Source organism: Bradyrhizobium sp. WD16, assembly GCF_024181725.1.
Classification (GTDB): domain Bacteria; phylum Pseudomonadota; class Alphaproteobacteria; order Rhizobiales; family Xanthobacteraceae; genus Bradyrhizobium_A.
Genome location: NZ_CP028908.1, coordinates 4,471,570 through 4,932,942 on the forward strand (window position 1 = coordinate 4,471,570; position 461,373 = coordinate 4,932,942).

The 461,373-nt window shown below is 65.2% G+C and carries 390 protein-coding genes, 7 tRNA genes, 8 pseudogenes and 1 CRISPR repeat array (2 of these 406 cut by a window edge); of the genes and pseudogenes, 227 read left to right on the top strand and 178 right to left on the bottom strand.

Going from position 1 to position 461,373, the window contains the following annotated elements:
• Positions 1 to 463: the start of a citrate synthase gene (gene gltA / locus DB459_RS20780; protein ID WP_253707274.1), read on the bottom strand. Its footprint begins 839 nt before the window's first position; only the first 463 of its 1,302 coding nucleotides appear in the window; its start codon is at positions 461 to 463; its stop codon lies beyond the left edge, outside the window.
• A 143-nt stretch (positions 464 to 606) separates the two neighbouring features.
• Entirely contained in the window at positions 607 to 2,037 is a 1,431-nt protein-coding gene (gltX, locus tag DB459_RS20785) for a glutamate--tRNA ligase (RefSeq protein WP_253707276.1), read from the bottom strand.
• 263 nt (positions 2,038 to 2,300) lie between these two features.
• Between gltX and DB459_RS20790 the strand changes: the two genes are divergently transcribed.
• Positions 2,301 to 3,977, top strand: coding sequence for a glutamine--tRNA ligase/YqeY domain fusion protein (locus tag DB459_RS20790; RefSeq protein WP_253707287.1), 1,677 nt, complete (start codon positions 2,301 to 2,303; stop codon positions 3,975 to 3,977).
• Between the two features lie 312 nt (positions 3,978 to 4,289).
• Positions 4,290 to 4,736 (top strand): hypothetical protein, encoded by a 447-nt coding sequence (locus tag DB459_RS20795; protein ID WP_253707290.1) that lies wholly within the window; start codon positions 4,290 to 4,292, stop codon positions 4,734 to 4,736.
• Between the two features lie 187 nt (positions 4,737 to 4,923).
• On the opposite strand, the pseudogene DB459_RS20800 reads toward DB459_RS20795, so the two are convergent.
• Positions 4,924 to 5,171: pseudogene (locus DB459_RS20800) on the bottom strand (acyl-CoA synthetase); the annotation flags it as partial.
• A gap of 132 nt (positions 5,172 to 5,303) precedes the next feature.
• On the opposite strand from DB459_RS20800, the gene DB459_RS20805 reads away from it, so the two are divergent.
• Positions 5,304 to 7,562, top strand: a complete 2,259-nt coding sequence (locus DB459_RS20805) for a ComEC/Rec2 family competence protein (protein ID WP_253707292.1) — start codon at positions 5,304 to 5,306, stop codon at positions 7,560 to 7,562.
• A gap of 460 nt (positions 7,563 to 8,022) precedes the next feature.
• Here DB459_RS20805 and DB459_RS20810 read toward each other — a convergent pair whose 3' ends face one another.
• The gene (locus DB459_RS20810) at positions 8,023 to 8,760 is read right to left on the bottom strand and encodes a GntR family transcriptional regulator (protein ID WP_253707294.1); all 738 of its coding nucleotides are present in this window, start codon (positions 8,758 to 8,760) and stop codon (positions 8,023 to 8,025) included.
• Between the two features lie 446 nt (positions 8,761 to 9,206).
• On the opposite strand from DB459_RS20810, the gene DB459_RS20815 reads away from it, so the two are divergent.
• From DB459_RS20815 to DB459_RS20840, 6 genes are all read left to right on the top strand, one after another.
• Positions 9,207 to 10,238, top strand: a complete 1,032-nt coding sequence (locus DB459_RS20815) for an aldo/keto reductase (RefSeq protein WP_253707296.1) — start codon at positions 9,207 to 9,209, stop codon at positions 10,236 to 10,238.
• A complete protein-coding gene (locus DB459_RS20820; RefSeq protein WP_253707299.1) occupies positions 10,238 to 11,089 on the top strand; it encodes an amidohydrolase in 852 nt (283 codons plus the stop codon). The genes DB459_RS20815 and DB459_RS20820 overlap by 1 nt, the downstream gene beginning before the upstream one ends.
• A gap of 139 nt (positions 11,090 to 11,228) precedes the next feature.
• A complete protein-coding gene (locus DB459_RS20825; protein WP_253707301.1) occupies positions 11,229 to 12,221 on the top strand; it encodes a DctP family TRAP transporter solute-binding subunit in 993 nt (330 codons plus the stop codon).
• Between the two features lie 18 nt (positions 12,222 to 12,239).
• On the top strand, positions 12,240 to 12,722 hold the full coding sequence (locus DB459_RS20830) for a TRAP transporter small permease (protein ID WP_253707303.1): 483 nt from the start codon (positions 12,240 to 12,242) through the stop codon (positions 12,720 to 12,722).
• The gene (locus DB459_RS20835) at positions 12,719 to 14,005 is read left to right on the top strand and encodes a TRAP transporter large permease (RefSeq protein ID WP_253707305.1); all 1,287 of its coding nucleotides are present in this window, start codon (positions 12,719 to 12,721) and stop codon (positions 14,003 to 14,005) included. The genes DB459_RS20830 and DB459_RS20835 overlap by 4 nt, the downstream gene beginning before the upstream one ends.
• Positions 14,006 to 14,020: 15 nt before the next feature.
• Positions 14,021 to 14,938: a dihydrodipicolinate synthase family protein gene (locus DB459_RS20840; RefSeq protein WP_253707307.1), complete on the top strand. Its 918-nt coding sequence runs from the start codon at positions 14,021 to 14,023 to the stop codon at positions 14,936 to 14,938.
• A 19-nt stretch (positions 14,939 to 14,957) separates the two neighbouring features.
• Here DB459_RS20840 and lexA read toward each other — a convergent pair whose 3' ends face one another.
• The 6 genes from lexA to DB459_RS20870 all read right to left on the bottom strand — a co-directional run bounded on the left by lexA (position 14,958) and on the right by DB459_RS20870 (position 21,422).
• Entirely contained in the window at positions 14,958 to 15,653 is a 696-nt protein-coding gene (lexA, locus tag DB459_RS20845; protein WP_253707309.1) for a transcriptional repressor LexA, read from the bottom strand.
• A 242-nt stretch (positions 15,654 to 15,895) separates the two neighbouring features.
• Positions 15,896 to 17,107, bottom strand: a complete 1,212-nt coding sequence (gene glp / locus DB459_RS20850) for a gephyrin-like molybdotransferase Glp (RefSeq protein ID WP_253707311.1) — start codon at positions 17,105 to 17,107, stop codon at positions 15,896 to 15,898.
• Positions 17,108 to 17,132: 25 nt separating this feature from the next.
• Positions 17,133 to 17,663 (bottom strand): cyclic pyranopterin monophosphate synthase MoaC, encoded by a 531-nt coding sequence (gene moaC / locus DB459_RS20855; RefSeq protein ID WP_256519214.1) that lies wholly within the window; start codon positions 17,661 to 17,663, stop codon positions 17,133 to 17,135.
• Between the two features lie 2 nt (positions 17,664 to 17,665).
• The gene (trpC, locus tag DB459_RS20860) at positions 17,666 to 18,484 is read right to left on the bottom strand and encodes an indole-3-glycerol phosphate synthase TrpC (RefSeq protein WP_253707313.1); all 819 of its coding nucleotides are present in this window, start codon (positions 18,482 to 18,484) and stop codon (positions 17,666 to 17,668) included.
• An 11-nt stretch (positions 18,485 to 18,495) separates the two neighbouring features.
• Positions 18,496 to 19,509 carry an anthranilate phosphoribosyltransferase gene (trpD, locus tag DB459_RS20865; protein WP_253707315.1) on the bottom strand — a complete coding sequence of 338 codons (1,014 nt, stop codon included), beginning with the start codon at positions 19,507 to 19,509 and terminating at the stop codon, positions 18,496 to 18,498.
• Positions 19,510 to 19,514: 5 nt separating this feature from the next.
• Positions 19,515 to 21,422, bottom strand: coding sequence for a peptidylprolyl isomerase (locus DB459_RS20870; protein WP_253707324.1), 1,908 nt, complete (start codon positions 21,420 to 21,422; stop codon positions 19,515 to 19,517).
• A gap of 348 nt (positions 21,423 to 21,770) precedes the next feature.
• On the opposite strand from DB459_RS20870, the gene tpiA reads away from it, so the two are divergent.
• From tpiA to kdsA, 7 genes and pseudogenes are all read left to right on the top strand, one after another.
• Entirely contained in the window at positions 21,771 to 22,523 is a 753-nt protein-coding gene (gene tpiA, locus DB459_RS20875) for a triose-phosphate isomerase (RefSeq protein ID WP_253707326.1), read from the top strand.
• Between the two features lie 127 nt (positions 22,524 to 22,650).
• Entirely contained in the window at positions 22,651 to 23,031 is a 381-nt protein-coding gene (gene secG, locus DB459_RS20880; RefSeq protein ID WP_253707328.1) for a preprotein translocase subunit SecG, read from the top strand.
• Between the two features lie 162 nt (positions 23,032 to 23,193).
• On the top strand, positions 23,194 to 24,825 hold the full coding sequence (locus DB459_RS20885) for a CTP synthase (RefSeq protein WP_253707331.1): 1,632 nt from the start codon (positions 23,194 to 23,196) through the stop codon (positions 24,823 to 24,825).
• Between the two features lie 84 nt (positions 24,826 to 24,909).
• A complete protein-coding gene (locus DB459_RS20890) occupies positions 24,910 to 25,236 on the top strand; it encodes an NIPSNAP family protein (protein WP_253707333.1) in 327 nt (108 codons plus the stop codon).
• 2 nt (positions 25,237 to 25,238) lie between these two features.
• A pseudogene (locus DB459_RS20895) lies at positions 25,239 to 25,361 on the top strand (VOC family protein); the annotation flags it as partial.
• 44 nt (positions 25,362 to 25,405) lie between these two features.
• Complete coding sequence (locus tag DB459_RS27395; RefSeq protein ID WP_256519409.1) at positions 25,406 to 25,531, top strand: hypothetical protein; 126 nt, start codon at positions 25,406 to 25,408, stop codon at positions 25,529 to 25,531.
• A gap of 27 nt (positions 25,532 to 25,558) precedes the next feature.
• The gene (gene kdsA / locus DB459_RS20900; protein WP_253707335.1) at positions 25,559 to 26,407 is read left to right on the top strand and encodes a 3-deoxy-8-phosphooctulonate synthase; all 849 of its coding nucleotides are present in this window, start codon (positions 25,559 to 25,561) and stop codon (positions 26,405 to 26,407) included.
• 10 nt (positions 26,408 to 26,417) lie between these two features.
• Here kdsA and queF read toward each other — a convergent pair whose 3' ends face one another.
• Entirely contained in the window at positions 26,418 to 26,903 is a 486-nt protein-coding gene (queF, locus tag DB459_RS20905; RefSeq protein WP_253707337.1) for a preQ(1) synthase, read from the bottom strand.
• 155 nt (positions 26,904 to 27,058) lie between these two features.
• Between queF and eno the strand changes: the two genes are divergently transcribed.
• The 12 genes from eno to DB459_RS20965 all read left to right on the top strand — a co-directional run bounded on the left by eno (position 27,059) and on the right by DB459_RS20965 (position 41,334).
• Complete coding sequence (gene eno, locus DB459_RS20910; RefSeq protein ID WP_253707339.1) at positions 27,059 to 28,354, top strand: phosphopyruvate hydratase; 1,296 nt, start codon at positions 27,059 to 27,061, stop codon at positions 28,352 to 28,354.
• 198 nt (positions 28,355 to 28,552) lie between these two features.
• Positions 28,553 to 29,356, top strand: coding sequence for a hypothetical protein (locus DB459_RS20915; protein ID WP_253707341.1), 804 nt, complete (start codon positions 28,553 to 28,555; stop codon positions 29,354 to 29,356).
• A 44-nt stretch (positions 29,357 to 29,400) separates the two neighbouring features.
• Positions 29,401 to 29,718, top strand: coding sequence for a septum formation initiator family protein (locus DB459_RS20920; RefSeq protein WP_253707343.1), 318 nt, complete (start codon positions 29,401 to 29,403; stop codon positions 29,716 to 29,718).
• A 191-nt stretch (positions 29,719 to 29,909) separates the two neighbouring features.
• Positions 29,910 to 30,932, top strand: coding sequence for a pyruvate dehydrogenase (acetyl-transferring) E1 component subunit alpha (pdhA, locus tag DB459_RS20925; protein ID WP_253707345.1), 1,023 nt, complete (start codon positions 29,910 to 29,912; stop codon positions 30,930 to 30,932).
• Between the two features lie 22 nt (positions 30,933 to 30,954).
• On the top strand, positions 30,955 to 32,340 hold the full coding sequence (locus tag DB459_RS20930; protein ID WP_253707347.1) for a pyruvate dehydrogenase complex E1 component subunit beta: 1,386 nt from the start codon (positions 30,955 to 30,957) through the stop codon (positions 32,338 to 32,340).
• A gap of 17 nt (positions 32,341 to 32,357) precedes the next feature.
• Positions 32,358 to 33,701: a pyruvate dehydrogenase complex dihydrolipoamide acetyltransferase gene (locus DB459_RS20935; protein ID WP_253707349.1), complete on the top strand. Its 1,344-nt coding sequence runs from the start codon at positions 32,358 to 32,360 to the stop codon at positions 33,699 to 33,701.
• 153 nt (positions 33,702 to 33,854) lie between these two features.
• Entirely contained in the window at positions 33,855 to 35,276 is a 1,422-nt protein-coding gene (gene lpdA / locus DB459_RS20940; protein ID WP_253707351.1) for a dihydrolipoyl dehydrogenase, read from the top strand.
• Positions 35,277 to 35,720: 444 nt separating this feature from the next.
• Entirely contained in the window at positions 35,721 to 37,445 is a 1,725-nt protein-coding gene (gene ilvD, locus DB459_RS20945; protein ID WP_253707353.1) for a dihydroxy-acid dehydratase, read from the top strand.
• Positions 37,432 to 38,244, top strand: coding sequence for a tetratricopeptide repeat protein (locus DB459_RS20950; RefSeq protein ID WP_253707355.1), 813 nt, complete (start codon positions 37,432 to 37,434; stop codon positions 38,242 to 38,244). Before ilvD ends, DB459_RS20950 begins: the two co-directional genes overlap by 14 nt.
• Before the next feature lie 1,364 nt (positions 38,245 to 39,608).
• Positions 39,609 to 39,863, top strand: a complete 255-nt coding sequence (locus DB459_RS20955; RefSeq protein ID WP_253707358.1) for a TauD/TfdA family dioxygenase — start codon at positions 39,609 to 39,611, stop codon at positions 39,861 to 39,863.
• A 1-nt stretch (position 39,864) separates the two neighbouring features.
• Positions 39,865 to 40,764 carry a hypothetical protein gene (locus tag DB459_RS20960; protein ID WP_253707360.1) on the top strand — a complete coding sequence of 300 codons (900 nt, stop codon included), beginning with the start codon at positions 39,865 to 39,867 and terminating at the stop codon, positions 40,762 to 40,764.
• Between the two features lie 39 nt (positions 40,765 to 40,803).
• Positions 40,804 to 41,334 carry a hypothetical protein gene (locus tag DB459_RS20965; protein ID WP_253707362.1) on the top strand — a complete coding sequence of 177 codons (531 nt, stop codon included), beginning with the start codon at positions 40,804 to 40,806 and terminating at the stop codon, positions 41,332 to 41,334.
• A gap of 192 nt (positions 41,335 to 41,526) precedes the next feature.
• Here DB459_RS20965 and DB459_RS27400 read toward each other — a convergent pair.
• From DB459_RS27400 to xth, 9 genes and pseudogenes are all read right to left on the bottom strand, one after another.
• Positions 41,527 to 41,652 (bottom strand): annotated as a pseudogene (locus DB459_RS27400) (exodeoxyribonuclease III); the annotation flags it as partial.
• A gap of 7 nt (positions 41,653 to 41,659) precedes the next feature.
• Positions 41,660 to 44,131: direct repeats of the CRISPR family, unit length 32 nt; unit sequence GTTTCGATCCGCGCTCCCGCACGGGGAGCGAC.
• Between the two features lie 180 nt (positions 44,132 to 44,311).
• Entirely contained in the window at positions 44,312 to 44,602 is a 291-nt protein-coding gene (gene cas2, locus DB459_RS20970) for a CRISPR-associated endonuclease Cas2 (RefSeq protein WP_253707364.1), read from the bottom strand.
• A gap of 16 nt (positions 44,603 to 44,618) precedes the next feature.
• Positions 44,619 to 45,653 carry a type I-C CRISPR-associated endonuclease Cas1c gene (gene cas1c, locus DB459_RS20975; protein WP_253707367.1) on the bottom strand — a complete coding sequence of 345 codons (1,035 nt, stop codon included), beginning with the start codon at positions 45,651 to 45,653 and terminating at the stop codon, positions 44,619 to 44,621.
• Positions 45,650 to 46,321, bottom strand: a complete 672-nt coding sequence (gene cas4 / locus DB459_RS20980; RefSeq protein ID WP_253707369.1) for a CRISPR-associated protein Cas4 — start codon at positions 46,319 to 46,321, stop codon at positions 45,650 to 45,652. The genes cas1c and cas4 overlap by 4 nt, the downstream gene beginning before the upstream one ends.
• A gap of 3 nt (positions 46,322 to 46,324) precedes the next feature.
• Entirely contained in the window at positions 46,325 to 47,278 is a 954-nt protein-coding gene (gene cas7c, locus DB459_RS20985) for a type I-C CRISPR-associated protein Cas7/Csd2 (RefSeq protein ID WP_253707372.1), read from the bottom strand.
• Positions 47,275 to 49,032 (bottom strand): type I-C CRISPR-associated protein Cas8c/Csd1, encoded by a 1,758-nt coding sequence (gene cas8c, locus DB459_RS20990; protein WP_253707374.1) that lies wholly within the window; start codon positions 49,030 to 49,032, stop codon positions 47,275 to 47,277. The genes cas7c and cas8c overlap by 4 nt, the downstream gene beginning before the upstream one ends.
• A complete protein-coding gene (gene cas5c, locus DB459_RS20995) occupies positions 49,029 to 49,718 on the bottom strand; it encodes a type I-C CRISPR-associated protein Cas5c (protein ID WP_305884142.1) in 690 nt (229 codons plus the stop codon). Before cas5c ends, cas8c begins: the two co-directional genes overlap by 4 nt.
• Before the next feature lie 269 nt (positions 49,719 to 49,987).
• Complete coding sequence (locus DB459_RS21000; RefSeq protein ID WP_253707379.1) at positions 49,988 to 52,285, bottom strand: CRISPR-associated endonuclease Cas3''; 2,298 nt, start codon at positions 52,283 to 52,285, stop codon at positions 49,988 to 49,990.
• A gap of 186 nt (positions 52,286 to 52,471) precedes the next feature.
• Entirely contained in the window at positions 52,472 to 53,266 is a 795-nt protein-coding gene (xth, locus tag DB459_RS21005; protein ID WP_253707382.1) for an exodeoxyribonuclease III, read from the bottom strand.
• 406 nt (positions 53,267 to 53,672) lie between these two features.
• Here xth and DB459_RS21010 point away from each other — a divergent pair, with 406 nt between their 5' ends.
• Both DB459_RS21010 and DB459_RS21015 read left to right on the top strand, forming a co-directional pair.
• Positions 53,673 to 54,092, top strand: a complete 420-nt coding sequence (locus tag DB459_RS21010) for a carboxymuconolactone decarboxylase family protein (RefSeq protein WP_253707384.1) — start codon at positions 53,673 to 53,675, stop codon at positions 54,090 to 54,092.
• Positions 54,089 to 54,916 (top strand): hypothetical protein, encoded by an 828-nt coding sequence (locus tag DB459_RS21015; RefSeq protein WP_253707386.1) that lies wholly within the window; start codon positions 54,089 to 54,091, stop codon positions 54,914 to 54,916. The genes DB459_RS21010 and DB459_RS21015 overlap by 4 nt, the downstream gene beginning before the upstream one ends.
• Positions 54,917 to 55,029: 113 nt before the next feature.
• Here DB459_RS21015 and erpA read toward each other — a convergent pair whose 3' ends face one another.
• Entirely contained in the window at positions 55,030 to 55,359 is a 330-nt protein-coding gene (gene erpA, locus DB459_RS21020) for an iron-sulfur cluster insertion protein ErpA (protein WP_371926794.1), read from the bottom strand.
• Between the two features lie 174 nt (positions 55,360 to 55,533).
• Here erpA and DB459_RS21025 point away from each other — a divergent pair, with 174 nt between their 5' ends.
• The 10 genes from DB459_RS21025 (at position 55,534) to DB459_RS21070 (ending at position 67,019) form a co-directional block, all read left to right on the top strand.
• On the top strand, positions 55,534 to 56,739 hold the full coding sequence (locus DB459_RS21025) for a deoxyguanosinetriphosphate triphosphohydrolase (RefSeq protein WP_253707390.1): 1,206 nt from the start codon (positions 55,534 to 55,536) through the stop codon (positions 56,737 to 56,739).
• A 52-nt stretch (positions 56,740 to 56,791) separates the two neighbouring features.
• Positions 56,792 to 58,585: an arginine--tRNA ligase gene (gene argS, locus DB459_RS21030; protein ID WP_253707393.1), complete on the top strand. Its 1,794-nt coding sequence runs from the start codon at positions 56,792 to 56,794 to the stop codon at positions 58,583 to 58,585.
• A gap of 267 nt (positions 58,586 to 58,852) precedes the next feature.
• Positions 58,853 to 60,373 (top strand): SPOR domain-containing protein, encoded by a 1,521-nt coding sequence (locus DB459_RS21035; RefSeq protein WP_253707395.1) that lies wholly within the window; start codon positions 58,853 to 58,855, stop codon positions 60,371 to 60,373.
• Positions 60,374 to 60,420: 47 nt separating this feature from the next.
• Positions 60,421 to 61,449 (top strand): beta-N-acetylhexosaminidase, encoded by a 1,029-nt coding sequence (nagZ, locus tag DB459_RS21040; protein ID WP_253707397.1) that lies wholly within the window; start codon positions 60,421 to 60,423, stop codon positions 61,447 to 61,449.
• A complete protein-coding gene (locus tag DB459_RS21045; RefSeq protein WP_253707399.1) occupies positions 61,446 to 62,279 on the top strand; it encodes a ScpA family protein in 834 nt (277 codons plus the stop codon). The genes nagZ and DB459_RS21045 overlap by 4 nt, the downstream gene beginning before the upstream one ends.
• Positions 62,280 to 62,300: 21 nt before the next feature.
• Positions 62,301 to 63,458, top strand: a complete 1,158-nt coding sequence (scpB, locus tag DB459_RS21050; RefSeq protein ID WP_253707401.1) for an SMC-Scp complex subunit ScpB — start codon at positions 62,301 to 62,303, stop codon at positions 63,456 to 63,458.
• Positions 63,459 to 63,610: 152 nt separating this feature from the next.
• Positions 63,611 to 63,841: a twin-arginine translocase TatA/TatE family subunit gene (locus DB459_RS21055; protein ID WP_253707404.1), complete on the top strand. Its 231-nt coding sequence runs from the start codon at positions 63,611 to 63,613 to the stop codon at positions 63,839 to 63,841.
• A 112-nt stretch (positions 63,842 to 63,953) separates the two neighbouring features.
• Entirely contained in the window at positions 63,954 to 64,385 is a 432-nt protein-coding gene (tatB, locus tag DB459_RS21060) for a Sec-independent protein translocase protein TatB (RefSeq protein WP_253707406.1), read from the top strand.
• Positions 64,382 to 65,191: a twin-arginine translocase subunit TatC gene (gene tatC / locus DB459_RS21065; RefSeq protein ID WP_253707408.1), complete on the top strand. Its 810-nt coding sequence runs from the start codon at positions 64,382 to 64,384 to the stop codon at positions 65,189 to 65,191. Before tatB ends, tatC begins: the two co-directional genes overlap by 4 nt.
• A 460-nt stretch (positions 65,192 to 65,651) precedes the next feature.
• Positions 65,652 to 67,019 carry an IS1182 family transposase gene (locus DB459_RS21070; protein ID WP_253707410.1) on the top strand — a complete coding sequence of 456 codons (1,368 nt, stop codon included), beginning with the start codon at positions 65,652 to 65,654 and terminating at the stop codon, positions 67,017 to 67,019.
• A 441-nt stretch (positions 67,020 to 67,460) separates the two neighbouring features.
• On the opposite strand, the pseudogene DB459_RS21075 reads toward DB459_RS21070, so the two are convergent.
• Positions 67,461 to 68,543: pseudogene (locus DB459_RS21075) on the bottom strand (IS630 family transposase).
• A gap of 484 nt (positions 68,544 to 69,027) precedes the next feature.
• Here DB459_RS21075 and DB459_RS21080 point away from each other — a divergent pair.
• From DB459_RS21080 to DB459_RS21105, 6 genes are all read left to right on the top strand, one after another.
• A complete protein-coding gene (locus tag DB459_RS21080; protein WP_253707412.1) occupies positions 69,028 to 69,660 on the top strand; it encodes an invasion associated locus B family protein in 633 nt (210 codons plus the stop codon).
• Positions 69,657 to 71,663, top strand: a complete 2,007-nt coding sequence (locus DB459_RS21085; protein ID WP_253707414.1) for a filamentous hemagglutinin N-terminal domain-containing protein — start codon at positions 69,657 to 69,659, stop codon at positions 71,661 to 71,663. Before DB459_RS21080 ends, DB459_RS21085 begins: the two co-directional genes overlap by 4 nt.
• A gap of 101 nt (positions 71,664 to 71,764) precedes the next feature.
• The gene (locus DB459_RS21090) at positions 71,765 to 73,519 is read left to right on the top strand and encodes a ShlB/FhaC/HecB family hemolysin secretion/activation protein (protein WP_253707416.1); all 1,755 of its coding nucleotides are present in this window, start codon (positions 71,765 to 71,767) and stop codon (positions 73,517 to 73,519) included.
• An 18-nt stretch (positions 73,520 to 73,537) separates the two neighbouring features.
• On the top strand, positions 73,538 to 74,470 hold the full coding sequence (locus DB459_RS21095; RefSeq protein ID WP_253707418.1) for a tetratricopeptide repeat protein: 933 nt from the start codon (positions 73,538 to 73,540) through the stop codon (positions 74,468 to 74,470).
• Positions 74,471 to 74,635: 165 nt separating this feature from the next.
• On the top strand, positions 74,636 to 82,879 hold the full coding sequence (locus DB459_RS21100) for a filamentous hemagglutinin N-terminal domain-containing protein (protein WP_253707420.1): 8,244 nt from the start codon (positions 74,636 to 74,638) through the stop codon (positions 82,877 to 82,879).
• Between the two features lies 1 nt (position 82,880).
• Positions 82,881 to 83,312 carry a hypothetical protein gene (locus DB459_RS21105; RefSeq protein WP_253707422.1) on the top strand — a complete coding sequence of 144 codons (432 nt, stop codon included), beginning with the start codon at positions 82,881 to 82,883 and terminating at the stop codon, positions 83,310 to 83,312.
• A gap of 114 nt (positions 83,313 to 83,426) precedes the next feature.
• On the opposite strand, the gene DB459_RS21110 is transcribed toward DB459_RS21105, so the two are convergent.
• A complete protein-coding gene (locus tag DB459_RS21110; protein WP_371926795.1) occupies positions 83,427 to 84,647 on the bottom strand; it encodes an IS256 family transposase in 1,221 nt (406 codons plus the stop codon).
• A gap of 268 nt (positions 84,648 to 84,915) precedes the next feature.
• On the opposite strand from DB459_RS21110, the gene DB459_RS21115 reads away from it, so the two are divergent.
• Entirely contained in the window at positions 84,916 to 85,113 is a 198-nt protein-coding gene (locus DB459_RS21115) for a hypothetical protein (RefSeq protein ID WP_253707424.1), read from the top strand.
• 243 nt (positions 85,114 to 85,356) lie between these two features.
• Complete coding sequence (locus tag DB459_RS21120; protein ID WP_253707427.1) at positions 85,357 to 86,214, top strand: hypothetical protein; 858 nt, start codon at positions 85,357 to 85,359, stop codon at positions 86,212 to 86,214.
• A gap of 230 nt (positions 86,215 to 86,444) precedes the next feature.
• Here DB459_RS21120 and DB459_RS21125 read toward each other — a convergent pair whose 3' ends face one another.
• Entirely contained in the window at positions 86,445 to 87,203 is a 759-nt protein-coding gene (locus DB459_RS21125) for a hypothetical protein (protein ID WP_253707429.1), read from the bottom strand.
• Positions 87,204 to 87,616: 413 nt separating this feature from the next.
• On the opposite strand from DB459_RS21125, the gene DB459_RS21130 reads away from it, so the two are divergent.
• From DB459_RS21130 to surE, 4 genes and pseudogenes are all read left to right on the top strand, one after another.
• Positions 87,617 to 88,900, top strand: a complete 1,284-nt coding sequence (locus DB459_RS21130) for an IS256 family transposase (protein WP_253707432.1) — start codon at positions 87,617 to 87,619, stop codon at positions 88,898 to 88,900.
• A 765-nt stretch (positions 88,901 to 89,665) separates the two neighbouring features.
• Positions 89,666 to 90,355: pseudogene (locus tag DB459_RS27625) on the top strand (serine--tRNA ligase); the annotation flags it as partial.
• A 132-nt stretch (positions 90,356 to 90,487) separates the two neighbouring features.
• Positions 90,488 to 91,099 (top strand): annotated as a pseudogene (gene serS / locus DB459_RS27630) (serine--tRNA ligase); the annotation flags it as partial.
• 19 nt (positions 91,100 to 91,118) lie between these two features.
• Entirely contained in the window at positions 91,119 to 91,889 is a 771-nt protein-coding gene (surE, locus tag DB459_RS21140) for a 5'/3'-nucleotidase SurE (protein WP_253707436.1), read from the top strand.
• A gap of 83 nt (positions 91,890 to 91,972) precedes the next feature.
• On the opposite strand, the gene DB459_RS21145 is transcribed toward surE, so the two are convergent.
• Positions 91,973 to 92,350, bottom strand: coding sequence for a response regulator (locus DB459_RS21145; protein ID WP_253707438.1), 378 nt, complete (start codon positions 92,348 to 92,350; stop codon positions 91,973 to 91,975).
• A 162-nt stretch (positions 92,351 to 92,512) separates the two neighbouring features.
• Between DB459_RS21145 and DB459_RS21150 the strand changes: the two genes are divergently transcribed.
• On the top strand, positions 92,513 to 93,166 hold the full coding sequence (locus DB459_RS21150; protein WP_253707440.1) for a protein-L-isoaspartate(D-aspartate) O-methyltransferase: 654 nt from the start codon (positions 92,513 to 92,515) through the stop codon (positions 93,164 to 93,166).
• 118 nt (positions 93,167 to 93,284) lie between these two features.
• Positions 93,285 to 94,628, top strand: coding sequence for a peptidoglycan DD-metalloendopeptidase family protein (locus DB459_RS21155; protein ID WP_253707443.1), 1,344 nt, complete (start codon positions 93,285 to 93,287; stop codon positions 94,626 to 94,628).
• 65 nt (positions 94,629 to 94,693) lie between these two features.
• On the opposite strand, the gene DB459_RS21160 is transcribed toward DB459_RS21155, so the two are convergent.
• The gene (locus tag DB459_RS21160; protein WP_253707445.1) at positions 94,694 to 95,686 is read right to left on the bottom strand and encodes an ATP-binding protein; all 993 of its coding nucleotides are present in this window, start codon (positions 95,684 to 95,686) and stop codon (positions 94,694 to 94,696) included.
• A 379-nt stretch (positions 95,687 to 96,065) separates the two neighbouring features.
• Between DB459_RS21160 and yajC the strand changes: the two genes are divergently transcribed.
• The 5 genes from yajC (at position 96,066) to DB459_RS21185 (ending at position 100,441) form a co-directional block, all read left to right on the top strand.
• The gene (gene yajC, locus DB459_RS21165; protein ID WP_253707447.1) at positions 96,066 to 96,422 is read left to right on the top strand and encodes a preprotein translocase subunit YajC; all 357 of its coding nucleotides are present in this window, start codon (positions 96,066 to 96,068) and stop codon (positions 96,420 to 96,422) included.
• A gap of 71 nt (positions 96,423 to 96,493) precedes the next feature.
• Positions 96,494 to 98,095 carry a protein translocase subunit SecD gene (secD, locus tag DB459_RS21170; protein ID WP_253707449.1) on the top strand — a complete coding sequence of 534 codons (1,602 nt, stop codon included), beginning with the start codon at positions 96,494 to 96,496 and terminating at the stop codon, positions 98,093 to 98,095.
• 16 nt (positions 98,096 to 98,111) lie between these two features.
• Positions 98,112 to 99,116, top strand: coding sequence for a protein translocase subunit SecF (gene secF / locus DB459_RS21175; protein ID WP_253707451.1), 1,005 nt, complete (start codon positions 98,112 to 98,114; stop codon positions 99,114 to 99,116).
• A 49-nt stretch (positions 99,117 to 99,165) separates the two neighbouring features.
• Positions 99,166 to 99,543, top strand: a complete 378-nt coding sequence (locus DB459_RS21180; protein ID WP_253707454.1) for an Mth938-like domain-containing protein — start codon at positions 99,166 to 99,168, stop codon at positions 99,541 to 99,543.
• A gap of 34 nt (positions 99,544 to 99,577) precedes the next feature.
• A complete protein-coding gene (locus DB459_RS21185; protein ID WP_253707456.1) occupies positions 99,578 to 100,441 on the top strand; it encodes a squalene/phytoene synthase family protein in 864 nt (287 codons plus the stop codon).
• Between the two features lie 45 nt (positions 100,442 to 100,486).
• On the opposite strand, the gene DB459_RS21190 is transcribed toward DB459_RS21185, so the two are convergent.
• The 3 genes from DB459_RS21190 to DB459_RS21200 all read right to left on the bottom strand — a co-directional run bounded on the left by DB459_RS21190 (position 100,487) and on the right by DB459_RS21200 (position 103,372).
• Positions 100,487 to 101,563: a serine/threonine protein kinase gene (locus DB459_RS21190; RefSeq protein WP_253707458.1), complete on the bottom strand. Its 1,077-nt coding sequence runs from the start codon at positions 101,561 to 101,563 to the stop codon at positions 100,487 to 100,489.
• Between the two features lie 48 nt (positions 101,564 to 101,611).
• Entirely contained in the window at positions 101,612 to 103,048 is a 1,437-nt protein-coding gene (gene trmFO / locus DB459_RS21195) for a methylenetetrahydrofolate--tRNA-(uracil(54)-C(5))-methyltransferase (FADH(2)-oxidizing) TrmFO (RefSeq protein ID WP_253707461.1), read from the bottom strand.
• Positions 103,049 to 103,219: 171 nt separating this feature from the next.
• Positions 103,220 to 103,372 (bottom strand): DUF1127 domain-containing protein, encoded by a 153-nt coding sequence (locus DB459_RS21200; RefSeq protein WP_253707463.1) that lies wholly within the window; start codon positions 103,370 to 103,372, stop codon positions 103,220 to 103,222.
• Positions 103,373 to 103,839: 467 nt separating this feature from the next.
• Between DB459_RS21200 and DB459_RS21205 the strand changes: the two genes are divergently transcribed.
• Both DB459_RS21205 and DB459_RS21210 read left to right on the top strand, forming a co-directional pair.
• Positions 103,840 to 104,202, top strand: a complete 363-nt coding sequence (locus DB459_RS21205) for a hypothetical protein (protein ID WP_253707465.1) — start codon at positions 103,840 to 103,842, stop codon at positions 104,200 to 104,202.
• A 48-nt stretch (positions 104,203 to 104,250) separates the two neighbouring features.
• Positions 104,251 to 105,294: a DUF1775 domain-containing protein gene (locus DB459_RS21210; protein ID WP_253707467.1), complete on the top strand. Its 1,044-nt coding sequence runs from the start codon at positions 104,251 to 104,253 to the stop codon at positions 105,292 to 105,294.
• A 69-nt stretch (positions 105,295 to 105,363) separates the two neighbouring features.
• On the opposite strand, the gene DB459_RS21215 is transcribed toward DB459_RS21210, so the two are convergent.
• Positions 105,364 to 106,227, bottom strand: coding sequence for a lytic transglycosylase domain-containing protein (locus DB459_RS21215; protein ID WP_253707469.1), 864 nt, complete (start codon positions 106,225 to 106,227; stop codon positions 105,364 to 105,366).
• Positions 106,228 to 106,651: 424 nt separating this feature from the next.
• Here DB459_RS21215 and DB459_RS21220 point away from each other — a divergent pair, with 424 nt between their 5' ends.
• Complete coding sequence (locus DB459_RS21220) at positions 106,652 to 107,020, top strand: DUF3597 domain-containing protein (protein ID WP_253707471.1); 369 nt, start codon at positions 106,652 to 106,654, stop codon at positions 107,018 to 107,020.
• Positions 107,021 to 107,258: 238 nt separating this feature from the next.
• On the opposite strand, the gene DB459_RS21225 is transcribed toward DB459_RS21220, so the two are convergent.
• The gene (locus DB459_RS21225; protein WP_253707474.1) at positions 107,259 to 108,563 is read right to left on the bottom strand and encodes a cytochrome-c peroxidase; all 1,305 of its coding nucleotides are present in this window, start codon (positions 108,561 to 108,563) and stop codon (positions 107,259 to 107,261) included.
• A gap of 387 nt (positions 108,564 to 108,950) precedes the next feature.
• Between DB459_RS21225 and DB459_RS21230 the strand changes: the two genes are divergently transcribed.
• The gene (locus DB459_RS21230; RefSeq protein WP_253707476.1) at positions 108,951 to 109,115 is read left to right on the top strand and encodes a DUF3309 family protein; all 165 of its coding nucleotides are present in this window, start codon (positions 108,951 to 108,953) and stop codon (positions 109,113 to 109,115) included.
• 78 nt (positions 109,116 to 109,193) lie between these two features.
• On the opposite strand, the gene DB459_RS21235 is transcribed toward DB459_RS21230, so the two are convergent.
• Positions 109,194 to 109,394 (bottom strand): hypothetical protein, encoded by a 201-nt coding sequence (locus tag DB459_RS21235; RefSeq protein WP_253707479.1) that lies wholly within the window; start codon positions 109,392 to 109,394, stop codon positions 109,194 to 109,196.
• A gap of 108 nt (positions 109,395 to 109,502) precedes the next feature.
• Here DB459_RS21235 and DB459_RS21240 point away from each other — a divergent pair, with 108 nt between their 5' ends.
• Positions 109,503 to 109,853 (top strand): hypothetical protein, encoded by a 351-nt coding sequence (locus DB459_RS21240; protein WP_253707481.1) that lies wholly within the window; start codon positions 109,503 to 109,505, stop codon positions 109,851 to 109,853.
• Between the two features lie 146 nt (positions 109,854 to 109,999).
• On the opposite strand, the gene gspG is transcribed toward DB459_RS21240, so the two are convergent.
• Positions 110,000 to 110,491 (bottom strand): type II secretion system major pseudopilin GspG, encoded by a 492-nt coding sequence (gene gspG, locus DB459_RS21245; RefSeq protein WP_253707483.1) that lies wholly within the window; start codon positions 110,489 to 110,491, stop codon positions 110,000 to 110,002.
• Between the two features lie 645 nt (positions 110,492 to 111,136).
• Here gspG and gspD point away from each other — a divergent pair.
• The 6 genes from gspD to DB459_RS21275 are packed head-to-tail and all read left to right on the top strand — an operon-like array spanning position 111,137 to position 116,918.
• Positions 111,137 to 113,203, top strand: a complete 2,067-nt coding sequence (gspD, locus tag DB459_RS21250) for a type II secretion system secretin GspD (protein ID WP_253707486.1) — start codon at positions 111,137 to 111,139, stop codon at positions 113,201 to 113,203.
• Between the two features lie 7 nt (positions 113,204 to 113,210).
• A complete protein-coding gene (locus DB459_RS21255) occupies positions 113,211 to 114,437 on the top strand; it encodes a type II secretion system F family protein (protein WP_253707489.1) in 1,227 nt (408 codons plus the stop codon).
• Positions 114,434 to 114,904, top strand: a complete 471-nt coding sequence (locus tag DB459_RS21260) for a GspH/FimT family pseudopilin (protein WP_253707491.1) — start codon at positions 114,434 to 114,436, stop codon at positions 114,902 to 114,904. Before DB459_RS21255 ends, DB459_RS21260 begins: the two co-directional genes overlap by 4 nt.
• On the top strand, positions 114,889 to 115,329 hold the full coding sequence (locus DB459_RS21265; protein ID WP_253707493.1) for a prepilin-type N-terminal cleavage/methylation domain-containing protein: 441 nt from the start codon (positions 114,889 to 114,891) through the stop codon (positions 115,327 to 115,329). The genes DB459_RS21260 and DB459_RS21265 overlap by 16 nt, the downstream gene beginning before the upstream one ends.
• Positions 115,326 to 115,991 carry a prepilin-type N-terminal cleavage/methylation domain-containing protein gene (locus tag DB459_RS21270; protein ID WP_256519216.1) on the top strand — a complete coding sequence of 222 codons (666 nt, stop codon included), beginning with the start codon at positions 115,326 to 115,328 and terminating at the stop codon, positions 115,989 to 115,991. Before DB459_RS21265 ends, DB459_RS21270 begins: the two co-directional genes overlap by 4 nt.
• 48 nt (positions 115,992 to 116,039) lie before the next feature.
• Positions 116,040 to 116,918, top strand: coding sequence for a type II secretion system protein GspK (locus DB459_RS21275; protein WP_253707497.1), 879 nt, complete (start codon positions 116,040 to 116,042; stop codon positions 116,916 to 116,918).
• On the opposite strand, the gene DB459_RS21280 is transcribed toward DB459_RS21275, so the two are convergent.
• From DB459_RS21280 to DB459_RS21300, 5 genes are all read right to left on the bottom strand, one after another.
• A complete protein-coding gene (locus tag DB459_RS21280; protein ID WP_253707499.1) occupies positions 116,903 to 117,397 on the bottom strand; it encodes a hypothetical protein in 495 nt (164 codons plus the stop codon). The two genes, DB459_RS21275 and DB459_RS21280, sit on opposite strands and share 16 nt — an antisense overlap.
• Positions 117,394 to 117,978 (bottom strand): type II secretion system protein GspM, encoded by a 585-nt coding sequence (gene gspM / locus DB459_RS21285; protein WP_253707501.1) that lies wholly within the window; start codon positions 117,976 to 117,978, stop codon positions 117,394 to 117,396. The genes DB459_RS21280 and gspM overlap by 4 nt, the downstream gene beginning before the upstream one ends.
• Complete coding sequence (locus DB459_RS21290) at positions 117,975 to 119,135, bottom strand: PilN domain-containing protein (protein WP_253707504.1); 1,161 nt, start codon at positions 119,133 to 119,135, stop codon at positions 117,975 to 117,977. Before DB459_RS21290 ends, gspM begins: the two co-directional genes overlap by 4 nt.
• 75 nt (positions 119,136 to 119,210) lie before the next feature.
• Entirely contained in the window at positions 119,211 to 120,977 is a 1,767-nt protein-coding gene (locus tag DB459_RS21295; protein WP_253707506.1) for a GspE/PulE family protein, read from the bottom strand.
• 18 nt (positions 120,978 to 120,995) lie between these two features.
• Positions 120,996 to 121,469 carry an A24 family peptidase gene (locus DB459_RS21300; RefSeq protein ID WP_253707508.1) on the bottom strand — a complete coding sequence of 158 codons (474 nt, stop codon included), beginning with the start codon at positions 121,467 to 121,469 and terminating at the stop codon, positions 120,996 to 120,998.
• Between the two features lie 569 nt (positions 121,470 to 122,038).
• Here DB459_RS21300 and DB459_RS21305 point away from each other — a divergent pair.
• Positions 122,039 to 124,873, top strand: coding sequence for an FG-GAP-like repeat-containing protein (locus tag DB459_RS21305; RefSeq protein ID WP_253707510.1), 2,835 nt, complete (start codon positions 122,039 to 122,041; stop codon positions 124,871 to 124,873).
• Positions 124,874 to 125,034: 161 nt separating this feature from the next.
• Here the strand turns inward: DB459_RS21305 and DB459_RS21310 are convergent.
• Positions 125,035 to 126,167 (bottom strand): IS3 family transposase gene (locus DB459_RS21310; RefSeq protein WP_253706739.1). Its coding sequence is split into 2 segments (ribosomal slippage): positions 125,035 to 125,912 and positions 125,912 to 126,167, totalling 1,134 coding nucleotides; the frame shifts between segments, so codons are not numbered across the junction.
• A gap of 376 nt (positions 126,168 to 126,543) precedes the next feature.
• On the opposite strand from DB459_RS21310, the gene DB459_RS21315 reads away from it, so the two are divergent.
• The 5 genes from DB459_RS21315 to DB459_RS21330 all read left to right on the top strand — a co-directional run bounded on the left by DB459_RS21315 (position 126,544) and on the right by DB459_RS21330 (position 135,470).
• Positions 126,544 to 129,174: an FG-GAP-like repeat-containing protein gene (locus tag DB459_RS21315; protein WP_253707513.1), complete on the top strand. Its 2,631-nt coding sequence runs from the start codon at positions 126,544 to 126,546 to the stop codon at positions 129,172 to 129,174.
• A gap of 71 nt (positions 129,175 to 129,245) precedes the next feature.
• On the top strand, positions 129,246 to 132,830 hold the full coding sequence (locus DB459_RS21320) for an RHS repeat domain-containing protein (protein WP_253707515.1): 3,585 nt from the start codon (positions 129,246 to 129,248) through the stop codon (positions 132,828 to 132,830).
• Positions 132,831 to 132,832: 2 nt separating this feature from the next.
• On the top strand, positions 132,833 to 133,072 hold the full coding sequence (locus tag DB459_RS27635; RefSeq protein ID WP_371926797.1) for a DUF2283 domain-containing protein: 240 nt from the start codon (positions 132,833 to 132,835) through the stop codon (positions 133,070 to 133,072).
• 109 nt (positions 133,073 to 133,181) lie between these two features.
• Positions 133,182 to 134,252, top strand: a complete 1,071-nt coding sequence (locus DB459_RS21325) for an IS110 family transposase (protein ID WP_253707517.1) — start codon at positions 133,182 to 133,184, stop codon at positions 134,250 to 134,252.
• Positions 134,253 to 135,137: 885 nt separating this feature from the next.
• Positions 135,138 to 135,470, top strand: coding sequence for a hypothetical protein (locus tag DB459_RS21330; protein ID WP_253707519.1), 333 nt, complete (start codon positions 135,138 to 135,140; stop codon positions 135,468 to 135,470).
• Positions 135,471 to 136,020: 550 nt separating this feature from the next.
• On the opposite strand, the gene putA is transcribed toward DB459_RS21330, so the two are convergent.
• A complete protein-coding gene (putA, locus tag DB459_RS21335; RefSeq protein ID WP_253707521.1) occupies positions 136,021 to 139,737 on the bottom strand; it encodes a trifunctional transcriptional regulator/proline dehydrogenase/L-glutamate gamma-semialdehyde dehydrogenase in 3,717 nt (1,238 codons plus the stop codon).
• Positions 139,738 to 139,883: 146 nt separating this feature from the next.
• Between putA and DB459_RS21340 the strand changes: the two genes are divergently transcribed.
• From DB459_RS21340 to DB459_RS21375, 8 genes are all read left to right on the top strand, one after another.
• Positions 139,884 to 140,354, top strand: a complete 471-nt coding sequence (locus DB459_RS21340; RefSeq protein ID WP_256519217.1) for an Lrp/AsnC family transcriptional regulator — start codon at positions 139,884 to 139,886, stop codon at positions 140,352 to 140,354.
• Positions 140,355 to 140,542: 188 nt separating this feature from the next.
• A complete protein-coding gene (locus DB459_RS21345) occupies positions 140,543 to 141,292 on the top strand; it encodes a GntR family transcriptional regulator (RefSeq protein WP_253707523.1) in 750 nt (249 codons plus the stop codon).
• A 108-nt stretch (positions 141,293 to 141,400) separates the two neighbouring features.
• Complete coding sequence (locus DB459_RS21350) at positions 141,401 to 142,354, top strand: transporter substrate-binding domain-containing protein (RefSeq protein WP_253707525.1); 954 nt, start codon at positions 141,401 to 141,403, stop codon at positions 142,352 to 142,354.
• A gap of 67 nt (positions 142,355 to 142,421) precedes the next feature.
• Entirely contained in the window at positions 142,422 to 143,156 is a 735-nt protein-coding gene (locus DB459_RS21355; RefSeq protein WP_253707527.1) for an amino acid ABC transporter permease, read from the top strand.
• Between the two features lie 10 nt (positions 143,157 to 143,166).
• Positions 143,167 to 143,832 carry an amino acid ABC transporter permease gene (locus DB459_RS21360; RefSeq protein ID WP_253707529.1) on the top strand — a complete coding sequence of 222 codons (666 nt, stop codon included), beginning with the start codon at positions 143,167 to 143,169 and terminating at the stop codon, positions 143,830 to 143,832.
• Between the two features lie 24 nt (positions 143,833 to 143,856).
• Positions 143,857 to 144,636 (top strand): amino acid ABC transporter ATP-binding protein, encoded by a 780-nt coding sequence (locus DB459_RS21365; protein WP_253707531.1) that lies wholly within the window; start codon positions 143,857 to 143,859, stop codon positions 144,634 to 144,636.
• Between the two features lie 32 nt (positions 144,637 to 144,668).
• Entirely contained in the window at positions 144,669 to 145,589 is a 921-nt protein-coding gene (locus DB459_RS21370) for an aminotransferase class IV (protein ID WP_253707534.1), read from the top strand.
• Positions 145,590 to 145,613: 24 nt separating this feature from the next.
• A complete protein-coding gene (locus tag DB459_RS21375) occupies positions 145,614 to 147,389 on the top strand; it encodes a chloride channel protein (RefSeq protein ID WP_253707536.1) in 1,776 nt (591 codons plus the stop codon).
• Positions 147,390 to 147,651: 262 nt separating this feature from the next.
• On the opposite strand, the gene DB459_RS21380 is transcribed toward DB459_RS21375, so the two are convergent.
• Positions 147,652 to 147,924: a GNAT family N-acetyltransferase gene (locus tag DB459_RS21380; protein WP_253707538.1), complete on the bottom strand. Its 273-nt coding sequence runs from the start codon at positions 147,922 to 147,924 to the stop codon at positions 147,652 to 147,654.
• A 420-nt stretch (positions 147,925 to 148,344) separates the two neighbouring features.
• Between DB459_RS21380 and DB459_RS21385 the strand changes: the two genes are divergently transcribed.
• Positions 148,345 to 148,728: an SPW repeat protein gene (locus DB459_RS21385; protein ID WP_371927001.1), complete on the top strand. Its 384-nt coding sequence runs from the start codon at positions 148,345 to 148,347 to the stop codon at positions 148,726 to 148,728.
• Between the two features lie 47 nt (positions 148,729 to 148,775).
• On the opposite strand, the gene uvrA is transcribed toward DB459_RS21385, so the two are convergent.
• Together uvrA and DB459_RS21395 are read right to left on the bottom strand one after the other, a co-directional pair.
• Positions 148,776 to 151,766, bottom strand: coding sequence for an excinuclease ABC subunit UvrA (gene uvrA, locus DB459_RS21390; RefSeq protein ID WP_253707542.1), 2,991 nt, complete (start codon positions 151,764 to 151,766; stop codon positions 148,776 to 148,778).
• Between the two features lie 591 nt (positions 151,767 to 152,357).
• Positions 152,358 to 153,086 carry an outer membrane protein gene (locus DB459_RS21395; protein WP_253707544.1) on the bottom strand — a complete coding sequence of 243 codons (729 nt, stop codon included), beginning with the start codon at positions 153,084 to 153,086 and terminating at the stop codon, positions 152,358 to 152,360.
• Positions 153,087 to 153,549: 463 nt separating this feature from the next.
• Between DB459_RS21395 and DB459_RS21400 the strand changes: the two genes are divergently transcribed.
• Positions 153,550 to 154,053: a single-stranded DNA-binding protein gene (locus tag DB459_RS21400; RefSeq protein ID WP_253707546.1), complete on the top strand. Its 504-nt coding sequence runs from the start codon at positions 153,550 to 153,552 to the stop codon at positions 154,051 to 154,053.
• A 167-nt stretch (positions 154,054 to 154,220) separates the two neighbouring features.
• On the opposite strand, the gene DB459_RS21405 is transcribed toward DB459_RS21400, so the two are convergent.
• A complete protein-coding gene (locus DB459_RS21405) occupies positions 154,221 to 154,838 on the bottom strand; it encodes a MarC family protein (RefSeq protein ID WP_253707548.1) in 618 nt (205 codons plus the stop codon).
• An 873-nt stretch (positions 154,839 to 155,711) separates the two neighbouring features.
• Between DB459_RS21405 and gyrA the strand changes: the two genes are divergently transcribed.
• The 7 genes from gyrA to tgt all read left to right on the top strand — a co-directional run bounded on the left by gyrA (position 155,712) and on the right by tgt (position 162,969).
• Positions 155,712 to 158,456, top strand: coding sequence for a DNA gyrase subunit A (gene gyrA, locus DB459_RS21410; RefSeq protein ID WP_253707550.1), 2,745 nt, complete (start codon positions 155,712 to 155,714; stop codon positions 158,454 to 158,456).
• Between the two features lie 210 nt (positions 158,457 to 158,666).
• The gene (gene coaD / locus DB459_RS21415) at positions 158,667 to 159,167 is read left to right on the top strand and encodes a pantetheine-phosphate adenylyltransferase (protein WP_253707552.1); all 501 of its coding nucleotides are present in this window, start codon (positions 158,667 to 158,669) and stop codon (positions 159,165 to 159,167) included.
• Between the two features lie 64 nt (positions 159,168 to 159,231).
• Entirely contained in the window at positions 159,232 to 159,774 is a 543-nt protein-coding gene (locus DB459_RS21420; protein WP_253707554.1) for a peptidylprolyl isomerase, read from the top strand.
• Between the two features lies 1 nt (position 159,775).
• On the top strand, positions 159,776 to 160,183 hold the full coding sequence (locus DB459_RS21425; RefSeq protein WP_253707556.1) for a hypothetical protein: 408 nt from the start codon (positions 159,776 to 159,778) through the stop codon (positions 160,181 to 160,183).
• A gap of 29 nt (positions 160,184 to 160,212) precedes the next feature.
• Entirely contained in the window at positions 160,213 to 160,674 is a 462-nt protein-coding gene (locus DB459_RS21430) for a peptidylprolyl isomerase (protein ID WP_253707558.1), read from the top strand.
• A gap of 62 nt (positions 160,675 to 160,736) precedes the next feature.
• Complete coding sequence (gene queA, locus DB459_RS21435) at positions 160,737 to 161,822, top strand: tRNA preQ1(34) S-adenosylmethionine ribosyltransferase-isomerase QueA (RefSeq protein ID WP_253707560.1); 1,086 nt, start codon at positions 160,737 to 160,739, stop codon at positions 161,820 to 161,822.
• 13 nt (positions 161,823 to 161,835) lie between these two features.
• Positions 161,836 to 162,969, top strand: a complete 1,134-nt coding sequence (gene tgt / locus DB459_RS21440; RefSeq protein WP_253707562.1) for a tRNA guanosine(34) transglycosylase Tgt — start codon at positions 161,836 to 161,838, stop codon at positions 162,967 to 162,969.
• 118 nt (positions 162,970 to 163,087) lie between these two features.
• Here tgt and DB459_RS21445 read toward each other — a convergent pair whose 3' ends face one another.
• Positions 163,088 to 163,315 (bottom strand): hypothetical protein, encoded by a 228-nt coding sequence (locus DB459_RS21445; RefSeq protein ID WP_253707564.1) that lies wholly within the window; start codon positions 163,313 to 163,315, stop codon positions 163,088 to 163,090.
• A gap of 325 nt (positions 163,316 to 163,640) precedes the next feature.
• Between DB459_RS21445 and cysK the strand changes: the two genes are divergently transcribed.
• Positions 163,641 to 164,612: a cysteine synthase A gene (gene cysK / locus DB459_RS21450; protein WP_253707566.1), complete on the top strand. Its 972-nt coding sequence runs from the start codon at positions 163,641 to 163,643 to the stop codon at positions 164,610 to 164,612.
• Positions 164,613 to 164,808: 196 nt separating this feature from the next.
• Positions 164,809 to 166,071: an IS4 family transposase gene (locus DB459_RS21455; protein WP_253707568.1), complete on the top strand. Its 1,263-nt coding sequence runs from the start codon at positions 164,809 to 164,811 to the stop codon at positions 166,069 to 166,071.
• Between the two features lie 89 nt (positions 166,072 to 166,160).
• On the opposite strand, the gene DB459_RS21460 is transcribed toward DB459_RS21455, so the two are convergent.
• The 3 genes from DB459_RS21460 to DB459_RS21470 form a co-directional block, all read right to left on the bottom strand.
• Complete coding sequence (locus DB459_RS21460) at positions 166,161 to 167,552, bottom strand: cytochrome P450 (protein WP_253707571.1); 1,392 nt, start codon at positions 167,550 to 167,552, stop codon at positions 166,161 to 166,163.
• 137 nt (positions 167,553 to 167,689) lie between these two features.
• On the bottom strand, positions 167,690 to 168,349 hold the full coding sequence (locus DB459_RS21465; protein ID WP_253707573.1) for a GNAT family N-acetyltransferase: 660 nt from the start codon (positions 168,347 to 168,349) through the stop codon (positions 167,690 to 167,692).
• Between the two features lie 124 nt (positions 168,350 to 168,473).
• Positions 168,474 to 168,764 carry a hypothetical protein gene (locus tag DB459_RS21470; protein ID WP_253707575.1) on the bottom strand — a complete coding sequence of 97 codons (291 nt, stop codon included), beginning with the start codon at positions 168,762 to 168,764 and terminating at the stop codon, positions 168,474 to 168,476.
• 253 nt (positions 168,765 to 169,017) lie between these two features.
• Between DB459_RS21470 and DB459_RS21475 the strand changes: the two genes are divergently transcribed.
• On the top strand, positions 169,018 to 170,289 hold the full coding sequence (locus DB459_RS21475; RefSeq protein WP_253707577.1) for a GGDEF domain-containing protein: 1,272 nt from the start codon (positions 169,018 to 169,020) through the stop codon (positions 170,287 to 170,289).
• A gap of 265 nt (positions 170,290 to 170,554) precedes the next feature.
• On the opposite strand, the gene DB459_RS21480 is transcribed toward DB459_RS21475, so the two are convergent.
• Complete coding sequence (locus DB459_RS21480) at positions 170,555 to 172,078, bottom strand: porin (protein WP_371926798.1); 1,524 nt, start codon at positions 172,076 to 172,078, stop codon at positions 170,555 to 170,557.
• Between the two features lie 368 nt (positions 172,079 to 172,446).
• On the opposite strand from DB459_RS21480, the gene DB459_RS21485 reads away from it, so the two are divergent.
• Positions 172,447 to 172,965, top strand: a complete 519-nt coding sequence (locus DB459_RS21485) for a MarR family winged helix-turn-helix transcriptional regulator (RefSeq protein WP_253707582.1) — start codon at positions 172,447 to 172,449, stop codon at positions 172,963 to 172,965.
• A gap of 105 nt (positions 172,966 to 173,070) precedes the next feature.
• Here DB459_RS21485 and DB459_RS21490 read toward each other — a convergent pair whose 3' ends face one another.
• The 8 genes from DB459_RS21490 to DB459_RS21525 form a co-directional block, all read right to left on the bottom strand.
• A complete protein-coding gene (locus tag DB459_RS21490) occupies positions 173,071 to 174,252 on the bottom strand; it encodes a S9 family peptidase (RefSeq protein WP_253707584.1) in 1,182 nt (393 codons plus the stop codon).
• Between the two features lie 215 nt (positions 174,253 to 174,467).
• Positions 174,468 to 174,623 (bottom strand): hypothetical protein, encoded by a 156-nt coding sequence (locus DB459_RS21495; RefSeq protein ID WP_253707586.1) that lies wholly within the window; start codon positions 174,621 to 174,623, stop codon positions 174,468 to 174,470.
• A gap of 181 nt (positions 174,624 to 174,804) precedes the next feature.
• A complete protein-coding gene (locus DB459_RS21500) occupies positions 174,805 to 175,533 on the bottom strand; it encodes a Crp/Fnr family transcriptional regulator (RefSeq protein ID WP_253707588.1) in 729 nt (242 codons plus the stop codon).
• Between the two features lie 122 nt (positions 175,534 to 175,655).
• Positions 175,656 to 175,763: a cytochrome bd-I oxidase subunit CydX gene (cydX, locus tag DB459_RS21505; protein WP_253707590.1), complete on the bottom strand. Its 108-nt coding sequence runs from the start codon at positions 175,761 to 175,763 to the stop codon at positions 175,656 to 175,658.
• A gap of 16 nt (positions 175,764 to 175,779) precedes the next feature.
• A complete protein-coding gene (cydB, locus tag DB459_RS21510) occupies positions 175,780 to 176,931 on the bottom strand; it encodes a cytochrome d ubiquinol oxidase subunit II (RefSeq protein ID WP_253707592.1) in 1,152 nt (383 codons plus the stop codon).
• Positions 176,932 to 176,940: 9 nt separating this feature from the next.
• Entirely contained in the window at positions 176,941 to 178,530 is a 1,590-nt protein-coding gene (locus DB459_RS21515) for a cytochrome ubiquinol oxidase subunit I (protein ID WP_253707595.1), read from the bottom strand.
• A 25-nt stretch (positions 178,531 to 178,555) separates the two neighbouring features.
• On the bottom strand, positions 178,556 to 178,834 hold the full coding sequence (locus DB459_RS21520; protein WP_253707597.1) for a hypothetical protein: 279 nt from the start codon (positions 178,832 to 178,834) through the stop codon (positions 178,556 to 178,558).
• A gap of 93 nt (positions 178,835 to 178,927) precedes the next feature.
• A complete protein-coding gene (locus DB459_RS21525) occupies positions 178,928 to 179,326 on the bottom strand; it encodes a DUF2946 family protein (protein ID WP_253707600.1) in 399 nt (132 codons plus the stop codon).
• 23 nt (positions 179,327 to 179,349) lie between these two features.
• Between DB459_RS21525 and DB459_RS21530 the strand changes: the two genes are divergently transcribed.
• The 5 genes from DB459_RS21530 to DB459_RS21550 all read left to right on the top strand — a co-directional run bounded on the left by DB459_RS21530 (position 179,350) and on the right by DB459_RS21550 (position 184,306).
• The gene (locus DB459_RS21530) at positions 179,350 to 179,559 is read left to right on the top strand and encodes a hypothetical protein (protein ID WP_253707603.1); all 210 of its coding nucleotides are present in this window, start codon (positions 179,350 to 179,352) and stop codon (positions 179,557 to 179,559) included.
• 574 nt (positions 179,560 to 180,133) lie between these two features.
• On the top strand, positions 180,134 to 181,165 hold the full coding sequence (locus tag DB459_RS21535) for a dTDP-glucose 4,6-dehydratase (protein ID WP_253707605.1): 1,032 nt from the start codon (positions 180,134 to 180,136) through the stop codon (positions 181,163 to 181,165).
• 50 nt (positions 181,166 to 181,215) lie between these two features.
• Positions 181,216 to 181,926, top strand: a complete 711-nt coding sequence (locus DB459_RS21540; protein WP_253707607.1) for a WbqC family protein — start codon at positions 181,216 to 181,218, stop codon at positions 181,924 to 181,926.
• 11 nt (positions 181,927 to 181,937) lie between these two features.
• On the top strand, positions 181,938 to 183,794 hold the full coding sequence (gene asnB / locus DB459_RS21545) for an asparagine synthase (glutamine-hydrolyzing) (protein ID WP_253707609.1): 1,857 nt from the start codon (positions 181,938 to 181,940) through the stop codon (positions 183,792 to 183,794).
• Positions 183,795 to 183,799: 5 nt separating this feature from the next.
• The gene (locus DB459_RS21550; RefSeq protein ID WP_253707611.1) at positions 183,800 to 184,306 is read left to right on the top strand and encodes a GNAT family N-acetyltransferase; all 507 of its coding nucleotides are present in this window, start codon (positions 183,800 to 183,802) and stop codon (positions 184,304 to 184,306) included.
• A 48-nt stretch (positions 184,307 to 184,354) separates the two neighbouring features.
• Here the strand turns inward: DB459_RS21550 and DB459_RS21555 are convergent, their stop codons facing one another.
• A complete protein-coding gene (locus DB459_RS21555) occupies positions 184,355 to 185,299 on the bottom strand; it encodes a glycosyltransferase family 2 protein (protein ID WP_253707613.1) in 945 nt (314 codons plus the stop codon).
• Between the two features lie 111 nt (positions 185,300 to 185,410).
• On the opposite strand from DB459_RS21555, the gene DB459_RS21560 reads away from it, so the two are divergent.
• The 6 genes from DB459_RS21560 to DB459_RS21585 all read left to right on the top strand — a co-directional run bounded on the left by DB459_RS21560 (position 185,411) and on the right by DB459_RS21585 (position 192,592).
• The gene (locus DB459_RS21560) at positions 185,411 to 186,586 is read left to right on the top strand and encodes a DegT/DnrJ/EryC1/StrS aminotransferase family protein (protein ID WP_253707615.1); all 1,176 of its coding nucleotides are present in this window, start codon (positions 185,411 to 185,413) and stop codon (positions 186,584 to 186,586) included.
• Between the two features lie 124 nt (positions 186,587 to 186,710).
• A complete protein-coding gene (locus DB459_RS21565; protein ID WP_253707617.1) occupies positions 186,711 to 187,751 on the top strand; it encodes a radical SAM/SPASM domain-containing protein in 1,041 nt (346 codons plus the stop codon).
• A 38-nt stretch (positions 187,752 to 187,789) separates the two neighbouring features.
• Positions 187,790 to 188,821: a radical SAM/SPASM domain-containing protein gene (locus tag DB459_RS21570; RefSeq protein ID WP_253707619.1), complete on the top strand. Its 1,032-nt coding sequence runs from the start codon at positions 187,790 to 187,792 to the stop codon at positions 188,819 to 188,821.
• A gap of 9 nt (positions 188,822 to 188,830) precedes the next feature.
• A complete protein-coding gene (locus DB459_RS21575) occupies positions 188,831 to 189,184 on the top strand; it encodes a hypothetical protein (RefSeq protein WP_253707621.1) in 354 nt (117 codons plus the stop codon).
• A gap of 1 nt (position 189,185) precedes the next feature.
• Positions 189,186 to 190,400 carry a lysylphosphatidylglycerol synthase transmembrane domain-containing protein gene (locus tag DB459_RS21580; protein ID WP_253707623.1) on the top strand — a complete coding sequence of 405 codons (1,215 nt, stop codon included), beginning with the start codon at positions 189,186 to 189,188 and terminating at the stop codon, positions 190,398 to 190,400.
• Positions 190,400 to 192,592: a hypothetical protein gene (locus DB459_RS21585; protein WP_253707626.1), complete on the top strand. Its 2,193-nt coding sequence runs from the start codon at positions 190,400 to 190,402 to the stop codon at positions 192,590 to 192,592. The genes DB459_RS21580 and DB459_RS21585 overlap by 1 nt, the downstream gene beginning before the upstream one ends.
• Before the next feature lie 328 nt (positions 192,593 to 192,920).
• On the opposite strand, the gene DB459_RS21590 is transcribed toward DB459_RS21585, so the two are convergent.
• The gene (locus DB459_RS21590; RefSeq protein WP_253707628.1) at positions 192,921 to 193,217 is read right to left on the bottom strand and encodes a hypothetical protein; all 297 of its coding nucleotides are present in this window, start codon (positions 193,215 to 193,217) and stop codon (positions 192,921 to 192,923) included.
• Positions 193,218 to 193,674: 457 nt separating this feature from the next.
• On the opposite strand from DB459_RS21590, the gene DB459_RS21595 reads away from it, so the two are divergent.
• The 3 genes from DB459_RS21595 to DB459_RS21605 all read left to right on the top strand — a co-directional run bounded on the left by DB459_RS21595 (position 193,675) and on the right by DB459_RS21605 (position 196,253).
• Positions 193,675 to 194,001 carry a hypothetical protein gene (locus tag DB459_RS21595; RefSeq protein ID WP_253707630.1) on the top strand — a complete coding sequence of 109 codons (327 nt, stop codon included), beginning with the start codon at positions 193,675 to 193,677 and terminating at the stop codon, positions 193,999 to 194,001.
• Positions 194,002 to 194,166: 165 nt separating this feature from the next.
• Entirely contained in the window at positions 194,167 to 195,249 is a 1,083-nt protein-coding gene (locus DB459_RS21600) for an IS630 family transposase (protein WP_253706553.1), read from the top strand.
• 263 nt (positions 195,250 to 195,512) lie between these two features.
• On the top strand, positions 195,513 to 196,253 hold the full coding sequence (locus tag DB459_RS21605; protein WP_253707640.1) for a cytochrome b/b6 domain-containing protein: 741 nt from the start codon (positions 195,513 to 195,515) through the stop codon (positions 196,251 to 196,253).
• A 215-nt stretch (positions 196,254 to 196,468) separates the two neighbouring features.
• Here the strand turns inward: DB459_RS21605 and DB459_RS21610 are convergent.
• From DB459_RS21610 to DB459_RS21620, 3 genes are all read right to left on the bottom strand, one after another.
• Positions 196,469 to 196,544 (bottom strand) — tRNA-Lys (locus DB459_RS21610).
• A 181-nt stretch (positions 196,545 to 196,725) separates the two neighbouring features.
• Positions 196,726 to 199,395 carry a glycosyltransferase gene (locus DB459_RS21615; protein ID WP_253707642.1) on the bottom strand — a complete coding sequence of 890 codons (2,670 nt, stop codon included), beginning with the start codon at positions 199,393 to 199,395 and terminating at the stop codon, positions 196,726 to 196,728.
• 214 nt (positions 199,396 to 199,609) lie between these two features.
• Positions 199,610 to 200,158: a beta-1-3, beta-1-6-glucan biosynthesis protein gene (locus DB459_RS21620; RefSeq protein WP_253707644.1), complete on the bottom strand. Its 549-nt coding sequence runs from the start codon at positions 200,156 to 200,158 to the stop codon at positions 199,610 to 199,612.
• A gap of 392 nt (positions 200,159 to 200,550) precedes the next feature.
• Here DB459_RS21620 and DB459_RS21625 point away from each other — a divergent pair, with 392 nt between their 5' ends.
• Positions 200,551 to 202,170: a beta-(1-6) glucans synthase gene (locus tag DB459_RS21625; protein WP_253713656.1), complete on the top strand. Its 1,620-nt coding sequence runs from the start codon at positions 200,551 to 200,553 to the stop codon at positions 202,168 to 202,170.
• On the opposite strand, the gene DB459_RS21630 is transcribed toward DB459_RS21625, so the two are convergent.
• Positions 202,130 to 202,510: a hypothetical protein gene (locus DB459_RS21630; protein ID WP_253707646.1), complete on the bottom strand. Its 381-nt coding sequence runs from the start codon at positions 202,508 to 202,510 to the stop codon at positions 202,130 to 202,132. The genes DB459_RS21625 and DB459_RS21630 overlap by 41 nt on opposite strands.
• 227 nt (positions 202,511 to 202,737) lie before the next feature.
• Entirely contained in the window at positions 202,738 to 204,015 is a 1,278-nt protein-coding gene (locus DB459_RS21635; RefSeq protein WP_253707648.1) for a hypothetical protein, read from the bottom strand.
• 290 nt (positions 204,016 to 204,305) lie between these two features.
• On the opposite strand from DB459_RS21635, the gene glmU reads away from it, so the two are divergent.
• The 3 genes from glmU (at position 204,306) to DB459_RS21650 (ending at position 208,576) form a co-directional block, all read left to right on the top strand.
• Entirely contained in the window at positions 204,306 to 205,670 is a 1,365-nt protein-coding gene (gene glmU / locus DB459_RS21640; RefSeq protein ID WP_253707650.1) for a bifunctional UDP-N-acetylglucosamine diphosphorylase/glucosamine-1-phosphate N-acetyltransferase GlmU, read from the top strand.
• A gap of 143 nt (positions 205,671 to 205,813) precedes the next feature.
• Positions 205,814 to 207,640 (top strand): glutamine--fructose-6-phosphate transaminase (isomerizing), encoded by a 1,827-nt coding sequence (glmS, locus tag DB459_RS21645; protein WP_253707652.1) that lies wholly within the window; start codon positions 205,814 to 205,816, stop codon positions 207,638 to 207,640.
• 147 nt (positions 207,641 to 207,787) lie between these two features.
• Positions 207,788 to 208,576 (top strand): DUF502 domain-containing protein, encoded by a 789-nt coding sequence (locus DB459_RS21650; protein ID WP_253707654.1) that lies wholly within the window; start codon positions 207,788 to 207,790, stop codon positions 208,574 to 208,576.
• Positions 208,577 to 208,606: 30 nt separating this feature from the next.
• On the opposite strand, the gene recG is transcribed toward DB459_RS21650, so the two are convergent.
• Complete coding sequence (gene recG / locus DB459_RS21655; protein WP_253707656.1) at positions 208,607 to 210,709, bottom strand: ATP-dependent DNA helicase RecG; 2,103 nt, start codon at positions 210,707 to 210,709, stop codon at positions 208,607 to 208,609.
• A gap of 251 nt (positions 210,710 to 210,960) precedes the next feature.
• On the opposite strand from recG, the gene DB459_RS21660 reads away from it, so the two are divergent.
• Positions 210,961 to 211,251 (top strand): succinate dehydrogenase assembly factor 2, encoded by a 291-nt coding sequence (locus DB459_RS21660; RefSeq protein WP_253707658.1) that lies wholly within the window; start codon positions 210,961 to 210,963, stop codon positions 211,249 to 211,251.
• Positions 211,248 to 214,766 (top strand): transcription-repair coupling factor, encoded by a 3,519-nt coding sequence (gene mfd / locus DB459_RS21665; RefSeq protein WP_253707660.1) that lies wholly within the window; start codon positions 211,248 to 211,250, stop codon positions 214,764 to 214,766. The genes DB459_RS21660 and mfd overlap by 4 nt, the downstream gene beginning before the upstream one ends.
• Positions 214,767 to 214,909: 143 nt before the next feature.
• Here mfd and DB459_RS21670 read toward each other — a convergent pair whose 3' ends face one another.
• From DB459_RS21670 to DB459_RS21680, 3 genes are all read right to left on the bottom strand, one after another.
• The gene (locus DB459_RS21670; protein WP_253707662.1) at positions 214,910 to 216,154 is read right to left on the bottom strand and encodes a GGDEF domain-containing protein; all 1,245 of its coding nucleotides are present in this window, start codon (positions 216,152 to 216,154) and stop codon (positions 214,910 to 214,912) included.
• A 111-nt stretch (positions 216,155 to 216,265) separates the two neighbouring features.
• The gene (locus DB459_RS21675; RefSeq protein WP_253707664.1) at positions 216,266 to 217,786 is read right to left on the bottom strand and encodes a class I adenylate-forming enzyme family protein; all 1,521 of its coding nucleotides are present in this window, start codon (positions 217,784 to 217,786) and stop codon (positions 216,266 to 216,268) included.
• A gap of 109 nt (positions 217,787 to 217,895) precedes the next feature.
• The gene (locus DB459_RS21680) at positions 217,896 to 219,689 is read right to left on the bottom strand and encodes an extracellular solute-binding protein (protein ID WP_253713657.1); all 1,794 of its coding nucleotides are present in this window, start codon (positions 219,687 to 219,689) and stop codon (positions 217,896 to 217,898) included.
• Positions 219,690 to 220,007: 318 nt separating this feature from the next.
• On the opposite strand from DB459_RS21680, the gene DB459_RS21685 reads away from it, so the two are divergent.
• On the top strand, positions 220,008 to 220,781 hold the full coding sequence (locus DB459_RS21685; protein ID WP_253707666.1) for an invasion associated locus B family protein: 774 nt from the start codon (positions 220,008 to 220,010) through the stop codon (positions 220,779 to 220,781).
• 136 nt (positions 220,782 to 220,917) lie between these two features.
• On the opposite strand, the gene hspQ is transcribed toward DB459_RS21685, so the two are convergent.
• Positions 220,918 to 221,250, bottom strand: coding sequence for a heat shock protein HspQ (hspQ, locus tag DB459_RS21690; RefSeq protein ID WP_253707668.1), 333 nt, complete (start codon positions 221,248 to 221,250; stop codon positions 220,918 to 220,920).
• A 223-nt stretch (positions 221,251 to 221,473) separates the two neighbouring features.
• Between hspQ and DB459_RS21695 the strand changes: the two genes are divergently transcribed.
• Entirely contained in the window at positions 221,474 to 222,427 is a 954-nt protein-coding gene (locus DB459_RS21695) for an AEC family transporter (RefSeq protein WP_253707670.1), read from the top strand.
• Between the two features lie 177 nt (positions 222,428 to 222,604).
• Here the strand turns inward: DB459_RS21695 and DB459_RS21700 are convergent.
• Both DB459_RS21700 and DB459_RS21705 read right to left on the bottom strand, forming a co-directional pair.
• Positions 222,605 to 223,362 (bottom strand): IS5 family transposase gene (locus tag DB459_RS21700; RefSeq protein WP_253707673.1). Its coding sequence is split into 2 segments (ribosomal slippage): positions 222,605 to 223,032 and positions 223,032 to 223,362, totalling 759 coding nucleotides; the frame shifts between segments, so codons are not numbered across the junction.
• Positions 223,363 to 223,559: 197 nt separating this feature from the next.
• Positions 223,560 to 224,753, bottom strand: a complete 1,194-nt coding sequence (locus DB459_RS21705; RefSeq protein ID WP_253707675.1) for a UbiH/UbiF family hydroxylase — start codon at positions 224,751 to 224,753, stop codon at positions 223,560 to 223,562.
• A gap of 192 nt (positions 224,754 to 224,945) precedes the next feature.
• Here DB459_RS21705 and DB459_RS21710 point away from each other — a divergent pair, with 192 nt between their 5' ends.
• The 3 genes from DB459_RS21710 (at position 224,946) to DB459_RS21720 (ending at position 227,471) form a co-directional block, all read left to right on the top strand.
• Positions 224,946 to 225,680, top strand: coding sequence for a phosphatidylcholine/phosphatidylserine synthase (locus DB459_RS21710; RefSeq protein ID WP_253707678.1), 735 nt, complete (start codon positions 224,946 to 224,948; stop codon positions 225,678 to 225,680).
• Complete coding sequence (locus DB459_RS21715; RefSeq protein WP_253707680.1) at positions 225,677 to 226,417, top strand: TerC family protein; 741 nt, start codon at positions 225,677 to 225,679, stop codon at positions 226,415 to 226,417. Before DB459_RS21710 ends, DB459_RS21715 begins: the two co-directional genes overlap by 4 nt.
• A gap of 79 nt (positions 226,418 to 226,496) precedes the next feature.
• Entirely contained in the window at positions 226,497 to 227,471 is a 975-nt protein-coding gene (locus tag DB459_RS21720) for a quinone oxidoreductase (protein WP_253707682.1), read from the top strand.
• A gap of 69 nt (positions 227,472 to 227,540) precedes the next feature.
• Here DB459_RS21720 and DB459_RS21725 read toward each other — a convergent pair whose 3' ends face one another.
• Together DB459_RS21725 and rimO are read right to left on the bottom strand one after the other, a co-directional pair.
• The gene (locus DB459_RS21725; RefSeq protein ID WP_253707685.1) at positions 227,541 to 228,737 is read right to left on the bottom strand and encodes an acetylornithine transaminase; all 1,197 of its coding nucleotides are present in this window, start codon (positions 228,735 to 228,737) and stop codon (positions 227,541 to 227,543) included.
• A gap of 231 nt (positions 228,738 to 228,968) precedes the next feature.
• Positions 228,969 to 230,294 (bottom strand): 30S ribosomal protein S12 methylthiotransferase RimO, encoded by a 1,326-nt coding sequence (gene rimO, locus DB459_RS21730; RefSeq protein ID WP_253707687.1) that lies wholly within the window; start codon positions 230,292 to 230,294, stop codon positions 228,969 to 228,971.
• A 611-nt stretch (positions 230,295 to 230,905) separates the two neighbouring features.
• Between rimO and DB459_RS21735 the strand changes: the two genes are divergently transcribed.
• The 9 genes from DB459_RS21735 (at position 230,906) to DB459_RS21775 (ending at position 240,857) form a co-directional block, all read left to right on the top strand.
• Positions 230,906 to 231,496 (top strand): ANTAR domain-containing response regulator, encoded by a 591-nt coding sequence (locus tag DB459_RS21735; protein WP_253707690.1) that lies wholly within the window; start codon positions 230,906 to 230,908, stop codon positions 231,494 to 231,496.
• Complete coding sequence (locus DB459_RS21740) at positions 231,493 to 232,659, top strand: ABC transporter substrate-binding protein (protein ID WP_253707692.1); 1,167 nt, start codon at positions 231,493 to 231,495, stop codon at positions 232,657 to 232,659. The genes DB459_RS21735 and DB459_RS21740 overlap by 4 nt, the downstream gene beginning before the upstream one ends.
• Positions 232,660 to 232,985: 326 nt before the next feature.
• Positions 232,986 to 234,299, top strand: coding sequence for a CmpA/NrtA family ABC transporter substrate-binding protein (locus DB459_RS21745; protein ID WP_253707694.1), 1,314 nt, complete (start codon positions 232,986 to 232,988; stop codon positions 234,297 to 234,299).
• A 69-nt stretch (positions 234,300 to 234,368) separates the two neighbouring features.
• Positions 234,369 to 235,265 (top strand): nitrate ABC transporter permease, encoded by an 897-nt coding sequence (gene ntrB / locus DB459_RS21750; RefSeq protein WP_253707696.1) that lies wholly within the window; start codon positions 234,369 to 234,371, stop codon positions 235,263 to 235,265.
• A gap of 12 nt (positions 235,266 to 235,277) precedes the next feature.
• Positions 235,278 to 236,072: an ABC transporter ATP-binding protein gene (locus DB459_RS21755; RefSeq protein WP_253707698.1), complete on the top strand. Its 795-nt coding sequence runs from the start codon at positions 235,278 to 235,280 to the stop codon at positions 236,070 to 236,072.
• Between the two features lie 32 nt (positions 236,073 to 236,104).
• Positions 236,105 to 236,527 carry a globin family protein gene (locus tag DB459_RS21760; protein ID WP_253707700.1) on the top strand — a complete coding sequence of 141 codons (423 nt, stop codon included), beginning with the start codon at positions 236,105 to 236,107 and terminating at the stop codon, positions 236,525 to 236,527.
• A 19-nt stretch (positions 236,528 to 236,546) separates the two neighbouring features.
• A complete protein-coding gene (locus DB459_RS21765; protein ID WP_253707702.1) occupies positions 236,547 to 237,761 on the top strand; it encodes an NAD(P)/FAD-dependent oxidoreductase in 1,215 nt (404 codons plus the stop codon).
• A 203-nt stretch (positions 237,762 to 237,964) separates the two neighbouring features.
• The gene (locus tag DB459_RS21770) at positions 237,965 to 238,111 is read left to right on the top strand and encodes a hypothetical protein (protein WP_253707704.1); all 147 of its coding nucleotides are present in this window, start codon (positions 237,965 to 237,967) and stop codon (positions 238,109 to 238,111) included.
• A 49-nt stretch (positions 238,112 to 238,160) separates the two neighbouring features.
• A complete protein-coding gene (locus DB459_RS21775; protein ID WP_253707706.1) occupies positions 238,161 to 240,857 on the top strand; it encodes a nitrate reductase in 2,697 nt (898 codons plus the stop codon).
• Between the two features lie 41 nt (positions 240,858 to 240,898).
• Here DB459_RS21775 and DB459_RS21780 read toward each other — a convergent pair whose 3' ends face one another.
• The 3 genes from DB459_RS21780 to pxpB are packed head-to-tail and all read right to left on the bottom strand — an operon-like array spanning position 240,899 to position 243,455.
• A complete protein-coding gene (locus DB459_RS21780) occupies positions 240,899 to 241,666 on the bottom strand; it encodes a LamB/YcsF family protein (RefSeq protein ID WP_253707708.1) in 768 nt (255 codons plus the stop codon).
• Positions 241,663 to 242,736 carry a biotin-dependent carboxyltransferase family protein gene (locus tag DB459_RS21785; RefSeq protein WP_253707710.1) on the bottom strand — a complete coding sequence of 358 codons (1,074 nt, stop codon included), beginning with the start codon at positions 242,734 to 242,736 and terminating at the stop codon, positions 241,663 to 241,665. The genes DB459_RS21780 and DB459_RS21785 overlap by 4 nt, the downstream gene beginning before the upstream one ends.
• Positions 242,733 to 243,455: a 5-oxoprolinase subunit PxpB gene (pxpB, locus tag DB459_RS21790; protein WP_253707712.1), complete on the bottom strand. Its 723-nt coding sequence runs from the start codon at positions 243,453 to 243,455 to the stop codon at positions 242,733 to 242,735. Before pxpB ends, DB459_RS21785 begins: the two co-directional genes overlap by 4 nt.
• A 152-nt stretch (positions 243,456 to 243,607) precedes the next feature.
• Between pxpB and DB459_RS21795 the strand changes: the two genes are divergently transcribed.
• The 3 genes from DB459_RS21795 (at position 243,608) to DB459_RS21805 (ending at position 245,195) form a co-directional block, all read left to right on the top strand.
• Complete coding sequence (locus tag DB459_RS21795) at positions 243,608 to 244,309, top strand: ribonuclease activity regulator RraA (RefSeq protein ID WP_253707714.1); 702 nt, start codon at positions 243,608 to 243,610, stop codon at positions 244,307 to 244,309.
• 53 nt (positions 244,310 to 244,362) lie between these two features.
• Positions 244,363 to 244,770 carry a cupin domain-containing protein gene (locus DB459_RS21800; protein ID WP_253707716.1) on the top strand — a complete coding sequence of 136 codons (408 nt, stop codon included), beginning with the start codon at positions 244,363 to 244,365 and terminating at the stop codon, positions 244,768 to 244,770.
• Between the two features lie 176 nt (positions 244,771 to 244,946).
• Positions 244,947 to 245,195 (top strand): PilZ domain-containing protein, encoded by a 249-nt coding sequence (locus DB459_RS21805; protein WP_253707718.1) that lies wholly within the window; start codon positions 244,947 to 244,949, stop codon positions 245,193 to 245,195.
• A gap of 42 nt (positions 245,196 to 245,237) precedes the next feature.
• Here the strand turns inward: DB459_RS21805 and DB459_RS21810 are convergent, their stop codons facing one another.
• Complete coding sequence (locus DB459_RS21810; RefSeq protein WP_253707720.1) at positions 245,238 to 245,897, bottom strand: DUF2239 family protein; 660 nt, start codon at positions 245,895 to 245,897, stop codon at positions 245,238 to 245,240.
• A 108-nt stretch (positions 245,898 to 246,005) separates the two neighbouring features.
• Between DB459_RS21810 and DB459_RS21815 the strand changes: the two genes are divergently transcribed.
• Positions 246,006 to 246,338, top strand: coding sequence for a GIY-YIG nuclease family protein (locus DB459_RS21815; RefSeq protein ID WP_253707722.1), 333 nt, complete (start codon positions 246,006 to 246,008; stop codon positions 246,336 to 246,338).
• A gap of 277 nt (positions 246,339 to 246,615) precedes the next feature.
• Entirely contained in the window at positions 246,616 to 247,899 is a 1,284-nt protein-coding gene (locus tag DB459_RS21820; protein ID WP_253707724.1) for an IS256 family transposase, read from the top strand.
• Positions 247,900 to 248,076: 177 nt separating this feature from the next.
• Here the strand turns inward: DB459_RS21820 and DB459_RS21825 are convergent, their stop codons facing one another.
• Positions 248,077 to 248,886 (bottom strand): hypothetical protein, encoded by an 810-nt coding sequence (locus DB459_RS21825; protein WP_253707726.1) that lies wholly within the window; start codon positions 248,884 to 248,886, stop codon positions 248,077 to 248,079.
• Between the two features lie 85 nt (positions 248,887 to 248,971).
• Between DB459_RS21825 and DB459_RS21830 the strand changes: the two genes are divergently transcribed.
• From DB459_RS21830 to DB459_RS21835, 3 genes are all read left to right on the top strand, one after another.
• Entirely contained in the window at positions 248,972 to 249,421 is a 450-nt protein-coding gene (locus DB459_RS21830) for a hypothetical protein (RefSeq protein ID WP_253707728.1), read from the top strand.
• Positions 249,422 to 249,468: 47 nt separating this feature from the next.
• The gene (locus DB459_RS27405; protein ID WP_256519218.1) at positions 249,469 to 249,603 is read left to right on the top strand and encodes a hypothetical protein; all 135 of its coding nucleotides are present in this window, start codon (positions 249,469 to 249,471) and stop codon (positions 249,601 to 249,603) included.
• Between the two features lie 94 nt (positions 249,604 to 249,697).
• Positions 249,698 to 249,787, top strand: a tRNA-Ser gene (locus DB459_RS21835).
• 394 nt (positions 249,788 to 250,181) lie between these two features.
• On the opposite strand, the gene DB459_RS21840 is transcribed toward DB459_RS21835, so the two are convergent.
• Positions 250,182 to 250,667, bottom strand: a complete 486-nt coding sequence (locus DB459_RS21840; RefSeq protein WP_253707730.1) for an AAA family ATPase — start codon at positions 250,665 to 250,667, stop codon at positions 250,182 to 250,184.
• 269 nt (positions 250,668 to 250,936) lie between these two features.
• Here DB459_RS21840 and DB459_RS21845 point away from each other — a divergent pair.
• Positions 250,937 to 251,047, top strand: a pseudogene (locus tag DB459_RS21845) (glutamine cyclotransferase); the annotation flags it as partial.
• A gap of 33 nt (positions 251,048 to 251,080) precedes the next feature.
• Here DB459_RS21845 and DB459_RS21850 read toward each other — a convergent pair.
• Positions 251,081 to 251,365, bottom strand: coding sequence for a hypothetical protein (locus tag DB459_RS21850; RefSeq protein ID WP_253713755.1), 285 nt, complete (start codon positions 251,363 to 251,365; stop codon positions 251,081 to 251,083).
• A 568-nt stretch (positions 251,366 to 251,933) separates the two neighbouring features.
• Between DB459_RS21850 and DB459_RS21855 the strand changes: the two genes are divergently transcribed.
• The 4 genes from DB459_RS21855 to DB459_RS21870 all read left to right on the top strand — a co-directional run bounded on the left by DB459_RS21855 (position 251,934) and on the right by DB459_RS21870 (position 254,832).
• Positions 251,934 to 252,518 (top strand): cytochrome b, encoded by a 585-nt coding sequence (locus tag DB459_RS21855; RefSeq protein WP_256519219.1) that lies wholly within the window; start codon positions 251,934 to 251,936, stop codon positions 252,516 to 252,518.
• A 350-nt stretch (positions 252,519 to 252,868) separates the two neighbouring features.
• Positions 252,869 to 253,021 carry a hypothetical protein gene (locus DB459_RS21860; protein WP_253707735.1) on the top strand — a complete coding sequence of 51 codons (153 nt, stop codon included), beginning with the start codon at positions 252,869 to 252,871 and terminating at the stop codon, positions 253,019 to 253,021.
• A 284-nt stretch (positions 253,022 to 253,305) separates the two neighbouring features.
• Positions 253,306 to 253,626 (top strand): hypothetical protein, encoded by a 321-nt coding sequence (locus DB459_RS21865; protein WP_253707737.1) that lies wholly within the window; start codon positions 253,306 to 253,308, stop codon positions 253,624 to 253,626.
• Between the two features lie 234 nt (positions 253,627 to 253,860).
• Positions 253,861 to 254,832 carry a septal ring lytic transglycosylase RlpA family protein gene (locus DB459_RS21870; RefSeq protein ID WP_253707739.1) on the top strand — a complete coding sequence of 324 codons (972 nt, stop codon included), beginning with the start codon at positions 253,861 to 253,863 and terminating at the stop codon, positions 254,830 to 254,832.
• Between the two features lie 30 nt (positions 254,833 to 254,862).
• On the opposite strand, the gene DB459_RS21875 is transcribed toward DB459_RS21870, so the two are convergent.
• Positions 254,863 to 255,813 carry an alpha/beta fold hydrolase gene (locus DB459_RS21875; RefSeq protein ID WP_253707741.1) on the bottom strand — a complete coding sequence of 317 codons (951 nt, stop codon included), beginning with the start codon at positions 255,811 to 255,813 and terminating at the stop codon, positions 254,863 to 254,865.
• 284 nt (positions 255,814 to 256,097) lie between these two features.
• Here DB459_RS21875 and DB459_RS21880 point away from each other — a divergent pair, with 284 nt between their 5' ends.
• From DB459_RS21880 to DB459_RS21905, 6 genes are all read left to right on the top strand, one after another.
• Positions 256,098 to 257,363 carry a D-alanyl-D-alanine carboxypeptidase family protein gene (locus DB459_RS21880; RefSeq protein ID WP_253707743.1) on the top strand — a complete coding sequence of 422 codons (1,266 nt, stop codon included), beginning with the start codon at positions 256,098 to 256,100 and terminating at the stop codon, positions 257,361 to 257,363.
• Entirely contained in the window at positions 257,360 to 258,133 is a 774-nt protein-coding gene (gene tmk / locus DB459_RS21885) for a dTMP kinase (RefSeq protein ID WP_253707745.1), read from the top strand. Before DB459_RS21880 ends, tmk begins: the two co-directional genes overlap by 4 nt.
• A gap of 17 nt (positions 258,134 to 258,150) precedes the next feature.
• Positions 258,151 to 259,167 carry a DNA polymerase III subunit delta' gene (locus tag DB459_RS21890; RefSeq protein WP_253707747.1) on the top strand — a complete coding sequence of 339 codons (1,017 nt, stop codon included), beginning with the start codon at positions 258,151 to 258,153 and terminating at the stop codon, positions 259,165 to 259,167.
• Between the two features lie 151 nt (positions 259,168 to 259,318).
• Positions 259,319 to 260,875, top strand: a complete 1,557-nt coding sequence (gene metG / locus DB459_RS21895; protein WP_253707749.1) for a methionine--tRNA ligase — start codon at positions 259,319 to 259,321, stop codon at positions 260,873 to 260,875.
• Positions 260,875 to 261,651: a TatD family hydrolase gene (locus DB459_RS21900; RefSeq protein ID WP_253707751.1), complete on the top strand. Its 777-nt coding sequence runs from the start codon at positions 260,875 to 260,877 to the stop codon at positions 261,649 to 261,651. The genes metG and DB459_RS21900 overlap by 1 nt, the downstream gene beginning before the upstream one ends.
• On the top strand, positions 261,648 to 262,451 hold the full coding sequence (locus DB459_RS21905) for an MBL fold metallo-hydrolase (RefSeq protein WP_253707753.1): 804 nt from the start codon (positions 261,648 to 261,650) through the stop codon (positions 262,449 to 262,451). Before DB459_RS21900 ends, DB459_RS21905 begins: the two co-directional genes overlap by 4 nt.
• Positions 262,452 to 262,540: 89 nt before the next feature.
• Here DB459_RS21905 and DB459_RS21910 read toward each other — a convergent pair whose 3' ends face one another.
• A complete protein-coding gene (locus tag DB459_RS21910) occupies positions 262,541 to 263,131 on the bottom strand; it encodes a hypothetical protein (protein ID WP_253707755.1) in 591 nt (196 codons plus the stop codon).
• A gap of 74 nt (positions 263,132 to 263,205) precedes the next feature.
• Between DB459_RS21910 and DB459_RS21915 the strand changes: the two genes are divergently transcribed.
• The gene (locus DB459_RS21915; protein ID WP_253707757.1) at positions 263,206 to 263,763 is read left to right on the top strand and encodes a DUF2975 domain-containing protein; all 558 of its coding nucleotides are present in this window, start codon (positions 263,206 to 263,208) and stop codon (positions 263,761 to 263,763) included.
• 12 nt (positions 263,764 to 263,775) lie between these two features.
• The gene (locus DB459_RS21920; protein ID WP_253707759.1) at positions 263,776 to 264,027 is read left to right on the top strand and encodes a helix-turn-helix transcriptional regulator; all 252 of its coding nucleotides are present in this window, start codon (positions 263,776 to 263,778) and stop codon (positions 264,025 to 264,027) included.
• A 19-nt stretch (positions 264,028 to 264,046) separates the two neighbouring features.
• On the opposite strand, the gene argC is transcribed toward DB459_RS21920, so the two are convergent.
• Both argC and DB459_RS21930 read right to left on the bottom strand, forming a co-directional pair.
• Complete coding sequence (argC, locus tag DB459_RS21925) at positions 264,047 to 264,994, bottom strand: N-acetyl-gamma-glutamyl-phosphate reductase (RefSeq protein ID WP_253707761.1); 948 nt, start codon at positions 264,992 to 264,994, stop codon at positions 264,047 to 264,049.
• A 385-nt stretch (positions 264,995 to 265,379) separates the two neighbouring features.
• The gene (locus tag DB459_RS21930) at positions 265,380 to 268,304 is read right to left on the bottom strand and encodes a cold shock domain-containing protein (protein ID WP_253707763.1); all 2,925 of its coding nucleotides are present in this window, start codon (positions 268,302 to 268,304) and stop codon (positions 265,380 to 265,382) included.
• A 755-nt stretch (positions 268,305 to 269,059) separates the two neighbouring features.
• On the opposite strand from DB459_RS21930, the gene DB459_RS21935 reads away from it, so the two are divergent.
• The gene (locus tag DB459_RS21935) at positions 269,060 to 269,737 is read left to right on the top strand and encodes a hypothetical protein (protein WP_253707765.1); all 678 of its coding nucleotides are present in this window, start codon (positions 269,060 to 269,062) and stop codon (positions 269,735 to 269,737) included.
• Between the two features lie 553 nt (positions 269,738 to 270,290).
• On the opposite strand, the gene DB459_RS21940 is transcribed toward DB459_RS21935, so the two are convergent.
• The 3 genes from DB459_RS21940 to DB459_RS21950 form a co-directional block, all read right to left on the bottom strand.
• The gene (locus tag DB459_RS21940) at positions 270,291 to 271,955 is read right to left on the bottom strand and encodes an acyl-CoA synthetase (protein ID WP_253707767.1); all 1,665 of its coding nucleotides are present in this window, start codon (positions 271,953 to 271,955) and stop codon (positions 270,291 to 270,293) included.
• A gap of 101 nt (positions 271,956 to 272,056) precedes the next feature.
• Complete coding sequence (locus DB459_RS21945; RefSeq protein WP_253707769.1) at positions 272,057 to 273,964, bottom strand: TRAP transporter large permease subunit; 1,908 nt, start codon at positions 273,962 to 273,964, stop codon at positions 272,057 to 272,059.
• 4 nt (positions 273,965 to 273,968) lie between these two features.
• A complete protein-coding gene (locus DB459_RS21950) occupies positions 273,969 to 274,988 on the bottom strand; it encodes a TRAP transporter substrate-binding protein (RefSeq protein ID WP_253713658.1) in 1,020 nt (339 codons plus the stop codon).
• Between the two features lie 1,227 nt (positions 274,989 to 276,215).
• On the opposite strand from DB459_RS21950, the gene DB459_RS21955 reads away from it, so the two are divergent.
• The 4 genes from DB459_RS21955 to DB459_RS21970 all read left to right on the top strand — a co-directional run bounded on the left by DB459_RS21955 (position 276,216) and on the right by DB459_RS21970 (position 280,929).
• Positions 276,216 to 277,475 carry a hypothetical protein gene (locus DB459_RS21955; protein ID WP_253707771.1) on the top strand — a complete coding sequence of 420 codons (1,260 nt, stop codon included), beginning with the start codon at positions 276,216 to 276,218 and terminating at the stop codon, positions 277,473 to 277,475.
• Between the two features lie 205 nt (positions 277,476 to 277,680).
• Positions 277,681 to 278,244: a hypothetical protein gene (locus tag DB459_RS21960; protein WP_253707773.1), complete on the top strand. Its 564-nt coding sequence runs from the start codon at positions 277,681 to 277,683 to the stop codon at positions 278,242 to 278,244.
• Entirely contained in the window at positions 278,244 to 279,260 is a 1,017-nt protein-coding gene (locus DB459_RS21965) for an SIR2 family protein (protein WP_253707775.1), read from the top strand. Before DB459_RS21960 ends, DB459_RS21965 begins: the two co-directional genes overlap by 1 nt.
• A 7-nt stretch (positions 279,261 to 279,267) precedes the next feature.
• Positions 279,268 to 280,929, top strand: a complete 1,662-nt coding sequence (locus tag DB459_RS21970) for a KAP family NTPase (protein WP_253707777.1) — start codon at positions 279,268 to 279,270, stop codon at positions 280,927 to 280,929.
• Positions 280,930 to 281,047: 118 nt separating this feature from the next.
• Here the strand turns inward: DB459_RS21970 and DB459_RS21975 are convergent, their stop codons facing one another.
• On the bottom strand, positions 281,048 to 281,605 hold the full coding sequence (locus tag DB459_RS21975) for a transcriptional regulator (protein ID WP_253707779.1): 558 nt from the start codon (positions 281,603 to 281,605) through the stop codon (positions 281,048 to 281,050).
• 206 nt (positions 281,606 to 281,811) lie between these two features.
• Here DB459_RS21975 and DB459_RS21980 point away from each other — a divergent pair.
• Positions 281,812 to 282,944 (top strand): IS3 family transposase gene (locus tag DB459_RS21980; protein WP_253707781.1). Its coding sequence is split into 2 segments (ribosomal slippage): positions 281,812 to 282,067 and positions 282,067 to 282,944, totalling 1,134 coding nucleotides; the frame shifts between segments, so codons are not numbered across the junction.
• 239 nt (positions 282,945 to 283,183) lie between these two features.
• A complete protein-coding gene (locus DB459_RS21985; protein ID WP_371926799.1) occupies positions 283,184 to 284,029 on the top strand; it encodes a lytic transglycosylase domain-containing protein in 846 nt (281 codons plus the stop codon).
• Between the two features lie 69 nt (positions 284,030 to 284,098).
• Here the strand turns inward: DB459_RS21985 and DB459_RS21990 are convergent, their stop codons facing one another.
• Complete coding sequence (locus DB459_RS21990) at positions 284,099 to 284,299, bottom strand: hypothetical protein (protein WP_253707783.1); 201 nt, start codon at positions 284,297 to 284,299, stop codon at positions 284,099 to 284,101.
• Between DB459_RS21990 and DB459_RS21995 the strand changes: the two genes are divergently transcribed.
• Entirely contained in the window at positions 284,298 to 284,459 is a 162-nt protein-coding gene (locus DB459_RS21995) for a hypothetical protein (RefSeq protein WP_253707785.1), read from the top strand. The genes DB459_RS21990 and DB459_RS21995 overlap by 2 nt on opposite strands.
• A 15-nt stretch (positions 284,460 to 284,474) precedes the next feature.
• Here DB459_RS21995 and DB459_RS22000 read toward each other — a convergent pair whose 3' ends face one another.
• From DB459_RS22000 to DB459_RS22045, 10 genes are all read right to left on the bottom strand, one after another.
• Positions 284,475 to 285,521, bottom strand: a complete 1,047-nt coding sequence (locus DB459_RS22000) for a cytochrome-c peroxidase (RefSeq protein ID WP_253707787.1) — start codon at positions 285,519 to 285,521, stop codon at positions 284,475 to 284,477.
• 244 nt (positions 285,522 to 285,765) lie between these two features.
• Positions 285,766 to 286,110: a tol-pal system YbgF family protein gene (locus tag DB459_RS22005; protein WP_253707789.1), complete on the bottom strand. Its 345-nt coding sequence runs from the start codon at positions 286,108 to 286,110 to the stop codon at positions 285,766 to 285,768.
• Between the two features lie 224 nt (positions 286,111 to 286,334).
• Positions 286,335 to 288,512 carry a CDC48 family AAA ATPase gene (locus DB459_RS22010; protein WP_253707791.1) on the bottom strand — a complete coding sequence of 726 codons (2,178 nt, stop codon included), beginning with the start codon at positions 288,510 to 288,512 and terminating at the stop codon, positions 286,335 to 286,337.
• Positions 288,513 to 288,544: 32 nt separating this feature from the next.
• A complete protein-coding gene (locus DB459_RS22015; RefSeq protein WP_253707793.1) occupies positions 288,545 to 289,054 on the bottom strand; it encodes a hypothetical protein in 510 nt (169 codons plus the stop codon).
• A 102-nt stretch (positions 289,055 to 289,156) separates the two neighbouring features.
• The gene (locus tag DB459_RS22020) at positions 289,157 to 289,678 is read right to left on the bottom strand and encodes an Hsp20/alpha crystallin family protein (protein ID WP_253707795.1); all 522 of its coding nucleotides are present in this window, start codon (positions 289,676 to 289,678) and stop codon (positions 289,157 to 289,159) included.
• Complete coding sequence (locus DB459_RS22025) at positions 289,671 to 290,012, bottom strand: gas vesicle protein (RefSeq protein WP_253707797.1); 342 nt, start codon at positions 290,010 to 290,012, stop codon at positions 289,671 to 289,673. The genes DB459_RS22020 and DB459_RS22025 overlap by 8 nt, the downstream gene beginning before the upstream one ends.
• Before the next feature lie 11 nt (positions 290,013 to 290,023).
• Positions 290,024 to 290,638, bottom strand: a complete 615-nt coding sequence (locus DB459_RS22030; RefSeq protein ID WP_253707798.1) for a gas vesicle protein K — start codon at positions 290,636 to 290,638, stop codon at positions 290,024 to 290,026.
• Positions 290,631 to 290,894 (bottom strand): gas vesicle protein GvpG, encoded by a 264-nt coding sequence (locus DB459_RS22035; protein WP_253707800.1) that lies wholly within the window; start codon positions 290,892 to 290,894, stop codon positions 290,631 to 290,633. Before DB459_RS22035 ends, DB459_RS22030 begins: the two co-directional genes overlap by 8 nt.
• Positions 290,895 to 291,102: 208 nt before the next feature.
• Complete coding sequence (locus DB459_RS22040) at positions 291,103 to 291,840, bottom strand: GvpL/GvpF family gas vesicle protein (protein WP_256519220.1); 738 nt, start codon at positions 291,838 to 291,840, stop codon at positions 291,103 to 291,105.
• Between the two features lie 292 nt (positions 291,841 to 292,132).
• Positions 292,133 to 292,522 carry a hypothetical protein gene (locus tag DB459_RS22045; protein ID WP_253707804.1) on the bottom strand — a complete coding sequence of 130 codons (390 nt, stop codon included), beginning with the start codon at positions 292,520 to 292,522 and terminating at the stop codon, positions 292,133 to 292,135.
• Positions 292,523 to 292,696: 174 nt separating this feature from the next.
• Between DB459_RS22045 and DB459_RS22050 the strand changes: the two genes are divergently transcribed.
• Positions 292,697 to 292,927, top strand: a complete 231-nt coding sequence (locus DB459_RS22050; protein WP_253707806.1) for a hypothetical protein — start codon at positions 292,697 to 292,699, stop codon at positions 292,925 to 292,927.
• Positions 292,928 to 292,968: 41 nt separating this feature from the next.
• On the opposite strand, the gene gvpN is transcribed toward DB459_RS22050, so the two are convergent.
• The 8 genes from gvpN to DB459_RS22090 form a co-directional block, all read right to left on the bottom strand.
• Positions 292,969 to 294,006 carry a gas vesicle protein GvpN gene (gvpN, locus tag DB459_RS22055; protein WP_253707808.1) on the bottom strand — a complete coding sequence of 346 codons (1,038 nt, stop codon included), beginning with the start codon at positions 294,004 to 294,006 and terminating at the stop codon, positions 292,969 to 292,971.
• Complete coding sequence (locus DB459_RS22060) at positions 294,003 to 294,788, bottom strand: hypothetical protein (protein WP_253707810.1); 786 nt, start codon at positions 294,786 to 294,788, stop codon at positions 294,003 to 294,005. Before DB459_RS22060 ends, gvpN begins: the two co-directional genes overlap by 4 nt.
• A gap of 86 nt (positions 294,789 to 294,874) precedes the next feature.
• Complete coding sequence (gene gvpA, locus DB459_RS22065; protein ID WP_253707812.1) at positions 294,875 to 295,093, bottom strand: gas vesicle structural protein GvpA; 219 nt, start codon at positions 295,091 to 295,093, stop codon at positions 294,875 to 294,877.
• A gap of 209 nt (positions 295,094 to 295,302) precedes the next feature.
• Positions 295,303 to 295,710: a response regulator gene (locus DB459_RS22070; protein WP_253707814.1), complete on the bottom strand. Its 408-nt coding sequence runs from the start codon at positions 295,708 to 295,710 to the stop codon at positions 295,303 to 295,305.
• On the bottom strand, positions 295,707 to 297,161 hold the full coding sequence (locus DB459_RS22075) for a PAS domain-containing sensor histidine kinase (protein ID WP_253707816.1): 1,455 nt from the start codon (positions 297,159 to 297,161) through the stop codon (positions 295,707 to 295,709). The genes DB459_RS22070 and DB459_RS22075 overlap by 4 nt, the downstream gene beginning before the upstream one ends.
• 232 nt (positions 297,162 to 297,393) lie before the next feature.
• The gene (locus DB459_RS22080) at positions 297,394 to 298,239 is read right to left on the bottom strand and encodes a GvpL/GvpF family gas vesicle protein (RefSeq protein WP_253707818.1); all 846 of its coding nucleotides are present in this window, start codon (positions 298,237 to 298,239) and stop codon (positions 297,394 to 297,396) included.
• The gene (locus tag DB459_RS22085; protein WP_253707820.1) at positions 298,229 to 299,623 is read right to left on the bottom strand and encodes a sigma-54 dependent transcriptional regulator; all 1,395 of its coding nucleotides are present in this window, start codon (positions 299,621 to 299,623) and stop codon (positions 298,229 to 298,231) included. Before DB459_RS22085 ends, DB459_RS22080 begins: the two co-directional genes overlap by 11 nt.
• 572 nt (positions 299,624 to 300,195) lie before the next feature.
• Positions 300,196 to 300,633 carry a hypothetical protein gene (locus DB459_RS22090; protein WP_253707822.1) on the bottom strand — a complete coding sequence of 146 codons (438 nt, stop codon included), beginning with the start codon at positions 300,631 to 300,633 and terminating at the stop codon, positions 300,196 to 300,198.
• Positions 300,634 to 301,022: 389 nt separating this feature from the next.
• Between DB459_RS22090 and DB459_RS22095 the strand changes: the two genes are divergently transcribed.
• On the top strand, positions 301,023 to 301,385 hold the full coding sequence (locus DB459_RS22095; RefSeq protein WP_253707824.1) for a c-type cytochrome: 363 nt from the start codon (positions 301,023 to 301,025) through the stop codon (positions 301,383 to 301,385).
• Positions 301,386 to 301,399: 14 nt separating this feature from the next.
• Here DB459_RS22095 and DB459_RS22100 read toward each other — a convergent pair whose 3' ends face one another.
• The 4 genes from DB459_RS22100 to queC form a co-directional block, all read right to left on the bottom strand.
• Positions 301,400 to 302,254: a PCC domain-containing protein gene (locus tag DB459_RS22100; protein WP_253707826.1), complete on the bottom strand. Its 855-nt coding sequence runs from the start codon at positions 302,252 to 302,254 to the stop codon at positions 301,400 to 301,402.
• Positions 302,255 to 302,262: 8 nt separating this feature from the next.
• Positions 302,263 to 303,855, bottom strand: coding sequence for an acyl-CoA synthetase (locus DB459_RS22105; protein WP_253707828.1), 1,593 nt, complete (start codon positions 303,853 to 303,855; stop codon positions 302,263 to 302,265).
• Between the two features lie 104 nt (positions 303,856 to 303,959).
• The gene (locus tag DB459_RS22110) at positions 303,960 to 304,517 is read right to left on the bottom strand and encodes a VUT family protein (RefSeq protein WP_253707831.1); all 558 of its coding nucleotides are present in this window, start codon (positions 304,515 to 304,517) and stop codon (positions 303,960 to 303,962) included.
• Between the two features lie 41 nt (positions 304,518 to 304,558).
• Positions 304,559 to 305,278: a 7-cyano-7-deazaguanine synthase QueC gene (gene queC / locus DB459_RS22115; RefSeq protein WP_253707834.1), complete on the bottom strand. Its 720-nt coding sequence runs from the start codon at positions 305,276 to 305,278 to the stop codon at positions 304,559 to 304,561.
• 112 nt (positions 305,279 to 305,390) lie between these two features.
• On the opposite strand from queC, the gene mazG reads away from it, so the two are divergent.
• A complete protein-coding gene (gene mazG / locus DB459_RS22120; RefSeq protein ID WP_253707837.1) occupies positions 305,391 to 306,209 on the top strand; it encodes a nucleoside triphosphate pyrophosphohydrolase in 819 nt (272 codons plus the stop codon).
• A gap of 75 nt (positions 306,210 to 306,284) precedes the next feature.
• On the opposite strand, the gene DB459_RS22125 is transcribed toward mazG, so the two are convergent.
• The 8 genes from DB459_RS22125 to dusB form a co-directional block, all read right to left on the bottom strand.
• On the bottom strand, positions 306,285 to 307,733 hold the full coding sequence (locus tag DB459_RS22125; protein ID WP_371926801.1) for an NAD-dependent succinate-semialdehyde dehydrogenase: 1,449 nt from the start codon (positions 307,731 to 307,733) through the stop codon (positions 306,285 to 306,287).
• 169 nt (positions 307,734 to 307,902) lie between these two features.
• Positions 307,903 to 309,285: a GTPase HflX gene (gene hflX, locus DB459_RS22130; protein WP_253707842.1), complete on the bottom strand. Its 1,383-nt coding sequence runs from the start codon at positions 309,283 to 309,285 to the stop codon at positions 307,903 to 307,905.
• A gap of 11 nt (positions 309,286 to 309,296) precedes the next feature.
• A complete protein-coding gene (gene hfq / locus DB459_RS22135; protein ID WP_253707845.1) occupies positions 309,297 to 309,545 on the bottom strand; it encodes an RNA chaperone Hfq in 249 nt (82 codons plus the stop codon).
• A 265-nt stretch (positions 309,546 to 309,810) separates the two neighbouring features.
• Positions 309,811 to 311,178, bottom strand: a complete 1,368-nt coding sequence (locus DB459_RS22140; protein WP_253707848.1) for a sigma-54 dependent transcriptional regulator — start codon at positions 311,176 to 311,178, stop codon at positions 309,811 to 309,813.
• 3 nt (positions 311,179 to 311,181) lie between these two features.
• Positions 311,182 to 313,452: a PAS domain-containing sensor histidine kinase gene (locus tag DB459_RS22145; RefSeq protein ID WP_253707851.1), complete on the bottom strand. Its 2,271-nt coding sequence runs from the start codon at positions 313,450 to 313,452 to the stop codon at positions 311,182 to 311,184.
• 186 nt (positions 313,453 to 313,638) lie between these two features.
• Positions 313,639 to 315,081, bottom strand: a complete 1,443-nt coding sequence (gene ntrC / locus DB459_RS22150) for a nitrogen regulation protein NR(I) (protein WP_253707854.1) — start codon at positions 315,079 to 315,081, stop codon at positions 313,639 to 313,641.
• Positions 315,082 to 315,090: 9 nt separating this feature from the next.
• Positions 315,091 to 316,269 (bottom strand): nitrogen regulation protein NR(II), encoded by a 1,179-nt coding sequence (locus DB459_RS22155; RefSeq protein ID WP_253707857.1) that lies wholly within the window; start codon positions 316,267 to 316,269, stop codon positions 315,091 to 315,093.
• Positions 316,266 to 317,327: a tRNA dihydrouridine synthase DusB gene (gene dusB, locus DB459_RS22160; RefSeq protein ID WP_256519221.1), complete on the bottom strand. Its 1,062-nt coding sequence runs from the start codon at positions 317,325 to 317,327 to the stop codon at positions 316,266 to 316,268. Before dusB ends, DB459_RS22155 begins: the two co-directional genes overlap by 4 nt.
• A 251-nt stretch (positions 317,328 to 317,578) precedes the next feature.
• Between dusB and DB459_RS22165 the strand changes: the two genes are divergently transcribed.
• Complete coding sequence (locus tag DB459_RS22165; RefSeq protein WP_253713660.1) at positions 317,579 to 318,760, top strand: bifunctional 2-C-methyl-D-erythritol 4-phosphate cytidylyltransferase/2-C-methyl-D-erythritol 2,4-cyclodiphosphate synthase; 1,182 nt, start codon at positions 317,579 to 317,581, stop codon at positions 318,758 to 318,760.
• A 32-nt stretch (positions 318,761 to 318,792) separates the two neighbouring features.
• Positions 318,793 to 319,398: a CinA family protein gene (locus tag DB459_RS22170; RefSeq protein WP_253707863.1), complete on the top strand. Its 606-nt coding sequence runs from the start codon at positions 318,793 to 318,795 to the stop codon at positions 319,396 to 319,398.
• Here the strand turns inward: DB459_RS22170 and DB459_RS22175 are convergent.
• Entirely contained in the window at positions 319,301 to 319,768 is a 468-nt protein-coding gene (locus DB459_RS22175; protein ID WP_253707866.1) for a type II toxin-antitoxin system RatA family toxin, read from the bottom strand. The two genes, DB459_RS22170 and DB459_RS22175, sit on opposite strands and share 98 nt — an antisense overlap.
• Before the next feature lie 4 nt (positions 319,769 to 319,772).
• Positions 319,773 to 320,726, bottom strand: coding sequence for a lipoyl synthase (gene lipA / locus DB459_RS22180; protein ID WP_253707869.1), 954 nt, complete (start codon positions 320,724 to 320,726; stop codon positions 319,773 to 319,775).
• Between the two features lie 229 nt (positions 320,727 to 320,955).
• Between lipA and DB459_RS22185 the strand changes: the two genes are divergently transcribed.
• Positions 320,956 to 321,546, top strand: a complete 591-nt coding sequence (locus DB459_RS22185) for a DNA-3-methyladenine glycosylase (RefSeq protein ID WP_253707872.1) — start codon at positions 320,956 to 320,958, stop codon at positions 321,544 to 321,546.
• A gap of 128 nt (positions 321,547 to 321,674) precedes the next feature.
• Here DB459_RS22185 and DB459_RS22190 read toward each other — a convergent pair whose 3' ends face one another.
• From DB459_RS22190 to DB459_RS22210, 5 genes are all read right to left on the bottom strand, one after another.
• A complete protein-coding gene (locus tag DB459_RS22190) occupies positions 321,675 to 324,467 on the bottom strand; it encodes a valine--tRNA ligase (RefSeq protein ID WP_253707874.1) in 2,793 nt (930 codons plus the stop codon).
• Between the two features lie 277 nt (positions 324,468 to 324,744).
• Positions 324,745 to 325,545 carry a PopZ family protein gene (locus DB459_RS22195; protein ID WP_253707876.1) on the bottom strand — a complete coding sequence of 267 codons (801 nt, stop codon included), beginning with the start codon at positions 325,543 to 325,545 and terminating at the stop codon, positions 324,745 to 324,747.
• Between the two features lie 231 nt (positions 325,546 to 325,776).
• Positions 325,777 to 327,180 carry a TolC family outer membrane protein gene (locus DB459_RS22200; RefSeq protein ID WP_253707879.1) on the bottom strand — a complete coding sequence of 468 codons (1,404 nt, stop codon included), beginning with the start codon at positions 327,178 to 327,180 and terminating at the stop codon, positions 325,777 to 325,779.
• A gap of 221 nt (positions 327,181 to 327,401) precedes the next feature.
• A complete protein-coding gene (locus DB459_RS22205) occupies positions 327,402 to 328,067 on the bottom strand; it encodes a protein-L-isoaspartate O-methyltransferase (RefSeq protein ID WP_253707882.1) in 666 nt (221 codons plus the stop codon).
• Between the two features lie 626 nt (positions 328,068 to 328,693).
• A tRNA-Asn gene (locus DB459_RS22210) sits at positions 328,694 to 328,768 on the bottom strand.
• 645 nt (positions 328,769 to 329,413) lie between these two features.
• Between DB459_RS22210 and DB459_RS22215 the strand changes: the two genes are divergently transcribed.
• The 5 genes from DB459_RS22215 (at position 329,414) to DB459_RS22235 (ending at position 335,483) form a co-directional block, all read left to right on the top strand.
• The gene (locus DB459_RS22215) at positions 329,414 to 331,453 is read left to right on the top strand and encodes a calcium-binding protein (RefSeq protein ID WP_253707884.1); all 2,040 of its coding nucleotides are present in this window, start codon (positions 329,414 to 329,416) and stop codon (positions 331,451 to 331,453) included.
• A gap of 149 nt (positions 331,454 to 331,602) precedes the next feature.
• Positions 331,603 to 332,259 (top strand): 2OG-Fe(II) oxygenase family protein, encoded by a 657-nt coding sequence (locus DB459_RS22220; RefSeq protein WP_253707887.1) that lies wholly within the window; start codon positions 331,603 to 331,605, stop codon positions 332,257 to 332,259.
• Positions 332,259 to 333,998, top strand: coding sequence for a type I secretion system permease/ATPase (locus tag DB459_RS22225; RefSeq protein WP_253713661.1), 1,740 nt, complete (start codon positions 332,259 to 332,261; stop codon positions 333,996 to 333,998). Before DB459_RS22220 ends, DB459_RS22225 begins: the two co-directional genes overlap by 1 nt.
• A complete protein-coding gene (locus DB459_RS22230) occupies positions 333,998 to 335,314 on the top strand; it encodes an HlyD family type I secretion periplasmic adaptor subunit (RefSeq protein WP_253707889.1) in 1,317 nt (438 codons plus the stop codon). The genes DB459_RS22225 and DB459_RS22230 overlap by 1 nt, the downstream gene beginning before the upstream one ends.
• Before the next feature lie 95 nt (positions 335,315 to 335,409).
• Positions 335,410 to 335,483 (top strand) — tRNA-Cys (locus tag DB459_RS22235).
• Positions 335,484 to 335,643: 160 nt separating this feature from the next.
• On the opposite strand, the gene DB459_RS22240 is transcribed toward DB459_RS22235, so the two are convergent.
• The 6 genes from DB459_RS22240 to DB459_RS22265 all read right to left on the bottom strand — a co-directional run bounded on the left by DB459_RS22240 (position 335,644) and on the right by DB459_RS22265 (position 345,899).
• A complete protein-coding gene (locus DB459_RS22240; protein ID WP_371926802.1) occupies positions 335,644 to 335,970 on the bottom strand; it encodes a glycine zipper domain-containing protein in 327 nt (108 codons plus the stop codon).
• 118 nt (positions 335,971 to 336,088) lie between these two features.
• On the bottom strand, positions 336,089 to 336,817 hold the full coding sequence (locus DB459_RS22245; protein WP_253707891.1) for a tRNA-uridine aminocarboxypropyltransferase: 729 nt from the start codon (positions 336,815 to 336,817) through the stop codon (positions 336,089 to 336,091).
• 48 nt (positions 336,818 to 336,865) lie between these two features.
• Positions 336,866 to 339,967 (bottom strand): efflux RND transporter permease subunit, encoded by a 3,102-nt coding sequence (locus DB459_RS22250; protein WP_305884143.1) that lies wholly within the window; start codon positions 339,965 to 339,967, stop codon positions 336,866 to 336,868.
• Positions 339,964 to 343,092 carry an efflux RND transporter permease subunit gene (locus DB459_RS22255; RefSeq protein WP_253707895.1) on the bottom strand — a complete coding sequence of 1,043 codons (3,129 nt, stop codon included), beginning with the start codon at positions 343,090 to 343,092 and terminating at the stop codon, positions 339,964 to 339,966. Before DB459_RS22255 ends, DB459_RS22250 begins: the two co-directional genes overlap by 4 nt.
• A gap of 16 nt (positions 343,093 to 343,108) precedes the next feature.
• A complete protein-coding gene (locus DB459_RS22260) occupies positions 343,109 to 344,482 on the bottom strand; it encodes an efflux RND transporter periplasmic adaptor subunit (protein WP_253707897.1) in 1,374 nt (457 codons plus the stop codon).
• On the bottom strand, positions 344,472 to 345,899 hold the full coding sequence (locus DB459_RS22265; RefSeq protein ID WP_253713663.1) for an efflux transporter outer membrane subunit: 1,428 nt from the start codon (positions 345,897 to 345,899) through the stop codon (positions 344,472 to 344,474). The genes DB459_RS22260 and DB459_RS22265 overlap by 11 nt, the downstream gene beginning before the upstream one ends.
• 879 nt (positions 345,900 to 346,778) lie before the next feature.
• Between DB459_RS22265 and DB459_RS22270 the strand changes: the two genes are divergently transcribed.
• From DB459_RS22270 to DB459_RS22280, 3 genes are all read left to right on the top strand, one after another.
• On the top strand, positions 346,779 to 348,008 hold the full coding sequence (locus DB459_RS22270) for a cyclopropane-fatty-acyl-phospholipid synthase family protein (RefSeq protein ID WP_253707900.1): 1,230 nt from the start codon (positions 346,779 to 346,781) through the stop codon (positions 348,006 to 348,008).
• Positions 348,009 to 348,130: 122 nt separating this feature from the next.
• The gene (locus DB459_RS22275; protein ID WP_253707903.1) at positions 348,131 to 349,162 is read left to right on the top strand and encodes a cysteine synthase A; all 1,032 of its coding nucleotides are present in this window, start codon (positions 348,131 to 348,133) and stop codon (positions 349,160 to 349,162) included.
• A gap of 34 nt (positions 349,163 to 349,196) precedes the next feature.
• Entirely contained in the window at positions 349,197 to 349,922 is a 726-nt protein-coding gene (locus tag DB459_RS22280; RefSeq protein ID WP_253707905.1) for a glutamine amidotransferase, read from the top strand.
• 89 nt (positions 349,923 to 350,011) lie between these two features.
• On the opposite strand, the gene DB459_RS22285 is transcribed toward DB459_RS22280, so the two are convergent.
• From DB459_RS22285 to DB459_RS22300, 4 genes are read right to left on the bottom strand one after another with little or no spacing between them, the layout of a single operon-like run.
• A complete protein-coding gene (locus DB459_RS22285; RefSeq protein WP_305884144.1) occupies positions 350,012 to 350,752 on the bottom strand; it encodes an amino acid ABC transporter ATP-binding protein in 741 nt (246 codons plus the stop codon).
• A gap of 14 nt (positions 350,753 to 350,766) precedes the next feature.
• Complete coding sequence (locus DB459_RS22290; RefSeq protein WP_253707908.1) at positions 350,767 to 352,272, bottom strand: amino acid ABC transporter permease; 1,506 nt, start codon at positions 352,270 to 352,272, stop codon at positions 350,767 to 350,769.
• The gene (locus DB459_RS22295; protein ID WP_253707911.1) at positions 352,269 to 353,474 is read right to left on the bottom strand and encodes an amino acid ABC transporter permease; all 1,206 of its coding nucleotides are present in this window, start codon (positions 353,472 to 353,474) and stop codon (positions 352,269 to 352,271) included. Before DB459_RS22295 ends, DB459_RS22290 begins: the two co-directional genes overlap by 4 nt.
• 24 nt (positions 353,475 to 353,498) lie before the next feature.
• Positions 353,499 to 354,515 carry an amino acid ABC transporter substrate-binding protein gene (locus DB459_RS22300; RefSeq protein WP_253707913.1) on the bottom strand — a complete coding sequence of 339 codons (1,017 nt, stop codon included), beginning with the start codon at positions 354,513 to 354,515 and terminating at the stop codon, positions 353,499 to 353,501.
• A 357-nt stretch (positions 354,516 to 354,872) separates the two neighbouring features.
• Here DB459_RS22300 and metC point away from each other — a divergent pair, with 357 nt between their 5' ends.
• Positions 354,873 to 356,057, top strand: a complete 1,185-nt coding sequence (gene metC, locus DB459_RS22305; protein WP_253707915.1) for a cystathionine beta-lyase — start codon at positions 354,873 to 354,875, stop codon at positions 356,055 to 356,057.
• Between the two features lie 6 nt (positions 356,058 to 356,063).
• On the opposite strand, the gene DB459_RS22310 is transcribed toward metC, so the two are convergent.
• The 6 genes from DB459_RS22310 to DB459_RS22335 all read right to left on the bottom strand — a co-directional run bounded on the left by DB459_RS22310 (position 356,064) and on the right by DB459_RS22335 (position 367,220).
• Positions 356,064 to 356,399, bottom strand: a complete 336-nt coding sequence (locus DB459_RS22310) for a lipid-A-disaccharide synthase N-terminal domain-containing protein (protein WP_253707917.1) — start codon at positions 356,397 to 356,399, stop codon at positions 356,064 to 356,066.
• Positions 356,389 to 357,150, bottom strand: coding sequence for a glycosyltransferase family 2 protein (locus tag DB459_RS22315; RefSeq protein WP_253707919.1), 762 nt, complete (start codon positions 357,148 to 357,150; stop codon positions 356,389 to 356,391). Before DB459_RS22315 ends, DB459_RS22310 begins: the two co-directional genes overlap by 11 nt.
• A gap of 150 nt (positions 357,151 to 357,300) precedes the next feature.
• Entirely contained in the window at positions 357,301 to 358,104 is an 804-nt protein-coding gene (locus DB459_RS22320) for a phosphatase PAP2 family protein (protein ID WP_253707921.1), read from the bottom strand.
• Position 358,105: 1 nt separating this feature from the next.
• Positions 358,106 to 359,854, bottom strand: a complete 1,749-nt coding sequence (locus DB459_RS22325; protein ID WP_253707923.1) for a glycosyltransferase family 39 protein — start codon at positions 359,852 to 359,854, stop codon at positions 358,106 to 358,108.
• Between the two features lie 50 nt (positions 359,855 to 359,904).
• The gene (pbpC, locus tag DB459_RS22330) at positions 359,905 to 362,004 is read right to left on the bottom strand and encodes a penicillin-binding protein 1C (protein WP_253707926.1); all 2,100 of its coding nucleotides are present in this window, start codon (positions 362,002 to 362,004) and stop codon (positions 359,905 to 359,907) included.
• The gene (locus DB459_RS22335) at positions 362,001 to 367,220 is read right to left on the bottom strand and encodes an alpha-2-macroglobulin (RefSeq protein WP_253707929.1); all 5,220 of its coding nucleotides are present in this window, start codon (positions 367,218 to 367,220) and stop codon (positions 362,001 to 362,003) included. The genes pbpC and DB459_RS22335 overlap by 4 nt, the downstream gene beginning before the upstream one ends.
• A gap of 322 nt (positions 367,221 to 367,542) precedes the next feature.
• On the opposite strand from DB459_RS22335, the gene DB459_RS22340 reads away from it, so the two are divergent.
• Both DB459_RS22340 and DB459_RS22345 read left to right on the top strand, forming a co-directional pair.
• Positions 367,543 to 367,619: transfer RNA gene (locus DB459_RS22340), tRNA-Arg, on the top strand.
• A 418-nt stretch (positions 367,620 to 368,037) separates the two neighbouring features.
• On the top strand, positions 368,038 to 368,307 hold the full coding sequence (locus DB459_RS22345; RefSeq protein ID WP_253707932.1) for a hypothetical protein: 270 nt from the start codon (positions 368,038 to 368,040) through the stop codon (positions 368,305 to 368,307).
• A 26-nt stretch (positions 368,308 to 368,333) separates the two neighbouring features.
• On the opposite strand, the gene DB459_RS27410 is transcribed toward DB459_RS22345, so the two are convergent.
• Positions 368,334 to 368,462: a hypothetical protein gene (locus tag DB459_RS27410; RefSeq protein WP_256519222.1), complete on the bottom strand. Its 129-nt coding sequence runs from the start codon at positions 368,460 to 368,462 to the stop codon at positions 368,334 to 368,336.
• A gap of 337 nt (positions 368,463 to 368,799) precedes the next feature.
• Between DB459_RS27410 and DB459_RS22350 the strand changes: the two genes are divergently transcribed.
• The 4 genes from DB459_RS22350 to DB459_RS22365 all read left to right on the top strand — a co-directional run bounded on the left by DB459_RS22350 (position 368,800) and on the right by DB459_RS22365 (position 373,537).
• Positions 368,800 to 369,603: an outer membrane protein gene (locus tag DB459_RS22350; protein WP_253707936.1), complete on the top strand. Its 804-nt coding sequence runs from the start codon at positions 368,800 to 368,802 to the stop codon at positions 369,601 to 369,603.
• Between the two features lie 418 nt (positions 369,604 to 370,021).
• Entirely contained in the window at positions 370,022 to 371,335 is a 1,314-nt protein-coding gene (locus tag DB459_RS22355; RefSeq protein ID WP_253707939.1) for a TadE/TadG family type IV pilus assembly protein, read from the top strand.
• A gap of 121 nt (positions 371,336 to 371,456) precedes the next feature.
• Positions 371,457 to 372,752 (top strand): O-acetylhomoserine aminocarboxypropyltransferase, encoded by a 1,296-nt coding sequence (locus DB459_RS22360; protein WP_253707942.1) that lies wholly within the window; start codon positions 371,457 to 371,459, stop codon positions 372,750 to 372,752.
• A gap of 2 nt (positions 372,753 to 372,754) precedes the next feature.
• The gene (locus tag DB459_RS22365) at positions 372,755 to 373,537 is read left to right on the top strand and encodes an alpha/beta fold hydrolase (RefSeq protein ID WP_253707945.1); all 783 of its coding nucleotides are present in this window, start codon (positions 372,755 to 372,757) and stop codon (positions 373,535 to 373,537) included.
• Between the two features lie 138 nt (positions 373,538 to 373,675).
• Here the strand turns inward: DB459_RS22365 and DB459_RS22370 are convergent, their stop codons facing one another.
• Positions 373,676 to 374,329: a GntR family transcriptional regulator gene (locus tag DB459_RS22370; protein ID WP_253707948.1), complete on the bottom strand. Its 654-nt coding sequence runs from the start codon at positions 374,327 to 374,329 to the stop codon at positions 373,676 to 373,678.
• Positions 374,330 to 374,432: 103 nt separating this feature from the next.
• Here DB459_RS22370 and DB459_RS22375 point away from each other — a divergent pair, with 103 nt between their 5' ends.
• The 4 genes from DB459_RS22375 to DB459_RS22390 all read left to right on the top strand — a co-directional run bounded on the left by DB459_RS22375 (position 374,433) and on the right by DB459_RS22390 (position 378,863).
• Positions 374,433 to 375,803, top strand: a complete 1,371-nt coding sequence (locus tag DB459_RS22375; protein WP_253707950.1) for a malonyl-CoA decarboxylase — start codon at positions 374,433 to 374,435, stop codon at positions 375,801 to 375,803.
• A gap of 119 nt (positions 375,804 to 375,922) precedes the next feature.
• Entirely contained in the window at positions 375,923 to 376,939 is a 1,017-nt protein-coding gene (gene dctP, locus DB459_RS22380; RefSeq protein WP_253707952.1) for a TRAP transporter substrate-binding protein DctP, read from the top strand.
• The gene (locus DB459_RS22385) at positions 376,936 to 377,508 is read left to right on the top strand and encodes a TRAP transporter small permease (RefSeq protein ID WP_253707954.1); all 573 of its coding nucleotides are present in this window, start codon (positions 376,936 to 376,938) and stop codon (positions 377,506 to 377,508) included. Before dctP ends, DB459_RS22385 begins: the two co-directional genes overlap by 4 nt.
• On the top strand, positions 377,505 to 378,863 hold the full coding sequence (locus DB459_RS22390; RefSeq protein WP_253707956.1) for a TRAP transporter large permease: 1,359 nt from the start codon (positions 377,505 to 377,507) through the stop codon (positions 378,861 to 378,863). The genes DB459_RS22385 and DB459_RS22390 overlap by 4 nt, the downstream gene beginning before the upstream one ends.
• Positions 378,864 to 379,031: 168 nt before the next feature.
• Here the strand turns inward: DB459_RS22390 and DB459_RS22395 are convergent, their stop codons facing one another.
• From DB459_RS22395 to DB459_RS22415, 5 genes are all read right to left on the bottom strand, one after another.
• On the bottom strand, positions 379,032 to 379,949 hold the full coding sequence (locus tag DB459_RS22395; protein WP_253707959.1) for a hydroxymethylglutaryl-CoA lyase: 918 nt from the start codon (positions 379,947 to 379,949) through the stop codon (positions 379,032 to 379,034).
• Positions 379,950 to 379,956: 7 nt separating this feature from the next.
• Positions 379,957 to 381,957, bottom strand: coding sequence for an acetyl-CoA carboxylase biotin carboxylase subunit (locus DB459_RS22400; protein WP_253707962.1), 2,001 nt, complete (start codon positions 381,955 to 381,957; stop codon positions 379,957 to 379,959).
• Positions 381,954 to 382,739, bottom strand: coding sequence for an enoyl-CoA hydratase-related protein (locus tag DB459_RS22405; protein ID WP_253707965.1), 786 nt, complete (start codon positions 382,737 to 382,739; stop codon positions 381,954 to 381,956). The genes DB459_RS22400 and DB459_RS22405 overlap by 4 nt, the downstream gene beginning before the upstream one ends.
• 3 nt (positions 382,740 to 382,742) lie before the next feature.
• The gene (locus DB459_RS22410) at positions 382,743 to 384,347 is read right to left on the bottom strand and encodes a carboxyl transferase domain-containing protein (protein ID WP_253707968.1); all 1,605 of its coding nucleotides are present in this window, start codon (positions 384,345 to 384,347) and stop codon (positions 382,743 to 382,745) included.
• Positions 384,348 to 384,746: 399 nt separating this feature from the next.
• Positions 384,747 to 385,052, bottom strand: a complete 306-nt coding sequence (locus tag DB459_RS22415; RefSeq protein ID WP_253707971.1) for an ETC complex I subunit — start codon at positions 385,050 to 385,052, stop codon at positions 384,747 to 384,749.
• A 256-nt stretch (positions 385,053 to 385,308) separates the two neighbouring features.
• Here DB459_RS22415 and DB459_RS22420 point away from each other — a divergent pair, with 256 nt between their 5' ends.
• The 4 genes from DB459_RS22420 (at position 385,309) to DB459_RS22435 (ending at position 389,362) form a co-directional block, all read left to right on the top strand.
• A complete protein-coding gene (locus tag DB459_RS22420; protein WP_253707975.1) occupies positions 385,309 to 386,490 on the top strand; it encodes an OpgC domain-containing protein in 1,182 nt (393 codons plus the stop codon).
• 95 nt (positions 386,491 to 386,585) lie between these two features.
• Positions 386,586 to 386,662: transfer RNA gene (locus DB459_RS22425), tRNA-Pro, on the top strand.
• A gap of 139 nt (positions 386,663 to 386,801) precedes the next feature.
• Positions 386,802 to 388,751, top strand: coding sequence for a PAS domain-containing sensor histidine kinase (locus DB459_RS22430; RefSeq protein WP_256519223.1), 1,950 nt, complete (start codon positions 386,802 to 386,804; stop codon positions 388,749 to 388,751).
• 458 nt (positions 388,752 to 389,209) lie between these two features.
• Positions 389,210 to 389,362 carry a hypothetical protein gene (locus DB459_RS22435; protein WP_253707978.1) on the top strand — a complete coding sequence of 51 codons (153 nt, stop codon included), beginning with the start codon at positions 389,210 to 389,212 and terminating at the stop codon, positions 389,360 to 389,362.
• Positions 389,363 to 389,733: 371 nt separating this feature from the next.
• Here the strand turns inward: DB459_RS22435 and DB459_RS22440 are convergent, their stop codons facing one another.
• The 3 genes from DB459_RS22440 to DB459_RS22450 form a co-directional block, all read right to left on the bottom strand.
• The gene (locus DB459_RS22440; RefSeq protein ID WP_253707981.1) at positions 389,734 to 390,207 is read right to left on the bottom strand and encodes a DUF192 domain-containing protein; all 474 of its coding nucleotides are present in this window, start codon (positions 390,205 to 390,207) and stop codon (positions 389,734 to 389,736) included.
• Between the two features lie 510 nt (positions 390,208 to 390,717).
• Positions 390,718 to 391,380, bottom strand: coding sequence for a cold-shock protein (locus DB459_RS22445; protein ID WP_253707984.1), 663 nt, complete (start codon positions 391,378 to 391,380; stop codon positions 390,718 to 390,720).
• 368 nt (positions 391,381 to 391,748) lie between these two features.
• Positions 391,749 to 392,504 (bottom strand): Sir2 family NAD-dependent protein deacetylase, encoded by a 756-nt coding sequence (locus tag DB459_RS22450; protein WP_253707986.1) that lies wholly within the window; start codon positions 392,502 to 392,504, stop codon positions 391,749 to 391,751.
• A 327-nt stretch (positions 392,505 to 392,831) separates the two neighbouring features.
• Here DB459_RS22450 and DB459_RS22455 point away from each other — a divergent pair, with 327 nt between their 5' ends.
• Entirely contained in the window at positions 392,832 to 393,278 is a 447-nt protein-coding gene (locus DB459_RS22455) for a VOC family protein (protein ID WP_253707989.1), read from the top strand.
• 193 nt (positions 393,279 to 393,471) lie between these two features.
• Positions 393,472 to 393,733 (top strand): annotated as a pseudogene (locus DB459_RS22460) (SDR family oxidoreductase); the annotation flags it as partial.
• 67 nt (positions 393,734 to 393,800) lie between these two features.
• On the opposite strand, the gene DB459_RS22465 reads toward DB459_RS22460, so the two are convergent.
• Entirely contained in the window at positions 393,801 to 394,604 is an 804-nt protein-coding gene (locus DB459_RS22465; protein WP_253707992.1) for a crotonase/enoyl-CoA hydratase family protein, read from the bottom strand.
• A 180-nt stretch (positions 394,605 to 394,784) separates the two neighbouring features.
• Here DB459_RS22465 and DB459_RS22470 point away from each other — a divergent pair, with 180 nt between their 5' ends.
• The 5 genes from DB459_RS22470 (at position 394,785) to DB459_RS22490 (ending at position 399,346) form a co-directional block, all read left to right on the top strand.
• Positions 394,785 to 395,021, top strand: coding sequence for a hypothetical protein (locus tag DB459_RS22470; protein ID WP_253707995.1), 237 nt, complete (start codon positions 394,785 to 394,787; stop codon positions 395,019 to 395,021).
• A 102-nt stretch (positions 395,022 to 395,123) separates the two neighbouring features.
• Positions 395,124 to 395,315, top strand: a complete 192-nt coding sequence (locus DB459_RS22475; RefSeq protein WP_253707998.1) for a hypothetical protein — start codon at positions 395,124 to 395,126, stop codon at positions 395,313 to 395,315.
• 1,122 nt (positions 395,316 to 396,437) lie between these two features.
• Complete coding sequence (locus DB459_RS22480) at positions 396,438 to 396,680, top strand: hypothetical protein (RefSeq protein ID WP_253708001.1); 243 nt, start codon at positions 396,438 to 396,440, stop codon at positions 396,678 to 396,680.
• Positions 396,681 to 397,016: 336 nt separating this feature from the next.
• Positions 397,017 to 398,801, top strand: a complete 1,785-nt coding sequence (locus tag DB459_RS22485; RefSeq protein ID WP_253713666.1) for a radical SAM protein — start codon at positions 397,017 to 397,019, stop codon at positions 398,799 to 398,801.
• A gap of 227 nt (positions 398,802 to 399,028) precedes the next feature.
• The gene (locus DB459_RS22490) at positions 399,029 to 399,346 is read left to right on the top strand and encodes a cytochrome c (protein WP_253708004.1); all 318 of its coding nucleotides are present in this window, start codon (positions 399,029 to 399,031) and stop codon (positions 399,344 to 399,346) included.
• 45 nt (positions 399,347 to 399,391) lie between these two features.
• On the opposite strand, the gene DB459_RS22495 is transcribed toward DB459_RS22490, so the two are convergent.
• The gene (locus DB459_RS22495; RefSeq protein WP_253708007.1) at positions 399,392 to 399,697 is read right to left on the bottom strand and encodes a hypothetical protein; all 306 of its coding nucleotides are present in this window, start codon (positions 399,695 to 399,697) and stop codon (positions 399,392 to 399,394) included.
• Positions 399,698 to 400,091: 394 nt separating this feature from the next.
• On the opposite strand from DB459_RS22495, the gene DB459_RS22500 reads away from it, so the two are divergent.
• The 8 genes from DB459_RS22500 (at position 400,092) to DB459_RS22535 (ending at position 409,403) form a co-directional block, all read left to right on the top strand.
• Positions 400,092 to 401,732, top strand: a complete 1,641-nt coding sequence (locus tag DB459_RS22500) for an NAD-dependent malic enzyme (RefSeq protein ID WP_253708010.1) — start codon at positions 400,092 to 400,094, stop codon at positions 401,730 to 401,732.
• A gap of 237 nt (positions 401,733 to 401,969) precedes the next feature.
• Complete coding sequence (locus DB459_RS22505) at positions 401,970 to 402,263, top strand: helix-turn-helix transcriptional regulator (RefSeq protein WP_253708024.1); 294 nt, start codon at positions 401,970 to 401,972, stop codon at positions 402,261 to 402,263.
• Positions 402,263 to 404,278, top strand: a complete 2,016-nt coding sequence (gene hyfB, locus DB459_RS22510) for a hydrogenase 4 subunit B (protein ID WP_253713667.1) — start codon at positions 402,263 to 402,265, stop codon at positions 404,276 to 404,278. Before DB459_RS22505 ends, hyfB begins: the two co-directional genes overlap by 1 nt.
• Positions 404,269 to 405,225 carry a respiratory chain complex I subunit 1 family protein gene (locus tag DB459_RS22515; protein WP_253708027.1) on the top strand — a complete coding sequence of 319 codons (957 nt, stop codon included), beginning with the start codon at positions 404,269 to 404,271 and terminating at the stop codon, positions 405,223 to 405,225. Before hyfB ends, DB459_RS22515 begins: the two co-directional genes overlap by 10 nt.
• Positions 405,225 to 405,887, top strand: a complete 663-nt coding sequence (locus tag DB459_RS22520) for a hydrogenase-4 component E (RefSeq protein WP_253708030.1) — start codon at positions 405,225 to 405,227, stop codon at positions 405,885 to 405,887. Before DB459_RS22515 ends, DB459_RS22520 begins: the two co-directional genes overlap by 1 nt.
• On the top strand, positions 405,884 to 407,335 hold the full coding sequence (locus tag DB459_RS22525) for a hydrogenase 4 subunit F (RefSeq protein ID WP_253708033.1): 1,452 nt from the start codon (positions 405,884 to 405,886) through the stop codon (positions 407,333 to 407,335). The genes DB459_RS22520 and DB459_RS22525 overlap by 4 nt, the downstream gene beginning before the upstream one ends.
• A gap of 15 nt (positions 407,336 to 407,350) precedes the next feature.
• Positions 407,351 to 408,859, top strand: coding sequence for an NADH-quinone oxidoreductase subunit C (locus DB459_RS22530; protein ID WP_253708035.1), 1,509 nt, complete (start codon positions 407,351 to 407,353; stop codon positions 408,857 to 408,859).
• Between the two features lie 13 nt (positions 408,860 to 408,872).
• Positions 408,873 to 409,403, top strand: coding sequence for an NADH-quinone oxidoreductase subunit B family protein (locus DB459_RS22535; protein ID WP_253708037.1), 531 nt, complete (start codon positions 408,873 to 408,875; stop codon positions 409,401 to 409,403).
• A gap of 457 nt (positions 409,404 to 409,860) precedes the next feature.
• Here DB459_RS22535 and DB459_RS22540 read toward each other — a convergent pair whose 3' ends face one another.
• Both DB459_RS22540 and DB459_RS22545 read right to left on the bottom strand, forming a co-directional pair.
• Complete coding sequence (locus DB459_RS22540; protein WP_253708040.1) at positions 409,861 to 411,234, bottom strand: alpha/beta hydrolase; 1,374 nt, start codon at positions 411,232 to 411,234, stop codon at positions 409,861 to 409,863.
• Between the two features lie 17 nt (positions 411,235 to 411,251).
• Positions 411,252 to 412,109: an ABC transporter permease gene (locus tag DB459_RS22545; RefSeq protein WP_253708042.1), complete on the bottom strand. Its 858-nt coding sequence runs from the start codon at positions 412,107 to 412,109 to the stop codon at positions 411,252 to 411,254.
• A gap of 126 nt (positions 412,110 to 412,235) precedes the next feature.
• On the opposite strand from DB459_RS22545, the gene DB459_RS22550 reads away from it, so the two are divergent.
• Positions 412,236 to 413,558, top strand: coding sequence for a hypothetical protein (locus tag DB459_RS22550; RefSeq protein WP_253708045.1), 1,323 nt, complete (start codon positions 412,236 to 412,238; stop codon positions 413,556 to 413,558).
• Between the two features lie 16 nt (positions 413,559 to 413,574).
• On the opposite strand, the gene DB459_RS22555 is transcribed toward DB459_RS22550, so the two are convergent.
• Genes DB459_RS22555 through DB459_RS22570 form a run of 4 tightly spaced genes read right to left on the bottom strand, consistent with a single transcriptional unit; the run spans position 413,575 to position 418,825 of the window.
• Complete coding sequence (locus tag DB459_RS22555; RefSeq protein WP_253708048.1) at positions 413,575 to 415,569, bottom strand: HAD-IA family hydrolase; 1,995 nt, start codon at positions 415,567 to 415,569, stop codon at positions 413,575 to 413,577.
• Between the two features lie 48 nt (positions 415,570 to 415,617).
• The gene (locus DB459_RS22560; RefSeq protein WP_253708051.1) at positions 415,618 to 416,499 is read right to left on the bottom strand and encodes a glycosyltransferase; all 882 of its coding nucleotides are present in this window, start codon (positions 416,497 to 416,499) and stop codon (positions 415,618 to 415,620) included.
• Between the two features lie 45 nt (positions 416,500 to 416,544).
• Entirely contained in the window at positions 416,545 to 417,423 is an 879-nt protein-coding gene (locus tag DB459_RS22565; protein ID WP_253708053.1) for a class I SAM-dependent methyltransferase, read from the bottom strand.
• Positions 417,416 to 418,825: an ABC transporter ATP-binding protein gene (locus DB459_RS22570; protein WP_253708055.1), complete on the bottom strand. Its 1,410-nt coding sequence runs from the start codon at positions 418,823 to 418,825 to the stop codon at positions 417,416 to 417,418. The genes DB459_RS22565 and DB459_RS22570 overlap by 8 nt, the downstream gene beginning before the upstream one ends.
• A 157-nt stretch (positions 418,826 to 418,982) precedes the next feature.
• On the opposite strand from DB459_RS22570, the gene DB459_RS22575 reads away from it, so the two are divergent.
• The 7 genes from DB459_RS22575 to DB459_RS22605 all read left to right on the top strand — a co-directional run bounded on the left by DB459_RS22575 (position 418,983) and on the right by DB459_RS22605 (position 425,958).
• Positions 418,983 to 420,140, top strand: coding sequence for a glycosyltransferase (locus DB459_RS22575; protein WP_253708057.1), 1,158 nt, complete (start codon positions 418,983 to 418,985; stop codon positions 420,138 to 420,140).
• Positions 420,141 to 420,148: 8 nt separating this feature from the next.
• Positions 420,149 to 421,396, top strand: coding sequence for a hypothetical protein (locus DB459_RS22580; RefSeq protein ID WP_253708059.1), 1,248 nt, complete (start codon positions 420,149 to 420,151; stop codon positions 421,394 to 421,396).
• A gap of 224 nt (positions 421,397 to 421,620) precedes the next feature.
• Entirely contained in the window at positions 421,621 to 421,908 is a 288-nt protein-coding gene (locus DB459_RS22585) for an acyl carrier protein (RefSeq protein ID WP_253708061.1), read from the top strand.
• 1 nt (position 421,909) lies between these two features.
• The gene (locus DB459_RS22590; protein WP_256519224.1) at positions 421,910 to 423,160 is read left to right on the top strand and encodes a beta-ketoacyl synthase; all 1,251 of its coding nucleotides are present in this window, start codon (positions 421,910 to 421,912) and stop codon (positions 423,158 to 423,160) included.
• A complete protein-coding gene (locus DB459_RS22595; protein WP_253708063.1) occupies positions 423,144 to 424,001 on the top strand; it encodes a MaoC/PaaZ C-terminal domain-containing protein in 858 nt (285 codons plus the stop codon). Before DB459_RS22590 ends, DB459_RS22595 begins: the two co-directional genes overlap by 17 nt.
• A 12-nt stretch (positions 424,002 to 424,013) precedes the next feature.
• Entirely contained in the window at positions 424,014 to 424,811 is a 798-nt protein-coding gene (locus tag DB459_RS22600; RefSeq protein ID WP_253708065.1) for an SDR family oxidoreductase, read from the top strand.
• Positions 424,804 to 425,958, top strand: a complete 1,155-nt coding sequence (locus DB459_RS22605; RefSeq protein WP_253708070.1) for a glycosyltransferase — start codon at positions 424,804 to 424,806, stop codon at positions 425,956 to 425,958. The genes DB459_RS22600 and DB459_RS22605 overlap by 8 nt, the downstream gene beginning before the upstream one ends.
• 11 nt (positions 425,959 to 425,969) lie before the next feature.
• Here the strand turns inward: DB459_RS22605 and DB459_RS22610 are convergent, their stop codons facing one another.
• The 4 genes from DB459_RS22610 to DB459_RS22625 form a co-directional block, all read right to left on the bottom strand.
• Entirely contained in the window at positions 425,970 to 427,592 is a 1,623-nt protein-coding gene (locus DB459_RS22610) for a B12-binding domain-containing radical SAM protein (RefSeq protein WP_253708073.1), read from the bottom strand.
• A gap of 35 nt (positions 427,593 to 427,627) precedes the next feature.
• A complete protein-coding gene (locus DB459_RS22615) occupies positions 427,628 to 428,845 on the bottom strand; it encodes a radical SAM protein (protein WP_253708076.1) in 1,218 nt (405 codons plus the stop codon).
• 102 nt (positions 428,846 to 428,947) lie between these two features.
• Positions 428,948 to 430,177: an aminotransferase class I/II-fold pyridoxal phosphate-dependent enzyme gene (locus DB459_RS22620; RefSeq protein WP_253708080.1), complete on the bottom strand. Its 1,230-nt coding sequence runs from the start codon at positions 430,175 to 430,177 to the stop codon at positions 428,948 to 428,950.
• A 44-nt stretch (positions 430,178 to 430,221) separates the two neighbouring features.
• Positions 430,222 to 431,523 carry an LptF/LptG family permease gene (locus DB459_RS22625; RefSeq protein WP_253708083.1) on the bottom strand — a complete coding sequence of 434 codons (1,302 nt, stop codon included), beginning with the start codon at positions 431,521 to 431,523 and terminating at the stop codon, positions 430,222 to 430,224.
• A gap of 695 nt (positions 431,524 to 432,218) precedes the next feature.
• Here DB459_RS22625 and DB459_RS22630 point away from each other — a divergent pair.
• Both DB459_RS22630 and DB459_RS22635 read left to right on the top strand, forming a co-directional pair.
• Positions 432,219 to 433,361, top strand: a complete 1,143-nt coding sequence (locus DB459_RS22630) for a glycosyltransferase (protein WP_256519225.1) — start codon at positions 432,219 to 432,221, stop codon at positions 433,359 to 433,361.
• Positions 433,358 to 434,497: a glycosyltransferase gene (locus tag DB459_RS22635; protein ID WP_253708089.1), complete on the top strand. Its 1,140-nt coding sequence runs from the start codon at positions 433,358 to 433,360 to the stop codon at positions 434,495 to 434,497. The genes DB459_RS22630 and DB459_RS22635 overlap by 4 nt, the downstream gene beginning before the upstream one ends.
• Here DB459_RS22635 and DB459_RS22640 read toward each other — a convergent pair.
• Positions 434,442 to 435,524 carry a glycosyltransferase family protein gene (locus tag DB459_RS22640; RefSeq protein WP_253708092.1) on the bottom strand — a complete coding sequence of 361 codons (1,083 nt, stop codon included), beginning with the start codon at positions 435,522 to 435,524 and terminating at the stop codon, positions 434,442 to 434,444. The genes DB459_RS22635 and DB459_RS22640 overlap by 56 nt on opposite strands.
• A 232-nt stretch (positions 435,525 to 435,756) precedes the next feature.
• Between DB459_RS22640 and DB459_RS22645 the strand changes: the two genes are divergently transcribed.
• Complete coding sequence (locus DB459_RS22645; RefSeq protein WP_253708095.1) at positions 435,757 to 436,758, top strand: UDP-glucuronic acid decarboxylase family protein; 1,002 nt, start codon at positions 435,757 to 435,759, stop codon at positions 436,756 to 436,758.
• Between the two features lie 19 nt (positions 436,759 to 436,777).
• Here DB459_RS22645 and DB459_RS22650 read toward each other — a convergent pair whose 3' ends face one another.
• The gene (locus DB459_RS22650) at positions 436,778 to 437,314 is read right to left on the bottom strand and encodes a hypothetical protein (protein WP_253708098.1); all 537 of its coding nucleotides are present in this window, start codon (positions 437,312 to 437,314) and stop codon (positions 436,778 to 436,780) included.
• 200 nt (positions 437,315 to 437,514) lie between these two features.
• Here DB459_RS22650 and DB459_RS22655 point away from each other — a divergent pair, with 200 nt between their 5' ends.
• The 5 genes from DB459_RS22655 (at position 437,515) to DB459_RS22675 (ending at position 446,337) form a co-directional block, all read left to right on the top strand.
• Entirely contained in the window at positions 437,515 to 438,807 is a 1,293-nt protein-coding gene (locus DB459_RS22655) for a hypothetical protein (RefSeq protein ID WP_253708101.1), read from the top strand.
• A 238-nt stretch (positions 438,808 to 439,045) separates the two neighbouring features.
• Positions 439,046 to 440,542: an AMP nucleosidase gene (locus DB459_RS22660; RefSeq protein WP_253708104.1), complete on the top strand. Its 1,497-nt coding sequence runs from the start codon at positions 439,046 to 439,048 to the stop codon at positions 440,540 to 440,542.
• A gap of 112 nt (positions 440,543 to 440,654) precedes the next feature.
• Positions 440,655 to 442,544 (top strand): amidohydrolase, encoded by a 1,890-nt coding sequence (locus DB459_RS22665; RefSeq protein WP_253708106.1) that lies wholly within the window; start codon positions 440,655 to 440,657, stop codon positions 442,542 to 442,544.
• 369 nt (positions 442,545 to 442,913) lie between these two features.
• A complete protein-coding gene (locus DB459_RS22670; protein ID WP_253708108.1) occupies positions 442,914 to 444,215 on the top strand; it encodes an efflux RND transporter periplasmic adaptor subunit in 1,302 nt (433 codons plus the stop codon).
• Between the two features lie 19 nt (positions 444,216 to 444,234).
• Positions 444,235 to 446,337 carry an ABC transporter permease gene (locus tag DB459_RS22675; protein ID WP_253708110.1) on the top strand — a complete coding sequence of 701 codons (2,103 nt, stop codon included), beginning with the start codon at positions 444,235 to 444,237 and terminating at the stop codon, positions 446,335 to 446,337.
• 545 nt (positions 446,338 to 446,882) lie between these two features.
• On the opposite strand, the gene DB459_RS22680 is transcribed toward DB459_RS22675, so the two are convergent.
• Together DB459_RS22680 and DB459_RS22685 are read right to left on the bottom strand one after the other, a co-directional pair.
• Positions 446,883 to 447,065, bottom strand: coding sequence for a hypothetical protein (locus tag DB459_RS22680; RefSeq protein ID WP_253708112.1), 183 nt, complete (start codon positions 447,063 to 447,065; stop codon positions 446,883 to 446,885).
• Positions 447,066 to 447,119: 54 nt separating this feature from the next.
• Positions 447,120 to 447,296: a hypothetical protein gene (locus DB459_RS22685; protein WP_253708114.1), complete on the bottom strand. Its 177-nt coding sequence runs from the start codon at positions 447,294 to 447,296 to the stop codon at positions 447,120 to 447,122.
• Positions 447,297 to 447,779: 483 nt separating this feature from the next.
• On the opposite strand from DB459_RS22685, the gene DB459_RS22690 reads away from it, so the two are divergent.
• Positions 447,780 to 448,232 carry a hypothetical protein gene (locus DB459_RS22690; protein ID WP_253708116.1) on the top strand — a complete coding sequence of 151 codons (453 nt, stop codon included), beginning with the start codon at positions 447,780 to 447,782 and terminating at the stop codon, positions 448,230 to 448,232.
• A 31-nt stretch (positions 448,233 to 448,263) separates the two neighbouring features.
• Entirely contained in the window at positions 448,264 to 448,503 is a 240-nt protein-coding gene (locus tag DB459_RS22695) for a hypothetical protein (RefSeq protein ID WP_253708119.1), read from the top strand.
• A gap of 106 nt (positions 448,504 to 448,609) precedes the next feature.
• Here DB459_RS22695 and DB459_RS22700 read toward each other — a convergent pair.
• From DB459_RS22700 to DB459_RS22725, 6 genes are all read right to left on the bottom strand, one after another.
• Positions 448,610 to 448,684 (bottom strand) — tRNA-Glu (locus tag DB459_RS22700).
• Between the two features lie 175 nt (positions 448,685 to 448,859).
• Complete coding sequence (locus DB459_RS22705; RefSeq protein WP_253708122.1) at positions 448,860 to 449,633, bottom strand: ABC transporter permease; 774 nt, start codon at positions 449,631 to 449,633, stop codon at positions 448,860 to 448,862.
• Complete coding sequence (locus DB459_RS22710) at positions 449,630 to 450,394, bottom strand: ABC transporter permease (RefSeq protein WP_253708123.1); 765 nt, start codon at positions 450,392 to 450,394, stop codon at positions 449,630 to 449,632. The genes DB459_RS22705 and DB459_RS22710 overlap by 4 nt, the downstream gene beginning before the upstream one ends.
• The gene (locus tag DB459_RS22715; RefSeq protein WP_371927002.1) at positions 450,394 to 451,185 is read right to left on the bottom strand and encodes an ABC transporter ATP-binding protein; all 792 of its coding nucleotides are present in this window, start codon (positions 451,183 to 451,185) and stop codon (positions 450,394 to 450,396) included. The genes DB459_RS22710 and DB459_RS22715 overlap by 1 nt, the downstream gene beginning before the upstream one ends.
• A gap of 75 nt (positions 451,186 to 451,260) precedes the next feature.
• Positions 451,261 to 451,959 (bottom strand): GntR family transcriptional regulator, encoded by a 699-nt coding sequence (locus tag DB459_RS22720; protein ID WP_253708129.1) that lies wholly within the window; start codon positions 451,957 to 451,959, stop codon positions 451,261 to 451,263.
• 7 nt (positions 451,960 to 451,966) lie between these two features.
• Positions 451,967 to 452,896 (bottom strand): ABC transporter substrate-binding protein, encoded by a 930-nt coding sequence (locus tag DB459_RS22725; protein ID WP_253708132.1) that lies wholly within the window; start codon positions 452,894 to 452,896, stop codon positions 451,967 to 451,969.
• Positions 452,897 to 452,989: 93 nt separating this feature from the next.
• On the opposite strand from DB459_RS22725, the gene DB459_RS22730 reads away from it, so the two are divergent.
• The 3 genes from DB459_RS22730 to DB459_RS22740 all read left to right on the top strand — a co-directional run bounded on the left by DB459_RS22730 (position 452,990) and on the right by DB459_RS22740 (position 455,616).
• Positions 452,990 to 453,979, top strand: a complete 990-nt coding sequence (locus DB459_RS22730) for a fumarylacetoacetate hydrolase family protein (RefSeq protein ID WP_253708135.1) — start codon at positions 452,990 to 452,992, stop codon at positions 453,977 to 453,979.
• A gap of 42 nt (positions 453,980 to 454,021) precedes the next feature.
• Entirely contained in the window at positions 454,022 to 454,798 is a 777-nt protein-coding gene (locus DB459_RS22735; RefSeq protein WP_253708138.1) for a cyclase family protein, read from the top strand.
• A 245-nt stretch (positions 454,799 to 455,043) separates the two neighbouring features.
• Entirely contained in the window at positions 455,044 to 455,616 is a 573-nt protein-coding gene (locus tag DB459_RS22740; protein ID WP_253708140.1) for an HdeD family acid-resistance protein, read from the top strand.
• A gap of 15 nt (positions 455,617 to 455,631) precedes the next feature.
• Here the strand turns inward: DB459_RS22740 and DB459_RS22745 are convergent, their stop codons facing one another.
• On the bottom strand, positions 455,632 to 456,564 hold the full coding sequence (locus tag DB459_RS22745) for a hydrogen peroxide-inducible genes activator (RefSeq protein WP_253708143.1): 933 nt from the start codon (positions 456,562 to 456,564) through the stop codon (positions 455,632 to 455,634).
• 128 nt (positions 456,565 to 456,692) lie between these two features.
• Here DB459_RS22745 and ahpC point away from each other — a divergent pair, with 128 nt between their 5' ends.
• Both ahpC and ahpF read left to right on the top strand, forming a co-directional pair.
• Entirely contained in the window at positions 456,693 to 457,256 is a 564-nt protein-coding gene (gene ahpC / locus DB459_RS22750; RefSeq protein ID WP_253708147.1) for an alkyl hydroperoxide reductase subunit C, read from the top strand.
• Positions 457,257 to 457,382: 126 nt separating this feature from the next.
• Positions 457,383 to 458,966 (top strand): alkyl hydroperoxide reductase subunit F, encoded by a 1,584-nt coding sequence (gene ahpF, locus DB459_RS22755; protein WP_253708149.1) that lies wholly within the window; start codon positions 457,383 to 457,385, stop codon positions 458,964 to 458,966.
• Positions 458,967 to 459,053: 87 nt separating this feature from the next.
• On the opposite strand, the gene DB459_RS22760 is transcribed toward ahpF, so the two are convergent.
• The 3 genes from DB459_RS22760 to epmA all read right to left on the bottom strand — a co-directional run.
• Positions 459,054 to 459,332 carry a hypothetical protein gene (locus tag DB459_RS22760; RefSeq protein WP_253708152.1) on the bottom strand — a complete coding sequence of 93 codons (279 nt, stop codon included), beginning with the start codon at positions 459,330 to 459,332 and terminating at the stop codon, positions 459,054 to 459,056.
• A gap of 225 nt (positions 459,333 to 459,557) precedes the next feature.
• Positions 459,558 to 460,631, bottom strand: coding sequence for a lysine-2,3-aminomutase-like protein (locus DB459_RS22765; protein ID WP_253708155.1), 1,074 nt, complete (start codon positions 460,629 to 460,631; stop codon positions 459,558 to 459,560).
• Positions 460,628 to 461,373 carry the 3' portion of an EF-P lysine aminoacylase EpmA gene (epmA, locus tag DB459_RS22770; RefSeq protein WP_253708159.1) on the bottom strand. 304 nt of this gene lie beyond the right edge of the window, so 746 of the gene's 1,050 nt are visible here — the last part of the coding sequence; its start codon lies off the right edge, out of view; the stop codon is at positions 460,628 to 460,630. The genes DB459_RS22765 and epmA overlap by 4 nt, the downstream gene beginning before the upstream one ends.

A 461,373-nucleotide genomic window follows, 5' to 3' on the forward strand; every position in this document is an offset into this window, starting at 1 on the left:
TGTCGGTGGAGTCGTGGTAGAAGGCGGCCAGCGCGCCGACCGAGGCCACCATCACCGCCATCGGATGGGCGTCACGGCGGAAGCCCTGGAAGAACCGGGCCATCTGCTCGTGCACCATGGTGTGCTTGGTGATGCGGTCGTCGAAATCCTTCTTCTGCGTGGCGGTCGGCAGCTCGCCGTAGAGCAGCAGATAGCAGGTCTCGAGGAAGTCGCCCTGGGCGAGCTGTTCGATCGGGTAGCCGCGGTAGAGCAGCACCCCGGCGTCGCCGTCGATATAGGTGATCTTGGACTCGCAGCTCGCCGTCGAGGTGAAGCCGGGGTCGTAAGTGAACATCCCGGTCTGGCCGTAGAGCTTGCTGATGTCGATGACGTCCGGGCCCACCGAGCCGCTATAGATCGGAAGTTCTACGCTCTTGTCGTCGATCTTGAGCGTCGCTTGCTTGGTGTTTCCAGTTGCTGCCATCGTGGGGTCCCCGAGACTGTGGGTGAAACGTACACACGTTCTCGCGGCTTCGACCGCGCCGCGGCGAACCCGTTCGAAAGTGCCGGGGGGAATGCGTAGCTTATTGCTGTGTGCGCTGCAAGATGCGGAAAACCGCTTGTTTTTTAGCCTTTTGCAGGGGGCTGGTCGGCCAGCCGGGCGAGGCATTCGTCCTTTCCGATCACCGCCAGGACATCGAAAATGCCGGGCGAAGTGACCCGGCCGGTCAAGGCGGCGCGCAGCGGCTGAGCGACGGCCCCGAGCTTGAGGCCGTGCTGCTCGGCAAAGGCCCGGACCGCCGCTTCCGTGGCATCCGCGGTCCAGGAATCGACCGCGGCCAGTGCGCCGCTCAGCTCGCCCAGGATGCGCCGCGCGTCGTCGGTGAGGAGGGCGGCGGCCTTGGGCTCGATCGCCAGCGGCCGCTCCGCCAGAATGAAGGCGGCGCTGTCCACGAGTTCGACCAGGGTCTTGGCCCGTTCCTTGAGGCCCGGCATGGCCTCTCTGAGCTGGGCGCGCAGGGTCGGCGTCAGCCGTGCCTTGATGGCCGGGCCCTGCGGAATGTAATTCAGCACGTCCTCGAAAGCGGCGACCAGCGCGTCATCGTCGCTGTGGCGGATATAGTGGCCATTGAGATTCTCGAGCTTGGCGAAATCGAACCGCGCCGCCGAGCGGCCGATCGCCGGCAGATCGAACAGCCGGATCATCTCCTCGGTCGAAAAGATCTCCTGATCGCCATGGCTCCAGCCGAGCCGCACCAGGTAATTGCGTAGCGCGGCGGGCAGATATCCCATGGCGCGGTATGCGTCGACGCCGAGCGCGCCATGGCGCTTGGACAGCTTTGAGCCGTCCGGACCATGGATCAGCGGAATATGCGCCATGCTGGGCGTCTCCCAGCCCATCGCATCGTAGATATGCTTCTGGCGCGCGGCATTGGTGAGATGGTCGTCGCCGCGGATGATGTGGGTCACGCCCATGTCATGGTCGTCCACCACCACCGCGAGCATGTAGGTCGGCGTGCCATCGGAGCGCAGCAGCACGAGGTCGTCGAGGTTCTGGTTCTGCCAGGTGACCCGGCCCTGCACCTGGTCGTCGATGGCCGTCTCGCCTTCCAGCGGCGCCTTGAGCCGGATGACCGGCTTGACGTCGGTGGGGGCCTGCGACGGCTCGCGGTCGCGCCAGCGGCCGTCATACAGCTTGGAGCGCCCCTCGGCGCGGGCCTTCTCGCGCATCTCGGCGAGTTCTTCGGCGCTCGCGTAGCAGCGATAGGCCTTGCCCTCGGCCAGCAATTGCTCGGCGACCTCGCGGTGCCGTGACGCGCGGGCGTACTGATAAATGGTGTCCCCATCCCAATCGAGGCCGAGCCATTTGAGGCCGTCGAGGATGGCGTCGATGGCGGCCTGGGTCGAGCGTTCGCGGTCGGTGTCCTCGATCCGCAGCAGCATCTTGCCGCCGCGCCCCCGCGCGTAGAGCCAGTTGAACAGGGCGGTGCGCGCCCCGCCGATATGCAGGAAGCCGGTCGGGGAGGGTGCGAAGCGGGTGACGACGGGGACGGTCATTGCGGGTGAACGGATCGATCCAGGTGAACAAGGCGAGGTGAGCAGTCAGTGGCGGCGTTTACCACAACGCCTGCAGCCTGTCTCAGGGCGATTTCTCGTCGTCCCCGCACCATCGCCGCGCTGGCCCGTGGGCCGGGGAACCGGCGCGCCGATGCCATGGCGGCGCCCGCCGGCTCCGAAGCCGGCGAGGACCGCCGGCAGGCACTTGGCGTCGGCCCGCCGATTTGGCACATAGGTCGCAGCTCGAAAGGTAAACCCCAACGATGACTGACGAATCGGTATCCGAGGCAGGCCGCGATTTCATCCGCGACATCGTCGCTGCGGACCTCGCCTCAGGAAAGTGCAAGAGCGTCGTGACCCGCTTCCCGCCGGAGCCGAACGGCTACCTGCATCTCGGCCACGCCAAATCGATCTGCCTCAATTTCGGCGTCGCCGAGGAGTTCGGCGGGCGCTGCCATCTGCGGTTCGACGACACCAACCCGACCAAGGAAGAGCAGGAATATATCGATGCCATCCAGCGCGACGTGCGCTGGCTCGGCTTCGACTGGGGTGAACATCTGCATTACGCCTCCGACTATTTCGAGCAGCTCTATGCCTGGGCCCAGTATCTGATCCGTGCCGGCAAGGCCTATGTGGACGACCAGTCCCAGGACGAGATCCGCGCCGCGCGCGGCACCCTGACCGAGCCCGGGCAGAACAGCCTGTTCCGCGACCGCTCGATCGATGAGAATCTCGACCTGTTCGCGCGCATGCGCGCCGGCGAGTTCCCGAACGGCGCCCGCGTCCTGCGCGCCAAGGTCGACATGGCCTCCGGCAACATCAACCTGCGCGATCCCGTGCTCTACCGCATCCTCCACGCGCATCATCCGCGTACCGGGACCGCCTGGAACATCTATCCGAGCTACGACTTTGCCCACGGCCAGTCCGACGCCATCGAGCACATCACCCATTCGATCTGCACGCTGGAATTCGAGGACCACCGGCCGCTCTACGACTGGTTCCTGGACAACCTGCCGGTGCCGTCGCGGCCGCGCCAGTACGAATTCGCCCGGCTCAATGTCACCCACACGCTGCTGTCCAAGCGCGTGCTGACCGAACTCGTCCGCGGCGGCCATGTCTCCGGCTGGGACGATCCGCGGATGCCGACACTGGCCGGCCTGCAGCGACGCGGCGTGCCGGCGCTGGCGCTGCGTGAATTCGTCAAGCGCATCGGCGTCGCCAAGGCGAACAGCACGGTCGACATCGGGATGTTCGATTTCGCCATCCGTGAGACGCTCAACAAGCTCGCGCCGCGCCGCATGGCCGTGCTGCGGCCGCTCAAGGTCGTGATCGAGAACTATCCGGAGGGGCAGACCGAAGAACTCGACGCCCACAACCATCCCGACGATGCCTCGCAGGGCACGCGGCGCATCCGCTTCGGGCGCGAGCTCTACATCGAGCGCGACGATTTCATGGAGAACCCGCCGAAGAAGTTCTTCCGCCTGTCGCCGGGGCGAGAGGTGCGGCTGCGCTACGGCTATTTCATCACCTGCCGCGAAGCGATCAAGAACGCCGCCGGCGAGGTCGTCGAACTGCGTTGCACCTATGATCCGGCGACCAAGGGCGGCAATGCCCCCGACGACCGCAAGGTCAAGGCGACGTTGCATTGGGTCGCGGCCGCCGATGCGGTGCCCGCCGAGGTGCGGATCTACAACCATCTGTTCGCGACGCCGCAGCCCGACGCCGCCAATTTCGCCGCGCAGATCAACCCGGAGTCGTTGGAGACACTGACCGGCTGCATGGTCGAACCGGCCCTGGCCGGCGACAAGGCTTCGGACGCGGTGCAGTTCGAGCGCCAGGGCTATTTCTGCCGCGATCGGGAATCGACGCCGGGCAAGCTGGTGTTCAACCGCACGGTGGGCCTGCGCGACAGCTGGGCCAAGGTGTCCGGCGGCGGTTGAGGGTGACGCGCGGCGGCGCGCGCTTCGCGTTCAGGCACGGTCAATTTCGCCCGGCGATTCCGGCGCATGCTCGTTTGAGCTTGTCTTGCTGGATCACAACCTGGGCCAGCGCAAAGTCGAGGCGGTTCGCGAAGGGGGGCGACGTTACGACAAACACAGAGAAGATCGCCTCTTTGGCGCTAACCTGACGATGCCTCGGCCCTCATATCACTTGAGGGGGGCTCTGTCCGACGCGCTCGGCGACGGGTTCGCGGAAGCGATGAGATTGCTGTGGAAGGAACTGCCAGTTTCAGATTTCGATGGGGAATTGAAATGACGGGCCTTGTTCGGGTTGCCGCGGCGATCATCTTACTGGCCACAACTTCAGGTGCAGGCGCTCAATACCTCGGCAATTATTCAGCGAACCGCTACGACCCGGACTCGACAGGGAACCCCTATGGGGCCGGCAGCGCCTACAATCCCAACAGCATCAACAACCCTTACGGCCCATATGGCAGTCCCTACAGCAACAGGTCTGCGAGCAATCCTTACGCTACCGATGCCCCTAAACTTTACGATAGTGACGGAAATTACCGAGGGCGCCTGAGCAGCAACCCTTATGATCCCGACTCGGTCTCCAATCCCCATGGTCGCTACGGCAGCCCGTATTCTCCGGACAGCATCAATAATCGTTTTGGCGCGGGTAGTCCCTACGCCCCGGACAGCCCCACAAATCCGCTTGGACAGGGCCTCCGAATCCAGGGCGAGGATGATGACTGACCCTCGTTTTCGAAGCTGCTAGTGTGGTGGATCTGACGCTCGTTTCAGTATTGCAGCGAGTTCTTCGAACGAGCGTCAGATCCGAAACCACACTAGAATCATAATGATGCTAGTGTCCCCTTGTTTCCAACGTTCGTATGAGCGCCTGCTGCAATGGGATACGAACGTTGGAAACAGGACACTCGTGTGCGAGAATGCCTTCGAACACGTGTCGCGCCGTATCCCGGCGCAGCCGCGGTTTGAACACCTTGCCGACGCCGGTGAGCGGCATCGGATCGACCGGAATGATCTGGACGGGAATGGCGGCGCGTTTCGGCGTGTGCTCGCGCAAGAAGGATTCCAGCTCGCCCGGCGCCACCTGCGCTCCGGGCTTGAGCTGGACATAGCCCACCGGCAGTTCGCCGGCATGGCGTCGGGCTGGCCGACCACGGCTACGAGGCTCTCATTGGGGGCGCTCGATCAGGGGGCGTACCGACAGGAAACATCAGGCCCCGGTTGAGCCGGGGCGGCGGCCGCGTGTAGCATGGCTCCGGGGAGGCCTGTGCCGTCCCCGGGGGCGTTCTCCCGATGTCGTCTGGCCGCGTTCAGTCCAAGCCTCGCGTTCGGGTCGGTACCTGGCCGCAGCCGGCATTGCCGGCGGCGCTCGCGCCGGCCGGCGTCGGGCTCGTGCCGCAATCGGCCGCGATGCTCCGGCGCTGGATGGCGGCGGAAGCCGGGCCGGGGCGGCTGCTGCCGTGGTTGCCGGTGGCCTTCGGCAGCGGCATCGCCGGCTATTTCGCCGCCGATCACGAGCCGGTGCCGTTCGTCGCCGCGGCGGTGGCCGCCGGCCTCGTCGGTCTTTGCATCGTCTTGCGCCGTCGCCCGGGCTTCGCTGCGCTGGCGCTGGCGGCAGCCGTTGCCGCCGGATTTGCCTGCGCCGCGCTCAAGACGGCGCGGCTCGCCCACGGCGTTCTGGCGAGGCCGGTATTCGCGGCGACGGTGAAGGGCTTCGTCGAGAGTCGCGAGGAGCGCGAGCGCGCCGATCGCTTCGTGCTGCGGGTCGCGGAGATCGACGTGCCCCGCCGCGAATTGTCCCTCGATCGCGTCCGTCTGTCGGTGAGGAAGGGCACGGCGCCGGCGGTCGGCAGCTTCGTCGAGGTCAAGGCGAGCTTGAGGCCGCCGCTCTCGCCGCTGCGGCCCGGCAGTTATGATTTCGCCCGCGACCTGTACTTCCAGGGCATCGGCGCCACCGGCTTCGTCACCGGCCAGGTCCGCACGGTGCCGGCGCCGGGCGACGGCGGCTGGTGGTTGCGCTATGCCGCCATGCTGCAGACCATGCGCGACGCCATCGATGCTCGGATCCGGGCGGCGCTCACCGGCGATGCCCGCGCGATCGCCACCGCGCTGCTGACCGGACGGCGGGACGCGCTGACGACCCCGGTCAATGATGCGCTGTTCATCTCAGGGCTGGGCCACGTCCTCTCGATCAGCGGCTATCACATGGCGGTCGTCGCCGGCGCGGTGTTCTTCGCGGTGCGGGCGCTGCTGGCGCTGTCGCCGGCGCTGGTGGCCGGTTCTCCGATCAAGAAATGGTCGGCGGCCGTCGCCCTGGTCGCGGCGGCCTTCTATCTGCTGCTCTCCGGCGCGGAAGTGGCGACCCAGCGCTCGTTCCTGATGACCGGCGTGGTGCTGATCGCGGTGATGGCCGACCGCCGCGCCATCACGTTCCGCACGCTGGCCATCGCCGCCATGATCGTTCTCGTCCTGGCGCCCGAGGCGCTGGTGCATCCGAGCTTCCAGATGTCGTTCGCGGCGACGCTCGGCCTCGTCGCGCTGATCGCTGAAGGCATGCCGGCGCTGTTCGCCCGCAGCGAGAGTTCGGCGCTGGCCCGTTTCGCGCTATGGGGCGGGCGCGAGGTGACGATGCTGGCCCTGGCCTCGACCATCGCCGGGCTCGCCACGCTGCCTTATGCGGCGTTTCACTTTCACCGCGTCACGCCCTATGGCCTGCTGGCCAATGTCGCGGCGATGCCGGTGGTGTCGGCGGTGGTGATGCCGGCCGGCCTGCTCGGGCTGCTCGCCATGCCGTTCGGTTTCGACGGCGTGTTCTGGCGGGTGATGGAGGCGGGCATCGACTGGATGATCGTGGTCTCGCAATGGGTGGCGGCGCTGCCCGGCGCGGTCGGTCGCGTGGCGGCGTTCGGCGCCGGCCCGCTGGCGCTGGCGAGCTTCGGCATCATCGTGCTCGGACTGTTCAGGACGCCGCTGCGGCTGGCCGGCGCGGTGCTGCTGGTGATGGCCGCGGCGTGGGTGTGGCAGACCGAGCAGCCTGATATCCTGGTGTCCGCCGATGGCCGCCACGTCGCCGTGCGCGGCCCCGAGGGGCGGCTGCGCTTGATGCAGTCCGGCAAGGACGCCTTTCTCACCAAGGAGTGGCTGGCGGCCGATGCCGATCCCCGCGGCGCCGGCGATGCGGCCATGACGGCAGGGGTGTCCTGCGACGACGCCGGCTGCGTGGCGCCGCTGCGCGACGGCGGCTTCGTCGCGCTCAGCGCCCAGGCCGATGCCTACGCCGACGATTGCCGTCGCGCCGTCGTGATGATCGCGCGCGGCCAGCCGCCTGCCGGCTGTCAGGCGCTGGTGATCAATCAGGCGTCGCTGCGAAGCTCCGGCGCGCTGGCGCTGCGGCGGACGGCGGCGGGATTTGCCCGGCAGGCGGAGAAGCCCGCCGGACGGGATCGGCCGTGGTCGCCGGCAACGCCGGCGGAGGAGGGGGCCGCCGCCGGGCCGGCGGCATCCGGCCGGCCGCCTGATGCGACCCCGCCCGAGGCGGCGCTCGAGGACTGAGCCGCGCGGGCGGGTGGCGAGCCCGCCCGCATACAGCTATCGTATTCACACATCTGCTTGGCAGCCGGGAAAGCGGCTACTCATTCAGCCTTTCAATCGTCATGCCCGGCCTTGCCCGCCTTCGCTAAGAAGCTTCGGCGCGCTCAGCCATCGTGCCGGGTCGAAGCCGAAGGCGAAGACCGGTGCCGGGCATCCACGATTTTGGAACCTCTCGACCTGAAAGACGTGGATGGCATAGCGATCCGGCTCCTGCCGGATCGCGTTCTTTTCTCATGCCGGAAGTCGGAAACATCCGACTTCCGGTGACAAGTCCGGCCATGACGGGAATGAAGGTCAGGGCGCATCTTTTCACTCCGTTGGCGCCGCCCGGATGCGTGAATCTCGTAGGCTTGAAGCGGGGGACGACGCAGAATCCGAAGCGAGCGCCGCGTCTGTGACGCTGTGTGAATACGATAGCCGCTCACAGCCCCAGGGCGCGCAGCCTTGCGCTTTCGATATGCTTCGTCAGCGCCGCCACCGCCTTGTCGGCATCGCGCGCGTCCAGCGCATCGAGGACCGCCATGTGGTCCTGCATCACCGGCACGACGAGATCGCGGGCGAGGCGGGTCTGCGACTGCCGGATCAGGCGGATCTTGATCGAGTTGACGCGGTAGCTGTTGGAGATGATGGCGTTGTTGAGGGAATCGACGATGCGATCGTGAAAGCTCCAGTCGGTGCGCTGGGCCTCGTCGATCAGGTCGGCGTCGATCTCGCCGCGGCTGGCGCGGGCGAGCACGCGTTCATGGGCGCCGCGCAGTTCGGCCAGGACGTCGTCCGGCGCCGCGGCGGTGAACAGCGCGATGGCTTCGCGCTCGATGAACAGGCGGAACTGGAACGCCTGCTGGATCAGCGATAGATCGACCTGCGCGATCTGCATGCCGCGCTGGGGAATGGTCCGGATCAGGCCTTCGGCCTCCAGCCGCGGCACCAGCTCGCGGATGGCGCCGAGCGGAAAGCCGGTGATCTCGACGAGTTCCCGCTGTGAGATGAACTGCCCCGGCTTGAGCTGCTGGCTGAGCAGGCGGCGGGTGAAGGCGCGATAGGCCTTGTCGCGCAGATTGGCCGGCAGGCCGGCGTCCTTGCCTGGCGCCGCGGCAGGGGATCTCGCCGGCGGCTTCGCCCGCGCCTTCGCCGCGCGTTTGGTGTCGGCCCGTGGCATGACTGACCCTCGCTGTCGGCGCGCCGCGCCGGTGAGTTGACATTGACATGTCAGTCTCAACAGAAATAGCCTCGTGGCAAGTCGAAATCGGCGGCCGCGACGCGCCGCCAGTGTCCCGTTTCCAACGTTCGTATACCGTTGCAGCAGGCGCTAATACGAACGTCGGAAACAAAGGGACACTGGCATCATTATGGTTCTAGTGCGGTTTTGGATCTGACGCTCGTACGAAGTACTCGCTGCAATGCTGATACGAGCGTCAGATCCACCGCACTAGTGTCCCGTTTCCAACGTTCGTATACCGTTGCAGCAGGCGCTAATACGAACGTCGGAAACAAAGGGACACTGGCATCATTATGGTTCTAGTGCGGTTTTGGATCTGACGCTCGTACGAAGTACTCGCTGCAATGCTGATACGTCAGATCCACCGCACTAGGGAGTTTGCGGCAATGCCCAACGCATCGGTCCTGCCGCGTCGCGCGCTGGGGCGCACCGGCCTTCGCGTCTCGGCGATCGGACTGGGCGCCGCGCCGCTCGGCGATCTCTATGCCCATCTCGATGACGCGGCCGCCGTCGGCGCGGTCCGCTGCGGCCTCGATCACGGCATCAATCTGATCGACACCGCGCCGCTCTACGGCCACGGGCTCGCCGAACACCGCTGCGGCACGGCGCTGCGCGCCGTTCGCCGCGACGAGGTCGTGGTCAGCACCAAGGTCGGGCGCTACATGGATCCGTTCCACGGCCGGGGCGACGGCTCCGGCTACCTCGGCGGCATGCGCCATCGCGCCGTGATCGACTATTCGTTCGACGGCACCATGCGGGCCATCGAGCAGTCGCTGCTGCGGCTCGGCACCGATCGCCTCGATCTGCTGCTGATCCACGATGTCGACGTCTGGACCCACGGCGAGGCGGCGATCGAACAGCGCTTTGGCGAAGCCATGACCGGCGCCTATGTCGCCCTCGAGCGCCTGCGCGGCGAGGGCGTCGTCGCCGGTATCGGCATCGGCGTCAATGAAGCCGACATGTGCGTGCGCTTCGCGCAGGCGGGCGATTTCGACGTCATGCTGCTGGCGGGGCGCTACTCGCTGCTGGAGCAGCCGGCATTGCCGGAATTCCTGCCGCTGGCGCTGCGCAAGGGCATCGGCGTGCTGCTCGGCGGCGTGTTCAATTCCGGCATCCTGGCGACCGGCGCAGTGCCGGGCGCCAAATACAACTACCGCGACGCACCGCCCGAGGTGCTCGCCAAGGTGGCGCGGATCGAGCGGGTCTGCGCCGCCCATGGCGTGGCACTGCCGGTTGCGGCCGTGCAGTTCGCCCTCGGCCACCCCGCGGTCGCCAGCGTCGTGCTCGGCGCCCAGAGCGCGGCGGAAGTCGAGCGCAACATCGCGGCCGTGCGCCGCGCCGTCCCGGCGGCGCTGTGGCGCGACCTCAAGGCGGAGGGACTGCTCGATCAGGCGGCGCCGGTGCCTGAGGGAGTGTGATGCGGATCGATGCGCACCATCATGTCTGGCAGATCGCACGCGGCGATTATGGCTGGCGGACGCCGCAGCTCGCGCCGATCTACCGCGACTTCGGCGTCGAGGATCTCGCGCCCCTGCTCGCGGCGGCGGGCATCGGCGGCACGATCCTGGTCCAGGCCGCGCCGAGCGAGGCGGAGACCGATTTCCTGCTGCAGGTCGCAGCCGCGAGCGAGACGATCCGCGGCGTCGTCGGCTGGACCGATTTCGACGCGCCCGACGCCGCCGCGCGCATCGACGAACTGGCGGAGCAGCCGCTCCTCGTCGGACTGCGGCCGATGGTGCAGGACCTCGCCGACGACGACTGGCTGCTGCGCCCGCACCTCGCTGCACCGCTCGCGGCGATGGCGCGGCATGGTCTGGTGTTCGATGCCCTGGTGCTGCCGCGCCATCTGCCGCGCCTGATCCGGCTCTGCCGGCGTCATCCCGAACTCGCGGTGGTGCTCGATCACTGCGCCAAACCGCCGCTCAAGGGCGGCGATCTGTCGTCATGGCGCGCCGACATCGCCGAACTGGCGCAAAGTCCCAACGTCGTCTGCAAGATCTCGGGGCTTGCGACCGAAGCGGCGCCGGGGTGGACCGTGGCCGACCTGCGCCGCGCCGTCGATCATGTCCGCGACTGCTATGGTGCCGCGCGGCTGCTGTGGGGAAGCGACTGGCCGGTGGTCAATCTCGCCGGCGACTATGCGCTCTGGTTCGCTGCCGCCGATGCCCTGTTCGCCGACCTTGCCGACGCCGAGCGCGCCGCGGTGTTCGGCGGCAACGCCGCGCGCGTCTATCTGCGGCGGCGGGGACGTGGAGGTTCGCGGCGCTGAAGTCGCCGATGTGCCGGCTTGGCCGCCGGCACATTGCGCTTGCATGATCTGATCAAACAACTAACATGTTAGTTGAAACATAATGGGTCGCGCTTGGCGTGAGCCTGGCGCGCGACCCGCGACACGGGGGGAGGAGATCATGGACGCATCGCGACTGACCCGTCGGACCGCGCTTGCCGCCGTTGCCGGCGGCGCCCTCAGCCTGCGCGCCCGTCCGGCCCGGGCGGCGACGGTGCTGCGCTGGGCCACCGTGCTGACCGCGAGCCATCCGGGCGTCGCGATGATGGACAAGGTCGCGGCGGACGTCCGCGAGAAGACCTCCGGCGAGATCGACATCCAGACTTTCCCCAGCGGCCAGCTCGGCTCGTCCCGCGACGTCATCGAGGCGACCTCGACCGGCGCCATCCAGATGGTCGACGAGGGCGCGGCCCAGTTCGGCCAGTTCGTCGCGCCGTTCTCGATCCTGGAAGCGCCCTATATCTGGAAGGACCCGGCGCACATGCGCCGCGCGCTGTCGGCGCCGCTGATGGACGACATGAACGCCCAGCTCGCCGGCAAGCGCAACATGCGCGTGGTCGGCTCGACCTATTACGGGACGCGCCACGTCACCTCGGGCTCGCGCGCCGTCCACAATGTCGGCGAGATGGCGGGATTCAAGCTGCGCATCCCCGAGGTCGACACCTATCGCGCCATGGCCGAAGCCTGGGGCGCCCGGCCGACGCCGCTCAATTTCGGCGAGCTCTATCTGGCGCTGAGCCAGGGCGCGGTCGACGGCGAGGAGAACCCGCTGCCGACCATCCATTCGAGCAAGTTCTACGAGGTGCAGAAATTCCTGGTCCGCACGGCTCACATCATGAGCCCGCGCCTGATCGCCATCAACGAGGGCACCTGGAAGGCGATTCCCGACAAGCACAAGGAGGTGCTGCGTGCGTCGCTGGCGCGCTTCGGCCGCGAGCAGGACGAGGAGATCGTGCGCCAGGAAACCGGGCTCACCAACACCTTCCGCGACGCCGGCATGACCGTGATCGAGCCGGACCTCGACAGCTTCCGCAAGCCCGTGCTCGCCAGCCTGCCGGCGAAGTTCGAGGCCAAATGGGGCAGGGGGCTGTGGGACAAGGTGGCCTCGGCGTAAGGCGGCAGGGACGGCGCCATGGCAACCAGGCTGCTCGATCGCGCCGCCCAGGCGTTCGGCTGCGCACTGCTCGCGGCCCTTCTGGTCTGCGTGCTGCTCGGCATCGTCACCCGCGGCGCCGGCGAGCCTCTGATCTGGACCGACGAAGCCGCGCGCATGCTGATGGTCTGGCTGGCCGCGACCGGCTGGGTGTTGGCGAGCCGCAGGCATGGCCATGTCCGCATCCGCTTCTTCCAGAACATGCTGCCCAAGCGCGCCTGGCGCGGCGCCGAGACGGTGATCCAGCTCGCCATCGTCGTGCTCGGGCTGACGGTGGCGTGGTTCGCGGTGCAGCTGGTGCAGAAGAATGCCGATCTCGAGGCGACCTCGCTGCCGCTGTCCATGGCCTGGCTCTATGCGCCGATGGCGCCGGCCGGCCTCCTCGTCGCGCTCCAGGCGGCTGTCGATGCCTGGCGCCGGCCGGGCGGGCCGGCGCTGACGACCGCGGTGGACGTCGAATGACGACGCTGATGATCGAGATCGGCGCGCTGTGGCTGCTGGCGATCCTGTCCGGCCTGCCGCTGTTCGCGGCGATGGGTCTCGCGGCGCTGGCCTTCGTCGCCCTGTCCGGCCTGTCGCCGAGCATCGTGCCGCAGAAGATGGTGCAGGCGATGAATTCCTTTCCCATCGTCGCCGCGCCGCTGTTCATCCTGATGGGCAACCTGCTTGGCGCCGCCCGCATCACCGACCGGATCGTGCGCTTCGCCACGGCGGTGATGGGATCGCTGCGCGGCGGCTACGCCCAGGCCAGCATCCTCTCCAGCCTGATCTTCGCCGGCATGGCCGGCTCGGCGGTGGCCGACGCCGCCGGCACCGGCGCGGTCGAGATCCGCGCCATGAAGCGCGCCGGCTACCGGCCGGAAACCGCCGCCTCGATCACCGCCTCGGCCGCGACCATCGGCGCCATCGTGCCGCCCAGCCTGCCGATCGTGATCTTCGGCGTGACCTCGGATATCTCGGTCGGCCGCCTGTTCCTTGCCGGCTGCGTGCCCGGCCTGATGATGGCGGCGTCGCTGATGGTGATGGTCGCCGTGATCGGCCGCCGCCAGGGCTTCCCCAAGCAGCGCTTCCCCGGCTGGCGCGAATTGTGGCTGTCGCTGCGCGACGGCATCTTCGCGCTGCTCACCCCGGTGATCCTGCTGTCGGGCATGTTCAGCGGCCTGTTCACCCCGACCGAGGCCGCGGCGGTGGCCAGCACCTATGCGCTGTTCCTCGGCCTCGTGGTGTATCGCACGCTCACCCCGGCCGACCTATTCCGCGTTGCGGTCGAGACCGTGGAGACGGTGGGTGTGGTCGCCGTGCTGGTGATGGCGGCCGGCGCGCTCGGCTGGTGCATGTCGCTGTCGCGCATTCCGCAGACGGTGGCGCCGGCGATGGTCGCCTCGATCGGCAGTCCGCTGATGTTCCTTCTGATCTGCAACGTGATGCTGCTCGTCGTCGGCTGCTTCATGGAGACGCTGGCGGCGCTCCTGATCCTGATTCCGATCCTGATGCCGGCGGCGCACAGCTTCGGCATTCCCCCGGTGCAGTTCGGCATCATGATGATCTTCAACCTGATCCTCGGCACCATCCACCCGCCGATCGGCGTCGTTCTGTTCATCACCTCGCGGATCGCCGAGATCTCGTTCGAGACCATGTCGCGCGCGGTGCTGCCATGGCTGGTGCCGCTCTTGGTGGTGCTGGCGATGATCACGCTGTGGCCGCCGCTGACGACCTTTCTGCCAGATCTCGTGATGCCGAGATGATTCAATGGAGACGACATGACTGACGCCATTCGCGGCTACTGGACCGCCGTTCCGACGCCGCTGACCGCGCTGGGCGCGGTCGACAACGCGCGGCTCGCCACCCATGTCCGCGGCTTGTTCGCCGCCGGCATCGACGGCGTGGTGCTGTTCGGCACGACCGGCGAGGGGACCTCGTTCAATGTCGGCGAACGCATCGCCACCGTCGAGGCGCTGCTCGGCGCCGGCATCGCGCCGGGCCGCATCGGTCTCGGCGGCGGCTTTGCCGCGATCACCGACAGCATCAGCTTGACCCGCGCGGCGCTCGCCGCCGGCCTGACGCAGATTCTGCTGCTGCCGCCCTATTTCTACCGCGACGTCGATGCCGCGGGGATCGAGAGCGCCTTCGCCGCCATTCTCGACGCCGTCGCCGACGACCGGTTGCGGCTGACGCTCTATCACATTCCCCAGGTCGCGGGCGTCGGCGTGCCGCCGGACGTCGCCGCGAAGCTGCGGGCGCGCTACGGCCACGTCGTCGCCGGGGTGAAGGACAGCAGTGCCGATTTCGATCAGTTTCGCGCCTTCCGCGCCGCGGCGCCGCAGCTTGCGGTCACCGTCGGCAACGAGGCCGATATCGCCCGCGCCATGGCCGAGGGCGGCGCCGGTACGATCTGCGGCATGGCCAATGTCGCGCCGGCGCTGGTGAAGATGATGCTGGATGGTCCGGCCAAGGATACGGCCAAGGAAACCGCCAAGGAAACCGCCAAGGAAATCGCGATGCGCGAGGCGATCGCGCTGGTGAGCGGGCGGCCGTTCGTGCCGGCGCTCAAGGCGATCCTCGCTGCCCAGACCGGCGACAGCGCCTGGGCGCAGGTCCGCCCGCCGTTGCGGGCGGTAGCCGACGGCGCCGCCCTGAAGGCGCGGCTCGACGCGGTGCTGCGCTCGGCCGGCCTTTAGGCGAGCCGCGCTCTCGCGCTCAGTAGCGGCGGAACAGGCTGACCAGCTTGCCCTGGATGCGCACCCGGTTGGGCGGCAGGATTCTGACTTCATAGGCCGGGTTGGCCGGCTCCAGCGCGATCGAGGCGCCGCGCCGGCGGAAGCGCTTGAGCGTTGCTTCCTCCTCGTCGATCAGCGCGACCACGATGTCGCCGGTGTCGGCGGCCTCGGTGCGCTGGATCAGCGCCACGTCGCCGTCGAGAATGCCGGCGTCGACCATGGAATCGCCGCGGACCTCGAGGGCATAGTGCTCGCCCGAGGCCAGCATCTCCGGCGGGACGTTGATGGTGTGGCTGCGGGTCTGCAGCGCCTCGATCGGCGTACCGGCGGCGATCCGGCCCATCACCGGGATGGCTACCGGGCGGCCGCCTTCGTCCTCGGCGGGGGCGCGCACCACGCGGCCGAGATTGCCTTCGATGACGCTCGGCGTGAAGCCGCGGCGCGCGCCGGCGTTGCCGGCCTGCTCGGGCATCTTGATGACGTCGATGGCCCTGGCGCGGTTGGGCAGGCGGCGGATGAAGCCGCGCTCCTCGAGGGCGGTGATCAGGCGGTGGATGCCCGACTTCGAGCGCAGGTCGAGGGCGTCCTTCATCTCGTCGAAGGACGGCGGCACGCCGGACTCCTTCAGGCGCTCGTTGATGAAGCGGAGCAGTTCATACTGTTTGCGCGTGAGCATCTGAATCCCTTGGAATGCGGGGCCACATCGTTGGATCGAGCTTCATTGGCCAGCTTCGCTGGCCGGTTCACTGCTGAAGCGGCCGCCTCTCGTGATCGTTTCGAGTTGAGCGTTCTCTTCTCAGCATCCCTGCGGGATGCGCGCGCGGAGGAGACTCGCTCGAAACAAATCATGAACGGACACTATATGTTCCATATGTGTTCCGCAACATCTTAATTTGGCGTCAACAAATCGAGCTAGCGTCAGAGGGGAAGCTTAAGGATGTCACACGGCGATCCCGCCTTGGCCGGCGGCGCGAGCGGCGGCCGCAGGATCAGCGCGCCGGCCTCGGAGAGCTTGGCGAGCAGCGAAGAATCCTGCTGCAGCACGGGGGTGGCGATCTGGCGGCCATCGGCGCCGCTCGCCAGGCGCGCGCGCAGGTAGTCGTGGCGCTGGTCGTTGGCCGGCAGGTCGGCGCCCAGCACCGCCTGTTCGGCCATGTGGCGGACGTCGCTGCGGCCGGACAGCGCCCGGATCAGCGGCGCCATGAACAGGAAGGCGCAGACATAGGACGACACCGGATTGCCCGGCAGCCCGAGCACGCGCATGGCGCCGAGCCGGCCGTGCATCATCGGCTTGCCGGGCCGCATCGCGATCTTCCAGAACGCCATGGTGACGGCTTCGGCTTCGAGCGCCTGCTGCACCACGTCGTGGTCGCCGACCGATGCGCCACCGGTGCTGACGAGGATGTCGGCGCCGGCCGCGCGGGCGCTCCGCACCGCGGCGACGGTGGCCTCGACGGTGTCGCCGACCAGGCCGAGATCGACCACCTCGGCGCCCTCGCTGCGTGCCAGCGCCCGCAGCGCATAGCCGTTGGAATAGACGATCTGCCCCGGGCCGGGCGTCGTCCCGGGCATCACCAGTTCGTCGCCGGTGGCGAAGATCGCCAGCTTCGGCCGCCGGCTCACCGGCAGCGCCGGATGGTTCATGGCCGCGGCGAGGGAGAGATCGCGATCGGAGAGCCTCCGGCCGGCGCGCAGCAGCACGTCGCCCTCGCGGAAGTCGACGCCGGCGACGCGGACATGGCGGCCGGCGCGCACGCTCACGTGCACCACCACCGTGCCGTTCTCCGCGGTGGTGTCCTCCTGGATCACCACGGCGTCGGCGCCATCGGGGACGACGCCGCCGGTGAAGATGCGCAGCGCCTCGCCCGGTCCCAGCGCGCCGGCAAACGGCCGGCCGGCGGCGATCTCGCCGATCACCCGCAGACGGGTCGGCACCTCGGCAACGTCGCTCGCGCGCACCGCATAGCCGTCCATGGCCGACATCGCGCTCGGCGGCTGGGAGCGCAACGCGGCGATGTCGCGGGCCAGGACACGATGGCAGGCGTCATCGAGCGCCACCATTTCCGTGCCGAGCGCAGCGGCGCCGTCGAGCACGGCCTCGAGCGCTTCGGCAACGGGCATCAGCGCCATGGCGTCCTCCCTTTTCGTTTTCGCTTCAGCGTTTGCGGCCGGTCGCGGCCGGCGGCGCCTTGTCGGTGCCCGACTTGTAAGTGCCCGACTTGCCGCCGCTCTTCTCGAGGAGCCGGATGGCCTCGATGCGGGCGCCGCGCTCCACTGCCTTGACCATGTCGTAGACGGTCAGGCAGGCGACGGAGACCGCGGTGAGCGCCTCCATTTCGACTCCGGTCGGGCCGGTGACCTTGACGGTCGCCGTGACGCGGCAGCCCGGCAGCGCCGGGTCGGGAACGATGTCGACGGTGACCTTGGACAGCGCCAGCGGATGGCAGAGCGGAATGAGCTCGGAGGTGCGCTTGGCCGCCATGATGCCGGCGATACGTGCGGTGCCGAGCACGTCGCCCTTGGCGGCGTTGCCGGACACGATCAGGTCGAGGGTTTCCTTCGAGACGACGATGTGGCCCTCGGCGACGGCGACGCGTTCGGTCGCCGGCTTGGCGGATACGTCGACCATGCGCGCCTCGCCGCGCGCATCGATGTGGGTCAGGGAAGGCGATCCCTTGTCCGCCACGGTCAGCGCGCTCCGGCGGCCCGTGGTGTTTCGCGGGCGAGCAGGGCGCTCGTCGCCGCGGTGACGTCCGCCTGGCGCATCAGGCTTTCGCCGACCAGGAAGGTCGATATGCCGACGCGGGCGAGGCGGGCGAGGTCGGCCGGGGTGAAGATGCCGCTTTCGCCGACCATGATGCGATCCTTGGGGATCAGCGGCGCCAGCGCCTCGCTGGTGGCGAGGGTGGTCTCGAAGGTGCGCAGGTTACGGTTGTTGACGCCGAGCAGCGGCGATTTCAGCTTGAGGGCGCGATCGAGTTCGCTGCGATCATGGATTTCGAGCAGCACGTCCAGGCCGAGGCCGTGGGCGGTATCCTCGATCTCCTTCGCCGCGGCGTCGGAGAGCGCGGCGAGAATGATCAGGATGCAGTCGGCGCCAAAGGCGCGGGCCTCGACCACCTGATAGGGGTCGAACATGAAGTCCTTGCGCAGCACCGGCAGCTTCACCGCCGCGCGTGCCGCGACCATGTAATCGAGATGGCCCTGGAACGAGGGCGTGTCGGTCAGCACCGACAGGCAGGTGGCGCCGCCGGCTTCATAGGCGCGCGCCAGCGCCGGCGGATCGAAATCGGCGCGGATCAGCCCCTTCGACGGCGAGGCCTTCTTGATCTCGGCGATCAGCGCGTAATCGCCCTGGGCAAGACGCTGCCGGATCGCGGCGATGAAGCCGCGCGGCGGGCTTGCCGCGCTGGCGGCGGCCTCGATCTCGCCAAGCGGCCGCGCTGCTTTGGCCGCCGCGATCTCCTCGCGCTTGTAGGTCTCGATGCGGGTGAGGATGTCGGCCATGGTGTCGTCCTTCAGGCGTTGGAGATGATGGCGAGTTCGTCGAGCTTCTTCGCCGCGGCCCCGGAATCGAGCGACTGCCGTGCGAGCGCCACCGCCTCGGTCAGATCCGTGGCCCGGCCGGCGACGATCAGCGCCGCGGCGGCGTTGAGCAGGGCGACGTCGCGGTAGGCGCCCGGGGCGCCGGCGAGCACCGCGCGCAGCGCCGCGGCGTTCTCCGCCGCATCGCCGCCCTTGAGCGCCCCGGTCTCGGCGCGCGACAGGCCGACTGCTTCCGGCGTCACTTCGAAGGTGCGGATCTCGCCCTGCTTGAGTTCGGCGACGAAGGTCGGACCGGTCAGGGTGATCTCGTCGAGACCGTCGGAGCCGTGCACCACCCAGGCATGTTCGGAGCCGAGATTCTTGAGCACCTCGGCCAGCGGCTGAACCCACTGCCGGGAAAACACGCCGACCATCTGGCGGCGCACGCCGGCCGGGTTCGACAGCGGTCCGAGCAGGTTGAAGATGGTGCGGGTCGCGAGTTCGACCCGGGTCGGTCCGACGTTCTTCATCGCGGGATGATGGGTCGGCGCGAACATGAAGCCGATGCCGGTCGTTTCGATGCAGCGGCCGACGTCCTCGGGGGCGAGATCGATCCGGACGCCGAGTGCGGCAAGACAGTCGGCCGCGCCGGATTTCGACGACAGCGCGCGGTTGCCGTGCTTGGCCACCGGCACGCCGGCGCCGGCGACGATGAAGGAGGCGCAAGTCGAGACATTGACCGAGCCGGAGCCGTCGCCACCGGTGCCGACCACGTCGATGGCGCCCTCGGGGGCATCGACGCGGAGCATCTTGGCGCGCATCGCGGTGACCGCCCCGGTGATTTCGTCGACGGTCTCGCCGCGCACCCGCAGGGCCATCAGCAGGCCGCCCATCTGCGAGGGCGTCGCTTCACCGGACATCATGCGATCGAAGGCGGTGGCGGCTTCGTCGCGCGACAAGGCGGCGCCGGTGGCGACCTTGGCGATAATGGCTTTGAAATCGTCCATGATCATCAGTTCGTCGTGGCGGCGCCGGTGGCGGCGGCGACAGCCGCCTCGTTGATGGTGACGCCGAGATCGGATTCAAGGCGGGTGATGTACTGGCCGATCAGTTCATCGCTCAACGACTGCTGCAGTCCGCCCTTCAGCTTCTTGGTGTCGTCCGCCGCGAGGTCGAGCGTCGGGACCTTGATGTCGGTGACGCGGAACACGATGAACTCGGTGCTGCTCGCGCCCTGGGCCTGGCCATAGCTGCCCTTGGCGGTCTTGAAGGCGAGGTCGAGCACCGCCGGGGCGATGATCTCGGCGCCGGCCGAACGCTTGAAGTCCGCCGTGGTCTCGATCTTCGCGGCGAGCGCCTTGGCCTCGTCGTCGAGCTTGGCGCCGCCCTCGAGCTTGCCGAGCAGCTCCTTGGCCTTGTCGCGCAGGCGGGCTGCGACCTGGTCGTCTTTCCAGCGCGCCTCGACCTGCGGCTTGACCTCGTCCAGCGAGCGGTCGCGGGACGGCGTGACGTCGAGCACCTCGTACCAGAGATAGCCGCCGCGGTATTGCTGCGGATCGTTCTCGACATTGACGTTGCTGGCGAAGGCGGCGGTGACGAGGTCGAAGCCCTGGGGCAGCCCCTGGACCGCCTGGCCGTCGGGGGCGCGGCCGGACCGGTCGACGGCATCGATCACCGTCGCCTTGAGGCCGACCTTTTGCGCGGCGTCGATGATGCTGGCGCCGCCGCCGCGTTCGTCCTCGATCTTGTTGTAGATGTCGCTGATCCTGGCGCGGGCGCGCTCCACCGCGATCTCGGTCTTCAGCTTGGGGGCGATGGTCTCAAAGGCCGGGGTCGAGCCGGGCTCGATCTTGGTGACCTTGAGCAGCGCGACGCCGAACTGGCCCTGCACCGGCTGGCTGACGTTGCCCTCGGCGAGGGCGAAGGCGGCGTCGGCGACCGCGGTATCGATGATCGCGGATTTCGACACCAGGCCGAGGTCGATGTCGGTGGCGCTGAGCTTGCGCTCCTTGGCGAGGTCCTCGAAGGACATGCCGGCGGCGATCTTCGCCCGCGCCGCCTTGGCCTCGTCGAGGTTGGGGACGACGATCTGCGCGATCTGCCGTTTCTCCGGCGTCGACAGCGATGCCAGCCGGTCCTGGTAGACCTTCCTGGCATCCTCGTCCGACACCGTCGACCACTTGGCGACGTCTTCGGGCGTGGCGACGACCACGGCGATCTTGCGGAACTCGGGGGCCCGGAACAGCGCCTTCTTCTCCTCGAAATAGTTGGCCAGCACTTCGGGCGAGGGGGCCGCGATGGTGCCGGCCTGGGCGGCGGCGAGCCGCAGGAAGGCGATCGAGCGCTGCTCGTTCTGGAAGCGGTTGAGGCTATCGAGCTGGGTACGGCTCGGCTCGAGCTGGGCGGACAGCGCCCCGGCGATCTCGCGCCGCAAGGTCACCTTGCGCTGTTCGGCGATGTAGCGCGCCTCGGTGTAGCCGAACTGCCGGATCGTGGCGATGAAGCGGTTGGCATCGAAGGTGCCGGTCGGGCCCCTGAAGTTGGGATCGGCGTGGATGGCGCGGACGAGCTCGGCGTCGGACTGGTTCAGGCCCATGCGGCGGGCGCCCTCGTCGAGGGCGGTCTCGGCGATGGTCTGCTGCAGCAGCTGGCGGTCGAGGCCGAAGGCCCGGGCCTGTTCCGCCGTCAGCGGGCGACCGAACTGGCGGCCGATCTGCTGCAGCTTCTCGGTGAAGAGCTGGCGGAACTGCTCGGTGGAAATCTCGGTCGAGCCGACTTTCGCCAGGGTCGACTGGCCGAAGCCGCGGAAGATGTCAGCGATGCCCCAGATGCCGAAACTGATGATCAGCACACCCATGACCGTGGCCATGATGGCCTTGCCGAGCCAATTGGATGAGGCTTTTCGCATTCCTCGAAGCATTGCGTCCGTCGTGTCTGGAGGAGAGGGGAACGGGCGTGCTTATACGCGCCAACTCGTTGTTTAACATCCTTTAGCACCAAAAAATGGGCTTTCCACCCCCGCGGCCGCCCGCCGCGCGGTCGGCAACTGGCGTTCCGTCGCTCCCTCTGCTAGTGCGCTGGATCTGACGCTCGTATCAGCATTTGCAGCGAATTCGTCATACGAGCGTCAGATCCCAAACCGCACTAGAATCATATTGATGCTAGTGTCCCTTTGTTTCCAACGTTCGTATGAGCGCCTGCGGCAAAGGAATACGAACGTTGGAAACGGGACACTAGCTCCTGTCGCGGTCAGTCAGATGAGGGAAAAATGCCGGGACGGACACGGCCGCTGATCGCGGGCAACTGGAAGATGAACGGGCTGAGGTCGTCGGCGGTGGAGCTGGCGGCGATCGCCCAGGGTTCCGACAAGCTGACGCAGGCCGACCTGATGATCTGTCCGCCGGCGACGCTGCTGTCGAGCGCGGTCGCCATCGCCAAGGGGTCGCGCCTCGCTCTCGGCGGCCAGGATTGCCACCCCGCGGCCTCAGGCGCCCATACCGGGGACGTCTCGGCCGAGATGCTGGCGGATGTCGGCGCCACGGCGGTGATCGTCGGCCATTCGGAGCGGCGCAGCGACCATGGCGAGACCGACGCCATGGTGCGCGACAAGGCGCGCGCGGCGTGGCGGGCTGGATTGTTGGCCATCGTCTGCGTCGGCGAGACCCAGGCCGAGCGCGACGGGGGCAAGACCCTGGAGGTGATCGGCCGTCAGATCGCCGGCTCGCTGCCGGAGCGGGCCACCCCCACCAATCTGGTGGTGGCCTATGAGCCGGTCTGGGCGATCGGCACCGGGCGGACGCCGACAGCCAAGGATGTCGAGGAAGTTCATGGCTTTATCCGGCAGAAGTTGAATGAGAAGTTTAGCTCCGACGGCGCCGCGGTCAGGATCCTTTATGGCGGGTCGGTGAAACCCTCGAATGCTGCCGAGCTTCTCGCGGTGGCCGATGTGGGCGGTGCCCTGGTTGGCGGCGCCAGTCTGACCGCCGCCGATTTCCTTGCGATCGCAAGCGCCTGTCCCTAAATCAGCCATCGGCGCGGGGGTGGTCATCGCCGCCGTCATCGTGTAGACACCGCGCCAAACCAATGCCCGCGAACCCTCGATCGCTGCTGTCGCAGCGGCGATCGGCGTTCGCCTCGGGAAGGATCCGATGCAGACCGTCGTCATTGCCATTCACCTCATGATCGTATCCGCCCTGATCGGCGCCGTGTTGCTGCAGCGCTCGGAAGGCGGCGGCCTCGGCATCGGCGGAGGCGGCGGTTTCATGAGCAGTCGTGGCACGGCCAACCTGCTGACCCGGACCACGGCCGTTCTGGCCGGCGGCTTCTTCCTCACCAGCCTGTTCCTGTCGTGGCTGGCGACCTACGACCGCAAGCCGAGCTCGATCATCAACACCAGCCCGGCGCCGATCTCGGCGCCCGGCGGTGCCGTTCCGGTCGCGCCGCCGACGGGTGGCGGTATTCTCGATCAGCTCCAGAAGCAGGATCAGGCGCAGCCTCCCGCGGCGCCGGCGCCCCCGCGCTCGCAATAATGCAGGGCAGCCGCGCTTCGGTCGCGGCAAGTTCTGAAGTAGTCGCGCCAAGCGGCTGAGGAAACACGTTTATTCGAATTCACCCACAGCCGCCGACGGCGGCTGGAGAAATTGGCGATTCGCTTTTGCGAATCGGGCGTCGAGCGTTAAAGGTCAAAGCCCATGGCGCGGTACATTTTCATCACCGGCGGCGTGGTTTCCTCGCTCGGCAAGGGGCTGGCATCGGCTGCGCTCGGCGCACTGCTGCAGGCGAGGGGCTACAAGGTCCGGCTTCGCAAGCTCGACCCCTACCTCAACCTCGATCCAGGGACGATGTCGCCGTATCAGCACGGCGAGGTCTTCGTCACCGACGACGGCGCCGAGACCGATCTCGACCTCGGTCACTACGAGCGATTCACCGGACGTCCGGCGACCAAGCAGGACAACATCACCACCGGCCGGATCTATCAGGACATCCTGACCAAGGAGCGGCGCGGCGATTATCTCGGCGCCACCATCCAGGTGGTTCCGCACGTCACCAACGCGATCAAGGATTTCATCCGCAGCGGCAATGAGGGCTACGATTTCGTGCTGGTCGAGATCGGCGGCACGGTCGGCGATATCGAGGGCCTGCCGTTCTTCGAGGCGATCCGCCAGATCAAGAACGACCTGCCGCGCGAGCAGGTGGTCTACATCCACCTCACGCTGTTGCCCTACATCCCGAGCGCCGGCGAGCTCAAGACCAAGCCGACCCAGCACTCGGTCAAGGAGCTGCGCTCGATCGGCATCCAGCCGGATATCCTGCTGTGCCGCACCGACCGCCCGATCCCCAAGGAGGAGCGGCGCAAGCTCGGCCTGTTCTGCAACGTCCGTGAGAGCGCGGTCATCGAGGCGCGCGACGTCGACAACATCTATGCCGTGCCGGAGGCCTATCACGCCGCCGGCCTCGACGACGAGGTGCTGGCCGCCTTCAACATCGAGCCCAGGAGCCCGCCGGTCCTGGCGAGCTGGCACAATATCAACGAGCGCATCCGCAATCCGGAAGGCCAGGTGACGATCGCCATCGTCGGCAAATACACCGGGATGAAGGATGCCTATAAGTCGCTGATCGAGGCGCTCGCCCACGGCGGCATCGCCAACAAGGTCAAGGTCAATCTCGACTGGATCGAGAGCGAAGTGTTCGAGAACGAGGATCCGGCGCCGTTCCTCGAGGACGTCAACGGCATTCTGGTGCCCGGCGGCTTCGGCCAGCGCGGCGCCGAGGGCAAGATCCGCGCGGCGCGCTTCGCGCGGGAGCGCAAGGTGCCGTATTTCGGCATCTGCTTCGGCATGCAGATGGCGGTGATCGAGGCGGCGCGCAATCTCGGCGGCATCGCCGAGGCCAACTCCACCGAGTTCGGCCCGACCGCCGAGCCGGTGGTCGGCCTGATGACGGAATGGCTGCGCGGCAACGAACTCGAACAGCGCAACGTCGCCGGCGATCTCGGCGGCACCATGCGGCTCGGCGCCTATCCGGCGAGCCTCGTGCGCGGCAGCCGGGTGTCGCGGATCTACGGCGGCGCGCTGGAAATTTCCGAGCGCCACCGCCATCGCTACGAGGTCAACACCGCCTACAAGGACCGCCTCGAGCAGCACGGCCTGCGCTTCTCCGGCCTGTCGCCGGACGGCCTGCTGCCGGAGATCGTCGAATACGAAAACCATCCCTGGTTCATCGGCGTCCAGTTCCATCCCGAGCTGAAGTCGCGGCCGTTCGAGCCGCATCCGCTGTTCGCCTCCTTCGTCGAGGCGGCGGTGGAGCAGAGCCGTCTGGTGTAGTCCTTGCGGTTCTGCTGTCGGCGAGCCCGCCCATGATCGGGGCCGCCGACCAGCGGCCGTGAAGCTAACCGTCGCGGAGACGCCATGATCTACGAATTGCGCATCTATCGCTGCCTGCCCGGACGTCTGCCGGCGCTGCTCAAGCGTTTCGAAACCGCGACGCTGAAGCTGTTCGACAAGCACGGCATCCGCCAGGCCGGGTTCTTCACCACCGTGATCGGCGAATCCAACAACGACCTGACCTATCTGCTCGCCTGGGAATCGATGGCCGAGCGGGAGCAGAAATGGGCCGCCTTCATGACCGATCCGGCCTGGATCGGCGCTCGCGCCGAGAGCGAGAGGGACGGTCAGATCGTCGCCAACATCACCAGCAGCTTCGTCGCGCCGACAGCGTTTTCGGCGCTGAAGTGACGATGGCGCGGGCGCCGGACCATATCGTCCATGCGGCGAAGGATCTCGACGCGCTCGCCGCCTTCTACCGGCGCGCCGGTTTTGCCGTCGGTGCCCGCAACCGCCATCCCTGGGGCACCCACAACTGCGTTCGGCCAGCGGGCTGCGCCACGCCGCCATCAGATTCCGGGTGCGCGATCTCGACCGCTGCGACGAGGTGTTGCGCGGCAACGGCGTCGCCGCGTCGCGGTTCGACGGCGGGCTCGCGATCGCACCGGAGCTTGCTTTCGGCGCCGCCTTGCTGTTCGAAGCGTGACCAGCCACGCGAGATGAGGACGAGATCGTGAATGCAGCAGTGACAGCTTCGCCCCATGTCGAGATCGGCGCCGTGCGCTTCGGCAACGATCTGCCGCTTTCGGTGATCGCCGGCCCCTGCGTGCTGGAAAGCCGCAGCCACGCCCTGGAGGTCGCGAGCGCGCTCAAGGAGATCGCGGCGCGGCTGAACATCGGCCTCGTCTTCAAGACCTCCTTCGACAAGGCCAATCGCACCAGCGTCAGCGGCGCCCGTGGCGTCGGCCTGATGGATGCGCTGCCGGTCTTCGCCGAGATCCGCGACAGCCTCGGCCTGCCGGTGCTCACCGACGTCCACGAAGGCGAGCAGTGCGCCATCGTCGCCGAGGCGGTCGACGTGCTGCAGATCCCGGCCTTCCTGTGCCGCCAGACCGATCTGCTGCTGGCGGCGGCGGCGACCGGCAAGGCGGTCAACGTCAAGAAGGGCCAGTTCCTCGCGCCCTGGGACATGGCCAATGTGGTGGCAAAGCTGGTCAGCGGCGGCAATCGCCGGGTGATGGTCACCGAGCGCGGCGTGTCGTTCGGCTACAATACTCTGGTGTCGGACATGCGGGCGCTGCCGATCATGGCGCGCACCACCGGCGCGCCGGTGATCTTCGACGCCACCCATTCGGTGCAGCAGCCCGGCGGCAAGGGGGCGTCCTCCGGGGGCGAACGCGAGTTCGTCCCGGTGCTGGCGCGGGCCGCGGTGGCGGTCGGGGTGGCGGGGGTCTTCATCGAGACCCATCCGGACCCCGATCACGCCCCGTCCGACGGGCCGAACATGGTGCCGCTCAAGGAGTTCGAGGCCCTGGTGGCGCGGCTCCAGGCCTTCGACCGGCTGTCGAAGAATCTCGGCTAGGCGCCGCCGCTCAGCCGCGGCCGCGATAGGCCGCGACGCCCTGGTCGGGCAGCCACAGGTTCTTGGGCGCGCGGCCGGTCTGCCAGAACACGTCGATGGGAATGCCGCCGCGCGGATACCAGTAGCCGCCGATGCGCAGGAAGCGCGGCTCGAGTTCGCGGACGAGGCGCTTGCCGATCGAGACGGTGCAGTCCTCGTGGAAGGCGCCATGGTTGCGGAAGCTCGCCAGATAGAGCTTGAGCGACTTCGATTCCACCAGCCAGTCGCCGGCGACGTAATCGATCACCAGGTGAGCGAAATCCGGCTGGCCGGTGATCGGGCACAGGGCGGTGAATTCCGGCGCGGTGAAGCGGATCAGGTAATCGTCGCCCCGGTGGGGGTTGGGAACGCGGTCGAGCGTCGCCGTCTCCGGCGAGGCGGGCAGCGGCACGGGCTGGCCGAGCTGCAGGGCGGGGGCTTTTGATTTCGGTCGTCTGGCCATGGGGGTCTCCATCATCCCTGATAGCCAATCCCGCCGCTGCGGTCATCGCCGCCGGGGCATTTTTTGCATGGTAACGAGCCGGTGGTCAGGCGGCATGGGCGGCCTTTTCCGGCCGGCGGTGTTCCTGTAGAAGCGGCCGCAATCCGCCCAAAGCAGAGAAGGAAGCCCCCATGACCGCCATCGTCGACATCATCGGCCGCGAAATCCTCGACAGCCGTGGCAATCCCACCGTGGAAGTCGATGTTGTGCTGGAGGACGGCTCGCGCGGCCGTGCCGCGGTGCCGTCGGGAGCATCCACCGGCGCCCATGAGGCGGTGGAACTGCGCGACGGCGACAAGGCGCGCTATTCCGGCAAGGGGGTCCGCAAGGCCGTGGACGCCGTCAACGGCGAGATCTTCGAGGCCATCGGCGGCATGGATGCCGAGCGCCAGGTGCAGATCGACGAGGCCCTGATCGCCCTCGACGGCACGCCCAACAAGAGCCGCCTCGGCGCCAATGCCATTCTCGGCGTGTCGCTTGCGGTCGCCAAGGCCGCGGCTGAGGCCGCCGACCTGCCGCTGTATCGTTACGTCGGCGGCACCTCGGCGCGCACCTTGCCGGTGCCGATGATGAACATCATCAACGGCGGCGTGCATGCCGACAACCCGATCGATTTCCAGGAATTCATGATCATGCCGGTGGGCGCGGCGAATTTCGCCGACGCGCTGCGCTGCGGGGCGGAGATCTTCCACACCCTCAAGGCCGAGCTGAAAAAGGCCGGACACAACACCAATGTCGGCGACGAGGGCGGTTTCGCCCCGAACCTGCCGTCAGCCGACGCGGCGCTGGAATTCGTCATGGGGGCGATCGCCAAGGCCGGCTACAAGGCGGGCGGCGACGTCATGCTGGCGCTCGATTGCGCTTCCACCGAATTCTTCAAGGACGGCAAATACGTCTATGGCGGCGAGAACAAGACCCGCAACCGTTCCGAGCAGGCGAAGTATCTCGCCGACCTCGTTGCCCGCTATCCGATCGTCTCGATCGAGGACGGCATGGCGGAAGACGACATGGAAGGCTGGAAGGAACTGACCGACCTGATCGGCAGCAAGTGCCAGCTGGTCGGCGACGACCTGTTCGTCACCAATGTCACGCGGCTGGCGGACGGTATCAAGAACGGCCGCGCCAACTCGATCCTCGTCAAGGTCAACCAGATCGGCTCGCTGACCGAGACCCTGGCCGCGGTGGAGATGGCCTTCAAGGCCGGTTACACCGCCGTGATGTCGCACCGCTCCGGCGAGACCGAGGATGCCACCATCGCCGATCTCGCGGTCGCCACCAATTGCGGGCAGATCAAGACCGGTTCGCTGGCGCGCTCCGACCGCACCGCCAAGTACAACCAGCTCCTGCGCATCGAGCAGGATCTGGGGGCCCAGGCCCGCTATCCCGGGCTTTCCGCGGTCAAGAGCGCCGGGGCGCGCGGCGCCTGAACGGTGGGTTCCATCGCGGGTTCCTTGCTGCGGGCGAAAGGTTGTGCTGCTATGAAGCCTCGCCCGCCGGCAGCAGCGCCCAGCTCGTGGTGATTCACCCTTGAGCTGTTGGACTGTCCCGGCGTGGTGCGACAGGTCTTTGCACTGCACACGCTTTCAGTGGCCGCGCCGAGCGGCCATGCTGACGGGGAGCCACCGGTGGACCAGACCACGTACCCCTCTATCGGGGATCGCGCTGCCGCGACCGCCGCGCTGATCGCGCACGTCGTCAATTCCGTCGATCAGGCGAGGGCGGTGGCGGCGCCGTTCTTCCATCTCGAGTTCGACCGCGTCTTTCCCGACGCGGTCTATGATACGATGCTGCTGGCGATGCCGGAGTCGTCCGATTACCGGCCGATGCACGGCCGCAGCCGTAGCAACGATCTCGCCGACGGCACCCATACCCGCGTCAAGATCGATCTGTTTCCGGAATACATCCGCCACCTGCCGGCGCCCAAGCTCGCGGTCTGGCGCATGGTCGGCGATGCCTTGTGTTCGGAGCCGCTCAAGAACGCCTTCCGGCGCAAGCTCGAGCCCGGGCTGCGCAAGCGCTTCGGCGAGGACTTCGCCGCCGTCGGGATGTATCCGATCCCGATCCTGACCCGCGACATCCCCGGCTATCGCATCGCGCCGCATACCGACACCCACTGGAAGGGCATTACCGTCCAGTTCTATCTGCCGGCGGACGACGCCAACACCGACATCGGCACCATCATGCACGAGGTCCGGCCCGACGGCTCGAAACCGAAGGCCGCGAAGATGCGGTTCGGCCGCAATTCGGGGTATGCCTTCGCGGTGGGGGACGACACCTGGCATTCCGCCGACCCGGTGCACGATCGTGTCAGGACCCGCGACAGCATCCTCCTGACCTATTTCGTCGATGCCGGGCCGCTGCGGGTCCTTCGTAACCGCGGCAAGCGTCTCGGTAATTTCGTCCTCAACGAAATCCGCCGCCGGATTTGATGTGCTTTTAAGCCGGCATTAACCGCGCCCTCGCATCGTGGGGCATGGTCTCCCGCACGCGATTCAAAGCCATTCTGACCGGCCTGGCGCTCTACGCCATGGCCGCGGCGCTGATCGCCTATTTCGGCGTCAATGCCTATACGGGCAAGTATGGCCTGACGGCGCGCGCCGAACTCGATCAGGAAATCATCGGACTGACCGACGAACTCGCGCTGCTGAAGAGGCAGCGGGCGGATATCGAGCGTCACGTCGCGCTGCTGCGCGCCGACGGAATCGACCCTGACATGCTCGACGAGCGCGTGCGCTATCAGCTCGACTACGCGCATCCGCATGATCTCATCCGGTTCAAGATCAAGAACTGATTCAGTCGGGCGTTTCGTAAATTTCAAAACAGTCGGCATCGTCGCCATTTAATTGCGCGATCGGCGCGTTCGCCGTCGCTGCAATGCGAGATGAGTTCTTCGCTGCTGCGATCCGATCCTTTTACCAGGGGTCGAGTTACGCTACAGAGGGCCGTCCTCTCTTGTCTCCCTTCACCTCACCCGGATTGATCATGGCTGCTGCCAAGAAAAGCGTCGCTCAGGAAGCGGGGAATGGCGCCCGCGCGTCTTCGAGCCTGAATTTCACCAAGGAGCAGGAGCTGCGCGCATTGCGCGAGATGCTGCTGATCCGCCGCTTCGAGGAAAAGGCCGGACAGCTCTACGGCATGGGCGCGGTCGGTGGCTTCTGCCATCTCTATATCGGCCAGGAGGCCGTCGTCGTCGGGATGCAGATGACGCTCAAGCAAGGCGACCAGGTCATCACCGGCTATCGCGATCACGGTCACATGCTCGCCTGCGGCATGGAGGCGCGCGGCGTCATGGCCGAGCTCACCGGGCGGCGTGGCGGCTACTCGAAGGGCAAGGGTGGCTCCATGCACATGTTCAGCAAGGAAAAGAACTTCTTCGGCGGCCACGGCATCGTCGGCGCCCAGGTTTCGCTCGGCACCGGCCTCGCTTTCGCCAATCGCTATCGCGGCAATGACAACGTGTCGCTGGCCTATTTCGGCGACGGCGCCGCCAATCAGGGCCAGGTCTACGAGAGCTTCAACATGGCGGAGCTCTGGAAGCTGCCGGTTGTCTATGTGATCGAGAACAACCGCTACGCCATGGGTACTTCGGTGTCCCGGTCTTCGGCCCAGCAGGATTTCTCCAGGCGCGGCGTCTCCTTCAACATCCCCGGCATGCAGGTGGATGGCATGGATGTGCGCGCGGTCAAGGCCGCCGGCGAACAGGCCGTGCGGTGGTGCCGTGACGGCAAGGGGCCCTACATCCTCGAAATGCAGACCTACCGCTATCGCGGTCACTCCATGTCCGATCCGGCCAAGTACCGGACGCGCGAGGAGGTCGAGAAGGTCCGCAACGACCAGGATCCGATCGAGCAGGTGCGCAAGCGGCTGCTGGAATTGAAGGTCAGCGAACAGGAGCTCAAGGCGATCGACGCCGAGGTCCGTGACATCGTCAACGACGCCGCCGATTTCGCCCAGAAGGATCCCGAGCCGGACGTCGCCGAGCTCTACACCGACATCTATCGCTGACGCCTGCACGAGAGTAGCACCCATGCCGATTCAAGTTCTGATGCCCGCGCTCTCGCCGACCATGGAGAAGGGCAACCTCTCCAAATGGCTGAAAAAAGAGGGCGAGACGGTGAAGTCCGGCGATGTCATCGCCGAGATCGAGACCGACAAGGCCACCATGGAAGTCGAGGCCACCGACGAAGGCACTCTCGGCAAGATCCTGGTTCCCGAGGGCACTGCCGATGTCGCGGTGAATACGCCGATCGCCACGATCCTCAGCGACGGCGAGAGCGCCGACGATGCCGCCAGGGTGCCGGCGGCCGAGCCGTCGAAGGCGAAGGCCGCCGCACCGGCGCCCGAGCCTTCCGCCGCGACCGCTCCGGCCGCGCCGCCGCAGCCGGCGGCGAGCGCCGCCGTCCCCGATCCGGACATTCCCGCCGGGACCGAGATGGTCACCATGACCATGCGCGAGGCGCTGCGCGATGCCATGGCCGAGGAGATGCGCCGGGACGGCGACGTCTTCGTCATGGGCGAGGAGGTTGCCGAGTACCAGGGCGCCTACAAGGTCACCCAGGGACTGCTGCAGGAATTCGGTGACCGTCGCGTCATCGACACGCCGATCACGGAGCATGGCTTCGCCGGCGTCGGTGTCGGCGCCGGCTTCGCCGGACTGAAGCCGATCGTCGAATTCATGACCTTCAACTTCGCCATGCAGGCGATCGACCAGATCATCAATTCGGCCGCCAAGACGCTGTACATGTCCGGCGGCCAGATGGGCTGCTCGATCGTGTTCCGCGGCCCCAACGGCGCCGCGGCCCGCGTCGCCGCCCAGCACAGCCAGGACTATTCGGCGTGGTATTCCCAGATCCCGGGCCTGAAGGTGGTCTCGCCGTCGAATCCCGCCGACGCCAAGGGGCTGCTCAAGGCCGCGATCCGCGACCCCAATCCGGTGATCTTCCTCGAGCATGAGATCCTCTACGGCCACAGCGGCGCGGTGCCCAAGCTCGACGATTACGTGCTGCCGATCGGCAAGGCGCGGATCGCGCGCGCCGGCAGCGATGTGACGATCATTTCCTGGTCGCACGGCATGACCTATGCGCTGAAGGCCGCCGAGGATCTTGCCAAGGAAGGCATCGAGGCCGAGGTCATCGATCTGCGCAGCCTGCGGCCGCTCGACACCGAAACCCTCGTCGCCTCGGTCCGGAAGACCGGGCGCGCGGTGACGGTGGAGGAGGGCTGGCAGCAATCGGGCATCGGCGCCGAAGTCGCCGCCCGCCTGATGGAGCATGCCTTCGACTATCTGGATGCGCCGGTGGCGCGGGTCTCCGGCAAGGACGTGCCGATGCCCTACGCCGCCAATCTGGAAAAGCTGGCGCTGCCGACCGCGGCCGAAGTCGTCGCCGCGGCCAAGGCCGTTTGTTATCGCTGAAAGAGCAGAGCCGCCCCATGCCGATCAATATCCTGATGCCCGCCCTTTCGCCGACCATGGAGAAGGGCAACCTCGCCAAGTGGCTCAAAAAAGAGGGCGACAAGGTCAAGGCAGGCGATGTCATCGCCGAGATCGAGACCGACAAGGCCACCATGGAAGTCGAGGCGGTGGACGAAGGCACGCTCGCCAAGATCCTGGTGCCGGAAGGCACGGCCGACGTGCCGGTGAATGACGTCATCGCCGTGCTCGCCGGCGAAGGCGAAGATGTCGGTGCCGCCAAGGCTGCGCCGGCGCCGAAGCCGGCCGGTGGGCCTGCCAAGGAATCCGCCAAGGAACCTGCCAAGCCTGCGGCGGCCGCGGTCGGCGCGCCGGCCTCGCAGCCTGCCGCGACGCCCGCTCCGGCACCGGCTGCTGCGCCGGCCGTGGCTGCGTCCGGCGGCCGGGTGTTCTCCTCGCCGCTGGCGCGGCGCCTTGCCAAGGCGTACGGCCTCGACCTGTCGGCGGTGCTCGGCACCGGGCCCCATGGCCGTGTCGTCGCCCGCGACATCGAGACCGCGCGTTCGGGGAAGGGCCTCAAGCCGGCGGCGCCCGCCGCGCCGGCCATCGCGCCGCCGACCGGGCCTTCCGACGAGCAGATCCGCGGGCTGTTCGCGGAGGGCAGCTACGAGGTCGTGCCGCACGACAACATGCGCAAGGTGATCTCGCAGCGGCTCACGACCGCCAAGCGCGACGTGCCGCATTACTACCTGACCACCGATTGCGACATCGGCAAGCTGGTGGCCGCGCGCGAGGAGATCAACGCCGCCGCGCCCAAGGACAAGGATGGCAAGCCGGCCTACAAGCTGTCGGTCAACGACTTCGTCATCAAGGCGCTGGCTGTGGCGCTGCAGCGCGTGCCCGACGCCAACGTCACCTGGACCGAGGGCGCGATGCTGCGCCACAAGGTGTCCGACATCAGCGTCGCGGTGTCGATTCCGAGCGGCCTGATCACGCCGGTGATCCGCAATGCCCACATCAAGCCGGTGTCGGCGATCTCGGCGGAGATGAAGGATTTCGCGGCGCGGGCGCGGGCCCGCAAGCTCAAACCCGAGGAATACCAGGGCGGCACCAGCTCGGTGTCCAATCTCGGCATGTACGGCATCAAGGACTTCACCGCGGTGATCAACCCGCCGCAGTCGACCATCCTTGCCGTCGGCATGGCCGAGGAGCGCGCCGTGGTGCGCCAGGGCAAGATCGAGATCGCGACCATCATGAGCGTGACGCTGTCCTGCGATCACCGCGCCATGGACGGTGCGCTCGGTGCCCAACTCGTCAGCGCCTTCCGCACCCTGATCGAAAATCCGATCATGATGGTGGTGTGAGCGCGCGCCGACGACCGTCCCACACCGGCATGATACTGAATCTCGTGCGGTTTTGGATCTGAACTCGCTGCACCGCTGATACGAGCGTCAGATCCGCCGCACGAGCCCGAACTTCCAGCCCAATGCACGACACTTCCAACAGGGGCCTCCTGAATGGCTGACACCGCCTTCGACATCGTCATCATCGGCTCGGGCCCCGGCGGCTACGTCGCGGCCATTCGCGCCGCCCAGCTCGGCCTCAAGACCGCGATCATCGAGAAGCAGTTTCTCGGCGGCATCTGCCTGAACTGGGGCTGCATTCCGACCAAGGCGCTGCTGCGCTCGGCGGAGATCTATCACTACATGCAGCACGCCAAGGACTACGGCCTCGCCGCCGACAACATCCGCTTCGATCCCACCGCCGTGGTGCAGCGTTCGCGCGGCGTCTCCAAGCGCCTCAATGACGGCGTCGGCTTCCTGATGAAGAAGAACAAGATCAGCGTGATCTGGGGCGAGGCGGTGATCGAGGCCCCCGGCAAAATCTCGGTGAAGGCCGCCAGGGCCGAGGCGCCGAAGGGGGCGCTCGGCCCGGGCAGCTATCAGGCCAAGCACATCATCGTCGCCACCGGTGCGCGGCCGCGGGTGCTGCCGGGCCTCGAGCCGGACAAGAAGCTGGTCTGGACCTATTTCGAGGCCATGGCGCCGGAGAAGATGCCGAAGTCGCTGCTGGTGGTCGGCTCCGGCGCCATCGGCATCGAGTTCGCCTCGTTCTACCGCACCATGGGCGCGGAGGTGACGGTCGTCGAGGTGCTGCCGCAGATCCTGCCGGTGGAGGACGCCGAGATCGCCGCCTTCGCCCGCAAGGCGCTCGAGAAGCAGGGCATCAAGATCAAGACCGACACCAAGGTTGCGAAGCTCGACAGGAAGGCCGACAGCGTCGTCGCCACCATCGAGGATGCCAAGGGCACGACCGAAACCGTCGAATTCGAGCGCGTCATCTCGGCGGTGGGCGTGGTCGGCAATATCGAGGGGCTGGGCCTGGAGAAGCTCGGCGTCAAGACCGACCGCGGCTGCGTCGTCATCGACGGCCTCGGCCGCACCAACGTGCCCGGCGTCTACGCCATCGGCGACGTCGCCGGCCCGCCGATGCTGGCCCACAAGGCCGAGCACGAAGGGGTGATCTGCGTCGAGGCGATCAAGGGCCTCCACCCCCATCCCATGGACAAGAGCCTGATCCCGGGCTGCACCTATTGCCAGCCCCAGGTCGCCTCGGTCGGGCTCACCGAGGCCAGGGCCAAGGAAGGCGGGCGGGAGATCCGGGTCGGCCGCTTCCCCTTCGTCGGCAACGGCAAGGCCATCGCGCTGGGCGAGGACCAAGGCCTCGTCAAGGTGATCTTCGACAAGAAGACCGGCCAGCTGCTGGGCGCCCATATGGTCGGGGCGGAGGTCACCGAGCTGATCCAGGGCTATGTGGTCGCGATGAATCTCGAGACCACCGAGGAAGAGCTGATGCACACGGTCTTCCCGCATCCGACCCTGTCGGAAATGATGAAGGAAGCCGTCCTGGACGCCTACGGCAAGGTGCTCAACATCTGACCTGGGCGGGAGGGCTGGCGAAACCGCCCGAATTCCTCGTCATGGCATGGACAGTGCCCGGCCATGACGGGGGAATGCGGCTGACGCTGTTCCCCTCTCTCGCTCCCATGGCGTACTGGGCCCTCCGCCTTCGCGGAGGGCGACGGCGAAAGGTGGTTCGGCCGTGCTCGACCACCCATCACCGCCGGCCGGGCAGGGCGCTGAACCTTCCGCCGCCGCTGTAGACCAAATTCCGACGGGAGCCGTCAGGGTCCGAGGGTTGCGCGGCGGCAACAAATGTTGCGCGCTCGCAACACCGCTTGAACTTTTAACCCTTGCAGCACGTAGCTCTTGTGTCCGCCGCGATTTGGCCACACCCCTCCATGAGTTCGTAGGGTGGCCGGTTGTCGTGGCAGAGGAGGCGATCCGCAGGATCGGTGCGACAGCCGGGGGATAACTGGCGCGATGGACGCGACGACCGATTTGAAGGGCAGGTTGCCGAGCCGGCACGTGACCGAAGGTCCCGAGCGCGCGCCTCATCGGTCCTATCTCTACGCCATGGGCCTGACCACGGCCCAGATCCACCAGCCGTTCGTCGGCGTCGCCTCCTGCTGGAATGAGGCCGCCCCCTGCAACATCGCGCTGATGCGCCAGGCTCAGGCGGCGAAGAAGGGGGTCTGCGCCCGCGGCGGCACCCCGCGCGAGTTTTGCACCATCTCCGTCACCGACGGCATCGCCATGGGGCACGAGGGCATGCGTTCCTCGCTGCCGTCGCGGGAGTGCATCGCCGATTCGGTTGAGCTGACCATCCGTGGTCACGCCTATGACGCCCTGATCGGGCTGGCCGGCTGCGACAAGTCGTTGCCCGGCATGATGATGGCCATGGTCCGGCTCAACGTGCCCTCGATCTTCATCTATGGCGGCTCGATCCTGCCGGGCAATTTCCGCGGCCAGCAGGTCACGGTCCAGGACATGTTCGAGGCGGTCGGCCGCCATTCGGTCGGCGCCATGTCGGACGCCGATCTCGATGAGATGGAGCGCGTCGCCTGTCCGTCGGCGGGGGCGTGCGGGGCGCAATTCACCGCCAACACCATGGCGACCGTGTCCGAGGCCATCGGCCTGGCGCTGCCCTATTCGGCCGGGGCGCCGGCGCCTTATGAGATTCGCGACTCGTTCTGCATGGCCGCGGGCGAGCAGATCATGGACCTGATCGCCGCCGATATCCGGCCGCGCGCCATCGTCACCCGCAAGGCGCTGGAGAACGCCGCCGCCGTGGTGGCGGCATCCGGTGGGTCGACCAACGCTGCGTTGCATCTTCCGGCGATTGCTCATGAAGCCGGCATCGAATTCGATCTGTTCGATGTCGCCGAAATCTTCAAAAAGACACCATATATCGCGGATTTGAAGCCGGGTGGCCGCTATGTCGCCAAAGACATGTTTGAAGCTGGTGGCATACCGCTTTTGATGAAGACATTGCTTGATCATGGCTACCTGCATGGCGACTGTCTTACCGTCACCGGACGGTCGATCGCCGAGAATCTCGCGGCCGTGAAGTGGAATGCCCATCAGGACGTGGTGCGTCCCGCCGACAACCCCATCACGGTGACCGGCGGGGTGGTCGGACTGAAGGGTAACCTCGCGCCGGAGGGAGCGATCGTGAAGGTCGCGGGCATGTCCAAGCTGCAGTTTTCGGGGCCGGCCCGCTGCTTCGACAGCGAGGAAGACGCTTTCGCTTGCGTCCGGAATCGCGCCTATCGCGAAGGCGAGGTCATCGTCATCCGCTACGAAGGGCCGCGCGGCGGTCCCGGCATGCGGGAAATGTTGCAGACCACCGCCGCGCTGACCGGGCAGGGGATGGGCGGCAAGATCGCCCTGATCACCGACGGCCGATTTTCCGGAGCGACGCGCGGTTTCTGCATCGGCCATATCGGGCCCGAGGCCGCGGTGGGTGGACCGATCGCCCTGATCCGCGACGGAGACATCATCGACATCGACGCCACCGCCGGCACCCTCGCGGTGCGGCTGTCGGATGCCGAACTGGCGCAGCGCCGCACCGCCTGGCAGCCGCGTCCGACGAATTATACTTCCGGCGTGCTTTGGAAATATGCCCAGCAGGTCGGTCCGGCGCTGGCCGGAGCCGTCACCCACCCCGGCGCAGCCCATGAGAGTCGGCAATATGCGGATCTGTGACCCTGTCGCGTTCGCGGTCGTGATCGGCGCCGCCTTGGTCGCCGCGCCGGCTCATGCCTTCGAAGGCAACGCGATCAACGGCAATGCGGCGGCGCCGCTGCCGGTCGTCTCGCCCCAGGGGGGCGTCGCCGCCGCGCTGAAGAAGGCGGTGCCGCCGGCGACCAGCCTGTCGTCGCTGCAATACGCCGCCGAGGGCGGCCATCCGGTGGCGCAGTGGAAGCTCGGCCAGATGTACGCCAGCGGCGACGGTGTCGCCCAGGACGACCTGCGCGCCTTCGACTATTTCAGCAAGATCGCCAACGCCCATGCCGAGGACAACCCGTCGGGGCCTCAGGCGGCGATCGTCGCCAATGCCTTCGTCGCGCTCGGCCGCTACTATCTCGACGGCATTCCCAACACCAAGGTCAAGGCCGATCCGGAGCGGGCGCGGGAGATGTTCTCCTATGCCGCGTCCTATTTCGGCAATGCGGAAGCCCAGTACAATCTGGCGCGGCTCTATCTCGACGGCATCGGGATTCCGAAGGATGCCAAATACGGCGTGCGCTGGCTCGGCCTCGCCGCCCAGAAGGGCCAGCATCAGGCCCAGGCCCTGCTCGGCCAGATGCTGTTCAACGGCATCAACCTGCAGCGCCAGGCCGCCCGCGGCCTGATGTGGCTGACCCTGGCGCGCGACAGCGCAACCTCCGACGAGACCTGGATCAAGGAGAGCTACAACGCCGCGCTCGCCAAGGCCTCGGAAGACGACCGCGCCATGGCGCTGCAGATGCTCGAGCGCTGGCTCCAGGGGCGGCGGGATTAGTCGCCGGGATTGGTGGGAGGCGCAGCGTCAGCCCCTTGCACCGTCATGGCCGGGCTCAGTCCCGGCCATCCACGTCTTCCCTGCCGAGGTACCGCAAAAGTCGTCCCCACCTAGTCGTCACCGCCCGCGAGAAAGCGGGCGCTCCAGTACTCCGCGAGGGTGCGAAAGGGCACGACGGCAGCATTCGTCTAAGTCGCGCTCAACCCAGCCATTGACGAGACGGATGATTGGCTCGCAGGTCGAGCCGGGCGATGACGCCGGTGCCGAGGATTGGCACGGCCTTGTTGGTGTTTCGATCCGCGCTCCCGCACGGGGAGCGACCAGAGACGTGGACGAAATTCATCGTGCCGGATCGTTTCGATCTCGCGCTGCAGCCGCTCGTTCTCCTGCCGTTCGTGCTTCGTCTGCCCATGGCCCGGAACGGCCCAGGTCGGTGCTGAGCTCCTTGATGCACTTGCGCAGGACGTCCTCGTGAAGGTCCAAATCCCGCGCCGCCGCGGACAACCTAAAATAGGCCGCAGCCTCCTTCGCAAACAAAGTGACATGAAGTTCGGCTTCGCCGCGAAGCACTGGACGATCTGGCCGCGTCCCAAAGCTATATGCTCTGTGGGCGTCGCAGTCGCGAGAGACCAGTCTGGTTGAACCGCGTCCCATCGTCAGATCCCCTCAGCGACCAGCCCTCGGCGGCAAGGAAGGCCAGCTTCGTCGCCAGATTGCCGACCTGTGGGCGAGTTGCACGCGGCAGCCAGTTGTAAATTGTCGTATTGACCATTTAAGTTTTAAAACTCGCGGCGATTCTGTTGCACGGCTCGTCGCGATAGTGAGTAGAGAGCTTGAGCGAACGTTTAAAGCGGACCTGTCCAGCCATTTTGTTGCAGCGCAAAGGATGGGCATAACGATTCAACATCAATGCAGTTGTGCCAGCGATGATAGCCACGGCTGCATACCTCGGGCGGGGCGGTACCGGCATGTCGCTTGATGTAAGCCAACTAGAATCAAATGGCTTCGTCTTCGCGCGTGGCGTACACGAAACAGACCTGATCGACATTGTCCGACATTTGGGAAATGTACGAGTCGACCCGCGCAGTCCAATCGCTGTGCGCGATATCCGTCCCCAGCCTCTCAGTTCTGCGAAGGCAAACACGCTATCGAGCCGGTATGGTACCGACGCGTTTCCGTTTCATACGGACACAGCACATTGGGATCGGCCGGCTCGGTACTTAGCATTGTTTTGCGTCGATCCAGGCGAGGGAGCGCGCGCGACGCTTCTGCAGGATTCTCGGGCGTGGCAACTCCAAGATGGCGAAATTGAGCTGGCGTGCCGGGCTTTGTGGAAGACAGGGCACGTCCGGCCCCGCCTTTGCATGCTGGCCGAACGCTCAGCCGATGGCATCGCTATCCGTTACGACAAGGATTGTATGCGCCCTATGACTAAGGAAGCGCGAGAACTAGAGGCGCTTGTCGAGCAGCGGATCAATCGTTCTGAGATGACCCGCGTTCCGTGGGAGCCGGAATGCCTGCTCGTTATCGATAATCGACGCATGGTGCATGCGCGGGGAGCAAGTAAGCGGCCCGATGCGAACCGAGTGCTGAAGCGTATCTTGATTGGGGGAGAGTGACGTGAAGGCTTGGGATTCAGAAGGGCTATGGAAGAAGGCGAAGTTGTTTATGGACCAGGCGAATGAACGCGACCATGGCTCGTCGGAGTTCGCCTTCTTTGCATCCTTGGCACTTGAATGCTTGGCCAGAAGTGCGCTCACGAAGGTACATCCAGTCTTAAATGCAGACCCGAGAGATGACTCCAATGTCCTTTACGCCTGCGGCTACACATTCGCGAAACCGCGCTCGCTGCCGGCACATTCGGTCTATCTTCGAATAGAAAAAATCATCGGCCCATTCCAGACACAGCACCGAGAATTGTGCGAGTTTCTTGCTCTGCAACGGAACGCTCATGTTCACACCGCAGACCTTCCATATGAAAACCTTGGCACCGACAAGTGGCTCGCCCGATTCTTCGAGACTGTCTCGGTGCTGCACGACTTTATCGGCAAGCCAATGTCCGACTTTCTCGGCGAAGACGAGGCTAGGATGGCAAAGGAGCTGATAAAGACCCTTAATCAAAGCGTTCTCAGTGGGGTCAAGTCTAAGGTAGCCGCTCATCAGAAGCTTTTCGATGCAAAATCCTCCGACGAAAAGAAGAAGCTGCAAGCTGCCGCATCCTCTGCACTTGCTTTTCCCGGGCATGATCAACACGTCTGCGCGTGTCCTGCATGCGAAAGCGATGCGCTGTTGACTGGACGAAGGTTCAAAGAGCTGCCCGAACAGTATTCGGATGGTGAACTCTTCAACGAAGTTGAATATCTAGCAACATCATTCAAGTGTACTTCGTGTGACTTGTCATTCAGCTCAATCGAAGAGATTGCACATGCGGGCCTTCCGACGCATTTCAAGAAAGTAGAATCTACGAGTCTGCATGATCTCTATGAGCCCGAGCACTATCAGGAATACGATAACATGTAGAGTACATGGGGAGACTACGTTTTAGAAAAGGACTGAGCAATGAATCGACCGGAAGAGGGGTGCGGTCGAGGCAACAGCCAGCTCGAAGATACGATGTCCGCGCTTGATGAAGACTTCGCTCGTATGTTTGGCTCTCCAATCTTTCGGCACCACGATGCCACCAGCGAAATTGCCAGCAAAATCCACCGGTTTCGTGCCGTTGACGAACATAATCTGCTGGCGCTCGCGAAGGACATCGCGAGGCTCACGGCTGATCGATTGGACATTACTGCCATGTACAAAGCAGTAGGGAAGCCGGATCGCACACTAGGTTCACTCAAGTCGCTTGAATGGCTGCTGGGCCACTTCGTGCCCGGGGATCAAGCCCGAGCGCTCCTAACACCGCTCGTCGGGATTTACGAACTGCGGCTCGGTGATGCCCATTTGCCGCAGAGTGAAATCGCTCAAGCCTTTGCCTTGGTCGGTCTCGACAGGACTGTGGGGTTGATCCAACAAGCCAAGGCCATGATTGACGCCGCGGCGGCAGCGTTTGCCGCGATACGGAGGACACTACGCGCAGCACGGGGTTAGAGCGGTATTTTCCAATCTGCGCAGCCCGAGAGTTCCAAGAAGCGCGCCTCTAGAAACCTCTGCACGTGGCGAAGGTACGAGGCAGACAGCGGCTGTTCGCCCAACTCCCGTTTGTCGTCGGACACTCAAAATCGTCATCCGACTTCTGATGGAAGCGTCACCAGCTTAATACGCCGCTCGCGGCGTACTTCGTCACCCCCGCGCCTCCAGATCCAGATCGATCCACACCGGGACGTGGTCCGAGGGCTTCTCCCAGCTTCGCACGTGACGGTCGATGCCGGCGGCGAGAAGGTGATCGCCGGCCTGCGGCGACAGCGGCATTGATGTTTCGACCCGCGCTCCCGCACGGGGAGCGACGCGCCTTCCATTTTTGTGTGAAGGTGAGGAATTGTTTCGATCCGCGCTCCCGCACGGGGAGCGACCTGCGCCTTGTGACAGGTCACCGCGTAGGCGTAATCGTTTCGATCCGCGCTCCCGCACGGGGAGCGACAACAACCGTGTTCTGACCGGAGCAAGCGATGACGTTTCGATCCGCGCTCCCGCACGGGGAGCGACAAGAGGCCATGGCGTCAGGCGTCCAAAAGCTGATGTTTCGATCCGCGCTCCCGCACGGGGAGCGACGCTCTTTAGTGTTCATTCCCTCTTTCTTGTCAGGTTTCGATCCGCGCTCCCGCACGGGGAGCGACTGCAATCCCTCCTAGTGTGGGCAACGGCATCAATGTTTCGATCCGCGCTCCCGCACGGGGAGCGACTGCTTCTAGCTTGATAAGCGCCGCTAACGAGCGGTTTCGATCCGCGCTCCCGCACGGGGAGCGACAGCCACCTGCTCCAGCGACAGCAGGCGTCGCCGTTTCGATCCGCGCTCCCGCACGGGGAGCGACGGCTGGTGCATCATCCCCTGCTCCCTTCGCGGGCGTTTCGATCCGCGCTCCCGCACGGGGAGCGACACTGGTCCGGCTGTCGGAGCGCCGGCACTGTACGAAGTTTCGATCCGCGCTCCCGCACGGGGAGCGACACTAGCCAGCCTGTCAGGTTGTCGCAATTGCACGTTTCGATCCGCGCTCCCGCACGGGGAGCGACAGCCAAGCTGCCGCAGGCCTATTCCGAGCAGGGTTTCGATCCGCGCTCCCGCACGGGGAGCGACAATTCAGCGGTGTCTGCCGCCCTCTGAGTATAGGTGTTTCGATCCGCGCTCCCGCACGGGGAGCGACGGCGCCCCGATCGCGACCGAGTAAGGGCTGCCTGGTTTCGATCCGCGCTCCCGCACGGGTGAGGACGCCGCCATGCTTGAGCGCGTTTCGATCCGCGCTCCCGCACGGGGAGCGACCAGCGGCTGCGGCCGGCCGGCCTCGTCAAGGGCGTGGTTTCGATCCGCGCTCCCGCACGGGGAGCGACCAGCGGCGGCGGATTGCATGCCTATTGGCTGTTCAAGGTTTCGATCCGCGCTCCCGCACGGGGAGCGACTTCAAGGATTGGCCCAGAAAAATCTGTCCACGATCGTTTCGATCCGCGCTCCCGCACGGGGAGCGACCATAAGCCGAAGGGTGGCACTCCCGCCACCATTGGCGTTTCGATCCGCGCTCCCGCACGGGGAGCGACTCGGCGGCCGGGCCGCCAACCACCGCGACGTAGAGCGTTTCGATCCGCGCTCCCGCACGGGGAGCGACCTGCTGCCCAGGCATACAAGAGCGGCGAAGCTCTGTTTCGATCCGCGCTCCCGCACGGGGAGCGACTCCGGAGCGGGCCAGTTCCATCGCCCCTTCGGGTTTCGATCCGCGCTCCCGCACGGGGAGCGACCATCTTTTAAAGTCTTGGCGTCTTTCTTGACAGCGTTTCGATCCGCGCTCCCGCACGGGGAGCGACTTATTGCGAGTATAATCAAGCCTAATGTCATTTACAGTTTCGATCCGCGCTCCCGCACGGGGAGCGACCCCGTTCGCCTCACGGGCAACCAGGTCATCAATGTTGTTTCGATCCGCGCTCCCGCACGGGGAGCGACCTGTTAATCGTATCTGAATTGCTACCAAACACCTGTTTCGATCCGCGCTCCCGCACGGGGAGCGACACGCAAATTCGCCATGCGGTGCCCACACTAGACTGTTTCGATCCGCGCTCCCGCACGGGGAGCGACTCCCACCTCGAGCGCCTTGGCGCGATCGATCGCGTTTCGATCCGCGCTCCCGCACGGGGAGCGACCGGTTGGCCTTGGCGAGGTGCTCGCCGATGACATCGTTTCGATCCGCGCTCCCGCACGGGGAGCGACCGCGCCAAGGGCGACTTCGAGGCCGGTGCCGACGAGGTTTCGATCCGCGCTCCCGCACGGGGAGCGACGGAATGGCAACGGCCGCGTGTCGTCTTCCTCGAGTTTCGATCCGCGCTCCCGCACGGGGAGCGACCATCAATTGCCGCACATGCCCTCGCATTCGTTGATGTTTCGATCCGCGCTCCCGCACGGGGAGCGACCTCTGTCCAGTGTTCACAAGCGACTGTAAACGATTGTTTCGATCCGCGCTCCCGCACGGGGAGCGACTTGTGTGGGCAGCTTTGACGAAATTGCACGTAATCGTTTCGATCCGCGCTCCCGCACGGGGAGCGACCTGATCTAAAAATTGCTGAGACGCATTAGGAAGCGTTTCGATCCGCGCTCCCGCACGGGGAGCGACAAGGCTTTCACAACGAGACAAGCCATTGTGTGGGACGTTTCGATCCGCGCTCCCGCACGGGGAGCGACTATTGCGCACACAAAAGGAGGTTGCCATGATGTGGTTTCGATCCGCGCTCCCGCACGGGGAGCGACGGTCTGCCCGTAACACTTCACCGGTTCATAGGAAAGCATCGCGTGCGCGCGAACGTAAGCCGGTCCTGCTCGTCATGGCCCGCCCGCCGGGACGCGGCGTCGATTTGTTTCACGATGTCAAATAGCTAAGGCCCGCGCGAACCATCCTGGGGCCGGCGGCACGCTTGTGGTTCGCGCAGCTTACACGATTAGCGGCCCGTTGAGGTCCGTGGCCTTCTTGGCCCCCACGTGCTCGACCCGGCGTTGCCAGTTGGCGCCGAGATAATAGTAGCGCAGGCTGTCCTGTTCGGGGTCGATCAGCCCCTCGAGCCTCGCCTTCAGCGCCGTCCATTGCGCTGGGTCGACTTCGATCTCGAACACCGAAAACTGCACCCGCTGGCCGTAGTCCTTGCACGCCTTGGCGACACGCCGCAGCCTTCGCGCGCCGCCCGGTTGCGCAAGACTGACGTCGTAAGTCACCAGGACCAGCATCGCGCAAAGCCTTGTCTTATCTCCAGAACCACGGCGGATAGGCGTCGAGATCGCCGCGCAGATGACGGGCGAGGAGTTGCGCCTGCAAATACGGCACAAGGCCGTACGGCGCCATCTCGTCCAGGAATGGATGGCGACGTTCCTCCTTCTTGCGCTCTTGCCAAGCTGTCAGGACTGTCTTGCGCCCGGCCTCCGTCAGGAGGACCGCGCCTCCGTCACGCGTCTCGAAATCGCCGCTGCGCAACTGCCTTCGGTTGATGAGCGAAAGCGCGAGCCGATCAGCTAGCACAGGCCGAAATTCCTCCATCAGATCGAGCGCAAGGCTTGGGCGCCCCGGCCGGTCTCGGTGCAGGAAGCCGACGGCCGGATCGAGGCCGACGCATTCCGCGGCGCTGCGGCAGTCGTGCGTCAGGAGCGTGTACAGAAACGACAATAAGGCGTTGACAGGATCACGGGGCGGCCGTCGACTGCGGCCATTGAAGCGAATGTCCGGATCGGGCGAGCGCAGCAAGCTGTCGAACACCGCGAAATAGCCGTTGGCGGCCTCACCCTCGGCGCCCCGCATGGCGTCCGCGCCCTCGTTCGTGAAGGCAATGCGCCGCAATATCCGCTCCATGCGATCGATCGTCGATTCCACAGCGGTGCGGTGGTCCGCGCTCATCTCCGCGCCGTGGTCTCGCAGAGCGCGCTGCAGCACCACGCGTTGATTAGCGATCTTGGCCGTGACGATGCTGCGGACGATCTCGTCCGGCTGCTCGGAGGCCCGGTATTGCGCGCGCCGCAGCAATACGTTGCCGCTGACCGGGCCTTCGACGCGCGCCTCGAACCGGCCTTGGCGATCGAGCAGCACCAGTGTGATGCCGGCCCGCGCCAGCGCGCCGACGAGCGGCGGCGAGATGGCTATTGCCCCGAAAACCACCACGGCGCCGAGCATATGCAGCGGCACGCGACCGCGCTCAGTGTCGTCGACTTCGGCGACGATGTTCTCGCCCTCCTTGCGCAGCCTGGCGCCTTCGGTTGTGACGTAAAGCGTGTTGAGCAGCTTCTTCATGGACTGGACCCGTTGGCCGCCGCCTCCGGCGCGAGCGCGGCAACGAGTGCGCGGCGGCGAAAGTCGAGCGCCGATTTCGCCATGGCCTGTGGTCGGCATAGCTCGATGAGCGAACAGGAGCGGCAGCGGCTCGCCTTCCAGACCGCCGGTGGCGTCCGGCCCGAAGCGACCAGCGCGCCGAAAGCCCGCACGGTGTCCTCGGTCAGCCGGCGCAGCTCGGCATCAAACGGCACGATGAGGCGGCGCTTGGTTTCGCCATAGAATAACGCGCCCTCCGGTACCGGTCGGGCGGTCATCTCTTCGAGGCAAAGCGCCTGAGCACAAAGCTGGACCTCGTCGGCGCGATGCAGCTTGGGCTTGCCGCGCTTGTATTCGATGGGGAAAGCGGTCTCGCCGTCTGGTCCCCTGTGGAATTCAACGACGTCGGCAATGCCGGATATGTTGAGGCGCAAGCTTGCGAGCTGCAGCGCGGTCACGCGTCGCGCGCCGCGGCTCTTCCGCGAGCCGGCCTCGTGGGCCACGTCGTGCAGGACGCGGCCCTCGGCGGTGAAGCGGTTTTCCGCCCAGACGCGCTCGATGTGGATGAGGGCGGCCTGGCGCAGACAATAGACGGCGTGCTGGAGCGCGGAGATCGGAAGCGGGTCGTCGAGGTCCGCCGCGGGCGTCATGGATCACAGAACGTCGATGATCTCGACGCCGTCCGGTAATCCGTCGCGCCGTACCGAGACCTCGTAATCCTCGTAACGGCGTGCCGGAGGCGCGTTATCGAGTTTGTCGTCGCCTAGCGCATGCAGGTCGCCGTGGAAATTCCGCTGAATGGTGACGCGATCGAACAGCTGGTGTGCCGGCGCATTGCCCAAAGCCGACGAATGTTTGAAGGCAATCACACGTCGGGACGCCATCTCAGCACGTGCCGCCGAGCGGTCGTGCTCGAACATTGACTTCAGCGCATCGAAGACATGATCTAGATCTTCCTGGCCGAAGCCGGTGCGTTCAGCCAACTTGGCATTCACGAAGAGGTGCGCCCGATAAAGTCCGTAAGGCACCACGTGCTTGCGGCCCATCGTCCGGTTCTCGGTACGCTCGTCTCCGTCCGTCTGTTTCTCCCGATCGGCCTTTTCCTTTTCATTTGTCGCGGCCATCCGCGTGATCGAAATTTCCAGCGGCAGGATCGGCTCGACCGACTTGGCGAAAGCGACCTGCACTGGTCCGCGTACCTGGCCTGCGTTGATGCCTGTGCTCATCACCGCGCCAAAGGTGCGGACATCGAAGAAGTTGTCGCACATGAATCTGGTGAGCGCCTTGGCTTCTTCGTCGCTTTGCGGATTGAGGGATTTCTCCTTGGCGACCTTATCGTTGCCGTTCCGCACCGCCTTGTAGGCTTCGCGGTGCTTCTCGTTGAGGATCGAGCCCTCCTGCACATAGATGCGATAGCCGGGCTCATCACCGCGCGTGAGCTCGATATAGTTGCGGATCTTGCGCTTGAGCGAGACGTCGCTGACAAGACCGACATTGGTCTCCGGGTCCATGCGCGGCAGGTTGCCGGCGTCCGGATCGCCGTTCGGGTTGCCGTTGGTGACGTCGAACAGGAAAACGATATCGTAGCGGCTGGCGAGCGGGGTCATGCGGCGGCTTCCTCTGGCAAGGATTTATCGGCTTTGCGGAAGAATTCGTTACGCTGGTGGTAATAGCCGAGCCCGAACAGGGCCTGGCTCCTGTCCGGCAGGCTTGCCGGGAATGGATCCTTGGCCGGCTCCATCAATTCCATGATCGCGCCAATCCGCTTCTCCAGGTTGACCTTCAGGCCCGGCTTTTGCTTGCCGATCTTCGACAGATGGTTGGCCGAGCCGGATTCGAGCAGATGGAAGACCTTGCGCGGCTGGGCGGAAGCGGCGCCGTAGTACTTGTCCTTTATCGTCGCGTTGACGCCGTGGCCGAGCGCGATGGTCTGCGCCTGTTCGTACAGCGCAAACAACCGGCCGAGCAGATAGCCTTGATCGGTACAGGCAGTGTCGAGCGCCACGGGGACCTCCATTCTGAAATTTTTTGTCAGGATCGCCTTGAGCATCGCGACGCGCAGCGCATTGACATCATGATCGGCGCGCAGCCGCATGATGAGCGTGGAGAGGAGCGTCAGCGGGTAGGGGGTGTCGGACAAGATCGCGCGCAGCCATTCGCCGGCGAGATTGGGCTGGATGTTCTCGGATTTGCGCAGGACCGCCGTCTCGACCAGCATGCGCCACATCGATGGCACGGCTTCGCGCGGCGGCGGTTCGATGCGGAGGCGCTCGACATGCTTCAGGTACCGCCGTGCGATCACTCCGAAGTCGTCTTCGAGATAGAAGCGGACCGAAAGCCGCGCCGCATTCGGCGCGAGCCCAAGGATGTGGAAGCGCACGCCCTCCGGCAGTTCGGTGAGGACGTCAGCGGTTGCGCAGCCGGCGCGGATCTTGTCCAGCGTGTCCTGGACACCTCGGTTGGCGATCTTTTCGTCATCGATGCCCAATAGGCCGGCGAAGAAATCCTCCGCGTTCTCCGCGGCCTCGGGAGCGCCCGCATCCGCCCAGAACACGGTCGAGGCATCGCCGATCTGGATGCGATGACCGCTGTCGCGTTCGAGGAAGCGGTTCAGGGCCGTGGTGTAGGCGAAGGCGGATGCTTCGGATATCGGCGCATTGTCGCCTTGCTCGTGACCGTACGACGTGAATGCGTCGAGGTTGAAGGAGACGATCGACGCGCCAGACGACTGAGCGCCCCACACGCCTTTGATGGCAGGATGCAGTCGCGCCACAGGAGCTTTCTCGCCGCTGACGAGACAGATGGCTTCCGCATTCTTGCCGCTCCCGGCCGAAAGTGTCGCCCATAGCTCCCTGGCCGCCGGCCGATCATGAATAAAGACATCATCGAGCCGTTGTCGTTCCAGCACGAAAACGATGTTCTGGTCTTTCATTTCCTCGGGCCAGTCCCACTCGTCGAATCGTTCGGGAAGCCAGCCATCGAGAAACCGGAGCAGGGCGACGAGGCCTTCATCGTCATGGCCCACGAGCCATTCGCGATGGAGTTTGACAAATGCCTGGTGTTCTGCGGCAGTGCGTTTGCCGTCGCCCTCGGTCACGCCGAGAACATAGGCAGTTTTGTCCCACAGGAAGTTCGGTGCGATGCCGGACGTGCGCTTGACCGGCTGCGGCACCGCAAGGGGGCGGGCCCGTCGTTTGTTACCTTCGCCGCTGCGCAAATCGACAGGCTTGCCGGCCACCGAGCCGTCCGCGTTCAGGCTTATGAGAAAGCCGATGTTTTGGATCGAATACCCAAACGGAGGCACTTCATTTCGCGCCGCCATACGATCATAGGCCCGAACCAGCGCTGCCAGCGCGCTCATCGGCGAATCTCCGGCGAGTCGGGCGGCGGCACCTTCATTACGCCGCGATCGAGTGTGGCGCGGAAGAACAGCGACGACCGGTCGCCGCCGTGATCGATGTCGTACAGCATGAAACCGAGGTCGCGTGGTGTGCCAAATCCGAGATCCGGGGTTTCGGTCTCCGGCGTCGGCAGCGGCGCGTCCGGCTCAATCAGCTCGAAGCGGGCGGGAAACTCGCGCGTGCCCAGGCAGGGCTGGTGGAAGCACTGGCCTTTGCGGGTACGGCGGTTGAAGGTGTCGAGATGCTTGCCAGGGTTGTCGCTGCCATCGGCCTTCGGCGTCAGCTCGAAGCGCGCCGAGATGACGTAGTCGACGTTCGCAAGCACCGTCGCCGCACGCTGTTGGCGGTGATCCTCGACCACGAGCGAGAGGTCACCGAGATCGTCGCTTCTCATGGCCTTGCGAATGGCGGTGACGGGGGCCTTGGCCCCGACCTCGTTGCGACGGATCGACTGGAAGCGGATCGGCTTGAGGACGCGGATTTCCTCGACGATCCATTTGATCGCCGGCTTCCAATGGATGGCCTCGAGAATGCCGCGTGCGGCAGAAGGCGTCATCACGTCATACGAGACGCGTTCGACCTTCATTTCGGGCCGGGTAAAACAGGCGTAGTCGCCTGAGACGCGAAGTCGAACTCCGAACGCCACTAGATCGTCCCCCCAACCCTGGAAGCCCGGAAAAATTGTGCCGAAGAAAAGGAGCGACCGCAAGTGGAGCTAGGCCGCTGCGCAATTGGTTTCAATCCGCGCCGATCCGTTTAACGGCTGAGTGAGGTAGGCGGCCACCTTGATCAAGACGGCTAAGACGAACGCGGGCAGATCGGCGACCCCGCTCTCTGGTCCAGGTGCTTCATGGGCCAGTTCGCATTCTCAATAAGAAAATGTGCTGGATATGTTAGCTTCCATTTACGTAAACTTCAGATAATTAGCTCTGACAGGGCCAAGACGTCAGCTTCTTCCCAAAGAAGTCCGGTTTCTCGCGTGTAGAATCGCTCCCTTCTGAGTTCGACGAACTGGTCCCCGTACCCCGGGATCAATTCCGCATGACCATTGTCGATCAGCTTGCGGCGCCATGCGGGGGGCACCTGGACGATGAACCTCTGCAGTTTCCTCGCGGCGGCCCCGGCCATGATCGTGCCGGCCTGCAGGCGGCCTATGATCACGCGCGGCTCGTCCTCGATCGCCACGATGACGGGCTCCATGCCGCTTTCGATCAGGTGGAAGCCTTCGGCGACGGCGCGATAGGGAAAGTCGAGCACGTCCTTGCCCACCAGAAAGGCGTCGAGGACAGACATCTTTTCGGTCGAGCCGCCGGTGCCGCGCGTCGTGATCTGGTCGAGACGCTTCTCGCCTTTTTGCCAATAGACCTCGTTGAAGTACCGCTGGATCGCTTCTGGCGAGAGCAGGTCGTCGTGATGTGGAATGACGCGCTGCATCGCCTCGATGAACGGCCTGAATTCCGGCGGTGGCTTGGCGGCGGCCGGCCTGAACACCTTGACGACGCTATCGGGGACCGGACGTCGGCCTTCGCGGTTGCAGCGACCGGCGGCCTGGGCGATCTGGTCGAGCCCGGCCTCCGCACGCCAGACCCGCGGGAAGTCGAGATCGACACCGGCCTCGACCAGGGAGGTGGCGACGACCCGGCACGGGCGAGCCGCTCTCAGATCGTCACGGATCGAGGCCAGGATGCGACGGCGGTCAGCGGCCGTCTGGCGGGTAGAGAGGTGGACGAGGCCGGTCAGCTCCGCGGCCTTGGCCGCCCGGTACAGGTCCAGGGCGTGCTGGCGGCTATTGACGATCACGAGCGCCTGCTCAACGGCTGCGATCTCAGCCACAAGGTCGGCGTCAGCCAGTGGCTCGCTGCGGACGTCGAGGGTGACTCGTCTGAGCTCTCGTGCAAGACCAGCCGGATCTGGTGCCAGCTCCGAATCCTGCGACAGTTCGAATCCGCCCTTGAAGCGTGGCGCGGCGAGCGCCGGCTGCGTCGCGGTACAGAGTACGACGCTGCATCCGTGATTGCGCGCGAGTTCGTCTAGCGCTGCGACGCAGGGACGCAGAACCGGCAAGGGGATGGTCTGCGCTTCGTCGAGAATGATCACTGCGTTGACGAGGTTGTGGAGTTTGCGGCAACGCGATGGGCGGTTCGCGAACAGGCTTTCGAACAATTGCACATTGGTGGTGACGATGATTGGCGCGGCCCAATCTTCCATGGCCAGCCGCATCTTCGCGCCCATGTCACGCTCGCCTTCAAGATCGGGCGACCTGCGATCTTGACGTTCCTCCTCGATCGCAGAGTGATGCTCCAGTACGTGCTCCTCTCCGAGCACCTTGCGGAAAATCGCCGCGGTCTGATCGATGATCGATGTGAAGGGGATGCCGTAGACGATCCGGTCCATCCCGTGCGCCTTGGCGTGATCGAGCGCGAAGCCGAGAGAGGTGAGGGTCTTGCCGCCGCCGGTCGGCACGTTCAGCGTGAATATTCCACGCGGTCGAGCGGCCTTGGCTCTCGCATGGGCGAGTATTTCGGTGCGCCGGTGACCGAGCGGGCTATCGCTCGTGGTGGCCGCCATATCGGCCATGTAGCTGTCGAAACGGGCGGTCAGCGTGTCGATGATCGCGGGCAGCACGGGCCAGTCGCGATCGGCGCTGTGTCCTACGGCATTAAGATAGAACGTCTCGGTGTCGCGGTAGTCAGCATCGACGAGGCACGAGAACAACATGCGCCCCAGCAGCGCGAGCTGGAAGCCCCTTCGGCCAATGTCAGGGTGTCTTTTGAAAAACTGGGGGAAGAGACCGCCGGCTTCGGGCGAAAGTTCGTCGAGCCAGGTCGGATCGAGTTCGGGGAGCTCCTTACGGAGGCGTTCGGACAGTGCACGGTCCCCGCTCCAGTTGGACAGGCCGGCGTGATGGCCGGCAATGCAATAAGCCCCGATCAATGCCGCAAAGCGATCAGATCCGGTTGCGGCCGCCAGCTCCCGGATGGCGCGGGCACCAGCGGTGGCATGGTCTGGGCTCGGCCCCCGGCCGCCGATGTAGTCCTGAAACTCGTTTGTGTATTTCCCGAGATCATGGAGCAACCCAATCATGGCGCCCAGACGCCCCGCTCCAAACTTTTCCGCCCGCAACGAAGTCAGTTGCGAAACGGCCTTAAGATGGGCCGCCAGCGGCTGCCATGTATCTCGATACCGGCCTTCAAGCGAGTGGGCGAAAAACATGTGATCTTGAGTATCATCCGACGTTCGGCTGGAAAGTTGGATGTTGTCTGAAGCGCGGCGTCAATGGAATTGTCGATGGTGGCAGCAGGTGCGACAGACTAGACAACGCGATGCGCTGGATCTGACGCTCCGACCTGCGATGCAGCGAACCTGAACGCCCGGGGGGCTGCGCGATGGCTTGGCCTGTTACCCCCGCGCCTCCAGATCCAGATCGATCCACACCGGGACGTGGTCCGAAGGCTTCTCCCAGCTTCGCACGTGACGGTCGATGCCGGCGGCGAGCAGGTGGTCGCTGGCCTGCGGCGAGAGCAGCATGTGGTCGATGCGGATGCCGTTGTTCTTCTGCCAGGCGCCGGCCTGGTAGTCCCAGAAGGTGTATTGCGCCGGCGCGTCGGTCACCGCCCGCAGCGCGTCGGTGAGGCCGAGGTCGATCAGCGCCTGGAAGCGCTCGCGGGTCGCCGGCAGGAACAGGGCGTCGCCGGCCCAGGCCGCCGGGTTGTGGACGTCCGCCGGTGCCGGGATGACGTTGAAGTCGCCGGCCAGGATGAAGCGCTCCTCGGCGGTCAAGCGTTCCTTGGCGTAATCGAGAAGCCGCGACATCCATTTCAGCTTGTAGGGATATTTCTCGGTGCCCGGCGGGTTGCCGTTGGGCAGATAAAGGCAGGCGACGCGCAGCGCCGCGCCCTTGACCGAGACGAGGCCTTCCAGGAAGCGGGCGTGGACGTCGTCAGGATCGCCGGCAAGGCCGGGCCGGGTCTCGTCGAACGGCAGCCGCGACAGCAGCGCGACGCCGTTGAAGGTCTTCTGGCCGTGGGTGACGACGTTGTAGCCCAGCGCCTCGATCGGCTCGCGGGGAAAGGCCTCGTCGAGGCACTTGATCTCCTGCAGGCAGACGATGTCCGGGGAGGTCTCCTTCAGCCAGGCGAGGAGATGGTCGAGCCGCTGGCGGATCGAATTGACGTTCCAGGTCGCTATGCGCATTCTATTCTTGGCGGTTCATCGAGCTTCGGATGCTATCTCAGGGATAAGCGGTAGGTTCACAGCTTATCACCTGGATTGGTCGAATGTTACCCGACATTCCGCGCGGAACAGGACCGCATTCAAACAGGTGTCTCGGATGGCCGCGGCTGTTCCGAAGGGCATCGCCTCCGCCTGGATTGCGCTGATCTCGCATCGCAGAATGCCTCTTGACTGAGAGTGCGCTCGAACTCGTAACTTCCTCTGCGTCGTGATGAGAAACAGGCGCCGATGAATGATCGGCGGACTGGCGCGGCGTTCGGGGCTCTGCCGCCGGTGCGGGCCCGGGTCGACGAACTGAACGCCTGCCTTCTCGTCCTCGACACCAAGATCGGCGGTTACGCCGCAACGAAACAGAGGATGAAAGACGATGACGCAGCACTTCCAGGTCGACGGCGAAAGCCGGTTGGAGCGCGGCCGGCGCGCGCTCGCCGAGATCGACGGCGAGGCCGGCCACAAGGTGGTGGCGGCGCTCGCCGATATCGCGCCCGACTTCGCCACCTATGTGTTCGAATTCTCGTTCGGCGACATCTATTCGCGCCCCGGGCTCGATCTGCGCTCGCGCGAGATCGCGACCATCGCGGCGCTCGCCGCCATGGGCAATGCCGCGCCTCAGCTCAAGGTCCATATCGAGGCCGGGCTGAACGTCGGGCTCACCCGTGAGGAGATCGTCGAGATCCTGATCCAGATGGCCGTCTATGCCGGGTTTCCGGCCGCGCTCAACGGCCTGTTCGCGGCCAAGGAGGTGTTCGCGCAGCGCCCCTCGCAAGGGCAGGAGGGCGCGGCATGAGGCTCCACCGCCGCGGCTTGCTCCGTCAGGCCGCCGTGCTGCCGATCGCGGCGGCCGCCGGCGCGTTGCCGCGCCCGGCGCTCGCCGGGCCAAGCATTCCGACAAAGCTCTGGGATGGCTTCAGCGCGCCGGTTGGCATGGCCTTCGACGGGGCCGGTAACCTCTATGTCGCGGAGTGGAGCGCCGGCCGCGTCTCGCGGGTGGCACCGGACGGCCGCCGCGCGACCTTCGCGGACGGACTGTCCGGTCCGGCCGGCCTCGCGGTCGGTCCCGATGGTGCGATCTACGTCGGGTCCTATTCGCGGGACGAGGTCTACCGCCTCACGCCGGACGGCCGGCGTGAGGTGTATGTCACGGGATTGGCGACGCCCGCCGGCATCGGCTTCGACCGATCGCGGCGCCTGCTGATCGCCAATCGCAGGACCAACCAGATTTTGGCGGTCACCGGGCCGAACCGGTTCGAGGCGATCATCGGCGGTCTCAACACGCCTGTCGGCGTGGTTCAGACGGCGGATGGCGGTCATGTCGTCGCCAACATCGCCGGTGGCGTGACGATTATCCGGCCGGATGGCAGCCGGATCGAGGCAGGCCAGGATTTTCGCGCGCCCGGTGCCGGAATGGCGCAGACCCCCGATGGCCGCGTCTTCGTCGCGGACTACGGCGGGACGACGGTTCGCGAAATCCTGATGAGTGGCGGCTCGCGGGCTGTCGCGGACGGTTTGTCGAGCCCGGTCGGACTCGTGCTGGCACCTGACGGCAAGTCGCTGCTGACGGCGACGTGGGGAGACGGAGCGATCTACCGGATTTCGATCGTGGGCGGATAGACGCCGTGTCTCATGGCCGCGACACGGCGTACTGGGCCCTCCGCGTTCGCGGAGGGCGACGGTGAGTGGGTGGGGCGGCGCGCTCGCACGTCCGCCAGGGCAGCCAGGAGCGCTCAGACCGAAAAGCTGGTGCCGCAGCCGCAGGACGCCGTGGCATTGGGATTGTTGATGCGGAAGGAGGCGCCGATCAGATCGTCGACGAAATCGACCTCCGCGCCTGACAGGAAGCCGACCGAGGTCGGGTCGACCAGCACCACGGCGTCGTCCCGCGCGATCACCATGTCGTCGGCGGCGCGGTCCCGGGCGACGTCGAACTTGTACTGGAAGCCGGAACAGCCGCCGCCCTCGACGCTGATGCGCAGCATGGCGCCGGCGCCCTCGGCCTTGAGGATCTCGGCGATGCGCTTTGCTGCGCGTTCGGACAGGCTTACGCTCGCGCCCACGGCAGGCCTCCGGTCTGGTCCAACATCCATCATCTCCGCGATATAGTCCTCGAACCGGGGAATCGCCCGGGCCGTCCGGATGGGCGGTTCCGGCCGGGTTTGAATCCCTTCCCAACCATAGTTAAGTGCGCCGGGACCCGGAATCAAATTTCATCACTCCTATAGGGGACAGCTTTGTCGGTTGGAATGGCAGCGCCCCGGGCAGCGTATGGCTGCGATTCGGACAACAGTCGGGGCCGGCTCCATCCCGAGCCGCCGAGCCGCACCCGCAGCCCGTTTCGCCGGGATTGCGACCGGGTGATCCATTCCACCGCCTTCCGGCGGCTCAAGCACAAGACCCAGGTCTTCGTCTTCCACGAAGGCGATCACTTCCGCACCCGCCTGACCCATTCGCTGGAGGTCGCCCAGATCGCCCGGGCATTGGCGCGCCAGCTCGGCGTCGACGAGGACCTGACCGAAGCCCTGGCGCTGGCCCATGACCTCGGCCATCCGCCCTTCGGCCATGCCGGCGAACGGGCCCTCGATGCCTGCCTGGACGACTTCGGCGGCTTCGACCACAACGCCCAGGCGCTTCGGGTGGTGACCCAGCTCGAGCATCGTTACCCGGATTTCGACGGTCTCAACCTGAGCTGGGAAGCGCTCGAGGGCATCGTCAAGCACAATGGCCCGCTGCGCCGGCCCAGTGGCGCCCCGGCGCTGCATTACGGCAAGCACGGCGTTCCGGCCGACATCGTCAGCTATGACGCCGTGCATGATCTGGAGCTGTCGACGTTTGCCTCGCTCGAGGCCCAGATCGCCGCGGTTTCCGACGATATCGCCTACAACGCCCACGACATCGACGATGGCTTGCGCGCGGGCCTGTTCGAGGTCGAGGACCTGCGCGCCATTCCGCTTGCGGCGGCCATCATCGACGACATCGCGGCGCGCTATCCCGGGCTCGATCCGGTGCGCAGGGGCGCCGAACTCGTTCGTGAGCTGATCTCACACCAGATCGAGGCGGTGATGGCCGAGACGCGGCGGCGGCTCGCGGCGGCGACCCCGGCCTCCCCGGAGGCCGTTCGCCGCCAGCAGGGGAGCCTCGCCGGGCTGGACGGCGAGGCCGCCCAGGCCGATGCCCAGATCAAGGCATTCCTGTTCCAGCGCATGTACCGCCACCCGCGGGTAGCGCGGATCATGGGCGACGCCGAGGATATCGTCTGCGAATTGTTCGACCGCTACCGGCGCTCACCCGACGACCTGCCGGCGGAATGGTCGCTGCCGGAGCGGGCGGGGGATGACGAGCGGGCGCGCAAGATCGCTGATTTTATCGCCGGAATGACCGACCGTTACGCCTTGATCGAGCATGGCCGGCTCTTTGACTCGACCCCCGATTTGCGTTAGGCGGCCGGCTCAAGGGCCGGTCCGCGGCCTCCCTCGTTTTTCAAGCGCAGCCATGGCCAGTCCTTCGCCCCATCCGCATCTTTTCGCCGACGTCCTGGCGCGCGTGCGCGCCGCCTGCGAGGCGCTCGCCACCGAGGGCGCGCTGCCCGGCGGCCTCGACCTGTCGCGAATCGTCGTCGAGCCGCCCAAGGACGCCTCCCACGGCGACATGGCGACCAATGTCGCCATGGTGCTGGCGCGCGACGCCGGCAGGAAGCCGCGCGATCTCGCCGAACTGGTCGCCGCGCGGTTGCGGCAGGATCCGCTGGTGACGCGCGTCGATATCGCCGGTCCCGGCTTCATCAACCTGACCCTGGCCAACAGCGCCTGGACCGGCGCGCTGCGCGCGATCCTGACTGCCGGCGCGGAGTTCGGCCACAGCACCGTGGGCGGCGGCGAGAAGGTCGACGTCGAATACGTCTCGGCGAATCCGACCGGGCCGATGCATGTCGGCCATTGCCGCGGCGCCGTGTTCGGCGATGCGCTGGCCAGCCTGCTCGCCTTCGCCGGCTATGACGTGGTGCGGGAATACTACATCAACGATGCCGGCGCCCAGGTCGTCGTGCTCGCGCGCTCGGCCTTCCTGCGCTATCGCGAGGCGCTCGGCGAGAGCATCGGCGAAATCCCCGAAGGGCTCTATCCCGGCGACTACCTCAAGCCGGTGGGCGCCGCGCTCGTCGCCGAATTCGGCGACGGCCTGCGCGCGCTGCCCGAGGCCGAGTGGCTGCCCAAGGTGCGCGAGCGCGCCATCGCCATGATGATGGCGGAGATCCGCAAGGATCTCGCCGCGCTCAATGTCCGGCACGACGTGTTCTTTTCAGAGCGTTCGCTGATCGAGGGGGGAGTCGACCGGGTCGGTGCCACCATCGCGGCGCTGCGCGCCAAGGGCGATGTCTATGAGGGGCGGCTGGCGCCGCCGAAGGGCGCGCCCGTCGAGGACTACGAAGACCGTGAACAGACCCTGTTCCGCGCCACCGCTTTCGGTGACGACGTCGATCGGCCGCTGAAGAAGTCGGACGGGTCCTACACCTATTTCGCCTCGGATATCGCCTATCACCAGACCAAGTTCGAGCGTGGCTTCGCCAACATGGTCGACGTCTGGGGCGCCGATCACGGCGGCTATATCAAGCGGGTGCAGGCGGCGATCGCCGCGGTGACCGACGGCAAGGGCACGCTCGACGTCAAGATCGTGCAATTGGTGCGGCTGCTGCGCAACGGCGAGCCGGTGAAGATGTCGAAGCGGGCGGGGGACTTCGTCACCCTGCGCGACGTGGTCGACGAGGTCGGCTGCGACGCGGTCCGCTTCATGATGCTGTTCCGCAAGAACGACGCGCTGCTCGACTTCGACCTTTCCAAGGTGATCGAGCAGTCCAAGGACAATGCCGTCTTCTATGTCCAGTACGGCCATGCCCGTGGCCATTCGGTGTTCCGCAACGCGCGCGAGGCCTTTCCCGACCTGCCGCAGGATGCCGAGCGCTGGACCGAGTTGCTGAAGGGCGCGGATCTGTCCCGCCTTGACGATGCCACCGAATTGTCGCTGATGCGCCGGCTCGCGCTCTATCCGCGCGTGGTCGAGGCCGCGGCGCTGGCCCATGAGCCGCACCGCATCGCCTTCTACCTCTACGACCTCGCCAGCGAGTTCCATGCGTTATGGACCCGTGGACGGGACATGCCTCATTTACGCTTCATTATAACTAATGATGCACAAATTACCGTAGCACGGCTGGCGCTGGTTCAGAGCGTCGTTTCGGTACTCGCGTCCGGTCTTGCTGTGCTCGGCGTCAGCGCGCCGTCCGAGATGCGCTGAAGGGTGTGGTGGATTTGACGTTCGTTTTGTTGCAGCAAGTCCAACAGGCGAGCGTTGAGCCCGAGGCCACGCTGGAATCATAATCGTGCCTGGTGCCCTTCGTTTTCAACGTTCGCAAACGAGATCGCTGCAAGCGGATACGAACGTTGGATATGGGACACCAGGGGTATCTGCGCCGGTCACGTGGGGCTGTGATGGCGAGCAGCGGCAGTCGGTCCGATCGGGGGTGACGACCGGCGCTTTTCCCGAAGGGGACGCAACATCACCATGGCAGAACGTTACCAGGGCAGGACCTACCGCACCGATGACGAGGTGCATGGTCGTCCGACACATCCATCCCAATCGAGCGCGAGTGAAGGCGATCCGCTGGCCGAGCTCGCGCGGCTGATCGGCCAGGCCGATCCGTTCGCCGTCTCCCGCGAGCAGCCGGGTCGCGGCCCGGTCTCCCGTCAGGCTGCTGCGCCCGCACCAGGCCAGGGGCATTACCAGGCCGAGGAGGCCGGGGACGAGGACGCGCCGCCGCCGCCGTCGTGGATGCAGCGGGCCAATCAGCGCAGGCCCGTTCAGCCGCCGGCTGCGCCGTCCTATCCGGACGAAACCCATCATCTCGCCGGCGAGGCCGATGCCGGGCACGGTGCCGGCGCGCAGGATTACGCAGGGCAGGGCCACGATGCCCGAGCTTACGATGCCCAGTCCTACGACGCCCATGCCGAAGCCGAATATCAGGCCCAATATCAGGACCGCGGCGCCGCCGCCTATCATGAGGGGGCCGATCCGTCGCGCTACGACGAGGCTCTGTACGGGCAGGCCGAGGGCGAGCAGCACGACAGCCAGCTTCAATTGCCACCCTATCCGGACAGCGGCTACGATCATCCCTCCGCCTATGGCGAGGCGTATGGCGCGGCCTACGAGGAAGACGAGCCGCGGCAGCCTCGGCGTGGCGGCATGGTCACCGTCGTCGCCGTGGTGGCGCTAGCCTTTGTCGGTACGGCAGGCGCCTATGCCTACCGCACCTTTACAGGCTCGCCGCGTAGCGGCGAGGCGCCGATCATCAAGGCCGACCCCGGTCCGACCAAGGTCGTGCCGCAGAGTCAATCGGCGGACAATTCCGGCAAGGCGATCCAGGATCGTGTCGGCGGCGGAGCGGGCGGCGAGCGCATGGTGTCGCGCGAAGAGCAGCCGGTCGACGTCAATTCGGCCCGCTCCGGACCGCGCGTCGTTTTCCCGCCGTTGACCGCAAATCCCAATCCGGCCGTGGTCAATCCGACGACAATGCCGACGGCGCGCCAGTCGGCGATGAACAGCCAGGCCAGCGGCGACGAGCCGCGCAAGGTGCGCACCTTGAGCATCCGTCCCGATCAGCCGGACGCCGCCCCGTCGGGGGCCAAGCCGGCCGCAGCGGCGCCCCGGGCCGCAACTGCCCCTGCTGCTGCTCCTGCTTCTGGCGGTGCCGCCAATACGCCGATGTCGCTGTCTCCCCAGGCGCCGACCCGGATGGCTTCGACCGCGCCGACGGCAACCCCGCAGGCGGCGACCAGCGGCGGCTATCTGGTCCAGATCTCGTCCCAGCGCTCCCAGGCGGACGCCCAGGCGTCCTATCGCGCCCTGCAGAATAAGTTCCCGAGCGTGCTCGGCTCGCGTCAGGCGCTGATCAAGCGGGCGGATCTCGGCGAGAAGGGGATCTATTACCGCGCCATGGTGGGGCCGTTCGGCAGTCCGGAAGAGGCCTCCCAGTTCTGCGGGAGCCTGAAAAGCGCCGGCGGCCAGTGCGTCGTCCAAAGGAATTAATCGCGGTTTCCTTGACCCTGCAGGTAAACGCGGGCTAATCGCCCGAAATGAGCCCGCGTGCCTTCATTACTGGCGTCTCCGGCCTCGTCCTCACGCAGGACGAGCGCTCGTTTTTGCGCGCCACCCGCCCCTGGGGCTTCATTCTCTTCAAGCGGAACATCGACAATCCGTCGCAAGTTATTGAACTTGTGCGTCAAATGCGAGATTGCGTCGGCGCGCCTGACGCCCCCGTCCTGATCGACCAGGAAGGCGGGCGGGTCCAGCGCCTCGGGCCGCCGCATTGGCCGCGCTATCCCGCCGGTGCCGTTTTTGCCGCGCTTTACCGGCGGGCGCCGGCGTCCGGCCTGCGCGCCGCCTTCCTTTCCAGCCGCCTGATCGCCGCCGATCTTCACGATCTCGGCATCACGGTGGACTGTCTGCCGCTCGCCGACGTGCCGATCGCCGGCGCCGATGCCGTCATTGGCGACCGGGCCTACGGTACGGCGCCCGGCCAGGTCGCGGCCGTTGCCCGTGCCGTGACGGAAGGGCTGGCTGAGGGCGGGGTTCTGCCGGTGCTGAAGCACATTCCGGGACACGGCCGGGCCACCGCCGATTCCCACCTGCGGTTGCCGGTGGTCGACGCGCCGCTGGAGGAGCTCGATCGCACCGACTTCGCCGCTTTCCGGGCGCTGGCGGACCTGCCGATGGCGATGACCGCACATGTTGTGTTTAGCGCCCTGGATGCCGCCCAGCCGGCGACGACATCTGCGACAATGATTGACAAGGTGATTCGCAGCTCGATCGGGTTCCAGGGTTTGTTGATGAGTGACGACGTCTCGATGAATGCCCTGCAGGGGTCGATCGCCGAGCGTAGCAGGGCCGCACTTTCAGCGGGTTGCGACGTTATCCTTCACTGCAATGGCAAGCTGGAAGAGATGGCCGTCGTGGCCGTCGAGGCGCCGCCGCTGGCCGGCGCGGCCTTGCGCCGGGCCGAGCGCGCGCTGGCGGCGCGGCGGGCACCGCTGCCATTCGATCGCGCCGCCGGACGGAGCGAGCTCGACGACCTTCTGGCCGGCCTGGACGGAGCGAACGCATGAGCGCGGAAATTCTCTCGTTCGAGACCGGCCTGCCGGCGCCCCCGGCCGAGGACGAACCCGCGCTGGTGGTCGATGTCGAGGGCTACGAGGGTCCGCTCGACCTGCTGCTCGCCCTTGCAAGGCAGCAAAAGGTCGATCTGTCGAAGATCTCGATCCTGGCCCTGGCCGACCAGTACCTCGTCTTCATCGAGGCGGCCCGGAAGATCCGTCTCGAACTCGCCGCCGACTATCTGGTGATGGCGGCCTGGCTCGCCTTCCTCAAGTCGCGTCTCTTGTTGCCCGAACCGGCCACCAACGACGGCGGCCCCTCCGCCGAGGAAATGGCCACGGCGCTCGCCAACCGGCTGCGCCGGCTGGAAGCGATCCGCGAGGCCGCCAACCAGCTTATGACCAGGCCGCAACTGATGCGCGACATCTTTCCGCGCGGCCAGCCGGAGCAGATCGCCGAGGTCAAGCATCCGAAATACACCGCGACGCTGTTCGATCTTCTGTCAGCCTATGCGGCACAGCGCCAGCAGCGGGTGCTGACCACGGTCCACCTCGCCAAGCGAACGGTGTGGTCGCTCGCCGAGGCGCGCGCCACCCTGGAGCGGCTCGTCGGGGTCACCGAGGAATGGTCGAGCCTGGACGAATACCTGCTCACCTTCGTCGCCGATCCGACCCAGCGCGCCACCGTCTTCGCCTCGAGCTTCGCCGCGGCGCTGGAATTGGTGCGCGAGGGCCACGTCGAACTGAATCAGAAAGAAGCGTTCGCGCCGATCTATTTCCGCAAGCGTATTGCAAGGCCGGCCCCCGATGCGGCGCCGGCGCCGGAAGTATCGGCCGAGTAAGTGGAAGAAGGAGACGAAGCCATGGCGAGCCTGGCGGAAAAGCGCATCGTCGAAGTGGTCGACGAGGCGGCGGAGCAGCCGGCCGAGAACACCGGCGCGCGGCCCGAGGAACTGCGGCTCCTCGAGGCGCTCCTGTTCGCTGCTTCCGAACCATTGGATCAGTCGGCGCTGGCCAAGCGCATGCCCGAAGGGGTCGACGTCAAGGACGCTCTGCATCGGCTCCAGGCCGATTACGCCTTGCGCGGCGTCAATCTGGTGCGGATCGGCACCAAATGGTCATTCCGGACCGCAACCGACCTGTCGTGGCTGATGACCCGCGAGAGCACCGAGACCCGGCGGTTGTCCCGGGCGGCCATCGAGGTGCTGGCGATCGTCGCCTATCACCAGCCGGTGACCCGCGCCGAGATCGAGGACATTCGCGGTGTCGTGACCTCCAAGGGCACGCTCGACGTGCTGCTGGAGACCGGCTGGATCCGGCCTCGCGGCCGTCGCAAGACGCCGGGCCGGCCGCTGACCTTCGGCACCACCGAAACCTTCCTGTCGCAGTTCAGCCTCGAGGCGCTGAGCGATTTGCCGGGGCTCGAGGAACTCAAGGGCACCGGTCTGCTCGATTCCCGCCTGCCGTCCGGCTTCAGCGTGCCGGCGCCATCGGATGATCCGGTGTTGCGCGAGGACGAGGATCCGCTCGAACCCGGCGATCTCGATCTGGCGCTGGCGCCGGCGGTCGAGCCGGAATCGCTCGAAGCGCGGCCCGCGACTGAAGCCGAGGCAGAGACTGAGGCCGAGGCTGCGTCGGTCGAGACCGGCGACGCGCCGGCAGGGGACGATGCAGAGCCGGAGGCCGAGGCGGAGCGAGAGACCGACGCGGAGGCCGACACAGAGATCGAGGTCGAGGCAGAGACTGACGACATCGAGGCCGATCTCGCCGAGGCGGTCGCCGAGCTGGTGCTCGGCGACGAGGTCGACGGCGCCGAGCCTGATGCCGACAGCGTGGAACTCGTGACCGAGGTCGAGGTTCTGTTCGCCGAGACCGAGGCCGCCTCCGAGGATGAGGCCGACGATCAGGCCGACGCTGACACCGAGGAAGCTGCCGCGGACGAGGCGGAGGGCGAGCGGCCGGCCGCGGAGGCTGATGCCGAAGACGAGAGCGATCCCGACCATCCGGCCGACAAGGATTGAGGCGGTGGCAATGCGGGACTTCACGCAGGTTAAACTGCCGTTAAGTCCTTGTTTTTGACGCTTGCGGCGCCTAGTTTCGCTGGGAAAAGGGCCGCTGACCGGGCGTGCGCATTGCCCCCGGTACATGTCCAGCGCGTTGAGGAGTTCGCAGCATGGGTTCGTTGAGCATTTGGCACTGGATCGTGGTGATCGCGGTGGTCCTGCTGCTGTTCGGTCGTGGCAAGATTTCGGACCTGATGGGCGACGTCGCCCAGGGCATCAAGGCCTTCAAGAAGGGCATGAAAGACGATGACGTTGCCGACAAGTCCGAGCCGGTGAAGAGCATCGAGAATGCACCGTCGCAGACGGCGCCGCGCACCGACGTCGGCAGCAAGGCGGTCTGATCGCTTTGGCCCGGGCGTCGCTGACCGGGTCCCATCGGCGCGCGGATCAAGCTTGCCTGCTCAAGTTGATGTTCCAACTTCGACTGTCCTCTGACGTTCGGCGTCTCATTCCATGTTCGACATAGGCTGGGGTGAAATGGTGGTGATCGGCGTGGTCGCGCTGGTCGCCATCGGCCCGAAAGAATTGCCCGGCGTTCTGCGCATGGTCGGCCAGTGGGTGGGCAAGGCCCGGCGCATGGCCGCCGAATTCCAGGGCCAGTTCAACGAGGCGATGCGTGAGGCCGAGATGGCCGACCTGAAGAAATCCTTCGACGAGGTGGCGGACGCGGCGCGCGGTGTGTCCAGCGGCAATGTGCTGTCGTCCGTGACCAGGGACGTCGAGGACGCCCTGAGGATCGAGCCGCCGGTGGAGCCGACCACGCCCGAACCGCCGACCCCGCAGACCTTCATCGAGGCCGAAACCCACCAGCAGGAAGCCGCGCCGCAGGCGGAATCGCCTCCGGTGGTGCCGCATGATCCGCCCGAGAGCGGGAAGGGATCATGACCCAGGAAGACATCGAAGCGACCAAGGCGCCCCTGATGGAGCACCTGATCGAGCTGCGCTCGCGGCTGATCAAGGCGCTGCTCGCCTTCGGCGTCGCTTTCATCTTCTGCTTCTTCTTCGCCAAGCAGATCTACAACGTGCTGGTCTGGCCGTTCGTATGGGTCGCCGGGCCGGAGAATTCGAAATTCATCTACACCGCGCTGCTCGAATATTTCCTCACCCAGCTCAAGCTGGCGATGTTCGGCGCCGGCTTCATCTCGTTTCCGGTGATCGCCGCCCAGGTCTACATGTTCGTGGCGCCGGGGCTCTATCGCAACGAGCGCCAGGCCTTTCTGCCCTACCTGATCGCGACCCCGTTCTTTTTCGCGCTGGGTTCGCTGCTGGTCTATTTCGTCGTGCTGCCGATGCTGGTGCGCTTTTCGCTCGGCATGCAGCAGGCCGGCAGCTCGGAGACGGCCCAGATCGCGCTTTTGCCCAAGGTCGGCGAGTATCTCTCGCTGATGATGTCGCTGATCTTCGCCTTCGGCGTCGCTTTTCAGCTACCGGTGGTGCTGACGCTGCTCGGCCGCATCGGCGTCATCACCTCCAAGCAGCTCAAGGAGAAGCGGCGCTATTTCATCGTCGTCGCCTTCATCATCGCCGCGGTGCTGACCCCGCCTGATGTGATCAGCCAGGCTTCGCTGGCGATCCCGCTGCTGCTGCTCTACGAGGGCTCGATCATCGCGGTGCGCATGGTCGAGAAGAAAGCGGCGGCGCAGGCGGTTTCCGGCGCCAGTCCGCCGGCGCCCGGCACGCCGGCGTCGTAACCGATCCTCCACCCCAGCGTTTCGGTCCGCTTCGCCGCGCGAGGTGGCTCTTCACCTCTCCCCGCCCTGAACACCTTTGCGGGGCGAGGTGGTGGCTTGACCGGGCGGCCCAGTAGCCGGGATCGGTGAAAGGGCACGGCCCTGACGCCATGCGCCCTTGCGCCCATTGTGGACTGGGTCCCCCGCTTGAAGGGGGGCGACACAGAGTGCTGCAGGGCAAGCGCCGCGCCTGTGATGCCGGCGATGTGTGAGAATACGAGAGCCGCTTCGCGGGGCGAGGTGGCGCCGCGCAGCGACGCGATGCTGTGTCTTCAACTCTCCCGCCATTTGCGGGCGCCGATTCCCACCGCGCCGTTTGGCGTACAAAGCCCCGAGCCTAGCAGCCTGTCGGACTTAGCGCACTCGTCGAGGATTGGTTAGAATCGAAGCGTTGATTCGGCCTTTCTCAGGGTGGGCGCTGTTGAGCAATTTCCGCACGATTGACCGGCAGACGGGATTTTTGCTTCCGCCCTCGGTCGACGAGTGGCTGCCGGAGCGGCATCTGGCGCGTTTCGTCATGGAGGTGATCGACGGCCTCGATCTTCGGGCGATGTGCGGGGATTATCGGGGCTCCGGCTCGGCGGCGTATCATCCCTCGATGCTGCTTGGACTGCTGGTCTACGGCTACGCGACGGGCGTTTTTTCGAGTCGCAAGCTCGAGCGGGCGAGCTATGACAGCGTGGCGTTCCGCTTCATTGCGGCCAACGAGCATCCCGACCACGACACGATCGCGGCGTTCCGGCGGCGGTTTCTGAGGGAGATCGAAGCGCTGTTCGTTCAGGTGCTTTTGCTGGCGCGCGAGATGGGCGTGCTGAAGATGGGCACGGTGGCGCTGGACGGCACGAAGATCCACGCCAGCGCCAGCCGGCACAGCGCGCTTTCTTACGAGCACGCGGGCAAGATCGAAGCGCAGTTGAAGGCCGAGGTGGCCGAACTGCTGGCCAAGGCCGAGGCGGCGGACACTGCGGACGTTCCCGACGGGATGTCGGTCCCCGAAGAACTGGCGCGGCGCGAGGAGCGCTTGCGGAAAATCGCTGAGGCGCGTGCGAAGATCGAGGCGCGCGCCAAGGAGCGTTACGAGCGCGAGCTTGTGGAGCACGAGGCCAAGCTGGCGGCGCGGGCGGCCAAAACTGCGGAGACGGGCAAGAAGCCGCGCGGCAAGCCGCCGGAGCCGCCGGAGCTGCCGGCCGAGGGACCGCTGCCGAAGGACCAGATCAATCTCACGGACGAGGATTCGCGCATCATGCCGGTGGCCGGCGGCGGCTTCGATCAATGCTACAATGCGCAGGCCGCGGTGGCGGTGGGCAGCATGCTGGTGGTGGCGGCGGACGTGGTTCAGGCACCCAACGACAAGCAGCAGATCGAGCCGACGCTGGACAAGCTCGGGGCCCTGCCTCCGGCGCTGGGCGAGACCGAAGCGCTGCTCGCGGACGCGGGCTATTTCAGCGGCCCGAACGTCGAAGCCTGTGTGAAGGCGGGGGTGGCGCCGGTGATCGCGATGGGTCGCCAACCGCACCATCCGCCTCTGGCTGAACGCTTTGAGAAGACCCCGGAGGCGCCGGCCAATCCGACGCCAGTCGAGGCGATGGCGCATCGGGTGAAGACGGCGGAAGGCCGCAATCTTTACGCTCTGCGCAAACAGACGCCGGAGCCGGTGTTCGGCATCATCAAATCGGTGCTCGGGTTCCGTCAGTTTTCGATGCGCGGCCTGGCAAAGGCGCGCGGCGAGTGGAGCCTCGTGACCATGGCCTGGAACATCAAGCGAATGTTCGCCCTCGCCCCCGCCTGAGGCGGACGCAGCCGGCCGAATGCACCTCGAACCGTCCACGCTATAGCGGTCAGGGCAATCTCACCGCGCCCTCGGCCGGCAATAAAATGAAAACGACCGCACCAGGTTGAAAAACCAAACCCGCCACAAACTCCAAGACCTCAGTCCGACAGGCTGCTAGTGTCCTGTCTCCGAATGACCGCTTCATTTGCCTCACCCTCGCACGGTAATTCGGAGACATCAGGACACTAGCAAAATCAAAAAGCTAGTGTCCTGTTTCCAACGTTCGTATCCCATTGCAGCAGGCGCTCATACGAACGTTGGAAACAAGGGGACACTAGCATCATTATGATTCTAGTGTGGTTTTGGATCTGACGCTCGTTCGAAGAACTCGCTCCAATACTGAAACGAGCGTCAGATCCACCACACTAGTGTCCTGACTCTCAATTGCCTTGCAATAACTCACGCTGCCTCGATTTTGTCGAGGGCGGCGCGGGCGCGGTTGATTTTTTCGAGGATGGCCGCGCCCTCGGCCCTCCACGTGTAGGGCTTCGGGGCGGCATTGCGATCGGAGAGATAGGCTTCGATGTCGCGGACGAGTTAGCCGATGGAAGCGAAGCTGCCCGAGCGTATCACGTCGGCGGTTAAATCAGCGAAGAAGCGTTCGACGAGGTTCATCCAGGACGAAGATGTCGGCGTGAAGTGCGACTTGAAGCGCGGGTGACGGGCGAGCCAAGCCTTGACCTTTGGATGCTTATGCGTGGCATAGTTGTCCTGGATCAGATGGATGTCGAGTTCCTCGGGCGTTTCGCGATTGATCTGTTTCAGGAACCTGAGCCATTCGATGTGAGTGTGACGCGCCTCGGTGCGCGCGATCAACTTGCCTTTCATCGCATCGAGGGCAGCAAACAACGTAATCGTGCCATGCCGGGTGTAATCGTGAGTCATTGTCCGGGGACGCTTCGGGGCAAGCGGCAAGCCAAGTTGAGTGCGTTCCAGAGCCTGGCATTGGCTCTTCTCGTCGCAGCATAACACCAGCGCCTTCGCTGGCGGATCGAGGTAGAGCCCGATCACGTCCCAGAACTTTTTCTCAAACTCCGGATCATTCGAGAGCTTGAACGTCTTTACAATGTGGGGCTTCAAGTCATTCTTTGACCAGATCCGCTGCACAGTACTGTGCGATACTCCGGCATGGCGGCCCATGCTGCGCACGCTCCAACGCTTGCGGTTCTTCGGCGGACGCGTGGCATCGGTGATGACACGCTCGATTTTCTTCTCTGTAATCGAGGGCTTGCGTCCGCGTCCGCCCTTGTCGTCGAGGCCGTCGAGCCCGTGTGCCTCGAACCGGCTGGACCATGTCGACACCGTTGGCATCGATGTATCCATCTGCTCGGCGACGAGCTCGATTTTCACCCCCTCCAGACGCAGCAGAATAATTTTTGCTCGAAAACGATCGCGATGCGCACTGGTCGGAGCATTGGCCCTCCGTTGGAGTTCAGCCCGTGTCTCCGCATCGGCGGTAAGTACCTTGACGGGACGCGCCATCCTCTCAGCTCCTGCTTGCCCGAAGCAACCAAGATTATTTAAACTGATTTGCGAGACGGAACACTAGTGTGGCTTATGTCTCGCAATTGCCTACAGGGGCTTGCCGCAAAGGACATAGGCAATTGCGAGACGCCACACTAGGGCCTGCCCGAGGAAAATTCAGGGCAGGTCATGTTCTCTCCAGTCCAATTTCGAGTCCTTCTAGTTCAAGTATGGCCGAAGTGAATCGGCGTAAGAGGCAACTACGTTTTTGGTAAATGGCGGCGAATCGTAGACATTATACACGTTTAGGTTGAATAATTATTCGGCGAACCTGTGCTCGACGAAGTCTCGTCGCGGGCACGGTCTGCGAGGGGCTCGTCCTCAGCGTGCGGGTGCCGTCGAGATCTCAACACAACATGCTCTTCTGGCGGCCCGTCGGGGACTGAACTCAGCATTGTCGGAGCCTGGAATATTGTTCTTGTCGAGTGGCGGCTGGAGTCGGATGGGAATTCTGCGTGACGGCGCCTGCGGTTTTGCGACCGCCCTCGCTTTGGCGATTGCACCGACGCTTGCGCTTGCGGAGCAATCCGGATCGCCGCCCTCGGGCTCGCCGCTGACGTCTCCTGTTGCCGGTCAGGGCGGGCCCGACATCGTTCGTCATGGGGACTGGGAGCTCATCTGTCGGTCGCCGGCCGTTCGCGCCGACGCAGGGGCGTCTGACAAAGAGACGTCCGTGATGTCCGGCGGTGGTCCGTGCCGGATATCGCAGAGACTGGCGGTTAAGGCATCCGGCGAGACGGTATTCCTGGTCAACGTGCTCGCTGCGAAGCAATCCGGACAGCAAGTCGTCGTCATCTCGACGCCGCTCGGCGGCTACCTCGTGCCGGGCCTTGAACTCCGGATCGACAACGGTCGGCCGGTGCGGGTGCTCTACGAAACCTGCAATTCCTCGGGGTGCCACGGCGGGTTTGCCATGAGCGGTGCAATCCGGGCCGGGTTGCTCGGCGGCAAGCAGCTCAAGGTGCGGATATGGACGACCAAGAGCGAGCCTGTCGATGTCGGCGTTTCGCTCAACGGGTTTGCGGCGGCCGTCAAGGCGATGACCGCGGCGCAATCGGCGGAGGTCGCCCGATGACGTGCGATCGGCGCTCGCAGCTGCTGTTGTCCGCACTGACGGTGGCTCTGACCAGCTTCGCAGCGCATGCCACGGCTTCAGCGCAAGTGGTGCCGAGTGGCACAACCGCAACCAGCGTCACGGCCGGGGCGAATGGGCAGACCAACGTTGCGATCGCTCCGGCGAATGCGAACAGTGTGAGCGTCAACCAATACCAAGCCTTTTCTGTACAGGCGGCGGGCGTCAACCTGATCAATCAAGGCGTCAATGCAACGACAATCATCAATCAGGTAACATCGGCCAACCGGTCGTATCTCTACGGTCCGCTGGCGGTCGTTGGCCCGACGGCGCATGTCGTCGTCGCCAACCCGAATGGCATCACCGTTGATGGGGGCAGCTTCATCAACACGGGGGGTGTCGCACTGTCGGCTGGACCCGTTAATTTTGTCGGTTCCGCGACTGCCACGGGCTATCAGGATACAGTGCTCGGCACCGGCAGCGGCGACATCCAGGTGGTCGGCGCCGGGCTGACTGGTTCGATGACGAGCCTGCAGCTGATCGCGGGCAAGATCAAAATCGACGGCCCGATCGTCAACACTTCGCCCGATCCGAACGCCGACATCAACCTGGTCGCGGGCAATGCGAGCGTGACGCTCAGCTCCTCGGCCATTCCCGGCTCGACGCTCAAGCCGTGGGCGAGCACGTCCGCGAACGGCGGCTCCTCCACCGACATCCTGATCGACGTGACGCCGAACGGGTCGCTGTCGGCGAGCCGCATCAGCATGTTGATTGGCGGCCAGGGGGCGGGGGTCTCGTTTCAAGGGCGAGGCACGGCTTCGATCGGCGAGTTCGCCATCAACGCCAAAGGTCAAGTGAAAATCCTGGGCGGCCAGATCCAGGCCGAGAGGGATGTCAAGATCGCCGCAGCGGAAATCAGCGTGCTCAACGCCGGGACGCGGACGGCCAAGATCGCCTCGATCAGCGGCGGTGTGACTCTTCTGGCCAACGCCGGCGATATCGACATCACCGGCCAGATCACCGGCGTGACGCGCAATGCCGGCGATCCGGCCTCACGTGGTGCGGTTACGCTGGATGCGAGCGGCTCGATCTCGCTGCTGACCGAAAACGCCGGCCAGCTCGCCATCGTGTTCGCGAGCCACGACGATCTTTCGGTGACCGCGGGGGGCGACATCACCAACAATACCGGGCGCCTGTTGTCGAACAACCGCACGTTCGTGAGCGCGGGAGGCACGTTCCGGAACGTGGTGGACGTGGTCGGAGCCGCCAATGGCGGAGAGCCGATCATCACCACGACCGGCCGTCGTTTCTGGTGGTGGCCGTGGCAGGGGCGCACCATTCAGACGGTGACCTACAACGGGGGGTCGCTTCGCGTCCCGGAACAGCTCGCCTATGTGGTCGGAAGCTCCGTCTTCATCAACGCGGCCAACGTGACGAACTCCGGGAGCATCCTCGCTCAGAGTGGCGCCCTCCTGATCGATACCGGGCTGTTCGAAGATATCGGACTCGTCACCGGCACTGCTTCGTTCACGCGCAGCTGTTTCTTCTTCTGCTCGAGCAGCGGGACGTCAAACGTCGCAGCCGCAAGCGTCAACGGCAATCCTGCCGGACTGGTTTCGTCGGCGGGGGCGATGGCCATCAATGCGTCCACGGGAATCGTCAACAACGGGGGCGTTATCCTGTCCGAGGGCAACCTGGCGCTCAATTCGCCGTCGATCGCGGCCGCAAGCGTATTCGCGATGCAGGTCGCAGGGTTTCCCGGAGGCATCTACAACGCGTTCTCCGGCCCGACCTACTTCGTGTACTACGCACCGACCGGCGGGCTGTTCGAAGCGCCCAACGGCAGCATCGATGTGACGACGAGCGCGCCGGTCAAGATCAATGGCGGCGCTCTGCAGGCCGGGACCGGCGTCGACAATCCGGCCGGCACCGACGTCATTGCCGCCGCTCAGCCCAAGAGTGAACTTTACCGCCAGCAGATCGGCCTGTTCCGGGGGCTGTGGTGAAGCTGGCGAACGTTCGGCAGTTCTTGACGCCATTCCGGCGGCGTGAGGGCGATCGAAGCCGTCATAGCTGTGGGATTGTCCGGCCGGTCGTTCTCGTCAGCTTGCTGCTGTTGGCCGGTGCCGCGAAGGCCGACCAACTCACCGTTGCCGCCATCGCCAGCGCCTCGCTGACCATCCCGGCGACCAATTCGCCTCCCGCGATCAAGGGACTTGAGTCGGACCAATGCTTCGACATCGAGGCCATCGTCATTACCGGGCTGGAGATGGTGCCGGTCGAGGAGGTGCGTACAGCCGTTGCACCGCTCGCTTGGCGCTGCATGGGGAACATGCTGGCCAAGGCGGTGATCGGCGCCGTCAACGAGGTGCACGCCGCGCATGGCTTCGTCACGACCCAGGGCTATGTCAGACCTCAGGACATCCGGGGGAGCAGGCGTCTCGTCATCAACGTCATCACCGGCCGTATCGCCCGCATCGTGACCCGTGAACACCGCGACGACGAGACTTTCGGGGCGGCGTTGCGGCGGGCCGGAGAGGCAGGGGGACCATGGGAGCTCGTCTCGGCGGTGTCCGCGATGTGGGGTGGCCTCGCGGCCTGGCCCAACCGCTTCCAGCTGATCGACGGCGAGGATGCACCCGGGCTCAAAACCCGTCTGGCGATGCCGGCCGATCCAGGGGAGCCGCTCAATATCGATCGGATCCAGCAGGGGATCGACCAGCTCAATCGCTCGCCGTCGCACAAGGCCTCGGCCAAGCTCGTCCCAGGAACGGAGCCGGGCACGTCGGACGTCGTTGTCGATCTGCCGGAGACGCGATCGTTCCGGCTGACCACCGGCTACGAGATCAATGGTGGTTCACTCAACGGCCAGAACAGCATCTCGGACCGGGCGCGCATCGATATCGCCAAGGACAATCTTCTCGGCCTGAACGACAGCTGGGCTGCGACCTTCGCCAGCGGCGTTCAGTCGAACGAGTTGCGCGCCTCGGTCGTGGCGCCGGTCCGATGGCTGACGCTGTCAGGGCTCGCCGGCTACAGCGAATATTTCACCATGCTGGCGCCCAACGTGGCGCTGTTCCAGCAGATCGAGACCGCCGGCCTCAATGGTTCATACGTCATCTCGCGCGATCGCTCGCAGCTGACCAGTGTCGATGCCGGCTTCACGGTGCGTCATGTCCTGCGCTTCATCAACCTGTTCGAGCTGGAGCCGCGCAATGTGTCGATCGTCCGGCTCGGCCTGTCCCAGACGCGGTATTTCAAGGATGCGCAGCTGACCTACAGTATCGGCTACAGCAGGGGTCTTGCGATCCTCAGCGCCACGCGCGACGCGCCCGACGCCGATGCGACGACGCCGCGAGCGCAGTTCGACAAGATCGACGTCTCGGCGAGCTACACGCGATTGTTCCCCTCGATCGGAGCGCTCAGGTTCGACCTGGCGGGTCAGTATGCCCGCACGCCGCTGTTTCAGGAGGATGAGCTGGCGCTCGGCTCCATCTCGACGGTCCGCGGCTTTGCCCGGTCACCGGCCTTCGCCGATCGCGGCATCTTTGCCCGAGGAGAATTCACGCCAGTGCTGCCGGTTGCCGCGATTGTGGGCGACCTCGGCAAACAGAGCGCGTTCTACGCCGACGTTCTCAACGCCACCCATCCTTATGTGTTCGTCGACGCAGGCGTGGGGCGCAATGTGGCCAATGCGGAGACGGTCAGCCGCGCCAGCGTCGGGGTTGGGCTGCGCTACAACCTCGGCCGCGTCAATCTCGACTGGTCGCTTGCAAAGCCGCTTGCCTGGAGCGGCGTTTTGCCGGGCTCGCAGGCAGGCGGGCTCGAGACCTACCTCAACATGACGTTTTCACTGTTCTGATCGCAAGGAAACATAGCCATGCCGAAAACCGCCTTTTGTGTCTTTGCCGTTCTGTTGGCGGCGATCGGATCGGGGGCAGTCAAGGCGGACCCCGCACTCCGGCGCGAAACGCCGCCGGCCGCCACGGACAAGCCTCTCCCGCCCCCCCAGATGACCCCGTCGGCCGCATCGAAGGGCGAGCAGAAGTCGGAGCAGACGCCGGATCCAGCCAAGGCCGCGCAAGCGATCAAGGATGGCCTCAGGGCGCTCGACCAGAAGGCCTATCAGAAGGCGCTGAGCGCGTTCACCGAAGCGTTCAATTTCGGCGAGCCGGAAGGGGCATTCTATCTCGGGCGTATGGTTGAGCTCGGCGTCGGCGTTCAAGCGGACTTCGAGAAGGCGAGGGTGCTGTATCGGTCGGCCGCCGACAAAGGCTCTGCGAAAGCCATGAACCGGCTCGGCCTGATGGCTTGGCGCGGCGAGAGCCAGCTGCAGGACTACAAGGCGGCGGGCGAGCTGATCTGCAAGGCGGCTGACAAGGGCGACGCTGACGCGCTGTTCAACTGCGGCGGCCTCTATGCCGAAGGCAAGGGAGTCGACAAGAACATGGCGAAGGCGATCTCGCTCTACGAAAGGGCCGCCTCGCAGGGCCATATCGGGGCGCTCAATGCGCTCGGCTTTGCCTATGCCAACGGCGTTGGCGTGACGGCCGATCCGGTGAAGGCGCGCGCCGCTTTCGAACGGTCCGCGGCGAAGGGGAATCCTGTCGGTCTCTACGAACTCGGCGCTGCGTACGAGAAGGGCGGTCCGCCGCCGCGTGATCTTGGCAAGGCTCACCTTTATTACAACCTGGCGGCCGCGCGCAGGCATCCGGATGCTCCGTCGGCGCTGCAGCGTGTCTCGGCTCTGATGACGGCCGACGAGATTGCGGGCGCCCAAGCGGCGGCGAAAGCCTGGAAGGCGACGCCGTAAGGCCCCGGGCTTCGCCAACCGAAGCAGGGCTATCCAGCAACATCCAAGGGCACGGTCATGAAGCGCTCGCTTTCATCTGCGGTCTCACGCCATCGCGTCGATCGAAAATGGCTGCCGAACTCTGTGGACGTGGCCGCCACGGCCGGCATATGCGGACGGCGCACCTTGCGCCGTGCCCGTGCGGGCATCGCGATCGCGACGTCGATCACCCTCGTCCTTCAGCCATTGCTGGTGGAGGTGGCGCGAGCCCAGCAGATCGTCGACCCGTCGGCGCCGCTCGCGTTTCGTCCAAGCCTCGGCGGCTCGGCGAACGGCACGCCGGTCGTCAACATCGCGCCGCCGAGCTTTGGCGGGGTGTCGCACAACAAATTCCAGCAATACAACGTCGATACGCGCGGCGTCATCCTCAACAATTCCGGCCTCGGCGGCACCTCGATCATCGGCGGCGCTGTCGGCGCAAACCCCAACTTGGTCGGCAAAATGCCGGCCAGCGTCATCGTCAACCAGGTCACCGGATCGTCGGCCTCGATCCTCAACGGTCCGACCGAGGTGTTCGGCCAGTCGGCCCAGGTCATCGTCGCCAACCCCAACGGCGTGACCTGCGCCTCGTGCTCGTTCATCAACGCCTCCCAGGTCACGCTTGCCAGCGCCGTCCCCGATCCCAACTACCAGACCGGCGCGATCAGCTATTCGGTGAGCAGCGGCACCGTGCAGATCGCCGGCTCCGGAATCTCCGGCGCCGCCGGCCAACCCCTCGGCCCGCTCAGCCTCATCGGACGTCAGCTTTCGATCCAGGCGCCGATCGTGTCCTCCGACACCGTGCGCCTCGTCGCCGGCGCCGGCGTCTACGATCAGGCCGCCAACCTGATGAGCGCCAGCGCATCGGCGCCCGCCGTGACCGGTCCCGCCATCCAGTCGGCAGCGGCAGGGACCATCCGGGCCGGCACGATCTCGGTGTTGTCCACCGACGCCAATCTCGGCGTCGCCCTGACCGGCCAGCTCTCGGCGCTGTCCGGACCCCTCACGATCCGGTCCGCGGGGGATGTCTTGCTGGCGGGGAGCGCCAGCAACCGTGATCTCACCGTCGCGGCCGACGGCGCGATCACCCTCTACAACCAGCACCGGTCCGTCGGGCGTATGGTGGTCACCGGCAACAGCGTCGCCGTCGATGCTTCGGCGAGCCTCACCGCCAATGATTCGGTCCTGATCTCGGTGCTGCAGTCGCTGGTCAGCCGGGGCGTGATCCGCTCCGGCGCCTCGATCAGCGTCGCCGCCAATGGAACGCTGACCGCCAGCGGCGAGGTCACCGCCAACGGCCAGGTGATCCTGCAGGCGCAGACCATCAGCGCCGCCAATCTCAAGCTCACCGGCAGCCAGGTCCAGGTCCTCGGCGCCGGGGTCGCCAGCCTCGACGCCGTCGGCATCGTCGCGACCGCCGGCGACGTGCACGTCACCTCGCCGCGGCTCGAGCTCGGGCAGGGGACCGCCTTCATCGCGCCGGGGACGCTCTACCTCGACGCAGCGGACCGCCTGATCAACAGCACCGTCATCGACTACGCGAACCTGCAGCTGTCGGTGCGCAACGGCCTCGTCAACACCGGCACCGGCGCCATCCTCGCCGATAATCTCGCGCTCACCCTGACCGATGCGGTGTTCAACGACGGCACCCTCTATGGCCGTCGTTCGCTGGCGCTCGCCGCCGCGACGCTCGCCAACGGCTCCAGCGGCGTCATCGCCGGCCCCAGCATCACCATCAATCTGGCCGGCGCCGCCTCGAACGCAGGCGCCATCGTCGCCGGCACCGTGCAAAGCGACGGCTCGATCCGCCCGGACGGCACCCTGACCCTGACGGCCCAGAGCTATGTCGCCGGATCGCCTGCCGCCCTGGTTGCCGCCGACAACGCGCGACTCATCGTCGCCGGCGCCTTCGACAACGCCGGGACGGTGCTCGGCCAGAGCCTCGCCAGTCTCCAGGCCGGCTCCATCGTCAACCGGGCCAGCGCCCAGATCCTTGGCGGCGTCGTGGCGCTGGCCACCACCTCGGGCGATCTCGCCAACGCCGGTACCATCATCGCCGGCCGCGGCATGACCCTCAACGTCGCCGGCAACTTCGTCAATGGCGGCGTGGTCGGCAGCCTGTCCGGCGACCTCGCCGTTGCAGCCGGCGGCATCCTGGCGTCCTCCGGCCGGATCGTCGCGGCCGGCGATCTCACCGTCGACGCGGCCTCCTATCTCGGCCTCACCGGCAACACCGAGCTCGGCGGTCAGACCCTGACCTTGCGCGTCTCCGGTGACGTCGCCAACGCCGGCACCATCGCGGCCCAGACCGCGCTCGGGCTCAGCGCCGCCACTCTCGACAATGCCGCCGGCGGCGCGATCGCCGGCGGGGCCGTTGCCCTGGCGCTCCGCAGCGACCTCGACAATGCCGGCAGCATCGTCTCCGCAGGCGATCTCGCCATCGCCGCCGGCGGTGCCCTGACCGGCAACAGCGGCGCCATCGTCGCCTACGGCAACGGCACCCTCGCGTTCGGCGGCTCCGTCGCCAATGCCGGCGCCATTCAAGCCGGCGGCAGCCTCGGTCTGTCGGGCACAAGCTACACCGGGCCCACGGGATCGACCCTGAGCGCGGGCAATCTCGCGCTGGCCTTCAGCGGCGATTTCACCAGCGGCGGCAAGGTCGAAGCGCTGCAGTCGCTGCAGCTCAGTGCCGCCTCGGTGACCAACCTGGCGGGCGGACTGATGCTCGCGACGACCGGGGCGGTCAGCGCCGCCGGCGCTCTGAGCAATGCCGGGACCATCGCTGCGCTCCGCAGCCTCGATCTGGCCGCGGCCGGCGACCTCGTCAACAGCGGCGCCATCGTCGGTCCGGATCTCGTCATCCGCCTCGGCGGCGCCGCGCGCAACGATGGGGCGATCGTCGGCGGCTCCGTGCTGTCCGACGGCTCGGTGCTGCCCGATGGTCGTCTCGGCCTCACGGCCCAGAGCTACACCGCGGCCTCGCCGGCGGCGCTCATCGCCGCCGGTCGGGCCGACCTCGTCGTTGCCGGCGCGTTCGACAACGCCGGCGCGGTGATCGGCGAGACCCTGCTCAGCCTCTCGGCCGGCGCGATCGACAACCGCGCCGGGGCGAGCATCGGCGGCGGCGCGGCCGCCATCACCGCCACGGCGGGTGATCTCGCCAATGCCGGCGCGATCGTCGCAGGCACCGGCCTGACCCTCGGCGTCGCCGGCAGCGTTCTCAACAGTGGCCTGATCGGCGCCAGCGCCGGCGATCTCGCCCTGGCCGCCTCCGGCAACGTGACGTCCTCCGGCAGAATCGTCGCCGCTGGCGCGATGACGCTCGATGCGGCGGCTTATACCGGCCTGACAGGTGCCACTGAACTCGGCGGCCAGACCCTCACCATCCGCCTCTCCGGGGATTTTGCCAACGCCGGGACAGCGGCGGCTGCCAATGGCTTCGCGCTCCAGGCCGGCAACGCTGCCAATGCCCAGGGCGGCGTCATCTCCGGCAACACCGTGACGCTGGGCCTGACCGGCGCTCTCGCCAACGCCGGCGAGATCGTCGCGGCCACCGATCTTGCCGCGACGGCCGCCGGCGCGCTGACCAATTCCTCCAGCGGCGCCATCGTCGCCTACGGCAACGGCAATCTCGTCTTCGGCGGCGCCATCGCCAACGCCGGGGCGATCCAGGCCGGCAGCGGCCTCACCCTCTCGGGCGCGAGCTACGCCGGCGCAACCGGCTCGGTCGTCAGCGCCTACGATATCGCCCTCAGCCTTGGCGGTGACTTCACCAACAACGGTGCCGTCGAAGCGCTGCGGAGCCTGTCCCTGTCGGCCATCGGTGTCACCAACAGCGCGACCGGCCTCGTCGTCGCCGGCGCGGCGGCGATCAATGCCGCAGCCGGCTTCACCAACGACGGCGCCCTCGGCGCGGTCGGACGCCTCGATGTGTCGACCGCTGGCAACCTCGCCAATAGCGGCGCCATCGCCGCCGGCAGCGCCGGCCTGCAGGCGGGCGGCAGCGTCGCCAACAGCGGCCTGATGCACGCCGCCTCGGGGCTTGCACTGTCCGGCGCGAGCCTTGCCAACACCGCGAGCGGGGGCATCACCGCCGATGCCGTCGGTCTCAACCTCACCGGCAGCCTCGACAACGCCGGTGTGATCAACGGGACGAGCGCGCTCGCCATCGCCGCCGCGGACCTGACCAATGCCGGCTCGACATCCCTGCCGGCCTACGTCTCGGCGCAGGACCTCGGCATCGCACTCTCCGGGGTCCTCACCAACGGGCCGAACGGCCTGATCCAGGGCACCAACGCCGCCACCATCGCGGCCGCCAGCGTCAACAGCGGCTTCTTCGAGCACACCCAGATCGCCCAGGGCCTGTTCAACTACGGCCGCAACCTGGCTGTCGACCTGACTGGCAGCGGCTACACCTTCACAAGTCCGCTCGTCGTCAGCGGCGATCTCGCCTTCAAGACCAGCGGCAGCCTCGTCATCGATTCCACGCTCGCCGCCTACGGCAAGCTCACCCTGAGCTCCGGCGGTTCGATCACCAACGGCGATCCGACCAGCTACCCCTCGGCGCTGGTCTATGCCGGCGGGGATATGAGCCTCGCCGCGCAGGGCAATATCAGCAATGGCGGCACCATCCGCTCGCTTGGCCAGCTCGTCATGCAGGCCGGCGGCACCGTCAGCAATCTCGGCACCGCCGGCTACACCTGCTACTCGGCCGGCCACTTCCATTGCTACTATCCGGGGTCCTGGCCGAGCCACTCCTCGACCATCGCGGCCGACGCCGACCTGACCATCGTCGCCGGCCAGAGCGTTCAGAACATCTCCAGCCAGATCGCCTCGGGCCATGACCTGCGCATCGTCGCGCCGAGCGTCAGCAACACCGCGATCACGACCTTCTCGCTGCCGGGCGGGCCGACCATTCCGCTCAGCGGCCCCGCCGCCACGCTCTACGCCGCCAACGCGATCTACATCAACGGCAGCGTCGTCACCAACACCGGGACCATGGTCGCCGGCACGGCGGCCCCAGGCGCGACCGGCCAGGGCGCGCTCGGCGCACCGGCGCCGTCGACGACAGCCTCAACGCCATCCAATAGCCTGACCACCCGGACCACGAACGTCGGCGGCAGCGCGGCAGGCACCAGCCCGACCATCAATGTCGGCGCCAATGCCGCCGCGCCGGTCAATGCGCCGTCGGCACAGATCGCCAGCCTCGGAGGCGTCACCGCCGGACCAGCCCCGACGGCCAATGTCGCGCTGGCCGCGGCGCCACAGCCGACGCCCGGCAACGCCATCGCCCTGATCGGCACGGCGCCGCGCACCCCGAGCTGGCTGTCCTCCGCCGGGACCGACGTCCGCAGCGAGGTGCAGGTCGCCGCCAACGCCGCGCTCGCCGCCCAGGATGCCGCGCAAGCCCTGGTCGCCGGCAATGTACAGGTCATCCCCGACTACACCAACCCGACGGTGCGTCAGGAGCTGCAGCAGGGCACCGTGGCGTTCCTCGCCGCCAACCCGAGCGTTCACCTCGGCGACCAGCTCAGCGCCGCCCAGCTCGCCTCGCTGACCGCGCCGATCCTGTGGCAGCGCACCGAGATCGCCGGCGACCAGACCATCGCGATCCCCGAAGTGCTGATGCCGATCGCGGTGTCGGCGTCGGCCAGGAGTGGTCGTGGATCGTCCGGCAGCGGCGCCGGCAACATCTATCTGGCCGGCGACTATGTCTCGAACGCCGGCGCCATCCTGGCGACCGGCGACCTCTCGATCGACGCCGGGATCTTCGTCGACCAGCGGCCGGTCTACGATCCGAGCGCCGGCATCGCCTACGGCAGCGTCGTCCAGGACGGCGGCAGGATCGCGGTGGGCGGCAACATCGATATCGCCACCATCGGTGACCTCGACGTCGTCGGCGGGGTGCTCTCGGCCGCCGGCGCGCTGACGCTGCACGCCGGCGGGGCGCTCAACATCGTTTCCCAGGTCGCCCAGTACACCAGCATCCAGCGCGACGGCGACGTCACCACCACGACCTCGACCACCACCAATTACGGCTCTTCGCTCAGCGCCGGCACGGTGCTCGACCTCGGCGGCGGCCGCAGCATCACCATCGCCGCCAGCAATCTCGCCGCCGACACCATCAACCTCGCGACGCCGGGCGCGCTCAGCTTCCGCGCCGGGATCAACGACGTCCGCTCGATCGTCGAGGGCAAGAGCGACGACCTCCTCACCACCACGATCTACAACCACGGCTCGGACACCCAGTCGCTGGTCCATGACCGCATCCTCGCCGGCTCAGGCGGCCTGAACATCGCCGCCGGGAGCATCGGCCTCGACTATCTCGCCGAGACCCGGCAGGCGACCCTTACGGAGGAGGGCGCCCAGCAGATCACAGGCACCACGACGCAGTCGGCGGCGCAGGCGATCGCCGCGCTCGCCGGTGACCCTGGACTTTCGTGGATGAGCGAGGTGATGGGGCGGCAAGGCGCCAGCGTCGCCACCACGGGCCTGACCCTCACCAACACCGCCTGGAACCACGACCAGACAACGCTCAGCCCGGCGGCGACCGCCCTGATCTCGGTGATCACGGCCGTGGTGGCCCCGGAGATCGCCGGCGCCCTCGGCATCACCGCCGACTCGATCGGCGCGGCGCTCAGCGACCAGCTGATCGAGCTCGCCGCCATGCCGGACGCCGCCGCCGACGTCCTCGCCGACACCATCGCGCCGGCGATCGGGCAGGGGGCGATGTCGTTCGGCTCGAGCGCGATCTCCGGATCGATCGTTTCCGCCATCAACGGCCGGTTCGACCTCGGCGAGATCCTGCAGAACGCCGCCGCGGCCGGGCTGACCGCCGGCATCACGTCCGGCGTCAACGCCTCGCTGTTCGGCAGCAACACGATCCCCGCGGTGCTGCGCGGCGGCGGCGGACTGGCCGCGATCGACGCCGACACCGTGCTGAACTCGGTCGGGCAGGTCGCCGTCGATGCCCCGATCCAGGCCGGGATCTACACCGCGCTGACCGGCAGCGACTTCACCGAGGGCCTCGTCGGTGCGCTGCGGCGGGGCGCCGCCAACGGCATCGTCGCGCCGACGCTGATGTATGTCGCCGGCGACATCGGCGAGCAGACCCTCGGCGCCGCCGCCCCCGGCTCGATCGAGGAGGTGCTGCTCCATGCCGGCGCCGGCGCCCTCGCCGGGGCCATCACCGGCGGCGCCAAGGGCGCGGCCGGCGGGGCGCTGGGGGCGGGGCTCGCCGAACTCGCGCTCAACGTCGATCCCGCCGGCGCCGACCCGCTCGCGCTCCAGAACCTCAGCCAGATCCTCGGCGGGGTCGGATCACTGCTCGCCGGCGATGCCTCCATGGCAGGGGCCGATGCCGCGCTGGCGGGGTATCTGTTCAACTATCTCAATCACGCCGATAACGCGCAACGGGCGACCGCTCGAAGCAAGCTGGATGGCTGCAATAGCAATCCGGGAAGCTGCACGGACGAGCAGATTGCCTATCTTCAGCAGACAGTCGATCAGCTCGATGACCGAGAGGCTGACCAGCAGCAAGCGTACGTCGATTGTCGCGCCAATGGCGGAAGCGGTTGTACGACGATTTTCTGGAATGCGGCTGTAGCTCTCTCGACTTACAGCGGCACAGGAGTCTTCGGAACAACCAGCGACAGCAATGTCGAGCAGATCGTTGCGATCATGGCGCCGGACGGCGTCGACACTCTCACACCCGCCCAGCTTAAAGAACTCTCCGGGCTGGTTAAGATCCTTGTTTATGACCCGACCGGGATCACCGCGCAGCCGGCCGTGCTTCAGGCTGTTATCGATGGCGATCCGGCCGCTCTTGCGCAGACCGTCGGACAGATTGCAAAACTTGGATCCCTAAGCGCGATCGGACGTCTGGGCAACCCGGCTGACGGAGCTTCTTCCAATGTAGGTGCATCAAATAGCTCGGCCGCATCGACAGTTCCCTACCGCGCGGCCGGCACTGTTATTTTACAAGGAGACGCGCCAGTATGCGGGCCAGCATGTGCGGCGATGGTCGTGAGCGATAGGCAGGGTGCTTCGGTCAGCCTTGCTGACACGATAGGCAGCTTCCAAAATGGCGTTCGGCCTACGGGCGTGAACGCGTATGAGATTTCAGACGTGCTCTCCAATGCGGGAGTGCAAAATACCGTGAATCTAAACATGACCTCGGCCCAGCTGGATCAGGCATTGGCAAATGGTCAGCAGGTAATTGTGAATGTTAGCAATCATTTCTTTATTGTGGATAGTGAGGCTACGATCAATGGCGCGACGTACTATATGACGCGTGACCCAAACGCCGGTCCTCGCGGCGTTTTGGCGAGCATCCTGCAAAACGCTATGTCTAGGTCGGGCGGAGTCAACGCAATAGTTGTTGGGAAATAATATGGACGTCAGAGATGTGTTGGAATCGTCAACTCTAAAAGAGGGGGACTCAATCGAATTGATGGGCTGGTTAGTGGACCGCAGCGACGGTCTTTACGTACTAGGTCGCCACGATCCAAAAGAGTATGAGTATCCGCACAGAATGAAGATAGTGAACGGCAACATTATCTATCCGATCTTGGATGAGATACCGCAGTTGGCCGGAGGCTGGTCTCTCTTATTCTATAAGGTGAGACTGCGGGGTACATTGGTCGGACACCCGCCGAGGGAGATCGATGCGTCAGACATATCGGTCAGTATCGATCAGGGACGTAACTACAAAGACATCATTATTGAGCCCGAGCTCATCGAGCAGTACGTCAAGCTTAGGGGGGACTACAAATTCGATTGGCCGCGCGATCCTATGCGCGATTGGCTGAAGGATGCGCTGTGAATGTAAAGTCCGCTCCGGACTCTTGCTTGCCGATGAGAGTGAGCTGCCAAATTGGTGTTGTAGCCCCTTAATTTCCGGGAGACTGTAAACTGAACTGTGTCGCTGCGGATTGGCTTACAACTGCTCGAGTGGGACTCTGTCCTCGCCGAACATGATCTGGAAGCTCTGCAGGGCGGGCTTCCAGTGGTGGATGCTTTTCCAGTTTTTAGCGGCTTCCTGGATTGCGAGGAAGAGCGATTTCAGCGCGGCGTCGTCGTTTGGGAAAATCCTGCGGTTTCGCGTGAGCTTGCGCATGGTCATGTTGAGGGATTCGATGGCGTTGGTCGTGTAGATCACCTTGCGGATCTCCGGCACGAACTGGAAAAACGGAATGACGTTGTCCCAATTGCCGCGCCATATCCGCACGACGGCTTTGTATTTCCTGCCCCATTCGGCTTCGAAGGCGTCGAGTTCCGCCGCGGCTTCGTCGGCGCTCGCCGATTGATAGATTTTCTTCAGCGTGGCGATCACCGCCTTTGCGTCCTGCGTCGCGACGTAGCGCAGGCTGGCGCGCACCAGATGCACGACGCAAAGCTGCGTCAGCGTCCTCGGAAAAACCGCGTTCACCGCCTCCGGCAGCCCGTTGAGACCGTCCATACAGGCGATGAAAATGTCGCGCACGCCGCGATTTCTCAGCTCGGTCAGCACGGAGAGCCAGAATTTCGCGCCCTCCGACTCCGCCAGCCAGAGGCCGAGAACTTCCTTTTCGCCCCGCAGGTTGACGCCAAGGACGATATGCGCCGATTTGTTGATCACCTGCTTGTTGTGCCGCACCTTGACGACCAGCCCGTCCAGCCAGACGATCGGATAGACATCGTCCAGAGGGCGGTTCTGCCAGGCTCGGGCTTCGTCCATCACGCTTTCGGTGACCTGCGAAATCAGCGTGTGCGAGATCGTCACGCCATAGAGTTCCGTCAGCGCATCCTCGATGTCGCGCGTCGTCAGGCCCTTGGCGTAAAGCGTGAGGATCTTCTCCTCCATGCCGGCGAGCCGCACCTGCCGCTTCTTCACCAGTTGCGGCTCGAAGGTTCCAAGCCGGTCGCGCGGGGTCTCCACGGTCAGCGAACCGTTGGCGCTCCGCACGGTCTTCACGCTCTTGCCGTTGCGCTTGTTCGACCGCCCCGCGTTCGAGCCCGCCTCCGCCGACCCCGCGGCCAGATGCGCGTCCAGCTCGGCCGACAGCCCGCGATTGATCATGTGCTGCAACATCTGCGCGTAGAGACTTTCCATCTCCTCCGGCCGCTTGAAATCCTTCGTCAGCTCTTCGAGAAGTTCAGGGGAAACCTTCATCTGCATGCTCCAGACGGCTCTCGCCTCTCGGGGGATTATGCAGCGACACAGTTCAGTTTACAGTCTCCCGTTCTCTCGCCGCCCCGTGCATACGCCGGGCATCGTTGGCAAAACACTCCTTAACTCATTAATCAAATAGATTGACTCGCAGCTTGCCAGGGACGGCGTGCTGGCGTCGGCCGAGCCTAACCAGGCTAAGCAGCAGCCCGCGAACACGAGCGCAACGGCTCGCGTTCTAAGCTACGTGGCGCAGGCTGAGAGGCGGGGGATCACGGTGTCCGATATCGTGAACAAGATGCACTGCAAGCGCGCCACGGTGGACGACATCGCCCGCACGCTCGAAAGCGTCGGGAAGGTGATGATCGTCGAATGCCGCTCGGCGTCACGCGGTCGGCTCGGCACGCGGCTGTTCGATCCGGCGCATGGGGAGCCGAATGTGCTGCCGAACGGGCGGCTGGTCTTGGTGGAGTGACGATCATTATTAGGGGACCAATGGGCGCTGCGCGCCTATCGTTCTCGTGGATACGTCGCGAGCTGGCATGAGCGGTGTGATCCCTAAAATTTTGTCATTTCAATCGACGGCTTTTTGAGGGGTATTGTCGTAGGGATGTCCGACATCCCAAAATAGTTCGTTTCATCAATGCTCTGATGTGTCAGCTCGAAGCAGGGGCGTTGCCCGTAAATTGAGAGCGCACGCGACAAAAAATGGCTTCCCATGAGTTATCAAGTTGAAGTCAATGGACAAAAAATAGACGTGTGGACGCGCTCGGGGCGAGTTGAGAATGTTGCATTGAAGGAAACAACAGAAATCTGGACATCGGGAGGCGGAGGCTACATTCATCCTCAACACGGAGGTTGGATAGGCGCACCGCAGATGCATTCGCGCTCGACCCAATCTAAGGAGCTGCGCATTCGTTCGGCCGATGGAGCACGTCAAACGATATCTCTGTCGGACGATATTACTTGCATCGCGGGCGATGAAATGACCTTCGTCTACGCTAGTCCCGCCGGAGCGGCGAGTGGCTCCTTGGCTGGGGTCGTCAACCATACCGAAGCGGTCTGGTGGAGCTACACGGTCAAGAAACTCATCGGTTATCGCGGTGGACGCATCCTTGCGTGCCTCCTTTTTGGTCCAATAGCCGCGATAATTCTCTCGCTGGTGGTCTTTCCAAAATATGTAGATTGGAGATTCGCGAGCATTAACGCTCAGCTACCGAAGTTAGAGAAAGGAATCGAAGACTGGAATCAATACAACGATTTCCGGCAGGCGAGACGTTCGACTATTTCCGTTGAGAAATTTGCTGCACAATATCGCCCATCTATGGACTATTCGTTGAGCCAAGATGAATACATCGCTCGTAGAAACCCGCTACTTGATGAGTGGTACCGGCTCAAGCTAGGTAGCTATCAGTTTTGGATACTCACGCTGGGAGCAGCCGTCTTTTTGGTCGCGTTGGTTTTGTATATATTGCGGCGCCAAAGCGTCGAGGCCGATGTTGCGAGAGCCTTGCAGCATGAGATTAGGAAAATTGCCTCAATGTCCAGGGATGAAGAAATTTCGTCGGTCGCGTGAAGAGGAGTAGATCGGGGCGATCGACAACGGTTACCGGATTGGTCTCTTTCGGTGCGGTGATCCGAGCGACGCTCGGGCCATGGAAACCCGCGTCGTCAACACTATCCCCGAGTGGCGCTATCAGGCCGCCGTCATTGCGCGTCTTCACGACACGGAAGACCGTGGCCTGCCCTTCACATGTGCCGGTGATATGAACCGCGCCGAGTGGGGCAGTCGTGAAGCGTCATTGTTCAAAGCTTGCTGCCGCCGTCCTGACCAGCTCCCGAGCGCCGCCGATCCAGTTCCGCCTGTATCCATTCTTGGCCGTCTGCGACCCCATTCATTAGCATTGCTGATTCCAGCTCTTCGCGGGTTGATTGTGGTGAAATAAAATCGCGCCCGCGAGCGTAGATAAAAGCCCTATCTATGAATGCGTAAAGATCGGCTGCGTCGATGATACGCCGTTGGACTTCATGATCGGTGAGGCTGCCATCGTAAGCCCTTTGCTCGAAATCATGTAGCCTTGCATACTGAATCTGAAGGAAATGTAGCGTCTCAACCAACTGGCGCGCCGCTGTTGCTTCCATACTTTCGATCGCATCTCGTAGTTCTTGTACATCCTGGCGCGGAAGGGGCGGCAATTCCAATTTTGTACCTACAAGGACGGGTCTCGGTAATTTCTCCAGCGCTCGAAGACAATCACTAGCGTATCGATTGAGTGCGCTTAATGACAGCGGTATGACGCCTCGTGCAGCGAACTCTTTTCGCAACCTCTCCTGTTCAGCCGTGCGAAATTGCGCATCGATCTGCCGCTGGACCGCATGCCAGGCGATCACAGCTGCCAAAAGCGTGACGCCGGCACCGAGAACGTTTCCTGCGAAGCCCAGCCAGTCCTTCAGCTCGACAGCGTCTTTTGACACCGTAATCGGAACTGCCGTTGTCAACAACACTGCTAGCGCGGTTGCCAAAAGCAGGAGACCGATAGCGCCCGCCCCAGGATCGATCCTCATTCGGCGTACACTCGATAGTGCTTCACTGCTGGCGCCGTGGGATTGAAAAGTGAACGGCTATAGTCCAGCATTGACGAATAGGCCGTCGTACCGACCTCCTCGATTGCTGGTAGAAGAGCGCGCAATAGAGGGCGTCGCTGTCGTGACAACAGCGCGTGCGATACGCCTTGCAGCAATTGACCACCTCGTTCTTGAACTGTCATCCTGCTGGATTTCGAAACTGATGTGATTTTAAGCCAATTGGCTCTCTTCAGGCAACGTGGATGGCTTTGCCTGCCAGCCTGATCTCAGAGGAGGGCACCATCCGTCGCGGAGGAGCTATCGCCGAAAGTTGGTGACGGCCGGAATCGGAAAGGCGGCATATCGTGGGGGTGCTTGACGCCTCCACTTCTCCACCGAAGGAGCGATATGCCGTGTCCAAAGATAACATTCTCAAGCTGATTCAGCCAGGAAACGTCGACGACCAACTCACTGAAATCTTGCGCAACGGGGCGCGTGCCCTGTTGGCCCAGGCGGTCGAGGCCGAAGTCGCGGACTTTGTCGGCAAGCATGCCGATTTGAAGACCGGGGACGGCCGCCAGCGCGTGGTCCGCCACGGTCACCTGCCGGAGCGAGAGGTAATGACCGGTATAGGTCCGGTCGCCGTCCGCCAGCCGCGTGTGCGCGATCGCGAGGCGGCCGCCGCCGATCCCGATCGCATCCGGTTCTCGCCGTCGATCCTGCCGCCCTATATGCGCCGGTCGAAGTCGATCGAAACGCTGCTGCCGATCCTTTACCTGAAGGGGATTTCGACCGGCGACTTCTCCGAGGCGCTGGCGGCGCTGCTCGGCAAGGACGCGGCCGGGTTGTCGGCATCCGCCATCGGCCGTCTGAAGGACGGCTGGCTCGACGAGCACGCCGGGTGGCAGAAGCGCGATCTGTCGGCGAAACGCTACGTCTACATCTGGGCCGATGGCATCCATCTCCAGGCGCGCCTCGAAGACGAAAAGCAGTGCATCCTGGTGCTGATCGGGGCGACGCCGGAGGGCCGCAAGGAACTGGTCGGCTTCACCGATGGCGCCCGCGAGAGCGCGCAGGACTGGCGCGATCTGCTGCTCGACCTCAAGCGGCGCGGGCTCGAGGTGTCGCCGCGGCTCGTCATCGCCGATGGCGCGCTCGGGTTCTGGAAAGCCGCCGGTGAGGTCTGGCCGAAAACACGCGAGCAGCGCTGCTGGGTGCACAAGACTGCGAACGTGCTCGCCAAGCTGCCGAAGAGCCAGCAGCCGAAGGCCAAGCGCGCATTGCAGGAGATCTGGATGGCTGAAACCAGGGCCGCCGCCGAGCTGGCGTTCGACGCCTTCATCGAGAGCTACACGCCCAAATACGAGAAAGCGGCCGACTGCCTGAGCAAGGATCGGGACGCTCTACTGGCGTTCTACGACTTCCCGGCCGAACACTGGAAACACCTGCGGACGACCAATCCGATTGAAAGCACCTTCGCGACCGTGCGCCACCGCACGATCCGGTCGAAGGGTTGCCTGTCGAACAGGACCGCGCTCGCGATGGTCTTCAAATTGCTCGAAGGCGCACAGAAAAGCTGGCGTCGCCTCGATGGCCACAACCAGTTGTCAAAACTCGTTCTCGGTGTGACATTCAACGACGGGATCGAGGTCATCGCCAAGCCGAACGACCGTCAGCCCGTAACCGCCGCCGCCTAACCGGTCCGGCCGTCACCAAAATTTGGCGATAGCTCTTCGCCAGCGAACTTTTCAACAATAATTCGATGATTGGAGTGCTGAGCCAAGGTTGTGCTCGCGCTGTGAGGCAACGTTACTTGCTTTTAAGCACACGGCTGCAATTAAGAACAACCCATACGGTCTCCCCTGTGCTCAGAGCCGGTCCTGAACCTGAACCTCCTCCGAATGATGGACACCTGTAGTAGGCTCGAAGAGCCAGGAGGTGGCATGTCGCGCCAACCCTGTACCCGAAACCTTGATCGCTTCGTTCGGCGACGGCTGCGCGCCGTCATGTGCAAGCAGGACAAGCTACCCGCGTTCGGACGAAGCAAAGCCGACCACCCGCGATGGCCTAACGCCTTCTTCGCGGATCAAGGGCTGTTCACCCTCATGACAGCCTTTGAGCGCGCGAGATATTGCCGATGAGGAAGCCGGCGACTGGAGAGCCATATGCGGGAGAACCGCCCGTACGGTTCGGAGGGAGGGGAGGCCAAAAAGCCTTACCCTTATCGACGGAAAGGCTGAAGAGTGGCCGCTTTGCTGCGAATAGCGATGTGTGAATACGAGAGCCGCTTCGGGGGAGGTGGCTCCCAGACGCCATGCCGTGCCTTCAACTCCCCCGCATTTTCGGCAAGCGTTTCCGCGGGGGGGGGCGTCCGTTACGGCGCTCTTGACCCGGGGCGGCAGGGCTTGATCTAACCCCAGAGCGCGCGGTAGCTCGTCGAATCAGATCGCGAGGACGAATTCATGCACGATATCAAAGTGATCCGAGACGATGCCGAGGCCTTCGATGCGGCCCTGGCGCGCCGCGGCCTGGCCGCTCAGGCCGCCGCGCTGCTGGAAATCGACGACCGGCGCCGGGCGGCGATCACCGAGGCGGAGCGGGCGCTGGCGCGACGCAATGCGGCGTCCAAGGAGATCGGCGAGGCCAAGAAGGCCAAGGACGAGGAACGCGCCGGCGCGCTGATGGCCGAGGTCGCCGAGCTCAAGTCCCGGCTGCCGGAGCTCGAGGCGGCGGCGAGGGGCGCGGAGCGTGAGCTGTTCGAGGCGCTCGCCGGCATCCCCAACCTGCCGCTCGACGATGTGCCGGACGGGCTCGACGAGCACGGCAATGTGCTGCACCACCAGTTCGGCGCCAAGCCGGCGCTCAGCGGTCCGGCGAAGCCGCATTTCGAGCTGGGCGAGGCGCTCGGCCAGATGGATTTCGAGGCCGCCGCGCGCCTGTCCGGCGCCCGCTTCACGGTGCTCAAGAAGGGGCTGGCGCGGCTCGAGCGCGCGCTCGGCCAGTTCATGCTCGATCTGCACACCACCGATCACGGCTACACCGAGGTCAATCCGCCGCTGCTGGTCAAGGACGACGCCATGTTCGGCACCGCGCAGCTGCCGAAATTCCGCGACGATCAGTTCGGCACCGCGCCGCCGGTGTCGAAAGCCGAGGTCTACAAGGACATCCGCGAGCGCGCCGTCGATCTGGCGGTCCGCGAGCTCGGCAAGCCGGCGGCCGAACTGCAGCTCGACGACCTGATGGTGTTCGAGATGCGGGTCATCGACGAGCTGCCGCCCGATGTCGGCTACTGGCTCATTCCCACGGCGGAAGTGCCGCTCACCAATCTCGCGCGCGAGCAGATCCTCGACGACAGGCAATTGCCGCTGCGCCTGACCGCGCTGACCCATTGTTTCCGGGCCGAGGCCGGCGCCGCCGGCCGCGACACCCGCGGCATGATCCGCCAGCATCAGTTCAGCAAGGTCGAACTGGTCTCGATCACCACGCCGGACGCGAGCCGCGACGAGCACGAGCGCATGCTCGCCTGCGCCGAGGAGGTGCTGCGCCGGCTCGATCTGCACTACCGCGTGATGACGCTGTGCACCGGCGACATGGGGTTCGCGTCGCAGAAGACCTACGATATCGAGGTGTGGATGCCGGGGCAGGGCGAGGGCGGCATGTACCGCGAGATCTCATCCTGCTCGGTCTGCGGCGACTTCCAGGCGCGGCGGATGAATGCGCGCTACCGCGGCGCCGACGGCAAGCCGCGCTTCGTCCACACCCTCAACGGTTCGGGCGTGGCGGTCGGCCGCGCGCTGATCGCGGTGATGGAGAACTATCAGCAGGCCGACGGCTCGATCGCCGTGCCGGCGGCGTTGCAGCCCTATATGGGCGGTGCCAAGATCGTCGAACGTTGAGCGAAGGGGCCAGGAACGCATGCGGATCCTCTGCACCAATGACGACGGCATCCATGCCCCCGGCCTCCAGGTCATCGAGGAGATCGCCCGCGAACTGTCCGACGACGTCTGGGTGGTGGCGCCGGAGCTCGATCAGTCCGGCGTGTCGCATTCGCTGTCGCTGAACGATCCGTTGCGGCTGCGCGAGGTGACGCCGCGCCATTTCGCCGTGCGCGGCACGCCGACCGATTGCGTCATCATGGGGGCGCGGCACATCCTGCGCGACAAGTGGCCCGACCTCGTGCTGTCGGGGGTCAACAAGGGCCGCAACGTCGCCGAGGACGTGATCTATTCCGGCACCATCGCCGGGGCGATGGAGGGCGTCATTCTCGGCATCCCGTCCTTCGCCCTGTCCCAGGAGTTCGGCGTCGACAGCCGCCGCAGCCCCTACTGGGATACCGCCAAGACGCTCGGCCCGGGCATCATCCGCAAAGTGCTCGCCGCCGGCATCCCGGCCGACACGGTGATCAACCTCAATTTCCCGAACTGCGCCGCCGACGAGGTGCGTGGGATTACCGTGTCGCGCCAGGGCAGGCGCAACCAGGGTTTCCTCAAGGTCGACGAACGCCACGACGGGCGCGGCAATCCCTATTACTGGATCGGCTTCGGGCGGCTCGCCAATGTCGATCCGCCGGGCGAGGGCACCGACCTCGCCGCGCTCGCCGACAACCGGGTGGCGGTGACGCCGCTGCACGTCGACCTGACCGCCACCGGCTTCTCGAGCCGGCTGATGGAAGTGCTGGCGGGGTAAGTCGGCCGCGCTCCGATCGGCGGCGGTGAAACCGGCAATCGGCGCGCAACGCGAATAGTGCCTGATCTGTTGCGCAGCGTCGATCAGCTGGCGCCGCGCCCGAGCGCGGCTTCGATCGCCTGCTGCAGCGTTTCGAGACGGAACGGCTTCTGCAGCGCCGGATGATTGCGATACTGCTCCGGAACGCCTTCGACGCCGTAGCCGGTGGCGAAGACAAACGGCAGGTTGCGCGAGGCGACGGCCTCGGCGACCGGCGATATCAGCTTGCCGTTGACGTTGACGTCGAGGATGGCGATGTCGAACTGGGCGGAGCGGGCCAGTTTCATGGCATGATCGATATCGCCGGCTTCGGCGGCGACGTCATAGCCGAGATCGGCCAGCATGTCGGCGACCAGCATCCGGATCATGGTCTCGTCCTCGACCAGGAGAACCGAGCCTCGCGAGGCCGGCGGCGCCGTCATTGTGATGTTGTCCCGCTGAAACGACCTCGTTCGACTATGTCCGCGGGGCGCGACCTTGGCAACTGCCATTATCAGGAGGGCCAGCAGCGCAGGTGCTCCGCCTGGCGGGCGCTTGCAACCGGGGCCGCGTTGCGTATTCGTGGTGCGATGGAGGGTTCCCGCATGCCGACATCCGAATGGCCGCCCCAGGAAAAGATGCAGTTTCAGCTCGCTTTGCGCCGCCGTGGCGTCAGCGACCTGGCGGTACTGCGTGCCATGGAAGACGTCCCGCGCGAGCTGTTCGTCGCCGCCGGCGACCGTGCCGATGCCTATCGTGACGTGGCGTTGCCGATCGACTGCGGTCAGACCATCAGTCAGCCGTCAGTCGTCGCCTACATGACCGAGCAGCTCCAGTCCAAGCCCTTCCACCGGGTCCTCGAAATCGGCACCGGCTCCGGTTATCAGGCCGCGGTGCTGTCCCATCTTGCCGGCGACGTGGTGACCGTGGAGCGATTCCGCCTGCTTGCCGAGCGGGCCCGGGAGCGCCTCGCGAGGCTCGGCTGCCGCAACGTCGAAGTGGTTCTGGCGGATGGCTGCAGCATTCCCGATGAACTCGGTCATTTCGACCGTATCCTGGTTACGGCGGCCTTGCCCGACATCCCGGAAGCCTTGGTCGCGCGACTGCAGCCGGATGGAGTTCTGGTCGCGCCGGTCGGGCCGCAGAGCGGCCCACAGGCCCTGGTCAGGCTGAGAAAGACCAAGGACGGCGTCGATCGCGCGGAACTCATCGAGGTCCGCTTCGTTCCGGCGCTGTCGGGGATCGCGCGGGAAATATAAGCGACAACGGATGTTTCGCCGCCATCTGCTGCGCCGCGACAATGGCGGCGCTAAAGGCTTTGTTTACTGGAAATGTGTTTAGTCAATTGAGTGTGAGTTGCGTATCGAGTGAGTAACCATGTCCCGTGCCGCCGAGTTGCTTCGCTCCCGCCGCGTTCCGCAGATCGCGACGCTGGCGCTGATTTCCGTTGGATTTGCCGGGTGCAGCGCGGATACCTCGACGCGCTTTTCCCAGAACGGCTTCGGTAATCCCTACCGGCAGGAGGCCACCGGCTCGATCCAGCCGCAATCCTCCGCGGTGCCATCGGGGCCGGTCGAGAGCCGGCCGTTACCGCAGTATAACCGCCCACAATACAGCGCCGCGCCGGTGCCGCCGATCTCGGCGCCGCAGTCCTATCCGAGCGCGGGCGTAAGCGGGGGCGGCGGCCATGGTGTCGGCTCCTATACGCCGCCGGCGAGGCCGATCGAGACCACCGGGGCGACGCCGCCGCGTTCGGTCGCGGCAACTCCCGCGCCCGGCACGTCGATCATCGTCGGCACCAGCGACTCCATCGACATCCTGGCGCGACGCTACAATGTACCCGCCGCGGCGATCCTCAAGGCGAACCATCTGTCCGGCCCGCGCGCTCTGCAGCCGGGGCAGCGCCTGATCATCCCGCGCGCGACCACGATGGCGGCTGCTCCGGCTGTCGCTCCACCCCTCGCAGCCCCGCCGGTCGCGGCTCCGCCGGCGACGCGGCCGGTTCTTGCCCAGGCGACCGTGCACGTCGTCAATCACGGCGACACGTTGAACTCAATTGCGCGGCGAAATCACGTCACCGTTGCGGAACTCGCCAAGGCCAACAATATGTCGCCGACGGCGCCGCTCAAGCTCGGCATGCGCATCAACGTTCCGGGCAAAACGGCGGCCGCCCAACCTGCGACTGCTGCGCCGACCTTGGCCGCAGCTGCGCCCGCAGCGATCCCGGCGGCTGCACCAGCCAAGGTCGCCTCGGCCGAGCCGACCCAGAAGGCGCTGCTTGCCAATCCGAATCCTCCGGCGGCCGAGGTTCAGCCGGCCAAGGCCGAGACGACCAGCGCCCTGCCGACCTTCCGCTGGCCGGTTCGCGGCCGTGTCATCACCTCCTACGGGGCGAAAACCAACGGCAAGCAGAACGACGGCATCAATGTCGCCGTGCCGGAAGGCACGCCGGTCAAGGCGGCGGAGGACGGCGTCGTGGCCTATGCGGGCAATGAGCTCAAGGGCTACGGCAACCTGATTCTGGTGCGGCATTCGAACGGCTATGTCACTGCCTATGCCCACGCCAGCGAACTGTTGGTGAAGCGTGGCGACACCATCAAGCGCGGCCAGACCATCGCCAAGTCGGGCCAGTCGGGCGAGGCAGGCTCACCGCAGCTTCATTTCGAGATCCGCAAGGGGTCGACTCCGGTCGACCCGTTGCAATTCCTCAACGGCGCCTGAGCCGGCGACGAGACGAGATAGCAAACGCCGCGGCATCGCCGCGGCGTTGTCGTTCCGGAAGTGAATCAAGTGCCGGGCCGCACCGTCATGCGCACGCCCTTGCGGCCGGCAAGATCTTGGACGAACTGCCAGGCGACACGTCCGGATCGGGAGCCGCGGGTGGTCGCCCATTCCAGAGCCTCGTGTTCGAGCTCGGCCTCGTCCACCGCGATACCGAAATGGCTGCTGTAGCCGCGGACCATCGCGAGATATTCGTCCTGGTTGCACTTGTGGAAGCCGAGCCACAGGCCGAAGCGATCCGACAATGAGACCTTCTCCTCCACGGCTTCGCCGGGGTTGATCGCGGTCGAGCGTTCATTCTCGATCATGTCGCGCGCCAGCAGGTGGCGGCGGTTCGAGGTGGCGTAGAGGATGACGTTATCAGGACGCCCCTCGATGCCGCCTTCTAGCACCGCCTTCAGCGACTTGTACGAGGCGTCGTTGCCGTCGAAGGACAGGTCGTCGCAGAACACGATGAAGCGGAAATCGGAGGCCCTGAGCTGCGTCATCAGCGTCGGCAGGCTCTCGATGTCCTCGCGATGGATTTCGATCAGCTTGAGCCGTCCCGCTATGCCGGGGCGGGCGTTGATTGCCGCATGGGCGGCCTTGACGAGCGACGACTTGCCCATTCCGCGCGCGCCCCACAGCAGGGCGTTGTTGGCAGGCAGGCCGATGGCAAATCTTTCGGTATTTTCGATCAGGATGTCGCGCATCCGATCGATGCCCTTGAGCAGCACGAGATCGACCCGGCTGACCCGCGGTACCGGCGCCAGCCGTCCTTCCGGATGCCAGACGAAGGCGTCTGCCGCGGCGAATATCTCCGTGGGAGCGGGGCTGTCGCTGGCCCGGGCGGCCAGGTGTTCGGCAATGATTTCCAGCGCCCGCGCGATGCGTTCACTGGTGCCGTCGGAGGCCGTGCCTGGGACGACTTTTGGACCTTTTGTCGCGCTCCGGCGCCCCGGCCGCGCCGGACCGCGTGAGGGCCTGCGAGCGGCTGTTTTTGCGGTTTTTTTCGACATTGTTCCTCTTCCTGCGCAGGCACCCTGTAGCGAGCCGCCATTCGCCTCGCAAGCTGCCGCGCCCGCGCGGCTGACCGGCGTTGCAATTGGGGCGCTCGCCGTTATAGTCCGCGCGAATTTGCCCGGTCCGGGCGTTCTGGCTTTGCCTTCTTGAGGCTGGCTTGGGCTTGATCCATCGGTTGCTTGGGAAACCCCATCGATAACCGGTGATTCGCTCCCGAGGCGGTCATGGACGTTCTGTTGTGGGACGGCCGGGGAAAAGCGGTGGGCCCCGGATCGGCGAGACCTTTGAACGGCACCGGCTCCGGCACGCTGTTGGGGGCTCGCGCCGGCCCAGCCGAGAGCTCCACGTCCTTCCGACCCTTTGAGGATTTATCGAATGCTGATCACTCCTGCCTATGCCCAGGCTGCAGCCTCCGGCGATGCCAACAGCATGCTGATGTCGCTGCTGCCTTTCGCCCTGATCTTCGTCATCATGTATTTCCTGATCCTCCGGCCGCAGCAGAAAAAGGTGCGCGACCACAACGATCTGGTTAAGAACGTGCGTCGTGGCGACACCGTGGTGACGAGCGGCGGCCTGGTTGGCAAGGTCACCAAGGTGGTCGACGACGACCAGATCGAGGTGGAGATTTCCGACGGCGTGCGGGTGCGCCAGATGCGCCAGATGATCTCTGGTGTCCGCACCAAGGGTGAACCGGCCAAGGAGACGAGCAAGGACGACGCTGCAGCGAGCTGACGGGCCCCCCTCGTCAACCGGCCCGTCCTTATTACACCCAACCGCTATCGATGCGCTGACAGGTAGTTCCGATGCTGTATTTCACCCGCTGGAAGGTGGTGGCGATCGTGCTGACGGCGCTGATCGTATGCCTCTGCGCGGTCCCGAATTTCTTTCCCGAGAGCACGGTGAAGAACTGGCCAGCCTGGGCGCAACGCCGTCTGGTGCTCGGCCTTGACCTGCAGGGCGGCTCCCACATTCTGCTCGAGGTCGACGCCAATTCGGTCCGCAAGGACAAGCTGAACCAGGTTGCCGACGACGCCCGCCGGGCGATGCGCGAGGCGCGCATCCGCTTCGTCGGCGGCATCGGCGTCCGCGGCGAAAACGTCGAGGTGCGGGTTGCGGATGCCGATACCGCTGCGGCGCTCGCCAAGCTGCGTGAATTGTCGCAGCCGCTTAGCGGTCTCGCGGGCGCCAGCGGCCAGCGCACGATCGAAGTCACCGACGCCGGCGGCGGCCTGATCCGGTTGTCGGTCCCGCAGACGGCGATCACCGAGCGTCTGCGCCAGGCCGTCGAGCAGTCGATCCAGATCATCGAAAAGCGTGTCAACGAGCTTGGCACCGTCGAACCGTTGATCCAGCGCCAAGGCGTCGACCGTATTCTGGTGCAGGTGCCCGGTCTGCAGGATCCGAGCCGCCTGAAGGAGATTCTCGGAAAGACCGCCAAGATGGATTTCCGGATGGTCGACCCATCAGTGTCGCCGGAAGTGGCGGCCCAAGGCAGGGTGCCACCTGAATCCGAAGTGCTGATGAGCCAGCAGTCGCCGAAGGTCCCCTATGTGATCAAGAAGCAGGTGCTGGTCTCGGGCGGCGATCTCACCGATGCCCAGGCGGGGTTCGACCAGCGCTCGGGCGAGCCGATCGTGACCTTCCGTTTCAACACCTCGGGCGCTCGCAAGTTCGCACAGGCGACATCGGAGAATGTCGGTCAGCCGTTCGCCATTGTGCTCGACAATGAAGTCATCTCGGCGCCGGTCATCCGCGAGCCGATCACCGGTGGTTCCGGCCAGATTTCCGGCAATTTCACCGTGCAGCAGGCCAACGATCTCGCCATCCTGCTGCGTGCCGGCGCGCTCCCGGCACCGCTGACCATTATCGAGGAACGCACCGTCGGCCCCGGCCTCGGACAGGATTCGATCGCCGCCGGTGAACTTGCCTCCTATGTCGGCTCGATCCTCGTCATCGTATTCATGACGCTGACCTATCGGTTGTTCGGTCTGTTCGCCAACATTGCGGTGGCGATCAACGTCGCGATGATCTTCGGCCTGCTGTCGCTGCTCAATGCCACACTGACGTTGCCCGGCATCGCCGGCATCGTGCTCACCGTGGGCATCGCGGTGGACTCGAACGTGCTGATCTATGAACGCATTCGCGAGGAGGTGAGGGGCGGCCGCAACGCAATCTCGGCGATCGATGCCGGATTCAGCCGCGCGCTTGCAACCATCATGGACTCCAACATCACCACCTTCATCGCCGCGGCGGTGCTGTTCTACATCGGTACCGGTCCGGTGCGTGGCTTCGCCGTGACGCTGGGCATCGGCATCGTCACGACCGTATTCACTGCCTTCACCGTCACAAGGCTCATCGTTGCCGGGTGGGTGAGGTGGAAACGGCCGCAGACCGTGCCGATTTGAGAAGAGAGTTTCGGCTGTGACCCACTGGATCATCCTCGCGCTTGCCGCCTTCATCGTCGTCCTGACGGCACTCAGCGTCACCGGTATCATTCCCTCGGTGCGCGTCGTTCCCGACAACACCACCTTCGATTTTATCCGCTTTCGCCGCATCAGCTTCCCGATCTCGGCGCTGCTGTCGATCGTGGCGATCACACTGTTTTTCGTTCACGGGCTGAACTTCGGCATCGATTTCCGCGGCGGCACGCTGCTCGAGATTCAGAACAAGTCGGGGCCGGCTGACATCGCCGCCCTGCGTGCCAAGCTCGGCACGCTCGGGCTTGGCGACGTGCAGCTTCAGCAGTTTGGCGGCCCGGCCGACGTACTGATCCGCCTCGCCGAGCAGCCCGGCGGCGACCAGGCGCAGCAAGCTGCCGTGCAGAAGGTGCGTCAGTCGCTCGGCGACGCCGTCGAGTATCGACGCGTCGAGGTGGTTGGGCCCCGCGTCTCGAGCGAACTTCTGGCTTATGGCACCATCGGCTTGATGCTCGCGATCGTTGCGATCCTGATTTATCTGTGGTTCCGCTTCGAGTGGCAGTTCGCGTTGGGCGCCATGATCGCCAACGTCCACGACATCGTGCTGACCATCGGATTCATGTCGGTGACCCAGATCGATTTCGATCTGACCAGTATTGCGGCGCTGCTGACCATCCTCGGCTATTCGCTCAACGATACCGTCGTCATCTACGACCGCATCCGCGAGATGCTGCGTCGCTACAAAAAGATGCCGATGCCGGAGCTGCTCAACGCCTCGATCAATTCGACGCTGTCGCGCTCGATCATCACACACGTGACGGTGACGCTGGCGCTGCTCGCGCTGCTGCTGTTCGGCGGCAAGGCGATCCATTCCTTCACCGCGACGATGATGTTTGGCGTGGTGCTGGTCGGCACCTATACCTCGATCTTCATCGCGGCTCCGATCCTGATCTATCTCGGGGTCGGATCGACGCGCCATGGCGACGATGAGCCGCCGTCGAAACCGTAAGGCTGGAACGGTGTTGACGCTGTGCGGGTCTTAACCTGGGACTTTCATTATGGCTGCGGATGCGCCGCATCTGCCGAGGTCGGCGCCGATCGACGCCTATGGCAATGGCGGCTTCCGCTTCGCCGAGATGTCGCATCGGGGCTCGCTGCTGTGCCTGCCGGATTCGATCTGGGCATGGGAAGTCACCGAGCCGTCCTGCATTGACGAATACAGCCTCGCCCGGGTGTTGAAATCGGCCAATGTCATCGACACCCTGATCATCGGTACCGGGACGGCGGTCTGGCTGCCGCCGCAGCGACTGCGGGAGACTTTCCGCGCGGTCCATGTCGGCCTTGATGCCATGCAGACGGGACCGGCGATCCGGACCTGGAACATCATGGTCGGCGAGCGCCGTCGGGTCGCGGCGGCATTGATTGCCGTGCCATGACCGTGTCGAGCGCGCCGGCAATGGACGCATTGCCATGAACGGGGCGGACGAAGAGGCTGCCGCGTTCTGTGCCGCGGCTGTCCGCGAGCATGAGTTTCCGCGCTATGCCGCCACCTTGTTCGCCGCGCCCGAGCAGCGGCGGGCCCTGCTGGCGCTCTATGCCTTCGCCGGCGAACTTGCGCGGGTGCGCGATCACGTCACCCAACCCTTGCCCGGGGAAATCCGGCTGCAATGGTGGATCGATGCGCTGACGGGCGAGGGCCATGGCGGTACGGAGGGCCATCCGGTGCTCGCTGAACTCAAGCGTGCCACCGCCCGTTTCGATCTGCCGGTCGACGATCTGACGCGCATCGTCGATGCTTGGCTCTTCGATCTCTACGATGATCCGATTCCGACCGAGGCGGCGCTCGATGCCCAGTTCGCCGGCACCCGTTCGCAGCTGTTTCGCCTGGGAGCGCAGGTCTGCGGCGGCAAGAGCTTGGCCGTGAGCGCCGAACTGATCCGCCACGCCGGTCTCGCCGAAGGCCTCGCCTGGATGATCGCGATGCTGCCGCGCCACGCGTCACGGCGCCAGCTGTATCTGCCGGGGGAGCTGCTCGAACTCAACGGCGTCCCGACCGCGGATCTATTCGCCGGAAAAGCGACGCCGGCGCTGCGCAGGGTCATCGCCTATCTCGTCCACGAGGCGCGAAATCATCTTGCCGCCGTCGCGGACGGGCTTGATGCGGCGCCGGGCGAACTGCACCCCGCCTTCCTGCCGCTGGCCGGCGTGGGGCGCCAGCTCGCCCGGCTGGAGAGGGTGGAGTTTGATCCGTTCCGCGCCGCGCCATCGTCACGCCTGGCGATCCTGTGGGCGGCCTGGCGGGCGGCACGCGATATCAGGCGGCTCGCGGCGTGAATGAAGCTCGACGAGCCTCTCCGCGCGGCACTCCGACAAACGGTGTCAGAAGCTGAAGCGGTCGCGCAGGTTCTTGCGTCGGTCGAGCAGCCCCTTCATCGCGGCGCGATCCGAGGCGTTCACCAGCAGCGGCTCGATGAGGTCGACCTGGTTCATGGCGACAAGCTGCAGGAATTCGCTGCGGACGCGGCCATCGGCGTCGCGCGGCAGGCGTTCGACGACCTGCAGGTGCTCGGGCGGCGGGGGCAGGTCGCGCGCCTGGGACAGCGCCGCTGTGAGCTCGGCTTCGAGCGTCTCGCCCGAGGCTTCGACGAATGCGTAGAGGCCGACGCCGGAGCGACGGTCGGCGAACGCGACAATGGCGGCGTCGCGCACCTGCGGATGGGACTTGAGGCGGGCGATCAGCGGCGGCGCATCATTGACCAGGCGGCGGCCGCCGCCTTCGCGGTCGGTGAAGTTGAACACCCCACGGGTAATTGCCCGATAGACCTTCTTGCCGGTCATCAGCCACACGCGGGCGAATACCGATTTGCGGGCGAGGATGCGACGTTCGGCGGCGGTCAGCGCCTCGGGGGCGTAGCGGCGCTTGTGTTTGAGCAGGTGCCGCAGATCCTCATAGGCCGCGATACGGAATAGCCGACTGCGCCGCCTGAAGCAGACTGCGAGCTGAAAATCGGTGAGATAGGCCCGGCCGTCGGCGCCGCGCAGCCAGTTCTGCTCCTTGGCGAGATCGTTGTGGCAGATGCCGGCGCGGTGCAGGCGACGCAGCGCCGCCTTGGCGGAGGCGAAATAGGCGCGGTCGCCGATCGGGCGGGCGAGATGCAGGGCAACGCCGTCGATGAAGCCGCGGGCCAGGGCGCGGCGGCCGGCCCATAGCAGCGGCGGCCCGACATCGAGCCCGCTTGCGCGGGTGAGCGCCTTCTTCTCGCGGTTGAACAGGTGCAGCGCCAGCGGAAAGGACCACCACGGCACTTGGTCGAGTCGTCGCAGCACGGCGCCGCGCTCACCGCTCTCGGCGCGGAAACGCCCGCGCTCGACAGTAGAAAATACGTCGCGCTTGAGCAGCACGCCTTCGGTCCATCGGCCGGCGAGTGCGGCGGCGTCGTCGCGGGGCAGGGTCATGCGTAAGGTCTCGGAGAGTTCGGCATCGGCGGCCACAGTTTCGGGAGATCAGGCGGCGGCCGGCGATCGCAGCGAAGCCGCGAGCCAACGTTCGAGATCGGCGAGGGCCCGCGCACTCAGGGCCTGCTTCTTGGCGATCGACTTGTCGTTGCCGCGCAATCGCTTGCCGTCGGGGCCGCGGGTCGGCGCCGAAGCCAGCGGCGGAAACAGCCCGAAGTTGACATTCATCGGCTGGAACGACCGGGGCCCCGCGTCGATCGTCTCGATATGCCCTCCGGTGATGTGGCCGAGGAGGGCGCCGAGCGCCGTCGTCGGCGGCGGCGCCGGCAGCGAAGCGCCGCGCGCCTGTGCCGCCGCGAACAGGCCGGCGAGCAGCCCGATGCCGGCGGATTCGACGTAGCCTTCGCAGCCGGTCATCTGGCCGGCGAAGCGCAGGCGCGGTTCGGCCTTGAGGCGCAGTTCGCCGTCGAGCAGCTTGGGCGAATTGAGAAAGGTGTTGCGGTGCAGGCCGCCCAGTCTGGCGAACTCGGCTTTCTCCAGCCCGGGAATGGTCCGGAAGATCCGCAACTGTTCGCCGTGACGCAGCTTGGTCTGAAAGCCGACGATGTTGTAGAGCGTGCCGAGCTTGTTGTCCTGGCGCAGCTGGACGACCGCGTAGGACTTCACGGTCGGATTGTACGGATTGGTCAGGCCGACCGGCTTCATCGGTCCGTGGCGCAGGGTCTCGCGGCCGCGCTCCGCCATGACCTCGATCGGCAGGCAGCCGTCGAAATAGGGCGTGTCCGCCTCCCATTCCTTGAACTCGGTCTTGGCGCCGCTCAGCAGCGCGTCGACGAAGGCGTCGTACTGCTCCTTGGTCATCGGGCAGTTGATGTAATCGGCGCCGTTGCCGCCGGGGCCGACCTTGTCGTAGCGCGATTGATACCAGGCCACCGACATGTCGATCGTATCGCGATGCACGATCGGCGCGATGGCGTCGAAGAAGGCCAGCGCGCTTTCGTCGGTGTGGGCGCGGATGGCTTCGGCCAGCGCCGCCGATGTCAGGGGACCGGTGGCAATGACGACCTGCTGCCAGTCCGCCGGCGGCAGCCCGGCGACTTCGCCGGGCGCGAAGGCAATCCTCGGGTGGGCGTGCAGCGCCTCGGTCACCGCCGCAGCGAAACCGTCGCGGTCGACCGCCAGCGCGCCGCCGGCGGGCACCTGATTGGCATCGGCGGCCCGCATGATCAGCGAGCCGAGGCGGCGCATCTCGGCGTGCAGCAGCCCGACGGCGTTGGTGCTGGCATCGTCGGAGCGGAAGGAGTTGGAGCAGACCAGTTCGGCGCAGCCGCCGGTGCGGTGTGCCTCGGTCATGCGCTGCGGCCGCATCTCGTGCAGCACCACGTCGATGCCGGCGTTGGCCAGCTGCCAGGCCGCCTCGGATCCGGCGAGGCCGGCGCCGACGACATGGACGGGTCCCGAGGACGTTGATGATGTACGCGTCATGGCCCTACCTAGTGCGGCGGACCAGGTAAGGCAACACGCGCGCTGCGCAACAGATCAGGCCCTGTTCGAGACGAGCCCCTGAGGTTCAGACGGTAATATATAACCGCCAACCCAAAACGAAAACGCCCGCTTGGGGCGGGCGTTGTCCGTCAGTTCCGAGAACCGAAGCGGTCAGCCGTGGTAGGCACCGGCGGCGACGCGCTGAATGTCCGAGCGATCGAGGCCGATATCGGCCAGTTCACGGTCGCTGAGGCGCGACAGCTCGGCGAGATTGCGCTGATAATCCCGGAACGCCTGGATCGCGCGGATCAGTGTCATCAACATTGTCGTTCTCCTTCGTCATCTGGATTCAGCTCTTCGGAAGAGCCGTTCCGCTGCGAAACAATATAGGCGAGCTCTTCGCGCTGCGGCATAGCAAATGTTGCGATGCAGCTAATCACAAAGTGCATGCCTGCGTTAAAGGCTGATTAAACATTCGACTCGAATGCAGCCGAGCTGGGCAAGGCGCGCGACGCCGCCGAAATATCGTTCTTATGCAAGAAAAATCAGTCAGATAGTCTGGCGCAACGAGGGCTTCTTCCGGGGCCGTCGGCAAGGCTTCTTGCCGTGTGACGGAATCGGATGGAGCGATTCGCTATGCATTATTGTATTGTAATATAGATTCATTTGTTGATGTGCAGCTGCCGGCGATTTCCCGCGATCCGCTCAGGACGCGCTTTCCACCGGCAACGTGCCGGTGGGCAACTTGCGGGCGATGGACCGGACGTTGCGGCCGTGGCATAGGCGTAACCATGTCCGGCCTGTGCCTGCTGCGACGGTTGCCGCTCGTCCTGCTCGTCTACGGCTTCGCGCTGCAGACGGTTGCGAACGGCTGGGGCCACGCCTTCAGTGTGCTGGCGCCGATCTGCCACGCCGGTCCGCTCGATGCCGCAGGCTCGCCGGAGGCGCCCAGCCTGCCGGTGTCGCACGACTGCATCGCCGGTTGTGTGCTGAGCTGCGGCGACGCCATGCCGTCGCTGCCGCCGCCGGCGACGGTCGCAATTCCGATCGCGCTGCCGATCGCGGCGCGGGGGCCGGCAATCGCCGCGGTTCGCCCGGCGGGGCGACTGAAACTCGCGGCGGTGTCGGCGCGGGGACCGCCGAGCGGCGCCTGAGCGCAACTGTCTGCCGTTCAATTCCCCCTGATCCGTTCGAGGTCTTCCATGACTGCTTTCCGCCGCGGCGTTCGCACGTCGCAATACCTGCCTGTCATCGCGCTTTTCGCTGCCGGTCTTCCGGCGACCGCTTCAGCACATGTGAGCATCGCCCCCGCCGAGGCGCGCGCCAATTCGTACCAGCGCCTTGCGTTTCAGGTGCCGCATGGTTGCGGTGCGGCCGCAACCAATACGCTCCGCGTCCAGATCCCCGAAGGCGTCATCGCCGTCAAACCGATGCCGAAGCCGGGCTGGACCCTGAGCACGACCCGAGGCGATTACGCCAAGAGCTACGTCAGCCACGGTCAAACCGTGACCAGCGGGGTCAAGGAGGTGGTGTGGTCCGGTGGCGCGCTGGCGGACGACAATTACGACGAATTCGTCATTTCGAGCTTCGTCACCGCCGATCTTCCCGCCGGCCGGCCGGTCTTCTTCCCGACCGTGCAGCAGTGTGGCAGCAGCGAAAATCGCTGGGTCGAGATTCCCGCCGCCGGCCAATCGAGCCACGATCTCAAGTCGCCGGCGCCGAGCCTCTCGCTCGTCAGCGACAGTGTGACCGTCGCCCAGGCAAAGGACCCGGCCAAGCACGAGGGGCACGACCACGGCGACCACGATCATGGTGCGGCGGCGGCCGACACGACGAAGGTCGGCGACCTCGTCATCGCGACGCCGTGGACCCGGGCGACGCCGGGCGGCGCCAAGATCGGCGGCGGCTATCTCAAGATCACCAACACCGGCAAGGCCAGCGACCGGCTGGTCAGCATCAGCGCCGGCTTTGCCGGCCACGTCGAGATCCATGAGATGTCCATGGACGGCGGCGTCATGAAGATGCGGCCGCTCGCGAGCGGCCTGGAAATCAAGCCGGGCGAGAGCGTCGAGCTCAAGCCCGGCGGCTACCACGTGATGTTCATGGACCTGAAGCAGCCGCTCAAGGAAGGCGACACGGTCAAGGCGACGCTGACCTTCGACAAGGCCGGCCCGGTCGACGTCAGCTTCGCCGTCAATGCGGTCGGTGCCGGCGCCCCCGGCGGCGGCGGGCACATGCACCACTGATCGCCGAAGATCGATGCTGCGGGCCCGGCTGCGATGAGCAGCCGGGCTTTCTTTTTTAGCGGTGGAGAATTAGGGGGCGCGGTCGAGCTGGCCGGCGAAGCTGGCGACCGTGCGCGCATAGACCTCGCTCTTGTTCCACTGCTGCAGCACCGCGAAATTGGGCGAGCCCGGGGCCCATGGCTGGCCCCGCTTCCAGCCGGAGCTCGCCAGAAAATTGGCGGTGGAGGCGAGCACGTCGGGAGCGCTGCGGAGCAGATCCCGCCGTCCGTTGCCGTCGAAATCGACGGCGTATTTGACGTAGGACGACGGCATGAACTGGGTCTGGCCGATCTCGCCGGCCCAGGCGCCGCGCATTTCGCCGGGGCTCAAGTCACCGCGCTCGACGATGCGCAGCGCGTCCAGCAGTTCTCCACGGAACATCTCGGCGCGGCGGCAGTCGTAGGCGAGGGTGGCGATGGCGCGAATGGTGGAAAACTTGCCGGTGTTGACGCCGAAGTCGGTCTCCAGTCCCCAGATCGCCACCAGCACCGAACCGGGGACGCCATACTTTTCCTCGATCCGCGCCAGCACCGAGCCGTATTGCTTCATCATGTTGCTGCCGCGCGTGAGGCGCGGCGGGATCATGCGCGCGGAGAATTCCTCGAAGCTCTGGCTGAACACGCGCTGGTTGCGGTCGCGCGCCAGGACCGCCTGATCGGGCGTGACGCCGGCGAGTCCGCTGGCGACGGCCGCGGCGGAGATGCCCTCCTTGGCGGCGTCACGCTTGAACTGGTCGAGCCAGCTTTCGAAGCTGCCGCTGCCGCAGGGGACTGCGGCCTCGACGGGCCGGGCCAGGGTCACGGCAAGGGTGCCGCCGATCGCGGCAACAAGCGCTATGGCCGCCGCCCGGTCCAACAAGGGCCGGGGGCGGCGGGACGGAATGGCATCGGGCATCGCGGTCGCGTGGTCTTCCGGTTCGGCCGGGCATGGCCAGGAGGAGAACCGGCAGGATCGGCAACAACGGCGGCCAAAACGTGACGCGGCCGGCCAGCCTCGCGGGCGATGCATCGTTGGCGCTGCGCCTTGAGTCGGTCGAGGCGGTTTCATTGTGGCGGCATTCTGTCGCGATGAAGCGGAAGCCGTTGTTGTCGTGCGGTTTTTCGTGCGTTGGCAGCCGCGGCGGGCGCGTCTAGTGTCCCGTCTCCGAATTACCGCTTCGTTTGCCTCACGCTCGCACGGTAATTCGGAGACCTACGAGAGGGCTGCCGCGAAGGCGGTAGGCAATTGCGAGACGCCACACTAGTGTGCCGCCGTGGTGGTCGCCGGGCGGAGCTGTGAGCGCCGGGCGACGACACCACAGTGATTTGGGGAGCGACTGATGAGCATTTTCGGCAAAATCCTGAACGCGATCTTCGGCAGCAAGGCCGAAGCCGCACCGCCCGGACCGGGTTCGGCGACGGCGTCAGCCACCGCGCCGACACCCACGGCGACGGTGGACGTCGCGGCCATTCTCGACAAGGCGGTGGCGGCGCAGAAGGAGAAGCTCGAATGGCGCACCTCCATCGTCGATCTGATGAAGGCGCTCAACCTTGATTCCAACCTCGCCGCGCGCAAGGAACTGGCCAAGGAGCTGCATTACGACGGCGACGCCAACGACACCGCCAAGATGAACGTCTGGCTGCACCGCCAGGTCATCAAGAAGCTCGCGGAGAACGGCGGCAAGGTGCCCGACGACCTCAAGGTCTGATCCGCGCCGCAACATTCCGCGCGATCGAAAGGCCCGCCAATGGCGGGCCTTTTTTTGGGCGCGAATTTTTCCGGGCGCGAATTCGCCGCCGGGGGCGCCGACGCCGCCACGCTGCCGAAGGCGGCGGGACGGATGACCACAGTGACAACGGCAAGAAGCCAAAGAAAGCGTCGATGGCTTCACCGAGACACGGCGCAAGGGCAGGGCGCCCGGACCACGGATCGACCTGCGCGAGCAATCAAAACGGCGGTTTCGGCTGCTCGGGTTTCGGGCCGAAAGCCCGCGCCGTATCCCGCTGCGGGCGGCTGACCTTGGACAGAGCGAGCTGCCGCGCGAACTCTCGATCGCCGGCCTCCTTGTATTGCGGACTCGTCAGTGCGGCCAGGAACGCCACGACATCGTCGATCTCGGGCTCCGTCAGCGCCAGCGGCTGGATGTCCGCGTCGAGCCATGGATCGGCAAGGCCGGCCCCCTTGTTGTAGTGATCGACGACATCCCACAGCGTTTCCGCCGATCCGTCGTGGAAGTAAGGCCCTGTCACCATGACGTTGCGCAGGTTGGGCGTCTTGAACGACGCAATGTCGCTGTTCGTCCTGGTGATGAGGAAACGCCCCAGAACGGACATCTCGTCCGCGATCGCCGCGTTGTCGACATCGCCCGCGCGAGCCTGCGCCAGGTCGCGCGCGGCCTGTTGTGCCAGGGGGCCGACGCGATGGCGGAGGATGCCGATGCCGATGTTGTGAAAGGCATGATCGGTGAAGACCGTGACATCCCGCTCCTTGTCCGTCAGGGCATGGCAGAGGTTGCAGCGCGCCTTGGCATTGAACAGCTCCCAGCCGCGTTTGGCCGAATCGCTGATGGCGCCGGTGTCTCCGGCGATGAAATGGTCGAAGGGAGAATCGAACGAAGCCAGGGTGCGCTGGTAGGTCGCGATGGCGCGCAACATGTCCTGTTCGTTGACGCCGCGATCGAAGGCCTGCCTGAACCGGTCCTGATAGTCCTTGTCGGCCGCGATCCTGGACACGGCATCGCCGATGCTGGGCGAGCCCATCTCGACGGAATTGGTGATCGGCAGCGCCGCCTGCTGCTCCAGCGTATCGACCCGGCCGTCCCAGAACTGCGTCTTGTTATAGAGCGCGTTCAGCACGGTCGGGGCGTTGCGTTGACCTGCGCGGCCCTTGATGCCGATGGACACGGGCCTGCCGTCGGTGAAGGCGCGAGCCGGATCATGGCATGTGGCGCAGGACACCGTGCCGTCGCCCGAGAGCCGGCTGTCGAAGAACAGCTTCTCGCCCAGCGCAACCACCGCAGGCGTCAGCGGGCTGGCCGGCGGGATCACCGAGGCGGTCAGCGCCGCGGGAAATCCGACCTGATCCTGCGAGCGTGGGCCGGCCAGCGGGCCCTGTTCGGGGAGCGGCGGCGCCTGCCCAGGGGCCAGCGCCGGCGGCGGACCGGCGCCCGCGGCCTCGTCGACGGCCGGCGCGGCGATCGCGCAGGAGTTGTACGCCAAAAGCAACAGAACCACCGGCAATGTGGCACGCATCCGATAAGCCTCGCTGTGAATGGAAGGCGAGATCTAGTGTCCCGTTTCCAACGTTCGTATTCCTTTGCAGCACGCCCTTCTACGACGTTGAAAACAAAGGGACACTAGCATCATTATGATTCTAGTGCGGTTTTGGATCTGACGCGCGTTCGAAGAATTCGCTCCGATGCTGATACGAGCGTCAGATCCACCGCACTAGCACCAACATGTCGGGACCTCCAGCTGCCCGAAGGCGGCCCATCAGAGCGTTTTCCCGCGAAGGGTCACCGCCCGATTTACATTGCCTTTCCCGTGAATGACGGCAATATCGTCGAGCGGATGTGCGCAGTCTGGAGGCGGACGAGCAAGCGATCGAAAGTTTCGCGATTTCATCGAAGGGGTTAAGCCATGTCACTCGGACTTATACTCGTCATCATCCTCGTCATCTTTCTGCTTGGCGGTTTCAGCGGCCGCTTCGGTGGCTACGGCTACGGCTACGGGCACGGAGGCATCGGGATCATCGGCGTTATCCTGATCATCCTCGTCGTTCTGCTTCTCCTCGGTAAGATCTGATCTGACGAAAATCAGCTCGTTGGTCTTACGGGCTGGCTTGTGGCGGCGGAGAGTCGAGCGGTTTCGTCATCCACTCGCTCACGGCCGCAGCAGGTCGGACTCTCCTCGAATTTGACTCTTTTTCGAGCGAAGTGGCACCGGTTCACGTGAAGAAGACGCGTGCCTGCGCTGGAATTCCAGTTGAGTACAGGCCGTTTTGCGGCCGGCGCGCGGGCCTGTGCCGGAGCGGTGGCAGCAGGGCAGCAGCGTTCCTGCGCCGATCGCCGGTTCGTTGATCATTGATCTAGGTCAATACTCCGGTGCGCGTTGGGCGGATTGTGATTGCGCGGCCGGCGGCAGGCAAGAGACTTGCTGCTTGAGGTACTCCGGAAATGAGAGGGTACGGCTATGAACAAGCAGACAATGAAACGCGCCATCGTCGTCGCGGTCGTCGGTGTCGGTACGGCGATGCTCGGCTCGGTGCCGTCGTCGGTGGCTGCCCCGGTCTCGTCGGGCATGACCGTCTTGAAGCAGGCGGATGTGTCATCTGAGGTGACCGACGTCCGCTATCGCCACTATCGCGGTCGCCGCTACTACGGCGGTCCGGGGGCCGCTATCGGCCTTGGCATCCTAGGGGCTGCGGCTGGAGCCGCCGCCTATGGAGCCTACGGGCCCGGATACTATTATGGACCGGGGCCAGGTTACTATGGCGCTCCCTATCCTTATCCCTATCAACGTCGCTACTACTCCCCCTATTGAGGGGGCGATTGGCGTTGGGCCCGTTGCGGTGGGCTGAGCTGCCGCCGGTTTGAGGGCTTCGCGCGGATTTTCTTGGGCTCGCCAATGCGCGCAGGCGGTTCGGCTGACAAGGATTGAGCGGCAACCGGTAATTCGGAGACAGGACACTAGCGCTGCCAGCTCACGACGTCGGCGGCAGAATCGGTGCCGCCTTCTCGACCGTCAGATCCGAAAGAAATGAGGTCGTAGGGTTCTCCATGCTGTCCGGGGTAAATGTATGAATAGGTCTGCCCCCATGGATCGTTCGGGACCACCGTACCCTTGAGATACGGGCCATTCCAATGGCTGGTGCCGTCTGGCTTCTTCACAAGCGCATTCAAGCCGGTCGTTGCCGGTGGATAGCTGCCGTTGTCCAGGTAATAGAGATCAATTGCGGCCTTCAGACTCTCCATCTGAATGCGAGCTGCTTTGGTTTTGGAGTCGGACAAGTAGTTGAGCACGCGTGGTCCAACCATTCCGGCTATCAAGCTGATGATCGCAAGCACGACCAGGAGCTCGACCAGAGTAAATCCGGCCTCGGGGCTAGTGGTTTGTTTCTGTTTGGAAGCCCGTTTCGTTACAAGCCTACCTGCGAACGCAGTTTGTCGAATTCTTGCCATCAAGACAGACCAATCGCGCGGCCGTGTGAGCCACGCTAACTCCGCAAAAGCTTTGCAGCCTTAAGGTTGTTTACGGCTCAAAGAGAGCGGCGAAATAGAATCGCGACAGAGGAGTGACCGCAAAACCGGATCCTCTCCTGCTACAACAATACCCTAGCGCCCTCAATCTACTCGTGCCAGTCGTTCCATCCTGGTCCAATCCTTAGTTGTGGACAACGGAACTTCGGACCAATGCCGTTTTTCCCCGCTGGTCATGTCAGGCTATAGTGCTGAAATACCGATGTGTGTGTCACACAGCGGTGTCGGCCATTTCCTACGTGCCCTGAGGCCGGGTGCTCAATTCCAAATGTTGTGGTGCAGCCTTGGCGCAGCGACCTGCGTTTCCAAGGAGCGTCGCGACGACAACGCGTGGTCCCGTTCTTGGTGGGCTTGCGGCTTCCGGAGCTTTAGTTGGTGTTGTCCTACAATCCGTACCGCAAAATCATTGTAGCGTTGCTCGCGATAGTTGTGTCTGGGTGCCAGGGAATGGAGTTGGAAAGCGCTGCTATTCCGACATCGACGGACACTTGGAATAGCCCGCCTCGTACACGTGCCAGTGGATATGATGTTAGGGTTGCCAGCTTTGCGTCGCCGGGGAGTGCGGCGATGACCGTCGCCGAGCCGACCTTTCTGGATGGGACGGGCAGGTTCCTGGGTAGTCGACCGGCGTCGTCCCAGCCACAGCAGAGCGAGGACCCCGGCGAAGGTGTGACGCTCAACCTGGTGGGCGTCCCCGTGTCCCAAGCGGCCAAGGTCGTTCTCGGAGACTTTCTAGCTGTCAGATATGCCCTTGATCCAAGCGTGGAAGGCAAAGTCACCCTGCAAACGCCGGGTCCGATCTCCAAGACGGCAGCGCTCGATCTATTTCAGGCGGCGCTGCGGTCGAACAATGCAGCGCTGATTTCAATCGGCGGCGCTTATAAGATCGTGCCATTGGATCAGGCGAATTCCACGGCAAATCTTCGCATCGAGGGCGACCCAAGCGCCGTGGGAGCCATTGGTTCTCAGGTCAGGGTCGTTCAGCTCAAATATGTCAGTGCTGCGGAGATCAGGCGAATTCTGGACCCGATATCCCCCCGCGGCGGAGTCGTAAGCACTGATAACGCCCGCAATACCATCACGCTCTCCGGGGGCTCGCAGGATATCAGCGGGATGCTGGAGGCGATCTCAATCTTCGACGTCGATGTGATGAAGGGCATGTCGTTCGGGATCGTCCCAGTCAGGACCTCTCAGCCGAGCGCAATCGCAGATGAGCTCAAGACCATCTTTGCGTCGAACAAAGAAGGTCCGATGTCCGGCATGGTGCAGTTTCTGCCGAACAAGAGACTCGGCGCGATACTGGTGATTACGCCCCAACAACGATATCTGTCCCGGGCTGTGACCTGGATCCGAAAGCTCGATGCGCAGGCCGAGGGCAGCGAAAAACAGTTCTTCACCTATTCGGTGCAGAACCGGCGCGCCAAGGAGCTCGTCGGGGTTCTTCAATCGATGTTCTCCAACGGCAAGGACTCGGGCGCGACATCGACTCGAAGCGTCGCACCGCAATATCAGGAGGCTAGCCTTCAATCGCCGGCGCCGCAGCAGTCGCCAACTCTGTCGGGAGCTTCGGGAGCTTCGGGAGCTTCGGGAGCTGGAGCGGCCGCGCTGTTGTCGTCTCAGTCGCGGCTGGGCGTCTCTTCGGGCGGGACAGGAGCGAACGCCGACTCCGGTGCGACCGTGCAGCTTGGTCGCGATGAGTCTAGTGGTGATGCGCGGATCAAGGTGGTCGCCGACGAGAGCCGAAATGCCATCCTGATCGAGGCGACGCCGGCCGATTATCGGCGAGTCATGCGGGTTCTCGCGTCGCTCGATGTCATTCCAGGCCAAGTTCTGATCGAGGCAACGATTGCCGAAATCACCCTCAAGGATGAGCTGAAGTTCGGGCTGCGCTGGTTCTTGAGGAACAATGGCTCAACCTTTACCTTCACGGATGACCTTAGCGGCGCGGTCAGTCAGGTCTTCCCGGGATTTTCATATGCGCTCACTGCGGCCAATATTTCGGCAACACTGACGGCACTCAACTCGATCACGGACGTCAATGTAATCTCATCGCCGTCCTTGACCGTGGCCGACAACAAGACTGCTGTACTTCAGGTCGGTGACCAGGTGCCGATTGTCACGCAATCGGCCGTAAGCGTTTTGACGACCGGCGCACCGGTCGTGAATTCCGTCAGCTATAAAGACACCGGCGTCATTCTGTCGATCACCCCGCGCGTCAACGAAAGCGGGCGGGTGATGCTCGATATCGAGCAGGAGGTGTCGACCGTCTCCACCACCAAGTCGTCGACGATCGACTCGCCGACGATCAGCCAGCGCCGCGTCAAGACAAGCGTTGTCGTCAACGATGGCGAAGCATTCGCGCTTGGTGGTATGATCCAGGACACCAAGAACGTCACGCGATCTCAGATTCCTCTTATTGGCGACATTCCGTATATCGGCAGCGCGTTCAAAATGAAGGATAACGTCGTCGGCAAGACCGAGTTGATCATTCTGATCGCGCCGAAAGTCATTCGCAGCCTCAACGAGGCGCGGCAGGTGACCGATGAGTTCCGGCGAGAACTGGCGATCAATATCCCCTATGGCCGGCACCAGCCCAAGACGGTTGAGCAGACGTTTCGTCGGACGTTTGAATGAGGGGCCCATGCCAACTTTCCAATACCGAGCGTATGGTAGCCTTGGAAATTTGGAGGAGGGGCAGATCGCGGCTCAGTCCACGGAAGCTGCCGAAGCGGCTCTGGTCGACAGAGGATTGGTCCCATTTCAACTCAAAGAATCGGCTAACGCAGATGAAAGGGTGCCGTGGTGGCGCCGAGACATTTTTTCGACAGGACCGAGCAGTCGGGCTGTTCTCGGACAATTTACCCGGGAGTTAGCTGAGCTATGTTCGTCGGACATCCCGATCGATGCTTGTCTCGATATCCTGTCGGCGCAATCGGCATCGCCCGTTATGCGGCCCGTCGCTGCCAAGCTGCTGAGCGCTGTGCGGGACGGGACATCCCTGGCCGATGCAATGCGAAAACAGGCGGGGCGGTTTCCCGAGGACTATCAGAATGTCGTGCGTGCTGGAGAAGCCAGTGGAACCCTGGCTTCAGCCCTGGATGAGCTCGCCGAACTATTGGCGCAGCGGGCCGCCGTAGAGGCGAAGGTATGGTCTGCGCTGACCTACCCGGCCATTTTGTTCGGTCTGGCGGCCATTTCGGTCGTGGTCATCGTGTCTGTTCTCGTGCCGAGCATCGTGCCTATCTTCGAGCAGAGTGGCAAAAGACCGCCCGAACTGCTCAGGATCGTCATCTGGGTCAGAGACAACGGTGCCTGGCTCGGGCTCGCCGGGGCGGGAGCGGTCGGCTTGGCCGGTGCGACCTTCGCCTGGATCCGGCGGGATCCGCGTCGGCTCTACACCTGGGACGCATACATGCTGAAGGTGCCGGTGATTGGCCCCCTGGTCCTGGAGCGCGAGACGGCCCGCTTTGCGCGAACGCTTGGTACGCTCCTCAAGGCTGGCGTCCCCCTTCTGCAGGGCGCCGTCGCCGCGACCTCGGTCGTCGCGAGCCGGGTCATCGCGGCAAAACTGGACCGCGCAATCGGGATGATCCGCGAGGGCCGATCGCTGGCGAATGCCCTGAGTACCGAACAGGTCTTTCCAGACGTCGCGCTTCGGATGATTGCTGTCGGAGAAGAAACCGCCAGGCTCGATCGCATGCTACTGCGTACGGCGGGGCTTTTTGAACAGAGAATCGAGAGGGGCATCGACCGGCTGATGACCCTGTTGACGCCGGCGCTGACCGTCGCAGTCGCGTTCATCGTCGGAGGGCTGATCATGGTCGTCATGAACGCGATCTTGAGCGTGAATGATCTGGCCGCCGGATGACTGGCGCTTACGATTCGGAGACGGAGGCCGGTTTCTCGGTCGTTGAGATGCTGGTCATCACGGCGATTCTGGCAATGGCTGTCGCCGTTGCGCAGCCATTGATGCGAGGCCAGCCGGATCGTCTGAGGTTCGACGCGGCGGTCGGGCGCATTCTGGATGCGGTCAAGTCGACTCGCGCATCGGCGATTGCCGGCAATTCGGAAATGACCTTGGTGTTTGATCTCGATCGACGACAATTCTATTCCGGCGTGGTTGCCCCGACTGTTCTTCCTGGAGAAATCTCCGTCAGGCTGAAGGTAGCAGCCCTTACCGAGGCGACGTTGGGCAGTGGCCGCATCGTCTTCTTTCCGGACGGCTCGTCCACGGGGGCCGAGATCCTTGTTTCCATGAAGGCATTTTCATCGGCCATCTGCGTGAATTGGATCACAGGCATCCCGCATGGGGACGTTCGATGCGCCGGGCCGTAGATACGGGTCTGTTTGCGGAGCAGGCCGGTGATGGTGGTCCGGAGGCGGGCTTCACCCTGATCGAGACGATCGCCGCGCTCGCGATTCTCGCCATTTCGTTGACGATAATCTTCCAGGTGATCGGTGCAGGGGTGTCGCGCGGCGGACAAGCGGAAATGCTCGGTCGGGCAAGGCAGATCGCGCAGTCGGCGCTGGCGCGCGTCGGTACCGAAATTCCGTTGAAGGCCGGCGACACCGAGGGCGAGGAGACCGGTGGATTTCGCTGGCGTTTGAGGCAGGCGCCCCATGGCGACGCGGCCGACCGTCGCGCCTGGCCGGTCGCGGTGCTCGAAATCACTGCGGAAGTATCCTGGGGGGGGAGCGGGTCCGGAAATGGGATCAAGCTGACGACGCTCCGTACGGCGGCCAAGCGGGGCGCGCCATGAGGAGTGCCGACGAGAGCCCTCGAGAGGCAGGCTTCACCTTGGCCGAAACCCTCGTCGTGATCGCCGTGTTCAGCCTGCTCGCGGCGACGCTGTTCGGCGCCGTCCGGTTCGGCTTGCGCGCCTGGCAAGGTGTCTCGAACCGGGCTGTCGCCACCGATGAGGTTCTTGCCGTGCAGGACTACCTTCGGCATGCGATCGCGAACGCCTATCCGGCCTTCGTGAGGGAAACCTCGGCGAGGGGGCACTTGGATTTTTCCGGCACCAGGACGTCGATGGTCTTTGTCGGGCCTTCGCCACTCTCGCGAGGCATCGGCGGGCGCGCGCGTATCAATCTGATCGCCGAACCGTCAGGGCAAGGGATGGCCTTGACGGTATCTGCACAGCCCGAGCTGCAGGCCGGCAATCAATCGGAGATGAAGGACGTCATCCTGCGTGATCTGAGAGATATCGAGTTCGCGTATCGCGGCTCGGTACGGTCCCAACGCGCCGAATGGCAGAGTACATGGGAGGGGCTACCGGCCATGCCATCCATGATCAGGATTCGGGCAAGCTTCGGTCCGGACGATCCGAGGATCTGGCCGGATCTGGTCATTGTGCCGCGAATTGATGTCGATGTGACCTGCGTCTACGATACGCTGACGAAGTTGTGCAGGGGCAGATGACGAAGATCGCGGTGGTGGTCATGCGAAGAGAAAATTGAGGCCTTTCGGATGCCGCTGTTATCGGTGCTTTGGGGGGTGGCCCTGCTATCGTTGATCTCCCTTTCGCTGCTCAATACGACGGCGACATCGAGGAGAATCGCTCAGAATACCCTGGACGCCGCCCAGGCCGAGGCTCTCGCTGAAGCGGCAGTCGTGCGCGCCGCCGTGGGACTGGCCGATGCGCGGCCGAATAGCCGATGGAGATCTGGCCGCCGCGAGCGCATCCGGCTCGCCGACGTCGACATCATCATCGTGGCTCAGGACGAGCTGGGGCGTATCGACCTGAATCTTGCCGATCCCGCGCTTTTGCACGGCCTGCTCCGCGCGATCGGGGTCGAAGGGAAGCCAGCTGAGGCGCTGGTGGCGGCGATCACCGAGTGGAGGTCACCAGGTGGAGGTTCGTCGGGAGGTGGCTCCAGTTCCGATGCGCATGCAGCCGGACTCTTGGCCCGCCACGGTGCATTCCAGAGCGTCGACGAGCTGCGGCTCGTGCCGGGCGTGACGTCGAGCCTCTACGAACGCCTTGCTCCGGCCCTGACCGTATACTCGCAACGCCAGAACGTGGATCCGCAGCTGGCGCCCAAAGCCGTTCTGACGGGGCTTCCTGGCATGACTGCGGAACAGGTTGTCGCGTTGCTGTCGCGACGCGATCAGAATCCGAGCATGACGACTGCCATTCCTGATCTGAAAGGACGAGCCTTTTCGGTCTCGATAGAGCTGACAAGATCCGTCAAAAAGCGACGTTATGAGGCCGTGATCCGGTTTACGGATGATCCTGACAAGCTATTCTGGTTACTACACTGGCGCGAAATACCGGGCTTTCCGCGAGAAGCGGATACGACGCCTGTTGGACCAGGTCCGGCGCAGCAGAGCTACTTGGCGGGGTAGAGAGCAAAATCCAGCGTCCGGCCGTTCTGTTGGATCGCAATTCCGCCTGGTTCTATGAGCTTGATGGTCCACCCTCCGACTATTTCCCCCTCGGTGATCCATGCGCCCTGTTGTTCGTTCGGTTTGACGACGAACGCCTTCTTGAGGTTGTCCTTTATGATGATGCCGGTCACGACGAGCTTGAGGTCGGGAGTTTGGGGCAGCTGCGGGACAGGTTTGGCGACGGCAGGCGGTGGCCCGACCCACGGCGAACGGCTCTTGAAGAATGCCGGCCGCTCCAGGATCCGGGTAAAGGCGGCTATCGGCTTCGGTCCTATTGGGGCAGGAGGCGCGGTCCGGTTAGCATCGTGCGGGAGCAGGGGCGAAGCGACATCGACCGCCGGATTCAACTCATCGAGGATCAGGTTCAGCAGAGCGGCATTGACGATGCACAGCGCGAGCAGCGCAACAATGGCGATTGGTGGAAGCCTGATCTTCATTGGCCGGCACCTGTCGTTGGAAGCGCTCCGAAGACGTCAAGCCGAGCCTCCAGCGTCGGCTCCTCCGCAGCCGCGGAACGGATCTGCTGCGCGTTGATCTTGAGCGAAGCGGCCGTGATGAACAGGAAAGGCTTACTGTTCTCGATTTCGTAGATCGTGCTCTGAAGATGCTGCAGATGACCTGTCAGGATCAGTTGCGCGCCGATATATCTGAGGGGTTCGGCAGTTCTCGCCGGCTGCCCCTGAATCGTTCTGACGAGCGTGCCGCTGCGGGCGGCAATCGTCTTCAGGCGAGTCTGCAGGTCGGCGCCGATGACGCTCTCGTTCGGTCCGGACAGAAATTCGCCCTGGTCGATCCTGTTGGAGGGTTGATCGGATGCGGCATTGAGCTCGGCTTCTCGGGCAACGATCGCCTGAAGCCGCCGCAGGGTGTCGCGCTTGGCGGTAATCTGGCCGTTGCGTTCAGAGATCAGGTCGAGGACAGGCCAGATGAGGGCGAGCAGAAGCATGGCCGTTCCGATGTTGAACGCCCAAAACAGCAGCTTCTGACTAGCGGGTCGCAGGTGCAGCGACAGGTTCATCTCGGCGACTCCCTGACGCTGTCGAGGCGGTTCAGTTTGACCTGAAGGCTGAACCGCTCGCGGCCTTCGGCTGCGTCCGTGCTGATCGGCGAAGTCAAGGCGGTCTCGCGGAACATCGGCGACCTGTCGAATTCCCGGACGAGGCCGGCAGCAGCTTCTGAGAAACCGGTCAGTAAGAGCTGCTGTTCAAGCTTGCTGCCTGCAAGCTGGACGAGCTGGAATTCCGACAGCCATGAGTGGGCGGGGAGAATGGTCGTCGTCTCGTTCAACAGGTCCAGGAGCCCCGGCATCGAGGCCTTGTCCAGATGAACGCGCATGACCGCGGCCTGTTTCAGTTCCAGGCCGTCGAGTTTCTGGCGGACGGTGCGCGCGCGGTCGCGGCTGGCGGCGATCTGGGCGTCGAGATCGTCCAACGTCTGCTGTTGGTGCCAGATCTTCAGACCGATGGCCAGGGTGGCGAGCACCAGGCCGCTGATCACCAACGATCGGACGGAGGCCCAGTACCACGGCATGGCTGCGTGGCGGTCATGTCCAAGAGCGATCAGCGGTGAGGGAGTGTTCGCCGCCGTCGATGGTCCATGGACGTAGGAGAGGTCGTCGAGGCGGAGCTGGAGTCTCGTTGCTTCATTCTCCACGATCTCTCGCTTGATGATCCATTGAGACGCGATCAGCCGCTTCGGGTCGGGAGATTTCTCGACGATTGTCCGATGGTAGATGTCGCCGATACGGAAGGGGAGTTTCGCCGCGATATCGCGTTCGGCGATTTCATGGACCCTGGAAAGGACTTCAGAAGGCAGCAACAGACGGCGAGCGAAAAAGGCCTCCGTCGGGAGGACGAGCGCGTGATCGACGTCCGTCCTGGCGAGTTGATGCGCGGCCAAGATCCTGTCGATCGCCTCGGTAAGGGACGCCTGCGGCACTCGCGTCCGTGCGAGCGCGCCGTCCTCCGCTCCGCTCAGGGTGAGTTCGACGAGATCATCTGCGGCCCTGTACTGAAGGACACGGCGTTCCGGTCCCATGAGCCAGGACCAGGCATGAACGCCCAGCTGCTGCTGGAGCTGCTCTCTCCACCACGTGCAAAAGACGTCCCGGATATCAGCAACGCGCGCCTTCCACGATGGCGCAAGAACTCCGAATCCGTGGCTGAAAGAAAACATCTTGCGATCTCGGATCTGCAATGAATGGATGCCGGAACATCGAGCGGCTCTATCTGCCGGCCGCAACCGGTCATCTCAGCTCGTTCGCGTCGCACGCATGACTTCGTCGATGGTGGTGTCGCCGTGCAGGACCTTTGTCATTCCGCATTCATACATGCTTTGCATTCCGGCCGCTCGTGCGGCGGCCTCGATCTCCGAATCCGGTGCGCGGGAGAGGATCAGCCGCCGGATGTCGGAATCGATAATCAGGATTTCAGCGATGGTCGAACGGCCGATAAAGCCCGAGCCTGCGCATTGATCGCAGCCGGCCTTTTCGCGCATATCGGGATCGTCAGGTAGCCGCAAGCCCGGGGCTCCGCGCGCTATCTCGCCAATCCAGCTCATGCGCTCGGGATGGGGGCTGGAGCAATGCGGACACAGTCGGCGGACAAGCCGCTGCGCCACGACGGCCCGCAGGGTGGACGCGAGTAGATAGTTCTCGATCCCCATGTCGATCAATCGGGTGACGCTGGCGGCCGCGCTGTTCGTATGCAGGGTCGAAAGCACCAGATGGCCGGTCAACGACGCCTGAATTGCGATCCGGGCGGTCTCGAGATCGCGGATTTCGCCAATCATGACGATGTCCGGATCCTGGCGAAGGATCGATCGGAGGGCGGCGGGAAAGGTCAGGCCGATGCCGGCGTGGACCTGGACCTGATTGATCCCTTGAAGCTGGTATTCAATGGGATCCTCCACGGTGAAGAGCTTGCGTTCGGGAGTGTTGAGGCCCGTCATGGCGGTATAGAGCGTCGTGGTCTTGCCGCTGCCGGTGGGGCCAGTAACCAGCACGATGCCGTCGGGCTCCTTCAGAAATGCGTCGAACGTCTTGATCTGATCCGGATCGAACCCGAGCGCGGTGAAATCAAGCTTCACTCGCGAGCGGTCGAGAATGCGCATGACCACGTTTTCGCCGAAAGCCGTCGGAAGAGTCGAGACGCGAAAGTCGATGTCGATCCCGCGCAGTGCGATCTTGGTTCGGCCGTCCTGGGGAAGGCGGCGCTCGGCGATATCAAGGCGTGACATGATCTTGATGCGAGACGTAACCGCTGCCCGCATGGCAGGATCGAGCCGTCGCGCCGTATGCAGCACCCCGTCGATCCTGAACCGGACCAGGAGCGAGTCGACGGCGGGTTCGAGGTGGATATCGGAGGCGCGGGCCTCGACGGCCTCGGCGACGATCTCGTTCACGAGGCGGATCGTCGGCGCCTCGCTGGCGAGGTCGCGCAGCCTCTGGATATCGACGTCCGCTACTCGCGCCTCGTCGATGGCGGCAGAGAGGTGATGATCAGGATCTCCACGCCCGTACAGATTGTCGAACACGCGCTCGAAGAGGGCGGGCGTGAACAGCAGGACCGAGATCGGCAGGCCTACGAGGTAGGAAATGGCACGGCAGGGGTCTTGATCGAAGGGATCGATGACCCCAAGCGTTAGCCCGGCGTCGGCGCGGGCGAGTGGAATGAGCCGGTTTCGGCGGCAAAAGTCGGCGCCGACGAGATCCAGCATGATCGGCTCGACAGGAATGTCGGTTGGCTCGACGAGATTGATTTGCAGAAAGGTCGCGAGCGCGGTTGTCAGGTCCGCTTCGGCCATCAGGCCAAGCTTGATCAGGACGCGATCAAAGCGCTCCCCGGTTGCGGTTGCCCGCCTCGCCCGGACCAGAGTTGCCTCATCGATCAGCTTGGAGGTGCGCAGGAATTCGCCGAATCCGTGGGCGAGCGTGTCCTCAGCGGCGACGACGTCGCCGAGAGGCGAGCGGGGCAGCCCGGGAGGGCGCGGAGCGGGCGGTAGGCTGATTTGAACCATCAAGATCCCTGCGCTCCATCAGCCGATTGCGGCGGCGAGCCAGCAAGCGAGGACGCCGGTCGAGAGAAACGGCCCGAACGGGATCATCTCGCTGACCGGCTGCCGCAGACGGCGGCCGAGCAGCACGAACAGCAGGGCAGAAAGCGAGGCGATCAGCAGCATCAACGGCACCTGCTGCCAGCCGATCCACAGACCAGCTGCGAATCCAAGTTTCAGGTCGCCGCGGCCGAGCCCCGCCCGACCACGCAGGCGCCGATAAACCTCGCCGGCGGCGAACAGGATGCCTCCGCACAGCAGGGCACCGACGGCCGCATCGGTCGGCGCGGGGCGTCCGATGGCCAGCGACTGGGCAATGCCGCCGACCGCCAGCGCAAGGTTCAGGCGGTCCGGAAGGATAAAGCGCCGCAGATCGGCACACGACAGAGAGGTCAGCAACATGGCCAACAGACAGCCGAAGCCGGCAGCACTGATCGGTACGGCGGACAGGAGCACGGCAAGAACAACCTGACGGTGATGGTGTGGTTTTCACATTAACATGTGGCCTGCCAGCTCGAAGCCTCAGGTGAGCGAGGTCGCAGGATCATCTGTGGAAAACCAATCCGTGTGGACCTGTAAGCCTCGCGGCTTCGCGTCATGATTGCTCGCCATCGCTACAGCGTTTTCCCGCGAAGTGGATCCCGGTTCGCGCGAAGAAAACGCATCAAAACCAAAACCTGGAGCCTCCGCTCCGATTCCATCGGAGTGGAGAAGGCTCTAGTGTGGTTTTGGATCTGACGCTCGTTTGAAGAACTCGCTCCAATGCCGAAACGAGCGTCAGATCCACCACACTAGATGGGGCGGTTAGCGGAGCGAAGGTCTCGCAATTCCCATGCGGTCGTCACGCCGCGACAGTTGGCGGTCAATCGGAAAGTGCCCTCCGGCTTTCGATGCAACTATTGCGGGCAAGAATTGCGCGGATACAATTGTGTAAAATCTTGTAGCAAATGTGTTCGGTGTTGATGGTAAAAATCGCACCACTCAACGGGTGATTTGATTCGCAATCGATTTGAATGGGGCGATTGATGGCGGGGGCTTTGGGTTTGGTGCGTGGCGCGTGGGTGAAGGGGATCTCGCTTGCAGCCTTTGGATCGGTATTGCTGCATCCCATGGCTGTCCGGGCGGAGCCGATGTCCGTTCCGGGGAAATTCGCTGTAAGCGCTTCCGGCGCGGCGACCTACAGCATTCCGATCTCCCTGCCGCCTGGCAGCGCCGGCATGGAGCCGTCGCTTAAGCTCGAATACAATAATCAATCCGGCAATGGCTTGCTCGGTGTGGGTTGGTCGCTGGCGGGGCTGCCCTCGATCCTGCGTTGTTCGCGGACGGTTGCCCAGGATGGGGTGGTCGGGGGCGTGAAGTTCGACGCGAACGATCGCTTTTGCCTTGAGGGGCAGCGCCTGATCGTCGTGAGCGGTACCTACGGTGCCGACGGGGCCGAATATCGCACGGAGATCGATACCTATTCGCGGATCGTCTCGCACGGCTCTGCCGGCGCAGGGCCTGCTTGGTTCGAGGTCCGCACCAAGTCGGGGCAGGTCATGGAGTTCGGCCACACGGCCGACTCGCAGATTCTGGCGCAGGGCAAGACCTCGGCGCGGGCCTGGGCAGCCAGCAAGGTGGCGGATTCCAAAGGCAATTATTTCGCCGTCCGCTACACCAACGACGCGACGAACGGGCAGTACTATCCAGTCGAGATCGATTATACGGGGAACGCTGCGGCGAGCGTGGCGCCCTACAACAAAGTGCAGTTCGTCTATGCGGCTCGGCCCGATGTGATCCCGCAGTATCAGGCGGGTTCATTGGTGCAGACCACCGTGCGCATGACGGATGTGAGGACGTTTGTGGGCGCGGCGCTAGTTGCGGATTACAAGTTCGTCTATGAGCAAAGTGGACCGGCCAGTCGCAGCCGCCTCGTCAGCGTGACTGTCTGTGAAGGCGGAGGGAGTTGCCTGCCCGCGACCACTGTAAATTGGACGAGTGCCACGGCCAGCCTTACCGCTCCGCAGCAGTGGATTGCACAGTATGTAATCAATGCAGGCTGGACAGACGACAATATCTATCCGCGGATGCTGGTCGATGTGAACGGCGACGGGCTGCCTGACGTGGTCGGCTTTGGAGGAGACGGCGTTGATGTTTCGCTTAATACAGGCACGAGCTTTGGCCCGCTGCAGAATTGGATTGCGTATTTCGTGCCGGCTGCTGGTTATCAGGACAACAATGTCAACCCCAGGATGCTGGCTGATGTGAATGGCGACGGGCTGCCGGACGTGGTCGGATTTGCAGCGACAGGCGTCTATGTCTCGCTCAATACCGGAACGAGCTTTGGCAACCCGCAGCTGTGGACTGCGTATTTCGCGACGGCTACTGGCGCTGGCCGCCATTCTGGCGGCAATGCTACTGGCTATCAGGACAACAATATCAACCCCAGAATGCTGGCTGATGTGAACGGCGACGGGCTGCCGGATGTGGTCGGGTTTGCAGATTCGGGCGTCTATGTCTCGCTCAATACCGGAACGAGCTTTGGCGCGCCGCAGCTGTGGATTGCGTATTTCGTGACGGCTGCTGGCTATCAGGACAACAATGTCAACCCCAGGATGCTGGCTGATGTGAATGGCGACGGGCTGCCGGATGTGGTCGGGTTTGCAGCGACAGGCGTCTATGTCTCGCTCAATACCGGAACGAGCTTTGGCACCCCGCAGCTGTGGATTGCACAGTATGTAATCAATGCAGGCTGGACAGACACCAATACCTATCCACGGATGCTGGTCGACGTGAATGGCGACGGGCTGCCTGACGTGGTCGGCTTTGGAGGAGATGGCGTTGATGTTTCGCTTAATACAGGCACGAGCTTTGGCCCGCTGCAGAATTGGATTGCGAATTTCGTGTCGGCTGCTGGCTATCAGGGCAACAATGTCTACCCCAGGATGCTGGCTGATGTGAATGGCGACGGGTTGCCGGATGTCGTCGGGTTTGCGGCGACGGGCGTCTATGTCTCGCTCAATACCGGAACGAGCTTTGGCACCCCGCAGCTGTGGGTTGCGTATTTCGTGAAAAATGCTGGTTTTAGCGACAGCAATACCTATCCCCGAATGTTGGCTGACCTGAATGGCGACGGGTTGCCGGATGTCGTCGGGTTTGCAGCGACGGGCGTCTATGCCTCGCTCAATGCGGGAGCGAACTTTGGCCCGCCGCCTGATATTGTGAGTTCACTATCGACCGGCCTCGGCACGAAGACGGCAATCAGTTATCTGCCTGCGACGAACAAGTCGGTGGCCACGAAGGGGACCGGCACTGCGTTTCCGCTGCTTGACCTCTCAGCGCCGGTTTTTCTGGTCTCTCAGGTCGATGCGTCGAATGGCATCGGTGGGACCTACAGCTCGCGCTACACCTATTCCGGCGGGCGCGTTGATACGCGCGGCCGCGGGTTCCTGGGATTTGCCCAGACCACCATCAAGGACCTGCAGACGGGCGTCGTCGAGGCGACAAACTATCGTCAGGACTTCCCGTTCATTGGCGTGGCGAGCTCATCGACCAGGACACTGGGCACGCAGATCCTGAGCCAGTCGGCCAGCAGCTACCAGTTCAGCAACGCCAGCGGCGGCACGACGATCAGCCCGGCCAGCGCACCGTACCGCATGTGGCTGTCGCAGAACGTCAGCAGCAGCCAGGATCTCGACGGCACGGCGCTGCCGACGGTGACCACCGGCTACCAGTACGACAGCTACGGCAATCCGACCCAGGTCTCGGCCTCGACGTCGGATGGCTTCAGCAAGACGACGGTCAACACCTATGCCAACGATACCACCAACTGGTACCTAGGGCGATTGATTGGGGCCGCTGTGACCAGCTCAACGCCGTAGCGGCATCGGCGTGTGTGTTTGCGGTGAGCTTCGAAATGCCATGGCGCTTTACCACTATGACTTCATGCCGCTGGTAGCGGCATATGCGACAGACGCCGTTTGAGGTGGTCCCGGTTGTCTGAACAGATTTTCCGCGTCGATAAGTGGAGGCTCTGCCGGGGTTAGGCCGCCGCGCGGAGCGGAGGAAGATCGAAGTAGGCTTGATCCGGGGTGCGGTCGTCAAGGCTCGAATGCGGGCGGCGGCCATTGTAAAAGTCGAGATACCGACCAATCGAGCTTCGCGCCTCGCCGACGGTCTCATAGGCTCGCAGATAGACCTCCTCGTATTTGACGCTTTTCCACAGCCTCTCAACGAACACGTTGTCCCGCCAAGCTCCTTTGCCGTCCATGCTGATGGCGATGCCGTTATCGGCGAGCACGCCGGTGAAGGCCGCGCCAGTGAACTGCGAGCCCTGGTCGGTGTTGAATATGTCCGGCTTGCCGTGACGCGCGAGAGCATCCTCCAATGTCTCGACACAGAAGGACGCCTCCATCGTAATCGACAATCGCCAGGACAGAACACGACGCGTCGCCCAATCGAGCACGGCGGCGAGATAGACGAAGCCGTGGGCCATCGGGATATAGGTGATGTCCATGGCCCAGACCTGGTTCGGTCGCGTGATCTCCATGCCGTGCAGCAGATACGGATAGATCTTGTGGCCGGGTTCAGGCTTCGTCGTGCGCGGCCGGCGATAGAGCGCCTCTATCCCCATCCGCCGCATCAGCGTCTTCACATGCCGGCGGCCGACCTTGCACCCCCGCAAGGCCAGCAGGCCTCGCAACATACGCGAACCGGCGAAGGGGTATTCCAGGTGCAGCCGATCGATCTGTTGCATGATCTCGAGGTCGGCGGGCGATACTGGGCGGGGCAGATAATAAACGCTGCCCCGGCTGATCTTCAAAACCTCTGCCTGCTTGGTGATCGACAGATCGTGCTCACGGTCGATCATCGCTTTGCGCTCAGCAATCCCGCCTTGGTGAGCGCGCCTTCTAAAAAATCGTTCTCCAGCGTCAGCTCCCCGATCTTGGCATGGAGCGACTTCACATCGATCGCGGGGATGGCCGGCGCTCCGCCTCCCGATCCGAAAACCTCAGACGCGCTGCCCTCGAGCTGCGATTTCCATGCGGTGATCTGATTGGGGTGAACGTCGAAATGCTCGGCCAGTTGGACGATCGTCCGATCGCCCTTGATGGCGGCCAGAGCCACCTTCGCCTTGAAGGCCGGTGAGTGGTTCCGGCGGGGTCGTCTCTTCATGGTCTCTCCTGTTCGCGGCGATTATCGCCGTTGTCAGGCAGAAATTCCACTTATCGTCCTGTCCAGATTTCCGGGACCAGCTCAGTTCGTGGGGCCCAGGTCGTTGCCTGAGCGGTGACGGCGCGAGCCGCCGACTCTCGCAATTGCCTACGACAGACTGGCCGCAAAGGCGGTAGGCAATTGCGAGACGCCACACTAGCGCGTCCGGTTGGCGATCGCCGAACGGAAGTGCTGGGTTCTGGCAATGCAACCTGTGAGATAAATAACGTTTGTTTGCAATTATTCTAACTGTGTCTGAATTGTGTTTGATGCAGGCGGTAAAATTGGCACACTCGGCGAGTGAGATGATTCGGGATCAGCGTAAGTGGGGAAATTGATGGCGCTGCGGGTCCGGAAAGTGCGCAACTTCCGGTTGACGGGTTACTCGATTGCGATTGTTGGCGCGATACTGCTGGGGCCGATCGCCGCTTCGGCAGAGACGATGTCTTTGCCTGGCAAGTTAGCTGTGAATTCCTGGGGCGGCGCCACCTACAGTGTTCCTATCTCGATCCCTCCGGGATCGGCCGGTGTGGTGCCGGCATTATCGCTCGAATACAGTAATCAGACGGGCAACGGCCTGTTGGGGGTGGGGTGGTCTCTTGGTGGGCTGCCAACGATTACTCGCTGTCCGCGCACCCAGGCTCAAGACGGTGTCAGAGGCGGCGTCGGCTTCGATTCCAACGATCGCTTCTGTCTTGACGGCCAGCGGCTCGTAGCCGTGAGCGGAACATATGGCGCGGACGGCGCCGAGTATCGGACCGAAATCGATAGCTATTCGCGAATTGTTTCTCACGGCACAGCCGGAACGGGGCCGGCGTGGTTCGAGGTGCGCTCCAAGTCCGGCCAGACGATGGAGTTCGGCCATACTGGGGATTCCCAGATTCTGGCACAAGGCAAGACGACGGCGCGCACTTGGGCTCTCAATAAGCTTAGTGACGCGAAAGGCAATTACCTGACGGTCAGTTATACAAACGACGCGGCCAACGGCCAATACTATCCGATCGAGATCAACTATACGGGCAATGCTGCCGCTGGCATCGCCCCGTTCAACAAGGTGCAATTCGTCTACGTGTCGCGCTCGGACGTCGTGCCTCAATACATTGGCGGCTCTGGTTTCAGGACGTCCGTTCGTTTGACGAACATCCGGAGCTACGCCGCCGGCGCGCTCGTTTACGACTATGCGCTCTCGTACGAGCAGAGCCCGTCCACGCAGCGCAGTCGCTTGACGTCGGTTCGTGCATGCGGAGGCGACGGAAGCTGTCTGCCTGCGACGTCCTTTGGTTGGCAGGGGCAGGCGACGGTGCCGGGAGCGGCAGGTTTCGCGGCGGGCTGGGGCGGCTACGCGCTGACCACAGGCGATTTCAATGGTGATGGCCGGACGGATTTGTTCGTCTGTCCGCCAAGTGCAGGTGCGACGTGCTACTTGTATTATGTGAACGGTTCGACGCTCACGCAGTCGAGCTTCACCGCGAATTGGGGCGGATACCAGGTGTTTGCTGCCGACTTCAACGGTGACGGCAGGTCGGATTTTTTCGTATGCGGTAGCGGGAGTGGCGACCCCTGCTACGTTCTTTATTCGACCGGATCCGGATTTCAGGGCGTTCAGGTCCTCAGCTGGGGTGGGAGTCAGACCGTCGTCGCCGATTACGATGGTGACGGGCGCGCCGATCTTCTGATGTGTCCGCAGTGGGATACCAACTGCTACATGTTCATTTCAAATGGGACGGGGTTCACCAACACCGCCTTCAAGGCGGGCTGGAGGGGCGCCCAGATCGTCACCGCCGATTTCAATGGCGATGGCAAAGCCGACATCTACGTTTGTCCGCAGGCGTCGGGCGCAACCTGCTACGTCTACTATGCCGATGGGGCAGGGCTGACGCTATCAAGCTTCACTGCGAACTGGGGCGGCCAGCACCTTTCGTTCGGCGATTTCAACGGCGACGGCTTGGCCGATTTCTTCATTTGCCCGCCGGCGGGCGGCACCTGTTACGTTTACTACTCGACAGGTACCAGTTTCGTCGCGGGGAGCTTTACCGCGAACTGGGGAGGCTATGTCGTTACCGCCGGCGACTTCAATAACGATACGTTGACAGATCTCATGGCCTGTCCGCCGACGAACAACGGCGATGTCTGTCACTTGTATGCGTCGACTGGGGCGTACTTCGCGCCGTCAAACTTCGCTCCGGCCTGGTATGGATATCAGATGCTGTTCGGCGATTGGGGCGGCGTCTGTGCCGCAAGCCTCCTGGTGTTCCCGCCGGGAGCTGGGACCGTCGGGCAGCAGTACATCACCAGCTTCTTGCCTGAATTGATCACGTCGGTCAGCAATGGTCTGGCGACGACAGCGATCATGTATTCGCCGCTGACGTCCTCGGACGTTTACAGCAAGGGCTCAGGGGCGACGTACCCCACCTTGGACATCAGCGGTGGTCTCAATGTCGTCAAGCGGCTCGATGCGTCGAATGGCGTGGGCGGGAACTACAGTTCGACTTACACATATGACGGCTACAAGGCTGATTTGAGCGGCCGCGGTCTGCTTGGTTTTCGCCAGATCGCGATCAAGGACCTGCAGACGGGTGTCATCGAGACGACGAACTACCGCCAGGACTTTCCGTTCGCCGGCATCGTGAGTTCGTCGAGCAAAACGCTGGGCATTCAGACGTTGAGCCAGAGCAGCAATACGTTCGCGTTCAGCAATGCCAGCGGCGGCACGACGGTCAGCCCGGCCAGCGCGCCGTACCGCGTGTGGCTGTCGCAGAACGTCAGCAGCAGCAAGGATCTCGACGGCACGACGTTGCCGACAGTGACGACCGGCTACCAATACGATGGCTATGGCAATCCGACCCAGGTCTCGGCCTCGACGTCGGACGGCTTCAGCAAGACGACGGTCAACAGCTACGTCAACGACACCGGCAACTGGTTCCTCGGGCGATTGACCGGCGCGAGCGTGACCAGCGTGGCGCCGTAGCCGCATCGCATCATCACCAGAATTATTTCCAGGCTATTGAACAGCGCGCGGGGGCGCGGGGAGCATTGATCATGGGGCAGGGTATCGTGAACAAGGCCGTAGCTGGCGCGGCAGGGGCGCTGATCCTTTGCGGCATCTTGGGGAGCGGGTCGGCCCTCGCGGCAAGCGGCTCGCGCATCTCGTCGTTCGCCTACGACGCGGCATCCGGCCTGCTGATCCAGGAGGTGATCGAGCCGAACACGCCGGCGCTGCGGCTTCAAACCGACTACACCTACGACGCCTTCGGCCACAAGACGGCGGTCGCCGTCAGCGGCGCCGACATCGCGACCCGCGGCAGCTCCAGCACCTACGATGCCAAGGGCCAGTTCGTCACGTCCAACACCAATGCGCTGGGGCAGAGCGAGACTTGGGCATACGACGCCCGGTTCGGCTTGCCGACGAGCCATACCGGCCCGAACGGCCTGACCACGACCTGGAGCTACGATTCCTTCGGCCGCAAGATCCTCGAGGTGCGGGCCGACGGCACCCAGACCAAATGGGCGTATTCCTACTGCAGCGGCGTCAACGGCGGGACCGCGACCTGCCCGACGGGGGCTGCCTATCTGCTCCAGACCACCTCGCTCGCACCGGACGGCACGACGCCCAACGCGCCGGTCGGGATCGTCTACTACGACCCGCTCGATCGCGAGGTCGCCCGCGACACCCAGGGCTTCGACGGCAGCACCGTCCGCGCCCTGAAGCAGTATGACGCGCTCGGCCGCGTCGCCCGGACCAGCCGACCTTACTTCCTCGCCGGTGGCGCGCCGCAGTGGACTACCTACACTTACGACGCCGCCGGTCGCGTCGTGAAGGTGGTCGCGCCCGACGGCAGCGTCACCCAGACGGCCTATCACGGCCTCTCGGTCACCGATACCAACGCGCTCAACCAGACGCGCACGACGGTCAAGAACAGCCAGGGCCAGGTGGTCTCGATCACCGATGCGCTCGGCAAGACCATGACCAATGCCTACGATCCGTTCGGCAACCTGGTGGCAACGACCGATGCCGTGGGCAACGTCGTGTCGGCGAGCTTCGACATCCGCGGCCGCAAGATCGGCAGTGTCGATCCGGACATGGGAAGCTGGAGCTACAGCTACAACGTGCTCGGCCAGCTCGTCGGCCAGACCGACGCCAAGGGCCAGACCGTCACCGTCGTCTACGACAAGCTGAACCGGATGGTGCGGCGGGTCGAGGCGGACATGACCAGCGTCTGGACCTACGACACCGCCACCAACGGCATCGGCAAGCTGGCCTCGGCCGGCATCACCGCCGGCCCCGGTGCCGGCTTCCAGCGCAGCTTCGGCTATGACGCGCTCGGCCGGCCGGTCCAGGTCGCGACCACCATCGACGGCGCGACCTACGCCATGGGCGCGACCTATGACGCCAATGGCCGCCTCAGCAAGGTCAGCTATCCGTCGGGCTTCACCGCGCGCTATGGCTATAACAGCCTCGGCTACGCCAACCAGCTGCTCGACGAGGTCACCTCCCAGGTGCATTGGACCGCCAATGCCATGGACGCCGAACAGCACCTGACGCAGCAGACCGCCGGCAACGGCCTCGTCACCACCCGCAGCTTCGATGCCGCCACCGGGCGGCTCACCGCCATCGGCACCGGGGCCGGCAGCGCGGTCCAGAACCTCGCCTACACCTTCGACAGGCTCGGCAACCCGCTGTCGCGCACCGACGGCAATACCAACCTGGCGGAGAGCTTCAGCTATGACGCCCTGAACCGCCTGACCTCGGCGACGGTCAGCCTCAGCCCGACACCGCTGGCGAAGACCTTCACCTATGACGCGGTCGGCAACCTGACCTCCAAGTCGGATGTCGGGAGCTACAGCTACGCGCCGCCCGGCTCGCCGCTGCCGCACGCGGTGATGAGCGTCAGCGGCGGCACGATCTCGACCACCTTCAGCTACGATCCCAACGGCAATCAGACCGGCGGGCTCAATCGCACCATCGCCTACACCTCCTACAACAAGCCGGCGAGCATCACCCAAGGGGCCAGGACCATCAGCTTCCTGGACGATGTCGACCACCAGCGCTTCAAGCAGGTGACGCCGGAAGGCACGACGCTCTACATCGCCGGCTTCGGCGTGCTCGCCGAACTGTCCGGCCCCGGCACCACGGCGGCGAAGTGGACCGACTATCTCTCGGTCGGCAATGCCAAGGTCGGCATGCGCGTGCTGCAGGCCGCCTCCGAGACGCTGAACCTCCGTTATTTCCACACCGATCATCTCGGCTCGATCTCGGTGATCACCAACGAGAGCGGGGTGGTGCAGGAGCGCCTGTCGTTCGACGCCTGGGGCAAGCGGCGCAATCCCGACGGCAGCGACGACACCGCCGGCAGCATCACCAGCCAGACCACCCGGGGCTTTACCGGACAGGAAGAGCTGTCGGTCGCCGGGCTCGTCCACCTCAACGGCCGGGTCTACGATCCGCTGCTGGCGCGGATGACCAGCCCGGATCCGACCGTCACCGATCCGAGCAATCCGCAGGGCTGGAACCGCTACTCCTATGTCGGCAACGATCCGCTCGCCTTCACCGATCCCAACGGCTTCTCGTGGCTGTCGGAGTTCTTCCACAGTGTCGCGAATTTCATCAACTCGATTCCGATCCTGCGATCGATCGTACAAATTGCAGCAACGATTTTTCTGAATGCCGTGCTTCCGGGGGCGGGCACGCTGGTGACGGCCGCTCTTGCAGCAGCGGGCGGCGCAGCGATCGCCAATGGGCTCAGCGGCGGCAATCTGGCTTCGATGCTGAAGTCGGCTGCCATTTCAGGGCTAACGGCGATGGCAATGTTCGGCGTGGGCGAGGCGACAAACGCAATCGCGGGTGTGCCGGCTGGTATGCCGCACATCACGCCGAGGGTCAGCTCGGAAGCGTTCGCGTTCAACGTCGCCGGCCACGCCGCGGTGGGCTGTGGTTCGGCCTTGGCATCAGGTGGTTCCTGCGCGTCCGGCGCGCTCTCGGGGGCCGCTGGCTCCGTTGCAACCTCCCTCACGGCGGACCTCTTTCCGATGGCGCGGACAGATCTTGGTCAGAGGGTCGGCGGAACGATCGTTACGGCTACGGCCGGCGGCCTCGGCGCGGTTGCCGGCGGTGGGAAGTTCGCGGATGGCGCCGTGACGGGGGCGTTCGGTTACCTATTCAACCAAATGGCTGCAGAGCGCTACCCCTTTCAGCAGGGCGTCGAAAGCATGGGGTTCTCTGGTCCGTATGCCAACATCCTAGGTAACTATGGAAGGGCACTTTTTGGCCTTTTGGGAATAGCTAGCGCTGGCACTGCAGCAGCCGATCTGGCACTTGCTGGGGCTGCCATGCGAACCGGCGCAACCATTCTTGTCGATAGCACGGGGGTTGCGACGATCGAAGTGAACGGCGCTAACATGTCTGTACATGCTGCTCAGCAAGCTACGCGACGAATGATCTCTCTTGAGGACATTTCGGGAGCAATGACCGAGGGAACCTCGTTCCCGTATGTGCAGAGTGGACAAGCTCAATTGGGGTACTACAATAATTCAACCAATACCTTCGTAGGGGTGGGTAGGAACATAACGACCGTCATCAACCCAAAATCCCCTGAGAATTATATTCGGAATCTTATGGGACGATAGTAATGAGGCTCAGATACGATCCTTCTGTCGATGCAGCTTACATCGAGCTGGACGAACGCGCCGACTCATCGTCTTTTGGATTCACTTACGTCTGTGATCCAATTCAAGTAGGAGGCCAGATTCACTTGGATTTCGACATCAACGGTCGCCTCGTTGGCCTCGAGGTCCTACAGGCGAGCAAGAAGCTCGCCCTTTCCCTGCTCGAAACGCCCAATACTGGTTCGCCAGGGGATGATAGTTGAGCATCGCTGATTGTGGGAATTACGGTGATGGGGTGGACGGCGCCACCCTCGGCATTTGTTGTGCCATGATGTGTCGTTGTCGAAGCGATTCATCAAGGGAGCGCCGTCCATGGAGAAGTCTACAGCAAACGGGGCCGTCGTCACACTTGGCATCGATCTCGCCAAGAATGTCTTTCAGTTGCACGGGGTCGATGCCGCCGGCAAAGTGGTTCTGCAGCGGGCCGTGAGACGCAAGGATTTGCTTGCAGTTGTGGGGCGCCTTCAGAAATGTCTGATCGGCATGGAGGCTTGCGCCACGTCGCATTTCTGGGCGCGCTGCTTCACTGAGATCGGCCACGAGGTGAGACTGATCCCGCCGGCCTATGTGAAAGCCTATGTGCGTCGGCAGAAGAACGACGCAGCCGACGCCGCGGCGATCTGCGAGGCGGTCAGCCGGCCATCGATGCGCTTCGTACCGATCAAGAGCCGTGAGCAGCAAGCGCTTCTGCTGCTGCACCGAGGTCGCGAACTGCTGGTCGGCCAGCGGGTCGGGCTGATCAACGCATTGCGCGGACACCTCGCCGAGTTCGGTGCCGTGGCTGCGCAGGGTGTGCGGCACCTGCCAGGTCTGTTGGCACTCATCGAAGATCCCGACGACCCCCGGCTGCCGGTCGCGGTGCGTGCCGCGTTGGCGCCGCTGATGATCCAGTTGCGAAGTATCGAGGCCGCCATCGCCGACTTCGATCGGCAGATTCTGACGGCTCACCGCGCCGACGCGGCGAGCCGTCGGCTGGCGACGATTCCCGGCATCGGCCCGGTCACGGCCTCGGCACTGACGGCGAGCATCACCGATCCCTCGATGTTTGCCTCGGGTCGTGACTTCGCGGCGTTTCTCGGCCTGGTCCCGAGACAGTCGTCGAGCGGCGGCAAGGAGCGGCTGGGTCGCATCTCCAAGATGGGTGATCGTTACCTGCGCAAGCTGCTGGTGGTGGGTGCCACGGCGGTGCTGCGCCATGTGAAGGACGGCGGCGCGGCATCGAAGCTGTGGGCGCAGGGATTGTTGGCGAAGAAGTCATTCAAGGTCGTTGCGGTAGCGCTTGCCAACAAGACGGCGCGCATCGTGTGGGCGCTGCTAATGCGAGGCGGGGTCTATCGGAACGAGGCGCGCACCCCCATGGCGAGGCAAGTGCAGGTCGCCTGAGGGCGGAACTGCGCGCCGCTTCGATCGAAGATCAACAGAGTTTGGCGGAAGGTGCTGCGAATTGATGCGACCGGGTCGAGCCGGTGATCAGGACACCCCGATGTTACTGTCGGCGCCATCGAAGCGCGATACGGTGATAGGGACCAGATCAGCGGACAACATCAGGGCCAGCAGGCAAGTGTCCTGCATCAACAGGCCGGACACATGACCGCACCCGACTACGCCGCATCGGTATCGTCGTTTCCTCTTGCCAAAACGGCGCCGTCCACACATGACAGGTGCGCCGGGAGACTGGCGAGGAGCAGGTGGTGCAAAGTTACGGTGACACTGCACCAAATAGATTAGCCAAGGCTCTCAGGCATGGCCGTCAGGCCAGCGGTGCCGTCATGCTCAGGGCGTCCGGGGTGGGTGTTGGTGACGGTGTCGACCGCCAGGGGACCAGCCATACTCACGACGCCGCAAGTCGGCAATTACGGCGACAGTGCACTAAATAGATTAGCAGAGCTTCCAGCCATGGCCCGTCTGGCCGGCGGCGCCGTCATGCTCAGGGCGACTGGGGCGGGTGTGGGTGATGGTGTCGACCGCCAGGGGACCAGCCATACTCACGACGCCGCAAGTCGCGTTGCGAAGGTGGCCGAGCGATCCATGGCGCGGCCTCTGACGCCGGTGGCCGCCTCGGCAAAGTGAGCTATCCGCCGATTTACCGCGAACTCTGGCTCCAATGTAAGCATCCGGCGAAGTCTTCGCCGGACGCTTACCACAAGCCCGTGGATCTCGCCGTATGACGGCGGCGCGGGCCTGACGGCCATGGCTGAGAGTCTTGGTTAATCTATTTGGTGGAGTGTCACCGTAACTTCCATCAGCTACAAACATCAAGGTGCCGCAATGACGGGCTCAATTGTCGACCAGTTGTCCCAGTGGCTTGGGACTAGGCGTACGAATCTGGTTCAATCCGGCATCGAAATTACCGATCGATTGCCGCAGCTGTCCTCGAACGTTCCTTGGAAGGGCACCATTGGGCTGGCTAAGGACGATATTTTTGTCAGCTTTACGGTGTGGGAGCGCACCGCGTATCAGTCAGAGTTGATCATCGTTGATGGCCAATCGGGAAAAACTCTACGATCCGACGACGCAACCCCGCAGCGACCAGAGGAAATCGAAGCTGTACTAGATTCTGTTGTAAATGATCTTGTTGCGGGAATTTATCGGCGTGTTTAGCCGAAGGAGTTACGGTGACGCTGCACCAAATAGATTAGCCGAGCTTCCAGCCATGGCCGTCAGGCCGGCGGCGCCGTCACGCTCAGGGCGTCTGGGGCGGGTGTGGGTGACGGTGTCGACCGCCGGGGGACCAGCCATACTCACGACGCCGCAAGTCGTGTTGCGAAGGTGGCCGAGCGATCCATGGCACGACCTCTGACGCCGATGGCCGCCTCGGCAAGGTGAGCTATCCGAGTTACGGTGACACTGCACCAAATAGATTAGCCAAGGCTCTCAGCCATGGCCGTCATGCTCAGGGCGTCCGGGGTGGGTGTTGGTGACGGTGTCGACCGCCGGGGGACCAGCCATACTCACGACGCCGCAAGTCGTGTTGCGAAGGTGGCCGAGCGATCCATGGCGCGACCTCTGACGCCGATGGCCGCCTCGGCAAGGTGAGCTATCCGCCGGGCTTCACCGCGCGCTACGGCTATAACAGCCTCGGCTACGCCAGCCTGTTGCTCGACGACGTCGCCACCCGGTGGTGCCGCCGGTTCCCATCGGCTTTCAACTCCTACCCGATCGCCATCAGGCTCGCATTGCCGCCCGCCGCGGCGGTGTTGATCGAGGTCGAAACCTCTTCCAGAAGCCAATGAACGCTGTATGCATCCGGGTTGCGCGCGATTTCATCCGCCGAAGCGGCCTGAACGAGCACGATGGGTCCCGGCATCGCGGCAATCCGCTTGCAGAGCGATCGGACGCGCTCGGCCGCTCCCTCGACCAAAGCCCCCGCAAACGGACCGTCGGCGACCCAGTCGGTCGACCAGGACATGCGGCCGGCCAGGCCCGGCGGCAGCCCGACCAGCGCGGTCCGCAGCCCCGAGGCGGCATCAATCACGGCGCGGTTGCCGGTGGCGAGCACGGCGCCAAGCTGACGATAGAGCCCGTTCGCCGTCTCGGGGGCGAGAAGGATGGAGCCCCGCGGACGCAGCGCGTAGATGTTGCGTTCACCGACGGGGCCGGCAAGCTCGACCTCATGCCCGAGCGCCGATCGCCGGCCGAAGTGACGGGCGGCGTCGGCGGCGGCGTGAGCCCCCTTGGCGTCCAGCCACGTCACCAGATCGAGCAGCGCGGGGTCGGCCTTTGCCGAGCGGTGCCGCAGCGCCATCGGGGAGGGCGTGACAAGTCGAGCCAGATATTGCGGCCCGCCGGCCTTGGGACCGGTGCCCGAGAGCCCGCGGCCGCCGAATGGCTGGACGCCGACGACGGCGCCGATGACATTGCGATTGACGTAGATGTTTCCCGCCTTGATGCGATCCGTGACCCGCGCGATCGTTTCGTCGAGGCGCGTATGCAGACCAAACGTGAGGCCATAGCCCGTCGCATTGATCTCCTCGATCAGGCGGTCGAGATCTTCACGGCGATATCTCAGGACGTGAAGTACGGGCCCGAAGATTTCCCGTTCGAGATCCGAAAGCGTCTTCAGCTCGATAATTGTTGGAGATACGAAGGTGCCATCGGCGTCGTCATCGCTCCGGCCGATCTGCTCGACCCGGCAGCCGAGGTCACGCATCCTCTCGACATGCTGTGCTATGGCGTCCCTTGCTTCCAGGGTGATGACCGGACCGACGTCGACCGCCAAAACATCCGTGCGCCCGATCTTCAGCTCACGCATCGCGCCCTTCAGCATGGTCAGGATCCGGTCCGCTACGTCCTCCTGCAGACAGAGAACGCGGAGCGCCGAACATCGTTGGCCGGCGCTGTCGAAGGCCGATGCAATGACGTCACCGACGACCTGCTCGGCAAGCGCGGAGGAATCGACAATCATCGCGTTCTGCCCGCCGGTCTCGGCGATCAGCGGAATCGGCCTATCCTCCGGCGACAGCCGGTTCGCCAGCTGTGACTGGATAAGGCGAGCGACCTCGCTCGAGCCGGTAAACATCACGGCGGAGATCTCCGGCGCGGCGACCAGAGCCGCGCCGATCCGGCCGTCGCCCGGCAACAGCTGGAGGACGTCAACGGGGATGCCCGCATCGTGCAACATGCGCACTCCCTCGGCTGCGATCAGGGGCGTTTCTTCGGCAGGTTTCGCCAACACCGGATTGCCTGTGACGAGCGCCGCGGCAATCTGGCCGATGAAGATCGCGAGCGGGAAATTCCATGGGCTGATGCAGGCGACCGGACCGAGTGGTTGATGCGTGGGATCCAGCGTGCGGCACGCTTCCGCCGCATAATAGCGCAGGAAATCAATTGCCTCGCGGACTTCCGCGATGGCGTTCGGCAGCGACTTTCCGGCCTCGCGCGAAATCAGGCCGAGTAGCGTCGACATTCGACCTTGCATGGCATCGGCCGCCCGGGTGAGGCATTCGGCGCGTTCTGCCGGGGGCAGGGAAGCCCAGCTCGCAGCCGCAGCGGAAGCCAGCCTGACCGCCCGCAGCACGTCGCCGTCCGACGCGTCCGTCACCCAGCCGACGATGTCGCGGCGATCTCCCGGATTGCGGACCGGACGTGCCTGAGCGCTCGCCTCGCGACCCGCGGGGCGCGGTGCCGCCCGCCATGCGATGGCGGTGCTCGCCCGCAAGGCGCGCGCGAGAGATGCGAGCACGATCTCATCGGTGAGATCGAGGCCCGAGGAATTCACTCGCTCGCGTCCAAAGAGCTCGGCGGGAAGCTTGATCCTGCCGTGCGGCGCGCCGACCGTCGACATCGCCGCGACCGACCGGGCGGGATCATTCACGAGTTCATCGACCGATACGGTCGGATCGGAGATGCGGTTGACGAACGAGGAGTTCGCGCCATTCTCGAGCAGGCGCCGGACGAGATATGCGAGCAGGGTCTCGTGGGTGCCGACCGGAGCATAGATGCGAACAGGCCGATCGAGCCTCGCTGCGCCGACGACCTCCTCGTAGAGCGGCTCGCCCATGCCGTGGAGGCACTGGAACTCATATTGCCCCGGCTGAAAGTCCTGCCCCGCCATATGGTAGATGGTCGCGAGCGTCTGCGCGTTGTGTGTCGCAAATTGCGGGAAGATGACGTCGGTCGCGGCGAGCAATTTCCTCGCGCAGGCGATGTAACAGACATCCGTATAGGCCTTGCGGGTGTAGACGGGGAAACCGTTCAGCCCGTCGACCTGGGCGCGCTTGATCTCGGCGTCCCAATAGGCGCCCTTGACGAGGCGGACCATGATGCGGCGGCCGGCGCGATGGGCAAGATCGATGATGTAGTCGAGCACGAATGGGCAGCGCTTGCCATAGGCCTGCACGACGAACCCAAGTCCATGCCAACCGCCGAGATCCGCATCCAGGCAAAGGTCCTCGAGAAGATCGAGCGACAATTCGAGCCGATCCGCTTCCTCGGCGTCGATATTGAGGCCGATGTCAAATCGTTTCGCCAGGAGCGCCAGCGCCTTCACCCGGGGCAGGAGTTCGGCCATGACGCGCGCGGACTGGGCGCGGGAGTAACGTGGATGAAGCGCCGAAAGCTTGATCGAGATGCCCGGGCCTTGGTAGATGCCGCGGCCGGCGGATGCCGTTCCAATCGCGTGGATCGCGTGTTCGTAGTCGTTGTAGTAGCGCTCGGCGTCGGCGGCGGTCAGTGCCGCCTCGCCAAGCATATCGTAGGAGTAGCGGAAGCCGTGCTGCTCCAGACGATTTGAGTGGCGGAGCGCCGCCTCGATGGTCTCGCCCCGGACGAATTGCTCCCCCATCATCCGCATCGCCATGTCGACGCCGCGGCGGATGACCGGCTCGCCACAGCGCGCGATCAGGCGGGCCAGTGCCGAACCGAGACGGTGGTCGTCGTTGACCGGTGAGGTCAATCGACCGGTGATGACCAGTCCCCAGGTGGCGGCGTTGATGAAGAGCGACCGTTCGCCGCCGAGATGCGATTTCCAGTCGCCGGCGGCGATCTTGTCACGGATCAGCGCATCGCGAGTGGCGGTGTCGGGGATCCGCAGCAGCGCCTCGGCGAGGCACATCAGAGCGACACCTTCCTGGCTCGACAACGCGTATTCCTGAACGAGCGCCTCGACGCCCGAGCGCGTCTGTTTGGCGCGCAGCGTTTCGATCAGTCGTCTTGCGGTCTCTGCCACCGCCGAGCGGACTTCGGTCGAGAGTGTTGCGGCCTCGACCAGTGGGGGCAGGCATTCGGTTTCCGGACGGCGGTAGGCCGCCGTGATCGCCTGACGCAATGCGCTCTGCGGACGGATCGCGGGAGCGAAATCTGAAAAGACCGGGCGCGGCGCTGTCGCGGGATCGCGTTGCGCATGAGATGTGATGTCGGAGTGGGACATTGTCGCGGCCTCAAGCTGGCGCCCATTTGCCTCGCGCCGCCATTCGATGGTCAAGACATAGCATCGCGGGCAGGGACGATCAGACTTGTTTTGTGCAGAAGGGCGATTAGATTGCCTTTCTTTTCCCGAAAAATCGGTCGGATGTCGTGGCAAAAACGCATATTAGTAGTGAAATCGACCAGTTCGACTGGAGGATTCTGGAGGCGCTGACCCATGATGGCCGGATGTCGGTCACCGACCTCGCCAGGCAGGTCGGGCTATCGAAAACCCCATGCCAGGTGCGCCTGAAGCGCCTGATGGACGAGGGATATATCGTCGGCTTCAGGGCGGTGCTCGATCCGCGGCGGCTTGGCCTGGATCACATCGCCTTCGCGGAAGTGCGGCTTTCGGACACAAGGGAGAAAGCGCTCAACGAGTTCAACTCAGCGGTCATGAAGATCAAGGAGGTGGAGGAGTGCCACATGATCGCGGGCTCGTTTGACTACCTGCTCAAGATTCGGACCGCGGACATCAAAAAGTATCGGCAGGTGCTGGGCGAGAAGATCTCGAGCCTTCCGCATGTCTCGAACACCTCGACTTTCGTCGTCATGCAGTCGGTGAAAGACAGCGGCGTATAGCGACGATCGGACGCGGCGCCGCGGCCATCGACGGGGGTATTCCTCGACCGCTGCATTCTGATCTCGAATTTGTCGCCACATTGTTAGGCGCGATGGCCCACACAATAAGCGCCGTCCAGACTTGACTAGGGAAGTGGCATATGAGCGATTGTCAACAATCGATCAGTGATCATCGGCTGGACGGCGTCATGACGGAATTTCCTTTGAGCCGGGGAGGCGGGCGCAGCTCCGGCCAGCTTGCGCGGGTCCCGAAATCGACCTTCCGCGCTCATATCGCCCATGGACTTCGTCAGGCGATCCTGCGCGGCGACATCGAGCCCGGGGCTCAGCTGATCGAAGCCAATCTCGCTGATCAGTTCGGTGTCAGCAGGGGGCCGCTGCGCGAGGCCATGCGCCAGTTGATCGACGAGGGACTGCTCGTGACGGTCCCGTACACCGGCACCCACGTCGTCGATCTCTCCGTCGAGGACGTTCGCGAGATCTATTCGATGCGCGTAAGCCTCGAGATATTCGCATTCGAACAGGTCTGGACGCGTCGAGACGCGACGTTCCGGGATGGCCTGGTCCGTCTTCATGAGGACCTGACCCGGTGCATCGACGCCCAGGACGACGCGGCCAGCATCTATGCCGAGCTCCAGTTGCACGGCTTCGTATACGAGGCGACCGGACACCGAATCCTTTTGAAGACCTGGGAAAGCATTCGCGGCCGTCTCCAGCTCTACTGGGCGGCCCATCACCGGGCGCATGGCCTTCGTGGTCCGAGGCGGGACGGCCACGATGACTACGTCAGAACGGCGCTCGGCGACAGCTTTGAAGCGCTGCGACAGGAAATCACCAGCCATATGGCGCGTGGCGGCAAGCAGACGGAAGCCTTTCTCGCGAGCCGCGCCCAGAGGTCCGCCGCGCGTCCGCGCCTCGTGACGGACGGCGCGCGATGACGATGCCGGAGTGCCGCGAAGGAGCGGCGTCAGCCATTCCGGCAGTCGATTGCGGCGACATCGGTGTCGCGATCGCCGGGGCCGCCGAGGTCGCGTTGTCGAGGACCGATGACCCGCGCCCGCTTTTTCGAAGTTCGTTGTCCGGAAGATGCCGCAACTAACTCAGGACTTCGGAAACAGGGAAGCCCCGAAAGCCGCAGACAAGAAACTCACCTCAGGAGAATGGAAATGAACTTCAGCAGGCGCAAGTTTATGGCTTTCGCGACAGTCGCCGCAGCCAATTTCAGCTCCATTCCCGTCTTCGCGCAGGACGCTTCGACACTAGACCAGGTCAAGGCGAGAAAGCAGTTGCGCATCGGGGTCACTTCGGCGGAGCCGTGGTTCTTCAAGGATCCGCTCTCCGAGAAATGGACCGGGGTCGGCGTTGCCATGGGCGAAAGGCTCGCAGCCGATCTCGGGGTGGAAATGGTGCCCGTCGAGACCACATGGTCCAATGCCGTCGCCGCGCTGCAAGCCAACCAGATCGATCTGATGTTTGTGCTTGATCCGACCGAGGAGCGGAAAAAGGCAATCGACTTTCCCGATACGCCGCTGTTCTACTACGCCATGGGCGCGCTGATTCCGGAGGAAGCCCCGTTCATGTCGTGGGCCGCCATCGACAAGCCCGGCACCCGCATCGGGGTCACCCTTGGAACCTCGCTCGACAAGAACATTACCGCGATCGTCAAGTCGGCTGCGATCAATCGCTTCTCGAACAACGACGAGGCGATCGCTGCCTTCGCCGCCAAACGCGTCGATATCGTCGTCCAGTTCCACCCCGCACTGGTCGTGCAGTACGCGCGGCTGAAGCTGGGCAAGGTGATCCTGCCAAGTCCCGTCACTCCGGTGGCGACCAGCGCGGGATTGCGCAAGGAGCAGAACACCGCATTCCGCGATTGGGTGAACGGGCAGTTCGCCGAGCTCTACAAAGCCGGGGTCCCCAACCAGATGTTCCGCGACTATCTCGCGTCGAAACACATCGACGCCGATGAAATTCCCGGCCTCATCAAAGAGGCCTGGTGAGCATCCATGGGACGGCATCGGATGCCTCCGCGCCCCCCGCAGTTGCTTGTGATGATGCCTTCCGGCGATGCGCAGCCGCGGGGCGGGGCGGCGTTTGCCGGCGGTCTTTGCGGCCGATGACGGTCAGGGGCCTATGACCTATCCATGGGACTTCGCGCCGGTGCTGGCGCGTTCGGGCCTGCTTCTGACGGGCCTCATCAACACGGTCGAGATCGCAGTTGTCTCGATCGTGCTCGGCGTCGTCATCGGGTTGATCCTCGTGTTCTTGAGGCTTGCGCCGAGGCGCGTTCTGTCGTGTCCGGCCACGATCCTGATCGAGTTCTATCGCAACACGCCGCCCATCGTTCATTTCTTCTGGTTCTTCTACGCTCTGCCCGTGGTGGCAAACATCAGCCTCGATCCTTTCGTCGCTGCGGTCCTCGCGCTCTCCACGCAGTCCGGCGCGTTTTATGCCGAAGTATTTCGAGGCGGGATTGTGTCCATCGAGCGCGGGCAGTGGGAGGGCGCAAAGGCGCTGGGCATGAAGCAATCGCAGCTGATGCGCCGCGTGATCATTCCGCAAGCTCTGACACGAATGTTCGCTCCGTTTGTCGAGCGCTCCTTCGAACTTACAAAGACGACGGCGCTGGCTTCAACGCTGGCTTACGCCGATCTCATGTACCAGGCGATGCTGGTCAACAGCGAAACCTTTCGTCCGCTCGAGGTCTATACGACGATCGCGCTGATGTACGTCGTTCTGCTGGTTTCCGCGAGCGCGCTCGCGCGCGTCGCCGAAGCGCGCATGACCGCTTATCGGCAATGAGGCCGTGGTCATGAGCTATCATTTCGATTTTGCGCTCGTCCTGCAGAGCCTTCCGGTTCTCCTTCGGGGATTGCTCGTCACGATCCAGCTCTGGGTGCCGAGCATCGCCGTCGGCCTCGGTCTCGGCTTCCTGCTGGCGCTGTGCCGGGTTTCGAAAACCCCGTTGCTGCGCGTTCCGAGCCTTCTCTATATCGAACTGTTCCGGGATACCCCGGTGCTGATCCAGCTGATCTGGTTCTACTATGCATTTCCGATCGTCATCGGTGTTCAGCTTTCGCCATTCGTCGCCGCGCTTCTGGGACTAAGCCTCAATACCTCGGCATATTCCGCCGAGATCTTTCGCGGTGGAATGGAGTCGATCGCAGCAGGACAGTGGGAGGGCGCGAAGGCGCTCGGAATGCGGCCGGCCGCCGTGTTGCGCCGGGTCGTGCTGCCGCAGGTGTTCAAGAGAATGCTCCCGGCGTTTACGAACCGGGCGATCGAGGTCGCCAAGGTGTCGTCGCTCGCGTCGGTGCTGTCGGTTCATGAGCTGATGTATCAGGGCCGATTGTTGAGCTCGACGTACTACCGTCCTCTTGAAATCCTCACCACTGTCGCCCTCATCTATTTTTTCCTGATCTATCCCGGCAGTTACATTTCAACGAAGCTCGAGCGCCGCATGGCAAGCAGAAGCTGATGACGAACGTCTGGAAAGAGTGCCATGTCTAAATCCATTCTTCGCGTCTCGAATCTGCAGAAGCGGTTTGGCGACCTGCATGTCTTGCGCGGGATCGAACTTGCCGTAGAGGCGGGCGAGCGCATCGCCATCATCGGCGGCAGCGGCTCCGGAAAGAGTACGCTGCTGCGCTGCCTCAATTTCATGGAGATCCCAACCTCGGGAACGATCGAGCTGGACGGTCAGATTCTGGGGAAGCCGGTCGGCGGGAGCCCCGACGAAAGGCGCTATCCGGAACGCGAGCTCTGCGCCGTTCGGGAACGCGTCGGCATGGTGTTCCAGCAGTTCAATCTGTTTCCGCATATGACGGTACTCGAAAACGTCATGGAAGGGCTGGTGACGGTCAAGAAAATGAAGAAACCGGAAGCGCGCGAATGCGCGCTGAGGGAGCTTCAGAAGGTCGGTCTTGCGGACAAGGTCGATTCGTATCCGAGCCGTCTTTCGGGCGGCCAGCAGCAGCGCGTCGCCATCGCGCGCGCGCTGGCGATGACGCCGGAGATCCTTCTATTTGACGAGCCGACCTCATCGCTCGACCCCGAGCTTGTCGGCGAAGTCCTGCGCGTGATCCGCGCGCTTGCCGACGAAGGGCGCACGATGCTGCTGGTCACCCACGAGCTCGGATTTGCATATCATTACGCGACAAAAGTGATCTTCCTCGCCGATGGCGTCTTCCATGAGGTGGGCACGCCCGAGGAGGTGTTGAAGCACCCAAAGCAGGAGCGCACGCGCGCCTTCCTCAGCCGTTTTACAGAGTTTTCCTTCTAACCGCGCAGCGGACATATCCGGGAGTCCCCAGAATGACGACACTGGCCACAAGCAGAACCAGCTCGCAGGGTTACGTCGACGATGATCGCAACGACAGCGTCATGATCTTCATCAACGGCGAATTCTTCAAGCGGGACGAGGCGAAGGTGTCGGTTTTCGATGCCGGGTTCGTTCTCGGCGACGGCGTCTGGGAAGGAATCCGTCTGGTCAACGGAAACATCGTCGCGCTGAACGATCATCTCGATCGCCTGTATGAAGGCGCACGCGCGATCGAGCTCGATATTGGTCTCACTCGCGACCAGATCGTCGAAGCCATCTGGTCGACTTTCAAGAGGAACGGCATGACCGATGGCGCTCATGCGCGCCTGATGATTACCCGTGGCCCCAAGAAGACGGCCAACCAGGATCCACGCTTTGCGCTGGGACAGCCGACCATCGTGATCGTGGCGGAGTACAAGACGCCAAGGCCGGAAGCGAAGGCCAAGGGGTTGAGCCTCTTCACGTCAACCATTCGCTGCAGCGGGCCGGACGTCTTCGATCTGCGGCTCAATTCGCACAGCCGGCTGAACTTCATCCAGGCGCTCATTCAGGCAATCAACGCAGGGGCGGACGAAGCGCTCATGCTCGATCCGCACGGGTTCGTGGCGAGCTGCAATTCCACCAACTTCTTCATTGTGAGAGGCGGCGAACTGTGGACCTCGACGGGCCGCTTCAACTTCAAGGGCATCACGCGTCAGAAGGTGATCTCACTCTTCGGTCGGGACGGCGGCGTGGTTCGCGAGCATGATTTCACGCTGGCCGAAGTGTACAGCGCATCCGAGGCATTCGTAACGGGTACGCTTGGCGGAATCACGCCGGTGACCCGGATCGACGGCAAAAGGATCGGACAGGGGGAGCCCGGCCCGGTCACGCGGCGGATCGCAGGTCTTTACGCTGAGTTTATTTCGTCCTGACAAGGCGCCGCCACGACAATGGTCATGCGCGATCCGCTCGGTGCGGCGAGGCCGGAAGGTGAAGGGCTGGCTGGATGGAGGGTGCCGCTTGTTCTGCGCGAATTCGTGCGCGCGGACGAGATATGGCTGGTGCTGCTCGCCGCAGGCATCGGCATCATCAGCGCGTTGTGCGTCGCTGCCATGGTGGCGTCGATCGAGGTAGTGCATCACGCCTTGTTCGCGATCGACGGCTACGAGGTCAGCGGTGCCGCCCATATCGATCCGTGGCGGGCCGCCGTGGTGCCTGTGGTGGGAGGACTTCTGCTTGGCTTCGTGAGCCTGCTCGTGGCGCGACGCGCGAAGATCGCTGTCATCGATCCCATTGAGGCGAACGCGCTTCGTGGCGGGAGCATTCCATTTCCCGGCAGTGTGCTCCTCGTCCTGCAGACCATGATTTCCAACGGATGTGGCGCGTCCATCGGCATGGAGGCCGGCTATACGCAGATAGGTTCTGCTGTCGCATCGAGATTTGGACAGATATTTCATGTTCGGCGCAGCGACTTGCGGACATTGGTCGGTTGTGGCGCGGCCGGTGCGATCGCCGCGGCCTTCGATGCGCCGCTGACCGGGGCATTCTATGCGTTCGAGCTGATCATCGCGAGCTATTCGGTCGCGACGTTGGCGCCGGTCGTTGTCGCGGCAATCGCGGCGGTCGGAACCGTGCGCCTCGTTCTCGCGCAGGTCTCGTTCCAGGTCGGGTTCGCTGGCGGCCTGTCCGTGTCGGATTATTCGCTGGTCGTCGTCCTGGCGATTCTCTGCGCGCTGCTGGGCATCGCAATGATGAAGACGGTGGCGCTGGTGGAGGCGGTATTCACCAGGAGCGGGCTGCCGCTTTGGGCGAGGCCCGCAGTCGGCGGAGCCTGCGTCGGCGGACTCGCGCTTGTCACACCGGCCGTCCTTTCCTCGGGGCATTCCGCGCTGCATGTCGGGTTCGATGCCTATTTCACGGCGCAATACCTGATGCTGCTGATCGGCCTCAAGGCGCTCGCGTCCGCAATCTCGATCGGCTCCGGTTTCCGCGGCGGGCTGTTCTTCGCCTCGCTGTTTCTGGGGGCGATGCTCGGCAAGCTTGTCGCGATCGGGTGGATGCTGCTGTTTGGCCTCAAGATTCCGACGCTGGTGGTCGGCATCGTGGGCATGTGCGCGATGGCGACGGCTGTGCTCGGGGCGCCCCTGACCATGGCGCTTCTTGCCCTCGAGACCACTGGCAGTCTGCCTCTCACCATCGCCGTTCTTGCCGCGGCCGTTATTTCGTCGATCACGGTGCGTCGGGCCTTCGGCTATTCCTTCGCGACATGGCGCTTTCATCTGAGAGGCGAGTCGATCCGAAGCGCCGCCGATGTCGGCTGGATCCGCGACCTGACCGTCGGACGGATGATGCGCACCGACATCCGAACCGTTCGTTCAGACAGCAGTCTCTCCGCGTTCCGCCGGGAGTTTCCGCTCGGGACGACTGAGCGCGTCATTGTCGTCGACCAGGCAGACCGATACCTCGGCATCATTCTTGTGCCCGAGGCTCACCGGGACAGCGCGGAGGCCAGCGAGATCACCGGTCTCATTCAGCACGCCGACACGGCGCTTCTGCCGGACATGAATGTTCGGGAAGCAATGAAGGCATTCTCCGACGCAGAGAGTGATGCCCTGGCGGTGATCGACGATTTTACGCATAAGCAGGTCGTCGGGCTGCTGACCGAACAGCATTCCTTGAGGAAATACAGCGAGGAGTTGGACCGCCGTGCCAACGAGGGCGTCATGGCCTAGTGCGGCGTCTCGCAATTGCCGATCGCCGTTGCGGCCAGTCTCTCGTCGGCAATTGCGAGACATAAGCCACACTAGCACTTTGATTTTGCTAGTGTCCCTATGTCTCCGAATGACCGTGCAATCGCGACTTGCACCGAGCGCGCTGCCGACCCCGAGCGCGAAGCGCTGCAGTGCAGCATTGTCGCGGACGGCGTCGCTCGAGGGCAGGGGATCGCTCATGGCATCGGTCGCCGGCATCGGTGATGGCGTTTGACCTCGGGCGTCAGGCGAGGTCGGCCTGTTCCGGGTGCTTGTCGAGATAGGCTTTCACGAACGGGCAGCGCGGCACCACCTTCAGGCCGTCGCGGCGGACCTGCGCCAGCGCATCCCAGACCAGCCGGCTGCCAATGCCGCGGCCGCCGAGCTCCTTCGGAACCTCGGTGTGGGTGAAGGTGATGACCCCGGGCGCAAGCTCGTAATAGGCCGCAGCGATGGAGCCGTCGACCGCGAGTTCGAAACGGTGTCCGGCGGCATTATTGACGACGTCGCTGCCCATGCGCTGCCCTCGTCAGAATCCTAGTGCGGCGTCTCGCAGTTGCCTATGCCCTTCGCGGCAAGCCCCTGTAGGCAATTGCGAGACATAAGCCGCACTAGCTTTTTGATTTTGCTAGTGTCCCGATGTCTCCGAATTACCGTGCGAGGGTGAGGCAAATGAAGCGGTAATTCGGACGTTCGTATCCCATTGCAGCAGGCGCTCCTACCGAACGTTGGAAACAAGGGGACGGTGGATTCATAGCAGTCTTGCAACCAATGCGGGGTCACCTACGTTGCATGGGAGACATACGCTGCGGGCTCCGGCCCGGCCGGTTTGGCAGCCGTTTGGGGCTCGCGGCGCAGGGACGGGGCGCTCAGCGTCTCGGCCGGATCCGGCCAGCCACTGCCGCTCCCCAAGGGAGAGGAGGCCACCGTGTTCAATATGCGATTCTTCGATACTCACCGGCCGTGGGAAGACTGGTTCGGCATGCTGGCCGGTCTCGTGATCGCGCTGTCGCCCTGGCTCGCCGGCGAGCACGGCAACGCCCTGGCGGTCGCGAACGCCCTGATTGTCGGGGGGCTGGTGTTCTTCCTGGCGCAGCTCGAATATGTCGTGCTGCGCCGCTGGGAAGAGGTGGCCGAAGCCGGGCTCGGCGTCTGGCTGGCGATGTCGCCCTACGTCTTCGGCTATGCCGGTGACGGTACCCTGCGGTTCTGGCACTCGACCCTGGCCGGCATCATCATCCTGCTGGCCGCGCTCGAGCTGTACCAGGACTGGGAGGTGAGCGACGAGGATCTGGCGCACCAATCGCGCGTGAAGCGCTGAGGCGGGCCGAAACACCCTGCGTCGCCAACGCCTCTCACCGGGACCGGCTATTCCGCCGCCTCGCCGGATTCCGCGCTGGCCGGCTTGCGCTTGCGGGAACGATTGGCCTTGGCCAGCACCGGCGCGAGGAATTTGCCGGTGTGGCTGCGCGGCGCCCTGGCGATATCCTCGGGCGGCCCCCAGGCGACGATCTCGCCGCCGCCGTCGCCGCCCTCCGGGCCGAGATCGATCACCCAGTCGGCCGTCTTGATGACCTCGAGATTGTGCTCGATCACCACCACGGTATTGCCCTGGTTGACCAGCTCGTGCAGCACCTCGAGCAGCTTGGCGACGTCGTGGAAATGCAGCCCGGTGGTCGGCTCGTCGAGGATGTAGAGCGTGCGGCCGGTCGCGCGCTTTGACAGTTCCTTCGCCAGCTTGACCCGCTGCGCCTCGCCGCCCGACAGGGTCGTCGCCTGCTGGCCGACATGGATGTAGTCGAGGCCGACGCGGTGCAGCGTCTTGAAGGTCTCGCGAATCCGCGGCACCGCCTTGAAGAATTCGGCGGCCTCTTCGACCGTCATGTCGAGCACGTCGGCGATCGACTTGCCCTTGAACAGCACTTCCAGGGTCTCGCGGTTGTAGCGCTTGCCCTTGCAGGTGTCGCAGGTGACGTAGACGTCGGGGAGGAAGTGCATCTCGATCTTGATGACGCCGTCGCCCTGGCAGGCCTCGCAGCGACCGCCCTTGACGTTGAAGGAGAAGCGGCCGGGCTCGTAGCCGCGCGCCTTGGACTCCGGCAGGCCGGCGAACCATTCGCGGATCGGCGTGAAGGCGCCGGTGTAGGTCGCCGGATTCGACCGCGGCGTGCGGCCGATCGGCGATTGGTCGATCTCGATGATCTTGTCGATGTGCTCGAGCCCCTCGATGCGGTCGTGGGGCGCCGGCGCGTCGCTGGCATTGTTGAGCTTGCGCGCGATCGCCTTGTAGAGCGTATCGATCAGCAGCGTCGACTTGCCGCCGCCGGAGACGCCGGTGACGCAGGTGAACAGGCCGAGCGGAATCTCCGCCGAGACGTTCTTGAGATTATTGCCGCGGGCGTTCACCACCTTGAGGGTGCGGCGGTGGTTCGGCGGCTTGCGTTCGGGAATGTCGACCGCGAGCTCGCCGGTGAGATATTTGCCGGTGAGCGATTTCGGGTTGGCCATGATCTCCGCGGGCGTGCCGCGGGCGATGATCTGGCCGCCATGGATGCCGGCGCCGGGGCCGACATCGACGACGTAATCGGCGAGACGGATGGCGTCTTCGTCATGCTCGACGACGATCACGGTGTTGCCGAGATCGCGCAGCCGCTTCAGGGTGTCGAGCAGCCGCGCATTGTCGCGCTGGTGCAGGCCGATCGAGGGCTCGTCGAGCACGTAGAGCACGCCGGTGAGACCCGAGCCGATCTGCGAGGCGAGACGGATGCGCTGGCTCTCGCCGCCGGACAGCGTGCCGGAGGCGCGCGACAGCGTCAGGTAGTTCAGGCCGACGTCGAGCAGGAAGGTCAGGCGCTCGCGGATCTCCTTGAGCACCCGGACCGCGATCTCGTTCTGCTGGGTCGAGAGCTGGTCGGGCAGGGCCGCGAACCATTCGCCGGCGGCCCTGACCGACAGTTCGGAGATTTCGCCGATATGCTTGCCGCCGACCTTGACGCACAGCGCCTCGGGCTTGAGGCGGTAGCCGTGACAGGCTTCGCAGGGAACGTCGGTGAAATACTTGCCCAGCTCCTCGCGGGCCCATTCGCTCTCGGTTTCCCGGAAACGGCGCTCGATATTGGTGACGACGCCCTCGAACGGCTTCTTGGTGTCGTAGGACCGGACGCCGTCCTCGTAGGAGAACTTGATCTCGTCGTCGCCGGAGCCGTAGAGGATCGCGTTCTGCGTCTTCTTCGGCAGGTCCTTCCACTTGGTGTCGAGGGTGAACTTGTAGAACTTGCTCAGCGCCTGCAGGGTCTGCAGGTAGTAGGGCGACGACGACTTGGCCCAGGGCGCGATGGCGCCCTTGCGCAGCGTCAGATCCTTGTCCGGGATCACCAGCTCGGCGTCGATATGCTGCTCGATGCCGAGACCGCCACAGGCCGGGCAGGCGCCATAGGGGTTGTTGAACGAGAACAGCCGCGGCTCGATCTCGGGAATGGTGAAGCCGGAGACCGGGCAGGCGAACTTCTCCGAGAACAGAAGCCGCTCCGGACCGCTCCTGTCGTGGATCTTGGCGGTCTTCTTGTCGGTCTTCTTCTCGCCTTCGCCGCCCGGCGGCGGATCGGCGAACTCGATCACGGCGAGGCCCTCGGCGAGCTTGAGCGCGGTCTCGAACGACTCGGCGAGCCGCTGGCCGAGATCGGGCCGCACCACGATGCGATCGACCACGACGTCGATGTCGTGGGGAAACTTCTTGTCGAGCGCAGGCGCCTCGGCGAGCTCATGAAACGCGCCGTCGATCTTGACCCGCTGGAAGCCCTTCTTGAGATATTCGGCGAGCTCCTTGCGATATTCGCCCTTGCGGCCGCGCACCACCGGCGCCAGCAGATAGAGCCGTGTGCCTTCCGGCAGCGCCAGCACCCGGTCCACCATCTGCGAGACCGTCTGGCTCTCGATCGGCAGACCGGTGGCCGGCGAATAGGGCACGCCGACCCGCGCCCACAACAGGCGCATGTAATCGTAGATCTCGGTGACGGTGCCGACGGTGGAGCGCGGGTTCTTGGAGGTGGTCTTCTGCTCGATGGAGATCGCCGGCGACAGGCCTTCGATCTGGTCGACATCGGGCTTCTGCATCATCTCGAGGAACTGGCGGGCATAGGCGGAGAGCGACTCCACATAGCGCCGCTGGCCCTCGGCATAGATGGTGTCGAACGCCAGCGAGGATTTGCCCGACCCCGACAGGCCGGTCAGCACCACCAGCCGGTCGCGCGGGATGTCGAGATTGACGTTCTTGAGATTGTGCTCGCGCGCGCCGCGAATGCGAATGGCGCGGCTGCTGGCATCGATCTGTCGTCGGCTCGCCTTGAGAACTTCGTCCATCAGTGGCAGTTCCGGATGCGCCGGCGGCGCTGATCTTGCGTGACATTCGCGCGCCGGGCGATCGCGAATGGAAGGCTGGTGTCCCGGTTCGATCGTTCGTAGAGCTCAACCAACCCGTCGGGGTGTATCGTCCATCGTCCCACAGCACCGCGATGCCCGGAAGTGCAGGTCGACTCGCGGCGCGAGTTGTCCAGTGAACATATCAAGAACATCGCCGCGCACCAAGAGCCGCGCATCAAGAGCCGCGCACCAAGAGATGCCTGCGCCCGGATCGGGGAGTGCAAGCATTGGGCCGCGACGAGTTCCGACGACAGCCAATGGGGTGAGTGAACCCTATGTGGTTCAGGTCGGTGCGAAGGGCAAGGGCGGCCGGTGCCGCGCCGCGCCGATAGCCGCAATGAATATCCGGGCAGGAATACCCCGGCGGCAACGGGGCCGACGAGTACCGGCAAAACGACAAGACGCCAAACGAAGAGCCGCCAAACGAAAAAGCCCGGCTCGCGGGAGCCGGGCTTTTGTGGTGGTCCTGAACCGGAGTCCTCGGTGGAGAACCTCAGTCAGTATGCGTCAGGACTTCGCTCAGTACTTCGCTCAGTACCTGGCGACGACCGGGCCGCCCCAGTTGAAGCGGTAGTTCAGGCCGGCCTTCACGCTGTGGACGTCGTCGCGGTAGCTGACAACGCCGCCGGCGGCCGGCACCGAGATGTTGGTGGTGCCGAAGTTGTAGTACTGGTACTCGACCTTGGCCGACCAGTTCGGGGTGAACAGGTACTCGAGGCCGGCACCGACGGTGTAACCGGTGTCCTTGCGGCTGACGGCGAAGGCGAGCGGCGCACCGGTGGCGGTGTTGAACACGTTCACGTTGTCGTTGTTGCCGCGGAAGGCGAGACCGCCCTTGGCGTACAGCAGCGCCGGACCCCAGGTGTAGCCGAGACGGCCGGTGACCGAACCGAAGTCGCTGCTGCGGCCCTGAACGGTGAACGGCACCAAGGCAGGCGGCGCGGTGAACAGCACGTTGGTGGTGTCGCGCGCGGCCCAGGTGTATTCGGCTTCGATACCGAGCACCCAGTTCGGGGCGAACTGATAGTCAGCGCCGCCCTGCACACCGCCGGCGAACCGGCCGTCGCTGCCGTAGATGTTGTCGCTGCCGTTGAAGGCGCCACCGATGTGACCACCGATGTAGAACCCGGTCCAGTTGTAGATCGGGGCCGGCACATAGGCCGGAGCCTTGGTGTAGGTACGGGCCGGAAGGTCGGCGGCAAAGGCCGAAGCCGTGCCCAGCGCGACCAGCGCCACGCTACCCAGCAAAATCTTCTTCATCGTTCTCTCCACTTACATCTCCGCCGCAACTGGCGGCGCAAATCCCAAGAAACAATCGTCGCAAGCGCCGATGTTGGGAACACCATAGTCCAATCCGGATCGAAAAGCCGTCTCCCAAATGCAACACCTCGTCACGAAGTGACTCCGACTAAGTTTAGGATTTGTTTAGCATATTTCCGCCGGTGGAGGCAAAATCCGCGCATCTTTTGACACATTTCGGGCAGCGCAGGCACCCTGCCGGTGCTTCAATGCCGCCCTGGCTGGTGGTTTACATCGGCGGCGGAACATAATAAGAACGATGGGCCCCGCGGTGCGATGCTGGGCGTGGAAGTGTGGATAAGGCGGCGCCGGTGGTCGCGCAGCCGAGCCGGAGCGGCGCCTGGCAGGTTATAGGGTCGGGACGGAGAACCCCGCCGCGAGCCGGCTTGGGTGTGTCGATTTGGGTGTGTGAACGGAGAGTGCGATGGCGGGAAGCGTAAACAAGGTCATTCTGGTCGGTAATCTGGGCGCCGACCCCGAAATCCGGCGCACCCAGGACGGACGCCCGATCGCCAATCTGCGGATCGCCACGTCGGAAACCTGGCGCGACAAGAACACCGGTGAGCGCAAGGAAAAGACCGAGTGGCACCGCGTCGTGATCTTCAATGAGGGGCTCTGCAAAATCGCGGAGCAGTACCTCAAGAAGGGCGCGAAGGTTTACATCGAAGGCGCTCTGCAGACACGGAAATGGACCGACCAGAGCGGAGTCGAGAAGTACTCGACCGAGGTGGTCCTGCAGGGCTTCAATTCGACTCTGACCATGCTCGATGGGCGTGGCGGCGGCGGTGGCGGTAGCTTCGCCGATGAGGGCGATTTCGGTTCCAGCGGGCCGTCCTCCGGGGCGCCGCGACGGGTGTCCTCCGGCAACCCCAGCCCCAGCCGTGGCGGCGGTGGTGGCGGCGACATGGACGACGAGATCCCGTTCTGACGGGGACGTTTTCCAGCGGCGGGCGTTGCGTCCGCTGATCCTTGCGCAGCAGTTTTGCGGCCGGCGTCGATAGCGGCGCCGGCCGTTTTGCTTTTGGGGTGCTTTTGGGCTGCTTTGGGGCGGAGGCGACGCCGCTGCGCGTCAGATTTGCTCAGCCTCAGATTTGCTCAGCCGAAGGCGCTGCGGGCGCCGTCGAGAATGAACTGGACCGCGAGCGCGGCCAGAACGATGCCCAAAAGGCGCGACAGGACGACGTTGCCGGTGATGCCGATGGCGCGTGACACCCGCACCGCTGCCATGAAGGCGAGGGCGCAGAGCAGGCCTGTCACGGCGATGATGGCGATCAGCGATGCCAGCGCCGCCGGCGTTGCCGCCTTGCCGGCGAGAAGCAGGGTTGCGGTGATCGCGCCGGGACCGGCGATCAGCGGAATGGCGAGCGGGAAGGCGGCGACATCGCGGACGTGCTCGGCCACGGCGTCCTCGGCCTGGCGGGTGTCGCGGGCCGGGCGCCAGCCGAGCACCATGTCGAACGAAATGGCGAACAGCAGGATGCCGCCGGAGATCCGGAATGCCGGCAGCCCGATGCCCAGGCGATCCAGCAACCAGCTTCCGGCCAGCGCCGTTCCGGCGAGAATGGCGGACGCGATCGCCGCGGCGCGCAGCCCGGTGGCGTTGCGCACACGCGGCGGCTGGTTGTCGGTGACGGCGAGGAAGGCCGGCGCGATGCCGATCGGGTCGACCACGACGAGCAGGGTGACGAGGGCGGTCAGGGCATCGTTGAGCATGCGCAATGTCCTCGGCGGGCCGCCTTCCGGATGCCGAGCGATAGAGTGCCGCAAGGAGCGCCGCAAGCGGTCCGCACGGCGCTGCTGCCGAGATCTCCCGGCTAGTGTGGCGTCTCGCAATTGCCTACCGCCTTCGCGGCAACCCTCTCGTAGGCAATTGCGAGACATAAGCCACACTAGCACTTTGATTTTGCTAGTGTCCTTTATGTCTCCGAATTACCGTGCGAGCGTGAGGCAAATGGAGCGGTAATTCGGAGACAGGACACTCGTGTGGCGTCTCGCAATTGCCTACCGCCTTCGCGGCAACCCTCTCGTAGGCAATTGCGAGACCTAAGCCACACTAGTGTGGTGGATCTGACGCTCGTTTCAGTATTGCAGCGAGTTCTTCGAGCGCGCGTCAGATCCAAAACCACACTAGAATCATAATGATGCTAGTGTGGCGTCTCGCAATTGCCTATGCCTTTGCGGCAAGCCTCTCATAGGCAATTGCGAGACATAAGCCACACTAGCTTTTTGATTTTGCTAGTGTCCCGATGTCTCCGAATGACCGTGCGAGGGTGAGGCAAACGAAGCGGTAATTCGGAGACGGGACACTAGTGTCCCCTTGTTTCCAACGTTCGTATGAGCGCCTGCTGCAATGGGGTACGAACGTTGGAAACAGGACACTCGCACTCTGATTTTGCTAGTGTCCCTATGTCTCCGAATGACCGTGCGAGTGCGAGGCAAACGTAGCGGTAATTCGGAGACAGGACACTAGCGATAAGCAGCTGACTTAATTGGATTTTATAGGCCGTTTCGGCGGCGAAAGGGGTTGGTGCGGGGCTCTGAATCGCCTATATCTCCCGGACTGATTCGTCGTGGGGATTTTTGCGTTTGGCCGATCAAGATAATCCGGAATCCGGCGCCTCCGGGCCGGTCGACATCCGCCCGGTTTCTATCTCCGATGAGATGAAGCGATCCTACCTCGATTACGCCATGAGCGTGATCGTGGCGCGGGCGCTGCCGGACGCGCGCGACGGCCTCAAGCCGGTGCATCGGCGCATTCTCTACGCCATGCACGAGAACGGCTTCGACTGGAACAAGGCGTATCGCAAGTCGGCCCGCACCGTCGGCGACGTCATCGGTAAATACCATCCCCATGGCGACCAGTCGGTCTACGACGCCCTGGTCCGCATGGCGCAGGACTTCTCGATGCGGGTGCCGCTGGTCGACGGCCAGGGCAACTTCGGCTCGGTCGACGGCGATACCGCGGCGGCCATGCGCTACACCGAGTCCCGTCTCACCAAGGCCGCGCACACCCTGATCGAGGACATCGACAAGGATACGGTCGATTTCCAGCCCAACTACGACAGCTCCGAACGCGAGCCGTCGGTGCTGCCGGCGCGCTTTCCCAATCTTCTGGTCAACGGCGCCGGCGGCATCGCCGTCGGCATGGCGACCAATATCCCGCCGCACAATCTCGGCGAAGTGATCGATGCCTGCATCGCGCTGATCGACAATCCCGCGCTCGGCATCGACGACCTGATGGGCATCGTGCCCGGGCCGGATTTCCCGACCGGCGGCATCATTCTCGGCCGCCAGGGCATCCGCGCGGCCTATCACCTCGGCCGCGGCTCCGTCATCATGCGCGGCAAGGTGACGATCGACACCATCCGCAAGGATCGCGAGGCGATCATCATCTCGGAGATCCCCTACCAGGTGAACAAGGCGGGGATGGTCGAGCGCATCGGCGATCTCATCCGCGAGAAGAAGATCGAGGGCATCGCCGACCTGCGCGACGAATCCAATCGCGAGGGCATGCGCGTCGTCGTCGAGCTCAAGCGCGACGCCGTCCCCGAGGTGGTGCTGAACCAGCTCTACAAGTTCACCCCGCTGCAGACGAGCTTCGGCGCCAACATGGTGGCGCTCGACGCCGGCCGGCCGCAGGTGATGAACCTGAAGGACCTGCTGACGCTGTTCGTCGCCTTCCGCGAGCAGGTGGTGACGCGTCGCACCAAGTTCCTGCTCAACAAGGCCCGCGACCGCGCCCATATCCTGGTGGGTCTCGCCATCGCAGTCGCCAATATCGACGAGATCATCCGCGTCATCCGCACCTCGCCCGATCCCGCGACCGCTCGCGACACCCTGATGTCGCGGGACTGGCCGGCGGCGGACGTCGCCGCCATGATCACGCTGATCGACGATCCGCGCCATCACCTCAATGCCGACGGCACCGCTCGGCTGTCGATGGAGCAGGCCAAGGCGATCCTCGACCTGCGGCTGCAGCGGCTCACCGCACTCGGCCGAGACGAGATTTCCGACGAACTCGACAAGCTCGCGGCGGAGATTTCCGATTATCTCGAGATCCTGCGCTCGCGCGCCCGCGTCCAGGCCATCGTCAAGGACGAGCTGGCGGCGGTGAGGGCCGAATTCGCCACGCCGCGCCGCACGGTGATCGTCGACCAGGAGGGCGAGGTCGAGGACGAGGACCTGATCCAGCGCGAGGACATGGTGGTGACCGTGTCTCACCTCGGCTACGTCAAGCGCGTGCCGCTATCGACCTATCGCGCGCAGAAGCGCGGCGGCAAGGGCCGATCCGGCATGCAGACCCGCGACGAGGATTTCGTCAGCCGGCTGTTCGTCGCCTCGACCCATTCGCCGGTGCTGTTCTTCTCCTCGCGCGGCCAGGTCTACAAGGAGAAGGTGTGGCGCCTGCCCATGGCGGCGCCGAACGCCCGCGGCAAGGCGCTGATCAACATCCTGCCGCTGGAGCAGGGCGAGCGCATCACCACCATCATGCCGCTGCCGGAGGACGAATCCTCCTGGGCCAATCTCGACGTGATGTTCGCCACGACCGGCGGCAACGTCCGTCGCAACAAGCTGTCCGATTTCGTCGATGTCCGCCGCTCCGGCATCATCGCCATGAAGCTCGACGAGGGCGAGGCCATCGTCGACGTGCAGATCTGCACCGAGCATGACGACGTCCTGCTCACCACCGCCGGCGGCCAGTGCATCCGCTTCCCGGTCACGGACGTGCGTGTCTTCACCGGCCGTACCTCGATGGGCGTGCGCGGCATCGCGGTCGACAACGACACGGTGATCTCGCTGTCGATCCTGCGGCATGTCGAGACGACGTCCGACGAGCGCTCGGGCTATCTCAAGATGCGCCGCGCCGTTGCCGGTGAAGCTCTGGCCGGTGAAGCTCTGGCCGGTGAGACGGCCGTCGACGAGGCCGCCGAGGCCGAGGGCGAGGAGACGAACGGCGCCATCCAGCTCTCCCAGGAACGCTATGTGGAGATGTCGGCGCAGGAGCAGATCGTGCTGACGGTCTCGGTCAACGGCTACGGCAAGCGCACCTCGTCCTACGAATACCGCACCACCGGCCGCGGCGGCAAAGGCATCGTCGCCATGTCGGTGAACGACCGCAACGGCAAGCTGGTGGCCTCCTTCCCGGTGGAGGACAGCGACCAGATCATGCTGGTGACCGACAAGGGACAATTGATCCGTTGCCCGGTGGACGGCATCCGCGTCGCCGGCCGCTCGACCCAGGGCGTCATCGTCTTCGACACCGCCGATGACGAACACGTGGTTTCGGTCGAGCACCTCACCGAGGAAGAAGACAACGGCAACGGCGGCTGACGAGCGCCGGACGAGCCGCGCTCGGCAAGAAGCCGCCCGAGGGCATCCGGGCGGCTTCGAAACCAAAAACGGCCGTCTTCGGCGGCGTTGCGGTCGGCGGCGCGCCGTGGTTTGGCAAGCCACTGAATATCAATAGAAAACACCCGCGCCGCGGCCGGGCGAGGGGCTGCGGCGCTTGCGGGCGGTGAGGAGGCGCGGTAGACCGAAAGCATGTCGCGCATCGCCCTTTACCCCGGGTCGTTCGATCCCGTCACCAACGGCCACCTCGACGTGGTGCGCCAGACCGTTCGCCTGGTCGATCGCCTTGTGGTGGCGATCGGGATCCATCCCGGCAAGACGCCGCTGTTCAGCCCCGCCGAGCGGCTGGACATGATCAGCGAGGTGTTCGCGCCGCTGGCGGCCAAGGCCGGCTGCGAGGTGGAATGCGTCACCTACGACGACCTCGCCGTCACGGCGGCCCAGCGCGCCGGCGCCACCATTCTCATTCGCGGCCTGCGGGACGGCACCGACATGGACTATGAGATGCAGATGGCAGGCATGAACGAGACCATGGCGCCGGACGTGCAGACGGTGTTTCTGCCGGCATCCCCCATGGTCCGCCCGATCACCGCCACACTGGTGCGTCAGATCGCCAGTATGGGGGGCGACGTGTCGAACTTCGTGCCCCCGGTGGTCGCGGCCCGGCTGAAGGACAAATTCGCCCGCGGCTGATCGCCAAAAGCCTGGTCCCGCCGCGTCTTCCCGCAACCCGTTTCCCGAAGCTTCTGGAGCTCTCATGATCCGAATTCTCGCCGTTCTCGCCGCGCTGGTCTGCGCTGCGCCCGCGCTGGCGCAATCGCTGCCCGCCAACCTCGACAAGCAGAATGCGATCGTGATCGACACCAACAAGGGCCGCATCGTCGTCCGGCTGCGGCCGGACCTCGCGCCGAAGCATGCGGAGCGCATCAAGCTCCTGGCGCGCGAGGGCTATTACAACAACGTGCCGTTCCATCGGGTGATCGAAGGCTTCATGGCCCAGACCGGCGACGGTCAGAACTTCAACGGCACCGGCGGTTCGAAATATCCGAATCTGTCGGCTGAATTCACCCCGACGCCGTTCACGCGCGGCGTCGTCGGCATGGCCCGCGCGGCGTCGCCGGATTCGGCGAATTCGCAGTTCTTCATCATGTTCGCCGACGGCTCCTTCCTCAACGGGAAGTACACGGTGGTCGGCGAAGTCGTGTCGGGGATGGACGTTGTCGACAAGCTCAAGCGCGGCGAGCCGGTGGCCGACCCTGACAAGATGGTCAAGGTGCAGGTCGCTTCCGACATCAAGTGACGTGGTGCGGCGGCTCGTCGTCGCGAGCCTGCTGGCGCTCGGCGCCTCTTCGGCGTGCGTGGCCGGGGAGGCTCCCCGGATCAATACCCTCGGCGGCCTCGTCACCCGGCTGGGCAGCTGCATCAAGCCGCCGCCCACGGCACGCAGCGCGCCGGGCATGGAGATCACCGTCGTCCTGGCCTTCCGGCGCAATGGCGAGATCCTGGGCCGGCCGCGGGTGACCTACGAGACGCCGGGCGCCAGCGATGACGACCGGCTGGCCTGGCGCACGGCCATCATGGAGGCCATCGAGCGCTGTACGCCGTTGCCGTTGTCCGACGGCCTCGGAGCCGCACTGGCCGGGCGGCCGCTGCGCATCAAATTCGACGGACGACACCTGAAGACCGCAAGCTTGACGTCGAACGCTTGAGGACAGAAATCAACCTGAAAGGAAATGTCATGGCAGATACCGAGAACACGCTGATCCTGGAAACCACCCAGGGCCCGGTCACCATCGAGATGCGGCCGGATCTCGCCCCCAACCATGTCGCCCGCATCAAGGAGCTGGTGCGCGAGGGCTTCTATGATGGCATCGTCTTCCATCGCGTGATCGAGGGCTTCATGGCCCAGACCGGCTGCCCGCATGGTACCGGCACCGGTGGCTCCGGCCAGAAGCTCAAGGCCGAGTTCAACAAGGAGCCGCATGTCCGCGGCACGGCCTCGATGGCCCGCGCCGCCAACCCGGATTCCGGCGACAGCCAGTTCTTCATCTGCTTCGACGATGCCAGCTTTCTCGACGGCCAGTACACGGTCTGGGGCAAGGTGACCTCCGGCATGGAAAACGTCGACAAGATCAAGCGCGGCGAGCCGGTCCAGAATCCGGACAAGATCGTCAAGGCCCGGATGGCGCTCGACGCCTGATCGCGGCAAGTCGTGCCGGGATCACCCGGCACGACGCCTCTTCCTGGCGCCGGCCCCGACCCATGCGTACCGAACTCTTCGACTTCGACCTGCCGGCGGACCGCGTCGCACTGCGCCCCGCGGAGCCGCGGGATTCGGCGCGTCTGCTGGTGGTGCAGGCCGATGGCGCGCTGAGCGACCGGATCGTCTCCGACCTGCCGGCTTGCCTTGAGCCGGGTGACGCCCTGGTGGTCAACGACACCAAAGTGATTGCCGCCCAGCTTCGCGGCCGCCGCATCGGCCGCGAGGTCGAGGCCAAGATCGAGGCAACGCTGATCAAGCGCCTCGATGGCTCGCGCTGGCAGGCCCTGGTCAAGCCGGCGAAAAAACTCCTCCCCGGCGACACCGTGCGCTTCGGCAACGAGGGCCGGGTCTGCCTGCTCGGGAATCTCGACGCCACCGTCGAAGCCAAGGGCGATGCCGGCGAGGTGACCTTCGCCTTCAGCTTTCATGGCCCGGTGCTCGACCAGGCCATCGCCGACGTCGGCGCGCCGCCGCTGCCGCCCTATATCGCCGGGCGGCGCGCCCCGGATGCGCGCGACGCCGAAGACTACCAGACGATGTTCGCAAGCCAGGAGGGCGCCGTGGCGGCGCCGACCGCCGGCCTGCACTTCACGCCGGCGCTCGAGGCTGCGCTGATGGAGCGCGGCATCACGCTCCACCGCGTCACGCTCCATGTCGGCGCCGGCACGTTCCTGCCGGTCAAGGCCGAGGATACCGCCGACCACCGCATGCACGCGGAATGGGGCATGATCTCCCCCGACACGGCCGCGGCGCTCAATGCCGTCCACGCGCGCGGCGGCCGCATCGTCGCCGTCGGCACCACCTCGCTGCGCCTGATCGAAAGCGCGACGCGGCCGGACGGGGTGATCGAGCCTTTTGCCGGCGAGACCGCGATCTTCATCACGCCGGGCTACCGTTTTCGCGCCGTCGACGTGCTGATGACCAATTTCCACCTGCCGCGTTCGACCTTGTTCATGCTGGTGTCGGCCTTCAGCGGCCTTCCCGCCATGAAGCGCGCTTACGCCCACGCCATTGCCCGGGGCTACCGTTTCTATTCCTACGGCGACGCCTCGTTGCTGTTCCGCGCCGATGCCGTCCCCCAGTGAGCCCTGTTCCCGGATGACTCTTGCCAACCATTTCACGCTTGTCGCCACGGATGGTGCCGCGCGTACCGGCGTGCTGCAGACCCCGCACGGCGCGGTGCGGACGCCGGCCTTCATGCCGGTCGGCACCCAGGGGGCGATGAAGGGGGTGCACTGGCGCGACGTCCGCGACGCCGGTGCCGACATCGTGCTCGGCAACACCTACCATCTGATGCTGCGGCCGGGCGCGGAGCGCATCGCCGCCCTCGGCGGCCTGCAGACCTTCACCGGCTGGCGCGGGCCGATGTTGACGGATTCCGGCGGCTTCCAGGTGATGTCGCTGGCGCAGCTGCGCAAGGTGACGGAGCAGGGCGTGACGTTCCGCTCCCATATCGACGGCGCCTCGCTGGCGCTGTCGCCGGAGCGGGCGATCGAGGTGCAGGGCCTGTTCGGCTCGGACATCGCCATGCAGCTCGACGAATGCGTGCGGCTGCCGGCCGAGCGCGCCGACATCGAGCGCGCCATGCAGCTGTCGCTGCGCTGGGCGCAGCGCTGCCGCCGGGCCTTCGAGAACGCGCCCGGCGGGCGCATGCTGTTCGGCATCGTCCAGGGCGGCGACATCGGCGAGCTGCGCCGGCAGAGCGCCGCGGCGCTGGTCGACATCGGCTTCCACGGCTACGCCATCGGCGGGCTTGCCGTCGGCGAGCCGCAGCAGGTGATGCTGGCGATGATCGAGGAGGCGGCTCCGCTGCTGCCGGCCGAGCGGCCGCGCTATCTGATGGGGGTCGGCACGCCCGACGACATCCTGCAATCGGTCGGGCGCGGCGTCGACATGTTCGACTGCGTCATGCCGACCCGCAACGGCCGCCACGGCGTCGCCTTCACCCGCTTCGGCTCGGTCAACCTGCGCAATGCCCGCCACGCCGACGATCCACGGCCGCTCGACGAGGAGAGCCCATGGCCGGCGGCACGGAATTATTCCCGGGCCTATCTCCATCACCTGATCAAGGCCGGGGAGACGCTCGGCGCCATGCTGCTGTCCGAGATCAACATCGCCTATTATCAGAGTCTGACCGCCGGCATGCGCGAGGCGATCGCCGCCGGGCGCTTCGCCGAATTCGCCGAACGCACCCGCGCCGACTGGGCGCGCGGCGATATTGCGCCGCGCTGACCGTTCCCCTTGTCGTGAAACGCCTGATTGTGAAGGCGCGCGAACGGCGACTCTCGCCGTTCCGAAGCGGCGTGGCTGAACGAAGCTGTTCAGTCGCGAGAGTTCTGTCGCGAGTTGCTCAATTGCACCTGAGCCCGAGCGAATGCTCGGTGACAAAGCCGTAGCCGCAGGTTTCACAGCTCCACAGATAGCGAACCATGTTGTCGGGCAGGAAAGCCGAGGCTTCGGCCGCGACCATGGTGTCGGCGCAGACGGCGCAGGTCGGCAGCTCGCGTTCGCGCGGCGCCGGACGGGGCGATCTGGACCACATGACTTCCGACACAACAACTTCAGAGAGTCCCGACATCGGAGCCTCCTGAGATCGAGCAGTTTTGGATTTGCGACGCTCGTGCCCGCTGTGAATTTAGGAAACGGAATACCAGCCTCGACTAAAGTCTACACTGAAATTCTTGACGTTGTCGCAACACAAATGCGGTGCTTTGACGATTTGTGTGCTGCGGCGCATCATCGTCGCAGGCGGTGCGCCGACGTCGCCAGCGCTTAGGGTGTTCCGCTCCGACTTCATTCCGATGTTGCTCCGACATTGCGGTGCCGGGCTCCGCGCTCCGCTCCTCTGGCGTCATCGCACCGCGGCATGTTCTAATGGGACATTGCCTTTTTGGAGATCTCGCATGACCACCTCCGCTCCGTCCCCACACCGTCCTGGCCGCGGCCGCGTCTATTCCAGCATTGCCGACGCCTACGGCGACACGCCCATCGTCCGGTTGAACGCGCTGCCCCAGCGCAACGGAGTGAAGGCGACGATTCTCGCCAAACTGGAATATTTCAATCCAGCCGCCAGCGTGAAGGACCGCATCGGGGCGGCCATGGTCGCCGCCATGGAGAAGGCCGGCGTCATCAAGCCGGACACGGTGCTGGTCGAGCCGACCTCAGGCAATACCGGGATCGCGCTCGCCTTCGTCGCCGCGGCGAAGGGCTACCGCATCAAGCTGGTGATGCCGGAATCGGCGTCGATCGAACGGCGCAAGATGATGGCCTTCCTCGGCGCCGAACTGGTGCTGACGCCGGCCGCCCAGGGAATGAAGGGCGCCATCGCCAAGGCCGAGGAGCTGATCCAGACGACGCCGAACGCCGTGATGCCGCAACAGTTCAAGAACCTCGCCAATCCGGAGGTCCATCGCCGCACCACCGCCGAGGAGATCTGGAACGACACCGAGGGGAAGGTCGACATCGTCGTCGCGGGCGTCGGCACCGGTGGCACCATCACCGGCATCGGCCAGGTGCTCAAGCCGCGCAAGCCGTCGCTGCGCATGGTCGCGGTCGAGCCCGAGGAGAGCCCGGTGCTCTCCGGCGGCCAGCACTCGCCGCACAAGATCCAGGGCATCGGCGCCGGTTTCGTGCCCGACATCCTCGATCGCGCGGTGATCGACGAGATCGTCAAGGTCAACAGCGCGACGGCGATCGAGACCTCCCGGGCCATGGCGCGCAGCGAGGGCATCGCCGGCGGGATCTCGTCCGGGGCGGCCATCGCCGCGGCGCTCGAACTCGGCAAGCGTCCGGAAAACGCCGGCAAGACCATCGTCGCCATCGTGCCTTCCTTCTCGGAGCGCTATCTGTCCACGGCGCTGTTCGAAGACATCTGAGACCAATGAACCTCAGGCACGCCCCGGCCGTATTCCAGTCGCCCGGTCAAAGCCCTACGATATGCACACATCTCCGGATCCTCTTGCGGCGCCTCCCATTTTCTGAATCGATGGTAGTCGCAAGATTCTGGGGAACAGAAATGGAAGGTGGTTTGGGACGGTTCGGCGACCGGCGCCTGGAAAAAGGGGGGCCGGCTTGCTGGCCCGTCTGGTCAGTGTCGGTCAATCCGGCATCAGCGTGCGTCGCGTGGGGGGCAATCGCGCCGGCGAGATGCGCATTACGCGTTTTTTGCGTAACCCGCGTGTGAGACCGGACGAGATGGTCGCGACCGCCCGCGCGCGTACCGCCGGGCTGGTCAGGGGGCGGCACATCCTGGCGATCCAGGACACCACGACCCTGCGCGACGATGGCAAGCAACGCAGTTTGAACCTGCATCCAATGATCGCGGTGGATGCCCATGATGGCGGGCTGCTCGGACTTGTCGATGCGGTGTTCCTTAGCCACGTTGGTGGCAAGAAGCATCTATGCAAAAAGCGGCCCTTCGCCGAAAAAGAGAGTAGCCGCTGGCTCGACGCGACCAATACAGCAGCCAGCCTGGTTGCGTCCGGAGCGGCCTGCGTCACCGTCGTGGCCGACCGGGAAAGCGATATTTATGAGGAATTCGCCTGCCGTCCCATTGAGACCGAACTGCTGATCCGCGCCCATCATGATCGCGTGCTGGAAGACGGAGGCATGCTCTATGAGTGCATGGAGGGTGTCGCTGAACTGGGCCGCGAGACGATCGATCTGCCGGCCAATCCGGGCCGAGCCGCCCGTCAGGCAGTGCTGGCGCTGCGGGCGCGTGATGTCACCCTGAAGCGGCCGAAACGCAACCGCCCCGCCGAGGCGGCCAAACTGCCGAAGACAGTCACTCTCACCTTGGTGGAAGCACGTGAGATCGATCCGCCGGACACCGTGACGCCGGTACATTGGCGGCTGCTGACAACGCACAGGGTGGCGACGCTGGCGCAAGCATTACTGATCACACACTTTTATCGCCAGCGCTGGACCATCGAGCAGGTCTTCCGGGTGATGAAAACGAAAGGCTTCGACATCGAGGCGGTGCGGGTTACAGAGGATGGGCCATTCGAGAACCTGACCACCGCGACGTTGATCGCTGCCATTCAAGTACTGCAGATGGTTCGCGAGCGCGACGGCGCGGCCGGGCGGCCGCTGCAAGACGCGCTCGACCCCGAAGACCAGCCCGCGCTGGAGGCGATTTGTCAAACCCTTGAGGGCAAGACCGAGAAACAGAAGAACCCTCATCCCAAAGGGTCGTTGGCATATGCCAGTTGGGTGTGCGCTCGGCTTGGCGGATGGACCGGCTATTATGGAAAGCCAGGCCCCATCGTAATGATGCAGGGGCTGCAATCCCTCAAGGCAATACTTCGCGGCTGGAGACTCCGCAGAGATGTGTGAATCTCGTAGGGTCAAAGCCGGGCGACGACAACGGAGAGTGGAGCGGCCGGCCCGAGGGGAGGCAGGTCGCGAATGTCAAACTCGCTCCGTTAGCTCCGCGCCGCGATCTTGAACAGCGGCGAATGGTCCGGCTGGGTGGTGACGATGCCGATGGGCATCACCGGCGTGGCATCGATGCGTTCGATACGGAAGGCGCCGACGATCCGCGCCAGCGCCAGCGTCGCTTCGGTCAGGGCGAAATGAGCGCCGATACAGATGCGCGGGCCGACGCCGAAGGGCAGGTAGGCGAAACGGTCCGGCGGCGTTCCGGTGAGGAATCGCTGCGGCACGAAGGCGTCCGGATCGTCCCACAATTTGACGTGGCGATGGAGCAGCCACGGCGCGATGAAGACGACGTCGCCTTTGCGGACGGCGTGGCCGGCGATGGTGTCCGGCCCGCGCGCCTGGCGGGCGATCAGATAGGCCGGCGGATAGAGCCGCATGGTTTCGTCCAGCACCGCGCGGGTGAATTTCAGCGCCTCCGGTTCGGGCGAGGGGCCGGCGGCGCGGGCCTCGCCGGCGACCTCGTCCTGGGTGGTGCGGTCCTGCGCCAGCAGCAGCAGGGCCCAGAACAGTGCGGTCGCGGTGGTTTCGTGGCCGGCCAGGATCATGGTGGCGACCTGGTCGATCAGGTTGTCGTCGCTGAACGCCTCGCCGGTTTCCGGGTCGCGGGCGGCGACCATCAGGTCGAACAGGTCGCGCGGCGCGTCGCCGGTGCGGGTGACCGCGCGTCGCTCCGCCATCAGGGCGCGCACGAAGGCGCGCCAGCGCCGGCGGAAGAAGGCGCGCTGGACGTCCTGCGGGCTCGGCCAGCCGAGCGGCAGCACCATGTCCCACAGATGCGGGCGGGCGAGGCGGGAGCCGTATTCGATGATGAAGGCGCGCAGCGCGGGGCCGTGCGCGGCCATGCCGAAGGAGAACATCGTGCGGCCGGCGATCTCCAGCGTCATGCGCTGCATCACCTCGCGCAGGTCCAGCGGGTGGCCGGTCTTGCCGTCGAGTTCACTGACGGTATCCTCGATCACCGCGCGCATGTGCGGCACCAGGGTGCCGACCGCCCGCGGCGTGAAGGCCGGCGCCAGGGTCCTTCGCTGAAGCTTCCAGGCCCGGCCTTCGGCGAGCAGCAGGCCTTCGCCGAGCACCGGCCGCAAGACCCGGATGCCGGGCGGGGTGCGGCCGTAATTCTCGTCGTTGTCGATCAGGACATGGCGGATCGCGTCGGGATTGTTGAGGGTGAAGCTGGCGTGGCCGAGAAAACGGCCCTGCAGCATGTCCTCCTGGTAGGCCCGCTCGCTCCAGCCGGCGATGCCGCTGATGCGCATCATCAGGATACGGCGGAAGCTCGACAGGGTTTCCGGTGCGGGAGTTGGCCGTGGCGGCCGCAGCGGAGCGGCACGGCTTAGCTGCGGCGGGACGACCTCGATCGCATCGGCATTGCCCATGGCGTGCTCCGTCGTTCGCGGCGCTGTTGCTGGCCACCGACGATCGGATCACAAGGGGGCAATTGCAAGACAAGCCAGGCAAGACAAGTCTGGCGAGGGCTGCACGGCGATGCCGGCGCAGCCCTCAGGATCAGTCGTCAGCGGGTGCCGAAGCCGTGGCCGCCGGTGAGCAGGTCGGCATAGGCGCGAAAGATGCTCCGCCACATCGTCTGGCTGGCGCGCACCATCTCCCTGGAAGCAATCAGCGCCGGGGACAACGGCGGCGACGCCGCGGGCGGCAATGCAACCGGCTCCGCCGGCCGGCTGCGATCGAGGTCGACCGTACCGCTGGCTTCGCCGCTGTAGAAGGACAGGTGGGCGCCGAACTTCTGCGCCAGGGCCTTCATCGCCTGGTTCTCGGCGCCAGTGGTCACGCGCAGGCGGTGGTGGCCGGTCCGCCGGGCCTCGCTCAGCAACTGCTCGAACAAGGCGGTGCCGACGCCCTGACGGCGCAGCCGGCTTTCGACGCTGAAAGCGATTTCGGCCACGGAATCGCAGGATCGCTCCGGCGCATGCAGTTCGGCGGCGCCGCGCACCACACCGTCCTGCAGATAGGCGACGACGACGGTGCCGTCCTCGAAGCAGCGCTCGGCATAGGTCCTGACGAAGTCTTCGCCGATGCCGCCGTTGAAGCGGTCGCGCCGGCTCGCCGGATCGAGCCGCAGCAGGTGGTCGCGGAGCAGGTGCTGCTCGCCAGCCCGCAGGGTCCGGATGACGCCCGATCCAGAACCGGACCGGAGAGTCGCAATGCTCGTCATTCCAAGTCTCCTCATGGTTGCCCGTGAGGACGTTCGAATCCCTAGTGGCGCTCATATTGTGCATCGCAGCATGAACGTCAAGATCTGAATGAAGATTTTGTGCAACAAAGATAGTGCTGAAATATCAGTGGCCTATGGTGCCCGGCGTGCCGACGCCGACGCCGACGCCGATACCGCCGCCGAAGCGGACGCAGGTGTCCGATCCGGGGGCCCGGGTGAAGCCAGGGCCGAATTCGGCACAGGGATCACGGGATGGCCGTACGACTTTCGGGCGATCGCTGTTCGGCGCGGTCTTGGGAGCGGTCTTGGGCGCGGACTTGGGCGCCGGCTTGGGCGCAGTCCGGCGCGGCTGCGGTTCGGCGGCGGCCGGCGCGACCAGGGCGATGACCGAGAGCAGCACGAGGATGCGGCGCATTCCACGCTCATATCAAATGGCGCCGGGCGCAGCCAGCCTGGCAGCCTGGCGGGATCAGTGCGGTGGATCCGACGCTCGCTGCAGTATTGAAGTGAGGCTTTGACACGTTGCGGTTGAGTGCCTTGATGACGCGTTAACCAATTCGTCCCGGCTCGGCCGGCAAGCCGGCCGGTGTTGATCAAACCTTCACCAGGCTGCGTCATTCGTCAGGCTGGGCATGGGCAGGTGGTGCGGCTTCGGTCGCATGGAAGCAATGGCACGGGACGACAAGGGCATACGCCGGATCATCCAGCAGGTGGATCCACCTGCCGACTGGGACGGGGATCTGCCGCCGTTGTCGCAGGAGGAAGTGGCCGGTCGGCTGCGCAAGCGCCGGATCATCTGCGCGACCCAGACCGCGAGCTATGCGTTCGATTCCGGCATCGTCGTCCTGTTCGCGGCGATCGGCGCGGCGCCGGCCTCGCTGGCCTGGATCTATCTCTTCTGCGGCGTCGTCATCAACGCGCTGGCCTGGGGATTGTCCGAGACGCGGTTCACCGACCGCCTGAAGGACCACTATCTCACCGTGCCCTGGAGCATGGCCAGCACGGCCAGCAAGCTCCTGGCGATCTATCTCGCCCCATCGATCGGCTTCTACTTCGTCGCGCTCATCTTCGTGGTGCTGTCCTTCGGGGCGCTGCGGTCGACGGGGCGGCAGGCCGCGCTGGTGTGCGGGTTCGCCGTCGCCGGTCTCGGCCTTCTGATGCTGGGTCTGGATGTCCATATCGCGCTGCCGATGGACTCGGCGATCGAACGCGCGATCTCGCTGTTCTGCCTGTTCAGCGCTTTGGCGCGCTACACGGCCACCGGTCTCTACGGCGGCGAATTGCGCCGGATGCTGTTCGAGCGGGGCAGGGACCTCGCCGAGGCCAGCCGGCGCATCGCGGAGATGGCACAGATGGATGAACTGACCGGCGCCCTCAACCGCCGCACGGTCATGACCGGACTGGAGGAGGAGATTGCCCGCGCCAATCGCGGCATCGCCAGTTCAGTCGCGCTGATCGACCTCGACTTCTTCAAGTTCATCAATGATCGCTTCGGCCACCCGGTCGGGGACGAGGTGCTGCGTGCGTTCGCGGCGAACATCCTGGCGAACATCCGCAGCGTCGACAGCTTCGGCCGCTACGGCGGCGAGGAGTTCCTGCTGGTGATGCCGGGCCTCGACCCGCGGCGCGCCGCCAGGATGCTGGACGGGCTGCGCCGGATCATCGCGGGCGTGGACTGGGCCGCGATTGCGCCGGGGCTGAAGCTGACGATGTCGGCGGGCGTGTGCGGCGTCACCGGCGAAGGGACGATCGACGTGGTGCTGGCGCGGGCCGATGCGGCGCTCTATCGCGCCAAGGACGAAGGTCGTAATCGCGTGGTGGGCGACAGCCTCACGGCTGATCCGATGGCGCCACCGTTGCAGCCGGAATGGCCGGCGGTGTCGCTGGTTTGCGAGGCGAGCGCCGAGGCGGACATCCAGGCCGCCGTGCGCCTTTCTTGAATGCACTCGCCTGACCGCATGTAAAAGCCTCCGGCAGGGCATTGCCGGAGGCTTCGGAGGTTTACATGTGTGGCTTTGGTGTTACCTCGGGAGAGGCCACCGGAAATCCGGCGGCACCTCTGCCTCACAGTCTAACTATAGCATGGAAGTTAGATAAGCTAAATAGTTTATAAACTCATATAACTAAGAAGCTTGTCGATCTCTCGGAGCAAAACCCCGGCGGAAACCGCCGGGGGTAAGCTTTGATTCCGTCGGACAATCGGGATCAGAAGCTGCGCTGGATCTGGATGCCGCCGTTCCAGATGTTCTGGTCCTTCATCTGGAAGGTGGTGCCGGCGGCCGCGCCGGAGACGCCACCCGCCGCGGCGACGAAGGTGCCGTTCTGGTTCTGGTGCAGACGGCTCCACATCACTTCAGCCGCCAGCGTCAGGTTCTTGACCGGGGTCCAGGCGGTACGGGTACCGATCTGGGCGATGCTGAAGTCGAAGCTGCCGGTGTTGGTGCCGCCGAAGGTGCCGGTGGCCCACAGAGCGGGCGTGTTGGAGGCGGCGACGAGCAGCGCGTTACCCGCAGAACCATACTTGATGGCGCTGTAGCCGCCGAACACCGAGGTCCGCCAGGCCGGGTTCCAGTAGTGCTCGAACGAGGCGCTGACGTCCCAGGCGTCCGACAGCTCGATGCCGGTGCCGGTCGCCGGGGTCAGGCCACCATAGACGCCATCGAGGATGTAGCCGAAAGCCATGCTACCGCCGGTGCCGGTGCCGGAGCCGAGCTTGGCGAAGCGGCCCGCGCCGGCGCTGTCGAATGTGCCGCCGAAGACGTACTTCGCAGCGCCGTGGGCGTAGGTACCCTGGATCTGGAAACTGTCGCCCACGCCGGTCGGCAGGTTCTTCAGCTCGAGCGCGCCGCTGGCGGCCCAGCCCCAGGCCGAGCCCGGATGGCCAGTGTCGCTGTTGGCGGCGGTGTAGTAGGTGCCATGAACTTCATGCGCGGCGGCGGCGAAGTGCAGGGTGCCCCAGGCCTGGTCGACACGCAGGTTGCCGACGATATCCGGCACGTGAGCGCCGAGCTGGGCGTTGCCGAGGAAGGTGTTCGCGGACGTGCCGTAGCCGGTCGTGGCACCCTGGAACGGAGCGATGAACGCCGCGGAGGTGTTGAGCACGCCAGCGGTGCGATAGGGGACGCCGTCTTCGAGCGACAGGGTGCCCGACACGCCGTTGCCGAACTGCCAAGTGTAGGCCAACTGTGGGATGCCGGTGGCGTTGTTGGAGCCCGACAGGAACGCCGACGAGATGTTTGGCTTGGCCAGCGCCCACTGTGGGTCGAACTGGGAAACCGCCTTGCCGAGGGTGAAGCCGGCGAACTGGATGAAGGCGAAGTCGACTTCGGTGTAGCCGCCCGCGATGTTCTCACGACCCTGGCTGAAGTCGAACTGGAGGTTGGCATAGGTCCGCAGCACGCCCCATTCGGTGGCGGTGCGGGTATCCACGAACAGGTTCAGACGCTCGCGGGTGGCGTAGTAGTTGCGGTTGTAGGCGTTGGCGCCGGCGGCGCCGCCCTGCCAGTACGGCGTGTCATACATGTTGCCGTTGAAGGCGACCGCCAAACGGAGCGCGCCGCCGATGCGAAGGCAGGTATCGGTGCCCGGGATGTAATAGAAGCCTGCGCCATAGAGCGAGCAGACCTTCACGTACTCGACCGCTTTGGCCTTGACGGGAAGATCGGCCGCCTGAGCGCCGGTCAGCGCGACGAGGCCCGCCGCGGTGCCGAGCATAAGGCTCTGAACCATCTTCATCTTGTAACCTCTCCAAGTGTTGCTCTGGGGCGGCCTCGATCGCTGCGGTTGCAGTCGCCGAATGCCACCCGTTCCCCTGACCTGCCGCCCGGACTTGTCCCGCTGTGACGCGTAAAGTTGCGCGAATTGCCAGTCGTTCGACGGCCGGCAGCTCCTCCGGCCATCGGCGGGAATATGCATTTGTAGATAAGCGAACGAAATAAATTTATTTAGTCACCTAATAGATGAGGCGGCGCTGTGGCCATTCTGCAACGGTGGAAATATGGCTTCTACGCCGCTTTCTTGCCGCTATATGTTTGATAAAATTAACGAAGCGGCTCAGGTGGTGGCTTGAGCCTGATGACGGTGCTATCGGGGGCGAAATGGCCACAGGTTCAACGGGACCGCGACCAGGGGCGGCGAAGTCCAATCGGCAGACGCAACAAGACGCCGCGCGCCGATTCGCCTGGGAGATCGCGTCGATCGACGTCTACCTGCAGGAGATCCGCTCCTACTGGGCCCGGATCCTGGGTGTCACCGGCCCCCAGTGGATGATCCTCATGGCCGTCAAGGATCTCGACCAGGGCGAGGGGGCCTCGGTCAAGGCGGTTTCGGCGCTGCTCCACGTCGACCCCTCCTTTGTCACGACAAATTCCAAAATGCTGGAAAAGAAGGGGTTCTTGCGCCGAAAGACATCGCGCGAGGACGCACGGGTCGTGTTGATGTCGCTCACCGACAAGACGTCGAAGCATGTCGCGGCGCTGGAGACGAGGCAGGATGAGCTGAACGAATTCATCTTCGCCGGTCTGACCGATCATGAACTCGAAGCCATGGTGTCGCGCCTCGCAACCCTGAAGAGGCGCCTGGAAAAGGCGCGGCTGCGGGCGGCTTCGGAGCTCTGACCGGCGGCCGCGCGTCTTCGCGGCGCGCCGCGAGACGAGCCGTCACCCCTTCGATAACCTGTTCGAGTGGAAGCGGCCGATGCGCATGATCGGCCGTTTTGAGGGTCAGCAGAGTTCGGCGGCGACAATGTCGACCGGGGGCGGATCGTCGACGTGGTCGGACCGAAGCCTGCTTTCAATCCAATCGAAGATGACTTCATTCGACAGGGTCGGGTTGTCGGCGTGGTTCTGCGCCGCAGCCGTCTCGCTTTCCGGAAAAGACCGCAATGTGATGTCGCGTCCCGCCGCGGCGGCACGAGCGACGATGTCTTTCACGTCGTCCGGATCGAGCCAGCCCCGCTCGCCGAGGGTGATGAGCGTGGGGCAATCGAGCCGGCCGATCGCGCCGGTTGCCACGAGGTCGTCGAGGCGGTCGCGAGGGAGCGGCTCGGGGCATCGCTGCTGCCGCAAGAACAGCGCTTCCTTCAACTCCCAGATGCCGCCGTCGCAGACCGCCGCGGCGACGCTGGAATCGGCGAGGAGGCCGCGCGCGACAAAGGACGACTTCGGCGAGTCGGCGAACACAGCCAGGCGGTCGGGATCGATGCACGACAGGGATCGCAGGTAGTCGAGGCAGCGGCCGACTGCGCTATGGAGATCCCTCCAGCCGACGATTCCGTGGAGAGGGATGCCGGATCCCGGGCCGAGCACATCGACGGCGAGCACGGCAAGTCCCCGGTCGCGGGCGTAGCGCTGCACCTTGCAGAGAAACTCTTCCTTGCGATGGTCAGGTTCGCCAATGCAGAGAACCGCGGGCGCGCGCCCGAACCGCTGAGCGGGTAGAAAATAGCCTTCGAGCGGAAGGTCTTCGAGCCAGGGGATTTCGACGACGGCACCCGGAGGGGCGAGGTGCGCGACATAGTCATGGGCGCACCGCCGCATCAGCGTCAGCGCCGCGCATTTCTCGCTGCAATCCTCGTCGAATACGACGGCCGCGGCGCGGTAATAGCTGACGGCGCGCAGCCAGTTGCTCCGCGCCGTCGGCAGGTGATTGCTACGATGGGCGGCATCGCCGCGGGCGCGATTGGTGTCGGCGAGAGCCTTCCACGATCGAAACCAGCTGGCCGGATCGGTCGGATCGATCCGGCTTACCGCGTAAAGACATTCCGAGACGGTCGCGCCGCCTTCCTGGGAAGCGGCCAGCAGGTTCGATAGTTCGGCCGAGAGGTCTTCATGCTCAGGCCAGAGAGTCCATCCCCGATCGCCGTAGACTGGTCGGAATACATTGGCGCCACGCTTATTCCCCATGCTCGACCTCGCTCCGGCCTACGGGGGCCGCAATAGGGAGGGCCGCAATAGGACTGCGGCGACACATCAGATGATGACCAATTCGATTGGTCGTCCGACGCGCTTTAGCGCGAGCTGCTCACTGCGACAACGGTTGGCGCTGCGTCATTTGGCCTGCGTGGCGTGTCACGAAACCTCCACGTCAATGTCATTCGAATTACTCGGGGAATCGCACGTCAGTACATCAGCGCCGGTATGAACGGCCAGGCGACCAGAGCTGCGAACAGCGACACCACAAGCCCGATACCGCAGAAGATGATGACGCCGCTGAAGTCGTCGTCGGTATCGGTCAAGGTCGGGACGTAGGTGCGGACGCGTTCGAGGACGGTCATCGGAGGTTCTCCCGAATTGCAGCCCTTGTCGGTTGGGTCCGCGAAGCGGGACGAAGGTTCAAGACGATGCGAAAAACAGCAGCGCCGGTTCGCGCCGGCGCGCCTGGCGGTGTCATCGTCGGGCTATTCCGCGGCGATGGCGCCGGCCGTCGAGTGGCGGTTTCGCCGTCGTCCCGTACCGTCAACGGCAGAGGGCCTCGAGCTTTCGGAAGTCTTCGATGCGGATGACGCAGACGGTCCGGATCTCGTTGAGGTCGATCAGGTCGCGACGGCGCAGCTCGGCGAGGGTGCGCGACAGGGTCTCGCGGGTCATGGCGAGATAATTGGCGATTTCGCCGCGTTGGAGCGGAAGACGAACCTCGAACGGGTGAGGGCACTTCGCGTTCAGGGCGACGGATCCCGGCGCGTAGCGCCGGGCCCACAGGACCAACAGATCGGCGAGGCGCTGGAGGGGGGTAAATGTCGCCAGTGTCGCACAATGCAGGAAGCTCGTCTCGATCTGCGCCTGGACGAGCTGCACCGCGCTGAGAGTGAGCCCGGGCATGGCGCCGTTCCATGGCGCGACGACGCGAGCCGTGACCGGCGTCAGGCTGCGCGTCGTGCAGACATATCGCCCGGTCGACGAAAAGCCGATGAGATCGCCGGGGCCGAGCAGCGCGACGATGCGCTCGCTTCCGTTCGGCGCGGGCACGGAGAGCTGGGCATGCCCCCTCATGATCACCGAAATCGCCTCGGCGGGCTCGCCGATGTGATGAATGGTATGGCGGGCGGGAAATGCCGTGACCGGCGTGATGCCGGCGCGGGCGGCTTTGCTGTGATGCCGGCGCGCGCCGACACGGATGTCCGGGGCATCTGCGCCGGCAGTGGCTTCGTCCCAGAGCGCGGCCGCTCGATTGCTGAGGCTGTCCATGGAAGATCTCCTTGGCCCCGGAAGGCTGCCACCGTCGGGGCGTCGATGGATGATCCGGACCGGCACGGAGCCGGCGACCGGCAGCCCGAACGTCGGCGGCGTCCGGGCGATCGGCTGTGCGGCTACTCCGTCAGCGGCGAGTCGGGCAGGTGCATCTCGTGCCAGAGGGCATTGAGGACGGCGAAGCCGACGGCAAAGCTGACGCCGAGAGTCCAGGTGAAGTACCACATCGCGCGTTCCCCCGTTTCAGTAGAGCTTGTGAGCATTGGCTTCGATCTGGGCGGGCGTGATCCGGCCGCGCAGAACCCGGTAGACCCAGCCGGTATAGGCGAGAACGACCGGCAGGAAGATCAGCGTCGCCAGCAGCATGACGAACAGCGTCAGCTGGCTCGATGACGCGTCCCAGACCGTCAGGCTGGCTCCTGGTTGCAGCGTGGACGGCAGCAGGAACGGAAACATGCTGACGCCCGCGGTGGCGACGATGCCGAAGACCGACAGCGAGCTGGCGATGAATCCGATGGCAGGCTTGCGCGATCGGCCGGCGGCGACCAGAGCCATTGCGCCCGCGATGCCGAGCACGGGCGCAACAGCAAGCCACGGACGCTCGCCGTAGTTCACCAGCCACTGCCCCCGGCGCAACGCGACCGTCTTGAGGAGAGGGTTCGACGGGCCGCCGGCCGCTGCACCGTCCACGATCCGGTAACCGTCGATGCCGAAGGCGATCCACAGGCCGGCGAGCACGAACAGGACGACGGTGACGAACGGCAGCGCCGAGGCGACCCGGCGGGCGCGCTCGGCAACCGCGCCGCTCGTCCTCAGCGCGAGATAGGCCGCACCATGGGACGCGAGCATGGCGAGAGACACGAGGCCGCAGAGCAGCCCGAACGGATTGAGCAGTTCGAACAGGCCGGACCCTTCGTAGAGGATGCGCAGATCCGCATCGACGCGGAACGGCACGCCCTGGAGCAGATTGCCGACGGCGACCCCGAATACGACGCTCGGCACCGCGCCACCGACGACCAGCGCCCAGTCCCAGAAGCTTCGCCACGCCGCGTTCGGCAGCTTGTTGCGGAACTCGAAGCCGACCGGGCGCAGGATCAGCGCGACGAGGACGAGAAACATCGCGATATAGAAGCCGGAGAATGCCGTCGCATAGACGATCGGCCAGGCGGCGAAGATCGCCCCGCCGCCGAGGATCAGCCAGACCTGATTGCCGTCCCAGACTGGGCCGATCGCATTGATGGCGACCCGGCGTTCGGTGTCGGTTCTGGCGACGACGGGCAGCAAGGCCGCTGTGCCGAGGTCAAAGCCGTCCATGATGGCGAAGCCGATCAGCAGGAGGCCGAGAAGCAGCCACCAGATCACGCGGAGCGTTTCATAGTCGAGGGGAATGGACATCGGTGCGTCTCACTCGGCTGGCGTTGCGGCAGGGGTGGTGGCCGGCGAAGGCCCGGCGGTGCTGCTGACCGGATGCGGGGCGAGTGCCCGGACCGGACCCATGGCGATGTATTTGCGCATCAGCAGCACGTCGATCGCGAGCAGCGTCGAATAGAACGAGACGAAGCCGGACAGCGTGACCAGGATCTTCGCGGCGGAGAGCGCCGATGCGCCGAGGGCGGTCGGCAGGATGCCGTCGATCGCCCAGGGCTGCCGGCCATATTCCGCGACGATCCAGCCGAGCTCGGCGGCGATCCACGGCAATGGCCACGACCAGACCGCGAGCCGGAGCAGCCAGCGGCGGCCGAAGTCGCGCTTGCTCGCGAACCAGAAGGCGGCGGCGAACAGCGCGATGAAGTAGAAGCCGAGCGCCACCATCAGGCGGAAGGACCAGAACATGGGGGTGACCGCCGGAACGGTGCTCCACGCCGCGCGCGAGACGGCGGCGGCATCGGCCCTGCGCGGATCGTCGACATAACGCTTGAGCAGCAATGCGTGGCCGAGATCGGCGGCATGCTGCGCCACCGTGGCGCGGGCGGCTGCGTCGGTCCGGTCGGCGCGCAGGCGCTCGAGCGCGTCATAGCCGATCACACCGCTGCGGATCCGGTGCTCCGCCTTCTCGACCAGCTCGAAGATGCCCGGCAACCGCTGGTCGAGGGAGCGGGTTGCGAGCAGACCCAGCGCCCAGGGGATCTTGACCTCGTAATGATTTTCGCGGGCGGCCTGGTCCGGGATGGCGAACAGGGTGAAGGGCGCCGGCGCTGGCTCGGTGCGCCACATCCCTTCGATCACCGCGAGCTTCATGCGCTGATTTTCGCTGACGGTGTAGCCGCTCTCGTCGCCGAGCACCACGACCGACAGGGCGGAGGCGAGGCCGAACGACGCGGCGACGATGAAGGATCGCTTCGCCAGCGCTTCGTGACGTCCGCGCAGCAGGTACCAGGACGAAATGGCCAGCACGAACAGCGCGCCGCAGACATAGCCGGCGCTGACGGTGTGAACGAATTTCGACTGGGCGACCGGGTTGAACAGCAACTCGGAGAAGGATGTCAGCTCCATCCGCATGGTGTCGGGATTGAACGCGGCGCCGACCGGGTTCTGCATCCAGCCGTTGGCGACGAGGATCCAGAGCGCGGAGAGGTTGGAGCCGATGGCGACGAGCCAGGTGACGACGAGGTGGCCGACGCTCGACAAGCGGTCCCAGCCGAAAAAGAACAGGCCGACGAAGGTCGATTCGAGGAAGAAGGCCATCAGGCCCTCGATGGCGAGCGGCGCGCCGAAGATGTCGCCGGCATAGTGCGAGTAGTAGGCCCAGTTGGTGCCGAACTGGAATTCCATGGTGATGCCGGTGGCCACGCCCATGGCGAAGTTGATGCCGAACAGCTTGCCCCAGAACTGGGTCATGTCGCGCCAGATCCTGCGGCCGGTCATGACGTAGCTCGTCTCCATGATGACGAGCAGGAATGACAGTCCGAGCGTCAGCGGAACGAAGAGAAAGTGGTAGAGAGCCGTCAGCGCGAACTGCAGTCGGGCGAGGCTCGTCGGATCGTAGTCCAACATGGCGGGATCTTTCGTCGGTGTGAGATCAATGCGTGTCGAGGCCGAACAGGCGGACGACGCTCAGGTCAGTGGTTGCAACCCGTGCGCCGGCGGCCGACAGCAGCAGCTGCAGCGAGACGATCAGCGCGATCTTGGCGCAGAGCGCCGCGACGATGGTCTTCTGCAGGGGCGTCTGCGGCCGCAGCCCCGCGCGCGCGAAGGCGAGGAGCGAGGCCCCGACCGGTGACGGGCGAGCGCGATCTGCCGCTTTCGCCGGGCATGGCTGGGGCGGGCCGCCTGAGAGGCAGCGAGATGGGACAGACATGTGTGGAGTCTCTCGGATCGGTGGCCGCGATGCGGCCGGTTGCAGGCGCGCGTCAGCCTTCGTCGAGCGAGGCGACGGCGCGACGGAGCGGTGTTATCCGATCAGAAGGGAGGGCGGTGCGCGGGGCCAGGCCTGGGACCATGTCGTCGTCGTCGCTGGCGGAGCCAGCGGCGGCGGCGTCTGGAGCAGAAGGCGATGCCGGGTCGGGGGGGCGACGGTCGAGGCCTGTGCGATCGCGAGATCGCCGTGCATCAGCGGCAGGCAGAAGACGCAGTGCGGTCCGCCGGCGGCGCCGGTCTGATCGTCCGGAACGCGATTGCCGCCAGCGTCGACGATCGTCAGACCGGCCCCGGAGCAGATGATATTCCAGCGGTTCGCCAGCGCGCGGGCGGCGAGCTCGGCCTCGGCCGGCTTGAACGACAGTGCGACGCCGGCGACGATGTTGAGCGCCAGCGCCAGCGTGCACAGCGCAGCCGAAAGCCTCCGGCGCAAGCCGCCGCGTGAGGGATCCGTCGATGTGTCGTACCGGCCGCCCAAGCGATACGGCTCCCGCGAGCGAGGCGATTGCAACGGCAAATCGCGCCTTAAGGGAAGGTGGCGGCGGCACAATTGCGTTGACCTGGATCAATGATGGTCAAAATTCGAGCGGCGCGGTCGTGAACATCGCGCGCGGGATCGATCGGATCAGTGCGCTGCCGGGCTATCTGGCCATGCCTGGCACTTGAGTGGAGACTCGCCGCGTCGGTGGCGGCGCATCACTGCTGCGTGGCCCTTGTGCCATTGCTCGACGCCGCCACAGCCTTATTCGGATCCACATACCATTCTTCTGCGGCAATCCCGGGGCGGTTCAAAACGCCGCGTGACCTCCATGTCACGCAATGTCCGGTCTCCGAGCTTCAACATCGAGCGGGACATCCCCCTCAATCGGGCGTCAGTGCCTTAGTCCCGTAGTTTCGTTGATCGGCAGAGCCGCAGAAATGCTACTATCAACGTCATCCGCAGCGCGCCGCTACCTTAACGGCCGGCCAGCGCAATAGTTTGACAAGTGTTCTTGTGCATCGCCGTTACGACAGATTGCAACGGACGAAAGTAGGAGAGTTTCAGATCGAAATACGCCCGACGTGAGCAGCGCATCATAAGCAGCATACCCCGTCAAGCCGAAATCATTAATTTACATGGACTGTCCGTGGTCACTTATGCATATATTTAAGGTAGAGTAGTTTCCGTTGAGGACTTGCCAGCCAGTCACTATTTGCGGTGCGGCCTTGGGGGTCGAGTGCTGATGGACGGAAGAATTGAATGACGACAATACTGATCACCGGGGGCGCTGGATTCATCGGCAGCAATTTCGTCTACCACGTCGCAAAGGCGCATCCCGACTACCAGATTGTCGTTCTCGACGCGCTGACCTATGCAGGCTCGCCCGACAACCTGCCACCGGACATGCGCGAGCTCGATCATCCGCGCATGCGGTTCTGGTACGGTAATGTCTGCAATGCGGGTCTGGTCGAAATGCTGGTGCGCGACGCCGACTACGTCGTGCATTTCGCCGCCGAAACCCATGTCACGCGGTCCATCTTCGACAACCGCCTGTTTTTCGAGACCGACGTGATGGGGACGCAGACCGTTGCCAACGCAGTCGTGAAGTCCAGCAGTCACGTCAAGCGCTTGGTTCATATTTCGACCTCGGAGGTTTATGGCTCAGCCGAGCGATCGGTGATGGATGAGGAGCACGCGCTGAAACCGATGAGCCCCTACGCCAGCGCGAAGTGCGGCGCCGACCGACTGGTCTATTCCTATTGGGCCACCTACAAGGCTCCCATCACGATCCTTCGTCCGTTCAATAATTTCGGCCCGCGGCAGCATTTGGAAAAGGTGGTGCCGCGCTTCATCACCAGCGCGCTGCTGGGCGAGCCCATTACGGTGCACGGGACCGGCGAGGCTGCGCGCGACTTTGTCCATGTCGACGATGTCTGCCGCGCGATCGACCTGGTTTTGCATGCCGATGATCATCTCGTAAATGGTGAGGTCTTCAACATTGCTACCGCGCAACACCGCACCATCCGCAATATCGCCGACGATGTAGCCCGGCTGATGGATATGCCATCTAAAATTATCCACTATGGCGACCGTCCGGGACAAGTGATCCGTCACACCGGCGATTATGCCAAGATCAAGAGCAAACTCGGCTGGGAGCCGTCGCTGACCTGGGAGGAGGGACTCACACGGACGATCGATTGGTACAAGCAAAACCGTCAGTTGTGGGAGAAGCAAATCTGGATGCGGCACATTCCGATCGTTACCGCGGCTGGCCGTAGCGAACTGCACTGATGAAGTGCGGACAGCGACAGCGTCGGTCACCCGGGGCTCGCGATAACCCAATGACGACATTGGCGGTGCTCCAGCCCGGTTATCTGCCTTGGCTCGGCTTTTTCGATCAGGTCGCGCGCTCTGATTTTTTCGTGCTTTACGACGACGCGCAGTTCGATAAGCACGGCTGGCGCAACCGTAATCGCATAAAATCGGCGAAGGGGCCGGTTTGGCTGACGGTGCCGGTCCTGCATTCCGGGCGGGCGGGCCAGGCGATCAACGAGACGGAGGTTGACGCAAGGTCACCATGGGCGAAGAAGCAGCTCCGCACCATTGCGCAGCTGTATGCCAAGGCTCCGTTCGTAACTCATTATCTGCCTGAAATCGAGGAAATCCTGCTGCGGCCGTGGCGGCGGCTCGCCGAACTTGATAATGCGCTGAGCTTGCGCATGTGTCAGTGGTTTGGAATCGAGCGAAGGTTATATTTGTCGTCCGAGCTGAACGTCGGCGGGGACCGGAACGGTCGGCTGATCAACCTGTGCCGGCATTTCGGTGTTAGTAACTATTTGTCCGGCAATAGCGCGCAAGATTATCTCGACGTCGCTGCCTTTGGCGATAACGGAATTTCCGTGGAGTGGCAGAACTTCAGCCATCCCGTATATCCACAGCTACATGGGCCGTTCGTGTCGCACTTGTCGGCCATCGACCTCCTTCTCAACGTGGGTCCCGAGAGCGCCGCGGTGCTGGAGAGCGCTCGCGCCGGCGGCCGCATTGCAAGATAGGGTGGGGCGGGATGTGCGGCATCTGCGGCTATGTGGGACCGGGCGGCCTTGATCGTCTTCAGCCCATGATGCGTGCGCTAGTCCATCGCGGGCCTGACGAGCATGGGAGCTGGATCGGAGATGGCGTCGCGTTGGGAATGCGCCGGCTGTCGATCATCGATGCGGCGACCGGTCAACAGCCGGTGTTCAACGAAACTGGCGACATCGTTGTGGTGTTCAACGGCGAGATCTATAATTTCATCGAGTTGCGGCGGGAGTTAATCGCCGATGGTCACATATTCCGCACCGATCATTCCGACACTGAGGTGATCGTCCACCTCTACGAGCAATTTGGAGACGCGTTCCTGCACAAGCTCAATGGCATGTTCGCCATTGCGCTATGGGATAGGCGGGCGCGCCGGCTGTTGCTGGCTCGTGACCGGATCGGCATCAAGCCGCTGTTCTATGCGGTGCAGGGCGAGTGCATCGTGTTCGGGTCGGAGCCCAAAGCCCTGCTTGCGCACCCGGATGTGTCGCGCCAACCCGATCTCATCGCGCTACATCATTATTTCAGCTACAAGAATACTCCGGCGCCGCGCACCGCCTTTGCCGGAATCCGCCAGCTCAGGGCTGGTGAGTGTCTAGTGTTTGCCGACGGATCGGAGAATATCCGTCGCTGGTGGCGCATCGGCTATCGTGATGACGGCGATCTCGACGGGCGCGAAGCGGCGGAATCGATTCGGGCTCTACTGGAGGACAGCGTCAGGTTGCAAATGCGTTCGGACGTTCCCGTCGGGGCCTATCTCTCGGGAGGAGTCGATTCCTCGACGGTGGTGGCGCTGATGAGCCGTCTCGGCGCCAGCAACGTCAAGACGTTCACGCTAATTTATGATGACGGATTTCCGCACAAGGATGCTGACCGTACCTTCGCGAATAACGTGGCGCGTATGTACGGCACCGATCATTACGAGCACGTCGTACGCTTCGAGGACGTGCCGCAGCACCTCGACGATATCCTCACGGCGTTCGACGAGCCATTTTCGGGCGTGATCTCGACATACTTCATTACCCAATCCATCGCCCGGCACGTGAAAGTGGCCTTGTCGGGCGATGGTGCCGACGAATTGTTCGCGAGCTATCTGCCGCACCGGCTGGCACAGCCGCTGGCCTATGCCGCCGCCAACCCTTCGGCGCTGGCGGCTGGTGCCAATGTCGACGTTTCCATGCTGGCGCCGTTTGAGAGCGATACGACGCGGCTGCGGTCGATTCTCGACCGCGGCGACGAGGCGGCACGGCGCATGGGCCAATACCTGGCCGACGAGGCAACAAAGCGCGAGGTTTATTCCAGCGCGATGCGCGAAGCTGTCGGCGACGCCAGCACCGAGGCGTTGACCCGGGATCTCTATGCCGGCTGTTCGAGCCGCGACGCGCTCAACCGCAGCCTGTGCGTCGACTTCGAGACTTTGCTACCCGACCAGGTATTGGCCTTTGTCGATCGCCTTTCGATGGCCCACTCCGTGGAGGTGCGCCCGCCCTTTCTCGATCATCGGCTGGTGGAATTCGTCGCAAACATTCCGGGTCGGCTGAAGATCAAGGGCGGCCAAGTCAAGTACATCCTCAAGGACGCCGTGCGCGATCTGCTGCCGGTCGGACTGGTTGACCGTCCGAAGGAAGGCTTCGTGATGCCGCTCAATGACTGGCTAGCGGAAAAACTTAAGGGCTATGTCTTGGATAAGTTGTCCGCGAAACGTCTTGCAAGCCATGGCCTGCTTGAACCGGCGGCAGTGGCCGAGATTCTGAGCCGCTATTATGCCGGGGAAAAACAACTGGCAAGCCGCATCTGGAATTTCGTCAGCTTTCAAATGTGGTGGGAACGTTATCAGGAATAGTCTTGATGGCTGCGGTCAGACTGGACGCCCTCGGCGAGGAGCATCTTGACGCGACGCTTCGCTGGATGGCGGATGAGGACTTACGCTGGGGTCTGCTGCTGGATCGCGAGGTTACGCCTGAACTCCATCGTGGCTGGTTCTCCCGCACCAAAGAGGATACCTCGCAGGCGATCTTCGCGATCGTTGCCGATGGCGCGCACGCGGGCAATTTCGGTTTTCGTCATATCCATCGGCAGCATCGAACCGCCGAGTTGTGGATGTATTTGGGTGCGGAGCATCGGGGCAGCGGCATCGCCAAGCCGGCGTTACGCGCCGGGCTTGATTGTGGATTCGGATCGCTTGCTCTGCGCAAGATTTCGCTGTTGGTGCGTGCCGACAATCACCGGGCAGTTTCGCTCTACACCAGGGCTGGATTTGTCGAGGAGGGTTTCTTGCGCGCCGAGCAAATCTATCGCGGCACCGCGATCGACATGATCAGGATGGCTTATTTTCCTGCGTCCACTCTATCTTAGGTCGGATCGACGGCAGTAGACATGTCTCTGACCCATGGTCGGCAACCATCATCGGAAATCTTTGAACAGCGGAAGCACGAGCGCGAGGATATTTTCGTCGAGATGAAACGGCTCGGAGACGCGAAAGAGTCGGCGTTCGGTCCTAACCGTCTCGTTTGACGCCCGGAAACGATAACCCCACGTCAAGAATGCCAAAAGGATGTCGCGCACCGATCTTGCAATGGCGGTTAGCTTAGTGCCTTTGGCCTCCCCACCCTGGCGCGGAATAAATTTGATCGGAACCTCGATATAGGATGCTCCCGTTTGATAGGTGCGCAGCAGACATTCCGGATTGAGGAACGAACTGTTGGCGTTCAACTCGACGGATTGGATCAGCTTGGTGGGATAGATCGTGACGTTTTGAAAGTCCTGGAAGCGAACGCCGAATAGGATCGTGATGAGATAGTAGTTTGACAATGAAACGATCGCCTTGGGGAAGTCGTCGGAGCGGGTTCTCACCCGGTAGATCGATCGCAGGACGGGAATATAGCTCAGAAGTCTGATTGGCGTCGGTCGGATCCCCTGCACGACATCGAAATGGCGAGTCAGTTCCAGAAAGATCCGCAGTTGGGATATGTCGTAGCTCCAATCAACGGTTTGCCAGAGTAGGTACTCTTTGGTCGCCGCTTGGATAGATCGCTTGCAGGAATAGCCAACATTGCGGTTGCGGTCATTGTGAAGTACCCTTACCCGCGGTTCCTCCCGCGCGAACGCATCGGCAATTTCGCCTGTGCGGTCGGTACTGGCGTCGTTGATAAAGATGAGTTCCCAGTCGTCAACCGTGGCGTCCATGATCTGCGTGCCGCGACGCAAAAACTCCTCAATGAGATCCTGCTCGTTGTAGCCCCACGCCAGCAAAGATACCCCGCGATCGAACTTCCGCGAGAGGGATTCGGCCGGGTCAGACCGGACGTTGCCTGCTTGCTCGGGTGTCAGGCGCAATTCCGGATTCATGGGCGGAGGGGGCTCAAGCAATCCATCATTTGCAGGACCTTGCTGCTGGCTGCGTGACAGATATGGCTTATTGTAGTATGGGAATTGCGACAAGGGGGCTGGACCTACTTGATGACTTTGCCGCAATCGAAAGGCAAGGCGCCGCACGCATCGGCTCGAATCCCGTTCTTCCGCCACGATCTTGGCCATGCTGAATTGGAATCGGTTGCCGAGGTACTGGCTCAGCCTATCCTGACGACTGGTAGTTTCGTTGAGGAGTTTGAGCGGCGACTCGCCGCCTTTCTCGGTGTTCAACATGTGCTCGCGGTTACCAGTTGCACCGGAGCGATGCACATGTCGCTTCTTGCCCTCGATATCGGCCCCGGCGACGAAGTCATAACCACGCCGATGACGTTCATCGCCACCGCGGCCGCGATACTCGAGGCGGGAGCAAAGCCGGTCTTTGTTGAAGTCGAGGATGAAACCGGCAACATCGATGTCGCCAAGGTCGAGGCGGCGATTACGCCGCGCACCAGAGCGATCATACCGGTGCATCTGTATGGCTTGATGGCTGACATGGTTGAACTCAAGCGCGTTGCCGACCGACATGGTCTGGCGATCGTCGAAGATGCCGCGCATTGCGTTGAAGGTCGCCGCGAGGGCGCCCGGCCTGCCAGCCATTCGCAGACCGCATGTTTCAGCTTCTACGCCACAAAGAATCTGACCTGTGGGGAAGGTGGAGCGGTCGCCACCAATGATTGCGCCTTGGCGGAGAAGCTTCGGATGCTGCGTCTCCACGGCATGACCAAGACCGCATTTGACCGTCACCGCGAAGGCTACAAGCACTGGGACATGACGGCGCTGGGGTGGAAATACAACATGTCGAACATCGAGGCGGCGGTGCTGCTGCCGCAGTTCGCACGGATGGACGGTAAGCTCGCTCAACGTCGCGCGCTCGCCGAGCGCTATGCGGAGCGGCTGAAATATCTTCCTGATGTTCGGGTGCCCGCCTTGTCGGCTGGCGACAGCGTTCACTGCCATCATGTCTTTTCGATCTGGATCGCGAACAGTCGGCGCGACGAGGTGCTGACAAAACTGCAGGAAGCTGGCGTCGAGGTGGTGGTAAACTACCGTCCGGTTCATCTGACTTCCTATTTTCGCGAGAAATTCGGCTTCAAGGAGAACGATTTTCCGATTGCAGAGCGAATCGGCGATCAGTGCCTTTCACTGCCGTTTTTTCCGGGAATGCCTCCGGAAATGGTCGATACGGTCGTCGAACGGCTTAGCCGTATTATTTTGGCGGGGTAGTAAGCCTTCTAGTAATATGCCCGACGGGCGGGCTGTCGGCTGAACGAGCAATGTGGTCGCTTAGCGGTGATGCCCCCGGGCCAGCTGGGCCTTCGGGCTGGATTTCGGAAGGAGATCACGATCCATGGACTTCGCTTTGCGCGAAAAGCATGTCGAGAGCGAATCTCGCCGCCGTGACCTGCTCGATATTGAGCGCCGCCTTGTCGATCATCCATTCCCGCCGCAGATCGTCCTGGAGAATACTTCGATCTGCAACATGACCTGCATTCATTGCAGTCATCGCGAGCTCAAGCGGGTCAAGCGCCACATGGCTCGCCCGCTTTGGGACAAGATAGTCGAAGAGGTCGGACGCGAACATCCGATGTGTGAAATATGGCCGACCTTCTACGGCGAAGCCCTGATCTTGGGCTACAAGGAGGAGCTCTGGAGCCGGCTCGAATACGCCGACGAAGTAGGGTGCAAGAATCTGGTGCTCAACTCCAACGGCACGCTGCTGGAGCGCTGGGACAACATTGACAAGATTCTCAATTCGCCGCTGCGTCGATTTATCCTAAGTCTGGACGGGCTGTCGAAGGAGGTCTTTGAAAAAATCCGCGTCGGCGGCAAATGGGAAATCGTGTATCCGGCGGTCGAGCGGTTGCTCAAGGAGCGCGCTAAACGCGGGCAGAAGTATCCGGCGATCACCTGCCAGTTCTCCGTCATGAAAGAGAACGCCCACGAGGCCGCCGCCTACCGCAGATACTGGCAGGAGCGGGGCGCGGAAGTAAAGGTTCGCCCGATGCTCGAATGGACGGCGACCGGAACGGTCCGCACCGACACCATCAGCCACGACACCGATTTCCGAATTGCGTGTCCGTGGGGCAACAACACCATGGCCATCCATCAGGACGGCAAGGTTGTTGCCTGCGCCGTCGACTACGAAGGCATGTATACGGTCGGCAATGTCAGCGAGATCAGCGTCAAGAAGGCATGGCGTTTGCTTGGTGAGCGACTGCGCAAGGTTCATCGCGAGCATCGCTGGAAGGATTTGCCGGAGATTTGCAAGGGCTGCGGCGACTGGCAGGTCGCCGGGGCGGAATACGAGGCTGAGCACATCGAGGGTACACGCCCGTTCTGGTATTATGGCGACGCCGAAAATACCCCGCAAAAGGGATTGGCGGGCTGAGCTGCGTTTCTGCATCCCGTCGCCGGAGCTGGCAAAAAATGTCCGACACGCAGATTATTGACCACCAAGGCACCGAGTTTGGACTGCGGCCGGCTGCAGCGCAGTTTCCAATGATGCTTGTGCTGTCGTTCGCTTATCCATGCAATGCGCTATGCCCGCATTGCCCCTACACCAACTCCAACATCCGCAAGGAATATCGCGACGCGCCGTATATGTCGGAGGCAATCTTCAAGAAGATCGCCGACGAGTCGGGTCCGCACGGCGCGTATCTGCGGATTTCCGGCGGCGGCGAGCCGATGCTGCATCCCAAGGCAGCGGAGTTGTTGGTCCATGCCAAGAGCAGAGGCTGCAAGATCGGCCTAATCACCAACGGCTCGAAATTCGACGAGGAGAACTCCCGGGCCCTGCTTGCAGCCGGCGTCGATATGATCGAATTCTCCGTCGACGCGTGCGACGTGGAGACCTACAATCGGGTTCGCAAGGGGCTCGATTGGGACAATCTGAACGAGGCTGTCGAGCGAATGCTGCGTCTGCGGGCGGAGCTCAAGAGCACCTCCAAGATCGTCTGCTCGGCGGTCCATCAGAAGGGTGTCGATATCGACGCGGTTGAGGGCTACTGGGTCAAGGGCAAGGGCCTTGACTACATCATCAAGCGCAAGTTCCTCACCTGGGGCGCCAATACAGAACTCGATAGTGCCCTTTCCGCCGATCCCACGGCCTATCTCACGGCTGGGGAGACGCCGTGTCCCTTTATTTTCGAGCGTCTCAATATCGACAGCCGTGGCAACGTCATGGTGTGTGGCTATGACATTTCAGCGAATACGCGCATGGGCAATGTCACTACGGAATCCATTGGCGAGATTTGGCATGGACCCGGATTCAAATTCTATCGGGACAAGCATCTAGCCGGCAAAGGCAATGATGTTCCGCTCTGCCGTGGCTGCCCGGATTGGAAGTACCGATCGTGGACTCACAATTACTGGAAGGTCCTAGAAAATGCCGAAGCAGAGCGCGTGCGCAAACAGGGTCTCAGCATTCACGACGACTTCCAGGCCATAGTCGAAGATTGATTCGAAAGCATGAGCCTTAAGATTGCGGATTTCCTTTTTTACGGGCCGTTTCAGGTTGCGACGATAAAGGTTCGGGCCAATCAAACGCCTGTCATCTTTGCAATTGTCTGCCGCGCTGGTGATCCGTGGAATCCGACTTTCCGTTTGATCGATATCGGTGCAAGTCCGGCTGAGGGCCTCGTGCTGGCGGAACAGCCGCAACGGACGTTCTGGGATCAGGAAAACGACGGTGAGTTGGAGGCCTATCTGTATGACACGCCGGCAAGTGCGGGTTTCAATGCGGAAAAGCGGACGCAGATCGTCGACGACATTCGGGCCCAGATAGGCCCCCCTCGCGGCACCATCCCGATAAGCGGAGGCTGAGATGACCGGCGGCACCATCGGTCAGATGGTAAATTGGGGCCGTGCGGGCTCTCGCAAGACGGCAGCTCTGCACGGCGCACTGACGCGAATCCTCCCTGCCAGGACCGGACAGTTCATACGTCTGGCCTTGGCCGTTACGCTTATCGCCATGCTGTTTCAATTTGGCGCGATCGCTACCGGCAATCTGGTCACCGTTTTTTCCTCGCCCGGTATTCTTCTGCTCGCCATCTTAGGCAACCTCGTCATCGTGCACGTGGCCATCGCGAAATGGGATCTATTATTGCGGTTGCAGGGCATCCGGATTGGCTTTGTTCGCCTTTGGCGCATCACGTTCATCGCGATGTTCGCCGGTACGTGTCTTCCCGGCGGTATCGGGCAGGACGGGGTTCGTGTGTATTGTGCGACGGGTGAGCCTGGTTGTTCGCTCGGGCCGGCGTTCGCGTCGGTGGTCGCTGATCGCCTTCTTGGCCTCGCCGGTCTGCTCATTGCGGCGGCAATCTTCCTCTTCGTCAAGGCGGAGCGCATGATGAGCTCGCCGGCGCTCCAGGGATTGGCGGTCTTTGTCATCGGAGCCACGGTGGCGGTGTTCGTTTTGCTCGGTGGTGCGATTGCACTAGGATATCATTCGTCCGTGCGCCGTCGGATGCGTGCGTTCCTCGACGCCAACGGCTCGGTGGCGCGTTTGATCGGTCCGGTCATCCAAGCCGGGCGAGCTTATCATACTCATATCTGGGGTATGCTGGTCGGCCTGGCGCTCTCGGTGTTAGTGCATTTGTTGACGGCTTCGGTGTTGATCGTTCTTGCGGAAGCGATCGAATTTCGCGATCTCGACCGCCTCGATATCGGTCTTGCCACCTTGCTGGCGTCGCTCGCCAACGCCATTCCCTTGACGCCGGGCGGCCTCGGGATCGGCGAGGGAGCTTTCGCTCAAATTTGCCAGATGTTGAGTTCGGCGCCGGATGCGATTTCCTACGGGTCGGCTTTTTTCCTGGCGCGCGTCGTCACCACGTTCGTGTCATTGATCGGTGCGATCTCGTACGTATGGCAATCCGACAAGCGTGGGTTTTGTCAGGAAGACGAAGACCGCCGTACTGGGGCGCCATGTGAAGACGCTGATAACGGCCTCAGCCCTTCTGCGCGCCGCCGCGCAGTGGTTGGTTCCAAGATCGTTGTTGACAAAACGGCGGATAGTCGATTCCAGCGAGCGATAAACTGATGCGTCGTCCACGGGGTGGTGTAGCGAACCTCGCCGGTTCGCGCCGGTTGCCGTTCCTTATTCACCTTGCGGCGTTAACGATCGTCTCGATTGCCGCTTTCATGCCGTCCAACGAAATGCTGCTGATTTCGATCGACGGCGAATTCACGCGCGTCACTTCGCTCCAACTTGGTCGATTTGCGGCGTTCTTCCCCGGACTTTCGATGGCCCCGTTCGAGGGGATGGGGACGTTGTTTCACATGAATCCGCTGATCACGCCGAGCCTCGCGATGATCCCTGTGTTCGGCGAAAGGGCCGGAGTGACGCTCGCCTATGCGGTTTCGGCCGGCCTGATGTTCTGCTCCACATTTATACTCGGTCGCGGGCTGACATTTCCGCGTGGCGCGTCGCTGCTTGCGGCATGGACAGTGCCGATTGCGTGTCTGCCCTACAGAAGTTTCACGGGGCTCAACATCATCTACAGCCTCAACACACTCGGTGCAGATAACGTCTCTTTCGCGATGTTGATGATCGCGTTGTTTGCCCGCGCGTTTACCACACGATATGTGAGGGCGAATGCGCTTGCTTTCTTCGTGGTGGGCGTCTGGCTGTTTCTTGCCAATGCCGCTTGGCTCATCCTCTCGTGTCCGATCATGGGACTGTCGATGATGGCCATCCTGTACAGCAACTTCGGGCGAGAACGTTTCGCGCTGAGGGCAGTCTGGCATATTGTTCCGCTGTTGCTGTTCGTCGCCCTCGGCGGTGCCGCATACATCCTTGGAATTTACCTGAACACGGCGGCATCGTTCTTTTTCAACGAGTTGAGCAGCAGCACGGGCGCGCCGGTTTGGCGCTATTGCACGGTCGCCGGAACGGATGACCGCATCTCCATTCTCGGTGGGACCTGGATCTTTCTGGCGCTCAGCGGAGCCGTTCTCGCGATCGGGCGGGGCTCCAGCTTGCTCAGGGCGTTTGCCGTGACGTTTCTGGTGCTCGGCATCCTGTTCTGCGGATACATCTTCGCCTACATGGCGGTGCCGGTTTGGGTGATTCCCTACCCGATTTACTTTGAATTCTTCATGTGGCCGCTCTATTCGCTATTCGGCGCCTATGCCGTGGTCCAACTGGTAGGAGCTATGGCACGCCGATGGCGTGGGAGCGTTCCGCCCCTGATACGGCGCGACTTTCTGCACAGCCCTCCGGTTCGGTTTGCTGCCATCGCGGCTGGGACGGCTGCCGTCGCCGCCTATCTGTGGCTGTTCCCGTTTCGGGTCGGAAATCCGTATTATGAGCGTGCGAAAAGCACTGTGATCACGGCCAGGCTGCAATCCGAGATCGGCGTCAAACCAAACGAAGCATTCAAAGGCTATGTTGCCACCCTCTCAGGTTTCGGGGGCCCCTCCGGTCCGCCAGCGGACTGGCATTCCGTTTTGACGAGTGCGGCCAAGAGCATGTTGGCGTTCGGCAACTATCATCGGTTGCCCTACCTATGGCGTTTCGACATTCCTACCTTTGAACCATATTCGCAGACGGCAGAGCCTGCCCTGTTCGGCCTTGTGACGCGCCTTCTCGATCGTCCTCAGGAAAAGCAAATCCGCAATATCCTGATCGTGACGCAGGCCCGCTATCCGCTGATGGAGAGTCTCGGTATCCGATATCTGATCACGGATTATCCGCTCGCCGCGCCCGCGGAACTAGTTGATCGGATAGCGCAGTCCGACACCGTGCAATTTCTGTTTCGGTTGCCAGATCCGAATCTCGCGACCTATGCGCCGACCGAAGTCGTGGTGGCGGACAACGCCACTGAGGTCTTGCGCAGGCTCGCCCAGCCGCAATTCGACTTCCACAAGACCGTCGTTCTCGGAGAGAACGTCGAGCAGCCCCTTCAGGCGGTCGTGATGTCCAAAGCCAGTCTTGTGCGGGGGGGCTGGCGTATCGCGGCGCAAAGCAATGGACGATCCCTGCTGCTTGTGCCGTTGCAGTTCAGCCATTGCCTCGAGATTCGCTCACACCAAGCAGGTGGCGGCAGAGTGATTTCCGTGCAGCGCGCAAATCTTGCTAGCACGGCGGTGGTGTTTGAAGGATCGATCGACATCGACCTGTCGTTGCGGCTCTCCCCAGTCTGGCGCCCCTTTTGTCGCATGCAGGACGCCCGTGAAATGCATCGCTTCGGCCTTGCCGAAATACCGAAGGTAGTGGAGGGCCAGCCCTGACAGGCGCAGGGAGCCATCGCCGAAAGTTGGTGACGGCGGGGAGGCGGCATATCGTCGGAGGCTTGAGGCCTTCACTTCTCCGCCGAGCGAGCGAGATGTCGTGCGGAAAGATTGCGTCATCAATCTGATTCAGCCAGGAAGCGTTGACGACCGGCTCACGAGGCGCGACAGCAGATCGAGGGGACCGGACTGGCGCGGCGATGTTGTCGGCGGTGAACAGCTGGTCGACGAGCGCAGGCTCAGGCTCAGGCTCAGGCTCAGGCTCAGGCTTCGCGGTTCCGGTCCGGCGGGACCGCCGCCGGCCGGTTCCGCGCGCCGGTTCTGGTCGTCACCAGCCGCAGCCGGCGCCGAAGCTGAGGAACGGAGCGGCAGGTCCGTAGCCGTAGCTGTCGCCATAATAGGGCGGATAGCAGAAGCGCGGCGGCGGGTAGGGGCGATAGCCGTCGTAAGGCAGGGTGCGACGGGAATGATGGTAGCGATAATACCGATGGTGGTGATGGCGGCGGCTGGCGCTGAACTCGCTCGGCGCCGCACCCGGCAGGTCCGAGGATGCGTGCGAGACGGCAACCGGAGCGCAGAGCGAGACGGCGGTCGCCAGCGCCATCGCGCAGACCAAAGATCGCATTGCAACACCTCCCTGACGGGTGAAGATCGCATTCGCCTCGCGGCAGTGTTCCGCAACCGCGCCCCGGGGGCAAGCCCCGGACGCAACTGGCGCCGCTCGCGGCCGGCCTGGGCGCGGCCGCGCGCTGACGGTCAGGCAGGCTCCGGCTCTCCGCCTCGATCAGCAAAGTGCGGCGCGTCAGGACGGTCATTTCCGTCTCCCTCGGAGCGCATCGAGCCAACTTCGAAGAGGCGGGGCGGTTGCCGCGCGGGACGGCCGGTCACGAGCGTTCCGCCGCTCAGCTCGGCGGGAGCAATAATCCTGCTCGCCGGTGGAACCGCCGGCCACGGCTGCCGATTGATTGCCTGCTTCCCACGGCTTTACGGCTGTGGCGGGCAAGCTGGCCGGTGCCGGGGACACCTCAGCCCCGAGCACCTCGATCTCCGGTGCCGGCCACCTCTGTCGGCGAGCGCGTATCATGCCTGGGCCTTCGATCGTTCCGGAGCACGACGAGACCGTCTATCTCGTGCTCGATGACCACGGTCCGCACGGCATGGCCTACGCCGAGGCAGCCCCGAGCATGGCGGACCGCGAGAGCGTCATCGCCGATCTGATCGATGGGCAGTTCACTCGTCCGGTTCGCGTCGTCGCGTTCAATATCGGCCGCAACTGGTCGGACGACGTCTCGCGCGAGATCGCCGAAGAGATCCAGAAAAGAGTGGAATACCTCGATCTGACCGATCCGGTCAGGTCGTTCATCGACTACCACACCGGATCGGATCAGTTGTCGCTGCGGCTGCGGTGAGGGCGCAGAGGGCGTCTGTTCGACCGAGCGCCTTCTCCCGTCGTTCTCGCGCCACCCGGTCTCAAGGCCGGCAGCACCGAGGTCGAATCCGAAAGGTGCTAGTGTTCCGTCTCGCAAATCAGTTTAAATAATCTTGGTTGCTTCGGGCAAGCAGGAGCTGAGAGGATGGCGCGTCCCGTCAAGGTACTTACCGCCGATGCGGAGACACGGGCTGAACTCCAACGGAGGGCCAATGCTCCGACCAGTGCGCATCGCGATCGTTTTCGAGCAAAAATTATTCTGCTGCGTCTGGAGGGGGTGAAAATCGAGCTCGTCGCCGAGCAGATGGATACATCGATGCCAACGGTGTCGACATGGTCCAGCCGGTTCGAGGCACACGGGCTCGACGGCCTCGACGACAAGGGCGGACGCGGACGCAAGCCCTCGATTACAGAGAAGAAAATCGAGCGTGTCATCACCGATGCCACGCGTCCGCCGAAGAACCGCAAGCGTTGGAGCGTGCGCAGCATGGGCCGCCATGCCGGAGTATCGCACAGTACTGTGCAGCGGATCTGGTCAAAGAATGACTTGAAGCCCCACATTGTAAAGACGTTCAAGCTCTCGAATGATCCGGAGTTTGAGAAAAAGTTCTGGGACGTGATCGGGCTCTACCTCGATCCGCCAGCGAAGGCGCTGGTGTTATGCTGCGACGAGAAGAGCCAATGCCAGGCTCTGGAACGCACTCAACTTGGCTTGCCGCTTGCCCCGAAGCGTCCCCGGACAATGACTCACGATTACACCCGGCATGGCACGATTACGTTGTTTGCTGCCCTCGATGCGATGAAAGGCAAGTTGATCGCGCGCACCGAGGCGCGTCACACTCACATCGAATGGCTCAGGTTCCTGAAACAGATCAATCGCGAAACGCCCGAGGAACTCGACATCCATCTGATCCAGGACAACTATGCCACGCATAAGCATCCAAAGGTCAAGGCTTGGCTCGCCCGTCACCCGCGCTTCAAGTCGCACTTCACGCCGACATCTTCGTCCTGGATGAACCTCGTCGAACGCTTCTTCGCTGATTTAACCGCCGACGTGATACGCTCGGGCAGCTTCGCTTCCATCGGCGAACTCGTCCGCGACATCGAAGCCTATCTCTCCGATCGCAATGCCGCCCCGAAGCCCTACACGTGGAGGGCCGAGGGCGCGGCCATCCTCGAAAAAATCAACCGCGCCCGCGCCGCCCTCGACAAAATCGAGGCAGCGTGAGTTATTGCAAGGCAATTGAGAGTCAGGACACTAGGAGGTTTCCGCTTGCAGCTTCAATCGACGATTACCTGCCCCAGATGCAGCCACGAGGCCGTGGAGACCATGCCGGCCGACGCCTGCCAACAAACGACGAGCACCTTGCCGTCAACGTCGGTAGCGTTGCGCATCGACCAATGCGGCGTTGATGCAAATCAACCTCTGGGAGGCATTCGCGTGAGAGCCTGGCCGCAACAATCAGGCGTGCTCTCTCAGGCGTGCTCTCAATGTCCCGGACACCCTCTGAGCAATATCGCGTCTACAACGTGTGGGACGCCCCGACGCGGTGGTTCCATTGGATCAACGCACTCAGCGTGCTCGGCTTGATCATCGTCGGCGTTGTGCTGCTGAACGATGACACGCTTGGACTTTCGGCCGGCGGCAAAGTCCAGCTCAAGCAGATCCACGTAGCGCTCGGCTACGTCATGGCGTTGAATTTGATCTGGCGCTTTGTTTGGGCCTTCCTCGGAAACCGCTATGCGCGATGGCGTGCGATGTTGCCCTACGGGCCTGGCTACTGGGGCGCATTGCGCAGCTATGCCACGGCTTTCCTTTCCGGCGAGCCGCAACAATATGCCGGGCACAATCCGGCGGCGCGCATCGCGATCGTCCTTATACTGCTTCTGCTCGTCCTCCAGACCGCGACGGGATTGATCCTGGCCGGGACTGACCTGTTCTGGCCGCCGCTCGGCGGATGGTTCGCCGGCTGGGTTGCTTCGACCGGTGTCGATCCGGCGTCGGTTTCGCCGCTGGCGTCGGATACGATGGATCAGGCTGCTTACAAGGCAATGCGCGCCTTCCGGTCCCCCATCGTGACGATCCACTTGTACGCGTTCTATGCGCTTGCGGCCGTCATTCTGACCCATCTCGCTGCGGTCATCGTGACCGAGATCCATGAGGGCGGCAGCATCACGTCGGCGATGTTCACTGGCCGTAAGATTCTCAACCGGCCGCCGCAAGACGTATAGGCCCGAAGAGAGGCCGGTCGGCTGAGGTGGACCCGAGCATGGCGGCTCGCGAGAGAGCCGCCGCCGACTTGATCGACGGGCCGTTAGCCGAAGAGCTTCCGCGCTTTCCGGTCAGCGAGGGCGGTCGAAAGAAAAAAAAGGGTGAGGCCGTTACCCTTAGCGTGACCTCGGCTGTTCTTGCCTGACCATCGGTAAAGCTAAGCGATTGATTTATTTGGTGAGCGCGGAGGGACTCGAACCCTCGACCCCATGATTAAAAGTCACGTGCTCTACCACCTGAGCTACGCGCTCACTCGCCCCGGTGTGTAGGGGCCGGGTCCCTTGCGGTCAATAGTGTGGCGCGGTTTCCACCCCGGCCGGTGGCTGCCAGCCCCTTGACCGTCCACAACAATCCGCCGGTCGGGGCGGAACAGCCGCCGTTGCGCGCCGGCCCATGGACCTCCGGCGGGCCGCCTGGACCGCCGGCCCCGCTTCAGGACGCCTCGCTGCGGATGTCCGAGGCCACCGCCGGCGGGGCGCTGACGCTGCCGGGCAGGGGCAGGGCGACCTGGCGCAGGCCGATCAGCTCGGCGGTGCGGATGCCGGTCTCGCGCCAGAAGGTGAAGGCGTTGAGCTTCGAATTCTCCAGCAGCGCGATCGCCACCGCCGACAGGAAGGGCAGGCTCTGCAGCAGCAGCACGCCGGCGAAGATGTAGATCTCGGTGATCTGCTTCTGGCTGTTGGTGATGATCAGCACCGCGGCGCCGGCCCACAGCAGCACCCCGATCACCGCCTCCCAGAACGCCTGGAACTCGACCGACATGCGCGACAGGCCGCCCTTGGACGTGCGGGCGAAGGGCAGGTGCTCGGTGATCAGGCCGTTGGCGACGGCGCGCGCCACCGTCCATTGCACCGACATCGCCGCCACCATGGCGCCCAGCATCTGGCCGATGCCGATCTTGACCCGCAGCCGGTAGAGCACGAGGAAGTGCATCGCCGAGACGATGAACGAGACGGCGATCGGCAGCGTCAGGATCTTGTCGGGAATGGCGATGTCGGCGAAGGCGACGATCGGCACCCAGACGAGGTTGAGGATCGCCACCACGACGCCGAGGCTCTCGGCGCCGAGCCAGTTCAGCCAGCCCAGGGTGAATTCGCGCTTCTGATCGGGGGTCAGGCGGCTGGCGCCGGGCAGGAAGCGCCGCCAGTGCTTCTTGACGATCTGGAAGCCGCCATAGGCCCAGCGGTGGCGCTGCTTGCGGAACGCCTCATAGGTGTCGGGCAGCAGGCCGAAGCCGTAGCGCTTGGTGGTATATTGGGTGGTCCAGCCGTTCTCGATGATGGCGAGGCCGAGGTCGGTGTCCTCGCAGATGGTGTCGCCGGCCCAGCCGCCGGCCATGTCCATGGCGGCGCGGCGGATCAGGCACATGGTGCCGTGGACGATGATGGCGTCATATTCGTTGCGCTGGGCCATGCCGATGTCGAAGAAGCCGGCATATTCGCCGTTCATGATGTAGTGCATCAGCGACCTGCCGCCGTCGCGGTGGTCCTGCGGCGCCTGGACGAGGCCGACCCGCGGGTCGGCGAAGGCGGGCACCAGCTCCTTGAGCCAGTCCTCGGTCACCACATAATCGGCGTCGATGATGCCGATGATCTCGGCATCGGGGGCGGTGCGGGCCATGGCGATGCGCAGCGCGCCGGCCTTGAAGCCCTGGACCTTCTCGGCATTGATGAAGACGAAGCGCTCGCCCAGCATCCGGCAGTGGTCCTGGATCGGCTGGGTGAAGGCGGGGTCGGGGGTGTTGTTGATGATCACCACGCATTCGAAATTCGGGTAGTCGAGGCGAGCGATCGCATCGAGGGTCTGCTTGAGCATCTCCGGCGGCTCGAAATAGGCCGGGATGTGGATCGACACCTTGGGGTAGACGCCGTCCCTGGGCGGCGGCAGGCCGTCCTTGATCAGCCGCCGGGGCGGACGGCCGAAGGCGATGGTCGCGATCTCCTCGATCCGCGCCACGGCGATGACGATCAGCGGCACCAGCAGCACGAGGCCGAGCGTCAGGGCGAAGGCCGAGCCGAAGACGAAGTAATGGCCCTTCCAGTAGGCGAACACCGTCGAGGTCCAGGCGCCGACGCCGCAGGCCGCGGCCGACAGCACCGCCGCCTGCAACGCGGTCGGCCGTTGGAGGCGCAGGATCGGCAGCGACATCAGGATGCCGACCAGGATGGCGAGGGTGGCGAGCTTCCAGTAGTCGGGGTCGACCACCGGGCCGGTCCAGGCGAATTTCGGTTCGCGCGCGGCGTTGAAGATGCCCCAGTAGGGACCGACGCCGCCCTCGAAGAACTTCCAGGGCTGATCGATCGCCTCGACGATGTTGTATTCCATGCCGATGGCTTCGGCGCGGCTGACGAAATTGCGCAGCGTCACCGCCTGCTCGAACGGTCCGGGCGTGCCGGCCCGCAGATTGTAGCCGGCGCTCGGCCAGCCGAATTCGGCGATGACGATGCGCTTGCCGGGGAAGGCGTCGCGCAGCTTCTGGTAGATGATCATCGCCTGGTCGACGGCCTGCTTCTCCGAGAAGCCTTCCCAGTAGGGCAGGATATGCGCGGCGATGAAGTCGACCGAGGAGGCGAGCTCGGGATGCTCGAGCCAGATGTTCCAGATTTCGCCGGTCGTCACCGGGACATTGGTCGACTTCTTCACCCGCTGGATCAGCTGGATGAGGTCCTCGACCTTCTGCTCGCCGCGATAGATGGTCTCGTTGCCGACGACGATGCCGTTGACGTTGCTGTTGCGCTTGGCGAGCTCGAGGGCCGACTGGATCTCGCGCTCGTTGCGTTCGGTGTGCTTGTCGATCCAGGCGCCGACCGTCACCTTGAGCCCGGCCTCGTGGGCGATCGGCGGCACCAGTTCGACGCCGCCGGTGGAGGAATAGAGGCGGATGGCGCGGCTGATGGTCGACAGCGTCTTCAGGTCGGAGCGGATCTTCTCCACCGTCGGGATGTTGTCGACATCCGGGTGGCCGGTGCCATCGAACGGCGCATAGGAGACGCTGGGCAGGATGCCGCCGAAGTCGGGCGCCTGCTGCTTGTCGCGAAGCACGCCCCACAAGGCGGCGTGGACGGCGGTGACGAGAACGAGGACGGCGACAACTGCGCGCATTCGCGACGAACCATACGGGACTGTCTTGTCGGGTCGCGAACCCGTCCCCAGCGGTTCGCACGCGGCTCATGGCATGCTCAGGCCATGCGACTTAACAACTCGGCTTTAACAACTCGTATGGCGCCGTGGCCTTTTCAGGGCGCGGCATCATGCGCCATGCAAAAAAGGTTCCGGCCCGTTCCGGTGCCGCGCCGCGCGTTTTTCGCGGCGCGATCTATTTCGCCGGTGCAGGCGCGGCAGGTGCCGGAGCGGGTGCGGCCGGCGCCGGAACAGGAGCGGGCCCTGTTGCAGCCGCGGCCGGCTGAGGCTGCGCGTTCGGATTGACCCAGCAGGCGTGCACGCGGTTCGTCAGGCTGTCCGGGACCTTGGAATCGATGGTGCCGCCGAACCGGGTCAGGCAGCGGAAGGCCGCCTGGATGTGCCCGCCGGGGCAACCGAAACGGTCGTAGAGATCGAGATGGCGGAAAGCGGTGTCGAGATCGTCGCGCCACATCAGGCTGACCACCCGCCGGCCGAGCCAGACGCATTCGGGGTTGCCGGCCGGCCCGTTGATCGCCTGCGCGGCCTCGGCATATTCGTCGACCTTGCGCTGGCCATCCTTGGCGGCCGCAGCGGCGTCACCCTGCGCCGGCGGCTTCTGCTGATCCTGCGCCTTGAGGTCGCCGCTCTGGGCGATGGCGGCTCCGACACCGACCACCAGCGCGGCGCAGGACAGGGCGATGGCCCGGCAGGCCGCGACACGAAACTCAGTCAACGAACGCATGAAGTCCCCGACAAATTCGACTGCGGCACGCCCGCCGGTCCCGACCGATAACTGACGGCCCGGACCGCTTGCGTCGCCGTGGAAATGGGTCCCCAATGCGGCGACCACGCGTCGGCCGCATCCCCGGATTCCCATGCCGGGAATTTTTGATTTTGTCCAGCAAAGTCGGAAGTTTATGGCTCGTCTCCGGCGATTTGCCGGCGCAGTTGCGTTCAACACGCCGCGCGCGGGGACCGAAGCAGTGCCACAGCCCCGGTGAATGGCGGCTGAACGTGGTTGTCCACCGCTGATCGGGTGCGGCGGTCGACCGCAGGCGCGGTCTTGTCGCGATTCTTTGCTATGGCTTGGCAGATTCGCGCCGACCGGCTAATCGACCGGGACCGCCGGAGGACCTGCCAATTTCTTTTCGTCTGCCGTTCACGCTGCTCCTGATCTCCCTCAGCACTGTCGTTGCCGTCTGGTGGTGGCTCGCCGCCCCGGTGTCGCTGCCCCGCGCGCCGATCGATCCGGCGGCCAAGCTGGAATGTGTGTCCTACGCCCCGTTCCGGGGCGACCAGAATCCGCTCGAGCTGACGATGCGGGTCTCGGCCGAGCAGATCGCCGAAGACCTCGCCCAGCTCGCCAAGATCACCAACTGCGTGCGCACCTATTCGGTCGACAACGGTGTCGATCAGGTCGCCGGCCTCGCCAAGAACGCCGGGCTGAAGGTGATCCAGGGCATCTGGCTCGGCTCCAATGCCGCGCGGAACAGGGCCCAGATCGCGACCGTCGTCCAGCTGGTGAAGGACTATCCGGACGTCATCACCTCGGTGGTGGTCGGCAACGAGGTGCTGCTGCGGGGCGAGATGACCGCCTCCGATCTCGCCGCGCTGATCCGCACGGTGAAGGCCCAGGTCAGCGTGCCGGTGACCTATGCGGATGTCTGGGAATTCTGGCTGCGCTATCGCGAGGTCTATGACGCGGTCGATTTCGTCACCATCCATATCCTGCCCTATTGGGAGGATTTCCCGGTCCGCGCGAAATGGGCCGCGGCCCATGTCGATGCGATCCGCAAGCGCATGGCGGTGGCGTTTCCCGACAAGGAAATCCTGATCGGCGAGACCGGCTGGCCGAGCGCGGGACGGATGCGCGAGGGCGCGCTGCCGTCGCGCACCAATCAGGCGCGGGTCGTGGCCGAGATCCTCGATCTCGCCAAGCGCGAGGGCTTCCGCGTCAACCTGATCGAGGCCTATGACCAGCCCTGGAAGCGGCGGCTCGAGGGCACCGTCGGCGGCTATTGGGGCCTGATTGACGGCGATTCGCGGGCGCTGAAATATCCGCCCGGCGTGCCCATCAGCAACTATCCCTATTGGAAGTTGCAACTCGCCGCCGGCCTCGTGCTGTCGATGGCGGTGTTCGGCGCCGCCTTCTTCAGGTCCCGGCGCAAGCCATGGTCGCCGCGGGTGTCGTCATGGATCGCGGTGGCGATCTCGGCGACGGTCGCAGGCTCGCTGTTCGGCATCGCCGTCGACAAGCTGCTGTACGAAGGGCTGGACGGCAGCTGGGTGCAATGGGGGCTGCTGCTCGCCGCCGCCGTGATGGCGCCGATCCTGTCGGCGACAGCGTTGATGTCCGGGCTGCCGCTGCCGACCTTTCTCGAGGTGGTCGGGCCACGCCAGCAGCGCACCAACAGCCGTGTCGTCGCCGCCCTCGGCGTGACCGTGATCGTCACGGCACTGATCGCGGCCGAATCCGCGCTCGGCTTCGTGTTCGACCCGCGCTACCGCGATTTTCCCTTTGCCGCGCTGACCATGGTGGTCATCCCGTTCACGGCGCTGATGCTGCTCGACCGGCCGCGCAAGGGGCACCGCCCGATCGCCGAATCGTGCTTCGCCGGGCTCCTCGTCCTGTCGGTGGTCTATATCGGCTTCAACGAGGGGACGGCGAACTGGCAGTCGCTGTGGACCTGCGGCGCCTATCTGCTGCTCGCGCTCACGCTGTGGCGGGCGCGGGTCGGGCAAAACCAAGAATGAGCAGGCCGATCGCGATCCCCGACAGCGCAATGTTGTAGAGGACGATGCCGAAACCGGCCATCACGACGCCGGCGGTGAGGGTGACGATCGAGGGCCGCACGAGGTGCAGCGCCGCGATCACCAGCGCGGTGATGCCGAACACCGAATGGCGGAACAGGGCGGTGGCCAGCAGCCGCGTCTTGCATAGCGCGGTCTGCAGGCCGGCATCGCAGGCCAGCGCCACCGGCGAATATTCGACGGCGAGATAACGGATGTAGAGCGCATAGCCGACCGTGGAGAAGCCGACGATGAGCAGCCACTGCACCTGAAAGGCGGAGAGGCGGAACGGTTCTTTCATCATGTGCTAGTACCCTTGTTTCCGAAGTTCGTGAGTCGGTTGCGGCATCTTCCGGACACGAACTTCGGAAACAAGAGGGTACTAGAATCATAAATTTGCTAGTGCCCTTTGCTTTCCGAAGTTCGTGTAAGAGGTCGCCGCAAATGTAGCACGAACTTCGGAAAGAGGGCACTGGACTATGGTTCGGAACGACGCCGAGAGCAACCTCGCCGCCGGGGCTGCGAGCGCGATCAGCGGTGGAAGATCGAGGTGAGGCCGGGGAACTGGCTGGTCTGCGGCTCCGGCTGGGCCTGGGGCTCGGGCTGGGCGGCGGGAGGCGGCTCCTCCCGGTGCGAGGCGTGTCTTGGTTTCGTTCCCCTGGCGGTGGACCTCGGCGCGGCGCGATGTTCGCCCGGGTTCGCCTCGCCCCTCGGCGCTTCCGCCTTCATGGTCAGGCGCTGACCGTCGAACACCGTGGTCTCGCAAGGCCGGCGGCTTCCGCCCAGTGCGGCGCAGGTCCGGGCGGCGGCCGCCGCGTCGTTGAGCGGGCCGGCGACCAGGCGGAGCTGCATGCCGAAGCCATTGTTGCGCTCGCGGATCGAAACCAGTGGCCGCAGCTGCGCGAGCAGCGCGGCGTCCGATTTGAGCAGGCCGCGCCAGAGGGCGCGCAGGCCGTCCACCGAACTGGCGGCGCCGAGGTCGATGCCGAATTCCGTCCGCGACACCGCGATCTCCGCGGGCGCCGTCGTCGTGGCCGTGACAGTGGCCGGCGGCGGCGTCCCGACGGGAGGCGGCGCGGACAGGGCCGCGGCCGGCGCCGGCTTGTCGGGCCCGGTTTCAACGGCGTCGGCCGGCTTCGCCGCCGGCGGGAGCGACCTGGCTTCCGGCTTGGCTTCGGGCTTGGTTTCCGGTCTGGCTTCGATGAGCCTGGGCGCGCCTGGATCGGCTGGCGCGTCGATCGTGGTGGCCGCGAGCTGCTCGTGCGGCGCGGGCGGGGTGGCCGTGGCTCCAGGTGCGCTCGGTGCGCTGTCCGGCGGGGGGGGCGGCGCCCGCTCGGCGGTGGCGGCCGGAGCGGCAACGACGGCCGGTGGCAGCAGATTGACCGGCTGGCTCGCCGCCGTCAGCACGAGGGAGGCGGGCGGGCTGTGGCGCGCCACCGATCCGGTCACCGATTCCAGCCCCTGCTCAAGCACCGTGACGCGGGCGTAAAGCCGGTCGCGATCGCTGTTGAGGGTGTCGACGGCCGACGACAGCCGCCGCGTTTCCGACTGCCCCTCCTTGGCGACCCACTGGATCTGCCGGGCCTGCCGCACCAGCTCGGCGGCGGCGACCTGGTCGCGGCGGGCGCCATCGACGGTATGGGAGGCGAAGAAAGCGATGACGAGCGAAGCGATGGCGGCGGCGGCCCAGGAGCCCAGCTTCCACAACGCGCCGGTGCTCGACGTCTCTTCTTCAGCCAGGACATTGGACAGCCAGCCTTGACCGTCGTCGGCGGTCATTTCGGCGAGCTCGGTGTCATCCTTAGCCATTCGGCACTGACTTGTCCGGAGGCCGCCCTCCGGCACCAGGGGCGGAGGCGGCTCGTGGTCCTGATCGGAGAAAGGGGGGGACGCGAACGCACAGGCGCGGTGACAGACACGGTGGACGCAACGTCCCGGAATGACCGCGTCTTTCGCCGCCCCCCGAATCGCTGAGCAAAGACTAACAGGAACCGCCGCCGCGCGCCGCCCGGCCGTCCGGGGTGGTAAAGGCCTTTTGTCGCCGGAACGGCTCGGCTATGACGGCCCGGATAACCGTCGTTCTCGGCCGAAGGACTCCCATGACCGGCAGAACCAACCTGACCATTGTGCTCGCGGCGGGCGAAGGCACCCGGATGCGCTCCTCGCTGCCGAAAGTGCTGCACGAGGTCGCCGGCCGGCCGCTGATCGCTCACGTGCTGTCGGCCGCGCCGGCGGGCGCCGGCACGGCCCTCGCGGTGGTGGTCGGCCCGGACCATGGGGCCGTGGCGGAGACGGCGCGCAAGGCCCGCAGCGATGCCGGCATTTTCGTCCAGCAGGAGCGCCTTGGCACCGCCCATGCCGTGCTGGCGGCGCGCGCGGCGATCGCCGCCGGCCACGACGACCTGCTCATCGCCTTCGGCGATACGCCGCTGATCACCGCCGAGACCTTCGCCCGCCTGCGCGCGCCGCTGGTCGAGGGCGCCGCCGTGGTGGTGCTGGGCTTCCGCGCGGCCGATCCGACCGGCTACGGCCGGCTGGTGACGGAGGGCGATCGGCTCGTCGCGATCCGCGAGCAGGCCGATGCCTCGGAGGCGGAGAAGGCCATCACGCTGTGCAATGCCGGCGTCATGGCCTTCGACGGTCGCGCCGCGCTCGGCCTCATCGAGGCCATCGATGCCAACAACAGCAAGGCTGAATTCTATCTGACCGACGCGGTGGCGATCGCCCGTGCCCGCGGGCTCAAGGCCGTCGTGATCGAGACCGACGAAGACGAGGTCCGCGGCATCAATACCAAGGCGCAGCTCGCCGAAGCCGAAGCGGTGATGCAGGCAAGGCTGCGGCGTGCGGCGCTGGAGGCCGGCGTCACCATGGTCGCGCCCGAGACCGTCTATCTCGCTGCCGACACCCGCTTCGGTCTCGATGTCGCGATCGAGCCCTTCGTGGTGTTCGGCCCCGGCGTCAGCGTCGGCGACGGCGCGGTGATTCATGCCTTTTCCCATCTCACCGGCGCCACGGTCGGGCCGAAGGCCTCCATCGGCCCCTATGCGCGATTGCGGCCGGGAACCCAGCTGGGCGAGGGGGTGCGGATCGGCAATTTCGTCGAGACCAAGGCCGCGGTGATCGAGGCTGGCGCCAAGGCCAACCATCTCAGCTATCTCGGCGACTCCCACGTCGGCGCCAACGCCAACATCGGCGCCGGCACCATCACCTGCAACTACGACGGCTTCGACAAGCACCGCACCGAGATCGGCGCCGGCGCCTTCGTCGGCACCAATTCGTCTTTGGTCGCGCCGGTCACGATCGGCGCGGGGGCCTATATCGGCTCCGGCTCGGTGATCACCCGCGACGTGCCTGCCGATGCGCTGGCGCTGGAGCGCAACGCCCAGGCCGGGCGCGACGGCTGGGCCAAGCGCTTCCGCGAGGCGAAGCTCGCGCTCCGGAAGGGACGCGGCAAGCCGGAATGAGACCCATGGGATCGGCAAGGTGCACGGCTGCCGCCTCGCCGCCGAACCTGTGTCAATCCGCAACAATTGTTGAGAGCCGGATCGGGCGAAAGCCCGCTAAGAGATTCAGCTGAAATCAAGCCGATCTGGAGAGAATAGCCCGCATGTGCGGCATTATCGGAATTCTGGGGCGCGGTCCGGTCGCGGACCAACTGGTGGATTCGCTCAAGCGGCTCGAATATCGCGGCTACGATTCCGCCGGGGTGGCGACGCTGGAGCATGGCGAGATCGATCGCCGTCGCGCCGAAGGCAAGCTCAAGAATCTGGAGGCGCGCCTCAAGGCGGCGCCGCTGTTCGGCGATACCGGCATCGGTCATACCCGCTGGGCGACCCACGGCAAGCCGACCGAGGCCAACGCCCATCCGCACGCCGCGGCCAATGTCGCCGTCGTCCATAACGGCATCATCGAGAATTTTCGCGAACTGCGCGACGTCTTGCAGAAGCAGGGTGCGCACTTCCAGAGCGAGACCGACACCGAGGTGGTCGCCCATCTCGTCGAGTCCTATCTCGCCAAGGGGCTCTCGCCCGAGGACGCCGTCAAGGCGACGCTGCCGCGGCTGCGCGGCGCTTTCGCGCTCGCCTTTCTCTTCAAGGGGCACGACGATCTGATGATCGGCGCGCGCAAGGGCTCGCCGCTGGCGATCGGCTACGGCGACGGCGAGATGTATCTCGGCTCGGATGCCATCGCGCTCGCGCCCTTCACCGAGACCATCAGCTATCTCGAGGACGGCGACTGGGTGGTGCTGACCCGCAGCTCGGCGGTGATCCGCAGCGAGAGCAACGGCATCGTCAAGCGCGAGGTGCTCAAGTCCGGCGCCTCGAGCCTGCTGGTCGACAAGGCCAATTACCGTCACTTCATGGCCAAGGAGATCCACGAGCAGCCGGAGGTGGTCGGTCATACGCTGGCGCGCTATGTCGACATGGCGAGCGGGCGGATCGCGCTGCCGGCCAAGCTGCCGTTCGACTTCCGCGATATCGAGCGGATCTCGATCACCGCCTGCGGCACGGCCAACTATGCCGGCTATGTCGCCAAATACTGGTTCGAGCGCCTGGCGCGGGTGCCGGTCGAGATCGATATCGCCTCCGAATTCCGCTATCGCGAGGCGCCGCTGCGCCGGGGCGATCTTGCCATCGTGATCTCGCAATCGGGCGAGACCGCCGACACCCTGGCGGCGCTGCGCTATGCCAAGGAGCAGGGCGTCCACACGCTGTCGGTGGTCAATGTCGCGACCTCGACCATCGCGCGCGAGAGCGAGACGGTGGCGCCGACGTTGGCCGGGCCCGAGATCGGGGTTGCGTCCACCAAGGCCTTCACCTGTCAGCTGGCGGTGCTCGCCGCCCTCGCCATCGCCGCCGGCAAGGCGCGCGGCGTGTTGTCCGACGAGGACGAGGCCAAGCTGGTGCACGGGCTTGTCGAAATTCCGCGGCTGATGACCGCGACGCTGGCGATCGAGCCGCAGATCGAGAAGCTGGCGCGCGACATCGCCAAGAGCAAGGACGTGCTCTATCTCGGGCGCGGCACCAGCTATCCGCTGGCGCTCGAGGGCGCGCTCAAGCTCAAGGAAATCTCCTACATCCACGCCGAGGGCTACGCCGCCGGCGAACTCAAGCACGGCCCGATTGCGCTGATCGACGAGCACATGCCGGTGGTCGTCATCGCGCCGCACGACCGGGTATTCGAGAAGACGGTCTCCAACATGCAGGAGGTCGCCGCGCGCGGCGCCAAGATCATCCTGATGACCGACGCCAAGGGGGCGGCCGAGGCGACGGTGGATTCCCTCGTCACCATCATCCTGCCGGACATGCCCGCCATGGTGACGCCGCTGGTCTACGCCATTCCGGTCCAGCTTCTGGCCTATCACACGGCCGTGGTCATGGGCACCGACGTCGACCAGCCGCGGAACCTGGCAAAGTCGGTCACCGTCGAGTAGGGCCGGCGCCCCGGGCTTGGGCGCGACCGAGGGGCGCGACCACGCCACGGGTCGTCTTGGTGCCGCGGAAATCGTGCTATAAGCCGCACGAAGATATCCCGCGCGCCGCGCTGCGATGACCTGGACACCCCCAATTCTGGACACGAAATGACCACCAACGAACAGCCGCCCGGTTCGGGCGGCGACCTGCCGCCTGTCGATCCGGCGCCGGAAACCCCGCCGGGCTTCATGGCGGGCGTGCGCAACAACTTCCTCACCGGCCTGATCGTCGCCGGCCCCGTCGCCATCACCATCTATCTGACCTGGTGGTTCGTCACCTGGGTCGACGGCTTCGTCCGGCCGTTCATTCCGGTCGATTATCGCCCCGAGACCTATCTGCCCTGGCACATTCCCGGCTCGGGTCTCGTGATTGCATTTGTCGCGCTGACCCTGCTTGGTTTCCTGACCCGCAACCTGATCGGCCGCACCCTGGTCGAGTTCGGCGAGCGGCTGCTCGGTCGCATGCCGGTGGTGCGGGCGATCTATCGCGGCCTCAAGCAGGTGTTCGAAACCCTGTTCTCGGGCAACGGCTCGAGCTTCCGCAAGGTCGGCCTCGTCGAATTCCCGTCGCCAGGCATGTGGTCGATCGTACTGATCTCGCAGCCGCCGGGCGATGTCGTCGCCAAGAGCCTGCCGGGCCAGCAGGAATACATCTCGGTCTTCCTGCCCTGCGCGCCGAACCCGACCACCGGTTTCTTCTTCTACGTACCCAAGGCCAGCGTCATCGAGATCGACATGCGCACGGAAGATGCCGCGACCCTGATCATGTCCGCGGGGGTGGTGCAGCCGGGCGTCCCCGTCGACAAGAAGGTGGTGGCCCTCGCCGAGATGGCCAATGCGGTACGTCTCGCAGCCCGCAGCGAAAGCGGCGGCAAGACCGCGGCGCCGGGCCAGTAAGGGCGCGCGTCGTGTTCGCGCCGGCCTTCCTCAGCCGGCGCCGATCAGCGGGATCGCCTCGTCGCGCTCGAACAGATAGAGCAGGCAGCGCAGCGCCTCGCCGCGTTCGCCCTCCAGTCTGGGGTTGTCCTCGAGGATGCGCAGCGCCTCGTCTCGTGCCTGGGGGATGAGCTGGCCGTGGACCTCGGCCCGCGCGATGCGGTAGCCGGGCAGGCCGCTCTGGCGGGTGCCGAGGACGTCGCCTTCGCCGCGCAGGCGGAGGTCTTCCTCGGCGATCCGGAATCCGTCGGTGGTGTCGCGGATCACCCGCAACCGCGCCGCCGACATCTCGCCGAGCGGTTCGCGGTAGAGCAACAGGCAGGTGGAGGCCTCCGTTCCGCGGCCGATGCGGCCGCGGAGCTGATGAAGCTGGGCAAGGCCGAAGCGCTCGGCATTCTCGATCACCATGATGGTCGCCGCCGGCACGTCGACGCCGACCTCGACGACGGTGGTGGCAACCAGCAGCGTGGTCTCGCCGGCGGCGAAGGCGGCCATGGCCCGGTCCTTCTCGCTGCCCTTCATCTTGCCGTGGACGAGACCGACCTTGTCGCCGAACCGCGCGGTGAGGCTGGCGAAGCGCTGCTCGGCGTCGATCAAGTTGTCGATCTTGTCGGATTCCTCGACCAGCGGGCAGATCCAGTAGACCCGCGCGCCGCGGTCGAGGGCCCGGCCGATCGCCTCCATGACCTCGTCGAGCCGGCCGGCGGGAATGGCGCGGGTATCGATCGGCTGGCGACCGGCCGGCTTCTCCCGCAACTCCGAGATGTCCATGTCGCCGAAATAGGTCAGCACCAGCGTGCGCGGGATCGGGGTCGCGCTCAACACCAGCACGTCCACCGCCTTGCCCTTGCTGGTCAGCGCCAGGCGCTCGCGCACGCCGAACCGGTGCTGCTCGTCGACCACCGCGAGGGCGAGGGTCTTGAACACCACGTCGTCCTGAATCAGCGCGTGGGTGCCGACCAGGAGATCGATCTCGCCCTCGGCGAGGCGGGCCAGCAGCTCCCGTCGTTCCTTGCCTTTTTCCCGGCCGGTGAGGATGGCGACGGACATTCCCGCGGCGGCGGCGAGCGGCGCGATGGTCTTGTGGTGCTGGCGCGCCAGGATTTCCGTCGGAGCCATCAGCGCCGACTGGCCGCCGGCTTCGGCCACCGCCGCGGCGGCGAGCAGCGCCACCACCGTCTTGCCGGAGCCGACGTCACCCTGCAGCAGCCGCAGCATCCGCAGCGGCTCGGTGAGGTCGCGGGCGATCGCTTCCGCGGCGTCGCGCTGGGATTGCGTCAGCGCGTAGGGCAATGCGTCGATGACGGCGCGGCGCAGATGACCGTCACCGGCATGGCGGACGCCGGCTGGCCGGCGCAGCTGCGCCCGCACCAGGGCGAGCGCGAGCTGGCCGGCGAGCAATTCGTCATAGGCGAGGCGCGACCAGTAGGGCCGCTCGGGCAGGATGTCGTCGGGGACATTCGGCGCGTGCAGATGGCGCAGCGCCTCGGCGAAGGAGGGAAAGCCGCAGCGCCGCAGCACCTCCGGCGCGATCCATTCCGGCAGCTCCGGCAGGCGCTGCAGGGCCTGGCCGACGGCACGGCGCAGCGCGCCCAGCGCAAGGCCTTCGGTCAGCGGATAGACCGGCTCGATCAGCGCGAGCTTGGCGAGACCGGCCTCGTCGACGATGCGGTCGGGATGGACGATCTGCAGCGAGCCGTCGAACAGTTGCGCGGTGCCGGAGACGTAGCGCCGCTCGCCCTTGGGCAGCAGCTTCTCGATATAGTCGCGCTGGGCGCGGAAGAAGGTCAGCACGACGTCGCCGGTCTCGTCGCTGGCATAGACGAGATAGGGCGCCCGCGAGCGCCCCGGCGGCGAGGGCCGGTGGCGGTCCACGGTCACCTCCAGCGTCACCACGGTGCCGGGCTGCACATCCTTGATCTTCGGCCGGGCACGGCGGTCGATGATGCTGACCGGCAGATGCAGCAGCAGATCGACCAGGCGCGGGGTGTCGTCGCAGCCGAGCAGGTAGCGAAACAGCTTGTCCTGCTTCGGCCCGACACCCGTCAGGCTGGTGACCGGCACGAACAGCGGATTGAGGCGTTGTGGGCGCATCGAACTCGAATCAGGTGCCAGGGCGGACCACGCCGTGCTTTGGCACGGAGCGGCAACAGGGGGCAACAGGCTGGCGATGACGGGCGCAGCGGTGATCCCGTGGTGCGGCCGCATCAGGCACGGAAGAATGGCGGCCGCGCGGCGGCAGGGGAGATTTTCGAGGCGATATCGGAGCTGACATCGGCGGCCCGCGACGCTATATCAGGCCCGCCCGGCACGTCCGGGCTTTCGGCGTTGCATGGATGGGACCAATGACAGGCACGACACGGTCGAGCGAAGGGCTTACTGACAGGCGCAAGCGGCTGTTGTACCGCTGCTGGCATCGCGGCACCCGCGAGATGGACCTGATCATGGGCCGCTTTGCCGACGCCCATATCGCCGGCTTGAGCGAGGCCGAACTCGACGAGCTGGAAAGGCTCGGCGAACTGCCCGAGCCCGAGCTCTATGCGGCGCTGTCCGGCACCGGGCCCATTCCGCAGGAATTCGCCAACGGCCTCTTCCTGCGCATCAAGGCCTTCGGGGCTGTGAGTCCCGGCCTATGAGCAAACAGGTGCGCTCGCCGGCCGAACTGCTGGCGCCCGGGCAGCCGCTGACGCTCGCCAACGTCGCCGAAGGCGGCGAGGGGCTGATCGTCTCCGATCTTGCCCGCGCCCTGGCGGCCCGGCCCCATCCGTCGGCGGTCAGCCTCGCGGTGATCTGCCGCGATGGACCCCGCATGGCGCAGCTGGCGCGCGCCCTGGAGTTCTTCGCTCCCGATCTGTCGGTGATGCAGTTCCCGGCCTGGGACTGCCAGCCCTATGACCGCGTTTCGCCCCATGGCGGCATCGTCGCCCAGCGTGTCACGACGCTGGCGCGCCTGTCGCGGCTGCGCGGCAGCGACAAGCCGCTGGTGGTGCTGACCACGATCAACGCGGCGCTGCAGCGGGTGCCGCCGCGGGAGGTGATCGCCGCCCAGGCGCTGTCGGTGGCGCCGGGCCATGCCGTCTCGATGGATTCCGTCGTCGCCTGGCTCGAGCACAACGGCTACGGCCGTTCCTCGACGGTGCGCGAATCCGGCGAATATGCCGTGCGCGGCGGCATCCTCGACCTGTTTCCCGCCGGCCTCGACCAGCCGGTGCGCTTCGATTTCTTCGGCGACACCCTGGAATCGATCCGCACCTTCGACGCAGAGACCCAGCGCACCTTGCTCGACATGCGCGCGCTCGATCTGGTGCCGGTCGCCGAATTCCAGCTCGTCACCGAGACCATCCGCCGCTTCCGCATGGGCTATGTCGCGCAGTTCGGCGCGCCGACCCGCGACGACCTGCTCTACGAAGCGGTCAGTGAAGGCCGTCGTCATCCCGGCATGGAGCATTGGCTGCCGCTGTTCCAGGAGCGGATGGAGACGCTGTTCGATTATCTCGGCGGCGCCGCCGTCGCCATCGAGCCTCAGAGCGAGGAGGCGGCGCGCGAGCGCGTCGCCCAGATCGCCGATTACTACGATGCGCGTCGCGAGGCGCTGGAACACCCAGGCGGCGGCGCCGTGTACAAGCCGCTGCCGCCCGATCGCCTCTATCTCACAGCCGAGGAGTGGGGCAGCCGCCTCGCAGCGGCGCGGCTGGCGCGGCTGACGCCGTTCGCCGTGCCGGAAGACGGCGGCCACGTCTTCGATGCCGGCTTGCGCCAGGGGCGCAATTTCGCGCCGGAGCGCGCAGATGCCGGCGTCAATGTGTTCGAGGCGGTGGTCGCCCACATCCAGGCGCTGCAGGCGGCGCGCAAGAAGGTCGTGGTGGCGCTGTGGACCGAGGGCTCGCGCGAGCGCATGGCCAACATGCTGCGCGACCACAAGCTCATTCACCTCACCAGCGTCAATTCCTGGCGCACGGTGCAGGCGACGCCGCGCAACGAGACGACGCTGGCGGTGGTCGGCCTCGAGGGCGGCTTCGAGTCCGCCCAGATCGCGGTCATCAGCGAGCAGGACATCCTCGGCGATCGCCTGGTGCGGCCGCGACGGGCGAGCCGCAAGCTCGAGAACTTCATTTCCGAGGTCACCAGCCTGTCGACCGGCGATCTCGTCGTCCACGTCGAACACGGTATCGGCCGTTTCGTCGGCCTGCAGACGCTGGACGTCGCCGGCGCGCCGCATGACTGCCTCGAGCTGCATTATGCCGCCGACACCAAGCTGTTCCTGCCGGTGGAGAACATCGAGCTGCTGTCGCGCTACGGCTCGGAGCAGACCGATGTCGAGCTCGACCGGCTCGGCGGCACCGGCTGGCAGACGCGCAAGGCCAAGCTGAAGAAGCGCATCCGCGAGATCGCGGCCGACCTGATCCGCATCGCCGCCGAGCGTTTCCTGCACGAGGCGCCGAAATGCGAGGCGCCGCAGGGCAGCTACGACGAATTCTGCGCGCGCTTTCCTTACGAGGAAACCGAGGACCAGCTCGCCGCCATCAACGCCACGCTGCACGATCTTGAAACCGGCAAGCCCATGGATCGCCTGGTCTGCGGCGACGTCGGCTTCGGCAAGACCGAGGTGGCGCTGCGGGCCGCCTTCGCCGTCGCCTTGCAGGGCAAGCAGGTCGCGGTCGTGGTGCCGACGACGCTGCTCGCCCGCCAGCATGCCAGGAACTTCGCCGAGCGCTTCCGCGGCTTTCCGGTCACGGTGGCGCAGGCCTCGCGTCTCGTCAGCGCCAAGGAGCTCAATCAGGTCAAGAAGGGACTCGCCGACGGCACGGTCGACATCGTCGTCGGCACCCATGCGCTGCTCGGCAAGGCCATCAAGTTCAAGGACCTCGGCCTGCTGATCGTCGACGAGGAGCAGCATTTCGGCGTCAGCCACAAGGAAAAGCTCAAGCAGCTCCGGGCCGAAGTCCACGTCCTGACCCTGAGCGCGACGCCGATACCGCGCACCCTGCAGCTGGCGCTCACCGGCGTCCGCGACCTGTCGATCATCGCCTCGCCGCCTGTCGACCGCCTCGCGGTGCGCACCTTCGTGGCGCCGTCCGACCCGCTGATGATCCGCGAGGCGCTGCTGCGCGAGCGTTATCGCGGCGGCCAGTCCTTCTATGTCTGCCCGCGGATCGACGATCTCGCCGAGATCAAGGATTTCCTCGACAAGCACGTGCCGGAGATGAAGGTCGCCGTCGCCCACGGCCAGATGCCGCCGACCGTGATCGAGGACATCATGTCGGCGTTCTACGACGGCAAGTTCGACATCCTGCTGTCGACCACCATCGTCGAATCCGGCCTCGACATTCCGACCGCCAACACGCTGATCGTTCATCGCGCCGACATGTTCGGCCTCGCCCAGCTCTATCAGCTGCGCGGCCGGGTCGGCCGCTCCAAGCTGCGCGCCTATGCGCTGTTCACCCTCCCGGTCCAGCACAAGATCACGCAGCAGGCCGAGCGCCGCCTCAAGGTGCTGCAGTCGCTCGATACCCTCGGGGCCGGCTTCCAGCTCGCCTCCCACGACCTCGACATCCGCGGCTCGGGCAACCTGCTCGGCGAGGAACAGTCCGGCCATATCAAGGAAGTCGGCTTCGAGCTCTACCAGTCACTGCTCGAGGAGGCGATCACCAGCCTCAAGGCCGGCATCACCGAGCCGGTCGCCGATCGCTGGTCGCCGCAGATCACCCTCGGCATGCCGGTGCTGATCCCCGACGACTACGTCAAGGATCTCGCCGTGCGGCTGTCGCTCTATCGCCGCCTCGCCGACCTCGACAGCGACGAGGCGATCGCCGATTTCGGCGCCGAGCTGCGCGACCGCTTCGGGCCGCTGCCCGACGAGGTGCGCTACCTGTTCAAGGTGGTGGCGATCAAGGCCTATTGCCGGCGCGCCAATGTCGAGAAGGTCGATGCCGGTCCCAAGGGCGCCGTCATCGCCTTCCGCGACAATTCCTTCGCCCATCCCGATCGCCTGGTCGGTTTCATCCGTCGTCATGGCGCCGCCGCCAAGGTGCGGCCCGACATGAAGGTGGTGTTCCTCCAGGACTGGCAGACGCCGGACGAGCGGATCGAGGGCGCCACCACCATCCTGCGCGATCTCGCCGATCTCGCCGAGGGCCGCAAGGCGGCGTGAGGGCGACGGGCAGCGGTCGGTCATCGAGGGCGACCACATAGCCGTCGTCACGCCCCGGCCGTGTGCTTGCCTTGTGCCGGGCGTGACGAGCGAAGGATCAGCAGTTCGTCATGGCCAGCGTGGCAGCTGGCGCATTACATCCGTCAGGACGCCGCCTGGCGCTGCGGCCGGCTGTCGCCTTCGAGGCGGGCGCGCATGGTGGCAGCGCTGTCCTTGGGCAGCAGGGTGACGATGGTGACGTGGGGCTCGACGCCCTTGTCGCGGCCGAGCCCGTGCAGGGTATGCCGCATGACGCTGGCGAGCCGCCGCGCGATCATGTGGGCCGTGCGCAGCTCGGTCTCGGTGAAGGCGACGAGCAGGCTGCCGTCGCTCTGCATGCAGGCGAAGTCCGCCTGGCGCTTGAGGCGGCTGAGGATGCGGGCGGCGTCGAACAGCATCCGGTTGGCGGCGCCGTCGAAGGCGAAGCGCGCGGCCGACAGGCTCGCGCCGCGTTGCTGGGCGTCGGTCGCGGCGGCGGCGAAATCGCGTTCGAACACCTCGGGCTGGAGCAGGCCGGTGCGCGGGTCGAGCAGGCCGCCGGCCTCGAGAGACTGCAGCGCACGGCCGAGCCGCGCCGCCAGCGCGTGCTGCCGGAACAGGCCGAGGGACTGCGCCGCCATCTCGGCGGCCGGCCCGCTGGCGAGTTCGAGATTGGCGAGTTGCGCGGAGGATGCGAAGGCGGCGGCCGAGCCGGTCAGCACGACGGGCAGATCGCGGAAGCGCGGATCGTCCGCCAGCACCGTCAGGAACGCTTCGACCACGCGCGGGCTGAATCCGTCGCCGACGACGATGCCATCGAGGTCGCGGCTGTTGAGGTGCTTGGCCGCGATCTCGATGCTGAGCGCGCCGATCACGCCGACCCGCTCGCCGAGCGCGATCGACAGCGCCGGGTAGGACGCGCCGCGGCCGAGCAGCAGGACGCTCGCATCGGCGAGCGGATCGCTGTCGGGCAGGGCGGGCAAGGCATCGGCGCCGGCGTGACGGCGGAGCACCGCCGCATGAAGGGTGCGCACCCGCAGTGCCGCCGTCAGACGGGCGTCGAGCCGCGCAAGGCCGTTGGGGGCGGCGAAGGGAATGAGATTGGACGCCCATTGTCCGGGCGTCGGGTTGACGGCGATCAGCGGCACATAGGGCGCCAGCGCGTCGACGGCCGAGGCGAATGCGGCGACGGTCGCGGCATCGGCCTCGTTGTCGGTGACGAGCACGGCGGCCGGCTGCACCCGTGCCAGCGCCTGTAGCGCTTCATCCCAGGTGGCTTCGATCAGGGGGAACGTCTGCAGCGCGTTGAGCGCGACGGACCAACCGTCGTCGGGGCGGCCGATCCGCAGAAGGGGAGCTTGTTGCGACATGGTGCAGGCGGCGAACGGCTCTGGGCGCAAGCGATCACGAAGGCCCGCAGGTTAGCGCCGCAGCCTTAATGGCGCGTCAACAGGAAAGCGCAACTTTGCGCTTTCACTCCACTAGCTTGAGCGATCGCGAAAGGCCTCGACCATCAGCGGGTTGAGCCCCAGGGCGGCCAAGGCCTCGCGGGCCCGGGCATTGTCGCTGGCGCGGCCGGCGAGACGATAGCCGCTCATGCGGTCGGGAAGCGCCGTGAGCATCGCGCCCTGGGCCAGTCGCTTGGCCCATTCCTGCAGGTCGTTGGCGAGGAAGCGATAGCCGCCGACCGCCATCAGGCCCGAGGGCGGCGCTGTGATGCAGAGCGCGCCGGTGGCGCGGTCGCGCCGCGCGGCATAACCGGTGTCGACATGATCGGCGGGCGCCGAGCGGGCCGCAGGTGAATCGGCCGTCGGCCGGTAGGCGGCGATCGGCACCATCGGGCCGCGCAGCCCCAGGGTGCCGCGCGGCGTGACGATGGTGTCGCCGGCGATCGTCGCGCCGGGCAGGTCGCGCGGCGCGCCAAAGGGCCCGGGTTGCAGCACGGCGGGCAGGCCGTCTTCGGCCCGGCGCGCGCCGAACAGCCCGATCTCGCCGAACAGGTAGACGTCGGTCAGTGTCGCGGCGCCGTGGCGCCATTCGGCGCTCGACAGCACCTGTTCGGGCGCGCGCCACAGGCCGATGGCCTGGCGCAGCGACGGCAGATCCGCCAGCGCGCCGCTCTCGGTCAGGCGCATCAGCAACGGCGCCGGCGCGATCAGGGTGGTGCAGGATTCCTCGGCCAGTTGCTGGCAGAGCAGATCCGCATCGAAGGGGTGGTGCAGGGCGAGCGTGCCGCCGCTCAGCAGCCACGTCACCAGCGACGACGACAGCCCGGCAAAGGACGAGGGGTGCATCGCCGAGACCAGTGTGCCGCCCGGGCTGACGCCCGCTTCGAGGAAGATGGCGATGCCGCCGGCGGTGAGGTGAAAATGGCTGCGTGGAATGGCCCGCGGCCCCTCCGGCGTCACGTCGAAGCTGATCAGGGCGGTGCGGCGGGCGTCGGGCAGCGGCAGCGGCGCGGCGCCATCCGGGGCGGCGTGGATGTCGAGCGGGATCATGCCCTCGGGCAGATCGCGGCCGAAGCCGAACACGCAGCGGATGGAGAACGCTTCCACCGCGGCATTCATGGCGAGGTCGGCATGATCGACGCCGTCGATGCCGGCGGCGGTGACGATCGCCCGGGCGCTGGTGCGGTTGAGCGCCGCCGAAAGATCGGCCTGGCGCCAGAGCTGCGGCAGCAGCGCCACGACCAGCCCGGCCCGCATCGCCGCGAGCACCGTGAGGTGGAATTCGATGGTGTTGGGCAGCTGGATGGCGATCACCGAACCGACCGGCAGGCCGGCGGCGATGAACTGGCCGGCCAGGGCGGTGACGGCGCGGTCGGCCTCGATGTAGGTGAGGGCGGTGGGCGCTTCGCCGGTGATCCGGCGCTTGTCCGGTGGATCGATCAGCGCGGGCACGTGGGGCTGGCGCGCGACGCTGCGGCGAAAGATGTCGTCGAGCGAAGGCGGCGCCGGCGGCGCGCCTGAAGATCCGGATTTAGCTTCGCTGCGTTCCGACACCCGATGCGTCCGATGATCCGGCGGAATGGCAATGATCCGGTGAATCGATCCGGAGGATATTGCGTTTCCGCTCAAGCCCCGACCCGGCCGTCCGCCCCGGCAGCCGCGCTCAGTTGGCGCGCTGACTCGCGGCGGATGGGGGCCGCTGCCACCACGTCTCCGGCAGATTGCCGCTCAACGCCGTGGCCTTTGGGTGTTCTATCCGATTCCATCGGGCGATCCATTGCTTGTCGATGTCAAAGAGCGGGATGGCGTAGAAGCCGGACATCAGGACGCGGTCGAGGGCGCGGACCGCGGCGACGAAGGCCGGCCGGCCGCGAGCCTCGAGCATGGCGGCGATCATGGCGTCGATGGCGGGCTCGCGAACGCCCATGTAGTTGCGCGTTCCCGGCGTGTCGGCAGCGGCGCTGCTCCAGTAGAAATTCTGCTCGTTGCCGGGCGACAGCGACTGGTCCCAGCGGTTCTGGATCATGTCGAAATCATAGGCGAGGCGGCGCTGCTCGAACTGCGCGGCATCGACCACGCGCACATTGAGCGCGATCCCGGCGCGGCGGACATCGCGCTGGAAGGCGAGGGCGATGCGCTCCTGCTCGCGGGTGGTGACGAGAAGCTCGAAGGCGAGCGGCGCCCCGGTGGCGCGATTGCGCAAGCTGGTGCCCTTGAGCTCATAGCCGGCCGCCGCCAGCAGGGCGAGCGCGGCGCGGAGATTGTCGCGGTCGCGGCCCGAGCCGTCGCTCGCCGGCAGGCGGAAGCTGCCGTCGAGGACCGCGGGCGCGACCGCCTCGGGAAAGGCGCCGAGCAGTCGCCGCTCGAGCGGGCCGGCCGGGATGCCGTAGGCGGAGAGTTCGGACGAGGCGAAATAGCCGCCGGAGCGGCTGTACAGCCCGAAGAAGTAGTTGCGGTTGATCCAGTCGAAATCGAACAGCAGCGTCAAGGCCTGGCGGACGCGGATATCGCTGAAGATGGCGCGGCGGGTGTTGAAGACGAGGAATTCGGACGGCGCCGGCAGGCCGGTCTTGATCTCTTCGCGGATCACCTCGCCGCGGCGCGCCGCCGGAAAGTCGTAACCTTCGTGCCAGCGCAGCGGATCGGTCTCGACCCGCATGTCGACGAGGCCGCGCTTGAAAGCCTCGAACGCCCCGTTGGCGTCGCGGAAGTAGTCGACGCGGACCTCGTCGAAATTCCACAGGCCCCGGTTCACGGCGAGATCGCGTCCCCAATAGTCCGGGTTGCGGCTCAGCATTACGCTGGCACCCGGATTGACGGCCGTGACGCGGTAGGGGCCCGAACCGAGGGGCGCTGCGAGCGTCGTCTCCTCGAAACGATCGGCGTCGACGGCATGCTTCGGCAGGATCGGCATCAGGCCGAGGATCAGCGGCAATTCACGGTCGGGAGCGCCGCCGAAGTCGAAGCGCACCGTCAGGCGGTCGAGGGCCTCGGCCCGCGCCACCTTGGCGTAATACATGCGGTGGTTGGGCCGGCCGTGGTCGCGCAGCAGCCGCCACGAGAACAGCACGTCGTCGGCCTCGACCGCCCTGCCGTCGGCGAAGCGGGCGCGCGGATCGATATGGAACGTGACATGGCTGCGGGCGTCGTCGGTCTCCAGGCTCTCGGCGAGCAATCCGTACAGCGTGAAGGGCTCGTCCTGGCCGCGGGTCAGAAGACTTTCGATCACATAACCGCGAATTTGCTGTACCGCGAGGCCGCGCACGATCAGGGGATTGAGGCTGTCGAAGGTGCCGATCAGGCCGAACACCAGACGGCCGCCCTTGGGCGCTGTGGGGTCGGCATAGGGCCAATGGACGAAACCGGCGGAAAGTGCCGGGGTCCCCTGCATGGCGATGCCGTGCATCGGCTCGGATGAGGCCGTGGTGGCGCTCAGGCAGGAGGCGATCAGCGCCAGGACGGCCGCGGTCGCAGTCCAAGTGCTGCCGGGGCGGAGACGAAGCCGCCGCCGGGCAGGTGCTTTCGTAGCGGCGTGGAGCGATTCGGAGGTGGCCACGTCCTGACATTAACATGGGGCAGAAAGCCGTGCCTGTCGCAGGCAAAACGGGCCGCTGCCATTGATCTTTTCGCCTGTGGCTGTATGAAAGCGCGGCGACGAGGGCGCCTCGCCCGGTCACGCTATAGCCTTATTTGCCACCGAGACAGCCGCCGATCGTGGGGGATGTTCGCTGGCGTCAGCGGTTTCGATACCACGATTTAGAAAGGGTCTTCCGCAATGAATTTTCGACTCTTCGCCGCGCAGGCCCTGCCGCGCGGGCGGGTTTTGGCGGCGCTGGCGGCCGCGGCAATGACCGTTTCGGCCGCCTCTGCCCAGCAGCCCCCCGCGGCTCCCAAGGTGGCCCCGAAGGCCGCTCCCAAGGCGGCGCCGAAGGCCGCTCCGGCCGCCGCACCGCAGCAGCAGGCAGCGCCCGCGGCTCCGGCCCAGCAGCCCGCTGACCAGCAGGTCCAGCTGATCTACGCCCCCTGGACCAAGTTCTGCCTCAAGGGCCAGGACGCCAACGCCAAGCAGATCTGCTTCACCGGCAAGGATGGCCGCATCGAGTCCGGCCAGCCCGTGGTCGCCGCGGTGATCATCGAGCCGGAAGGCGAGCCGAAGAAGATCCTGCGCGTGACGCTGCCGCTCGGCATGCAGCTCGTCCACGGTACCCGGGTGATCGTCGACAACAATGCGCCGATGCAGAGCCCCTATGTGATCTGCTTCGCCAATGGCTGCATGTCCGACTACGAGGCGACGCCGGATCTGATCGCGAACATGAAGAAGGGCCAGAACCTGGTCGTTCAGGCCATCAACTCGAACGGCGCGCCGCTGACCCTGCCGCTGCCGCTGGGCGAGTTCGCCAAGGCCTATGACGGTCCGCCGACCGACCCGAAGGTCTTCGAGGAAAATCAGAAGAAGCTTCAGGAAGAGCTGCAGAAGCGCGCCAACGAGGCTCGCGCCAAGCTCGAGGCGGCGCAGCCGCCGGCCGCCAGCGCGACGCCGCCGAAGTAAGCGACAACGCCATCAAAGACGAAGAAAAAAGGCGCGCAGCGATGCGCGCCTTTTTTCTTGGCCGGCGGATCGCCGAGCGGCGGCGGCCGAAGGGGCGAGGGCGCGCCCCGGCGCGCCATCGCTTCAGCTCAGCGCTTCAATTCAGCGTGGAGTTGCGCGGGCGATAGCCGCCGGTCCTGTCCCTGATGAAGGTCTCGGCCACCTGGGAGTGGCGGATCGGTTCGCCGGAATTGTCGGGCAGCAGGTTCTGCTCGGAGACGTAGGCGATGTATTCGCTCTCCGCATTCTCGGCGAACAGGTGGTAGAACGGCTGGTCCTTGCGGGGCCGGACGTCTTCCGGGATCGACAGCCACCATTCCTCGGTGTTGTTGAACTCCGGATCGATGTCGAACACCACGCCGCGGAATGAGAAGATCCGGTGACGGACGATCTGGCCGATCTGGAACTTGGCGGTACGCGCTTTGATCATGATCGTCGAATAGACCAGGATCGCCGGGGATGCTAGTGCGGTGGATCTGACGCTCGTTTCAATATTGCAGCGAGTTCTTCGAACGCGCGTCAGATGAGGCTTGCCGCAAAGGCGGTAGGCAATTGCGAGACGCCACACTAGGGGCTAGGGCTGCGCCCGCGTCCCGTCGCCGAAGGGCCCCTTAACGACTTCATCCAGAATCGCCAAAGCGCTACCTATCCTCATGATAGATATCATGAATCTGGCTCTGCCCTATTTCGGGCTGATCTTCGTCGGCTATGCCTGCGGCAAGTTCAGGGGACTGCCCGAAGCCGGGCTCGCCTGGATGAATTTCTTCCTGCTCTACGTCTCGTTACCGGCGCTGTTTTTCCGCATCCTGGCCAAGACCCCGTTTGCCGAACTCAACAATCTGCCCTTCGTGGTGGCGACCACGACGGCCACTGCGATCGCCTTCGGCCTCGCCGCGATCGGCGGCCGGCTGATCGGCCGGCTGACCCTGCGCGAGGCGACCATGGCGGGCCTCGCCGGCGGCTATGGCAACATCGGCTACATGGGACCGGGGCTGGCGCTGGCGACCCTCGGGGTCAAGGCGACCGCGCCGGTGGCACTGATCTTCTGCTTCGACACCATCCTGCTGTTCTCGCTGGCGCCAGCCCTGACCGCGCTCGGCGCCGGCGTCTCGCGCTCGCTGCCGCACACCGTGTTCTCGGTGATGAAGCAGATTCTGCTGCATCCCCTGATCGTTGCCGCCTATTGCGGGGCGATCGCCGCGGCCAGTCATTTTCAGCCGCCGGTCGCCATCGACAGCATGCTGCAATTCCTGCAGTCGGCGGCGGCGCCTGTCGCGCTGTTCGCGCTCGGGGTCACGGTGGCGCTGCGGCCGTTCGAGCGGGTGCCCTGGGAAGTGCCGGGATTGATCGCGATCAAGACGGTGCTGCACCCCCTGATCGTCTACGGCCTGCTGCTGCTGCTCGGCCCGTTCGTGCCGGAGTGGTCGGCGACAGCCATCCTGATGGCCTCGCTGCCGCCGGCGCTCAACGTCTTCGTCATCGCCCGGCAATACAACGCCTGGGTCGAGCCGGCCTCGGCGGCCGTGCTGCTCGGCACCTTCGTGTCGGTGGTGACGCTGACCAGCGTGATGTGGGCGCTGAAGACGGGGCAGATCGCGCTGCCCTGAACCTAGTGTGGCGTCTCGCAATTGCCTATGCCCTTTGCGGCAAGCCCCTGTAGGCAATTGCGAGACATAAGCCGCACTAGCGTTTTGATTTTGCTAGTGTCCCGATGTCTCCGAATGACCGTGCGAGGGTGAGGCAAATGAAGCGGTAATTCGGAGGCAGGACACTAAGGCCTGTCCTCAATTGAGCCAGATGATAACCGCCGCGAGGTTGATTGCGGCGAGGAAATTTCTGGCGGTTTTGTCGTAGCGGGTAGCGATGGCGCGGTATTGCTTGAGCTTGCAGAAGAAATTCTCGATGAGATGGCGTGCCTTATAGGCGTGCTTGTCGAAATCGCGCTGGAGCTGCCGGTGGCGCCTGGGCGGGATCACGACCGACTTTCCCCGTGCCAGCAAAGGGGCAATCACCCGTTCGTCGGCGTCGAAGGCCTTGTCTGCCAATAAGGCGTCGGCCGCCATGTCGGGCAGCAGTGCATCGGCGCCCTCCAGATCATGGGCTTGGCCGGGCGTCAGGATGAAGTCCAGCGGATTGCCCAGGGCATCGACAAGCGCATGGATCTTGGTGCTCAGCCCGCCTTTGCTGCGCCCGATAGCTTGGTTTTCGCCGTCTTTTTTTGTGCGCCGGCACTGTGCTGATGCGCCCGCACGATCGTGCTGTCGATCATCGCGTACTCATTGTCGGCATCGCTCGCCAGCATCTTAAACAGCTTCTTCCACACCCCGCTCTTCGTCCAGCGCGAAAAACGCGTATGTATCTTGATCGGATCGCCGAAGCGTTCGGGCAAATCTCGCCAAGGGATCCCGGCTCGATAGCGGTAGATCACCGCTTCTACAAACAGCCGATTGTCTTTGGCCGTGACCCCTACATGCCCTTCACGTCCGGGCAAAATATCCTTGATCCTATCCCATTGATCGTCCCGAAGGGCGTAGCGGCGCATTTGGTCAGCTCCGAATCAGCTGACCGCCTATGAATCATGCGATAATCTGCTTGGGAATCCTCTAATTGAGGACAGGCTCTAGCATCATTATGATTTTAGTGCGGTTTTGGATCTGACGCGCGTTTGAAGAATTCGCTGCAATGCTGAAACGAGCGTCAGATCCACCGCACTCGTCGTGCCGGATCGCCGCGCCAAGTTTAGTGCGCGCGCCAGCCGGTGGCGAGGCCCTCGCGCATGGCGAGGCGGCGCAGCGGCCCGACGCGGCCGACCAGATGCATGCCCGCTGCGCGGAGCATCTGCGCGGGGAGGAAATCGGTGAGCAGCGAGCGGTTGGCGATGTCGATCGCCATCACGCGCATGCCGACATCGCCGCGGCGCGCGCGTCCATAGCGCGCCAGCACCGCATCGGAGCCGATGTCCTCGCCGCGATGCAGGGCCTCGCCGATGATGCGGGCGATGTCGCCGGCGTCGCGCACACCCATGTTGAGTCCCTGGGCGCCGACCGGAGGCGCCACATGGGCGGATTCCCCGACCAGCGCCGTGCGTCGCCGCCCGAATGTCTCCGCCTTCTCGAAAGCCAGCGGAAAGGCGTTGCGCGGACCGTCGATCCGCATGGCCCCGAGGATGGCATGGGAGCGGCGTTCGATCGCCGCCGACAGCGCGTTGTCGGCGAGCGCCAGCAGCCGCTGCGCCTCGGCGGGCCGGTTGATCCAGACGACGCCGCAGCGCTGGCCGGGCAGGGGCACGAAGACGCATTGGCCGACGGTGGTGTGAAATTCGGTCGAGACCTCGTTGTGCGGCCGGGAGTGGGCGACGTTGAAGGTTACGGCCACCTGGTCGAGAGGACGCCGTTCGATGGCGATGCCGGCGGCGGTCCGGCTCGGCGAATGCCGGCCGTCGGCCCCGACCAGCAGTCGCACGTGCAAGGCGGCGCCACCATGCGTGGCGATCGCAACCTCGTCATCGCCGCAGACGATCTTCGCGGCGTCGTCGTCGAACCGCGTCAGGTTGGCGAGTTCGGCGGCGCGTGCTTCCAGCGCCTCGACGAGATGCTGGTTCTCGATGTTGTAGCCGAACACGTCCTGGCCGATTTCCGCGCTGTGGAAGTCGACCTCCGGCGCGCGCACCAGGCGGCCGGTGTCGTCGATCAGGCGCATCACCCGGACGGCGCAGGCCTGGTGGACGCAACGTTCCCACACCCCGAGTTCCGTCAACAGATCGATCGAGGGGCCGAGCAGGGCGGTGGTGCGGTTGTCGCCGTAGGGTTGGCGGCGCGCCACCAGAGCCGTGCGGGCTCCGGCCAAGGCGAGGCCGACAGCCGCCACCAGGCCGGCCGGGCCGCCGCCGACAACGGCGGTATCGAAACGCACGGGTGCGATGGGAGCATCCATGAGCGCTGGTATAGGCTCCCTGCCGTGTCTGCGCAATTCTCTCCGGCGCGGGATCGCGGAACGCAGGCGAAGCGCGCGGCGGAAAGCCGCAAGACCGACTGTGCGCAGCCTGAATTTTCCTGCTAAGCAGCGAGCCGGGTGGTGGGCAGAGCGGATTTCGGATTCGAGACATCAGTGGAGCGACCTCGAGCCATGAAACCGCTGCCGACATCCGCACCTGAAGCTCCGAGCGCCGCCGCGCGGTTGCGCGCCTTCGCCGTTCATGTGCTCACAGCGCTGGGCGGCGGCATCGCGCTGCTCGCCCTGCTCGAGGCGGTGCGCGAACACTGGGCCGCGATGTTCGGCTGGCTCGGGCTGGCGCTCGTGATCGACGCCATCGACGGTCCGATCGCGCGCCGGCTGCAGGTCGCCGCCGTGCTGCCGGACTGGTCGGGCGATGTTCTCGACCTGGTCGTCGATTTCGTCACTTACGTCTTCGTCCCCGCTTACGCCGTCGCCGCCAGCGGACTGTTGCTGCCGATCGCGGCGCCGCTGATCGGCGGCGCCATCGTGGTGAGTGGTGCACTTTATTTCGCCGACCGGCGCATGAAGGCCGAGGACAATCATTTCCGCGGCTTTCCGGCGCTGTGGAATGCCGCGGCCTTCTATCTCTTTCTGCTCAAGCCGCCGCCGCTCACCGGCAGCGTGCTGATGGCGCTGCTGGTGCTTTTGACCTTCGTGCCGTTCCACGTCATCCATCCGGTGCGCGTTGCGCGGCTGCGCAGCGTCAACCTGGCGCTGATGGCGCTGTGGGGCGTGCTGGCGCTGTTCGTCGTCATGCGCGATTTCGACGTGTCCGTCGTGGTGCGCACCGCGCTTTGCCTGATCGCCGCCTATGTGCTCGGCATCGACCTCGTGTTCCGACTGATGAAGCGGGTGGCCGCATGATCGAACTTATCGCCAGCCCCGAAGCCTGGGCTGCCTTCCTTACTCTGGTGGCGCTGGAGATCATTCTCGGCATCGACAACGTCATCTTCCTGTCGGTGCTGGTGTCGCGCATTCCGCGGGATCAGGCGCGGCGCGCCCGCCGGATCGGGCTGGCGCTGGCGCTGATCTTCCGCATCGCGCTGCTGTCGGTCCTGGTCTGGCTGATCGGACTGACAGAGCCGGTGTTCACGGTGCTCGGCCAGCCGTTGTCCTGGCGCGACCTCATCCTGATCGGCGGCGGATTGTTCCTGATCGCCAAGGCGACGCACGAGATTCACGGCGAGGTCGAGGGCAGCGGCGAGGAAGCGGCCGGGGAGGGCAGCGCCAAGGCCCGTGGCGCCTTCGCGCTGGTGATCCTCCAGATCATCATCATCGACCTCGTCTTCTCGCTGGACAGCATCATCACGGCCATCGGCATGGCGCAGGACCTCACCATCATGGTTGCCGCGGTCGTCGTTGCCGTCGCCGTGATGTACGTGTCGTCGGGGCCGGTCGCCGGCTTCGTCGAGCGCCATCCGACCACCAAGATGCTGGCGCTGGCATTTCTGGTGCTGATCGGCGTGGCGCTGGTGGCCGACGGTCTCGGCTTCCACATCCCGCGCGGCTATGTCTATTTCGCCATCGCCTTCGCCATGGCTGTGGAGAGTTTCAATATCCTCGCCCGGCGGGGGCGCGTCCGGAGGGAAACGGCGGAATAGGGCATGCCGCCGCCCCGAAAGCTTGCCCTGCCGACGGTCCCCGCCTAATGTTCCGGCAAATCCGATGGGAGTGTCGAATATGGTCAAGGCGGTACGTGTTCATCAGATCGGTGGGCCGGAGGTTCTGACCTACGAGGATATCGAGGTGCCGTCGCCGGGCCATGGCGAAGTCCGCATCCGCCAGCACGCCGTCGGCCTCAATTTCATCGACACCTATTTCCGTACCGGCCTCTACAAGGCGCCGGCGCTGCCTTTCATCGCCGGCAACGAGGCGTCCGGCGAGGTGATCTCGACCGGCCCCGGCGTCACCAATTTCCATCCCGGTGACCGCGTCGCCTATTACTTCAATCTCGGCGCCTACACATCCGAGCGCAACATCCCGGCGGAAAAGCTGGTGAAGCTGCCGGACATGATCTCCTATGAGCAGGGCGCGGTGCTGATGCTCAAGGGCCTCACCGTGTTCTACCTGCTGCACAAGACCTTCAAGGTCGAGCCGGGGCACCGGGTGCTGATCCACGCCGCCGCCGGCGGCATCGGCCTGCTCGCCTGCCAATGGGCCAAGGCGCTCGGCGCCAACGTGATCGGCACGGTGGGCTCGCGCGAGAAGGCGGAGCTGGCGCTCTCCAATGGCTGCGATCACGTCATCCTCTACAACGAGGAGGATTTCGTCGCGCAGGTGAAACAGATCAGCCGTAACGAACTCTGCGACGTGGTCTATGACGGCGTCGGCAAGACGACCTTCCCGGGCTCGCTGTCCTGTCTGCGGCCGCGCGGCCTGTTCGTCAGCTTCGGCAATGCCTCGGGTCCGGTGCCGCCGTTCTCGCTGCAGGAGCTCAACAACCATGGCTCGCTGTTCGCCACGCGTCCCAAGCTCAACGATTATATCCCCACCCGCCACGAACTGCTGGAAGGCGCCGACACGCTGTTCTCGGCGGTGATCAGCGGCAAATTGCACGTGCCGATCCATCACGCCTATGCGCTCAAGGACGCGCAGAAGGCCCACCATGACCTGGAGAGCCGGGTCACGGTCGGAGCGTCGATCCTGCGGCCGTAAAGGTACAGGTCGGCGACGGCCGGGACAACAGCCCGGCCGTGACGACGTCTCGCCGATGGAGAGCGCTCTTCACGCGACGCAGCGGGCGGCGCCGAGCCTGGTCAGCACCACGTCGAGGATGGCGATCATCTGATTGATCTCCTCGCGAGTGACGTTCAGCGCCGGCATCAGGCGCAGCGAGTCGGGCCGTGGCGCGTTGAGCAGCAGCCCGTCCCTGAGCGCCTCGGCCACCACCGCGGCGCCGATCGGCCGGCCGAGCTCGAGCGCCAGCAACAACCCGCGGCCACGCACCTCGCCGAGGCCGTGCCGCGCCGACAGCCGCTGCAATTCGCCCTCGAGCAGGCGTCCGGTCGCGGCGATGCCGGCCAGCACGTCGGGCTGCGCCAGATGATTGAGCACGACGAGGCCGGCGGCGCACATCAGCGGATTGCCGCCGAAGGTGCTGCCCTGGTCGCCGTGCTCGAAACATGACGCCGCGGCGGTGGCGAGCACCGCGGCGAGCGGCACGCCGCCGCCGATGCCCTTGCCGAGCGTCATGATGTCGGGCGCGATGCCGGCATGCTCATGGCCGAACAGCTTGCCGGTCCGGCCCATGCCGGTCTGGATCTCGTCGACGATCAGCAACAGACCGCGTGCGGCGGTGAGCGCCCGCAGCTCGCGCAGGAACTGGTCGGTGGCGGGCCACACGCCGGCTTCGCCCTGAATCGGCTCCAGCATCACGGCGACGGTGTTCGGTCCGATCAGGCGTTCGACCGAGGCGATGTCGTTGAGCTGGGCCTTCGGAAAGCCCGGCACCTTGGGCTCGAACAACGGCTCGAAGGCCTTCTTGCCGCAGGCCGACATGGTGGCGAGGGTGCGGCCGTGGAACGCGCCGTCGAAGGTGATGATCTCGAAGGCGCCGCCCCGATGCAGCGCGCCGTATTTGCGGGCGAGCTTGATGGCCCCTTCGTTGGCCTCGGCGCCCGAATTGGTGAAATAGACCTCGTCGAACGCGCTGTTCGCGACCAGCGCCGCGGCGAGCTCCAGGCTCGGCGCATTGTAATAGGCCGGGCTCGGCGTCAACAGCTGGCGCGCCTGGTGGGCGAGCGCATCGGCGACGAGCGGCGGCGAATGGCCGAGGCAGTTCACCGCCCAGCCCTGGACGAAGTCGAGATAGCGGCGACCATCGGCATCCCGCAGAAAAGCGCCGTCGCCTTTGACGAAGACGATCGACGGCCGCGCGGTGACGTCCATCAGGGCGTCGAAGGCGTAGTGAGGGCTGGTCATGCTGGGCTCCAATGCTGCGGGGGAAAAATGCCGGCCAAAACGCGCAAAGGCCGCACTTGAGGTGCGGCCTTTTGCGAAAACGGGCTGAGGATCAGGTCAGCTTGGTCGTCGGACAGGGCGCGCACGGTCGTCGTCGCAGGCGCGACGGCGGCGGGCGGCTCGGAAAAGGGTCCGGGTGAACGACATGGGCGCGCGATATAGCGGAAGCGGGCGCGCTGTCAAGCGTGCGGTTTAGAAACCGGCGGCGCTGCCGTGGAGGTCGTAGGCGTCGGCGCGCTCGATCTTCACCGTGACGATCTCGCCGACCCTGAGCGGCCGACGGCTGCTGACATGGACGCTGCCGTCGATCTGCGGCGCGTCGGCCCTGGAGCGGCCCTTGGCCACGGTCGGGCCGACCTCGTCGATGATCACCTGCTGGCGGGTGCCGACCTTGCGCTTGAGCCGCCGCGCCGAGATCTTCTGCTGGCGCGCCATCAGCGCATTCCAGCGCTCGGTCTTGATCTCCTCGGGCACCTGGCCGGGCAGCGCGTTGGACGCGGCGCCGGCCACCGGCTCGTATTTGAAGGCGCCGACGCGGTCGATCTCGGCCTCGTCGAGCCAGTCGAGCAGTTCGGCGAACTCGGCGTCGGTCTCGCCGGGAAAGCCGACGATGAAGGTGGAGCGCAAGGCTAGGTCGGGGCACTGGGCGCGCCACGCCTTGATCCGCGCCAGCGTCCTGTCCTGCGCCGCCGGCCGCCGCATCTGCCGCAGCACCGCTTCGCTGGCGTGCTGGAACGGGATGTCGAGATAGGGCAGCACCTTGCCTTCGGTCATCAGGCCGATGACCTCGTCGACATGGGGGTAGGGATAGACATATTGCAGCCGGACCCAGGCGCCGAGTTCGCCGAGCTCGCGGGCGAGATCGAAGAAGCGGCTGCGGACCTCGCGGTCCTTCCAGAGCGCGGCGGCGTATTTCAGGTCGACGCCGTAGGCCGAGGTGTCCTGCGACACGACGAGGAGTTCCTTGACGCCGGCCTTCACCAGCCGTTCGGCCTCGCGCAGCACATCGTCGGCGGGACGCGACACCAGGTCGCCGCGCAGCTTGGGAATGATGCAGAAGGTGCAGCGATTGTTGCAGCCCTCGGAGATCTTCAAATAGGCGTAGTGGCGCGGCGTCAGCTTGATGCCCTGGGGCGGAACCAGATCGAGATGGGGATTGTGCGCCGGCGGAATCGCCCGATGCACGGCCGCGAGCACGCTCTCGTATTGCTGCGGTCCGGTGATCGACAGCACGCCGGGATACGCCGCCTCGATCTGCTCGGGTTCCGCGCCCATGCAGCCGGTGACGATCACCTTGCCGTTTTCGGCCATGGCGTCGCCGATGGCGGCGAGGGATTCCTGCTTGGCGCTGTCGAGGAAGCCGCAGGTGTTGACGATGACGAGGTCGGCGCCGTCGTGCTTGCGCGCGAGTTCATAGCCCTCGGCGCGCAGACGCGTGATGATGCGCTCCGAATCCACCAGGGCTTTCGGGCATCCAAGCGAAACGAAACTGACCTTCGGCGCGTCGGCCTTGTCCATGCGATCCTGTCCGGTTAGTGTCCTGAACTCGAACTTCGCCTGATCCTGCAGCGTCCTGTCGAGCGACTTTCGGATTCGAAAGGGCGCCGGCCGGGAATTGCGCACCAGGAATGCGCGATCCGGGATTTCCGAAGTCCCAGATTCTGCAGTCGAGGGTTCGAGAGAGAATGGATGGGGCTGGAGCTAGCCTTGATGCTGCACAATTTCAAGGCCGGTCGACCCATTGGCGTGCCGGGAGGCCCGGTCCTGAGGGCCGGCCGGGCCGGGAATACCGGCGGGCGCGCCCTGGTGCGACCGTGCGGCAGATGAAGCGGTCATTCGGAGACAGGACACTAGAGCACCTGGTGCGGTGGATCTGACGCTCGTATCAGTGTTGCAGCAAGCTCGTCATACGCGCGTCAGATCCAAAACCGCACTAGAATCATATTGATGCTGGTGTCCCCTTGTTTCCAACGTTCGTAGAAGCGCCTGCTGCAAGGGGATACGAAGGTTGGAAACGGGACGCTTGATCGAGCCGCTCCGGTGGCCAGATCAGGGAACGGACACCGGACGGATGAAGTGGAATTCGCCTCCTGCGCCCAGCGGGAGGACTTCGAGGCCGAGAGCGTGGAATGCCGGCAGACGCCGTCGTCAAGATCGTGATCGTCGACGAGAGCCCGATCCGCGCGGCCATCCTGCAGGAGGGCTTGCGCGAGGCCGGTTTCACGGCCGTCGAGCATATCAGCGAGATGCACAACCTGCTGGCCCGCATCTACGCCATCGATCCCGATGTGGTGGTGATCGATCTCGAAAATCCCAGCCGCGACGTTCTCGAGCAGATGTTCCAGGTCAGCCGCGCGGTCCGGCGGCCGATCGCCATGTTCGTCGACCAGAGCGACGCGGCCTCGATCCAGGCCTCGGTCGACGCCGGGGTGTCGGCCTATGTGGTCGACGGCCTCAAGAAGGAGCGGATCAAGCCGGTGATCGACCTGTGCATCTCACGCTTCAATGCCTTCGCCAGGCTGCAGGACGAGCTCGAGCGGACCAAATCGGCGCTTGAGGAGCGCAAGGTCATCGACCGCGCCAAGGGCATCCTGATGAAGGTCAAGAGCCTCACCGAAGACGAGGCCTATGTGCTGATGCGGTCGACCGCGATGCGCGAGAAGAAGAAGATCGCCGACATCGCTCAGTCGATCATCACCGCGGCGGAGATGTTGAAATGACCGACCAGCCCCTGCGCATCGGATTCATTCCGCTGATCGACGCCGCGGCCCTGATCGTCGCGGCGGACAAGGGCTTCGCCGCCGAGGAGGGGCTCAATCTCGTCCTGCATCGCGAGGTGTCATGGTCGAACGTGCGCGACAAGCTCAACATCGGGCTGTTCGATGCCGCCCATCTGCTGGCGCCGGTGGCCATCGCGTCCAGCCTCGGGCTCGGCCATATCAAGGTGCCGATCGTCGCGCCGTTCACGCTGGGGGTGAATGGCAACGCCATCTCGGTTTCGCCGGCGCTTCATGATGCGCTGATGGCGCAGCTCGCCGGCGATCCGGCCGATCCGATGGCGACAGCCAAGGCGCTCGCGGCCGTCGTGGCGGCGCGTCGCCGCGAGGGCCGCGAGCCGCTCACCTTCGGCATGACCTTTCCGTTCTCGACCCACAATTACCAGCTCCGCTTCTGGATGGCGGCGGGCGGCGTCGACCCGGACGAGGACGTCCGCCTCGTGGTGCTGCCGCCGCCCTACATGGTGGATAGCCTGGCGAACGGCCATGTCGACGCGTTCTGCGTCGGCGCGCCGTGGAATTCCGTCGCCGTCGATCTCGGCATCGGCCGCATCCTGCATTTCGTCTCGGAGATCCTGGTGCGGGCGGCGGAGAAGGTGCTGGCGGTCCGCGAGGCCTGGGCCGATGAGCATCCGGACACGCTGGCGGCGCTGGTGCGCGCCTGCCATCGCGCGGCGATGTTCATCGAGGACAATCGCGGCGAGGCGGCCGATATCCTGGCGCGTCCCGACCGCGTCGGTGTGGCGGCCGAGGTGATCCTTCGCACCCTCGATGGCCGGCTGAAGATCGCGCGCGACGGCGCAGTGCGCTCGAGCGAACGCTATTTGCTGGTTGGGCGCGAGGGCGCCGCGCGTCCCGACCCGGTGCAGGCGGCCTGGCTCTATGCCCAGATGGTGCGCTGGGGGCAGGCGAAGTTGTCGGCGGACGCGCTCGCGACGGCGAAGGCGGTGTTCCGGCCCGACCTTTATGATCGTGCGCTGGGGACGATTGCGAAACCGTCGCACACGGTTGCCGACGGCATCGGCGCTTTCACCGGGCCGCTGTTCGATCCCGCCGACATCGAGGGTCATCTCGCAGCCTTCGCCATCCGGCATCGCGCCGGCTGATCGCCGTTTCGTTGCCCGCCTAATTTTCACGCGCTGCACAAAAATCCGGCGTCGCTGCCGCCCCGCGCGTCAGGACGCCGTCGGGGATGCTTGCGCATGATGCGCGGCATCGCTGCGAAAACAATCGCTTACGACGAAATGGGGCTTGGCACGGAGTTTGAATAACTGGTGCAGGCCGAGACGAAGGCCGACGGGTCCATTGAGGGACCATGCAGCAATGCCGCTGTCCGAAACCGCGCAATCGCGAGGGATCGGGGCGGCATTTTTCGTTTCAGGCGCTGTCTTTCGCGCGACCGCGGCAATCCAACACGAGGACACTGGAGACGATGACGAAGACCACGACGCAGGGATCTCGCCGCATCAGCCGGCGCACGCTGTTGAAGGCCGGTGCGGGCAGCGCGGCGCTGCTGGCCTCGTTGCGACTGAATTTTCCGGGTGGAGCCTTCGCGGCGGCCGCGGGTCCCGAGGTCAAGGGCGCCAAGCTCGGCTTCATCGCGCTGACCGATGCCGCGCCGCTGTTCGTGGCGAAGGAGAAGGGCATCTTCGCCAAATACGGCATGCCCGACGTCGAGGTGCAGAAGCAGGCCTCCTGGGGCACGACGCGCGACAATCTCGTCCTCGGCTCCGAGGGCAACGGCATCGACGGCGCCCATATCCTCACGCCGATGCCCTACCTGATCTCCTCCGGCAAGGTGACGCAGAACAACGTGCCGACGCCGATGTACATCCTCGCGCGTCTCAACCTCAACGGCCAGTGCATCTCCGTCGGCAAGGAGTATTCCGACCTCAAGGTCGGCCTCGATACCGCGCCGTTCAAGGTCGCGCTCGAGAAGAAGAAGGCTTCGGGCAAGGCGGTGAAGGCCGCCATGACCTTTCCGGGCGGTACCCACGACCTGTGGATCCGCTACTGGCTCGCCGCCGGCGGCATCGACCCCGACAAGGACATCGAGACCATCGTGGTGCCGCCGCCGCAGATGGTGGCGAACATGAAGGTCGGCACCATGGACTGCTTCTGCGTCTGCGAGCCGTGGAACCTGCAGCTCATCCATCAGCAGATCGGCTACACCGCGCTCACCACCGGCGAACTCTGGGACAAGCATCCGGAGAAGTCGTTCGCGCTGCGCGCAGCCTATGTCGACAAATATCCGCGGGCGGCCAAGGCGCTGCTGATGGCGGTGATGGAAGCCCAGCAGTATTGCGAGAAGATGGAGAACCGCGACGAGGTCGCCGCGATCTGCGCCAAGCGCCAGTGGATCAACGTGCCGGTCGAGGACGTCACCGACCGCATGAAGGGCAGGTTCGACTACGGCACCGGCCGCGTCGTCGAGAACAGCCCGCAGCAGATGCGGTTCTGGGCCGACCACGCCTCCTATCCGTTCCAGAGCCATGACCTCTGGTTCATGACCGAGGACATCCGCTGGGGCAAATACGAGGGCGGCTTCGACTCCAAGGCGCTGATAGCCGAGGTCAATCGCGAAGACCTGTGGCGCGACGCGGCCAACGAACTCGGCGTCGCCGCATCCGACATTCCCGCCTCGAAATCACGCGGCAAGGAGACCTTCTTTGACGGCAAGGTGTTCGATCCCGAAGATCCCGCCGCCTACCTCAAGTCGCTCAGCATCAAGCGCATCGAGGCCTGAACGCGCGCGACGGATCGCCCCCGGGACGGGCGGTCCGTCTCCCACCGATTTTTCCTGGAGACCTGCTCGATGACCATGCCCGCATTCAACAGCGAGCCTGTCCTGACCCGGCCGGAGCCGGTTGCCGCGCCGATCCTGACCCTGCCGAAGAAGCCGGTATCGCTGAAGGTGCCGCTGATCCGCGCGCTGAAATCAGCCGCGACGCGCGTCGTCCCGCCGGTCATCGTCATCGCCCTGATGATGCTGGTCTGGGAGCTGCTGTGCCGCAAGGCCGGCGCGACGCTGCCGCCGCCGTCGCGTGTGCTGCGCGACACCCGCGACCTCATTCTCCACCCGTTTTTCGACAACGGCGGCATCGACAAGGGGCTGTTCTGGCACCTCTCGGCCAGCCTGCAGCGCGTTGCCCTGGGCTATTCGCTGGCCGCGATCGCCGGCATCGCGCTCGGCACCCTGGTCGGCCAGTCGGTCTGGGCGATGCGCGGCCTCGATCCGATCTTCCAGGTGCTGCGCACCATTCCGCCGCTCGCCTGGCTGCCGCTGTCGCTCGCCGCATTCCGCGACGGCCAGCCGTCGGCGATCTTCGTGATCTTCATCACCTCGATCTGGCCGATCATCATCAACACCGCGGTCGGCATCCGCAACATCCCGCAGGACTACCGCAACGTCGCCGCGGTGGTGCAGCTCAATCCGCTCGAATTCTTCACCAAGATCATGGTCCCGTCCGCGGCGCCCTACATCTTCACCGGCCTGCGCATCGGCATCGGCCTGTCGTGGCTCGCCATCGTCGCGGCCGAGATGCTGATCGGCGGCGTCGGCATCGGCTTCTTCATCTGGGACGCGTGGAATTCCTCGCACATCAGCGAGATCATCCTGGCGCTGTTCTATGTCGGCATCATCGGCTTCGTGCTCGACCGCCTGATCGCGCTGCTCGCCGCCGTCGTCACCCGCGGCACCGCGACCAACTGAGGAGAGATCGTCATGCAGGCCTATCTCAAGCTCGATCACATCGACAAATCCTTCAGCCGCGGCCAGACCACGACCGAGGTGCTGTCCGACATCAACCTGACGATCGGGCAGGGCGAATATGTCTCGATCATCGGCCATTCCGGCTGCGGCAAGTCGACCCTGCTCAACATCGTCGCCGGGCTGACGCCGGCGACGAGCGGCGGCGTCCTGCTGGAGAACCGCGAGGTGAATGCGCCGGGGCCGGACCGCGCCGTGGTCTTCCAGAACCACAGCCTGCTGCCCTGGCTCACGGTCTACGACAATGTCCGTCTCGGCGTCGACAAGGTGTTCGGCGCCGCCAAGAGCCGGGCCGAGCGCGATGCCTGGGTGATGCACAATCTCAATCTCGTGCAGATGGCCCATGCCAGGGACAAGCGGCCGGCGGAGATCTCCGGCGGCATGAAGCAGCGCGTCGGCATCGCCCGGGCGCTGGCCATGGAGCCGAAGGTGCTGCTGCTCGACGAGCCGTTCGGCGCGCTCGACGCCCTGACCCGCGCCCATCTTCAGGACTCGGTGATGGCGCTGCACCAGAAGCTCAACAACACCGTGCTGATGATCACCCACGACGTCGACGAGGCGGTGCTGCTGTCGGATCGCATCGTGATGATGACCAACGGTCCCGCTGCGCATATCGGCGAGGTGCTCGAGGTGCCGCTGACGCATCCGCGCAACCGGCTCGAGCTGGCGGGCAACCCGACCTACCTCAAGTGCCGGCAGCGGGTGCTCGAATTCCTTTATGAGCGCCATCGTTTCGTCGAGGCGGCCTGAGGCCGCAGCAGCGTCAAGGAAAAGGACTTGAGATGACCCCGCAGCAGATCGAACAGGTCCAGTCGAGCTTCGCCAAGGTGGCGCCGATCGCCGAACAGGCCGCGGTGATCTTCTACGATCGCCTGTTCGCGCAGGTCCCGGCGATCCGCGCGATGTTTCCGCAGGACATGCGCGAGCAGCACAAGAAGCTGATGGCGACGCTCGCCATCGTCGTCGGCGGTCTCGGCGATCTTCCGACCGTGCTGCCGGCGGCGAGCGCGCTCGCCAGGAGGCATGTCGGTTACGGCGTGACGCCGGAGCACTACCAGGTGGTCGGCGGCGCGCTGCTCTACACCCTGGAGCAGGGGCTCGGCAGCGACTGGACGGCCGAGCTCGCCGCCGCCTGGACCTCGGCCTACACGCTGTTGTCGAACTACATGATCACTGAAGCCTACGGCGCGCCGGCAACCGCCTGAATCAAGGATACGCGCGCCCGTGAGCGAACCTCTGGTCATTATCGGCAACGGCATGGCGGCGGCGCGGCTCGCCGACGAACTGGCGCGCCGCGCGCTCGGCCGCTATGCGATCGCCGTGATCGGCGACGAGCCGCGGCTCGCCTATAACCGCGTGCTGCTGTCATCGGTCCTCGCCGGCGAAATCGGCGCCGACGAGATCGAACTCAAGCCGGCTCGCTGGTGGCGCGACCACGGCGTGACGCTGAGCTACGGCCGCGCCGCCGCCACGGTCGATCTCGCGGCGCGCCACGTCACCCTGGTCGACGGCCGCGAGGTGCCGTTCTCAAAGCTGGTCTTCGCCACCGGCTCGCAGGCCCTGCGCCTTGCGGTGCCGGGCGCCGATCTTGCCGGCGTCCAGACGTTTCGCGACAGTCGCGACGTCGAGAGCCTGTTGCGGCTCGCCGCAGCCAAGCGCCGGGTCGTGGTGGTCGGCGGCGGCCTGCTCGGGCTCGAGGCCGCCTATGGCCTCGCCAAGGCCGGCGCCAGGGTGACACTGGTGCATCTGATGGATCGCCTGATGGAGCGCCAGCTCGATTCCCCGGCGGCGGCGCTGCTCCGGCGCCTCGTCGAGACGAAGGGCGTCGAGGTGCTGCTCGAGGCGTCGACCGCGCGCATCATCGGCGAGGACAAGGTCGAAGGCGTCGAGCTGGCGGACGGCCGGCGTCTCGCCGCCGACGCGGTGATCTTCGCCGCCGGCATCCGCCCCAACGTCGCGCTGGCGCGCGCCGCCGGCGTCGCGGTCGGCCGCGGCATCGTCGTCGGCGACGACCTGCGGACATCGGCGGACGGCGTCTACGCCATTGGCGAATGCGCCGAGCATCGCGCCACGTGTTATGGCCTCGTCGAACCGGCCTATGAGCAGGCGAGGGTGCTGGCCACCGTGCTCGGCGGCGGCGAAGCGCGCTACGCCGGCAGCGTGATCTCGACCAATCTGAAGGTCTCGGGCGTCGCGGTGTTCTCCGCCGGGGATTTCACCGGCGGCGATGCCAGCCACTCCATCGTGCTCCATGACGATCGCCTCGGCACCTACCGCAAGCTCGTGCTTGCCGGCGACCGGCTCGCCGGCGCGGTCCTGGTCGGCGATACCCGTGATGCGCTCTGGTACCTCGAGCTGATCCGCAGCGGCCGATCGGTAAGGGGCCTGCGCCACGATCTGATGTTCGGCGAGCCGGCGGACGCCATGAAAGCGGCGTGAACCGATGCCGCGGGCGAACGATTTTCAGGAAGATGCGGACTGCCCCATGGACGTGATGTCTGGCGCGCCAATGCCGAAGACGAAACTGCTGCCCGGGGTCCGTTGCGGAGCACGACGACCTCCGTCCGCTGCCGTGGACGCAAGATTTTCGCTTTTTTCGGCGCGCGCTTGCGCCCGCAGGCCGCGTCGCCAAGATAGCGCCCATGACCTCCCTGATCTTTCCACGTCCGGCGCCACCGGCCGAGCCCGAGACTGCTGCGGCCGGCCGCCTGCATCTGGTCGCCGTCTATGCCGCCTTCGCGCTGATCGCGCTCGTCAGCTTCGGGACGTTGCTGGCAAACGCCATCTGAGGCGTCCGCTGTGCGGCGGCGCTGGCGCCCGCCGTGAGCGGGCCGCGTCATGAACGCCCTCGATCCTCAGCTCAAGTCGACGCGCACCACCTGTCCTTATTGCGGCGTCGGGTGCGGCGTAGTGGCCACGCCGGACGGCCAGGGCGGTGCGATCATCGCCGGCGACCCCGACCATCCGGCCAATTTCGGCCGGCTGTGTTCGAAGGGGCTTGCGCTCGGCGAGACCCTGGGTCCTGGTGAACGCCTGCTGCGACCGATGCTGCGGCGGCCCGGCGGCCAGCTCGAAGCCGCGAGCTGGGACGAGGCGCTCGACCAGGTCGCCGGCCGGCTCCTGCGCATCGTCGCCCGGCACGGACCGCAATCCGTCGCCTTCTATCTGTCGGGCCAGCTCCTCACCGAGGACTACTACGTCGCCAACAAGCTGATGAAGGGCTTCATCGGCAGCGCCAATGTCGACACCAATTCGCGGCTGTGCATGTCGTCGTCGGTCGCCGGCCATCGCCGCGCCTTCGGCGCCGACACCGTGCCCGGCTGCTACGAGGATCTCGACGAGGCCGATCTGATCGTGCTGGTCGGCTCCAATGCCGCCTGGTGCCACCCGGTGCTGTTCCAGCGCATGCGAGCCAACCGCGAGCGCCGCGGCGCGCGGCTCATCGTGATCGATCCGCGCCGCACCGATACCGCGGAAGACGCCGATCTGTTCCTGCCGCTGGCGCCCGGCAGCGACAGCGCGCTGTTCTGCGGGCTGCTGGTCGATCTCGCCGACCACGGCGCCCTCGACGGCGAGTTCATCGCCGCCCACACCAGCGGCTTCGCCGAGGCGCTGGCGCAGGCGCGCAGCATCGCCGGCAGCGTCACCGCGACCGCTGCCGCCACCGGGCTTGCCGAGAGCGATGTCGCCGCCTTCTTCAAACTGTTTCGCGAGACGCCACGCGTCGTCACGGCGTTCTCGCAGGGCGTGAACCAGTCGGCCCAGGGCACCGACAAGGTCAATGCGATCATCAACTGTCACCTCGCCACCGGCCGCATCGGCAAGGTCGGGGCGTCGCCGTTCTCGCTGACCGGCCAGCCCAATGCCATGGGCGGCCGCGAGGTCGGCGGCCTCGCCAATCAGCTCGCCGCGCACATGTCGTTTTCGCCGGCCGAGATCGACCGGGTCCGGCGCTTCTGGCAGGCGCCGTGCATCGCCAGCCGTGAGGGCCGCAAGGCGGTCGACCTGTTCGACGCCGTGACGCGCGGCGAGGTCAAGGCGCTGTGGGTCATGGGTACCAATCCGGCGGTGTCGATGCCCGACGCCGATCGGGTGCGCGAGGGCCTGCGCCGGCTCGAATTGTTCGTGGTGTCCGACACCGTGCGCAGCACCGATACGATCGCGGCCGGGGTCCATGCGCTGCTGCCGGCGGCGGCCTGGGGCGAGAAGTCGGGAACGGTGACCAATTCCGAACGCCGCATTTCGCGTCAACGCAGCTTCCTGCCGGCGCCCGGCGAGGCGCGAGCGGACTGGTGGATCGTCGTGGAAGTGGCGCGCCGCCTCGGCTTCGGCGCCGCGTTCGATTTTCGCTCGGCGGCGGATATCTTCCGCGAGCATGCTGGCCTCTCGGCCTTCGAGAACGGCGGCAGCCGGGACTTCGACATCGGCGGCCTCGCCAGGATCAGCGACGCGGCCTATGACCGGCTGCGCCCGGTGTGCTGGCCGCTGCCCGCCGGCGCAGAGGCGGGACCGGCCCGGCTGTTCGCCGGCGGCGGCTTCTTTACGGCGGATCGCCGCGCCCGCTTCGTCGCGCCGCGGCCGCCGCGGCTGCATGACGAGACCGGTGCCGCGCGGCCGCTGCGCCTCAATACCGGCCGTATCCGCGACCAGTGGCACACCATGACCCGGACCGGGCTGGGCCCGCGCCTCGGCCAGCACCGGCCCGAGCCGTTCGTCGAGATCCATCCCGACGATGCCGCGGCGGCCGGCATCGTCGACGGCGGCTTTGCGACGATCGAGACCGATCACGGCGCCTGCGTCCTCAGGGCCGTCGTCACCGAGCGCCAGCAGAAGGGATTACTGTTCGCGCCGATTCACTGGAGCGGCGAGACGGCGGCGACGGCGCGGGTCGGCGCGCTGGTGGCGCCGAACACCGATCCGTTCTCCGGCCAGCCCGAATCCAAGGCGACGCCGGCGAGCGTCAAGGCGGCAGCCTTTGCCCAGCGCGGCTTCGTGGTGGCGCGCGCGCCGCTGGCACTGCCCGGCGAGGTGTGGTGGGCCCGCGTCGCCCTCGACGGCGGCTTCGGCTATCTGCTCGCGGACGATCGCCCGGTTGAGACCTGGCGTGCCTGGTTTCGCAGCGCCGTGGCGGACGCCGACATTGCCGAATATCTCGATGCCGCGGCCGGTGTCTATCGTGCGGCGGCGTTTTGCGGCGACGCGCTGCAGCTGTGCCTGTTCACCGGGCCGGCGACGGCAGCGGTCGGCTGGGATGCCGTCTGCGGGTTGCTTGCCGCCGGGCCGATTGGCGCCGATGCGCGCCGGGATGTTCTGTCCGGGCGGCGGCGCGATGGTGCTGACAACGGCGGTGCGATCGTCTGTGCCTGCTTCGCCGTCGGCCGCAACACCATCTGCGCCAGTATCAGGGCAGGGGCCCGCAGCGCCGCTGCGCTCGGCGCGCAGCTGCGCGCCGGCACCAATTGCGGCTCCTGCGTGCCGGAATTGAATCGGCTGATCGCGGCGACCGAGGCCGAGAGCGTGGCGCACCCGGGGTGAACTCCCGACGTCGAGGTGACCGTCGCAGCCGGCCGTCTTCCTCACGCCCCTGCGAAAGGAGCCACCGCAATCCCCGCACTGGCGAGGGCGGCGCGGATGGTTTTGGCGATGTCGACCGCCCCCGGCGTGTCGCCATGGATGCAGACGGTGTCGATCGGCACCTTGATGATCTTGCCGGAGGCGGCGGTGATGGCGCGATCCTGCACCATGCGCACCACCCGGGCAGCGATGGCGTCGGCATCATGCAGCACCGCGCCCGGCTTCTTGCGCGACATCAGCGAGGCGTCGTCCTCATAGGCGCGGTCGGCGAAGACCTCGCTGACCATGGTCAGCCCGGCGGCTTCACCGGCGCGGGCCAGCGCCGAATTCGGCAGCACGACGAAGACGAGGCTGCGGTCGACCGCCTTGATCGCCGCGGCAATCGCCCGCGCCGTCATGTCGTCGGCGCAGCCGACATTGGACAGGGCGCCGTGGGCCTTCACATGGGTGACGCGGTGACCGGCCAGCGCCGCGACCGCCTGCAGCGCGCCGATCTGATAGGCGACGAGGTTTTCGATTTCCGCGGCGCTCAGCCCCGGGATCGGGCGGCGGCCGAAGCCGTGGAGGTCGCGATAGCCGGGATGGGCGCCGATGCTGACGCCGTTTGCCTTCGCCAGTTCGACGGTGCGGCGCATGATGTCGGGATCGCCGGCATGGAAGCCGCAGGCCACATTGGCGGAGGTGGCAAGCGTCAGCATGGCTTCGTCATTGCCCATCGGCCAGGCGCCGAACCCTTCGCCGAGATCGCAATTGAGGTCGATGGTCGTCATGGTTCATCCCTGTCGGTAAGCTCTTGATCCGCGTGATCCGCGGCGGCCTGCCAGGTCGCCGGCTCGACGGCGTTGACGGCATTGCCCGCGACATTGGCGCTCTGGAGGGCGGCAAGATCGAGGCCGCTCTCGGCGTTGCGGATGCGCGACGACAGCGATGCCAGCTGCGCGGCATGCCGCCGGGCCGCGGCCTGGGCCTCCGCGATGCCGACGGCGCGGAATCGCAGTGTGCCGCCGACGCGGATCTGGGCGAGGCGGCCGAGATCGGCGCTGATCACGGTCGCGATCTTCGGATAGCCGCCGGTGGTGCCGCGGTCGGGCATCAGCACGATGGGGTGGCCGGAGCCCGGGACCTGGATGCTGCCGGTGACGGTGCCGTCGGAGACGATGTTGTGGCCGTCGCGATGGACGAGCCGCGGGCCATCGAGCCGATAGCCCATGCGATCGCTGGCGGCCGAGACGGTCCACGTGCTGTCGAACAGAACGGCCGTCGTCGCGGCATCGAACTCGTCGTCCTGCGGGCCGAGCACGACACGGATCGCGGCGTGAGGCTCGGCGTCATCGAGGTCGAGCCGGACTTCACAGCTCAGCGGCCGCGGTGCCTGCACCGCGATGCTGTCGCCCGCCGCCAGCGGCCGCGGATAGGGGCTGCCGAGCCCGGCGCGGCTGTTGACCGCGAGGCTGCCGAACACCGGCTCGCCGCTGATGCCGCCTTCGATGGCGAGATAGCTGAACACGCCCTCGCGCGCCGGACCGATGCGCAGCCGCTCGCCGTCCGCGAGCACGAGGCTGTGGTTGACCGGCACCGTCTCGCCGTTGCGGGTGATGGCCCGCACCGCGCCGGCGATGGCGACGCGCACGGCGCCGTGGCGCGCGGCGAATTCGGCGCCGAAGGGGCCGACCTCGATCGCGGCTGCGTCCAGTTCGTTGCCGACCAGGACATTCGCCGCGGCGAGCGCGCCGCGATCCATGGCGCCGCTCGGCGGCAGGCCGAAACGCTGGACGCCGAAGCGGCCGCGGTCCTGGACCGTGGTGACCGGGTCGGCGACGATGACTTCGAGGCGGTTCATGGCGCGACCAGTTCGGCGACGATCTCGCCCAGCGCGGCGGCCCGGTCGAGCTCGGCGAATTCGGCCGGCTCGATGGCGCGGAAACTGACGGCATCGCCCGGCGCGATCAGGAAGACCGGATCGCGATGGGGATGGAAGGTCCGGACCGGGGTGCGGCCGAGCAGATGCCAGCCGCTCGGGCCGGCAAGGCACTGGATCGCCGCCTGCTGGCCGCCAATATGGATGGTGCCGGCGGGAGTCTCGATCCGCGGGCTGGCGCGTCGCGGCGTGGCGAGCGCCGGATCGAGGCCGCTGAGGTAGGCAAAGCCCGGCGTGAAGCCGACCATGGCGACGAAATAGTCGCCCGCGGTGTGGCGCGCGATCACCGCGTCGGGCGTCAGGCCGCGGGCCCTGGCGACATCCTCGAGGTCGATGCCGAATTCGCCGCCATAGGCGACCGGAACCCGCCAGCGGCGGGTGGTGGCGATCGGCGCCAGCGGCTGCCGCGCCAGGGCCAGCAGGCGCTCGCCGAGCGCGGCGAAGTCGATCTGCAGCGGGTCGTAATGCACCAGCAGCGAGCGGTAGGTCGGCACGGTCTCGCAGATGCCGGCGATGGCGGCGGCCGCGACCGCCCGATCAAAGGCCAGCACCGTGCGGTTGACCGCCTCGTCGATGCTGCGGCCGAACTCGACGGTGAGCGCGGTGTCGCCATTGGGCAGGATGCGGGGGGGGGAGGTCATGGCCAAGCGTTTTCGGAACCGTGGTGTGCGTTGTCGGCGACCCGGTGCGAATTGGCAAGCCGGGCGTTTTCGGGCATGAGAGGCAAGCGAGCCGGACTAGGACTCGCCAGCCTTTATCCCAGGACAGTTTGTCCCCAGGAGTTCGTCCCGCAATGCCGCTGACCGCCGAAGCCATCGAGATCCTCAAGACCATCACCACCGCCACCATCACCACGGTGCTGCTGAAAAAGGGGCTGCGGAATGTGTGGATGCGCGGCACCAAGCCGCTGCGGCCCGGTCAGCCCCGTCTCGTCGGGCCGGCCTTCACCCTGCGTTTCGTGCCGGCGCGCGAGGATCTGGCGACGCCGGAATCCTGGGCCAAGCCGATTTCGACCCGCTCCGCCATCGAGGCCATGCCGCCGGGCTGCATCGCCGTGGTCGATGCCATGGGCATCACCGATGCCGGCATCTTCGGCGACATTCTCTGCATGCGCATGGCCAAGCGCGGCATCGCCGCGCTGGTGACCGACGGCGTCGTCCGTGACCTCGAGGGCGTGCTCGGCACCGGGCTGCCGGTGTGGTGCAACGGCGCCGCGGCGCCGCCATCGGTCGCCGGCCTGACCTTCGTCAACTGGGGCGAGCCGATCGGTTGCGGCGGTGTCGCCGTGTTCCCCGACGACGTCATCGTCGCCGACCAGGATGGCGCCGTGCTGATTCCGCGGGACAAGCTCGAGACCGTGCTGGCCGAGGGACCCGAGCAGGAGCGCATGGAAGCCTGGATCGTCGACGAGGTGGAGAAGGGCGCCGTGCTGCCCGGCCTCTATCCGATGAATGCCGAAACCAAGGCGCGCTACGAAGCCTCGAAGAAGAAGTAGGGCGAGGCCGGGCGGCCTCGGCCTTTCGGAAGCATCGCACAGGAGCAGCGTCCATGGACATCATCGCCGCCGGCACGCGACCGACCAACCGCGCCTCCAAGGACTATTTCACCGGCACCGTCTGGCAGGACCCGGTGGTGGCGGCGCCGGCGCCGGCGCGCCTCGTCGCCGCCCGCGTTGCCTTCGAGCCCGGGGCGCGCACCGCCTGGCATACCCATCCGCTCGGCCAGACCCTCTACGTGCTGTCCGGCATCGGGCTGGTGCAGACCAAGGGCGGTCCGATCCAAGAGATCCGCCCCGGCGACACGGTGTGGATTCCGCCGGGAGAGAAGCACTGGCACGGCGCCTGCCCGAAGAACGGCATGGTGCACCTCGCCATGCAGGAATCCCTCGACGGCACCCATGTCACCTGGATGGAGCATGTCACCGACGAGGAATACGGCGCGTCGGTGAGCCGCTGACCCGAGCGGCTGACAGGGCCCCGGCGTCACAAGCGCGGTGAGGCGCTTAATTTTCGTGACGGGCCGCGACCTGCGAATTGTCTCAATTCCGAGGGGTTTCGCAGCGACGCCGTTGACGGTTGGTCGGCATCATTCGCTGCGCACCCAGGGAGAGATTTGCGGCCGGACGACGCGAGATGACCCAGCAGCGCAGATTTGAACGGATCCGGCCGGCCGGTTTGATGGCGCGGACGGCGAGGATCATCACCGGTGGCCGCGATCCGGTGATCGATTGCACCGTGATCGACTACAGCGCCGGCGGCGCCTGCCTCGACCTCGACCTTAGTCTCGCCGCGCGGCTGCCGCAGCGCTTCGATCTGCACCATGGCGCCAGCCGCAAGAAATGCCGCGTCGTCTGGACCCGCGGCCGGCTGACGCTCGTTTGAAGAACTCGCTGCAATACTGATACGAGCGTCAGATCCACCGCACTAGCTAGGCGCGCTGCGGTTCGCTGCGACGGGCGTCAGCGAGCGTTCGTCGAAGGCGAGCCGCAGCACGTGATCGCGGATGTCCGCCGGCCAGCCCGCCATGTGCTGCTCCATCCGGGGACGATCGTCGGCGAACAAGGCGCGTGACGCCTCCTCGAAGCCGGCGATGTCGCCGGCCATGGCCGACATGAAGCGATAGGCTGTCTCCTGCGCGGTGCGCCGCTTCAGGCTGCCGCTGCCGGTGCGCCGGGCCTCGTCGACCAGCCGTCGCAACGCCGCCGAGGCGCCGCCGGGCTGGCCGGCCAACCAGTCCCAATGGCGGGGAAGCAGGGTCACCTCGCGAGCGACCACGCCGAGCTTCGGACGCCCCTTGCCGCGCGGCCCCTCCGGGGGGTCCGCCTCCGCCTGGGCTTTCGGATTTCGTGACGGCGTTGCTGGCCGCGCTGCGCGGCCCGACAGGCGCGTGACGACATCGGCCTTGGCGCCGCGCAGATCGAAATCGAGCACCTGTCCGGTGGCGTCGTCGAACACCAGCAGCGGCGCGCTGGCGCCGCGGTCGGTGGCCTCCTTCACCGCGAGGACGACCTCGATCAGCGGGCCTGACGACAGCCGTCGCGCCCCCTCGAAGGCGGTGCACGGCTTGGCGAGATCATCGGACACGGCGGCTCCCCGGATTTTGTCTATTTTATCGTGATAAAAATTGCTTACGTCAATATCACCCGGGTGTAATATTCGAAGGCCGATGCGCGGCTTTCCAGGGGAAATGATATGCGAGCCGAAGACCGGAAGGCGGCCGTTGCCGCCTACAAGAAGCGCAAGACCATCGCCGGCGTCTATCAGGTCCGCTGCGCTGTTTCGGGCGAAGCCTGGATCGGCCATTGCGCCGACGTCAGCACCATCCAGAACAGGATCTGGTTCACGCTGCGGCTCGGCAGCTGTCCGGACAACAGCCTGCAGCAGGCGTGGACCAGCCATGGCGCGGAGGCGTTTTCACTCGAGATCCTCGAGCGTGTCGAGGAGGACGACGCCTATATCCGCCATGCCCGCCTCAAGGAGCGGGCCGAGCATTGGCGCGATCGACACCAGGCACAGCCGATCTGAGTGCTCCGGTGCTGCGCATCGTCGGGGATGGCGAGTGATCGGCCGCCGTCCTTCCTTGTCTAGTGTCCCGTTTCCAACGTTCGTATTCCTTTGCGGCAGGCGCTTCTACGAACGTTGGAAACAAAGGGACACTAGCATCATTATAATTCTAGTGCGGTTCTGGATCTGACGCTCGTTTGGAGCTATCGCCGAAAGTTGGTGACGGCAGGAATCGGAAAGGCGGCATATCGTGGGGGTGCTTGACGCCTCCACTTCTCCACCGAAGGAGCGATATGCCGTGTCCAAAGATAACATTATCAAGCTGATTCAGCCAGGAAACGTCGACGACCAACTCACTGAAATCTTGCGCAACGGGGCGCGTGCCCTGTTGGCCCAGGCGGTCGAGGCCGAAGTCGCGGACTTTGTCGGCAAGCATGCCGATTTGAAGACCGGGGACGGCCGCCAGCGCGTGGTCCGCCACGGTCACCTGCCGGAGCGAGAGGTAATGACCGGTATAGGTCCGGTCGCCGTCCGCCAGCCGCGTGTGCGCGATCGCGAGGCGGCCGCCGCCGATCCCGATCGCATCCGGTTCTCGCCGTCGATCCTGCCGCCCTATATGCGCCGGTCGAAGTCGATCGAAACGCTGCTGCCGATCCTTTACCTGAAGGGGATTTCGACCGGCGACTTCTCCGAGGCGCTGGCGGCGCTGCTCGGCAAGGACGCGGCCGGGTTGTCGGCATCCGCCATCGGCCGTCTGAAGGACGGCTGGCTCGACGAGCACGCCGCGTGGCAGAAGCGCGATCTGTCGGCGAAACGCTACGTCTACATCTGGGCCGATGGCATCCATCTCCAGGCGCGCCTCGAAGACGAAAAGCAGTGCATCCTGGTGCTGATCGGGGCGACGCCGGAGGGCCGCAAGGAACTGGTCGGCTTCACCGATGGCGCCCGCGAGAGCGCGCAGGACTGGCGCGATCTGCTGCTCGACCTCAAGCGGCGCGGGCTCGAGGTGTCGCCGCGGCTCGTCATCGCCGATGGCGCGCTCGGGTTCTGGAAAGCCGCCGGTGAGGTCTGGCCGAAAACACGCGAGCAGCGCTGCTGGGTGCACAAGACCGCCAACGTGCTCGCCAAGCTGCCGAAGAGCCAGCAGCCGAAGGCCAAGCGCGCATTGCAGGAGATCTGGATGGCTGAAACCAGGGCCGCCGCCGAGCTGGCGTTCGACGCCTTCATCGAGAGCTATACGCCCAAATACGAGAAAGCGGCCGACTGCCTGAGCAAGGATCGGGACGCGCTACTGGCGTTCTACGACTTCCCGGCCGAACATTGGAAACACCTGCGGACGACCAATCCCATTGAAAGCACCTTCGCGACCGTGCGCCACCGCACGATCCGGTCGAAGGGTTGCCTGTCGAACAGGACCGCGCTCGCGATGGTCTTCAAATTGCTCGAAGGCGCACAAAAAAGCTGGCGTCGCCTCGATGGCCACAACCAGTTGCCAAAACTCGTTCTCGGTGTGACATTCAACGACGGGATCGAGGTCATCGCCAAGCCGACCGACCGTCAGCCCGTAACCGCCGCCGCCTAACCGGTCCGGCCGTCACCAAAATTTGGCGATAGCTCTCGTTTGAAGAATTCGCTGCAATGCTGAAACGAGCGTCAGATCCACCGCACTAGTGTCCTGTCTCCGAATTACCGCTCCATTTGCCTCATGCTCGCACGGTAATTCGGAGACGGGACACTAGGGCGCATACCCTGCGAGAGATTAATGCGCCAAATTTCTCAATCCCCTCACTGCCAGTCTGGCTATCTTTGGTGGCCAGTTGCGCAGCTTGTTTTGCTGACTGCGCTGCATGTCCTCGATAAGGACAGGAATCCCTCTCACAAGACGAGCCGCCGCTTCTGGTATTCCTGACTGGACCGTCGGGCTGTCGATCAAGCCCTGATATGCAGCCTGTCCGTCATCGTTGATCGACGTTCTAAAGCGCTCGAACTCGGCGCTGAATTGATGCGCAAGTCGGGTATGCGATGTCCTGTTCCAATTGGTCGGATGGTGCTCGTGGATAAGAATGGGACAGTCGAATTTCTTTATCGTCGCGCCAGCCTCCTGGAAGGCGTACGGAAGCCAAAAGTCCCACCACGGCTCGCCTATTCTGAATGCGTCATTTGTCTTCAGCTTCCTGATGAACGACGTATCAAAAATCATCGCATCAAAGCCGTAAGGTCGATGGGGAACAGGCGTCCCGTTGCTGTCGACGTCAATGCGTTCCGCAAGGATGATCGATGAGGCAGCGTCTCTTCTAAGAGATTCGGAATCGAGCCGGGTTATGAACTTGCAGTCAGCATTGATCACTCCGGCGAATGGAGCTCCGCTTTTCTCAATTGCTTGTAGAATAGTTGAGAGAGGCAGCTTCTTCTCGCTGCCGTTCACGGCGATCACCTGGACGCCAGCTATCTTCTGAGTCTCCTCGGCGCAATTGACGCTGACGAAGCTGAACCCAGATGATTTCCAGTTCTCAATTACAGGCCCGTAATTCGAGTGTGGCGGGATAGATGTGAAGAGCGGAAAGTCCATTCGTGGACTCGCTTGAAATTGCAATGGGAGCGGGACCCTAGTCGGGTGAAGTAAAAAAGTCCAGAATTGCAGGTCTTCAACGACCATGTATCCGATTGTCGCGCTGGCCGTCGCGACCGGCGCGCGGCGCAATGAAATCCTGGCGCCGCGTTGGACCGATCTCGATGTCGACAACAGCACCCTGCGAATTGGGAGGGCGTGGGAGCCAACGAAGAAATCTGGCTTCCGCCTCAAAATGCCTGAGATCGAACGCGGCATTCGGACAATCTCAACCGACCAAGGCACGATCGCGGTGCGGCTCGAATGGAAGGGCCGATTGCAGCGGATCGCCGCCGGCATCCCGAATGGTGTCGCCGTCGACCCATCCATGATCAAGCTGCCGCAAGATGCGTCGCTCTTCCCAGGCACATTGGCGCCGGGGACCAGCTTCGATTTTGCCAAGCCCATGACGCCGGTCAACGTCACCAAGGAATTCGCCCGGCGGCGCTGCTTGCCAAGCAGCACGGCTTTCCCCAGCGACGGTTACACGAACTGAGGGCCGTTCACACGACCGCGCTGCTCGATGCCGGCATACCGGTGCACATGGTAGCGCGGCGGGTCGGCGACGATCCGGCAGTGCTGCTGCGCTCCTATACCCGGCGCACCCGGACGAAGGCGGCCGACGACAGGATGTCCGAGGTGATCAACGCGCCGGCGGCCGGCTTCATCGGCGGTTGAAAAGCAGGTTGGCCCCCAATTGGCCCCAAGACCGCTCTTGTTCGCAGCCTGTTCTTGACGCTTTCCCTTCTAGCTGCTTGATACGGCTACAGTTGGAAGGGTGGCCGAGTGGTTTAAGGCACCGGTCTTGAAAACCGGCGTGCCCGCAAGGGTACCGTGGGTTCGAATCCCACCCCTTCCGCCAATCCTGAACAGAACTGCGAACGCCGCCTGCCGCCGATTTTGCGCCCGAAATGGCTGCGAGCGTTCTGAGCAAATCGCTCTTCGATTCCATGATGCGGACCTCGCGGTCGGCAACCTCGACCCTCTGAGCCAAGGCACGCAGACGGTCGCGGCGATAGCCGCCACCTTCGATCCGTATCCGCTTGCGGGCTTGGCTGCGAACTTGCGTAGCGCCGTTGTGGTGACGGGTTGCTGAGCTGCGCCGTCCAACGTGGCTTGGGCGCGCATGGCGTCGGCCTCGGCCAACGTCGATGCCGCGATTGGAGGCGAGATTGAGGCCGAGTCGGCGGGCTGATCGATCTGGATGCCGCGCGGCGCCTTGCGGTTGATCGCGATGCGGCTATTATTTTACGGTATCAAGCCTCAATGATGTGGACTGTTGCTGCACCTTCGGCAGTAGTCGGCTCTTCAAAAAGGTCTGCAACCGATTGGATCGAAGTTTCGGGAACCTGCTCGTCGTCCTTGCGCTGCGAGTTTCTGGCGAGCGCAACTGGCAGCGGAACCTTAATCCAAACGATCTCAACTTGGGCGTTGGCTCTTTGCGCAATTTCAATGATAGGGGCTCGGTGCCGCGCCGCAGGCAGCGCCGCATCGAAGTAAACCGCGCCAGGACGAACCGGCTGTTTTAAAATCCATGTGGATTTGCCGGCCCCCTGAAGGCCGCAGACAATCACGACCGTCCAGTTTCGGAGATCATCAGAAGCAGCGGATATGACGGTTCGCAGAGCGTCATAACTCTGCTGCCATGCAATCCGGCTTCGTTCTGGGGTCCAGACGCGACCACTCTCTGTTTGGAGGAAATGGTCCGGGTTAATCACAATGGGATGTGGAGACGAAGGCATGCATTCTCCTAACAATCCTCATCTGCGCCAAGCATGCTCACGCCATTTCCGTATGCCCGAGCAATCTCGTGATGAATGGCAGGTAAGGGCTTAAACTTACAATGATCGGTGCGACGCTGAGGTGGTCCCGGTTGTCTGAACAGATTTTCCGCGTCGATAAGTGGAGCCTCTGCCGGGGTTAGGCCACCGCACGGAGCGGAGGAAGATCGAAATGGGCTTGATCCGGTGTGCGGTCGTCAAGGCTTGGATTGGGCTCTTTTCGTCGACACAGAAGACTGGCCCCCTGTCGGGAGCTCCTGGAGCGGCTCGAGATGCCGCCCGGGGTGGGCGTGTCGGGACTGGAGTCCGATGGCGGCGACCAGTTCTTCTGCGGCGACGGGCAGCCGTCCGGAGGCCCGAGCCGGCACGGACAATTAAAGGGAGCGGGCGTGCCGGCGGCCCGGCGGAGCCGTTTCAGCCTGGTCGAGCCTCAGGCCGACGCCGCCGTGCAGCATTCGGTACCTGCCCGTCGCCGGGTTTTCGATCACCTCGACCCACTTTCCGCCCGGTCTGCCGCGAAATACGTAGCGTGTGCCGTGGGCGTTGAGGCGCGCGACCACGTAGAACGCCGATCCCTTGTGGAAGGCGTCAATGATCGTGGCGGGGTGCTGATCCTGTCGCATCACGAGGGTTGCCGGCGCGCCTGCGGAGGGTGTCACTGAAGTGTGTGTCCATGTAAAAATGCAGCCTGGAATAGTATAAACGAGCAGTTGCAGACCTTCAAACCCACCTCGAGCGAATGCCAGTCATGTTTGCTGTCGCCGTGTCGTTTCGCCCGCGAGCAACAGTGCCCGCTTTCCGAAGTTCGTGCGCGCGTCAGATCCAGAATCGCCACGGGAGCGTTTTCCCGCGAAGTGGATACCGGTTCGCGCCAAGACAACGCGTCAAAACAAAAAACTAGTGTCCTGTCTCCGAATTACCGCTCCAATTGCCTCATGCTCGCACGGTAATTCGGAGACATAAGGGCACTAGCAAAATCAAAGTGCTAGTGTGGCTTATGTCTCGCGATTGCCTACGAGAGACTGGCCGCAATGGCGGTAGGCAGTTGCGAGACGCCACACTAGAGCGTCTGCCACGGCGTCGTGATCGCGTTTCGCGGGGGCATTGCCGAGCGAGCCGACCCGGGCAGTTAAGGACAATCGGGACAATTGTCCGACGTGATCCACGCCCCCAATTCAGACACAATCGATGCGCAATTGCTGCACTGCGGTAAGCGGAGCAGGCGCAATGGCGGCGATTTCGGACGAGTTTACAACGGGCAGCGAAACTGTTGCGAGGTATGACCGCGTCCAGCGGCTGCTGCACTGGCTCATGGCCGCAATCATTCTGGCCGCCGTGGCGATCGGCCTCTACTGCTCGACGCAAGCGCCCGGAACGCCGGTGCGCCGGGCCTTGCTGGAAGTCCACAAGTCGCTGGGCATGACCGCCCTGGTGCTGGTCGTGATCCGCGTCGGCTATCGGCTCTTCGCCGGAGCGCCATCGCACGGTCGGTATCTCGGCAGGCTGACACGGTTGGCGGCGAATTCGGCTCACCTCATGCTCTACGCGTTGATGGTGATGATGCCGGTGACCGGCTATCTGTTCTCCGCGGCGGGCGGATATTCGCTTCCCTGGTTCGGTCTATTCCAGTGGCCGAGACTTGTACCGGTCGGCAAGGCGCTCGCGTCGACCGGGCAATATTTCCACGATTGGGGAGCCGATATCATTTACGTCGTGCTCGCCCTGCATCTTGCGGCCGTCGCCTGGCATTATTTCGTCATGAAGGACGACGTTCTCGCCAGGATGCTGCCGCCGCGCCGGAAGGCGTCGTGATCGGCGGGTGCAGGCGGCGTCGGGTGGCTTCCGGTCCCCTCATCGATGCATTCATCCGGAGAGTCGATCGTCTGCCGCCGCGAGAGTTTTGCCCGTGGCGCGCCGCGTCGGCTCCGGCGCCGTGCCGACATAGGTCTCGAGACTGGCGACGGTGGTCTTGAGCTTCTGGCAGCGATCGAACCAGGATTTGGCCAGGGGCGGGTAGGCGATGTCGGTCGGGTCGTCGATCCCGCAGCGCGCCTGCTCGGCGGCGATCTCGGCCTCGAGCAGCGCGATGTTGTAGCACAGCGTGCCGATCAGCTCGCGGGTCCTGTGCCCATCTGGCGGGCGGAAACCCGCTGGCGGCGGCGATGGCTGTCCTGGTCGTCTCGAATCGAGTGACGTGTTTCATCGACGTGCTCCAATCCGGTGCAGGTGAATTCAACCCCACCATGCCGGAGCAAGCGCCTTGCCAGCTCTGCGCGGTGTTGTCCGCGGCGGCGAGCAACCCGGCGGCTTCCTGACACCAACCTTAAAAAAGCAGCCTCTTATCCCGCAGTACGGCATGCGGCCAATTCGTGTGGATTGTTTGAACCTCGACGACCACTCGGGGCACTGAATCCTTGCGCATGTTATAAGCTCGGCATGGTCCGGCATCCCCCGGATCGGTTGCCAACAGTTCCGGTGCCTGTGCGACCATGGTCGTAAACTGGCGGTATTGACGGCGCATGCGCTGGCCCCCAGGGTTCGGTCGAGGGAATCGACCAGGGAAAGAGTGGTAATTATCGTGCCAGGCACAGGTTTTGGATTGCGCCGCCGTCGCCGCGGCCGCGTCTCCCACGGCTGCTCGCCGGGCGGCGCCGATCAGACGTCGTCGATCGGTGCTGTGGCCCGATCGTCATCGCGCCGGCCGCTTCGATCGGCGATCCCTCGTCTCGACGACCAGGATCTGCTGCTGGGGTCATTGGAGGAGGCGATGATTTCAGCGCGGCGCCTGAAGATGGGCGACCTCGAATACATCCTCAAAATGGCGGTGATGGAGGTTCTGCGCCATCAGACGCCACCCGAAGGCGCCCCCGCCGAATCCGGATTGCCTGCTGCAGGTGGGGGGCCCAAGGGCCGCCGTTAGTCGGGATACCCGTTAGTCGGGATGCCATGGTCGATTCTGCCGCGGGCGGAGAGCCGTTTGAGCGGCGGCGGCAACGAGCGGTTTACCAATCAGCTGCTATCCCCATTTCTGCCTTTATCTCGCTGCTCTATGATCACGAACCAGTGTGGTGGTGGGCACATTGGTTTGGGGTGGCTGTCGCGGATTCGCGGACGGTCACCGCGTCGGGGTGATTGGGGTAGTCGATTGGGGAAAATGGGGATCTTCCGGCATCAGCAGGGCGGGTCGGCGCAGGCGCGGCGCATCGCGCAACTTGCCGCCATGGCCGGTGCATGTCTCGTCCTCGCCAACTGCTCCTCAGGCAAGCTGGCCGGCCGCGTCGATCCGAGATACGGCGTGTCGTCCAGCCCGCGGGTGGTCGAATTCGGTGAGCCCGTGCCCAAGGGCGGCGGCACTTACCGTGTCGGCAAGCCCTATTTGGTGGCGGGGCGAGAATATGTCCCGACGGAAGACCCCCGTTATCGCGCCGAAGGACTGGCGTCCTGGTATGGCGACGACTTTCACGGCCGCCTGACCGCCAATGGCGAGGTCTTCGACATGACCTCGCTGACCGCCGCTCATCCGACGCTGCCGATGCCGTCCTATGTCCGGGTCACCAATCTCGCCAACGGCAAATCGCTGGTGGTTCGCGTCAATGATCGCGGGCCGTATCACGGCAATCGTGTGATCGACGTCTCGCATAACGCCGCCAGGCTGTTGGGATTCAAGGATAACGGCATCGCGCGCGTGCGCGTCGAATATGTCGGCCGGGCGCCGCTGGAAGGCTCGGACGATCGCATCCTCGAGGCCACGCTGCGCACCGGAGAGCCGGCCCCGGCGCCATCCACGGTCCGGATCGCCTCGGCACGGCCGTTCGTGCCGGAATTCCCCGGTGCCGGCCATCCGCTTCGCGGTGACGTCCCGTTGCCCGAGGGCCGCCCCTTCAGTCTCGGCAATGCGCCCCAGGATGTCGCCTCGGCCGGCGCCACATCGGAGATCTCGGCTGCCCGCAGCCGCCGCTCGGCCGGACGAACGCTGGACAACCGGCGCCAGGAAGACGTCGTCGCCAACACCGTCGAATCGAGCCCGCTGCCACCGCCGGCGGCCCGGCCGGTCGCCGCCTATGCGCCTTCCTCCAACAGTGAAGACGGCATCGCCACGCTGCTGTCAGGGCGCGGGCTTTACTGACGACGTGCGCTGCGCCCCTCTGAGCGCCGCTCAGTAGCCAACTTCTCTGAGGAATTCGATCAGCGCCGCGCTGACCTCGTCGGCGCGTTCCTGCTGAATCCAGTGACCGGCGCCGTCGATGATCAGCTTGCGCCGCAGGTTGGGCACGATCCGCTCCATGTCGGCGACGCGCTTGGCGCCGATCAGTCCGGTGACCACTTCGTCGCGCGAGCCGGCAATGAACAGCGCCGGCTGCTGGATGCGGGCGCCCTGCCAGGGCGCGGTGAGGTCCCAGTTGCGGTCGAGGTTGCGGTACCAGTTCAGTCCGCCGCGGAAGCCCGATGCACGATAATTCTCGACGAACAGCGCAAGCTCGCTGGCATCCATCCAGGGCGGCAGTGGCCGCGGCACGCCGCGATCGCCGAGAAAGCCGAGGCCAGGCTTAACAAACAGCGACATGCCGGCCTTGGCGAAGGTCTTCGAGAAGATCGCGTGCATGGTGAAATCGACATCGGCCTCGAATTCGGCTTCGGCGACGCCGGGCTGCTGGAAATACTGCCAGTAGAAGTCGTGAATGCCCTCCCTGGCCAGCGTGTCCAGCGGCCGGCCACGGCCGCGCTGCGCCGGCGGCACGCTCAGCCCCGCCACCGCGGTGAAAATGTCGGGCCGGAACAGGGCGGCATGCCAGGCGACCGGCGCGCCCCAGTCATGGCCGACGATCACCGCCGTGTCGGCGCCGAGCGCGGCGACGAGGCCCACCATGTCGCCCACGGTGTGGAGGATCGTATAGGCCTCGACCTCGGCCGGCGCGCTGGTGCGGCCGAAGCCGCGCATGTCCGGCGCCACCGCATGATAGCCGGCCTCCGCCAGCGCCTTGAGCTGGTGACGCCAGGAATAGGATAGTTCCGGCCAGCCGTGGCAGAGCAGCACCAGCGGTCCCTGGCCCTGCTCGCGCAGGAAGATCTCGATGCCGTTGACGGCGAGGGTACGGGTTGAGGACATCGTTATTTCCGCCTTGATTGCCGTTTCCTGTTGATCCGATAGTTCAATCCGGCCCTAGTGTGATTTTGAATGGGGCGCCGGGCAAGCCGTCCAGCGTCGTCGCCACCGCGGTTGGGGGCGGGGTGGCCGCCGGCGTTGTTCGGGGGCAGGGCGGCTGGTAGAAGGCGGGGCCTCCGCGCGCTCCTCGGCCGGGCTCTTGCGAGTTGAACTCTCTCACCCGGAGTCCTGCCTGCAAGTGGGCTTTGGATCGGACTTCGGGACCGGAGCTTGGGACCAGACCTCGGATGACACCCTTCAATCGCCCCGCATTGCTCCGCAGGCGCATCGCCCATCGGGCCCTTGGCGCGCTGCTGGTGCTGGCGTTCGTCGCCGGCCTGGTCTGCGGCAACGGTCGCAGCCTCGCCGCCAATAACAGCGTGCAGGGTGCCAAGAAGGACGAGGCCGGGCTCGAGATCGATGCGCCGACGGCGATCCTGGTCGATGCCACGAGCGGCAGCGTGCTGTTCGAGAAGAACGCCGACCAGCCGGCGGCGCCTTCCAGCATGGTCAAGCTGGCCACCGCGGAATTCGTCTTCGATCTGCTGAAGAAGGGCGAGATCAAGCCGACCGACTCCTATGCCGTGAGTGAAAACGCCTGGCGCCACGGCGGCGCGCCCGCCGGCGGGCCGACCATGTTCGCGGCGATCCACAGCCGGATCGGCGTCGAGGATCTGCTGCGCGGCCTGATCATCGACAACGGCAACGATGCCGCCATGACGCTGGCCGAAGGCATCGCCGGCAACGAGCGCGAATTCGCCGCGATGCTGACCAAGCGGACGCGCGACCTCGGCCTGACCAATTCGACCTTTGCCAACGCGTCCGGCCTCGGCGATCCCGGCAATCGCATGACGGTGCGTGATATCGCGCACCTCGCCCGGCACATCATCCTGACCTATCCGGACTTCTACAAGCTCTACAACGAGCGTGAATTCATCTGGAATAAGATCCGCCAGCAGAATCGCAATCCGCTGCTCAATGCTTTCGCCTCCGCCGACGGACTGAGCGCCGGCTCGACCAAGGACGGTGGCTACGGCATGGCCGGTTCGGCGATCGAAAATGGCCAGCGACTGATCGTCGTGGTCAACGGCCTCGAAGATCCCGACGACCGCGTCACCGAAGCCAAGAAACTCCTCGAATGGGGGTTCCGCAATTTCGAGATCCGCAACCTGTTCGCCGCCGACCAGGTGATCGGCCGCGCCAAGGTGTTCGGCGGCTCGAGCGGTTCGGTGGCGCTGGCGAGCCGCGAGCCGGTGGGCGTCATGGTGCAGCGGAACGGCAACGACAAGCTGCTGGCGCGGATCAGCTATGAGGGGCCGCTGCGCGCGCCGATCGAGCCCGGCCGGCAGGTCGGCGTCGTCAGGGTCTGGCGCGGCGGCAACCTGGCCGTCGAGGCGCCGCTTTACACCACCGAACAGATCGGGGTCGGCTCGACCCTTCGGCGCGCCTTCGACGGCGTCAGCGAATTGATGATCGGGTTCTTCCGTTCGGGGATGGCGAAGCTGAAGTCATGAGAAAAGCCGCATCCCGGACATCGGCGACGACGACCGCCGCCAAATCGGCCGCCAAGTCTGCTGCCAGGTCTGCTGCCAAATCGGCCGCCACCGCAGCGTCGGCGCGCGGTCGTTTCATCACCTTCGAGGGCGGCGAGGGGGCGGGCAAGTCGACCCAGATCAAGTCTCTGGCGGATCGGCTCGCCGAGGCCAATATCCGTGCGGTCACGACCCGTGAGCCGGGCGGCTCGCCCGGTGCGGAGATCATGCGGCATCTGGTGCTGTCCGGCGTTGGCAAGGTGCTCGGCGCCGATCTCGAGACCCTGCTGTTCGCCGCGGCGCGCGCCGACCACGTCAAGCTGGTGATCGAACCGTCGTTGGCGCGCGGCGTCTGGGTGCTGTGCGACCGCTTCTCGGATTCGACGAGGGTCTACCAGGGCAGCGTCGGCCGGGTCGATCCGATGCTGATCGAGGCGCTCGATCGCGTCACCATCGACGGCTTGCGCCCGGACCTCACCCTGGTGCTGGACGTGCCCGTTGGGATCGGGCTCGCCCGCGCCGCCCAGCGCCGCGGCGATGCCGAGCCCGATCGCTTCGAGAGCGAGGACGTCGCCTTTCACGAGAAGCTGCGCGAGGGCTTCCGCGCCCTGACCGAGAGCGATCCGGAGCGCTGCGTGCTGGTGGACGCCAATGCCGATGCCGACACGGTGGCCTCGCGGGTGTGGCAGGCCGTGCAGGCGCGTTTTCCCGAACTGGCGCGCAAGAAACGGCGCGTGAAGGAGCGGTTGTGAGCGGTCGGGGCGAGGACGTGAGCGAAACCCGCGCGCCGCGCCAGACCGTGGTGCTGTTCGGCCATGACGAGGCCGAAACGGCGCTGCTCGCCGCATATCGCAGCGGCCGCATTCCCCACGCCTGGCTGATCGGCGGGCCCAAGGGCATCGGCAAGGCGACGCTGGCCTATCGCATGGCGCGGTTCGTGCTGGCGCATCCCGACCCGGCAACGCCAGCCGTGCAGGGGGCCGCCAGTCTCGCCGTCGACGAGAGCGACGCTGCGGCGCGCCGCATCGCCACCGGCAGCCATGGCGGCCTGTTGGTGCTCGAGCGCAGCGCCAACGACAAGGGCGTGCTGCGCACGGTAATCACCGTCGACGAGACCCGCGAGACGATTGCATTCTTCGGCTCGACCGCCGGCACCGAAGGCTGGCGGGTGTGCATCGTCGACACCGTGGACGAACTCAACGCCAACGCCGCCAACGCGCTGCTCAAGATCCTGGAAGAGCCGCCGGAGCGTTCATTGTTCCTGCTGGTGAGCCATTCCCCGGCGCGGGTGCTGCCGACCATCCAGTCCCGCTGTCGCCGGTTGCCGCTGCGCCCGTTGTCGGTCGCGGACGTGCGCCGCGCCGTCGCCGCCAGCGCCGGCCTCGACCTCGATGATCCGGAACTCGCGGCCGCGGCGGAGGTCGCCGAAGGCAGTGCCGGGCGGGCTCTGATGCTGATCGGCGGCGAAGCTCTCGGGCTGACCCAGCGGACCCGCGCGGCGCTGGAAGTGCTGCCGCGCCTCGATTACCGGGCCCTCCACGTCCTCGGCGATGCCCTCGGCGGCACCGACCGCGCGGCGCTGGCCGCCTTTATGGATGCGATTGAGCGTTGGGTGAGTGAACGACTGCAAGTTTCTGATCCAAATGAACAATTGCCTCGGCTTGCGCGCCTCTCGGAGGTGTGGGAAAAGATCAGCCGCGCGGCCCGCGATGCCGAATCCTACAATCTCGAGCGCAAACCGCTGGTGTTTTCGGCCTTCAGCATGCTGTCTGAAGCGATGCGCTGATCGGCCGGGCCTGGTCCCTAAGCCGGCGCCGCGCCGCGGACGACCATGCAAGGTGCGACCACGAAACGGGCTCGACCGGCCCCGAATTCGCCGGCAAAGATCGGGTCCGACGACCCACCACCTGACGGCCGTATGAAAGGCATTCGCGACGATGGCGAACGCGACGAGTTCCAATTCCTTCTACATCACGACGGCGATCTCCTATCCGAACGGCGCGCCGCATATCGGCCACGCCTATGAGGCGATCGCCACCGACGCGCTGGCCCGCTTCCAGCGGCTCGACGGCAAGGACGTGTTCTTCCTGACCGGTACCGACGAGCACGGCCTGAAGATGATCCAGACGGCGCAGAAGGAAGCGCTGACCCCGGCGGAGCTCGCCGTCCGCAACGCCGCGCGTTTCAAGGAGATGGACGAGCGGCTGAACGTCTCGTTCGATCGCTTCATCCGCACCTCGGAGCCGGCGCACCACCGCTCGGTCCAGGCGGTCTGGGAACGCATGGCCAAGGCCGGCGACATCTATCTCGACAGCTATGCCGGGTGGTATTCGGTGCGCGACGAGGCCTATTACGCCGAGGAGGAGACCGTCGTCGGCGAGGACAAGGTGCGCCGTGGCCCGCAGGGCACGCCGGTCGAATGGGTCGAGGAGAAGAGCTATTTCTTTCGCCTGTCCGCCTATCAGGACAAGCTGCTCAAGCTCTACGAGAGCCAGCCCGATTTCATCGGCCCCGACAGCCGCCGCAACGAGGTGATCAGCTTCGTCAGGAGCGGTCTGAAGGACCTGTCGGTGTCGCGCACCACCTTCGATTGGGGCGTCAAGGTGCCGGGCGATCCGGAGCACGTGATGTATGTCTGGGTCGACGCCTTGACCAACTACATCACCGGCGTCGGCTTCCCCGACGAGGACGATCCGCGCTGGCACTACTGGCCGGCGGACGTGCACATCATCGGCAAGGACATCATCCGCTTCCATGCGGTGTACTGGCCGGCCTTCCTGATGTCGGCCGGCATTCCGGTGCAGAAGCGGGTCTATGCCCACGGCTTCCTGTTCAACCGCGGCGAGAAGATGTCGAAGTCGGTCGGCAACGTGGTCGATCCCTTCGCGTTGACCGAGCAATACGGCGTCGACCAGTTGCGCTATTTTCTGCTGCGCGAGGTGCCGTTCGGCCAGGACGGCAGCTACAGCCACGAGGCGATCGTCGCCCGCACCAATGCCGATCTCGCCAACGATCTCGGCAATCTGGCGCAGCGCTCCCTGACCATGGTCGCCAGGCAGTATGGCGGGCAGGTGCCGACCCCCGGCGCCTTCAGCGACAGCGACAAGGCGATCCTGGCCCAGGCCGACGCCATGCTCGGCCAGGCCCGCACCGCCATGGCGACCCAGCAGATCCATGTGGCGTTGAACGCGATCTGGGCAGTGGTCGCCGAGGCCAACCGCTATTTTGCCGGCGAGGCGCCGTGGGCGCTGGCCAAGACCGATCCGCCGCGTCAGGCGACGGTGCTCTATGTGACGGCGGACGTGGTGCGCAAGGTCGCCATCCTGGCGCAGCCCTTCATTCCGGCCTCCGCCGCCAGGCTGCTCGACATCCTCGGCATCGCGCTTGAGGCCCGCAGCTTCGCCGCGCTCGCCGGGCGCATCGCGCCGGGCAGCACGCTGCCGCCGCCATCGCCGGTGTTCCCGCGCTATGTCGAGCCCGCCGAGAGCAAGTGATGCTGGTCGATAGTCACTGCCACCTCGATTTTCCCGACTTCGCCGAGGATCTCGACGGCCTCGTCGCGCGCGCCACGGCGGCGGGCGTCGGCCGGATGGTCACGATCTCGACGCGGGTGAAGCGCCTGCCGGCGCTCATCGCCATCGCCGAGCGTTATGATGATGTCTACTGCTCGGTCGGGACCCATCCGCTCCATGTCGACGAGGAAGACGGCATCAGCGCGCAGGAACTGATCGACCTGACGCGGCATCCCAAGGTCGTGGCGCTGGGCGAGGCGGGGCTCGACAACCACTACGATCTCGGCTCGCCCGCGGCGCAGGAGCGCGGCTTTCGCGCCCATATCGCCGCGGCCCGTGCCACCGGCCTGCCGCTGGTGATTCACACGCGAGACGCCGACGAGGCGTGCGGGCACATCCTCGACGAGGAAATGGCCAAGGGACCTTTCCGCGCCGTGCTGCATTGCTACACCGGAGGACGCGAACTGGCGATGAAGGCGATCGGGCTCGGCCTGTCGATCTCCTTCACCGGCATTCTCACCTTCAAGAATTCGCAGGCCTTGCGCGACCTCGCCGCCGAACTGCCCGCCGACCGCATCATGGTGGAGACCGACTCGCCCTATCTCGCCCCCGGCAAATTTCGCGGCAAGCGCAACGAGCCGGCCTATGTGGTCGAGACCGCCAGGCTGCTGGCTGAAGTCCGTGGCGTCAGCTTCGAGGAGATCGCGCGCCAGACCACCGAGAATTTCTTCCGGCTGTTCAGCAAGGTGCCCGCATGACGACGACGCTGACGATCCTCGGCTGCGGTTCGTCGGCCGGGGTGCCGCGGCCGGCCCTGGGCTGGGGCGCCTGCGATCCCAACAATCCGAAGAATCGCCGGCTGCGCTGCTCGCTGCTGGTGGAGAAGCGCTCGGCCGACGGCGTGACGCGCATCGTGATCGACACGTCGCCCGACCTGCGCGAACAGCTGATCGCGACGGCCGTCGCTCATATCGATGCGGTGTTCCTGACCCATGAGCATGCCGACCAGACCCACGGCATCGACGACCTGCGCTCGGTGGTGCTGCACCAGCGCGCCCGCATCCCGGTCTATCTCAACCAGTCGACCTCCAAGGATATCCTGAGCCGCTTCTCCTATTGCTTCGTCTCGCCGCCGGGCAGCGATTATCCGCCGATCCTGACCAGTCTGCCGATCGAGGCGGGCGAGAGCCGGACCATCGTCGGCAAGGGCGGGGAGCTGACCTTGAGCGCCTTCCTGGTCCAGCACGGCAACATTCCGGCGCTCGGCTATCGGATCGGCAACGCGGCGTATTCGCCGGACCTCAACGACATTCCACCCGAGTCGTGGCCGGCGCTGGAAAATCTCGATCTGTGGATCGTCGACGGGCTGCGCTATGCGCCGCATCCCAGCCATTTCAGCGTCGACGACGCGCTCGACTGGATCGCCCGCTTCAAGCCGCGGCGCGCCGTCATCACCAACCTGCATTCCGACCTCGATTACGAGGTGCTGCGCCAGCAGCTGCCCGAGGGCGTGGTGCCCGCCTATGACGGGCTGCAGCTGACGCTCGACGAGGGCTGAGCGGGGACTGCTCCCCTGGCCATCCACGACCTGCGTTGCTGGAGCGCTGTCAAGACGTGGATGCTGGCGGCAAGCGCGGGCATCACGACTCACGACGCGCAGCGCGGAATTTCGGTGGCCACCGCACGATCGGGCGCGATGCTGCGCAGGTCGACGTCGCGTGCCAGGGTGACGTAGCTGCCGGTCTCCGAGGTGCGCAGATAGCTGGTGAAGATGATCGCGGCGCCGCCGATCTCTTCGGTGCTGCAGGCCTGCGGGCGTACCGAGATCGACAGCGAGCCGTGATCGCCGGCCTTCTTGCGCTCGAGCAGCGCGGCACGGAAGGCATTGAGACGCGCGACATCGGCATCGTCGAGGCTATAGGCGTAGATCCGGCTCGCCGCATCGGCCTCGCCGGCGAGTTCGCCGACATCCGGCAGTTCGCGCAGCACGAAATCCTGCGCCTCCTCGGCCGAGCGGCCGACCTTGACCGCGATGCGCAGCGCAACGCCGCGCGGCAGCGGCTTGAGGCTCTTCGGCAGCTTGATCGCGGCCCGCAATTGCGCCGGATCGCTGGTCTGGAAATCGACCCGCGCCAACCTGACCATCGACGTGACCGGCATGTGGCCGCAGCCGGCGAGGGCGAGGGCGGCTGCGCAACAGAACAGGCGGGTTGCGGATCTGGCGGCGCGGGGGCGCACGGAATCTCCATATTGACGAGAAGAAATTATCGTGTAATGATAATAAATCATCGCGTCAATGAGGTCGCCTGATCATGACTGAAGTTCTGACTGCAACTGCCTCTTCCGGCCGCCTGCGCCGCTTCTCCCGGGCCATGGCCGCGGTGACGACGGTCGGCACCGTCCTGATCGCCATCGCCATGGTCCTCGTCTTCTTCATTCCGGACTGGACGCGGACATTTCTGATCGCCCGCGTCGGCCAGCCGGGTGCCGGCCTGCCGCTGACGCCCGGCCGCCTCATCGCCGGCGCGGCGGTGACGGCGGTGCCGATCGGCGTGATGCTCTATGGTCTGTGGCAGGCGCGCGCGCTGTTTCGCGACTTCGCCGAGGGCCGCGTCTTCACCCGCGACAGCGCGCGGCGGCTGCATCTCTTCGCCGGCGCGGTGCTGGCCCAGGCGGTGCTCGGGCCGGCGTCGTCGACCGGTCTGCTGCTCGCCTTCACCTTGAGCAATCCGCCCGGCCAGCGGCTGCTCGGCATCACCTTGAGCGTCAACGACTACGTCGCGCTGATCGTCGGCGGCGTGCTGCTGGCGATCTCCTGGGTGATGGTCGAGGCGGCGCGCATCGCCGACGAGCACGCCCGTTTCGTCTGAGGCAGATTTGGAATGGCGATCGTCGTCAATCTCGATGTCATGCTGGCGCGGCGCAAGATGCGCTCCAAGGAGCTCGCCGAGCGCATCGGCATCACCGAGCAGAACGTCTCGCTCTTGAAGTCCGGCAAGGTCAAAGGCATCCGCTTCGATACGCTCGAGCGGATATGTGCCGTGCTCGACTGTCAGCCCGGCGACATCCTCGAATATCGCGCCGATACGGACGAGCGCGGCGACGATACGACGACGCGGTCCGCCGGCCACTGAGCGAGGCCGGCGCGCCCGCTCACGTCGCGACGCCGAGCATGATGCCGATGTTCTGGACTGCCGCGCCCGAGGCGCCCTTGCCGAGATTGTCGAGCCGGGCGACCAGCACCGCCTGGCGGTGCTGGTCGTTGGCGTAAACCCGCAATTCGAGCAGGTTGGTGTCGTTGAGCGCGAGCGCGTCGATCCGTCCCGCCTTCATCGAGGCGTCGTCGGACGGCACCACCTTGACGTACTGGGCGCCGGCATAGTGTTTCGCCAGCGCGGCCTCGAGATCCTTGGCGGCCGGCTTGCCGGGCAGGGTGTCGAGATGCAGCGGCACCGACACCAGCATGCCCTTGCGGAAATTGCCGATCGACGGCACGAAGATCGGCCGCCGCGTCAGGCCGCTGTATTTCTGCAGCTCGGGCAGATGCTTGTGCTCGAGGCCGAGGCCGTAGAGCTCGAACGCCGGTGCCCGCCCGGCTTCATAGGCCTCGATCATCGATTTGCCGCCGCCGGAATAGCCGGACACGGCGTTCACCGTCACTGGATAGTCGGCCGGGATCAGCCCGGCGACGACCAGCGGATGCAACAGGGCGATGCCGCCGGTCGGGTAGCAGCCCGGATTGGACACCCGCTTTGCCTTGGCGATCGCCTCGGCCTGACCGGCGTTCAGTTCGGGGAAGCCGAAGGTCCAGCCTTCGGCCACCCGATGGGCCGAGGAGGCGTCGAGAATCCGCGGCGCCCGCGGCCCGAGCTGGTCGGCCAGCGCCACCGCCTCCCTGGCGGCATCATCGGGCAGGCACAGCACCACGAGATCGACCTCGGCCATCAGCGCCTTGCGCGCCGCCGGATCCTTGCGCCGCTCCGGGGCGATCGAGCGGACCGAAAGCCCCGCCACGCCGGCGAGGCGATCGCGGATCTCGATGCCGGTGGTGCCGGCTTCGCCGTCGATGAAGAGGGTGGGCCTGGTCGAGGGCGCAGCCATGTGCTTCTCCCGCGTGATGACGATGTGAGTGGACAAACAAAAAAGCCGCGCTCGGGATCGGCGCGGCTTCAAGCGACTTCGGATGCATTCATGCAGCCATCATCGCTCCCGCGCGCGCGGCGCCGGACGGCGGAGACGACGGTTCTGGCCACACTTGATCATGGCCGGCGACATAGCGCCGCCGGAAGGAACTGTCAACGGCGGGAGCGGGGAGAGCCGCCCGGCTCCGGCGCCCCGCCCCGTTCGGCTATCAGATTCACATATCCGGGGGGCGGCAAGGAGCGAAAAGTTCCACTCTGAGCTTCATTCTTGTCATTGCCGGGCTTGACACAGTTGCCTCCCGCTAGCGGGCCGCAGCACGCCTGCAGTGACACGTTCATGAGATTCAAGCCGTGGCAGCAGTGAGAACTCGACGGACCTGTAAGCCTCGTCCTCTAGGGTCGATATTTAGCTCAACTTTGAGTGTCGCGCCGAGTTCGAAAGAGGCCCTATCTTGCTCGGGCAGAATAGATACGTGAAAAAATGCGTCTTGCCCCATGCTCGGCACATGGACGAATCCGTATCCGCGATCCTCGAAGATCTTTATAACAACCGCGTCGACTAGCTTTGCAGCGGCATCGTGCGCAACTTGAGTTCGATGAACGTTCGATATTGAGATGCCACGGGGGCCGCGGGATACATCTACGACCATGACGTCGCCATCGTGTACGCTGCCTACTCCTGATTTTGACAACACTGATGCATGCAGGAAGGCGGACTCGCCCAGTTGTTCGACGGCTGCGAATCCATAACCTTTATTTTCATCGAACCAATCAACTACGGCATTTGCCCTTTCAATGACGACTCCGTGCTTGGCACTGACTTTTACGGCGTCACGCGTAGACAGCTCTGCCTCTGACGTGCCGCCAGAGAACTTCAAGATATCAGCAGTCACTTCTTTTTGAACTTTATATTGGCTCGATTCTGGCACGCGCCCAAATTTCGAATCTTCATCGATTAGAAAGGCGGCAAAAGTCTCCCGCACCTTCTTCATGCGAACGTCAATTGCTTCACTTGACTCGGCGTGGCCGCGAATTTGTTTTGCGATATCGGCATTTGCCATGATGGCTGTTAGAGCCATCTGCTCAAAGTAAATCGGATTGTAGAGAGCCAACTCTAGGTGCGTCAGCCCGCTGTATGTTATTGCAGCGCCCTGGGACGGAGCGAGGTTGCCTTTTGATGGGTCGTGCGCCTCAACTAGCGAGGCCTGCATTAGCGAAGACAGCGCGCTTTCGACGGCCGTTTCGGCGAAGCCCATTCCATCAAAATACTGGGCAATGGATGCCGTAGATAAGTATCGACTGTCATCGGAGGACCGCGCGTCGTGTGTCGCTTTCAGAAGACCGAGAATTCTTACGTTTAGAAGCGGAGATTGAGCAATCTCTGTGCTCACGTCGAACATCGGAAAAACAGAGTGAGCATCGCCGCGTTTATAGAAATTGTAGTCTCCCAAAATCAGAGTGAGCATAAACCGGTCAGCTGACAAGGGCTGCTGATCGCCTGCAACATATGACCTGAGGAGATCCTCGATGTTTAGCGCCGACGAAGTTATGACGCGCCGAGCCAGCGCGAGGGTTCGACGGATATTGTAGTTTGCCAGGCTTCCAAGCCTGTTTGAAATGTAGTCTTGCAGCACGAAGATATCTTCGATCGCGGAGGCAAATGCCTCAAGGCTTTCTAGCTTAACTCGAAAATTGCCGGCGTCGTAGACGCCAGCAGTTTTTCCAGTCGGTTTGATTTTCGCCTTCAGATACTCAAGCCGCTTTCGAAAGATTTCACGCGGAGGCGGGGTCGGTAGGAAGTATGATTTCGAAGAATAGATGTTGAATATCTCAGTTTTCGAAAACGCCCAGGCGGAGCGATCGGTCAACGGAAACAACAGGAGGCAATGGGTGACGTGTCTCCTTAGGCTCTGAAAGTATTGGAACAACGTCTCTTTGAACTGGGCGGAAAATTCGTCTGTGTTGTCGACAACAAAGATTGGGAGGCGTTTTCGGTTTTCCACGATGTCAATGAGCAGTCGTCGGAGATAACCCTCGCGATCTTGCTCGACCCGCTCATCCATGTAGGTGCCAAACTTCTCCTTGAAGGCATTCTTGTCTCGCTTGTAAAGCTCAGCGTCGACGCCCTCGCTGCGCTTGACATATTCCTGATAGTACAAGCCGAGCAGCTGATCCCAGTTTGGAAAGCCCTTAGGATAGAGCTCTTTCTCGATCTTTGAGATGATATCGTTCGTAAACCAAGCCGGTGACGTGCCTGTATCGCCTGTGGCGTCCAATGCATTAACGTTCACCACGACGCAGCGCTCCCGTACATTGTGGGGAAGCGTCGCTTTGAAAAAGCGCTCTAGGAATGTCGTCTTACCGGCTCCAGACGGTCCGACAATGAACACGGTGTCCCCGTGCTTGTCCGTTATCGTGCTTGAAATGAGCTGCTGGAGACTCTCGTCGACCTGCTTATCGAGCGGGCTGATATTCCCGAGCACGTAGGTAGTCAATTTTTCAAGAGCGAAATCGGCGATACGGCTTTCTTTTGTCTCGACGAAGCACTCAATGAGCATGTCCGGATCAGACTCGCCCGCCATTCCCGCAAAGAACGAATTGAATATTCTGTCCAGATCGAAGGCAATCTGCGACTTCTGGTTGGGGTGAATGTCGGAATCTGTGAAAGCTGAATGAAGACCAAGCGTCAGTAGCAATCGCCGATCATGAATCTTGTCGAAAATGTGCTTGTACAACGAGCCTCGATAACCTTCTTTCGACGCCAGCTCGAAAAATGATGCAAAATCGTCTGCGATCGACCGCAGATTTGGAAACACGATCGCTTCCTTGGTCTTGTAGTTTTCGTTGGGAATGTATGGCCTAAAGAATATCCACGTTGTTCCGTCGGTAACGACAGCTAGCTGTATGCCATCCGGCGCGCAATAGGACGCGGCCTGTTCTATCCCGTCGATGCATTTTTTAAGCGCGGGACCAGATATCTTGTAGAGCGACTTAGATTTGGCACTTGTCGCAAGCTCCAGAGCGCCTTGACGCTTTGCTTCAATCACGAGTGCAGGCCGATTGTCGTCGCTCACTACGTAGTCGGAATATCCGTTGTCGTTCTTGCGCTCGGCAGACAGATCGGCATGATCCCAGCTTAGCACTTCCGTGAAAAACCTGACTATTAATTGGAGCTTGGCGTCTTCTTCCGTGATTATTGTGTCCAAGCGTGGCTCAACATCATCGATCAGAGCGACGGCGCGCGCATAGGAGGCATCTAGAGCAGACATAAAGGCGGCTCACATCTTTGAAGCGGTTCGTTGCCCGCTATCTCAGCGTTGATGATAGCAACGCTGGGATGATGCCGCTACTTTTGATTGTTAGGTGTCGGCGGGTGGGCTTGGTCGTCGCCTCTTCAATCTGGGCGCTCTATTTGAGGACGCGACGATGGCATCGATTGCTCGCCTGGCTGCGCTCGCCATGCGCGCGTCTCCAGCGTCAATCGACCTCGACACTTCTCGAGCAGCCTCGCCAGCCTGCGCGTCTGCTTGGCGCTCCCGACCTTGGTACCCATGTCGATCTCCCGTCATTCACTACGGGCAAACCAGCTATATCCTCCCCGAAATTAGGACAATCAACGCGATGCGCCCGAGTTAACGGGGTGTTTTGCGCCTCGCTGGGCGATGCACCGGAGCGGGTGGGCTGGGTGGTGCTGGCGGGCGGCTGGCCGCCCCACCAGCCGCAGGGCCGCCCGCCGGGCGCTGGGCCGGGCTTGGCCGGGGTTGGTAGCCGTTCTGGGGGCTCGCCGGGACTCGCATAAAGTCGCCTGGGAGCGTTTTGGCGGTCGGGCCGTACCCCAACCGCGCCCGGGCACCGAAATGGGGCTGCCATGGCTGCTGCCATGCGCCAAACGGGCATAGCCGCCCACTATGTTGGCAACCAGCGAACAACACTGCCCGCAAACTGCAACTTTTGCGCAATCAGGGCGCGCAGGCGCGTCGCGGTCATGATAGTTGACGGGGCTGGCTGAACTTCAGGAGTTTCCGTGGGCGAAGCGGAGGACGATGAAGACCAAGAGATCGAGTACGGCAGAGAGTATGCGCACACTGCCGACGACGCGCTTGCGGAGGCCAGAAAGCTGATCGCCCCGTTAGGCGACAGTGATGTCTGGCCGGACTGGCAGAGTGGCGTACCAAGGTTTCTGAGGCGCACGGTTTGGACGCCGAGATTTCACCTTGGAAAGGTCCGCCACGATCGCAGAAAGGTTCAGGCAACTGTCAGGTATCCGTGGGTCAAGCCGCGCCTCCTCTCGGAGCTGAGAGACAACTACGGCCTGTTGCCGTCATCGAGATACTCAAGTGAGTGGTATGGAGTGTATCGGGTGTTCGTACAGGGTATCTCGATAGGCCGATTCTGCGGAGTGGACCCGACGGGTACGATTTACATCGGCCGAGCGGGCAGCAAGCGGGGCTGGTCGATTCTGAGAACCCGGCTCATGCAGCTTGCGAAGCGAGAGCATCACGTCATTCAGGCATGGGATCATTGCGCTGCGCGGCAGAAGCAATATCCCTGGTCTTCGCTGGCAGTCGATTGGGCCTATACTCAGCACTGGGTTGATCACAAGGGCGAGGAGGTCATTGGAGCGCCGCGAGCCGAGAGCTGGCTGCTCGAATCGTACAACGATTGCTTTGGCGAATATCCGCCGATGAACGAGAAGGGTTGAGCATCTCAGATGGGCAGATCGGATTGTGCGCATCGAGATTGAGCAGCTACTCAGTATGCGAAAGAGCGTGGCAAGCTCGGTTCCCCCGGTCGAGGACCTGTACCTTCAGGCCGACCGTCACGTTGAGTCTCTCGCGAAGCAGGCCTGCCGAGCATCAAGGTCGAGAACGGTCAGCTGAGCGTGCAGCACGGCAGCAGCTGGACTGGCTCGGGGGGCGAGGCCATCGCGATGATGGCGTGGTTGTGCGCCTGTCAGCTCGCGGAAGCCTTGCACGCGCGGATCGACGAGATTCGGGTCGACGAGCTGCGGCGAGGTCTCGTCGTCATGCACCCCAACGACCGTAAGGAGAAGCTGGCCGACATCGACAACCGCATCCGCGCTGGAGCTGGAGGAGGAGTTCTACATCATCCGCGCCGACGGCAACGGCATCACCATTCCTCGCCGCGACAAGGCTAGCCCGGCCGCCTTGGCGCGCCGAAGCTTCTTAGGGGAGGCGGCAGGCCGGGCATGACGATGGAGAGGCCGAAGCAGTGGTTTGCCGCGGTTCAGAGGCTCAAGACTGGATCGCCTTGGCCGAGCCGACCTGGTCGCGCAGCACGAATTTCTGGATCTTGCCGGTCGAGGTCTTGGGCAGCTCGCCGAACACGATGGCCTTGGGCGACTTGAAGCCGGGCAGGTGCTCGCGGCAATAGGCGACGATGTCCGCCTCGGTGGCGCTCATCCCGGGCTTGAGCTCGACGAAGGCGCAGGGCACCTCGCCCCATTTGCTGTCCGGCTTGGCGACCACCGCGGCGAACAGGATCGCCGGATGCTTGTAGAGCACGTCCTCGACCTCGACCGACGAGATGTTCTCGCCGCCGGAGATGATGATGTCCTTGGAGCGGTCCTTGATGATGACGTAGCCGTCGGCATCGAGCACGCCGAGGTCGCCGGTATGGAACCAGCCACCGGCGAAGGCTTCCTGCGTCGCCTTCTCGTTCTTCAGGTAGCCTTTCATCACGATATTGCCGCGGAACATGACCTCGCCAATGGTCTCGCCGTCGCGCGGCACCGGCTTCAGGGTCTGCGGATCGAGCACCGTGACGGCTTCCTCCAGCGGGTAGGGCACGCCCTGGCGCCGCTTGAGCTTCGCGCGCTGGTCGGCGGGCAGATCGTCCCAGCCGGGCTGCTCGGCGCAGACCGAGGCCGGGCCGTAGACCTCGGTGAGGCCGTAGACGTGGGTGAGGCGGATGCCGATGCGCTCGGCGCCCTCGAGCACCGCGACCGGCGGCGCCGCGCCGGCGATCAGGCCGGTGACCGGGCGCACCGCCTCGCCCTTGGGCGCCTGCGGCGCATTGATCAGCGTGTTGTAGACGATCGGCGCGCCGCACATGTGGGTGACGCCGTGGCGGGCGATCAGTTCGAATATCCTGGCCGGGTCGACCTTGCGCAGGCAGACATTGACGCCGGCGGTCGCCGCCAGCGTCCACGGGAAGCACCAGCCGTTGCAGTGGAACATCGGCAGCGTCCACAGATAGACCGGATGCTGGCCGAGCCCGCCCGCCAGCACGTTGCTGACGGCGTTGAGATAGGCGCCGCGGTGGTGGGTGACGACGCCCTTGGGATTGCCGGTGGTGCCCGAGGTATAGCTCAGCGCAATGGCATCCCATTCGTCCTGCGGCGTCGCATAGGCGAAGTCCGGATCGCCGGCGGCGAGGGCGGCCTCGTATTCGATCTCGCCGATCCGCCGGCCGCCGGCGAAGGCTGCATCGTCGACGTCGATCACCAGCGGCTTCGGTCCGGTCATCAGCGCCAGCGCGTCGCTGGTCACGCTGGCGAATTCCGGGTCGACCAGCAGCACCTTGGCGCCGCCGTGATCGAGCATGAAGGCGATGGCGGAGGCATCGAGGCGGGTGTTGAGGGTGTTGAGCACCGCATCCGCCATGGGCACGGCGAAATGGGCCTCGTTCATCGCCGGGATATTCGGCAGCATGGTCGCGACGGTGTCGCCGCGCGTGATGCCGCGGCCGACCAGGAAGGCGGCGAAGCGGCGGCAGCGCGCGAAGGTCTCGGCCCAGGTGAAGCTTTGATCCTCATAGACCGCGCTGGTGAGCTGCGGATACACCGCGGCGGCGCGCTGCAGGAAACTGACCGGCGACAGCGGGACGTAATTGGCGGCGTTCTTGTCCAGCCCGATGCCGTAGTGGCCTTGGGGTGAGGGGGGATGGGCTGCACTCATGGTCGTTCCTCCGCGCACGCAAATCGAACTCGCAACGACTTATACGGATTCCTGAAAAGCGTTTTTCACAAATTGCCGTGCGTCGAGGGAAAAATCGCCCCTCATCCCGCGGCGCCGCGCAAGAAACCGATCGAGATCCACGGCACCGCCGCGACAACGAGCAGGCCGATGAACAGCGCCAGCAGATAGCCGAGGATCGGGCGCATGCCCTCGGCGGGATCGACCCGGCCGATGGCGCAGGCGGCGTAATAGCCGACGCCGAAGGGCGGCGCGAACAGGCCGATGCCCATGGCGAGGATGACGATCATGGCATAGTGCACTTCGTGGACGCCGACGGTGCGGGCGATCGGAAACAGCAGCGGGCCGAACAGCACGATCGCGGGGATGCCCTCGAGCACGCTGCCGAGCACGATGAAGGCGACGATGGAGACGGCGATGAAGGTGGCGCCGCCGCCGGGCAGGCCGGCCATGGTGGCGGCCAGCGTCCGCGAGAAGCCGGACTGGGTCAGGCCCCAGGCCATGCCGGTGGCGGTGCCGATGATCAGCAGGATCGCGCCCGACAGGCAGGCGGTGTCGACCAGCATCGGCACGAGCCGCCGCCACGCGAAATGGCGATAGAGTACCAGCCCGGCCAGCACCGCATAGACGATGCCGATGGTCGAGACTTCGGTAGCGGTGGCGACGCCCTCGACCACCGCGGCGCGGATGACGAAAGGCAGTGCGATGGCGGGCAGGGCGATGATGAAGGTCTTGCCGATCTCGCCCGCCCCGGCCCGCTTGACGTGGCCGAGATCCTCGCCGCGATAGCGCCACCACACCAGGGCGGCCAGCGTCAGCGCCAGCACGAGACCGGGAAGCAGGCCGCCGGTGAACAGCGCCGAGATCGACACCCCGGTGACCGAGCCGATGGTGATGAGGACGAGGCTCGGCGGGATGGTCTCGGTCTGGGCGCCGCTCGCCGACAGCAGGGCGACGAGGTCGCCGGGTTTGGCGCCGCGCGCCTTCATTTCCGGGAACAGCACCGGCGCCACCGCCGCCATGTCGGCGGCCTTGGAGCCGGAAATGCCGGAGACCAGATACATCGCCCCGAGCAGCACGTAATGCAGGCCGCCGCGGACATGACCGAGCAGGCTGGCGAGGAAGGCGACCATGGCGCGCGCCATGCCGGTCATCTCGATCAGGAGGCCGAGGAAGACGAACAGCGGTACCGACAAGAGGATGATATGGCTCATGCCCTCGTCCATGCGGCCGACCAGCACCATCAGCGGCGTGTGGGTGGTGAGTAGCAGATAGCCGAAGATCGACAGGCCGAAGGCGAAGGCGATGGGAATGCCGGCGAAGACGCAGGCGCCGACCAGGCCGACGAAGAAGATGATCAGGTTGAGATTGCCGAGCTGGCGCAGAAACGGCTGGGCGAACCAGAATCCGGCCATGACCAGCGCGACGGTCAGGATGGCGCCGAGCACGAGGCCGGGACGGGCCTCGCGCCACAGCCGCAGAACTGCGAACAGCGCCATCAGGGCGATGCCGATGGGCAGCGCCGCGGCGCGGAAGCTGTTGGCGATCTGCAGCGCCGGCGTCGTGATATAGCTTTCCTCATAGGCGTATTCGTAGGATGGCCAGGCCACCAGCAAGAGGAAGCCGAGCGCGGCGCAGGTGCCGACGAGGTCGAGAAAGGCGCGTTGGGACACTGATGCGCGCGCCACCAGCGCGGTCATGCGCATGTGTTCGCCGCGGCGGAAGGCGATCGCCGAGCCGAGCATGGCGAGCCACAGGAACAGGATCGAGGCGAGCTCGTCCGACCAGACCAGCGGACTGCGCAAGCCGTAGCGGGCGACGACGCCGACGAACAGGATGACGATCTCGGCGACGACCAGCAGCGCCGCGGGGATTTCCACCACCGCGCCCACCGCCCGTTCCAGCTTCGCGACGCTGCCGTGGCCGGAGAGGCGGGTGCCCGCTCCGGCCGGCGCCGCGCCAGGCCCGCTGTCCAGCTCGGCGACCTGCATGGCGTCAGGCCAGCTTGCCGACCGACTTCTCGAGCAGCGCCCAGGCCTGCTCGCCGTATTTGCCCTTCCACTCCGCATAGAAGCCGGCGGCGCGCAGCTTGTCGCGGAAGGGGCCGGTGGCCGGCTGGTTGAGGATCATGCCCTTGGCCTTGAGCTCGTCCTGGGCGGTCGAGGCGAGCTTTTCCAGATCGGCGCGCTGCTTGAGCGCGGCGGCATTGATGTTGTCGGCGACGATGGCGCGCACATCCGCCGGCAGCTTCTCCCAGGCGCGGCGGTTGGCGAGGAACCAGAAGCCGTCCCACATGTGGTTGGTCAGGGAGCAGTATTTCTGCACTTCATAGAGCTTGGCGGTGACGATCAGGGCGAGCGGATTTTCCTGGCCCTCGACCACCTTGGTCTGCAGCGCCGAATAGACCTCGCTGAAATTGATCGAGGCCGGTGCGGCGTCGAAGGCCTTGAACATCGAGGTCCACAGCGGCGACACCGGGACGCGGATCTTGAAGCCCTTGAGGTCTTCGGGAGTGTTGATCGGCTTGGTGGAGGAGGTGGTCTGGCGGAAGCCGTTGTCCCAGATCTTGTCCATCACCACGAGATTGGCCTTGGTGATCTCGCCGCGGATATGGGCGCCGAGGTCGCCGTCCATGGCCTTCCACACCGTGGCATAGTCGGGAAAGGCGAAGCCGATGCCGCTGATCGAGGCCGCCGGCACCAGCGTGGCGAGGATCAGGCCCGACAACGTGAAGAATTCGACGCCGCCGGAGCGGATCTGGCTCAGCATGTCGGTGTCGGAACCGAGCTGGTTGTTGGGGAAGATCTGCAGGTCGAAGCGGCCCTTGGTGGCGTCCTTGATCGCCGCCGCCATCTCCTTGGCGCGGATGTTGAGCGGGTGGACGTCGGGCAGGTTGTTGGCGAACTTGTAGCTGAATTCGGCCTGCTGGGCCCGCGCCACCAACGGCGCGCCGAGGCCGCCGGCCAGCGTGGCGGCAGCGGAAGCTTTCAGCAGCGTGCGACGCGACAGGTTCAGACGCGACGAGTTCATTGGACGTTCTCCCCCAAAAGGACAAGCACCCGCACTTGGCGGCGGGCCGTTTCAAGTCATCTTAGCCAGCGCCTGCAAGCCGGTCATCAGCCATCCGGGATCGATTTGGATGATTTCCGAAGCGTCTGCAGCGGGCAGTCCGGCCGACTAAAGGACCTCCGTGCCGGGTGCAAGCCCTGGGCGCAAACGGCGGCCGGCGGCGGCTCATTCCGGGTGAATGGAGGCCGCAGGCCTTGTGGGCACCGGTGGCGGTTGCCAGGCGCTTCAAACGGCCCATGGCCGTCACAACGGCTTCGCGGCGGCCCGCTGCTGGCACAAGACGTATGCTGGGCCGATTAACTTATGCGGGGCGGATCAACGCCGCCGCAGCTCGCGGAAGCTGACCGCAGGCCAATGGTCAACGCGCGGGCCGCGCCGTGCCGTGGCTCGGCAGCGCTGAGCCTTGTTAAAGCGAGGTCGTCGCTGCGGGTGCATTGGGCCTCGATGAGAGCCCACGGCGGCGCTTCGTCACGCGCCATTATTGCACGCTGCGTCGTGCGGCTGAGGGGGCGTCGCGTCGCCATCGCATGCGATCTTGCTGGCGGCGATCGGCGCGGGATTGGATGCTGGCGCCGGCGCCAAAAGACGTTGTCGGACTATGTGTTTGCGGCCAGAAGTGAATGCCGCAGCCGAGCTTTGCGGGCAATCCGGGTCAGTATATATATTCCATAATATACCTTATGCGAATCGCGGCTGAGCTGCGACCCTGAGTCGCTGTGCCCGCAAATGAGTCATTTTAAGCGAACTCGGAATCGGTTTGCTCCTCTTTGGCCGCTTGGGCGAAGCGAAGACAAGTTTGGAAGGCCTCGGTCGTCATCGAAAGCGCAAGGCTCGCCGGCCGACGTCGCAAATGCGCTGGCAATCGAACCTTTCAAACGCTTGCTATGCCGGTTGGCCGCCGGCGCGGCCGCGGACGTGTCGACAACTTCGGCCGCGTCCCGCTTAGCGTAAATGGAGTCGGCAGTGCTTCCTGATCCCGCGGGAATGCAATGCCAAAGGTCCCGCCGGTGCCCAAACCTGCCAGCCTGCGCGTGCCCAACTGATTGAGCCAGCCGCTGAGAACGCGGCCGGGGCGGCCTTTGTAAATAGCACCGAGTGGAATCAACACCTCGTATCGCCCCCTTGAAAGGCATACTAGCTGTGCGCACATACTAATAACGGGGAAATGTTGGGGTGATCATGCGCAACAGAGAATTGCTCAACCGATACGGGCCGAGCGCGAGCGGCGACTATCTATTCAACGGGACGAGCATTTTCGACATCCTCCACAATCAGGAGCGCCAGGCAGGGAACGCTCCGACCAGCATCAACGACGACGAGCTGCTCAACACTCCGACGGATGACCTTGTCGATCGCCTTGTCGCGCAGTTCTCCATCGACGTCCCGGTTCTCGATCGCGCCGCCGCCTGGGTGGACTCTTCTGAAGGCCCTGTGGCGGTTAGGGATTACTGGTCGCGCGGCGTTGAGCCCGGTTACACGGTGCTCGGCACCCTGCTCCGGCTATCCGTACCATTCAGCGGCGACGCCGAAGCATTCGCCATCCAGCCTTCGACCATCGCCTCCGGACCACCCCGCGCGCGCGTTGTGCAAGGTGCCATTGTCATCGCCTATTCCGCTGTCGAGCTCAATCCGCAGCAGGCGAAGGCCGAGCTGGAAGACGTGATCGACAACATCGAGAAGCATCTCGGATGGCTCCGCCAGTCTGTTAATCCCTTCAACGAGAAACTCAAGACGGTGGTGCGGACTGCGGTTGAAGCGCGCAAAGCCAAGGTCTTGAAGGACCGCAACTCGATCGCCGCCCTAGGCTTCAATCTCAAGCCGCGGCCCGACGCGCCCAAAACCTATGTCGCGCCCGTAAAGCGCAAGCCTGTCGGTGTTCAGACCGTGAAGGCGATGGCGCCATTTAAGCCCGAACCAGTTCTCGACGAGGAGACCTACAAGCACATCCTCAAGATCATGGAAGGCATGGCACATGTCATGGAGCGCAGCCCGTCTGCCTTCGAGACCATGGGCGAAGAGGCCCTCCGCCAGCACTTTCTTGTGCAGCTGAATGGCCAATTCGAGGGCGCCGCCACGGGTGAGACCTTCAACCACAGTGGTAAGACCGACATCCTGATCAGGGAAAAAGATCGCAACATCTTCATCGCTGAGTGCAAGTTCTGGGGTGGAGAGAAGGCTTTCCTTGACACCATCACCCAATTGCTGGGGTACCTGAGCTGGCGCGACACTAAAGCGGCAGTGGTCATCTTCAGCCAAAACGTCGACTTCTCGAAGGTGTTGGCGACCATCGAAACCGCGATCCCGAAACACCCAAACCACAAACGAGGCCCCGTCAAGGAGAGCGAGACGCGCTTCCGCTCAGTGTTCGGTAACCCAACGGACGCGAACAGAGAGGTCATCGTCACCGTGATGGCCTTCAACGTTCCCAAATGATAGAAGGCTGATCTGCAGCGGCTGTCCAGGTTAATTCCGATAACTGGACCGGGCACCGGAGAACCTTCGGCGACATACCAGATTGCGCAGCGCATCTACCCATGCACGCATTATCGTCCCCTCCCCACTCCGTCCGCCCTGACCCTCCGCTGCTTTTCGCCATCTCAACCTGTAGTACAATGCAGCATTTGAAGGTTGAGAATCGATGAGCTGGCCCCGTTATCGGGTCGCCCCGGCAGAATGCGCGCATGCGCTGGGGGTCGTGAGCATCAATTATGCGCGGTTCGAACTGACCCACGTTTGGATGCTTGCGGCGGTCGCAAACCTCCAAGAGCGCCAGGCCGCGGTCATTTCAGCCCGGACGAACCCGAGCGACCGGGTCCGCCTCATCGAAACGTTTGTGAGCTACGTCGATTGGCCGGAAGATGCGGCGGCGGCGACGAAGCACTACCTCAAGGCCATGGGTATTTTGACGACCAATCGCAATTTGCTGGTCCACTCGAATATGGTCGAGGCTTGGCAGAACAAGACGGCCATTTATTCGGTTTCTCGTCAGGGCAGCACCAGCGTTATCCAATCCTCTCTGGAGGACATCAGGCAGGTTGCCGACGACCTGAACGAATACTTCGACTTCGGCCACAAGCTGTCGAATTACATCGCGACCAACATCCATCATGCGGCTCTCGAAGAAGGCATGTTTGCGATTTCGCAGATTCCTGCCTTGCCGCCCCTTCCCGCCCATCTTGATCCCGCCCAGCGGAAGAAATGATGATCCCCCACATTTTGCTGACCGGCGCCGGCTTCTCGTACAACTGGGGCGGATACCTGGCGAGCGAGGCGTTCGAATACCTGTTGGGCGTCACCGAGAACGACGAGGATCTTCGCAAGGTCCTGTGGGCTGACCAGAACCGAGGCTTTGAGGCGACCCTTGCCCGGTTGAGGAAGGAGTTCGAGGAGAACTACACCCCGCAGGTGGAGCAGGACCTGCGCAACATGACCACGGCTGTCCGGCGCATGTTTGGCGATATGTGGCTGGCCTTTAGCCAATCGAAGTTCGACGAGGCGTTTGAAGACCCGCGGCTTGGCGTCATTCGCTTTCTCACCCGGTTCGATGCGATCTTTACGCTTAACCAAGATACTTTGCTTGAGGCCCACTACCTGCCGGTCGTGACCGACACCGATTTTGCGAAGAACACCTATCAGGGGCCGCGGAACGTCGGCGCCTATCGTCCTGGGCTGGTGCCGGCCATGGACACCCTGACGTTTGGCTCCCTCGCTGCTCGAATTCCTTTGTTCAGGGCCAGCGACGACTTTTCGCCCACGCGTAATCTACAGCCCTATTACAAGCTGCACGGCTCGATCGACATCAAGGACGGTCGGGACATGATGCTGATCTTGGGCGGGAATAAGGAAGCCGACATCGGCAAACACCCGCTTCTTGAATCCTACCACGCGCAATTCGAGTGGTGGCTTAACATGCCGATGGCCCGCCTCATGGTGATTGGCTACAGCTTTGCCGATGCTCATATCAACCGGGTGATCTTCAACGCCATCGAAAAGCGCGGCCTCAAGCTGTTCCTGGTTGGACCTGACGGCGCAAAGACCATCGACTCCAATCCGGCCCTACCGCTCAATCCCCGGCAGCAGGTCAAGGATGCAATCGTAGGCGCTTCCAGACGATCGATACGGAACACGTTATCCGGCCGGGACATGGTGGAGCTGATGAAAATCGAGCGCTTCTTCCATGACGGCCGAATGGCCATTACCCGCATTCCCGCCCTTTAGGTGATCCATGGCTGAAAAAGAAAAGCCAACAGCCTTCGTCTTGCTCCGCAAGGAAATCATCCGCTTTCTCAAGGATCCAACGCCGGAGGTGCTTTGCATCCGTGGTAAATGGGGTGTCGGGAAGACCTACACGTGGGAGAGCTTGCTCAAAGAGGTGGGCAAGGATGTTGCCCTCCAGTCGTACTCCTACGTCTCGTTGTTCGGGCTCGATACCCTCGACCGCTTCAAACTCTCGACTTTCGAGAATGTCATTCCGATGGCGAGCATTGCCACGGGGCCGACGATGGAGACGTTGGGCGAAAACCTCAAATCGTTCGGAGCGAAGGCTCTCGGCGTCATCAAGCCAGGTCTTACCACCATCGCCGAGCAGGCCGCGTTCCTGTCCGTGCGCAATTACATCATCTGCATCGATGATATTGAGCGGAAGGGCGAGAAGCTTCGGGTGATCGACATCCTCGGGCTCGTTTCCCTCCTCAAGGAACGGCGCAAATGCAAAATCGTCCTCATCCTGAATGAAGATGAACTGGACAAAACCGGTGATCGCCAAGCCTTCGATAAATACAGCGAGAAGGTCATAGATACCTCCCTGCGGTTTGAACCCACGTCGGCGGAGGCGTGCCAGATCGCCTTCAAGGGAACCGAGACATCCGACGATTCGATGCGGGAGAATTGCCAGAGGCTTGAAATTGCCAACATCCGCATCCTCAAGAAGATCGAGCGGTTGGTAAACGATGTGCGCCCTCACCTCACGGGGTTTGACCCGCGTGTCTTGACCCAAGCGGTCTCAAGTCTGGTTCTCTTCGGCTGGTGCGTTTACGCCAAGCAGGACGAGCTGCTGCAATACACGCTCAACGAACGCTACAAGTCCCGCTATGCGCTAAACGATCGAAAGCTCACCGAGGACCAGAAGAAGCTGGACGACCTGCTAGAGGCCTATCCTTTCGGGCTGGTGGATGCCCTCGACCGCGTTCTGCTGGATGGCATCCAGAAAGGTTTCATCGATAGCGACAAGCTCATCGAAGAAGCTAAGAAGCTGGACGACAACTACAAGAATGAGAGCCTGCGCCACGCCGTCCAAGGACCTTGGGACGCCTACCGGGATTCGTTCGACGATAACATAGATGGGGTTTGCAAAGGCCTCATCCACGCGGTGAAGACCTACCCCGACCATACGCCGGTCAACTACGTGGATGGCGCGATCATGTTTCTCAAGCGTATGGGCAAACCTGCAGATGCCCAGCAGGTGCTCGACGACTGGCTGGAGGCCAATAAGGACCAGCCTCGCGGGTTCTACGATATTCGGAGCGGGGCTTTCTCGGTGCAGGACCCCGGCCTGCGGACGGCCATCACCAACCGGTACAACTCCTATGCGGACACCCGAGATCCAGCGGAGGTGCTATTCAATATCGCCAAGGACCATGGCTGGAACGAGGAGGACATCGCTCTCTTGTCGAAGGTAACCCCCGACGAATTCTACGCGATGTTCAAGCGGCTTCGAGGCCTTGAGCTGCGGTCGGCGATCAAGAAGGCACTGGAGCTGGGAGGCCAAGGAGCTGGCGATCCTGCCTACGCCGCTATTGGAGCAAATGCGCTCGCCGCGCTGACCAAGCTGCGCGGCGAATCTGCAATCAACGAGCAACGCGTGTCAGGCCTGTATCAGGTACCCTAGAAGCTCTGCCCGAGCCCAAGCAGCCACGCCGGCATAGGCAGTACAATAGCAAAAGTCATTACGGCGCCAACCCGCGAGGTCGAGAACGCGCCGAACGTGGACGCTGTTGTCTAACCCTTCACGCCGATGCCAGCGACGATTTCCACTCGCCCGGCGTCAGCCTCCGCTTGCCGACTTCGTGAGGACGGTTGAGCAGAGCAATAAGAGCCATCATCGCTCCCGACATGAATTTCCTTCGGGCGTCGCCATCTTTGTCTCGCTCGGGCACCAAGAGATTGTTGCAGAGCGCCTTCACGCTGTCGGTGTTGAAGTTCATCTCGACCTCATGCGCGAAGCGATTTCGTACCTTGCGCAGGATCTCGCATTGCTGCGCTTCGTGGTTAGTGATGAGCCCCATGGCAAGGCATCCGGCTATCCGCGTGCTGAAGCCGCCGAACGGCGCGTTGAAGCCTGACAGAAGCGCCCTGGCGCTGGCGTTCTCGATGAGGAACGCGGCCAACGTGTCCATGAGCAGCTTGTCCAGAAAGGACGTTGCGACCAAGGCAACGCCGCGGTCGGTTTCCTCGTTCAGCTCCTGAAGCGCAGTCAAAAATCCCTTGAAGTGCGGGTCTTTCTCCCAAATCTCATCCCGGGCAATTGCGTAGGCCTCAAGCCATTCAGGGGCTTTCTCGTTCAAGGCAACCTCCAGCAGCTAGAATATTTTTCCCGGGCATATATTTAGCCCAATAAAATTTTTCTCGGGGTTCTTTTTTAACGCCAAGAAGGATTTTTCAAACTTCAAAACGGGTGTCACCGTAATGAGCTGGTCCCGGAAATCTGGACAGGACGATAAGTGGAATTTCTGCCTGACAACGGCGATAATCGCCGCGAACAGGAGAGACCATGACGAGACGACCCCGCCGGAACCACTCACCGGCCTTCAAGGCGAAGGTGGCTCTGGCCGCCATCAAGGGCGATCGGACGATCGTCCAACTGGCCGAGCATTTCGACGTTCACCCCAATCAGATCACCGCATGGAAATCGCAGCTCGAGGGCAGCGCGTCCGAGGTTTTCGGATCGGGAGGCGGAGCGCCGGCCATCCCCGCGATCGATGTGAAGTCGCTCCATGCCAAGATCGGGGAGCTGACGCTGGAGAACGATTTTTTAGAAGGCGCGCTCACCAAGGCGGGATTGCTGAGCGCAAAGCGATGATCGACCGTGAGCACGATCTGTCGATCACCAAGCAGGCAGAGGTTTTGAAGATCAGCCGGGGCAGCGTTTATTATCTGCCCCGCCCAGTATCGCCCGCCGACCTCGAGATCATGCAACAGATCGATCGGCTGCACCTGGAATACCCCTTCGCCGGTTCGCGTATGTTGCGAGGCCTGCTGGCCTTGCGGGGGTGCAAGGTCGGCCGCCGGCATGTGAAGACGCTGATGCGGCGGATGGGGATAGAGGCGCTCTATCGCCGGCCGCGCACGACGAAGCCTGAACCCGGCCACAAGATCTATCCGTATCTGCTGCACGGCATGGAGATCACGCGACCGAACCAGGTCTGGGCCATGGACATCACCTATATCCCGATGGCCCACGGCTTCGTCTATCTCGCCGCCGTGCTCGATTGGGCGACGCGTCGTGTTCTGTCCTGGCGATTGTCGATTACGATGGAGGCGTCCTTCTGTGTCGAGACATTGGAGGATGCTCTTGCGCGTCACGGCAAGCCGGACATATTCAACACCGACCAGGGCTCGCAGTTCACTGGCGCGGCCTTCACCGGCGTGCTCGCCGATAACGGCATCGCCATCAGCATGGACGGCAAAGGAGCTTGGCGGGACAACGTGTTCGTTGAGAGGCTGTGGAAAAGCGTCAAATACGAGGAGGTCTATCTGCGAGCCTATGAGACCGTCGGCGAGGCGCGAAGCTCGATTGGTCGGTATCTCGACTTTTACAATGGCCGCCGCCCGCATTCGAGCCTTGACGACCGCACCCCGGATCAAGCCTACTTCGATCTTCCTCCGCTCCGCGCGGCGGCCTAACCCCGGCAGAGCCTCCACTTATCGACGCGGAAAATCTGTTCAGACAACCGGGACCACCTCAGTTGCCGCGCTCCAAGCCGCGTTTCCAGTTGGTCTCTTCAGATCACCGCCCGCCTGCACTTAGCGCCCTTCATGTTATCCGATACGAAGTGCCGGCACTGGCATCGTGATTCTGCCTCCACACCAAACCTCGTGACGGCGTGATGTCCCACGCCGGCGCACGACAGGCCGACCATCTCGTGTCCTTATCCCCCGCCGACAAGCCAGCCAGTCGCAAGAAGCGCGTCGGGCGAAGCTGGAGCGCCTTTCTTCGTGCCGCTCGTCGCTGGCGAGGCATTCGGTGGGCGCGACGGAAGCTGGCCACCGTACCGGCGGCGGTTCGGATCGCGTTCGTCGCAGCGACGCTCCTCACGGCGGTCCCGCTGGCAAACGTCGTCTATCAGGTGGTCCGTAAACCAACCGAGCTGTTCTTTTTCTTCGGCCATGCGCTCGACAAGTCGCCGAGCGAAACTTGGCAGCAGTACGGGCCTCTCTTCCGCAAGTATTCGACCGACACCATCACGCCCGAGCTGCTCGCCGCGCTGGCGCAGATCGAGAGCACGGGCAATCCGGTGGCGCGCACCTATTGGCGCTGGCGGCTGACCTGGAATCCTTTCGGGGTGTACAAGCCCGCTTCGAGCGCCGTTGGCCTCTATCAGATGACCGATCCGGCCTACGCCGAGGCGAGCCGCTATTGCGTCCGCGGACACATTGTCGCGGATGCCGATTGCTGGTTCAACACCCTCTATATCCGCGCTCTGCCGAGCCACGCCGTCGAGCTCGCGGCGGTGTACCTCGACCGCGGCGTCGCGGCGGTTCTCGCCCGCGCACCGGCACCGGACACGACCGCGAGCCCGCAGCAGAAGCAGGATCTCGCCGCATTGATCCATCTCTGCGGCGCGGGGCCCGCCCGGGCCTTCGTGCGCCGCAGATTCCAGGTGATGGCCGGCGAGCGCTGCGGCGATCACCTCGTCACGGCCTACCTCGCCAAGGTCAATGCGATGAAGCGGCAGTTTTCTCGCATTGCGGTCAAAAAGCAGGATTAGGCGAACGGTGAGCGCGGTTGGTCGCGAGCTTGCCCGATTTCAGGGGTGCGAGAGCAAGCACGAGGAGTTTCACGCGCCCTCGCCCACGTTCGGATTGGCCGGCTTGCGACGGATCAGCTGCAGGAATCCGGCGCCGAGGCCGAGCGCCGCAAGCAGGAACAGCTTGCCGAATTTCAAGACGCCGGCGGCGGCCAGGGCGAACCGGCCGAGCTTCTTCGCCGCGAATATACCCCTCCTTGACGAAACGCACCACGACGATCCAGCTGCCATGATCGCCGACGCCGACCAGGAGTCCCTGAAACGTATCGTCGATGTCGCGATTGCCCATGGCGCGCAGGACGCGACCACCTTCGCTTCGCGGCACGAAGTATTCGCCAGTGTCCCGATGTCTCCGAATGACCGTGCGAGGGTGAGGCAAACGAAGCGGTAATTCGGAGACGGGACACTAGTCCTGCGGCGTCGGCGTCACGGCCGTGCTCGGCGGCAGAATTGGATATGTCACTTTCGGCTGTTCGCCAGTCAGGGACGCGAGGAAGGCGGTGATCTTCGTCACGTCGTCGTCGGACAATTTCTGCCCGAGCTGGCTCGCCCCCATCACCGAGACGGCCTGACGGAGATCCCAGGCCTTGCCGGTGTGGAAATAAGGCGGCGTCAGCGCGATGTTCCGCAGCGGCGGCACGCGGAAGACATATTCGTCACCGGCCGACCTGGTGACCTGGAAGCGGCCCTTGTCTGCCACCGGCAGCAGGTCCGCGCCGGGTTTTTCGACCGCGCCGAACGGCGCATACATCTGGCCACCAAGATTGACGCCGGCGTGGCAGGCGGAGCAGCCCTTGTCCATGAACAGCGCCAGACCGGCCTTCTGCTCCGCGGTGAGCGCATCAGCCTCGCCGCGGAGGAATTTGTCGAATGGCGCGTTCGGCGTGATCAGCGTCGCCTCGAAGGCAGCGATCGCGGTCACCGCGTCCTCCATGGTGATGGGATCCTTGCTGGCGGGAAAAGCGGCGGCAAAACGTGTTGCGTAGCCGGGAATGCCCTTGAGCATCACGATGGCATGCTCGGCGCTGATCCCCATCTCGATGGGATTTTGAATCGGGCCGCTAGCCTGCGCCTTGAGGTCGGACGCGCGCCCGTCCCAGAACTGCGTCGCGTTGAACACGGCGTTGAGCACGGTCGGCGCATTGCGCCCGCCCCTCTGCCACTTGTGGCCGATCGAGGTGGGCAGCATGTCGACCCCGCCCAGCCCGATCTGATGACAGGTGTTGCAGCTGATATTGTGGCTCTGAGACAGGCGCGGGTCGAAGAACAGCGCCTTGCCGAGCTCGACGAGTTCCGGAGTCGTCGCGACGCCCTTGATTGCCGGCGGCTCAAGCGGGATCGGCTTGAACTGCTCCTGAGCCTGCTTCATCAGCGAATCGTCCGCTGCCGTTGCCGGCGCGGCCGATCCGAGAGCGAGCAGCCCGCACAATCCGACGGACAAGAGTGGACGCATTGGAAGTCTCCCGCTGGGAAAAGTCGGTTCGATCGTGGCGTCGCAAGCGCCTTGAATCGACGAAGCTTGCGCGAACCGGATTGGATGCAGCGAGAGCGGCCGATCTAAGGCGCGAGATCGGCGTCATCAAAACTTCAACAGGATGTCACTTGTAGAGGCAAGGAACTTCAACCATCGCGATATTCGCTGGCCGTTGTCACAACTTGGCCTGGCTGGATGCCTCTGCGCCCTGTTCAGATTCGTTTCAGGTGGAACTCGCCGGTATTGCTCGACGAGCGGTCACTACGCGGGTGGACGGGACCCCATCCAAATCGCATAGGCGCTCATAGACGGCGCGCGCCGTATGTCGCTCATCTTCGCGTTCATAGGCATCCGCCAGTTCCAGCAGGCTCTTTTGCGCCTCCAATGCTTGCGCCGTACTGGAATGGTCTTCCAACAACATCCAGTACATCTCCATCGCTTGCCGCAGCTGGCCTTCGTGGCGGTAACGGTGCGCCATGGCCAAGAGATGATCGAGGCTCTGGTGGATGGTGTAGGATCGGCGTTCCAGCCAATGGGCCGTGCGCGGTTCGGATTGCTCAAATTGCATAGCGTTCTCCTGCTGATCTGGGCTTTTCTCGAGTCGTCGAAGTCACACCGTCCTGCTTGATCCTAGTGTGGCGTCTCGCGATTGCCTACCGCCTTTGCGGCAAGCCTCTCGTAGGCAATTGCGAGACATAAGCCACACTAGCACTTTGATTTTGCTAGTGTCCTTGTTTCCAGCGTTCGTATAAGCGCCTGTTGCAATGGAATACGAACGTTGGAAACGAGACACTAGGGCTGAGGCCGCCGTTCCGAAGCCCCCGATTGCGCCGCCAGGGCGTCGTCGAAATCGCGCTGTTCGACGCGCAGCGCGCCGATGTCGACCACCGCACCGCTCGCAGTCGGAAAGACGCGGCGGATCGCATTCAGCGCGGCGCGATCGCAGACGAAGCGAACCTCGGCAGCCGACAGTCCATCCGTCAGGTCGGCCAGGGCCGCGACATTGACCCCTTTGTCGACGGGCTTCTTGCGCAGATGGACCCCCAGAATTGCCGCACGGGCATCGCGATCGGGCCGTGAGACCTCCAGGTGAAAATCGAGCCGGCCCGGACGCAGGAGCGCATCATCGATCATGTCGAACCGATTCGTGGCGGCGATCACCCAAACGTCCCTCAGCGCCTCGACACCGTCAAGCTCCGTCAGCAACTGGCTCACGACCCGATCGGTCACCGGGGAGCGGCCGTCCAAGCCGCGCTTCGGCGCCAGGGCATCGACCTCGTCCAGGAAGATGACGCATGGCGCCGCATGACGTGCCCGCGCGAACAGTTCGCGCACGCCCTGCTCCGATTCGCCGACATATTTCGACAACAGCTCGGGGCCTTTTACCGAAATGAAGTTGAGATTGCTCTGCGAAGCGAGTGCCTTCACCAGAAGCGTCTTGCCATTTCCGGGGGGGCCGTAGAGCAGGATGCCGCGCGGCGGCTGCAGCCCGAATTGTTCGAACAGGAGCGGCTGGCTCAACGGCCAGGCGATCGCTTCGCGCAAGGTGGCCTTGATAGGATCAAGGCCGCCGACGTCCTCCCATCGCACGTTCGGGACTTCGACCGAGACTTCGCGCAGCCCCGACGGCGCCACCTCGCTCAATGCCTCTCTGAAGTCGGACATCTTGACCTCCATGGCCATCAGCGCCTCATAGGATACTGGCCCGGAACCCAGCGCCAGCTCCGGCAGTTGACGACGCAGCGCCGCCATGGCGGCCTCGCGGCAAAGCGCATTCAGATCAGCGCCGGTGAATCCGTGCGTCGTCGCAGCCAGATCGGCGAGGTCGACGCCTTCGGCGAGCGGCATGCCGCGAGCATAGATCTCCAAGATCTCGCGCCGGGCATGCTCGTTCGGAATGCCGATGGCGATTTCGCGGTCGAAACGACCGGGCCGCCTCAACGCCGGGTCGATGGAGTTAGGACGGTTCGTCGCCGCCATCACGATGACGTCGCCACGGCTCTTGAGGCCGTCCATCAAGGCGAGAAGCTGTGCAACAACGCGCTTTTCGACCTCGCCTTCGACACGTTCACGCTTGGGCGCGATCGCATCGATCTCATCGAAGAAAATGATGCAGGGCGCCCGCCGCTGGGCGTCTTCGAAAATCTTGCGCAGCCGGGCTTCGCTCTCGCCAACGAATTTCTGCATGATCTCGGGGCCGCTGACGTAGATGAAAGCCGCGGCAGCCTCGTGAGCCACGGCGCGCGCCAACAGGGTCTTGCCGCATCCGGGCAGCCCATGCAGCAGCACCCCTTTTGGCGGGGTCATGCCGAGACGCTCGAATACCTCCGGATGCGTGAGCGGCAGCTCGATCATTTCCCGAATCTTCGCGACCTCCCGCTCCATCCCGCCGAGGTCGTCGTAGGTCACGATGTCCTCGGCCTCGGCTGCCGCCGGGCTCGACGCGCCACGACCGGCATTTTCGACCGCGAGCAAGGTATCCGGGTGGATCATGACCGGCCCGTCAGGTTCGGTCCGGACGACATGGAAATCGCGATGGTTTCCTCCGAACATGGCGATCCGCACGCGATCGCCAGTCTGGACCGCCAGTCCATCAAGCCGGCTCGCGGTATGTTCGATTTCGTCCTCATGCAGGGCCCCGGCGCCCAACGGGGTCACGATCAGGCGTCGGGCGATCGCGTGAGCGACCTTCCGGATCGATGCCTTCTGGCCGAGCGCCACCCCTGCGTTGGTGCGACCGACGCCGTCGAGCTGAATGATCTGTTGCCCTCTCTGTTCCTTGAAGGTCGGCATCGCCTTGGCGACCGTTTTGGTCCGACCTTCGATCTCCAACACGTCGCCGGGCGCGGCGCCGACCTGCCGCAGCGTGTCCGGGTCGATCCGGACGATGCCGCGTCCAACGTCATCGCGCCGCGCCTCGACGACCGTCAGGCGCAACTTGTCGCCATTCTCAGGTGCTTGGTCGGGCATGGCATTCTCCACTTCCGGTCGTTGAACCGTTGCTATTGGCCGCGCACCGCCAGATATTCGACCTTGATGCGCTGAGGTATAAAGTTCGTGACTTTGTGCAGGGCGCCGATGAAGAGGATGCCCGCCTCCTCATCGCGAAGCGTCGCGTCGATCTGCCCGGCGATGAAGCGGTCGCGCGCTTCGAGTAATGCTGCGGCCTGTGCGTCCGTGCGATCCGGCGATTGCAGCAGCTTGTATTCGTCGAGCAACAAGGTCGGCGATTCGGTGCCGACGAGCGTCGCGCCGTCGCGCATCAGGCTCTCCAGCAACTGGTGATTACGACTGCCCTGGGACGCCAGGTCATGCACCAGCTCGATCTCGTGGCCGCAGACAGGCAAGCTGTCCTGGTACAGTTTGGCGCGCTTGAGATCGAGCCCGAGCGTCTTGATCGCAACGGCGATGGCGTGCCAGATCGCGTCGAATTCGGCGGATCGCTCCATCCACTTGCTCTCGCCGTAGCGGGCGACGAAGGCCGCCTTGTAGGCCGGCGCCGCGGAGCCCATTTCCGCCGTGCTGTGAACGACTGGAACGTAGATCAATCGGGCCATCGCGCCAAAATCTCTGCTGACAAGTTCTACTGACAAGAACCGCGCAATCGCGGCTCGCTATGTTTTCTTGGTCAGACGGACTTCGAGAACGCCGTTGCGCAGGCTTAGCTGCGGTGCGGCGGCGAGCACGTCTTCGATGAGCGTTTCCTTGCGATAGAGCCGCTCGCCAGCTTTCGCTTCGAGCAGCAGGATGTCGCCGTCGAGAACGCAGCGAACGTCCTTGCGCTCGACGCCGGGCAATTCGAACAGCAGCACGATCTCGGAGGGCTCGTCGAAGATGTCGGTGACGGGCTCGAGGACTTCGAGCGAGCTCTTCTTCGCTGCCCGTCGCGGCGGCGCTTCCGTGCGTGTTGAGGGGGCCTCGTCGGCGCCCCGCCGCTCCCTCGCGGCTTCGTCGAGGGTGCGTGTTCCGAACGAATATTCCATCACCCGGCCATCCTTCTCGTGCCGGCCGCGGCGCGGGAGCTGGTCGAAATCGGCGAGTACGTTGAACAGGTCGGAAAGCCCCCGCGCGATTTTTGCGAAGCCCGCCGCGCCGGTGATATCGTCATCCTTGTCGTTGCGATCCCTCTTACTCATGAGCCGTACTCCCTCGTTCGAATGGCGCCGCGACGACAGCCCCCAGTGCCTGCTCGATCCGTCCCAATCGCCCGTCCATCGCCTCCAGTGTCGCGGCGTGCGCCGGCGCCAGGCGGTCCTGATGTCCATTGTGATTCCACCAGTCGAGGCCGAGCTCACGAGCCTTATCGACCGAGCAGATCACCAGACGCAGCTGAATTGTCAGGAGCTCGACCTCGACCAGCTTTATCGAGATGTCGCCTGCGACCACGACGCCTTTGTCAAGAATGCGCTCGAGCAGATCGGCGAGGTTCGTGCTCTCGAGCGAGTGGTTCATGGACTGGGGGGAAGGCATGTTTACACCTTTCATAGCGTCCCGTCCGGGACGCCGAGATCGAGGGAGATATCCTTTTCGGTAAAGCCGAACTGCCGTTGCAGGCGCAGGATCTCCTCGGCTTGAGCGAAAAGCGCTGTTCCTACGTTCTCGATCTGCGTGTCGGTAAGCCGGCCGCCCTCCATTCGGCGCACCGCCTGTCGTTCCAGCACCTCATGAAGCAGCTTCACGAGGGTGAGCACGAGCCGGACAAGGCCGTGGGCCGGCGACGCGCCATCGGCGTCGCGGCGAACGTCGGGACCCTGCGGCGGACCGCCGGCGACGCCCCCAAGGATGACGTCGTGGGATCCGTTGTCGCGCAGAGCGGAGGACGTTTCTGATGACGGCGATGGCGGTGGTGGTGAGGCAGGCCCTGCGGGGGTCTGCGGCCGCACCGCCGGCACGGACGGACGCCCCTCCGGCCAGATCGTATCGACCGAGCCCAAGAGCAGCCGTAGGTCGAGGAATAACAGGTCGACATCCGCCAACCCGATCGTCACATTACCTTGCACCGACACGCCACGATGGAGAATCCGGTCAAGCGCTTCTGCCAGCGGGAGGTGGTTTTGCCGCGACGGCGCCAGGCTGGTGCGGCTGGCCTCAGGCACTGGCATCGCCCCTGCCCTCCGAGGCCCCAGCCTTCGAATGCAGACGGTCGAGACGGTCCAGCAACGTCTGTTCACGCGCGTCGAACTCCGCCTCGGTGATCGCGCCGCTGTCGAGCGCGTGGTGGAGCGCGGACAAGTCAGCCATGATCGCCCGTTCGTTAGCCTCCGTCTCTTTCTGAACCGCCTCGTACACCTTCTCCAGAACGAAGAACAGGCCGCGAACCGGCGCCGCCAACAGACTGTCGATGATGATCATGATCTTGTTCTCCGCCTATCGGTGGCGCTGACGGTTGATGTCTCGGTCGCGCGGTTCGCGTCGTACTGGAATGCCTGATGGTCAGGATCGTTCTCAGAACGGAGACGACCCCGCGCAGGGGCACCGCCAACAAATCGTCGATGAGGAACATCCGGTCTTTCTCCGCGATGGCCGTTGGCTTGCACGCGTGCGAGAGCCGGGACATCAGCTATCCGCCTCGAGGATCGAATTGCACGAAATTGTACGGCGGCCAGGGACCGCCAAGTTTGAAGGCGATATCGTCGTCGATCTGCGCCGCCGAAGCATGGATGGCGGCTTCGAATTGATCGAGGCCCGACCGGTCGACCAGCACCGCGAGATTTGCGATCTCCTTTTCGCCCCGAACCGGCAGGGTGATCACTTCGGCGCAACAGGCGCCGACGACGGCCAGGACCTGCGCGGTGCGTGCTTCACGGTAATTGCGCATGGCCTCGTCAAGCATCTGGCCAAGGCGAATCCGGTCGTCGTAGGAAGGAGTCCGGCGACCATTGAACGTTCGCTCGCGCGCTGCCCGCAGCGCCGGCGTCCGTTCAACCAGATAGGCGATCGGGTCCGCGACCTCGAGGCCAAGGCGCAAGCTCATTTCGACTGCACCGGCAATCCGGTGTAACTGTCCCTCGAGCACATCGCGATGGTCATCCAGGAAGGCGCGAAGCTCGTCCTCCGACTCGGCCACGGTGCCGAATGCCATCGGCAACAGGTCGTTCTGTGTGTAGAGGGCGGTGAGCACGCGCTGGCTGGCGGCGATGTGCCGGCGCTCAGCCCGCACTGTCGCGAGCGAACACTCGCTGACGATCGCGCAAACCGAGCCCGCGTCGAGCCTGTAGGCCGGCTGATCGAGGACGCCCTGTAGCGCGGGCAGCTCGCCCACGCTGGCACTTCCGACTGCATAAACGTAAAGGCCCATCTCACAATCTCCCTCCGCCTCGGTCTCCGCCTAAAGGTCTCGCGGTCCAGTGCGGCGTCTCGTCATTTGCCGACGCCTTTGCGGCAGGTCGCTGCAGGCAATCGCGAGACATAAGCCGCACCAGCTGTCTGATATTGCTCGGGTCCCTTGTGTCTCCGAATGACTGTGCCTCAAAATGACGGTGTCTCCGAATGACCGGCCGGGCGTGCGGAAAATCCAGCGGTCATTCGGATACGGAACAGCAGTGCCCGTTTTCCGAAGTTCGTAAATCAGTGCAGCGCCCTGTCGCCCGTCAGCCCTCGCCCGGAGCGAGATGGCTGTAGGATCGGACGGTAAGGTCGAGTTCGAGTTCAATCGAGTACTCCTCCCGTTCGAGAACCTCCTGCGTCAGCGGCAGGCCGAGCATCTTCATTTCGAGGTTCGGCACCAGGACCTCCGCTTCCGCGGACCATCCCTCAGCGCCATGGTCAAGAGGGGCGATCTTGGTGATGCGGATCTCGCGGGCCCCCAGCTCTGTCGCAAGAAACTGCTGCACGGCAGCGCGTGCGGCGGAGACCTTGCCGAATGCCGCCGGTGCGGGCATCGGCATCGGCGCCGGCGATGGTAGTGGCGGAGCCGTTTCCACAGTTGCCGTCCTCTTATGTTGCTTTGCTTGTTCGGTGTGTTCGTTCTTCGGCAGCATTCGATCTATCTCCCTCAATCGAGCGGCTCGGCTGGACGCCCATCGCCCGAGGAACCGCAAACGGTCGAAGCAATAATGCGCTGCGCCTAACCTCAGGTCTCCTCGGACGCCGTGCAGACCTCAGTAGGAAATCCGGAACGTTCGCTTGGCCGGATGTCGTCCGACAGGTGACCTATGTGGCGCTTCGAGCGCATGCGCGCGCGGCGCAGTGCCGTTCAGGTTCGCAAGAGTGTCGGCGATTTCGGCGTCGATCTCGCGAAAGCGTTCTCTGATGACGTCGACACGATCGCGCGCGGTTCGCATTTCCTGGGTTCGCCGCGCGCGCTCGAGCTCGAGAAAGCTGATGCGAAGATAGGCTTTGTGGGCGGGAATTTGGGTATCGGAGCGCCCCGTCAGCGTTCGTAGATTGGCAAGCCCCCTGGACGGCCTTGTATGAACCGACATCGTCATTTTCCTCCTTTGGATCGCAGCGCCGCGCGGCGGTCCGGGCGCTGGTCCGGCGTCGCCGGTGTCGTGGCATCGACATCGCTCGTTTCGAAGCGGCGGAGGAGAAGGTCGACGAAAGCAGACGCGCCTGCGGTATCGCGGCCACCCTTGAGCGCCGCAGGCCTCAGGATGTCCCGGCACGCCGAGCGGAAGATGGGGTTGTGTCCGCTGGCTTCGCCGCCGCGAGCGGCGAGGACGCGAGCAAGAGCGATCGACGCCCGCAAGGTCGGATAATGGGGGTCGGGCCCCTCGGTACGGCACCGTCTGACCAGGTCGACCACCCGCTCGGCACGGCTCCTGTCGATCCCGGACTTGCTGACCGTGATCGCAATCTCCGTGTCGCGGTCGTAATGATCAAGATAGAGTGTAATCATGCGATCGAGCAGCGCGTCCTGAGTGCTGTAAACGCCGGCATACTCCGACGGGTTCGAGGTGAAGATCGCGCGAAAATGCGGATGGACGTTAACGTAACCTTCTCCACGACCGTGCAGTCCGGGGACGTTGAGAACCCCCTCGGACAAGATGCTCAAGAAGGGATTGTTCGCTTCCGGCTTGCTTCGATTGAATTCGTCATAAATGATCGAGTGGCCGAGCCGGCAGGCCGTTGTGATCCGGTTGTCGATCCAGAGCGGCTGCCCGTGCTCTTCCAGCTTGATCACCGAGGAGATGTAGTTGTCGACCACGCGTGACTTGCGATAGCCGCTCTCGCGCCCGATCAGATCCGAACTGCCGAACTCGTGGTCGCCATGGAGCAGGATGGCCGGTCGACCAAGCTGAGCGGCGACATGGAAGGCGAGAGTCGTCTTCCCCGTACCCGCAGGCCCGGAAAAATGGACGGCGTAGCCCGCCTCGAGATAGGCCAGTGCCCGTTCGGTGAGATCCTGAACCGCCGGAGAGGTCACGAACGCATTGCTCGGACCCAACGCGATCGAGCCATCGTCGCCGCCGGCGGAGTCGCCGGCGACCGGATCCAGGCTCGCGATTGCGAGTGCACTCATTTCGAATCTCCTCCGCGAGGATCAGTCGAGCCGCGATGGCCGGTACTGCCGAAGTGACGCCGACCGGATTTTGCGCTTGAGTCCGGCGATTGCGCCGCGGCAGTGTGCGTCGCAGCAGTATGCGCGGCTGCAGTATGCGTCTCGGCGGATGCAGCAGCCGACGCCGGCGGCTCCGTCTGGCTGACGGGCGGCTTCGCCGCAAGCCGATCGCTTCTGGCGGTACGTTCGCTTCCACGCCATATAGCGACGGCGTTGCGGCGATCCGATGCATAGGCAGCAAGACGGCCACGGACAGCAGCGGCGCGATCACGGCCTTCCCTGGCGAAGCCATCGCAGAGGGACGCGACGCCGCTGGTCAACCCCCGCATAAACGCGGCCGCCTTCTCGCGCTGTGCCACCGAAAGCTCGCGGCGGCGCTGCCGAAAGACAACCATTTCGCGCCTGAACCGTGTCAGAAGCACCCTGACCTCGCCGCGCCGTTTGCCAACGATCGCGATAGCATCCCTTTGATATTCGCGCCCTGCCCGGCTGCGTGCCGCCTTCAACCCTTTCAGCAAGGAGTGAACCTCTTCGTGGCGGGCCTTGGTGATCTTCTTGGCCTCCAGCGCGTGCTCGCGAGTTGCCCTGACACGAGTTGCCCGCAGGCTGTCCAGCAACGAGCGAACTTCGCCGTGTCGCCGTCGGGTCAATCCCTTGATCTCGGCCGCCAGTTCACTGCGCTGCCTGCGCGCCGTCGATATTTCAGCCGCCACGCGAGCGGTGCCTTCCGCCACTTTCGCCATGTCTCATGCTCCGTTTTTGACAGACCAGTCGCGACCGGGAGCGCGAGTTGGAATGTTCTCGCCCTCCCGGCAGCAGTCGACGTCGCTTACGCGGGCGCCGCGGCGGAGGCCGTAAGGCCGACCGCTTCGGCGTATTTGAGGTAGGTCTCCACCGACGCGACCACGACGCGAGCTTCGATCGTGATCAACTCGATACCGACCAGTGACACCTTGACCCAGGCATCGATCACGATGCCCTTGTCGAGGATCCGGTCGACGACTTCGGCGAGGCTCGACGAGTCGGTGGCCTTTTGTACACGTGCCATGAAGCTTCTCCTTCTGAAGGTATTGAGTGCTTCCAGAACTTACCGGATCAGGTCAGAACCCTCCGGCCACCGAGTGCATTGCAAACGCGAGGCCAATCGACGGCATCGCAGTCGAAATGAGCTGAAGCGCGTCGTATCAAAGACTTGCTCACATGACGCCATAGCTGGTTCGTCATCCTGTTAAGCCAATGCGGGCGAGCGCACCCGAGCTAAGGGTGGCAATGCCCGTTTCCCATTCCTGTCACCGCAGCCACGACGGCACTGACTTGAAACGGCTTTGCTAGAAAACCATCGATCTCGCAGGCGCGCACTGCCTCCGATATGCGCATGTCGTCCTCGATGTAGTAGCCGGAGATGAGAATGATCCGCATCGCCGGCTGCAGCCGGCGCAGTTCTTCGATCAGCCGCAGGCCGTCCATGTCCGGCAGACGGGCGTCAACGAAGGCGATCGGAAAGGGATGCTCGGTGACGGACGAAATCGCGCGGCGCGCCGAACCAACTGTTGTCACAGCGCAGCCAATACCAACGAGGGCGAGCTCAAGAACCCAACACATGTCCTGGTCGTCATCGACGACGAGGACCGTTTCCGGCACCGGCGGGATCGCGGACGCGGTCAACTCGGGACCCCCTCTTCTATCGCGTCGGCCGTGCCGTCGCCTGAGTCCCGCGCGACGGGAAGGCGCACGACGAAAGTCGTGCCCTTGGGCGACGTACGGACGTCGACGCTGCCGCCGTGCTGGCGCACGATGGAATGCGATACCGACAAGCCGAGCCCCGATCGCCGGCTGTCGGATCGCATCGTGAAGAACGGATCAAAGATCTTGGAGACGTGGGCTTGCGGTATTCCCGGACCTGTGTCGCCGATCTCTATGACGACGGAACCACCATCGCCCCAGCAGCCGATGGTCAGCCGGCCGCCATTGGGCATCGCCTGAAACGCATTCAGGATGAGATTGATGACGACCAGCTCCAGCAGGTTCTGCACCCCTTCGGCGTTGAGGGGCTCAACCGCGCGCTGCAGGTTCCAGTCGACCTCGGTTCCTGCCGCGGCTTCGCCGGATGCGAGCATCAACGCGTTCTTCAGCACATCGACCACGTTGACCGTCGTCGTTTCCTTGATCGGTCCCGGTCGCGCGAAGCGCAGCAGGCTCTCGACGATGAGCGAGGCGCGATCGATGCCCCCGATGACGCGGCCGATGCACTCCTCGAGCAGAGCCGGCGATCTCATCCGGTCCTTCATCAGCTGGGCGGCCGCCGAGCTGACCCCCAATGGATTGCGGATTTCATGGGCGATGCCGCCGATCACCATGCCAAGCGCGGCGAGCTTTTCGCCCTGGCGGATCTGCGCCTCCATGGCCCGCTGCTCGACGAGATTGCGTCCGACAACCACAACGCCGGTAACATCGCCGAGGTGGTCGGTCATTCGCGACAGGCGCCAGGACACCGGTATGCTCTCGCCGTCCCGACATTTCATCGGCCATTCCACCGAACGGCGATCATCGATCTCGGCGATCCTGTGAAAACAGGCTTCGACCTCATTATTCTGCGGCTCGTCAATACGGTCCGCGAACTTGGCGCCGCGCACCTCGACGTCCGAGTAGCCGGTCGATTTCGCGGCTGCCGAGTTCCAGGTCATGACCGCCCCGTTCGGGTCGGTAGAGATAATGAGATCGCCGGCGCTCTCGACGATACTGGCCAGATGCAGTTGCATCCGCCGAACCTCGTCCCCGAGCTGCAGCAGATCGGTCACATCGTCCATGACCAGGATCGCGCCGCGCGAGCCGCCCTGCAGCTGCAGCGGGCAGATACTGTAGGAATAGATCCGCAAGGAAACGCCTGGCGCGCGATAGGTCATCCGCTGGCGATGCAACGTCTTGCCGGTGACGATGACCTCTCGGATTTTCTGGTCCAACGCGGTGTCCTGGAACGCGGCCGGAAAGATGTCGTGCAACCGTCGCCCCAAGGTCGAGCTCAGGCTGGCCCGCGATTTCTCCAAGAAATTATGATTGACCGACACAATGGAAAGGCGCTCGTCGAGTATGAGGATCGACGACGGGATCGTTGCCATGACGGCGTGAAAGAAGCTTTCATAGTCGAGTGGGGTAAGGAGCATGGTATTTCCGTCCCTCTCGCCGCCTAGTGTGGCGTCTCGCAATTGCCTACCGCCTTTGCGGCCAGTCTCTCGTAGGCAATTGCGAGACATAAGCCACACTAGCACTTTGATTTTGCTAGTGTCCTTTATGTCTCCGAATGACCGTGCCAGGGTGAGGCAAACGAAGCGGTAATTCGGAGACAGGACACTAGTTCAACGAATTCAGATTCGGTCGAAAGCTGAACGGGGGCCACGGGCCCGATAACACAAGCGCAAGATTCTGCTGTTTGACGCGGTCGCCAAGCTCCCGGACCTGATCCTGCAGCGCGGCGGCGTCCGTCTTGGCCACAAGCAGAGCATATCTGGCGACGAGTTCGGCGCCGCCGGAATCGGCCACTGCGCCGCTACCAAGTTGGCGAATACCGGCGGTGAGCGGCTCAAGTTGCGGCAGGAGCTGCCGAGCACGCCCGGCAGCCTCGTCGCGGCCGAACGCGAGCAGCGCGCTCCGATCTCGACACAGCTTCATGTAGCGGGCTCCCTTCGACAGCGCCCGCAGGTCGGGCCATGCGCTGCGAGCCAGCTGGTCGAGAATTTCCGGGCTGTCGAACCGCGCGAGCGCGCGCAGGTCCCACTCCTCCTTGCCGGTGACGGCGCGGAGAAAATCGGCGATCGTCCCCTCATGCGCCTGCATGAAGGCACCAAGGCTGTCCAAATTGGTGTAGAGGGTACCGAAAGGTGCGGGAAAGACCGCGGCCGCCTGCATTGCCCATTCCACAAGCTCCGCATGGCGGCGGACGCGTGGCGCGAGCCAGGCGACATCTGCAAAGCGCCGCTCGGCGTCGGCGCCGGAATAGTCGGACAACGGAACGATGCCGATCAGGGCTGCCACCGATCCGACCCGATGCAGCATGAGTCGCTGTTCGCAGACGTCGTCGGGCAGCCGCATGTCGTGCACGGCAGATTCGGCGACGAAGGCGAACAGGCACACCGCCTGGTCGCTCGCCTGATGTCGAGCGTCGGCTCCACCTTGCGGTAACGCCAAATCATGTTCCATCGTTTGCAGGAGCCGTTTGCGCCGCTTCCGCGAGCTTCAACTTCATGCGATATGTCTTGTAGTCGATACCGAGGAGACGAGCCGCCTTGGCCTTGTTGCCGCCGGCCTGATCCAGCGCCGAAATCACCGCATCGCGCTCGACCACGCGGACCTGGCCGCGGACGCGATCGCGTAAGGATGCCGCGTTGGCGGAAAGCGCAACACGAAGGACGCCGCTATCGCCGGGGTGGAGCGCAAGGTTGTCCGGCATGACGGTATCCAAGGCGGTGAGCGCGGCGCGGCGCATGACACTACGTAATTCTCGAACATTTCCCGGCCACGGATAAGCACAGAGCAGATCAAGCGCCGTCGAGGCAATGTCGACGGTCGGCCGTCCGAGGGATTCGCGCGCCTGGTTCAGAAAGCGCTGCGCGAGGTAGGCGACATCCTCGGGCCTGGAGCGCAGCGGCGGAACCGTGATGACGTATTCGGCCAAACGAAAAAACAGGTCCTCGCGGAAGCCGCCGGCATTGGCGCGCTCTCGCAAATCGAAGTTGGTGGCCGCAATGACGCGGACGTCGAGATTGATCAGCTCCGCGCCGCCAACCCTGCGGATGGTGCGGTCCTCAAGCGTCCGCAGGAGTGCCTTTTGACCCGTCGCCGCCAGATTGCCGACCTCGTCTAGGAAGATCGTTCCGCCGTTTGCGGCCTCCTCAAACCAGCCGCGTCGGCGTTGGCTGGCTCCGGTAAAGGCCCCCTTTTCATGACCGAAGAACTCGCTGTCGGTGAGAGTCTCGGCTATGGCGCCACAATCCACGACGACCATCGGACGACTCGCGCGCGGGCCGTGTTCGTGCAGGCTGCGGGCGACCACCTCCTTGCCGGCGCCAGTCTCGCCGTAGATGACGACGGAGTAGTCCGTCGACGCGACGGCTTCGACTTTGCTGATTAGAGCCTGGACGGCGGTACTTTGTCCCATGGCCGCTGTCAGCGCGGCGCTGACTCCGCCGGCGGTCGTGCGTTGGGTGGCTGATCGCAGCGCAACCGCTCGCCGCACCGTTTCGGCAAGGTGGTCATTGCGGAACGGCTTTGTAACGTATTCGAAAGCTCCGTCCCGGATCGCCCCGATCGCTCCGGGGATGGAGCCATGGGCGGTGACAACAATGACTGGCAACCCGGGATCGAGACGCTTGAGGCGTCTCAGCACCTCGTCGCCGTCGAGGTCGGGCATCCGCATGTCCAGCAATACCGCATCCGGTGACCGGCACGCCGCCATTTCAAGGCCAGCCCCGCCGCATTCAGCTTCAGCAACAGCGAACCCGGCGCTCCCCAGGACATTCCGCATTGCCCAGCGCATATCCTGATCGTCGTCAATCAGCAGAACGGTAGCGGAGTGGCGCTTCACAACGGACGCTCCAAAGCAACGATCAGCGCAATCTCTATCACACTGTAAGCCCGACTGGACACGTTTATAGCGCGACTGGACACGTTTGTTTGACAAGGATCAATTGAAGGTTGTCGCGATGCGGCGCGCTATGAAAATTTACCGTCGTTGTTCATCGGATTGTCATCTAATGGTCGACGGCACCGATCGCCGCGCATGATGTTGGTGCGTCGCGCGCGAGTGTTGCTTCGAATCCAGGTTACACCGGATGATCATGGGTAACGGACGATGGGTGAAGGCTCCGATCTTGCTGGTGTCCCTTACGTCCCGAATGCCGTCGTGGCGTCGGGGAAATGAGGCGGTCATTCGGGGACGGAACAACCATTTCGGATCTTTAGCCGGTGGTGAAACGTTCTGCTTGGCGCGTCGAGCAACGCGGAGCAATTTGCTCGCCGTGCCTCTTCGGCTGCAGACGCGAGGCCAGCCCCGGCGCTGTCGCTGCAACTGAGCTCCGGCAAAGCAAGCGCCGCGGCGGCACGCGATATCGGCGGTCACGATATCGAATGCCGCCGGCCGGGTGCGTTCAGCCCGGATCACCAGTAATAGTAATAGCGATGGGGCCGCCAGTACCGGCGGTAGCCCCAATAATAGCCATAGGGCCGATAGTAGTAGGACCGATAGTAGCGCGTGTAGTAAGGACCGCCGTAATAGACTGGCGGCGGCGCATAATAGTAGCTTGGCCCGTAATAGCCGTAATAGCCGTAGCCGTAGGGATAACCGCCGGCGGCGATCGCGCCGCCGATGATGCCCGCGGCAATGCCGCCGGCGACGATGCCCGGACCCCAGCCGCCATAGTAGCCCCTGCCCCGCCAGCGCACATCAACGGTGGCCGTGGGCGCGGCCTGTCCTACCGCGCCTATGCTGGTGGGCAGCATTCCCGCCTTGACGGGCGCTGGTGCCGTCGCCAGCGCCAGTGCCGCAACCGGGATCGCCACCAGGAATTTGCCAATTGTCTGTTTGCCGATCGACATTGCCATCCTCCGACCAAACGAGCACGCTCTCTGGTTGAGAGAGGTGAAACAAAAAACTAGCCGGTGCGGCGAGATCCCCGCTTGATCTTGGTCAAGTCCCGTCCCGGGCCCGACCGCGCAGGCGGTGTCGACGCGGCTGGGAGGCTGGCGCTCGATGCGGCGACCGGATTACCTGACGAGGCGAGTGGCTTGCTCGACGGTCGGAGGATCTCGACAAGGCGACGAACCGTCGTTTGCCCCGGCGACATTGACCAGTGCCGCCGCCGCATCCGGGGTGCCGAGGGATTGTTGGGCCGGTGCGCGCGAAAAGGTGCGCCGTTGAGACGGATCAAGACGGGGCGATCCGATTGATGAACACTCCGGCGGTGCGCTCCGCAGTGAGGTAACCCATGTCGCGATTTCTGATCCTGTTCGGCGTCGTTGCGAGCTCGGTCATCGGCGCAGGTGCCGTCGCGGCTTCGGAGTTCGAGCAGACGCTCATCGCCAAGGGCAGCGCCCTCGCCCGCTCGGTCTGCGCCCCGTGCCACGTGGTATCGTCGGGCCAGCCATCGGAGCCGCTGCTCAAGAATCCCGGCCCCTCATTCGACCAGATCGCCAACAGCGGCGCAGTGGACGCGGACGGCCTCAGGGTCTTCCTGGCGTCGCCGCACGCCGACATGGGCCCTCACGCGCGGATGGCGAACCCGCGGCTCGCGGATTACCAGATCGAGCGTCTGGTGGCCTACATCATGAGCCTGCGACGAGCGCGATAAAGCCCCCGCGCGGTTCAGGCGTCGATGATCTCCAGTGCCATCTCGAACGTCACCAGCACCGGATTGGCGCCGCGGATCAGCCGGCCGGCATGGATGCCGCCGGTGTCGTCCACCAGACTGATGTCGATGGTCGCGCGCGGCCGGCCGTCGTCGCCGGGCGAGATGACGCCGTCGCGGATGAAGACCTCGGTGATGTGCGGCTCGACCAGGCGGCCGTCGTCGAATGCCGCGCCGATCAGGCTGCCGACTCCGCCGCGGATCACGCCGCGGCGGATTCCCCGTTCGGCGCAGAGCGCTTCGAGCGTGCCGCAGAGATCCTCGTTGGGGCGGATGCGGAGCGCGATGGCGTTGGCGGCCGTGGCTGCGCCGGTCGCCACCGGCTCGAACAGGCTGAAGTGGGTTTCGGCATCGTCAGTAACGGCGAATGCCGCGCCGTCGAGCAGCCAGCCGGACAGCGCCAGCGGCGCCGCGGTCCGGGCATGTTCCGGCAGGACATGGCCGCAACCGCGCCTGCCGTCGGCGGCGGTCCAGTGCGCGTGGCAATGCAGCCAGGGCTCGCCGAGCCGCTGGCCGAAAGTGATGCGTCCCGATGCGCGCTGCACCGGTCCTGCGGCATCGAAGCGGCTGCTGTAGAACACCGCGTGATCGGGCGAGGCCGATGGCGCCGGCATCACATAAGCGAGCGTTGACAGCGCGCCCGCTTCAATGGCGAGGACGGCGCTCGATGCGCTCCGCTCGACCAGTGCTTGGGCGAGTCCCTCCAGCAGCGGCGCGCCGGCGGCGAGCGTAATGGTGACGGGCTCGGCGCGGCAGGGAACGCTGATCAGGCGTTGCGGCGACGCTGGACCTGGATGATCGATACGGCGCATGGCGCGGTTCAATCGATGATGCCGCGGCGGCGCAATTCGTCCTTGACCATCTGCTTGGGGACCTTGCCGTAGCCGGACTTCGGCAGCGCATCCCAGAACACGACCTGACGCGGCAGCTTGTAGCGGGCGACGTGGCTCGCCATGTGCGCCATCACTTCTTCCTCGCTGACATCGCTGCCGGGACGCCGGACACAGACCGCGATGCCGACCTCGCCCCATTTCGGATCGGGAATCCCGACCACGGCCGCCTCGGTGATCGCGTCGTGGATCAGGAGCTTTTCCTCGATCTCGCGCGGGTAGATGTTGGAGCCGCCGGAGATATACATGTCCGAGGCGCGCCCGGTGAGATAGACGAAGCCCTCGTGGTCGATGTGGCCGACATCGCCGGTGCGGAACCAGCCGTTGCGGAAGGCTTTGGCATTGGCCTCCGGGTTGTCGTAATAGCCCGCGAACACCGCCGGACCAATGACGCAGATTTCGCCGGTCTCGCCCGCGCCGAGCTCCCGCCCAGCGTCATCCTGCACCGAGACCTGCATGCCGATGCGTTCGATGCCGCAGGTGCCGATCCGTCCCGCGACGTCGAGACCGTCATGGCCGCGCGGCGGCAGCACGGTGATGTTGCCGGTGACTTCGCCGAGCCCGTAATACTGCACCAGGACCGCGCCGAGTCTGGCGAGCGCGTTGACCTGGTCCTGGCGATACATCGGCGCGCCAGCATAGATCACATGGCGCAGGCTGGAATGGTCGTGCTGATCGGCGGCCGGATGTTCGACCAGCATCTTCAGGATCGTCGGCACGGTGAACATGTTGGTGAGGCGGTGGCGCTCGATCAGGGCGAAGGCGACGGCGGGATCGAGCCTCTCGGTCGGCATCAGCACCGTCATGCCGCCGCGCGCCACCACATTGAGCGCGTGAATGCCGGCGCCGTGGGACAGCGGCGCCACCACCAGTTCGCCATCCTCCTCGGTGGTGCCGGGCATCAGATCGCACAGATGATTGGTGACGACGAAGCTCATCTGGCCGTGCGTGAGCACCGCGGCCTTCGGCTTGCCGGTGGTGCCCGAGGTGAAGAACAGCCAGCAGGCGGTGTCGGCCTCGACCGACGCATTGGCGATGCGCGCGCCAGGACGGGCCCGGATCAGCGCGTCGGCTGTCGGCGATGAATCTTGCGGCGGCGCCTCGCCGCTGAGCCAGACGATGGCGAGGCCCGCCGCGGCGAGCGCACGGGCGTGCTCGGGAAAATCGCTCTGGCAGAGAAACAGCCGGGCCTTCGACACCTTCGCCATGTAGACGACATCGTCCGGCAGCAGGCGGAAATTGGTCGGCACGAAGACCGCGCCGAGACGGAACGTCGCCAGCATCGCTTCCAGCATCTCGTTGCTGTTCTTGCTGTGGACCAGCACCGCATCGCCCGGCCCGACGCCGAGGCCGGCCAGTCCGGCCGCGAGCGCCGAGACACGCGCGTCCAGCTCCGACCAGGTCCAGGAGCGGTCCCGCCAGACCAGCGCCGGCCGCTGCGGAAAGCGCCGGGCGCTCCTGGTGGCGAGATAGGCGAGATTCATCACGCGCCGCGACATCGGCGACTGATGGATGGCGGTCATGGCGTTCGCTCCCCGGAGCGCCGGCGTCACTTCGGGGGTGTCGTGCGCCGGTCTGCTGTTGAGTTTTGATGCAAGACGTCGGCGGCGCAAGTGCGCCGAAGGCTTCACGCCATTTGCAGCCGGGCGTCGCGCCGGCGCAGCCAGTGGATGAACGGCACCGTCGCCAGCACCATCAGCGCCTTGCCGAGGATCTGGCCGGCGAGAAACTGCAGGCTGCCGAATGCGAGCCACAGGAACAGCACGGAATCGGCGACGAGGCCGACGGCGCTGCTCGCCACCACCGCGAGCAGCAGTCCGCGCCGCTGCAGCGGCGTATAGACGGCGAAATCGGCCAGCTCCGACAGCGCGAAGGCGACGGCCGAGGCGACGACGAGCTGGGGCGACGCCAGCCAGGCGGAAATCGCTGCGCCGACGGCGATGGCGGCCAGCCCCGCGGCAGCGCCGAGCCGCCGCTGCACCAGATCGCGCAGCACCAGCGCAAGACCGACCATCAGGACCCCGCTCGGCGCCATCAGCCCCGGCGCCACCGGCACGAGGCAGGGGCCGTCCGGCGGGCAGATGGTGCCGGCATGCTGGATCAGCCAGTTGGCCAACGGGATGCAGGCGATATAGGCGGCCAGGAAAAGGGCGCCCTCGAGCTGGCGCCGGACATCAGGAGTCATGGGTTAAACGCTGCGAATGAAGGAAATTCCGGCGCGGAGCCTCAGATTTTGCCGGCGACATAACCTTCCCAGCCCCGGGCGCGCAAGCGGCAGGCCGGGCAGTCGCCGCAGCCGTAGCCCCAAGCGTGGCGTTCCCCGCGCTCGCCGAGGTAGCAGGTATGGGAGTAGTCGCGGATCAGGTCGACCAGCCCCGCGCCGCCGAGGTCCTCGGCGAGCTTCCAGGTCTGCGCCTTGTCCAGCCACATCAGCGGGGTGTGCAGCTCGAAATGGCGGGCCATGCCGAGGTCCAGCGCCTTGTTGAGCGCCTTGATGGTCTCGTCGCGGCAGTCCGGATAGCCGGAATAGTCGGTCTCGCACATGCCGCCGACGACGTGGCCGATGCCGCGGCGATAGGCCAGCGCCGCGGCGAAGGTCAGGAACACGAGGTTGCGGCCGGGGACGAAGGAGGTCGGCAGCCCGCCCTCGCCGATCTCGATGGCGACGTCGCGCGTCAGGGCGGTATCGGAAATCTCGCCGAGGGTCGGGATGTCGAGGGTGTGGTTGTCGCCGAGCCGCGCCGCCCAGTCGGTGCGCAGCGCCCGCAGGCCGTCGAGCAGCGCCTCGCGGCAATCGAGCTCGATGCGGTGGCGCTGGCCGTAGGCGAAGCCGATGGTCTCGACCCGGGCAAAGCGGCCGAGCGCCCAGGCGAGGCAGGTGGCGGAATCCTGGCCGCCGGAGAACAGCACCAGGGCGGCGTCGTTGCGGATTTGAGCGTCGGTCATCCCCTGCCCATAGCACCGCTCCTTCGCCGCACCAACAATACGCGGGCCCGGTTGGCGGGGGCCGGCAGATACGGCATAGAACGGAGGCTCCTCTCCTGCTCCGGTGCCGCCTATGACCCCATCCAAAGACCTCCGACAGCTCCTCGACATCATGGCGCGCCTGCGCACCCCGGTGACCGGCTGTCCCTGGGACCTCGAGCAGGATTTCTCGACCATCGCGCCCTACACCATCGAGGAGGCCTTCGAAGTCGCCGACGCGATCACTCGCGGCGATCTCGACGACCTCAAGGACGAACTCGGGGATTTGTTGCTGCAGGTCGTGTTCCATGCCCGGATGGCCGAGGAACAGGGCGCCTTTGCCTTCGGCGACGTGGTCGAGGCGATCAGCGCCAAGATGATCCGGCGCCACCCACACGTGTTCGGCGAGGCCGCGACCGACACCGACGCCGCCGCCGTCACCGACACCTGGGCCCGGATCAAGGCCGAGGAGAAGGCGGCGCGCGCGGCGCGGCGCGTGATTGCCGTCTCGCTGCTCGACGGCGTCAAGGCCGGCCTGCCGGCGCTGACCCGTGCGCTGGAATTGCAGAAGAAGGCCTCGACCGTCGGCTTCGACTGGAATGATCCGCGTGCCGTGCTCGCCAAGATCCGCGAGGAGGCCGACGAGATCGAGGCGGCGCTCGATCGCGGCGACCGCGCCGAGATGGCGGCGGAGACCGGCGATCTGCTGTTCGCCCTCGTCAATCTCGCGCGCCATGCCGGCGCCGATCCGGAGAGCGCGCTGCGCGCCACCAATGTGAAATTCCAACGCCGCTTCGCCCATATCGAGCGCACCCTCGCCGGCCGTGGCATCGCGCTGGGCGAGGCTTCGCTGGCCGAAATGGACGCGCTGTGGGACGAGGCCAAGCGGCTCGAGCGGGCCGACGCCGACTGAGCCGACAAGCGACGGGGCGGCGACCTGATGCCGCCGCCCCGCAACAACTGCTCTTGGCCCGCGAAGGCGCCCCGTTCACACCCCGGTCTGGGTGATGAACTTGGTGTTGAAGTAGCCTTCCATCGCCTCGGTGCCGCCTTCGGAGCCGTAGCCGGAATCCTTGATGCCGCCGAACGGCACTTCGGGCAGCGCTAGGCCGAAGGAGTTGATCGACACCATGCCGGCCTCGATGGCCGCGCCGATGGCGGTGGCGGTCTTCGCCGAGCGGGTGAAGGCATAGGAGGCGAGCCCGAAGGGCAGCCGGTTGGCCTCAGCGGCGACCTCGTCGAAATCCGAGAACGGCGAGATCAGGGCCAGCGGGCCGAACGGCTCCTCGTTCATGGCGCGGGCATCCTTCGGCACGTCGGTGACGACGGTGGGCTCGAAGAAATAGCCCTTGTTGCCGATGCGATGGCCGCCGGTGGCGACGTTGGCGCCCTTGGCCTTCGCATCCAGCACCATTTCCTCGATGGCGGTGACGCGGCGCGGATTGGCGAGCGGCCCCATCCGCGAGTCCTTGTCGAGGCCGTTGCCGACCTTGATCTTTCTGGTGTTGGCGACGAACTGATCGATGAACTGGTTGTAGACGCCCTTCTGCACCAGGAAGCGGGTCGGCGAGATGCAGACCTGGCCGGCATTGCGGTATTTCGCCGCCGCCATGATCTTGGCCGCGGCATCGACGTCGGCATCGTCGAACACCACCACGGGCGCGTGGCCGCCGAGCTCCATGGTCACGCGCTTCATGTGCAGGCCCGCGAGCGCCGAGAGCTGCTTGCCGACCACGGTCGAACCGGTGAAGGAGATCTTGCGGATCACCGGGTGCGGAATGAGGTATTGCGAGATCTCGGACGGCACGCCGTAGACGAGATTGATCACGCCCGCCGGCACGCCGGCATCGACATAGGCGCGGATCAGTTCGGCCGGCGAAGCCGGCGTCTCTTCCGGAGCCTTGACGATGATCGAGCAGCCCGCGGCCAGCGCCGCGGAGAGCTTGCGCACCACCTGGTTGATCGGGAAATTCCAGGGCGAGAAGGCGGCGACCGGACCGACCGGCTCCTTGATGGCGAGCTGATAGACGTTCGGCGCCCGCGCCGGAATGACGCGGCCGTAGGCGCGACGGCCTTCCTCGGCGAACCACTCGATGATGTCGGCAGAGGACAGGGTTTCGGCCTTGGCTTCGGCCAGCGTCTTGCCCTGCTCCCTGACCATCAGCACGGCGATGGTCTCGGCGCGTTCGCGCATCAGGGCGGCGGCCTTGTGCATGATCTTGGCGCGGTCGAAGGACGACACCGCGCGCCACTGCCTGAAGCCACGATCGGCTGCGGCCAGCGCCTCGTCGAGATCGGAGGTGTCGGCATGGGCCACGGTGCCGATGGTTTCCTCGGTGGCCGGATCGAGCACCGGGATGGTCTTGCCTGAGGCGCTGCCGCGCCACTTTCCGTCGATATGCAGCAATACATCCGAATAGGTCAAAACACTCTCCATGAAGCGGGGCGAACGAGGCGGGACGTGAGAGACGGCGCGGATGAGATAGCGCCCACCTCCAACGGGTCAAGCCCTTCGGACACGCCGCGGGGCGCCTGCGCTGCATGGCGGGTGTGTGTGCGTCTCTGGCCGGAAGCGCTGGCGGAAGAAAATTCCGTGGCGCGGGCCGTCAGTGCCGGCTCGGCGCGTCGATGACGGCGGCGCCGAAGCGCTTGATGGCGGCATCGCGCCTGGTGTCGTCGAGGCGCACGGTCATGTGATAGCGGCCGTCCTCGAGGGTCTTTTCCAGAATCTCCGCATTGCGATGCAACCAGCTGACACCGGCGCCATCGGCGGCATCGACGGTGAGTTCGAGGGTGGTCCGGGCGGCGGCCAGCCGGTCCTCGATCGCGGTCAGCAGCGCATCGACGCCCTCCCCGGTTTCCGCCGAGACCAGGAGACAGGTCCGGCCCGGCCGGCGCGCGGCGATCTTGGCGAGGCTCTCCCGCTCTTCGGCGTCGAAACGGTCGATCTTGTTCCAGACCTCGATGATGCGCTCGCCGGCATTGGGGTCGATGCCGAGCTGCTGCAGGATGTCGTCGACGTCGCGCTGCTGGGCCTCGGCGTCCTCGTGGGAAATGTCGCGCACATGGAGGATGACGTCGGCCTCGACCACCTCCTCGAGGGTGGCGCGGAACGCCGCCACCAGCATGGTCGGCAGGTCGGAGATGAAGCCGACGGTGTCCGACAGCATGGCCTTGCCGCCGTGGGGCAGCTGCAGGGCGCGCAGCGTCGGATCTAGGGTGGCGAACAGCATGTCCGCCGCCTGGACCTCCGAGCGGGTCAGGCGATTGAAGAGTGTCGATTTTCCGGCATTGGTGTAGCCGACCAGCGCGACCACGCGATAGGGCACGCGCTTGCGGCCCGCACGGTGCAGCCGGCGCGTCGCCTGAACCTTCTTCAGATCGTTTTCCAGGCGGGTGATGCGTTCGCCGATCATGCGGCGGTCGGCCTCGATCTGGGTCTCGCCGGGACCGCCCATGAAGCCGAAGCCGCCGCGCTGGCGCTCCAGATGGGTCCATGAACGCACCAGGCGGCTGCGCTGGTAATTGAGATGTGCCAGCTCGACCTGGAGCGAGCCCTCCCTGGTCTTGGCGCGGCGGCCGAAAATCTCGAGGATCAGGCCGGTGCGGTCGAGCACCTTGGTGTTCCATTCCTTTTCGAGATTGCGCTGCTGGATCGGTGACAGCGCGCAGTCCATCACCACGAGATCGGCCTCGTGGGCGCGCACCAGCCCGACGATTTCCTCGACCTTGCCCTTGCCGAGATAGGTCGCCGGCCGGATCTGTCCGATCGGCGCCAGCACCGCTTCCGTGACCGTGAGATCGATGGCGCGGGCAAGGCCGACGGCCTCGTCGAGACGGGCAGCGACGGCGCGCGCCAGCACCGACGCGGAAGCCTCCGCTTCGCCGCGTCGAGCACGCAGATAAGGGCCGATGACAATCACCCGCCCTGTCGGATTACCCCTTGCCGATCCTGGTCGATCGGCCCCGTCGTGACGCCGGGGTTCCAATCAGGTCATTCTCAAGATGCTGCATCCTCGCCGCCCTCGAACAACTGGATCGGGGCGCCGGGCATGATGGTGGAAATAGCGTGCTTGTACACGAGTTGCGAATGGCCGTCGCGACGCAACAACAAGCAGAAGTTGTCGAACCAGGTCACGATTCCCTGAAGTTTTACCCCGTTCACGAGGAAAATCGTCAGCGGTGTCTTGGTCTTGCGGACGTGGTTGAGAAAAGTATCCTGAAGGTTTTGTGCGCGGTCGGCCGCCATTTTCTTGTCTCGCAGCGATTGTTGGTTCTTCGTTGTCCGCCCGCAGCCCTCCCCCTCGGAGCGCTTGGCCGGGTCCGCCGCATCCGAGTCCCTTTCGGGTACGACATGCGATTAGAAAGCACCGCTTCCGGTTAAGCAAGGCTGCTCGTTGCCGCTTGGCCGCAGCAATACAGATTTGCCCACTAAATTGTGCCCAGAAAAGGGGCAATTGGCCGTAAAGCCGAATCGATCCCCCGGCCCCAACCCGGCGCGGTGGTTCTGACGCTCAGCCGACGCCGAGCGCCTTGAGCTTGCGATGCAGCGCCGAGCGCTCCATGCCGACGAATTCCGCGGTGCGCGAGATGTTGCCCGAGAACCGGCTGATCTGGGCGATCAGATAGTCGCGCTCGAACACCTCGCGGGCCTCGCGCAACGGCAGCCCCATGATGTGCTCGCCGTTGTTCGAGGTCGGCATGGCCGGAACCATGGAGCCGACGTCCTGCGGCAGCATGTCGGCGGAAATCGCCGCCTCGGCGTCGCCGCCGGCGAGGATCATCACCCGTTCCACGTTGTTGCGGAGCTGGCGGATGTTGCCGGGCCAGACATGGGACTGCAGCACGGCCATCGCATCCTCGCCGATCTGGCGCTTGGGCAGACCGGTGGCGGTCGAGATCTGATCCATGAAGTAGGTAATCAGCTCCGGAATGTCCTCGCGCCGCTCGGACAGCGGCGGCACCCGGATCGGCACCACCGACAGGCGGTGGTAGAGATCCTCGCGGAAACGGCCTTCGGCGATCTCGGTCTCGAGGTTGCGCGCGGTCGACGAGACGATGCGGACATCGACGCTGACCTTGCTGGTGCCGCCGACCCGCTGGAAGGTCTGGTCGACGAGGACCCGCAGGATCTTGCTCTGGGTCTCGCGCGGCATGTCGGCGACTTCGTCGATGAACAGCGTGCCGCCATGGGCGTCTTCGAGCGCCCCCGACTTGCGCCTGCCCTCCTCGGTATTCTCGATGCCGAACAGCTCGGCCTCCATGCGATCCGGCGTGATCGCGGCGGCGTTGATGACGACGAACGGCCCTTCGGCGCGGGCCGACATCGTATGCATGGTTCGCGCCGCGAGCTCCTTGCCGGCGCCCGCGGGGCCGACGATCATGATGCGGCTGTTGGCCTTGGCGGCGCGCTCGATGCTCTGGCGCAGCTGATTGACGCAGGGCGAATGACCGATCAGCGTCGACGACACCGGCGCGAGCTGCTTGAGTTCGCGGACCTCACGCTTGAGACGTGAATTCTCCAGCGCCCGCGTCGCCACCAGGATCAGCCGGTCCGCCTTGAACGGTTTCTCGATGAAGTCGTAGGCGCCGCGCTTGATGGCGGCCACCGCAGTCTCGATGTTGCCGTGGCCGGAGATCATCACCACCGGCAGTTCGGGGTGGTCGCGCTTGATCTGCTCGAGCAGCTGCAGGCCGTCGAGCTTGCTGCCCTGCAGCCAGATGTCGAGAAACACCAGGCCCGGCCGCCGGTTGGCGATCTCCTGCAGCGCCTGGTCGCTGTCGCGCGCCGTGCGCGTCACGAAGCCCTCGTCCTCGAGGATACCGGCGACGAGATCGCGGATGTCCGCCTCGTCGTCGACAATCAGAATTTCATTGGCCATGGGTCATGCCTGCTTCTGTTCCAAAGCCGATTCGGCTTTTGCTTCGGCGGACGCGGTGCCGGCGGCATGTCCCGAAGCTGCAAACCGCAGTCGCATCCAGGCGCCTCTGGCGCCGGGACGCAGATTCGACGCATCGTTGAGTTCGATGCGCCCGCCGTGGTCCTCCAATACGCGCCCGACGATGGCAAGACCAAGGCCCGTTCCCTTCTCGCGCGTCGTGACATACGGCTCCAGCAGTCGCGAACGACTTTCTTTGGGTAGGCCGATTCCGTTGTCGACAACGTCGATGACGACGTCGTCGCCGTCGCGGCCGGCGATGACGTCGATGCGGCCGCGGCCGAGCACGTCCGGCGGCACCGCGCCGATCGCCTCGGCGGCATTCTTGATGATGTTCTGCAATCCCTGGGAGATCAGCCGGCGGTCGAACCGCGCCGGCATCGGGTCTTCCTTGATCTCCGCCTCGATCTCGATGTCCGGATGGCCGACCCGCATCAGGAACACCACCTGGCGCACCGTATCGGCGACATCCTCCGGCTCCATCACCGGCTTCGGCATGCGGGCGAAGCGCGAGAATTCGTCGACCATGCGGCGGATGTCGTCGACCTGCCGGACGATGGTGTCGGTGCACTGCTCGAAGATCGGCTTGTCCTCGATGATCACCTTGCCGAACTTGCGCCGGATACGCTCGGCCGAGAGCTGGATCGGGGTCAGCGGATTCTTGATCTCGTGGGCGATGCGGCGGGCGACGTCGCCCCAGGCCGAGGTGCGCTGGGCGGTCACGAGTTCAGTGATGTCGTCGAGGGTGATGATGTAGCTGTCGCGCGAGGCGCTGTTGTGCTCGGCGCTGATCCGCACCGACAGGTTCCGCTCGCGGTCGTTGCGGGTAACGGTGATCTCGCCCTGCACCATGCGCTGCGCGCCTTCGCGCGCCGTGGCCATCAGCTCGTTGAGTTCGGGAATGATTTCCGACAGCGGCCGGCCGAGCGTCTCCGATTCGGAATGGCCGATCAGCTTCTCCGCCGAGCGGTTGAGGATGCCGATCTTGTCGGCCGCGTCGATACCGATGATGCCGGCGCTCGCCGAGGACAGCACCGCCTCGATGAAGCGCCGACGGCTGTCGATCACCTCGCTGGCGCCGACCAGTTCGTCGCGCTGGGTGCGCAGCTCCTGGGTCATCTTGTTGAAGGTCTCGCCGAGCCGGGCGAGATCGCCTTCGGACCGGTTGACCGGCACCTGGACGTGCAGGTCGCCGGTCGAGACCAGGCTCGCGGCGCCCATCAGCCGCCGGATCGGTGCAACCAGCCAGTTGGCGAAATTCAGTCCGATCAGCACCGCGGACATCAGCACCGTCAGCGCAATCACCGTGAACATCAGGGCGAAGGCCACCTGGATGCCGAGGCGCTTGGCCTCGAGCGCCGAATAGATCGCGACGCTCTCCTGGGTCTGGCGCAACTGGGCCACCACCCGCGGATCGAGCAGGCGCGCCACATAGAGGAAGGTGTCGGTGAAGGCGCGCAGACGGATCACCGCCGCGACGTAATTGCCCTCGACGAACACCGCGATCTGCGGCTCGTCGTCGCCGACGTTCTGCAGGAATTCCGGGGCCGGCGTGGTGAAGTTCTGGACGATGCCGGTCTGGGCCGTCTCCAGCACGTTGCGGTCCTTGTCGATCAGCATGGCGCCCGGCAGGTTGCGCGCCGCCGCGTCCGAGGTGAGAAGTTCGCGGAACGAGGCCCGGTCCTGATCGAACAGCGGCCGCGCCCGCGCGATGTCGCTGGCCATGCCGATGATGTCGCCGCGGATAAGCTGACCGTGTTCGTGCAGATAGGCGTTGGCGACGATCAGCGAATTCTCGATGACCGCCCGGGTACGGACCGAGAACAGGCGGTCGAGGCCGCGGTCGATGGTGACGTTGGCGACGATCGACACCAGCACGGCCGGCAGCACGGCGATGAACGAGAACAGCGCGACGATCTGGACATGCAGCCGGGCGGCGGCGCGGCCGCGCCGGCGGGCCTGGATCACCTTCCAGATTTCCCGGACGATGATCGCGACCAGCATCAGGATGGTGCCGGTGTTGATGGCCAGGAAGGTGGTGACGACGCGGTCGGTGGCCCGGATCGGGGTCAGTTCGGTGAGGACCACGAAGGTCAGGAAGGCCGACAGCAGGGCGAGGCCGACGGCCAACGGCACCAGCAGCCGGCGCAGCGACCAGCCACGCGGCTCTCCAAACGAGTGATCGAAGGTGGCTGCCGACGTTTCTGCCGTAGTCATTCCAAAAGACGGTCGCCGAGGCGCTGGGGAAAGTTCAGTCGGAGCGTCGGAACAGGCTCAACTGATGCAAAGCTACAACAATGTGTTGCCGAATTGCGACAATTCCACGGCGCGGCGGGCCAGAAAAGGCCCCGCCCGGCTTTTGTCCGATTTATCCCGGGATTTTTTCCCGGGATCCTTCGTCTCTCAGCCGCCGGTGCGGAAGACCTGGATATCGAGGTCCCTGATCTTCTTGCGCAGGGTGTTGCGGTTGAGCCCGAGGAGGTCGGCGGCCCGGATCTGGTTGCCCCGCGTCACCGCCAGGGCGGCGGTGAGCAGCGGCACCTCGATCTCGCGCAGGATGCGGTGATAGAGCCCCGGCGGCGGCATGCCGTTGGGGAAGCCGGCGAAATGGGTCGAGAGATAGGTCTCCACCGCGCCGCCGAGATTGTCCACCGTCTGGGGCGAACTGCTGCCCGAAGTCACCGTCGGCGGTGCCAGTTCGCCTTCGATCACCGAGCCGGTGATGACATCCTGGGGATAGAGCGCCGCCAGCCGGCGCGCGAGATTTTCGAGTTCGCGGACGTTGCCGGGCCATCGGTGCTGCTTGAGCCGCTCCAGCGCCTGGGCATCGAGCTTCTTGGGCGGCAGTCCGTCCTTCTCGGCAAGCGCGAAGAAGTGACGAACGAGGTCCGGCAAGTCCTCGATGCGTTCGCGCAGCGGCGGCAGCCGCAGCGGCACGACGTTGAGGCGGAAGAACAGGTCTTCGCGGAACAGGCCCTGCTGGATCAGGATGCGCAGGTCCTTGTTGCTGGCCGCGACGATGCGCACGTCGGTCTTGATCGGCGTGCGGCCGCCGACCGTGGTGTATTCGCCCTGCTGCAGCACCCGCAACAGTCGGGTCTGCGCCTCCATCGGCATGTCGCCGATCTCGTCGAGGAACAGCGTGCCGCCTTCGGCCTGCTCGAAACGGCCGGTCGCCCTCGTATTGGCGCCGGTGAAGGCGCCGCGCTCGTGGCCGAACAGTTCGGACTCGATGAGGTCGCGCGGAATCGCCGCCATGTTGACCGCGACGAAGGGACCGTTGCGGCGCTTGCCGTAGTCGTGCAGCGCGCGCGCCACCAGTTCCTTGCCGGTGCCGGATTCGCCGGAGATCATCACCGTGAGGTCGGTCTGCATCAGGCGCGCCAGCACCCGGTAGATCTCCTGCATCGCCGGCGAGCGGCCGACCAGCGGGATCGAATCGAATTCGTTCTCGTCGGCGTGGTGGGCCGCCCGCTCCTTGGGCTCGGCGAGCGCACGGCCGACGATGGCGATCAGCTCCTTCAGGTCGAACGGCTTGGGCAGATATTCATAGGCGCCGCGCTCGGAGGCGCGGATCGCCGTCATGAAGGTGTTCTGCGCGCTCATGACGATGACCGGCAGGTTCGGCCGCATCTTCTTGATCCGCGGCAGCAGGTCGAAGGCGTTTTCGTCCGGCATCACCACGTCGGTGATGACGAGATCGCCTTCGCCCTGGCTGACCCAGCGCCACAGCGTCGCGGCATTACCCGTGAGCCGCACCTCATAGCCCGCACGGGACAGGGCCTGATTGAGCACCGTCCGAATGGCGGTGTCGTCGTCTGCGACCAGAATGCTACCTGTAGCCATCTTCGAATCTCATCCTGCACGATGGTTGGACGACGCCGACGGTCCCGATCCGCCATTGCCGTTGTTGTTGTGAGCCTGGATATTGGCTTCGTTGTACATGGGCAGCAGCACGCGGAAGATCGTCCGCCGCGGCACCGACTCGCATTCGATGATCCCGCCGTGATCGCCGACGATCTTGGCGACCAGCGCCAGCCCGAGGCCGCTGCCGGTCGGCTTGGTGGTGACGAAGGGATCGAACAGGTTGGGCATCAGGTCTTCGGGCACGCCGGGACCGTTGTCCTTGACGCAGAATTCCAGCGGCAGCGACACCCGCGATTTCTTGCCGGGCACCGACAGCCGCACGCCGGGCCGGAACGCGGTGGTGAGCTGGATCTCCGCGTCGCTGCCGAGGTCCGCCACGGCTTCAGCTGCGTTCTTGACGAGGTTGAGGAAGACCTGGATGAGCTGGTCCTGGTTGGCGAGCACCGGCGGCAGCGACGGATCGTAGTCCTCGACGAACTTGATCTCGCGGGCGAAGCCGGACTGGGCCAGGCGTTTGACGTGATCGAGAACCGAATGGATGTTCACCGGGCCGCGCGGCACCGGCCGCTCGTCGCCGAACACTTCCATGCGATCGACCAGGGTGACGATGCGGTCCGCCTCGTCGCAGATCAGCCGCGTCAAGGTGCGGTCCTCGGGCGATGCCGCCTGCTCGAGCAGCTGCGCTGCGCCGCGAATTCCCGACAGCGGATTCTTGATCTCGTGGGCCAGCATCGCGGCGAGCGCGATCACCGAGCGCGCTGCGCTGCGGTGGGTCAGCTGGCGGTCCATCTTGTCGGCGATGGTGCGCTCCTGCAGCATCACCACGATATGGCCCGGCCGCTCGGTCACCGGCGCCACATGCAGGTCGACCTGCCGCACGCCGCCCATCCGCGGGGTGCCGAGATCAACCTTGTATTCGTTGACCGCGGCGTTGTTCTGGCGGACCTGGTCGATCAGCGCCAGGAGCGGACTGCCGAACGGCACGAGATCCTTCAGCGACTGGCGCTGCAGCAGCTGGATCGAAGTCTCGAAGAAGGATTCGACAGCCATATTGGCTTCGACGATCTTGCCGTCCGGCCCGACGAGCATCACCGGGTTGGGCAGCGCGTTGAGGATCGCCTCGCTGTCGCTGTTCAGCGCGACGCGGTTTTCTGCAGCCATGGTCATGCGGCGGATCTCCATGCGAAATCATCGAACGCGGCATCGAGAGCGCGGTGCACGAAGCCGCTGTCCTCGGCGGTCAGGATCTTGCCGCGCCAGTGGGCCAGCCGCTCGGCGGGCGCCGCGCAACTGCGCGCCGCGACGTCGAGCGCCCAGCCCAGATGCTTGCGGGCGTGGCGCAGCCCGACTCTGACGCCGTAGTGGGCCAGCACTTCGTCATAGAGGCGTCGCAACAGCGCGAGTTGCGTCACGAGCGGCGGCACCGCCTCGACGTTGCCGGTGTGCAGGCGCCGTGCAATCTGACCGGGCAGCCAGGGCTGGCCCTGGGCGCCGCGGCCGATCATCACCGCATCGGCGCCGGACAGCTCCAGTGCGGCGAGCGCGCGTTCGAACGAGGTGATGTCGCCATTGACGACCAGCGGCAGGCGCGTCGCCTCGCGGACCCGGCGCACTGCCGACCAGTCCGCCTCGCCCTTGTAGAACTGACAGCGGGTGCGGCCGTGCACGGTGATCATGCGGATGCCGGCAGCCTCGGCGCGACGGGCGAGTTCGGGCGCATTGAGACTGCGCTCGTCCCAGCCCAGACGCATTTTCAGGGTCACCGGCACGCGAACGGCGGACACCGTGGCCTCGATCAGTCCGAGGGCGTGATCGAGGTCGCGCATCAGGGCCGAACCGGACTGTCCGCCGGTCACGTGCCGCGCCGGGCATCCCATATTGATGTCGATGATGTCGGCGCCGGCCTCTTCGGCAATCCGGGCGCCTTCGGCCATCCAGCGGGACTCACAGCCGGCGAGCTGGACCACATGGGGACCGACCCCGGTGGCCTCGCTGCGCAGCCGCGAGCGACGCAACCCCTGGGCGAGATCTTCGCTGGCCGTCATTTCGGAGACGACGAGTCCGGCGCCCAATTCCGCGGCGAGCCGGCGCACCGGTGCGTCGGTGATGCCCGACATGGGGGCGAGCAGCACCCTGTTGGGGAGGCTGACTCCGCCGATCGAGAAAGGCGTGCTCGCAAACGATTCGCACGTCGGGCTGGCGGTGGCTGCCAAAACTCTTCTCATTGCCTATAAGCGCCGCGTCATTGCGGCCTCTGTCGCATATCTTTTATGCATCTGCGCGACATGCCTACAGTTTAGACAATTGGCGGCGACTTTCAAGTGCGCTGCAGCAAATTGCGTGGGCTTTACGCACAGTCACGGATTCGTGCGGAATCTCCCGTCGGCCGTGCTATGGGGCTTTGCGTCGAGCGCCCTTGGGCCCGTCCACGGCCCCCTCGCCTGCCCCGCCTTCTTTAAGAATTTCGAGCAATCTCATGAGCCTAGCCCCGAAAGCCGCCGTCATCATCGTTGCCGCCGGACGCGGCCTGCGGGCCGGTGCGGGTGGGCCGAAGCAGTACCGGACGATCGGTGGGCGCACCGTGATTGCCCGGGCCATGGCGCCGTTTTGCAACCATGCGGAAATTGCATTGGTCCAGCCCGTGCTCAATCCCGACGATTCCGGGATTTTCGAGGAGGCGGTGCGAGGACTTCGCCACCTTCCCCCGGTGAGCGGCGGCGCCACCCGCCAGGGCTCCGTGCGCGCCGGGCTCGAAGCGCTTGCGGCCGATCCCCCCGACATTGTTCTGATCCACGACGCGGCGCGCGCCTTCGTCACGCCTGCGGTGATTTCCCGCGCTGTCGCCGCAGCGGCCCGGACCGGCGCCGCGATCCCGGTGGTTGCGGTGACCGATACCATCAAGCACGTCACGACGATTGGCGATGTCGATGCGACGCCCGATCGCGCGCAGCTGCGAATCGCCCAGACGCCGCAGGCGTTCCACTTCGAGACGATCCTCGATGCGCATCGCCGCGCGGCGCGCGAGGGCCGCGACGATTTCACCGATGATGCGGCGATTGCCGAATGGGCGGGATTGACGGTGGCGACCTTTGAAGGCGATCTTGCGAACATGAAGCTCACCACACCGGAAGATTTCGCGCGCGAGGAGGCCCGTCTCGTTGCTGCGCTCAGTGACATCCGCACCGGCACCGGGTTCGACGTTCACGCCTTCGGCGACGGTGATCACCTGATGCTGTGCGGCGTGCGCGTGCCCTATGGCCGCGGCTTTCTCGCCCATTCCGACGGCGACGTCGGGCTGCATGCGCTGGTCGATGCCGTTCTCGGGGCGCTGGCTGACGGCGATATCGGTTCGCATTTCCCGCCGAGCGATCCGAAGTGGAAGGGGGCGGCGTCCGATCAGTTTCTCATCCACGCCATGGAGCGCGTCGCCGCCCGCGGCGGTCGCGTCGCCCATCTCGAGGTGACGCTGATCTGCGAAACTCCGAAGATCGGTCCGCTGCGCGAGACGATGCGCGCCCGCATCGCCGAAATCACCGGACTGCCGCTGTCGCGCGTCGCCGTGAAGGCGACCACCACGGAACGGCTCGGGTTCACCGGTCGTCAGGAAGGCATCGCCGCGACGGCGAGCGCCACCATTCGCCTACCCTGGTCCGAATAGGCGCAGCGAGTCGAGAGCCAGAGGCCATTGTCATGACCACCAGCAGCGACCCCCGCGCCCTCGCCCGCTTGCTGCTCGATCTGTGCCGCATGCGCAAGCTGACGATCGCGACGGCGGAATCCTGCACCGGTGGCCTGGTGGCCGGCGCCCTGACCGACATCCCGGGCTCTTCCGATGTCGTCGACCGCGGTTTCATCACCTATTCCAACGACGCCAAGCGGGCGATGCTCGGCGTCAATGCCTCGACACTGGAGAATTTCGGCGCGGTGAGCCGCGAGACCGCCATGGCCATGGCGGTCGGTGCCCTGGAGAGCGCCGACGTCGACCTCGCGGTGGCGATCACCGGCATCGCCGGTCCCGGCGGCGCGACGCCCGGCAAGCCGGTCGGCCTCGTCCATTTCGCCGCGGCGGCGCGTGACGGCCGGATCGTGGATCGTGAGAAGCGCTTCGGCGCGGTCGGCCGGACGGAGGTCCGCCGGCTGGCGGTGATCGAGGCGCTGCGCCTGTTGACGGAACTGGCCCGGGGACCCAAGCCGGCGGTCAAGCGCCCGCGCGCGACCGCCCATAGATCTCGTCCGCGCGCCGCTCGAAAGCCGCGGCAAAGCGCTGGAACGCGGCGTCGAACATCGCGCCCATGAGCATCGCCAGCATGCGGCTCTTGAACTCGTAGGCGATGAAGAAATTCACCGTGCAGGCGCCCTCGCCCTGAGGCTCGAAGCTCCAGCGGTTCTCCAGCCGGCTGAACGGGCCCTGCAGATACTCCACCAGGACTTGCAGGTTCGGCCGGTCGAGGGTCACCCGGCTGGTGAAGCGCTCGCGCACCAGCTTGAACGACACGGTCATGTCGGCGATCACGACTTCGGTGCCGTCAGGTCCCGCGCTGCGGCTGCGGACCTTGAGCGTCTCGCACAACGGCACGAATTGCGGGTATCGCTCGACATCGGCGACGAGATCGAACATCTGCGCGGCGGTGTGGGCGACGCGGCGGCGGTTGGAGAATTTCGGCATGTGTTCAGCGGGCGGCGCGGGCCGCCTTGAGCCTGGCGAAATCCTCACCGGCGTGGTGCGAGGAACGGGTCAGCGGCGAGGCCGAAACCATCAGGAAGCCTTTGGTATAGGCAATCTGCTCGTAGCCGGAGAATTCCTCCGGGGTGACGTAGCGCATCACCGCATGGTGCTTGCGGGTCGGCTGCAGGTACTGGCCGATGGTGAGGAAGTCGACGTCGGCGGAGCGCAGGTCGTCCATTACCTGAAGCACTTCATGGCGCTCCTCGCCGAGGCCGACCATGATGCCGGACTTGGTGAAGATCGAGGGATCGATCTCCTTGACCCGCTGCAGCAGCCGGATCGAATGGAAATAGCGCGCGCCGGGACGCACCGAGAGATAGCGCGACGGGACGGTCTCGAGATTGTGGTTGAAGACGTCGGGCTTGGCGGCGACGACCTGCTCGAGGGCGCCGTCCTTGCGAAGGAAGTCGGGCGTGAGGATCTCGATGGTGGTCGTCGGGCAACCGGCGCGGATCGCGGCGATGGTCTCGGCGAAGTGGCGCGCGCCGCCGTCGGCGAGGTCGTCACGGTCGACCGAGGTGATCACCACATGGCTCAGCCCGAGCTTGCGGACCGCTTCGGCGACGTGGGCGGGCTCGCTGGCGTCGAGCGGCGCCGGCATGCCGGTCTTGACGTTGCAGAAGGCACAGGCGCGCGTGCAGGTGTCGCCCATGATCATGAAGGTGGCGTGCTTCTTGTCCCAGCACTCGCCGATATTGGGGCAGCCGGCCTCCTCGCAGACGGTGACGAGGCCGTTCTCCTTGACGATATGGCGGGTATCGGCGTAGCCGCGCGTCGTCGGCGCGCGCACCCGAATCCAGTTCGGCTTCGGCGGCGACACGGCGTCCGGCCGGTTGACCTTTTCCGGGTGGCGGGGGCGGATCGGCTTGTCGGAAACCGTATCGATCAGAACAACCATTGAAGACCTGTCCAAGGACGCCCCGCTTGCGGACGCCCGTTCCTGTGCACTGACGCGAAATATTCTGCCACGCGCCATTGCATCTGGCGCGTCCGCCTCGGGCCCCCTAACTAGGCGCTTGGCCGCTTGGCCGCAACCGGCGAACACCTGCTACACTATCAATCCAACCATACCATATCAGGCCCCGCGGTTACCGCCGCGGCCCGGCCGATTCCAGTAAATTCCGCCGATGACGCCCGTTCCCAAGCCGGGGCCCCGCCTCCGCCGCAGCTTCTTCGCCCGCAGCGTCCATGCTGTCGCTCCGGACCTGATCGGGGCGACGCTGCTGGTCGACGGCATCGGCGGCGTGATCGTCGAGGTCGAGGCCTATCACCACACCGACCCGGCGGCGCATTCCTATCGGGGCGAGACGCCGCGCAACGCGGTGATGTTCGGTCCGCCCGGCTATCTCTATGTCTACCGCTCCTACGGCATCCACTGGTGCATGAACGTTGTCTGCGAGGCGAAGGGCTCGGCGAGCGCCGTGCTGCTGCGCGCGCTGATGCCGACCCGCGGCCTTGCGCTGATGCGGCGTCGTCGCGGCGTCGCCAGCGACACCGCGCTGTGTTCGGGGCCGGGCAAACTGTGTCAGGCCCTCGCCGTCACCGACGCCCATAACGGCCTGCCGCTCGATGCCGCGCCGATCGCGCTCCATGCGCGCACCGCCGAGCCCGAGATCGTCACCGGCGTGCGCATCGGCATCACCAAGGCCGCCGACCTGCCCTGGCGCTACGGGCTCAAGGGCTCGCGCTATCTGAGCAAGCCGTTCAAGCCGGGCTGAGCGGTTTGGACGGGGCGTGGCAGACGGCCTCGGGCCGGTTGCCGTCATGATCGCGTCGTAGAATGCCTCGCAAGAGCCAACGTCGGCCACCGTGATGGAGACGTGGTCGAGCATGCGCGCTTTCCGAGCTACGCCGCGCTCTTGAGGCGCTCCAGCGCCTCGCGGATCTTGGCCTTGCGGGCCTCGGCCTCGTCGCGCTTCTCGCGCTGCTCATCGACCACCTCTTCCGGCGCCCGGGCCATGAAATCGGCATTGCCGAGCTTGGCGTCGATCCGCTTGATGTCGGCCTCGACCTTGGCGAGTTCCTTGTCGAGCCGGGTCTTCTCGGCGGCGAAATCGATGACGCCCTTGAGCGGCAGCGCGGCGACGTCGCCGCGGACCAGCAGCTGCACCGCGCCATCGGGGGCGCGGTCCGCGGCGGTGATGTCGGCGACCCGGGCAAGGCGCCGGATCACGCCGTCCCAGCGCGCGGCGCGGGCCCCGGTCTGCGCGCCGGTGGCGGCGAGGACCAGCGGCGTCAGCGTTGCCGGCGGGATGTTCATCTCGGCACGCACCGAGCGGATCGCGGTGACGAGATCGACGACCCAGCCGATCTCGGCCTCGGCCGCTTCGTTGCGCAGGCGCTCGATCGGCAGGCCGTGGCCACCGACCGGCCAGGGCGTCAACGCCAATAGCGCGTCCCGCTTCGCCGTCACCGCCCACAATTCCTCGGTGATGAAGGGCATGAAGGGGTGGAGCAGCTTGAGGATCTGGTCGCGCACCCAGGCCACCATGGCGCGGGTCTCGGCCTTGGCCGGGCCGTCGGCGCCGGTCAGCACCGGCTTGGCGAGTTCGAGGTACCAGTCGCAATAGACGTTCCAGACGAAGCGATAGATGGCGCCCGCGGCATCGTTGAAGCGATAGGATTCGACCGCCTCGGTGACCTCGGTGGCGGCCGCGGCGGTCTCGTGGGCGATCCAGCGGTTGAGCGTCTCATCCGCCGCGGTCGGATCGAAATCCGCCGGCACCACGCACTCGTTCATCTCGGCGAAGCGCGTCGCATTCCACAGCTTGGTCGCGAAATTGCGATAGCCCTCGACGCGCTGGGTGGCGAGCTTGATGTCGCGGCCCTGCGCCGCCATGGCGGCCAGCGTGAAGCGCAGCGCGTCGGCGCCGTACTGGTCGATCAGGTTCAAGGGATCGATGACGTTGCCCTTCGACTTCGACATCTTGGCGCCCTTCTCGTCGCGGACGAGCGCGTGGATGTAGACGGTCGGGAACGGCACTTCCTTCATGAAGTGGAGGCCCATCATCATCATCCGGGCGACCCAGAAGAAGATGATGTCGAAACCGGTGACCAGGACGTCGGTCGGGTAATAGCGGTGCAGGTCCTCGTCGCTGTCGGGCCAGCCGAGCGTCGAGAACGGCCACAGCGCCGAGGAGAACCAGGTGTCGAGCACGTCCTCGTCGCGGGTGATGAAACCCGCGCGCAGGCTGGGATCGAGCGCCATGTCGTGGCCCTGCTCGGCGGTGATCACCTCCTGCTCGGTGTAATAGGCGAGCGCGTGGCCGACCGCCTCCTCCTCGGTCTCGGCGACGAAGACCTTGCCGTCGGGACCGTACCAGGCGGGGATCTGGTGGCCCCACCACAATTGGCGCGAGATGCACCACGGCTGGATGTTCTCCATCCAGTCGAAATAGGTCTTCTCCCAGTTCCTCGGCACGAAGCTGGTGGCGCTGTCGCGCACTGCGGCGATCGCCGGCTTGGCCAGCGTCTTGGCGTCGACATACCACTGGTCGGTGAGGAACGGCTCGATCACCACGCCCGAGCGGTCGCCATGCGGCACCATGTGGGTGTTGGGCTCGATCTTCTCCAGGAAGCCGAAGTCCTCCAGCCGCGCCACGATCGCCTTGCGCGCGGCGAAGCGCTCCATGCCGTGAAACTCGGCGGCGAATTCGCCGGCGCCTTCCGGCAGGCCACGCAGGTAATCGGCATTGTCGAGCAGCGCGAGGTGCGCCTCCTGGTCGAGAATGCTGATCTGCGGCAGGTGGTGGCGGCGGCCGACTTCGAAGTCGTTGAAGTCGTGGGCGGGCGTGATCTTCACCGCGCCGGAGCCCTTCTCGGGATCGGAATACGTATCGGCGACGATCGGAATGCGCCGGCCGACCAGCGGCAGCACGACATGGCGGCCGATGAGTTGCTGGTAGCGCTCGTCATCGGGATGAACCGCGACTGCGCTGTCGCCGAGCATGGTTTCGGGGCGCGTCGTCGCCACGACGATGAAGCTGGACGGATCGTTCGGGTCGAAGGTCGCGTCCTCGAGCGGATAGCGCAGATGCCAGAGATGGCTCTTGACCTCGACCTGCTGGACCTCGAGGTCCGAGATCGCGGTGAGCAGCTTGGGGTCCCAGTTGACCAGCCGCTTGTCCTTGTAGATCAGCCCGTCGCGATGCAGCTCGACGAACACCTTGACGACGGCGCGCGACAGCCCCTCGTCCATGGTGAAGCGTTCGCGCGACCAGTCGCAGGAGGCGCCGAGACGCTTGAGCTGGTTGACGATGGTGCCGCCGGATTCGGCCTTCCATTGCCACACCCGCTCGAGGAATTTGGCCCGCCCCATGTCGCGGCGGCCCGGCTCCTGCCGCTCCATCAGCTGGCGCTCGACCACCATCTGGGTGGCGATGCCGGCATGGTCGGTGCCGGGCTGCCACAGCACGTCGCGGCCGCGCATGCGCTCGAAGCGGCAGAGCACGTCCTGGAGGGTGTTGTTGAGGGCATGGCCCATGTGAAGCGAGCCGGTGACATTCGGCGGCGGGATCACGACGGTGAAGGGCTTGGCATCGCGCCGCTCCGGGCGGCCGGCGCGGAACGCCTTCGCGTCCTCCCAGGCCTTGGCAATGCGGCCTTCGATCTCGGCGGGCTGGTAGGTTTTCTCGATCATGGCACTTCAATTCATCGGTCGGGCGGCAGGTCGCGGCCTGGACGAAAACGCGTTCGGGACCGGCGCCGGTCTGGCGCCGGATGAGGGTAAGGCACGGCAGATCAAGGTCTTAGAGGCAAAACTGAAGGCGCGACCTTGGCAGCCCGACGGATCGGGCCGCGGCGCTGCTCAGCGCGGGCGATCCGGCACCACCGCCCTAAAAAGCCGCCACAGCGCCCGGAGTCAACCGCAGCGGGCGGCATCCGGCAAGGAAGCGGACGGACGAAGGGTGGCTGCCTCAGCGGCCGCGGGACACGCGCTCGATCTCGGCGCGGACGATGCGCTCGACGAGGTTGGGCAGGTTGTCGTCGATCCAGGCCTTGAGCATCGGCCGGAGCATTTCCTTGACGAGATCCTCCAGCGTGCGGGCATTGTTCGACAGCACCGTATTGGCCAGAGAATTGAACGCCGACTCGACCGAGGCCATGGTCGAGGTCGACATCAGCGGGCGCGACGGCGGCAACTCGGCCTCGGCAGCCGGCTGCGGGTCCATCGCCGCGGATGAAAACGTCGCAGGCAGGGGCGCCGCCGGTTGATAGGTCATCGACGCCGAGCGCGGTTCGGCGAACTCGAGATCGTCCGCCGGTTCGACCGGCTGGAAGCTCGGTCGCGGCAGCGGGGTCGGAGCCGGAGCGGGGTCGGGAAGCGCCATCTGCTCGGTCAGTTCGAAGACGTCGTTCTGCGGGTCGGAGGCGCGCACATCCTCTGCGGAGGTGTCGGCATCGAAGCCCGCCAGCATGGCATCGATGTCCTCCTGGGAATTCTTGGCGGCAGGCGGCGGAGCCGGTGCTGGCGGCGGCGGGGCTGGTGCCGGCTTCGGTGGCGGCGTCGCCGCCTTGGCGGCCGGCTTGGGCGGCGCGACGGGAGGCGGCGTGATGGCAGCCGGCGTGATGGCCGCCGGTGCCGGGGGATTGGGTGGCGGAGCAGGATTGGGGACCGCTGCGGTCGCCGGCTTGCCTTCGTCGTCCGCGATGATCCGCCTGATCGACGCGAGGATCTCCTCCATCGAGGGCTCTTGTGCCCTTGCTGGTTGCGTCATCGCCGACCCCACATCACAGCGCCCTTCAGCAGCATTCACATCGGCGGAAGAAAATTCGATCAAGCAGACACGCCGTACGCCGCGCCGGCACGAATCGCCTCAGATGTTTTCTGAAAGGTATGTCAGGCCATCAAATGATTGCAAGCAAAGGGCTGTGGACACGCCACTTCCGCAACGACGATCCCGCATCATCTTGCATCGCGCCGCGAGTCGCGGCGCGATGCGAAATGTTCAGCGACCGTCGGGGGTGCGGACGCCGGCCCAGCTGTCGCGCACCTGCTGATAATGCACCGACGCATCGTAGACGGTGGTCGGCAGTCCCAGCACGGTCGGCGACAAACGGCCGACGGCGCTGAGCACGCTGTAGGACGCCACGACGCGATCATGCTGGGCGGTCACCAGCGAGTTGCGGGCGTTGACCAGGGCCTGCTGCGCGTTCAACACGTCGAGCGTGGTGCGCTGCCCTACCCGCGCTTCTTCGCGCACGCCGTTCAGCGCCGTTTCCGACGCGGTCACCTGGGACTGCGCCGACTGCACCTGCGACTTGGTCGACTGGAGCTGGCCCCAGGCCTGGGCAATGGTGGCCCGTGTCTGGTCGCGGACCTGTTCGAGGTTGAGGCGCTGCTGCGCCAGGGTTTCCTTGGACTGGCGGATCAGCGAATACTCGGCGCCGCCCTGATAGACTGGGACGCTGAGCTGCGCGACCGCCGAGGCACTGAGCGACCGGTAGACCGTCAGCGTATTCTCGTAGGCCTGCTGGATCGAGCCCACCAGGGAGACAGTCGGGAACAGCGCGCCTTCGGCGACCTTGACATTGAGGAAGCTGACATCGATGCCGTACATCGCGGAAGTGACGTTGGGGTTTTCCGTCAAGCCGATGTCGTAGGCCTTGCCCAGCGTCGGTGGCAGAAAACGGTCGACCGGCGAGGCCGGCGCGAGATTTTCCGGCTCGGTGCCGATGATGCGGCGGAAATTGGCGCGGGTGGTGACGAGGTTCGCTTCCGCGATGAGCTGCTGGGTGCGTCCGGCGGCGAGCTGGGCCTCCGACTGGGCGACGTCGGTGCGGGTCACCTCGCCAACATTGAAGCGGTCCTGGGTCTGCTTCAGGGTCTGCTCGAGCACGCGGGTGTTGCTGCGCTGGACTTCGACGATGGCGGCATCGCGCAGGTAGTCCATGTAGATCGTGGCCGCGGCGAACAGCACGGTCTGCTCCATGACGCGCAGGCCCTCGCGCGCCGACGACACCTGGCTCTCGGCGGAGCGGGTGCGATTGGCGGTCTGCTGGCCGTTGTACAGCGTCTGGGTGATGGTGGCGCCGACGGAGCGTGGCGGATTGGCGCCCTGTATGTGCGCGCTCGTGATGGCGCCGGGGCCGCTCGGCGTGTTGGTGACCGTGTCGTTGTACTGATAGCCGGCGCTGGCGGTGATCGAGACCTTGGGCCGATAGCCCGACAGAGCCTGGGGCACGGTTTCGTCCGTCACCCGCACCGCAGCGCGCTGGGCATTGAGCTGCGGGTTGTTCTGGTAGGCACGCACCAGCGAGGCTTCGATGGTGTCGGCCAGCGCCGGGGCCGTTGCCGCGAGCCCCAGCATCAGAGCGGCGACAGCTGCCCCCGTGGCGATCTTCAAATGCATTCCCGATTTTCCATCATCTCCCGCCCTATCCGCTCGCCATGCAGGCGCGCGAAACCGGGCGGTTGTGTCCCCGACTCAACCACCCGCCAACATAGGCGGGACCTTGAAGGTGGGAAATCCCCAATGCCGAGCGAGCTTGGCGAAAAAGCGCTGCTGGCGCAATCGGGTCACACTGGCCCGACCTGCTTGTTCTTGCAGCGCATGACAATCCGCCGCGTGGGTCAAAAAACGAAGGCCGGAGACCGTTCGAGGCCCGGCAGCACGGCCGCATAGGCGTCGAACAGCGGCCGGTTGCCGAAATCCGCCGGCGACCGGGTGACGATCTCGGCCCGCGGCGGGTTGGCGGTCGCGAAGACACCGACGAGCCGTCCCCCGGGCTTGAGCTGGGCATAGAGCGTCGTGGGGGCCACCTGGGTGGCGCCGTCGAGCAGGATGACGTCGAACGGCGCCCGGTCAGGGGCGCCGGCGGCCACCGGGGCCTGGATGACGGCGACGTTGGTCGCGCCGACCTGCCTGAGCGTCGCCTTGGCCGTCGCGGCCAGGGTCGGATCGGCTTCGGTCGCCACCACCTCGCGGGCGAGACGGGCCGCCAACGCCGCTGAATAGCCGGTGGCGCAGCCCACCACGAGAATCCGGCAGTCCTCCGTTACCTCGGCGGCCTGCAGCAGGCGGGCCAGGACGGCGGGCTTCAACAGGGATCGCTTCGCAGTGCCCGGCGCGCCGACATCCAGGTCGAGATCGAGATAGGCCAGCGCCCGCCTCGCCTCGGGAACGAACAGCTCGCGCGGCACCGCCAGCATGGCGTCGATGATCCGCAGATCGGTGAAATTGCTGGGCCGCACCTGCCCATCCACCATCTTCTGCCGCGCACTGGAAAAATTGGTCATGCTGGAACATCCCCTGCCATTGGCGGGGCGCATCTTTGGTGCAACGCGGGCCAAAACGCAACCGCGCCGCAACGCGTCCACAAGGCGGTCGAGCGGTCACCGCAACCGGTCACCGAATCAGGCTCGTGCCGTGGCTTGCAGCTTGATGCGATTTGACAATTTCAGGCCTCGTGGCCGAGCCCGCAACCGCGTTTCGGACATGCCTTTTCGAGGACCCGAGGGATGGCGGGCGCCGCTTTTCGGGATCGCCCGGAAGAGCGTCCCCTGACGGCGATGGCGGTGGCGTTTGTCGCGACCGTGCCCGGCGGGGCGCCGGTCAGACGCATCCCTGGAATCAGAAAGGCCGCTCCGGGACACGAAGCGGCCTACCGGGCAAATGGATCCGTGCTGAAATGAATTGGTGCCCCCCGGTGGACGAGAGCTACCACGGGTCCGGGTTCCCCTTTGTGAGGTCGATCACACTTGGCTGGGAAACACTTGGCCGGGAAACACTTGGCCGGGAAAGAGAGCCCCTGGCGGCCGGGGCCGATCCGCCTCTGGCGGCGGCCATAATTTCGGCTTTCGCTGTATTTTGTGTGGTTTGCGGTTGCTTGCGGCTGCGGGCAAACAACGGCGAATAAGGCGTGTGGCTCCTCGGGCCGGATTCGAACCAGCGACCAACCGGTTAACAGCCGGTTGCTCTACCACTGAGCTACCGAGGAACAGGGCCGGACGGGTCCGGCGACGCAGGGGCGTATAACAAAGCCCCCGTCGGTTGCCTAGCGGGTATTTGCCGAATTTTTCCAATCCGGTGGACAGACTTGCGGACCTGCCTTCGGCCGACCGCCGTTTGGCGCCAATTCTCGGACCGCCGGCGCGGCAATGACGGCGGCGCCGGATTTGACCCGGGATCGCCCGCGGCGAGCCAGCCCTGCCCCAATCTGTTGCCGGCATTGCCGGCGACCAGCTCCGACGTGGCGCATGGTGCGCGGCGGTGGCTTGCTTCTGCAGCCGCAGGGCGCGGCGATCGCGCGGCCATGTCGGGCGGCCGCATCGTCGCTGAAACGAAGCTGAAGAACCAGCGGGCGCTGAAACGTGGCTCGTTTGCGCTGCGGATCACTCGTTCGCTGCGCGACGCCACTGCAAGAGCGCCGTGCGGTGATATGGCGCAAATGCGGGCGCGTGTAGCCACCGCCACTGGACCGGTTGTCGTTTCGCCAGAACTCGCCTGTGGACGTCGCCGCGTCAAATTGGCGCAAGACCCGCTTCCGCTTGTTCCCCGTCGCCTCGCTGTCATCGAGCCCCACTAGCAGTCGTCCGCCGAAGTTGACGGCCCTTAACCGACTTTTTGCGAGGAGCTGCCTGACATGTCAGAGCACGACCATCACGAACGCCACGAAACCCACGGTTTCCGTCCCTTCCGTAAACCTGTCTTCGGCAGCAGTGCCGACGACATGATCACCGGAACGGCCGGCAACGACATCATTTTCGGTTTCGGCGGTGACGACGTGATCAAAGCCGGCGCCGGCAACGACATCGTGTTCGGCGGTCGTGGCAGCGATTTCATCGACGGCGGTGCTGGCAATGATCACCTGGTCGGCGGCGCCGGCAACGATGCGCTGATCGGCGGCGCCGGCAACGACGAACTCTCCGGCGGCCAGGGGCGCGATCTGCTGGTCGGCGGTGCCGGACGCGACGAGCTCGAAGGTGGCTCCGGCAACGACAAGTTCCTGTTCCGCAAGGGCATGGGCGTCGACACCATCGAGCACCTTCAGGCCGGCGACCGCATCGACATCCGCGATTTCAAGCTGCCCTCGTTCCAGGCGCTGCTCGATGCCAGCCAGCAGGTCGGCCATGACGTCGTCATCGCGCTCGGCGGTGGCGACAGGATCGTGATCGAGGACACCAGGCTGAGCCAGCTTCATGCCGACCAGTTCGTGATCGCCGACCAGGTGACCGGCGTCTCGAGTTCGCAGTCGCCCTATCTGGTGAGCACGGATTCCCATGTCTATGTCGAATCCGTCATCACCGCCGGCGATACCGTCAAGGGCTACACCATGACCGGCCTTCCGGACGGGCTCGGCGCCTTCGACAACGGCGACGGCACCTTCACCGTACTGATGAACCAGGAGCTCGGTGCCGGCAGCGGCGTGGCGCGGGCGCATGGCGCCGCCGGTGCATTCGTCTCCGAATGGGTGATCGACAAGACCACCCTCGAGGTCAAGTCCGCGCACGACCTGATGCACGACGTGTGGCTCTACAACGCCGCGACCGACAGCTACGAAGACCACAGCGCCGCGCTCGGCAACGGCGTTGCCTTCGCCCGCTTCTGCTCGGCTGACCTGCCGGCGACCAGCGCGCTCTACAATGCCGAGACCGGTCTCGGCTTCAATGACGGCCGCATGTTCCTCAACGGCGAAGAGTCCAGCGCGGAAGGCCGCGCCATGGCGCACATCGTCGGCGGTTCGCAGGACGGCAACAGCTACGAACTCGCCTGGCTCGGCAACTCGGCCTACGAGAACGTCGTCGCCAGCCCGTGGACCGGCGACAAGACCGTGGTCGCCATGCTCAACGACACCGCGGCGGCCGGCAACAGCGGCGGCGCTTCGACCTTCGGCGGCAACGACCGCGGCGAGGTCTATTTCTACGTCGGCGACAAGAGCGAAACCGGGCTCGCCGTGGACAAGGCGGGGCTGACCGGCGGCGGCGTCTATGGCGTGAAGATCTCCGGCCTCGAATTCGAGACCGACCTGACCACCAAGGCCGGGCTCGGCGGCAACGCTGGCGTGCATTTCGACCTCGTCGGCGTCGGCACCGGGGCGAACTCCGCCGACGTGCACACGCTGACGGGCGCCGAGATGGAAGCCAACAGCCAGGCGGCTCACGTCACCGGCTTCGAGCGGCCGGAAGACGGTGCCTGGGATACCGTCAACACCAACCGCTTCTACTTCGTCAGCACCGCCTCCAACAACGGCCACAGCAAGCTGTGGCAGCTCGACTTCGTCGACGCCAAGGATCCGACCAAGGGCGGCACCGCGAAGCTGCTGATCGACGGCACCGAGGGCGACGATCACCAGATGTGGGATAATCTCACCGTCAGCAAGGACGGCAAGATCACCCTGCAGGAAGACCCCGGCAACAACGCCCGCGACGCCGCGGTGTGGCAGTACGATCCGGCCAACGGTTCGCTGACCAAGATCGCCCAGCACGATCCGTCGCGCTTCGTTTCGGGCGGTGCCAACTTCGTCACCCAGGACGAGGAGAGCTCGGGCATCATCGATGTCACCGATATCCTCGGCAATGCGGGCGAGCACGTCTATCTGCTCGATACGCAGTCCCACAACAGCGTCGGCGGCGCGGTGGTGGAAGGCGGCCAGCTGCAGGTGCTCCACCAGTATCTGGTCTGATCGCCATCCGGCCTGTCAGCCTCGACGAGTCGTGCGCGGGTTCATCCCGCGCACGGCTTGGCGCATTCAATTTGAGATTTTGATCGAACGCCCGAATGACGATGCATGAGCCCTCCCCGCAGCCTGCTGCGCCTTGCAGCCTGCAAGGAATGGATTCCCTGTTCGCGTCACCCTTGGTGACGCTGCAGGTGAATGATGCGACGCGGCTGAACGCCGTACTGCGGCGCGAAATTCATCAGATGCGCGCCGCCTCGAACGGCGTGCTGCGGAGCAATCAAAAGGGCTGGCACTCGGACCCCGACTTGTTCGGCAGGACTGAACCGGGCTGTCGCCGCCTTCAGGCCGCCATGCTCGACGCGGTTCGCCAGGCGACGCTGCAGATCGCCGCCGATTTCGATTTCTCCGGCTTCGCCCTGCAGGTCGAGGGCTGGGTCAATCTCAGCGGCCGCAATGCCTTCAGCGCGCCTCACGATCACCCCGGCTGGGCCTGGTCGGGCTGCTATTACGTGACGGTGCCGCCGCTTGTCGCCGGCCGCAGCGGGGCCATCGAGTTCTTCGATCCGCGGACCAATGTCCGCGCCATGTCGATCGACGGCGCCGATTGTTTCGCCAGCAAGGTGACGCTGCTGCCGCGCGAAGGCATGCTGCTCTTGTTCCCGTCCTATCTGCGTCACTGGGTCTATCCCAATGATAGCGACGACGAGCGCATCTCGATCGCCTTCAATGTGCGCTTCCTCAAGCGCCCCTCCGCCCGCTCCGCCAGCGAAGCGAGGGTGGAAACCGGCGCGGCCGCGAGCGTGTCATGATGGCCATGGACGACGGCATCGCCGGCGCCAGCCGGCCGAAGAGCGAATTGAGCGCGGCGCTGGCCTCGTGCCGCGTGGCCTTCGCCGGCATCGGCGCATTCAGCGGCCTCATCAACATTCTGACATTGACCGGCTCGCTCTTCATGCTCGAGGTCTATGACCGCGTGCTGCCGAGCCGCAGCGTGCCGACCCTGGTCGGGCTCGGGCTCATCACCGCGCTTCTCTTCGGCTTCCAGGGACTGATGGAGATCGTGCGCGGACGCCTCCTGGTGCGGATCGCCAACCATCTCGACTGGCGGCTCGGCGATCGCGTCTATGAACTGGTGTTGCGGCTGCCGCTCGAGACCCGCGGCAGCGGCGACGGATTGCAGCCGGTGCGAGATCTCGACACGATCCGCTCGGTGCTGTCCGGACCGGGACCGGCGGCGCTGTTCGACCTGCCCTGGCTGCCGATCTATCTCGGCATCTGCTTTGCCTTTCATTCCTATATCGGCTGGACGGCTCTCGGCGGCGCCGTGGTGCTCATCGTCCTGACGCTGGCGACCGAGGCGCTGTCGCGGCGGGCGGTGCGCGGCGCCGCCGCCGCGGGCGCCGCCCGCAACCGCCTCGCCGAAGCCAGCCGACGCAGCGCCGAGGCCATCGTCGCCATGTCCATGACGCCGCCGCTGCGCGAGCGCTGGAACGGCTACGGCGGCAGCTATCGCGCCCAGAACAAGATCGCGAGCGACGTCGCCATCGGCCTCGGCGCGGCGGGGCGGACCTTCCGCATGATCCTGCAATCCGGGGTGCTGGCGGTCGGAGCCTATCTCGTGATCCACCAGGAGGCGACCGGCGGCATCATCATTGCGAGCTCGATCCTGAGCGGCCGCGCCCTCGCACCCGTCGACCTCGTGATCGGCAACTGGAAAAACTTCATCTCGGCGCAGCAGAGCTGGCGCCGGCTCGAGCAGCTGCTCACCCTGCTGATGCCGCTGCCGCGGCAATTGCCGCTCGCCCCGCCGACCCGGACGGTGAGCGTCGAAAACCTGTCGGTGACCCCGCCCGGCACCGAGCGGGTGACGCTGAACGAGATCGGCTTTCGACTCAAGGCCGGCGACGCGCTCGGCGTGGTCGGCCCCAGCGCCTCCGGAAAGTCGACGCTGGCGCGTGCCCTGGTGGGGGCGTGGAGGCACAGCCGCGGCGCGGTGCGGCTCGACGGCGCCGCCCTCGAGCAATGGCCCGCCGATACGCGCGGCCATCACATCGGCTATCTGCCCCAGGATGTCGAACTGTTCGAAGGATCGATCGCCGACAACATCGCCCGCTTCCGGCCCGACGCGAACATGGAGGCGATCCTCGGCGCGGCGCGGGCGGCCGACGTCCACGACATGGTCGTGGCGCTGCCGCAGGGCTACAACACCCAGATCGGAGCCCAGGGTGGTTTGTTGTCCGCCGGCCAGAAACAGCGCATTGCGCTTGCCCGCGCGCTGTTCGGCGATCCCTTCCTGGTGGTGCTCGACGAGCCCAATTCCAATCTGGATGCCGAAGGCGAGCAGGCCTTGATGAAGGCGATCGTCGCCGCCAAGGCGCGCGGCGCCATTGTCATCGTCATCGCCCATCGCACCGCGGCGCTGGCGGCGGTCGATCACGTTCTCGCCCTGGCGCAGGGCCGGCAACTCGCCTTCGGGCCGCGCGACGAGGTGTTTCAGCGCCTGTCGCGGCCGCAGCCGACCCCTGCCCCGCTCAAGGTGGTGCCGTGATGAAGACCCGATCCGACCTGCGCGCCTTCAGCGAAACCGCGTCGCTGCGCAATCACCTTCTCGGCGGCGCGATGATTGCCCTGGCGCTCACCGCCGGAATCGGCGGCTGGGCCGCGACCACGGAGCTGTCCGGCGCCGTCACCGCCGCCGGTTCGGTGGTGGTCGATTCCAATGACAAGAAGGTGCAGCACCTCGCCGGCGGCATCGTCGGCCAGCTGCTGGTCCGCGAGGGCGACCGGGTGCGCGCCGGCGACGTGCTGCTGCGCCTCGACGAGACCATCGTGCAGGCCAACCTCGCCATCGTCCGCAACGGGCTCGACGAAATGCGGGCGCGCAAGGCGCGTCTTGCCAGCGAGCGCGACAGCCTCGCGCAATTGGCCATTCCCGCCGATCTCGCCGAGGAGTCCTCGCCGACGCTGCTGGCTGCGCTCGACAGCGAGCGCAAGCTGTTCGAGCTGCGGCGCTCGGCGCGTGAAGGCCAGCGGGCGCAGCTGCGCCAGCGCATCGCCCAGCTCGAGGACGAAGTGCGCGGTTACGAGGCGCTGCAGGCAGCCAAAACCGAGGAGATCGAGCTGATCCAGCGCGAGCTGGAGGGCGTTCGCGCGCTGTGGGAGAAGAACCTCGTCCAGATCACGCGGCTGACGGCGCTGGAGCGCGAGGCGGCGCGGCTGAAGGGCGAACGCGCCCAGTCGGTCGCCTCGACCGCGCAGGTGCGTGGCAAGATCGCGGAAATCTCGCTGCAGATCATCCAGATCGGCCAGGATCTCTCCAGCGAGGTGGCGAAGGAATTGCGCGAGATCGACGGCAAGATCGGCGAATATGTCGAGCGCAAGGTTTCGGCCGAGGACCAACTCAAGCGGGTCGACCTGCGCGCGCCGCAGGACGGCGTCGTCCACCAGCTCGCCGTCCACACCGTCGGCGGCGTCGTCAGCCCCGGCGAGGCGGTGATGATGATCGTGCCGGAAGCCGACGCCCTGGCGGTCGAGGCCAGGATCGCACCCCAGGACATCGATCAGGTCCGCGCCGGACTGCTGGCCGGAATCCGCTTTTCGGCCTTCAACCAGCGCACGACCCCGGAGATCACCGGCACAGTCGCCCGCCTCTCCGCCGACACCACCACCGACCAGCGCAACGGCCAGAGCTACTACACCGCGCGGATCGCCCTCCATCCGGACCAGCTGGCCCGCCTCGGTGAAGCGCGACTGCTGCCGGGCATGCCGACCGAGGTCTTCATCAAGACCTATGACCGGACGATCCTGTCCTATTTCGTCAAGCCGCTGTCGGACCAGGTCGCGCGCGCATTCCGCGAGCGCTGAGCGGCGCTGCGCGCCTCTCGTGCAAGTAGAGGTATGAGGAGCGGGCGAACGACCTTGCGCAAGAGCTTTGACCCCTGTAACAACGCGCCCCGTGGGGCCACGTGGCGGAGTGGTTACGCAACGGTCTGCAAAACCGTGTACACCAGTTCAATTCTGGTCGTGGCCTCCATAAATCACATTATATTTCAATTGCTTATATGGTGCGTCGAAAGTCGCTCCTGCGCCGGCGCGACCGTCTCCTACGGGACCGCACCAGGCCGCCCCGCCCAGCGATGGCAGCGGCTCTCACGGTCCGGACCTCCGGCGCGGGCCGCAGCGCCGGCTGCTGCTCAATAGCAATAGCGCTGGCTGACCCGGATCCAATTGCCGTCCGGCCGCTGCACATAGCAGCCCTGGTGCCAGGCGTAGTAGCCGCGCCGGTTGCGCTGGGCCTCGGAGGCGATCAGCGCGCCGGTCGTCGCCCCGACCACCGCGCCAATGGCGGCGCCGCCACCGCGGCCCGTGACCGCGCCGCCGACGATCGCGCCGGCTGCGCCGCCGAGCAGCGCTCCCGCGAGCGGATCCTGCGCCTGCGCGGCAGGCAGGCTCGAGAGCATGATCGCGAGCACGGTGCCCGCCAGGATCGCCGGTCGTTTGATGGTCGTGCTGATCGTCATTGCTTCCTGCCTCCTCGCGAGCCCTGAAGATGCGCGCTTCAATCGCAGCGGCACTATTGCCGGGCTTCCCGCCCGTTCCTTGATCAGGCTCAAGGTGTCGGACGCTCGCGGCGGCCGCTCACCGGCGCCGGCGGCGCCAGTCGCGCTTGGGCTTCGGCGGCGGGAGGAGCCCCGGCAGGTTCGCCTGGACGGCACGATATTTGGCGAGCAGCGCCGCGAAGCTCGCGTGCAGCGCGGTCTCGATCTCGGGACGGCCCTCGATCCGGGCCATCAGCATGCCCGCCGCCTCGATGGTCGACAGCCCGTCGCGGCGCGGCTCCCGGCGCAGTTTGCCGTACAGCGACGGCCGGGCCGGGCCGAGAATCACCCGCTGGCACTTCAGCATCCACGGGTTGCGCCACCACAGCGCCTTGGCCTGGCTCCAGCTGCCGTCGAGCAGGATGACGCCTTCCAGATCGCGCAGGATGGCGCGCTGATGGGGATCGACCTGACCCTTGCGGTCGACCACCACGACGTCCTCGTCGGCGGCAAGATCGGCGAGGCGCAGCGAGCCGAGATAGAGCACCGCCCAGCGCGCCGGATCGACGTCGTGGCCGAGGATCTTCGACAGGCTCGGCCAGGACAGCCCGATCTTGAGCACGGCGCCCGCGAAATGCAGCGTGGTGAGCCGCGCGGTGCCGAGCAGCCGGTCCTGCTCCTGCGGGTGCTGGAGGATGAGAAGCTGCAGCCGGCTCCTGAGCGGCGTGACCGCGTCGCAGACGCAGAGCGGCAGCGGCTTGCCGCAGCGCGGACAATCGGCGATCGCTTCGAGGTCGGCGGGTGGAACTGCGGCGGGTTGATCGGACATCGGCCGGCTATACGCCCCTCCCCGCCGCCCAGCAACCGCGCAGCGGCGCTATTCGGCCGGCGCGGCATGCGGCGCCGCGGCTCTGCGGCGGCGCAGCCGATCGATCAGCAGATAGATTACCGGCGTGGTGTAGAGCGTCAGGATCTGGGAGATGACGAGGCCGCCGATGATGGTGATGCCGAGCGGCCGGCGCAATTCGGTGCCGGGGCCCGTCGCCACCACCAACGGCACCGCCGCGAGCAGCGCCGCCATGGTGGTCATGATGATCGGCCGGAAGCGCGCGATGCAGGCCTCGAAGATCGCCTCGTCGGACGACAACCCGCGCCGTCGTTCGCCATCGAGCGCGAAGTCCACGATCATGATGCCGTTCTTCTTGACGATTCCGATCAGCAGGATGATGCCGATGAAGGCGATCACGGTGAGCGGCGTGCCGGTCACCTGCAGCGCCAGCAGCGCGCCGAGCCCCGCCGGCGGCAGGGTCGAGATGATGGTGAGCGGGTGCGCCAGGCTCTCATAGAGCACGCCGAGCACGATGTAGACCGCCACCAGCGCGCCCAGGATCAGCAGCGGCTGGCGCCCCGCGGTCTTCTGGCTGTCGGCGGCGTTGCCCTGGAGATCGCCGCGAATGCCTTCCGGCATGTGCAATTCGGCGACGGCGAGCCGGATCGCCGCGGTCGCGGTCTCCAGCGGCACATTGGGCAGCAGGTTGAAGGAGACGGTGGTCGAGGGATACGGGCCGGAGTGATAGACCGCGAGGGGCGCGAGGCCGCGCGTGCGATGGACCACCGCCGAGAGCGGCACCTGCGCCCCGTTATTGCCCGCGACGTAGATGTGATCGAGGTCGCCGGGATCCTCCTGAAGCGCCGGATTGACCTCCAGCACCACCTTGTACTGGTTGCGCTGGGTGTAGACCGTCGAGACCTGGCGCTGCGAGAAGGCGTTGTTGAGCGCGTTGTCGATGTCCTGAACGTCGACACCGAGACTGGCCGCGGTGTTGCGGTCGATCGTGAGCGCAAGCTGCAGGCCGCCGGGGTCGCTGTCCGCGGAGATGTCGGTGATCCCCTCGACGGTTTCCATGCGCTTGGCGACGATGGGGCCCCATTTCTGCAGCAGCGACAGGTCGTCGCTCGACAGCGTGTACTGATATTCGGAATCGCTCTGGCGGCCTCCGGCGCGAATGTCCTGGGCGGCGACCATGAACAGGCGGATGCCGGGAATGCGAACGAGTTCGCGCCGCATCCGGTCGATGACGATCTGGGTCGGCACGCCGCGCGCGGCCAGCGGCTTGAGGTTGATGAAGACCGTGCCGTGGTTGGCGCCGCCGCCCATGGGGCCGCCGCTGCCGCCGACGATCGATCCGGCACCCTCGACCGCGGGATCGGCCATCACGACGTCGACGACCCGCTGCTGCAGCTGCAGCATCGCCTGGAACGAGGTGTCGGCGGAAGCGCGTGTCGCGCCGAAGATGAAGCCGCTGTCGTCGCTCGGGAAATAGCCCTTGGGCAGCTTGGCATAGAGCACGATCGTGAGCGCGATGGTGGCGAAGAAGACGATCAGGGTCTGGAACGGAAATCCCAGTACGGCGCGCAGGCTGCGTTCGTAGAAGCGCACGGTGGCGCCGAGTGCACGTTCCGAGAGGCGGTCGTACCAGGTGGCGTCCGGCGCGGTGGGTCGCTTGATGTAATGGGCGCAGATCATCGGCGTGATGGTCAGCGACACCACCGTCGACACCAGGATGGCGAAGGTCAGGGTCAGGGAGAATTCCCGCAGCAGCCGGCCGACGAGACCTTCCATCAGGATCAGCGGCGTAAAAGCGGCGATCAGCGACAGGCTGATCGACAGCACGGTGAAGCCGATCTGGCGCGCGCCGAGCAGCGCCGCCTGGAACGGGGCGAGCCCCTCCTCCAGGTTGCGGTACATGTTCTCGATCATGACGATGGCGTCGTCGACGACGAAGCCGACCGAGATCGCCAGCGCCATCAGCGACAGGTTGTCGATGGAGAAGCCGGCGAGCCACATTCCGGCGCAGGTGCCGGCCAGCGCCAGCGGCACCGAGACCCCCGCCGCCACCGTCGGGGTCAGCCGGCGCAGGAAGATCAGCACCACCGCCATGACCAGCACCACGGTGGCGCCGAGCGTCCACTGCATGTCGGCGACGCTCGCGCGGATGGTGCCGGTGCGATCGGTCACGACCGCGATGTCGAGCCCCGCCGGCACCCACTGCTCCAGCTCCGGCAGCAGCGCCTTGATGCGGTCGACGGTGTCGATGACATTGGCGTCGCCCTGCTTGGTGATCTGGATCAGCACCGCGGGCTGCTTGTTGAACCAGGCGACCGAGCGGCTGTTGCGGCTGCCGTCGATCACGGTGGCGACATCGGCGAGGCGGACGAAGCTGCCGTTCGACGACTTGATGACGATGGCGCCGAATTCCGCCGCGGTGCGCATCTGCCGGTTGACGCTGATGGTCTCGGCCTGGCGTCCGCCCTCGAAGGTGCCGACCGGCCCGATGGCATTGGCATTGACCAGCGCCGTGCGGACGTCCTCGGTGGAGATACCGGCCTTGGCGAGCAGCATCGGATGGAGCTGTACCCGCACCGCCGGCTGGTCGGCACCGCTGACGGTGACCTCGCCGACGCCCGGCACCTGGGCGAGGCGCTGGGCCAGCACGGTGTCGGCGACGTCGTAGATCGCGCCGGCGGACATCGTCTTGGACGTCAGCGCCAGGATGAAGACCGGCGCCGCCGCCGGATTGGCCTTGCGGAAGGTCGGCAGCGTCGGCAGGTCGGTCGGCAGGTCGCCGAGCGAGGCATTGATCGCGGCCTGGACGTCGCGCGCCGCGCGGTCGACGCTGCGCCCGATGGCGAACTGCACCTGGATGCTGGTGGTGCCGAGCGAGTTCACCGAAGTGATCTGGTCGACGCCGGCGATCTCGCCGAGCCGGCGCTCCAGCGGCGCCGCGACGGTGGCCGCCATCACCGAGGGATCGGCGCCCGGCCGGCTCGCCGACACCCGGATCATCGGGAAATCGACGTTGGGCAGGCTCGCCACCGGCAGGTTGAGGTAGGCCACCGCGCCGACCAGGAACAGCCCGATCGCCAGCAGCGTCGTGCCCACCGGCCTGCGGATGAAGGGCTCGGAGAAGGACATCACTGCATGCCTTCGCTGACGCCGGCGATCGGCGTCGGCGGTTCCGGCACCGGCGGCAGCGCCCGTTCGAAGCGGCGGTTGATGCGGTCGAGCGCCAGGTAGATCACCGGCGTCGTGTAGAGCGTCAGCAGCTGGCTGAGCAGCAGGCCGCCGATGATGGAGATGCCGAGCGGAAAGCGCAGCTCGGCGCCGGTGCCGCTTTCCACCGCCAGCGGCAGCGCGCCGAACAGCGCCGCCAGGGTCGTCATCATGATCGGACGGAAGCGCAGCAGGCAGGCCTGAACGATCGCGTCATAGGGCGACAGGCCCTGGCTGCGCTCGGCGTCGAGCGCGAAATCGATCATCATGATCGCGTTCTTCTTGACGATGCCCATCAAGAGGATGATGCCGATCAGCCCGATCACCGAAAGGTCCTGGCCGAACGCCATCAAGGCGAGGATGGCGCCGACGCCGGCCGACGGCAGCGTCGAGAGAATGGTGATCGGATGGATGTAGCTCTCGTAGAGCACGCCCAGCACGATGTAGATGGTCACCACCGCGGCGAGGATCAGCCAGGGCTGGCCGGCGAGCGCCCGGGAGAATTCCGCGGCGTCGCCGGAATAGAGCCCGGTGACGCTGCCCGGCATCCCGATCCGGGCCTCGGCCTGCGCGACCGCGGCGACACCCTCGCCGAGTGCGACGCCCGGCGCCAGATTGAAGCTGAGCGTCGCCGCCGGGAATTGCGCCTGATGGGAGATCGCCAGCGGCGCCGTGGTTCGTTCGAGCGTGGCGATCGCCGCAATCGGCACCTGGGCGCCGTTGGCGCCGGGCACATAGAGCCGCGACAGCACGCCGGGATCGCGCTGGTCCTGCGGCAGCGCCTCGAGCACGACGCGGTACTGATTGGCCTGGCCGTAGATGGTCGAGACCTGGCGCTGGCTGAAAGCGTCGTTGAGGGTGTCGGTGACCGACTGCAGCGACACCCCGAGCTGCCCGGCGCGCTGGCGGTCGACGTCGAGCGCGGCGCGCAGGCCGCCCTCCTGCGCCTCCGACGAGACGTCCCTGAACAGGGGATTGCGCCGCAATTCCTGGACGAGGCGGTCGGACCAGGTGGCGACGTCGGCGGCGCTGCTCGCGGTCAGCGTATATTGGTACTGCGAGCGGCTGGCGCGGGTGCTGATCTGGATGTCCTGCACCGGCTGGAAATAGACCGCCATACCGGGAATGCCGGCGATCCGGCCTTTCAGGCGCTCGGTGATGACGCTGACATCCGCGGCCCGCTCGCCGCGCGGCCGCAAGGTGATGACGATGCGCCCGACATTGGGCGTCGGATTGACCGAACCCGCGCCGATCACCGAGACGACGCCGGTGACGTCGGGATCGGCCCTGATCGCGGCAGCGACCTTGGTCTGGCGCTGCTGCATCTCGGCGAAGGAGACGTCGGGCCCGGCTTCGGTGACCGCGGTGATCGAGGCGGTGTCCTGCAGCGGCAGGAAGCCTTTCGGGGCGAGGGCATAGAGCGCGAGGGTCGCCGCCAGAGTGGCGAAGGTCACGACCAGCGTCGCGCGCTGGCGTCGCAGCACCCACAGCAGCGAACGGTGATAGGACGCGGCGCTGCGGTCGATGAAGCCGCTGATGGCGGCGAGCCCCGGGATCGCCCATTCGTCTTCGTGGCGCCTGAGCAGCCGCGAGCACATCATCGGCGTCAGCGTCAGGGACACGATCGCCGAGGTCACCACGGCGATGGTCAGCGTCAGGGCGAATTCGCGGAACATGCGGCCGACGAGGCCGGACATGAACAGCAGCGGAATGAACACCGCGATCAGCGATACGGTGAGCGAGATTACGGTGAAACCGATCTCGCGGGCGCCGCGCAGCGCCGCCTCCATGGCGCTCTCGCCGTTCTCCATGTGACGGACGATGTTCTCGATCATGACGATGGCGTCGTCGACGACGAAGCCGGTGCCGATGGTCAGCGCCATCAGCGACAGGTTGTCGAGACTGAAGCCGGCGAACCACATCACCCCGAAGCTGGTGATCAGCGATAGCGGCAGCGCCACGCCGGCGATCACCGTGGCGCGGAAGGAGCGCAGGAACAGCAGCACCACCAGGGTGACGAGGGCGACGCTGAGCAGCAGCGTGAACTGCACGTCGTGAACCGAGGCGCGGATGGTGACGGTGCGGTCGCTCACCACCGTGAGCTTGACGCCGGCGGGAATGGCGCGCTGCAGCCGCGGCAGTTCGTTGCGGATCTGCTGGACGACGTCGATGACGTTGGCGCCGGGCTGGCGCTGAATGTCGATGATCACCGCCGGTGTGCCCTGGTACCAGCCGCCGGTCCGATCGTTCTCCAGGCCGTCGATGATGGTGGCGACGTCGCCGATGGTGACGGGACTGCTGTTGCGATAGGCGATGATGATCGGCCGGTAGGCGTCGGCGGCGGTGATCTGGTCGTTGGCGGCGATGGTGTAGGCCTGCTGGGCGCCATCGAGCGAGCCCTTCGGGCCGGAGACATTGGCGTTGGCGATGGCCTGGCGCAGATCCTCGAGCCCGATGCCGTAGGCGGCGAGCCGGGCGAGATCGGCCTGGATGCGCACCGCGGGCTTCAGGCCGCCGAGCACCGCAACCCGCCCCACCCCGCTGATCTGAGCGAGGCGCTGCGCCAGCATGGTGTCGGCAAGATCGCTCATCGACCGCAGCGAGGTGGTCTCGGAGGTCAGCGCCAGGGTCAGCACCGGCGCGTCGGCGGGGTTCACCTTGGCGTAGGTCGGCGGATACGGCAGATTCTTCGGCAGCACGCCGGCGGCGGCATTGATCGCCGCCTGGACGTCCTGGGTGGCGCCGTCGATGTCGCGGTTGAGGTCGAACTGCAGCGAGATCTGGCTGACGCCGAAGGAACTCGTCGAGGTCATCACCGCCAGCGACGGGATCTGGCCGAGCTGGCGCTCCAGCGGCGCCGTGATCAGCGAGGCGGCGACGTCGGGGCTGGCGCCGGGCAGCTGCGTCGTCACCTGGACCGTGGGAAAGTCGACCTGGGGCAGCGCCGAGACCGGCAGCGCCCAATAGCCGAGCAGTCCGCCGATCAGCAGGGCCACGCCGAGCAGCGAGGTCGCGATCGGGCGGCTGATGAATGGCTCGGAAACGCTCATGGCGCGTTTCTCCGTGTCATTGCGGCGGCCGCCCGCCGGTGGCCCCGCCCGGCCCGTTGCGATTGCCCTTGTCGGCGGCCGGGGCCGCGGCCGTCGGCCCGGCTTTTTGCGCGCCATTCTTCGAGCCCTGGGCCCCCGGGCCGCGCCGCCGCGGCGCAAGATCCGGCGCGATCGTCTGATCGGCCGAGCCGACCGCAACCTTGGCGCCTTCGGAGAGATTGGCAAAGCCGGTGGTGACCACGCGATCATTGACCGTCAGCCCGTTGCCGATCACCGCGTCGGTCTCGTTCTGCTGGATGACGCTCACCGCATGCGCGGTCACGATATTGTCCGCGCCGATGACGTAGCTGAAGGTGCCGGCGGGCCCGCGCTGGACCGCGGAGGTCGGCACCACCAGGGCCTTGTCCAGGGTCTCGACCTTGAGGCGGACATTGACGAACTGGCCGGGCCAGAGCTGGCGGCTGGCGTTGGGGAATTCGGCCTTCAACTTCACCGTGCCGGTGGTGGAATCGACCTGGTTGTCGATGCTTCTGAGTTCGCCGCTATCGATCACGGTGCGGCCGTCATTGCCGAACACGTCGACCGCGAGTGCGTGCGCCGCCGCCGCGGCGTTGACGCGTCCGACCTGCTGCTGCGGCAGGCTGAACCAGACCGAGATCGGCTCCATCTGGGTGATGATGACGATGCCGGTCGAATCCGAGGCGTGGACGATATTGCCGGCATCGACCTGGCGCAGGCCGGTGCGGCCGGACAACGGCGCCGTGATCCTGGTGTAGCCGAGCGTCGCCTTGGCATTGTCGATGGCGGCCTGGTCGGAATTCACCTGGGCTTCGTATTGCGCGACCAGCGCCTTCTGGGTGTCGGCCTGCTGGGTCGAGCCGGCGTGCGCCGTGGCGAGTTGCTGGTAGCGCGTGAGGTCGATGCGGGCATTGGCGAGCAGCGCTTCGTCCTGGGCCTTCTTGGCGACGGCCTGGTCGTACTGCGCCCGGTAGATTACCGGGTCGATTTCGGCGAGCACGTCGCCGGCCTTGACGTCCTGGCCTTCCTTGAAATTCACCGACACCAGCCGGCCGTCGACCTGGGCGCGCACGGTGACGGTGTTGAGCGCACGCACGGTGCCGACGCCGTCGAGATAGACCGGCACGTCCTCGATCCGCGGCGTCGCCGCGAGCACCGGCACCGCGATGTCCGCCCGGCCGGCGGGCGTTCCGAACGGACCGCCCTGCCGCGCCGGCTGTCCGGAGTTCTGCATCGCCGACCAGCCGATATAGCCGAGCCCGGCCAGGATCAGCGCCGTGACGGCGAGCGAGACCACGCGCCGGCGCGCTCGCGCCAGCATGCCGGTCCGCGCCGGCACATCGGTCTTGGTGGGATCGGGCTTAAAGAGCATCGGCGGGCCTTTCGGTCGCCGGCAGCCATCCGCCGCCGAGCGCCTGGTAGAGGCTGATGACCGCCTGGAAGCGCGCAAGCTGGGCCTGCGCCAGGGCGTCCTCCGCCTGGAATAGCGTGAGTTGGGTGTTGAGCAACGTCACGATGTCGATAGTGCCGGCGCGCAGGCGCTGGTCCGACAGATCGAAGGCCCGCCGCGAGGCGGCGGTCTGGGCCTGCTGGAGGCGCAGGCGGATGGCGGTCTGGCGGACGGCGTTGAGAGCATTGTCGACATCGGCGAAGGCCGAGACCACGGTCTTGCGGTAGGTCTGCAGCAGTTCGTCCTGCCGCGCCCGCTGATAATCGAAATTGGCCAGGATGCGGCCGCCGTCGAAGATCGGCTGGGTGGCGCCGGCGGCGATGTTGTAGAAAACGGCGTTGGGCGTGAACAGCGCCGCGAGGGCCGCGCTCTGATAGCCGCCCTGGCCGGTGAGTTGAATGCTCGGGAAGAATTGGGCGCGGGCATTGCCGACATTGGCAGTCTGCGACGCCAGCTGCGCCTCCTGGCGGCGGATGTCGGGCCGCTGGGTCAGGAGTTCGGAGGGCAGCCCGGGCGTGACCCGCGGCAGCGCGAGGCGGATGAGCGAACCGCCATCGACCCGCAGGCTTTCCGGCGGCCGCGACACCAGCGTTGCCAGGGCGTTGACGTTCTGTGCCAGGGTCTGGCGCAGCGGCGGCACCGAGGCTTTCTGGCTGAGAAGAACGCTCTCCTGCTGAGCGAGATCGAGGTCGGTGCTGGTCCCCGCCTCCACCCGCGTCTTGATCGCGTCGTAGATGCGCTGGGCGCTGGCGATGTTGCGGTTGGCGATGCGGATGCGGTCCTGGGTCGACAGCACCTGGAAATAGGCATTGGCGACGCCCGCATAAGTGGTGAGCGCGACGACGTCCCGATCGAAGCGGTTGGCGTTGGCGGTCTCTTCCGCCGCCAGCGTGGCATCGCGGTTCTTGCCCCAGAAGTCGATTTCGTAGCTGGCGCTGAGCGAGGCCGAATAGGTCGTGATCTCGCGCCCGGCGCTGGTCAGGCCGGTGCTGGTGCTGGTGATGCTGGCGCTGGAGGACTTGGAGTGCTGCACCTGGCCGTTGCCGCTCAGGGTCGGCAGCAGCGCGGCGCCGGCGCTGCGCGCCAGGGCATCGGCCTGGATGATCCGCGCCGTCGCAGCCGCGATGTCGAGATTGACCGTCTGGGCCTCCTCGATCAGTGCGGTGAGCTCGGGCGACTTGAAGCCCCGCCACCAGTCGAGCGACGGCACCGCGGTTTCCGGCGCCTTGCCGGCTTCCTTGTAGCGCAGGGGCACATCGAGGGCGGGATCGGGCAGGTCCGCCTGCAACAGGCAGCCGCCATTGAGCAGGGCAACCCCGAGCGCGACGACGACACCGATCGTCGTCCGCCCGGCGCGGTCATGGCCCGTGACAAGCTGCCGCGGGCAATGAGCCTCCTTGTCGACGACAGGCGCGCCGGCGTTCACGCAGCCCACCGAACGGCGTCCTGCCGGTGCCTCGGGGCTTGGTTCCTGGTGGCGCCGAAGTCGCTCGGTCCGGCCGCGATATTCATGTTTTTGTTCATGTTTCCAAAAATGTCCGATCGTCTATTGTAGCCGCGGGCGCACGCCGCGGACAGTCATTCCGGTGCCGTTGTCCCGTGTCGGAAGGATGGCGGACGGCGCCGCCGCTCCAACGTTCTCACGCATAAATGGCCGCTGTGCCGGCATGACTTCGCTCAGCGTGCACTGCCACGGCGATCGCCGGCTTACATAAATTAAATTTAATCCGGATCGAGCGTGTCCCCTTCGGCACACTAGTGCGGTGGATCTGACGCTCGTTTCAGCATTGCAGCGCGTTCTTCAAACGCGCGTCAGATCCAAAACCGCACTAGAATCATATTGATGCTAGTGGCCTTTTGTTTCCAACGTTCGTATTCCTTTGCAGCAGGCGCTTCTACGAACGTTGGAAACGGGACACTAGGTCTCGGCATCGTTTGAGTCGGCGATGCGCGATCAGTTCAGGGTTGATTCGCCCACAGCTGCGATGGGATTGGCAGCCCCGAATCAGCTCTGTGCCGCGACGAGAGGCCTTGCGTCTTCGGGGCAAAGGCGCGAGGCTCGTGCGCCGCGAGCGGGCTGCTAGGGGTCTGGGTCGGTCCGCTCGGTCGCTGTGCTCGGGCGCTGCGCTGGTGTCAACGAAGCGGTGTCCACGAAGAGCGCGACAGCCTGGCTGTGAAGAATCCGGACCGCTGACTGCAACAGGATGTACGGATCCTAATGCACAAGCCCGTCGTTCTCACCCCTGACAACGTCGATCACTCCCTGCACGATCTGCCCCGCCTCACCCGCCTGGCGCTCGGCTTCGCCTCGCGGCTGCGGCGCGGCACCCTCGACGTCACCCTGCCCGACGGCCGCCGGGTCCGGTTCGGCGGACTGGAGCCGGGGCCCGCTGCGGTCATGACCATTCACGACCATGCCTTTGCGTGGCGCCTGCTCAACGGCGGCGACATCGGCATCGCCGAGGCCTATCTGCGTCGCGAATGGGACACGCCTGACCTGACCGAATTCCTCTATCTATTCTGCGTCAATCACGACCTGATTCAGGTCATGCTCGGCAGCAAGCCGCTGCTGCGCTTCGTGCAGACGGTGCGGCACTGGTTCAATCGCAACACCCGCCGGCAGGCGCGGCGCAACATCTACGCCCATTACGACATCGGCAATGCCTTCTATTCGGCCTGGCTCGATCCGAGCATGACCTATTCGTCGGCGCTGTTCGAGGATCAGGCCGCCGATCTCACCGCCGCCCAGCACAACAAGTACCGGCGCCTCGCCGAGGCGATCAATCTGAAGCCGGAGCACCGCCTCCTCGAGATCGGCTGCGGCTGGGGCGGCTTCGCCGAATTCGTGGCGAAGCATTTCGGCAGCCGTGTCGTCGGCCTGACCATCAGCCGCCAGCAGTTCGATTTCGCCCGCCGCCGCGTCCACGACGCCGGGCTTGCCGAGCGGGTGGAGATTCGGCTGCAGGACTATCGTGACGAGACCGGCCATTACGACCGGATCGCCTCGATCGAAATGATCGAGGCCGTGGGCGAGCAGTTCTGGCCGAACTATTTCACGCAACTGCGCGAGCGCCTGCTGCCCGGCGGCTTCGCCGGCATCCAGGCCATCACCATCCAGGACCGGCTGTTCGAGACCTATCGCAAGGAGGTGGACTTCATCCAGCGCTACGTCTTCCCTGGCGGCATGCTGCCATCGCCGAAGATTCTTGCCTCGCTGGGCGAGCGGTTCGGGCTGCCGGTGATCCGCGAGCGGGTCTTTGGCCTGGATTATGCGCGGACATTGGCGACCTGGCGCGACAATTTCCGCGCGGCCTGGCCCAGTCTCACGCCGCTCGGCTTCGATGACCGGTTCCGCCGGCTCTGGGAATATTATCTCGCCTACTGCGAGGCGGGCTTCCGGTCGGGCAATATCGACGTCCGGCAGGTGATCTTCGCCAAATCGGCCTGAGCGACCGGGCAATCCTGACGGCCGCGCAAGGTTTTTAATTCTGGTCGAAATGCTTTAGGCTCGGCCTTCCTTCGAACCAGCGCCGTCGCCTCTCGCGGCGGCGGCCAACCTTGCGTAACGCCATGCCCATTCACAACGGTGTCGTCGAAGCCATCGGCAATACCCCGCTGATCACGCTCAAGCACGCCTCGGCTGCGACCGGCTGCCGGATCCTCGGCAAGGCCGAATTCATGAATCCCGGCCAGTCGGTCAAGGATCGCGCCGCGCTCTTCATCATCCGCGACGCGGTCAAGCGCGGCACCCTCAAGCCCGGTGGCGTGATCGTCGAAGGCACGGCGGGCAATACCGGCATCGGCATCGCGCTGGTCGCCAATGCCCTCGGTTTCCGCACCGTCATCGTCATCCCGGAAACCCAGAGCCAGGAAAAGAAGGACATGCTGCGGCTGTGCGGCGCCGAGCTGGTCGAGGTGCCGGCGGTGCCCTATGCCAATCCGAACAACTACGTGAAACTGTCCGGGCGGCTCGCCGAGCAACTGGCGAAGACCGAGCCCAATGGCGCGATCTGGGCCAACCAGTTCGACAACGTCGCCAACCGGCAGGCCCATATCGAGACCACCGCCCCGGAAATCTGGGCCCAAACCGAGGGCAAGATCGACGGCTTCGTCTGCTCGGTCGGCTCCGGCGGCACGCTGGCCGGCGTCTCCATGGGACTGAAGGCGAAGAACCCCGACGTCCGGATTGCGCTGGCCGACCCGCTCGGATCGGCGCTGTTTTCCTACTACACGACCGGCACCCTCAAGTCGGAAGGCTCGTCGATCACCGAAGGCATCGGCCAGGGCCGGGTCACAGCCAACCTGGACGGCGCCACCGTCGACGCCGCCTATCAGATCCCCGACAGCGAAGCCGTGCCGCTGATCTATGATCTCCTCCTCAAGGAGGGGCTCTGCCTCGGCGGCTCGACCGGCATCAATGTCGCCGGCGCCATCCGGATGGCGAAGGATCTCGGCCCGGGGCATACCATCGTCACCGTGCTGTGCGACTACGGCACGCGCTACCAGTCGAAGCTGTTCAATCCGGATTTCATGCGCTCCAAGCAACTGCCCGTTCCGGAGTGGCTGGAGCGGCACAGCACTGTGAGCGTGCCCTTCGCCTGATCTTCACCTGCAAGCTGCCGCTGTGGAAAGCCAGATGGACCCGTCCCGCCCGTCCGCAGTCGCCCTCCGTCACATCGCCTTCGAGGATCTCGGCCTGCTCGGGCCGATCCTGGAGCATGGCGGCTGGTCGGTATCGACCGTCGACGCGCCGGTCGCGGAGCTTGATCGCCCCGAGATCGCCCATGCGGATCTCCTGATCGTCCTCGGTGGCCCGATCGGCGCCTACGAAGACGATCGTTATCCATTCCTTGCCCGGGAGATGGCGTTGCTGGAGCGCCGGCTGAAGGACGGCCGACCGACCCTCGGCATCTGCCTTGGCGCGCAGCTCATGGCCCGGGCGCTCGGCGGCCGGGTTTATGCGGGCGGGGTCAAGGAGATCGGCTGGGGACAGGTCGAACTGACCGATGCCGGCAAGGGCTCCTGCCTCGCAGACCTCGGCCGCGACGACGCGGCGGTGCTGCACTGGCACGGCGACACCTTCGACCTGCCCGCGGGCGCGACCCGTCTGGCGCGCAACGTCCATTACGACAACCAGGCCTTCGCCTGGGGCAAGAGCGCCCTCGCCCTGCAATTCCATCTCGAAGCCGATCCCGGCCAGCTCGAGAAATGGTATGTGGGCCATGCCCTGGAGCTCGCCCTCGCCGGGATCGGGCTCGATGAATTGCGCCAGACGACCGCGCGTGTCGCCGGCGTCGCCCGCCGCCAGGCGGAAGCCATTTTCGGCCGGTGGCTGGGCGATGTTCGCGCTTCCGCCGGCTGACGTCGCTCGGTTCGCCGTGTCGCCGGCGAAGTGTCGGCGCGCTCTCGCTGCAACTCCCTTGCGACGGCCGCGACGCCCCGCCTCGCGGATCAGCGCAGGATCTGGCCGAGGAACAGCTTGCTCCGGGCGTGCTGCGGATTGGCGAAGAATTCCTTGGGCGTATTGGCCTCGATGATCTGGCCGGCGTCCATGAAGACGACCTGGCTGCCGACTTCGCGGGCGAAGCCCATCTCATGGGTGACGCACAGCATGGTCATCCCCTCGCGGGCGAGATCGACCATGGTGTCGAGCACTTCCTTGACCATTTCCGGGTCGAGCGCCGACGTCGGCTCGTCGAACAGCATCACCTTGGGATTCATGGCGAGGGCGCGAGCGATGGCGACGCGCTGCTGCTGGCCGCCCGACAACTGCCCCGGATACTTGCCGGCCTTGTCGGGAATGCGCACCCGCTCGAGGAATTTCATCGCTGTCGCTTCGGCATCCTTCTTGGGGATGTTGCGTACCCAGATCGGCGCCAGTGTGCAGTTCTCGAGCACGGTGAGATGCGGAAACAGGTTGAAGCTCTGGAATACCATTCCGACCTCGCGCCGCACCTCCTCGACGTGGCGCAGGCTCGGCCCCAGCTCGATGTTGTCGACGACGATGCTGCCTTCCTGGAATTCCTCGAGCGCATTGATGCAGCGGATGAAGGTCGACTTGCCCGAGCCGGAAGGGCCGCAGATCACGATGCGCTCGCCCTTGGCGACCTCGAGATGGATGTCGCGCAGCACGTGAAACTCGCCATACCATTTGTTGAGGCCGGAGACGGCGACGATCGCGTCCGTGGTCATGAAAGAATCTCTCCTCAGTGGCGCCGGTGCGCGTTCAGGCGGTGCTCGACGAACAGCGAATAGCGCGACATGCCGAAGCAGAAGGCGAAATAGATCAGTCCGGCGAAGGAAAAGCCGGTGAACAGCGTGGTCGGCGTCGCCCAGGTGGGATCGGAGAAGGCCGCGCGCAACGACCCGAGCAGGTCGAAGATGGCGACGATCAGCACCAGCGTGGTGTCCTTGAACAGGGCGATGAAGCTGTTGACGAGGCCGGGAATGACGTGGCGCAGCGCCTGGGGCAAGATCACGAGGCCCGTGGTCTTCCAGTAGGACAGGCCGAGCGCGCTGGCCGCCTCGGCCTGGCCGCGCGGCAGCGCTTGCAGGCCGCCGCGGACCACCTCGGCATTGTAGGCGCCCGAAAACAGCGCGACGCCGATCAGCACGCGCAGCAGCCCGTCGATGGTGAAGTTGCCGGGCAGGAACAGCGGCAGCATGTAGGTGGCGAAGAACAGCACCGTGATCAGCGGCACGCCGCGCCAGAACTCGATGAAGATGATGGAGAACAGCCGGATCAGCGGGATGGTGGCGCGCCGGCCGAGCGCCAGCGCGATGCCGATCGGCATGGAGGCGACGATGCCGGTGACCGAGACCACGAGGGTCACCAGCAGCCCGCCCCATTGGCGGGTATCGACGATCGGCAGGCCGCCGCGGTCGAGCCGCATCGCGGCGATCACGATGGCGATGACGATGAAGCCGGCAAGGCTGGCGGCGAGCGTGCGCCAGCCGCTGCGAAACCCGCCCGCCAGCAGGAACAATCCCAGCGAGACCACGATCGCGGTCAAGACGAGATCGGTCCAGACCGCTTCGCCCGAGGCGCGGATGAAGTCCCGCAGCCAGCCGAGCGGCGTCAGCGGAACCGCCAGAACGTCGCCGACCAGCACCAGGAGCTTGCCGAGCGGCACGAGCAGCGCGGCGGCAGCGCCGTGGGCGTCGGCCAGCGAACGCCCGGCTTCGACGATGCTGCCGGCGAGCGCCAGCAGCGCGTCGGCGCACCAGGTCAGGGCGAAGCCCTTGATCCCGCCGCCGTGGAGCAGGAAAATGGCGACGATCGGAAAGGCGATGAAGAACAGCGCCGCGTTGAGCGCCTTGGCCGGGGCCCGCGGGATCAGCAGCGGCAGCAGCAGCACGACAGCGACGGCGTAAGTGAGGTCGATCCGCCAGCGCTCGGTCTGCGGGTAGAAGCCGTACATGAATTGCGACAGCTTCGCCTTGACGAAGGGCCAGCAGGCGCCGACGGCGTGTCCGGCATTCTCGGCGAGGCAGGCGGTGCGATCGGTCCCCTGCCAGACCGCGTCGACCAGCAGGAAGCGCACCGCCGGGATCACCGTGAACCACAACAGCAGCGCGCTGGCGATGGTCAGCAGCGCGTTGGTCGGGGAATTGAACAGGCGCGTGCGCAGGACGCCGATGAAGCCCGTGGTCACCACCGGCGCGGTGCGCGGCGGCACGAGGTCCTGGCGAACGAAGGCGGGTGACGTCATGTCGCCCCCATGCTGCGGTTGATGCGCCAGCCGTAGAGGCTCATCAGCGCACTGGTGACGAGGGAAATCAGCAGGTAGACGCCCATGGTGATGGCGATGATCTCGATCGCCTGCCCGGTCTGGCTGAGCGTCGTGCCGGCGAAGACCGAGAACAGATCGGGATAGCCGATCGCGACCGCGAGCGAGGAGTTTTTGATCAGGTTCAGATACTGGTTGGTGAGCGGCGGCAGGATGACCCGCAGCGCCTGCGGCACCACGACAAGGCGCAGCACCGTGCCACGCGACAGGCCGAGCGAAGCCCCCGCCTCCATCTGTCCCTTGTGCACCGACAGGACACCGGCCCGAACGATCTCGGCAATGAAGGCCGCGGTGTAGATCGACAGCGCCAGTGTCAGCGCGACGAATTCGGGAATGATCCGCAGCCCGCCGCTGAAGTTGAAGCCACGCAGCACCGGAACGTCGAAAGTGATGGGCGCGCCGGTGAAGACGGCGGCAAGCAGCGGCAGCCCGACGAGCAGCGCGACGACCGCGGGCCAGATCCGCACCACCCGGCCCTTGTCGAGGTGCTGGCGCATCGCGTAGCGGCGCAGCAGCAGCACGCCCACGATCGCCAGCAGCAGCGCGACGACGAACGCGGTGAAGCCCGCCTGCGGCTCGGGGCTCGGCACCACGAAGCCGCGATTGCTGAGAAACGCGACGCCGAACAGCGAGATGCCCTGGCGCGGATTGGGCAGGCTCGCCAGCACGGCCAGGTACCAGAACAGGATCTGGAACAGCAGCGGCAGGTTGCGGACGATCTCGACATAGGCGCCGGCGAGGCGCGCCAGCAGCCAGTTGGGCGACAGCCGGCCGAGGCCGATGACGAAGCCGACGATGGTGGCGAAGACGATCCCGATCAGCGAGACGATCAGGGTGTTGAGCAGGCCGACGACGAAGACGCGGCTATAGCTGTCGGTCTCCGAATAGGAGATCAGCGACTGGCTGACGCCGAAGCCGGCGGTATTGGAAAGGAAGCCGAAACCGGAGGCGACGCGCTGGGCCTGCAGGTTGGCCCTCGCATTGGCGACGACCTCATAGCCGAGCCAGACCAGCAGCGCGACGAAGGCGATCTGGAGAGCGAGACCGCCCCAGCCGGCGCGGCCGCCGACCGCGCGCCGGAGCTTGGACCAGAATTGCGGCGGCGGCGGTCGCGAGGCGCTCATGGTGCGGCCCGGTGCGCGCGCTCGTCAGCGGATCGGCGGCGCGTACTGGATGCCGCCCTGATTCCAGAGACGGTTGAGGCCGCGGGCGATTTGCAGTTTGGAGCCGGCACCGACGTTCCGATCGAAGGATTCCCCGTAGTTGCCCACCCCCTTCACGATTCGTGCCACCCAGTCCTTGGTCAGGCCGAGCTGCTCGCCGAGATTGCCGTCGGTGCCGAACAGGCGCTTGAACTCGGGCTTGTCGGACTTGGCCATCTCGTCGACGTTCTTCTGGGTGATGCCGAATTCTTCAGCGTTGAGCATCGCGAACAGCGTCCATTTGACGATATCGAACCACTGGTCGTCGCCGTGGCGCACCACCGGACCGAGCGGCTCCTTGGAGATGATCTCCGGCAGCACCACGTGGTCGTTCGGATTGGCGAGCTTGAGACGCTCGGCATAGAGCTGGGAGACGTCGGACGTGAAGACGTCGCAGCGGCCCGCCTCATAGGCCTTGACGGTCTCGTCGGCCGAGCTGAAGGCGATCACCTCGTATTTCATGTTGTTCGCCTTGAAATAGTCGGCGAGGTTCTGCTCGGTCGTGGTGCCGGTCTGAACGCAGATCGAGGCGCTGTTGAGCTCGAGCGCCGAATTCACCTTCAACGCCTTGCGCACCAGGAAGCCCTGGCCGTCATAGTAGTTGACGCCGGTGTAGTTGAGGCCCAGCGACGTATCTCGCGACAGCGTCCAGGTCGAATTGCGGGACAGCACGTCGATCTCGCCGGACTGCAGCGCGGTGAAGCGATCCTTGGCGGACAGCGGCACGAACTTCACCTTGGTCGGATCGTCGAAGATGGCCGCGGCCACGGCGCGGCAGAGATCGACGTCGAGCCCGGTCCAGTTGCCCTTGTCGTCCGGTGACGAGAATCCCGGCAGGCCCTGGCTGACGCCGCAGGAGAGTACGCCGCGGTCCTTGACGGTCTTGAGGGTTTGCGCACCGGCGGTCTGGGTCGATGCGGCCGCGAAGACGGCGAGCGCGGCGAGGACGGAGACGCGTTTCATGACGGGACCTTTCACTGTGACGCGGGTCATTGTGGCGTGGACGATGTGGCCTGAAGATGGGACGTGAAGAATGACGCTAATGATGGTGTGACGTGGATTGTTGAACACGGCCGACGCCCACCGGCGCGCTTGGCAAAATGCTGCTCCGGAGCGCGGCCAACGGGGTAAATCGTTGCCGCGCATAACAGAACGGCGGCGGTAAGAGGTCAAGGGCTTGACGGCCTTCGTCCCCGGTCCTCATATCGGCCGCCCCCGCGGCAACGGCTGCCGCGCGGACTTGCGCAGGTTCCTGCCGGCGATTTGCGCACCCGCTGCACGCGAAACGATCCGGACCATAGAAGGCGACGATACAAGGCCATGGCTTCCCCCAGCGACCACCCGCTTGCCCCCGAAACCACCCTCGTCACCGCCGGCCGCGACACTGCGGCGCAGAACGGATTCGTCAATCCGCCGGTGGTGCACGGCTCGACCGTGCTCTACCCGACCGCGGCCGACCTGCATGCCCATCGCGGCGAATTCCAGTATGGCCGCCATGGCTCGCCGACGACGCGGGCGCTGCAGCAGGCACTGACGGCCCTCGAGGGCCCGAACTGCGCCGGGGTCGGTCTCGCGCCGTCGGGGCTCGCCGCGATCTCGACCGCTCTGCTCGCGGTGCTCAAGGCGGGCGACCATGTCCTGGTCTGCGACAGCGTCTATCGGCCGACCCGCGCGTTCTGCGACGATCTGCTCGGTCGCTATGGCGTCGAGACAAGTTATTTCGATCCGCTGATCGGCGGCGCCATCGACGCCCTGTTTCTGCCGAACACCCGGGCGGTGATGGTGGAAGCGCCCGGCTCGCAGTCCTTCGACATGCCCGACATCCGCGCCATCGCCGAGGTCGCCCATGGACGCGGCGCGCTGGTGCTCGACGACAATACCTGGGCGACACCGCTGTTTCACCGCTCGCTGGACCAGGGCGTCGATATCAGCATCCAGGCGGCGACCAAGTATCTCGGCGGCCATTCCGACATCCTGTTCGGGACGATCTCGGCCAACGCGGCGGCCTGGCCGCGCGTCGCCGAGGCGATCCGGCTGCTCGGCGTCTGCGCCGGTCCGGACGATGTCTTTCTGGCGCTGCGAGGCTTGCGCACCCTGTCGGTGCGGCTCGCCGCGCATCAGCGCGCGGGGCTGGAGATGGCGCATTGGTTCAAGGCGCGGCCTGAAGTCGCGCGGGTGCTTTATCCGGCGCTGCCGGACGATCCGGGTCACGCCATCTGGCGACGGGACTTCACCGGCGCCAGCGGGTTGTTCAGCGTCGTCCTCAAGCCGGTGCCGCAGGCCGCGGTCGATACCATGCTCGACAGCCTGAAGTTGTTCGGGATGGGCTATTCGTGGGGCGGCTTCGAAAGCCTCGTCATTCCGTTCGACTGCTCCTCGTATCGAACCGCGACGCGCTGGGCGCCGGAAGGCCCGACGCTGCGCTTTCATATCGGGCTGGAGAGCACCGACGACCTCAAGGCCGACCTCGATCGGGGCTTCGCGGCGCTGGGCGCCGCCCGTTGAGGAACCTTATTTCTCTTCGGCCGCGGTCTGCCGACCGTGGGTGACGATGAAGTAGAGGTTGCGCGCATAGACCAGCAGGCCGAGCGCCTGGCCGGCGATGAAGACCGGGTCGCGGCGGTACAGCGCGTAGGCCAGCAGCAGCACGCCGCCGCCGACCGAGAAGAACCAGAAGGCCGCCGGCACGACGCTGCGCCGCGCCCGCTCCGAGGCGATCCACTGCACCACGAAGCGCATGGTGAAGAGACCCTGGGCGACGAAGCCGAGCACCACCCAGCCATCGAAATTCATCACGAAGACGTCGTGCAGATAGGCGGCGATTTTGCCCCACAGATCAGCCGACATGACGGGCCACCTCGGTTGCGATCGGCTTGCTCTTCTTGCGACGGATCAGCCACCACACGCCGGCGAGATCCATGATCCCGACCCAGAGCCGGTCGAAGAAGCCGTAGTTCGAGACGCCGGCATGGCGCGGCCGATCGATGACGTCGACATAGGCGATCTCGAAGCCCTCGCGCCGGACCAGCGCCGGCAGGAAACGGTGCAGACCATCGAAATACGGCAGCGACAAGAACACCTCGCGCGGAAAGGCCTTCAGCCCGCAGCCGGTGTCGCGGGTGCCGTCATGAAGGATGGCGTTGCGAACCCGGTTCGCCACCTTTGACTGGAAGCGCTTGAAACCGGTGTCCTTGCGCCCCACCCGCTGCCCGGCAACGAGTCCGATGCGGCCGCCGCCCTGCTCCAGCCTGGCGATCAGCTCGCGCAGGAACTGGGGATTGTTCTGGCCGTCGCCGTCGAGCGTCGCGATCATGGCGCCGCGGGCGAACCGCACGCCGGTCCGCACCGCCGCCGATTGGCCGCAAGAGGCCTCGTGACGGACATGGCGCAGCTGCGGAAGCGAGGCCATCAGCGCCGTCAGCCGGTCGGCGGTGGCGTCGGTCGAGCCGTCATTGACGTAGATGATCTCGTGGGCCCAGCGGCCGTCGAGCGCGGCGACGATCTCGGCGACCAGCGGGGCGATATTGTCCGCCTCGTTGCGCACCGGCACGACGATCGAGACGGCCGGGCCATCTGCGCCGCAAGTCGTTGAATTCATGACACTCTCAATCCGCCTCACGGCGGCCGGAAGGCGCCGAAGGGCCGAGGATGGGTCCGGCGCGGCGAGCCCCGGCGGACGGTTTGGGCCCGCTTCTTATGGGGCCGCGACCCGCCCGGCAACCCCCTTCCGGCAGACCTCTGGCGGGCCTCAGAGAGCCGAGAAGGCGGGCGAAACCCGTCCGTCCGGCGAGATCTCGAAGCCGAGCCGCCGGACGGCGAACCAGTGGCGGACCGCCAAGGCGACCGAGACGCCGACGATGACACCGGCGAGCACGTCGCTGGGGTGATGGGCGACCAGGACAAGGCGGGTGGCGAGGATCACCAGCACGTAGACCACCACGACTCCGCCCAGCCGCGGCCAGATCGCCGCCACCGCCACCGCCAGCGCCGCCGCCGTGGTGGCATGCCCCGATGGCAGGCTGGCATAGGCTTCGCTCAGGCTCAGCGGCGCGAAGTGGAAGGCATCCGCCTTGCCGCCGACGAAGGGCCGGCCGCGCCCGACCAGGGCCTTCAGAAGTTCGCCGGCCAGGTTCGCCAGGGCCACCGAGAAGAACATCAAGGCGATCCGCGTCTGCCAGACCGCGAGCCGCAGGCGCCAGGCCCCCCGCGATGCCGGCAGCACGAACAGCACCACAAGCAACGCGCCCGCCAAGATCCACAGCACATAGGCCGCCTTGCCGAATTCGGTGAGGATGCGGGCCCACCACAGTTGTGGCGCGCCGCGCGTCGGCATCATGGTGATCACCGGCACGTCGACGGCAATCATCAGCGCCACCACGATCAGCGCGCCGCCGCCGAGCAGCAGCGCCAGCTGGCGTTGGAGGCGTCGCCGCGCCGCGGCGCGATGGGCCGGGATCGGCGCGCGCGCAAGGCGGCCGAGCGCGCGGCCGGTCTGCACCGGCAAGTCGCGCAGATAGGACCCGGCACCCTCGCCGCCCGCGTCGGCCGTCATCTCAGCGCGTTCCCTCGGAACGGAAGACCGCGATGGAAATCTGGCGTCCCTGCGAGAAATTGTAGCCGTCGATGCGCTCGGCCATGTCGTAGCGCAGGCCGATGGCCTCGGCGCGCTGGGCGAAGGCGCGCTCCTGACGCGATTCGATCAGGGCGAAGCGGCAGCTGCCCTGTTTGAGGAAGTCGGCGGCGCCCGAGCCGTCGGTGAGCAGGGTCGAGGTGCCGGTCATGAAGACGAGACTCGGCTCGTGATAGCCGGCGGCCGCGGCCTGGGGCCCGACGCACTCGACCGAACGCAGCGTCCGCGCCAGCGTGACGCTGGGGAACAGCGGGGTCAGCGACGGCAGCACCACGCCATAGACCACGACACCGAGAAACCACGAGGCGGCGACCGCATTGAGCACGGAGCGCTCAGCCTCGTTGTCGTCGTAAAGCCACCACGCGAACAGGCCGAAGATCATCGCCCCCGCGGCGAACGGCCAGGCGAGGAAGGCCGGTTGCAGCGTCAGTGCGATGGCGATGACGATCATCGCCACCGAGATCGCCGCCGGCCAGGCGAACCACCAGGCGGCGCCGCGCACCACCCATGGCGAGCGCGACAGCACGCGGCGCTCCAGCGCGCCCGCGATCAAAATGGCGATCGCCGGATAGAGCGGCAGCACATAATGCGGCAGCTTGGTGATGACGAGCTCGAAGACGATCCAGGAGGGCACCAGCCAGGCGAGCAGGAACTGTGCGCCGGGTTCGCGCCGTGCCCGCCAGATCGCCGGCGCCGCCATGCCGGCGAGCGCTGAGGAGGGCCAGAAGGTCACCCAGAACAGCAGGAAGTAGACGCCGGGCGGAGCGCCGTGGGATTCCTGACCGCTGGTCAGCTTGGTCAGCATGTCGCCGCCGATGGAGTCGGCGAAGAAGCTTTCGCCCGACCGCAGCACGATCAGGATGAACCATGGCAGCACCAGCACCATGGTCCAGATCAGCCCCCACACCGGTCGCAACTGCCACAGCCAGCCGCCCGAGCGGTCGAGCGCCACCAGGGTGATGATGGCGAAGGCCGCGAACATCAGGATCAGCGGCCCCTTGAGCAGCAGGCCGACCGCCATGGCGGTCCAGAACACCGCGGGCAGCACGAACGATGGTCGTGGGTTGTCGATGCCGCGCTGCCAGGGCACGTAGATGCGCGCGAGCGCGCCCATGGAGGCGACCGCGGCACACAGCAGCATGGCGTCGGTCTTGGCGAGGCGCGCCTCGACCCCGAGCAGCACACAGCTGCACAGCATCAGCGCGGCGAGCACCGCGCCGCGGCGGGTGACGAAAGTGAGTGCGGTCCAGTAGGTCAGCAGCACCGCGCCGATGGCACCGAGCAGCGATGGCACCCGATAGAGCCAGATCCGGACCTGGGCGCGGGGCAGCCCCAGCGCCGAGGCGCCCTCCACCGCTGCGGCCTGCAGCCAGTAGATGCCGACCGGCTTCTTGTAGCGGACCTCGTCCTGGTAACGGATGTCGACGAAATCGCCGGTCTCGACCATCTGCTTGGTGGCCTGGGCGAAGCGCGGTTCGTCGCGATCGACGGGCGGTATGGTAAAAAAACCGGGCAGGAAGAACAGCGCGCCGACCAGGATCAGGAAGACGACCGCCCGGCCGTGACTGCCCGCCACGATATCGAGCATGCGCGCCAGCGCCCGGCCCGGATCGGTCCGGTTGACCGGCTCGCGGGGCTCACCAAAGCGGGGGCGATAGAGGGTCTCACTCATTGGCCTCGCATACGATGAAACCGCCGGAGCCACAACAGCTTGGCACCCAGCTACTGAATTCTCACCACAACTGTGTCCGCGGCGCCCGTGGCGTCCATGACGGTGAATCGGGCGAAGCCCGGACCGGGGGGCGCCACCAGGCGCTGCCGACGGCTGTCGATCTCGCCGGCGGGAATGCCGTTGATCATCACCGTGAGTGGCAGCACGCCTCCGGCCACCTTCACCGGAACGGGCGCGGCACCTAGGCCCGCGGCTTCGATCTGGGAACCGTTGAGCGGAAACTGGATGTGCAGCGTCTGCTCGGTGCCGCTGCGGACAAGTTCGCCGGCCGGACGGAAACGCCGCAGCGGTAGCGGCAGCTTTGGATTGCTGGCGATCAGGGTGCCGCGCGGCGGGCGCGGCAGCGGCGCCGGCAGCTTGCCGGTGCGAGCGAAGGCGTCAAACAGGATCGGCGCCGCGGCGGTGCGGCCGACCAGTCCGGGGATCGGGGCGCCGTCGGCGCGGCCGACCCAGACGCCGATGGTGGTCCGTCCATCGAAGCCGATCGCCCAGGCGTCGCGGTAACCGTAGCTGGTGCCGGTCTTGAAGGCGATGCGGCCATGGATGCCGTTGTCCGGTGGCGGCGTGCCAATCAGCACATTGCCGACCTGCCAGGCGGCGATGGGGTCGAGCAGCCGCCTCGCCTCACCGGTGTCGGCGCCGACATTTTCGCGCAATGCGAGAGTGTCGCCGCCACGCGCAATCCCCGCATAGAGGGTCACGAGATCGTTCAGGGTGATGCCGACGCCGCCGAGTCCCATGGCGAGCCCGGGGACCTCGTTCCTGGGCAGCACCAGCGCGGCGCCGGCCTGCTTCAGTCGCGCCGCGAGGCGACTGGCGCCGACGCGATCGAGCAAGGCGATGGCCGGCACGTTGAGCGAGAGCTGCAGCGCCTTGCGCACCGGCACGGTGCCCTGGAAGGTCATGTCGAAATTTTCCGGCGCGTAGTTGCCGAAGCGGATCGGCCGGTCGTCGATCAGGCTTTCCGGGTGAACGAAGCCGTCCTCGAAGGCGAGGCCGTAGATGAAGGGCTTGAGCGTCGATCCCGGCGAGCGCACCGCCCGGGTCATGTCGACCTGCCCCGCCCGCCTTGCGTCGAAATAGTCCGGCGAGCCGACATGGCCGATGACCTCGCCGCTGTCGTGATCGACCACGAGGATCCCGACTGAGAGATCCGGGCCCATGGCGGCGAGCCGGTCGCGGGCCAGGGCCTCGAGGTTGTTCTGCAGGCCGGCATCGAGCGTGGTGCGGATTACCGCACCGTCGCGGCGGCCGGCGGCGGCCGCGTCGGTGGCATGGGGAGCGAGCAGCGGCATCGGCTGGCGCAGGTGCGGCACCGGTTCGGCCTGCGCCGCGGCGGCATCCTCGGCCGAGATCCTGCCCTCGTGGACCATGCGCGCCAGCACCCGGTCGCGCGCGGCGCGGGCGGCCTCGGGGTGACGGTCGAGGCGCCGGCGCTCCGGCGACTGCGGCAACGCGACCAGCAGGGCCGCTTGCCCCAGCGACAGGCGTTTAGGCTCCTTGCCGAAATAGGCCAGCGAGGCGGCACGGACGCCTTCGAGATTGCCGCCGAACGGCGCCAGCGTCAGATAAAGGTCGAGGATCTGGTCCTTGTCGCGCAGCCGTTCGATTTCGAGCGCGCGCACGATCTGGCGCAGCTTGGCGCCGACGGTGCGCCGGCTGCGCGGTTCGAGCAGCCGCGCGAGCTGCATGGTGATGGTCGAGCCGCCGGAGACGATCTCGCCCGATCGGGCGAACTGCAGCGCGGCGCGGATCAGGGCCTGCGGGTCGACGCCGCCGTGGCTGCGGAAGCGCTGGTCCTCGTAGGCGAGCAGCAGATCGACATACGTCGGATCGACGTCGGTTGCAGCATGGACCGGCAGGCGCCAGCGGCCGTCGGCCATTGCGTAGGCGCGCAGCAATTTGCCGTGCCGGTCGACAACCGTGGTGGAGACCTCGGCGGCGCGGTCGAACGGCACCGGGCCGAGCGCAGCGACCCAGGCCGCCAGCCCGGCCGCGCACGCAAGGACGGCGACGGCCAGCGCCGCGCCCGCGAGCCGCCAGCGATGGCGGCGCGACGCGGCACCGGACGTGGTCGGCGCCGCGGTCATTTGGCCGATCGCACCTCGACCGTGCCGGTCGAGGTGCGGCCGTAGCGCGAGGGATTGTACATGTCTTCCACATAGGCCTGCGGCAGGACGTATCGGCCGGGCGACACCGCGCGCACCACATAGGCCACCGTGAACACCGCGCTGTCGTCGCTCGCCCGCTCGATGGCGGCGCTGAAGCGATCGTCGCGGAACTCGGTGTTCTCCGGCTCCTCGCCGTCCTCGATCCAGTCGAGGGTGCCGGTGTCTCCGGACGAGACGAGGCGCGGATTGTCGATCTCGAGCCCCGCCGCCAGATGATCGACGACGATGATGCGACCGAATTCCGGCTTCGCCTCGGTGACCTTAAGGACCACCGCGAAGCGGTCGTTCTGCTTCACCTTGCTGATGTCCGCGGGCTTGCCGTCGAGCGTGAAGTAATTGCGCTCGATCTTGAAGCCGTTGGCGGCGGCCGGCTCCGGCGTCACCGGCGCACCGGTCACCGCGAGCACGGCCTGCAGTGGCGCATCGCCGTTATTGGTGATCTTGACCGGCTTGGCGGTGATGTCGGCGGCAGTGAAGTTGCGATAGAGCGCGGTCTTCACCGCCCGGCCGTCGACGTCGAGGACGATCGTATTGGCCTCCTTGGCGATGGCCCGCGACGCCAGCACCAGCCAGGCATTCTCCTGGGTGGAGGTGAACGGCGTCAGCCCGCGCGCCGCCTCGACCCGCTCGACCGCGGAGGTCAGGGTCGCGCGCGGCGCGTTGCCTTCGCTCGCCAGCGACACCAGAGCTGCCGCGTCGCGCAGCGCCGAGCCGTAGTCGGTGCGGCCGAACACCAGCACCGGCTTGGGCGTGAGGTCGGCCAGGGCCGCATTGTAGGCCCGCTCCGCCCTCACCCGGTCGCCTGCCAGCGCCAGCGCCGCGGCGAGCTGGGCCTTGGCGATCGGCGTGGCGAAATTGGCGAGCTTGGTATCGGCGAGGTAGCGCAGGTCGCCGATCGGCGCCGCGCCGTTGCGCGCCAGCACATAGAGGCCGTAGGCGAGTTCACGGCCGCCGTTCTTCTCCGGTTCGTCCGCATTGACCACGGCGTTGCGGATGTGATCGAGGGCGTTGCGGAACAACAGGTCGGGCACCGCGAAGCCCTTCTCGCGCGCCCGCGTCAGGAAGTCGGTGACATAGGCGTCGAGCCAGGCATCGTCGCCGCCGGCCGACCACAGGCCGAAGGAGCCGTTGGAGCCCTGGCGCGCCAACAGGCGGTCGATGGCGTCGCGGATGCGCTGGTCGACGGCGGTGTCCATGGCGAGATGGGCCTCGACGGCGAGATCGTTGACGTAGAGCAGCGGCATGGCCCGGCTGGCGATCTGCTCCGAACAGCCGAACGGATAGCGGTCGAGCGCCTTGAGGATGGTCGCGGCGTCGAGGGCGCTGGACATGCTCACGGACAGCGAGATGCCGCCGGTGCCGGGCACGAGGTCGGAGAACAGGTCCGGCGCCAGGGTCAGGCTCTCGCCCTTGGCGAGGGTCCGCACCGTGCGTCGCGCCAGGATCTGGGTCGCCGGCTTGACGTCGAGATTGTAGTGACGGGCGAGCGTCAGCCCGTTCGGCCCCTTGATGTCGACGTCGAGCCGCGCGGTGCCGGCACCGCCGGCGTCGAGCGACACCTGCACGGAATTGCGCTGCCTGGGCTGCAGCCGCATCACCGTGGCCGGCACGCCCGACAGCTTGATCGGTCCGGTCGTGTTGATGCCGATGGCATAGTCGCCGCCGGCGCCTTCGACGTTGTCGAGCTCGAGCGTCATGGTGCCGTGATCGCCGTTGAGCAGAAAGCGCGGCAAGGTGGTGGTCAGCACCACCGGATCGCGGATCGTCACGTCCGTGGTGGCGCGGCCGATCCTGGTCGCGCTCCACGCCACGGCCATGACCCGCGCGGTGCCGGCGAATTCGGGGATGTCGAAATCGATCGTCGCGGTGCCGTCCGGACCGACGGTGACGATGCCGGAATAGAGCGCAAGCGGCTTCTGGGTCGGCGGGCTGCCCTGCAGTTCGGCAGCAGCGATGTCACCGCCCGAGCGAATCTGGCCTCTCGTGCCCTGCATGCCGTCGATCAGCTGGCCATAGAGGTCGCGGATCTCGGTCGAGAGCGCCCGCTGGCCGAGGTAATAGTCGTCGGGGGCCGGCGGCTTGTAGCCGGTGAGATTGAGGATGCCGACATCGACGGCGGCCACCACGATCTTGGCGTCCTCGCCGGGCGACAGTCCGCCGATCTTCACCGGCAGCTTCAGCGTGCTGTTGGGCCGCACCAGCGGCGGCGGCGACAACGCCACGTCGAGGCTGCGTGACTTGCGGTCGATGGCGAACCATTTCAGGCCGATGGCCCGGCCCGGCATGCGCCTCGCGTCGACGTCGAGTGGTCGGCGCAAGGTCGTGACGACATAGGCTCCGGTGCCCCAGTCGCTGCCGACCTTGAGCTTGACCTGGGACGTGCCTTCCCTGACGTCCACCGACCGGGTGGTCAGCAGGCGATCGCCGAGCACATTGACCGTGAGCTTGCCGGCATTGCGGGCGTTGACCGAGACGGTCAGGGTGTCGCCGGCGGCGTATTCCTGCTTGTCGATCGAGGTTTCCAGGAGGTCGGGCGTGTCGGCGCTGCCGTCGGAATACCAGCCGACGTCGAATTGCAGCGAGGTCACCGGCCCGTCGGCGTCGGCGGTCTTGACGTCGAGGCGATAGCGGCCGGGCTGCGGGTTGAGGTCGAGGCGCGCCGGCTTGTCGGCGGTGAGCGCCAGGTCGCCATTGGCGACGCGCTTGGTGGTCTTGACCGGCTCGTAGTCCCAGGACGAGCCCTGCCGGTACCACTGATAGCGGGACTCGAGCCGCAGCAATTCGTAGCGCAGGTCGCTGCGCGCCAGCGTCCGGCCGTCGGGCGCGGCGAACACCACCTCGAACCTCGCGGGATCGCCCTCGGCGACACTGCGGCCGTCGAACAGCGGCTTCACTCCGATCATGTTGCCGGCCGGCGCCACCGGCAGCGACAGCTTGCGCTCCACTGCGCGGCCGCCGGCTTCGACCATGCGGACGAAGATCTGGGCCTCCTGCGGCCTGGTCGAGGTCGGCGGCTTGGCGAGGGCGACCTTCAGCGTCGCCTTGCCGGCGCTGTCGCTCTCGGGAAGGTCCTCGAGCGGGGTGCGTTCGTTGCTCGATGTCTCGGTGTCGGCGACGCCGAACTGGTAGCCGGCAAAGCCCGGCCGGGCGTCGGCCGGCTTGACCAGGAGATCGCCCTCGATGGTCAGGCCCGAGGCCGGGGCGCCATAGAGGAAATGACCGGCCACCTCAACTTCCACTGGAGCATCAAGAGGAAGCTGTTTCGCCCTGGTCGAAAGATCGAATTCGATTCGGTCCGGGACGTAATCTTCGACGATGAAGGTGGTTTCGCCGATCGCCTTGGCCTTCGGATCGGTGAACGCCCGCACCCGCCAGGTACCGGTCGGCACCGCGGCGTTCAGCGGTAGCGTCAGGCTGTGACCGCCGGCGCCCTGGTCGGGTACCATGGCGCGGCGGAATTCGACACCGTCCGGACGCTCGACCACCAGGGTCAGCGGCACGCCGCCCGCGGCCTTGCCCTCGCCGTCGCGCAGCAGCGCGGTGAGATAGACGGTTTCGCCGGAGCGATAAACCCCACGCTCGGCATAGACGAAGGCGTCGAGCCCGGCGGGCACGGCGCGGCCCTCGACGCCGCGATCGGTGAGATCGAAGGCGGTCGATTTCAGGCTGAGGAAGGCGTAATCGGCGGCCTCGGTCGCCACCGTCAGCAGCGCCGGCGACAGGCCGCCCTCGCCGCGCGCGAGGCCCGGCTCGAACAGCACATGGCCGGCCTCGTCGGTCTTTCTCGTCGCCAGGATTTCGTTGCTGCGCGACAGCAGCCGGACCTCGGCCCTGGCGACCGGACTGGTCGTCGCCAGCGAATTGACGAAGACATGGACGCCGTCGTTGCCGGAGAAGGCCGTCAGCCCGAGATCGGAGACGATGAACCACTGGGTCGCCAGCGACGAGGCATCGTCCTCGCTGGAAGCGCCGGCGGCCTTGGCCAGGGCGGTCATCACGTAGACGCCCGGCTGCATCGGGCCCGCCGCCTCATCCACCGGGAAAGCGGTGGTGATATCCTCGTTGAGCCTGGTTTCCGTGGCGATCTCGCCGGACCACACCTTGACGCCCTTCTCGTCACCGAGCGACGACAGGTCATAGGACGACAGGGCGGTCTGGAAATCGCTGCCCAGCACCGTGTTGATCAGGTTGCGGTCGCCGATCCGGAAGATCTGCACCGCCACCGACGGGGTGTTGACGCTGACCAGCGGAATGCCGTGCTGGCCGGTGCGCGGCAGCACGTAGGCGCGGCTGGTGAAGCGCACGAACGGCTTGCGGTCGCGGACATAGACGTTGAACTCGGCGGATTTGGGCAGCGCCTCCTTGACCGCCGACGGCAGGCCGGCGCGCAGACCGAGGCTGTAGCGTTCGCCGTGCTTGAGCCCTTCGACGCAAAGCTGCTGGTCTTCGGCGGTGATCGCCGGCTTGTCGTTGCCGGCAAGGGTCACGAACGGGGCGAAATCGACCCGCTTGGCGAGATCCTCGGAGAACTGGAAGCAGACCCGCGGCGCCGCCGATTCCGAATCCACCGAATAGTCCATCAGCCGGAAGCCGTGGTCGTCCCGCAGCTTTTCGTACTGGCCGCGGATCTCGGCAACCTCGCGCAGGTCGAGCGACAGCCGCAGCGAATCGAGCGCCGGCCGCCACAGCTTGCGGTCGGCGAAGGCGCGGCCGAGCACCGCCAGGGCATCGGCCTCCTCGCCGGCGTTGCCGGCGCGCTGATAGGCGATGTAGGCCGCGGTCGAGGCGCGCTCGAGCAGGAAGGTCTGCTCGCGGCTGTCGACGTAGCGGACCTGGAAAATGGTCTTGGCGAGCTTGAGCCAGTTGCCGGCATCCTCGGGCGCGATCGCGGCGATCTGGCCGAGGCTCTGCAGGGCGCCGCGGACATCGCCTCGCCGGATCGCGGCGTCGGCGTCACCCTTGAGTGCCGCCGCCGACTTCGCCACCGGCCCGGCGTCCTTCTTCATCTGGGCTTCGAGGCGGATGGCCGCGTCCGCCAGATCGTCGCGTTTGAAGGCCTTGTCGGCGGCCTGCGCCGCCACGAGCCCGAACGCCAGCGTTGCCATCACCACGGCGGCGCGAATCAGACCGGTCATCGGAAGACTCCCCTGCAGGACGGCGTGGCCGTCGCTCGGAATGAAAGGCGCGAATCGTGGCGGGTACAAGTCAGTGGCGTGTCAGTCGAAGCCAATCACTGAACCACCCCGAGCCAGGTCGGCACGAAATGTCGGCACGATATGTCAGCACGAGTAAGTTGCGGACCAGCCCGACGGCAGGCCGGATCCGCCACGCCCGACAACGCGCGGCCGAATCCTCGCCGCCTGTGATTGTCGTATAAGCATAGCCCCGGGTTCGGGATCTGGCGTTGAAATCGGTCGATTTATTTTTTCAGAAATTTCCTGCTAAGAATGGGCTGACGGTCCCGTAGCTCAGCTGGATAGAGCAACAGCCTTCTAAGCTGTGGGTCGGAGGTTCGAGTCCTCCCGGGATCGCCATTTGACCACCGCGTATTTGCCTTGAAAATAAAGGTGTTTTCGCGCGACTGGCGCGAGTTGACCATCGCCTGCCGACGCGAACGATCAGGGATCAAAACGAACGTTCGGGGTTATTCCGGGACCGCGAATCCCGGACAGATTCGCTGCCATGATATGATGGGAGAAGGATTTTCTCTATCTTCGCCTTAGCGCGACTCTGCCCTTCGTCGGCGCTAGAATGCCGCCATGACAGGCGACAAGACTATCTCGGTCGTCGAGGCTGAGGGCTACACCCAGACGGCCCCGATCATGCCCCTCACACTCCGCCGCGTCGCGCGCACGGGCCCACACGATCCTGAAGACTAACCGGGGGCCTCGGCGGCGGAAATGCCGCCGGGGTTCCTGATCAGATAGGACGAATTGAGCGGAGGCTCAAGACATGGCTGCTCCGGCCCTCGATCTCATCGCTCTGCGCAAGCGCATCGGGCTCACCCAGGCGGAAATGGCCGATCGCATGGGCCTGGGCTCTCGTGCCTACTTCACCCTCGAGCAGGATCCCTCGTCGATCAACGCCCGGCACATCATGCTGGCGCAAATCGTCTCGTTGCGCGAGGCGGTGGAGCGCCACGACCGCAGCCTTGCGGATACCGCCGTCGCTGCGCTGGCCGATGAATTCGCGCGGCTCGCGAGCACTGAAACGCCCGCGTGAGGCAGCGCCGTCAGCCGCCCGCGCCGTCAGCTGCCAAGCGCCAGCAACACCTCCAGCACCACGACGGCGCCGACCACCAGGAGGCCGCAGCCGTCGCCGCCAACCTTGCGTTCGGACGACAGGCAAAAGGTCTTTAATTTTAAATAGTGTAACACGTTTTTATCCGAAAGGATTTGATTTTGCTCGCCTTTCGAACTCCTCCTAAGCTGCGGGTTACTGGTTCGAATCCAGTCGGGATCGCCACCCCATCCAGGTCTGATATTTCCGGCCCCTCGGCCGCTGCCACTTGGCTCCGCTGACCGGTCGCAAGCATCACGCAGTCATCACATCATACCGAATAGGTACAACCGTAGTTGAACGGCACATATAATATTCTATCGAATGTTGCATTTCGGGCACGGACTCTCGCCGCCGCGCAAGCTTAGACTGCTTCTATGGGTGGGGCGTCGATCACCCTTCGATTGGTCGATGGAGATTGGGTCAGGGGGCACCATGAAACGGACAATTTTGCTGACGGCCGTGACTGCGTTCAGCTTCGCCTCGACGGGTTGGGCTGCGGATTTGACGGTGAAGGCTCCGCCGCCCATCGCTCCGGCGCCGCTATGGACCGGCTGGTATGTCGGCTTGAACCTCGGCTACGGCTTCTCCGGCAGCAGTGATCCTTCAGCGCGGGCGACATCCGCATGGTGGGCGCCGGCGTTCGCCGCCGGCGCGGCGCCCGGCAGCTTCCCGGGGGCGCGCGAAGGTGTCTTCGGCGGCGGCCAGATTGGCTACAACTGGCAGGTCAATTCGTTGGTTGTCTGGGGCCTCGAGGCCGACATCCAGGGCTCGGATATCCACAAGACCACAGATCTGAGCAACCCCGGTGTTGGCGGCTTTTTCCCAGGCACTTCATTCGCCTCCCAGAAGCTCGATTGGTTCGGGACGGTTCGTGGTCGCGTCGGTGTGCTGGCAGCCCCCACCGCGCTGGTCTACGTCACCGGTGGTCTCGCCTATGGCGAGAGCAAGTACGCGTACAATCTCTCGTTCCCGGCGAGCAACGACTTCGAGGATCTCTCGGCATCGAAGACCAAGGCGGGCTGGACCGTGGGCGGCGGCGTCGAATGGGTGTTTGCTCCGTCCTGGAGCGCCAAGGCCGAGTATCTCTACGTGAATCTGGGTCGTGAGAGCTTCCTGACCGTCGGCAGCGGACGTCCGTCCAACGTGACCAACCCCGTGGCGGTCGGCTTCGACGACAGCTATCACCTGGTACGCGTCGGCGTGAATTACAAATTCGGCCCGCTGCTCGGCAGATAACCGGTCAACGGCATTCGTCCCGGTCTCGATCGGGATCATTTGGATCGTTCATCGTCTTCCTCGCCGGCGCAACCAGGCCTGCCGCTTCTTCTTCGTGGCCGCGCCAGATCAAACGCTTCCTGGCGCCCCCGCGCGCAGGCGCCGGCGTTGATGAGGTCGCCGTGGCGAACGCCGAGGTCTCGTCGGCGGACGTGCGGCGTTTCGCCGAAATCCTCGAGCGAACTCGAAGGCGTTGTGCCGTCGCGCGCAAGCAGGCGGCACAACGCCCGTCGAACCATGCCTCGGCGTGGCTGACGGCGGAGCGGAAGGTTAACGACAGGTAAATCGGCCGCGCCCGCAGCAAGTTCCCGAGCAATCGTCCAGTAAGAAACCACGGCTAATGTTCGGCGAATTGTAACGGTTCGCGCTGGCCCCCTTCATGATCAAGCTTGCCGCCCATCTTCGCTCGCTGCGCGCCGACCGGCGCGGCAATGTCGCGGTGACCTTCGCCATCGCGCTCCTGCCGATCCTCGGTCTCGTCGGCGCCGCCGTCGACTATTCGATCGCGGTGAACACCCGAACCAAGATCGAAGCCGCGCTCGACACCGCCGTGCTGCTGGCGACCAGCAAGACCGAAGCCAACCTGCCGACGGCGACCGCCCAGGCCGACGCGTTGAAGATGTTCGCCGCCCAGGTCGCCATGTTCGGCGTGACCACAAAATCCTCGAGCATCACCATCACCGATGGGGTGAACGGGCGCGTCGCCACCGGGACGGCCGCGGCCGATGTGCCGACCACCTTCATGAAGGTCATGGGCTTCAATTCGATCGCGGTGAACGGCAATGCCACCGCCAAGGTCGGCCTGCCGGTCTATGTCGACTTCTATCTGTTGCTGGACAATTCGCCGTCGATGGGGGTGGCAGCGACGCCGGCCGATATCACCACCATGGTTAACAACACCACTGATCAGTGCGCTTTCGCCTGCCATGATACCTATACCTCGAGTTCAAGGAAGACGCTCAACAAGAACAGCTACTACGATCTCGCCAAGAAACTCGGCGTCACCATGCGCATCGACGTCGTCCGCCAGGCGACCCAGGCGCTGATGGATAAGGCGGCGGCGACCGAGGCGGTCTCCGACCAGTTCCGGATGGCGATCTACACCATGGGAGCCGACTGCAGCGGAGTCGGCCAGACCACCATCACGCCGCTGACCTCGAGCCTGTCGTCGGCCAAGAGCGCGGCCGCCGGCATCGACCTGATGACCATTCCCTATGCCGGCTACAACAATGACCAGTGCACCGATTTCGATAATGTGCTGGCGTCGATGAACAACACCATTCCGACCTCTGGTGCCGGCACCTCGACGGATCCGCAGAAATATCTGTTCTTCGTCTCGGACGGTGTCGCCGACGCCTACTACCCGACCAGCTGTACCAAGAAGACCACTTCGGGCCGGTGCCAGGAGCCGCTGACCACGGCGATCTGCGACACGCTAAAAAATCGTGGGGTCAAGATCGCCGTACTCTACACCACCTACCTCGCCCTGCCGACCAACTCCTGGTACATGAACTGGATTGATCCGTTCAACAAAGGCCCCTACGGCCCGTCGCCGAACAGCGAGATCGCTCAGAAGATGCAGGCTTGCGCCTCGCCCGGTTTCTATTTCGAGGTCAGCCCGACGGACGGCATCAGCGAGGCGATGAATGCGCTGTTCCAGAAGGCGGTCTCGACCGCGCATCTGACCAACTGAGCGAAGGGTTCGGCAACATCTAGGACCCGCGCGGGGCCTGCCGCAGGTTCGGCGTGACTTGGTGCGGATTGCATTCACCGCGACGGCGTGAACAATGGCGGCAAAACTGGAATCCTCGCCGATGGCCGCGCCCCGTCCCCCCGCCTTCGATACCCTGAGCCTGCATGCCGGTCAGCATCCCGACCCGGTGACCGGCGCGCGGGCCGTGCCGATCTACCAGACCACGTCCTTCGTGTTCCAGGACAGCGACCACGCCGCGGCGCTGTTCAATCTGGAACGCGCCGGGCACATCTACAGCCGGATCTCAAATCCCACCGTGGCGGTGCTGGAAGAGCGCCTCGCGGCACTGGAGGCCGGCGTCGGCGCCGTCTGCACCGCCAGCGGCATGGCGGCGATGCATCTCGCCATCGCCACCCTGCTCGGCGCCGGCGATCATATCGTCGCCTCCGCCTCGCTCTATGGCGGCACCATCAATCTGCTGACCCACACGCTGCCGCGCTTCGGCATCACCACGACCTTCGTCCGCCCGCGCGATCTCGACGGCCTGCGCGCGGCGATCACGCCGGCGACGCGCCTCGTCATCGGCGAGACCATCGGCAATCCGGGACTCGAAGTGCTCGACATTCCTTCGGTCGCCGACATCGCCCACGCCGCCGGCGTTCCGCTGCTGATCGACAACACCTTCGCGACTCCGTGGCTGTGCCAGCCCGCGGCGCTCGGCGCCGACATCGTGATGAACTCCATCACCAAGTGGATCGGCGGTCACGGCACCAGCATCGGCGGCGTGCTGGTCGATGCCGGTCGGTTCGACTGGGACGCCTCGGGCAAGTTTCCGACCCTGACGACGCCCTATGCCGGTTATCACGGCATCGTCTTCCGCGAGGAGTTCGGCCCGGCGGCCTTCATCATGCGGGCGCGGGCCGAAGGGCTGCGCGATTTCGGCGCCTGTCTGTCGCCGGCCAATGCCTTCCAGCTGCTGCAGGGCGTCGAGACTTTGCCGCTGCGCATGGCGCGACATGTGGAAAACACCGCGGCGGTGCTCGCGTTCCTCGCCGCCAACAAGGCGGTGGAATGGGTTCTTCACCCCTCGATGGACAGCCATCCGGACCATGCGCTGGCGCAGAAGCTGCTGCCGCGCGGCGCCGGCGCCATCATCTCCTTCGGCATCAAGGGCGGCCGGGCCGCGGGCCGCAGATTCATCGAGGCGCTGCGGTTGGCGAGCCACCTCGCCAATGTCGGCGACGCCAAGACGCTGGTGATCCATCCCGCCAGCACCACTCACCAGCAGATGGATGCGGCCCAGCTCAAGGCCGCCGGCGTCGGCGAGGAATTGATCCGCCTGTCGATCGGGCTCGAGGCCGCCGCCGACATCATCGATGATTTTGCCCAGGCGCTGCGCGCGTCGCAGAAGGTGTGACCATGAATCTCGCGGTGGATGGCTTCGACACTTTCGTCGCGACCGGCGGCAGGCCGCTCGATCCTGCGCTGCCGGCCATCGTCTTCCTGCACGGCGCCGGCTTCGACCACACCATCTGGGCGCTGCCGGCACGCTGGTTCGCCCATCATGGCCATGGCGTGCTGGCGCCGGACCTGCCCGGCCATGGCCGTTCCAAGGGCGCTGCGCTCGCCAGCATCGGCGACCTCGCCGGCTGGTGCGCCCGCCTGCTCGATGCAGCGGGCATCGCGCGGGCGCGGCTGGTCGGTCATTCGATGGGCGCACTGATCGCGCTGGAAGCCGCGGCGCGCCATCCCGATCGGGTCGCCGGAATCACCCTGATCGGCGCCGCCGCCAGCATGAAGGTCTCGCCGGATCTCCTCGGTGCGGCGGACGCCAATCATCATGACGCTGTCGACATGGTGTCGATCTGGGGGTTCGGCTACCGCGCCGGTCTCGGCGGCTCGCAGAGCCCGGGGCTGTGGATGCTGGGTGGCGGCGAGCGCGTGCTGGAGCGCACGGCGCCGGGCGTGCTGCACAACGATCTCGCCGCCTGCAACGCCTATGACGGCGCGCTCGCGGCGGCGGCGAAGGTCTCCTGCCCCGCAACCCTGATCCTCGGCCAGCGCGACATGATGACTCCGCTGAAGTCCGGATTGCAGCTCGCCGACGCCATCACGCACGCGCGCCGCGTGGTGCTGCCGGGCGCCGGCCACATGATGATGACCGAGCGGCCGGACGACGTCCTTGCGGCGCTGACGAGCTGAAACGCGCGCTCGGGCAGCAGCCGGGCATCGGCGAGGAAAAGCATTTTTGCCGGAGCCGCCGCTCGTGAGGCCCGCGCTGCGGGTCGTCCCGAACCATGAGGCGACAACGCGGAATGTGTTCCGCAACCACGCAACGGCTCAAGCCGCTGCGCCGTCCGCGAGGTTCAGCACCACGTCGGCGAAGCGTTCGCCCTGAATGACGATGTGATCGCGCAGGATCGTCGCCGCGGCGTCGCCGTCGCCGGCGATGATGGCTTCGACCGCCGCGGCGTGTTCGGTGAGCGACTGGGCGATCCGGTTGCGCGCGCGCAACTGCATGCGGCGATACGGCGCGAGGCGGCGATGCAGCGCGAGAGCCTGCTCGGCGAGAAAGGCATTGTGGCTCGCCCGGTAGACCAGGGCGTGAAACGCCGCGTTTTCGAAGTAGTAGGTCTCCGAATCGCCGGTCTGTGCCGCCTGCTCGCAGGCGGCGTGGGCGCTGCGCAGCGCAGCCGCGTCATGGTCGGTGCAGCGGCGCGCCGCGAGCCGGCCACAGGCGGCCTCGAGCTCCGCCATGCATTCGAACATTTCCACCAGCCGTCGGGCGTCGGGGGCGCTGACGATGGCGCCGCGCCGCGGCCGGATCTCCACCAGCCCGCTCGCCGCCAGATGCAGCAGCGCCTCACGAATCGGTGTCCGTGACACCCCGAATTTGTCGGCGAGCGTTGCTTCTTCCAGCCTGGCGCCGGGCGCGAGGGCGCCGGTGACGATCTCGTCCTCGATGGCTTCGCGCAGACGGAATGGGTGCTTCATAAGCGGTTCCGGCCTCAAAACACCGATAGTGTATACATGGGAAGTCAGATAGTATGCAAAAATCGGTGCGGCGACCGGGGTCGGGCCGCGGGACGGGGATGCCATGGTCAGATCTGTGGACGCGCAAGGCTTTCTCAACGAGCTGATGCAGACGTTGACCGAGCGCGGCCGCGCCCTCCTCCGCCGGGCCCGCAGCGGCGGTCCGGACAACACCGACCTCGTCGAACTTGCCGAGATGCTGCTGTCCCGCCGGGGCGAAGCCTCGGGCGTGGTGCTGGCCCAGACCCTGCTGTCGAGCTATGCCGGCGCGCCGGTTGAGGTTCGCCTGCAGTTTCTCAAGGCGCTGGCCGAGAGATTCGGCACCGATCCGGAGGCGGTGGCCGCCGCCGTCGAGGCCTATCGCGCCTCCCCCGATGTCACCACCATCGGCGCCCTCCACGCCGCCATCGAACCGCGCCGGCAGGAGTTGTTCCGCAGGCTCAATCTCGCCGCGGGCGGGACGTTCGCGCTGGTGCGGATGCGCGAGGAATTGCTCGACCATCTCAAGGCCAATCCGGAGCTGCGCGCCGTCGACACCGACTTCGGCCATTTGTTCTCGTCGTGGTTCAACCGCGGCTTTCTCCAGATGCGGCCGATCGGCTGGACGACCCCGGCGAGCATTCTCGAGAAGATCATCCGTTACGAGGCGGTGCATCCGATCGCCGGCTGGAACGACCTCAAGAGCCGGCTCGACCCGTCCGACCGGCGCTGCTTCGGTTTCTTCCATCCCCAGCTCGACGACGAGCCGCTGATCTTCGTCGAGGTGGCGCTGACCAACGACATTCCCGGCGCGGTGGCGCCACTGCTGGCGCTGGACCGCGCGCCCATCGCCGCCAGCACCGCAACCACCGCGATCTTCTATTCGATCTCCAACACCCAGCGCGGCCTCGCCGGGGTGTCCTTCGGCCATTTCCTGATCAAGCAGGTGGTCGTGGATCTCAAGCGCGACCTGCCGAACCTGAAGACCTTCGTCACGCTGTCGCCGGCGCCGGGATTCGCCGCCTGGCTACGGCGTGAGCGCGCCGCGGAGGGCTCGGCGTTCCTGACCGCTGAAACCAAGGCGGCGCTGCGGCGGCTCGACGAACCGGCCTGGTTCGAGGACGCCGCGACGCGCGCCGAACTGGAAGAGGCGCTGATGCCGATCGCGGCGCACTATTTCCTTCACGCCAAGAACGAGAATGGCCGCCCGGTCGATCCGGTGGCGCGTTTCCATCTCGGCAACGGCGCGCGGCTCGAACGCATGAACTTTCTCGGCGATCTGTCCGAGCGCGGCCTGCGCCAGGCCCATGGCCTGATGGTCAACTATCTCTACGATCTCTCGGCCATCGAGAAGAACCACGAGGCCTATGCCGAAGCGGGCGATATCGCCGCGTCCGCGTCGGTAAGGCGCATTGCCAAAGACCTCGTCACCCGCGACCTTGTGCCATCCCACTGACGAAGGAGCCGACAGCCGTGCCCGAAGCGGCGCCGTGACTTCAACCGGCGACAGGCTGCCCTGCCGGCCGCAAATGCTGTAACAAACCTCAAGAAACCGCCTCATGGGAGAGACAATAAATGCTGACCCGTCGTCACGTCCTCGCCTCGGCCCTTGCCGCGCCGGCGATCCTGCGCTTCGGCCCTGCCCAGGCCGCCACCACCCTGAAGATCTCGCACCAGTTTCCCGGCGGGACCATCGACAAGGGCGATTTCCGCGACCGCCTGACCCGCAAATTCGCCGCCGAACTGGGGCGACGCTCCGGTGGCGAGATCGCGGCCGAGGTCTATCCCAATTCATCGCTGATCAAGGTCAACGCGCAGTTCTCGGCGATGCGCAAGGGCGCGCTCGACATGAGCCTGTTGCCGCTGCCCTATGCCGGCGGCGAAGTGCCCGAGACCAATATCGGCCTGATGCCCGGACTGGTCTCGACCTACGACCAGGGTCTGGCGTGGAAGACCAAGCCGGTCGGCAAGGCGCTGAGCGATTTCCTTGCCGACAAGGGCATCATGATCATCACCTGGATCTGGCAGGCCGGCGGCGTCGCCAGCCGTTCGCGCCCGCTGATCGCTCCCGAGGACGCCAAGGGCATGAAGGTGCGCGGCGGCTCGCGCGAAATGGACATGGTGCTCCAGAGCGCCGGCGCGGCGGTGCTGTCGCTGCCCTCCAATGAAATCTACACGGCGATGCAGACCGGCGCCTGCGACGCCGGCATCACCTCGTCGACCAGCCTGATTTCCTTCCGTCTCGAGGAGGTCTCCAAGCATCTCACCACCGGCCGCGGCCAGTCGTACTGGTACATGCTCGAGCCGCTCCTGATGTCGAAGTCGGTCTTCGAGGGCCTGCCCAAGGCGCAGCAGGACTTGATCCTGGCGGTCGGCGCCGAGATGGAAGCGTTCGGCCGCATCGGCGCCGAGGACGACGACAACACCGTGGCGCAGGTGTACGAAAAGGCGGGCGCCAAGGTCTATGATCTCGATGCCGCGACGGTCGGCAAATGGCGGGACATCGCCCGCGACACGGCCTGGAAGGACTACGCGGCCAAGACCCCGACCACGGCGAAACTGCTCAAGCTCGCCACCGATGGCGCCGCATGACGCACGCCTTGGATGACCATGACGCGCCCGGCGTGGGCCGTGCTGCCCGCGCCTGGCCGCCGGCGAGAACCGGGCTTCTCGCGACGCTCGAGCGCTGGGCCGCCGTCTGCAATCAGATCATCGTCGTTCTCGCCTCGGTGGCGCTGATCTCGGCCTGCCTGATCCTGAGCTACAGCGTGTTGACGCGCAGCCTGTTCCGCACCCCGACCTACTGGCAGGACGAGGCGGCGGTGTTCCTGCTGGTCGGCGCCACCTTCATGACCGCTGCCTATGTGCAGTCGCTCCGCGGACATATCGGCATCGAGGCCATCATCGGTCTGCTGCCGCCACGGATCAATTTCATCCGGCAGCTGCTGGTCGACATCGCCAGCCTTGTCTTCTGTACCTTCTTCGCCTGGAAATCCTGGACCCTGACCCACGAGGCCTATATGGACGGCCAGGTGTCGAACTCGATGTGGAGCCCGCCGCTCGCCATTCCCTACGCCATGATGGCTGTGGGCATGACGCTGCTGTGCGGCCAGATGGCGCTGCAGATCTGCGGTGCGTTGCTGCGGAAATCCTTCAAATGACCGTGCTTGGTATCGGCCTCGCCTATGGCGGGGCGACGCTCGCCGCGATGTTCTCCGGCATGCCGATCGCATTTGCGCTCGGCGCCGTCGCCCTCGCCTTCATGGCGATCTACATGCCCGCCGCATCGCTCGATACGGTGACGCAGAACGTCTATGAGGAGATCGCCTCGATCACCCTGCTGTCCATTCCACTGTTCATCCTCAAGGGCGCGGCGATCGGCAAGTCGCGCGCCGGCCAGGACCTCTACTCGGCGCTGCATGCCTGGCTGCATCGCGTTCCCGGCGGCCTCGGCGTTGCCAACGTCTTCGCCTGCGCGCTGTTCGCGGCCATGGCCGGCTCCTCGCCGGCGACCTGTTCGGCGATCGGCTCCGCCGGCATTCCCGAGATGCGCAAGCGCGGTTACAGCGGCGGCTTCGCCGCCGGGATCATCGCGGCCGGCGGCACCCTCGGCATTCTGCTGCCGCCCTCGATCACCATGATCCTGTTCGCGGTCGCGGCCGAGAAATCGCTGGGCCGGCTGTTCCTCGCCGGCATCGGTCCCGGTCTGCTGCTGGTGACGCTGTTCGGCGGCTATGCGGTGCTGCGCTTCCGCAAGGAATACGCCAGCGCCGCCGCGCTCTATGCCCGGACGGGGGAGACCTCGCCGATCCTCGCCCATGAGAAATACACCATGGCGCAACGCTTCAGCGTGCTGCCGCGGGTCATTCCATTCGTGACACTGCTGACCGGCGTCATGATCGCGCTTTACGGCGGCTACGCCACGCCTTCGGAAACCGCCGGCCTTGGCGGGCTGCTGGCGCTGGTGCTGATCGCATTGATCTACAGCGTGTGGAAGCCGAGCGACCTCGCGCCGATCCTCTCCTCGACGATCAGGGAATCCACCATGCTGATGATGATCATCGGCATGTCCCTGCTGTATTCCTACGTCATGAGCTACCTGCACATTTCGCAGTCGGCCGCGCAGGCGATCGTCGACATGCAACTGCCGAAATGGGGGCTGCTCGCCGCCATTCTCGTCATGGTGGTGGTGCTCGGATTCTTCCTGCCGCCGGTGTCGATCATCCTGATGACCGCGCCGATCATTCTGCCGCCGCTGCGCGCTGCCGGTTTCGACATCATCTGGTTCGGCATCGTCGTCACCATCGTGATGGAAATGGGGCTGATCCATCCGCCGGTCGGGCTCAACATCTTCGTCATCCGCAATGTCGCGCCCGACATTCCGCTCGGCGAAGTGATCTGGGGCACCCTGCCCTTCGTGCTGCTGATGGCCGGCGCCGTGGTGCTGCTGTGCTTCGTGCCGCAGATCTCGACCTTGCTGCCGGATCTCGTCATGGGCCCCGAGAGCCTGCGCTGACGCGCCAGGCCGCGCCGCGCCGAACGGCGGGCGCGATCGCAAATCGACGGCTCAGCTGCACGAGGGGCTCTAGTGTCCTGTCTCCGAATTACCGCCCCATTTGCCTCACGCTCGCACGGTCATTCGGAGGCATAAAGGACACTAGCAAAATCAAAGCGCTAGTGTGGCTTATGTCTCGCAATTGCGAGACGCCACACTGGCGTTGAGCGCGGTGGCGACGCGGCTCGGCGGCGGCCGACCGATCAGGCGGCTGATCGCATTGGTCGCATCGAGCAGCTTGGGCAGGTCGATGCCGGTGCTGACGCCCATGCCGTCGAGCATGTAGACGACGTCCTCGGTCGCGACATTGCCGGTCGCGCCCGGCGCATAGGGGCAGCCGCCGAGGCCGCCGGCGGCGCTGTCGATGACGCGGACGCCTTCCTCCAGCCCGGCGTAGAGATTGGCGAGGGCCTGGCCGTAGGTGTCGTGGAAGTGCATGGCGATCTCGCCAAGCGGCACCTCGCCCGCAACTGTACGCAGCAGCCGCCGCGCTCTTGCCGCCGTGCCGACGCCGATGGTGTCGCCGAGCGAAATCTCATAGCAGCCGAGGTCGCGGAGCGTCCTTGCAACCGCGGCGACAGCCGCCGGCTTGACTTCGCCGTCGAACGGGCAGCCGAGAACGCAGGAGACGTAGCCGCGCACCCTGACGCCGTCGGCGCGGGCGCGCGCCAGCACCGGGCGGAAGCGATCGATGGATTCGGCGATGGAGCAGTTGATGTTGGCGCGCGAAAACCCCTCGGAGGCGGAGGCGAAAACCGCGATCAGGGTGGCGCCGGCCGCCCGCGCCGCCTCGTACCCCTTCTCGTTGGGCACCAGCACCGGAAAGTCGATTCCGGAATGATGGCTGACCGCGCGCAGCACGGCATCCGAACCGGCCATCTGCGGCACAGCTTTGGGCGAGACGAAGCTGCCGACCTCGATGGTCTTGCAGCCGGCGCTCACCAGGGACTCGACGAAGGCGATGCGGCCCTCGACCGGGACCGCCGCCTTTTCGTTCTGCAGCCCGTCCCGCGGGCCGACTTCGACGATGCGGACCTCGTCCACCATGGCGTCTTCAGGCCTCCGTCGGTTCGATGTCGGCGAGTTCGGCCCCTTCCTGGACGATGTCGCCGACCTTGCATTTGAGCGCCCTGACGACGCCGTCGAACGGCGCCCGCAAGGTCTGTTCCATCTTCATCACCTCGAGGGTGAGGATCGCCGCGCCCTTCTCGATCGCCGCCCCCTCCTCGGTCAGCAGGGCCACCACCGTGCCGGGCAGCGGCGCCACGATCCGGTCCTCGCCGGCATGGTCCTCGTCCTCGACGCCGAACGGATCGACGAGATGCAGGTCGAAGCGGCCATTGCGGCTGCGCACGTAGATCTCATGGCCCTCGACCACCGCCACCACCTGGGTGCGGGCGCCGGAAAGATCAAGGCGGATCTCGGCGTCAGGCCCTGCCGTCCAGGCGAAGACGATCTCGCGGCCGTCGAAGGTCAGGGTCGACGGGCCGCGGCCGTAACGCAGGGTCAGGCGGTGTTCGGTCGCGTCCTGCCGCAGAACGAACAGGCGCTGGCGCCGGCCCACCGGCATCCAGCCGGCCGTGCGCCAGGGCGATGACGCGTCGGCCTCGGCGCTGCGGGCCTCGTCGCGCAGCACGGCGGCAACGGCGGCGCCGAGCTCCAGCGGCGATACCGGCGGCGATGCAGGCGTCAGCGCGGCGAGTTCACGCTCGATGAAGCCGGTATCGATGGTGTTGGCGCGGACGGCCGGATGGGTCACCAGCGCCGACAGGAACGGAATGTTGGTGACGATGCCGCGCAGATCGCTGTCGTCGAGGCCGTGGGCAAGCCGCTCCAACGCGGCCTCGCGCGTCGGCCCCCAGGCGATCACCTTGGCAAGCATGGCGTCGTAATTCGGCGACACGGTGTCGCCGGCACGATAGCCGGCGTCGACCCGCAGCCCGCCGGCCTCGGCGGGCATGCGCCAGGTCCGGATGCGGCCGACCGACGGCATGAAGCCCCGCGCCGGATTCTCGGCATAGACCCGCGCCTCGACCGCGTGGCCGTTCAGCCGGACCTGATCCTGGGCCAGCGGCAGCACCTCGCCGAATGCGACGCGAAGCTGCCACTCGACGAGGTCGATGCCGGTGATCAGCTCCGTGACCGGATGCTCGACCTGCAGGCGGGTGTTCATCTCGATGAAATAGACGTCGTGACCGTCCGAGACGAATTCGATGGTGCCGGCGCCGACATAGTTGACGGCGGCGGCTGCCTTGCGCGCCGCGGCGCAGACCGCCTCGCGCTGGGCCGGGTCGAGAGTCGGCGATGGCGCCTCTTCGATCACCTTCTGATGGCGGCGCTGCAAGGTGCATTCGCGCTCGAACAGCGACAGCAGATTGCCGTGGCTGTCGCCGATCACCTGGACCTCGATATGCCGCGGGTTGTCGACATATTTCTCGATCAGCACGCGGTCGTCGGCGAAGGCCGCCAGCGCTTCGCGCTTGGCGCTCTGGAGCGCTTCGGCGAACTCGCCGGCGGTGCGCACGACACGCATGCCGCGGCCGCCGCCGCCGGCGGAGGCCTTGATCAAAACCGGAAAGCCGATGGTTTCGGCCGCCGACCGCAGCGTCGCCTCGTCCTGCGCCTCGTCGTGATAGCCGGGCACCAGCGGCACGCCGGCCCGGGCCATCAGCGCCTTGGAGCCCGATTTCGAGCCCATGGCCCGGATCATGGCCGCCGTCGGGCCGACGAAGATCAGGCCGGCATCGCGGCAGGCGTCGGCGAATTCGGCACTTTCGGACAGGAAGCCGCAGCCTGGATGGATCGCCTCGGCGCCGGTCGCCTTCGCCGCCGCGATTACCCGCTCGATGTTGAGATAACTGTCGCGGGCCCGCGCTGGTCCGAGCAGGATGGCGTCGTCGGCCACGGCGACATGCATGGCATCCTGGTCGGCCTCGGAATAGACCGCGACGGTGCGCAGTCCGAGCGCCCGCGCGCTGCGGATGACGCGGCAGGCGATCTCGCCGCGGTTGGCGACCAGGAGCGTGCGGAAGCGACGATAAGGCACGGCGGTCACATCTGGCTCCACGACGGCTTGCGCTTTTCGAGGAAGGCCGCGAGCCCTTCACGGGCCTCGTCCTTCGCCCGCATATCGGCGATCAATTCGGCGGTATGGCGCAGCACGCCGGCATCGATGGCCCGGCCGGCGACCTGGCCGACCAGGGCCTTGGCGGCGGCGCGAGCGCCTGGCGCACCGCTGCGCAGCTGCTCGAGGAGCGCGGCGATGCGATCGTCCAGCGCCTCGGCGGCCACCGTCTCGTGGACAAGACCGATGCGGGCTGCCTCGGTCGCCGAGAACACCTCCGCGGTCTGGAAATAGCGCCGGCCATGGCGGGCGCCGATTGCGCGCAGTACATACGGGCTGATCACCGCGGGCACGAGGCCGAGCCGGACCTCGGACAGGCAGAAGCTGGCATCGGCTGCGGCGACGGCGATGTCGCAGGCCGCAACGAGGCCGATGCCGCCGCCATAGACCGGCCCCTGGACACGGGCGATCGTCGTCTGCGGCATTCGATCGAGCGCCGCGAGCATGCGCGCCAGCGGCTCGGCGTCGCGGATATTCTCCTCGCGGCCGTAGGCGGCCGCCCGCTTCATCCAGTTGATATCGGCCCCGGCGCAGAAGCTGCGCCCCTCGCCGGAAACCACGACCGTGGAAACTCCGTCGTCGGCGGCGACCGTTTCGAACGCGGCAGCGAGCGCCGCGATCATCGCCTCGTCGAAGGCGTTGTTGCGTTCGGGGCGGTGGAGGACGATACGGGCGAGCCCGCCGTCGCGCGCAATGCGTACGCTTTCGGTCATGATCTACATCCTGAAGACGCCGAAGCGGGTCGGCTCGCTCGGCGCATTGGCGGCAGCGGACAGGCCGAGCCCGAGGACAAGACGGGTGTCGGCGGGATCGATGATGCCGTCATCCCACAGCCGCGCCGTGGCGTAATAGGGGTGGCCCTGCTGTTCGTACTGGGCACGGATCGGCGCGCGAAACGCATCCTCCTCGTCGGTCGACCATGTGCCGCCCTTGGCCTCGATGTTGTCGCGGCGAAGCTGGCTGAGCACCATGGCGGCCTGATCGCCGCCCATGACCGAGATCCGCGCATTGGGCCACATCCACAGGAAGCGCGGGCTGTAGGCACGGCCGCACATGCCGTAATTGCCCGCACCATAGGAACCGCCGATCACCACCGTGAATTTCGGCACAGCCGCCGTCGCCACCGCGGTGACGAGCTTGGCGCCGTCGCGGGCGATGCCGCCGGCCTCGTACTTCTTGCCCACCATGAAGCCGGTGATGTTCTGCAGGAAGACCAGGGGAATCTGTCGCTGACAGCACAGTTCGATGAAGTGCGCGCCCTTGAGCGAACTCTCGCTGAACAGGATTCCGTTGTTGGCGACGATGCCGACGGGATAGCCGAAGATGTGGGCGAAGCCGCAGACCAGCGTCGGGCCGTAGAGTTTCTTGAACTCCTCGAACTCCGAGCCGTCGACGAGGCGGGCAATGACCTCGCGCACGTCGAAGGGCTTGCGCGCATCCGCCGGCACCACGCCATAGATCTCCTCCGGCGCATGGAGCGGCTCCCGCGGCGTACGGCGGCCGATGGCGGCGTCGTGCGGCGGGTTGAGGTTGCCGACGATGCGCCGGGCGATGCCGATGGCGTGGGCGTCGTTCTGGGCGTAGTGATCGGTGACGCCGGACTGGCGGCTATGGACGTCGGCGCCGCCGAGTTCTTCCGCCGACACGACCTCGCCGGTCGCGGCCTTGACCAGCGGCGGGCCGCCGAGAAAGATCGTGCCCTGGTTGCGCACGATGATGCTCTCGTCGGACATCGCCGGAACATAGGCGCCGCCGGCGGTGCAGGAGCCCATCACCACGGCGATCTGCGGAATCGCCTGCGAGGACAGCTGCGCCTGGTTGTAGAAGATGCGGCCGAAATGCCGCTCGTCCGGGAAGATCTCGTCTTGCTGCGGCAGGAAGGCGCCGCCGGAATCCACCATGTAGATGCACGGCAGACGGTTCTGCCGCGCGATGTCCTGGGCGCGCAGATGCTTCTTCACCGTCATCGGATAGTAGGTGCCGCCGCTGATGGTGGCGTCGTTGGCGACGATCACGCATTCGCGGCCGGCGACGCGGCCGATCCCGGTGATGATGCTGGCGGAGTGGACGCTGCCGCCATAGAGACCGTAGGCGGCGAGCGGCGACAATTCGAGGAAGGCCGTGCCCGGATCAATCAGCAGATCGACGCGATCACGCGCCAGCATCTTGCCGCGCGAGGTGTGCCGCGTCCGAGAAGCCTCGCCGCCGCCGAGCGCGACCTGATCGAGCTTCTCGCGCAGGTCCGCCACCAGACCGCGCATGGCCTCGGCGTTGCGGAGGAAGTCAGCGGATTTTGGATCGATTCCGGAGTGCAACGCCATCTCCTCCCAAGCCCTCCCGGCCGTGTCCCTCGTCTGCCCTGGCGGGGATGAATCGTTGTGCCTGCCGGGGCACATGCCCCCGGGGGGCGGGACGCCTGCACTAAAGCAGTCTGCGCGGACCTGTCCAGCGCCACGGCGACAGAGGGCCGGCGATTTCGGCGTGGGGCCCGGCGGCTTGACGCAAGACATCATGAGCCCCGGTGCCGCCGCGGCGCTCGGACCGGGCGGCCCTTCGGCCGGTCAATTGTCGTCAGGGAGCCGGAGGTGAAGACCGTAGGGGATCGAGCTGGAGCGCCACGGCATGTGGGGCGCGGTCAACGAACGGCGGGATCAGCGCGATCGGGAGCATCGCCGCTTTCCGGCGTCGATGACCGTCAGTTGGCAAAATTCAAGGCTAAGTCAGTGAGTCCATGGCTCGGGGCGACGATAAGCGAAGTTGTCGGAATAGGCGGCGATCCGCCGCACCGGCTCCTTCGGTTCGACCACCTGGTAGGGAATGCCCTCGCGCTCGCAATAGGCGATCGCGTCTTCCCTGGTATCGAAACGCAGGGTCAGCTGCTGCTTCATGTCGGCCGAGCTGGTCCAGCCCATCAGCGGTTCGACCTCCCGGGGCAGCTCGGGCTCGTAGTCGAGCTGCCATTCCCGCGACTTGGCCTTGCCCGATTGCATCGCGTTCTTGGCGGGTTTGTAGATACGGGCCGTCATGACGTCATGAACTCCAGTCGCTGCTTCGTGTCGCCGCATTGCGGCATCCTCGGGACCAGTCACGAGGCATCAAATCTTCGCGGTGGCCATCGCGTCCCTTCCGGAGCGCGTCTCTTTCAGTATATGAGCCTTTTATTGTACGATTCCGCTGTTTAACAGCCCTATTCCTTGTCCGTATCCTATTCGTTCCCGTTCCCGAGACAATCCGGCCGGCCGGGCCGAAAAGGCGGGCCGTGGCAGCCCCGAAATGGTGGATATGAGCATCCGAGCGACACTTCCCTCCGGCGGCCGCGACCTGCGGCTGGACCTCTTTCGCGGCATCGCCAACTGGTGGATCTTCCTCGACCACATCCCCTACAACATCGTCAACTGGCTGACGCCGCGCAATTACGGCTTCAGCGACGCCGCCGACCTGTTCGTCTTCATCTCGGGGTACACCGCTTCGTTCGTCTATGCGCGGATGATGCTGGAGCGCGGCTTCCTCGTGGGCGCGACGCGGCTGATGAAGCGAGTCTGGCAGCTCTATGTCGCCCACGTCTTCCTGTTCGTCATCTACATCGTCACGATCGGCTTCGTTGCGATCAAGTTTCACGACCCGGACATCATCAACGAGTTCAACGTCGCCGGTCTCGTCGAAAATCCGATCGAGACGCTGACCCAGGGCATGATCCTCAAGTTCAAGCCGGTCAATCTCGACGTGCTGCCGCTCTACATCGTGCTGATGGGCTTCTTTCCGCCGGTGCTGTGGCTGATGCTGCGTCGGCCGGACACCGTGATGGTATGCTCGCTCGTCCTGTATTTCGCCGCCCGCCAGTTCGGCTGGAATCTCCCCGCCTACCCGATCGGCACCTGGTATTTCAACCCGTTCTGCTGGCAGCTCCTGTTCATCTTCGGCGCCTGGTTTGCGCTCGGCGGAGCGCTGGAGTCGCGCTCGGTGATCCAATCCAGGCACCTCCTGATCGCCGGCATCGCATATCTCTTGTTCTCGCTGGTGATGACCATGGCGGGCCGCTTCGAAGCAATCGGCAACCTGTTGCCGCCCTGGCTCTATGAGGCCTTCAATCCGAACGACAAGACCAACCTTGCGCCTTATCGCGTACTCCATTTCGTCATCATCGCCTTCCTGGTCACCCGCTTCCTGCCGCAGAACTGGTCGGGGCTGGAGTGGAAGATCTTCGAACCGATGATCCGCTGCGGACAGCAGTCGCTCGAGGTCTTCTGCGTCGGCGTGTTCCTGTCCTTCGTTGCCCATTTCATGCTGACACTGAGTTCCGGGTCGATACTGGTGCAGGTCGTCATCAGCGTGGTCGGCATCGCGCTGCTGTGTGTCGTCGCTTATTATCGCAGCTGGTCGAAGCGACAGGACAAGCCGCCGCCGCGCCCGCGTCCCGCCCAGCATCCGGTGGAGGCCGGCGCAGCCGACGCCGGCCTGGTGTGACCGGCGATCCCGCCGCGGCAGCTTCATTATTCTGATCTGGCGCCTTGCGGTGCCAGACGCAAAATCGTAAGTGTTTCGCGGCTTTTAGGCCTCGTCGGGGCATAGCGCAGTCCGGTAGCGCATCTGCTTTGGGAGCAGAGGGTCGCAGGTTCAAATCCTGCTGCCCCGACCAATTCCCGCCTCTCGATCCCCCTGGGATGCGGCAGTTCCGCGCCCCCTTAAGAAATTCCCGTTGAAAAAGACCAGCTTAAGCGGGCCTCCCCGGAACGAAACCGACTCGGCGGCGTTTCACGGCGGGCTTGGAAGCGCACATGCCGGAAACATGGAAGGCACTGCAACCCGTCAAGGGGGTGCAATCAGACCTTTACGCGAGCGAACGGATCTTTCGGCAGTTGGTCGAAGGCGTCGTCGACTACGCCATTTTCATGCTCGACCCGTCCGGCATCGTCGCCAACTGGAACTCCGGTGCCGAGCGCATCAAGGGATACGCCGCGGCCGAGGTCGTTGGAACCCATTACAGCCGGTTCTTCACGGCTGAAGATCGAGACAAGGGCATCCCGGCGCGCAATCTCGATCAGGCGCGGCGTTACGGCCGGTTCGAGGCCGACGGCTGGCGGGTGCGAAAGGATGGCTCGCGTTTCTTTGCCAATGTCGTGGTTGATGCGATCTACGAAGACGGCGAACTGATCGGCTTTGCCAAGATCATCCGTGACATTACCGAACGGCGCCGAGCCGAGCGGGAACTCTACGCCAGCGAGGATCGCTTTCGCCTGCTGGTCAGCGGCGTCGCCGATTACGCGCTGTACATGCTCGATCCCGCGGGGATCGTGACCAATTGGCATGCCGGCGGGGAGCGCATCAAAGGCTATTCCGCCGACGAGATCGTCGGCCAGCATTTCTCGCGCTTCTATACCGAGGCCGACCGCGCAGCGGGACGTCCCGCCCGGGCACTGCAGATCGCCCGCGACACCGGCAAATATGAGGAGGAAGGCTGGCGCGTGCGCAAGGACGGCTCCTTCTTCTGGGCGAGCGTCGTTCTGCGGCCGATCCATGCCGACGACAGCACCCTCCTCGGCTTCGCCAAGATCACCCGCGACATCACCGAGCGCCACGAGGCCGAACAGAAGCTCGAGGCGGTGCAGCGGCAGTTGGCGGAATCGCAGAAGCTCGACGCACTCGGCCAACTCACCGGTGGCGTCGCCCATGATTTCAACAATCTTCTGATGATCGTGGCCGGCAACCTGCCGGCGCTGGCGCGGGTGGCCCAGGGCGATCCGCGCGCCGAGCGCGCGGTTCGAGCGGTCGAACGCGTCGCCGAGCGTGGCGCCGCCCTCACCCATCAGCTCCTCAGCTTCGCTCGGCGTCAGCAGGTCCATCCGAAGACCGTCAGCGTCGGCGAAGGCATTCGCGCCGTGGGCGAGGTTCTGCGGGCCGGCCTGGGCGCCGCCCACTCCCTGCAGATCGACGTCGCGTCCGATCCCTGGCCAGTCACGGTCGATCCATCCGAATTCCAGACCGCGCTGGTCAATCTCGTCGTCAATGCGCGCGACGCCATGGCAGGCGGCGGGATCGTCGACATTCGCGCCGGCAATGCGCAGCTGAAGGAGGAGAATCTGAGCGGCGACTTCGTCGCCATCACCGTCGCGGACAGCGGCGCCGGCATTCCGCCCGATGTCATCGACAGGGTGTTCGATCCCTTCTTCACCACCAAGCCGGTCGGCAAGGGCACCGGCCTTGGCCTCTCGCAGGTGCACGGCTTCGTGCACCAGGCGGGCGGCACGGTGCGACTGGAGAGTGAGTTCGGCAAGGGCACGTCGGTGACCATTCTGCTGCCGCGGAGCGAGGCCGAGGCCGGCGCGCATCAGTCCTCCGCCAGGGCCCCGGCGCATGCGGGAACCGTGCTGCTGGTCGAGGACAATCCCGATGTCGCCTTTGCCAGCACCGCCCTGTTCGAACAGCTCGGCTATTCGGTGAGCTGGGCGGCGGATGCCGACGCGGCGCTGGACGAATTGAAGCGCGGGCATTTCGATATTGTGTTCAGCGATGTCGTCATGCCCGGCCGGCTCGACGGCATCGGGCTCGCGCGCGCGATCCGGCAGACGAGCCCGGAGATACCGATCCTGTTGGCGACCGGCTACAGCCCCAGCAGCGAGGCCACCATGGAATTTCCGATCCTGCGCAAGCCCTACCAGATCCACGACCTCAGCAAGGCGCTGGGCGAGCTCCGGCACCGCGCCGAAACGTCGTTCTCCGCATCGTGACGGGGCCATCGCGCGATCTTCAGCCCTTCAGCGAGCCGGCGTTCTGGCTGACCCCGGCTGTCATCTGCCTGCTGCTCGTCGGCGGCGGCGCCTTCCTGCGATCGGTACAGTAAAGGCGCCCGGCATCAGGCCTCCGTGCAGTGGGTGCATCCCGAACTTGTGAACGCTCTGCGACAATTCATCGCGGGTTGAGCCATGCTCGACGCGAGGTGCTGAATCGGGAAGATACGGTAGCAGGATAAGCCGTTGTATATGCCCTTGTTCGGCGGCGCCAAAACGGCCAATGCCCGCGCGGGTTAGCTCCTCGTCCCCAGGCGCTCAAAACAGCCGAGCCCCGCGATTTCTGCAATGGAAGCCACTCCCGGTTGCATCTCGTTGCCGGTGACAACCGAAATCGGGGGGATTAATAGTGCCGGTGCCGCTTTTGATCCTGCCCCGCTGGAAGCGGGAGGCCGAAGATGCAGAACTTTATCGAGACCCAGAATATCGCCCGCTTCAAGGCTCTGCTCGAAACCGAGACCGACCCTGACAAGCGCCGTATCATCAAGCAGCTGCTCGCGGAAGAAGAGGCAAAACACGCGGCGCGAATCGCCGGCGAGCGCTCCGTTTGACGCCGCAGCCTCGACGGAACTCCCGTCGAGAATTGCCGACCTAGTGTCCTGTCTCCGAATTACCGCTTCATTTGCCTCACCCTCGCACGGTAATTCGGAGACATAAAGAACACTAGCAAAATCAAAGCGCTAGTGTGGCTTATGTCTCGCAATTGCCTACGAGAGGCTTGCCGCGAAGGCGGTAGGCAATTGCGAGACGCCACACTAGTGTCCCGGTTCCAACGTTCGTATTCCGTTGCAGCGCTCATATGAACGTTGGAAACAAAGGGACACTCGCATCATTATGATTCTCGTGCGGCTTTTGATCTGACGCGCGTATGAAGAATTCGCTGCAATGCGGAAACAAGCGTCAGATCCAAAACCGCACGAGCTCATCTGGCTTCGAACAGCGGATGGGCGACGCGGTCGCCCGGCTTGATGCCGAGTTTCTTCGCAGTGCCAGCGATGACTTCCAGGACACCGCGCACCGGCCCGCCGGAAGGAATGATCTTTTCCGATTCGACCTGGGTATTCTCCGCGATCCGCAGGATGCGCCCGTCGGCCTTGATGAAGATCATGTCGAGCGGGATCAGGGTGTTCTTCATCCACATGGAAACATTCTGTTCGGGCTGAAAGTCGAACAGCATGCCGCGGCCTTCGGGCAGCTCCTTCCGGAACATCAGGCCGTGCTCCCGTTCTTCGTTGGTCCGCATCAACTCGACGGTGAAGGGCAGCACACCGGACTGGGTGATGATCTCGAGAGACTGGAGTTCAGCGGCGCGCAGTGGGCCGCCAAACGGTCCGCACAGCACAGCCAGTAACGCGAGGAGCGACCACAAGGTCGCCAGACGACCGCGAGCTTTCATCGAGATGACATATCCTGGACGAGATTCAAATCCGGGCGAAACCGGGCCGGATCAAGAGGCGAGCGGTGGGAATACGAACGTTAGAACCAAAGGGCCACTAGCATGGCTATGATTCTAGTGTGGTTTTGGATCTGACGCGCGTACGGAGAATTCGCTGCAACGCTGATACGAGCGTCAGATCCACTACACTAGTGTGGCGTCTCGCAATTGCCTACCGCCTTTGCAGCAAGCCTCCTCGTAGGCAATTGCGAGACATAAGCCACACCAGCACTTTGATTTTGCCAGTGTCCTTATGTCTCCGAATGACCGTGCGAGCATGAGGCAAATGGAGCGGTAATTCGGAGACAGGACACTAGCCAGTCCACGCCCAAGGTAAAGCCAGTCGGCCGGGCGCGATGCGCACGACTGCTTGATCGATTGATCGGGGCCGAGACCGAACGCCGTCCCGCATCAGGCGTGGTCTGTCGCTGAAGCAGGCTGGGCGACGTGTTGCGGCTCGCACCGAGCCGGTCAGTGCGGCGACATGCCCGGCGCACCGGTCTCCGGCTGGATCTCCGCCGCCATCATGCCCTTGGAGCCCGGCCCGTAACGGACCAGCACGTACTGACCCGGCCGCAATTCGGTCATGCCGTAGCGGCGCAGGGTCTCCATGTGAACGAAGATGTCCGGCGTGCCTTCGCCACGCGTCAGAAAGCCGAAGCCGCGCAGCCGGTTGAACCATTTGACCTGTGCGCGCTCGAGGCCGCTGGTCGGAGCCACGGTGGCGTGGGTCCGTGGCGGCGGCAGCTGCGCCGGGTGGATGGCCGTCGACTCGTCCATGGAGACGACGCGGAATGCCTGATAGCCCTTGGCGCGCTGCAGACACTCGACGACGATCCGCGCGCCTTCATAGGCGGTCTGATAACCATCACGCCGCAACACCGTGACGTGAAGCAGCACGTCAGGCCAGCCGTTGTCAGGGATGATGAATCCGTAGCCCTTGGACGCGTCGAACCATTTGATGGCACCGCTGACCTCGACGAGGTTGGGCCCTGCCCCGTCGTTGAGGAAAGGATCCACAGGCGATCGCTCATATCCGCGATGATCGAGCGCTCTCGGTTCAAGCCCCCGCGATGCCGCTCCGCTGCCAACGGAACTGCCCGCCCCCTTGGACTCAAAACTGTCCGACCCCATTTCCCCGGACCTCACACTGACGCGATCAGCCACCGCGTGCATCCCTGTCACCATTCGCCTGCGCCAAACGAAAACGCCAGCTTCCGGCCCGCGCGATCCGAAACCGATCGTTAAGCTTTGATTCCGGGCGCGCGAATCTTGTGATTCGACGATAACACTCCCGCGCAACCGGCAAAGCCAAAAAAAGTCGCGATGCCGACCTATGAACAGCCTTGCACCGAAAACGAATCAGATCGGCGGCTTCAGTTGCCGACGAAGGGGCCCACGCTCCTTCGAGCGTCCGAGCCGAAGCGACGCCAACGGACAATAGAATTCCCGTTCGTTTCCGGATTTGGCGTTCTACGGACGATTTGCGGCGACGCCGGTAGTCAAATCCACTTCACCAGCGTGTCGCCGATGTCATGGCGAATGACCAGATCCGCAAGATCGTCCTGGTCGGTGGGCTCTTTGTTGACGATCACGAGCTTTGCGCCGGCCTGCTTGGCCATCGTCGGAATACCGGCCGCCGGCCACACCACCAACGAGGAGCCCATGGCGAGGAACAGATCGCAACCGCGCGCCAGTTCCGCGGCACGGCGCATTTCTCCGTCCGGCATGGACTGGCCGAAGGAGATCGTCGCGGTCTTCACCGGCTCGCCGCAGGCCGTGCAGTCCGGCGCATGGCCGGTCCAGTCGTAGACCTGCTTGGCCCAATCGAGTTCATAGCGCGCGCCGCAGCCGATGCAGCGTGCGTACGACGTATTGCCGTGCAGTTCGATGACGGCATCGGCAGCAATGCCGGAGGCCTGGTGAAGGTTGTCGATGTTCTGGGTGATTACGGCCGGCACCTTGCCGGCACGATAAAGCGCGGCGATCGCCCGATGGCCCCGTCCAGGTCGCGCCGCGGCGAAGGTGCGCTCCAAGGCGAAGCGTCGCCGCCAGGCCTCGTCGCGAGCGTCCTGGCTGGCGACGAACTCGTCGAAGGGGATCGGCCGGTTGCGTGTCCACAGCCCGCCGGGCGAGCGAAAATCGGGAATACCGCATTCGGTCGAAATGCCGGCACCGGTGAAGGGAACGATCACCGAGGCACTGGCGATCATGTCGCCGAGTTGTTCGACACCGCTGGCGAGAGTCTGGGCAATCATCGAGCGCCACACCTGGAATGGCCTGAATGGCGAGTTGGGTGATGATGAGTTGGTTCGAGCCGATCTGGGCAATGTAGTCCGCCGCCGTAGCGGGGCAAGGTTGGCAGCATCGATATCCGGATCCGGCGCGTCCTGCTTTCGTCAGCCTCGCCCACTCGGGCGTCGTCCGAGACCGACTCGCACCCGGACGACAAGCGTATTCGTGAGCGAGATGCAGGCAGATCAGGGCACCTCCGCGTGCAATTTTGTGCCCGTTGTTGCTATTCTCGCCGCCATCTGGGTCGGGCTGGAATTGCCTCGCCAGGAATCCTGAAAGGAATAGAACCCATGCGCTACCTCCACACCATGCTGCGCGTTCGCAATCTCGACGCCGCGCTGAAATTCTATCGCGATGCCCTGGGGCTCGAGGAGGTGCGGCGCATCGAGAACGAGAAGGGCCGCTTCACGCTGGTCTTTCTCGCGGCGCCCGAGGACCGGGAACTGGTCAAGCAGAAGGGGCGCCCCGCGCCCACGGTCGAACTCACCTATAACTGGGATGAAGAGACCTATGGCGAGGACCGCTATTTCGGTCACCTTGCCTATGAGGTCGACGACATCTATGCGACCTGCGACCGGCTGGCCAAGCTCGGCATCACCATCAATCGGCCGCCGCGCGATGGCCAGATGGCGTTCGTGCGCTCGCCGGACCGCCACTCCATCGAATTGCTGCAGAAAGGCGAAGCCAAGCCGCCGCAAGAACCCTGGGCCTCGATGCCCAATACCGGCCACTGGTGACAGCGCGCGCGCCGGAACAGCCAAGATCCGCCCACGTTGATCTCGCACCACGCGAGATCATTGGAGGCGAGGATGGGACGAGGAATTCTGTTGTGGCTGATCGGCGTGCCGATCCCCGTGATCATTCTGCTTTGGCTGTTCTTCGGTCACTGACCAAGTTCTAAAACAATCCAAGAAGGCCCCGCCATGGCGCGGGGCCTTCGTCCACCTCACCTCGACCTCGGGACTGATCGGCAATTTCGGCCAGGCCAACGACGCCGCCGCCAAGCTCGGCATCGTCGGCCTGTCGAAGTCGATCGCGCTCGACATGAACCGCTTCAATGTCCGCTCCAACTGCGTCTCGCCCTTTGCCTGGAGTCGTCTGATCGGCACCATCCCGACCGAGACCGAGACCGAGGCGGACACGGCCCGGGTCGCGCATGCAGCAGATCGGACTGGAGAAGATCGCGCCGCTGTGAGGGGCTGGCTCCTCCGTATCGCCCGCGCCAGCCGACTTGGCCCCTCGAAAGCCCCTCTCCGACCTCAGTCGAGGAATTTCGGCGCTCGCTTTTCCAGATTGGCGCGGACGGCCTCGGCCTGGTTCGGCGAGCCCATCAGCTTCTGCTGTTCGACGGATTCGGCCAGCAGCGCCGGCGCAGGATCGGGCAGCAGCGCGTTGAGCATGCGCTTGGCGGCACGAACGGCGTCGGGACTCTTGCCGGCGATCTCAAGCGCAGTCTCGAGCGCGGCGGTGTAAGGATCGTCGCAGATCCGGGTCGCAAGACCGTAGCTGAGCGCTTCCTGCGCCGAGAAGATGCGGCCGGTGAAGGTCAGTTCGCGCAGGATATCGTCGCGGACGAGGCTCGCCAGGATCGGCGTGCCGGCCATGTCCGGCACCAGTCCCCACTTGATTTCCATGATCGACATCCGCGCGTCGGGAGATAGAAAGCGCATGTCGGCGCCGAGCGCCAGCTGGAAACCGCCGCCGAAGGAGACGCCGTGGACCGCGGCGATGACCGGGACTGGGAGCTGGCGCCAGCCCCACACCGCCTGCTGGGCGTGATTGGCGATGCCGTGGGTGCGCGCCGTGAGATCGCGGAAGCCGCCGGTGCCGTGACCGCCATTGTCGTTCATGGCGGCGAAGCGGCCCATGTCGAGGCCGGCACAGAAGGCGCGACCTTCGCCGGACAGCACCACGGCGCGCAGCCCCTTGGTCTGCTGGAGACGCGCCGCAGTATCGACCAGCGCCTCGAACATGGCGGCGTCGAGCGCATTCATCTTGTCGGCGCGAGTCAGGCGCACGTCGGCGACGCCGTCGGTGATCGTCACTGCAATCCGCCCGGTCATTGAACGTCCCTCCGCATCGTCTCGGTCCTGCTTACCAGAACACCGCGTCGAATTTAACCCAATTGTCGTCACCATCGTGGCGACAATTAACCACCGCGCGGAGCTTGCCGCGCCCGCGGCGCGGAAAAATGCGAGAAATGCCTCGACTGCTGATCACAGGTTGTCAGCGAGGAATGCACGATGCGCCCCTTTTCAGCCACGGTCGCGACCGTCGTCGGCGCCCTGCTTGTCCTCACGCCGGCGCGCGGCGATGACGGACAGTATTGGGTGGTCGGCAATCCGACGTCCGGGTGCAGGATTGTCACCGCGAACCCGATCGTCGACGGCGGTAATATCACCTTCTCCGACGGCCCCTACCGGTCCGAAGCCGACGCCAGGCTCGCCATGAGCACGATCGGCATCTGCAAGACATCGTGAGCGGACCGCTATGTTTCGTTTAGCTACAATTTGAGTGATCGGCTGCACCGGGCCGCAACCCCTCCGTGCGAGAGTGCGTCATCTTCTGGCGGACTGATCCCGATGACCGAACGCGAATACCAAATCGTCCTTGATGCCGTGGCCGAGGCCATGACGGTGGCGCCGCATGAGCGTACCGTCGACGATGGCGAGGACTTCGAGGATATGTTTCACTACCTGCCGCAACCGGCCAACGACAATGCCGGCCCCTGGCCCCTTCTGCCGTTCCCCGACGGCTGGACCGCCTCCTGCTGAGGGCTTCCGGCGCCCATCCCGCCAACAAATTCGTTGCCAAGGCACGGCGGCAATTTATACGCGTTGCGGGACTGGAGTGACGACGACTGGCGCAAGGCGCGCAGAATCCATCTGCGCGGCCTAGTGTCCCGTCTCCGAATTACCGCTTCGTTTGCCTCACGTTCGCACGGTCATTCGGAGACATAGGGACACTAGCAAAATCAAAGTGCTAGTGTGGCTTATGTCTCGCAATTGCCTACGAGAGGGTTGCAGCGACGGCGGTAGGCAATTGCGAGACGCCACACTAGTGTCCCGTCTCCGAATTACCGCTTCGTTTGCCTCACGCTCGCACGGTCATTCGGAGACATAGGGACACTAGCAAAATCAAAGTGCTAGTGTGGCTTATGTCTCGCAATTGCCTACGAGAGGGTTGCAGCGAAGGCGGTAGGCAATTGCGAGACGCCACACTAGATGTCACGCGTCTTGGCCCGGCCAATTCGGGCCCGCTCCACGCACGGCGACAACGCGGCGATCACCGCCAGCGCAGCCATCCCGAGTCCGACAATGGTCACAGCACTCATCCGACGTCCTCCGGCACGATCCCCGATGTCTCAAATTTGACGGAGCCGGATAACCACGCGTTAACATCCGGGGCGGGGCGCCGCCCAAATCCAGTGCCGGTTAACGAATCGTTAAGATCGATGCCCGTGCTCGCGGAGGCAGATGCAAGCCGCGCCGCCGGCCCGCTCTGCGGCGCCGTTCCGTCGAATGTCCAAGTGGATTGATAGCGCCGGCGGCCGGAACTGAGCGCAGCGCGCCGCCGCCGAGGCGGCCAGCATCGGCGGTTAACGGCTCCGATACGAATTTCCTTTATGCGACTAAATCCTAATCCTAGTGTCCTGTTTCCAACGCTCGTATTTCTTTGCAGCAGGCGCTTCCACGAACGTTGGAAACAAAGGGACACTAGCATCATTATGATTCTAGTGCGGTTTTGGATCTGACGCGTGTTTGAAGAACTCGGCTCCAATGCTGAAACGAGCGTCAGATCCACCGCACCAGGAGCATCGACCGGCGGCGGCGACCATGCATGAGAAGCAGACGGCGGCCCCAGGCCTTCCCGGCAAGAGCGCGCTGGACGCCGGCATGCGCCGCGACATCGTCCAGGCGTGCGAAACCATCGAGGATTGCGCCTATCAGCTTTCGCTCACGGTGAACAAGCTCGGCACCATGGGCAGCTTGGCGTCGGGCGAGTCGGACACGCACAATTTCAAGTCCCAGCTCGACGAGCACATGTCGGAGCTCGACGGCAAGATCCGCCAGATTCTCGATGTGGTGAAGCGCATCGGCGGCGACCTTGGCAGCAGATCCCGTCGATGCGGCGGCTGATTGCCGATCCGGCCGCGGCGGTTCGGGCATCCTGCCCCGATAAAACGCCGGCCAAGACGCCCCTTAGGGGCTAAGCCCATAGCCTGAATCGCCCCGTTTCCTCGGTATCTCTCTGGGCATCGGGCGTCGCCCGCTGCCGGGGGTGTTCCATGGTAATTTCCTCGTTCCGTCCCTCCTCGATGCCTCGGCGGCGCCCGTCCGATCACGTGCAGCGAGTTCTTCTTCGCCTGCGTCATGAAATCGTGGTCGCCGGGCTATATCTCGGTGGAACCCTCAAATAGACTTAATGCTGCCCTTAAGTCCGCATGCGTTGGTGAACGTTTCGAAAGGTCCACAATGCCGCCGAAGCGAAGCCAGCAGGTGCGTCGTTTTCAGCTGATCCTGCTCAAGCCCTCGCACTACGGCGACGACGGCTACCTGATCCGCTGGTGGCGCGCGATGAGCCCGTCGAATTCTCTCGCATCGGTCTACAGCATTGCTGTCGATTGCGCGCAGAGACAGGTCTTGGGGCCCGATGTCGCCATCGATATCGTCGCGCTGGACGAGACCAATACCCGGATCGATGTCCCCGCCCTCGTCTCGCGTCTCGAAAGCCACGGGAATTTCGGCTGCGTCGCGTTGATCGGCGTGCAGTCGAACCAGTATCCGCGGGCCCTCGATCTTGGCCGACCGTTCAGGGCGGCGGGGATCGCCGTCGCCATCGGCGGATTTCATGTCTCGGGATGTCTGTCCATGCTCGACGGGCAGGCTGTCGATCTCGATGCGTGCCGGGACATGGGCATCACGATTTTCGCCGGCGAGGCCGAGGGGCGGCTCGAACTCCTGCTGCAGGACGCCGCCGCCGGGGCGCTCAAGCCCGTCTACAACTACATGAATGATCTGCCTTCGATCGAGGGCACGCCGGGGCCGTTCCTGCCGGCGCAGGTTGTCAAACGCACGCTTGGTCGCAGCTCGAGCTTCGATGCCGGTCGGGGCTGTCCTTACCAGTGCTCATTCTGCACCATCATCAATGTGCAGGGCCGCAAGTCGCGCTTCCGGTCGCCGGACGATGTCGAACAACTCGTCAGACTGAATTTCGCGCAAGGCATCAGCAGCTTCTTCATCACCGACGACAATTTCGCGCGCAACCGGGAATGGGAAGCGATTCTGGATCGCCTGATCGAACTTCGCGAAAACGACGGGATCCCGATCCGCCTCCTCATTCAGGTCGATACGCTCTGCCACAGGATCCCGAACTTTATCGAGAAAGCGAAGCGCGCCGGCGTCACGAAGGTCTTCATCGGGCTGGAGAACATCAACCCGGACAACCTGGCCGCGGCCAAGAAGCGCCAAAACAAGATCACGGAATACCGGACCATGCTCCTCGCGTGGCGGGCCCATGGCATTATCACCTTCGCGGGCTATATCCTGGGTTTTCCCGCGGATACGCCCGAGACGATCCGGCGCGACATCGCCATCATCAAGAGCGAATTGCCGATCGACCTTCTGGAGTTCTTCTGTCTGACACCGCTCCCCGGCTCCGAAGACCATCGAATGCTCTGGAAGAACGGCATCCCGATGAGCGCCGATCTCAACATTTACGATACGGAGCATCCCTGCACGGCCCACGTCCTGATGAGCGAGGCGCAATGGCGCGACATCTATCATGAGGCATGGTCCCTTTATTATACGCCGGAGCATATGAAGACCCTGCTGCGGCGCGCAGCGGTGACCGGCGCACCGCTGGGCAACCTGGCAAAATATCTGCTGACATTTTCGACGACCGATCGCCTGGAAGGAGTCCATCCGCTGCAGGGCGGAATTCTGCGCCTCAAGCATCCATCGGAACGCCGGCGCGGCCTGCCGCGCGAATCCGCCTGGGTGTTCTGGCCGCGCTTTCTCTCGGACACGGTCCGGAAGCAAGCGATCCTGGCCGGCACGGCGGCGCGGCTGCTGGCGTGGGCCGTGGCGATTGCATGGGCTCCTTCTTCACGGTCATATGCCGACTTGTCGCTCACGCCGGTCGACGCCGACGGCGACGATGCGCGCGATCTCGTCACCAAGACCACGGGCGGGCGGACCGCCGCGGCACATATCCGGAAGGTTGCAGCGCTGACCGGAGCATCCGACGCATCGCACTGATCCCCTCCCTCCATTCCGAACCGATGCATCGCCAAGTGCCGGAATCTTCCCATGAACCCATCTTCTTCGTGGTGACAACGATCACCTCTTGAGACATCGTAGCCATCGGCGCCGATGTGTCGCGTCGGATGTCGAGCGCGGATGTGCCGAGAGCGAAACCCTCGGCAAAAACTCTTCGTCTCCAGGCTGGTTCTGGCTGCGAGATTGTCTCGAATGTGGGGTTGATGATGCAGCTGCAGTCCATCTGGGTGCCTGTCGTCGCACTGGCTCTTGTCGTGCCGACGGTTCGTTCGGCATCGGCGGCCAGTCCCGTCAATGGCGAGCGCATCGCCAAGCGATGGTGTTCAAGCTGTCACGCCGTTGAAGCGGCTCAAAGGTCGACCAGCACCGAGGCGCCGCCGTTTTCGAGCATTGCCAGGAACCGCAATCTCGATGGTCCGCGGATCGCCTTCTACCTGCTCAATCCTCATCCGCAGATGCCTGATTTCGGCCTGTCGCGCGATGTGGCGTCGGATCTCGCCGCCTACATCCTCAAGCAACGGTGAGGTGACCGGCCGGAACGTTTGCGCCACGGACGCGTTGAAGGTGCATCATCGATTGTGACTTCGAAAGTTGTTCCTGTCGGCCGCCTGGGCTGTCCCCCGCCCGGGCGGCCATTTTTTGCACGCGTTTTGCACGCGCGATTTTCCTGCGTCCTTCCAGCGGGCTATGGATTGCTGTTGATTGCAATCCAACCCCGAGCCTTCGTCGACCGAATGTTCGACCGGCGAAGCGCGCGGACCGATGACACGGACCTGCCCACCCTTGCGTCGAAAAGCGTGGGCGATGCCATTTCCGATTCCGCTGGCGCCGCCGGCCGCAAGAATGATTTTTCCGCCGAAGTCGAGTTTGTCCATGCCGCCCCCCCCTTGTCCACTGAGAAGAGTCCATGGAGAAGTTTGTTGCGACCGCACCTTCGCTGCGCCGCAGCGCGAGGAGTCGGTCACGATGTGCCTCGTCTTTGCACTGCATCATGAGCGTGCGCCTTGCGCAGGCACACATTGCGGCAATGGAATTGATCCTGGTCAATTTGCTACGCTGCGTCCCACCAAAGACACGACATGAATTCAGGTGCGGGGATGGCGCCGCGATTCAAATCGTGTTTGATACGCGACCGGCTGGTTGCGGCGCCGGGATGGTGAGGCCGCGACATCAGATCCTGCCGAGAGCTCGCCGTGACAGCTCGCGTCTGGGCGGGAGCCAAATTCGATGAGGGTTATCGTGAAATCGTCTGCACGCGAAAATTTCCGCATGTCCGCATCTTCCGCTATTCCGCGCGGACTGGCTCTGCTGCGGGATCCGTTGCTCAACAAGGGAATCGCATTTTCGCTCGCCGAACGCGATGCGCTCGGCCTGCGCGGCCTGTTGCCGCCGCACGTCATGACGCTCGAGCAGCAGGCCGATCGCTTCATGAAGAATCTGCGCGGCCTGTCGGGCGATCTCGACAAGTTCGTGGCGCTCAACGCCCTGCGCGATCGCAACGAGACGTTGTTCCTGCGCGTGGTCTGCGACAACATCGACGAGATTCAGCCGCTGATCTATACACCGACCGTGGGGCTCGCCTGCCAGAAATTCGGCGACATCTGGCAGCGTCCGCGCGGCCTCTATATCAGCGCCGGTGATCGCGGACACATCGCCGAGGTGCTCGCCAACTGGCCGCACGCGGCGCGGCTGATCGTCGTGACCGATGGCGAACGGATTCTCGGCCTCGGCGATCTCGGCGCCAGCGGCATGGGCATCCCGGTCGGCAAGCTGTCGCTCTATGCGGCCTGTGCCGGCGTCCACCCAGCATTGTGCCTGCCGGTGATGCTGGATGTCGGCACCAACAACCCCGACCTGCTCAAGGACAAGAATTATATCGGCCTGCGCCAGAATCGGCTGCGGGGCGGCGAATACGACGATTTCCTGGAAGAATTCATGAGCGCGGCGCAGCAGGCCTTCCCCGGCGTGCTGATCCAGTTCGAGGATTTCGCCAATCACAATGCGTTCCGCCTGCTGCACAGGTATCGCGAGCAGGCCTGCGTCTTCAACGACGACATCCAGGGCACTGCCGCGGTCGCGCTCGCTGGCGTCTTCTCCGCGCTGCGCGTCACCGGCGGCAAGCTCAACGACCAGAAGCTGCTGTTCCTCGGCGCCGGCGAGGCCGCTACCGGCATCGCCGACCTCGTCGTCGCGGCCATGGTGGCGCAGGGGGCGAGCGAAACCGATGCACGGCGCCGGATCTGGCTGATGGATTCGCGCGGTCTGGTGGTCTGGGCGCGCAACGATCTCGCCGAACACAAACTGGGCTACGCCCATGACCATCCCCCGGTCGGCGACTTCCTGAGCGCGATCCGTGAGCTCAGGCCGACCGCAATCATCGGCGTCTCGGCCGTCGGCGGCACCTTTACTCCGGAGGTGCTCAAGACCATGGCCGAACTCAACGATCGGCCGATCGTGTTCGCGCTGTCCAATCCGACATCCAAGGCCGAGTGCAGTGCCGAGGAGGCCTATCGACATACCGGCGGCACGGCGCTGTTTGCCTGCGGCAGCCCCTATGATCCGGTCACCTTCGACAGCCGCATCTTCGTGCCGCGCCAGGGCAACAACTCATATATCTTCCCCGGCGTCGGCCTCGGCGCCATCGCCAGCGGCGCCACACGCATCACCGACGAGATGTTCATGGCCGCCGCGCGCACCCTGGCCGATCTCGTCACCGATGCCGACCGCGCCCAGGGCAGCCTCTACCCGGCGCTGCCGCGGATCCGGGAAGTCTCCTGCCGGATCGCGGTCGAAGTCGCCAAGGTCGCCTATCAGCGCGGTGTCTCGACGGGACGGCAGCCGGACGATGTGCTGGAGCGCGTCCGCTCGCAGATGTTCGAACCGGTCTATCACAGCTATCTGCCGGCATAGCCGCGGCCGGCGATCGCGCAAAGACGCCACACTAGCAGAAGCACAAAGACCTCCGGGCCGGCGCCCGGAGGTCTTTTCGCTGACGCCGGGCTTTGAGCGCGAGTCCCGCGCGAGACGACCGGCTGACCGCGAGAAAATAGATGTCTCAAGCATCAGATGTTGACATTATCGCATCACTAATCACGATACAGAGATGATGATTCATATGCGGGTGGCCCTCGAACAACGGACCGGCCGATGATTACTGCCGCGCAATTACGGGCCGCCCGGGTGCTCCTGGGGATCGACCAGCGGCAGCTCGCCGAAATGTCCGGGCTGTCGGTGCCCACGATCCAGCGCATGGAGGCCAGCGAGAGCATGATCCGGGGCAACGTCGATTCCCTGATGAAGCTGATCGCCGCGCTCGATGGCGCCGGCATCGAATTGATCGATGAGGGGGCCGTGAGCAGTGCCGCCGGTCGAGGCGTCAGGCTGAGGCATCGGGCCGCCGTGGCACCCAGGCCGGCGGGTGGAACGCGGGCACGATCATGATGCAGGCGGTCGCGCTCCAACTTTGGTGCGTGGCGGGCCTGCTGGCCACCGCCATTGTCGCCATCGCCCTGGGCCGGTCGAGGCAGGCAACCGCCGTCGTCTACACCTTGACCCTGACCCTGTCGGCGCTGGCCTGCGCCGCCGCCCTCTCCCATCTGATCCGTGCGCCGACCGTTGCCAGCGAAACGGTGCTCCCGGTCGGGTTGCCGTGGCTCGGAGCTCATTTCCGGCTCGATGCGCTCGCCGCCTTCTTCCTCTTCGTGATCGACCTCGGCGGCATGGTGGCGAGCCTCTATGCTCTCGGCTATGGCAGCCACGAAGAGGCCCCGCATCGTGTGCTGCCGTTCTTCGCTGCCTTCCTCGCCGGCATGAACCTCGTGGTGCTGGCGGATGACGCCTTCAGCTATCTGCTCTGCTGGGAGTTCATGTCGCTGGCGTCATGGGCGCTGGTGCTGGCCCATCACCGCGATCCCGCCAACGCCAGGGCGAGCTACGTCTATCTGGTGATGGCAAGCTTCGGCACGCTGGCGCTGCTGCTCGCCTTCGGCCTGATGGCCGGGCCCGCCGGCGGCTATGGCTTCGCCGCCATGCGTGCCGCCGAGCATCCGCCGACGCTGATGGCTTTTGTGCTGGTCCTGATGCTGCTTGGCGCGGGGTCGAAAGCCGGCCTTGTGCCGCTCCATGTCTGGCTGCCACTCGCCCACCCTGCGGCGCCAAGTCATGTCTCGGCGCTGATGAGCGGCGTCATGACCAAGGTCGCCGTCTACGGCTTCATTCGGGTGATGTTCGATCTCTTGGGACCGCCCACATGGTGGTCGAGCGTTATCGTCCTGTTCCTCGGCGGCATCACGGCGGTGATCGGCATCCTGCATGCCCTGATGGAAAAGGACCTCAAGCGTCTGCTTGCCTACAGCACCATCGAGAACATCGGCGTCATCTTCGTCAGTCTTGGTCTCGCGCTCGCTTTCCAGGCGAACGGCCAGGGCCTCGCCGCGGCGCTGGCCTTCACCGCCGCGCTGTTCCATGTCCTCAATCACTCGTTCTTCAAGAGCCTTTTGTTCTTCGGGGCCGGCGCCGTGCTCAGCGCCACCGGCGAACGCGACATGGAGAAGCTCGGCGGTCTGATCCACCGCATGCCCTCCACCAGCTTCGCCTTCCTGGTCGGTTGCGTCGCGATCTCGGCGCTGCCGCCATTCAACGGTTTCGTCTCGGAGTGGCTGGTATTCCAGGCCATCCTGCAGAGCCCCAGCCTGCCGCAATGGGCGCTCAAGATCATGGCTCCCGGTGTCGGCGCGCTGCTGGCGCTCGCCGCGGCACTGGCGGCCGCCTGCTTCGTCAAGGCGTTCGGCGTCACCTTCCTCGGCCGGCCGCGCAGTCCGATCGCCGAGACCGCCCATGAGGTCGACCGCTTTTCGCTGGCGGCGATGTTCGTTCTGGCGGCGCTCTGTCTGCTCGCCGGCGTCCTGCCGGGCCTGGTGATCGATACCGTTGCGCCGATCACCCAGGGACTGCTCGGCAGCCGGATGCCGACCCAGGCCCACGAGGCCTGGCTGTCGATCGTGCCGATCGCCCAGAGCCGCAGCTCCTATAACGGCCTCCTCGTTCTGCTGTTCATCACGATATCGGCCTCGCTCGCGGTCATGTTCATCCACCGCTTCGCGTCGCATGCCATCCGGCGTGGCCCGGCCTGGGGTTGCGGGTTCACGGATCCGACGCCGGCGGCGCAGTATTCCGGCGTCAGCTTCGCCCAACCGATCCGCCGCGTGTTCGGCACCCTGCTCTTCCGCGCCCGCGAGCGCGTCGAGATGCCGCCGCCCGGCGACGGCGCTCCGGCCCGCCTGACGATCGAGATGCACGACCTGATCTGGGAGCGCCTCTATCTGACTGTGAAGGACGCGGTCTGGTGGGCGGCAGACCGGTTGAACCTGCTGCAGTTCCTCACCATCCGTCGCTATCTCAGCCTGGTCTTCGCGACTCTCGTCGCCCTGCTTCTGGTGCTCGCGATATGGTCCTGATCTCGGATATCGCCGTCCAGGGCGCCCAGATGGCGCTCGTCCTGCTGCTGTCGCCGCTGATGACCGGCTTCGTGCGCAAGGTCAAGGCGCGGCTGTTGCGCCGCCGGGGCGCTTCGATCTTCCAGCCGTATCGCGATCTGCTGCGCCTGCTGCGCAAGGAAGTGGTGCTGGCCGACAATGCATCCTGGCTGTTCCGCGTCACGCCGTACGTGACCTTCGCCGCCATCTGGGTCGCCGCCGCGCTGGTGCCGACCTTCGCCACCGGCCTTCTTTTCAACTGGACCGCGGATCTGATCGCTATCGTCGCGCTGCTCGGCAGCGCCCGCTTCTTCCTGGCGCTCGCCGGCATGGATGTCGGCACGAGTTTCGGCGGCATCGGCTCGAGCCGCGAGGTGATGATCGCGGCCCTGGCCGAGCCCGCCATGCTGCTGATGGTGTTCTGCGTCGCGCTGGTGGCCGGTTCGTCCCAGCTCTCGACCGTGGCCACCTTCATGGCCTCCTCCGAGGTCGGCCTGCGTGTGTCGCTCGGCATGGCGATGATCGCCCTCGTCATGGTGGCGATCGCCGAGAATGCCCGCATCCCGGTCGACAATCCGGCGACCCATCTCGAACTCACCATGGTCCATGAGGCCATGATCCTGGAATATTCCGGGCGGCATCTCGCCATGATCGAGTTCGGCGCCTTCCTCAAGCTCCTGCTCTACATTTCGCTGATCGTCTGCGTCTTCTTTCCCTGGGAGGTGACGACCATCGGCGCCGGACCGCTGCACTACCTGATCAGCACCGCGGCCTATCTGGTCAAGATCGCGATCGCCGGCACGCTGCTGGCGCTGTTCGAGACCGCGACGGCGAAGATGCGGGTGTTCCGCGTGCCGGCGTTCCTCGGCGCGGCGCTCATGCTCGGCCTTCTCGGCACACTCCTGCTGTTCGTGTCACGGAGCCTGTGATGCACGACATCTCCTTCGACATCGCCCATATGCTCGCAGGCGGCCTCGTTCTGATCAGCTTCATGATGCTGTATCAGGACCGGCTCTACGCGCTCTTGAACATTTTCGCAGTGCATGCGGTGCTGCTGGCCTGTTCCGTGGCCTGGCAGGCCTATGTCCAGAACGCGCCTCATCTCTACGTCACCGCCGCGATCGCGCTGGTGTTCAAGGCCATCATCATTCCGGTGGCGCTGCATCGCATGATCAGGCAGATGGGCATTCATCGCGACATCGAGAACGCGGTCGGCATCGGCATGACCATGCTCGCCGGCATGGGACTCGTCGCCCTGTCGATGGTGCTGATGCTCCGCGTCACCAGCGCGGCGGACCCGCTTGCCCGCGAAGACCTCGCCTTCGCCCTCTCGGTCGTGCTGCTGGGGCTTCTGGTGATGGTGACGCGCCGCAACGCTGTCAGTCAGGTGGTCGGCTTCATGTCGCTCGAAAACGGGCTGGTGCTGGCCGCGACCGGCGCCAAGGGCATGCCGCTGGTGGTGGAGATCAGCGTCGCGTTCTCGATCCTGATCGCCTTCATCGTCATCGGCGTCTTCCTGTTCCGCATCAGGGAGCGGTTCGACACGGTCGACGTCGGCGCCCTCGACGACTTCCGTGGAGAACGTCGATGAGCCTGTCATCCATCGATCCGGTCGGCGCCGTCCTGCTGATCCCGATCGGCGCTGCGGCGCTGCTCGCCATCCTGCCCGGCTATCGCGTCACCGCGCGGCTCAACATCGTCGCCAGCCTGCTGACGTTCCTCGCGGCGCTGTCGCTGTTCGTGGTCGACCGGCCGCCGGCCGGCCAATATCTGCTGGTCGACGACCTGAACATCGTCTTCATCGTCCTCAACACCTTCGTCGGCTTCACCACCAGCATCTTCAGCGCGAGCTACATCGCCCATGAGCTCGAGACCGGCCGGCTGACGCCGACCTATCTGCGCTTCTACCACGCCATGTACCAGACCATGATGTTCGGCATGAACCTCGCGTTCGTGTCCAACAATATCGGCCTGATGTGGGTGGCGATCGAGGTGGCGACGCTGACGACGGTGCTGATGGTCGGCATCTACCGCACCCACGCCGCGCTGGAAGCCGCCTGGAAATATTTCATTCTCGGCAGCGTCGGCATCGCCCTGGCGCTGTTCGGCACCATCCTCGTCTATATGGCGGCGCGGCCGGTCCTCGGCGAAGGCCAGGACGCCATGGTCTGGACGGTGCTGATCGAACGCGCCGCGGCGTTCGATCCCGCCCTGCTCAACGTCGCCTTCGTCTTTCTGCTGCTCGGCTATGGCACCAAGGTCGGCCTGGCGCCGCTGCACGCATGGCTGCCGGATGCCCATGCCGAAGGCCCGACGCCGATCTCCGCGGTGCTATCGGGACTGCTGCTCAACGTCGCGCTCTACGCCGTGCTGCGCTTCAAGATCCTGCTCGCCGCCAGCCCGGATGCCATGGCGCCGGGGCCGCTGATGGTGATCATGGGGCTGGTCTCGCTGATCTTCGCCGCCTTCATGCTCTACCGCCGCAGCGACATCAAACGCCTGTTCGCCTATTCCTCGATCGAGCACATGGGCATCATCGTCTTTGCCTTCGGCATGGGCGGTCCGCTGGCCAATTTCGCCGGGCTGCTCCACATGGTGATGCACAGCCTGACCAAGTCGGCGATCTTCTATGCAGTCGGTCATGTCGCGCAGGTCAAGGGCACCCAGCGCATCACCGAGATCCGCGGTCTCACCGAAACCCACCCCGCGCTCGGCTGGGGTCTCGTGCTCGGCGTCGTCGCCATCGCCGGCCTGCCGCCGCTCGGCATCTTCATGAGCGAATTCCTGGTGGTCAGCTCGACCTTCGCCCGCCAGCCGCTGCTGGCTATCGCGCTGGTATTCGGTCTGCTGCTCGCGTTCGGCGCGCTCACCCTGCGTCTGACCGGCGTCGCCTTCGGCGAGCCGCGCGGCAGCACCAGGCCGGCCGAGGCTTCCTACGTGCCGATGTTCGCCCACCTGTCGCTGGTGCTGATGGCCGGAATCTACCTGCCCGCCCCGCTGGTGACGTGGTTCCAGCACGTGGCGAGCCGTCTTGGTTAGCGGGGAGGCAACGCCATGTCAGCGCTGAGCGATCTCATCCGTCAGGGCCGTGTCGTCGGCGAGCACAAGCCGTGGCCGCGCGTACGGGTCGACCTCGCGGTCTGGAGCCTCGCCGCCAATGGCCTCGCCGACGGGCGGTTCAGCCTGCTCGGGTTGTGGGGCGAAACCGCCACGGTCCATCTGGCATTGCTCGACGCCGACAGCGCCGAGGTCGCCGTGATCAGCCTGCCCTGCCCGAAGGGGCAGTTTCCGTCGATCGCCAGGTATCACCTGCCGGCGCTGCGACTGGAGCGGACCATCCATGACCTGTTCGGTCTCATCGCCGAGGGCTCGCCCGACAGCCGGCCCTGGCTCGACCACGGCCGCTGGGGGATGCGGCTCCCGCTGGCCGCCGAGCATCCGGTGCAGGCAACCGCGCCCTACCCCTTCCTGCCTGCCGAGGGCGACAGCCTCCACCAGATCGCCGTCGGCCCGGTCCATGCCGGCATCATCGAGCCGGGACATTTCCGCTTCACGGCAAGCGGCGAGACTGTGGTGAGATTGGAGCAGCGGCTCGGCTATACCCACAAGGGTGTCGAGGGGCTGATGGCCGGTGCCGAACTCGGGCAGGCCATGCGCCTCGCGGGCCGCGTCTCCGGCGATAGCACGGTCGCCTACGCCCTTGCCTTCGCGCGGGCGCTGGAAGCCGCTCTCGAGATCGAGGTGCCGTCCAGGGCGGTCTGGCTGCGCGCGCTGATGGCCGAGCTCGAGCGCCTCGCCAACCACCTCGGCGATATCGGTGCGATCTGCAACGACGCCGCCTTTGCCCTGATGCTGGCCCATTGCGGAGTGTTGCGCGAGGATGTCCTGCGCGCCGCCGATGCCGTCTTCGGGCACCGCTTGATGCGCGACGTCATCGTGCCGGGCGGCATCGCCCGCGACATCGCCGCCGGCGGAGCGGCGAGGATCCGCGTCACGCTCGACACCATCCGCCGTCGCTTCAAGGCGCTGGTGGACCTCTACGACAACACGGCGTCGCTTCAGGACCGGACCGTCGGCACCGGAATCATCTCGGCGGCGCTGGCCCGGCAATATGCCGCCGGCGGCTATGTCGGGCGTGGCGCCGGCCGCGCCTTCGATGCGCGACGAACGCTGGCCTATGCGCCCTATGACCGCCTGCACTTCGAAGTGCCGGTGCTGGCGGACGGTGACGTCAATGCGCGGGTCTGGATCCGCATCCGCGAAGTCGAGCAGAGCCTGTCGCTGATCGTGCAGATCCTCGCCGGGTTGCCCGATGGCCCGCTCCAGGTCGTGGCGCAGCCGCCGAGGGAGCCGCGCGAGGGCATGGCGATCGTCGAATCCTTCCGCGGTGACGTGCTGGCGTGGTTGCGGATCAATGACGGCCGGATCGAGCGCGCGCATTTGCGCGATCCGTCCTGGTTCCAGTGGCCGCTGCTCGAGGCGGCGATTGAAGGCAACATCGTCGCCGACTTCCCGCTCTGCAATAAATCGTTCAACTGCTCCTATTCGGGCGCGGATCTGTAGAGGGCCGCACGTCATGCGCAAGCTGCTGTTCCCGAGCCTCTTTCGTCGGCCGCTCACCGAGGCGTCGCCGGGCCTCGACGAGGCCGCGGTGGCCGAGATCGCCGGTGCGGTCGGCCGTGCCGCGCGGCGCCGCCTCGGCCGCAGTCTGTCGATCCGGGAAGTCGATGCCGGCTCGTGCAACGGCTGCGAGCTGGAGATCCACGCGCTCAACAACGCCTATTACGACGTCGAGCGCTTCGGCATCCGCTTCGTCGCCTCACCGCGCCACGCCGATGTCCTGCTGGTCACCGGCCCCGTAACCATGAACATGCGCGAGGCCTTGCTGCGCACCTATGAAGCGACGCCGGATCCGAAATGGGTCGTCGCTGTCGGGGATTGCGGCCGCGGCGGCGGCTGCTTCGCCGGCAGCTATGGCGTGGTCGGCGGCGTCGCCGAAGTCATTCCGGTGGATCTGCACATTCCGGGCTGCCCGCCGACGCCGACCGCGCTGCTCAAGGGCCTGCTCGCCCTGCTCGACCAGGTGGACAGCAAGGCGTCGGCCTGAGATCGCGGCTAACGCGTCCTGACCGCGCTGCGGACGGATGTCTTGGCCTTTGACGATGGGGTCGCGCCGCGCTTCGGCCGGCCCGCGGGCGTCGGATGCGCCAGGCGCTCCTTGAGCCGGTTGAACGCGGCGCGCGACCGCGAGCCAGGCGAGCTGCCTGACTGCACCTGCAACCGGAGGTCGCTTGTCCGAGAGGGCGCGTTGGTCGCCTGTCCTTCCTGGGGCAAGTGGTTGATCGTGCGATGAAATGTTTCTTTCTATTGCTGACGTCGGGTCTCGTTGTGGCAACTCTTCTGATCGGTCCGCCATGGCGGGTCGTCTGCGACAAGGGCGCGGTCGAGGCCCTGTTCGCACAGTGCCGGCACCGGTGACTTCAGCGAGAGGTGGCGGACCGTGAGGGCCGTCAGGCGCCGGGGTCGCCCGCAAGCGGCAGGCCGCTGTAGCGCCGCCGGCCGCCTCAAGAGCGCCCGGTCGTGCTCTCGATCCAGTCGAGGCATCGATCCGGCCACGCCGCCACATCACCGCCGTGGATGCCGAGGCCGAACCCGTGACCTCCCTGGTCGCAGATCAGAGCTTCAGCGGCGATATTGGCGGCGCGCAGGGCCTCAAGATAGGCCTTGCTGTTGTCGAATTTCGCCACGGTGTCGTCCCGCGCATGGACGACAAAGGTCGGAGACAAGCTTGCAGGGAGATCCCGCTCGAACGAATAGCGTTCGACCATGGCTGCCGATGCCGAGTTGCCGAGCAGAGCATTGCGCGATCCCGCATGAGTGAGACGCCGATCCATCGAGATCACGGGATAGACGAGAATGGCGAAGGCGGGCGGTTCGGCAGCCCGCGAGGCCCATGCAGCCATGTGACCTCCGGCCGAAAAGCCCATGACGCCGATCCGGTCCGGGTTGATGGCCCAGGCCGCAGCATGGGTTCGGGTCAACACCAGCGCCTGGTCGAGATCGGCCATCGGCCATGGCAGCCCCTCCCCGGTCAGATCCGGCCGCGGCAGGCGATATTTGACAACGATGCCGGCGACCCCTCTGGCCGCAAACCAGCGAGCAACGTCGTAGCCTTCCTTGTCGATGGTGACACCGGCATAGCCGCCGCCCGGACAGATCACGATAGCGGCTCCCGACGATCGTTCCTCGGGCGGCAGAAAGACCGTCATCGACGGCCGGGCGACGAACCGCACCGATCGGTTGGGACGGCCGGCGCCGCGTTCCTCGATTCGATCGCGCTCGATCGATGCAGACTCCCCGGCGCCCAGGGGCAACTCCAGCGGCAGCTCGCCGTCGCCCGTCGTCGTCCAGGACGATCCGAGCTGGAGGACCTCGAGCAGGATTTTCTCGATTTCGCCGAACCGGGCCTGATCGAGCCGTGGCGTCGCCGGTTCAGCAGGCAGGACGACGACCCGATCCGGATCGATCCCCCGCCGCTTGATCGCATCGGCCCGCTGCGCGGCCGTCGCCACGATCAGGCGGCGACAGCTGCGGCGCAGCAACCGGCCTGGCGGCGCAGCGCCAGTGTGGCGAATGTCCGCCACGACGCCGATTCCGAGCAGATTGGCGAGGACGGCCCCCCAGTCCGTCCGGCGCGACGGCAACGAGTAGACCAGCGCCGGCCGTTCCGACCGGAGTCGTCGCGCCAGTCGCATCAGTTCCGTCGACCGGCCCGCTCCGACGCTCCACGGCTCCGGCGCAAACCACTTGGGACTGAGTTGATCGATCAATCCGCCAGCACTGCGGCGCGCCGCCTCGTCCATTCCGTCGGCCAGAACAGCGATCCGGAACGGCGACGGAGACTGCATCTGTGGAGCGAGCACGGCCGGCGTGGTCAACGAATCTTTCCCTTGCGTCAGATCACGTCGGCGAAGCCGCGCTTGGTGCGCATGAAGAAGGCGTAGCCCGAGGCGGCGACGACGATTCCGGCCGCGAACACCGCGCCAAACCTGCCCCATGCGGGAGCACGCCCCAGCAGGACGACACTGCGCGCGTCGTCGACCAGAGCGGCCAGCGGATTGAGATCGAAGAAGAAGCGGAATTGCGGCGGAACGCTGCTTAGCGAATAGAAGATTGCGCTGGCAAACATCATCACCACCAGCAACAGCGGCACGGCCGCGTTGATATCCCTGACGAACACCCCGAGGCTCGACAGCAGCCAGCTGAGCCCCAATGCAAGGCAGATCAAGGGCACGAGCACGAGCGGCAGCAGCGCCACGGTGGCCGGAACGGAGCCGCGCACCAACAGGACACCGCAGAAGAACGGAACGAAGCTGATGACCATCTGCAGCAGCGCGGCGGCCACCGCTGACAGCGGCAGGATCTCGAGCGGAAACACCACCTTGGTGACGAAGTTCGGCCTGGACAGGATCAATGTCGGAGCGCGCCCGAGCGATTCCGCGAAGAAGTCGAAGAGGATCAGGCCGCAGAACAGCGACAGCACGAAGTCGAGTTTGCTGCCACCGGCGCCGCTCCCCAACTGGGGCTGCAGGATGAAGCCGAAGACGACGACATAGACCGTCAGCATCCCCAAGGGGCGAAGCAGCGACCAGAACACGCCGAGATAGGAGCCGCGGTAGCGCGCCAGGATATCCCGCAAGGTGAATTGCCGAAGCAAGGTGCCATGGCTGGCCAGCGCGCGCACGATCTCCCACGGCAACAGCAATTGCGGCCAGGACAGCCGATCGCCCGAGCGCTGCATCGCCAAAGTCATAGGTCGCCTTCTGTCGCGAAATGTGCCCTTCGGGCAAGTTTGGCAGTAGCGCACCGGGAGCGCAAGGCGATACGCTGACCCCGTTCCGCGCGACGTTTCGATATCGCTCTCGTGCAAAAGTACGCCATGACAACCCAGCGTCAAGACCGATTCCCGCCATGGGCGCTGACGCTGTGCACGTTTGTCGGATCTGCGTTGGTCGCGCTTCCCTCCCTGCCAGGGCGCATGAATGCCGACGCGCTCGACATGTATGGTCAGGGGCTCGGTACGCCGCTGCACGACTGGCACGCACCGATCGTCCCCTGGCTGTGGCGATTGATCGGAGCCTCCCCGGCCCTGATTGCGGTGCAGACGACGTTGATCGTGTTTGCGATCGTTTACGCTGTGGTCCTTACCTGTCGTGCGAATGGTCTTTCGTCCTCGAGGGCGCTGGTTGCGGCATTTGGATTCGCGCTGCTTCCTCCGGTGCTGAACCACCTCGTCGCGGTCTCCAAGGACACCTGGGTGGCGGCGATCTTTGTCGCCGTCCTCGCGATGTCATCTGGCCCCTGGCGGGCCAGGCTGATCGATGTCCGCGCCGCGCTGGTCGCGCTCGCACCGTCGATCCGCCCGGAGACCGTCCTCCTCATGCCTGTCTTCATTTGGGGCGAGTATGTCCTGGCCGGGCGAAAACGTCTGGATGCCATCCGGTATGCCGGCGTCCTGCTCATGGTTGCGGCCGCTGTCGGCCTGCTGGTGGCCAAGGTCGTCAAGCCCGAGGCCCGGCATGCGGAAGGCGGAATCTTCCTGTTCGACCTGGCCGGTATCTCGATCCGGACGAACCAGTTGCTGCTGACCCCGGCAAGCTTCCCCGCCAACGATCTGGCCGTGCTGCGGCGGCACTACTGGCCCGACAGTCTGTCGCCGATCGCATGGAGCGAGCCGCCAAGTGAAATGGTTCGCTTCGTGGTTGGTGACGACCTCGTTCAGCTCCGTCGCCGTTGGGTGGGCGCGATCATTGCCCATCCGCTGGCGTACATCGATACCCGCGCCGGAATCGTGCTCAGCTACCTGAACGGGCATTGGCGGTTTCACCCCGGGGTCGATCTGAACGCGCATATCCATCTGTTCTGGCCTGGGCCGAACGAGATGATCAATGCCTATCTCGAAGCCGTGCCGCGATGGCTCTCCAGCCATTGGCTGATCTTGTTCGGCTCGCTCATCCTTCTGGCGATCATTGTGCGGCTGAAGCTGCAGCTGCGGCGACCGGAATGGATGGTCTATCTGGTGTTGGGGATCACCTATCAGCTCGTCCTGCTTCCTCTGATCGTGGTGCCGGATTATCGCTTTGGATATGCGAGCGTCGTCCTGTTCTTCCTGATCCTCGGATTGACGTTACGCGAGCTCGCATGGCTCGGCCGAGCCCAGACGCCATGTCTGCTCCGCAAGCCCGCGAGCCGGTCAGACTGACATCGCCCATGTGCATTCAACGCGTCATCAGCCAATAGACCGCCCGCTGCAGGTGCGATCCCCGGCGATTGCGGCCCGCATGCCAGTAGTCATGCCGGAGAATCCACCGAAACGCCTGCGGCCGTGCGAGCATCCGCAGGCTGTGTGGATAGGCCAGCAGCCGCCGCGCGTAGATCGCGCCGAACCCTTCGCCATGCGGGATGTCGCCGATATAGCGGGCCTCGGCTGCGGATGGATGGCGCAGGAAGCGCTTTAATTGCGCCGTGGCAGCATCTCGCGTCAGCGCAAGCTCCGGGAAACGGGACTTGAGCGCCAAATAGTCATCGACGAACGCCATTGCCCCGGCCTGGAGCCGCGTGATGCTCTCGATCCGATAAGGCTCGAGATCGGTGGTCGCCCGTACCGGGTTGAAATTTCCACCGGCGTCGCGCTCGATCCGGACGATTGTTCCCTCCGTCGCCGAAAACAGCAGCTCGACGACTTCGACCCCCTCCCAGATCAGGCGCCGGTATGCGTCCGGCTCGCCTCCCCGGAACAGATAGGCATCATGGGGATATCTGTCGTCGATCAGGCCGAGCTTGGGCGCAAAGGCATGCGTGCCGAGGTAAAGCCCTGTAATCTGGGGCCCGTCGCCGATATCGCGGAGCATGTCGGTGAGCGAGCGCTGCATCGTGCCATGCCAGCCGACGTCAACGAGGCCGACGCGACGGCCTGCAGTCAGGCCGGTGGCGCGCAGGTAGTCGAGCAGGACCTCCCGCTCCTCACGGGCATTGGCGCGAATCGGGTCCGCCAGCTCGGCGAACAACCGGCGCAGGCAGGCATAGTCCGCACCCGTTCTGACCTCATGGTGCGGGCTGTCGAAACCGGCGACGTGGAAGGCTTGCCGGTGCTGTCGCCAGTCGACGCCGGCGCGCTCGACGAACTGCGCGGCCGTGAGCGTCGAAATTCCACTCGACAGGAACGCGATGTCGTCGTCGTCGAGCTGCTTGATCGCCGCGATGTTGAGCGCTCTCCGCGAGCCGTACAGATAGTGCGTCTCGGTAACGGCGCTTTCGGTCGCGCCGGCCAGCCTGTCATACACCCGCTGCATGACAAGGCCTTCGCGGGCGAGGAAATACAGCGCGTCGAATTGGCGCTGCCTGGCCTGCTCGATCAGCCACTCGGTGAAACCAACGAACAGCGGACCAACCGTTGCGTAGCCGAAATCCTCCCAGAAACCGTCGTCGTTCGCGCCGGCAGCGCTCGCTCTGCCATGAGTGATCCGGTTGGCAATCAGCCCCTGGACGACCGATCGCGCCGGCACGTCTGGCTCCGCTGTCTTCCAGGCATTCGAGACGTGCCGCTCGCTCAGATAGGCGTCCATGCACCGTCTGTAGTACCAGGTCGACATCCCGTGTTTGCGACCCATCTCGATGTCGGAACGGACATTGTCGCCGATGTGGAGCCAGCGCGCCCCGCCTCCGAGACGGGCCCGGGCCTCGGCGTGAAGTTCGCCCGTCGACTTCGTCTTCTTCGAGGTCGACGATGCCAGCAGGGCCTCGTAACGGTCGTATCCGGCATTCTGCAGCAGATCCGCGATCACTGTCTCGGGCAGGTAGGTGTCCGAGATGAAGGCGATGCGCTTTCCGTGTCTGCAGCACCAGCGATAGACATCGTGAATGAATGGATTGCGCCGACAGACATCGATCTCGGCGGCGATTTCGATCTGGGCAAGGGCGTCGGCCTGATCCGGATCGAGATCCAGCGCCTCCGCCAGGGCCTCGTAAATCTCGGCGAGAGTGACCTCCCGCAGGCGGAGGCGTTGCCAGGCTCGGTCGCGCGCCATCTGCTCCGCGGCGCGCCGAGCCGGCGCAAACTTCATGGTATCATCGCCGAGCCGGCGACGTGCAGCCGGCTCCATCAGCAGGAACAGATCCTCCGGCCGCGCCAATGCACGCAGGATCGACGTATCGAACACATCGAACGACACGACGTCCGCGGCTTCGAGCTTCGACTTCAGCTTGATATCCATGTCCGCGGCTTGCGTTGTTGGCCTACGTTCTGCCCAAGGGGCCGGCGACTATGTCCTGCGGAAGATGCGCGACAACAGGCCTTTGTCGCGGTCCTTCCGTCTCAGCCACCTTTTCAGCTGGAGAATCTGCCAGGAGATGTTGGCGCTGGCGCCGATGCCGGCGCGGCCATTCGCGAGATCCGAACGCAGCCATTCGTTGCGGAGCAAGGCGCTGTAGTTTTCGTGGCTCTCGCTCTGGCCGACGACGCTGTTGCTGTATTCGACGGCATCGTTCGGCAGGCGATGATGATAGTAGGCGAGAAATTCGCGAAGCACCCCGATCTCGAAGCATTGCAGAAAACGGATGTTGAAATCCCAGTCCCCCAGAACCGGCAGGTCTTCGCGAAATGGGCCGATCGTCGCCAGCGCGTCGCGCCGGAACAGGAACGAGATCGGCGGAAACATGTTCTCCGCGAGCATGCGGAACAGGTGGACCGTCGTCACCCACGAATTGAAATCGTGCTTCACCACGGTCTTGATCCGCTCCCCCCGGATCGTCTCGATGACCCGCTCGGAGTGCGTGATGACGCCGCCGAGCTTCGGAAAGCCCGAATTGTCCTGCATGTAGCTCACGGTCTTGCGCAAAAACTCCGGCCGCCAGGCGTCGTCGTCGTCATGAATGACGAGATAGCGGCTCGCGCACGCCGCGATACCCTGGTTCGACGCCGCCTCCATGCCGCGTGACGTATTGTTGTGGATGACGTGGCAGCGGCCGGCATAGCGGTCCGCGCGCTCGACGACCAGGCGGTCCACCGGGGCGGGGTCGCCGCCGTCGTTGACCACCACGTGGATCCAGTCGTCGAAATTCTGGCCGAGCACGCTATCCAGGGCGCGTGGCAGCAATAGCGGCCGATTTTTCGTCCGCGTGATCACCGCAACTGTGCCATCCATGAATCGATGTCCCCAACCCGTTTCCGATCCGATCGCCCGATGACGTCAGTCGCGATCGGTACGACGAACAATACCAACCGCGCCGACCGATGCAATTCTCCGCCACTTTTCCAGCTCTGCGATCCGCAATTTCAGCTTTTCGCTCTCCTGCCACCAGCGGTCGGTCTGCTCCTTCTGCCATTGCAGGTCGATGGCCGCCCGCCTGCCGCTGGCCAGCCACTCGCCGCGATACCGATAGCCTCGGATCTTGTCGGGCAGGCCCTGGGCGAGACCGGCTCGAAACCAGCGATCGCCCTTGGGAAAGACGATCCCGAGGCCCCACTGATTGAGAAATTCGAAATGCGGATAGCGTTGCCTGGTCTCGGCCCAGAAGCGCGCGGATTCATAGCCCGAGGACGGCGCGACATCGTGCAGAAGGATGATCCCGTCCCTGGCGAGCTTCGGAAGCCATGTGGCGAAATCCCTGCTGACCGCGTCATAGGTGTGCAAGCCGTCGATGTGCAGCAGATCGATCGAGCCATCCGTGAACTCGCCGACCGCGTCGTCGAAACTGGCGCGGCGGACCATGAAGCGGTCATCGGCGAAGCAGAACGCCTTGGTCTTCTGGATCAGTTCGAACACCTCTTCGCCGTAGTGACCGGCATGCGGGTCTCCCTTCCAGGTATCGATGCCGACGACCTGCGCCTCGAGCGCACGATCCTTTACCGCCTGGCAGAATGCGAAATAGGAGCAGCCGTAATGAACACCGAGCTCGACGATCAGTCGCGGCTGGACGAAGGCGATCAGGTCATAGGCGAAGTCGCGATGGCTCTGCCACGGCGAAATGGCCAGTTCCGGGTTGAGAGCGTCGGCCTCATAGTCGGGTTCGCTGATCACCCAGGCGGCGCGCGGCGGCGTTTCGGCAGTGGGCGCGTCTTCAGTCATGTCCCACCGGGCTCAACGGCGCGTAGCTGGTGCGGGCGGCGCCCGGTGCCTGATGATCGTCGATCGGCATGACACCGAGATTGGCCATCGGGTTGTTGAAGATGCAGTGGATGACCCGGCCCGGGCTGACGGCGTCGAATTTGACGACGTTGTGAGCCCAGCACTGGATGACGTGGCGCAAGGCATCCGTTCCTTCGCCGACGCCGATCGTGATGCTGTAGTCGCCGGGCTGGATATCCGGCCAGTCGAACTCGAAACGCACCAGATGATCTCCGGCGTCGAGCGCGAAAACGCCGTCGGCGAGGCTGCAGGTATTTTCGCCGCAGATCGGATTACCGAGGCGGTCGCTGAGAAAATACCCGATGATGACATGCGACTTGGCAGCGACGCTGGACAGCCAGATGTGAACGCAGATGCGATCCCTCGCCTGCACGGCGCCTGGCGTTCGAAGGTCGGGCCTGGTGACGGCGATCCGCCTGATCAGAACTTCACCGGCCCCGCTGAGCTGGGACGGCCTGATCTCGAGCCAGGGAAGCCGGGCGGGCAAGGTCTTGTCCGGGCCCGGCGCCGGCAGCTTGATCTCGGGAGCAAAAACCGGCGCCCCGGCTGGCTCCGAGGCACTGTGGGACATCTTGATGTAGAATTCGACCGCGTCCTTGGAGCTTCCGGCGAAAACGATTTCGCCACGGTCGAGCACGTAGGCATATGCGGTCACGCTGCGCACGGCGTGGAGGTCGTGGGTCACGAAGACCTTGGTGACGTCCGCCATGGCATCCCTCATGTGGCGGACGCATTTCTGCTGAAAGAAGATGTCGCCGACGCTCAAGGCTTCATCGACCAGCAGGACCTGCGGCTTGAGGCAGGCCGACACGGCGAAGGCCAGACGGACCATCATGCCGCTGGAATAGGTCTTGATCGGCTGGTCGATGAAATCTCCGATGTCGGCAAAGGCGGCGATCTCGTCGAATTTCGCGTCGGTCTGCCGGCGCGTCATGCCGCGGATGGCGGCGCTGAGATAAACGTTCTCCCGGCCGGTAAAGTCGGCGTCGAACCCGCTGCCCAGCTCCAGCATCGCCGCAATGGCACCGGTGACGGTGACGTCGCCGCAGGTCGGGGCCAGCGTGCCGGCGAGCAGTTGCAGCAGGGTGCTCTTGCCCGAGCCGTTGCGGCCGAGGATGCCGACGCTCGCCCCCTGGGGAATTTCGAGCGATACGTTCCGCAGTGCAAAATAGTTGCGAAAGGCACCGTTCGACAACCGTTGGCAAAACCCGCGCGCGGCAGCCGGCAGGAAGGGCAGCTGGCCAAGACGTCCGAGCAGCGGCCCATGCAGGCGCGCCCCTGGCGACGACCAGATCGTATAGGCCTTGGAGACGTTCTCGACTTTGATCGCGGGTGGTGACATCTGCACGGACTGTTGCTGTGAGAAATTCCATCAGAAAGCAACCGGCAGCCTATTGCAATTGTCCTCCCTACCCTCCATGCCGGCTCTGTCCATCGGGCGCGAACGGCATACAATAAGTAAATATAATACATTGAGTGGGATTGATCTGGGGGTACGGATGTTTCCGCCGCGTCTGGCGCCGCTCTTGCCGGCCAGGTTTCGATTTCGGCAGACCCTGGCGGCGCACTACGGGGGGCGCGTAAGGGGCGCTTTTGTCGCGGTTCCCGCCGAAGCGCCGCCCGATCCGCATCGCGAGCCACTGCGCGTTCACTTCTGGGCGCCAAATCCGTGGCCCAGTACCGCTATCCACGTCGAACGGGTGGTGCCGGAGCTGAGGCGCCAGGCCGCCGCACTGGACCTGCCCTGGCAGATCACGTCCGGTCGGCTCCCCGCCGCGCCGGTCGATTGGCTGCTCTGCCTCAAGTCGATCCCGCCAACCGGTGTTTGCAACCCACGCCGCACGGTCCTGTTGCAGCCGGACGATGCCGATCGGGTGTGGGGCAGCCTTCACCGGTTCGCCCACGTCGTGTCGGTATCGTCTCCGGTGTTCGCATCCCTCCTGGGCACGGTTCATCCAAGTGCCTGGTTCATCGACGAGACCGAAGCCCGCGACGTCATCGATGCCGGCGCGGCGGCGCTCGACAGTGCGGCGCCATCGTGCCGGTCGCCGTTGCTGCTGTGGCATGGGACGCGGGAGAGCCTCGATGGTCTTCTTGCCATCCGCGACGCGCTCGCCGCGTTCGGCACTGATGGGGGGGCGGAATTGATCATTCTGACGAACCTCCCCGAACGTACCGAACGTTGGGGCTCGCTGCCGGTCCGGTTCGTCGCCTGGTCGCCCGACGCGCTTACGGCGTTCGCCGCCCGGGCGCGGCTCGGTATCGTTCCAGCCCGGCCTACCCTGGCCGACTCCTATCTCAAGTCCGCCGGTCGTCTGCGCGGCCTGTTCGCGCGGGGGTGTCCCGCCATTGGCGACGCTCGATCGCCGGACGTCGTCGCCTTCAGTGAGGAATGCGGCATGCCCTCGGCGCAGACAAGCGAGCAATGGCTCGGCGCGATCCGCCAGGTCTGGCAGGACGCCGCCCGGCTGGATCAGATCGCACGCACGGGTCACGCCATGGTCCGCGCCCATTTCAGCGTTGCCCGCACCGCCGCTCAATGGCTGTGGTTCCTGGCCGGCGGGGCCGAAGGCCTTGATCGCCGGGGTGACCAAACCCTTCCGGTCTCACCCCCGCCGGTGCGGCTCGGCCCGCAACCGGCCCAGCATCCTGCCTGATTTTCCCCATGGATGACGCAGCGCAACCGCATGCCGGATCGGCCCCCCTCGGTCCGGCCGAGGCCATCGCAGGCGATACCGATGCGAGCGTGTCGTCCGCGCTCGGCGGCGATCCCGCGCGGACATTGAGGATCGAGCGCGTCCGCACCCGCGCGCAGCTGCGCGACTTCATCGTCCTGCCCCGGCTGATCTACGATGGTTTGGCCGGATACGTGGCGCCGCTCGACTATGAGCGTCGGCAGATGCTCGATCCGCGTCACAATTCGTTCTTCACCCACGGCCATGCCGCTTACTGGATCGCAACGCGAAACGGACGGCCACTCGGCCGCATTTCGGCGCAGATCGACCATGCCGCTGTGGGGGCGGACGCCTCGGACATCGGCTTGTTCGGCTGCCTCGATGCCATCGATGATGGCGAGGTCGTCAAGGCGCTGTTCGCCGAGGCGGAATCCTGGCTTTGCCAGCAGGGGCGCCGGGTCGCCCGCGGTCCCTTTCTGCTGTCGATCAATGGTGAATCCGGTCTCCTCATCGAAGGGCAGCAGGAGCCGCCGATGACGCTGCTGCCCTGGCACCCCACCTATCTCGACGCTCGGGTCCGCGAGGCCGGTTACGTGCTCGCGAGATCGCTGTTCTGCTTCGAGTATAAGAAAGCCGACGTCGCTACCGAGCACCGTCTGGACTGGCTCTCGACCATGCAGTGGCGCGCCGGGATCACCACACGGGACATTCGTCTCGACGATCTCGACGCCGACATGGAGAAAGCCCGCCAGATTTTCAACGACGGCTGGAAGAGCAACTGGGGCTTTACGCCGACGACGCAGTCCGACGTCCGTTCGCTCACCAGGCAATTCAGGCCGATGCTGTTGTCCCAGGCCGGCTTCTTCATCGAGGTTCATGGCGAGCCCGCCGCCTTCATGCTGGCCGTGCCCAACCTGTTCGATCTCACGACCGGGCTCGGGCCGGCACCGAGCCTGCTCGGATGGATCAAATTGCTGATCCGGATGAAGCGCGCGAAATACCATTCTTTCCGGATCATTCTTCTCGGCATGACCTCGAAATACCGCACCGGCGGTCTCCGGACGGCCATCGCCGCCGTCATGATCGAGGAAATGGCGCGCCGGGCGGCAGCGCTCGGCGTCGACCAGGCGATCGCCGGTTGGGTGCTCGACAACAACCCGCTGTCGCAGTCGCTGATGCGCATCGGCCTGCGGAAATCGCACAGCTATGGAGTCTTCGAAAAGACCCTTATAGACTAGTGTCCAGTCTCCGAATTACCGCTTCATTTGCCTCACCCTCGCACGGTCATTCGGAGACATACGGACACTAGCAAAATCAAAAAGCTAGTGCGGCTTATGTCTCGCAATTGCCTACAGGGGCCTGCCGCAAAGGGCATAGGCAATTGCGAGGCGCCGCACTAGCAAACGGCAACCAATTTGCAGCCCCCGCAGACGCAGATCGGGGGTGTGCATCGGAGGGACGCGTGACACAACCGAATGCCGACAAGGCAGTCTTCGCCGGCGGCGAGTCCCTGGCCGACCAGATCCTCGAGGTCATCGTCAGCGAGGGCAAGATCGATCGCGCCAGGGCCACACCCGACGCGACGCTGGAGAGCCTTGAGATTCAATCCATCGATATCGTCATGATCCTGATGGTGATCGAGGAAAAATTCGGTGTCTACGTCCCGATCGACGGCAGCATCGCTGAAGCGAAAGACCTGAACGGCTTCATGCAGCAAATCGAATCCCGCATTCTGGCCGAGCGGGCCTGACGTGTCGCGCACCCGGGTCGTAGTCACCGGAATGGGCGCGGTCTGCGCGACCGGCGTCGGCGTTCCGGCGCTCTGGCAAGCCGCTCGCAACGGAGCATCCGCCGTCGGCCTGTCCGAATTCGCCCGCCCCGGCACGAACCAGGTCAAGCTCGCAGCCCAGATCAAATCCTTCGTTCCCGAGGCCCATATCGAGGCGAAGGTGCTGCCGTTCTGCGACCGCTTTGCGCAACTCGCCATCGTCGCGGCGGATGAGGCGATGGCCCAGGCTGGTCTCGCGCGCGAGCCGAGGCAGGGCTCGCGCACCGCCGTCATTCTCGGAACCGGGATCGGCGGCATCAGCACCGTCGATGACCTGTGCTACAGCGCCTATGCGGCGAAAACCCGCCTCAATCCCTTTGCGGTTCCGCGTATCATGGGCAGCTCGGCAACCTCGCATCTGAGCATGCGCTATGGCTGCACCGGCCCGACATTCACGATCACGAGCGCCTGCGCCTCCTCGGCCCAGGCGATCGGGCTGGCCACCTCGCTGGTCCGTTCCGGCGCCGTGGATCGCGCGATCGTCGGCGGCAGCGAGTCGTCGATGACTGCGCTCAATATCCGCTCCTGGGAATTGCTCCGTGTCCTCACCCCGGATGCCTGCCGGCCGTTTTCGGCCGGCCGCAACGGCATGGTGCTCGGCGAAGGCGCCGCCATCATGGTGATTGAAGAACGCGAGGCTGCCCGCCGCCGCGATGCCGCGCCATTGGCCGAGATCGTCGGCTACGGCACCTCCAGCGATGCCTTCGATATCGTTCGTCCCGACCCGGAGGGCGCCTGTTCTGCCATGCAGCTGGCGATCGCGGACGCCGGATTGACTCCCGACGACATCGATTACGTCAACGCGCACGGGACCGGGACGATCGCCAATGACATCGCCGAGGCCGACGCCTTGCAGCGCGTTTTTGGTGATCGATTGCCGCGGTTGGCCGTGTCGTCAACCAAGCCGATCCATGGCCACACGCTGGGGGCCGGCGGGGCGATCGAGCTTGCCATCAGCATCATGGCGCTGCGCGACGACATCGCGCCGCCGACGATCAACTGGCTCGGTCCCGATCCGAAATGCGCGCTCGCCCCGGTGGCGAACGAGGCACGCGCCACGCCGATCCGTGTGGCCATGTCCAACTCCTTCGCCTTCGGAGGCGTCAACGCCTGCCTCCTGGTCGCGCGGCCGGATCTGACCCCTGGAGGGAGCCGATGTGAGCGGGCTGGATAGCACCCAGCAGGACCATCTCGGCGTCGGTCCGATCGCGGTCCGCACCGACGCGATCGACGTCGCGGCCTTCGCCGCCGCGCTTGGGCTGCGGCGCGGCCTGGGGCCGGTGCCGCTGACCTTTCCGATCCGCTGGCTCAGCCTGCCGGCGATCCGCTCGACGGTCATTCGTGGCCTCGGCCTCACCGGCGAGGCGATCGTCCAGCAGTCCCAGACTTTCACCTACTGCGCCGCGCTCGCGACCGACTGCCACTACAGCTTCGAGGTCGAAGCCCGTCGCGAGCGGGGCTCCGCGGACCGAACGCTGCTCCGCGGGACGGTGCGCGATTCCACCGGCGCGGTCGTCGTGTCGCTGGATACGCTGCTGCGTACGATTCGACCCGGCGCGTCGCGTGATGCCCCCCGCCCCCTGTCCGTGCCGGAGTCCCGCTTTCCGGTGATCGAGGCCGGACCGGTCGATCTCGCGCAGACGCAGCGCTACACAGCGGCCTCTCTCGACGACAACCCGCTCCACAGCGATCTGTCGACAGCCCGCGCCGCCGGGCTCGATGGTCTCATCATCCACGGCATGCTGGCGATGGGGCAGATCGAAGGGGCATTGCGCGCCTGGCTGCCGGGACTGCGGGTCGATCGCATCCACGGCAATTTTTTACAGCCGGTGCCGGTCGGCAGCCGACTTCTCTTCTCCGGCCGCGTGGTCAAACGGACGCCGTCGGCCAACAGCGCCGACGCGGACGCCGAGGAATTGATTCTTCGCGTCATCGTCTGCGGCACTGCAGGGCAAGCGGTCTGCGTCAGCGAAGCGGTGGCGCGTCATGGCCACGGCGCGCCGCGCAACGGTTAGGACTCGAACGTCATGTCGCCGCTGCCACGTTCGATCGTCATCACCGGCGCCAGCAGCGGGATCGGCCGCGCACTCGCGATCGCCTATGCGGCGCCCGGCATCCGGCTGGCGCTGGCCGGGCGCGACGAGGGCCGCCTCGACGACGCCGCTGCGCAATGTTCGGCCAAGGGCGCCGCCGTCAGGACGGAACAAATCGACATTCGCGACCGCGACGGCATGGCGGACTGGATCCGTACCGTCGACGACGCCGATCCGATCGACCTCGCGGTTGCCGGCGCCGGCGTCACCGCCGGGCTCGGCCTCGGCCGGCTGCGCGAGAACCCGACGATCGTGCGTAACGTGATCGCGACCAACCTGGTCGGCGCCATCAACACCATCGACCCCTTGGCGGAACGGATGTGCATGCGGGGACGCGGCCATATCGCCGTCATCGGGTCGATCGGCGCTTTGCGCGGACTGCCCTCCTGCCCCGCCTACAGCGCCAGCAAGGCCGGCCTCCACGCCTATGCGGAGTCGATTCGGCCAAGTCTTGCCTCGCAGGGCGTGGCCATCACCATCATCGCCCCGGGCTTCGTCGACACCGCGCTCAACCGCGACCTCGTCGCTCCGAAGCCGCTGATGATGAGCGCGGAGCGCGCTGCCGCCATCATCCGGCGCAGGCTTGAGCGCGGCGAAAAGGTCATCGCCTTTCCGCGCCTCTTGGCTCTCGGCCTGCAATTGACCCGGCTCCTGCCGGCGCGCTGGACCGATCTGGCGTTTGCCGGAGTGCATGTCGACGTGCCCGAGCGCGCCGACCTGTACGATGATTGACGGCGTGGCGGCGATGGACGTGTTGTCGATGATATCGATCGCGGCGGCGTCATGGTGGGCGATCTCCTGCGCCCTCCGGGTCGCAACGGTTTCCGCCGCATTGCTGCAGCCGCGGCTGCGGCGACGCCTGGCGGTACGGCGGGATCAGCCGCCTGTCTCGATCGTGATCCCCATCCGCCGGCTGGAGGCCGACGCCGAGGCGGCCTTTGCATCGGTCTTCCGCCAACGCTACCCGCAGATCGAGGTGCTGGTGTCCGCCGCCGAAGACCGCTCGCCGATGATCGAGATCGCGAGGCGCGTCGCGGAGCAGTGTCCGTCCGTCGACGCGCAGATCCTGACGGGGAACAAGCGCGTCACGCCGAACCCCAAGGTCAGCAACCTCGCGCCGGCGATCGCCGCCGCCCGAAACGACCATATCGTGATCAAGGATTCGAACATTCTGCTGAGGCCCGACCAGCTCGCCGATCTGATGGCGAACCTCACCGGCGGCATCGGCCTTGTCTGCGCGATCCCCATCGCCGTGGCGCCGGTCGGCTTCGCCGCCGAACTCGAACGGGCCTTTCTCAATGGTCAGGCGGCGCCTTTGACGCTGGCGCTATCCGTCGCCGGCGCCGACGTCGGCTTCGGCAAGGTGATGCTGTTCGATCGCCGTGATCTCGCGCGCGCCGGCGGCATCGGTTTGATGGCCCCGGCCTTCGGCGATGACCATGCCCTCTCTCAGGGGCTGGCGCGACTTGGCTTGCGGACGGTCTTCGCCGGGAAAGAGATTCGCCAGGTGATCGGTCGACGGCCGTTCAGCGAAGTCTGGGATCGTCACCTGCGCTGGATGGTCATCCGCCGCATCCAGGCGCCACTGGCCTTCTGCGGTGAACCGCTCGTCAGCGGGGCCTTCACGGCGCTGGCAGGCTCGGTCGGAGCAGCAGTGTTCGGCGCCCCCTGGTGGCTGATGGCGGCGGCGACCCTCGGCGGCTGGGTGTCGCTCGACCTCGGCTTTTTCGCCGCCAAGGGCTGGGGCTGGTCATGGACATCTCCGCTGGCCGGGCTCTGCCGGGAAGTCCTGATCCCTGTCATGTGGCTGAAGGCGCTGGTCGATCGCAAGGTGACATGGGCCGGCCTGCCGTTCGATGTTCCCGCCAAAGCGTCATGATCACCGCCTGATCAAACGGCCGCCCGCCCGATCATCGCCGGCGCCTCGGGCAAGACCATGCCGGTGTCGATCGACCTTATCTGCCGAACAAGGCTCGCGATCACCTCCTCCGAGAATGGTCCAACATGGAGGTAGAGCAGAAACAATGACACCACCTGCTTGAGCGCCCTGGGATTGCGGACCGCGCATTCGGCGATGGTGGCGACGAATCCGGCCAGCAGCTTGGGCCGCCGCACGCTCAGGAACCACAACAGGCGGCCGACCGTCGCCGCGTCGTTCAGGATCACGCGCCACGGCACGCTGGCCTCGACGCGGGCCGGCGCCAGCAGCCGGGCGACGGTCCGGATCCGGGCGAAGAACGCCTCCGGCCGGTTGATCCGCTCCAGCACGGACCTGTAATCGGCCAGGACATCGCGCCGGGCACGGGCCGTGCTGAAGTTGAGGCCTTCGGTGCATTGGTCGCCGCCATCGGCGCCGCTGACGAAGCCGAAATCGATCTCCGGATTGAGCCGCCCTTCCCGTTCGAGCCGCCGCGACAGCTGGGTCTGTGGCAGCGCGGTCAAAAGCCCGACCATGCAGATCGGCAGCGCTGCGGCCTCGATGCAGGCGACCATTTCTTCGGCCATACCGTCGGTCTCGCTGTCGAAGCCGACCACGAAGCCAGCGGTCACGAACATCCCGGCGCGATAGATCCTGTGGACGCAATCGGTGAGATTGCGCCGCGCATTCTGCTTCTTCCGGGTCGAGAGCAGCGCCTCCTGGTTCGGACTTTCGATGCCGATGAAGACCGCACCGAAATTGGCGTCGCGCAGCAAATGCAGCAGTACCTCGTCGTCGGCGAGGTTGATCGATGCCTGGGTACTGAAAGTGAACGGAAATCCGCGTGCCTGCTGCCAGGCGCACAGATGCGGCAGGAACTGCTTCACCGCCTTCTTGTTGCCGATGAGGTTGTCGTCGACGAAATCGACATGACCACGATACCCGAGCTGGTAGAGGATCTCGAGCTCGCCCAGCAGCTGGTCCGTCGCCTTGGCGCGCGGCACCCGACCGTAGAGCTCGATGATGTCGCAGAACTCGCAAGTGAACGGACAGCCTCGCGAGAACTGGACGGAAAGCGCAAGATAATGCTCGAATTTCAGCAGATCGAAACGCGGCGTCGGGCTCCTGGTCACGTCGACCGTGAATTTCTCCGCCTCGAACAATCCCTGCCGCGCTCCGGACTCCCAGGCCTCGATGAAAGCATCGATCGTCGCCTCGACCTCGCCCGGCATGCGGAAATCCGCAATCCGGTAGACCTGCGGGCTCGACGTGACGTCGGGCCCGCCGACCACCACGGGCTTGCCGTGCGCCTGACCGAGCTCGATCAGGCGCAGCGTATCTGCCCGCTGCGGGATCATCCCGCCGGTCATCACCATATCGGCCCATGCGAGGTCGGTTTCGGTGACGTCCTCGGCATTGCGATCGATGAGGCGGACCGACCATTCCTTTGGCAGCATCGCCGCGACGGTGATCAGGCCGAGCGGCGGCTCCATGCGGCGCTTGCCGGCGATCTCGCAGGTCGTCGTCAGGCTCCAGAACGACGCCAGGTCGAAGCGCGGATAGACGAGAAGGACATTGCATCGCGTCGCGGCCATGGTCGTCCCTCCCGTTGCGGCCGAACTGCCGTCGCTCAATACCCCATCAGACCGCAACAGCGGGCGCAGACCGGCATCAGGCCGTCGCGACCGACGCTGGCCCGGAATTTCATATAAGGCTCCGAATTCCACAATTCGGTGATCGTCGACGTCTTGATGTTGCCGACCACGTAGTCGTGGTAATCGCGGCACGGCGACACATCGCCATTGCTGTTGATCTCGACCGCCTGAAAGATCGCCGCGCATTCGTCATAGCCGAAACGCTCCTGGTGATCGGTGTAATAGGCCGTCAGCTTGTCGGATCCGGCAATCGGCGGAATCAATGCGACCGCCGGCGACGACCACCTCGCCGATCGTTCCATCACCGCCTGCAGCTGATCATCCAGCGCCTGCGTATCGCTCGGCTTCCAGCTCCCGACCCAGCCGCGATGGCGCGTCGGATAGAACCCGAACCGGCGGAAGAAGTCCTGCTCATGCGCCTGCGCGTTGTCGCTGTCGATCCACCACGACAGATAGAAGACGAACAGATCGACCTTGTCCCGGAAGGTCTCGTAGATGTCGACGAGATGCTTGCAGTTGGCCGCCGAGATGACCGTCAGCGCCGCGATGAACGGCAGGCCGCGGCCATGACTGACCCTCGCCTCGTTGACGGCATCGAGACCGCGGCACAGTTCGCGGAAATTGTCGCCGCCGCCGCCGGCCGCCGGCCGCAATCCGTTGTGGAGATCGGCGGTATGGCCGTCCACGGAGACCTGCAGCAGGAACAGCGGCGCCTTGACGAGCCGCTCCGCCGATGCCGCCACCCGCGTGCCGTTGGTCGCGATGCTCACCGGCAGGCCGAGTTCGGAGGCGCCGTCGATCAGATCGAGGATGCCGTCATACAGCATCGGCTCGCCGCCCCAGAAATAGACCAGCGGCCCGTGACCGTGGTCGACCATGTCCTGCAGTAGTTCGAGATAGCGGCGCGACGGGATTTCCCTCTCCTTCAGATGCCTGAGGCTGGAGTTGATGAGGTAGCCGTTGTCGCCCCACTGCCCGCAGGTGTGGCAGCGCAGATTGCAGCGGTCGGTCAGGCGAAAGCTCGCCTGGCGGATCTTTCCCGCTTCGCCGGCGGCACGGCCGACCCTGAATTTGCTGAATATCCGCTTGTCCGCCTCCATTTGGATCAGCTTGGTCGCGATCCACGGATGCGGAAGCATGCGTCGCGCGTAGCGCGCCGCCGTCGCGATCCCCAGGCTGCTCGTCTTTGCCATCATGCCCAACCGTTACCGATCGCCCCAAATTCACACTCAACGCTCAACCAGCGCTCAAGCCGCCGCTGCGCTGCAGCGCAGATCCGGCCTCATCGTCCCGCGTCACGCCAGCTTCAGCAGCCCCGCAACCTCGGCCACTGCGTCGATCGCCGTTCTGATCTGCTCGGCCGTATGGGCCGCCGAGACGCTGAATCGCAGCACCACTTCGCCGTCCGGCGTCGCGGGCGGCACCAGGAGATTGACGTAGATGCCGCGGTCCAGCAGTTCCTTCCAGAATTGATATCCCATTGCCAGCCCCGGCATCCGGATGCTTCCGACCGGTCCCGGATCCGCGCAGGGTTTGACGCCAATGGTGGCGAGGCCGCCATGCAGCGCCGCCGCATTGCGCCAGAGGTTCTCCCGCAATCGGGGCTCGCTGCCGATCAGGCGGATCGCCTCCCGTGCGGCCGCAATGATCGGCGGCGGCAGCGACGCGGTATATAAATACGGTCTGCTCATGAAGCGCAGCGCGCGCAGCTCGCTCGCGCCGCTGACGGCGTAGCCGCCGATGCCGCCGATGCTCTTGCTGAACGTGCCGACGATCAGGTCGACATCGGCCTCGACGCCAAGATGTTCCGCGATGCCCCGTCCATGGCGGCCATAGATGCCGAGGGAATGGGCTTCGTCGACCACGACGACGGCGCCATGGCGACGCGCGACGGCAGTCAGGCCTTTGAGTTCGCCGAGGTCGCCCCGGACACTGTAGAGCCCCTCGCAGACGACCAGTGTCTGCGGCCCGGGGACCTTGCTGGCGGCGAAGCGGCGTTCGAGATCGGCGCTGTCGTTGTGAGCAAAGGTTTCGACCTGGGCGCCGCTCAGGCGACAGGCGTCGAAGATACTGGCATGACAATGGGCATCGGCGAAGATCAGGTCGCCCTTGCGCACCAGCGCCGAGATCACCCCCAGATTGGCCATGAATCCTGTGCTGAAGACGACCGCATCGCTGCGTCCGTAAAGGGTGGCGATGTCGCGCTCGAGCATCACGTGCAGGCGGTGATTTCCCGCGGCGACCCGCGATGCCGTCGACCCCGTGCCGAAATGCCGCGTGGCCTCGATCGCGGCGCCGATACACGCGGGATGGAAGTTCAGTCCGAGGTAGCTGTTGGTGCCGAACATCAGCGTCGGCCGGCCGTCGATCACGGCCGTCGCGGCGTCGACGACATCGTCGACGACGATGCTCAGCGGATTGGTGCGTGCTTCGGCCAGCCGTTCCAGGGAGCTGCCGAGGCGATCGGCGCGCGACAGTATCCCATTTGCATTGTCCTGCATGAACTGCCGGTTTTCCTGCTGCATGAACTCGCCTTTAAAGTCACCCGTCACCGAAAATCCAGTGCGACTTACCCGGTATGACGCGACCAGGCGATTGATTTGTGCAAACGGCGCAACGCTCGACCCGCCGCTATCTCGCTGTCGCCGTTGCCGGTCGCCGCGGCATCCGTCACCGGCGCGCCCAGCCATCCGAGCAGTAGCGGGGCGTCCGGCGCTCCCGGCACCTGCGCGGTTGCGGTGGCGACCCGGCGGTCAAAGGCACCGATGCGCGCCAGCGCCATTGCGCCAGCGGCCACCAGCTCGGCACCGATGAGGGTCGCGATCGCGAAGACCATTCGCAGATCCGAGAGCGTCTGCTCGATCGAGAAGACGATGGCGAAGTGCAGCACCACGATCAGGGCACAAACCAGCGGCGCGCGATGTCCGCGGCGGCCGGCAAGATTGCGCCAGACCGGCAACAGTTCGAGCCCGAGCCAGGTGTGTAGAAGAGCCAGGAGTGGGATCGCGAACCGGTTGATAGCCTCGTGCGTCCATTCCCGCGCCTCTCCGGGGGCGGCGAAGGCATTCGAGCGTTGCTCGAGGAAGCGCGGCGTCGGCAGTTCGTCGATGATCGTGTAGTCGCGTTTCAGCCCTCGGCCGCCATATTCGTTCAACGGAACGAACATGCGGTCATAGGCGACAACCCGGGCCTGCGTCTGGCCGCCCTGGTAGCTCTGGACGGTGCCGTCGAGCAGCACGACGCCGCTGTCGTCGCCCTGCTTTTCGAACACGGCGTAACGCGCCTGGAATACCCGCTCTCCATCGTCGGCGGCGCGTTCGCGAATGAAGACGTCGGCCACCTCGTTGCTGTTGATGTAGTTCTTGAAGAAGACGACCTGGCGCCCATGATTGAATTGATTGAAAGCGCCGACCTTCAGCAATGCAGGATTGATGCCGTGTCGCAACGAATACAGGACGTCGTGGAGGTGTCCCGCCGTCAACGGAATGACCAAGCAAGTCAGCACGTAACCCAGTACCACTGCGGCCGCCGCGACGACGAGACCGGGCCGCCGCGCCGCAAACGTTGAGCGGCCGCTCGAATAGATCGTCAGCAGCACGCCTTCACTGGCAAAACGCCCGTAGGACCAGACGATCGCGATGGCGATCAGGGCCGGCAGGACGTGGTAGAGGATCATCGGTCCAATGCTGGCGAGCGCCGGCCACGCCAGATTGGTGTAGAGCGCCTCTTCTCCCAGATGACTGATCAGCGAGACCAGGATCACAGGACCGGAGAAAACCGCGACGACCACCACGGAGGCGAGCAGAATCTGTTGTGTCAGATACCTGTCGATGACGCCAACCACGAAATGTGCCCCCCCGGCCACGACCATCGACCGGAACGCCCCTCCCACAGGACGGTCCCGGCGACGCCGGCCCCCCGACGCCCAATTGCTGGTGCGGTGGATCTGTCAGATCCAAAACCGCGCGAGTGTGATGGATCTGACGCTCGTATCAGCGTTGCAGCGAATTCTCCGTACGCGCGTCAGATCCAAAACCACACTAGAATCATAATTATACGAGTGTCCCCTTGGTTCTAACATTCGTACGAGTGCCCGCTGCAAAGCGATACGAACGTTGGAACCGGGACACTAGTGTGGCGTCTCGCAATTGCCTACCGCCTTCGCGGCAACCCTCTCGTAGGCAATTGCGAGACATAAGCCACACTAGCACTTTGATTTTGCTAGTGTCCCTATGTCTCCGAATGACCGTGCGAGCGTGAGGCAAACGAAGCGGTCATTCGGAGACGGGACACTAGCAGCCACAACCAGGGGCTGCCGGCCCACCAAATACGAAATCATACTACATTCAAGATTGTGTCGTGGAAACACCGGGCAATCGACATGCACAACCGGCCGCGATGGTTGTGCCGGTCGCGCTGCATAGCGGCATGGCTTTGCCAATTCGTTGTGATTGCAGGACTTCTTGGCTGATGGGCCGGTTCCGTGGCGATGTGCCTTGACCTGGCACAACTTGGTGCGGCCAATGTCGTCGCATTGTCATTGGCGTCGAAGGTGTTGAGCGGGACATGCGGGGGCCGATCAATCTCGGAATATTCGTCGACGATCTGGGGATCGGCGGGACGCAGAATTGGCTCACGCTGCTGGTGCCGGCGCTCGCCGCGCGCGGCTTTGCGGTACGCATCTACAGCATGCGGGCGATCAGCCACCCGGAAATCCTCGATCGTCTTGTGCCCCATGCCCGGATCGAGATCATCGGCGAGAGCCGGCTGTGGGCGGGAACGGGACTTTTTCGCCTGGCGAACGAGCTCAGGAGCTGGCCGGCCCACGTCGTCCAGACGGCGCTTCCGACCTCCGACATGATCGGCCGATCGCTGGCGCGGCTGTGCGGCGTGCCGGCGATCTTCTCCACGATCCGGGGCCGGAACGTCGACAAGCCGAACTGGCAGAAATGGCTTGACCGCCGCACCGCCCATCTGGCTCGCGCGATTGTCTTCAACGACCGCGAGGCCGTGCCGTTTGCGATCCGTCACGAGGGCGTCCGGGCCAACCAGGTCGTCTACATTCCCAACGGCGTCGCGATCACGACGGCGCACCGACCGGCCGGCGAGGTTCGGGCCGAACTGCGGACCCCGCCCGACGCCACGGTGATCGCAACCGTCGCCCGCCTGCATCCCTCCAAGGGGCAGCACCATCTTCTCCAGGCATTTCGGCGGGTGCGAGAGCGCATCCCCGAGGCGGTCCTGTGGCTGGTCGGCGACGGCGAATGCCGCCCCGCACTGGAGCGAGACACCCGCCGGCTCGACATCGCCGATGCGGTCCGGTTCGCGGGCATGCGGCGCGACGTGCGCGATATCCTTGATGCCATTGATCTCTTCGCCCTGCCCTCGCTGTGGGAAGGCATGCCCAATGCGCTGATGGAAGCCATGGCCGCCGGCCAGCCGGTGGTCGCCTCGGACATTGACGCAATCCGCGAGCTCGTGATCGATGGCGAGACGGGCTGGATGGTCAAGCCCGGCGACGCCGACGACCTGGCCCAGACGCTGATCTCGAGCCTGTCCGATCGTCGCCGGGCGGCCGATATCGGCCTGGCAGGAATGTGCCACATCCGACAGCACTTTTCCCTGGACGGCATGGCGGATGCCTACGCGGCGCTCTACCGCGCGGGGTTGGAACAGCAGCCGCAGCGCCTGGAGGCGCCAGTTCGATGAAGATCGTCCACATCCTCGACAACCTCGATCGCGGCGGGGCGCAGACCATGCTCCGCAGCGTGGTCGCAGGCCTGACGAAGCGCGGGCACGGCCAGCACATCATCTGCCTCAACGAGGTCTTCAACGAGGAGGTCGTCGCCGCGATGCGCGCAGCCGGAGCGAGCGTCGAGATCATTGGACGACCGCGTCTCTATGGTCTGGTCGGCCTTTGGTCCATCGTCAGCGAATTGCGGCGGCGTCAGCCGGATCTCGTCCATACCGAACTGCCGTGGGGCGACCTGATCGGACGCACCGCCGCCCGTGCCGCCGGCATCGCGCCGATCGTCTCCACGGTCACGGCGCGCTACGCCGACAAGCCGCGCCTGCAATTGTGGTTCGACCGCAAAACCGCGTCCTGGGCCGACCGCGTCGCGTTCCAGAGCGCCGAGATCGTGCCCTTCTCGCTCGCCCATGAAGGCGTTCGGCCCGATCAGGTCCAGGTCATTCCGAACGGCGTCGATGCCGACGATCGCGACCGTTCCGCGGCGGCCGCCGCGTTGCGCCGGGAATTCGGCGGTGGCGCTGCGACCATCCTCGGGATGGTCGCGCGGCTGCATCCCCAGAAGGCGCACCCCGATCTGCTCGATGCCTTCGCCAGATTGAACAGCTCGCCCGCCGATGTCCGGCTGTGGCTGATCGGCGACGGACCGGATCGTTCGCGGCTGGCAGCGCAGGCGGCTGCGCTCGGGATCGATGATCGCGTGGTCTTCGCCGGCGACCGTGGCGACGTTCGCGACTGGATCGCGGCGATGGATATCTTCGTCCATCCGACCTATTTCGAAGGGCTGCCGCTTGCGGTTCTCGAAGCGATGATCATGGGCAAGCCGGTGATCACCTCGCCGATCGACGGCCTCCGCAGCCTGATCACCTCGGGCGTCCACGGCTGGCTGGTCCCGCCCAGCGATGCCGACGCCCTCGCCGACATCATCGACGATGCGATCGCGCACCCCGAAGAGCGGGCGCGGATCGCCGCGGCCGGCGCCGCGCGGGCCCGGTCGCAATTCGGCTCCGATCGCGTCGTCGATGCCTATGAGGCGCTGTTCAACTCGGTGCTCGCGGCAAGGTCAGCAGCGCTCTCCGCCAGCGTCCCGCAATGAAGTCATCGATCGCGGCGAAAGCCATGTCGTTGCCGCAGAAGGTCGCGCCGGCGATCCGGCTGCGACAGGTATCGAGCCGCGCCTCGAAATCGCGCAGGACCTGCGGCGAAAACGTCGCAAGATCGGATCGCATGCCATAACCCAGCCGTTCCAGATAATGCGCATTGAGGAACTGCTCGAAGGCGCCCCGGACCGGGATCGACAGCACCGGCTTGCCGAGATACAGCGCCTCGGAGATCAGCGTATGGCCGCCGCCGCAGACAACATAGGCGCAGGATGCGAGGTCATCGAGAAACGCCTGCGCGTCGAAGGACCGGAAGGAAAGGCGCCCCTCGCCGCGGCCATCGCCAAGGCCATAGACATGGACCGGACGGTCGAGCTTCGACAGATGCCCGGTAAAGGCGGTGAAGGTCGGATAGCCCTGATAAGCGACGACATGGTCGCCTTTCCTCGCTTGGCGGGCGACGACGTCGCCGCGCAGCAGCGGCGGCACCTGGCGGATGGACTGACTGGCGTTGCGGGGCGCGACCTCGAAGAAATTGCTGATCAGATATTGATCCGCCGAACTGAAGAGAAGCTGCACGGAGAGCGCCGTCGCCAGCCAGCTCGGCGCCTGTCGGACCGGGCAATCGATCCGGCCGAGGGTCATGACGTGCTGATTGTCGAGCGAAAGGCACGGAAGCCCAAGACTGCGCGACACGCGCGGCACGAAAAACTCATAGTCGGTGATGGCGCAATCCGGGCCGAACGCCTCGATGGCCCGCCTGAGTTCGCGGCTCCAGCGCCCGCTCCTGCTCAACGTCGTGGCTGTGCGCAGCATGGCGGCGGCGGCATCGACCCGATGCGATCCCACCGGCGTCACCGGATTGGGGCACTCATGGACCCTGAAGTCCCGGGACAACAGCCGCGCCGCCTCGCCGTGGCAGACGAACAGGAAGTCGTGCCTGCTATAGTGCTGCGCCACGGTGAGGGCGCGGATGGCATGGCCCCGGCCCGTCCCATGGACGCCATAGAGAATACGGGCCATCGGATCAGCTCGGCCGTCCGGGAGACCGGCACGCCAGCGTCCGCCAGGCGGCTAGGCCTCCAGGCATGCAAGCTCGTGCCATCATCGTGCATCCTCGCCCTTCTGCGCCGGCCATGGCTTGCCCGGCGACGGGGGTTATGGTTGCATGAAACACTTTTCGTCGAAACTCCCGAAAACTGATTGGCGCTGGTGGTTCTGCCTCTGCTCCGCCGGCCGTGACCGAGTGAAATTTGTGCTGCGAACTGCATCCAGGCCGATCAATGAAAGTATTCTGATCACCGGCGGCGCCGGCTTCATCGGCTCGCATCTTTGCGACCGCCTGGTCGCGGAGGGCCTTGAGGTCGTCTGCGTCGACAATTTCTTCACCGGGACGCGGCGCAACATCGAACACCTGCTCGACAGCAGGAATTTTGAACTGATCCGCCATGACGTGACCCTTCCGCTCTATGTCGAGGTCGACAGCATCTATAATCTCGCCTGCCCGGCTTCGCCGATCCACTATCAGCACGACCCGGTACAGACGACCAAGACGAGCGTGCACGGCGCGATCAACATGCTCGGCCTCGCCAAACGGCTGAAGGCGCGGATCCTTCAGGCGTCGACGTCGGAAGTCTATGGCGATCCGACCGAGCACCCGCAGACGGAAGCCTATTGGGGCAACGTCAATCCCATCGGCGTGCGATCGTGCTATGATGAAGGCAAGCGCTGCGCCGAGACGCTGTTCTTTGACTACTGGCGGCAGCACCGGCTGCAGATCAAGGTAGCGCGGATCTTCAATACCTACGGGCCGCGCATGCATCCGCATGACGGCCGCGTCGTCTCTAATTTCATCGTCCAGGCCCTGCTCGGCAAGGACATCACCATCTATGGCGACGGGTCGCAGACGCGATCCTTCTGCTATGTCGACGATCTCGTCGAGGGCCTGATCCGGCTCGCGGCGACGCCCGACGAGGTGACGGGACCGATCAATCTCGGCAATCCCGAGGAAATCCCGATCCTGAAGCTCGCCACGACCATCGTCGAACTGTGCAACTCCCGCTCCGCCATCGCCCGCCGTGAGCGGCCGTCCGACGATCCCTACCGACGACGGCCGGACGTCTCGCGCGCGGAAGCGATCCTGTCGTGGAAACCGACCACCGGGCTCGCTGACGGCCTGACCAAGACGATCGCCTATTTCGACGGTCTCTTGTCCGACGATACCGTCCGCAGGACGCTGCAGGGCAATCGCGACTGACTTGACGCGATGAATCGCATCAGCCGCACCGCGTGCGCTTCACCTTCCAGGACTTGTGCGCCCACCCGTGAGACGTCCCGAGCCAGATGAATGGTCCGAGCGAGGTCTTCACTTCCTCGCCGCCGGCATGCGGCTTGACGACGATCGCTCCGCGCAGGAGGTCGCCCCGCCAGGAAGGACACCTCGAACCTAGGCCGGTCTTGTACAATTTATACGCCCAGGCATCGGGCTGGTTGATATTTTCCATTCCTGGCGTGGCGGGGACCGCCCCGTAGGGCTTCCAAGGCTGGCCATCGACCGGGGCGACGCCCACCAGCTCTCCAATATCGGTATTGACCGTCTTGCCGGCCTCGACCTGCACAACCTGTCCATTGTCGTCGTAAAGGATTCCGTGCCAGCCCTGGCTTTTGGTGCCGGGGTTCGTGACCACGACTTCGTAAGTGAGCAGCTCCTTGCCGACCGGTCGCTTCTCTGCCGAATTCGCGTCGCGAACGGAACACAGCGCCGCCACTACAGCGCACGTGAGAAGGATCGTTCTCGTCATGATGCCACCCATTCCGTTTCGGTCGTCGTCAAGCTTCAAACGACAACTTCAGATTGCGGATTCGAGCATTGATCTAGATCAACATTCGCGCCGGACAACCGCGCGCAGGCCAGGGGATCCACCGCCGGCGCGAAAGGCTCGCCGTTCATATCGCGCCTCCGACGAAAGCAATGTAGTGTGCACCTGGTAGTTGTCTTCGAGGGAGACATCCAATGGACGATCCGCACCGGTACGACGAACAGCCTGATTCCCCTGTCAGCCGTCATGTCGAACCGGACACCGGGGTGCAACCGGGCCCGGCGCGCGGCGCGAAGCCGAGATGCTTCGATGTTGCGAGTCTGGATTCGGAGGACGATCCGAAAGGCATCAACATTCCCTTGCATGACCCTAGTGCTCCAGTGACGCCGGAGATGCGGAGCCTCTTGCTCGATATCTTAGCGCTCGAGCGAACCATACTCGTTCTGTTCGCCGACCAAAAATACAAGGAGCAGCGCAGAAAGTGCTTCGTTGGCCTCTTGAAGACCGCTAACGTCGGCCTCTGCGGCACGGACTACGATGTCGAGATGGGCCGCCTCGACCTTGCCTTGACGAAGGATGATATTACCAACGAGTTCCCCAAGCTCGGGAACGAGTTGTGGGATACTTACGTGAACGGTGCCGTGCGCGGCGCGAAGCCGAGATGCTTCGATGCGCCGCGTCTGGATTCGGAGAACGATCCGAAAGGCATCACCATTCCCTTGCATAGTCCAAGTGCTCCACTGACGCCGGAGATGCGGAGCCTCTTGCACGATATCTTTGCGGTTGAGCGAACCATACTCGTTCTGTTCGCCGACCAAAAATACAAGGAGCAGCGCAGAGAGTGCTTCGACGGCCTCTTGAAGACCGCTAAGGTCGGCCTCTGCGGCACGGACTACGATGTCGAGATGGGCCGTCTCGACCTTGCATTGACGAAGGATGATATTACCAACGACTTCCCCAAGCTCAGGAACGAGTTGTGGAAGACTTACGTGACGATTGCCGCCAGGTTCAGCCTGCTGTTCGGGGGCCTTGGATGCCTTTTGTATTATGAACTGTTCGTCGCCCACGCTTTCAGCGATCGATACAAAGCCCTGCTGGACGCGGCGCCGATGCTGCCTCAGATCGTTATTGCGCTCGTCTGGATCCCGTTTGGCGTTCCGATTGGAATATTCCTGGAATTCGTCTTCCGGGTTGGCGATAACATCACCTACGATAGGCTGCTCACCTTCAATTCGGGGCGCTGGGAGCCGCCGAGCCGCACGATCAACACATGGGTCACGGCCTACGTGTTCGCCTTCCTCCTCGGGATCGGTGCGGTTCAGATCGGCATCGGCAGCGTTCTTCTCAACGACTTCATCACCGGACGGCCATGGCTGTCGGTAGCGATCGGGTTCGTGACCGGATTTGCCTATCCCTATGTCCAGGACATCGTGACCCAGCTCAAACCGGAGCGCCGCGATGCTGCGCCGCGTGATGGGAGCGGATAACGCCCCAAGCAGCGCGAGCCCCGACAGTCATCAGGAGGATGATTGCCTCCGATCGTGGGCGGTAGACATTGAACGTACCGATTTCGTCGAACGCGACGAATTTGCTGATGCGCCGCACAAGACGGGCGAGAGACATGACGGAGCAGTTACTAAATCCGGTTCCCACCTCCCGCTCAGGGTATCAATGTACTATACTCGAGCCGCAACCGCTGGTTCGACAGAGACTGTTTAAGACAAAATGTGTTCTGCATCGTCCATCCTCACGCCGCAGCTTATCCCGCCTGAAGCATTCACGGATGCAGCGGCGGCGGTCGGCCGTCTCGAAGAGATTTACGCCCGCAACACGCGATTTCTGCGCGAGCGATTTGAGGCCTATCTGGATGGCGAGGCGCTCGCGACGAGGGTGCGCGCCACCTATCCATTCGTGCGGATTACGACCTCGACCTACGTGCGGCTCGATTCGCGCCTCGCGTATGGCTTCGTCGCGGGGCCGGGCGTGCATGAGACCAGCGTGACGCGCCCCGACCTGTTTCGTAGCTACCTCACCGAACAGATCGGATTATTGATCGAAAACCACGGCGTGCCCGTCGAAATCGGCGAGTCGCGTGAGCCTATCCCGATTCATTTCGCCTACCCTCGCGACATCAACATCGAAGCAGCGCTCTCCACTGACAGCAGGTCGATGACGGGCCGATCGCTGCGGGACGTCTTCGATACGCCCGATCTTGCGGCGATGGATGACGCGATCGCCAACGGCACGCTCGAGCTGCCGCCCGGCGGCCCGGAGCCGCTCGCCCTGTTTCGTGCGGCGCGTGTCGACTACTCGCTGCGCCGGCTCTATCATTACACCGGCACCGATCCCGAGCACTTCCAGAATTTCGTGATTTTCACGAACTATCAGTTCTATGTCGATGCCTTCGTCAAGATGTGCCACGAGCGTCTTCGTTCAGGCGAGATCGGCCCCGAGGCCGTCGTCGAGCCAGGAAACGTGATCACGCGCAATGCCCGGCTTGGCGGCGGCACGACCGGGGTCGCCCCCGAGCGCACGCCGCAGATGCCCGCCTTTCATCTCGTCGAGCCGGGATATCGTGGCATCAGCCTGATCAACATCGGGACCGGCCCGTCCAACGCCCGTAACATCACCGACCACGTCGCAGTGTTGCGGCCGCATGCCTGGCTGATGGTTGGGCACTGCGCCGGCCTTCGGAACACGCAGAGGCTGGGCGATTACGTCCTTGCCCATGGTTATGTCCGCGAGGATCACGTGCTCGATGACGAACTGCCCCTGTGGGCGCCGATACCGGCGCTCGCCGAGATGCAGGTCGCGCTCGAGCAGTCGGTCGCCGAGGTCACCGGGCTCGCGGGATTTGAGCTCAAGCGCCTGATGCGCACCGGAACGGTTGCGAGCGTCGACAATCGCAATTGGGAGATCAGCGGTCCTTCGGTCATTCGCCGGCTGTCGCAATCGCGCGCCATCGCGCTCGACATGGAGTCGGCGGCGATCGCTGCCAACGGCTTTCGTTTCCGGGTTCCCTACGGCACCTTGCTGTGCGTCTCGGACAAGCCTCTTCACGGCGAAATCAAGCTCGCCGGCATGGCGAGCGAATTCTATCGGCAGCGCGTCGGCCAGCATCTCGAGATCGGCCTGAAGGCGCTCGAAAGGCTCAAGGGCCAGGAGACGGAGCGGCTGCATTCGCGCAAGCTGCGCAGCTTTGCCGAAGTCGCATTTCTGTAGTGAAGTGGATGTGACATTCGCTTGACGAAATCGGACCCAGAGCAGGTAGCGTTTGTCAAATCCACATGATCAGATTGGTCGATTGTTCCCGTCCGAACCGAGAAGCTAAGCCATGTGTATCGGCTGCACCCCCGGATTTCAGGCCGCGTTTCATTCCCTCTCCTGGCCGTCGCGCCGCAAATTCTTGAAAGGCGCCGCCGTCGCCGCGAGCGGACCATTCGTTGCCGAGACCGTGGCGACCGGTGCGGCGCACGCAGATGGTGCTATCAACCAGAGCCTGGCGGCTGGACTCGGCGGCACCGCGTCAGCGCCTCCTGAGCCCCCTGTCACGATCTTCACGGCCAGGAAGGTCATCACCATGGAGCGCGGCGCCGCTCCCGCGACGGCGGTCGCCGTCTCGGGCAAGCGCATCCTCGCCGTCGGCTCGCTCGATCAGGTCAAGGCGGCCATTGGTGCCCTGCCCTACACCCTGGACGAGACCTTCGGCACCAAGATCGTGATGCCGGGCCTGATCGACCAGCACCTCCACCCGATCCTCGGCGCTCTCACGCTGGCCGTCCAGGTCATTGCCCCGGAAGACTGGGCGCTCCCAGGCGTGGTCTTCAAGGCCTCCGGCACGCCCGACGACTATCTGGCGCGGCTGAAAGCTGCCGACGCGAAGCTGAAGACGCCCGGCGAATGGCTGTTCACCTGGGGCTATCACGCGCTCTGGCACGGCAAGCTCGACCGCGCGACGCTCGATGCGATCAGTACGACGCGGCCGATCGCCGTGTGGCATCGGTCCTGCCACGAGTTCTACTTGAACACGTCCGCCCTGTACGCGCTGGGCCTCACCGAGGACATGACCCGCAACAAGGGCCAGTTCAGTGAGCAATCGAACTGGGCGGAGGGCCATTTCTGGGAAGGCGGCCTAAACCTCATGATGGCGCCGATGCTCCAGGTGCTGGCGACGCCCGACCGCCTTGCCTTCGGCCTGAAGCAAATGGTCGGCTACCTGCACGCCAACGGCGTGACGGCCTACATGGAGCCAGGCGCGCTCTATACGCCCGACATGTGGAAGCTCTACGAGCAGATTCTGGGGGCGCCCGACACGCCGATGTACAGCACTTTCATCGCCGACGGACGCGGCATCGTCGACCGGGTCGGGCTCGCCGGCGCGCTCGACGCGGTGGAGGCGCAGATCGCCGTGTCGCCGGAGGCGCCGGGGAAAAAACTGATGTTCTTCCCGGGCCAGATCAAGTTGTTTGCGGACGGGGCCATCGTCTCGCAACTGATGCAGATGAAGGACGGTTACCTCGACGGTCACCATGGCGAGTGGGTCATTCCGCCCGACGAACTGGAGCGGCGGGCGCGGCTGTTCTGGAACGCCGGCTACCAGATCCACACCCACGTCAATGGCGATCTCGGCCTGGAAACGCTGCTCTCTATCCTGGAGAAGCTGAACGCCGAGCACCCGCGTGCCGACCATCGCTGCGTGATCGTGCATTTCGCCAATTCGACCGAGGATCAGGTCGTTCGCATTAAACGGCTGGGCGCCATCGTCAGCGCCAATCCCTATTACCCTGTCGGGTTCGCCGACAAATACAGCGCGATCGGACTCGGACCGCAGCGAGCCGACGCGATGGTGCGTGCGAAGTCGGTGCTTGACCAGGGGATTTCGCTGTCGTTTCACTCCGATCTGCCGATGGCACCGAGCGACCCGCTCTACCTGGCGTGGTGCGGTGTCAATCGGATCACGCCGTCTGGTCGGGTGGCTGGTCCTGATCAGCGTGTCTCGGTCGACGCGGCGCTGAGAGCCATCACGATCGAGGCAGCCTATTCCTGGCGCAAGGAGGATCAGATGGGCAGCATCGCACCGGGAAAGATCGCAAACCTCACGGTGCTGGAGGAGGATCCGTACGCAATTTCGCCAGAACGTCTGAAAGACATCCCGATCTGGGGCACCGTATTTGAAGGGCGCGTATTCCCGGTCCCGGCGCAGGCGAAACGGCCGACACCCTGATGCAAATCAACCTTCAAGCAATGAGTGCACGCTGACGCAGCGTCATTGCGGCGCCAGCAGCATCCCCGCTCCTGCTGCGAAGCGCGGCGGCTATCGTGGCGGTGCAGGCGTTGGCATAGGTGCAGGAATCGCCAGCGCGCTGATCGGCGGGGCGAATATTGGCGCAACGCAGCCCTCCGGCGATTACGGTCCGTCCGTCGGACGAAAACTGATGACCTGTTTGATTTGAGTCAATCCAGGACGGCTGTGTTCGTCAGCAAGCTGTGATCGATCGAGCAACGGGCGGCCGCGGATCAATGCGATTCTACCGGTCAGGCGCCGATCCCGACACCTTGATCCAAATCAACAATTCGGCCGCGGTGGCAGGCTATGACCATCATCCGCCTGGCGCCAAAGCGGGATGAACACGCAGCTCGGCACTGGTGCAACGATCGAAAGCATGAAAGCTCTGCCTCATGCGCCGCTTCCGTCGGCCGGGACCCGGTCCGGGAGCCGCTCACACAGTCACGATTAGCGACGGGGCGCCGGATTGTCGTCGCGATCGCGGTGCTTGTTCTCGCCATATCCTTAGGCGTCTGGTGGTCGTTCAGCGGCGACGCTGACGTTCGATATGAGACGGCGCCCGTTGCGATCGGTGACATCTCGCGCGGCGTAAACGCCACCGGCTCGGTCAACCCCGAACTGACGATCATCGTCGGGACCTACGTATCCGGCGTCATCCAGGAATTGAAGTGCGATTACAATACGCAGGTCAAACGTGGACAAACCTGCGCCAAGATTGATCCACGCCCGTATCAGAGCATCGTCGATCAAGGGAAGGCCAGTCTCGCCATCGCGAAGGCGCAGCTGGAAAAGGACAAGGCATCGCTCGCCTATGCCAAGGCCAACGTCGGACGGCTGGCCACGCTCGTCCAGACCAGAGCCGTGTCGGCGGACGCCTACGACAATGCTAAGAACGTGTACGATCAGGCTCCGGCACAAATCACATTTGACGAAGCCACCATCCAGCAACGCCAGGCCGTGCTCGACGCGGCACAGGTCAATCTCGACTATACCAACATCATCTCGCCGGTCGACGGCACGGTCGTCTCCCGCGCCGTAACCATGGGACAGACCGTCGCGGCGAGCTTCCAGACCCCCACCTTATTCCTGATCGCGACCGACCTCACCAGGATGCAGGTCGACGCCAATGTGAGCGAAAGCGATATTGGCGGCGTCAAGAACGGCGACAAGGCGACGTTCACCGTCGACGCCTATCCCAAACGCCTGTTCGAGGGCACGGTCACTCAGGTCCGCCAGTCACCGCAAACCGTGCAGAACGTCATCACTTACGATGTCGTCGTCGGCGTCGACAACTCTGATCTGGCGCTCAAGCCGGGCCTGACGGCGGCGACACGAATCATCATCGATCGGCGCAGCGCCGTGCTCCGCGTTCCGAACCAGGCATTGCGTTATGTCCCGACCGGAACCGTCCTTGGCGAAACGATGCAAGCGCGCGTCTGGGTGCTTCGTGACGGATCGCCGATACCGGTTCAGGTTACGGTCGGGCTCGACGACGACGAGTTTACGGAGATCGTGCACGGCGACCTGAACGTCAACGACAGGGTGATCGTCGCGGAGCAACGAAATTCGGCGAAGGCGCGTTCCAGCGCGCCGCCACCACGTCTCTAACCGCAATGATCGAAGGCACATGGCGGAGCCGGTCATCAGGATTGAAAGGGTATCGCGGACATATCATGTCGGCGATATAGATGTTCGTGCGCTTTCGGACGTAAGCCTGATCGTCGATCACGGCGAGTTCATCGCCATCATGGGGGCATCCGGATCGGGCAAGTCGACGCTGATGTCGATCCTTGGTTGCCTCGACCGGCCGACCAGTGGTCATTACTGGTTCGACGGCATCGACGTCGCGCAGCTTGCTGAGCCGGATCTTGCCGGCCTTCGAAGCGAGCGGCTTGGCTTCGTCTTCCAGAGCTTCAATCTGCTGCCGCGCACCAGCGCGATCGACAACGTCGCCTTGCCGCTGCTGTATGCGATGTCTGGCCAGAGCCATGCGCGGGCGCGCTTCGAGCGGGCGCGCGCAGTCCTCGACAAGCTTGGGCTGCGCGATCGGGAGCGCAACACGCCGGGCCAGCTGTCAGGCGGGCAGCAGCAGCGGGTTGCAATCGCGCGGGCCCTGATCAATCAACCGAGCCTGCTGCTGGCGGATGAGCCGACCGGCAATCTCGATACCCGCAACTCCAACGAGATTATGCAGACGCTGAGCTCGCTCAATCGCGAACAGGGCGTCACCATCATCGTTGTGACCCACGAGCCCGATGTCGCGGCCTTTGCGGATCGCGTGCTGACGATGCGCGATGGCCAGATCATCTCGGATGTGACGAAGGCAGAACGCGAGACGGTGCCCCAGCCGGCAGCCGGCGCAGCGGACGAAGCGGTCCAGACCAGAGTGCCGTTGGCCTACACCGGAATATCGGGCGCGTCATGGCCCTTTGCCTGGATGGTGATGACTGCGGCCGCCGAGGCGATCTGGCGCAACAAGATGCGTTCAGCGCTGACAATGCTCGGGGTCTTCATTGGTGTCGCAGCATTGATCGTCATGGTGTCTGTTGGCCAGGGAGCGAAGGAGGCAGTCCGAAAAGAAATCGCAAGGCTCGGGACAAACCTGGTGGTTATTCTGCCGGGCGCAGCCACGAGCGGGGGCGCCCGCGGCGGCTCCGGCAGCGCTTCGACGCTCACCGTTGCCGACGTCCGGGCGATCTGCCAGGAGGCGCCGGCCGCCGGGGCTGTGAGCTATCTCATCCGCCAGTCGGGACTGATCCGCTTTGCGAACCAGAACTGGACCACCGGCATTCAGGGCGTAAGCGCCAATTATCCGCCGATGACGAACTGGCAGATCGCCGCTGGGCGGGCGATCACTCCGGAGGATGAGCGAAGCTCGGCGCTGGTTGCCGTCCTCGGCGAGACCGTGCGTCGGCAACTGTTCGGCACCTTCGAGAATCCGATTGGCGCGATGGTGCAGGCGAAAGGTGTGTCGTTGCGGGTGGTCGGAATTCTCGACCCGAAGGGTCAGACATCCTTTGGTCAGGACCAGGACGATCTGATCATGGTTCCGTTCACGACGGCCGAACGCAAGATTCTCGGCGTTGCCGCCCCAAGCCAGCAGCAAACGGCCATCAACTGGATTTATCCGGCGCCGCCGAATCCGTATGGGCTTCAACCGCGCATGACCGGATATGTGAATCAGATCTACGTGCAGGCGGTGGATCGGACCGCCATTCAGGCCGCGATCAGTCAGGCGACTGAAATCCTGGCGCGCCGGCACCGCATCAGGCCCGGCGCTGTCAACGATTTTTCCGTGCGAAACCTCAGTCAGATCGCGCAGACCGCAGAAGGCAGCAGCCGCATCATGGCGCTCCTCCTGGCCGCGGTGGCGTCCATATCGCTTGTGGTCGGCGGCATCGGCATCATGAATATCCTGCTCGTCTCGGTGACGGAGCGAACGCGCGAGATCGGACTACGGATGGCCATCGGCGCCCGACGATTGCACGTCCTGCTGCAGTTTCTTGCCGAGGCGATATTCATCAGCGTCAGCGGCGGCATTGTCGGAATTGCTATCGGCGCGGCGTTGTCCGTCGCCATTTCCGCCCTCACCGGCTGGCCGGCACCGATCTCGCTGGCCGCGATTGCCGGCGGCTTCCTGTTCTCGGCAGCCGTCGGCATATTCTTCGGCTACTACCCCGCGCGAAAGGCCGCCCGGCTCGATCCGATCGAAGCGCTGCGCTATGAGTAGCAGACGTTGGCGACGTGGCTCGGCTTGACGCAACCCCGAACGTAACGGAAGGAACCCGCTTGCGCCGCCTTGCCGGGAGAAAGCGCGCAGCGCAGCGGCGGGCTCGTGACCGGCCTCGTCGACGCTCTGCGAGTGGCAAGCTCGGAGAAACGGCATCGGCGCCGAATTTTTTCGAAACGGAGGGAGTGACATAGGCCACTGTCGATCTTACCTGCGCGGACCATGACTGCGACTACAGCGGCTTCTCCAATGCGGCGGATCGGTTTTTCTTGCATCGTTTTTTTCTTGCACACGCCGTTTCCGTCTTTGGGTGTGCCTGCTACGGCGACCCGCTGAAATCGCTGCGCGCCTACGTTCTCGTCGGCTTCCAGACAGTGGAGAATCTGACCGCCTTCCATGGCGCCATCGTTCACCGGTTCGGGATTTCACGGCGCGACCGGCCATTTCGGCGATTGCCTCAGGATCGATCTCCCCGATGACACCGGCGGACTCATTCTCTCGCCATTCGCCGGTCTCCGAATGACCGCTTCCTTGGTGGAATCCCTTCAGGAATCCGCGGCGCGAGGCGTTTGCTTTGGGGTGGTCGCCGCAAGCTTTGTTTTTTCTTTGGCCAACAGCACCTCAATCGTTTCTCGCTTCGCAGGGCCGATCTGCTTCAGCAGCTCGGCCTCGAAAAGCGAGATATTCTCTTCCGCGATGAAACGATTCATGGCTCTGAATTGGTCCATGGAAGCCTCCTGAAGGATGTTTGGCGCGCAGGTCGATAAGCCGACAGGCTTCGATCAGGCGACAAGCGGAGGTGGTTCAATTGTCTTCAGTCCAACGATCATCGCCTGATATTCGGCCGCAAGCGCATGCTTCTTTCGGCGGACATGCCGATCGGTCGCGAGCAACGAAATGAGAACGCACTCCTGCGCGCATTGCTCCAGACGTTCGATTTCTTGATTAATAGAGATCATGATGCTTCCTTCCCTTGTTACTGCGGGCGGGAGCGCGATCGGTCTCTCGGTCACCGATAAAGGCCAATGGGCAGGACGGCGATGTTTCACTAGACTCCTCTAACGTCGCGGAGTCCATACGGAACCGTGCGCGCCATCCGTCGTGCGATGGTGGCGAGGCGCCCGTTCCACAGTGCGCTGCCGGTAAAGCGGCAAACGGGATGCGAATGTTGGATCCGAACCACGGGCGCAAGCCGCTGCCGTCGCATGCGAAACGTCCGGATTGAGCACGAGCGTCCGGACCGGCGATCATCGATACTGCGGAACCGAAGGGCTTCGATTTAATCGTCATGGCCTCGCATGCCCACCGTGGCATCTCACGATCGTGCCATCTATTTCCGCCCCGGGGCTCGTTATTCGCGCCGTTGGTCACCATCTATTCCGATCAACCTCCATCAAGGTTATTCGCAACGCGCGCGGAGACTTTCAACGAAAAGGCCAGGCATGTTCAAATCCCAGCAGTATCGTGCGGAAGCGGCCGAGTACGGCGAACTGGTTAAGGGTTCGAGCGGCCCGGACGAAAGTCGCAAATTTCAAGAACGGCAGGACCACCTCGTCTCGCTCGCGGATAACGAGCAGGGACTGGCGGATGTTTACGACAATGCGGTGCATGTTGCAGAGCAGGATCGATCTCACGGCGCTGCCCTTGCAGACGAAGAAGTCCACGTTCTGCGTTGTCTAGGCGCGGCCGTCATCATGCAATGGAACGCCCTGCCGATGACGCTGCAGCGGGAGATTTTCGACACCGCCGGATCAGTTGGCAAGTTATTGGAGACAGCGGCGCTCCGTGGGCAGATCGCCCGATTTCTGCATAAACATAAGAATGGTGCCGGTCGCAACAAAGCTCCAACCGAGGACGCGCGTCCGCCGGGAACTTTGGACGGCACCAGAGCTTAACCCTGACAGCGATTCAGAGGAGAAGCCTTGCATGTCAATGCGCCTTCAGATTGCGTTCATGGTATTCTTGATGGTCCAGGCCGTGCTTTTTGGCATCGGGATGGTTGCAATCCTCGGCACCGCGCTGAGTCAATCGGCGATGACGCTGGTTCCGTGGATGATCGTGCTCACCTTTATGCTGTCGGTGCCGCTGTCGTGGCTCATCGCACCGCGTCTCCAGCGCCGGTTCTGGCGCCGCCGAGGCATGGCTGGCGACCTGATATCCGGCTGAAGGCCGCCAGCCTTAAATCGCGACGACCGGGTTACCCGGCCGGGAGAGAGCCTGCGTCGATAGCCTGAATACCGACGAGATATGGGAGCTAAGCCATTGAAATACGTGGCGCTCCCTAGCGGAATCGAACCGCTCTCTCCACCGTGAAAGGGTGGCGTCCTGACCGATAGACGAAGGGAGCCCAGACGTCGGCCCGAGGGCTTCGGCAGATCCCTGCCGTGACCGCGTTCGGACCGCGTCTGCGTCGAATTCGGCTTTAATTTCAGTCGGTTGGCACACGCATGGTGCCGGGGACCGAATCCGCCGGGGCGACGCGGCGCCAGCTATAAAGACCTTTGCCGGAGACGGCAAGCGCCTCAATGACCGCGCAGCCGCCAGGCCAGCAGCCGCCGCTCCGCAAGCGCCATGGCGAGCGCGGTGACATAGCCGACCGCGCCCAGCAGGATCACGCCGGCGAACAGATCCGCCGACCGGAACGACCGCGCCGCCAGCAGCACCCAGTGGCCGAGGCCGTCGAGGCCGGCCAGCATTTCGCAGACTACGGCGAGGATCAGCGCCACGGTCAGGCTGAGCCGCATGCCGGCGAGAATGTCCGGGCTGGCGGAAGGCAGCGCGATCTTGAAGATCACCGCGAGGCGCGACAGATGCAGCACCCGCGCCACCTCGTAGAGACGCGGCTCCACCGCGGCGAAGCCGTGGATGGTGGCGAGCAGCATCGGCCACAGCGAGCCGAAGGCGATCACCGCCAGCGCCATGCCCTCGGTCAGGCCGAACAGCGCGATCGCGACCGGGATGATCGCCGACACCGGCAGCGGGCGCAGCAGCTCCAGCGTCGGCGCCACATAGGTCCGCATCGCCCTCGACGAGCCGATCAGGGCGCCGAGCACGATGCCAAGGAAGGAAGCCAGCAGCCAGCCCAGCACCATGTGCGTGATGGTGCCGGTGAGCTTGGCGAGCAGTTCGCCGCTGCTCAATCCCCGCACCAGCGAGGCCCATGCACGATCAGGCCCCGGCAGGAAGACCGGCGACACCAGCCGGGCATTGGCTATGGCCTGCCAGGCCAGCACCCATCCGGCGGCGACGGCGAAGCTCGCAACCCGCCACAGCCAGGTGGTCAGCCTGCTCTTCATGGATTCACCTCGACCAGCGCGGCGCGTCCGAACAACCGTTGCTGGGCGATGACCAGCGCGGTGTTGAGCAGGTAGCCGATGATGCCGACCCAGACCAGCATGGCGAGCATCAGGTCGGGTCGCAGCGCCTGCTGCGCGGTCATGATCGCCGCGCCGATGCCGAGCGGGTTGGCGGTAATCTCGACCGTCACCGCGACGATCAGGGCGATGCCGGCCGACAGGCGGAAGGCGACGAAGATGCGCGGCAGCGCCGCCGGCAGCACGATCTTGGTGATGCGCGCCGCCGGACTGAGGCGCAGTACCCTCGCCACCTCGATCAGCCGCGGCTCGACCGAGCGCACCGCGGCACGGGCGAGGATGAGCGGCGGCCAGACGCAGCCGAAGGCGACGATGGCGATTTCCATGCGATAACCGAAGCCGAGTGCGATCAGGGCGATCGGCAGCAGCGCCACCGAGGGAATCGGCCGCAGGCTCTCGATCGTGACCTCGAGACAGCGATCGAGCCATGAGACGGTGCCAAGCACGATGCCGAGCGCGAGCCCGATGGCGCCGCCGAGCGCCAGCCCGGCAAAGGCCGAGGCCAGCGTGTCGCGCGTTGCGATGAAGAGCGAACCGTCGAGCGCGCTCTCGATGAGGGCCGCGGCGACGGCGCCGGGCGGCGCCAGCGCATCGCTCCGCATGTGCGAGGCCCGCGCGGCGATCTCCAGCACGATGATGATCGCGATCGGCAGCAGGGCCGGCTTGAGGCGCGTGACGCTCATCACCCCTCCGACGTCTTGATGAAGTCGAACAATTGGCGCCGCAACCGCAGGAATTCCGGATGCTCGCGGGTAGCGAGCTGGTCGCGCGGCCGCGGCAGCTCGACCTTGAGATCGATGCCGATGCGGCCGGGATGCGGCAACAGTCCGATGACCCGATCGCCGAGATAGATCGCTTCCTCGAGGTCGTGGGTAACGAAGATCACCGTCGCGCCGGAGGCCGCGACCAGCGCCAGGACTTCGTCCTGCAGGCCCTGCCGCGTCATGGCGTCGAGCGCGCCGAACGGCTCGTCCATCAAAAGTGCCACCGGATCCTGGGCGAGACAGCGTGCGATCTGCAGGCGTTGTTGCATGCCGCCGGACATTTCCGTCGGATATTTGTCGCCATGGGCCGGCAGCCCGACCTTGGCCAAAAGCTCGGCGATCCGCGGCGCATGGCGCGGCTTCGGCACGCCGGCCGCTTCCAGCGCCAGGGCAACGTTGCCGGCGGCGGTGCGCCAGGGCAGCAGCGCCTTGCCGTAGTCCTGGAAGACGATGGCGATGTCGCGGCGCGGCCCGCTCATCGCCGTGCTGCGGAAGCTCACCTGCCCCGCCGTCGGCTGATAGAGGCCAGCGGCGAGCCGCAGCGCCGTGGTCTTGCCGCAGCCGGAGGCGCCGACGATGCAGACGAATTCGCCGGGCATGACGTCGAACGAGAGCTTCTCGATGATCGGCCGACCGCCGAGCGCGAGCGTGACCTCGCGGAATGCGATCAGCGGCGCATTGCGCCCGGCTCCGGCGTTGGCGACGGCCATCAGGCTCGCTCTCCCGGCGATGTCGTCCATGTCGTCCTCCCTGACCGGCGCGCCGTGCGGCAGCGGCCGGATATTTCATTGATCGCGGTCCACCGCCTCCGGCGGATAGACGAAGCGCAATGTCGATTCCAGATGCTCGACCAGCATGGTGCAGGCGGTGGCGGCATCCCGCGTCAGGATCCGGTCGGCCAGCGCCTGATGGATGCCGATGAAATCGTCGCCGTCGTCGAAGCTGAGCATCATCACCCGGCGATAGCGATAGGCCTGGTCGTAGAGATCAGAATGGGCGGCGAGCAGCCGCGGCGATCCGCAGGCGGAGAGCAGCGCGGTGTGGAAGCCCTTGTGCAGGACGTCGAAGTCCTCGGCGCCTTCGCTGAAATGGCGGCCGCTGCGCTCGATATAGCGCCGCAGCTGATGCAGCGCGGCGATGATGGCGGCCTCCCAGGCGTCGCCGCCCTCTTCCATCGACAGCCGCAGGGCCTCGACCTCGATGACGCTGCGCACCCGCGTGATGTCGGCGAGGTCCTCGCGGCTGACGCTTGCGACCCGAAAGCCGCGCTGGCCGATCGCCACGATCAGCCCGCGCGATACCAGGCGCGACAGCCCTTCCCGCAGCGGCGTCGCGCCGATCTCGTAGCGCTGCGCCAGGTCGCCGATGCCGAGCCGCGCGCCGGGCTCCAGCTGCCCGGCGAGGATGTCGCGCTGGATCAGCGAGGCGGCACGCTCGGACAGCGTGTCGGTGGTTTCGATCGGCGCGGCGCGGCTCAGGCTCATCGAGATCCTATTTCAGAATCATGCGGTTGAGGTCGGGGTCAGTCTGCAGCATGCCCTGCTGCTTCATCACCTCGATCCACCAGGCGAGTTGATCGGACTTCAGCGCCGGCTCGGAATGGTTCGGCGGGCTGAGCTTGACGATGTCGAGCGGCTGCTTGGTGAATTTTGCGATCGACGCGCCGGCCTTGGCGCGATCGGTGTTGACGATCACCGCCGCCTCGGCGATCGCGGCGCGGAACTTCTTGATGTCCTCGGCATGGCTCGCCGCCCAATCACGCGACGCCGCATAGAAGATGATCGGCTCGGTACGCGCCAGGTCCGCGCCGTAGCGGGCGCCGACATAGCCGGTGCCGGCGTTGGTCATGCGGGTGACGAAAGGCTCGGCGGTCAGAACCGCGTCGACCGTGCCCGATTTGAGCACGTCGTTCATGGTCGGGAAGGTCACCTCGACGAAGTTGACGCTCTTGGGATCGACGCCCTTCTCCATCAGCCACTTGCGGAAGAGGACGTGCAAAAAGGCACCGAGACCGGGGGCGCCGACCTTCTTGCCGACGAAATCCTTCGGCTCCTTGATCGTCACGCCGTTGCGGACGAAGGCGGCGATCGCCTCGTTGGACGAGGTGTTCATTACCGAGGCGCCGGCCACGGCCGCAAGGTCGAGACCTCCGTCCACCGCCTGGATGAAGACGGTCGAGGTCGGCCCGCCGATCTGGATGGAATTCGACAGCAGCGCGGCGGGAATGTTCGAATTGATTCCGATCAGCACCATCTCGGCGTCGAGGCCGTGCTTCCTGAACAGGCCTTCATCGGCAGCGACCATCGCGGATGCGCAATCGGTCGTCGCCGTGCAGCCGATCTGGATCTTGCCCTGGGCGAAGGCGCCGCCCGACAGGGCGCACGAGAGCGCTGTGAGTACGATCGCGAACCGCTTCTTCATTTCGATCCCTCCCCTGACGACCTTTGACAGGCCGATTGTTTATCGATAATTCTTCTAATCATATATTTTTAACAGAACAAGGGGAAACGACCCATGAAGCTGGCGACTTATCGTCATGATGGCCGCGACAAAGTCGGCGTAGTCCATGGCGGCGACGCCCGCTTGTTCGATCTTGCCGCGGCGGCTGAGCGGGCCGGCAAGGCCGATCCGGCGTTTGCCTCCATGCTGGCGCTGATCGACGGCGGCGACGCGGCGCTCGATGCGGCCCGTGCGCTGTACGCCCGGCTTGGCGGCGAACAGGACCTGTCGATCGAGGTGGCCGGCGCCGAGATTCTTGCGCCGGTGCCGGAGCCGCGCCAGATGCGGGACGGCATGTCCTTCCCCACCCACATCCTCCAGGCGCCCCGTGGCCAGCGCAAGCTGCGGGCCCGCGCCAAGGACGACATGACCGAACTCGCGCGCATCGACGCCGAGCCGCTGCCCGAACTGCCCGAGATCTATCGCAAGATTCCGATCTTCTACATCACCAACCGCTTCAGCGTGCGTGGCACCAACACCACGGTGAAGTGGCCGCGCTACAGCAAGGTGATGGACTACGAACTCGAATTCGGCATCATCACCCGCAACAAGGGCGCCAACATTTCCGCCTCGAAAGCCCGCGACCACATTTTCGGTTTCACGATCTTCAATGATTTCTCCGCGCGCGACATCCAGCGCCTCGAGATGGAAGGCCGGCTCGGCCCCTCCAAGGGCAAGAGTTTCGACGGCGGCAACGTCATGGGGCCGTGGATCGTCACTCCCGACGAGATCGGCGACCCCTATCGCTTGCGAATGGAAGCGCGGGTCAATGGCGATCTGCGATCCTCCGGCATCAGCGACGGCATGCTGTTCTCGTTCGAGGAGATGATCGCCTATATCAGCCAGGACGAGACCTTGATGCCGGGCGAATTCATCGGTTCCGGCACGGTCGGCAATGGCTGCGGCCTTGAACTCGGCCTCTTCCTCGAGCACAACGATGTGGTCGAGCTCACCGTCGAGAAAATCGGTACACTGAAAAACAAGGTGATGCAGCAGGACGCCTGAAGCGCCCTCGCATGCCATCATCGAACGAGGAGACGCCGCCAAATGGTCAGACGCCTGATCGACATTTCCGTTCCGCTGCAGAACGACGTGCCCGCCGATCCGCCGGGCACTCATCCCACCATCCAGTATATCGACCATCAGCAGGGGCTGCCGCGCATGCTGCAGTTCTTCGAGGGCCTGCAGGCCGAGGATCTGCCCGATGGCCAGGGCTGGGCCGTGGAGCAGGTCAATCTCTCCACCCATAACGGCACCCATCTCGATGCGCCCTGGCATTTCCATCCGACCATGAATCGCGGCGAACGCGCCTGGACCATCGACGAGGTGCCGCTGGACTGGTGCCTGCAGCCTGGCGTCAAACTCGACTTCCGTCATCTGCCGGACGGCTATGTGGTCAGTGCGGCCGACGTCGAGGCCGAGCTCAAGCGCATCGACCACACCCTGAAGCCGCTGGAGATCGTCGTGGTCAATACTGCCGCCGGCGCAAAATTCGGTCGTCAGGACTATGTCAATTCCGGCTGCGGCATGGGCTACGAAGCGACGATGTATCTGCTGGAACGCGGCGTGCGCCTCACCGGCACCGACGCCTGGAGCTGGGACGCGCCGTTTGTCTTCACCGCCAAGAAGTATGCCGAGACCCACGACGCCAGCCTGATCTGGGAAGGCCACAAGGCCGGCCGGCATATCGGCTATTGCCACCTCGAAAAGCTGCACAATCTCGAGCAGCTACCAGCGACGGGCTTCATGGTGTCGTGCTTCCCGGTCAAGATCGAACGCGCCTCGGCCGGCTGGACCCGCGCGGTGGCGATCATGGACGATTGATTTCCGATGCGGCTCTGACTTCGCTGCGACATCGCGCCTGCGCACGCGGAGGTGGTCGCAAATTCGACATGTCCCCTCGGCGCGCTGGACGGAACAGGCCCGGCGCGCGTCTTTTTGCGCATTTGCTGCGCGTTTGCTGCGCAAAAAGTCGCGAATCCTCGCCGGCGGGCCCGCCGCCGTGTAGGAACTTCAGTTGCGCCGGACTAAGGTGGCGGCAACGGCAGACTCACCAGCGGAGATTGGCGATGACTTTCCCCGACGACTTGTCGCCCCGGCAATCCGACGTCACCAGCACGCTGAAAGTCCATTGGAAGGCCCTGCTGATCGAAGGCATCCTGCTGGTGGTGCTCGGTCTCGCCGCGATCATCCTGCCGCCCTTCGCCTCCCTCGCGGTCGCGATCCTGCTCGGCTGGCTGTTCGTCATCAGCGGCGTCGCCCAGCTGGTGCTGACCTTCTCGACCCGCGGCCTGCCCGGCTTCGGCTGGTCACTGGTATCCGCGGTGCTCGCCATCGCCGCCGGCGTGGTGCTGCTGCTGTGGCCGGTCCAGGGCGTCTATACGCTCACCGTCGTGATCGGCGTCTACTTCGTCATGGAGGGTGTCGCCACCATCATGTACGCGCTGGAACACCGCAAGCAGCTCACCGAGCGCTGGGGCTTCCTCGTCGCGGCGGGCATCGCCGATCTGGTGGTGGCGGCGATCATCGTCACCGGCCTGCCCGGTTCGGCAACCTGGGCGATCGGCCTGCTCGTCGGCATCAACCTGGTGTTCGGCGGCACGTCGCTGATCAGCCTCGCGCTCGCCGCGCGCAACGCCTGAGCAAGACGCGCCGGCTCAGGCCGCGGGCGCTTTGAAGTTCGGCGCACGCGCCATCGCCATCACCTCGCGCAGGCTCGCGCCGAGACCGCGCAGCAAGGCCTTGCGGCTCGACGTCGGACGGCAGACGAGCGCGATGCGTCGGGCCGGCGCGCCCTGTTCGAGGGGAACGGCGGCAAGGTCAAGGCCCCGCAACAGTCCGGCCTCGAGCGCCATTTCCGGGGCGAATGTCAGACCAAGGCCATTCGCCACCATCTGCACCAGCGTGTGCAGGCTGGTGCCGTGAAAGCCGCCGGCGCGGCGCGCGTCGAGCGAACAGGCGGCGAGCGCATGGTCGCGCATGCAATGGCCATCCTCCAGCAGAAGAAGCTCCTCGTCGGCCAGGTCGCTGCCCCGGACGAAAGCACGCGCGGCGAACGGATGGCTGCTCGGACAGACGACGAAGAACTTGTCGATACCGAGATCGAAGGTTTCGAACTCATCGCAGGCAAAGGGCAAGGCAATGACGGCCGCGTCGATCCGGCCATTGTCGAGACGCGCCAACAGCGGCGCGGTCTGCTCCTCGCGCAGATAGATCTTGAGTGTGGGAAAGGCCTGGTGCAGCGCCGGCATCAGGATCGGCGCGAGAAACGGGCCGATGGTCGGAATGATGCCGAGATTGAGCGCGCCCGCCATCGGATCGCGCGCTTCCTGCGCCGCCTCGACCAGGGCTTCGGCGTCGCGGAGGAGCTTCTTCGCGCGTGCGGCAAGATCGAGACCGATGGCGGTGGGGATCACTACCCGCTTTGTGCGCTCCAGCAATTTGACGCCGAGCAGCGATTCCAGCTCCTGAATCGCTGCGCTCAGCGTCGACTGGCTGACGAGGCAGTCGTCAGCCGCGGTACTGAAGTGCCGCCTCTCGACCACGGCGACCAGGAAACGCAATTGGCGGAGGGTCGGCAGAATGATCATGCCCAATACTAATCGATGGGGTCGATTAGTAAAGCCTGTTTTTTGCGTTTTTATCGATGGCTCTCCTCCACTACCTTCCGGCTGATATCGCGTCGCACGTTAGCGGCCGGAACCGTTTGGAGAATTGGATGTCCCTCATCAATACCGAGATCAAGCCCTTCAAGGCCACGGCCTTCAAGCAGGGCAAGTTCATCGACGTGTCCGACCAGGACCTCAAGGGCAAGTGGTCGGTGGTCTTCTTCTATCCGGCCGACTTCACCTTCGTCTGCCCGACGGAACTCGAAGACCTCGCCGACAACTACGCCGAGTTCCAGAAAGTCGGCGTCGAGATTTACTCGGTGTCGACCGACACTCATTTCAGCCATAAGGCCTGGCACGACCATTCGCCGGCCATCGGCAAGATCAAATACACCATGGTGGGTGACCCGACCGGCGCCATCACCCGCAATTTCGACGTCATGATCGAAGCGGCCGGCCTCGCCGACCGCGGCACCTTCGTGGTCGATCCGCAGGGCAAGATCCAGATCGTCGAGATCACCGCCGGCGGCATCGGCCGCGACGCCAAGGAACTGCTGCGCAAGATCAAGGCGGCGCAGTACGTCGCCAGCCATCCCGGCGAGGTCTGCCCCGCCAAGTGGCAGGAAGGTGAATCCACCCTCGCCCCCTCGCTCGACCTCGTCGGCAAGATCTGACGCGTCGTCCTGGTCAGCACGCTCGGGCGCGGCCGATCGCTGTTTCCGAGGGTAATACGATTGCGGCTCCGGACATCGGTCCGGGGTCGCTGACCTGCCTGCTTTCCTAGGGAATCGGATCTCGCCATGCTGGACGACACCATCAAGACGCAGCTGAAAGCCTATTTCGAACGGATCGTCCACCCGGTCGAACTCGTCGCCACGCTCGACGATGGCGCCAAGTCGCGCGAGATGCGCGAGCTGCTGCAGGATATCGTCGCCGCCGCCGCGGGCCGGGTCACGCTTTCCCTCGACGGTCGCGATGTGCGCAAGCCGTCCTTCGTCATCCGCCGTGCCGGCGGGCACGACGGCGTGACCTTCGCCGGCCTGCCCATGGGGCATGAATTCAATTCGTTGATCCTGGCGCTGCTTCAGGTCGGCGGTCACAAGCCAAAAGAATCGGCGGACACGATCGCGCAGATCGAAGCGCTGGACGGCGAATACCTGTTCGAGACCTACTTCTCCCTGACCTGCCAGAACTGTCCGGACGTGGTGCAGGCGCTCAATCTGCTGAGCGCCCTCAATCCGAACATCCGTCACGTCGCCATCGACGGCGCCCTGTTCCAGGCGGAAGTCGAGGCCCGCAAGATCATGGCCGTGCCCACCGTCTATCTCAACGGCGAGCCCTTCGCCCAGGGCCGCATGACGCTCGACGAAGTCCTGGCAAGGATCGACACCGGCGCGGCCGCCCGCGCTGCCGACAAGCTCAAGCACAAGAAGCCGTTCGACGTGCTGGTGGTCGGCGGCGGCCCCGCCGGCGCGGCAGCGGCGATCTATGCGGCGCGCAAGGGCATCGCCACGGGCATCGTCGCCGAGCGCTTCGGCGGTCAGGTGCTGGACACCATGGCGATCGAGAATTTCATCTCGGTGCCCCATACCGAGGGACCCAAGCTCGCGGCGGCGCTGGAGCAGCACGTCAAGGATTACGACGTCGACGTGATGAATCTGCAGACGGCCGTGGAATTGATTCCGGCGGCGACACCCGGCGGCCTTGCCCAGGTTCGCCTCGCCGGCGGCGCCTCGCTCCGTGCGCGGACGGTCATCCTCTCAACCGGCGCGCGCTGGCGCCAGATGAATGTCCCGGGAGAAGCGGAGTATCGCAATAAGGGCGTTGCCTATTGCCCGCATTGTGACGGCCCGTTGTTCAAGGGCAAGAAAGTCGCCGTGATCGGCGGCGGCAATTCCGGCGTCGAAGCCGCGATCGATCTCGCCGGCATCGTCGGCCACGTCACCCTGATCGAATTCGACGGGCAGTTGCGCGCCGACGCCGTCCTTCAGGCAAAGCTGCGTTCGCTCGCCAATGTCAATGTGGTCGTTTCGGCGCAGACCACCGAAGTGCACGGCGACGGCGAGAAGGTCGTCGGCCTGTCCTACAAGGACCGCACCAGCGGCATCCAGGACCGCATCGACCTCGACGGCGTCTTCGTCCAGATCGGCCTCGTCCCCAACACCGAATGGCTGAAGGGAACGCTGCGTCTGAGCCCTCGCGGCGAGATCGAGGTCGACGCCCGCGGCCAGACCTCGGCGCCGGGCGTGTTCGCGGCCGGCGACGCGACGACCGCGCCCTACAAGCAGATCATCATCGCCATGGGCGGCGGCGCCACTGCGGCACTTTCGGCCTTCGACCACCTGATCCGCGTGGTGCCAGTCGAGGATTCACAGGCCGCCTGAGCTTCTGCTACCGGTCGCTGTCCCGCTCCAAGCGCAGCTCGTGACGTCGTCGCGTCACGGGCCAAGCGTCATGAATGCGTCGCTGCCTCAGCAGCCTTTGCAGATGCTGCGGATCTTGCGATCCAGCGCCTTGTCTTCGATGTCGCCGGGGAGCGCTTTCGGCGGCGCCGCGGTGTCGATGCCCCCGCCGGAGACGCTCGATCGCGTCGGCTGGCGATGGCCGACCGGCGCCGATGGCAACCCGGCGCCCGACTTCGACGCAGCGCCCGCCCCGCTGCCGCTGTTCTGGGCGCTTGCGATATCCGCCCCCAACGGCGCCACCAGCACGAGCGCCAGAACCATGATCGTTGTTGTCAGACGCGACATGCGGCAACCTCCTCCAATCCAACCTGCTGCGCCTCGGCGCGGCACTGACGGCATTGTCCCGGACGCGCATTCTCTCGCACCGAGACAAGCAAAACTCAAGGCACCAACCTTTCGCGATTCCGTGCCTGAATCAAGCCGGCGAAACACCGCTCGAATTCTGCCAGACGCCGGACGTCGCGTATGGTCACCCGACCTTTGGCCGTTTTGCGGTGCGGCCATATTGATTTAGGGCAAGGTTTCGTCCGGCGGATAGGCGTGGACGTCGCCGCAATAATCCAGCACGCGGGTTCGTCCGTTCTGGCGCGACAGATAACGCGGTCCGACCGGGACCTTTCCGTAGCCGCCGGGAATGTCCAGGACATAATCCGGCTGGCACAGGCCGGAGACCCGGCCGCGCAGCGCACGCATCAGGCTCTCGCCGGCTTGAAGCGTGGTGCGCAGGTGGGCGGTGCCGGGGGCGAGATCGCCGTGATGCAGGTAATAGGGCTTGATGCGGCATTCGACGAAGCTGCGCATCAATGCGGTCAGCGTCGCGACATCGTCATTGACGCCGCGCAGCAGGACCGACTGGCTGACCATGGGAATACCGGCGTCGACGATCCGGGCGCAGGCGGCACGGGCCTCCGCGCTGAATTCGCGGGGGTGATTGGCGTGCAGGGCGAGCCAGCTCGTGGCGCCCTCGCTACGGAGCGCCGCCACCAGTTCGGGCGTGACCCGCGCCGGATCGGCGACCGGCACGCGGCTATGCAGGCGGACAACCTTGACGTGGTCGATGGCGGCGAGGCGACCGATGATCTCGCCGAGCCGGCGCGGCGCCAGCATCAGGGGATCGCCGCCGGTGAGGATCACCTCCCAGATCTCGGGGTGGGCGCGGACATAGTCGAGCGCCATCTCGATCGCCTCCGGCGACAGCGCCTGCTCCTTGCCCGGGCCGACCATCTCGCGGCGGAAGCAGAAGCGGCAATAGACCGCGCAGACATGGACGAGCTTGAGCAGCACGCGGTCGGGATAGCGGTGGACCACGCCCGGCACCGGCGAATGGGGATGGTCGCCGATCGGATCGGCGCTCTCGTCGGCCGACGGGATCAGTTCGTCGCGGCTCGGCAGATACTGACGTGCGATCGGATCCTGCGAATCGCCGGGATCGATCAGTGCCGCCACCGCCGGCGTCACCGCCACGGCATAACGCGCCGCCACGGCCACGATCTCGGCGGCGGCACCGGCCGGCGCCAGTCCATGGGCGATGAGATCGGCGGCGCTGCGCAGCGTCACCGCGGGCCTTGGCCGGCCATCGCTCATGATCGCGCTCCCGGCGTCCACACCACGTCGTCGATGCGGCGGGCGCCGGCAGCGAGCATCACCAGGCGATCGAAGCCGAGCGCGACCCCGCTCGCCTCGGGCATCTCCGCCACCGCCGCGATGAAATCATCGTCGATCGGGTAGCGCTCGCCGTAGCGGCGCTCCTTCTCGTCCATGGCCTCGGCAAAGCGTCGTCGCTGCTCGGCGGCGTCGGTCAGTTCGGCGAAGCCATTGGCGAGTTCGACGCCGCAGGCATACAGCTCGAAGCGCTCGGCGACGCGCGCATCGTTGCGGCTCAGCCGCGCCAACGCCGCTTCCGGTGCCGGGTAGTCGGACAACACCGTGATGCGGCCGTTGCCGAGCTGCGGCTCGACAAACGTCACCAGCAGCTTGCTGAAGATGTCCGACCAGGTGTCGTCGGCGGCGACCTTGATCAACGGCGCCGCGAGGCCGGCGAGCCGGTCGCGATCCCCCTCTCCGGCGCTGATCGTGGACAACAGGTCCACAGCGGCGTGACGGGCGAAGGCATCGGCGACGGTCAGCCGCTCCGGCGCGGCAAAGGGATCTGCGCTGCGTCCGCGGAAATTGAAGGTGGTTATCGCGGTTGCCCGGGCCGCGGCCAAGACCACGGCGAGGGTGTCCGCGATCACCGCCTCGAGCCCCTCGCCGGCCCGGTACCATTCCAACATGGTAAATTCCGGCAGATGCAGGTCGCCGGCCTCGCGATCGCGGAACACCCGGG

Excerpts from the sequence above, each read along its gene's own strand:
- gltX (WP_253707276.1), bottom strand. The coding sequence starts at position 2,037 with ATGACCGTCCCCGTCGTCACCCGCTTCGCACCCTCCCCGACCGGCTTC.
- DB459_RS20790 (WP_253707287.1), top strand. The coding sequence starts at position 2,301 with ATGACTGACGAATCGGTATCCGAGGCAGGCCGCGATTTCATCCGCGAC.
- DB459_RS20795 (WP_253707290.1), top strand. The coding sequence starts at position 4,290 with ATGACGGGCCTTGTTCGGGTTGCCGCGGCGATCATCTTACTGGCCACA.
- DB459_RS20805 (WP_253707292.1), top strand. The coding sequence starts at position 5,304 with ATGTCGTCTGGCCGCGTTCAGTCCAAGCCTCGCGTTCGGGTCGGTACC.
- DB459_RS20810 (WP_253707294.1), bottom strand. The coding sequence starts at position 8,760 with ATGCCACGGGCCGACACCAAACGCGCGGCGAAGGCGCGGGCGAAGCCG.
- DB459_RS20815 (WP_253707296.1), top strand. The coding sequence starts at position 9,207 with ATGCCCAACGCATCGGTCCTGCCGCGTCGCGCGCTGGGGCGCACCGGC.
- DB459_RS20820 (WP_253707299.1), top strand. The coding sequence starts at position 10,238 with ATGCGGATCGATGCGCACCATCATGTCTGGCAGATCGCACGCGGCGAT.
- DB459_RS20825 (WP_253707301.1), top strand. The coding sequence starts at position 11,229 with ATGGACGCATCGCGACTGACCCGTCGGACCGCGCTTGCCGCCGTTGCC.
- DB459_RS20830 (WP_253707303.1), top strand. The coding sequence starts at position 12,240 with ATGGCAACCAGGCTGCTCGATCGCGCCGCCCAGGCGTTCGGCTGCGCA.
- DB459_RS20835 (WP_253707305.1), top strand. The coding sequence starts at position 12,719 with ATGACGACGCTGATGATCGAGATCGGCGCGCTGTGGCTGCTGGCGATC.
- DB459_RS20840 (WP_253707307.1), top strand. The coding sequence starts at position 14,021 with ATGACTGACGCCATTCGCGGCTACTGGACCGCCGTTCCGACGCCGCTG.
- lexA (WP_253707309.1), bottom strand. The coding sequence starts at position 15,653 with ATGCTCACGCGCAAACAGTATGAACTGCTCCGCTTCATCAACGAGCGC.
- glp (WP_253707311.1), bottom strand. The coding sequence starts at position 17,107 with ATGGCGCTGATGCCCGTTGCCGAAGCGCTCGAGGCCGTGCTCGACGGC.
- trpC (WP_253707313.1), bottom strand. The coding sequence starts at position 18,484 with ATGGCCGACATCCTCACCCGCATCGAGACCTACAAGCGCGAGGAGATC.
- trpD (WP_253707315.1), bottom strand. The coding sequence starts at position 19,509 with ATGGACGATTTCAAAGCCATTATCGCCAAGGTCGCCACCGGCGCCGCC.
- DB459_RS20870 (WP_253707324.1), bottom strand. The coding sequence starts at position 21,422 with ATGCTTCGAGGAATGCGAAAAGCCTCATCCAATTGGCTCGGCAAGGCC.
- tpiA (WP_253707326.1), top strand. The coding sequence starts at position 21,771 with ATGCCGGGACGGACACGGCCGCTGATCGCGGGCAACTGGAAGATGAAC.
- secG (WP_253707328.1), top strand. The coding sequence starts at position 22,651 with ATGCAGACCGTCGTCATTGCCATTCACCTCATGATCGTATCCGCCCTG.
- DB459_RS20885 (WP_253707331.1), top strand. The coding sequence starts at position 23,194 with ATGGCGCGGTACATTTTCATCACCGGCGGCGTGGTTTCCTCGCTCGGC.
- DB459_RS20890 (WP_253707333.1), top strand. The coding sequence starts at position 24,910 with ATGATCTACGAATTGCGCATCTATCGCTGCCTGCCCGGACGTCTGCCG.
- queF (WP_253707337.1), bottom strand. The coding sequence starts at position 26,903 with ATGATGGAGACCCCCATGGCCAGACGACCGAAATCAAAAGCCCCCGCC.
- eno (WP_253707339.1), top strand. The coding sequence starts at position 27,059 with ATGACCGCCATCGTCGACATCATCGGCCGCGAAATCCTCGACAGCCGT.
- DB459_RS20920 (WP_253707343.1), top strand. The coding sequence starts at position 29,401 with ATGGTCTCCCGCACGCGATTCAAAGCCATTCTGACCGGCCTGGCGCTC.
- pdhA (WP_253707345.1), top strand. The coding sequence starts at position 29,910 with ATGGCTGCTGCCAAGAAAAGCGTCGCTCAGGAAGCGGGGAATGGCGCC.
- DB459_RS20930 (WP_253707347.1), top strand. The coding sequence starts at position 30,955 with ATGCCGATTCAAGTTCTGATGCCCGCGCTCTCGCCGACCATGGAGAAG.
- DB459_RS20935 (WP_253707349.1), top strand. The coding sequence starts at position 32,358 with ATGCCGATCAATATCCTGATGCCCGCCCTTTCGCCGACCATGGAGAAG.
- lpdA (WP_253707351.1), top strand. The coding sequence starts at position 33,855 with ATGGCTGACACCGCCTTCGACATCGTCATCATCGGCTCGGGCCCCGGC.
- ilvD (WP_253707353.1), top strand. The coding sequence starts at position 35,721 with ATGGACGCGACGACCGATTTGAAGGGCAGGTTGCCGAGCCGGCACGTG.
- DB459_RS20950 (WP_253707355.1), top strand. The coding sequence starts at position 37,432 with ATGCGGATCTGTGACCCTGTCGCGTTCGCGGTCGTGATCGGCGCCGCC.
- DB459_RS20955 (WP_253707358.1), top strand. The coding sequence starts at position 39,609 with ATGCTGGCCGAACGCTCAGCCGATGGCATCGCTATCCGTTACGACAAG.
- DB459_RS20965 (WP_253707362.1), top strand. The coding sequence starts at position 40,804 with ATGAATCGACCGGAAGAGGGGTGCGGTCGAGGCAACAGCCAGCTCGAA.
- cas2 (WP_253707364.1), bottom strand. The coding sequence starts at position 44,602 with ATGCTGGTCCTGGTGACTTACGACGTCAGTCTTGCGCAACCGGGCGGC.
- cas1c (WP_253707367.1), bottom strand. The coding sequence starts at position 45,653 with ATGAAGAAGCTGCTCAACACGCTTTACGTCACAACCGAAGGCGCCAGG.
- cas4 (WP_253707369.1), bottom strand. The coding sequence starts at position 46,321 with ATGACGCCCGCGGCGGACCTCGACGACCCGCTTCCGATCTCCGCGCTC.
- cas7c (WP_253707372.1), bottom strand. The coding sequence starts at position 47,278 with ATGACCCCGCTCGCCAGCCGCTACGATATCGTTTTCCTGTTCGACGTC.
- cas8c (WP_253707374.1), bottom strand. The coding sequence starts at position 49,032 with ATGAGCGCGCTGGCAGCGCTGGTTCGGGCCTATGATCGTATGGCGGCG.
- DB459_RS21000 (WP_253707379.1), bottom strand. The coding sequence starts at position 52,285 with ATGTTTTTCGCCCACTCGCTTGAAGGCCGGTATCGAGATACATGGCAG.
- xth (WP_253707382.1), bottom strand. The coding sequence starts at position 53,266 with ATGCGCATAGCGACCTGGAACGTCAATTCGATCCGCCAGCGGCTCGAC.
- DB459_RS21010 (WP_253707384.1), top strand. The coding sequence starts at position 53,673 with ATGACGCAGCACTTCCAGGTCGACGGCGAAAGCCGGTTGGAGCGCGGC.
- DB459_RS21015 (WP_253707386.1), top strand. The coding sequence starts at position 54,089 with ATGAGGCTCCACCGCCGCGGCTTGCTCCGTCAGGCCGCCGTGCTGCCG.
- argS (WP_253707393.1), top strand. The coding sequence starts at position 56,792 with ATGGCCAGTCCTTCGCCCCATCCGCATCTTTTCGCCGACGTCCTGGCG.
- DB459_RS21035 (WP_253707395.1), top strand. The coding sequence starts at position 58,853 with ATGGCAGAACGTTACCAGGGCAGGACCTACCGCACCGATGACGAGGTG.
- nagZ (WP_253707397.1), top strand. The coding sequence starts at position 60,421 with ATGAGCCCGCGTGCCTTCATTACTGGCGTCTCCGGCCTCGTCCTCACG.
- DB459_RS21045 (WP_253707399.1), top strand. The coding sequence starts at position 61,446 with ATGAGCGCGGAAATTCTCTCGTTCGAGACCGGCCTGCCGGCGCCCCCG.
- scpB (WP_253707401.1), top strand. The coding sequence starts at position 62,301 with ATGGCGAGCCTGGCGGAAAAGCGCATCGTCGAAGTGGTCGACGAGGCG.
- DB459_RS21055 (WP_253707404.1), top strand. The coding sequence starts at position 63,611 with ATGGGTTCGTTGAGCATTTGGCACTGGATCGTGGTGATCGCGGTGGTC.
- tatB (WP_253707406.1), top strand. The coding sequence starts at position 63,954 with ATGTTCGACATAGGCTGGGGTGAAATGGTGGTGATCGGCGTGGTCGCG.
- tatC (WP_253707408.1), top strand. The coding sequence starts at position 64,382 with ATGACCCAGGAAGACATCGAAGCGACCAAGGCGCCCCTGATGGAGCAC.
- DB459_RS21080 (WP_253707412.1), top strand. The coding sequence starts at position 69,028 with ATGGGAATTCTGCGTGACGGCGCCTGCGGTTTTGCGACCGCCCTCGCT.
- DB459_RS21085 (WP_253707414.1), top strand. The coding sequence starts at position 69,657 with ATGACGTGCGATCGGCGCTCGCAGCTGCTGTTGTCCGCACTGACGGTG.
- DB459_RS21095 (WP_253707418.1), top strand. The coding sequence starts at position 73,538 with ATGCCGAAAACCGCCTTTTGTGTCTTTGCCGTTCTGTTGGCGGCGATC.
- DB459_RS21105 (WP_253707422.1), top strand. The coding sequence starts at position 82,881 with ATGGACGTCAGAGATGTGTTGGAATCGTCAACTCTAAAAGAGGGGGAC.
- DB459_RS21110 (WP_371926795.1), bottom strand. The coding sequence starts at position 84,647 with ATGCAGATGAAGGTTTCCCCTGAACTTCTCGAAGAGCTGACGAAGGAT.
- DB459_RS21120 (WP_253707427.1), top strand. The coding sequence starts at position 85,357 with ATGAGTTATCAAGTTGAAGTCAATGGACAAAAAATAGACGTGTGGACG.
- DB459_RS21125 (WP_253707429.1), bottom strand. The coding sequence starts at position 87,203 with ATGAGGATCGATCCTGGGGCGGGCGCTATCGGTCTCCTGCTTTTGGCA.
- surE (WP_253707436.1), top strand. The coding sequence starts at position 91,119 with ATGCGGATCCTCTGCACCAATGACGACGGCATCCATGCCCCCGGCCTC.
- DB459_RS21145 (WP_253707438.1), bottom strand. The coding sequence starts at position 92,350 with ATGACGGCGCCGCCGGCCTCGCGAGGCTCGGTTCTCCTGGTCGAGGAC.
- DB459_RS21150 (WP_253707440.1), top strand. The coding sequence starts at position 92,513 with ATGCCGACATCCGAATGGCCGCCCCAGGAAAAGATGCAGTTTCAGCTC.
- DB459_RS21155 (WP_253707443.1), top strand. The coding sequence starts at position 93,285 with ATGTCCCGTGCCGCCGAGTTGCTTCGCTCCCGCCGCGTTCCGCAGATC.
- DB459_RS21160 (WP_253707445.1), bottom strand. The coding sequence starts at position 95,686 with ATGTCGAAAAAAACCGCAAAAACAGCCGCTCGCAGGCCCTCACGCGGT.
- yajC (WP_253707447.1), top strand. The coding sequence starts at position 96,066 with ATGCTGATCACTCCTGCCTATGCCCAGGCTGCAGCCTCCGGCGATGCC.
- secD (WP_253707449.1), top strand. The coding sequence starts at position 96,494 with ATGCTGTATTTCACCCGCTGGAAGGTGGTGGCGATCGTGCTGACGGCG.
- DB459_RS21180 (WP_253707454.1), top strand. The coding sequence starts at position 99,166 with ATGGCTGCGGATGCGCCGCATCTGCCGAGGTCGGCGCCGATCGACGCC.
- DB459_RS21185 (WP_253707456.1), top strand. The coding sequence starts at position 99,578 with ATGAACGGGGCGGACGAAGAGGCTGCCGCGTTCTGTGCCGCGGCTGTC.
- DB459_RS21190 (WP_253707458.1), bottom strand. The coding sequence starts at position 101,563 with ATGACCCTGCCCCGCGACGACGCCGCCGCACTCGCCGGCCGATGGACC.
- trmFO (WP_253707461.1), bottom strand. The coding sequence starts at position 103,048 with ATGACGCGTACATCATCAACGTCCTCGGGACCCGTCCATGTCGTCGGC.
- DB459_RS21200 (WP_253707463.1), bottom strand. The coding sequence starts at position 103,372 with ATGTTGATGACACTGATCCGCGCGATCCAGGCGTTCCGGGATTATCAG.
- DB459_RS21205 (WP_253707465.1), top strand. The coding sequence starts at position 103,840 with ATGTCCGGCCTGTGCCTGCTGCGACGGTTGCCGCTCGTCCTGCTCGTC.
- DB459_RS21210 (WP_253707467.1), top strand. The coding sequence starts at position 104,251 with ATGACTGCTTTCCGCCGCGGCGTTCGCACGTCGCAATACCTGCCTGTC.
- DB459_RS21215 (WP_253707469.1), bottom strand. The coding sequence starts at position 106,227 with ATGCCCGATGCCATTCCGTCCCGCCGCCCCCGGCCCTTGTTGGACCGG.
- DB459_RS21220 (WP_253707471.1), top strand. The coding sequence starts at position 106,652 with ATGAGCATTTTCGGCAAAATCCTGAACGCGATCTTCGGCAGCAAGGCC.
- DB459_RS21225 (WP_253707474.1), bottom strand. The coding sequence starts at position 108,563 with ATGCGTGCCACATTGCCGGTGGTTCTGTTGCTTTTGGCGTACAACTCC.
- DB459_RS21230 (WP_253707476.1), top strand. The coding sequence starts at position 108,951 with ATGTCACTCGGACTTATACTCGTCATCATCCTCGTCATCTTTCTGCTT.
- DB459_RS21235 (WP_253707479.1), bottom strand. The coding sequence starts at position 109,394 with ATGATCAACGAACCGGCGATCGGCGCAGGAACGCTGCTGCCCTGCTGC.
- DB459_RS21240 (WP_253707481.1), top strand. The coding sequence starts at position 109,503 with ATGAACAAGCAGACAATGAAACGCGCCATCGTCGTCGCGGTCGTCGGT.
- gspG (WP_253707483.1), bottom strand. The coding sequence starts at position 110,491 with ATGGCAAGAATTCGACAAACTGCGTTCGCAGGTAGGCTTGTAACGAAA.
- gspD (WP_253707486.1), top strand. The coding sequence starts at position 111,137 with ATGACCGTCGCCGAGCCGACCTTTCTGGATGGGACGGGCAGGTTCCTG.
- DB459_RS21255 (WP_253707489.1), top strand. The coding sequence starts at position 113,211 with ATGCCAACTTTCCAATACCGAGCGTATGGTAGCCTTGGAAATTTGGAG.
- DB459_RS21260 (WP_253707491.1), top strand. The coding sequence starts at position 114,434 with ATGACTGGCGCTTACGATTCGGAGACGGAGGCCGGTTTCTCGGTCGTT.
- DB459_RS21265 (WP_253707493.1), top strand. The coding sequence starts at position 114,889 with ATGCGCCGGGCCGTAGATACGGGTCTGTTTGCGGAGCAGGCCGGTGAT.
- DB459_RS21270 (WP_256519216.1), top strand. The coding sequence starts at position 115,326 with ATGAGGAGTGCCGACGAGAGCCCTCGAGAGGCAGGCTTCACCTTGGCC.
- DB459_RS21275 (WP_253707497.1), top strand. The coding sequence starts at position 116,040 with ATGCCGCTGTTATCGGTGCTTTGGGGGGTGGCCCTGCTATCGTTGATC.
- DB459_RS21280 (WP_253707499.1), bottom strand. The coding sequence starts at position 117,397 with ATGAAGATCAGGCTTCCACCAATCGCCATTGTTGCGCTGCTCGCGCTG.
- gspM (WP_253707501.1), bottom strand. The coding sequence starts at position 117,978 with ATGAACCTGTCGCTGCACCTGCGACCCGCTAGTCAGAAGCTGCTGTTT.
- DB459_RS21290 (WP_253707504.1), bottom strand. The coding sequence starts at position 119,135 with ATGTTTTCTTTCAGCCACGGATTCGGAGTTCTTGCGCCATCGTGGAAG.
- DB459_RS21295 (WP_253707506.1), bottom strand. The coding sequence starts at position 120,977 with ATGGTTCAAATCAGCCTACCGCCCGCTCCGCGCCCTCCCGGGCTGCCC.
- DB459_RS21305 (WP_253707510.1), top strand. The coding sequence starts at position 122,039 with ATGGCGGGGGCTTTGGGTTTGGTGCGTGGCGCGTGGGTGAAGGGGATC.
- DB459_RS21315 (WP_253707513.1), top strand. The coding sequence starts at position 126,544 with ATGGCGCTGCGGGTCCGGAAAGTGCGCAACTTCCGGTTGACGGGTTAC.
- DB459_RS21320 (WP_253707515.1), top strand. The coding sequence starts at position 129,246 with ATGGGGCAGGGTATCGTGAACAAGGCCGTAGCTGGCGCGGCAGGGGCG.
- DB459_RS27635 (WP_371926797.1), top strand. The coding sequence starts at position 132,833 with ATGAGGCTCAGATACGATCCTTCTGTCGATGCAGCTTACATCGAGCTG.
- DB459_RS21325 (WP_253707517.1), top strand. The coding sequence starts at position 133,182 with ATGGAGAAGTCTACAGCAAACGGGGCCGTCGTCACACTTGGCATCGAT.
- DB459_RS21330 (WP_253707519.1), top strand. The coding sequence starts at position 135,138 with ATGACGGGCTCAATTGTCGACCAGTTGTCCCAGTGGCTTGGGACTAGG.
- putA (WP_253707521.1), bottom strand. The coding sequence starts at position 139,737 with ATGTCCCACTCCGACATCACATCTCATGCGCAACGCGATCCCGCGACA.
- DB459_RS21345 (WP_253707523.1), top strand. The coding sequence starts at position 140,543 with ATGACGGAATTTCCTTTGAGCCGGGGAGGCGGGCGCAGCTCCGGCCAG.
- DB459_RS21350 (WP_253707525.1), top strand. The coding sequence starts at position 141,401 with ATGACCCGCGCCCGCTTTTTCGAAGTTCGTTGTCCGGAAGATGCCGCA.
- DB459_RS21355 (WP_253707527.1), top strand. The coding sequence starts at position 142,422 with ATGCGCAGCCGCGGGGCGGGGCGGCGTTTGCCGGCGGTCTTTGCGGCC.
- DB459_RS21360 (WP_253707529.1), top strand. The coding sequence starts at position 143,167 with ATGAGCTATCATTTCGATTTTGCGCTCGTCCTGCAGAGCCTTCCGGTT.
- DB459_RS21365 (WP_253707531.1), top strand. The coding sequence starts at position 143,857 with ATGTCTAAATCCATTCTTCGCGTCTCGAATCTGCAGAAGCGGTTTGGC.
- DB459_RS21370 (WP_253707534.1), top strand. The coding sequence starts at position 144,669 with ATGACGACACTGGCCACAAGCAGAACCAGCTCGCAGGGTTACGTCGAC.
- DB459_RS21375 (WP_253707536.1), top strand. The coding sequence starts at position 145,614 with ATGCGCGATCCGCTCGGTGCGGCGAGGCCGGAAGGTGAAGGGCTGGCT.
- DB459_RS21380 (WP_253707538.1), bottom strand. The coding sequence starts at position 147,924 with ATGGGCAGCGACGTCGTCAATAATGCCGCCGGACACCGTTTCGAACTC.
- DB459_RS21385 (WP_371927001.1), top strand. The coding sequence starts at position 148,345 with ATGCGATTCTTCGATACTCACCGGCCGTGGGAAGACTGGTTCGGCATG.
- uvrA (WP_253707542.1), bottom strand. The coding sequence starts at position 151,766 with ATGGACGAAGTTCTCAAGGCGAGCCGACGACAGATCGATGCCAGCAGC.
- DB459_RS21395 (WP_253707544.1), bottom strand. The coding sequence starts at position 153,086 with ATGAAGAAGATTTTGCTGGGTAGCGTGGCGCTGGTCGCGCTGGGCACG.
- DB459_RS21400 (WP_253707546.1), top strand. The coding sequence starts at position 153,550 with ATGGCGGGAAGCGTAAACAAGGTCATTCTGGTCGGTAATCTGGGCGCC.
- DB459_RS21405 (WP_253707548.1), bottom strand. The coding sequence starts at position 154,838 with ATGCTCAACGATGCCCTGACCGCCCTCGTCACCCTGCTCGTCGTGGTC.
- coaD (WP_253707552.1), top strand. The coding sequence starts at position 158,667 with ATGTCGCGCATCGCCCTTTACCCCGGGTCGTTCGATCCCGTCACCAAC.
- DB459_RS21420 (WP_253707554.1), top strand. The coding sequence starts at position 159,232 with ATGATCCGAATTCTCGCCGTTCTCGCCGCGCTGGTCTGCGCTGCGCCC.
- DB459_RS21430 (WP_253707558.1), top strand. The coding sequence starts at position 160,213 with ATGGCAGATACCGAGAACACGCTGATCCTGGAAACCACCCAGGGCCCG.
- queA (WP_253707560.1), top strand. The coding sequence starts at position 160,737 with ATGCGTACCGAACTCTTCGACTTCGACCTGCCGGCGGACCGCGTCGCA.
- tgt (WP_253707562.1), top strand. The coding sequence starts at position 161,836 with ATGACTCTTGCCAACCATTTCACGCTTGTCGCCACGGATGGTGCCGCG.
- DB459_RS21445 (WP_253707564.1), bottom strand. The coding sequence starts at position 163,315 with ATGTCGGGACTCTCTGAAGTTGTTGTGTCGGAAGTCATGTGGTCCAGA.
- cysK (WP_253707566.1), top strand. The coding sequence starts at position 163,641 with ATGACCACCTCCGCTCCGTCCCCACACCGTCCTGGCCGCGGCCGCGTC.
- DB459_RS21460 (WP_253707571.1), bottom strand. The coding sequence starts at position 167,552 with ATGGGCAATGCCGATGCGATCGAGGTCGTCCCGCCGCAGCTAAGCCGT.
- DB459_RS21465 (WP_253707573.1), bottom strand. The coding sequence starts at position 168,349 with ATGACGAGCATTGCGACTCTCCGGTCCGGTTCTGGATCGGGCGTCATC.
- DB459_RS21470 (WP_253707575.1), bottom strand. The coding sequence starts at position 168,764 with ATGCGCCGCATCCTCGTGCTGCTCTCGGTCATCGCCCTGGTCGCGCCG.
- DB459_RS21475 (WP_253707577.1), top strand. The coding sequence starts at position 169,018 with ATGGCACGGGACGACAAGGGCATACGCCGGATCATCCAGCAGGTGGAT.
- DB459_RS21480 (WP_371926798.1), bottom strand. The coding sequence starts at position 172,078 with ATGGTTCAGAGCCTTATGCTCGGCACCGCGGCGGGCCTCGTCGCGCTG.
- DB459_RS21485 (WP_253707582.1), top strand. The coding sequence starts at position 172,447 with ATGGCCACAGGTTCAACGGGACCGCGACCAGGGGCGGCGAAGTCCAAT.
- DB459_RS21490 (WP_253707584.1), bottom strand. The coding sequence starts at position 174,252 with ATGGGGAATAAGCGTGGCGCCAATGTATTCCGACCAGTCTACGGCGAT.
- DB459_RS21495 (WP_253707586.1), bottom strand. The coding sequence starts at position 174,623 with ATGACCGTCCTCGAACGCGTCCGCACCTACGTCCCGACCTTGACCGAT.
- DB459_RS21500 (WP_253707588.1), bottom strand. The coding sequence starts at position 175,533 with ATGGACAGCCTCAGCAATCGAGCGGCCGCGCTCTGGGACGAAGCCACT.
- cydX (WP_253707590.1), bottom strand. The coding sequence starts at position 175,763 with ATGTGGTACTTCACCTGGACTCTCGGCGTCAGCTTTGCCGTCGGCTTC.
- cydB (WP_253707592.1), bottom strand. The coding sequence starts at position 176,931 with ATGTCCATTCCCCTCGACTATGAAACGCTCCGCGTGATCTGGTGGCTG.
- DB459_RS21515 (WP_253707595.1), bottom strand. The coding sequence starts at position 178,530 with ATGTTGGACTACGATCCGACGAGCCTCGCCCGACTGCAGTTCGCGCTG.
- DB459_RS21520 (WP_253707597.1), bottom strand. The coding sequence starts at position 178,834 with ATGTCTGTCCCATCTCGCTGCCTCTCAGGCGGCCCGCCCCAGCCATGC.
- DB459_RS21530 (WP_253707603.1), top strand. The coding sequence starts at position 179,350 with ATGTGTCGTACCGGCCGCCCAAGCGATACGGCTCCCGCGAGCGAGGCG.
- DB459_RS21535 (WP_253707605.1), top strand. The coding sequence starts at position 180,134 with ATGACGACAATACTGATCACCGGGGGCGCTGGATTCATCGGCAGCAAT.
- DB459_RS21540 (WP_253707607.1), top strand. The coding sequence starts at position 181,216 with ATGACGACATTGGCGGTGCTCCAGCCCGGTTATCTGCCTTGGCTCGGC.
- asnB (WP_253707609.1), top strand. The coding sequence starts at position 181,938 with ATGTGCGGCATCTGCGGCTATGTGGGACCGGGCGGCCTTGATCGTCTT.
- DB459_RS21550 (WP_253707611.1), top strand. The coding sequence starts at position 183,800 with ATGGCTGCGGTCAGACTGGACGCCCTCGGCGAGGAGCATCTTGACGCG.
- DB459_RS21555 (WP_253707613.1), bottom strand. The coding sequence starts at position 185,299 with ATGAATCCGGAATTGCGCCTGACACCCGAGCAAGCAGGCAACGTCCGG.
- DB459_RS21560 (WP_253707615.1), top strand. The coding sequence starts at position 185,411 with ATGACTTTGCCGCAATCGAAAGGCAAGGCGCCGCACGCATCGGCTCGA.
- DB459_RS21565 (WP_253707617.1), top strand. The coding sequence starts at position 186,711 with ATGGACTTCGCTTTGCGCGAAAAGCATGTCGAGAGCGAATCTCGCCGC.
- DB459_RS21570 (WP_253707619.1), top strand. The coding sequence starts at position 187,790 with ATGTCCGACACGCAGATTATTGACCACCAAGGCACCGAGTTTGGACTG.
- DB459_RS21575 (WP_253707621.1), top strand. The coding sequence starts at position 188,831 with ATGAGCCTTAAGATTGCGGATTTCCTTTTTTACGGGCCGTTTCAGGTT.
- DB459_RS21580 (WP_253707623.1), top strand. The coding sequence starts at position 189,186 with ATGACCGGCGGCACCATCGGTCAGATGGTAAATTGGGGCCGTGCGGGC.
- DB459_RS21585 (WP_253707626.1), top strand. The coding sequence starts at position 190,400 with ATGCGTCGTCCACGGGGTGGTGTAGCGAACCTCGCCGGTTCGCGCCGG.
- DB459_RS21590 (WP_253707628.1), bottom strand. The coding sequence starts at position 193,217 with ATGCGATCTTTGGTCTGCGCGATGGCGCTGGCGACCGCCGTCTCGCTC.
- DB459_RS21595 (WP_253707630.1), top strand. The coding sequence starts at position 193,675 with ATGCCTGGGCCTTCGATCGTTCCGGAGCACGACGAGACCGTCTATCTC.
- DB459_RS21600 (WP_253706553.1), top strand. The coding sequence starts at position 194,167 with ATGGCGCGTCCCGTCAAGGTACTTACCGCCGATGCGGAGACACGGGCT.
- DB459_RS21605 (WP_253707640.1), top strand. The coding sequence starts at position 195,513 with ATGTCCCGGACACCCTCTGAGCAATATCGCGTCTACAACGTGTGGGAC.
- DB459_RS21615 (WP_253707642.1), bottom strand. The coding sequence starts at position 199,395 with ATGCGCGCAGTTGTCGCCGTCCTCGTTCTCGTCACCGCCGTCCACGCC.
- DB459_RS21620 (WP_253707644.1), bottom strand. The coding sequence starts at position 200,158 with ATGCGTTCGTTGACTGAGTTTCGTGTCGCGGCCTGCCGGGCCATCGCC.
- DB459_RS21630 (WP_253707646.1), bottom strand. The coding sequence starts at position 202,510 with ATGATGAAAGAACCGTTCCGCCTCTCCGCCTTTCAGGTGCAGTGGCTG.
- DB459_RS21635 (WP_253707648.1), bottom strand. The coding sequence starts at position 204,015 with ATGGCTAAGGATGACACCGAGCTCGCCGAAATGACCGCCGACGACGGT.
- glmU (WP_253707650.1), top strand. The coding sequence starts at position 204,306 with ATGACCGGCAGAACCAACCTGACCATTGTGCTCGCGGCGGGCGAAGGC.
- glmS (WP_253707652.1), top strand. The coding sequence starts at position 205,814 with ATGTGCGGCATTATCGGAATTCTGGGGCGCGGTCCGGTCGCGGACCAA.
- DB459_RS21650 (WP_253707654.1), top strand. The coding sequence starts at position 207,788 with ATGACCACCAACGAACAGCCGCCCGGTTCGGGCGGCGACCTGCCGCCT.
- recG (WP_253707656.1), bottom strand. The coding sequence starts at position 210,709 with ATGCGCCCACAACGCCTCAATCCGCTGTTCGTGCCGGTCACCAGCCTG.
- DB459_RS21660 (WP_253707658.1), top strand. The coding sequence starts at position 210,961 with ATGACAGGCACGACACGGTCGAGCGAAGGGCTTACTGACAGGCGCAAG.
- mfd (WP_253707660.1), top strand. The coding sequence starts at position 211,248 with ATGAGCAAACAGGTGCGCTCGCCGGCCGAACTGCTGGCGCCCGGGCAG.
- DB459_RS21670 (WP_253707662.1), bottom strand. The coding sequence starts at position 216,154 with ATGTCGCAACAAGCTCCCCTTCTGCGGATCGGCCGCCCCGACGACGGT.
- DB459_RS21685 (WP_253707666.1), top strand. The coding sequence starts at position 220,008 with ATGAATTTTCGACTCTTCGCCGCGCAGGCCCTGCCGCGCGGGCGGGTT.
- hspQ (WP_253707668.1), bottom strand. The coding sequence starts at position 221,250 with ATGATCAAAGCGCGTACCGCCAAGTTCCAGATCGGCCAGATCGTCCGT.
- DB459_RS21695 (WP_253707670.1), top strand. The coding sequence starts at position 221,474 with ATGATAGATATCATGAATCTGGCTCTGCCCTATTTCGGGCTGATCTTC.
- DB459_RS21705 (WP_253707675.1), bottom strand. The coding sequence starts at position 224,753 with ATGGATGCTCCCATCGCACCCGTGCGTTTCGATACCGCCGTTGTCGGC.
- DB459_RS21710 (WP_253707678.1), top strand. The coding sequence starts at position 224,946 with ATGAAACCGCTGCCGACATCCGCACCTGAAGCTCCGAGCGCCGCCGCG.
- DB459_RS21715 (WP_253707680.1), top strand. The coding sequence starts at position 225,677 with ATGATCGAACTTATCGCCAGCCCCGAAGCCTGGGCTGCCTTCCTTACT.
- DB459_RS21720 (WP_253707682.1), top strand. The coding sequence starts at position 226,497 with ATGGTCAAGGCGGTACGTGTTCATCAGATCGGTGGGCCGGAGGTTCTG.
- DB459_RS21725 (WP_253707685.1), bottom strand. The coding sequence starts at position 228,737 with ATGACCAGCCCTCACTACGCCTTCGACGCCCTGATGGACGTCACCGCG.
- rimO (WP_253707687.1), bottom strand. The coding sequence starts at position 230,294 with ATGGACAAGGCCGACGCGCCGAAGGTCAGTTTCGTTTCGCTTGGATGC.
- DB459_RS21735 (WP_253707690.1), top strand. The coding sequence starts at position 230,906 with ATGCCGGCAGACGCCGTCGTCAAGATCGTGATCGTCGACGAGAGCCCG.
- DB459_RS21740 (WP_253707692.1), top strand. The coding sequence starts at position 231,493 with ATGACCGACCAGCCCCTGCGCATCGGATTCATTCCGCTGATCGACGCC.
- DB459_RS21745 (WP_253707694.1), top strand. The coding sequence starts at position 232,986 with ATGACGAAGACCACGACGCAGGGATCTCGCCGCATCAGCCGGCGCACG.
- ntrB (WP_253707696.1), top strand. The coding sequence starts at position 234,369 with ATGACCATGCCCGCATTCAACAGCGAGCCTGTCCTGACCCGGCCGGAG.
- DB459_RS21755 (WP_253707698.1), top strand. The coding sequence starts at position 235,278 with ATGCAGGCCTATCTCAAGCTCGATCACATCGACAAATCCTTCAGCCGC.
- DB459_RS21760 (WP_253707700.1), top strand. The coding sequence starts at position 236,105 with ATGACCCCGCAGCAGATCGAACAGGTCCAGTCGAGCTTCGCCAAGGTG.
- DB459_RS21770 (WP_253707704.1), top strand. The coding sequence starts at position 237,965 with ATGACCTCCCTGATCTTTCCACGTCCGGCGCCACCGGCCGAGCCCGAG.
- DB459_RS21775 (WP_253707706.1), top strand. The coding sequence starts at position 238,161 with ATGAACGCCCTCGATCCTCAGCTCAAGTCGACGCGCACCACCTGTCCT.
- DB459_RS21780 (WP_253707708.1), bottom strand. The coding sequence starts at position 241,666 with ATGACGACCATCGACCTCAATTGCGATCTCGGCGAAGGGTTCGGCGCC.
- DB459_RS21785 (WP_253707710.1), bottom strand. The coding sequence starts at position 242,736 with ATGAACCGCCTCGAAGTCATCGTCGCCGACCCGGTCACCACGGTCCAG.
- pxpB (WP_253707712.1), bottom strand. The coding sequence starts at position 243,455 with ATGACCTCCCCCCCCCGCATCCTGCCCAATGGCGACACCGCGCTCACC.
- DB459_RS21795 (WP_253707714.1), top strand. The coding sequence starts at position 243,608 with ATGCCGCTGACCGCCGAAGCCATCGAGATCCTCAAGACCATCACCACC.
- DB459_RS21800 (WP_253707716.1), top strand. The coding sequence starts at position 244,363 with ATGGACATCATCGCCGCCGGCACGCGACCGACCAACCGCGCCTCCAAG.
- DB459_RS21805 (WP_253707718.1), top strand. The coding sequence starts at position 244,947 with ATGACCCAGCAGCGCAGATTTGAACGGATCCGGCCGGCCGGTTTGATG.
- DB459_RS21815 (WP_253707722.1), top strand. The coding sequence starts at position 246,006 with ATGCGAGCCGAAGACCGGAAGGCGGCCGTTGCCGCCTACAAGAAGCGC.
- DB459_RS21825 (WP_253707726.1), bottom strand. The coding sequence starts at position 248,886 with ATGGACTTTCCGCTCTTCACATCTATCCCGCCACACTCGAATTACGGG.
- DB459_RS21830 (WP_253707728.1), top strand. The coding sequence starts at position 248,972 with ATGTATCCGATTGTCGCGCTGGCCGTCGCGACCGGCGCGCGGCGCAAT.
- DB459_RS27405 (WP_256519218.1), top strand. The coding sequence starts at position 249,469 with ATGGTAGCGCGGCGGGTCGGCGACGATCCGGCAGTGCTGCTGCGCTCC.
- DB459_RS21840 (WP_253707730.1), bottom strand. The coding sequence starts at position 250,667 with ATGCCTTCGTCTCCACATCCCATTGTGATTAACCCGGACCATTTCCTC.
- DB459_RS21855 (WP_256519219.1), top strand. The coding sequence starts at position 251,934 with ATGGCGGCGATTTCGGACGAGTTTACAACGGGCAGCGAAACTGTTGCG.
- DB459_RS21860 (WP_253707735.1), top strand. The coding sequence starts at position 252,869 with ATGGCTGTCCTGGTCGTCTCGAATCGAGTGACGTGTTTCATCGACGTG.
- DB459_RS21870 (WP_253707739.1), top strand. The coding sequence starts at position 253,861 with ATGGGGATCTTCCGGCATCAGCAGGGCGGGTCGGCGCAGGCGCGGCGC.
- DB459_RS21875 (WP_253707741.1), bottom strand. The coding sequence starts at position 255,813 with ATGTCCTCAACCCGTACCCTCGCCGTCAACGGCATCGAGATCTTCCTG.
- DB459_RS21880 (WP_253707743.1), top strand. The coding sequence starts at position 256,098 with ATGACACCCTTCAATCGCCCCGCATTGCTCCGCAGGCGCATCGCCCAT.
- tmk (WP_253707745.1), top strand. The coding sequence starts at position 257,360 with ATGAGAAAAGCCGCATCCCGGACATCGGCGACGACGACCGCCGCCAAA.
- metG (WP_253707749.1), top strand. The coding sequence starts at position 259,319 with ATGGCGAACGCGACGAGTTCCAATTCCTTCTACATCACGACGGCGATC.
- DB459_RS21900 (WP_253707751.1), top strand. The coding sequence starts at position 260,875 with ATGCTGGTCGATAGTCACTGCCACCTCGATTTTCCCGACTTCGCCGAG.
- DB459_RS21905 (WP_253707753.1), top strand. The coding sequence starts at position 261,648 with ATGACGACGACGCTGACGATCCTCGGCTGCGGTTCGTCGGCCGGGGTG.
- DB459_RS21915 (WP_253707757.1), top strand. The coding sequence starts at position 263,206 with ATGACTGAAGTTCTGACTGCAACTGCCTCTTCCGGCCGCCTGCGCCGC.
- DB459_RS21920 (WP_253707759.1), top strand. The coding sequence starts at position 263,776 with ATGGCGATCGTCGTCAATCTCGATGTCATGCTGGCGCGGCGCAAGATG.
- argC (WP_253707761.1), bottom strand. The coding sequence starts at position 264,994 with ATGGCTGCGCCCTCGACCAGGCCCACCCTCTTCATCGACGGCGAAGCC.
- DB459_RS21930 (WP_253707763.1), bottom strand. The coding sequence starts at position 268,304 with ATGTCTGCTCTAGATGCCTCCTATGCGCGCGCCGTCGCTCTGATCGAT.
- DB459_RS21940 (WP_253707767.1), bottom strand. The coding sequence starts at position 271,955 with ATGAGTGCAGCCCATCCCCCCTCACCCCAAGGCCACTACGGCATCGGG.
- DB459_RS21945 (WP_253707769.1), bottom strand. The coding sequence starts at position 273,964 with ATGCAGGTCGCCGAGCTGGACAGCGGGCCTGGCGCGGCGCCGGCCGGA.
- DB459_RS21960 (WP_253707773.1), top strand. The coding sequence starts at position 277,681 with ATGAGCTGGCCCCGTTATCGGGTCGCCCCGGCAGAATGCGCGCATGCG.
- DB459_RS21965 (WP_253707775.1), top strand. The coding sequence starts at position 278,244 with ATGATCCCCCACATTTTGCTGACCGGCGCCGGCTTCTCGTACAACTGG.
- DB459_RS21970 (WP_253707777.1), top strand. The coding sequence starts at position 279,268 with ATGGCTGAAAAAGAAAAGCCAACAGCCTTCGTCTTGCTCCGCAAGGAA.
- DB459_RS21995 (WP_253707785.1), top strand. The coding sequence starts at position 284,298 with ATGATCGCCGACGCCGACCAGGAGTCCCTGAAACGTATCGTCGATGTC.
- DB459_RS21990 (WP_253707783.1), bottom strand. The coding sequence starts at position 284,299 with ATGGCAGCTGGATCGTCGTGGTGCGTTTCGTCAAGGAGGGGTATATTC.
- DB459_RS22000 (WP_253707787.1), bottom strand. The coding sequence starts at position 285,521 with ATGCGTCCACTCTTGTCCGTCGGATTGTGCGGGCTGCTCGCTCTCGGA.
- DB459_RS22005 (WP_253707789.1), bottom strand. The coding sequence starts at position 286,110 with ATGCAATTTGAGCAATCCGAACCGCGCACGGCCCATTGGCTGGAACGC.
- DB459_RS22010 (WP_253707791.1), bottom strand. The coding sequence starts at position 288,512 with ATGCCCGACCAAGCACCTGAGAATGGCGACAAGTTGCGCCTGACGGTC.
- DB459_RS22015 (WP_253707793.1), bottom strand. The coding sequence starts at position 289,054 with ATGGGCTCCGCGGCGCCGGCCTACAAGGCGGCCTTCGTCGCCCGCTAC.
- DB459_RS22020 (WP_253707795.1), bottom strand. The coding sequence starts at position 289,678 with ATGAGTAAGAGGGATCGCAACGACAAGGATGACGATATCACCGGCGCG.
- DB459_RS22025 (WP_253707797.1), bottom strand. The coding sequence starts at position 290,012 with ATGCCTTCCCCCCAGTCCATGAACCACTCGCTCGAGAGCACGAACCTC.
- DB459_RS22035 (WP_253707800.1), bottom strand. The coding sequence starts at position 290,894 with ATGATCATCATCGACAGTCTGTTGGCGGCGCCGGTTCGCGGCCTGTTC.
- DB459_RS22040 (WP_256519220.1), bottom strand. The coding sequence starts at position 291,840 with ATGGGCCTTTACGTTTATGCAGTCGGAAGTGCCAGCGTGGGCGAGCTG.
- DB459_RS22045 (WP_253707804.1), bottom strand. The coding sequence starts at position 292,522 with ATGCTGCCGAAGAACGAACACACCGAACAAGCAAAGCAACATAAGAGG.
- DB459_RS22050 (WP_253707806.1), top strand. The coding sequence starts at position 292,697 with ATGTGGCGCTTCGAGCGCATGCGCGCGCGGCGCAGTGCCGTTCAGGTT.
- gvpN (WP_253707808.1), bottom strand. The coding sequence starts at position 294,006 with ATGAGTGCACTCGCAATCGCGAGCCTGGATCCGGTCGCCGGCGACTCC.
- DB459_RS22060 (WP_253707810.1), bottom strand. The coding sequence starts at position 294,788 with ATGGCGAAAGTGGCGGAAGGCACCGCTCGCGTGGCGGCTGAAATATCG.
- gvpA (WP_253707812.1), bottom strand. The coding sequence starts at position 295,093 with ATGGCACGTGTACAAAAGGCCACCGACTCGTCGAGCCTCGCCGAAGTC.
- DB459_RS22075 (WP_253707816.1), bottom strand. The coding sequence starts at position 297,161 with ATGGCAACGATCCCGTCGTCGATCCTCATACTCGACGAGCGCCTTTCC.
- DB459_RS22080 (WP_253707818.1), bottom strand. The coding sequence starts at position 298,239 with ATGGAACATGATTTGGCGTTACCGCAAGGTGGAGCCGACGCTCGACAT.
- DB459_RS22090 (WP_253707822.1), bottom strand. The coding sequence starts at position 300,633 with ATGTCGATCGGCAAACAGACAATTGGCAAATTCCTGGTGGCGATCCCG.
- DB459_RS22095 (WP_253707824.1), top strand. The coding sequence starts at position 301,023 with ATGTCGCGATTTCTGATCCTGTTCGGCGTCGTTGCGAGCTCGGTCATC.
- DB459_RS22100 (WP_253707826.1), bottom strand. The coding sequence starts at position 302,254 with ATGCGCCGTATCGATCATCCAGGTCCAGCGTCGCCGCAACGCCTGATC.
- DB459_RS22105 (WP_253707828.1), bottom strand. The coding sequence starts at position 303,855 with ATGACCGCCATCCATCAGTCGCCGATGTCGCGGCGCGTGATGAATCTC.
- DB459_RS22110 (WP_253707831.1), bottom strand. The coding sequence starts at position 304,517 with ATGACTCCTGATGTCCGGCGCCAGCTCGAGGGCGCCCTTTTCCTGGCC.
- queC (WP_253707834.1), bottom strand. The coding sequence starts at position 305,278 with ATGACCGACGCTCAAATCCGCAACGACGCCGCCCTGGTGCTGTTCTCC.
- mazG (WP_253707837.1), top strand. The coding sequence starts at position 305,391 with ATGACCCCATCCAAAGACCTCCGACAGCTCCTCGACATCATGGCGCGC.
- DB459_RS22125 (WP_371926801.1), bottom strand. The coding sequence starts at position 307,733 with ATGGAGAGTGTTTTGACCTATTCGGATGTATTGCTGCATATCGACGGA.
- hfq (WP_253707845.1), bottom strand. The coding sequence starts at position 309,545 with ATGGCGGCCGACCGCGCACAAAACCTTCAGGATACTTTTCTCAACCAC.
- DB459_RS22140 (WP_253707848.1), bottom strand. The coding sequence starts at position 311,178 with ATGGCCAATGAAATTCTGATTGTCGACGACGAGGCGGACATCCGCGAT.
- DB459_RS22145 (WP_253707851.1), bottom strand. The coding sequence starts at position 313,452 with ATGACTACGGCAGAAACGTCGGCAGCCACCTTCGATCACTCGTTTGGA.
- ntrC (WP_253707854.1), bottom strand. The coding sequence starts at position 315,081 with ATGGCTACAGGTAGCATTCTGGTCGCAGACGACGACACCGCCATTCGG.
- DB459_RS22155 (WP_253707857.1), bottom strand. The coding sequence starts at position 316,269 with ATGACCATGGCTGCAGAAAACCGCGTCGCGCTGAACAGCGACAGCGAG.
- dusB (WP_256519221.1), bottom strand. The coding sequence starts at position 317,327 with ATGAGAAGAGTTTTGGCAGCCACCGCCAGCCCGACGTGCGAATCGTTT.
- DB459_RS22165 (WP_253713660.1), top strand. The coding sequence starts at position 317,579 with ATGAGCCTAGCCCCGAAAGCCGCCGTCATCATCGTTGCCGCCGGACGC.
- DB459_RS22170 (WP_253707863.1), top strand. The coding sequence starts at position 318,793 with ATGACCACCAGCAGCGACCCCCGCGCCCTCGCCCGCTTGCTGCTCGAT.
- DB459_RS22175 (WP_253707866.1), bottom strand. The coding sequence starts at position 319,768 with ATGCCGAAATTCTCCAACCGCCGCCGCGTCGCCCACACCGCCGCGCAG.
- lipA (WP_253707869.1), bottom strand. The coding sequence starts at position 320,726 with ATGGTTGTTCTGATCGATACGGTTTCCGACAAGCCGATCCGCCCCCGC.
- DB459_RS22185 (WP_253707872.1), top strand. The coding sequence starts at position 320,956 with ATGACGCCCGTTCCCAAGCCGGGGCCCCGCCTCCGCCGCAGCTTCTTC.
- DB459_RS22190 (WP_253707874.1), bottom strand. The coding sequence starts at position 324,467 with ATGATCGAGAAAACCTACCAGCCCGCCGAGATCGAAGGCCGCATTGCC.
- DB459_RS22195 (WP_253707876.1), bottom strand. The coding sequence starts at position 325,545 with ATGACGCAACCAGCAAGGGCACAAGAGCCCTCGATGGAGGAGATCCTC.
- DB459_RS22200 (WP_253707879.1), bottom strand. The coding sequence starts at position 327,180 with ATGCATTTGAAGATCGCCACGGGGGCAGCTGTCGCCGCTCTGATGCTG.
- DB459_RS22205 (WP_253707882.1), bottom strand. The coding sequence starts at position 328,067 with ATGACCAATTTTTCCAGTGCGCGGCAGAAGATGGTGGATGGGCAGGTG.
- DB459_RS22215 (WP_253707884.1), top strand. The coding sequence starts at position 329,414 with ATGTCAGAGCACGACCATCACGAACGCCACGAAACCCACGGTTTCCGT.
- DB459_RS22220 (WP_253707887.1), top strand. The coding sequence starts at position 331,603 with ATGGATTCCCTGTTCGCGTCACCCTTGGTGACGCTGCAGGTGAATGAT.
- DB459_RS22225 (WP_253713661.1), top strand. The coding sequence starts at position 332,259 with ATGGCCATGGACGACGGCATCGCCGGCGCCAGCCGGCCGAAGAGCGAA.
- DB459_RS22230 (WP_253707889.1), top strand. The coding sequence starts at position 333,998 with ATGAAGACCCGATCCGACCTGCGCGCCTTCAGCGAAACCGCGTCGCTG.
- DB459_RS22240 (WP_371926802.1), bottom strand. The coding sequence starts at position 335,970 with ATGACGATCAGCACGACCATCAAACGACCGGCGATCCTGGCGGGCACC.
- DB459_RS22245 (WP_253707891.1), bottom strand. The coding sequence starts at position 336,817 with ATGTCCGATCAACCCGCCGCAGTTCCACCCGCCGACCTCGAAGCGATC.
- DB459_RS22255 (WP_253707895.1), bottom strand. The coding sequence starts at position 343,092 with ATGAGCGTTTCCGAGCCATTCATCAGCCGCCCGATCGCGACCTCGCTG.
- DB459_RS22260 (WP_253707897.1), bottom strand. The coding sequence starts at position 344,482 with ATGCTCTTTAAGCCCGATCCCACCAAGACCGATGTGCCGGCGCGGACC.
- DB459_RS22270 (WP_253707900.1), top strand. The coding sequence starts at position 346,779 with ATGCACAAGCCCGTCGTTCTCACCCCTGACAACGTCGATCACTCCCTG.
- DB459_RS22275 (WP_253707903.1), top strand. The coding sequence starts at position 348,131 with ATGCCCATTCACAACGGTGTCGTCGAAGCCATCGGCAATACCCCGCTG.
- DB459_RS22280 (WP_253707905.1), top strand. The coding sequence starts at position 349,197 with ATGGACCCGTCCCGCCCGTCCGCAGTCGCCCTCCGTCACATCGCCTTC.
- DB459_RS22285 (WP_305884144.1), bottom strand. The coding sequence starts at position 350,752 with ATGACCACGGACGCGATCGTCGCCGTCTCCGGCCTCAACAAATGGTAT.
- DB459_RS22290 (WP_253707908.1), bottom strand. The coding sequence starts at position 352,272 with ATGACGTCACCCGCCTTCGTTCGCCAGGACCTCGTGCCGCCGCGCACC.
- DB459_RS22295 (WP_253707911.1), bottom strand. The coding sequence starts at position 353,474 with ATGAGCGCCTCGCGACCGCCGCCGCCGCAATTCTGGTCCAAGCTCCGG.
- DB459_RS22300 (WP_253707913.1), bottom strand. The coding sequence starts at position 354,515 with ATGAAACGCGTCTCCGTCCTCGCCGCGCTCGCCGTCTTCGCGGCCGCA.
- metC (WP_253707915.1), top strand. The coding sequence starts at position 354,873 with ATGGCTTCCCCCAGCGACCACCCGCTTGCCCCCGAAACCACCCTCGTC.
- DB459_RS22310 (WP_253707917.1), bottom strand. The coding sequence starts at position 356,399 with ATGTCGGCTGATCTGTGGGGCAAAATCGCCGCCTATCTGCACGACGTC.
- DB459_RS22315 (WP_253707919.1), bottom strand. The coding sequence starts at position 357,150 with ATGAATTCAACGACTTGCGGCGCAGATGGCCCGGCCGTCTCGATCGTC.
- DB459_RS22320 (WP_253707921.1), bottom strand. The coding sequence starts at position 358,104 with ATGACGGCCGACGCGGGCGGCGAGGGTGCCGGGTCCTATCTGCGCGAC.
- DB459_RS22325 (WP_253707923.1), bottom strand. The coding sequence starts at position 359,854 with ATGAGTGAGACCCTCTATCGCCCCCGCTTTGGTGAGCCCCGCGAGCCG.
- pbpC (WP_253707926.1), bottom strand. The coding sequence starts at position 362,004 with ATGACCGCGGCGCCGACCACGTCCGGTGCCGCGTCGCGCCGCCATCGC.
- DB459_RS22335 (WP_253707929.1), bottom strand. The coding sequence starts at position 367,220 with ATGACCGGTCTGATTCGCGCCGCCGTGGTGATGGCAACGCTGGCGTTC.
- DB459_RS22345 (WP_253707932.1), top strand. The coding sequence starts at position 368,038 with ATGGCTGCTCCGGCCCTCGATCTCATCGCTCTGCGCAAGCGCATCGGG.
- DB459_RS22350 (WP_253707936.1), top strand. The coding sequence starts at position 368,800 with ATGAAACGGACAATTTTGCTGACGGCCGTGACTGCGTTCAGCTTCGCC.
- DB459_RS22355 (WP_253707939.1), top strand. The coding sequence starts at position 370,022 with ATGATCAAGCTTGCCGCCCATCTTCGCTCGCTGCGCGCCGACCGGCGC.
- DB459_RS22360 (WP_253707942.1), top strand. The coding sequence starts at position 371,457 with ATGGCCGCGCCCCGTCCCCCCGCCTTCGATACCCTGAGCCTGCATGCC.
- DB459_RS22365 (WP_253707945.1), top strand. The coding sequence starts at position 372,755 with ATGAATCTCGCGGTGGATGGCTTCGACACTTTCGTCGCGACCGGCGGC.
- DB459_RS22370 (WP_253707948.1), bottom strand. The coding sequence starts at position 374,329 with ATGAAGCACCCATTCCGTCTGCGCGAAGCCATCGAGGACGAGATCGTC.
- DB459_RS22375 (WP_253707950.1), top strand. The coding sequence starts at position 374,433 with ATGGTCAGATCTGTGGACGCGCAAGGCTTTCTCAACGAGCTGATGCAG.
- dctP (WP_253707952.1), top strand. The coding sequence starts at position 375,923 with ATGCTGACCCGTCGTCACGTCCTCGCCTCGGCCCTTGCCGCGCCGGCG.
- DB459_RS22385 (WP_253707954.1), top strand. The coding sequence starts at position 376,936 with ATGACGCACGCCTTGGATGACCATGACGCGCCCGGCGTGGGCCGTGCT.
- DB459_RS22390 (WP_253707956.1), top strand. The coding sequence starts at position 377,505 with ATGACCGTGCTTGGTATCGGCCTCGCCTATGGCGGGGCGACGCTCGCC.
- DB459_RS22395 (WP_253707959.1), bottom strand. The coding sequence starts at position 379,949 with ATGGTGGACGAGGTCCGCATCGTCGAAGTCGGCCCGCGGGACGGGCTG.
- DB459_RS22405 (WP_253707965.1), bottom strand. The coding sequence starts at position 382,739 with ATGACCGAAAGCGTACGCATTGCGCGCGACGGCGGGCTCGCCCGTATC.
- DB459_RS22410 (WP_253707968.1), bottom strand. The coding sequence starts at position 384,347 with ATGGCGTTGCACTCCGGAATCGATCCAAAATCCGCTGACTTCCTCCGC.
- DB459_RS22415 (WP_253707971.1), bottom strand. The coding sequence starts at position 385,052 with ATGACGGCCCGTATCTACAAACCCGCCAAGAACGCGATGCAATCGGGC.
- DB459_RS22420 (WP_253707975.1), top strand. The coding sequence starts at position 385,309 with ATGAGCATCCGAGCGACACTTCCCTCCGGCGGCCGCGACCTGCGGCTG.
- DB459_RS22430 (WP_256519223.1), top strand. The coding sequence starts at position 386,802 with ATGCCGGAAACATGGAAGGCACTGCAACCCGTCAAGGGGGTGCAATCA.
- DB459_RS22435 (WP_253707978.1), top strand. The coding sequence starts at position 389,210 with ATGCAGAACTTTATCGAGACCCAGAATATCGCCCGCTTCAAGGCTCTG.
- DB459_RS22440 (WP_253707981.1), bottom strand. The coding sequence starts at position 390,207 with ATGAAAGCTCGCGGTCGTCTGGCGACCTTGTGGTCGCTCCTCGCGTTA.
- DB459_RS22445 (WP_253707984.1), bottom strand. The coding sequence starts at position 391,380 with ATGGGGTCGGACAGTTTTGAGTCCAAGGGGGCGGGCAGTTCCGTTGGC.
- DB459_RS22450 (WP_253707986.1), bottom strand. The coding sequence starts at position 392,504 with ATGATTGCCCAGACTCTCGCCAGCGGTGTCGAACAACTCGGCGACATG.
- DB459_RS22455 (WP_253707989.1), top strand. The coding sequence starts at position 392,832 with ATGCGCTACCTCCACACCATGCTGCGCGTTCGCAATCTCGACGCCGCG.
- DB459_RS22465 (WP_253707992.1), bottom strand. The coding sequence starts at position 394,604 with ATGACCGGGCGGATTGCAGTGACGATCACCGACGGCGTCGCCGACGTG.
- DB459_RS22470 (WP_253707995.1), top strand. The coding sequence starts at position 394,785 with ATGCGCCCCTTTTCAGCCACGGTCGCGACCGTCGTCGGCGCCCTGCTT.
- DB459_RS22475 (WP_253707998.1), top strand. The coding sequence starts at position 395,124 with ATGACCGAACGCGAATACCAAATCGTCCTTGATGCCGTGGCCGAGGCC.
- DB459_RS22480 (WP_253708001.1), top strand. The coding sequence starts at position 396,438 with ATGCGCCGCGACATCGTCCAGGCGTGCGAAACCATCGAGGATTGCGCC.
- DB459_RS22485 (WP_253713666.1), top strand. The coding sequence starts at position 397,017 with ATGCCGCCGAAGCGAAGCCAGCAGGTGCGTCGTTTTCAGCTGATCCTG.
- DB459_RS22490 (WP_253708004.1), top strand. The coding sequence starts at position 399,029 with ATGCAGCTGCAGTCCATCTGGGTGCCTGTCGTCGCACTGGCTCTTGTC.
- DB459_RS22495 (WP_253708007.1), bottom strand. The coding sequence starts at position 399,697 with ATGGACAAACTCGACTTCGGCGGAAAAATCATTCTTGCGGCCGGCGGC.
- DB459_RS22500 (WP_253708010.1), top strand. The coding sequence starts at position 400,092 with ATGTCCGCATCTTCCGCTATTCCGCGCGGACTGGCTCTGCTGCGGGAT.
- DB459_RS22505 (WP_253708024.1), top strand. The coding sequence starts at position 401,970 with ATGATTACTGCCGCGCAATTACGGGCCGCCCGGGTGCTCCTGGGGATC.
- hyfB (WP_253713667.1), top strand. The coding sequence starts at position 402,263 with ATGCAGGCGGTCGCGCTCCAACTTTGGTGCGTGGCGGGCCTGCTGGCC.
- DB459_RS22515 (WP_253708027.1), top strand. The coding sequence starts at position 404,269 with ATGGTCCTGATCTCGGATATCGCCGTCCAGGGCGCCCAGATGGCGCTC.
- DB459_RS22520 (WP_253708030.1), top strand. The coding sequence starts at position 405,225 with ATGCACGACATCTCCTTCGACATCGCCCATATGCTCGCAGGCGGCCTC.
- DB459_RS22525 (WP_253708033.1), top strand. The coding sequence starts at position 405,884 with ATGAGCCTGTCATCCATCGATCCGGTCGGCGCCGTCCTGCTGATCCCG.
- DB459_RS22530 (WP_253708035.1), top strand. The coding sequence starts at position 407,351 with ATGTCAGCGCTGAGCGATCTCATCCGTCAGGGCCGTGTCGTCGGCGAG.
- DB459_RS22535 (WP_253708037.1), top strand. The coding sequence starts at position 408,873 with ATGCGCAAGCTGCTGTTCCCGAGCCTCTTTCGTCGGCCGCTCACCGAG.
- DB459_RS22545 (WP_253708042.1), bottom strand. The coding sequence starts at position 412,109 with ATGACTTTGGCGATGCAGCGCTCGGGCGATCGGCTGTCCTGGCCGCAA.
- DB459_RS22550 (WP_253708045.1), top strand. The coding sequence starts at position 412,236 with ATGACAACCCAGCGTCAAGACCGATTCCCGCCATGGGCGCTGACGCTG.
- DB459_RS22555 (WP_253708048.1), bottom strand. The coding sequence starts at position 415,569 with ATGGATATCAAGCTGAAGTCGAAGCTCGAAGCCGCGGACGTCGTGTCG.
- DB459_RS22560 (WP_253708051.1), bottom strand. The coding sequence starts at position 416,499 with ATGGATGGCACAGTTGCGGTGATCACGCGGACGAAAAATCGGCCGCTA.
- DB459_RS22565 (WP_253708053.1), bottom strand. The coding sequence starts at position 417,423 with ATGACTGAAGACGCGCCCACTGCCGAAACGCCGCCGCGCGCCGCCTGG.
- DB459_RS22570 (WP_253708055.1), bottom strand. The coding sequence starts at position 418,825 with ATGTCACCACCCGCGATCAAAGTCGAGAACGTCTCCAAGGCCTATACG.
- DB459_RS22575 (WP_253708057.1), top strand. The coding sequence starts at position 418,983 with ATGTTTCCGCCGCGTCTGGCGCCGCTCTTGCCGGCCAGGTTTCGATTT.
- DB459_RS22580 (WP_253708059.1), top strand. The coding sequence starts at position 420,149 with ATGGATGACGCAGCGCAACCGCATGCCGGATCGGCCCCCCTCGGTCCG.
- DB459_RS22600 (WP_253708065.1), top strand. The coding sequence starts at position 424,014 with ATGTCGCCGCTGCCACGTTCGATCGTCATCACCGGCGCCAGCAGCGGG.
- DB459_RS22605 (WP_253708070.1), top strand. The coding sequence starts at position 424,804 with ATGATTGACGGCGTGGCGGCGATGGACGTGTTGTCGATGATATCGATC.
- DB459_RS22610 (WP_253708073.1), bottom strand. The coding sequence starts at position 427,592 with ATGGCCGCGACGCGATGCAATGTCCTTCTCGTCTATCCGCGCTTCGAC.
- DB459_RS22615 (WP_253708076.1), bottom strand. The coding sequence starts at position 428,845 with ATGGCAAAGACGAGCAGCCTGGGGATCGCGACGGCGGCGCGCTACGCG.
- DB459_RS22620 (WP_253708080.1), bottom strand. The coding sequence starts at position 430,177 with ATGCAGCAGGAAAACCGGCAGTTCATGCAGGACAATGCAAATGGGATA.
- DB459_RS22625 (WP_253708083.1), bottom strand. The coding sequence starts at position 431,523 with ATGGTCGTGGCCGGGGGGGCACATTTCGTGGTTGGCGTCATCGACAGG.
- DB459_RS22630 (WP_256519225.1), top strand. The coding sequence starts at position 432,219 with ATGCGGGGGCCGATCAATCTCGGAATATTCGTCGACGATCTGGGGATC.
- DB459_RS22635 (WP_253708089.1), top strand. The coding sequence starts at position 433,358 with ATGAAGATCGTCCACATCCTCGACAACCTCGATCGCGGCGGGGCGCAG.
- DB459_RS22640 (WP_253708092.1), bottom strand. The coding sequence starts at position 435,524 with ATGGCCCGTATTCTCTATGGCGTCCATGGGACGGGCCGGGGCCATGCC.
- DB459_RS22650 (WP_253708098.1), bottom strand. The coding sequence starts at position 437,314 with ATGGGTGGCATCATGACGAGAACGATCCTTCTCACGTGCGCTGTAGTG.
- DB459_RS22655 (WP_253708101.1), top strand. The coding sequence starts at position 437,515 with ATGGACGATCCGCACCGGTACGACGAACAGCCTGATTCCCCTGTCAGC.
- DB459_RS22660 (WP_253708104.1), top strand. The coding sequence starts at position 439,046 with ATGTGTTCTGCATCGTCCATCCTCACGCCGCAGCTTATCCCGCCTGAA.
- DB459_RS22665 (WP_253708106.1), top strand. The coding sequence starts at position 440,655 with ATGTGTATCGGCTGCACCCCCGGATTTCAGGCCGCGTTTCATTCCCTC.
- DB459_RS22670 (WP_253708108.1), top strand. The coding sequence starts at position 442,914 with ATGACCATCATCCGCCTGGCGCCAAAGCGGGATGAACACGCAGCTCGG.
- DB459_RS22675 (WP_253708110.1), top strand. The coding sequence starts at position 444,235 with ATGGCGGAGCCGGTCATCAGGATTGAAAGGGTATCGCGGACATATCAT.
- DB459_RS22680 (WP_253708112.1), bottom strand. The coding sequence starts at position 447,065 with ATGGACCAATTCAGAGCCATGAATCGTTTCATCGCGGAAGAGAATATC.
- DB459_RS22685 (WP_253708114.1), bottom strand. The coding sequence starts at position 447,296 with ATGATCTCTATTAATCAAGAAATCGAACGTCTGGAGCAATGCGCGCAG.
- DB459_RS22690 (WP_253708116.1), top strand. The coding sequence starts at position 447,780 with ATGTTCAAATCCCAGCAGTATCGTGCGGAAGCGGCCGAGTACGGCGAA.
- DB459_RS22695 (WP_253708119.1), top strand. The coding sequence starts at position 448,264 with ATGTCAATGCGCCTTCAGATTGCGTTCATGGTATTCTTGATGGTCCAG.
- DB459_RS22705 (WP_253708122.1), bottom strand. The coding sequence starts at position 449,633 with ATGAAGAGCAGGCTGACCACCTGGCTGTGGCGGGTTGCGAGCTTCGCC.
- DB459_RS22710 (WP_253708123.1), bottom strand. The coding sequence starts at position 450,394 with ATGAGCGTCACGCGCCTCAAGCCGGCCCTGCTGCCGATCGCGATCATC.
- DB459_RS22715 (WP_371927002.1), bottom strand. The coding sequence starts at position 451,185 with ATGGCCGTCGCCAACGCCGGAGCCGGGCGCAATGCGCCGCTGATCGCA.
- DB459_RS22720 (WP_253708129.1), bottom strand. The coding sequence starts at position 451,959 with ATGAGCCTGAGCCGCGCCGCGCCGATCGAAACCACCGACACGCTGTCC.
- DB459_RS22725 (WP_253708132.1), bottom strand. The coding sequence starts at position 452,896 with ATGAAGAAGCGGTTCGCGATCGTACTCACAGCGCTCTCGTGCGCCCTG.
- DB459_RS22730 (WP_253708135.1), top strand. The coding sequence starts at position 452,990 with ATGAAGCTGGCGACTTATCGTCATGATGGCCGCGACAAAGTCGGCGTA.
- DB459_RS22735 (WP_253708138.1), top strand. The coding sequence starts at position 454,022 with ATGGTCAGACGCCTGATCGACATTTCCGTTCCGCTGCAGAACGACGTG.
- DB459_RS22740 (WP_253708140.1), top strand. The coding sequence starts at position 455,044 with ATGACTTTCCCCGACGACTTGTCGCCCCGGCAATCCGACGTCACCAGC.
- DB459_RS22745 (WP_253708143.1), bottom strand. The coding sequence starts at position 456,564 with ATGATCATTCTGCCGACCCTCCGCCAATTGCGTTTCCTGGTCGCCGTG.
- ahpC (WP_253708147.1), top strand. The coding sequence starts at position 456,693 with ATGTCCCTCATCAATACCGAGATCAAGCCCTTCAAGGCCACGGCCTTC.
- ahpF (WP_253708149.1), top strand. The coding sequence starts at position 457,383 with ATGCTGGACGACACCATCAAGACGCAGCTGAAAGCCTATTTCGAACGG.
- DB459_RS22760 (WP_253708152.1), bottom strand. The coding sequence starts at position 459,332 with ATGTCGCGTCTGACAACAACGATCATGGTTCTGGCGCTCGTGCTGGTG.
- DB459_RS22765 (WP_253708155.1), bottom strand. The coding sequence starts at position 460,631 with ATGAGCGATGGCCGGCCAAGGCCCGCGGTGACGCTGCGCAGCGCCGCC.